Consider the following 448021-nt stretch of genomic DNA (forward strand, 5'->3'; position numbering starts at 1 on the left):
CCTGATCGCCTTCCGTTTCGGCGCCCCTCTCCTGCTGCTGTTTCTCTGCATCGGCCTCGCCACCGGAACCGACGGTCTCGGCATCCATTTCGACAATGCCCGAGTTGCTTATTTTGCCGGCTCATTGGCGCTGGCGGTCATCCTTTTCGATTCCGGCTTTGGCACGCCGCTCAACGCCTTGCGGCAGGCGGCCGGGCCGGCGCTGTCGCTGGCCACATTCGGCGTCCTTTTGACCACCGGACTCTTCGGCGCCGCCGCCTATTATCTGCTCGACCTGACCTGGCTGGAATCCTTCCTGCTCGGTGCCGCCGTCGCCTCGACCGACGCCGCGGCGGTGTTCTTCCTGCTGCGCGCCGGCGAGATTAATTTGCGCGAGCGCGTGCGGTCCACGCTCGAGGTGGAATCCGGCACAAATGACCCGATCGCCATCTTCCTGACCATCACGCTGGTCGAGGTCATCGCCGCCAATACCCACCCCGAGGCCAAGGTGCTGGTCACCGATCTTGCCGTCGGCTTCCTTGTCAACATGGGGCTCGGCGCGGTCATCGGCATTCTCGGCGGCATGGCCATCGTGCGCCTTGTCGATCGCCTCAATCTCGATCACGGCCTGCTGCCGATCTTCGTGCTGACGCTGTCGCTTATGGTGTTCGCTGCCGCCGGTGCCGTCGGGGGCTCCGGCTTTCTGGCGGTCTATCTCGCAGGCCTGATTGCCGGCAATTCCGATATCCGGGCCGTCACCATCCTCAAGCGCTTCCAGGACGGCATGTCGTGGCTGGCGCAGATCATCATGTTCCTGATCCTCGGCCTGTTCGCGACGCCTTCGCAATTTCCGGCGATCCTGGTGCCGGCAGTGCTGCTCGGCCTGTTCCTGGTATTTGTGGCACGGCCAATCGCCGTCTGGCTCTGCCTGGTGCCGTTCCGTCTGCCACGCCCGGAAGTCGCCTTCGTCTCGTGGGTTGGCCTGCGTGGTGCCGTGTCGATCCTGCTTGCCATCACGCCGCTGCTCGGCGGTCTTGAGAACGGCCGCCTCATCTTCAACACTGCCTTCATCATCGTGCTGGTCTCGCTGATCATCCAGGGATGGACCGTCGGGCCGCTGGCGCGCCGTCTCGGCCTTATCGTGCCGGCCCGCCTGGGACCGCTCGACAAGGTCGAATTGGAACTGCCGGGCTCCGCCCATCATGAGCTTCTCGCCTACCGCGTGGCACCTGGCAGCCCGGTGGCGCGCGGCGAACGCATTCCGCGCTGGGCGCGGCCGTCGCTGGTGCTGCGCGACGGACGCTCGATGCGCTTCCAGGATATGGGCCGGCTGGCGGCCGGCGACCATGTCTACATCTTCGTGCCGGACCGCTATCCGCGCCTGCTCGACAAGCTGTTCGCCAGCCGTGCCGTGGTCGATCCCGAGGACGCGGATTTCTTCGGGGCCTTCGCCGTCGATCCGTCACGCCCCGCCGAGGAACTGGAGACCGCCTACGCGCCGGGCCTGACCGAAGCGGAACGCAAGCTCAGCATTGGCGACCTGGTCACTACGCGGCTCGGCGGCCACGCCGAATACGCCGACCGCGTGCTGCTCGGTCCGATCGAGCTGATCGTCCGCGACGTCGACGACAAGGGCAGGATCACCGGCCTTGGCCTGTCCTTTGAGCCGACCGCGCCGGTGGCGCGCGTTCCGGTGTTCCTCAGCGCCGGCGAAATCCGCGATCGCATCGCCGCCATCATCCGCAACCGGCGCAAGCCGGCCGAGGCGCAGGCGGTCGAGGCGGCGGCCGAGATGGAACCGGTTCCGCAGCCCGTGGTGGAAAAGACAACTGGCGACGGCTGACCGCTGTCCACCCGAGCCGCGGAACCCTGCCGCGAGGCTGAAGAATGGCTCGGCAACTGGTGTGGCGGGTCCATGTGGTCCGACATCGCCGGAAATGATCCCGATCGGCCGGTTGCGAGGGCGTCCGGCCGATCAGTCGCCAATTCTCCGGCGCGCCATAGGGGCGCGCTTAATTGTTGCGGGCCGCTACGAACTGCGCCGCTTGTTTCAGAAGCGCAGCCTGCTCGCCAAAAGGTTCGAGCAACGCATGAGCCTGGTCAACGAGGCCATGGAGCTGGCCCCGCGCCCAGTCCGGTCCGTGCAGCGCGACCAGCGTCGCCTTGCCGGCCGGGGCATCCTTGCCGGTCGCCTTGCCCATCTGATGCGCGTCGGCGGTCAGGTCGAGCAGATCGTCGGCAAGCTGAAAGGCAAGCCCGATCGCCGAGCCGAACTCGGCCAGCCTTTCGCGGTCGCCCGACGGCGCGCCGGCAAGGATAGCGCCCGCTTCGCAGGCAAAGCGGATCAGCGCACCGGTTTTCATCGCCTGAAGCCGGATGATGCCGGCCTCGTCCGGCCGGCTTTGTTCGGCTTCGAGATCGAGCATCTGGCCGCCGACCATGCTTCCCGCCCCGGCGGCGCGGGCCAGTGCCAGCACCAGCGTTGCCCTGCGCTCGGCCGGCAGCATTGTCGCCTCGTCGGCAAGGATGTCGAAGGCAAGTGTCAGCAAGGCGTCGCCCGCAAGAATGGCGGTCGCCTCATCGAAAGCCCTGTGCACGGTCGGCTGGCCGCGGCGCAAATCGTCGTCGTCCATGGCCGGCAGATCGTCATGGATGAGCGAATAGCAGTGCACGCATTCGAGCGCCGCCGCGACGCGCAGCGCCGCCTCGCCGTCGGCTGAAAACAGTGCAGCACTTTCCATGACCAGGAAGGGACGCAGTCGTTTGCCGCCGTTCAGCACGCCATGTCGCATTGCCGCCATCAGGCGTTCGGGCCGCGCGACCTCGCCCGAAAGCGTCCGTCCGTCGAGCAACCGCCTCAGCAGCGCCTCGAGCGGAACTGCCCGGGCAATAAGTGCAGCTTCGAACGCCATTTGGTCGTCTTTCGTCATGGTCGGGAGCGGTAGCCGACACTCAGACGTTGCGCAAGAAGCCAAGCGCCATTATGCCGGGGGCAGGGAGTAGCGCGGACTGGGTGGCTTGGCGGAACCGATCGTCGATCACGAAACCGAAGGGTTGGACATGGCGAGACCGAGACGCGGCAGCCGCATCGGTCTTCAACGCTGGGTCCGGCGCGGCATCGCCGTCGCGGTCGTGCTGGCGCTGGTGCCGGTGGTGCTGACCTTCCTGTACCTGCCGACATTCGTGCATCCGGTGTCGACATTGATGCTGAAGGACCTGGCGACGTTTTCTGGCTACGATCGGCGCTGGGTTTCCATCGACGATGTCGCGCCGGTGCTGGCATATTCGGTCATCATGTCGGAGGACGGGCAGTTCTGTTTCCATCGCGGCGTCGATCTGGGCGAGTTGCGCGGCGTCGTCGACGATGCGCTCGCCGGCGAGATGACACGTGGCGCCTCGACCATCACCATGCAGACGGTAAAGAATCTTTATCTATGGTCGCGGCCGTTGGGCTCGGTCCGTAAGGTCGTGGAACTGCCGCTGGCCGTCTATTTCGATGCGGTGCTGTCGAAACGGCGGATCATGGAGATCTACCTCAACATCGCCGAATGGGGACCGGGCATCTACGGCATCGAGGCCGCCGCCCAGCATCATTTCGGCGTCTCGGCAAAACAGCTGTCGCGCCGGCAGGCAGCGCTGCTTGCCGTCACCTTGCCGAATCCGATCGTGCGCAATCCGGCGAAGCCCGGGCCGGGACTGAGGCGGCTTGCCGCGTTGATCGAACGGCGCGCCGGCCGCGCCGGCGCCTATGTCGGTTGCCTGCGATAGTGTCAAAAAAAAACACGGCGACGCTGGCCAAAACGCCGTCGGGCGTGTATAGGCACCCGACTTTCTCAGATTCCGGCCCCTGATGTGGCCCTTTCACGAGGGCCGCCGGGGCGTTTTGACCATGTAGTGGAGCATATCCATGGCCGTTCCGAAACGAAAAACCTCTCCGTCGAAGCGCGGCATGCGCCGTTCTGCCGACGCACTGAAGGCCCCGACCTATGTCGAGGACAAGAACTCCGGCGAGATGCGCCGTCCGCACCATATCGACCTGAAGACCGGCATGTATCGCGGTCGCCAGGTTCTGGAGCCGAAGGAAAGCTGAGAGAGCTTTCGACGGTTTATGGGTTGCGAAACGACCGGCCATTGGCCGGTCTTTTTGCGTTTGCGACAACTGATCGTATCAGCCGGGCCTGACATTGTTGTTTCACGCCGTCTTTGTCCGTGTTTATCGGCCGCACGAAAATTCTTGACGGCGAACGCCGGGCGCACTCTACAAAGATCAGTCCAACCGGAGCCGCCACATGTTCGGTGCCATCCCGCTGCTGATCGTGCCTTTCATCCTCTACAATCTCGGGCTTCTGGGAATATTCGGCAGCGGCGACGATCCGTGGGCCACCGAAATGTTTTCGGTCCGGATGATGTCGGGTGGCGTGTTCTCGATGACACTCGGCGACCTCATCGTGCTGATCGCACTGATCTTCTTGTTCGTCGAAGTGGTGAAGTCGACGCGCACGACAAATGCCTCGATCATGGACCATCTTTTGTCGACCTTCGTCTTTGTGGCCTATCTGGTCGAGTTCCTGCTGGTGAAGGGCGCCGCCCATTCCGTTTTCTTCACACTGATGGTCATAGCGCTGATCGACGTGCTGGCCGGCTTTTCGGTGTCGATGCGGTCGGCCACCCGCGACATCAATATGAGTTAAGGATCCCGACTCAGCCCGGGTCAGCGGTGAAGCCAGCCGCCTCGACGCCGGCGATGGCTGCCGTTTCATCATTGTCGGACGTGTCGCCGGAAATACCGATGGCGCCGATGATCGTGCCGGCGTTGTCGCGGATCAGCACGCCGCCGACGACCGGCAGGACGCGCCCGCCCGACACGTCGGAGACGCCGGCGATCAGATGCGGGCGCTCCTTGGCGAAAGCTTCCACCCGGCGCGAGCCCATGCCGATAGCGAGCGCGCCATAGGCCTTGCCGGCCGACATTTGCGGACGCAGGAAAGAGGCGCCGTCCTGACGCTGGAACGCGACCAGATGGGCGCCGGCGTCGAGCACCGAGACGCCAAGCGGCCTGAGCTTGAGCTCGGCACCCTTGGCAAAGGCGGCGGCGATGATTTCAAGGGCTTTGTCGAGCGTCAGTGCGGTCATGGCCGTCTCCTAAACGCGCCAGTTATCAACCGGCAGAACAGACTCCGAGTGAACTGTTTCGCGTGCGAAAGGAAGCATGCATTCTGGGAGCGCCGGCCTATTTCTTCTTGGCGCGAGGCTTCTTCACCGGGGCCGGAGGCGCATTGGCCAGGTCTTCCGCTTCCTTGGCGAGGCGCAGCGCCCGCAGCTTGTTGGTCTTGGCTTGGCGAGCGTCGCTCTCGGCGACATATTCCGCCATCGCCTTCTGGCGAACCGTGGCTGCCTCTTCCTGTTTCTTGAAACGCAAATCGGCCCGCGCACGGGCAGTGTCCTTAGAGTTCTCGACCAAGAGCGTTATCCAATCCGTAAATTATCTTCAGTCCCTTGATAGCAGAGCCAGCCCGCAATTGGGAAAATAAGTTGGTCATGGCGCCGGATCGCAGCCGACTCGCTCCGCCTTGCGGGCGACTACCGCATCGTATCCGGCCTGCAAAGTCGCGCGGACGGTGGGTCCAGATGGGGCGGGAGACGCACCCAGATGCTCGTGGCGCAACTCGTTCATGAACTTATCCCACATCGGCGGGCCGCCTTTTTCCAGAAGCTCGGCACGGATAGAGAGCTCTTCGCTGACCGGCAGCCAGACGCGGCCCCAGGCGCCGAGATGCGCCAGGATCGGCACCAGCGTAATCGCCATTTCGGTCAGGCTGTAGATCGCCTTTTGCTTGTGGGAGGGATCGTCCGCCTTGGTCAGCATGCCGAGCTCCATCAGCCGCTTCAGCCGGTCGGCGAGGATGTTGGAGGCGATGCCCTCCATCGAGCCGTTGAGCAGTTCGCGAAAGTGGCGTCTGCCGCCGAAGATGATGTCGCGAAGGATGATCAGGCTCCACCGGTCACCGAACACTTCGAGCGACAGGTTGATGGGGCATCCGGACCGACGATCGATGTTCATGCGAATCTCCAAAAACCGGTTGCACTATCGTATCGGTTTTAATATCGTGCAACTGATTGCAACTTGCAATCGGATTTGCAGCCCAAGGAGGAAAGTCATGAGAAACGCCGAACACCCCGAAATCGTATCCCAGACGTTCGGCGATCCGGCCCATCCGGCGGTGTTGTTGATCATGGGCGCGATGGCTTCCATGCTTTGGTGGCCCGAAGCGTTTTGCCGGAAGCTGGCCGGCGAGGGTCGCTTCGTGATCCGCTATGACAATCGCGATACCGGCCGTTCGACCAAATACGCGCCGGGCGAGCCGCCTTATACATTCGACGACATGGTGGACGATGCCGTCCGCGTCCTTGACGACCAGGGAATCCGAAAGGCGCACGTGGTCGGCATGTCGATGGGCGGTATGATCGCGCAGCTCGTTGCGTTGAAATACCCGCCGCGTGTCAATTCGCTGACGGTGATCAGCAGCTCGCCCCTGGGCATCGATACGTCGCATTTGCCCGGAACCACCGAGGCCTATAGGAAACATTCGGCCGAAGGCGCCAAGGTCGACTGGTCTGACCGTGGCCAAGCGGTCGATTTCATGGTCAAAAACGCGCGTGCGCTCGCCGGCACCGCGCATCCGTTCGATGAGGCGCGGACGAGAGCGTTCGTGGAACAGGACTACGACCGGTCCGGCGGCTTTCTCAGCGCGACCAATCACTTCATGCTCAAGGGCGGCGAAGATCGGAGCGGCGAGGACTGGACGGGGCGGCTGCACGAGATGAAGATTCCGCTCCTCGTTATCCACGGCACCGACGATCCGATCTTTCCAGCCGAGCATGGCGCCGCTCTTGCCGACGCGGTCGCCGGTGCAAGACTGGTCCGGATCGAGGGCGGCGGCCACGAGCTGCATCCCGACGATTGGGCCGCGATCATCGATGCGATCGTCGCCCACAGCCGGGCCACGTAGCAGCGGGCCGAACCTTGACACCGGATGCCCGCGAGACGAAGCACCAAAGATAGGAGCAAAAATGTCCCTGACGATGCATCTTCATCCGCTGGCCTCCTTCTGCTGGAAACCGCTGATCGCGCTCTATGAGAACGGCACGCCATTCACATCGGTCGTCGTCGATCTCGGCAACGAACAGTCGCGCGCGGCGTTCCTGAAATTGTGGCCGGCCGGCAAGATGCCGGTGCTGCGCGATGAGGCGCTGGACCGGACCGTGCCGGAATCGACGATCGTCATCGAATATCTCAACGCGTATTATCCCGGACCGGTCGAGCTGATCCCCGGCGATCTCGATCTCGCCCGTCAGACCCGGCTTGCCGACCGCTTCTATGACTTCTACGTCCAGGAACCGATGCAGAAGATCGTTGGCGACCGGCTGCGGCCGGAGGGCAAGACCGATCCGTTCGGCGTCGAGCAGGCCCGCGCCCAGCTGCGCAGCTCCTACGCCATCATTGAACAGGACATGCAGTCGAGGACATGGGCGGTGGGTGCGAGCTTCACCATGGCCGACTGCGCTGCCGCCCCCGCGCTGTTCTACGCCAACAAGGTCGAGCCGTTCGGAGACGAATATCCTGCGGTCAGGCGCTATCACGACCGGTTGCTGCAACGCCCCTCGGTTGCCCGTGTGATCGAGGAAGCGCAGCCGTATTTCAAGCTCTTCCCCTACAACAATGGCTAGAGTGGTTCATCGTTTCACGGAAACGCCGAACCGCTCTATCTCTTTGTTTTTGCGCAATTCCGTACGGAAAACCGTTTCACACTTTTCCTGGAATTGCTCTAGGCCCGATGCTGCATAGTTGCTCGACGCGCTGACGATGCCCCTCAGCTTCCGGGTGAACCGAGCTGCTCCGCATCCCAGAACTGGTCAAGCCAGATGTTGAGCTTCAGGAAGCCGGCATTGCTGACCGTATAGACGCGCCTGGTGCCTTCCGGCTTGGCGTTGACCAACCCCGCATCAAGCAGCACCTTCAGGTGCTGCGAAACGGCCGGGCGGGACACCGGCAAGCCGGATGCCAATTCGTTGACGGTCTTCGGTCCGCGCCGGAGCTCTTCCAAGAGATGGCGCCGGTTGGGATCGGCAATCGCCATGAAGGCGTCGGAAAGCATCATGCCTTATTTGTGGGGCAAAGCGCCTCGAATCTCAACTGTCGGCTTCAGCTTTTCTGCGCGGGTCGAGCCGCAACGCTTCCGGCGTCACCGAGCGATCGGCGGGCTGGGTCTTGAAGGCATCGCGGCCTTCGATCGGCACCGGCGCGCGACGGCTGATGCGCAGCAGCGTATAGCCAGCCAGGCTGAGATGCGCGAGCGCAGTGGCCAGGAACAGCCCCTCAGGGCGCATCCAGCCCATCAGGCCGGCGGCCACCAGCGGACCGATCATCGTGCCGAAGCCATAAAGCAGCAGCAGGCCGCCCGACACTTTGACGAAGTCCTCCGATCGCGCATGGTCATTGGCATGCGCCACCGCGATCGAATAGAGCGTGTAGGCGAAGGCGCCGTAGGCGGCGGTGCAGACGATGACGAAGACGCCGGAGCGCGGTTCGAACAGGAAGATGGCGATGGCAAACAGCGCAGCACCGAAGGCCGCGCCCGCCAGCACGAAACGACGGTCCGTCGTGTCGGAGAGCCGCCCGGCCGGAAGCTGCATGGCGGCACCGGCGATGACCACGAGGCTCATCATCAGCGCGATCTCGGCTGTCGAGATGCCGATGCGCGCTCCATAGACGGCACCAAGTGTACCCCAGGCGCCGTTGGCGATGCCGATCAGCACGCAAGCGATCGCCGACACCGGCGAATTGACGTAGAGCCCCTTGACGTCAAGCGACACGTCCTGCAGCGGCTTGGGGTGAGACGCCGTCGAGACCGCCGTCGGGATCAGCGACAGGCAGAACAGAATGCCGGTGATCATGAACAGCGACGCCGATCTCACATCGCCGCCGGCAACGATCATCTGACCGCCCATGATCGAGGCATAGGTGACCATCATGTAGAGGCCGAAAACGGTGCCGCGGTTTTCGTTGGTGGCCTTCTCGTTGAGCCAGCTTTCGATAACCATGAAGGCGCCGGCCATGGTGAAGCCGGTGAAGGCGCGCAGCAGGATCCAGGTATATTCGTCGATGATCAGGCCGGTGAGCAGTGCGACGATCGCTCCCGATGCGGCAAAGGCGCCGAAAGCCCTGACATGACCGGCGCGGCGCACGATGCGTGGCGCAAAGAAGCAGCCGGTGACGAAGCCGCCGGCCCAAGCCGTGCCCATCAGGCCGAGCGATGCCGTCGAGAAGCCCTCCACCTGGCCGCGCAGCGGCAACAGCAGACCGTGCAGTCCGGATGCCGCCAACAGGAACGCGGTGCCGCGCAGCAGCGAGAGGATCGGTCTGTAGCTTGCGAACATTTTTCAATCCGGCTGGGGTTTAGGGCACAAGTCTGGAGACAGCGGCATTCGGGCTTTTCGGCGGCGTGCCCGAGCTTTTGGAATTGCCCGCAGTAACTACCCGCGGCGAAACAGCGCCTCTGCCGCCGACTTGGTCGAGCCCTTGGTCTTGAGCTCGGCTTCCAGCCGGGCGATCTCGTCGCGCAGGATGCCGATCCGTTCGGACAATTCATCGACGGAAAGCAGCGACAGATCCTGCCCGATCTCGTGCGGGCGCGCTTTCTTCTTGGGTTCGTCGTCGAAGATCGCCATCGTCGCTCCTCCGTGATTGCCCATTTGCCTGATTTGCCAATGAGCATACATAGGGCAAGGGTATGGATGCAAATGGCGGGCAAGAGCTGGCACGAAAAACCGGCGGAGCACGACGGGAAAATTCATGGCGAACGCACAGAAAATTCCGGCGAAGATGATGGCGATCGCCATATCGGAACCGGGCGGGCCGCGAGTGCTGAAACCGGAAACCCGCGACGTACCGGTTCCCGGTCCCGGCGAGATCCTGATCCGGGTGCGGGCCGCCGGCGTCAACCGGCCGGATGTGCAACAGCGCAAGGGCGCCTATCCGCCACCGCCGGGAGCGTCGGATCTGCCGGGCCTGGAAGCAGCAGGCGAAGTTGCTGCCCTTGGTGACGAGATATCGCGCTGGCGCGTCGGCGACCGGGTCTGTGCGCTGACGGCGGGCGGCGGCTATGCCGAATATGTCAGAGTGCACGCCGGCAGCGTGCTGCCGCTGCCCGCCGGCTTTACCTACACCGAAGCGGCGGCGCTGCCGGAAAACTACTTCACTGTTTGGCACAATGTCTTCGAGCGCGGCGGCCTGAAGAGCGGCGAGACCCTGCTCGTGCATGGCGGCTCGTCGGGTATCGGCACCACGGCGATCCAGCTTGCTGCCGCTTTCGGCGCCTATGTCGTCACCACCGCCGGCAGCAAGGAGAAATGCGACGCCTGCCTCAAGCTCGGCGCCGACCGGGCGATCAACTACCGCGAGGAAGACTTCGTGGCCGCAGTCAAGGAGGCAACCGGCGGCAAGGGTGCCAATGTCATCCTCGACATGGTCGGCGGCGACTATGTGGCGCGAAACTATGAGGCTGCAGCCATGGAAGGCCGCATCGTCCAGATCGCGACGCAGGGCGGGGCGGTGGCGAGCGCCGATTTCTTCAAGATCATGGCCAAGCGGCTCGTGCACACAGGATCGCTGCTCAGGCCACGCACCGTGGAGTTCAAGGCGGCAGTTGCGGCTGCGCTGGAGGCGCAGGTTTGGCCGCTGCTCGGCACACGCAAGGTTGCGCCGGTGATGGATACGATCTTCCCGCTCAAGGAAGCGTGGCGGGCGCATGAGCGGATGGAGGAGGGTGAGCACATCGGCAAGATTGTGCTCGATGTCGCCTGACGGCCCGCAAACAGGCTGAACGAAAGTTTAACGGTGCAATGCAACAAACGCATTGCGGCCATGCAAAAGCGTCTGTTCAATTTTTCATCGCCGATGCCTATTTACGCGGCATCAAAACGATGGAGGACTATCATGAACCCGATCCGCGCTTTCCGTAACTGGCGCATGTACAACGAAACCGTGCGCGAACTGAACCGGCTGAATGCTCGTCAGCTCAACGACCTCGGCATCAACCGCGGCGACATCGAGAGAATCGCCCGCAAAGGGCTTTGATCTCGAGCACGATCCCGCCCGAAGACCGGGCGCTGCTTTTCGGCAACGCCGAGCCGCGGTTCGGGATCAAGCTTTAGAAGCCAGAGCCGCAGCAGACGGATTTCCGTCGCCGGTTCCGAGCCCGCCCGACCTTGGTCTGGCGGGCTTTGTCTTTTTGAAGCTTTTCGACTGCATGGCGTCATCTGCCGACCCTTCGCGGTCTGCTGGTCGCGCTGCCGTGCCGTCCTTGACGCGCGCCTGCCAAAAACATTGCGAAACGGCGAGCGAGCGGTTATATAGACCGCGATTTTCCCATTTTGGTGGCTCTAAACCACCGCCCGCGCGGGAACGCGGGCGAACGAGAAGGATTTTTGTAATGGCCAATACGCTGCTGATGCCAAAGGCGACCGCCGTCTGGCTGGTTGACAACACAGCGCTTTCCTTCGAGCAGATCGCGCAGTTCTGCGGACTGCATCCGCTTGAGGTCAAGGCGATCGCCGACGGCGAGTCGGCGCAAGGCATCAAGGGCATGGACCCGATCATGACCGGCCAGCTCACTCGCGACGAGATCGCGCGCGCCGAGAAGGACCCGAACCACCGGCTGAAGCTCTCCGATCCCAAGGTGCGGGTGCCGGAATCCAAACGCAAGGGTCCGCGCTACACGCCGCTGTCGAAGCGCCAGGACCGGCCCAACGCCATCCTCTGGCTGGTGCGCAACCATCCCGAGCTCAAGGATGCGCAGATTGCCCGCCTTGTCGGCACAACGAAGTCGACGATCGACCAGATCCGCGACAGAAAGCACTGGAACTCCGCCAATCTCCAGCCGATGGATCCGGTGACGCTCGGCCTGACGTCGCAGATCGACCTCGATATGGAAATCAACCGCGCCTCGCGCGGCCGCGAGCAGGCGCAGCCGGTCGGCGATACGCTGCTGCCGGCCGCCTTGACCGAACGGCTGGTGCCGGCGCCCGAAAAGCCGAAGGACGAGGACCGCGAACTTGACGCCAACGCCGTCTTCGCCAAGCTTTCGGCGCTGAAGTCGAAGGACAAGGACGCCGACGAAGAGGAATAGGTCTGGCATCCAAAACAAAAAGCCCGCTTTCAAGCGGGCTTTTTTGTGATCTTCCGTGTCAGCTTCGCGCCGCCCGGTCCGGCGCCATGCCGTAATCCTCGCTGCGCTCCACCGCGCGATAGAAATCGGCGAGCTGCTTGCCGCGCTCCGGCTTGAAGGTGCGGCCGGCGATGACCACCGAGGCGATGCGGTCGATGCGGAAGGCGCGGAAATCGCCGCGCATCTCACACCAGGCGACCAAGGTCCACACCTTGCCCCAGAACCACAGGCCGAGCGGGCGGATGTCGCGCGCGGTGCTGCGGCCGGCCTCATCCGAATAGTCGATGGTCAGCACCTGACGTTTCTCGATGGACCGCTCGATCAGGTCGATGGCTTCGCGGGCGGCATCGCTTACCACCCACATCGGCGTGTGGATCTCGGTACGGGCGATGCGGTCCTTTTCGGCGTCGGGCAACACGGCGCCTATCTTGACCAGCGCCTCGTCGGCGGCTCGCGCCATGGCCGCGCCACCAAAGGCGCGCACCATGCGGGCGCCGGCGACCAGCGCGACGATCTCGTCACGCGTGAACATCAGCGGCGGAAGGTCGAAACCCTCCCTCATCATGTAGCCGACACCGGCCTCGCCGTCGATCGGCACGCCGGTCGACTGCAGGTCTGCGATGTCGCGATAGATCGTCCGCTCGGAAACCTCGAGCCACGTGCCCAGCTTCTGGGCGGTGACCAGACGACCACCACGCAGATGCTGCACGATCTGGAAGAGCCTGTCGGCGCGGCGCATCGTATGGTCCCTCGGCGTCTATCGTTCCAGCCCTTCGCGCTTGCGCTGCGCGGCGACGAAGGCCGCGCCGAAGGACAGTTTCCTCGTTGTCGGCGTGCTTGCGTCGACCACCCGCCAGAACGGCGCAACGTCGCCCAGTGCCATACCACGCTCAAGATCCTCGTTGGCGGCCTCGGCGACGGTGCGCAGATGATAGCCGATGGTGACCGGACATGTCATCTCGGCACCGTGCTCGATGGCGAGAGCGGTGCGCAAAGCGCGGATATTCATGTCCATGCCTTCGGGGATGGAGCGGATGAATGCATGGACCTGGCGAGCTGTAGGAACCAGCATCGGCTGGCCTTCGACGACGTCGCCGATGGTGCGTGGCGACGGTCTTATGCCGTTGATGCCACGCGTGTTCAGCCTGTCGTTCCAGCTTTTCATCGATCGTCCTCTCGGCCATCCGGCTCCGGCGGCCATCGCACTATGGCACGAGCCTCCTGACACCATACTGTCAGGAGGCTTCAGCATGCCCATCTCAGCTCGTCGCCAGGTCGCATCCAAACGCCACGCAGAAAGCTTGCCTCAATTGCCGCCATTGCGGCGGTCGCCATACATGTCCGGCCAACCAATATCCTTGCGGATGTCCGCCGGCAGGGTGTTCATGAACCGCTGGGTGCGGATTTCATTGCGCATCGTCCGGATCTTGCCGACATAGTGCTGCACGCTACGCAGAATGGTAATACCGTTCATCGCTGGTCTCCTCTCTTTCGATGCAGGCACTATCGCACACCCCTGCTGACAGCAGTCTGTCAGGAGGGTGCGGCTCTCATGACCGGCGTTCCGATTTATCCATCGAAGTGACAAGGCAGTGCTGAAAAGAGGCTTGCCGCAGTGGAAGCCGGCGATCCCGGAGCCGCTTTGACAGCCAGCCGCGATGCTGATCAAAGGCTGCATGTCGAAACTTCTCGCGCTCGTCATCATCCTCATGATGGTCATCCAGCTCATCAAGCCGCTCGGCTGGCCCGGGCTGAAGCGGCGCAGCGATTTCTGGAAGCTGGCGCTTCTGGCGATGGCGGCGATTTCGATTACGGCGGTGCTCGGGCACTGGACGTAATGCATGTCGCGCAAAAGTGTGCAGCGGTTTTGCGACAACGACATGCATAAAAACAAGAACCTGAAGCGCGTCGGATGAGGCCAATCGAACGCGACGCGCTTTAGTGCCGGCGGCCCGCTACGCGACGCCCGGTTCGTTGGCGAGCACCAGGCTGACCAGATGTTCCGCCCAGGCTCGGTAGCCGGCTTCCGAAGCGTGAAATCCATCCGATGCGAAGCCGGCATCGGCATCCGTGATCGGCAGCCGGGGCGCCGGTATGGCGCCGCGTTCGAGGCAAAGGCGCTCGCCCATCCGGTTCATTTCGACGGCGCGGATTTCGAGGATCTTGCCGAGCAGCGGCGGCATTGCCGGAGCCCGGGTGAACTCCAGCACCGGCGACCACACGACGCGCGCTTCCGGCCATTTGGCGCGCAGCGCGTAGAGCAGGCCGCCAAACTCGCGCTTGAAGCGCGGTACCGAATGAAAATTCTTGGTGTCGTTGGTACCGATGGCCAGCACGATATGCGTCCACGGATCGGCCGATAGATTGGGCAGCACATGATCGCGGATCTGGCCAGAGGTTGCCGAGTTGAAGCCGGCCGCCCGCCAGCGCACGGTGCGGCCGGTGCGTTGCGCAATCAGAACTGCCAGTTGCGCGGCCAATCCGTTTTCGGAATTGCCGATCCCTACCGAGGCGGCGGAGGAATCGCCAAGCACCAGAACCGAGATTGCTGGCGCCAGGCCAGATATCTCGTGCATGACCGGACCTTGTGCCGGCAGCATGCGGGCGGTGCGGCGACGCACGCCAAGTCCTTGCCAGACATAGACCGGAAAGGCGAGCCAGGTGAGAAGGGTCGGAAAGCGCCGCATGGCAAGTCCCTTTTAGGGCATAGCGAACAGCACTTAGCGCATGTCGGGCCGAAGGCGAAAGACCTTGGGTGACCGCCCGTCGTCAATGGCAGCAGCTGTCCTGCATCTCGGGCGTATCCGCATATTCGTCGTGCAGCCGCACCCAGTCCACCAGGCTATGGTGGGGACCGGTTTCGTTGCGACCCTTCGGCGTCAGGTCGAGATAGTGATATGTGCCGATCAGCGGATCGCCGCCTCTGGAGCGCGAGATAAAAGTCAGGAAGATGTCGCCTTTCTCGTCGCGATAGAACACGCTGGTGCCGGGAAGATCCTTCGATTGCCGCGCACGCCGCTCGAAATTGTAGGTCGTGTCGCCGGCCGCGATCTGCTTGTCGGTGAATGACACCTGCATGTCGAAGTTGAAGTCCGAAGCGTACGACGACACCCAGTCGAATTTCCAGCCCATGCGCTGCTTGTAGGGCAGAAGCTCGGCCAGCGGCGCCCGCGCAACCACCACGAGCGAGACGTCGTGGTGCCTGAGATGCTGGTTGGCACCGTCAATGTGGTCGGCAAGAAACGAGCAGCCCTCGCAACGATAGTCGGCACCGGGGCCGAACATGAAATGGTAGACGATCAGCTGGCTGTTGCCGCCAAACAGGTCGGGCAGTTTCTTTGGCCCTTGCTCGGTCTCGAAGACGTAGTCCTTGCGGATCTTCAGCCACGGCAGTTCGCGGCGTTCGGCGGCGACACGATCGCGAAAGCGCGTCAATTCCTTTTCGCGCGCCAGATGCGCCTTGTGCGCCTGAAACCACTCTTCCTGCGATACGGTCTTGTTGTTTGGCATAGGTCTGCTCCTCTTTTCACGGAGGACGATCGGCAGCGAGGAATGCCGACACCGAGCTGCATTTTTAGTTGCAGGAAATTGCAGACCTTGCTGCTTTCAAACAAACCCGGGCAAAGGCCCGGGTCGGAGGGAACGCAACCTGAATTCCGTCAGGCGGCTTGCTCAAGCGTCGGCTGCCATTGTCCAAGCGCTGCCAGATGGTTCATGTGGGCGCGATGGGCGAAGGCGGCCTGGGCGGCGGCGACGTTCGCCGCCTTGCCGCCCCACGCCTTCTGCGGAGCGGCCTGCAAGGCGCGGCCGTAGGAAAAGGTCAGCTTCCACGGATGCGGGCCAATGGCATTGATGGCGTTGAGGTTGGAGGTCGCCTCCTCGTCAGATTGTCCGCCCGAAAGGAAGGCGATGCCTCCGATCGCGGCCGGCACCGTCTCGCGGAACAGTTTTATGGTCTTTTCGGCGACTTCCTCGGGGCTGCTGACCTTGCCCGACTTCTTGCCGGCGAGGACCATGTTCGGTTTCAGGATGGTGCCTTCGAGGACGACGCGCGCCGCATAGAGTTCCGTGTAAAGCTTTGTCAGCGTCGCCTTGCTGATCTCGTAGCAGGTGTCGATGTCGTGGGCGCCGTCCATCAGCACTTCCGGCTCGACGATCGGCACGATGCCGGCCTCCTGGCAAAGCGCTGCATAGCGGGCGAGCGCATGGGCGTTCGAGCCGATCGAGGTGGCGGAGGGCACGCCCTTGGCAACATCGATGTCGATCACCGCGCGCCATTTGGCGAAGCGGGCGCCGAGCTTGTAGTATTCGGCAAGGCGTTCGCGCAAGCCGTCGAGGCCCTCGGTGACGGTGTCGCCGGGGAAGCCGGCCAGCGGCTTGGCGCCGGCGTCGACCTTGATACCGGGGATGGCGCCTGATGCCTTGATGATGTCGACCAGCGGCGTGCCGTCGGCGGCCTTCTGATGGATGGTCTCGTCATAGAGGATGACGCCGGAAATGTATTTGGTCATCGCATCGCTGGCGCGGAACATCATCTCGCGATAGTCGCGGCGGCTGTCGGCGGTCGATTCGACGCCGATGACGTCGAAGCGCTTCTTGATGGTGCCGGAGCTTTCGTCGGCGGCCAGCAGGCCCTTGCCATCGGCCACCATCGCGGCGGCAATGTCCTCGAGACGTTCGCTCATTTTTGCTTCTCCTGAAAGAATTGATCCGCGCCCAGCAGACCACCAGAGCAACGCAGGTTCAAGTCGAACCATTTTGTCAAACAAGCGCGAATCGATTGAAAGTCGCGGGCGCACTCCTTCACGCTGCTCTTGCGGCCGCGCTCAGCGCTTCAAGACGTCGACGCCGGGCAACGGCTTGCCTTCCATCCATTCGAGGAAAGCGCCGCCGGCCGTCGAGACATAGGTGAAATCGTCGGCGACGCCGGCATGGTTGAGTGCCGCTACCGTGTCGCCGCCGCCGGCGACGGAAACCAGTTTGCCGGCCTTGGTGCGCGCCCCAGCGTGCCGGGCCGTCGCCACCGTCGCATGGTCGAACGGCTCGATCTCGAAGGCGCCGAGCGGTCCGTTCCAGACCAGCGTCGCGGCACGGTCGATCCATTCGGCAATGGTTTTCTCGGTCTTTGCGCCGACATCAAGGATCATGCCGTCGGCCGGCACGTCCGCTATGGCGACGGTCTCGCTGGCGGCGCCCGCCTTGAATTCCCTGGCGACGACGCCGTCGACCGGCAGGATGATGGCGCAGCCGGCCTCGGCCGCCTCGATCATGATCTGCTTGGCGGTGGTCGCGAGATCACGCTCGCACAAGGATTTCCCGACGTCGGTGCCGCGCGCCGCTAGAAACGTATTGGCCATGCCGCCGCCGATGACCAGCGCGTCGACCTTCTTCACCAGGTTCATCAACAGGTCGATCTTGGTCGAGACCTTGGCGCCGCCGACGATGGCGACAACCGGGCGGACGGGATTGCCAAGCCCCTTTTCCAGCGCATCGAGCTCGGCCTCCATGGTGCGGCCGGCGAAGGCCGGCAGCACATGCGCCAGCCCTTCTGTCGACGAATGGGCACGGTGCGCAGCAGAGAAGGCGTCGTTGACGAAGATATCGCCGTTAGCGGCGAGCTTTTCGGTGAAGGCCGGGTCGTTCTTCTCCTCGCCCTTGTGGAAGCGGGTGTTCTCGAGCAGCAGCACGTCGCCGCTGTCCATGGCGGCGACGGCATTTGCCGCCTTGTCACCGATGCAGTCGGAGGCAAAGCCAACCGGACGGCCGAGCACGTCCGCCGTCGCCTTGGCGATCGGTTCGAGTGAGAATTCCGGCGCCGGTCCATCCTTGGGCCGGCCGAAATGGGCAAGCAGGATGACCTTGGCTCCCTTGCCGGAGAGCTCGGCAATAGTCGGCGCAATGCGCTCGATGCGGGTGGCGTCGGTGACCTTGCCCTCGGTGACGGGAACGTTGAGGTCGACACGCACCAGCACACGCTTGCCGCTGATATCGCCGATGTCGTCCAGTGTCTTGAAGCCGGCCATGCTGATCCCTTTCGCGAAAAATCGCGGGGACCTTACCCCGCATCGACAACGATGCAAGACCTGCCTGACGGTTCACCGAAAATATGATTCACGTATCGAGGACGAAGTGCCCACGGGGAACAAGATGGCAGCGATGGCGCGAAACGCACCGACATATGGCTTACCGATTGCGCACCACGATGCATGCGCCGCCCACGCTGTGCAGTTTCTGGCAAATATCGTCGGCCTTGGCTTTGGTGTCGGCGCCGATCCGCACCGCATAGATGCCGCGCCTGCCGATCGGTGTGCGCACCCGGCTGACCACCGGATCGCGACCGCTGAGCAAGGCTGGAAACCGGCGCTTCACGTTGCTCCACTGATTGAGCGCCGCGGCGCGGCGGAAATTGCCGGCCACCTGCACGCCCCACGGCTTGATGTTGATCGACGACATCGGCACGGTTCTGGACATGATCACCGGCAGCTCACGGCAAGCAGCAGCGAAACTCGCCTTCTTGTCGAGCGGCCGGATGACGCCGGCGTAGGCGGTATTGGTGAAGTTGTCGGCCGGCTCGCCCATGACGTCCAGAACGTAGCTTTCGGTCTCCATCGGCAAGAAGCCGCCGGAATTCAGCCAGCGCGACACCCGGGTCTCGCCGGCGTTGTAGGCGGCTGCGGCGAGGCCCAGATTGCCGAAGCCGGTCTTCAGTTCGGCGAGATATTTTGCCGAGGCCGGGATCGCTTGCTCGATATCGAACGAATTGGTGAGGCCGCGTATCCTGGCGGTGCCCGGCATGAACTGGGCAATGCCTTCGGCGCCGACCGGGCTGACCGCATTGGGATCGAAACGGCTTTCCTTCCAGATCAGCCGGGCAAAGAAATCCCTGGGCAGCCCGTTCCGGTCGGCATGGGCCTCGATCAGGTTGCAAACCTGGTCGATCAGCTTCTTTTTGGCGGGCCGTGGTGGATCGGCCTGAACGGCTGTCGCCCAGATCAGCCCGCAAATGAGAACCAGCGCCGCGCCGAGCAAACGCCGCATTCAACTACTCCGCCGCGGCTTTGTCGTGCTGCCCGAACCGCCGTTCGATATAGTCGGCGACCATTTTCTCGAAATCCGCGGCAATCGATGAGCCGCGCAGCGTCGCCGCCTTCTTGCCGTCGACGAATACCGGGGCGGTCGGCATCTCGCCGGTGCCGGGCAGCGAAATGCCGATATCGGCATGTTTGGATTCGCCCGGACCGTTGACGATGCAACCCATCACCGCGACCTTGAGGTTCTCGACGCCGGGATATTGTTCGCGCCACACCGGCATGTTCTTGCGCAGGTCGGCCTGGATGTTCTGGGCAAGCTCCTGGAACACGGTCGAGGTCGTGCGGCCGCAGCCCGGGCAGGCGGCGACGATCGGCACGAACTGCCGGAAGCCCATGGTCTGCAACAGCTCCTGCGACACCTGCACCTCGCGCGTGCGGTCGCCGTTCGGCTCCGGCGTCAGCGAGATGCGGATTGTGTCGCCGATGCCTTGCTGGAGCAGGATGCCCATGGCCGCAGACGAGGCGACAATGCCTTTCGAGCCCATGCCCGCCTCCGTCAGGCCGAGGTGCAGCGCATGGTCGGAACGGGTGGCAAGCTCGGTGTAGACGGCGATCAGATCCTGCACGCCGCTGACCTTGGCCGACAGGATGATTTTCTCGCGGGCAAGGCCAATCTCTTCGGCCATTTCGGCCGACAGGATCGCCGATTGCACGATTGCCTCGCGCGTCACTTCCTGCGCGGTCAGCGGAAAGCCTTGGGCCTGGTTGTCATCCATCAGCCGGGTCAGCAGCTCCTGGTCGAGCGAACCCCAGTTGACGCCGATGCGCACCGGCTTGTCGTATCGGATCGCCATCTCGACGATTGCCGCGAACTGCCGGTCCTTCTTGTCCTTGAAACCGACATTGCCGGGGTTGATGCGGTACTTGGCCAAGGCCGCGGCGCAGGCCGGATGATCGGCCAGGAGCTTGTGGCCGATATAATGGAAATCGCCGACCAGCGGCACGTTGATGCCGAGCCGCTCCAGTCGCTCGCGGATGGCCGGCACAGCGGCAGCGCTTTCGTCGCGGTCGACCGTTATGCGCACGATCTCGGAGCCGGCGCGATGCAGCGCCGCCACCTGCGCGACCGTCTGGTCGATATCGGCCGTGTCGGTGTTGGTCATCGACTGGACGACGACTGGGGCGCCGCCGCCGACCATCACGCCGCCGACATCGACACCGACCGACCTGCGGCGCGGGAAGGGTGAGGAAAAATATCCGGTCATGCCGGCTGCCTTTAATCTTGAAGGTCCGGGCATGAGGTGGAGGAGCAAAGATGGCTTGTCAATGGCGACTGGCGCGCAGGCCCAGCAAATCGGAAACAACAAGACGGCAGCTTGCCGCAAATCCATAGGCGTTTCCGGCAGCATAGAGACATACCACCGGAAAGAAATCACGCGCCGGGCGGCGTGGCTAGTCCTGGAAGGGCGTCAGTGCGTCGTCGGTTTCGCCTTCAGTTTTTCAATCTCGTCCTTGAGCGCCAGCTTGCGCCGCTTGAGATTCACGATTTCGAGGTCGTCCACCGATGGATGGGTCATCGCATCGTCGATTTCCCGTTCGATGTCGCCGTGTTTCCGCTGCAGCTCATCAAGATGGGATGCAAGAGACATGATTGGTTCTCCCTTTCATGGTTTCCTCGGATTGCAGCCGTCATGGCACGTCCACCGCAGGCTCGCTTCTGTGACGGCATAATGACAGTGTGCCACCATCGCGCACCGATGTCGAATGCTGCGTGGTAGCATTCCACGCCAATATGAAATGTGATATGGGCTGCGCGCCGGTGCAAGAAGACCCGGTCCCGCCCAATCAGGCCCATAGTTTGGGCGCCGCAGACGTGCAGACGGTAAAAATGTCCGATCAGGAACAGGCAGATATCCGCCTCGAATATTCCCGGCTGAAGCAGGAACACGCCGATTTCGACGCCGCCATCAATGCGATGATCGCCATGAATTGCGACCCGCTGCAGATCCAGCGCATGAAGAAAAAGAAGCTCTTCCTTAAGGACAGGCTGATGGCGCTGGAAGACAAGATCATTCCAGACATTATCGCTTGAACGGACGCCGGCGCTGGCCTGCTGGAAAGGCGGCCTATGCCGCGATCGAAAGCCGCGCGGCGCGCTCGAGCAACAGCTCTATCAGGTCATCGGTCTTTTCGGTCGAGGTATCGATGGGAACCACCAGGCACATCGTCGCCTCGACCCTGCCCGGCGCTGAAAAGACCGGCGCGGCCAGGCATTTCGTGTAGGCATCGACAAGGCCGGAGGTGACGCAGTAGCCGGCCGACTTGGCGACGGCGATGTCGTCTATGAAATCATCGAGCTGCAATCTGCGCCCGTCCGGCAGCACGAGATCGTCTTCCGAGACCATATCCTCGATCGCCGCCCTGTCGAAGCCGGCGAGGAGCAGTCGCCCGGAAGCTGTCCAGGGGAGCGGTATTTGCAGACCCGTCGCCGAGCTGATCCGGAATGGCCTCGTTCCCGGGCTTGAATGGACGATGGTGTAGCGGCCGCTTTGCAGCATGCACAACTCCGAGGTCTCGCCGGTCTCGCGTGACAGATGGTCGACTTCCTGGCGCCCTCGCCTAAGCAGGTCGTTGCCCCGCACATAGTCCATTCCGTAGAGATAAAGCTTCTTTCCGAAATAGACCCGATTGCCGTCCCCGGCCATTTCCAGCAGGCCTGCGTCGACCAGCGAGCGCACCAGCGTATAGGTCGTCGACCGCGGTGCATTCACCCCTCTGGCAAGGTCGCCAATGCCGATCGCACGCTGGGTCGTGTGGAGAAACTCCAAAATCTGGAGAACCCGGTTGAGACCCTTCTCCCGAGAGCCCGAGTTCTTGTCTTCGTCCAGACCGATGTCCGGTCGAGCGGCCAAGGCATTGCCATCTTGCATTATCGATCCCTGATGTTAATCTGTCTTGTACAGAGTACAGGCGTCTCTTGTAAGGGACAATGACGTCAGTTGCAACCGATGCCTGTACTGCTGGTCCAAAGGGGAACTCAACACGAAAGGAGGTCGCCGTGAACGACATATCCAAAAGGCGTGAATTTCTGAAACTGGGAATGGCCGGGCTTGCAACGGCCGGAGTGATGAGCGCCGCTACCGCGGTCGACGTTCAGAAAGCGGCGGCCCAGGCAGCGCCGGACAGCCTGCTGCGCACCGTCCTCGAGCGCGGCAAGGTGATCGTCGGGACCGGCAGCACCAACGCGCCCTGGCATTTCGAGAACGACGCCGGCGAACTGGTAGGCATGGACATCACCATGGGTCGCATCCTCGCCAAGGGGCTTTTCGACGATCCGACCAAAGTGGAATTCGTCATGCAGGATCCGGCTCAGCGCATTCCGAACGTGACCACCAACAAGGTCGACATCACCATCCAGTTCATGACCATGACCGCCCAGCGCTCGCAGCTGATCCACTTCTCCCGACCCTACTACGTCGAAGGCATCGCCTTGCTGACCCTTCCGAACGCCGAAAACAAGACCTTCGACAAGCTGCTTGCCGGCGGTTCGGCAACGCGGATTTCCATCCTGCAAAATGTCGATGCCGAGGCTAACGTGCATATCGTCCTGCCGGAGTCGCAGGTGATGCAGATAGACACGCAGGCCAACGTGCTGCAGGCCTTGGAATCGAAGCGCGTCGACGCCGCCGCGGTCGATCTGTCAACGGTGCGCTGGCTCGCCTCGCGCAATCCGGATAAGTACTTCGATGCCGGCAAGAGCTGGTTCTCGATGCTTTATGGTGCCGCGCTGCGGCAGGGCGACCTCGACTGGCTGACCTTCGTCAACCAGACCTTCACCATCGCCATGTTCGGCCATGAAACGGCACTCTACGACGCTGCGTTCAAGGATTATTTCGGACAGGAGCCGCCGGCGCGCCATCCCGGTTTCCCGGTCATTTGATGCAAGCAGGCGGAAGGACAACGTCCTTCCGCCTTCTCTCATCACAGCCCTCCATGACGAGGACGCATGGGTTATACTCTCAACTTCAACCTTATCTGGCGGCATTTCGACAAGCTCTGGGGCGGACTGCTGCTAAGCCTCGAACTGGCCGTCATCTCGATCGCGATCGGCATCGTCATCGGGCTCGTTCTGGCGGTCTGGTACGTGTCGGCCGGACGTGCGGTGCGGACCATCATCGCGGGGTATGTCGAGTTCATCCGCAACGTGCCGCTGATCCTGCTCGTCTATCTGGTCTTCTACGGCTTGCCGACGGTGGTCGACATTGCCTACAGCGCGCAAACCTCATTCATTGCCACGCTGTCGCTCTACAGCGGCGCCTACCTGGTCGAGGTGTTTCGCTCGGGGCTCGAGGCGGTGCCGCGCGGTCAACTCGACGCCGGCAAGGCAATCGGCCTGACGCCATGGCAAAGGCTGCTCGATGTGCGCCTGCCGACGATGCTGCGCATAACCCTGCCGGCGCTTTCCAACACATTCATATCGCTCTTCAAGGATACGTCCGTGGCGTCGGTCATCTCGGTACCCGAACTCACCTATGGCGCCCAGTGGATCAACTTCAACACGTTCCGCATTGTCGAAGTCTATCTGGTGGTGACGGCAATGTACCTGTTGACCGGCTACACGCTGCTTTTCGCGCTGCGGCTCGTCGAGCGCCGGTTCAAGGCGGCGCGCTGACATGCTGAGCCAGATCATCTACGCCTTGCCGTTCCTCGCCGAAGGCTTTGCCGTAACCTTGTGGGTGTCGCTGCTGGTCGTGGTGTTATCGCTCATCGCCGGCGTGCTGATGGGCGTCGGCCTTGTCTATGGTCCTTTTCCGCTGCGCTGGGCAGTGCGCATCTTCAGCGACACCATACGCGGCATTCCGATCCTGGTGCTGATCTTCTTCGTCTATTACGGCCTGCCCGCGGTGGGGCTGCATCTGGAATCCTTTTGGGCGGCCGTGTTCGCCCTCACCCTCTTCAAGACCGCACAAGTCGTCGAGTATCTCAGGGGCGCCGTCGGCTCGATTCCCAAGGGTCAGTCCGAGGCGGCGATGGCGATCGGACTGACCTTTCGCCAGCGGCTGGTCTACGTCATTTTTCCGCAGGCGTTCAGGCGCTTCCTGCCACCCTGGATCAATGGCGTCACCGACGCGGTGAAGGGCAGCGCGCTGGTCTCGCTGCTCGGCATCACCGACCTCATGCAGGCAATCAACCAGGTCATCGGCCGCACCTATGAGGCGATGCCACTCTACATTCTCGGTGCGCTCGTCTACTTCGCCGTCAACTACGCCCTCTCCTTGGCCAGCCGGCGCCTGGAGCGGCGTTTCTCCTTCATCCGGGAATAGCACGATGTCCAACGCCTCGCACCAGAATCCGGCACTTCTCGATGTCACCGAGGTTTCCAAAGCCTTTGGATCCGTCGAGGTCCTGCGCTCCGTCAGCCTGCAAGTGACACGCGGCGAGGTCGTGACTATCATCGGCCCCTCCGGCAGCGGCAAGACCACGCTACTGCGCTGCGTCAATTTCCTGGAGAGCTACGACAGCGGCTCGATCCGTATCGACGGCAAAGAAGTCGGCTATCGCGAGACGGGAACACGCCAGCGACGCAGCGAGCGCGACCTGGCGGCGATGCGAGCCGAGACCGGAATGGTGTTCCAGAGCTTCAATCTGTTTCCGCATTTGACTGCGGCCGGCAACATCATGCTTGGCCTGCGCAAGGTGCGCGGCAAGAGCAATGCCGAGGCCCGCACCATTGCCGAGCACTGGCTCGGCCGCGTAGGCCTCGCCCACAAAGCCGACAGTCTGCCGGCCGAGCTTTCCGGCGGCCAGCAGCAGCGCGTCGGCATCGCCCGCGCCGTGGCGATGGAGCCGAAGATATTGCTTCTCGACGAGATAACCTCGGCGCTCGACCCCGAACTGGTTGGCGAGGTGCTCGAGGTCGTGCGCAGCCTCGCCGAAGACGGCATGACGATGCTGATGGTCACGCATGAAATGGCTTTTGCGCGCGACGCATCGAGCCGCATCGTTTTCATGGCGGATGGCGGCGTCAGTGCCGTCGGACCACCCGCCGAGATTCTGGCGGCGGGGTTCGACAATGAACGCCTTCGCAGTTTCCTGGCGCGGTTTCGCGCCTCGCATTTTTGACATCGGACGGCGAAAGCTGTCGCAAGGAGCTTTTATGACGCCTTACATCCGGCTCGCGGAATTGGGCCTGACACTGCCCGAGCCGCCGAAGCCCATCGCCAACTTCGTCACCTATGCCGAGAGCGGACGGCTGATCTTCCTCTCCGGCCAGGGGCCGTTGCGCGCCGATGGCGCGCTCTGCACCGGCAAGGTCGGAGAGGATGTCAGCGTTGAAGAGGCTTACGGGCATGCGCGTCTGACCGGCCTGAACCTGCTCGCCGTCATGCATGCGGCGGCCGGCGACCTCGGCCGCATCGTGCGCGTCGTCAAGCTGCTTGGCTTTGTCAATGCGACGCCGACATTCGGCGAGCACCCCAAGGTGGTGAACGGCTGTTCCGATCTTTTCGCGGCCGTCTTTGATACGCTTGGCGGACATGCCCGTTCCGCGATCGGTGTCGGCTCGCTGCCGGGCAACATCACAGTTGAAATCGAGGCGGTCGTCGAGATCGCCGCCTGAAATCTTAAACAGGATCTACAGAGATGACGACCTATGCCGCTGACCGTTCCAACACGACAATCCGCGAACGGCTTGGCCTTCGCCCAATCATCAATGTCTCCGGCACGATGACGGCACTCGGTGCTTCGATCATCGTGCCAGAAGCGATTGCCGCAATGTCGGAAATGGCCTCGCAATGGGTCGAGATGGACGATCTGCAGCGCGCCGCAAGTAGGGTGATTGCACGCCTTACCGGCGGCGAGGCCGGCTTCATCACCGCATGCTGCGCCAGCGGCATAACAATGGCGATTGCCGGCGCGATGACCGGGACCAGCCTTCTTGCGATCGAGCGGCTGCCGGACGACACCGAGGGCCTCAAATCGGAGGTCATCGTTCAGCTTGGTCACATCGTCAATTATGGCGCGCCGATCGACCAGTCGATCCGGCTTGCCGGAGCCAAGGCAGTGCCTGCCGGCACGGTCAGCGTCACCCAGGATTATCATGTTGCCGAGGCGATCCGGGACCGGACGGCGGCAGCCCTCTACGTCGTTGCGCACCACACCGTGCAATACGGCATGCTCTCGCTTGAGGAGTTCTGCGAGATTTGCCACGCCAAGGGCGTGCCGGTGATCGTCGACGCCGCCTCGGAATACGATTTGCGTGGCTTTCTGGCGCGCGGCGCCGACATTGTTGTCTACAGCGGGCACAAATTTCTCTCAGGGCCGACAAGCGGCATCGTTGCCGGCCGCAAGGATCTGGTACGGGCCGCCTATCTTCAGAACCGGGGCGTTGCGCGCGCCATGAAGGTCGGCAAGGAGAGCATTGCCGGCACTATGGCGGCCCTGGAAGCCTGGGAGCGGCGCGACCATGCCGGCATTCGCCAGCGGGAAGACGCCGCACTGCATCTGTGGCAAACCGCATTGCAGGGCCTGCCTGGCATCGAGGCACGTATCATTCCAGATCCGACCGGAAATCCTCTCGACCGCCTGCAGGTGTTTGTTGCGCCGGAAAGCCGCTTCACCGCCGCCGGCCTCGCCTCGGCGCTTGCGGCGGGTTCGCCGCCCGTGATCGTGCGCAACCACGAGGTCGAGCGCGGTCACTTCTTCCTTGATCCGTGCAATCTCCATCCCGGCGAGGCGGAGATCGTTGCCGAACGCCTGCGAGCGGTGTTGAGTGCTGCCGATCGGCCCGCGGATGCGATGAAACCCGCTCGCAAGCAGTCCGCCGGAGCACTGCGCTGGCCGGACTAGACATCGCCAGAGCGTGGTCGAGCCAGTGCCTTCCAGCGCCGGCTTCGCATCGGGCCAGTGCGCCATCACGGCAGTGTGAATGAACTTTTAGTCTTCGGGCGGAATAAACCACCCCGCCCATTGGTCTCCCAAACAGACGCCATTTCCGGCGTGCAGGAGACCGGTATGACCCACCACCACGACAATGAAGCTGACGGCATCAGCCGCCGTCATGCACTGGAATGCATGATCTGGGCCGGCACGGGAGTGCTGTGGACAATTTCGGCCGGCGTGCCGGTTTCGCTCAGCCTGCTCGGTGCGTCGCAAGCCGCCGAGGCCTTGGCCACCGGCTTCACTTTCCTCCAGATCTCCGACAGCCACATCGGCTTCGACAAGGCTGCCAACCCGCACGCCATCGACACGCTGAAGGAGGCCATCGGCAAGATCCAGGCGTTGCCGCAAAAGCCCGCCTTCATGATCCACACCGGCGACATCACCCATTTGTCGAAAGCCGCGCAGTTCGACAACGCTGCCCAGATCATCGGCGGCGCAGGCTTCGACGTGCATTATGTGCCCGGTGAGCACGACCTGATCGATGACGGCAATGGCCAGGCCTATCTCGACCGCTACGGCAAGGGCACCAAGGGCGCTGGCTGGTATTCGTTCGACCAGAACGGCGTCCATTTCATCGGCCTGGTCAACGTCGTCAACCTGAAGGCTGGCGGGCTGGGCAATCTCGGCGCCGACCAGTTGGCATGGTTGGCCGATGATCTGAAGGCGGTCACCGCCTCGACGCCAATCGTCGTCTTTGCCCACATCCCGCTATGGGCTGTTTATCCCGAATGGGGCTGGGGCACCGACGACGCGGCGCAGGCCTTGGCCCTGCTCAAGCGCTTCGGCTCTGTCACCGTACTCAACGGCCATATCCACCAGATCATGCAGAAGGTCGAAGGCAACGTTACCTTTCATACCGCGCGCTCGACCGCTTTCCCGCAACCGGCGCCGGGCACCGCAGCCTCACCCGGGCCGATGACGGTACCTGCCGGCCAGTTGCGCAGCCTGCTCGGCACAAGCAGCGTGACAGTCAAGCAAGGCGGGCAGGACCTCGCCATCATCGACAGCACGCTGGCCTGAGGGGAAATGCGATGATCCGCTTCCCATCCCGCGTCTTGGTCGTATCCCCTGTCACGTTCGGTTTGGCGGCGATCCTGATAATGGTTGCCATGCCACTGAACGCAGCAGACCAGCCAATGGTCAAGATCGAGAACTTTGCCTTCACACCGGCGGTGCTGACGGTAAAGCAGGGCACTACCGTGACCTTCGAGAATGACGACGACATCCCGCATCTGGTGGTCGCCAACGATGCCTCGTTTCGCTCCAAGGCGCTTGACACCGGTGACACATATGCCTTCACCTTCACCAAAGTGGGCGACTATGCCTATTTCTGCGGGCTTCACCCGCACATGCAGGGCAGGATCACCGTCGCTCCGTGAGGATTTTCGGAAGGTTCTGTCCGGGATGCCGGGCGATGCGACGGTGTTGAACCAAGAGGCCGCGACCGAGCGCTTTCGCGAGGTGGTTCTGCCCCATCTCGCGGATGCGCTTGCGCTTGCCCGCTGGCTGACCGGCAACGCCGCCGACGCGGAGGATGTGGTGCAGGAGGCCTGTTTGAAGGCGCATGCGGGCATCGCCGGCTATGCCGGCGGCAATGCGCGCGCCTGGCTGCTGGCGATCGTGCGCAACGCCTCTTACTCCTGGCTGGCGCGCAACCGGCCGCGCAGTATCGTCGCCGTCGGCGACCTGAGCGACCTCGATGACATGACGGCTGCATATGGCGCCGGCCTGCCGGATACGGATAGTCCTGAGGCAAGCCTGATCGCCAAGGCCGACGCGGCCGCACTCGAGGCGGCGATCGCCGCGCTGCCGCACCAATTTCGCGAGACTGTGGTGCTGCGCGACATCAACGGCCTCAGCTATCGCGAGATCGCGACGCTGCTTGGCGTGCCGCTAGGCACGGTGATGTCGCGGCTGGCGAGGGCGCGCGGTCTGCTGATATCCCAACTTGGGAGGGCGCCATGAGCGCGCACAACGATGGACTGCCCGATGACCCGGCGGGCGTGGAGCTGATGATCCATGCCTTGGTCGATGGCGAGCTCGACGCAGCAGCAGCATTGGCTGTCGAGCGACGCATCGCGGCCGATCCGGCGCTCGCCGCCGAGCATGCCCGCATCGCTGCGCTGCAGACGGTCGTCAGCGGGCTGCCGAGGCTCGATGTCCGTGAGGATTTCAAGGCTCGCATCGCTGCAATCGGGACAGCCGGTACGGAGAAAGTGCTGCCGGCGCCGGCGCCCGCCGCTCGAGTGCCGCCGGCACACAGAGCGGTGCACCAATTTGGCGCGTTCGACTGGCGCGCGCTGGCGGCGTCGATCATCGTTACCGCCGTGCTGGCCAGCGGCGCGACGCAATGGATGATGCTGAGCAGGGCGCCCGACAGCTTTGCCGCCGCGGTCGCCAGCGGCCATCGCCGCAGCCTGCTGGCAGCCAGCCCCGTGGACGTCGTCTCGTCGGACCGGCACACGGTCAAACCCTGGCTGGATGGCAGGGTCGGCCTGTCGCCGCCGGCACCTGACCTTGCCAGTGACGGCTTCGCGTTGCTCGGCGGCCGGGTCGAGGTGATCGCCGACCAGCCAGTGCCGGCACTGGTCTACAGGCACCGCGAGCACCTGATCACTCTGGTCGCCGCGCCCGAGGAAACCGGCTCGACAGCCGGACCGGTCGATCTTTCTGCCGGTGGCTTCTCGCTGGTCCACTGGAGCGACAGTGCCTTTTCGTACTGGGCGATTTCCGATACCGAACGGCCTGAACTCGACGACTTCGTCAACCGCTTCCGAGCAGCGGCCGCCCCATGACAGACCGCCCCTATCCATTTGCGGAGCGACAGAAACGTCACAAGCCGCTTTGCCGTTTGCGGCCATCCTTGCGGCTCCCCTCGATTTCCGCTAATGCGCGCCTTTGCCGCCGGGGAGCAGAAGCTTGGACGATCATCGCGCCGACGTCGCCATCATCATGGGCAGCCAGTCCGATTGGGCGACGATGCGCCACGCCGCCGAAACGCTTGAGGCGCTTGGAATTCCGCACAAGCGCCTGATCGTCTCGGCCCACCGCACGCCCGACCGGCTCTATGACTTCGCCAAGGGCGCCAAGGCGGCCGGCTACAAGGTGATCATCGCCGGTGCCGGCGGTGCGGCGCATCTGCCCGGCATGACGGCGGCGATGACGCCGCTGCCGGTGTTCGGCGTGCCGGTGGAATCAAAGACGCTGTCGGGCCAGGACTCGCTGCTATCAATCGTGCAGATGCCGGCCGGCATTCCGGTCGGCACTTTGGCCATCGGCAAGGCCGGCGCTGCCAACGCTGCACTTCTGGCCGCCGCGGTGCTGGCGCTGAGCGACGAAAAGCTCGCCGCCCGGCTGGATAGCTGGCGCGCCGCGCAGACCGCCAAGGTGGCCGCCGAGCCCACGGACGCGCCGTGAGCCTGCCGGCGGGATCGAGCATCGGCATCATCGGCGGCGGCCAGCTTGGCCGCATGCTGGCGATGGCCGCGGCCCGCCTCGGCTACCGCATCGTCGTGCTGGAGCCGCAGCCGGATTGCCCGGCGGCACAGGTCGCCAACCGGCAGATCGTCGCCGCCTATGACGACGCGGCCGCGCTTAGCGAGCTGGCTGCGGCCAGTGCCGTCGTTACTTATGAATTCGAGAACGTACCGGTCGCGGCCGCCGCGGCACTTGCCTCTACGGTGCCGGTCTATCCGCCGGCACGCGCACTGGAAGTGGCGCAGGACCGGCTGGCGGAAAAGAAATTCCTCAACGGCATCGGCATACCGACCGCGGATTTCAGCCCCGTCGACAATGACCAGGAACTGACGGCTGCGCTGAAACAGTTCAACGGCAGCGGCATATTGAAGACGCGCCGCATGGGCTATGACGGCAAGGGCCAGCGTGTCTTCCGCAACATGGAAACAGGCGGCTTTGCCGGCACTTGCGAGGCGATGGGCAACGTGCCGTTGATCCTGGAATCCTTCGTCACCTTCGAGCGCGAGATTTCGGTGATCGCCGCGCGCGGCAGCGACGGCTCGCTCGCCGCCTACGATCCAGCGTGGAATGTCCATCGCAACGGTATTCTTCACAGCTCGACGCTGCCGGCCGGAGTAAAATCCGAGACGGCGGCTGCGGCTCAAACGGCGGCGGCAGAGATCCTTGCAGCGCTCGACTATGTCGGCGTCATCGGCGTCGAATTCTTTGTCCTTGCCGACGGTTCGCTGTTGGCCAACGAGATAGCGCCGCGCGTCCACAATTCCGGCCACTGGACGGAGGCCGCCTGCACCATCTCGCAATTCGAGCAGCACATCCGCGCCGTCGCCGGCCTGCCGCTGGGAAATCCCGCCCGGCAGTTCGACTGCGTCATGGAAAACCTGATCGGCGACGATGTCAGGCGCGCTCCTGAGCTGCTCGCCGAGCCCGATCTGATGCTGCACCTCTATGGCAAGGCCGAGGCGCGGCCCGGCCGCAAGATGGGCCATTTTACGCGCGTGAGCCGCCGCAGCTAGAGCATGATCCCGAACCGAAGGTCCGCGCTAGCGAAAAGTGGAATCCGGATTTCGGAAAAGATCATGCTCAAACACAAAGTTAGAACCTACGCTTACTGGATTTCGCCGCTCTCGTCCTCGTCGGGGCTGGCGCAGCTCACATCGCCTTCCGCGCAGGTCGAATCGGCGGTGAGCTGCTTGGTGCGATCGTCGGTCAGCCGCGTCAGGCATTCCGATATCAGCATCGGATAGATCGAGCCGCCTTCGCTGTCCGCGGCGGAATAGCTGCATTCCGCGTCGCGAAAAGCGATCCAGGCGCGCTGCGCCGTCTGCAACAGCTTCCTGGCTTTTGCGTCACTTCCGCCGATGAGATCCTGGTAGGCCTTGTTGAGCTTGGCGTCGGCGGATTTGTAGTCCGCGTCGGCGCAGATGTTCATCATCTGCTGGCTGTCGTCGTTGCGGTCGCATTCCTGCGCATAGGCAACAGAACCTGCCGCGAGGACGACAAGACAGGCGGACACAAGAATTCGGCGCATGACGATCTCCAATTCGCAACCGCATCATTCCAGCCGTCTCAACCCTGCGCAACGCCGCAAGACGCCAGTGGCGGATATTTGATGATACGAAACGGTCCGTATCGTTTAGGCAACGCGCTTGCGGTTGACACGGGCAACGCTCCTCGTCTATGAGCCACGCACAGTTCAAAGGCGCGTCTGTGGGCGCGCCTTAATAATTCGGCCCGTGACCGGGCCCAGACCGACGGGCAAGACCATGAAAATCAAGAATTCGCTCAAGGCGTTGAAGGCGCGTCACCGCGACAACCAGCTGGTTCGTCGCAAGGGCCGCATCTACATCATCAACAAGACCGCGCCGCGCTACAAGGCGCGCCAGGGTTGAGTTTTCGACGGAGGCTGCGCGCCTCCGTTCGCATGATACGACTCTCACGCTAAATTCAGTTTGACGATCCGGCGTCGGGGGCTAGATTCCCGCGATGCGGATTCTTTTTGCATTTTTCACGGCTTTCCTCGTTTCCGGCGCTGTCTCGCTGCCGGCGTGGGCTGAAGATCCGACCACAACTCCGCCGACAGCACCTCCGGTCGTCAAGACGAAACAGGCGCGGCTCGATCAGCTGTTTGCCGATCTCAAACGCGAACGCAATGAAAAGGCGGCCGAGCGCATCGCCGGACGGATCGGCAGCGAGTGGTCCCAGTCGGGCAGCGCCTCTATCGACCTGATGATGCAATGGTCGCAGAAGGCGATCGAAAACCAGAAATTCGATGTTGCACTCGATTTCCTCGATCAGGTGGTGACTTTGCAGCCGACCTATGCGGAAGGCTGGAACCGGCGCGCCACTGTTCATTTCATAATGAAGAACTACGGGAAGTCGATGGCGGACATCGACCGCACCCTGCAGCTCGAACCACGCCATTTCGGCGCGCTTTCGGGCCTGGCTCAGATCATGGCCGAAACCGGCCACAAGCAGTCGGCACTTGAGGCCTGGCAGCGCGTGCTCGGCATCTACCCAATGATGCGCAGCGCCCAGGACCAGGTCGCCGCACTTTCCGAGGAGCTTGCCGGCGAAGGCATTTGAGACCAGTAAGGGAGTAGGGGAATAGGGGAGTAAGGTAGTAAGGTAGTATGTGAGAGGTGCAGATTGCACTGTGGCACACATGCGCCCTACTCCCCTACTCCTGAACCGGTCACAGGCTGATGCAAGCTGGCGGAGTTCGGCGTCTATCCTAACCCGACTGCCGTCGATGCGCCCGGCTGGCGCCGTGTTTACGACGCGCCATGCAGCCGGCCTATCCGGCAGCCGCGGCCGACATTAGCGGCCGACTTCCGATCCGACATAGGCGATGCGCAACATGTTGGTCGAGCCCGGCGTCCTCAGCGGCACGCCGGCCGTGATGATGACGCGGTCGCCCGGCTTGCCGAAACCTTCATCGAAGGCGATGCGGCAGGCGCGGTCGACCATGTCGTCGAGGTCGCTGGCGTCGGGGGAAACGACGCAATGCGTGCCCCACAACAGCGACAGCCGCCGCGCCGTGTTGAGGATCGGCGACAGCGCCACGATCGGCACTTGCGGCCGCTCGCGCGCGGCGCGCAAGCCGGTCGTGCCGGACGCGGTATAGGTGATGATCGCCGACAGCTTCAGCGTCTCGGCTATTTCGCGGGCGGCGAGCGAAATCGCGTCGGCTCCGGTCGCTTCCGGTTCCGAGCGCTGCGCGTTGATAATTCCGGCATAGGTCGGGTCGGTTTCGACCTTGGTGGCGATCCGGTTCATCATCGCCACCGCCTCGACCGGATAGGCGCCGGCGGCGGACTCCGCCGAAAGCATGATCGCGTCGGCGCCTTCAAACACGGCGATCGACACGTCCGACACCTCGGCCCGCGTCGGCACCGGCGCGGTGATCATCGATTCCAGCATCTGCGTGGCGATCACCACCGGCTTGCCGGCACGGCGCGCGGCGCGGGTAATCTGCTTCTGAATGCCAGGCACGGCTTCGAGAGGCATCTCGACGCCGAGATCGCCGCGGGCGACCATCAGCGCATCCGAAAGCTCGATGATCTCGGCCAGCCGGGCGACGGCCTGCGGCTTTTCGATCTTGGCCATGATCAGCGCCCGGCCGCGTGCGATCTTGCGCGCTTCGGCCAGGTCCTCGGGCCGCTGCACGAAGGACAGCGCCACCCAGTCGACGCCGGTCGCCAGAACCGCGTCGAGATCCCGGCGGTCCTTTTCCGTCAGCGCGCCGACCGGCAGGTCGGTGTCGGGCAGGCTGACGCCCTTCTTGTCGGAAATGGTGGTGCCGGCGACGACGGTGCAGACGATCGCCTTGCCGTTGCTGCTGACCGCCTTGAGCTCGAGCTTGCCGTCGTCGATCAGCAGGCGATGACCAGCCTCGACCGAACGCAGGATTTCGGGATGCGGCAGGTAGACCCTCGTCGAATTGCCGGGCTCGGCATTGTCGTCGAGCGTGAAGGTCTGACCGGCGGTCAGCACCTCTTTGCCGTTGGCGAACTTGCCGACGCGCAGCTTTGGCCCTTGCAGGTCGGCGAGAACGCCGATCGGCCGGCCGACCGCCTCCTCGACGGCACGAATGCGGCCGACAAGCGTACGCATCAATTCATGGTCGGTGTGGCTCATATTGATGCGGAACACGTCGGCGCCGGCTTCGAACAGCTTCTTCAGCATCTCCTCGGACGAGGAGGCCGGACCGATGGTGGCGAGGATCTTGACCTTGCGGCTGCGTCTCATTGACTGTTTGTTCCCGGGGCGGCTGGAGCGCCATCCGTTGCGGGCTCGTCAGTCAGCTGGACCATCCAGCTTGCCTGCTCGCCCGTGTCATATTCCTGGAATCCGGCGCGCTGAAAGCCCCGGGCGACGCAATCGGTAACGCCGGCGATCTTGAACTCTTTTTCGGCCACGCACATGTTGATCGGGCCATCCCAGCGTCCGCCGCGCTCGGCGTCTTCTGCATAAAGATAGTAAAACCTTGATGACAACGGTCCCTCGATCAGCGTCTTGCAGCTCGATCCTTCGATGTGCCACCAGCCTTCGGTGATCCAGCCGGCTTTGGCGCGATAGCCGATGCCGACACCGACCAGGTTCTGCGTGGCGTTGCAGACCCGGAAATCGGCCCGTGCCGGCGAGGCCGAAATCACCGCGAAAAGACCCATGGCCGGTACCAGGAGCGGCATGGCCAAGGCGTGGCGCACACGCAGCCTGCCGGCGAAACCCATCCTGAAACCCCTCAAGAACCACATTTGCATCTCTCAACGCCCCTTTTCGGAAAAGTCCGTACGCATGTCAACGCGCCGATCTGTCCAATTCCAATCGATTTAGAAGGCTCTGGCGCGCTTGCGGTCGCCCCTGCTCATTTTTTTGGCAGAAACCGTGGCCAAACAACGGCATTGCGCAAGCGTTCTCTTCGTGGAATGACGATACCACCTCCCCGAAAGCCAGCGAACAGACCTTTCCCGCCAATGACCCGATCCACAGTTTTCGCGCCTTTCGATATCGTCGAAGGCGATCGCAAGCGCGGCATGGTGCTTCTGGCCGATCACGCCCGCCGCGACCTGCCGGAGGAGTATGGCAGTCTCGGCCTGCCGGCGGCGGAGTTCGACCGCCACATCGCCTACGACATCGGCGTCGAGACTGTAACCCGCGAACTCGCAAGTCTGCTCGGCGTTCCGGCGGTGCTTGCCAATTTTTCGCGACTGCTGATCGACCCCAATCGCGGCGAAGACGATCCAACGCTGATTCGCCAGCTCTATGACGGCACCGTCATCCCGGGAAATTATCCCATGGCCCCGGAGGAGCGCGAAAGGCGGCTGGACCGCTTTTACCGCCCCTATCATGATGCCGTCGGCGCCATGATCGCCTCTGTGGCGCGAGCATCCGCGCGGGCACCCTTCATCTTTTCGGTGCATTCCTTCACACCGACCATGCAGGGATTCGTGCGGCCGTGGCACGCCGGCATATTGTGGGACCTGGACGACCGCGTTGCGCGGCCGCTGATCGACATGCTCGCCGAGGACAAGAGCCTCATCGTCGGCGACAACGAACCCTATGACGGCGCACTGCGCGGCGATACCATGTTCAGGCATGCCATCGTCAACGGCTTTGCCCATGCGCTGCTCGAGGTCCGCCAGGACCTGATCGCCGACCGCAAGGGTGCCCTCGCCTGGGCCGAACGGCTGGCGCCGATCGTTGACGCGATAGATCGACGTGCCGATATACATGCGGTGAAAATATTCGGCTCGCGCACCGGGCCGGTATGATGAGGCCCAAGGGAGGCCAACATGACATGACCGAACTCAGCGAAGAACAAAAGCGCGATTTCGAAGCCGCTGCCTTCCGCCGGCTGGTCGCGCATCTGCGCGAGCGTTCCGACGTACAGAACATCGACCTGATGAACCTCGCCGGCTTCTGCCGCAACTGCCTGTCCAACTGGTACCGCGACGCGGCGCAAGCCGAAGGTGTCGAACTCAGCAAGGACCGGTCGCGCGAAATCATCTACGGCATGCCCTATGCCGAGTGGCAGGCACTGAACCAGGTCGAAGCCTCCGACGCCAAGAAGGCCGAGTTCGAGGCAAGACGCCCTAGGGATCACTAGGGGAGGACGCCGTGCCTAAGATTGACGTTGCCGACGTGCCCGGACGCAAGGGCTCATCCTATCCACCGCCGTTCGATGCACCCTGTGCCGAACGCGTGCGGCAGCGGCTAGGCAACGCAGGCGGGCTCACCGACTTCGGCATCAATCTCATGCGCCTGCCGCCGGGCAACTGGTCGAGCCAGCGCCACTGGCATTCGCACGAAGACGAATTCGTCTACGTGCTTGAAGGCGAGCTGACGCTCGTCGAAGATGCCGGCGAGACGGTGCTGCGCGCCGGTGATTGCGCGGCCTTTCCGAAAGGATCAGGCAACGGCCATCACATGATCAATAAATCGGGCGCGATGGCGATCTATCTCGAAGTCGGTTCGCGCTGGCCCGACGACGTCGCCACCTGCTCCGACATCGACATGATGAGCACCAACGCTGACGGCCGGTTTGTGCACAAAGATGGCGCGCCTTATCCCGAGTCGTAGGGATTTCGGAGTGGACCGCCGAGGTGGTTGGCCGACGCGAGAGGACGTAGCGTCTGGTCCAAGCACTTTCGGCGAAGAGCGCTTGACTGTGAATTGAATCGATCTAATTTGCCGCGCAACGCCATTTCCGGACCGGATTCTACCCGATGGACGCGCAGAAAATCACGCAGATCGCGATTCGTGGACGCTGGGCAGTGGCCGGCATCTTCCTCTCCAACGGCTTCCTGACCGGCAGTTGGGCGCCGCAGATCCCGGTGTTCCTGACGCGACTCGACATTTCGAAGTTCACGCTCGGCTTGCTGATTCTGTTGTTCGGTGCCGGCGCCGTCACTGCCATGACCTGGTGCGGCCATCTGATCTCGAAGCATGGCTCGCGCACGGTGCTGCGCTGGTTCGGACTTGCCGGCAGCTTCGGCCTTTTGGTTGTGGCTCTGGCCCCCAACGTGCCCCTTGCGGCCGTCGCCATGTTCATCTTCGGCGGTTCGATCGGCGGCATGGACGTCGCCATGAATGCCAACGCAGTGGCAGTCGAACGGCGGCTGTCCCGTGCCATCATGTCGTCCTCGCACGGCTTCTGGAGTCTTGGCGGTTTCGCTGGCGGCGCTTTGGGCGGTTTCGCCATCCAGAACTACGGTCACCTCGCCCATGCGACAGTGGTGACGGCTCTTGCCTTTGCCGTCATCGCCGTCGCGATCCGCTACCTGATCGCCGAGGACAAGCACCCAGTCGCCGAGCATCACAAATTCGCGCTGCCAGCAAACCCGCTGGTCTATCTGGTTGGGCTGATGGCGCTGCTGACGATGATCTCCGAAGGTGCGGTACTCGACTGGGCGGCGCTGTATCTCAGGCAGGAGCTCGGCGCCGATCTTGCCATCGCAGGCCTGGCCTATGCCGCCTTTTCCGGAGTCATGGCCATCATGCGCTTTCTCGGCGATGGCGTCCGCAACCGTTTCGGTGCCGTTACGACATTGCGCGCCTCGGCCCTTGCCGCTGCTGCCGGCATGCTGGTGGCCGGGCTGGCTCCCTCGCCTTGGCTGGCCATTGCCGCCTTCGCCTTTTGCGGCCTCGGCATTGCCAACATGGTGCCGATCATTTTTTCGGCCGGCGGCAACCAGGAGGGCATGGCGTCCGGCACAGGCATGAGCGTCGTCACAACAATGGGTTACTCAGGCATTCTGGTGGCGCCGTCGGCGATCGGCTTCGTCGCCGAGCACTCGAGCTTCGGCCCGATCTTCGTCGCACTCTCCGGGCTGCTGGTCGTCGTGCTGTTGATGGCCGGCCTCGCTCACCGCGCCGAATTCGCTGCCGAGCCTGCACCGGCTGAATAGCGCTTGAACTCTTCGTAGAGGAAATCCGCGACGCGGCGGATGCGCACGCTGGTACGCACGTCGCGGTGCATGGCCAGCCACACCGGCAGCGTCGGCAGCGGGAGACCCGGCAGCACTGTCTCGACCAGCGGATCACGGTCGGCGAGCGGCTCCTGGCCAAAGCCGATGCCGTTTCCCGCCCGCACCGCTTCCCACAGCACGATCTGATTATCGGTCCTGAAGCGGAAGGCATTGCGGGCGAGCGGGACGCCGAACTGGGCAAAGCCGCGAATGATCTCATCGCTGCGGTCGAAGCCGACCAGATCATGGCCGGCAAGATCGCGGGCCTCGCGCGGACGGCCACGCCGGTCCAGATAGGATTTTGCCGCGCAGGCGCGGAGCGGAATGTCGGTCACCTTGCGCGCGACCAGCTCATTCTGCGCCGGCTTGACCATGCGAATGGCGATATCGGCGTCGCGACGCAGCAGATTCTCGACCTGGTTCGAGGCGACGATCTCGACCTCGATGCCCGGCTCCTCGAACCCAAGCCTCGCTGTGATTTCCGGCAGCACATAGGCCGCCACCACTTCGCTGGCGGCAATGCGCACCGTACCCTCGATCGCCTCGACCGATCCCAGCGCCAGCAGCGAAAAGGCGCTCGCCTGCTCGCTCACCGCGCGGCCCCGTTCAAAGAGCGTGCTGCCCGCTTCCGTGAGCGCGTAGCCACGCCGCCCGCGCCGGAAGAGCGTGACACCGAGCGCCTGTTCCAGCTCGGTGATGTGGCGGCCGAGCGTCGGCTGGCTCGCGGCAAGTTTTCGCGCGGCGGCCGACAGGCTGCCGGTCTCCGCCACGGTGACGAAACTCTTGATCAGGTTCCAGTCAATATCCATTCAAAATTGAATATCATATCGCCAATCATAGTCAATTTTCATTCGTTTGCGAAGATACAATATTGGGGTCGTAACGCAACACGGAGACGAACAATGACCACGATCGCAATTCTCGGCGCCAATGGCCGCCTCGGCCGCACGGTCGCCATGGCCTTCCTCGATGCCGGCTACGATGTCCGCGCTGTCACCCGCAGCGGCAAGGTGCCGGCCGAGCTCAAAGGCGCTACGGCGATCGCCGGCGACGCGCTCGACCGTGCTGCGCTGATCCGCGCGACCGAAGGCGTCGATATCATTTTCAACGGCCTCAACCCGCTCTACACCGACTGGAGCAAATGCCTGCCGATGGCCGAGAATGTGATGGCTGCCTGCCGGGCGAACGGCGCGCTGCATCTCTTCCCGGGCACCGTCTACAATTACGGTTCGCAGATGCCGGCGGTGATCGCCGAAGACACGCCGTTTCGCCCGACGACGGAAAAGGGCCGCATCCGCGTCGCCATGGAAGATCTGTTTCGCCGCGAGGCCGACGCGGGTCGGGTGCGCACGATCTTGCTGCGCGCCGGTGATTTCTTCGGTGGTACCGGCAGCGGATCGTGGTTCGATCTGGTTGTTGCCGCCAAGATGACCAAGGGCGTCTATACCGCCCCAGGGCCGGTCGATCTCGTGCATGAATGGGCCTATCTGCGCGACTTGGCCAAGGCCTTCGTCGGGCTGGCTGACAGTCTCGACAAGCTCGGCTCCTACGAGGCGCTGAACTTTCCTGGCCATGCGGTGACCGATCTGGACATCAAGGCGGCCGCGGAGAAGGCGCTCGGACGCACGCTGAAGCTGACGTCGATGCCGTGGTGGGTGCTGCGCGCCGGCAGCCCGTTCGTGGCGATGTGGCGCGAGATCGTTTCGATGTCCTATCTCCGCTTCGAGCCGCACCGGCTGGTTTCGGGCAGGCTGGAAAGCGTTATCGGTACGATCCCGCACACGCCGCTGGAAGATGCAGTGTCGGAAGCGCTTGAGGATATCGGCATCGCCACGATCAAGACGACGCAAAAAGCTGCCCAACAAGGAACTTAAAAAAGGCGGATGGCCTGATGGTCATCCGCCGCTGTTCGGGAGGAAGGTTGCGCTCAGATCCGGCCCATTAACAGCAGCACCAGGACAACGATCAGGATGACGCCGACGATGCCGGATGGTCCGTAACCCCAGGACCGGGAATGCGGCCATGCCGGAACCGCGCCGATCAGAATAAGAATAAGGATAATGATGAGAATGGTGCTGATCGTCATCAGAAAATCCTCGCTTTGAGGTTGCAATGACGGAACAATGCAGAAGGCCGCCCATTGTTCCCGGGCGGCCTTTGCTTGATCAGGATGGCGATCCGGACTCTATTCGGCGGCCTTCGGGAAGGCGATCGCCGGTTCGGCACCCAGATCGGCGTCCAGGCCTTTCGACGGGATTTCGGCCTTTCGACGCCCCAACAGGCGACTGAACCAGCCACGACGCGCACCGGGTTTGACCTTGGCGCGAGTAAACACCATCAGCATCGACGGCGTCACCACCAGCGTCAGCACGGTGGCGAAGGACAGCCCGAAGACGATCGCCGAAGACAGCGAAATCCACCATTGCGTCGACGGCGCGTTGATCGTCGTCTCGTGATGGAAGATTTCGAGGCCGAGGCCGAAAGCAATCGGCAGCACGCCGAGGATCGCCGACACCGCCGTCAGCACCACCGGACGGGCACGTTCGCGGCAGGTCTGCAGAACGGCTTCGTATTTGTCCCAGCCCTCTTCGCGCAACCGGTCATAGGTGTCGATCAGCACGATGTTGTTGTTCACCACCACCCCGGCCAGCGCGATGACACCGATGCCCGACATGACGATGCCGAATGCCTCTCCCGTCAGCAGCAGCCCGAGGAACACGCCGATCGTCGCCATGACCACGCAGGACAGCACCAGCCAGACGCTGGTGAACTTGTTGAACTGCGCCAGAAGCACGATGAAGATCAGGAAGATCGCCGCACCGAAGGCTTTGCTGAGGAAGGCACCGGCCTCTGCGCTGTCCTCATTCGAACCGGCAAGCTTCCAGCGAATGCCGCTGCCGAGGTTCATGTCGGCGACAGCTTTGGTGACCTCCTGCTGGACGGCAGCCACCTGGGCGCCGGCAGCGACGTTGGCCTGGACGACGACCGTTCGCGCACCGTCGATGCGGTTGAGGATACCGACCGTCGGCTCCGGCTTGCGCACGACGAAGTTCGAGATCGGCACCGAGCCTTGAGCGGTCTGCACCCTGAGTTCGTCGAGCGTCGACAGCGTGCGCCGATCCTCGGGCAGGCGCAGCCTGATGTCGACTGCATCGTCGGCGCCAGCGGGCCGGTATTCGCTGAGCTTCAGCCCGTTGGTCACCAGTTGCACCACCGTTCCGACCGCAGTCGGGCTGATGCCGTACTGCGCCGCCTTGGCGCGATCGACCTCGAGCGCCCAGTCGACGCCGGGCGGCGCCAGGCCGTCGGAAATATCGATGACGCCGGGCACCTTGGCTATGCGCGCGGCGACGGCGCGGGCCTTGTCGTCAAGGCCCTTCGGATCGACGGCCGAAAGCCTGATCTGGATCGGCTTGCCGGTAGGCGGGCCGGCTTCCGGCACGCGAACCTCGACGTCGACACCGGGAATGCCGGCCATAACGCCGCGCAGTTCGTCCAGGATTGAGTTCGCCGATTTACGCTCGCGCCAGTCGACGAATTCGTACTGGATCACGCCAACCACGTCTTCCGGAACATCCTGGCCGCCGCCCTGCGTCTTGCCGACACGGGTATAGACAGACTTCACGCCCGGCCAACCGAGCAGTCGATTTTCCGCGGTCTTGGTGGCCGCGTCCATTTCGGCAAGCGAAAGATTGCCGCGGGCGTGGACATAGAGCAGGCCGTAGTCAGGCTCGACATTCGGGAAGAATTCGACGCCGGCACCGAATTTCGAATAGGCGTAGCCGACGCCGAACAACAGCGCCACAGTGAGGACAAGCACGGTGATGGGATAATGCACCGCCTGCTTGACCACGGCCATGTACCAGCCGTCGCGATTGTCGTCGGGGTGATGGGCCGGCGCCTTGGCAAATATCGCGCCCAGCGTCGGCGCGAAGACCAGCGCATAGAGCATCGAGGCCGAGAGCGTCACGATCAGCGTGATCGGCATGTATTTCATGAAGTCGCCGATAATGCCCGGCCAGAACAACAGCGGCGAGAAGGCGGCAATGCGCGTCATCGTCGCCGCGATGACCGGGCCGGCCATGCGCTTGGCGGCAAGCGCGAACGCTTGCTCCTTCGGCATGCCCTCGCTCATGCGTCGCTCGGCGAATTCGGTGACGATGATGGCGTCGTCGACCAGCATGCCGACCGCCAGGATGAGGCTGAACAGCACGATCATGTTGATCGTGTAGCCCATCATTGCCAGCAACAGGATGCCGATCAGGAAGGACGAGGGGATGGCCAATCCGATCAGCAGCGAGGCACGGCCAGACAGCGCGTAGAGAATGACGATGAACACCAGGATGACGGCGATCATCACGTGGTTCTGCAGGTCGCCGAGCAACTGGTTCACGAAGACGGACTTGTCTTGCGTGTAGGTGACGTGCATGCCCTCCGGCATCGTCTTGATGAAGGCGTCGGACACCTCCCTGACCTTGCCAATCGTATCGATCAGGTTGGAGCCGATGCGCTTCTTCACCTCGATGGCGATCGCCGGCTTGCCGTCGAGGCGGGTGACCGTCTCGGCGTCCTTGAATGTGGAGCGGATGGTGGCAATGTCCTTGGCCTGCACCACCGCATTGGGGCCGGCGACGACCGGCAGCGCCGCCACATCCTCTGGCGTCTCGATAAGCGAGGGCACCTTGACCGCGTATTTGCCCTCGGATCCTTCGATGTTGCCGGCGGCGACAAGACTGTTGGAAGCGCCGACCGCACCGATCAACTGGTCGAGCTGCAGCCCGTAGGAAGACAGCTTCATCGGATCGATGACAACTTCGACGAGGTCGTCGCGCGCACCCTGCAGCGAGCCCTCGAGCACGCCAGGCACTTCCTCGATGCGGTCGCGCAGCTCGCGCGCCGCCGCCGTCAGCACGCGCTCGGGCACCTCGCCCGACAGCGTCACGACCAGGACGGGGAACTCGGAGATGTTGACCTCGGAGACCACGGGCTCCTCAGCCGCTTGCGGCAGGTCGGCCTTGCCGTCCTGCACCTTGCTGCGCGTGTCCTGCAGCGCGGTGGCGAGATCCGTCTGTGGCTGGAATTCGACCAGCACATAACCGCCGCCCTGGAAGGCGGCCGAGCGCATCTCCTTGAGGCCTTTCAGGCTCTTCAGCTTGGCTTCCATCGGCCGCAGCAGGAGGCGCTCGGAGTCTTCCGGCGAGATGCCCTGGTAGATCAGGCTGACATACATCATCGGAATCGGAACATCCGGTTCCGCTTCCTTCGGCGTCGACTGGTAGGCGACCGCACCGGCAAGGATGAGAAAGACCAGGACCGCAATGGTCAGCCGGGCATTGCTGATAGCAAGTTTGACGATGTCCATGATTACTGCGTCCCGGCCGTCGCTTCGCCCAACAGCTTTTGAATGGTCGCCTGGTCGGCTGCGACCGGCTTGACCACCTCGCCTTCCTTCACCAGCTCCTGGCCGGCGACGATAATGCGGGCGTCGGCCGCAATGCCGCCGAGCACCAGGCCGGTTGGCGTGTCGTCGACTAGATCGATCGGGAAGAACACGACCTTGTCGCCCTTGTCGACGGCGCGGATGCCGAGGTCGCCCTTGTCGCCGAGCGTCACCACCGATCGCGGCAGCATCACGGCGTCGGTCGGCTGGGCGCTGAGCGCAATTTCTGCCGTCATGCCGGCCGGTACGGACCCATCGGCATTGGGGATAGCGACTTCAACCCGAAAGGTACGGGTTGCCGAAGATGCATCCCGGCTGATGTAGCGCACCGTACCCTTGACGGTCTGGCCACTGACCAGGCGCACATTGGCTTCGTCACCGATCTTCAGATAGCCGAGATCGCGTTCGCTGACTTCGCCGCGTGCGATCACCGGATCGAGCTTGAGAATGGTCGCCACCTCGCCGCCCTGCATGACGGAACTGCCAAGCTCCACCGGCACCCGGTCGATGACGCCGTCGAAGGGCGCCTTCACCTCGTTGCGGTCGAGCTCGGCTTGCGCTGCGTCCAGTTGCGACTTGGCCAGCGTCAGGTTGGAACGGGCCGTATCGAGCTGCAGCTTGGGCAGATTGCCGGTTTTCATCAGCCGCAGGGCCGCAGCCAGCTCGGCCTCACGTTGCACGACAAGCTGCTTGGCGTTGTCGACCGCCGAGATCTTTTCCTCGGCGGCAAGCATCAGGATGAGGTCGCCGGTCTTGACGTGCTGACCCTGCTTGACCGGCAGCTTGTCGATGACGCCGGCGACGCGTGTCGCCAGGACGGCGCGCTTATCGGCTTCGGTCAGTCCGGAAATGCGGATAGCGCGTGCATAGGTGCGCCGCGGCGGGGTTATGACCGCGACCGTGCGTAACGGCGCCTTGGGCTGTTCCGCCTCGGCAGTCCCCGGCTTGGCAGCCCCCTGTTTGCCAGTTTGGGGCTTGCCTGCGTCGGCTGCCTTGGGCTGCTCGACCTCTCCTGCCTTGGGCTTGTTGTCGGCGGACGCGCTGCCGACGGACGAGAATTCGCCTGTCGCCATCCAGCCGGCGAACCCGATGAGCACAACAATGGCTGCAAGCTTGTGAAACCTGAATTTCGGCATCGTCATTTTTTCCAGTGCGCGGGGTTCGGCCAGGCCGCATCTTCTACTTGGGGCGCGTCGCCGATATGGGTGCGCGCGAGGCCGTATTCAAATTGCCGTGATCGGCGAAGCGCGCTTCTACCTCAAAGTTGCATCGCAATATAGTCAGAAAAGTTGATGGGTTGTTGCTTTGTCCGCAAAGATGCGGCTGCAGCATCGGCTGTTGATCGCCAAAACAGCGGTATGGCAGCAAGTGTCAGGATGATTGACGGATTGCGAATGCCATCTGCTTGCGAAGCAGCTAGGCCGGACGGCGGGCGGCCTCGGGCTGCTTGCGCGCCGCAAGAAATTCCTTGACCCGCCGGCCCGGCGCCGGCCCGCGCACCGGCTTCAAGCCGTCGTCGAGTTCGCCGGACAGATCGATCGTCGGCCGCTTGCCGACGGCGTCATAATTTTCTTCCAGCCAATCACTGGCTGCGGTGCGGCCGAGGTCGCGCAGATAGGCAAGGAACGCCCATTCGGCATTGACCTTGGATGATGCCGACAGATCCTTGAACGCTTCGTCGGCATCGATGCGGTGCATGCGGATGTCGCGATATTCGCCGTGCGGCAATCGGCCGGCGGCGATCAGTTCCTTGACGAAGGCGATCGAGCGGAATTCGCGCAACAGCCCGGCATTGAAGGTGATCTCGTCGATGCGGTTCTGGATCTCATTGGCGCTCTTCGGCGTTCCCTCGCGGACCACCGGATTGATCTGCACCAAAAGCACGTCCTCGGTGGCCGCCGTCTTGAAGAACGGGAACAGTGCCGGGTTGCCGCCATAACCGCCATCCCAATAGGGCACGCCCTTGATCTCGACGGCACGGAACAATTGCGGCAAGCAGGCCGACGCCATCACCGTGTCGAGGTCGATCTCGCCGTCCGAGAAGACCCGCAACTGGCCGGTCTCGACATTGGTAGCGGAAATGAACAGTTCCATCGACTTGCAGGCGCGCACATTGTCGAAATCGATCTCACGTTCGACCACGTCGCGCAGCGGATTGATGGCGAGCGGATTGGCGACATAGGGCGAAAATACCCGAGACATCGTATCGAACAGGAAATAGCCGGGCGTGTTCTCGATCGACCAATTGCCCCAGGCGACGTCCCAAGGCATGCGCTGTACCGGGCTGAAGCGGCCCTTTGCCGCCACCGCACGCCAGAAATCGTCGAGCTTCCGCCGCGCGCCCTCGACACCGCCGCGGACAAAGCCGTCGGCCAGCGCCACGGCATTCATGGCGCCGGCGCTGGTGCCCGAAACCGCCGTTATGTCGAGGCGCCCGTCCTCGAGCAGCCGATCGAGCACGCCCCAGGAAAACGCCCCGTGCGAACCGCCGCCTTGCAGCGCGACATTGATCTTCTTTGGTTCTTCCGCCTTGCCATTTTTCGGCATGGCGTGGCCCTTGACCGCTGGAAGCCTCACTGAGCGGTCCAGCCGCCATCGACAGAGATGTGCGCGCCGTTGATCTGCGCCGCCGCATCCGAGCATAGGAACACCGCGGCCGCCGCAACCTGCTCGACGGTGACGAACTCCTTGGTAGGCTGCTTTTCGAGCATGACCTCACGGACCACCGTCTCGCGGTCCATCTTGTTGGCCTTCATCTGGTCGGGGATCTGCGCCTCGACCAGCGGCGTCAACACATAGCCGGGACAAATGGCATTGCAGGTGATCTTGTCGCGCGCCAGCTCCAGGGCGACCGTCTTGGTCAGGCCCAGAATGCCATGCTTGGCCGAGACATAGGCCGATTTGAACGGCGAGGCGACAAGGCCGTGGGCCGAGGCGACGTTGACGATCCGGCCGCCACCGGCCTGTTTCATCAACGGGATGGCGGCTGCGATGGTGTGGAAGGCCGATGACAGGTTGATGGCGATGATCGTATCCCATTTCTCGATCGGGAAGCTTTCGACCGGCGCGACATGCTGGATGCCGGCGTTGTTGACCAGGATGTCGACCGAGCCGAATGCCTCGGCTGCCTTCGCCACCAAAGTCCGGCACTCGGCCGGCTTCGACATATCGGCCTTGACGTAGACGGTCTTCACCTGGTGGTGCTTCGCGATTGCGTCGGCGATGGCGTGATCGTCGGCGGTGTCGGAAAAGGAATTGACGACGACGTTGCAGCCTTCGGCCGCGAGCGCGTGAGCAATGGCCAGGCCGATGCCCGAGGTGGAACCGGTGATGATGGCGGTTTTTCTGGCGGTCAAGGCGGCTTTATTCCTTTCGAGGCGGGCTCCCGTGGAACCATGCTGCACTGCAGCATATAGGCTCTCTGTCACCCAAGAACAGCGGATGTGTGGAGCAATGACATGAAATTTTTGTCATGTAGACCTCTCTCGTCCCCTAAGAGAGGTCGTTGCCTCGTTTCGCAAAGCATGCGCTGAAAGCTCGTCAGGCGACGAGGTCCGGCACCGTCCCGATATAGCGCGACTGCGGCCGGATCAGCCGTCCGCTCGTTTGCTGCTCGCGCGCATGGGCAATCCAGCCGGCGACGCGCCCGGCAGCAAAGACATTGGTGAACGCCTCTTTCGGAAAGCCCGCCGCTTCCAGCAGGAGCGCTGTGAAGAACTCGACATTGGTCTGGAGCGAGCGCGACGGCTTGGCGATGAGAAGCACTTCGAGCGCCGCTTGCTCCACGCTTTCGGCAAACGCCAGCCGGTGGCCGGCTTCGCCCTTGGCGCCGAGCTGCCGCACCACCGCTTTCAGCACGTCGGCACGCGGATCGCGCACACGGTAGATGCGATGCCCGAAGCCCATGATGCGGCGGCCACGCGCGATCTCGCCACGCAGCCAGCCGGCGGCGTCGCCATGCGCCTCGATCGCATCCAGCATCTCGATCACCGGACCTGGCGCGCCGCCATGCAGCGGCCCCTTGAGCGCTCCGAGCCCGGCCAGCACCGCCGAAGTAAGCCCGGCCTGCGTCGAAGCGACCACGCGCGCGGCGAAGGTCGATGCGTTGAGGCCGTGGTCGCAAACCGTCACGAGATAGGCATCGAGCGCCTTCGCCAATTTAGGCGAGGCCACAATGCCGGTCAGCATCCGCAGCATGTCGGCTGCATGATCGGCCTTGCTATCGGGCGCAATCGGGCTTTCGCCGCGCTGCAAGCGCAGCAAGGCCGGCGTCAGCACGGCAGGTGCCGCAACCAGCCGCAGCGCGTCCGACAATTTGCCGCCATCCGGCAGCAGGGCAATACCGGCGCGCATCGCGCTGTAGATATCGACGGATGCGAGAAACGGCAGCAAGGGTTTGATCTGCTCGAACACTTCGCTGCGCGCCCGACCGATCGCGTTCGCCAGCTCGCTGCCGTCGGGAAGATCGTCGAAAAAGCCGTCGAACAGCAGATGAACCACCTCGGCGTATTTCCAGCGGCCTGCCAGTTCGGGCAACGAATGGCCCCGGATGGTCAGGCGGCCACCAAGACCGTCAACATCGGAGAGCACCGTTTCCGCCGCCACCACATCATCGAGCCCATTCGCCATTGGTTTTCTCCTTGACCCTTTCCGGGTGGAAGATAAGGGTTGGTGACTCGACCATCAATCTTGATCAACGGAATCAACATGACAAGGCTGACATGACGGAGTGGCTGACGCGGGACGAAGCCCTGGAGCGTCTCAAGGTGCGAGCCCAGACCCTCTATGCCTATGTCAGCCGCGGACGCATCGGCGTGCGGCCGGACCGGGCGGATCCACGCCGCAGCCAGTATCGCGCCGACGATATCGCGGCGCTGGCGAGCCGCCGGGCTCGTGGCCGAAATCCCCAGGCAATCGCCGAAAGTGCAATTGCCTGGGGTGAGCCGGCGATCGCCACCACGATCTCGACCGTTTTGCATGGCCGCCTTGTCTATCGCGGCCAGGATGCGGTTGCTCTCTGCGAGGCTGCCACGCTGGAGCAGACGGCAAACCTGCTTTGGGCATCTGGCGCACCAGTGTCGTTCGTCTCGGCGAGCCGCCATGACAACGGCGCAACTGGCCGGCCGGCTGCCTTCGCGGAATTGGCCGCGTTGGCGGCCAACGGCCGGCCTTCGCTCGGCCGAAGATCGGCTTCGCTCAACCACGATGCGGCCGGCGCCATCGCCGCTTTGGCCCAGGCGCTCGGCGCGAATCCCGGAACTGGTGCCGTGCACGAAAGGCTGGCGCGGGGATGGTCGCTCGATGCGGCCGGCGCAGACTTGATCCGTCGCTCACTGGTACTGTTGGCCGATCACGAATTGAACGCATCGACCTTCGCCGCGCCGGTCGCCGCGTCCACCGGTGCACCTGTTTCGGCCTGCCTGCTTGCCGGCCTCGCCACGCTCTCCGGTCCGCGTCATGGCGGCGCCGCGGAGGCGGTCATGATGCTGGCGGAAGATGCGCAGAGATTGGGGCCGGATGCGGCTGTCGGACGCTGGCTCGGTCACGACAGGCCGCTGCCCGGATTTGGCCATCCGCTTTATCCCGACGGCGATCCGCGTGCGGAACCGTTGCTGGCCGCGATAGATGTCGATGATGGGCTGTTACGGCTTTGCGATGCGGCCTTTGCGGCAACGGGCATGCGCCCGAACGTCGATTTCGCTTTGGCCGCGCTGACGCGCGGTCTCCGTTTGCCGTCCGATGCGCCGTTCCGCCTGTTCGCGCTCGGCCGCAGCGTCGGCTGGGCCGCGCATGCCGTGGAGCAGGTGACAAGCAACGGCCTGATCCGGCCACGCGCCCGCTACCAGGGGCCGCTGCCGGAGCAGCTCTAGCCGCGCTGTTTGCGAAGTCTCAGCGGCGCCTGAGCGAAGGTTCGACGCGGCGCCTCGCCCCGGCAATCACGACATGGTGTCGAGCTTGCGCTGCATCGCGGCGATCTGCTCCTTCAGCTCCTGAAGGTCGTCGGGTTTTTCCGGCGTTTCCTTCCTGGCCGGTTCGGCCGGCGCTGCTGCCGGCGCCGAGCCCGCGGACGGGAACGGCGTGAACAGCCGCATGGCGTTCTGGAACATTTCCATGTTGCGCCGCGTCTGCTCCTCCAGCACCTTGATCGGCGTAGCGATCTTCATCATGTCCATCGGCGACTTGCCGAGGGCATCTTTCATCTGCTCGCGAAAGCGCTCCTGCTCCTTCGAGAAGGCCAGCATCGACTGCTCGAGAAAGCTCGGCACGATCATCTGCATCTGGTCGCCATAATAGGCGATGAGCTGACGCAGGAACGGGATCGGCAGCATGTTCTGCCCGTCCTTGTTCTCCAGCTCGAAGATGATCTGGGTCAGTACCGGATGCGTGATGTCGTCACCGGTCTTGGCGTCCTGGACAGTAAAGTCCTCGCCTCTTTTGACCATTTCAGCGAGATCCTCGAGCGTCACATAGGTGCTGGTGCCCGTATTGTAGAGACGGCGATTGGCATATTTCTTGATAACAATAGGTTCGTCTTTTGCGGCCATCTGCATCCTCCCCGGACACCGGGCAGCTTAAGTAAGCCGCCGGTAACGATTGCGCCTTTTTAAAGGATATGCGCAAAAGCGTCATGAATCCAAGCAGTTTGTGCAGTGCGGGAACATTTTATGCTGCGCAGCACGGATGGGCCGCCGTTGCAGCGACGGGCGGCATGCTTGCGGCAGTGGGACGCCATGCCCATTTCGGGTTTGACTCGGGTTGTGGAAAGGGCAAGAAAAGTCCCCGACGGCACCCGAAATCGTTCCCCGAAAGCCTGGAGAAGAACATGTCCGCTTCCAACGCCATCGTTGTCGCCAGTGCAGCACGCACGCCCGTCGGCTCCTTCAACGGCGCTTTCGCCAACACCCCAGCCCATGAATTGGGTGCCGTCGCCGTCAGGGAAGCGCTGGTCCGTGCCGGCGTCGACGGCAAGGAGGTGGACGAGGTCATCCTCGGCCAGATCCTGACCGCGGCTCAAGGACAGAACCCGGCGCGGCAGGCGGCTATGGCCGCCGGCGTGCCGCAGGAGGCGACCTCCTGGGGCCTGAACCAGCTCTGCGGCTCCGGCTTGCGCGCCATCGCGCTCGGCATGCAGCAGATCGCCCAGGGCGATGCAAAAATCATCGTTGCCGGCGGCCAGGAATCGATGTCAATGGCTCCGCATGCGCAACATCTGCGCGGTGGCGTCAAGATGGGCGATTTCAAGCTGATCGACACCATGATCAAGGACGGCCTGACCGATGCCTTCTATGGCTATCATATGGGCAACACCGCTGAGAACGTCGCCCGCCAGTTCCAGATCACCCGCGACGACCAGGACCAGTTCGCACTGGCTTCCCAGAACAAGGCCGAGGCCGCGCAGAAAGCCGGGAAATTCAAGGACGAGATCGTTGCCTTTACAGTCAAGGGCAGGAAGGGCGACACCGTAGTCGACCAGGATGAATACATCCGCCACGGCGCGACAATCGATGCCATGACCAAGCTCAAGCCCGCCTTCGACAAGGAAGGCACGGTGACTGCTGCCAATGCTTCCGGCATCAACGACGGCGCCGCCGCCGTGGTGCTGATGACCGAAGCGGAAGCCGCAAGGCGCGGCATCACACCGCTGGTGCGTATCGTTTCCTGGGCGACCGCCGGTGTCGACCCGCAGATCATGGGGACGGGACCGATCCCCTCCTCGCGCAAGGCGCTGGCCAAGGCCGGCTGGTCGGTTGGCGACCTCGATCTGGTCGAAGCCAACGAGGCCTTTGCCGCGCAGGCCTGCGCCGTCAACAAGGACATGGGCTGGGATCCGGCCATCGTCAACGTCAATGGCGGCGCCATCGCCATCGGCCATCCGGTCGGCGCCTCGGGCGCCCGCATCTTCAACACGCTGGTCTACGAGATGCGCCGCAGAAGTGCCAGGAAAGGCCTTGCCACGCTGTGCATCGGCGGCGGCATGGGTGTTGCCATGTGCGTGGAAGCAATGGGATGAATGGCAAATTGTGAATGGTGAATGGAAGATCGGAGGGCTTACGCAATAATCATTCCCCATTCCCCATTCACCATTCACTCTGGGAGGGAAACGCATGACAAAGGTTGCAATCGTCACAGGCGGGTCGCGCGGCATCGGCGCGGCGATATCGGTCGCCTTGAAAAGCGCCGGCTATTCGGTCGCCGCAAACTACGCCGGCAATGAAGAAGCGGCGGCAAAGTTCAAGGCCGCGACCGGCATCCCGGTCTATAAATGGTCCGTCGCCGACTACGAGGCCTGCGCCGCCGGCATCAAACAGATCGAAGCCGATCTCGGTCCCGTCTCGGTGCTGGTCAACAATGCCGGCATCACTCGTGACGCGATGTTCCACAAGATGACGCGCGAGCAATGGAAAGAGGTCCTCGACACCAACCTTTCCGGCGTCTTCAACATGACGCATCCGTTGTGGGGCGGCATGCGCGACCGCAAGTTCGGTCGCATCATCACCATCTCCTCGATCAACGGCCAGAAAGGCCAGGTCGGCCAGGTCAATTATTCGGCCTCGAAGGCCGGCGATATCGGCTTCACCAAGGCACTGGCCCAGGAAGGCGCGCGCGCCGGCATCACCGTCAACGTCATTTGCCCTGGCTACATCGCCACCGAGATGGTCAAGGCAATGGACGAGAAGGTCCTCAACGAGCGCGTCATCCCGCACATCCCGGTCGGCCGTCTCGGCGAGCCGGAGGAAATCGCGCGCTGCGTCGTCTTCCTCGCTTCCGACGATGCCGGTTTCATCACCGGCTCGACCATATCAGCCAATGGCGGCCAGTACATCGCCTGATCGTTTATCTTTACGTTGAGACAGATACGCGCTTGGACGAACGGGCCTGCAAAACGGCCCGTTTCTATAGCGGTCTTCCCGTTGCAAGATCTCGATGCGGCACGCTGCCCCAATCCGGCACGCAAAGGTTAACGGCCGCTGCGCAGCCTATGCAAAAACCGCCCGGCAGCCTGTGGATTCTCGGTGGAAAAGCTGTTCACAACACAACATGCAGCGGTGAACAAACCAAGAAACTTCGGCTATCTCTGATTCGTCGCCGATTCGTTCCGGCTTTGAGCGGAACGTTAACGGCGAGAGCTGAAAACACCCTCGAAATGATTGAAGCGCGTTAGGAAACATCAATAATTTCATAATGTTGTGCGAAGCAGATTGGCCAGCCACGACCATTCACCGGCAAAGGTTAACCGCAGTGCTCGCTTGGATGCCACTTGCATAAATCGGGCCAGTTTCCGTGATTCAGCATGTGGTGAGACTCGCCGACAGAAAACCCAGATGTAGCCGTGAACAAACCCTGAATCAGCGCGAGTCAGTGATTCGTCGCTGATTCGTTCCAGACTCGTTCCAACTGTTAATCGGGAACAGATTTTCTGGCTTCGAACCAACCAATCGGCCTGCCCTCGGCATATTCCGCTTTCGCTTCGCGCCCGAAATCCCTATGTGTCGCCTGTCATACGCGGCCAATATGGGCGCGCTCCCGACAATGCGAGGCAGAGAGCCTTATTTCCAGGCCGATGAACATCTATCCGAAACACACTGAACCGCTGATCCTGTCGGGTCGAGACGTGACGGCCGTGCTCGGCCCGACCAATACCGGCAAGACCCATCTCGCGATCGAGCGCATGGTGGCGCACGAAAGCGGCGTCATCGGCCTGCCGCTCAGGCTGCTTGCCCGCGAGGTCTATACGCGCGTCTGCGAGAAGGTCGGCGCCCATAAGGTGGCGCTCATCACCGGCGAGGAAAAGATCCAGCCGGCGGGCGCGAAATACTCGGTCTGCACCGTGGAAGCGATGCCGCGCGAGACCGACGCCGCCTTCGTTGCCATCGACGAGGTCCAGCTCGCCGGCGATCTCGAACGCGGACACATCTTCACCGATCGCATCCTGCATCTGCGCGGCCGCCAGGAGACGCTGCTGCTCGGCGCCGCCACCATGCACGGCATTCTGCAGCGCCTGCTGCGGGGCGTGTCGGTAGTGACGCGACCACGCCTGTCGCATCTTGCCTATGTCGGCTCGAAGAAGCTGACCCGCCTGCCGCGGCGCACGGCGATCGTCGCCTTCTCGGCCGACGAGGTCTATGCCATCGCTGAGCTGATCCGCCGCCAGCAGGGCGGTGCCGCCGTCGTGCTCGGCGCACTCAGCCCGCGCACCCGCAACGCCCAGGTGGCGCTGTTCCAGTCGGGCGACGTCGACTACCTCGTCGCCACCGACGCCATCGGCATGGGCCTCAACCTCGACCTCGACCACGTCGCCTTCGCCCAGAATCGCAAATTCGACGGCTACCAGTACCGCAACCTGACGGCGGCCGAGCTCGGCCAGATTGCCGGCCGCGCCGGCCGGCATCTGCGCGACGGCACCTTCGGCGTCACCGGCCAGGTCGATCCGCTGGATGATGAACTGGTCAACAAGATCGAGGCGCATGATTTCGATCCGGTGAAAGTGCTGCAGTGGCGTACCGCGCATTTCAATTTCGCCAGCCTCGATGCGCTGAAGCGCTCGATTGAGACCAACGCCCCGGTAGAAGGCCTGACGCGCGCACTGCCGGCAGTAGACGCGCAGGCGCTCGAGCATCTGTCGCGCGACGACGACATCCGGGCACTCACCACCGATGCCAGGCGCGTGGCGCTGCTTTGGGAAGCCTGCGCGCTGCCCGACTACAGGAAGATCGCGCCGGCCCAGCATGCCGACTTGATCGCCTCCATCTACATGGACCTTGCCAGGCATGGCCATGTCGACGAGAACTACATGGCCGAGCAGGTGCGCCGTGCCGACACAACCGAAGGCGACATCGACACGCTGTCGCACAGGATTGCCCAGATCCGCACATGGACCTTCGTTTCCAACCGGCCCGGCTGGCTGGCCGATCGGGCACACTGGCAGGAAAAGACGCGCGAAATCGAAGACAGATTGTCGGATGCGCTGCATGAGCGGTTGACGAAACGTTTTGTAGACCGCAGGACTTCCGTCCTCATGCGGCGCCTTAGAGAAAACACGATGCCTGAAGCCGAAATCAGCCCAACCGGAACCGTCCTCGTCGAAGGCCATCATGTCGGCGAGCTGCAGGGTTTCCGCTTCACCGCCGACCAGAGCGCCGGCGGCGAGGACGCCAAGGCGGTACGGGCGGCGGCGCAGAAGGCGCTTGCCGCCGAGTTCGAGGCGCGGGCCGAGCGCTTCGGCGCCTCTGCCAATGGCGACATCGCCCTGGGTTCGGATGGCACGCTACGCTGGATCGGCGCGCCGATCGGCACGCTGGTCGCCGGCGAAGACGCTTTGAAGCCGCGTCTCGTTCTGCTCGCCGACGAGCAACTCACCGGCCCGGCACGCGACAAGGTTGCGGCGCGCGCCGAGCGCTTCGTCAACTTCCAGATCGAATCCCTGCTGAAGCCGCTGGTCGATCTCAAGAATGCCGAGCAGATCACCGGCATCGGCCGCGGCATCGCTTTCCAGCTTGTCGAGCATCTCGGCCTCATCAACCGTCGCGACATCGCCGACGAGATGAAGTCGCTCGACCAGGAAGGCCGCGCGGCGCTTCGCCGTCTCGGAGTGCGCTTCGGCGCCTACCATGTCTTCGTCCCGGCGCTGATCAAGCCGGCGCCGGCCGGGCTGATAACGCTGCTGTGGGCGCTGAGAAACGACGGCAAGGACAAGCCCGGCTTCGGCGATGTCGTTCACGCACTGGCCTCCGGCCGCACCTCGGTGGTCATCGATCCGACCTTCGACAAGACCTTCTACAAGCTTGCCGGCTACCGCAATCTTGGCCGGCGTGCTGTACGCGTCGATATTCTCGAACGGCTGGCCGACCTGATCCGGCCGGCGACCAACTGGAAGCCGGGCCTCGGCCCTCGCCCCGACGGCGCCTATGACGGTCAGTCCTTCATGGTGACGCCGCCGATGATGTCGATCCTCGGCGCCACCGCCGACGACATGGAAGAAATCCTGAAGGGACTCGGCTATCGCGCCGATGCCAAACCGGCGGCCGAGGTCAAGGCGCGGCTCGAAGCACAGGACAATGCCGCGCGTGAAGCTGCCGCTGCAAAGCAGGCGGCGGAAGAGGCTGCGCGAGTCGAGCAGGCGAGGATGGCGGAAGCAGCTGCCGCGGCAGAGCCGCCGGCGGAGGCTTCGGAACCTGTGTCGGATGCGGCTCCTGTTGCGGAGGCGGCGGCCGAAGCTGTGACCGAAGCGACGGCAGAGCCTGTCGCGGAAGCTCCAGCCCCTGAAGCTGCGGCAGAAGTCACGCAAGAGACCCGGCCCGCCGCGGAGGCGACTGCTGAAGCGCCTGCGGAACCAGCGGCCGAGCCAAGGGCGGAACTTGGGGCGGAAACTGAGGCTGCGGCACCGGCAGAACCGCCGGTTTTCGAAACTATGGAAACATCGCCGGCCGAACCTGCGACGACGGCGGAAGCCGTCGCCGGCGAGCCCGCTCCAGAGGCCGAGGAGCCAAAACCCGTTCTGTTGTGGCGGCAGGGCCGTTTCGACCAGCGCCCGCGTCATCGCCAGCATGACAACCGCCCCCGGGACAATCATCGGGACAATCGCGCGCGCAATGGTCAAGCTGCGCCGGACAGCCGCAGCGATGCGCCGGCAGATGCCGGCGGACAACCGGCGCCGGGCGACCGGCCCGCCCGTCAGGGGCGCCACGACCAGCGCGACGGCGCCGGCAAGCCGCGCTTCGATCGCAGCAAGTTCAAGCCCAGGCCGCAAGGCGAGGCGGCAGATCAGCGCGCCGGCAAGCCGCAAGGTGAACGCCCGGACCGGCGCGAAAACCGGCCCGACTGGAAGGCTGGCCGGCAGGACGGCAAAGGCGGCGCCCAAGGCGCAAAACCCGCCTTCCAGCCAAAGCCGCGTGAGGAACGCCCGGTCCGCTTCGACCCGGACTCGCCCTTCGCCAAGCTCGCCGCGTTGCGCGACCAGCTGAAGAAGTAGGCTGCTCGTCCAATGGTCACTGATGCCCGCCAGCGCATCGACAAGTGGCTGTTCTTCTCGCGCGCGGTAAAATCGCGCACGCTGGCAGCCAAGCTGGTCGTCGCCGGACGCGTCCGCATCAATCGCGACAAAGCAGCGCAGGCCTCCGATACGGTCCGGCCGGGCGACGTTTTGACCATCACGCTGGAGCGGCGGATCTCCGTCTGGAAAGTCCTTGGCACCGGCGCACGGCGTGGCCCGGCCGAAGAGGCCCGCCTGCTCTACGAGGACATGTCGCCGCCCCCCGCGCCCAAGGACGAGGCGCTTCCGGATGCGGTGCCGCCGTTGCGCGAGGCCGGCAGCGGTCGCCCGACGAAGAAGGAACGCCGCCAGACCGACCACCTGCTCGGCGACGATTGAGCAAGGTCGAACGCCCGCTTTGCCGGCCTTCCGGAATTCCATTCCGGAAACCGCGGCACCGCTGGCAGGGGCCGCCCTTGCCACCAGCGGACAAAGGCGTTACCTCACCAAAAAAGCCCAATAAAATGGGACGTCCCGGAGCCGACCAATGACCTATGTCGTGACCGACAATTGCATAAAATGCAAATACATGGACTGCATCGAGGTCTGTCCGGTCGACTGCTTCTACGAAGGTGAGAACATGCTCGTCATCCACCCGGACGAGTGCATCGATTGCGGTGTCTGCGAACCGGAATGCCCGGCCGACGCGATCAAGCCCGACACCGAGTCGGGTCTCGACAAATGGCTGCAGATCAACACCGAATATGCCGAGAAATGGCCCAACATCACCGCCAAGAAGGAGCCGCCGGCCGACGCTAAAAATTTCGATGGCGAAACTGGCAAGTTCGAGAAATATTTCTCCCCCGAGCCCGGCGAAGGCGACTGACGAGCCTGCCGGCTGCGGCGGCCTGACGCCGCGTAACAGACGTGATACATTAACTGCCTTGACAGGCGGCGACGGCGCGTGGCCTTCGCGCGTGCAGCAAAACCTTGATTCTTCCGACTTTTTGTGTTATATCAACCAAACATGCCGGTGACACAACGTCGATTTATGGCGCAAACGCCCCAAATCACTGAAAGGTGAATTTCTCAATCCGGACCAGAGCGATCTGGGGCAGGCGGTCGCAATGTTGCGATTTGCCGGTCCTGGCCTTTCCGGTGAGTTCATCGTTGTGTGGCTAAGGACCGGTCACCCCGGTCGCACGAGTTCGGGCCGGCACGATGCCGGTACCACAACAAGGAGTTCAGGGCGTAATGGCAACGATCACCCCGCAGAAGAAGTCCACCGCAGCGCGCCACGGTTTCAAGACCGGCGAGTACATCGTCTATCCGGCGCATGGTGTCGGCCAGATCGTCTCGATCGATGAGCAGGAAGTCGCGGGCCACAAGCTGGAGTTGTTCGTCATCGACTTCCAGAAGGACAAGATGCGCCTCAAGGTGCCGGTCGCCAAGGCGACCTCGATCGGCATGCGCAAGCTGTCGGAAGAGGATTATGTCGAGCGCGCGCTGAAGGTCGTGCAGGGCCGCGCCCGCGTCAAGCGCACCATGTGGTCACGCCGTGCCCAGGAATATGATGCCAAGATCAACTCCGGCGATCTGATCTCGATCTCGGAAGTGGTGCGCGACCTTTACCGCGCCGATAACCAGCCGGAGCAGTCCTATTCCGAGCGCCAGCTCTACGAGGCGGCCCTCGACCGCATGGCCCGCGAGATCGCGGCCGTCAACCGCATGTCGGAGACCGAAGCGGTGCGCCTCATCGAGGTGAACCTCAATAAGGGCCCGAAGCGCGGCGCCAAGGCCGACAACGAGGAAGCCGAGCAGGAAGAAGCCGCCTGAGCTTTTTTGCTTTCGAATTCAGAAAAACCCGGCCTTGCGCCGGGTTTTTTGTTTTGGCTGACCGGCGAGAATGCATATCTAACCTTCGCCGCCGTCCTCCCTTTCCGCCTCGTGCTTTAGTGTGGCGATGAACCGCTTGGTCCGCTGGCGTTCCGGGTTGCTGAACAGCACCGCGGCCGGGCCTTGTTCGACGATGTTGCCGGCATCGAGGAACACCACTTCCCGCGCGATCTTGGAGGCGAGCCGCAGGTCATGCGTCGCCATCACCATGGTCGTGCCCTCGCTGGCGAGCTTGCCGAGCACGTCGACCACCTCCTGCGCCAGTTCCGGATCGAGTGCCGAGGTCGGCTCGTCGCAGAGCAGGACCTTCGGCGAAGGCGCCAGCGCCCGGGCAATCGCCACGCGCTGCTGCTGGCCACCTGACAGGGTCGCCGGCCAGGCATCGGCCTTGTGCGCCATGCCGACCTTTTCGAGCAGGGCCAGCGCCCGTTCGCGCGCCCTCTCCCTGGGCCATTTCAGCACCGTCACCAGCCCCTCCATGATGTTCTCGATCGCGGTGCGATGCGGAAACAACTGGAAATTCTGGAACACCATGCCGGTCTGCAGCCGCAGTCGCTGGATATCCCTGGTCGAGACCCTGCCGCCGGGGTGGAATTCGAGTGCATCGTCGCCGATCCGTACCGTGCCTGAAGTCGGCAGCTCGAGCAGGTTGATGCAGCGCAAAAGCGTGCTCTTCCCTCCGCCCGACGGCCCGACAAGCGCCGTAACGCTGCCTTCCTCGATGGTGACGGTCACGCCCTTCAGCACCAAATTGTCGCCGAAACGCTTTTCGATGTTGGTGAGGCCGATCATGCGCGCGCCTCCAGGAAGCCGCCATAACGGTTGAGCCGCGTTTCCAGCCGCGCCTGCAAGGCCGACAGCACGGAGCTCATGATCAGATAGAGGGCCGCTGCCTCGACATAGAGGATCAGCGGCTCATAGGTGGTGGCGACGATGCGCTGCGCTGCCTGGAACATCTCCGGCACGGTGATGGCGGCGGCGAGCGAAGTGTCCTTGACCAGCGAGATGAAGGTGTTGGACAGCGGCGGCACGGCGACGCGTCCCGCCTGTGGAAGAATGGTGCGCCGCATTGCCTGGGCCCAGGTCATGCCGATCGAATAGGCCGCTTCCCACTGGCCCTTGGGCACCGAACCGATGACGGCGCGGATGATTTCCGACGAATAAGCACCGATGTTCAAGGTGAAGCCGATCAGTGCTGCCGGAAAGGCGTCGAGCAGGATGCCGACCGATGGCAGGCCGTAGAAGATAAGGAACAGTTGCACGAGAAGCGGCGTGCCGCGGAATATCCAGACGTAGAAGCGGACCACGGCGACCAGCGGTTTGGGACCGAACAGCCGGACAAGCGCCACAACCAGGCCTAGGACAAGACCGAATGCAAACGACAGCAGCGTCAACGGCACGGTGAAGATCAGTGCAGCCCACAGCAGCGTAGGCAGGGATTCCAGCATCAATTGCAGCCAGTGCGGCACGAAGGCTCCTCCTTGCCAGATTGCCGTCGCTCATATCACGCGAAAGCGGCGGGCCGTCAAAAGACAGCTCGCCGCGATATGAACGACGCGGGCCGGCGTTCGGCCCACACGAGAAAGCCGTTTTACTTCGAAACGTCCTGGCCGAAATAGGTGTCGGCGATTTTCTGGTAGGTGCCGTCGGCCTTGATGTCGGCCAGCGCCTTATTGATGGCGGCCACCAGTTCCGGATCGCCCTTGCGTACGATGACGCCGGAATAGTCGGCGTTTTCTTCCTGCGCGGCAATCTTCACATTGGCGTCGGGCTTGTGCTTCTTGAAGTCGAGGAAGGACAGGCTGTCGTTGATGGTGGCGTCGGCGCGGCCGGTAAGAAGCAGCTGGATCGACTGGTCGAAGCCGTCGGTGCCGACGAGCTCGGCGCCGTTGGTTTCAGCCAGCTTGCCGAAGTTCGAAGTCAGCGACTGCGCCGCCTTCTTGCCCTTGAGATCGGCGAAACCCTTGATGTCGGTGTTGTCGCCGCGCACGATCAGCACCGCCTTGGAGGCGATGTAGGGATCGGAGAAATCATATTTGGCCTTGCGCGCCTCGGTGATGCCGACCTCGTTGATGACGGCATCGTAGCGGTTGGCATCGAGACCGGCGATCAGCCCGTCCCATTTGCCTTCGAGGAACTGGGCCTTGACGCCGAGGCGCTCGGCGATGGCCCGCGCGATCTCGACGTCGAAGCCAACCAGCGCACCGGAAGCATCATGATAGGTGAAAGGCGCATAGGTTCCTTCCGTGCCGACCTTGAAGACGCCGGACTGCTTGATCTGGTCGAGATTGGCGCCGGCGTGACCGGCGGCGATGGCCAGAACCTGCAGCGTTCCGGCGATGATGAGCGATTTGAGCCATTTCATTTTTCTGTGATCCCGTCCTTGGCCGATGTCCGGCGTCATTGCGAGTGCCGGAAAATGACAGATGCGCGATGCCAGAATAAGAAACTAAATTTCAAAAATCTCGCGCCCTTGAAATCCAATTCTCAACCAGTATCTCCCGGCGCCGTCCGGCTGAGTCAAGGCCGGTGGCGAATCGCCTGGAACAGCGCAATCGACATGACAGTCCGGGGGAACATTCCCCCGCATGGCACGTTCTTCGCTGTTGTAGGGCGCGGCGCCGCCATTTCAACCATCGGCGCCAACTCACGATTCGATCGCACCGCAACGCCTGGAGCAGGAGCGCGGCATGATGGAAGACAGTGCAGGACGGACCATGGTTCGCGCGGCGATGAAAGCCCCTTATCTGGAACGTGACGAAGAGCATCTCCTGGCGCTGCGCTGGAAGGAAAACAATGACCAGCACGCGCTGCACCGCATCACCGTCGCGCATATGCGGTTGGTCATTTCCATGGCGTCGCGGTTTCGCCACTACGGCCTTCCGCTGGGCGACCTGATCCAGGAAGGCCATGTCGGGCTGCTGGAGGCAGCGGCCCGTTTCGAGCCCGAGCGCGAGGTGCGGTTCTCGACCTACGCGACTTGGTGGATTCGCGCCTCGATGCAGGACTATATCCTGCGCAACTGGTCGATCGTGCGCGGCGGCACTAGCTCGGCGCAAAAGGCGCTGTTCTTCAACCTGCGGCGTCTGCGCGCCCGCCTGGCAAACGGCGCCGAGCAGATGTCGAATGCCACGCTCTACCGCGAAGTGTCGGCGGCTCTCGGGGTATCGGAGGCCGATGTGGCGATGATGGATTCCCGCCTTTCGGCGCCGGACAGCTCGCTCAACACGCCGCTAGCCGACGATGCGGGCGCAACCGAGCGGATGGAGTTCCTGGTTTCGGATGACCCGCTGCCCGATGAGGTCGTCGGCGATACGATCGACGTCGAACGCCGCTCGGTGTGGCTGAAGACGGCACTCGGCGCTCTCAATGCGCGCGAGCTCAGGATTATCGAGGAACGCCGGCTGAGCGACGAGGGCGCGACGCTCGAAGCGCTCGGCGAGACGCTCGGCATCTCCAAGGAACGTGTCCGGCAGATCGAGGCGCGCGCCATGGAAAAGCTCAAGGCGGCGCTGGTAAAGCAGAATCCGGAATTTCTCGCAGCCTGAATCGCGTCGGCTGCTATTTGTCGGTGACGATCTTGACCTTGTCGCCGGCCGAAACCGCGGCACCCGGCGACAGCGCGTTGAGCACCCTGAACAAATCCAGCTTGCGGTCGACGCCGACCATCTGTGCGGCCAGGGAGCCCATTGTCTGGCCGGGCTGCACCGTGACGATGCGGATACGCAGTGGCTTCAGCGCTGCCTTCTCGGCAGCACTCAGGATGCGGAACGAGCCGCTGACCGAGCGCGCCACCGTGCTCAGCGAGGTGCTGGCCGAAGGTGCCGCGGTCAGCAAGCGGTAGACCTGGCCGCCGGCGCGGATCACCGCAATATCGAATTGCCAGCCATCGGCGCCGGCATGCGCGGTTGCCGCTTCGTTGCCGTTGATCGTCTCCTGGCGCACGCTGCTGTCGTCGAGGCCGGCAACCCAACCGCTGCGGATGTAGTCGGTCAGCGAGCGGTTCTTGTCGATCGAAACGCCGTCGAAGCGGATCGCCATGTCGCCCGGGCCGGTCGCCGTCACCGCCGCCGCCGAATTGTCGATGACGAAGCCGTTGGGCACCGAGAACGACACGCCGAGGCCAGGGTGCAGGAAGGTTTCGCCGCGCACATAGCCTTCCTCCGGCGTGTCGCCGTAAAGCAGCCCGTCTACGCCGGCAAGAAATGAATCGCGGTCGCGCGACCCGACACCGGGCGCGCCGAACTGGCGGGCGTGGCGCTGCGCGAGGTCTATACGCTGCGGCGTGTTGGGGTGCGTCGCCAGGAAGTCGAGGCTGGCGTCGGTAGCGCCGCTGATTGAGCGGAAATCGGTATAGGCCGACATCGACTGCAGGAAGCGGCCGGCGGCGTAGGGATCGAAACCGGCTTCGCCGATCGACTTGATGCCGATGGCGTCGGCCTCCAGCTCCTGATTGCGCGAGAACTGGGCCAGCCTCAGCTTGCCGCGGATCAGCGCCGCCTTGGCGGTCGGGTTGTCGCCGAGCACATCCGAAACGACCTTGGTCGCCAACCCCTCCTCGGCTTCCAGTTGCTGGCGCTGCAGGCCGTGGTTGGCCGTAACGTGGCCCATCTCATGCGCAATGACGGCGGCAAGCTCGGCCGAATCGTTGGCCAGCGCCAGCAGGCCGCGGGTGATGTAGAGATAACCGCCCGGCAGCGCGAAGGCATTGACGTTGGGCGAGTTGAGGATGGTGATGCGGTAGGTCTGGGTTGGGTTGGCCGACACCACGGTCAGTCTGCCGACGATCTTGGCCACCATGCGCTCGAGCTTGGGGTCGGAATACTCGCCGCCATAGGTGGCGAGGATGCGCGGGTGCTGCGCCTTCGCCAGTTGAGCGAGCTTGCCGTTGGCGGCGACATTGTCGACCGTGATCGGCTTGTCTGAGGGCTGAAAGCCTGATTCCTGCACGTCGGGAGGCGTGAACATCTGGCAGCTTGCCAGCGCCACGGCGAGACCGGCCAGCGCCAGAAAGCGCGCCAGCGGTTTCACCCTCCGATTGTCGATGCCGGTCGGCAGATCGGCTTCCTTTCAAGTCCTGGCACGTGACCGCGAAAATCGGGCGCGATTTCCGGAAAGCATCACGCGCAAAATCAAGTGCTACGGCGTCCTTCGTGCGTCCGACAGATGCGAGGCAGCAAGGGCAAATCACGGTCTAGGCCGGACCAGCTCCTGGCGGACCTAGCCACACTACCTCGACCATGGCAAGCAAGCGCCGCTTCGCCTTCCGCCGGTTTGACCATAAATTATGTCCGCTTCCGGGCAACATCTCGTGATCCAACCGCAAACGGACCCGAGCCGATATAGCGTCGGAATGCCTCCGGTCCAGCCCCGACGAAAAAATCGGCCGCGGTGCCCGTCGCGGCAACCGTGCCACCATCCAGGAAAACCATGTTTTGGCCGATACGGCGCGCATCGTCCGGCTGGTGCGTGACGAATAGCACCGTCATGCACTGCTCCGAATGGACGTCGGCCACCAGGTCGAGCATGTCGTCGCGCAGTGCCGGTCCGAGCGAAGCGAACGGCTCGTCGAGCAACAACACCGGCCGGTCGCGCACCAGGACACGGGCGAGCGCGACGCGCTGCCGCTCGCCGCCGGAGAGTTCGCGCGGCAGCCGGCTTTCCTTGCCGGCAAGGCCGACGCGCTTCAGCGCTGCGGCGATTGCGGCGCGGTCAGCGTCGCTCAGCCTGAGCGAAGGCGAGCGGCCGAGCCCGACATTCTGCTCGAGGGACAGATGGGCAAACAGGTTGTTTTCCTGGAACACCATCGATACCGGCCGCGCTGATGGCGGCGCAGTGCTGACGTCGGCGCCGCCGATCAGCACGCGGCCCGACCGCGGCGTCTCGAAGCCGGCCACCAGATTGAGCAGCGTCGACTTTCCCGAACCGCTCGGCCCCATGATGGCGGTGATTTCCGACGCCGGGAAATCAACATCGAATATAAGCGGCGTTTCACCATAGCTGAACGAGACATTATCGAGCCGCACGGCCGCGCCTTTTTCGACGGAAATGGACCGTTCCGGGCTGATCGGCATCATGATTTCTCCCTCCTTCCCAGCCAGTCTGCGGCCAACACCAGCGCCAGGCAGACAAGGCCGAGCAGCAGCGCCAGGCCGGCCGCATCCTCGGTGCGGTAACTGCCCATGCGCGCCAGCAGCAGATAGGGCAAGGTCTGCACGGAATCGCTGCCGAATAGCGCAATGACGCCGAGATCGCCGAGCGACAGCGCCATGGCGAACGCGAAGCCGGTGGCGAGCGGCCGCCGCAGCGACGGCCAGTCGACCAGCCGCAACCGGTTCCAGCCCAAGATACCAAGCTGTGCGCAGAGCCGTTCGTGGCGTTCGCTCGCCGCGTCATAGGCAGGGCGAATGGCGCGGATGGCGAACGGCATCGCCATCACCGCATTGACCGTAACGACCATGACAGGGGCGATCGCAAAGACATCGCCGACGGTGCGCAAGAGCAGGAACCAGCCGGCGCCGATGACGATGGGCGGCACCACCAGGACGAACCCCGCACCGGTGTCGGCCAGATGTTCGAGCAGTGTCCGCCGGCCCTGCCGCCGGGTGAGCGCCAGCGCCCGGCGCGCCACGACCAGCGACAGCGACAACGCCACAGAGAGCAGCGCCGATAGGAGGGAGAGCACGGCACTGGTCGCCGTCGCTTGCCGCACCGCGCTCTCGCCGGCCAGGCGGCCGAGATCGGCGCCAAGCCCGGCTGCCAACGTGGCCGCCATCGGCCCGGCGACAAACAGCAGTGCGAGCCCGATCGCCAATGCGTTCAGCACGGTCTCGGCCGCACCGGCTGAAAAATACCGGCGCGGCGCCACCGGCAGATTGGCATCCCCGACCATATTGGCGCCGAGCCGCGTCAAGGCCAGCACGACGACGAAGGTCAGGGCAATCTGCAGCAGGGTCAGCGTCACAGCCCGCGCCGGGTCGAAGTCGAAACGCAGCGCCTGGTAGATGGCAACCTCCAGCGTCGTCGCTCTGGGTCCGCCGCCGAGCGTAAGCACGATGGTGAAGGAGGTGATGCACAGCATGAAAACGAGCCCGGCAACGCCCGGCAAGGCCGCACGCAGCGGCGGCCATTCGATCAGCCGGAAGGCCGGCGCAGCCCCCATGCCAAGCTGGCTCGCCAGCCGCCATTGGTCGGCCGGCACGGTCTGCAGCGCTTCCAGGAACAGCCGCGTCGCCAGCGGCAGGTTGAAGAAGACGTGGGCGACGAGAATGCCCGACAGGCCATAGATGCCGGGCCAGCTCTGCCCGCCAATCGCGCCGAGCGTGCCGGCGAAATACCCGGCGCGGCCATAGAGTGCCAAGACACCGAGTGCGGCAACAATGGCCGGCAGCGCCAGCGGCACGGCGAAAAGCTGCAGGATAAAGCCTCGCCCGAAAAAACGCGGATGCCGCGACAGGGCGCGCGCGACGAACAGCGCCGGTGCGACGGAGAGCAGGGTCGACAACAGAGCCTGCCAGAGCGTGAAGCGGGCAACACGCAGGAGATAGGAATCGAAGGCGGAAGCGGCGCCGGACAGGTCGCGTGTGGCTTCGACGACGAGCCCGGCGAATGCCCCGCCGATCAGCAGCGCGATGGCGGCGAGCGCGACGATGCCGGCAGTGACGCGGGGATCGGCCGGATGACGCGTACGCATGTCGCGCTACCCGACACTACGACAGGTGTTGATCGAAGGAAATACCTGACAATGGCCGAGCCCACCCCTCTCTGGCCTGCCGGCCATCTCCCCCTCAAGGGGGGAGATTGCGCACTCAGCCGCCTTCGCCAATCTCACAAGTGGCAGGACGAGGAGAGGCGACAAAGCTGCCGATCTCCCCCCTTGAGGGGGAGATGGCCGGCAGGCCAGAGGGGGGTGGCTTGGCGCAAACATCCGACGAGGCTTGAGCCCTACTTGCTCATCGCCGCAAGCCACTCATCGACCCAGGCCTTGCGGTTGGCCGCGACGTCTTCCGGGCTGAACAGCAAGGTCTTGGTCGGCTTGACCAGCTTGTCGAACGCCGGGTTGAGCGGCTTGTCGGTTTTGCCGGCCGGGAACATCCAGTTGGTTTCGGGAATGACATCCTGGAATTTCGGTCCGGTCATGAAGGCAATGAACTTTTCTGCCAGCGGGTTCTTCGCACCCTTGGTGGTGATCCCCGCAACCTCGATCTGCAGATATTCGCCCTCCTCGAAGGACGCCGCCTGGTAGCGCTCGGTGTTTTCGGCGACCATGTGGTAGGCCGGCGAGGTGGTGTAGGACAGCACCATCGGCGCCTCGCCCTTGGTGAACAGGCCGTAGGCCTCGCTCCAGCCCGGCGTTACCGTCAGCACCTTCGCCTTGAGTTTGGCCCAGGCTTCCGGCGCCTTGTCGCCATAGACCGACTTGACCCACAGCAGCAGGCCAAGGCCCGGCGTCGAGGTGCGCGGATCCTGGATGACGATCTTCTCTCCGGCATCGCCCTCGACCAATTCCCTGAGGCTCTTCGGCGGGCTCTTCAGTTTTTCGGTATCGTAGACGACGGCGAAATAGCCATAGTCGAACGGCACGAAAATATCGTCGCTCCAGCCGCCCGGCAAATTGACGCCCGACACGGCGCCGTGCGGCGAAAACAAGCCGGTTGCCTTGGCGTCGGCGGTTAAGTTGGTATCGAGGCCAAGTACGATATCGGCCTTGGTCGCGGCGCCTTCCAGCTTCACACGGTTGAGCAGCGCCACGCCGTCGGCGACCGAGACGAATTCGACGACGCAACTGCATTCGGCCTCGAAGGCCTTCTTCACCGCCGGTCCCGGACCCCAATCGGCGGTGAAGCTTTCATAGGTGTAGACCGTCAATCTATCCTGTGCCGATGCCTGCCCTGGCAGGGCGAGCGCGGATGCCGCAAGCAGGACAATCGAGACAAGAGAGTGGAAAAAACTGCGCATCGGCGCCTCCTTCGTTCGCGTTGAAAGGAATTGAGGCGTCGGGCTGTCCGAAACGTCTAATCCCTCCGCCGGTACAAACCGGATCAGGTTCAGCGGGTTGGCAGTCTTGCCTCTCAGCCGGTCCGCGAAGATCGCGTCCGGCACCCCGTTAGAGCGTTGCGACACATAGGCCCGGCCGAAGTGCTGCGCAAGCGGAAGTTTGCCGGGCATCCAAAGCCCAGCCTTCCGTTTCGTCTGCCGTTTCATCTTCCGTTTCCGGGGCAGGGCTGGTAAGGGCCACGAGATATGAGCACATTCACCATCCTGCTTGGCGGCGATCTCATCCGCACGCCGCTGCTCGACCGCCAGGTCGAAGGCTCGCGTGTCATCGCTGCCGACGCCGGCATCGGCCATGCCCGTATGCTGGGCCTGAGGCCGGAACTCTGGGTCGGCGATTTCGATTCGGTGCCTGCCGATTTGCCGGAAGATCTGGCCGCCGTGCCACGGCAGGTGTTTCCCGCTGAAAAGGACAAGACCGACGGTGAACTCGCTATCGCCGCCGCACTCGAACGTGGTGCGACCAGCCTTGTGCTCGCAGGCGCCTTCGGCGGCAAACGTACCGACCACATCTTCCTGCATCTGGCGCTAAGCATCCGGCTGGCGGAAGGCGGGACGGAAGTGCTTTTGACCAGCGGCGCACAGGAAGGCATTCCCTTGCTGCCGGGAAAGACTGGCTTCGACTATGCCGACGGCACGCTGTTTTCGGTGCTCGGCTTTTCGGATCTCGCCGGCCTGACAGTCACCGGCGCCAAATGGCCGCTCGACCATGTCGAGGTTGCGTTCGGCTCGTCGCTGACCATTTCCAACGAGGTCAGGGGCCGGTTGGAAATCGCGCTGGCCAGCGGCCGCGCGCTGCTGCTCGCACATCCCTATCCTCTTCCGGAAAGCTGAGCCCAGAAAGCCGACATGGCGCCGCCGCTTCTCAATCTCGACGGGATAAAGCTGACCTTTGGCGGCACGCCGCTGCTCGACGGTGCCGCCCTGACGGCCTCTGCTGGCGACAAGATCGCCCTGGTTGGCCGCAACGGCTCTGGCAAGTCGACGCTCCTCAAGATCGCCGCCGGGCTGATCGAACCGCAGGACGGCGAAGTCTTCCGCCAGCCTTCGGCGACCGTGCGCTACTTGCCGCAAATGCCCGACATGGACGGCTTTGCGACTGTCCGCGCCTATGTCGAGGCGGGGCTCGGGCCGGCCGACGATCCCTACCGCGCCACCTATCTGATGGAGCATCTCGGCCTGACCGGCGAGGAACGGCCGAACGATCTCTCCGGCGGCGAGGCGCGGCGCGCCGCCCTCGCCCGCGTCATGGCGCCGGAGCCCGACATTCTCCTCCTCGATGAGCCGACCAATCATCTTGACCTTTCGGTCATCGAATGGCTGGAGGAGGAGCTTGCCCGCACCTCCTCGGCACTGGTCGTCATCTCGCATGACCGCCGTTTTCTCGAACGCGTGTCGCGCGCCACAATCTGGCTCGACCGCGGCCAGACTCGCCGTCTCGACAAGGGCTTTGCCTATTTCGAGGAATGGCGCGACACGGTGCTGGAGGAGGAAGAGCGCGAGCAGCACAAGCTCGGTCGCCAGATCGTGCGTGAGGAGCACTGGCTGCGCTATGGCGTGACAGCGCGGCGCAAGCGCAACATGCGCCGGCTCGGTGAGTTGCAGATCATGCGCCAGCGCTTTCGCGGCCACCGCGGCGCCGAGGGTGCGGCGACGATGACAGCCAGCGACGCCGCCGAATCCGGCAAACTGGTGATCGAAGCCAAGAACATCGAGAAGAGCTTTGGCGATCTGACCGTGGTCAAGGGATTCTCGACCCGCATCCAGCGCGGCGATCGCGTCGGTCTGGTCGGGCCGAACGGCGCCGGCAAGACGACGCTGTTGAAGATGCTGACCGGCGAATTGAAGCCGGACGCGGGCACGGTGCGGCTCGGCACAAATCTGGAGATCGCCACGCTCGACCAGAAGCGCGAAGCCGTCGACCCGCAGGAGACATTGGCGCAGTATCTGACCGACGGGCGCGGCGAGAACCTCGTCATCAATGGCGAGCAGCGCCACGTCGTCTCTTACATGAAAGACTTCCTGTTCAAGCCGGAACAGGCGCGCACGCCGGTGCGCGAGCTTTCGGGCGGCGAGCGGGCACGGCTGATTCTCGCACGCGTTTTGGCGCGGCCGGCAAACCTGCTTGTGCTCGACGAGCCGACCAACGATCTCGACATGGAGACGCTGGAGCTGCTGCAGGAACTGGTCGCCGGTTTTGCCGGCACGGTGATCCTGGTCAGCCACGATCGCGATTTCCTCGACCGCACCGTGACCAGCATCATCGCGCCGGATGGTGACGGCCGCTGGATCGAATATGCCGGCGGCTATTCCGACATGCTTGGGCAGCGCGGCGGCACCAGGCTGGACGACCGCAGGGCGCGGCCAAAAGCAGAAGCCGGTGAAGCGACGGCGGCAAGCAGGAACGAAGCGGCCGCACCGAAGGGCCCGGCCAAGAAACTGTCGTTCAAGCAGAAATTCGCGCTGGAAACCTTACCCAAGAAGATCGAGGCGGTGTCGGCCTCGATCTCGCGGCTGGAGAACAACATCGCCGATCCGGCCTATTACGAGCGCGACCCGGCCTCGTTCCAGAAGACGATTGCCGCGCTCGACAAGGAGCGCGTCACACTGGCAGCGCTCGAGGAGGAATGGCTGGAACTCGAGATGCTAAGGGAAGAGATGGAGGGATGAGAGGTTGCGTGCACGCTCATATGCGCCTACATTATGCGCATAAATGGGAGCGGCTGTATGCTTCAATCGAAGCCAAAAACCCAAAGAAAGTCGGTTAATACATCGATCGACTCCCGATTGATCGAGGATGCCAAGGCGTTGGGCATCAATATATCCCGCGCTGCGGAAGAGGGCATCGCCAAGGCGATTTCGGCCGAAAAAAACCGCCGGTGGCAGGAGGAAAACAAGGAAGCGATCGACAGTTCGAATGACTATGTCAGGCGCAACGGCTTGCCTCTGGCCAAGCACCGGCTGTTTTGATGGCACGTTATGATTTCTACCAGAGTGCCGAAGGCGACGGTTACCTTCTCGATGTCCAATCCGACCTTCTGGGACGGCTCGACACGAAGGTCGTCGTCCCGCTGATGCCAGCCAACAAGGCCCCAGTGCCGGGCCGCCGGCTAAACCCTATCTTCACCGTCAACGGTAAGGACCATGTCATGGTCACTCAATTCATGTCAGCCTTGATGACCTCTGAATTGCCCGTTGCCGAAGGAAATCTTTCTCGCCATCACGACGACATCGTGAGCGCGCTCGACATGCTGTTCCAAGGCTTCTGAGCCAGAGAGGCGTTGGGCTGGTGAGCCGGCCTCACCCCGCCGTCTTTGTCTGCCAGGCCTTTAGCGCCTCGTCGAACACCTTCTCGCCTGGAATGCCCTTTTCCATGGTGAGCAGCGCCCGCCGCCCGGTCTTGTAGACGACCGGCACATCGATCCAGTCCTGACCTCTGAGCAAGGTCAGATTGGCGTCTTCATCCGCCTTGGTATCGTTGAGCGCAACCAGGAAGAAACCGTCGGCGATCTTGGCCGGGATGCCGATCAGCGGGCTTCCGGCATCCTGCTCGGAGCCCTTCATGGCGACACGCAGGATGTTGTCGACGCCGCCGCCCTCGAAGCCGTCAGGCGTCAGGAAGATCATCTCGATAATATGGCTGGCCGGCAGCGTCTGGTCGGTGTTGCGACGGATCGTCATGCGCAACTGGATATCCTTGCCTGGAATGGTCGCCTCGGCGCGGATCGCCGGCTCGGGCGGCAGGTCGCCGCCGGGCGATTCCTGCACCAGCGACCAGACGATGTTGCCGGGCTCGGCCGAGCCTTGAGCGGTGCTGGTGCGCTCCTCGTAGAAGATCGCCTTCTGGCCGACGGCCAACGTGGCTTGCGGCGGAACTGCCGTTGGTGCCGCTGCCGGTGCGGGCGGCGGGGCGGCCGCTGCAGGCGCTGCTGCCCCGTTGGCGGGCGGCGTTGCGGGAGTTGGTGCAGCGGACCCATCGACTGCTGGAGCATTGGCCGTGGCTTGCGTGTCGGCGGGTGCGGCCGGTGCCGGCGCGGCGGGTGCCGGGGTGGTCGGCGCTTGTGCGGCCGATGGCGGCGTGGTCAGTGCGGCGACGGATTCGCCTTCGCCGATGCCCGCCTGCCCGGCCGCGGGGCCGGGATCGACTTCGTGGCCCTCGGGCGTCAGGCGCTGCGTGAACTTCGCGCCCTCGCCGGCCTCCGTCGGAGGCGCGGCGGCCGGTACGGCCGCATCGGCCTCAGGCTTGGGCGGGGCTGGTTTTACCAGCGGTTCGGTGGCGACGGCTTTGGTCGAGTCGAGGCCGAGCATGCTGCCGAACGCATCCTTGTTCAGCCAGATGCCATAGCCACCACCGGCAATGACGAGCAAGGCAATGGCGGCGGCGATCACACCGCCATAGCTACGCCTGCGCTCGGCAGGATGGAGCCGCTGGAACCTGTCCTCCGCGGGCCCGCCGTCGTTGGAAAAGTCGTCGCCCCGAAAAACGCCGTCTTGGCCGTCAGCCGTCGGAAGATCCATATCGGACGGCGGCGGACCAGCGCGCTCCTGAGAAAGAGCGACGGGCTGCGGCTTTTGCCAGTTCGGCGCCGCCTTGGCGGGCGTGGGCTGCCAGGCCGGCCCGGTCTTTGCCGGCTCGGTCTTGGCCGGCTGCCATGCCGGCTCCGTCTTTGCTGGCTGTCGGATATGGCTGGACTGGTTCTTGTTGCGGTCGATGGAGGAGAAGATGTCCTCCAGTTCCGCCAGCGGGTCGGGTGGCGGCGCAGGCTTGGCATAGTCCCGCTCGACTTTGGCGATGGCGTCTTCCAGTGCACGCATCTGCCGGTCGACATCGGAAGGCGTCATCGTGGCCTTCTCTGCGAGTTGTTTCGCGATTGACGAACGGGCCCTGTCATAGACCCTGGCGCGCACTTCCGCCGACGGCTCACCGAGTTTATCGAGCGCCTTTTTCAGAATAGGAACAAAATCTACCATACGTCAGTCGACCTGCATTTGTTTCTGGGCCGGCCCCCGCAAATCAGCCGCAATGCCCGGAAGGCTGAGAAACTAGTCTTGAAACGGATCGGTCACAAGTATCGTGTCGTCCCGTTCAGGGCTGGTGGAAAGGAGTGCGACCGGCGCGCCGATCAGCTCTTCGATGTAGCGGACGTACTTCACCGCCTGGGCCGGCAGGTCGTTCCAGCTACGCGCGCCGGCAGTGGTGCCTTTCCACCCCTCCAGCGTCTCGTAGACCGGTTCGACGCGGGCCTGCGCACCCTGGCTGGCCGGCAGGTAATCGATCGCCTCGCCGTCGAGTCGGTAGCCGGTACAGACCTTGATCTCGTCCAGCCCATCGAGCACATCGAGCTTGGTCAGCGCAATGCCCTTGATGCCGTTGACGGCGACGGCCTGGCGGACCAGCACGGCATCGAACCAGCCGCAGCGCCGCTTGCGGCCGGTGACGACGCCGAATTCATGGCCGCGCGTGCCCAGGAACTCGCCGATCTCGTTCTTCTGTTCGGTTGGAAACGGGCCTTCGCCGACGCGCGTCGTATAGGCCTTGGTGATGCCGAGCACATAGCCGATGGCGCCCGGCCCGACACCCGACCCGGCGGCGGCCTGACCGGCAACCGTATTGGACGAGGTGACGAACGGATAGGTGCCGTGGTCGATGTCGAGCAACGTGCCTTGCGCGCCCTCGAACAGGATGCGCTCGCCGGCGCGGCGCTTGTCGTCGAGGATTTTCCAGACGCGGTCCATATAGGGCAGGATCTCGTCGGCCACCGAGATCAGCTCGCTCATGATCGCCTCATGCGTGACCTCGGCATGGCCGAGCCCGCGCCGCAGCGCATTGTGGTGCGTCAGCAGCCTGTCGACCTTCAAGGGCAGCGTTTCCAAATCCGCCAAATCCATCACCCTGACCGCGCGCCGGCCCACCTTGTCTTCATAGGCGGGACCGATGCCGCGACGGGTCGTGCCGATCTTCGTTCCGGAATTGGAAGCGGCGTCCTCGCGAAATCCGTCCAGCTCCCGGTGCAAGGACAGGATAAGCGCGGTGTTTTCGGCTATTTTCAGGCGGTCTGGCGTCACCTCGACGCCTTGCGCCTTCAATTTCGCAACCTCCGCGACGAAAGCGTGCGGATCGAAGACGACGCCGTTGCCGATGATGGAAAGCTTGCCTTGCCGCACCACGCCGGACGGCAGCAGCGACAGCTTGTAGACCTTGCCGTCGACGACCAGCGTGTGGCCGGCATTGTGGCCGCCCTGGAAGCGCACGACAACATCGGCGCGCTCCGACAGCCAGTCTACGATCTTGCCTTTGCCCTCATCGCCCCATTGCGAGCCGACGACCACCACATTGGCCATATTTCTTTTCCCTTGAGACGCCGCACGAGCAGCTTGAAACAATTCGAAACGATAGGCCTCTATCGCATCGGCCCCCAAAATCGGAATCGATTTTCGGAAAAGCACGACGCGAGATTAAAGCCTTCCGACGCGTACTTTGTAGCGTCCAATTGCACGCACGTCGCTCTATAGCGTCAAGACCCGGCGAGCGCGACCACTCTTTGCCGCCCAAAGCGCTCCGAGGCACAACAATTTTCGCCTTTGACATCATTTACTTGGGCTGGCGGTCGCAATAGGCCCACACCGACCGTCAAATTCCCTCTGCCTGGCCGGGAGTTCACGATGCATCGAGCCGCCTATCTGTTCCTGCTGTTCACCACCTTGCTGTGGGGCGGCAACTCCGTGGCGGGAAAGCTGGCGGTCGGTCATATCTCGCCGATGACGCTGGTCTTCCTGCGTTGGCTGCTGGCGGTTCTGATCCTGCTGCCGATCGGCTGGGGAACGCTACGCCAAGACTGGCCGGTGGTGCGCAGGCACTGGTTGCTGCTTGGCGGGCTCGGCGCTTGCGGCTTCGCCTTTTTCAATGCGATCTTCTACACGGCGCTCAACTACACGACGGCGATCAACGTCTCGATCGAGCAGGCGGCGATACCGATCGTGATCATCATCGCCAATTTCGTGCTGTTTCGCCTGCGGGTGAACCGGGTGCAGATAGCTGGCGTCGTGCTGACCATCATTGGCGTCGCGGTGACGGCGAGCCATGGCGACCTGCGCCAGCTTCTCAAGCTGGATCTCAACTTTGGCGACGCGATCATGTTGGTCGCCGTGCTTTGCTACTCCTTCTATTCGGTGGGGTTGCGGCTGAAGCCGGTCATCCGCTGGCAGAGCCTGATGCTGGCGCTGTCGGTTGCCGCACTCGTCACATCGCTGCCTTTCTTCCTGTGGGAGATTGCCGCCGGCAAGGTCATTGTCCCCGATGCCCGCGGCTGGGCGGTCGCGTTCTATACCGCCATCGGTGCTTCGGTCATCGCGCAGATCTTCTATATCAGGGGCAACGAGCTGATCGGCGCCAACCGGGCCGGCCTGTTCATCAATCTGGTGCCGATCTTCGGTACGCTGCTATCGGTGCTGATTGTCGGTGAGACATTCCAGCTCTATCAGGCGCTGGCTCTCGCGCTGGTGCTCGGTGGCATCAGCCTCGCCGAATACAGCGGACGGAAGATGGCGGCATCCGCTGCTGAATGAAGTCGCTTGCCGCGACGTTCCACCGCCCCGCGTGCTGCTGCACACGGGGCGACCGAATTTCAGGCTATCCCCACATCGAAATGCAGCCGCTTGGCGGAGTCGATCGACTTGTGCGAGCGCACCTGCGCCAACACGTTTTCCGGGAACGGCGCATCGAGATAGAGCAATGCGATGGCATCGCCGCCCGGCCGGTTGCGGCCGAGCTGGAAGTTGGCGATGTTGACGCCGTTCTCGCCGCACACCGTGCCGAGCAGACCGATGATGCCGGGCGCGTCGGCATTGGTCGTGTAGAGCATGTGCTGGCCGACCTCTGCGTCGAGATTGATGCCCTTGATCTGGATGAAGCGCGGCTTGCCGTCCGAGAAACAGGTGCCGGCGATCGAGCGCGTCCTGTGCTCGGTCTTGACCGTCAGCTTGATATAGCCGTCGAACACGCCCGACTTGTCACGCTTGACCTCGGCGACGATGATGCCGCGCTCCTTCACCATGATCGGCGCCGACACCATGTTGACGTCGGAGACCTGCGGCCGGATCAGCCCGGCAAGGGTGGCACTGATCAGCGCGCGCGTGTTCATCGTCGCGGTCGAGCCGTCGAACAGTATCTCGACCTCCTTGATCGGATCCTCGGTGACCTGTCCGACAAAGGCGCCGAGCACTTCGGCAAGCTTGACGAAAGGTTTCAGCCGCGGCGCCTCTTCGGCGGTGATCGACGGCATGTTGATGGCGTTGGAAACGGCGCCCTTGATCAAATAGTCGGACATCTGCTCGGCGACATGCAGGGCGACATTCTCCTGCGCTTCGGTGGTCGACGCGCCGAGATGCGGCGTCGCCACGACATTCTCCATGCCGAACAGTGCGTTGTTGTCCGCCGGTTCGACCTCGAACACGTCGATGCCGGCGCCGGCCACCTTGCCGCTCTTCAGCGCCGCGATCAGGTCGGCCTCGACGATCAGCCCGCCACGGGCGCAGTTGATGATACGCACGCCGTTCTTCATCTTGGCGATCGCCGCGGCGTCGATGATGTTGCGCGTCTTGTCGGTAAGCGGCGTGTGCAGCGTGATGAAGTCGGCGCGGGCGAACAGCTCGTCGAGCTCGACCTTTTCGACGCCGAGCTCCTCGGCGCGGCTGTCCGACAGGAATGGATCGAAGGCGATGACATGCATCTTCAGGCCGACGCCGCGCGTAGCGACGATCGAACCGATATTGCCGCAGCCGATGATGCCCAGCGTCTTGCCGGTGATCTCGACACCCATGAAGCGGTTCTTTTCCCATTTGCCGGCGTGGGTCGAGGCGTTGGCCTCCGGTATCTGGCGGGCCAGCGCGAAGATCATGGCGACGGCATGCTCGGCGGTGGTGATCGAATTGCCGAAGGGCGTGTTCATCACGATGATGCCCTTGCGGCTCGCCGCCGGGATGTCGACATTGTCGACGCCGATGCCGGCGCGGCCCACGACCTTCAGCCTGGTCGCGGCATTGATCAGCTTCTCCGTGACCTTTGTCGCCGAGCGGATGGCCAGCCCATCATACTGGCCGATCACTTCGAGCAGTTTTTCCTTGTCCTTGCCGAGATCCGGCAAATAGTCGACCTCGATGCCGCGATCCCTGAAGATCTGCACGGCGGTGGTGGAAAGTTTGTCTGAGACGAGAACGCGGGGCATTGGCTTGGTCCTTTGCGATTGGCGTCCCTCCCCCTTGAGGGGAGGGTCGGCGCGAAGCGCCGGGGTGGGGTCGTTGCGGCCGGATGCGGCCAAATCTTTTTCTTTCTGGATGGCGGATCGTTGAGCGGGTGGAGGCGACCCCACCCGGCCCTTCGGGCCACCCTCCCCTCGAGGGGGAGGGAGTCAGGCCGCCGCTTTGAGCGACGCCTTTTGCGCGGCAAAGGCCCAGTCGAGCCAGGGCAGCAGCGCTTCGAGGTCGGAGGTCTCGACTGTCGCGCCGCACCAGATGCGCAGGCCGGGCGGTGCATCGCGGTAGGTGCCGATGTCGTAGGCGACGCCTTCCGTGTCGAGCGCCGAGACAATTGCCTTGGCGAACGCAGCCTGTCCATCGGCGTCGAGTGCAGCGACATCCGGATCGGTGAAGGAAAGGCAGACCGATGTGTTCGAACGCGTCGCCGGGTCTACGGCAAGATGGCCGAGCCAGGAAGATTTTCCGACAAAGCGATCGAGAACAGCGGCATTGGCATCCGCTCTGGTGACCAGCGCGTCGAGGCCGCCGATCGACTTCGCCCAACGCAGCGCGTCGAGATAGTCCTCGACGCACAGCATCGACGGCGTGTTGATCGTCTCGCCCTTGAAGATGCCTTCGATCAGCTTGCCCCCCGAGGTGAGACGGAAGATCTTCGGCAGCGGCCAGGCCGGTTTGTAGCTTTCCAGGCGTTCCACGGCGCGCGGGCTGAGGATCAGCATTCCGTGCGCGCCCTCACCGCCCAAGACCTTCTGCCAGGAGAAGGTGACGACGTCGAGTTTCTGAAAATCGAGCTTTTGCGCAAAGGCCGCCGAAGTGGCGTCGCAGATGGTCAGGCCCTTGCGTGTGGCCGGGATGAAGTCGCCGTTCGGCACGCGCACGCCCGACGTCGTGCCATTCCAGGTGAAGACCACGTCGCGGTCGAAGTCGATTTTGGTCAGGTCCGGCAGTGCGCCGTAGTCAGCCTCTAACCTGCGCACATCGGCGAGCCTCAGCTGCTTGACCACATCGGTGACCCAGCCGGAGCCGAAGCTCTCCCAGGCCACCATGTCGACGCCGCGCTCGCCGAGCAGCGACCACAGCGCCATTTCGACCGCGCCGGTATCCGAGGCCGGCACGATGCCGATGCGGTAATCCGCCGGAACCTGGAGGATTTCCCGCGTCAGCTCGATCGCTTGTTCGAGCTTGGTCTTGCCGATCTTGGCACGGTGCGAGCGCCCGAGCGCGGCATTTTTGAGCGCCTCGACCGACCAGCCGGGGCGTTTTGCACAGGGACCTGAGGAAAAATTGGGATTTGCCGGACGGAATCCGGGCTTCGTATGCGTCGTCATCGTGGTCTATCCTTCCAGATAGTGGCCCCTCGTTGGGGAGGGGTGGCCCACGGACGGCGATATGCGTTCAGGCTTTCGGCGTCAAGGGGAAAGTTTTTGTCGCTGCCGGGATATTGCCGGCGACGAAACGTAAACGGCGGGCCTACGACCCGCCATTGTCAACGCCTCGGCTTCGATCGAGCCTACCAGAGATCGTAGCGTAGTCCGACTTTGACTTGATGATTGTTGATTCCTTTGCGGATCGGAAAGGAAGTCAGGCTCTCGGCAGTCACATATTCGGCGTCTGGCGCGGAAAAATACTGATAGCCCAGATCGACTGAGACGTTCTTGGACACTTGGTAGGCAAGGCCGGCATTCAGCGTGTAGGCGAAGGAGTATTGGGTCTTGTTGTCACGCAGGACGAAATCGTCGGTGGGGTCGGCGTTGTCGGTGAAGTAGCTCGCCGACAGGCGACGCTTGCTCTGCAGGATACCGACACCAGCGCCGAGATAAGGTGTGATTCCGACATAGGTCCCAAGATCGACATAGCCATTGAGTATGCCTGAGAAGGCATAGTTCTTCAGGGTCGCCGATGCCACGGTCGTTCCGTCGTTATAGCCGACGTCGATCTTGTTGCCGGGAAGATAGCCCACATTGAGATCGGCGCGCAGATAGTCGTTGAAATGGTAGCCGAAGCCGATGCTGGCGAAGATGGGATCTTCCTTTTCGTCGAAGCTCGCGGGTGTAAAGGCGAAATGCTCATCCTTGAAGCTCTTCTGCACCAGATAGGAGACATCGCCACGCAGATACCATCCCGAGCCAACCTCGACCGGTACATAGTCGGGCGCCTGGTCGACATAGACCGGCGGTTCGTAATCGGCGCCAAGCGCCGGCGTCAGCGGCACCAGGACGACTGCTGCAAGCGCCAGTGCTACAGGCGATTTGAATGTCATGGTCCTCGGCTCCCGAACTTGGCGCATTCGCGATCGCGCGCCGTTTCAGACAGCATTGTTAACCATAGTGGTTAAGTGCGGGTTAAGGATAACAAGGCGTTAGCAATTGATTTGATCCGCCTTCGCTCCTCGAGCCGGACGGTGTTACAGAGCGCCGCAGCATGTTTAGGCAGCCAAACGAAACCGCCCGGCATCAGCCGGGCGGTCAACGAATTCCTCGATTTCGAAGCGACTACTTGGTGTAGACGGGCTCGGGTTCCGGAACATAAGGTTCCGGTTCAACGCAGTCCGATCTGCCGAACTGGTAGCGCAGGCCGCCGCGCACCTCATGAACATTGATGCCATTGTCATAGCCGGGGCCGACGCCGCTGCCGAAGTCGAACATCTTCCCACCGTTTATATGGCTGTAGCGGTAGCCGACGTCGAGTTTGACGCGATCGGTCAAACAGTAGGATGCGCCAACCATGGCAGCATAGGCAAAACGCCAGCCCTTGCCGCCGCGGTGGAAGAATTCACCGTCTTCATCGCTGTTGTGGAGTGTATCCCACTTAACCCAGGCGCCGCCGATGCCGGCGCCGACATAGGGCGTGATACCGTGCCATGTGCCGATATCGACATAGGCGTTGGCGAGCAGCAGCAGCGCGGTATAGGACGAGGTGTCGACCGAAGTACAAGGATCTCCATCAAGGCAGATGCCGCTGGTCGAGCCGCGGAAGGTGGATTTGCTCATCCAGTCCGCGGTCAAGTCGGTGCGGAAGTGCCGGTCGATTTGATAGCCAACGCCGGCACCGGCCGAGAAAGCACTCTTCAGCTTGCCGCTGTCAAAAGTGCCGGTTCCGGGAGGCGGTCCGTAGGTGATATAGTCGGCGCCGCGAAACTTCGACCAGTGATAGTCGATGTCGCCACGGATATACCAGCCGCCAAAGTCGGCCGGCTGCTCGTAGGCGATCGGTGGCGGCGCCTCCTCGACGACGGGCGGCTCGACGAAATCGGCGGCGAATGCCGGCCCGGCGCCGGCAAACACCGCAGCCAGGAGAGCCATTCTTGCTGTGTTGAACATGCTTATCACCCCTGAGAAACCCTCGAACGGCGAACGCGCCCGAAATGTGATTGACCTCAGTTGTGGATAATGAATCGGAAAGGTTAAAAGGCGTTTAACCGTATTGATTAACCACGAATCTCTAAAAGTCGAGCAATCTGGCGGCCGTTGCTGCAGGCGGAGCTGGCCGCGACCCAATAAAAAGCCCGCCGGCAAGGCGGGCTTTTGACCCATGTTGGAGGGAGATCAGGCGGCGCTGCGCGTTTCCGAAATGACCTCGACGATGTCGTTGACCACGGACTCGACAAGCTGCGGGTCGTCGCCCTCCGCCATGACGCGGATGAGCGGCTCCGTGCCGGATGGCCGGATGACCAGGCGCCCGGCCTTGCCGAGGCGATTGCGCGCATCTTCGATCGCCGCCTTGACCGGCGCCTCCTCCAGCGGCTTGCCGCCGGAAATATGCACATTCTTCAAAAGCTGCGGCACCGGCTCGAATTTCTTCGACAGTTCGCTGACCGGCCGGTTATGCCGCTTGATGCAGGCGAGCACCTGGAGCGCCGAGACGAGCCCGTCGCCGGTAGTCGAGAAATCGGACAGCACGATGTGGCCCGACTGTTCGCCGCCGACATTGAGCCCATGGGCACGCATGTGCTCGACGACATAGCGGTCACCGACCTTGGTGCGATGCAACTGCAGGTTCATGTCGCCGAGGAAGCGTTCGAGGCCGAGATTGGACATCACCGTCGAGACGACGCCGCCGCCGGCCAGCCGTCCGCTCTGGTGCCAGGATTCGGCGATCAGTGCCATGATCTGGTCGCCATCGACGATCGCGCCGTTTTCATCGACGATGACGACGCGGTCGGCATCGCCGTCGAGCGCAATGCCGATATCGGCGCGCACCTCGTGCACCTTCTTTTGCAGGCCGGCCGGATGAGTCGAGCCGCATTCCTTGTTGATGTTGAAGCCGTTGGGCTCGACATTGATGGCAACGACCTCGGCGCCGAGTTCCCACAGCGCGTCGGGCGCCACCTTGTAGGCGGCGCCATTGGCGCAATCGACGACGATGCGCAGGCCCGACAGCGACATCGAGCGCGGCAGCGTGCGCTTGGCGAATTCGATATAGCGGTCATGCACGCCGTCGACGCGTTTGGCGCGGCCGAGCCCATCGGAATCGGCGAGCGCCAGTTCGATATCCTTGTCGAGCATCCCCTCGATACGCTCCTCGATCTCATCGGACAGCTTATAGCCATCGGGGCCGAACAGCTTGATGCCGTTGTCGTAATAGGGGTTGTGCGAGGCAGAGATCATCACGCCGATATCGGCGCGCAGCGAGCGCACCAGCATGGCAACAGCCGGCGTCGGAATCGGGCCGAGCAGGAAGACATCCATGCCGGCGGCGCACAGGCCGGATACCATCGCGTTCTCGATCATGTAGCCGGAAAGCCTGGTATCCTTGCCGAGCACGACGCGGTGGCGGTGGCTGCCGCGCTGGAAGGAGAGGCCGGCGGCCATGCCGACCCGCATGGCGACCTCCGCCGTCATTGGAAACTTGTTGGCGCGCCCACGAATGCCGTCCGTACCGAAATAATGTCCTGCCATGTTCGCCAGCTTCCCGATGGTTCTTTCCGAGCATCTCATGCCATAAAATGGCCCAAGCCCCGTCATCACATTGTATGATTATGGACGACCAATCCTTAGAAAATTATTGTTTTGTGTGTTTTGCGTCACGCTAGTGTGTTGATTTTCAAGTTCCGAGCCCTTGTTGCGGCAGCAGCATCAGAAACGTCAACTCAAACCTCAGCTGTATCCTTTGGTCTGTGGCAGTGTGGCCTTGAACCCGAATCCGCATCGTGCTGCTCCAGACAGCGGTAGGCTCAGGTCCGCCGCACGCGCCGATTTGACTGGCTGTCATGCGACGCAGTGTCCTCGCTGGGAACCAGCCATATGCGCGCTCTCCGTGCAATGCACCCGGACGAACTTGGCCGGGAGACAGTCCCGGCAACGAATTCATCACCTTAAAGAAAAGAATGCACTTCTAAATTTGTCTCTACGCTACTTAGCATCTGGCGCAACCAGCCGTTGAGCGCTATTGCTGCACTGGGACATATCATGAACCGCCGTAGGGAGAACAAGCATGCTCATCCACCGACTTGCCACTTTGACGGGTCTTGCCGTCGCGACCTTATTCCTGGCGGCGCCTGCCAATGCGCTGACCATGGCCGAGTGCAGCACCAAGTATAACGCGGCCAAGGATGCGGGAACGCTTGGCGGGCAGAACTGGAACCAGTTCCGCAAGGCCCAATGCGGCACCGATGCCACCGCTGCTACGAACGATCCCGCCCCAGTCAAAGCCACGGCCAAGGCCGCCGACACGACCAAGGCAGCCGCCGCCGACGATGCGGCGCCGGGCCTGACGGCGAAGGAGTGCAGCACCAAATACCAGGCCGCCAAGGCTGCCGGCACGCTCAACGGCATGAAGTGGAACGATTTCCGCAAGACCCAGTGCGCCGCCGGCGCGACGGCAGCCGCACAACCCGCCGCCACGACCAAAGCAGCGGCGACCAGCAGCGATGACGCGGCGCCTGGGCTGACGGCCAAGGAATGCAGCACCAAATACCAGGCCGCCAAGGCTGCCGGCACGCTCAACGGCATGAAATGGAACGACTTCCGCAAGAGTGAATGCGCCGCCGGCGCAACTGCAGCCGCACAGCCTGCCGCGGCACCTGCCAAGGCGACGACAGCCGCCGCGACCGATACCGGCAAAGGCCTCAGCATGGCGGATTGCAGCGCCAAATATCAGGCTGCCAAGACCGGCAACACGCTGAATGGCATGAAGTGGAACGACTTCCGCAAGAGCCAATGCGGCGCCGGCGCAGCCGACGACGACACCCTGCCGGCTCCCGACGCCAAGTACACCGGCGATCCGCAACCGCCGACGATCACCGCCCCCCAGGGTGTGAAATTCCCGACGGCGGTCTCCAAGAAGTATGCAACCGAGACCCCGGCCAAGGGCCGCATGCACACCTGCCTCGACCTCTACTACGCCAACAAGGACGCCAACACGCTGGGCGGCCTCAGGTGGATCCAGAAAGGCGGCGGCTTCTACAGCCTCTGCAACGCCAAGCTGAAGAGCTGACCGGCGCCACCATCCGACGACATGAGCCCGCGAGCCGCAAGGTTCGCGGGCTTTTTTGTTGCATGCTGCCGCGCGTTCAGAAGAGGCGGCATCGGCCGCCGCTCTAGACTAGCAATCTCCCCCTCGTGCGGGGGAGATGTCCGGCAGGACAGAGGGGCACTGTCCAGGGCACTGTCCCGCCGACATCGATGGTCGCCAGCACGCGCCACGTCGGGTCGAAGGAGCCTGAAATAAAAAAACCCGCCTCCGTGGGCGGGTCGGCGGCGCCAATTGGCACCATACTCAAATTAGTAGCATACCTGCCGGCACAAAGCAAGAACAAAATGTGGCGCCGTCGGCAAAAAATGCGAACTTCATTCTCCGGCGCGCCTTGTCAATCTTCCCGAAGTCGTCAACGAGGACGATAGAAGGCCCCATTCCTTCGCGCCCCTCTCTGTCCTGCCGGACATCTCCCCCACGAGGGGGGAGATTGGCCGTTATCGTCACTTTCGCCAATTTCCAGCGATGCAGGAAGGGTCGCATTCCCCAAGAGAAAACGCCGCGGTTAGAGCCGCGGCGTTTCGAAGTCGATCTGTCCTGGGCCGGAGCCTAGCTTGATGGCTGGGGTTCCATGCCGCCTTCGGGCTCGGGGCCCTTCTTGCGGCGGCCGGACTTCGGCACGGCCGAGCCGCGGCTCGGCGGCGTGTCGTCGCCAAGGTCGCGCGCGGGCTTATTGCCGGCGATCAGCTGCTTGATCTCCTCGCCGGACAGCGTCTCGTATTCGAGCAGGCCCTGCGCCAGCGCGATCCATTCCTTCTTTTTCTTGGTCAGGATGGACCTTGCCGTCGAATAGGCCTCGTCGATCAGCCGGCGCACTTCGGCGTCGATGATCTGCGCCGTCTCTTCCGAGATATTCTGCGTGCGCGCCACCGAATGGCCGAGGAACACCTCCTCCTGGTTGTCGCCATAGGCGACATGGCCGAGCTTGTCGGAGAAGCCCCAGCGCGTCACCATGGCACGCGCCAGCTTGGTCGCCTGCTCGATATCGGAGGAGGCGCCGGAGGTGATGTTCTCCTTGCCGAACTTGAACTCCTCGGCGACACGGCCGCCCATCATGATGGCGAGGCGCGAGATCATGTATTTGTAGCTCATCGAATAGCGGTCGCCTTCCGGCAGCTGCATGACCATGCCGAGTGCCCGGCCGCGCGGGATGATGGTCGCCTTGTGCAGCGGATCGGCCGACGGCACGTTGAGTGCCAGGATGGCATGACCGGCCTCGTGATAGGCGGTCAGCTCCTTCTCGGCCTGTGTCATCGCCGACGAGCGGCGCTCGGCGCCCATCATGATCTTGTCCTTGGCGTCCTCGAATTCGGCCATGGTGACGAGGCGCTTGTTGCGCCGCGCCGCCATCAGGGCGGATTCGTTGACCAGGTTCATCAGGTCGGCGCCGGAAAAGCCCGGCGTGCCGCGCGCGATCACCTTGAGGTCGACATTGGGCGCCAGCGGCACGTTGCGCACATGCACTTTCAGGATCTTCTCGCGGCCGACGATGTCGGGGTTCGGCACCACCACCTGGCGGTCGAAGCGGCCCGGCCTCAGCAGCGCCGGATCGAGCACGTCTGGCCGGTTGGTGGCGGCGATCAGGATGATGCTTTCGTTGGATTCGAAGCCATCCATCTCGACCAGCAGCTGGTTCAGCGTCTGCTCGCGTTCATCATTGCCGCCGCCGAGGCCGGCGCCGCGATGGCGGCCGACCGCGTCGATTTCGTCGATGAAGATGATGCAAGGCGCATTCTTCTTGGCTTGGTCGAACATGTCGCGGACGCGGCTTGCGCCTACGCCGACGAACATCTCGACGAAGTCCGAGCCCGAAATGGTGAAGAACGGCACGTTGGCTTCACCCGCGACCGAGCGGGCGAGCAGCGTCTTGCCGGTTCCGGGAGGACCGACGAGCAGCACGCCGCGCGGGATCTTGCCGCCGAGCCGCTGGAATTTCTGCGGGTCGCGCAGGAACTCGACGATCTCTTCCAGATCTTCCTTGGCTTCGTCGACGCCGGCGACGTCCTGGAAGGTGACGCGGCCATGTGCTTCGGTCAAAAGCTTGGCCTTCGACTTGCCGAAGCCCATGGCGCGGCCGGAACCGGACTGCATCTGGCGCATGAAGAATATCCAGACGCCGAGGATGAGGATCATCGGCAGCCAGGAGATCAGGGTGCCGAACAGCGAATTGGAGCCGTCGGATTCAGGACGCGCATTGATGGTGACGTTCTTGTCCTGCAGGCGCGAAACCAGCGACGGGTCCCCAGGCGAATAGGTCTGGAAGCCGTTGGAACTGTCCGTGTAATTGCCGGAGATACGGGCGCCGGCGATGGTCACCGACTTGATCCGTCCCGCCGCGACTTCCTGCAGGAACTGCGAATAGGGAACATCGCTCGAGGCTCCACGCGTCTGCGGCGTCTGGAAAAGATTGAAGAGCGCGATGAGCAGGACCGCTATGATCGCCCAGAGCGCGAGGTTGCGATAATTCGGATTCATCAATTGTCCCGTTGGCGCCCGCTGGGCGGACACGCGTCGTGAGAGGAAACTTGGCCCTAACATAGGGAGAGCGTTCCCCCTTGCCAAGCATAACAGCAGGTCTCGGTTAAGCTTTCGCCCGTGGTAGGCCGGCACTGTGGCCGCCGAATGGCACGGCTGGAACGGGCGCCGCGCCAAGCAACGCGGCGACGGCATCGGCCGGCGCCAGATCGAAGGACGGCAGGAAACGGGCGAAGGGCGCGACTGCCGGATATGCGGCGACAGCCGCCGGCATCGGGCCTTCCCCGGGCAAACCCGGGCCTTCCCCGAGCAAACCAAGGCATTCGCCGTCCCGCCAGAGCGCCGGCTCGGCGGCCAGGGCGGCACGTACAAGGCTTGCCGGCGTGCCATGCCCTTCAATTGCCCGCTTTGCGGCAAGAGCCGCCCCGAGCGGTGCCACCAACGGCGGCGCGATCAACAATGCACCTGAACTGTCGCCCAATGTGATCCGTCTGCGGCCGTCCCACAGGGCATTGTCGGAAACCGCAACAGCGGGCGGCAGATCCCGCAATTCGCGGTGCAGAAAGATGCCGGTACGCCGGGCATCGATCACGGTCCGCGACAATGTGGCACAAAGCGGCCCGGTGCGGAACCGGCCGAAAAGGGCTTCGCTGCGGGCCTGGTCGGGAAGGAAGGCGGTGCCGCCGGTCGCCGCCAGCAGGATGCGCAGCGCATAAATGGCCGTCCGGCTGTCGGCGGCCGTCGCAAAATCCCGATCGAGGCGGACGAGGCCGGCGGCCGGCCTGGAGGCCAAGCTGCGGATCAGCATGGCCGCGCGATTGCCCAGCTGCTCACGCTCGGCCGCCGCCTTTCTGGCCAGCGCCATAGCTTCAGCCATGCGAGGCGCATCGTCGCCTTCAACAAGTGCTGCGCGGACGCGCGGCCGCTCGAAAGCAGTGTCGGCATTGGTCGGATCTTCGATCCAGGCGACCTGTTCGCGTTGCAGCAATTCGCGCAGCTCAGCACGCCGCACGCCGAGCAGCGGCCGCACGATCCAGTGCCGCCAATCGTAGAGGGTTGCCGGCGCCATGCCGGCAAGGCCCCGCCCTTCGTCGCGCGGCCTCTCCTCACCTGGCCCGTCGTCACGTGCTTGCCGCATCAGCACGGTCTCGGCCTGGTCGTCGGCGGTGTGGCCGGTCAGGATCAGGCCGATGCCTGCCGCTTCGGCGGCCTCGGCGAGCAGCCGGTATCGGGCTTCGCGCGCGGCGGCAGGCAGGCCGGTCGATGGTTTGTGCCCCGACCAGGCGAGGACGCGATGGGCAATGCCGCGCGCCGCGCACAGCCTGGCCACGGCTTGCGCTTCCGCTGCCGCTTGCGGCCGCAATTGATGATCGATCGTTACCGCCAGCAATTTCGTTGCCGGGGCGTTACGGTCGAGATGGGCTTTGAGGAGGAGGAGAAGGGCGGTCGAGTCGCTGCCGCCGGACACGGCCGCAACAGCGCCGTTGGAAAAGTCGATCCGCGAAAAATCCGGAAGGTCAGGCTCGGTGTCGAGCATCATGCATGTCGTCCAAAAGTGGGCCCGGTTTTGGGGCAACGACATGCAACGGAAAAACTAGCACGCCGCGAGCGCCCTTTCCTGCTTGACCCGCTCCTTGAGCGCGCCGGAAATATCGGGGTAGCGCTTGCCGATCTCGCTGAAGGTGGCACAGGCCACGTCGCGCTGCTTCAGCCCGACCAGTGAAACGCCGAGCTTCAGCAGCATGTCCGGCGCTTTCTTGGCCTTGGGATAGTCCTTGCTGGCAGCGAGGAAAGTCTCGGCCGCATCGCGGTATTTCTGCTGGCCGAGCAGCGATTCACCAAGCCAGTAATGCGCGTCCGCCGCTTTGGCGTCCTTGGGAAAACGGGCGATATGGTCGCGGAAGCCCTGTTCGGCGGTGCTGTAGTCGCCCGACAGGATGAACTGGTAAGAGTTGCGGTAAAGCTCCTCCGGATCGTTGGTCGACGGGAGTGCCGCGACCACCGTATCATCGGATTTACCGGCCTTGTTGCCGGCTGCGCTGGCGCCGTTGGCTGGGGCCGTATTCTGCTGCGGCGCATTCGCTTGCGCATTGCCGTCGGCTTCGACGACATTGCCGTTTTTGTCGACGGTGATGGTGCCGAACGTCTTGGGCGGCGCGCCGGGGATCAGCTTGCCGGGATCGCCGTTGGGCGATTCGACGATGACGTCCTCGACGCTCTTGTCGCCGTCTGCCGCCTTGCCCGCATCGGCCGGAGCCGGCGTCCCCGGCGCCTCCGCCACGTTACTGTCGCCGTTGGGGCTGTCGCTGCTAGGCGCCGCCTCGGACTTCTTCTGCTCGGCCGGCTGCTGCGCGCCTTGCGGACCGCCTTCCAACTGCTGGAAGCGGAATTCGTTGTCTTCCTGCTGCTTGCGGATCTGCTCCTGCATCTGCAGGACCTGGAAATTGAGTTCCTCGATCTTGCCATTCATCTGCCGGAGCTGTTCCTCCAGCGCCGGAGTGCCGGTGCCATCCTGTTGCGCGAATTGAACCTGATCCGGCTTTTTCTTTTCGCCGAAAATGCCGGGCAGTTTGATCGTCGGCAGGTGGAAGGAAAAACCGCTTTCCGATGACTGCCCGGTGCCGTTTGCCCCGTCAGCAAGTGCCGCGATACTTGATACGAGCAGCAGCGCAAGCGTGCCGCTCAAGACCGATCTGAAATGCATGTGCCTCTCGCCGTGAAACCATTGTTGCGCGCCTCTCATTCGAAGTAGACCAGTCAACTGGGGACTAGCCAGACGCTCTCGGCTCTTAACAGGACGTGAGACTTCGGCCAAATTTTGTTTGGAGCGAGCAGATATGAAAAAGGCGGCCTTTTGGCCGCCTTTCGCACCAAGTGTTGCATTTATGCCGATCAAGAACCGGCGCCGCCCAGCGTGGTTACGGCGCGGCGGTTCTGCGACCAGCAGGAGATGTCGTCGCAAACCGCGACCGGACGCTCCTTGCCGTAGGAAATGGTCTTCAGGCGCTGCGCCGAAACACCCTTGGCGACCAGGAAGTCGCGTGTGGCGGCAGCACGGCGGGCGCCGAGCGCCAGATTGTATTCGCGCGTGCCGCGCTCGTCGGCATGGCCTTCGATGACGATGGCATACTGCTTGTACTGGTTCAGCCACTGCGCCTGGCGCGACAGCGTCGTCTGCGCATCGGCGCGGATCGAGGACGAATCGGTATCGAAGAAGATCCGGTCGCCGATGTTGACGGTAAAGTCCTGGGCCGACCCGGGCGTTGCCGCGCCGGCGCCATTGAGGCCGAGATCGGCGGCGCTGTTCGGCGTCTTCTTCGAGGCGCAACCGGTGATCGCGAGCATAGCGACCAGCGCGATCATGACCGGGTTTGTGGTAAGTGCTGCGATACGGCCCATGCCGCCTCTCCTTCGCAATTCGAGTGATTTCATTGATCGTCCAGTAACCACGTTTGGGTTAACCAGCGCTCAAGAAACACGGTTAAAATTTGGTTTTCGGCTGCCGTCCGCAACCGTTCTGCCGAGGGCTACTCAAAGGCGACAATGAGCGCGGACCGTAGGCGGAAATGCGGCCAAAACATGAAAAAGAGGGAATTGAGGAACTGAAGAACTGAGGAATTGAAGAAAAGGAATTACGTCAGCTTCTCTCTGAGGCTCACGAGCATCCCATGGATTTGGGCATAAGATTGCCGCCAGGCGTCGAGTTGGGACTGCGTGATGTATTCAAGATCGAACGCGTAACATATCCACGTCTCCACTTCGCTGCATGACCCCACCGCCATCGAAACGAAGCGAGCGAATTCGGCTTTGGAATGGCTCTGCTTGGCAAATCCCTCAGCTAAATTGGCGCAGATTGCCTTACTCGAGCGACGCAATTGATCGGCTAGCGCGTATTGCTCAATTTTCGGAAAAGCAAGCGTGGCTCTATGCACCTCAAGAGAAACCGCGTAGGCGCGTTTGTAGACCTCCAGGTCCCTCGCGCGCTCAACGTAGCGCCCCGGCTTCTCCATCTCCTCAGTTCTTCAGTTCTTCAATTCCTCATTTCCTCAATTCCTCTTCCCGCCTACTCCAGCAGCGGCGACCAGGCCGGATCCGAGGCGAAGTTCGCCGTCGGGATCGACTGTTCGTTGCGGCCGGTGAGATCGACCGAAACAAGTTTTGGTCCGCCATTGGAATCGCGGAAGAACATCAGCACCCGGCCGTTGGGCGCCCAGGTCGGCCCTTCCTGCTGAAAGCCGGTGGACAGGATGCGCTCACCCGAACCGTCGGTGCGCATGACGCCGATCTGGAATTCGCCGCCGGTCTGCTTGGTGAAGGCGATGAGATCGCCGCGCGGCGACCACACCGGCGTCGAATAGACGCCGTCGCCGAACGAGATGCGGGTCTGGCCCGAGCCGTCGGCGCCCATCACGTAGATCTGCGCGCGGCCGCCGCGATCCGAGGTGAACACCACCTTGCTACCGTCAGGCGAGTAGGACGGTGAGGTGTCGATGGCGGTCGAGTTGGTGAGCCTGGTCGTCGAGCGGCTTCTCAGATCCATGGCGAAGATGTTGGAATTGCCGTCATCGCGCAGCAGGCTCATGATCACCTTCTGGCCGTCCGGCGAAAAGCGCGGCGCAAACGTCATGCCGGGGAAATTGCCGACCAGCTCGCGCTGCCCCGTCTCGATCTGCAAAAGATACACCCGCGGTTGGCCGCTTTCATAGGACATGTAGGTGATTTCCTGCCGGTTCGGCGAGAAGCGCGGCGTCAACACGATCGATTTGCCGTTCGACAGGTACCGGACGTTGGCGCCGTCCTGGTCCATGATGGCAAGCCGCTTCTTGCGCGCATTCTTGGCACCGGACTCGTCGATGAAGACGACGCGCGTGTCGAAATAGCCCTTCTCGCCGGTCAGCCGCTCGTAGATCGCATCGGCGATGATATGGCCGACGCGCCTAGTATTGGCGTCGTTGGCGAAGAACTGTTCGCCCGAGAGCTGCTGGCCGGCAAAGGCGTCCCACAGCCGGTACTGGGCGCGGACACGGCCGTCGGCTTCCTTGCCGACGCTGCCGGTGACCAAAGCCTGGGCGTTGATTACCTTCCAGTCCTCGAAGCGGGGCGTGGCATCCGGGTTGGAGATCTTTTCAATGAAGGCGCTCTTGTCGATCGGAGCAAACAGGCCCGAGCGCTTCAAATCGTCGATGACGATCCCCGATATCTCCGCGCCCAATGCGTCGCCCGATTGAAAGTCGGTGATGGCAATCGGCAGAGGCTCGATATTGGGTTGGGTCAAGTCGAGTTGGACCAACGCCATTGCCGGCAGCGTGGCGAGCCCGCTCATGGCGGTCGCAATCGTGCCGATCAGCATCAGCGTCGTAAGCAACTTCTTCATTCGTTCAGCCTCGTTGTTCTCTCGGCAATCAATACATGTCGCTGGGGATGAAATTGACCTCGACCTCGTTCCATCCCAGCTCGCCGTCATATTTTGCGACGGGCAGATTGTAGGGCGCACATCGCAGCACTGCGCGCCGCGCTGCTTCCGAGGCGACTCGGGAGCCCATTGAGCCATCGCCCGCGGATCCGACTTCCGGAGCGCCGTCGATCTCGCCATTTTGCGTGAGCTTCATCCTGATGGTGACTTTTTGGCTGTCGCCATCGAATGTGCCGGGTGTCACACTCCAGCAGCGTTTGATCTGGGCCTTCAGGCCATCAAGCTCGCTCTGCGAGAGCTTGGTGCCTTGGTTCTTCTCGCCGCCGAGCGAAGCCTGCTGGGTCGAGCGCTTGGCGCCGCCGCCGGACGGTTTCTGCTTGTCGAGCAGCGCCGAAATCTCATCTGCATTGAATTGCTTGTCGTCCGATTTCGGCCTGGACGAGGCTTCCTTGACCGGCTTGTCGGTGTCCTTGCGCTCCGGCGCCTTCGCGCTTTCAGCCTGGGCCGGCTGCGGCTTCGGCCGAGCCTCGGGCGCCGGCGCCGAGTCCGGAAGCTGCGCCTCCTCGGTCGGCGGTTGCTTGGCAATCGCCTCGGCGACGGCATCCGGCTTGACCTCGGGCTGCGGATCGATCGCGGCGGTCTTGTCCTGCGGCGGCGTGGGCGTCGGCTCCTTGGCCGGCGTCGGCTTGGGATCGGTCTGCTTGACCGGTTCGAGCTTGACCTCTTCCTTCGGCTGCGGCACCGGCGCCACCTCCGTTGCGGGAATAGGCTTCGGCTTTTCCGGCGGCTTCGGCACGTCCTCGGGCTTGGGCTTTTCGACCGGCGTCGGCGCAGGTGGCGGAGCCGCCGTCATATCGACCGGCTTGGGCTTGGCCTCAGGCGTCGGCGGCTTGTCGGTATCGATGCTGTTCTCGCCGACTTTCTGGGCATCGGGCACGATGTCGGGACGCTGTGTCGGCAGCGGCGCCGGCTTTTCGTGCATCACGGCTTTCTTGTCGCCCTGCAAAACCTGCGAGACGGCCTCCATCGGCACAATGTCCACTGCGACCGACTCGACATCGGACGACGGAAGCGCAGCCGGCGCCGACAGCGTGAACAGCCCGAAGGCGATCGCCACCGTATGCAAGATCACCGATGTGGTGAGGCCGGTCCTCATCTCGCGTTTATTGATCCTGTTTCGGCAGTGTAATCAGGCCGAGGTTCTTGTAGCCTGCGTCCTGGATGAGACCCATCACCACCATCGCGTCGCCATAATTGGTGGTCTTGTCGCCCTTGACGTAAATGCGCTCTTCGTAGCCGGTCTTAGAAATCGCCTTCAGCTTGGCGATCAGCTCCTCCTGCGGGATTTCGGTCTCCTGCACGAAGATCTTGCCTGTGCCGTCGATCGTAATCGTAATCGGCTGGGTATCGGCGTTCATCGCCTTGGCCTTCGTCTCCGGCAGGGTGACCGGCACGCCGACCGTCAACATGGGTGCGGCGACCATGAAGATGATCAGCAGCACCAGCATCACGTCGACCATCGGCGTGACATTGATTTCCGATATCATCGCGTGATGGCGGCCGCGCCGCCTGTGGCCTCGACCACCGCGCCCTCCGCCACCCGCGCCTACAGACATTCCCATGATCGTTCCTCAAGCCTTCTGCGCGACTTTTTCATCGATTTGGCGCGAGAGTATGGCGGAGAACTCATCCGCGAACCCTTCCATGCGCACCGCGATCTTGCTCGCGTCGGACGACAGCTTGTTGTAGGCGATGACGGCCGGGATTGCGGCGAGCAGGCCGATGGCCGTCGCCAGCAGCGCTTCGGCGATGCCGGGCGCGACCACCGATAGGCTGGTGTTCTTCGAGGCGGCGATCGCCTGGAACGAGGTCATGATGCCGATAACCGTGCCAAACAGGCCGATGAAGGGCGCCGCCGAGCCGGTGGTGGCGAGAAAGCCGAGCCGCCCTTCAAGCTTTTCCATCTCGCGGGTCAGCGCCAGATCCATCGCTTTGTCGATGCGGGTCTGCAGGCCGAGTGGCGATTTCGCGCCTTTCTCGAAGCTCTTCTTCCATTCGCGCATGGCGGCGACGAAGATCGCGCTCATGCCGGTCGTCTTGCGGTCGGCGAGCGTGCGGTAAAGCTCTTCCAGCGACTGCCCCGACCAGAACACCTGTTCGAAGCGGTTGAGCGCCAGCCGCATGCGGGCATAGGCGACGAGCTTGTCGACGATGATCGCCCAGGTCCAGATCGAGGCACCAAGCAGCCCGATCATGACCAGCTTGACCACCCAACCGGCCTGCATGAACAAGGCCCAAATCGATAAATGCGCGCCCGGTTCGGCGAGAGCGATGTTTTCCATGTTACGTCCTTAAAGATTTTCCGGGCGTGGCTGGCGGCTGGCCCATGGGCATCCCTTGTGGTCCGTTCGCGTTAGGCTTGCGGAATAACCCCAAATGCACCGTTGGCGGCCTTTTCGGGGCAAATATTGGTGAAAGGAAGGCGCTTGGATTCTCCCAATCTTAACCAATCCCTTCATGGACCGTTATGGTTAAGGATGGGTTAGGACGTACAGCGCGGCGCATTGCCGCGCCCTGATAGGCCGCCTCGCGATTCTGGCCTGGACCGGGAGCTCCGGGATCGTCCGCCTCTGAACCTTTATTTGCGCGTTCTGGGCATGAAGGCTGCGATCCAGTCCTTGGGAAAGCGCCGCGGCCGCCCGTTCTCGCCGACGATCGCCGCTTCGACACGCGCCTCGACCAGCACTTCGCTGCCGCGCTTCAATTGCTGCGCCATGACGATGCGGGCGCCGGAAATCTCGTCGGTGCGCGTATCGATGGTCAGGATGTCATCCATGCGGGCCGAACCGCGGAAATCGATCTCCATGCGCCGCACCACCCAGACTATTTTCTCGCCATGCTTGCCGTCGGCAAGCTCGGTGTGGTGGACGCCGGCCAGCCGCAGATAGTCGGACCGGCCGCGCTCGAAGAATTCGAGATAGCGCGCGTGGTAGACGACGCCGGAAAAATCGGTGTCTGCATAATAGACCCGCGCCATCAGTCGATGGCCGAATTCCGTCAGCGCGCCGGAAAGTCCGGCGGACAATGCCGATTCACCGTGATCGTCCATTGCGCTGTCCTTTTGGCCCGACAGGCCCTGTTTCAAGCAACACCTGTTTTGCGCATAGACCGGCGATGATCAAGACCTGGAGGGCTGGGCCGGGGAACTGCCAGCACCGAGCCATAGGTAGCGGAACTTAGGGTTCTTCCTGGAACAGGCTGATCTGCTGCTGCGCCAGGTCCTTTGGCGCGTCGAGGCCGAGATGCCGCCAGGCATTGGCCGCCAGCACGCGGCCGCGCGGGGTACGCATGATGAAGCCTTGCTGGATCAGAAAGGGTTCGATGATGTCCTCGATGGCATCGCGTGGCTCGGAAAGCCCGGCCGCGATGGTCTCGATGCCGACCGGCCCGCCGCCGAAATTCCGTGCGATCATCGACAGATAACGGCGGTCGAGCGCGTCGAGGCCGAGCCCGTCGACCTCCAGCCGCGTCAGCGCCTCGTCGGCGACCTTGCGGTCGACATGGCCGTCGCCGGCAACGCTGGCGAAGTCGCGCACTCGGCGCAACAGCCGGCCGGCGATGCGCGGCGTGCCGCGCGCCCTCCGGGCGATCTCCAAAGCACCGTCGTCGCCGAGCGGCATGGCAAGGATGCGGGCGCCACGCCGCACGATCTGCTCGAGTTCCTCGACCGAGTAGAAATTGAGCCGCACCGGAATGCCGAAGCGGTCGCGCAGCGGGTTGGTCAACAGGCCGAGCCGGGTGGTGGCGGCGACAAGCGTGAAGCGGGCCAGGTCGATCTTGACCGAGCGCGCCGCCGGCCCCTCGCCGATGATCAGGTCGAGCTGGAAATCCTCCATCGCCGGATAGAGGATTTCCTCGACCGCCGGGTTGAGCCGGTGGATCTCATCGATGAACAGCACGTCGCGGTCTTCGAGGTTGGTGAGCAGCGCCGCCAGATCACCGGCCTTGGCGATGACCGGACCCGAGGTCGAGCGGAAATTCACGCCGAGCTCGCGCGCCATGATTTGCGCCAGCGTCGTCTTGCCGAGGCCGGGCGGGCCGACGAACAGCACATGGTCGAGCGCTTCGCTGCGCCCCTTGGCGGCCTCGATGAACACTTTGAGATTGGCCCGCACCGCCGCCTGGCCGACGAAGTCGCCAAGCGTCTGCGGCCGCAAGGTCTGCTCGGCGTCCTCGCCGCGTCTGTCGGGAGCAATGAGGCGTGGCGAAAGGCTCATGCGCATACCGCCCGAAAGAAAAAGTTTGTATCGATACCGATCAACGTCACCCGGCACCCTCTCGTTCGTCGCCGTGCTCCTCGCCAACAACATGGCGGCCCACTGCATCTCTTACCACCGCGTCGATCTGTTCCAGCGCAGCAGGCCCGTCAGGTGGATCGCCTAGAAATCCAGCGAGGTCGGCAAATTCGAGATTGCGCGGCGTTCCTATCAGGAGACCATCCACGACCGTCCACGCAACAGTATCGCCTGACTTGAGCGACAACTCGTTCCGGACTTTCTTTGGAATCGTAAGCTGCCCCCTGGAGGTCAAGCTTGCATATCCGACCATGCTCTTGTTCCTAGTCGGAATTTATTTGTCGGGCAACGTCTCACCGTGCCAGCTCCTTCAGCCCGAAGCGGATCAGCTTCGACGCGTCCGCCTCCTCGCCTGCCGTCTTCAGCGCCGCCGCCACCGCATTGGCGGCGGTGTCGCGCGAATAGCCGAGATTGACCAGCGCCGAGACGGCGTCGGTGATCGGCGCCGAGGCGACGCCCTCGCCGAGCTCCTGCTTCAGGCCGATGGTGCCGGAGGCAGTGCCCGCATAGGCCGGCGCCTTGTTCTTCAATTCGGTGACGATGCGCTCCGCCACCTTCTTGCCGACGCCCGGCGCACGGCTGACCATGGCGATATCGCGCAACGCAATCGCATTGGCGAGATCGGCCGGCGCCAGCGTCGACAGGATGGCCAGCGCCACCTTGGCGCCGACGCCTTGCACATTGTTCATCAACAGCCGGAACCATTCGCGCTCCAGCACCGACTGGAACCCATAGAGCCGCAGCATGTCCTCGCGCACATAGGTCTCGATGAACAGCACGACCGCCTCGCCCGGCCGCGGCAATGCCGCCAGCGTGCGCGCCGAGCAGTAGGCGACATAGCCGACGCCATGCACGTCGACGATGCAGAAATCCTCGTCGATCTCATCCAGCGTGCCTTTTAGCTTGCCGATCATTTGAGCGTGCCGATCATGCCGGGTGGGTTTCCGGAGAGATGATATCGAGGTCCGGGAAATAGCCGCGATAGCGCGCGGCATTGCGCGTCAGCAGGCGATGCCCGGCGACAACCGCATGGGCTCCAATAAAGAAATCCGGCAGCGTTCGTTCGCGAATGCCGCCGGCGCGGCGATAGCGGGAATGCGTGACACCGGCGAGGAAGGCTGCTTCCCACGGCAGGAATTCGCGATCCATCTTGAGCATGTCGGCTGCTTGACGAAGAGCCTGTTCGGTCGCAATCAACGGCGCGAGTTCGGACCAGACGATTGCATTGATAACAAGTGCGCCGTCGCGCCGGCATGCGGTAATCGCGGATGCCGACCATTTCGTCTCCCGTCCGGCAGGACCCCAAACGTCGATCAGGACATTTGTGTCAATCAATGTCGAGATCTTCACGTGGGCCCCTCAGCCATTCCATATATTCGTCCGTCGTCATGCCTCCCAGATCCAGCGTACCGGCCATACGATCGAGCATCTGGCTGAATCTGCGCGAGGCTTCCTCCTCCGACATGTTTTCGTCGACGGCTATGACACGAGCCCCGTCCTCGGTGGGGACGAACTCCACCTCCGAGCCCGGGCCGATACCCAGATGATCCCGTATTTCCTTCGGGATGGTCACTTGGCCCTTGGTGGTAACGCGCATGGTAATACCTCGTTGGTATTACTTATTGCCCACTGGAGAACAAGTCAAGAACATACTTATCCGGCCAGCGCCGCCATCCTGTAGGCGATGCTCTGCCGGTGATGCGCGTGACAGATGGCGATAGCCAGCGCGTCGGCGGCGTCGTCGCTGTCGAAAGTCGCCTTCGGCATCAGCACCTTGACCATCATGTGGATCTGCTTCTTGTCGCCATGGCCGACGCCGATCACCGCCTTTTTGACGGCGTTTGGCGCATATTCGGCAACGACAAGGCCGGCACGCGCCGGCACCAGCATGGCGATGCCGCGTGCCTGGCCGAGTTTCAGCGTCGCCGCCGCGTCCTTGTTGACGAAAGTTTGCTCGACCGCCGCCTCGTGCGGCATCGCGGCATGCAGGATCTCGGCGAGCCCGTCATGCAACTGGCAAAGACGCACCGCCAGCGCGGCCTTGTCGTCGGACCGCACCGTGCCGGAAGCGACGAAGCGAAGCGAATTGCCGAGGCTTTCGACTATGCCCCAGCCGGTGCGCCTCAGCCCTGGATCGATGCCGATGATGCGAATCGCTTCCCCCATCCGTCAACTTTAACCCCGGCGAGCAGCGATGCCAGCGAAATGTGAACAAACCAGAAACAGCAAGCCGAGTCTGGTTTAGAGAATGTTTGAGAATTCGCTCTGGCGAGACAGATAGCGTGGTTTTCGAGAACCGGAGCGGAGCGTACATAAGTACGCGAGCACCGGAAGCGCAGAAGGCTGCGCTAGTCTAGCCGTTTGAATAACTGTTGGCGCGAGCGACAGACGGTCCTCTGATCCTTTGGCGGATGTGACAGCCATCTCGGTTTCAACCGCGCAATGCTGCCGCAACGACGCTCTCCAGTGGCGTTGTCGGTCGACCGATCAGCCGGCTCATGGCGCCGCCGTCATCGAACAACGCTCCGCGTGAGGCTGCAATGTCGGCATCGGCCAGGATAGCGGCGAGATCGGCGGGCAGCCCGGCGCCTGTCAACACACCCTCATAGGCCGCCCCGGCAAGATCGTTGTAGGCGATCGCTTTGCCCGATTGCCGCGAGACCTTCGCCGCAAGCTCGGCGAGCGTGAAGGCTTGGTCCGCGGCGAGCTCGTAAGTCCTCCCTGCTTGATCCTCGCTCGTCAGCACCACGGCCGCGGCCTCGGCATAATCCTGCCGCGCCGCGGACGAGAAGCGCCCCTCATTTGCGGCGCCGATGAAGGCGCCGTGCTCCAGAGCCGCCGGGAGCGCCATCAGATGGTTCTCGGTGTACCAGCCGTTGCGCAGGATGACGGCGGGTAGGCCGGAGGCCGCGATGACCTCCTCCGTCTGCCGATGTTCGACCGCGAGCCTCGCGGGAGACGTGTCCGCATGCAGCATGCTCGTGTAAGCGATCAGCGAAACCCCCACCCGTTGGGCGGCCTTGATCACTGACCGATGCTGCGGCAAGCGGCCGCTGACTTCGGTCGAGGAAATCAGCAGCAGTCTATCGACGCCGGCCAGCGCCATCGGGAGCGTGTCGGGACGATTATAGTCCGCCTCCCGCACGACTACGCCGCGTTGGACAAGATCGCTGGCCTTTGCCGGATCACGAACCGCCGCAACGATCCGGCTGGCCGGAACTGTCTTCAGCAGTGCGTCGATCACGAGACGGCCAAGCTGTCCTGTTGCTCCAGTTATTGCGTACATCGTTCTGTCCATTTCGTGGTTGGATGGATTGAGAGCCTCAGATAGCGGCTCTCGTTACCATCGGAAACCACGTATCTTGTAGTTACCATCATTTTCCGGTAACCAACTGGAAACTCCCATGGAAGATGCGCGATGGTCCTCAGGATGCGAACGAAGGTGAAGGCGCTTCCCGGCTGCCCAATGTCGAGGTGCATGGCGCTGCTTGGCGGGTGCTGGACACCCGAGGTGCTCTGGTCCTTGAGCGACGGCCCGCGCCGGTTCTCCGAATTGCGCCGCGATATCCCAGCCATTTCGGCGAAGGTGCTGACCGGCAGGTTGCGCGATCTCGAGGAGCGCGGCGTCCTCGCACGCCACGTGATGCCGACATCGCCGCCGACCGTGGAGTATGAGCTGACGTCATTGGGGCAGGAGCTGCTCCCAGCGATCAGGTCTATCGTGGAGGTCGGATCGCGCCTGCTGCTGCGTGATTCTCCCCGCCTGATGATCGCGAGCCCATCCCTTCGCGGTTAGTCTAGATGGTCGCCGGAGTAGAATTATGAAACGTTCTCTCAGCCGCGGGCGAAAGCCGTGTTTAGCAGCGTGATCTGGTCTGAGACCGGATTGACGCGACGGCTCGACGGCGGCACCTCGGCGAGGCCGCCATAGATCTCCTCGTCCATCCGGCGCACCAGCGCCTGCAGCCGCAGCGAACGGTTGACGAGGTCGATGAAATCCTTCGGCAGCTCGGCCCAGCCGGGCGCCTCCTCATGCGCGGAGGCGGTGTCGAGACGCACCTTGGATTTTTCTGAGGCCACCTGATCGCGGGTCATCTCGCCGGAATTCGCCGCCCGCTGCAAAAGCAGCCACGAGGCGACCTGCATCAGCCTGGTAGTCAGCCGCATCGATTCGGCCGCATAAAGCGTCGCCGCCAGCCTCGACAGCTTCTTGGCCTCGGCGCGGCCCTTGCCGTCGAGATATTCGGCCGCCTGCTCGACCAGGCCCATGCCTTCCTGATAGAGCGGCTTGAAGGATTGGGAGAAAACCCGGCGCTCCGCCAGCTTGATGGTTTTCGCGCTCGCCTTCGAAGGCTCGTTCATCGCTACGCCCCTGCACTTGCCTGACAGCCGGCCGATTCGGCTCTTGGCCGCCATATCCGGCAGCCTAAACGACTGAAGCTTGAAAATGCGCTTCGCTGCCAGCGAAGGCAAGCACATGTTTAACAAACGGTTAACGGCCGCATTTAGCCGGAAGGACGCCCATGCCGGCGGACAAAAAAAGAGCCGCGGATAAGGCGGCTCTCAGGAGTTTAACAGGGAGGCGTCAAACAAAGTGGCTCCAACCACTCGGTAAGAATCCAGATCACTGGATGGACATAGTAAACGCCTGTAAAGCTTAACGAAGCCTTAACGCGGGGCATATTTCTTGATCAAGCGCCCAGCATCTGTGCCGTAACAGCACAGCTGACTGGCTAAGCTGCCGTTCTCACCACCGGCTGGAAAGTCGGGGCGACGCGCTTGCGCCATGTTTCCTCCAGGTCGTGACCGACATACCGAAACAGATCCGCTCGCCGCGCGACATCGTTCCGAAACAGGCGCCGCGGTAAACGCCCGCTCCTCGCAACGAGGCGGAGCAAACCTTGCGCTCCGGCAAATCATCAAATCTCTCAAGGAGCGAATAATGGACTGGTACTCGGCCGTTAAATTTCTGCACATCGTCTCGGCGATCCTCTGGGTCGGCGGCGGCTTCACGCTGATGCTGCTCGCGGTACGCGCCGACCGCGCTGGAAACGTCGAAGGCATGCTGCAGGCGATGCGCGCTACCGGCGAGCTCGGCAACCGGTTCTTCGCGCCGATGTCGATGCTGACATTGCTCTTCGGGCTCATCATGTGCGGCTTCTGGATCGGCTTTTCCGATCTGTGGGTGCTGATCGGCCTTGCCGGTTATGCGACGACCTTCTGCATCGGCATGTTCATCTTCAAGCCGACTGCCGACCGCATGGCAGGCATGATCGCCAAGGAGGGCGTGACGCCGGCAGTGCTTGCCCAGGGCCAGCGCGTCCTCAGCGCCGCGCGCTTCGACTATTCGGTGATGCTGGTGATCATCGCGGACATGGTGCTGAAGCCGACGCTGCACGACATCACCATTCTGGGCTGCATGGCGCTCGTACTGGCAACCGGCATTGCCCTGGCGCTTGGCAGGACGCGGCAGCTGCTGCCGAGTGCCGCCTGAGGTGTAAGGAATCCGGCGGCGGCCGAATGGGGCCGCCGTCTTACAGGAGGCCGGCGATGCCGTCCCACAGAAGCTTGACCGCGACGACTGCCACGGTCGCATAGGTGAAGGGATAGAACAGCTCCGGCCGCATCCGCCGCACCAGCCAGGCGCCGGCGATTGTCGACAGCGGCGCCAGCGGCATCAGCACCGCCGACGCGGTCAAATTGGTGGTATCGAACTGGCCGAGCGCGAAATAAGGGATGAGCTTCAGCGCATTGGTAACGGCGAAAAAGATCGCCGCGGTGCCCGACAGCACCTTCGGATCGAGCCTGATCGGCAGCGCATAGACCTGAAAAGGCGGGCCGCCGACATGGGCGACGAAGCTGGTGAACCCGGCAACAGTACCCCAGAAGCCCGCAGCGACGCGGTTGGGCTCCGCCGCGTGGCCGGCACCGTGGCGGAGTTGCAAATAGAGCCAGCGCAGCACGAAGATCAGGGCAACCGCGCCGACGATCAGCCGCACCATCTCTTCGGTTACAAGTGCCGCCGTCAGCCAGCCAAGGGCGATGCCGATCACGGCGCCCGGCATCATGTCGGCCAGCATCTTGCGGTCGAAGATGCCCCACCACGTCCACACCGAGACAATGTCCATCAGGCACAGAATTGGCAGAAGAATTGCGGCAGCCTGAACCGGCGGCATGGTCAGCGCCATCAACGGCACGCCGACAAAGCCGACGGCGCCGCCGAAGCCGCCTTTCGACAGGCCGACGAGGATGACGGCCGGAATGGCCGCGGCATAGAACCAGGGATCGACGAGCAGGCCTGACATGGGAAAGGACGCTGGAGGGAAAGTGATCTCTGGAATAAACCAGAAATGATCGGACCGCGACCGCAAATACTTGGGCCACGCCACCGAACCCGTCACATGTTTGGCATGTCGAGCGGTGGCGGGCGTCTCCGGATCGGCTGCGCCTTGATGATGGCCGTGCTGGTTTCGGCCTTGTCGGCGATGCGGTCGAGAATCCCGTCGAGCTCGCCGATCGAGCGGACGAACAGCCGGGCAACGAAGCAGTCATCGCCCGTCACCTTGTCGCATTCGCCGAATTCCGGGATTTCCTCGATCAGCTTCTGGACGATGTGCAGCTTGCCCGGCAATGGCCGGATGCGAACGATCGCCTGCAAGGCGTAGCCGAGCGCCTGCGGATCGATGTCGATGGTGAACGCGCGGATGACGCCGCGATCCTCTAGCCGCCGAAGCCGCTCCGAAACGCTTGGCGACGACAGCCCGACCTGCAGCGCCAGTTCCTTCAGCGAGGTCCGTGAATCCTTGACCAGGATATCGAGGAGCTTTCTGTCGAGCTCGTCCAGCATTTTACAATTCCAAGAAAAAGCCGATGTTTACCTAATTTAATGAGGTTCATCATGCATATCACCAACTAGAAGTGATGGAAAGACCCGATCCGCTGTGGGATTATAAAATCTCAACGGATTTCAGGAGCATCCATGGACAACACGGTACGCGGCACGATCGAAATGACGGCGGCGATGGCGATCCTCGGCACGATCGGCTGGTTCGTCGTGCTTTCCGGCCAACCCATCATGGACGTGGTGTTCTGGCGCTGTGCTTTCGGGGCGGTAACGCTGCTGATCATCTGCGCGGCGCTGGGACTGCTGCGCGGCAGGCTGTCGCTTCGCATTGTCGCGATCGCGGCGCTCGGCGGTGCTGCCATCGTTATCAACTGGCTGTTGCTGTTCAGCGCGTTTTCCCGCGCGTCGATCTCGATCGCCACGGCTGTCTACAATACGCAGCCCTTTATGCTGGTGGGTTTTGGCGCGCTCTTCTTCTCCGAACGGCTGACGGTGACCAAGCTGACCTGGCTCGGCATCGCCTTCGCCGGCATGCTGCTGATCGTGCAGGCCGCGCCCGATGCAGGCGATCATGGTACGGATTACTTTACCGGCATTGCGATGGCGCTGGCCGCGGCTTTCTTCTGGGCCGTTGCGGCTATCGTCACCAAGAAGCTCAAAGGCACGCCGCCGCACCTGATCGCCCTGATCCAGGTCTGCGTCGGCGTTCTCATGCTGGCACCCTTCGCCAATCTCACCCACCTTCCCGTCGATGCGCGGAGCTGGGTCATGCTGGCGACACTCGGCATCGTCCATACCGGTCTGATGTACATCCTCATGTACGGCGCCATCCAGAAGCTGCCGACGCATCTGCAGGGATCGCTGTCCTTCATCTATCCCGTCGTCGCCATCCTCGTCGATGTCGTCGCCTTCGGCCATCGGCTGCATCCGGCGCAGATCGTCGGCGCCGCCGCCATCCTGGTCGCCGCGGCCGGCACGAATCTCGGCTGGTCGCTGTGGAAATCGAAGGTGCCTGCGTAGGGCCGCAAGCGACCAGGCGAGGAGAATTTCGGCCAACGGCAGTCATGCGCCGAGCCCTATGGAATCATTGACGGCAATCGTGATCCCCCTGCCGCCTGTTCAATCCCCGCACTTTGCTCTATGCCGCAATGCAACCATCTTCGCCCGGCATAGGCGATAACCGGGATCGAACACCAATGAATGACGCAACGCCGCCCAACCGCTGCCGTATCGTGCTGATCGCGCCGCCGAACGTGCCGGCCGAGCGCATCGCCGCGGCCTTCGACGGCGGTGACGTCGCCTCGCTCATTCTGCCGGAAAACGGTATGGACGAGGCCTCTTTCCAAGCCTTTGCCGAACAGATCGTGCCGGTGGCGCAAGCGGCCGGCATTGCCGTCATCATTGCCGGCGACACCCGCATCGCCGGCCGTGTCCAGGCCGACGGCATCCATGTCGAGGTCGGCAAGGACGAGCTCGCCGAAACGATCGAACACTTCCAGGCCAGGATGATGGTCGGCACCGGCGGCGCCAAGACCCGCGACGATGCGCTGGAACTCGGCGAGGTCAGGCCTGATTACATTTTCTTCGGCCGTTTCGGTTACGACAACAAGCCTGAGCCGCACCCCCGCAACCTGTCGCTCGGGCAATGGTGGGCGGACGTCATCCAGATCCCCTGCATCGTCATGGCCGGATCGGATCTTGCCTCGGTGGAAGCGGTCGCCGCCACCGGCGCTGAATTCGTGGCGCTGTCCAGCGCCGTTTTCACCGACGGCGTCGATCCGAAGATGGCGGTCGCCGCCGCCAACGCGCTGCTCGACGAAACCGCGCCGCGCTTCGAGGACTGACGTGCTCTCGCGGAAAATCCTTTTCAGCGCCTTTCTTGCAACGGCCGTGACGCAGGCGATAGCGGCGGAACCCGTTCCGCTGCCGCAGCCCAGGCCGGATTCCAGCGAACCTGCCGACAAGCCCATCGCCGCACAATTGCCGCAGCCCGCCACCACCGCCCCGTTGCCGTCGGCCGATACCATCAACCCCGACCGCTTCGGCGCAAAGCCGTCCGACGCTGCCTACGGCGCCTTTCAGCGCGGGCTCTACAAGACGGCCTACAACCTTGCGCTTTCGCGCGCTCAAAACGGCGATCCGGCGGCACAGACGCTGGTGGCCGAGATATTGTCGCGCGGCCTCGGCGTGCCGGTCGACGCGGCAGGGGCGGCGAAGTGGTATGCGCTTGCCGCCGAGCAGGGCGTGCCGGAATCGCAATTCCAGTATGCGCTGATGCTGCTCGACGGCCGCTACGTCAAAAAGGACGAGAAGGAAGCCTATGCGCTGATGCAGGCCGCCGCCGAGGCCGGCAACCGCCTGGCGCAGTTCAATTTTGCGCAGCTGATGGTCGAACAGGAGCCCGGCGATGCCGGTATTGCCAAAGCCGTGTCCTATTACGAGCGCGCTGCCGCGACCGGGCTTGCCGACGCACAATATGCGATGGCACAGGTCTACGCCAATGGCGCCGGCGGCAAGCCGCGCGACGATGTCCGCGCCCGCGGCCTGCTGGCACAGGCCGCGCGGCAGAACTACGACACGGCACAGATCGATCTCGCAACCTGGATGATCGAGGGGCGCGGCGGCGCCCGCGACCTGAAATCCGGCTTCAACTGGATGAAGCAGGCCGCCGAGGGCGGCAATGTCGCCGCCCAGAACCGTCTCGCCAAGCTCTACATGAACGGCATCGGCACCGACCCGGATCTGATCCTCGCCGGCGCCTGGTATGTTGTCGCCCGCCGCGCCGGGCTCATCGACCAAGAGATGGACGATTTCCTGCAGGGCCTGACCGACGAGCAGACGCAGCAGGCGCTGCAACGGGCCAACCGCCTGCCCTGACCGCGGTCTCGCGACTCATTGCACCAGGCTCATCAGGCGGACTCATTGCGTATGATCGAGCACGACCTTGCCGAAGGGAGAGCCGTGTTCAAGGTACCGAAAGGCTTCGGCGGCCCGGCTCCATGGCACGACCCGGTCGATCACCGGTCTCAACCGGTTGACGACAATGGCGCGGTTCATCGCCTCGAAGGATTCGCGTGAGCCCACCGGTATGCCTCGCGCCCGGACCTGCCGGCGGAAGATGTCGAGCGGGTTGATGGCGCCGTCACTGCCGCCGAGATAGCCGATGACGTTGATCTGGGCGCCGCGCGCCGCTGCCCTCAGCGATTGTGCAAAACTCTGCGGTCCGCCAACCTCGATGATATGGTCGGCGCCGCGGCCATCCGTTAATCCCAGCACGGCCGATGCCCAATCGGGGACGCTGCGATAGTTCACGCCATCCTGCGCGCCAAGTTGCTTTGCCCGCGCAAGCTTCTCGTCGCTGCTCGACGTCACGATGACGCGCGCCCCGGCAGCGGCGGCGAACTGCACCGCAAACAGCGAAACGCCGCCGGTGCCGAGGCAAAGCACGGTGTCGCCGGGTTTGACGCTGCCCTCCGTAAACAGCGCGTGCCATGCCGTCACGCCGGCGCATGGCAGCGTCGCCGCTTCGAGGTCGCTCAGATTGGCCGGCGCCAGCACCGCCGCCTGTTCGTCGAGCCGGGCAAATTCGCTGAGCAGCCCGTCGATCGGGCCGCCACGTTGATAGGATGGCTCGGCCATGGCGAAACTGCCGCCGACCCAGCGCTGCCAGAACGTGCCGCAGACCCGGTCGCCGATCTTGAACCGGCTGACCTCGGCGCCGATGGCAACGACTTCGCCGACGCCGTCCGACAGCGGCACCAGCGGCAATGCAAACTTCGTGTGATAGCTGCCGCGAACGATCTCGGCATCGCGGTAGTTCAGCGCCGTCGCCTTGACCTTCACAATCATCTCCTGGCGCCCTGGCTCAGGCATCGGCCGCTCGACCATTCTGAGGTTCTCGAGGCCGCCCGGGCTCTGCAATTCGATCGCCTTCATCGTCGTTCCTTTCCAGCTGGGGTCCTGCCGGAAGAAAATCGCTTGCCATCCATCGGATTTCAAATTCATAATGTTCAGGATAATTATGCTTCTATGACATGTTCGGGTGTGTCGTGCTTGAAGAACTGAAAACACTGGCCCTCTTTGCCGAGGAGGGTTCGATTCAGAAGGTGGCGCAACGCCTGCCATTGACGCAGCCGGCCGTCACCCGCCAGATCCAGCGGCTGGAGGAGATGCTCGGCACGGAATTGCTCGACCGCCGGCTAAAGCCGTCGCGACTGACCCCGGCCGGCGTAGAGGTGCTGGCACGCGGCAAGGAAATTCTCGCCGCCGTCGCCGCGCTGAGATCATTCGCCAAGGGCGACGAGCCGGAGGGCCTGCTGCGGCTCGGCCTCGCGCATGGACTTTGCGACAAAGCCGTGGCCGCCGCCATTGGTGATGCCGTGGCCCGGTTTCCGAAGGTCTCGCTGCGTCTGAAGAGCGGCTGGAGCCTTGAGTTGGCCGACCAGCACAAGCGCGGACAGCTTGACCTCGCCGTCATCCTGGACGGCAGCAATTCCAAAGCTGGCGACGGCGTTGTCGGAACCGAGGCCCTCGGCGTCATCGCTGCCGAAAGCACTGTCCGGCAAGCCGACGTCAAGACCATGCCCTGGATCCTCAGCCCTGAGCCTTGCGACGCGCGCCGGCGGCTGACGGCTGCCCTTGCTGAGGGCGGGAACAGATTGACTGTCGGCGCCGAGATTCAGGACAGCGCGCTGCAGATCGACTGGGTTCGTCGAGGCCAAGGCCTTGGCCTGCTGCCCAGGCGGCTGCTGCGGGAAAAGCTGCCGCAGGGCATTGCCCTGGTCGACGCTCCCGGCCTCGAGCTGTCGCTGCGAATTGTCGTCCTGCGTTCGCCGCACCTGCATCTTTTGAGAGAGGTCGCCGACGCAGTGACCGAGGCCGTCACCGCGACTGTCAGGACGGACTGAGGCCGCCACGCCGCGCTGCCGGGCCAGCTTCGTTCCCGCTTCATCGGAAGGCGCTCCTTGCCTCTGCTGGCGATTTGTGGTCTTGGAGGCGCCAAATTGCCCTTTGCGGCGATCATCTCATTTCCGGATCACCTCACCATGGCCAAGATCAATGGCAACGAAATCCGTCCCGGCAACGTCATCGAGCACGATGGCGGCCTTTGGGTGGCGGTCAGGACCAACACCGTCAAGCCCGGCAAGGGCGGCGCCTACAACCAGGTCGAACTCAAGAACCTGATCAACGGCACCAAGCTCAACGAGCGCTTCCGTTCGGCCGAGACGGTCGAGCAGATCCGGCTCGATCTGAAGGATTTTTCCTTCCTCTACGAGCAGGGCGACGCGCTGGTGTTCATGGACACCGAAAGCTACGAGCAGCTCGAATTGCAAAAGGAGTTCGTCGGCGATCGCGCCGCCTTCCTGCAGGACGGCATGATGGTGACGGTCCAGCTCTATGACGAAAGGCCGATCGGCATTTCGCTGCCCGACCAGGTGACGCTGACCATCACCGAGGCCGACCCGGTGGTGAGGGGCCAGACGGCAGCCTCGTCCTACAAGCCGGCGATACTCGAAAACGGCATCCGCGTGCTGGTGCCGCCGTTCATCGGCTCGGGCGAGCGCATCATCGTCGATACCAACGAAATCACTTACGTGCGCCGCGCCGACTAAGGCGTGATCCCAAAGAGTTGCAGACTTTTTGGATAAGATCATGCGTCAAGGCAAATAGGCGCAGCGACAGGAAGAACAGCAATGGCGCGTTCCGCGATCCTCAATGTCATGGTCCAGGCCGCAATGAAGGCCGGCCGCTCGCTGTCGCGTGACTTCGGCGAAGTGCAGAACCTGCAGGTCTCGATGAAGGGGCCGGGCGACTATGTCAGCCAGGCCGACCGCAAGGCCGAAGACATCGTCTTTGCCGAACTCTCCAAGGCGCGGCCCGGCTACGCCTTCCTGATGGAGGAACGCGGCGTGATCGAGGGCGACGACGGCCAGCACCGCTGGATCGTCGACCCGCTCGACGGCACCACCAATTTCCTGCACGGCGTTCCGCTCTTTGCCGTTTCGATCGCGCTGGAGCGCCAGGGCCAGATCGTCGCCGGCGTCGTCTACAATCCGGCGATGGATGAGCTCTATACCGCCGAGCGCGGCGGCGGCGCTTTCATGAACGACCGCCGGCTTCGCGTCGCCGGCCGCACCAAGCTGGTCGATGCGGTGATCGGCTGCGGCATGCCGCATCTCGGGCGTGGCCAGCACGGCAATTTCCTCATCGAGTTGCGCAATGTCATGGCCGAGGTCTCTGGCGTCCGCCGTCTCGGCTCCGCCTCGCTCGATCTCGCCTACGTCGCCGCCGGCCGCATGGACGGGTTCTGGGAAACCGGCCTGTCGGCCTGGGATGTCGCCGCCGGCATTTTGCTGATCCGCGAGGCGGGCGGTTTCGTCTCCGATTTCGCCGGGGGACAGGATGTGCTGAACGCCGGTTCCCTGGTCGCCGGCAACGAACTCATCCAGCGCGCGCTGTTGAAGACTATCAAAAGGCCACTCTCAGCCGGCTGAGAGGCACGCCGCGCTGAACCGCCGCAGTCGCAAAACCGCAACCAAAGCTTGAAATACTGTCCCGCGACCGCCCAGATAAGGTGGCGCAGGATCATCGATGACGAACAGCCGGCCCCAACCCCAGAGCGAACTCTCCCAGCTCGACATTCCCTTTATGGGGCGCTGGCATTACTCGCGCGCCGAGATCATCGCCGACGGCATTGTCCACGCCGTGGGCATCGTGCTAGCGATCGCTGCCGGCTCGACGCTGCTGGCACTGGCCGCCTATCGAACCGGCCCCGGCGAATACGTCGCCGCCGCCTTCTATGTAGTCTCGCTGCTCACCGTGCTGTCGGTTTCGCTGGCCTATAATGTCTGGCCGGTGTCGTCGCCGGCAAAATGGATTTTGCGGCGCTTCGACCATGCCGCGATCTATCTGCTGATCGCTGCCACCTACACGCCTTTCCTGGCCCAGCTCGGCGGCTCGCCGCTGGCCGTTTCCATGATCGTCCTGGTCTGGACCGCCGCGGCGGTCGGCATCGCCATCAAGGTCTTTCTTCCCGGCCGTTTCGACCGGCTGGCGATCGTCTTCTACCTAGCCATCGGCTGGAGCGGTATCGTTCTGGTGGAGCCGCTCGTGCGGACGCTGCCGGCGACATCGATCGCGCTCATCGTTGCCGGCGGCATCGTCTACTCCTGTGGCGTGATCTTCTTCGCCTGGAAGGGCCTGCGCTTCCACAATGCGCTGTGGCATGGCTTTGTCGTCACCGGCGCCGGCCTGCATCTGGCCGCCATGGTCGACTGCCTGGTCATCAACCGGCTTTGACCTCCGGTCGCGGACAGTGGCAATATTGCCAAGCGCCATTCAATTTCGTCACAATTCCGTTTAGAGTCGCAAACACAAATTGATCGGCGGCGACGGCATCGGAAACGGGGCACGGATGACTCTTCTCAGATCCTTCGGCATGGGCAGGCGCTCCGACGTTCTGATCTACGATCCGCACAAATTGTCGAGCCCGCAGGTGTTTCTGCTGACCATGGTGATCTTTCTGTTCATCGTGGCCTTTATCGCCGCCATCCTGACGCGCCAGATCTCGACCGCCTTCGTCACCAATCCCGGCCTCAACGGCCTGATCATCGGTGTGCTGGCGGTCGGCATCCTGCTGGCCTTCGTCCAGGTCGGCCGGCTGTTCCGCGAGGTGCGCTGGGTCAACTCGTTCCGCGCCGGTTCCGAAACCACCGAACCGGTGTTGCTGGCGCCGATGAAGGCGATGATCGGCCGCTCCTCGACGATTGCTTTCTCGACCAGTTCGATGCGCACCATGCTGGATTCGATCGCCACCCGGCTCGACGAAAGCCGCGACACGTCGCGCTACCTTGTCGGACTGCTGGTGTTCCTCGGCCTGCTCGGCACCTTCTGGGGCCTGCTCAACACGATCGGCTCGATCCGCGAAACCATCGAGTCGCTCGATCCCGGCACCGGCGATGCCGCGGCCGTGCTCGAATCCCTGAAGCAGGGGCTTTCCGCTCCGTTGGCCGGCATGGGCACCGCCTTCTCGTCCTCGCTGTTCGGCCTCTCCGGCTCGCTGGTGCTCGGCTTCCTCGACCTGCAGGCCGGCCGCGCCCAGACGCGCTTCTATACCGAACTCGAAAACTGGCTGTCCTCGGTCACCGACCTGTCCTCCGACATCGTCGTTGCCGACGCGGCCAAGACCGAACCCTCCGAGGAAATCCGGCTGTTGTCGGAAAAGCTGCGCACTCTGCAGGAGAATGGCGGCGGCTCCAATCCGCGCGTCGCCACCGCCATGGCCAATCTCGCCGACGGCATTTCCGGCCTGGTCAAGAACATGCGCTCGGAGCAGCAGATCATGCGCGACTGGGTCGAGGCCCAGTCCGACGAGCAGAAGGCGATGCGCAACACCCTGGAGAAGATCGCCGACGCCTTGAAGAAGCCTGGAGTGCATTGACGTGGCGTTGGCACGAGGCCGGCGCTCCGACCGCCGCATCGATTACTGGCCGGGCTTCGTCGATGCGCTGTCGACGCTGCTGTTGGCGATCATGTTCCTGCTCACGGTTTTCGTGCTGGCGCAGTTCCTGCTCGGCCGCGAGATCTCCGGCAAGGACACGGTGCTCAACCGCCTCAATTCGCAGATCAACGAGTTGACCCAGCTTCTGGCGCTGGAGCGCTCGACGACGCAGGACAAGGAGGACACCCTTGCCAATTTGCAGGCATCGCTGTCTACATCGGAGGCGGAAAAGAGCCGGCTCGAGCAATTGCTGGCGCAAGGCGCCGGTGCCGGCGATGCCGCCAACCAGCGCGCGACGGCACTTTCCGGCGAGCTCGACAGCCAGCGCCAGATCAGCCAGCAGGCGCTGAGCCAGGTCGAGATCCTCAACCAGCAGATTTCGGCGCTGCGCAGGCAGATCGCAGCGCTCGAACAAGCGCTCGACGTGTCCGAAACGCGCGACCGCGAATCCAACACCAAGATCGCCGATCTCGGCCGCCGCCTCAACGTCGCACTGGCGCAACGCGTGCAGGAGCTAAACCGCTACCGCTCCGATTTCTTCGGCCGCTTACGTGAAATTCTTGCCGACCGCGAGAACATCCGCATCGTCGGCGACCGCTTCGTCTTCCAGTCGGAAGTGCTTTTCCCGACCGGCTCCGAGGTGATCAACGATGCCGGCAAGGTCGAGATGAAGAAGCTCGCCGATGCCATCATCGAATTGCAAAAGGAAATCCCGCCGGAGATCAACTGGGTGCTGCGCGTCGACGGCCACACCGACAACAAGCCGCTCTCCGGCACCGGCCGCTACCGCGACAATTGGGAATTGTCGACGGCGCGCTCGACATCGGTGGTCAAGTTCCTGATCGAGAACGGCGTGCCGGCCAACCGGCTGGTCGCGGCCGGCTTCGGCGAATTCCAGCCGCTGGACCCCGCCGATACCGAAGAGGCGCGCAACAAGAACCGCCGCATCGAGTTGAAGCTGACCGAGCGGTGATCTGCAAGCCTTCTTGTATCATGCGCCAGGTCGAGCCGGCTCAAGTCGGCGGCATTTAGGGCACTGGTGGGCAGCGGCAAGAGCTGAAAAAATTACCTTTTTTTAATTACACTTTGCCGCCATGGCCTTTTAGCCTTGGTCATGGGCCGAGAACCGCCGGCGGTGGAACCGCTCATCGCGACGCGACGGAACCTGACGGCCCGCGGCCGGAAGGCAGGACCCTCCCAACCACCGCCTTCCCCAGTAAAGGAGACGCAACCATGCGCTTCTTCGCTCCCAGGAATCTCAGGACTGCTACGCTCGCCACACTGCTCCTCGCCGTTCCGTTTGCTGGCGCTTACGCCGGCCCGCGTGCGACGGCCTTGATCAATCAGATCCAGAGCGTGGAGACGGGTATCCAGGGCGCCATCCGGGCGAACAAGCTCGAGCCGGGCGAGGCACGTGACTTGCGCACGCAGGTCGCTCAACTCGATCGGGCCGCCCAGAGGGCCGCACGCGATGGAACCATGCCGAGCACGCAATATCAGCAGTTGCTGGCGCAGCTCGACGATGTCAGCCAAAAGCTGCGCGCTGACACCGGCAGTGCCTTCCTCATCGGCAACGGCGCCGATGGCGGATACTATCCCAACGGCTATGGCCCAACTTATCCAGGCGGCTGAAATCGGCCGCAGTGCCCGGCGCTGTGGCAATTGATTTGCGCATGATCCCGTTCCAGCTTTCGGTTCAGGGATCATGCGCTAGCCCACCGCCAGTGCAATCAGCGCCAGCGCTGCCGGCACTGTCTCGATGAACAGGATTTTACGGCCCGCCGTCGCTGCCGTAAAGGCCGGCGACGGCGACGCAGAGCAGGAAGAAGACTACTGGAAACCGGCTTCGCCGAGGTAAAGCCCCAGATCAGGCTGGCTGCGAGAAAGCCGTTGTAAAGCCCCTGATTGGCCGCGAGCACTTTCGAGGCCCTGGCGAATTCCGGCGTCAGCCTGGATACCATATGGCCGCGCGGCGTGTCCTACAGCACCATCTCAAGATAGACGATGCAGAGGTGGATCACGGCCACCAGCCCGACCAGCACATTGGCGATCATGTTTCGTCTCCGCATCGCGGTCTGCCGCCGCCGGACGACATTGACCACGCACGCCACCGCTTCCACAAGATGCTTTTCGGCCGTTGCAGCTGGCAGTCGATGCGTCGATCGCGGACGGCTTCGGGGTTGCCAACACTTTTGCATTGGTATCTTTTCCCGCCGTCAAATCAGCGGAACCCACAATGTCCTTTCAAAAACTCGACGACCTCGGCCACAAGCTCGAAGCGCTGGAACACGCCCTCGCCATCCTCGGCGCCGACGAGGCGACCCATATGGCGGTCGGCGGCGGCGAGAAGCGCGCAGAGGCAATGTCGGCGCTTGCGGGCATGCACCATGCCCGGGCGACTGCGCCGGAGATTGCCGACTGGATCGCGGCGGCCGAGCAGGAGGCGCTGAACGAAGAGCAGCAGGCCGCGGTCAGGGAATTCCGCCGGCAATACACCAACCTGACCTGCCTGCCGGTCGAGTTCGTCGAGCGCCAGACGACCGCGCGCATGCGCTCCGAGCAGCTCTGGCGCGACCTGCGCGCCAAGAACGACTGGGCGGGTTTCCTACCGGCGCTCGAAGGCGTCGTGGCGCTGGTCCGCGAGGAGGCGGCCCTTCGCGCCGAGGTGCTCGGGCTCGAGCCTTACGACGCGCTCATGGAGCAATATGACCCGGGCAATCGCGCCGCCGACATCACGCCTGTGTTTGTCGAGTTGAAGACCTTCCTGAAAGGCTTCGTGCCGGAGGCACTGGCCGTGCAGGAAGAGCGGCTGGCGAAACATCCGCTGAAGCCGCTTTCCGGCAGATACCCCTTGGACAAGCAGCGCGAGCTTGGCCTCGCCATGATGGCGGCGGTCGGCTTCGACCTCACCCACGGCTCGCTGTCGGTTTCGCACCATCCCTTCTGCGGCGGCGTGCCGAGCGACGTGCGCATCACCACCCGCTACAAGACCTCGGATTTCCTGTCGGCGCTGATGGGCGTGCTGCACGAGACCGGCCATGCGCTGTACGAGCAGAACCTGCCGAAGGCGTGGGCGCACTGGCCTCTGGGCAGAGCGCGCGGCATGGCGGTGCATGAAAGCCAGAGCCTGTTCGTCGAAAAGCAGATCGGCCGCAATCCAGAATTCTGGCGCTGGGCGCTGCCGGTGGTCGAAAGACACCTCGGCGAGAGCTGGACGATCGACGACATCCTGCCGCATGTACACCGGGTCGAGCGCGGCCTGATCCGCGTCGATGCCGACGAGGTCACCTATCCGCTGCACGTCATCCTGCGCTACGAGCTGGAGCAGGAGCTTGTCTCGGGACGGCTGGAAGCAGCCGACCTGCCCGAAGCCTGGGATGCCAAGATGCGCGATTATCTCGGCCTGTCGACATCAGACAATCCGGCTGACGGTCCGATGCAGGACGTCCACTGGCCGGGTGCCGCCTTCGGCTATTTCCCCTCCTACACGCTGGGCGCCATGATGGCGGCGCAGCAATGGGCGGCGCTGACCAGGGATCATCCTTCAGCCGACGAAGACCTCGCCAAGGGAGATTTCGCCGCGATCAACGACTGGCGCCGCAAAAGGATCTGGTCGCAAGGCTCGCGCTGGTCGACACCGGAACTGCTCGAACGCGCTACCGGCGAAAAGCTCGATGCCGCACATTTCACTGACCATCTGAAGAAGCGGTACGGTAACTGAGCCGCTTCGTCTATTCCAGGTTCTTGCCGCGGTGACTTGCAGAAATCCGCGAAACTGGCCTTTACTTTGGTGGGAAAGCCTCTGAAAAAGGAGTTCTTCCAAGTTGGGCGAGCGTAGATGTCTGTCTGTTACAGTTTTCATAGGATGAAGTCTTTCTGGCCCCGCTTGGTATTTTTCATCTTATTGATCGGCCTGAGTTCTCCGGCCATGTCCGACGACATGGTTCTCAAGGGTCCGGCAGAAAGCTGGGTAAAGCAGCTTGATATTCCGGCTGCCGATCCCACCCGATCGGATCAAATCAAGAATGGCGTTTCATGGCTGCTCTCGGACGACCAGATCAAGCATCGCGCCGGCGGCTATGTCGAGTACTCGCGCACCGTCTATAAAATCGTCGACCGTCCCGGCCTGGATCGTGGCGCGAGTATCGATCTGCAGTTCGATCCGTCCCGGCACAAGGTCACGCTCAACCATCTTCACATCATCCGCGATGGTGCCGTTTTGGACCGGCTGGAAGGCGTCGGATTCGACATCTTCCGCAGGGAAAGAGACGCCGAGAAAGGCGTCTTCGACGGCTGGCTGACAGCACATGTCAACATCGATGACGTGCGTGCCGGCGACATCGTCGATTACGGGTCGACCTACGAAGTAACACCGCTGGTCGGCAAGGACCTTTTCTTCAAGAATTTCTCCACCGAATGGGAAGAGCCGGTAGCGCTTATCCGCACAAGCATCATTTGGCCCTCGGGCCAGCCGCTTCAGATCAAGACAAGGGGAACCCGACTTAAGCCCTCAATCTCCCCGACTGGGCCGGACATCACCTATCTGTGGGAAATCTCAAACCCGAAACCGGTCAATGTCGAGGACAACCTGCCCGTGACCTATCCAGGCTGGGGCTCCATCGATGTCGCGTCTACCGCGAATTGGCAAAGTGTGGTCGATGCCGTTGCGCCCTATTACAAGCCAGCGACCGTTTTTCCCTCGGCTTTTGCCGCAAAGCTCGACGACATCGCTCTGCGGCATCCGGTGCCCGAAGACCGGATGGTCGAGGCAATGCGGTTGGTGCAGGACCAGATCCGCTATGTAAGCCTGTCGATGGGTGCCGGTTCCTACGTTCCGCGTGATCCCGCGACGGTCATCCTGAGCGGGTTTGGTGACTGCAAGGACAAGGCCCTGCTGCTGGTTTCGTCGCTTGTGCGGCTTGGCATTGCTGCCGAGGTCGCCTTGGCCGATCTCGACGAGGGACGGGCCCTGGACCAGCATCTGCCGGCGCTCCGCGATTTCGACCATGCCATCGTCAAGGCAAGGATCGGAGCAAAGACATATTGGCTGGACGCCACGAACTATCTTCAGGGCGGCAGGGCGCACAATCTCGCACAGCCCGACTACGGCTTCGCGCTGCCGCTTTCCAGCACCGGCGGGTTGGAGAAGATGCCGAGCCCTGTGCTTACCAGCCCATCGATCCAGATCGCCGAGGAATTCGACTTTCCGCGGAAACCGGGCGATCCCCTCGTGCTGACGGTCTTCTCGACATATGAGGACGCCGATGCCGATTGGATGCGCGGCAATTTCGCCAGCAGGTCGCTGAGCGAGGTGTCGGACGCCTACCTGAAATACTACAACAAGCAATATCCGGGCATCCAAACCATCGCCAAGCCGGAAATCGTGGATCGCCGCGACGGCAACATAGTGAGCGTGAAGGAAAGTTATCGCTTGCCGGCGGAGGCGCTGGCGGCCAACGATCTGGCAAAGAATTTCCCGATCCGCGCGGCCGATCTCGGCAACAACTCTCTTCCAACCCCGACAATCGTCGACCGAACCGGGCCCGTCTCCCTCGGCCCCCAGTTCTACCGCCGCCACAAGGTGACCGTGCGCAACCTCAAGGCGAGGTTTTCCGGCGAGTCGATGAAAAACGTCGTGACGCCCTATCTGTCTCTCAAGGCATCCTGGTCCAACACGCCCACCGAATTTCAAGTTGAATGGAACTTTCAGACGCTGGCGACTGAAGTACCGGCCAAGGCGATTGCCGATTATCTGAAAACCGTCGATGACCTCGCAGACCAGGTTCGCTGGCAGTACGATTTTACCTATGAAGAGCCGCCTGCCGATGTGCAGCTCAGCGATCCGGCAAAGGAGCAGCGACAGACCGTCGCCAGCATGCTTTTGTTGTCGTTGCTTGTCGGCGTTCCCCTGTTCATAGCCTATCGACGCGGCAAACGCCGAGCTTTCGGTAGCTGAAGAAACTCGGCGGCCGCTGGGCACCATGATCCCGAAAAGTGGATGCCGGTTTTCGGAAAAGATCATGGTCAAACAAGAAGATGGAGCCTCATCCCGATTTCATCGGGATGGAGCGATGCTACTCGGCCGCGCCCCTGAAAGCATTCGCCCCGGTGTCGAACTGCAGCTTGGCAAGCCGCGCATAGATGCCGCCCTTGGCGACCAGGCTCTGATGCGTGCCTTCCTCGACGATGCGGCCGCCATCCATGACCAGGATGCGATCGGCCTTCAGCACGGTTGCCAGCCGATGGGCGATGACGATCGTGGTGCGGCCCTGCATCAGCCGGTCCAGCGCCGTCTGCACCAGCGTCTCGCTTTCGGCATCTAGCGCCGAGGTCGCCTCGTCGAGCAGCAGGATGGGCGCATCGCGCAGAATCGCGCGGGCGATCGCCACGCGCTGGCGCTGGCCGCCCGACAGCGTCACGCCGCGCTCGCCGACCTGGCTGTCATAGCCCTTTTCGAGTTTCAGGATGAACTCGTCGGCAAGCGCGTCCTTCGCCGCCGCCTCGATCTCGGCCTGGCTGGCGCCAGGCCGGCCAAAGCCGATATTGTCGCGCGCGCTTGCGGCAAAGATGGTGACGTCCTGCGGCACGATGGCGATGCGCGCGCGGATCGCGGCCGGATCGGCCTCGCGCAGATCGACCCCGTCGATGACGGTCCTGCCGGCCTCCGGATCGTAGAAGCGTAGAAGCAGCGAAAACACCGTGCTCTTGCCGGCGCCGGATGGCCCGACGATCGCCACCGTCTCACCGGGTTTGACCTGAAAGCTCAGGCCATGGACGGCGGCGCGGTCGGGCCGGGCCGGATAGGAGAAGGAGACATCGTCGAAACTGATCGCGCCTCTCGCCTTTGCCGGCAGCGGCTTCGGATCGGCGGGCGCCTGGATCGCCGGTTTCTCGGCCAGGATCTCGGTCAGCCGTTCGGCAGCGCCCGCTGCCTGGGACAGTTCGCCCCAGACTTCCGACAGGGCGCCGAGCGCGCCGGCGGCGAACACCGAATAGAGCAGGAATTGGCCAAGCGTGCCTGGCGACAGCGTGCCGTCGAGCACGTCGCGCGAACCGAACCATAGCACCGCCACGACCGAGGAAAAGATCATGAAGATGGCGAAGAAGGTGAGAAACGAGCGGGCAAAGATCGAGGCCCGCGCCGCTTCGAACGCTGCTTCCACGGCGGATGAAAAATACCCGGTTACAAGCTTCTCGTTGGTGAAGGCCTGCAGGGTGCGCACCGCGCCGATCTGCTCGCTGGCGTAGGCGGTGGCATTGGCCAGAGTATCCTGCGCCAGCCGTGACTTGCGCCGCACCGAGCGGCCGAAGGCGACCAGCGGCAGCACGATTAGCGGAATGGCCGCGATGACCAGGCCGGACAGTTTTGGGCTGGTGAAGACCATCATCGCCACGGCGCCAAGGCCGAGGATGACGTTGCGCAAAGCCACCGAGGCGGTAGCACCGACGGCCGATTTGACCTGTGTCGTGTCGGCGGCGAGCCGCGAGACGATCTCGCCCGACTGGGCCGTGTCGAAGAAGGAGGGCGACAGCGTGGTGACGTGGGCAAAGACATCGCGGCGGATATCGGCAACGACGCGCTCGCCGAGCGTGATGACGAAATAGTAGCGGCTGGCCGACGCCGCCGCCAGCACGGCGGCCATCACCACCAGCATGGCGAAATATTCGGCAATGAAGCTGGAATCGGAAGCGGAAAAACCGTGGTCGATCATCCGCCGCACGGCCAGCGGCAGCGCCAGCGTCGTCGCCGCCGCGACGGCCAGTGAGACGATCGCGCCGATGACCATTTTGCGGTAATGGGTGATGTAGGGAAACAGGCGCTGCAGCGGCCTCAGCGAGCGCCTGCGCTCGTCTGCATCGCCGCTGATGTTCGCCATGACCGTTTCCTTTGGCCCTTTGGGGTTTGCGCCATCAATATGCGCTTGCCGCGGCCTTGTGATTCAATTCCGGCTGATGTATAGGCTCGCCGACCGTTTTAGAAGCCGTGGCTCCTCAATAGCTGCGGCTTCGAGTTTTAAAAAGGGGCGCATCGACGCAGGCTTCAGCCCGTCGGCAGCACCCGGCAAGCCAGGAACAGACCCATGAAGACCGATATCCATCCCGACTACCACACCATCAAGGTCGTCATGACCGACGGCACCGAGTACATGACCCGTTCGACCTGGGGCAAGGAAGGCGATACGATGAACCTCGACATCGACCCGACCACCCATCCGGCCTGGACCGGCGGCCAGCAGACCCTGCTCGACCGCGGTGGCCGCCTGTCGAAGTTCAAGAAGCGTTTCGAAGGCTTCGGCCTCTAAGCCGCATTGGCGTTTCGCAGATCGAGAAACCCGCCTTCGTGGCGGGTTTTTTGTTGCGAAATACGGCCCTATTCGCCGACCAGCTCGCGCAGAGCCATCCGCTTGTAGGCGGCAACCAGCCGGTCGCCTTCTTGCCGCCCGACCGAGATCGCCAGCCGCATTGCGGCCTCGCCCATCTGCCAGATTAGAAACGCCGTCGTTTCGAGCGCTTCCGGATCGGCGGATGGCCGCAGCCGTTTCAGCACGGCTGTAAGGAATTCGGCGTTGGCCCGGCTATCGGCAAGCTCGAGTTCGCGCAACGCCTTGTCGGCCTGCGTGCCCGACCAGATGTCGCGCATCACCGGCTCCGCCAGGAACATTCCGTAGTAGATATCCACCAGTTCCGAAAATGCCCGGCGCAGGCCTTCGGCGTCATTGACCTCGGCTAGCGCTGCCGCAATGCAGGCCTGGCTTTCGGCGGTGTAGCGTTCGGCCAGCGCCCAGATGATCGCCCTCTTGTCGGGGAAGAACTGGTAGAGCGAGCCGATCGACACGCCGGCCCTCTCGGCCACCTCGCCCATGCGCATGGCGTCGCTGCCTTGCTCGGCGATCAGCGCCGAGGCGGCGGCCAGCATGCGCTCGACCCGCTCGCGGCTGCGCTGCTGGCTCGGCGCCCGGCGCGGCGATGCGATCTGCTCGTTGCGGGAACCCGGTGCAGCGGTGCCTTCCATGACTGTCTCCAGACGAACAATCAACAAATTGCCTTGACTCGCAAAATACGAGGGTTTATCACGTTTTGCAAACATGAGGATTATTCACATTTTGTGGACGTGCCAATCAAATTGCTCGAACCCCGAAACCGGAGGAACTGACATGATCATGAAACTGCTTCCAACCCTCACCTTCGTCGCTGCCATTGGCTCAGGCGTTGTCGGCGGCGTTTTCTTCGCCTTCTCCAACTTTATCATGCCGGCGCTCGCCCGCTTGCCTGCCGGAGGCGGCATCGCCGCCATGAATTCGATCAACATCACCGTGATTACGCCGGCATTCATGACCGCGCTTTTCGGCACCGGACTGGTCTGCCTTGTCCTTGCCGCCGGCGCTCTTATCGGCTGGAGCCAACCGGGTGCATTCTGGCTCCTCGCCGGCGCCCTGATCTATCTCGTCGGCAACCCGATCGTGACGATGATGTTCAACGTGCCGCTCAACAACGCCCTGGCCGCCGTCGATCCGGCAAGCGCCAACGGCGCCGCCGTGTGGGCCACCTATCTCAAGGACTGGGTGATGTGGAACCATGTCCGCACCATCACCGCCATCATGGCGCTGGGCTGCTTCATCTTCGCATGGCGGTGAATGCAGGACGGAAGTCCTAAAAGGCCGTCAGGCAGGGTCTTTTGACTTATGGCCCTTGCGGTCGGCATGGCCGAGATCGCGATCCGGATCGATGACGTCGCGAACCAGTTGCTTGAGCTTTGCGGCGTCGGGAAAACCGCCGTCACGCTTGCGGTCCCAGACCAGCGTGTCATTGCAGGAAATGGTGAAGATGCCGCCGGTACCGGGCACCAGCGTCACTTCGCCCAGATCGGTGCCGAAGGTCGACAGCAGCTCCTGCGCCATCCAGCCGGCCCTGAGCAGCCACTGGCACTGCGTGCAATAGGTGATGCGGACTGTGGGCAGCGCGTGTTGGATCATGCCGCGCTGAGCTTCGCCAAGGTCTCCTCGTCGACCTCGAAATTGGCGTAGACGCTCTGCACGTCGTCGTCGTCCTCGAGCGTCGCAACCAGCTTCATCAGCGATTGTGCCCGCTCCTCGTCGACCGCGATATTGGTCTGCGGCTTCCAGATCGGCTTCACCGATTCAGCCTCGCCGAGTGCGCCTTCCAGCGCCTTCGACACTTCGCCGAGATTCTCGAAAGCGCAGTAGATCGTGTGGCCTTCCTCGTCCGACTGGACGTCGTCGGCACCGGCCTCGATCGCCGCGTCCATCACCTTCTCGGCGCTGCCGGCCGATGCCGGATAGTAGATCTCGCCGACGCGGTCCCACATGAACGATACCGAGCCGGTCTCGCCCATCGCCCCGCCCGCCTTGGTGAAGGCAGCGCGCACATTCGACGCCGAGCGGTTGCGGTTGTCGGTCAGGGCCTCGACGATCAGCGCGACGCCGCCTGGCCCGTAACCCTCGTAGCGCACGGCTTCGTAGGTCTCGGCATCGCCCATCGACGCCTTGTTGATGGCGCGCTGGATATTGTCCTTCGGCATCGACACCGCCTTGGCGTTCTGCACCGCAAGGCGCAGGCGCGGGTTCATCGATGGATCGGGCGTGCCGCTCTTGGCGGCGACGGTGATTTCGCGCGCCAGCTTGGAAAACATCTTCGACCGCACCGCATCCTGGCGGCCCTTGCGGTGCATGATGTTCTTGAACTGTGAATGGCCAGCCATGGCACCCCTGTCATCTTCTCGGCTAGAGCATCTGCCGCCTGGTGAACCACCCGGCATCTTGCAAAATGCTCGAATTCAAAATTTCAGAACGTCCTGCTGCGTCCCTGACGGACGGACGGCGCTCGCTGTCGGAATGGCCGGCTTATAGATAAATCGGCTCAATTCGTCCAGCCGCGCCATTGCTGCCGGCACGCAAGGCTTTCAAGATCCGAAAATCGGCAGGCTTCGGCAAACCTTTCATCCCTCAAGATCGGATTTCAGCCGGTCGAGGATGCTGATCGCGTGCGTGGCATATTGACTGATCCAGCGGTCGTGGATGTGCTTGATCGGCAGCGCGTTGAGATGGTTCCAGCGTTCGCGCCCCTCGCGCCGCGCCACGACCAGGTCGGCCTCCTCCAGCACCTTCAGGTGCAGCATGACCGTGCAGCGGTCCATGTCGGGGAAGGCATCGCACAACATGCCGGTGGTCTGCGGCGCATCCTTCAGCCGGTCCAGCAACGCACGCCGGCGCGGATGCGCCAGCGCCTTGAAAACATTGTCGTCTCGCGATTGGCTTGACATGTTATATATCTATAACATATCCTTGAGCCATTCAAGGAAGGAGCTGTGGATATGTCTCTTGGATTCAGGGTTTCTGGCCGCATCGGCAAACCCGTCGCCGAAGTCTTCGATGCGGTCGTCAATCCGAAGAAACTTAGCGGCTACTTCACCACGATCGGCGGCGCCAGCGCACTGCTGGTGGCGGGCGCCACCGTCATCTGGTGGGGCAAGGTTCCCGTCGAGGTCGACGAGGTGAAGAAAGACAGCCGCATCGTGCTGCGCTGGGATGCCACCGACGCCGACGGCAAGCCAGCCTACAAGACCCGCATCGAGATGAATTTCGAGCCGCTCGACGATGGCGGCACCTTCGTCACCATCGCCGAAACCGGCTGGCACGAGAACGCGGTCGGCCTGAAGAAATCCTACCTCAATTGCGAGGGCTGGTCGCAGATGCTGGCCTGCATGAAGGCCTATGTCGAATACGGCATCAATCTGCGCGACGGCTATTACCGCAGCGAGATGAAGGGCGAGCCGGCCAACGAGAACAACATCTGAGAGCAATGGAGTCAGCAAATGACCGCGAAGATCACCGGCGGCATCAACATCGCCATGAAGGTCCCGCCGCATCAATACCAGGCGACGATCGCCTTCTATCGCGACGTCATCGGCCTGAAGCCATTCACGGCCAAGCCGCCGGCCGCCGGCTTCGAACTCGGTCCCAATCGGCTGTGGATCGACGAGGCGCCGATGATGAGCCAGGCCGAGATCTGGCTGGAACTGTTCACCGATGATTTTCCGGCCGCTGCGGAGCATCTCGCCAAGGCCGGTGTCGTGCGCTGCGACGCCATCGAGGCACTGGGTGAAGGCTTTCGCGGCGGCTGGATCACCAATCCGGCCGACATCATTCACCTGGTGCGCGAACCCGATGCCTGGTGAACAGGCGACGCCGTGGAAAGGAGGACGAAATGGAAATCCGCGAAACACCGACCGCCGAAGCCGGCATGCTGATAAGGAGGCCGGTCGCCGACGTATTCGAAGCCTTCGTCGATCCGGCGATCACGACGAAGTTCTGGTTCACCCATGGCAGCGACAGGTTGGACAGCGGCAAGGAAATCAGTTGGGAATGGCGCATGTATGGCGTCTCGACGACGGTCAATGTCAGTGAGATCGTCGATAACAAGAAGATCGTCATGCAATGGAGCGATCCGCCGACCACCGTAGTGTGGACTTTCGCCGAGATGCCGGGCGGCACGACCTTTGTCGAGGTCCGCAATTCCGGCTTTGTCGGCAGCCCCGATGAGCAGGTCAAGCAGGCGATCGGCTCGACCGGCGGTTTTGCGCTGGTGCTCGCCGGCGCCAAGGCGTGGCTGGAGCAAGGCGTGATGCTCGGCCTGATCGGCGACCGCCACCCGAAGGACGTTCCAGCAAATTAAGTAACGGCGAGCCAAGATCGGCTGGCAACAGACCGCGAATGCTCAGGAACGCCGCTTTTCCTGCTCTAGCACATGACGGCGGAGCACGCGGTTGATCTCCGTTTGATAGCCACCGCCTTCGACATGCTCCTTGAACCAGGACAGCACATCAGCGTCAAGCCGAATGGTCACCGGCTGCTTTAGTGGCCGGTAGAGGTGCCCTCGGCGAGCATGAACCCAATTCTCGGCCGAAGTTTCCGGAATGTCGGACGTGTCAATTTCGCTGTCAGGCAAATCTGCCAAATTGGCGAGCTGGTTGCGCTGATCTTGGCTAAGTTCCTTCCTGCTCATAGCGCCTCCTTTCATGCGGCGTTGCTTTCCGGGCACCGACAATCCGAATTCGTTCCTCATCTTCGAGATCGGGATAAGTGTGAACAACGAGCAGTACCACCAGCCCTTGGATCATCCCGATCGCATGCCACCTTTGCTCGCCATCTTCAAACCGGTCAGGCACAATCAGATGAAGCGGATCCTTGAAGACATCTTCGGCGAGATCGAACGCAACACCATGCTTGGCACGGTTGCGCTTGGCCTTCTCGGGATCCCATTCAAATCGCAATATGGCGGCACCGTTATTTACAAAATTGTACGCACAATTCTGTAAGAGTCAAGTCAATGCCCGCCCCCGCCCTTTGCCTTCTTCCGCCGCCGAGCCAGCATGTTGAGCCCTTCGACCAAGGCCGAAAAACCCATGGCGGCGTAGATGTAGCCTTTCGGCACGTGGTAACCCATGCCGTCGGCGATCAGCGTCATGCCGATCATCAGCAGGAAGCCGAGCGCCAGCATGACGATGCTGGGGTTCCTGGCGATGAAATCGGCCAGCGGCCCGGCCGCCAGCATCATCACGCTCACCGCCACGATCACCGCGATGTACATGATCGCGATTTCGTCGGTCATGCCGACGGCGGTGATGATCGAGTCGATCGAGAAGACGAGGTCGAGCAGCAATATCTGGAAAATCGCGCCGGCCAGCGAAAGCTGCAGCGTCTCGCCCATCATGGTGTCCTGGTGATCATCGAGATCGACCGTGTGGTGGATTTCCTTGGTCGCCTTCCAGACGAGAAACAGGCCGCCGGCGATCAGGATCAGGTCGCGCCATGAAAAGCCGTGGCCGAAGGCGGTGAATATCGGCGTCGTCAGTTGAACGATGATCGAGATGGTGGCCAGTAGGATCAGCCGCATCACCAGCGCGGCCGAGATGCCGAGCCGCCGGGCGCGGGCCCGCTGCGCTACCGGCAATTTGTTGGTCAGGATCGAGATGAAGATCAGATTGTCGATGCCGAGCACGACCTCCAGCACGATCAGCGTCAGCAGCGCGACCCATGCCGTCGGGTCGGAGACAAAGGCGAATTGCGGCGCCAGGAATTCGACTAGCTGCATGGAGGTCGTCCCCTCTACGATCTAGAGCAGTTTCGCCGGCAATTGGGTATTGCAAGCGTCCATATCAATGTCACGACCAGAAGGATGGAGCCGTTTCCTCCAGCCGCGGGCCGCGGCGAAACGGCGCGATCCGTTCGGTCAGGCCGCTACGGTCGGAAATGTCGACGCCGACGCCGCACAATGTCGCCGGTCCGGTCGACGCCTCGAAGCGGCCTTTCGGCACCTTGGACAAGAACCGGTTGAGCGGCTCCTCCTTGTCCATGCCGAGCGAGGAATCGTAATCGCCGCACATGCCGGCATCGGAAATATAACCGGTGCCGCCATTGAGGATCTGGTGATCGCCGGTCGGCTGATGCGTATGGGTGCCGACAACAAGGCTGGCACGGCCGTCGACGAAATGAGCGAAGCACATTTTTTCCGAGGTCGCCTCGGCATGGAAATCGATGACGATCGCATCGGCCTGCTCGCCAAGCGGACAAGCGGCAAGTTCGCGCTCGCCGGCCTGGAACGGATCGTCGAGCTCGGGATGCATGAACACCCGGCCCATGATGTTGGCGACCAGCACGCGCGCGCCGTTCCTGGCGATGTAGACGCCTGAGCCGCGCCCCGGCGTACCCTTGGGGAAATTGGACGGACGCAGGAAGCGCTCTTCGCGCGGCGCGAAAATCAGCGCATCGCGCTGGTCCCAGACGTGGTTGCCGGTGGTGACGACATCGGCGCCGGCCGAGATCGTCTCACGAAAAATTTCCTCGGTGATGCCGAAGCCTCCGGCGGCGTTCTCGCCATTGACGATGACGAAGTCGAGCTTGAAATCCGAAATCAGGCCGGGCAGCTGTTCCCACACCGCCGTACGTCCTGTCTTGCCGACCATGTCGCCGAGAAAGAGAAGTCTCATGCGCACTTCTATCCAGAGCCATGGACGCTAGGCAAGCGGTACCCGCGATTGGTTCTAATGTCGGCCGAAAGTGGCGCGCTGCCGTTGCGGCTTTGCGCTCGCGCCCGCTGCGCGAACGGGCGATGGCGTCATAGGCGACGGCGGATTCCGTCCGCGTAGCCAGAAGAACCAGACGTAGAAGGCGATGAAACCGCCGGTGACGACAAGCAGCAACAGCCCGCCACGCCAGCCTTTCATTGCGGCGGTATCGAGGTTCGATGGATCGGCAGGGTCGTAGTACAATTCTACCTTGTCGCCCATGGACGCACTGTAAAGACCGATAATTTTTCCCTTTCCGGACCAGGTCATCGGCGCGTCGTTGACCACATAGGTGACGGCGACATCGATGCCATCCGTGGTGAGGCCGTTTTCCTGCGTTTCGGTGTAGGGATCGACATCCGTCACCGTGGCGACCGTCTGATGCCAGGCGGCTTTGTGATGCGGCGTGGTCCCGATGACGTGCAATCCCATCGCAAACAGCGCTACCGCGATCAGGGCGAACGGCATCAAGAGGAATCGCATAAAGACAAAAGCCATCGCGCCATCGACCCGGATTGTATTGCAGAAACACTATCCTGATATGTCTTGGAAACGCGTTAAGCGGATCGGAACATTTTAAGGGATACCGAACCGGCGCAACCCGCTCTCGGTGAGTATTTCCGGAATGATCACGTCATGCGGCTCGTCCGGCACCAGGGCCACCTCCTGGCAGTCGAAGGCAATGCCGATCAGCCGCGGCTGCTGCCCCTTGTCGGCCAGCCGCGCGATCGCCCGGTCGTAATAGCCGGCGCCGTAACCGATGCGGTGGCCGCGCGCATCGAAGGCGGCGAGCGGCACCAGCATGACCTGGGGGTCGAGTACCTCGGCTTCCTCATGCGGCCCGACGGTGCCGAAGCCCATGTCGATCATCGGCGCGCCACGCACCAGCTCGCGAAAGCCGATGGTGGTCTTGTCCAGAATGGCCGGCAGGCAGAGCCTTGCCCCCTTCTCGCGCAAGGCAAACATCAGCGGCCGGACGTCGACTTCCGAGCGCATCGGCCAGAAGCCTGAGACGATCTGGCCCGGCTCGACCGTGATCCGGTCGCGCGCCGTCTCGGCCATTTCGAGTGCTGCCTCCACCCGCCAGAAAGGATCGAGCGCGTCGCGGCGCCCGAGGGCTTGGTTGCGGAGATTTTTTTTCAGGTCTTTTGGGGATGTCATGCGCCGACGCTAGAAAAGGTCAGATTTGAATGGAGTTTTACGAGCGACGTTTTGGAGGAGCGGGGCGAACTTTTCGTTCGTGAGAGCACCGCACAAAGCGGCGCGACGACAAGATCCGCCAGACATGGCCTTTTCGATAGGTGACGATCCACACAACCGGTGGAGAGAGCGATCCCGGGAACCTACAAAGTAGGTGGGCGCCGTATGAGAAAACCCACGGGTCTTCCCAGGGACAGCTCCCTAGGGATCATTAAGGCCCCGGGGAAAATGTTCTCCTGCCGGGAAGCGCAGACCGTCTCCGCCAATATAGGCAGACGGCAGACCAAGCGCCAGAGAGACGACATGTTTCGAGTCTTAAATCGACGCAGAACCGCTCGACGAGGTCGCGCCGGCAAGATCCCCGCTTTGCCAGCGGCGCCTTGCACAGCGAAGGCCGCGTCCTTAGGGTCGCGCGATGAACCCGGGAGCAAAAATGCGTTTCGAAGGCACGGCAGCCTATGTTGCCGACAAGGATCTGATGGTGGCGGTCAACGCGGCGATCGCGCTGGAGCGGCCGTTGCTGGTCAAGGGCGAGCCCGGTACCGGCAAGACCGAACTTGCCCGCCAGATGGCGGCGGCGCTCGGCCTGGATCTGATCGAATGGCACGTCAAATCGACCACGCGGGCGCAGCAGGGCCTCTATGAATATGATGCCGTCTCGCGGCTGCGCGACAGCCAACTCGGCGACGAGCGCTTCAACGACATCCGCAATTACATCAAGCGCGGCAAGCTGTGGGACGCCTTTGCTGCCGGCAAGAAAGTCGTGCTTCTGATCGACGAGATCGACAAGGCCGATATCGAGTTCCCCAACGATCTGTTGCAGGAACTGGATCGGATGGAGTTCTTCGTCTACGAGACCGGCGAGACCATCCGTGCCACCGTCCGGCCGATCGTCATCATCACCTCCAACAACGAAAAAGAGCTGCCGGACGCCTTCCTGCGCCGCTGCTTCTTCCACTACATCCGCTTTCCCGACGTCGAGACGCTGCACAAAATCGTCGACGTGCACTATCCCGGCATCAAGCAGAACCTGGTGCGCGCCGCACTCACGCAATTCTATGAAATCCGTGACGTGCCGGGCCTCAAGAAGAAGCCGTCGACCTCCGAGGCACTCGACTGGATCCGCCTGCTGGTCGCCGACGACATCGCGCCCGAAGACCTGCGCGCCGACCCGAAGAACGCGCTGCCGAAACTGCACGGCGCCTTGCTGAAGAACGAACAGGACGTGCATCTGTTCGAGCGCCTGGCTTTCATGGCGAGACGGCAGGGGTGAGGGGCCGGTCGGCCGGAAGCCCACGAAGTCACCGGACAGCGCTTTCCCGGTGCTGGACCGTTGCCTCTAGCCGGGCACGGAGGCAGCTTCGGGTTGCCGAGTTCAGAGGGAAACGAAATGACCGAGATCACCGTCCGCCCATTGGCGCAATCCGACCATACCAACTGGCGGCGTCTGTGGACCGCCTACCTCACCTTTTACGAAACCAAGCTGCCGGAAGAGGTTTACGCCGTCACCTGGAAGCGGCTGTTCACGGCGGGCGAGTTCGAGCCGAAGGGTTTCATCGCCACCCTCGACGGCAAGGCCGTCGGCCTGACGCACTATCTCTACCATCGCTCCTGCTGGTCAGAGATAAACAACTGTTATCTGCAGGACCTGTTCGCCGACCCCGATGTGCGCGGCAAGGGCGTCGGCGCCGCCCTGATCGAAGCGGTCAAGCAGGAAGCCGGCAAGATCGGCGTCAAGAACGTCTACTGGATGACCCACGAGACCAACACCACCGCACGCAAGCTCTACGACCACGTGGCGCGCAGGACCGGCTTCATCGAATACGATCTGCTGTAGACGGTGAGATGTTCATCCCCTTCTTCCTCGAACTGAAGGCAGCGCGGGTTCCGGTCTCGCTCCGCGAATATCTGTCGCTGCTGGAGGGGCTGGAGGCCGGGCTGGTCGACTATGATGTCGAGGGCTTTTACTATCTCGCCCGCGCCGCTCTGGTGAAGGACGAGCGCCACATCGACCGCTTCGACCAGGTCTTTTCGCACATCTTCAAAGGTGTCGAGGCGCAGGCCGGCGAAAACGCGGTCGATGTCGCAAACATCCCGGAGGAATGGCTGCGGAGGCTCGCTGAAAAGCACCTCTCCGACGAGGAGAAGAAGCTGATCGAGGCGCTGGGCGGCTTCGGAAAGCTGATGGAGACGCTGAAGAAGCGGTTGGAGGAGCAGAAGGGCCGGCATCAGGGCGGTTCGAAATGGATCGGCACCGGCGGCACCTCGCCCTTCGGCGCCTATGGCTACAATCCCGAAGGCGTGCGCATCGGCCAGCACGAGAGCCGCAACCGCCGCGCGGTAAAAGTCTGGGACAGGCGCGAGTTCAGGAATTTCGACGATGCCGTCGAACTCGGCACCCGCAACATCAAGGTCGCGTTGAAGCGCTTGCGCCGCTGGATGCGCGAAGGCGCCGAAGAGGAATTCGACCTGCCCGGCACCATCCACGCCACCGCCGAGCACGGTTATCTTGACGTTAAGACACAACCCGAACGTCGCAATGCCGTGAAGCTGCTGATGTTCTTCGATGTCGGCGGCTCGATGGACGACCATGTCAGGAGCGTCGAGGAGCTGTTTTCGGCCGCCCGCGCCGAATTCCGCCAGCTCGAATATTTCTACTTCCACAACTGCCTCTACGAAGGCGTGTGGAAGGACAATCGCCGCCGCCATGCCGAGGTGATTCCGACCTTCGATCTCCTCCATAAATATGGCCCCGACTACAAGGTGATCGTCGTCGGCGACGCCTCGATGAGCCCCTATGAGATCGCCCAACCCGGCGGCTCGGTCGAGCATTGGAACAAGGAGGCCGGTGCCGTCTGGCTCGACAGGCTGCTGCAGCAATGGCCGAACGCCATTTGGCTCAATCCGGAAGACGCGAAGAACTGGGGCTATACCCATTCGATTGCCATGATCCGCGATATCTTTGGCGGCCGCATGTTTCCGCTGACGCTCGCCGGCCTCGAAGCCGCGACGAAGCAACTTTCAAGGAAGCACTGAATGGATCCACGCAAAACAGGACGGTCGACCTGTTTCCTTTGCCTGCAATGCGGTGTCCAGTTCGCGGCGACAGCGACGCCGCCGCGACATTGCCCGATCTGCGAGGACGAGCGGCAATATGTGCGCTGGGAGGGCCAGGCCTGGACCACGCCGGAAGAGCTCGCCGCCGGGCATCGGCTCGTGATCAAGGATGATGCCGGCGTGCTCGCCTTCGGCATCGAGCCGCGCTTCGCTATCGGCCAGCGCGCATTGCTGGCGCAAACGCCGCACGGCAATGTGCTGTGGGACTGCATCTCAATGGTAAGCGACGAGGCGGTGGCGGAGATCAACCGCCGGGGCGGCCTGGCCGCCATCGCCATTTCGCACTGCCATTATTATTCGGCAATGGTCGAATGGAGCGCGGCGTTTGGCGGCGTGCCGATTTATCTGCACGCCGATGATCGTCAGTGGATCATGCGGCCGCATCCGGCAATCATCAGCTGGGAAGGCGAGACGCGCGCCATAAACCCGTCGCTGACGCTCATCCGCTGCGGCGGCCACTTTGCCGGTGGCCAGGTGCTGCACTGGAAGCACGACGGCGGCAATGCGATGCTGGCCGGCGACATCCTGCAGGTGACGCCGACTCGCCGGCATGTCAGCTTTATGTACAGCTATCCGAACTATATCCCGCTCAACGCGACGAAAGTGCTCGGCATCAAGGCCGCGCTGGAGCCTTTCACGTTCGACCATATCTACGGCGCATGGTGGAACCAGAACGTCATCGGAGATGCAAAGGCGGCATTTTCAGCATCGGTTGCGCGCTATCTCGCGGCCATCGCCTGAGGAATTCGTCGCAGCAGGATAGGAAATACGAGCAAACGCCGTAACAAATGCCTATTTCAGGCGAAGTTGGGAAGGCAACCCAAATAGCGACATAAGCTAAGAGGAAAAAATGGACAGCCACACCTACCCCGTCACCCGTACCGATGCCGAATGGCGCGCCCGGCTGACGCCTGAGCAATATGCGGTGATGCGCAACCACGGCACCGAGCGGCCGGGAAGCTGCGCCCTGCTGCACGAGAAGCGCGCCGGCACCTTTTCCTGTGTCGGCTGCGACCAGCCCTTGTTTGAATCCAAGCTGAAATTCGAGAGCGGCACCGGTTGGCCAAGCTTCAACGATCCGGTGCCGGGCTCGGTCGAGACCACCGTCGACCGCAGCTACGGCATGGTCCGCACCGAATGCCATTGCGCTCGCTGCGGCAGCCATCTCGGCCATGTCTTCGACGACGGCCCGCCGCCGACCGGCCTGCGCTATTGCATCAACGGCGTGGCGCTCAAATTCGAGCCGGCCGCCTGATCGTCAGGCCACGACCACCAGGATCAGCCACAACGTGGCGCCAAGCGTCATCAGCGAGGCCTTGGCGCCACTCGATTTTCCGGCAGTTCGCCAAACGGCAAAGGTCAGGAAGATATTGTAGGGCACCGGCGCGAAATGCACCGCCAGGACGAGCGCAAGCGGCAGCTTCAGCCCGAGCAGAATGAGTGCCGCCACCGACGACGCGACGTTGATCGCTGTGCCGACAACAACCAGATCGCGCCAGAACAGCCGATCGAGCGGCACCATGCTCAGCCAGCGTGAGCGGAAGAAGGCGGCAACGCGCGACATGATCGTCATCGATCGACCGGCTCCCTCGCTCTGCTCACCAGAGCGATTCTAAGGATTGCGTCTGGAAACCCTGCTTTATTCCTGACCCAGAACTTCGGCAATCGCGCGCTCGAAACGCGAGGCTTCCGTCACCAGCCAGTCGGTCATCGCCGGCCAATTGTCTTCGGCAAAACAATTCACCCGCCACATCGAATTGATGCCGAGGCCGTCGCAACTTTGTTCTGGCCTGAGCTTCAGCCTGTCTTCGATGGCCGGCTGGAACGGCTTCAACCGCGACCAGGCTTGCGTGGCACCGAACTTCTCGTTGCGGCCGAAGAAGACGCCGACATGATTCTGCGCAGGCGCGACATACATGGAAAGGACCAATGCGAAATCGGGCAGCCCACGCTGCCAGAACCACGGTCCGCGCCTCGCCAGCAGAGCCCTTTCATCCGGATGCCGTTCCGCGAACAGCGTCCAGAAGCTGCGTTGGCGGAATTCAGAGGCGCGGCGGCCGCCAAAATCGAATTCGCTCATGGCTGGAATCCATGGTCAGAACCGCTTCTCCCGCGATCGTCTCCGGCGCCGAGGCCGGCCTTCACACCATGCCGAGCGCGGCCTTGTACAGATCGAGAATGGATTCCTCTTCCTGCCGCTCGGCCTGGTCCTTCTTGCGCAGCCGGATGATCGACCGCATCGCCTTGGTGTCGAAGCCGGTGCCCTTGGCCTCGGCGAACACTTCCTTGATGTCGTCGGCAATCGTCTTTTTCTCTTCCTCGAGCCGCTCGATGCGTTCGATGAAGGCGCGCAGCTGGCCGGCGGCAACAGTCTGGCTGGTCTCGGTGATGTCGTCGGCCATAGTCTTCTCTCCGCGTCGTTTTCTCACCGCGACTCGGGGTGACCCGAGCGGCGAATTGCAGCGGTTCGATGCCCGACCGGGCGCGGCGGGTCAAGGTGCTATCGATGCGGCATGAAGGGTTGCTGCCAGGCGCCGACAAGGCTGTCTGATGCCGGCCTATTCACCCGAACGCGATCAGCAGATCCTTGGCATCGATCTGGTCGCCGGCCTTGACCAGCACCTCGGCTATGGTGCCGTCGCGTTCGGCATGCAACGCCGTTTCCATCTTCATCGCTTCGATCGACAGCAGCACGTCGCCGGCCTTCACCGCCTGGCCGGCAGCGACCGCAAGCGCCGAGACGACGCCAGGCATCGGCGCGCCGACATGCGCCTCATTGCCCGGCTCCGCCTTGCGCCGTGCCTTGGCAGCGGACGCGCCATGCGCCCGGTCCGGCACCTTCACCCGGCGCGGCTGCCCGTTGAGCTCGAAGAACACGGTGACCATGCCCTTTTCGTCGACATCGCCCATGGCAAGGCAGCGCACCACCAGCGTCTTGCCTTTTTCGATGTCGACGAAAATCTCGTCTTCCGGCTTCATGCCGTAGAAATAGGTCGGCGTCGGCAGCACGCTGACCGGCCCGTAGGTCTCCTGCGCGGCGGCAAAATCGGAAAACACCTTCGGATACATCAGCCACGACGCGAACTCGAACTCGCTGAGCTTGCGCTCGAGCTTTTCCTCGACCTCCGCGCGACTGGCCTTGAGGTCCGCCGGTTTGAGCAGCGAACCCGGCCGCACCGTGATCGGCTTTTCGCCCTTCAGCACCTTCTTCTGCAATGGCTTTGGCCAGCCGCCCGGCGACTGGCCGAGATCGCCGCGCAACATCGACACCACCGAATCCGGGAAGGCGATGTCCCTCGCCGGATTCTCGACGTCGGCGACGGTCAGGTCCTGGCTCACCATCATCAGCGCCATGTCGCCGACGACCTTGGACGACGGCGTCACCTTGACGATGTCGCCGAACATCAGATTGACGTCCTGATAGGTCTGCGCCACTTCGTGCCAGCGTGTCTCCAGCCCGAGCGAGCGCGCCTGTTCCTTGAGGTTGGTGAACTGACCGCCCGGCATTTCATGCAGATAGACCTCCGATGCCGGCCCCTTCAGGTCGCTTTCGAAGGCTGAATACTGGTTGCGCACCGCCTCCCAGTAGAACGAGATGTTCCTGATCCACTGCGGGTCGAGGCCCGGATCGCGCTCGGTGCCCTTCAGCGCCTCCACGATCGAACCGAGGCACGGCTGCGAGGTGTTGCCGGATAGCGAATCCATCGCCGCGTCGATGGCGTCGACGCCGCTCTCCACCGCCGCCAGCACGGTTGCCGCCGACAGGCCGGATGTGTCGTGGGTGTGGAAGTGGATCGGCAGGTCCGTCGCCTCGCGCAGTGCCTTGAACAGCACGCGGGCAGCGCTCGGCTTTAGAAGCCCAGCCATGTCCTTGACGGCGATGATATGGGCGCCGGCCGCCTGCAATTCCCTGGCCAGGCCGACATAGTATTTCAGATCGTATTTGGCCCGCGCCGGATCGAGTATGTCGCCGGTATAACAGATCGCCGCTTCGATCAGTCTGCCCTCGGCGCCGACCGCATCCATGGCCACGCGCATGTTCTCGACCCAGTTCAGGCAGTCGAAGACCCGGAACAGGTCGATGCCGCCGGCAGCGGCCTGGCGAACGAAATGCTGGACGACATTGTCGGGATAGTTGGTATAGCCAACGCCGTTGGCACCGCGCAGGAGCATCTGCAGCAGAAGGTTGGGTGCTGCCTCGCGCACCAGTGACAGCCGCTCCCATGGGTCTTCGGTGAGAAAGCGCATGGCGACGTCGAATGTGGCGCCGCCCCAGCATTCGAGCGACAAAAGCTGCGGCAGAGCACGCGCATAGGTGCCTGCAATTCCGGCGATGTCATAGGTGCGCATACGCGTCGCGAGCAAGGATTGATGCCCGTCGCGCATTGTCGTGTCGGTGACCAGCACCTCTTTTTGTTCGCGCATCCACGCGGCGAATTTCTCCGGCCCGAGCACGTCGAGCTTCTGCTTGCTGCCTTGAGGCACATTGCCGTTGAGATATGGCACCACCGGTGGCGCCGCATCGACCTTTGGCTGCGGCCGGCCGCGCGTCTCGGGATGACCATTGACCGAAACGTCGGCAAGGTAGTTGAGCAGCTTGGTCGCGCGGTCCTGCCGCTTCACACTGGCGAACAGTTCCGGCGTCGTGTCGATGAACTTGGTGGTGTAGGAATTGTCGGCGAAGCTCGGGTGATTGATGATCGCCTCGAGGAACGTGAGGTTGGTCGCCACGCCGCGGATGCGGAATTCGCGCAGCGCCCGGTTCATGCGGGCGATGGTCTCGGCCGGCGTCGGCGCCCACGCCGTTACCTTTTCCAGCAGCGGATCGTAGAAGCGGGTGATGACCGCGCCCGAATAGGCGGTGCCGCCATCAAGGCGGATACCGAAGCCGGTGGCACCGCGATAGGCGGTGATGCGGCCATAGTCGGGGATGAAATTATGCTCGGGATCTTCCGTGGTGATGCGGCACTGCAGCGCGTGACCGTTGAGCCTGATGTCCTTCTGCGCCGGAACGCCCGATTCCGCCGTGCCGATGGCAAAGCCATCGAGGATATGGATCTGCGCCTTGACGATGTCGATGCCGGTCACCTGTTCGGTGACGGTGTGCTCGACCTGGATACGCGGATTGACCTCGATGAAGTAGAATTTTCCGGTGTCGGCATCCTGCAAGAACTCGACCGTGCCGGCGCCGATATAGCTGGTTTCGCGCGCGATCCTCAGCGCGTAGCCGCAAAGCTCCTCGCGCTGTGACATTTCGAGGTAGGGCGCCGGCGCCCGCTCGACCACTTTCTGGTTGCGACGCTGGATCGAACAATCGCGCTCGAACAGGTGCACGGCGTTGCCATGTGTGTCGCCCAGCACCTGCACCTCGACATGGCGCGCGCGCTCGATCAGCTTTTCGAGATAGACCTCGTCCTTGCCGAAAGCGGCCTTCGCCTCACGCTTGCCTTCCATCACCTCGCGGGCGAGATCGGCCTCGGACCGGATGGCGCGCATGCCCCGGCCGCCGCCGCCCCAGGACGCCTTGAGCATCACCGGGTAGCCGATCGTCTTGGCGAGTTCCTTTACCGCCGCCATGTCGTCCGGCAAGGGATCGGTAGCGGGAATTACCGGCACACCGACTTCGATTGCGAGATTGCGGGCGGCGACCTTGTTGCCCAGCCTGCGCATCGTATCCGGCTTTGGCCCGATGAAGATGATGCCGGCCTTGGCGCAGGCTTCGGCGAATTCCGGGCTTTCCGACAGCAGGCCGTACCCTGGATGGATGGCATCGGCGCCCGATAGCCTGGCGACGCGGATAACCTCCTCGATCGACAGATAGCTTTCGATCGGCCCCATATCCCTGGCCAAATGCGGCCCGCGCCCGACCTGGTAGCTTTCGTCGGCCTTGAAGCGATGCAGGGAGTATTTGTCCTCCTCTGCCCAGATCGCCACGGTTTTGAGGCCGAGCTCGTTTGCCGCGCGGAAGACGCGGATGGCTATTTCGGAGCGGTTGGCGACAAGGATCTTCGAGATTGCCAAGGACAGGGCTCCGGACGCGGGGAAGGGAACTGCCGGATATGATTAGCGCGAAAATGCTGCAGTGCAAACAAAATCGAAAAGAGGATTAAACCGATTTAATTTGATCTATCGCGCTGACACATTGCGTGTCGATCCGAAGAACGCCTGGGCAGTTCCGATCCAGGCTTTCGGGAACTCTCATAAAAAATGCCCGGCGCGAGGCGCCGGGCATTCTCATGTAGCAACGTCCGGTTATTTGCCGGGTGCGTTCTCGACATAGGTGTACTTGCCGTCGTCACCCTTCTTCCAGGTGTACATGACGTAGTCAGGACGGGTGATATCGCCCTTCGCGTCGTAGCCGATCTCGCCGATCGCGGTCTTCCAGGGGCCGGCCGACTTGATGGTCTCGGCTACCTTCTGAGCGTCATCGGCTGAACCGGTCTTGGTGATGGCGGCCGCGATGATTTCCATCGCTGCGTAGGAATAGAGGGTATAGGCCTCGGGCTCGAAGCCGGCCGCACGGAACTTCTCGACGAGTTCCTTGGCGTTCGGATTCTTGCGCGGATCCGGAGCGAACGTCATCAGCGTGCCCTCGACGGCGTCGCCGGCGATGGAGGCCAATTCGTTCGACACGATGCCGTCGCCGGACATGAAGGTTGCCTTGAGGCCCTGGTCAGCGAGCTGGCGAATGATCAGGCCGGCTTCGGTGTGCAGGCCGCCATAGTATACGACCGAGACGCCCGCGTCCTTCATCTTGGCGATGAGGGCCGAGAAATCCTTGTCGCCGACATTGATGCCTTCATACATGGCCTCAGTCACGCCGTTGGCTGCGAGCGCCTTCTTGGTTTCGTCGGCGAGGCCCTGGCCATAAGGCGTCTTGTCATGGATGACAGCGATCTTGGCATCCTTGAAGTTCGCGGCGAGATAGTCGCCAGCGACCTTGCCCTGCTGATCGTCGCGTCCGCAGGTGCGGAAGGTGTTCCACATGCCACGTTCCGTCAACTTCGGATTGGTCGCGGCCGGCGTGATCTCAAGGATGCCGTTCTCGGCGTAGACTTCCGACGCCGGGATCGAGACGCCGGAGTTGAAGTGGCCATCGACATACTTGACGCCGTCGGCGACGAACTTGTTGGCGACCGAGATGCCTTGCTTGGGATCGGAGACGTCGTCGCCGACTTCAAGCTTGAGCTGCTGGCCAAGAACGCCGCCGGCCGCATTGATATCGGCGACTGCCTGTTCGGCACCCTTCTGAAGCTGGGCGCCGAACGCTGCGTTCGGACCGGTGATCGGACCGGCAACGCCGATCAGGATGTCAGCCCACGCGTTGCCGCTGAACGCGACAAGCGCGGTCAGGGCGACGGCGGACAAAAGTGACTTTTTCATTGAAACGCTCCCATTTACCGAGTGGGCGTGGATGTTGCTTTCATGCGATGCCCACTCTTGCTCGCAGAAAGAGTACTTTGCCGATTTTCAGGCACTTGTCACGCCGATTCATCCCTGAAACGCCGTTAATGATAAATGTCAACCTTTTGGTTTCCAGCTCAAAAGAGAGGCTCTTTCGTAAAGCCAATTATACTGCGTTACCATCTGGTTGGTGCGCGTGTATTGGTAGCCGATGAAGCCCAAGATCATCAGCACAATGGTATCGACGATGTAGTAATGCAGCGAGAACATCGTTCCGCCGAACAGCGCGTGATGAATGAACCTTATGCCGATGCCGAGCCCCAGCATGAAGGCGAACAACTGGGCGAAGCTGCGCCACGTCTGCGCACACGCCTTGCCCGTCATCCACGCCGCCCAGCCGCCGAGCAGGCAGGTGACGAAGAAGAACTGCCAGATCGAGGGTTCCTCATAGAGAATGCCCTGCATGATTGATGCCTCCTGAAACTCAGTGATGGCCGCCTTCGAGATAGGCGGCGCGCACTTCCGGATTGGCGAGCAACTCCTTGCCGGTGCCGCTCATCGTCACATTGCCGTTGACCATGACATAGCCGCGCGTGGCGAGTTTCAGCGCGCCGAAGGCGTTCTGCTCGACCAGGAACACGGTCAGGCCTTGAGTCCGGTTCAGCTCGCGGATTGCGTCGAATATCTGCTTGACGATCAGCGGCGCCAGGCCGAGCGACGGCTCGTCGAGCAAAAGCAGCTTCGGCCGTGCCATCAGCGCGCGCCCGATCGACAGCATCTGCTGCTCGCCGCCGGACAGCGTGCCGCCACGCTGGGCAATGCGTTCCTTCAGGCGTGGAAACAGCGTGAACACCTTCTCGACGTCCTCGTCATAATGCTCAAGGTTGTCGAGGCTGGCGCCCATTTGCAGGTTTTCCATCACCGTCATGCGCGGGAAAATGCGGCGCCCTTCCGGCGACTGGGCGATGCGCATGCGCGCGATCTCGTGGGTCGGCAGTTGGGTGATGTCGGTACCGGCGAATGTGATGGTACCCGCGCGGGCGCGGGGAGCACCGAAGATGGTCATCATCAGCGTCGACTTGCCGGCGCCGTTGGCACCGATCAGCGCTACGATCTCACCTTGCCTGACGGTGACGTCGACACCGTTCAGCGCCCTGATGTTGCCGTAGTAGGTCTGAACGCCCTTGATATCGAGCAGCGTTGTGCCGGCCATCACTTGCGCCCTCCGCGCCGATTGGAGACGCGCGGCGTCTTCGGCTTCACCGGAGCCTTGGTGGCCGGCTTTGCTGCAGAGGATTTCGCGGCAGAAGATTTCGCCGTCGGTTTGGCTTTGGCCTGCGCTGCCGCCTTGCTTGCTGCGGCACTCGACCTCGCATCGAACTGCCCGGCTTTCGAGGCACCTTTCGACACGGTGACGCGCTCGCCCTCGCTGTGGCCGACCGTGTCGGCAACCGGTCCGGCGAGATAGGAAGACGATGTGCCTGGGCCGTGGGCGGCATCCGGGCCCGTATCCAATTGCTCGATGACATCTTCGTCGCCGACTTCGGTGAGCACCGTCTCGACCTCCTCGTCGTCGACGCCAAGATAGGCGGCGATGACGCGCGGGTCGGTTCGCACCGATTGCGGGTTGCCGTCCGAGATTTTGCGCCCGTATTCGAGCACCACGACGTGATCGGAAATCTGCATCACCACCGCCATGTCGTGCTCGATCAAAAGGATCGACGTGCCGGTGTTGTCCTTGATGTCCATCAGCAGCGCATTGAGCCCCGCCGATTCTTTCGGATTGAGACCAGCGGCCGGCTCGTCGAGGCACAGAAGCTCAGGCCCGGTGCACATGGCGCGAGCGATTTCGAGCCGCCGCTGCGCGCCATAGGGCAGATCGCCGGCCGGATCGTCGGCGCGGTCGACAAGATCGGCCTTCTCCAGCCAGTGCTCGGCCAGTTCAACCGATTCCGCCGAGGCCTGTCTGTAGCCGCTAAAGCCGAACAGGCCGAGAATGGTGTAACCGGAGGCCTTCATCAGCTTGTTGTGCTGGGCGACGAGAAGGTTCTCCAGCAGCGTCATGCCCGAGAACAGGCGGATGTTCTGAAAGGTGCGCGCCACCTTGGCGCGCGCCGGGATCTCATGGTTGGGCAAGCGTTCGAGCAGGAACGTCGAGCCGTCGCGCCGGTTGAGCGTGATCATGCCTTCCGACGGTTTGTAGAAACCGGTGATGCAATTGAACACGGTGGTCTTGCCGGCGCCGTTCGGACCGATCAGCGCGGTGATCTCGCCGCGCTTGGCCTGGAAGGAAAGGTCGCCGATGGCGACGAGACCGCCGAACTTCATCGACAGATGCTCGACCTGCAGGATGGCATTGTTCATGGAGGGGCTCGCGTTCATCAGCCGTGTCCCTCCTTGGTGAAGGACCCGGACACCGCCCTGCGCACCTTGAGGAAAGCTGTCGGCTCGCGGCTGCCGACGAAGCCGCGCGGCTTCCACAGCATGACGATGACCATCGCCATGCCGAACAGCAGCATGCGATACAGTTCCGGCGTGAAGCCGGACCCGAAACCGGGTATGACCGTAGTGTTGCCCCACCTGAGGCCGGTCTTGAGGAAATCCAGTTCGCGCAGGACTTCGGTGCCGCCGATCATCACCATGGCGGCGACGGCAATGCCGACCAGCGAGCCCATGCCGCCAAGCACGACGATGGCGAGGATGATCGCCGATTCCAGGAAGACGAAGGATTCCGGGCTGACGAAGCCTTGCCGCGCGGCAAAGAACGAGCCGGCGAAGCCGCCGAACATCGCGCCCGTGGCAAAGGCGGTGAGCTTGGTGGTGGTGGTGTTGATGCCGAGCGAACGGCAGGCGATCTCGTCCTCGCGCAGCGCTTCCCAGGCACGGCCGACCGGCATCCGCCTGAGCCTCACGGTGACGAAGGCCGTCAGCAGGCAGAGCCCGAGGATCAAATAGTAGAGGAATATCTTGTAGTAGGCACCCGATTGGGCGATGCCGAGCACCTTCGAGATGTAGTTCGGATCGGAGACGTTGAACGACATCAGGCCGAAGAAAGAGACCTTCGGGATGCCGGAAATCCCGGCCGAGCCGTTGGTCACCTCGCGCCAGTTGATGATCACCAGCCTTATGATTTCGCCGAAGGCGAGCGTCACGATCGCCAGATAGTCACCGCGCAAGCGCAGCACCGGGAAGCCTAGCATCACCCCCCAAAACGCAGCCATTAGGCCGGCGGCGGGCAGCAGGATCCAGAAGGAGAGGCCAAAATGCGTGCCGAGCAGCGCATAGGCGTAGGCACCGACGGCGTAGAAGGCGACATAGCCGAGATCGAGCAGGCCGGCCAAGCCGATAACGATATTCAGCCCCCAGGCCAGCATCACGTAGATCAGGATCTGGATGCCGTAATTGTCGACATATTTCAGCGAGCCCTGGAAACCGGCGGCCATCGACCCGGCATATAGCGCTAGCACCAACACCACCACGATCGGGTAGAGCGCCAGTGCGGTTATGCCCAATGCCGAGAAATGAGCATGAATGAAGGCCCGGAAATGATAAATCAGCCAGGCCAGCGCATAGATGATTGCAAGCGCCCGCACGAACCGCACGAAATCGGAAAGTTCCGGCCCTAAGGCCTCGGTCAGAAAGCCGCTGAGCGCGAGCAGAATAACGGCGACGGCGAGCGCCACGATGAACGCGGGAAAGCGGAAGAATCGCGAAGCCAGGCTGACCGGCAGCAGGCCGGTGGCGACGTCGACGATCTTCTGGTTCGCCAGGAAGGGTTGGCCATAGGCGACGTAAAGGAAGCGTCCGGCCATGGTGGCGATCACGACGCCGGCGAGCAAGCCCCAGCGCTGCACCAGGATCAGTTCGTTGGAGATGTTCTGGTCGGTCTTCAGGCCGATGAACAGCACGAACAAGCCAAGCGAGATGGCGCCGGCATAGAGCGCTTCGCGAAAAGCGCGCTGGACCGGGGTGGCGACGACGGTGCTTTCCGGAGACACGGTAACCGCCATGATCTCAGACCTTTTCGACTTCTGGCCGGCCGAGAATGCCGGAAGGCAGGAAGATCAGCACGATCGCCAGGATGGAGAAGGCGGCGACGTCCTTGTAGTCGATCGAGAAATAAGCCGACCACATGCTTTCGATGAAGCCAATCATCAGCCCGCCGAGCACGGCGCCGGGCAGTGAGCCGATGCCGCCGAGCACCGCGGCAGTAAACGCCTTCACACCGGGCGTAAAGCCGTCGGAAAACACCACAACGCCGTAATACATCAGGAACAACGTGCCGGCGACGGCGGCAAGGGCGGCGCCCATGATGAAGGTGATCGAGATGGTGCGATCGACGTCGATGCCAAGCAGTGCGGCCATCTTGCGATCCTGCTCGCAGGCGCGCTGCGCCCGGCCGAGCGAGGTCTTGTTGACCAGGTACCAGAACAGCGCCAGCAGGACTATGGTGACCAGGACGATGATGATCTGCTTCAGCGAGACGCTGATGCCTTCGATGTTGTAGACCTTGGACACCATTGGCGGGACCGGCTTGTTGCGCGGCCCTTGGGTCACCTGGACGAAATTGGACAGCGCAATCGACATGCCAATCGCGGTGATCAGTGGCGCCAGCCGGAATGAACCGCGCAAAGGCCGGTAGGCCACCTTCTCGATCGTCCAATTATACAGGCTGGTCAGCAGCATCGCGACGATCATCATGATCAGCAGCGCAACGACGATCGGCAGCGAATAGAACAACGCACCGAGGATAAGGAAAACGATGAGCGCGGTGAAAGCGCCGATCATGAAAATGTCGCCATGGGCGAAATTGATCATGCCGATGATGCCGTAGACCATCGTATAGCCGATCGCGATCAGCCCATAGATCGATCCCAGCGTCAGCCCATTGATAAGCTGCTGGACAAAATACTGCATGCTGTCGTGGCTCCCCTGGAATGTCGCCCATGCAGACGCATTCCTTTTCGTATTTCCCCTAGTCGTAAAGTTTCGAGCCCGGATTGCAACGTGATTTTTCGATCATTATGCGTGTTTTCGCCGCACGCCGTTCGATTGCCCGTTTTGTTCCCGTCCGCCCCCTGGACCATCGCGGACCCTACCATTGGCCTAACGCAATGTCTTTGACGATTCAATCGCAGCATGCGCTCCATTTCGAAGAAATCGCCGTCAAAATAAGTTGATGAGCGGGATCGTTGCGCCGTTGACGTCAATCCGCTTGCGCTCTCTCTTTCCCTTGCGTCAGTGTTTTTTCTATTTGACGACGAAGCCGTGCGCGAACGGGTCGCGGTCGTAGATGAAGATCGTGTTCAATCCGGTCATTCGTGCCCAGCCGCCGATCGACGGAATGATTGCCGGCTTGCCGGCGACGGTGACCTCTTCCTCGACCCTGCCCTTGAACAGCGAACCAATGATCGATTCGTGGACGAAGTCGTCGCCAACCCCAAGCTTGCCCTTGGCGTGAAGCTGCGCCATACGCGCCGAGGTGCCGGTGCCGCAGGGCGACCGGTCGATTGCCTTGTCGCCGTAGAAGACGGCGTTGCGGGCATCGGCTTGCGGGTTGGTCGGCGCGCCGGTCCACAATATGTGCGACAGCGTATTGATGCCGGGATTCTCCGGATGCACGAAGGTATATTTTTCGTTGAGCCGCTGCCGCACCACCGGGCTCCAGGCGATCAGTTCGCCGGCCGAATGGTCGGCCATGTCGCGATAGGTCTTTTGCGGTTCGACGATGGCGTAGAAATTGCCGCCATAGGCGACATCGACGCTGATCTCGCCGAGCCCGGGGCATTCGACGGTCAGTGCCTCGGCATAGAGGAAGGAAGGCACATTGGTGATGCGCACCTCCTCGACATAGTCGCCGACTTGGCTGTACTCCGCTACGACCACGCCCGCCGGCGTATCCAGCCTGAGCACGCCCGGTGTCTTCGGCTTGATCAGCCCATGCTCGACGGCAAAAGTTACCGTGCCGATGGTGCCGTGGCCGCACATCGGCAAGCAGCCGGAGGTTTCGATGAACAGGATGGCGATGTCGCAATCTTCACGCGTCGGCGGATAGAGGATCGAGCCGGACATCACGTCATGGCCGCGCGGCTCGAACATCAGCCCGGTGCGGATCCAGTCATATTCGGCCAGGAAATGCGCTCGCCGCTCCATCATCGTTGAGCCCTTGAGCAAAGGCCCACCGCCGGCGACCAGCCGCACCGGATTGCCGCAGGTGTGGCCGTCTATGCAGAAGAAGGAATTCTTGGCCATGCCGGCTCCCAACTGAATGTCTTCGAACTCAAAACCGTTGCGGGCTGAACGGGCCGAGATCGAGCGATGGATTCTGCCCGAGAACGAGCTCGCGGATCAAGCGCCCGGTCGCCGCAGCCTGGGTCAGGCCGAGGTGACCGTGGCCGAAACCATACACCACCGACGGCGTTTGTTGCGACCGCCCGATCACCGGCAGCGAATCCGGCAGCGACGGCCGGAACCCCATCCATTCGCGTCCATTGGCCGGATCCAGTCCCGGCAGGAATTTCTGCGCCTTTTCGAGCAGCGCTTTCGAGCGCGCATAATTGGGCGGCCTCTCAAGGCCGCCGAGTTCGACCGCGCCGCCGACGCGCAGGCCCGTCTCGAGCGGCGTGATGACGAAGCCATGCCCGGAGAAGATCAATTGCCGCTTTACGTCGAAGGCAGTCTTCGGCAACGTCGTGTTGTAGCCACGCTCGGTCTCCAGCGGAATTCCGTCGCCGAGATGTCTCGCCAGCAGATGCGACCAGGCCCCGGCAGCGATGACGACGTGCTTCGCCCGTCGCCGCGTGCCGTCGGCCGTGGTCAAGATCGCGCCGTCCTGTCCCGCCTTGACACGCTCGATCCGGGCCCTTTCGAACCCGGCGCCCAACCTCTCGGCATAGGCCCACAAGGCCTTTCCAAGCAGCTTGGGATCGGCAACGGTTTTCCACCCCGGCACGAACGTTCCCTTGACGAAGCGCGGCGACAGACCGGGCTGCAGGGCTGTGAGAGCGCTCCCCTCGACATGGCTGAAGCCGATGCCGAAGCGCTGCCTTGCCGCCCAGCCGGTCAGCGAGGCCTTGAACTCGGCCTCGCTGTCGTAGAGTTCGAGCGAGCCGTCCTCATGCAGCATCGGCCGTGTGCCGGAACGGTCGAGCAAGCCCATCCATTCCGCCTCGGCGAGCTTCATCATCCCGGCCTGCGCGGCAAGGCCGGCTTCGTAGCGGTCGCTTCGGCCGGCGCGCCAGAAGCGGACCAGCCAGGGCAGCAGCTTCGGCAGATACGCGGGTGGGATGCTGAGCGGGCCGAGCGGGTCGGCGAGCCATTTCGGCAACTGCTTGATCATGCCCTTGTGGGCGAGCGGCAGCACATCGGAGAAGGCAAAGGCAGCGGCATTGCCGGAGCTGGTTTCCTCACAGATCCCCGTCCGATCGAAGATCGTGACATTTTGGCCCGCCTCTGCCAGAAAGGCGGCGGCGCAGATGCCGATGATGCCGCCACCAATGATGGCGACATCGAGCGTAGCATTATCATTCATTGCCATGCGCCGCGCTGCACATCTGCAAATGCCTTCAAAGCGACTGGATCAGAATGTCGGCAGCTCTGGCCGCACCGCCAGCGCATCCCTGACGATCTTTTCGACTGCCTTGCGCCGCTCGCCCGACAATGGCTGGCGCGGCATGCGCACGCGGTCGTTGGTGTTGATCGCCAACACTTCGGCGAGCTTGATGTTCTGCACCAGATAAGTCGAGACGTCGAGGTCGAGCAGCGGCCGGAACCAGCGGTAGATCTTCAGCGCCTCCTCGCGACGGCCCTGTCTCATCAGCTGGTAGATGGCGACCGTCTCGCGCGGGAACGCGGTGACCAGGCCCGCCACCCAGCCGATGGCGCCGACCGACAGCGCCTCGAAGGCGAGATTGTCTACGCCGGTGAACAGGTCGTAGCGGTCGCCGAGGCGGTTGATGATCTCGGTCGAGCGGCGGATGTCGTCGGAGGACTCTTTTATGGCGACGAAGCGTTGGTCCTTCGCCAACTCCTCCATCTGGTCGACGGTGACGTCGACGCGGTAGGCAAGCCGGTTGGAGTAGATCATCACCGGCAGGTCGCCGGCCGCGGCGACGGCGCTGAGTGCCGCGACCGTCTCTTCGGCATTGGTATGGTAGATCGGACTCGGCACCACCATCAAACCGTTGGCGCCCGCCTTGGCGGCGCGGCGCGCGATCGCCGCCGCCTCGCGTGTACCGGCCTCGTTGACCGTCAACAGCACCGGTTTCTTGCCGGCGATCTTCTGCGCGTTCTTCAGCACCGCGATCTTCTCGTCGTGCGACAGCATCGGGCCTTCGCCGAGCGACCCGCAGACGATGATGCCGTCACAGCCGGCCTCCATCTGCAGCGCAAAGCAGCGCTCCATCTCGGCATGGTCGAGGCCGTCGTCCTCGGTGAATTTGGTCGTAACGGCGGGGAAGACTCCGGCCCACATGTCGATCGCTCCATCTGATATATCAGTCGTATATTTCTTAAGAAGCCGGCTGTCAACATTGAATCTGATATGATATATCAACAATATATCAGGAGATGTCGCATTGGTATATGACAGACCGGGCTCCGAGCCGGCGACCGCGAAGGCCTACCGCAGGCTCGAGCACATGATCGTAACTCTCGAACTGGCGCCGGCGAGCTTCATCACCGAGGGGGCGCTGATCGACAGGCTCGGCCTCGGCCGCACCCCGGTGCGCGAAGCGATCCAGCGGCTGGCCTGGGAGGGGCTGCTCGAGGTCCGGCCGCGTGCCGGCATTGCCATTGCCCCGCTTCACCCTGGCGACTGGCTGCGTGTCCTCGACGCCCGCCGTGGCATCGAGGTGGTGCTTGCCCGCTCGGCCGCCCGCTTCGTCACCCGCGAGGCCGCCGACCTGTTCCATGACGCTGCCCTTGCCATGCAAAAGGCGGTGATTTCAGAAAATGTGTTTTACTTCATCCAGGCCGACAAGGCGCTTGATGAGGCGCTGGCGCTGGCTGCCGACAACCCGTTCGCCGCGCGCCTGGCGGCGCCCTTGCAAACCCACAGCCGCCGCTTCTGGTTTCGCTACAAGGCCGATACCGGCTTGGCCGAATCAGCCGAGCACCATGTCGCGCTGATCCGCTCGATCCTCGCCGGCGACGAAGAGGCCGCGGCCAAGGACGCCAAGCGGCTGATGGCGCTTTTGCGCGGCCATGCCGAGGCGGCTGCTACGCGCTGAGCCTGCCATTTCGTCATGCGCCCTGGCCGGGCAGGGCCATCACGTTTTCCCAATTGTCGCCGGCCGCGACGATGCAGCTTCTGCCAGCGATATCGGTGACGACGATGGTCCAGGTTCCGGTCTCGGCGACAAAGACTTCCATGACCGCCTCATGACCGATCAGCCCCAAAGCAAACTGCCTTTCCTGGAACTTCTCGCTCAAATGGGCGACGATCTCGCCATGTTCAACGCAGTATTGATATTGCGCGCCTGCGGTGTTCGTACCCACCGCCAATGCGCCAGCAAAAACCAGGGTTTTCACCCATCTCAACAGCGATTTGCGTGCCATAGGGCACCTCCTTTGCCATCACGTTCCGGCAAAGGAGGGGTTTGACGGCCTCATTTTGCCGGAGCGATCCAGGCCGGTTCCGACGTCATCATCATCGCGTCGTTCCTTTCTGTGTTCCGGTCTGCCATTGGTGGGAACGATTCCAGATGTTCCCATTATGTTCTCGATATATGGTATCGGCAATGGAAAAGCGCAAGCAGGCGCCCAAGCGGGCGCCTGCAGATCCGTTTTACGGTTGTCGCCGAAAGAATGAGCCACAGGCCGCGCGGCCATACCGAGGCGCGCAGACCCGTGATAAATCGTTCAGATGCCTGGCAGCGCCGCTATCGTCATCGCGCTTTCCCAGCCTTCGCCGACTGAAATCACGCAGCTTTGACCTTTTGTGTCGCTGGCGAGGATGGTCCATGTGCCCTTGTCGGAAACGAAGACTTCAAGCACCACATTCGGATTGACGACGCCGACTGCGCTCGGGTTTTCATGAAACTTCTCGCCGAGCGCCTTGACCATATCGGCGCGAGCCGCGCATTGCTCGGCAGCCATTGCCGGTATCGCGGAAACTGCCACTGCAGCGCAAGCTATTGTCGCCATGAGACGTGCCATCTGACACCTCCTTTGCGCCGGACATATCCCCCGGAGCCGTCACCAGCGCCGTTGGTTGATCTGCCAGCGTCTCCTTCGCGGCAGGACTGCAACCTAAGAAGATTGCTGCCTTCTTGGTTCCATCACATTAACGTTCAAACGAAAAGGCCCGGGTCCGAGCCCAGGCCTCGTTCAGTGTTTGCGATCTGGATCAGTTCATCGTCGGGATGACGAACTCGGCACCGTCCTTCACACCGGACGGCCAGCGCGACGTCACCGTCTTGGTCTTGGTGTAGAAGCGGAACGCGTCCGGCCCGTGCTGGTTGAGGTCGCCGAAGGAGGACGCCTTCCAGCCGCCGAAGGTGTAGTAGGCGATCGGCACCGGGATCGGCACGTTGATGCCGACCATGCCGACCTGAACCCGCGAGGCGAAGTCGCGCGCCGCGTCGCCGTCGCGGGTGAAGATGGCGACGCCATTGCCCATCTCGTGCTCGTTGGCGAGCTTGATGGCGTTCTCGTAGGTCGGTGCGCGAACGACCGAGAGCACCGGCCCGAAGATCTCTTCCTTGTAGATGCGCATGTCGGCGGTCACATTGTCGAACAGGCAGCCGCCCATATAGTAGCCGTTCTCGTAGCCCTGCATGGAAAAGCCGCGGCCGTCGACGACCAGCTTGGCGCCTTCCTTGACGCCGGTGTCGACATAGGACTTGACCCGCTCCAGCGCCTGCGCCGTGACCAGCGGGCCGAAATCGGCGGAAGAATCCGTCGACGGACCGACCTTCAGGCTCTCGACGCGCGGCACCAGTCTTTCCATCAGCCGGTTGGCGGTGTCGTTGCCGACCGGGACGGCCACCGAGATCGCCATGCAGCGCTCGCCGGCCGAGCCGTAGCCGGCGCCGATCAGCGCGTCGACGGTCTGGTCCATGTCGGCATCCGGCATGATGATCATGTGATTCTTGGCGCCGCCGAAGCACTGCACGCGCTTGCCGGCCGCGCAGCCGCGCGAATAGATGTACTGGGCGATCGGTGTCGAGCCTACGAAACCGATGGCCTTGATGTCGGGATCGTCGAGGATGGCGTCGACCACTTCCTTGTCGCCGTTGACGACATTGAGGATGCCCGCCGGCAGACCGGCCTCGATGAACAGTTCGGCAATGCGCATCGGCACGCCCGGATCGCGCTCCGACGGCTTGAGGATGTAGGCATTGCCGCAGGCGATGGCCGGCGCGATCTTCCACAACGGGATCATCGCCGGAAAATTGAACGGCGTGATGCCGGCGACCACGCCGAGCGGCTGGCGCATCGAATAGACGTCGATGCCGGGGCCGGCGCCATCGGTGAACTCGCCCTTCATCATATGCGGCGCACCGATGCAGACCTCGACCACTTCGAGGCCGCGCTGGATGTCGCCCTTGGCGTCGGCGATGGTCTTGCCGTGTTCGCGCGCCAATATCTCGGCCAGCGCGTCATACTCCTTGGCGACCAGCTCGAGGAACCGCATCAGGACGCGTACGCGTCGCTGCGGATTGGTCGCCGCCCAGCCGGGCTGTGCGGCCTTGGCGTTTTCGACCGCCGCGCGCAATTCCGCCTGCGAAGCCAGCGCCACCGTGCCGCGCACCGTGCCGTCCATCGGCTGCATGACGTCCTGCTTGCGGCCGCTGGTTCCGGCGACGCGCTTGCCGCCGATGAAATGACCGTATTCGATCATGGTCTCTCTCCCTGGTTCGTGATGAGGCATTGTCCGCCTTTGCGGGAGCGATGGCAACGCGAGCGAAAACGCAACCGTTGTGCGGAGAATAGATAGCGGTTGACGGCAGAGCATCAATTCTCGCAAATAGGAAGAATGCAGGTCCCCAGCAGCAAGGATTGAGATTGAGTTCCTTCACCGCCCCCCTCTGTCCTGCCGGACATCTCCCCCTCAAGGGGGGAGATTGGCTGTCACGCCCGCCTTCGGAAATCTTCACCGCGGCAAGAAAGACGCCTGCGGCGAAACTGCCAATCTCCCCCCTTGAGGGGGAGATGTCCGGCAGGACAGAGGGGGGCGCGAAGGAACGCGGTTTTGATCGTTATCGCCAGGACCACCCTCATGAACTGGGATGATGCCCGTATCTTCCTTGCCGTAGCGCGGGCCGGCCAGATCCTCGGCGCCGCCAGGCGGCTGGAGCTTAATCACGCGACCGTCTCGCGCCGCATTGCCGCCCTCGAGGATGCGCTCAGGACAAAACTGTTTCGCCGGCTTACCACCGGCAGCGAGCTGACGCCGGCGGGCGAGCGTTTCCTCGAGATTGCCGAACGCATGGAGGGCGACATGATCGCCGCGCGCTCGACCGTTTCAGGCGAAGGCGACGACGTCTCGGGCACCGTGCGCATCGGCGCGCCGGATGGCTTTGGCGTCGCCTTCCTGGCCAGGCGCCTCGGCGCGCTGACCGCTCTGCACCGTGAGCTCACCATCCAGCTGGTGCCGGTGCCACGCTCCTTCTCTTTGTCCCGGCGCGAGGCCGACATTGCCATCACCGTCGAACGGCCGACGGAAGGCCGCCTGGTGGCGGGAAAGCTGGTCGACTACACGCTCGGCCTGTTCGCGTCGCGGGCCTACGCCGACACCCATGGCCTGCCCGGAACCGCCGCCGAGCTAGGCCAGCATACGCTGATCGGCTACGTGCCGGACCTGATCGTCAGTCGCTCGCTCGACTACGCGGCCGAATTCAGCCCCGACTGGCGCACCAGCTTCGCTATTTCCTCCGCGCTCGGCCAGGCCGAAGCAGTGCGTTCCGGCGCCGGCATCGGCATCCTGCACACCTTCGTTGCCCGCTCGATGCCGGAGCTGGTGCCTCTCGATATCGTCGCACCCATACGCCGCGCCTACTGGCTGGTCTATCATGAATCGGTCAGGCCGCTGCGCCGCGTCCAGGTCGTCGCGAGCTTCATTACCAAGGCCGTCGAACGGGACAGGGGTTTGTTTGCGTGAGCCTGCCGGCCGCTGGCTGTCTTAGCTGGTGGGCGTCTTACTTGGCGTATCGTCCGGGCCCGAGATCGCCGACGTCGATGTCCGGCACCCGGCTGGAGATGATGTCGGCCAGAACTTTGGCCGAGCCGCAGGCCATGGTCCAGCCGAGTGTGCCATGGCCGGTGTTGAGATAGAGATTGGAGAAATCGGTGCGGCCGATCAGCGGCGGCCCGTCGGGTGTCATCGGCCGCAGCCCGCACCAGAAGGTCGCCGATCGCATGTCGCCGCTGCCCGGAAACAGGTCGCCGACCGAATGTTCGAGCGTGCGCCGCCGCGATTCGTGCAGCCGCAGGTCGAAGCCGGAAATCTCCGCCGTGCCGCCGACCCGGATACGGTCGCCGAGCCGGGTGATCGCTACTTTGTAGCTCTCGTCCATCACGGTCGAGACCGGTGCGGCGGCGGCGTCCTTGATCGGCAGGGTGATCGAATAGCCCTTGACCGGGTAGACCGGGATGGGCCGCTTCAGCATGCGCATGAACCGTGCCGAATAGCTGCCCATCGCCATCACATAGGCATCAGCGACCATCCAGCCCTTGCTGGTGCTGACGTTGGTGATGCGATCGCGCTTCTTGACGACGCGCCGTATCTCCGTGTCGTATTCGAAGGTGACGCCGCGTACCGCGCAAAGCTTGGCAAGCCTGTCGGTGAACATCTTGCAGTCGCCGGTTTCGTCGCCGGGCAACCGCAGGCCACCGACGAATTTTTCGCGCACGCCGGCCAGCCCAGGCTCGGCCGCAATGCAGCCGTCGGGGTCGAGGACCTCGTAGGGGACGCCATAGGCCTTCAGCACCTCGACATCGCCGCCGACGCCGTCGAGCTGCTTTTGCGTTCGGAAGAGCTGCAGCGTGCCCTTGGCGCGCTCGTCATAGGCGATGCCGGTCGCCTCGCGCAGCGCCTTCAGCGTGTCGCGGCTGTACTCGGCCAGCGGCACCATGCGCGCCTTGTTCAGCGCGTAGCGTTCAGCCGTGCAATTGCGCAGCATCTTGACCAGCCACATCCACATATGCGGATCGAGGGCCGGTCGCACCACCAGTGGACCGTGCTTCATCAAAAGCCATTTGATGGCCTTCAGCGGAACGCCGGGCCCGGCCCAGGGCGAGGCATAGCCGGGCGAGATCTCGCCGGCATTGGCAAAGCTGGTTTCCAGCGCCGGGCCTTTCTGGCGATCGATCACCGTCACCTGATGACCGGCCTCGGCAAGAAAATAGGCGGTGGTGACCCCGATCACGCCGCCGCCCAGCACGAAGATCTTCATCGTTTGGTTCTCCGCGGCGGCATCTCGTCGGGATTCGAGACCGGGATCATCGCCGCCTCATGTCTGCCGGATTCTGTGGCGTCAGCCAAGTGCCGATGCTTAGGGAAAAGACATGCGTGAGGACAACAACCTTGCGTCCTAGCCATTCACATAGCGCCGGTGGAAACGGTGGCCGAGGCTGGTCAAGACCTCATAGCCGATGGTGCCGGCTTGGCCGGCTACCTGGTCCACCGTCTGCGACGACGGTCCAATGAGTTCGACGAGGTCGCCGGCCTTCAGCCTGCCGGGCGGCAATGCGGAAATGTCGAGGATGATCGAATCCATCGAAACCCGGCCGACGAAGGGCAGCCGCACATTTTCGAGCCAGGCGGAGGAAGCGGCGCGTCGATGCCAGCCATCGCCATAGCCGAGCGAAATCGTAGCCGCGGCAAGCGGAGCCTTGGTGTGGAAAGTGTGACCGTAGCCGACACCGGCGCCGGCCTCCAATATCCGCGTCTGGATGACCTTGGCTTGCAATCGCACCACCGGCAGCATCGGATTGTCCTTCGCCGGCGTCGGATTGACGCCATAGAGAGCGGCACCCGGACGAACGAGGTCGTAGTGATAGCGCTGCCCGAGAAAAATGCCTGATGAATTGGCAAAGGAAGCCGGCGCTTCCGGCAGCATCCGGCGCAGCCGTTCGAATTCCAGCCGCTGCCGCTCGTTGGCCGGCTGCTCGGGTTCATCGGCGCAGGCGAGATGGCTCATCACGAACGTCAGTTCGACACCGTCGAAAGCCTGCGGATCCTGCGCGACTGCCTTCACCTCGGATGGCGTCATGCCGAGCCGCGACATGCCGCTGTCGACCTGGACGGCGGCTGGCAATTTGCGGCCCACCCGCCCCGCCGCTTCACGCCATGCCGAGAGCTGGCTGGCGCTGTTGAGTACGGTGCAAAGCCCTGCCGCAACCGCTTCCCTTTCCGCACCCGGCGGAATGCCGTTCAGCACATAAATGGCCGGGTCTGAGCCGAGCGCCTTGCGCAGCAAGATGCCGCCGGCCAAATGCGCAACAAAGAAAGTATTACAGCCCTCACCCATCAGCGCCGCCGCCACCGGCGCCGCGCCAATCCCATAGCCGTCGGCCTTGACCACTCCAGCACAGCCGACGCCGCCCAGCCGCGCCTTCAGCCGCCGGTAGTTCTCACGGACGGCGCCGAGATCGATGGTCAGGATCGCCCCTGCCGCGGCTTCGCTGATCGGTTCGCCCAGGGTGACGGTCGGCGGAAGAGATTTGCTGGAGATGTCGTTCATGCCGACCTGTTTTAACGGAAGGCCGGCGGCTACGCCACCAGGTGCCGGAACGCCGCCACCACGTCTTCGTAGACCTTGCGCTTGAACGGCACGATTAGGCCCGGCAATTCCAGCATCGGCCGCCACGCCCACCGGTCGAACTCGGCCTTGTGGCCACCCGGCGGCGGATTGATCGCGATCTCGGTTTCGTCGCCGTGGAAACGGAAGGCAAACCATTTCTGCGTCTGGCCGCGATATCGTCCCTTGAAGGCGACGCCGACCAGATGCGCCGGCAGGTCGTATTTGATCCAGTGCGGCGCCTCGGCCAGCAGCGACACCGAGCGCATGCCGGTCTCTTCGTAAAGTTCACGCGCCGCCGCGGGCAGCGGCTCCTCGCCATCATCGATGCCGCCCTGCGGCATCTGCCAGAGCTGCGTCGTTCCAGCGAATTCGCTGTCCGGCTCGGCAATGCGACGGCCGACCCAGACCAGGCCGGCCTCATTGAGGACCATCACCCCTACGCAGGGCCGGTAGGGCAGCGTCTCGGGGTCAACGAGCTTGTTCTTTGCCATCTCAGCCTTTTTCCGGATCTATGGCCACCGCCGAAACCGGCACGATCTCGATGCCACGCTTCTTGGCCTCGGTCACCCAGGAAGACACGGTATCCACCGTCAGGTCGAAAGCCGAGCCGATGCCGACGGCAAACCCTTTCGCCCGTGCCGTCGCTTCCAGCCCATCCAGTTTCTTCAATATGGCGCCGCGGTCCTGCACCGCATCGATCGCCGTATCGCCGCCGACGAACGGCACGCCGTCCTTCAGCGCCAGTTCGGGTGCCAGGCTGCGCGCCGACGAACCGTCGTCGACATAGGCCAGACCACGCTTGCCAAGCTCGGCCATCAACGGCCCCATCGCCGTCGCGTCGGCCGAAAAGCGGGCGCCCATATAGTTCATGACGCCGGTGTAGTTGGTCGTTCGCGACAGCGCCCAGCGTAAATTCTTCAAATTCTCGTCCGGCGTTGCAGCCACGGTCAGCGTGTTACGGCCGGGATTGACGTTCGGATAGTCGAACGGCTCAAGCGGTACCTGCATGATGACCTCATGGCCGCTCTGCCGCGCCACCTGCATCCAGCGGCCGATGCTGTTGCCTTGCGGCGCGAAGGCCAGCGTCACTTCCGCCGGCAGCTTGGCGATGGCTGCCTGCGTGCCGGTCTGCGACACGGCAAGCCCGCCGATGACGAGCGCGACGCGTGCACCGCGAGCCCCGGACCACGGCCGCGCATAGACATCGAACGGGCGCCTGCCGTCGGCGGCGCGGATCGGCAACGGACCGGTTTCGCTGGCCTCGACCAGCGCCTTGTCGGGAATGTGCGCGATCCTGAGGTTCTGGCCGATCGTCGAAGGGTCGCGGATGACGATGGCCGCATTGGGTGGACCGTCGCCCTCTTCGGTCTGGACATGGATGATCTGCGGACCGCCCGTCTTCGGCCCGCTTATGTTGGCCCCCCTTGCGTTGCTTGGCGCAGCCATTTCGGGCGTCGCCTTGGCGGGCGCGGCGACGGTATCCGCCGCCGGCGTCTTCGGCGTCGAAACGGCTACTTCTTGCAGCTTCCGGAACGGCTTGTCTCGCAAGGCGATCGCGCTGGAGACGCCGACCACGGACAGCACGACAAGCGCGGCCGCGACCGCACCGGCGCTGATCCCGCTGCCTGAGCGCGGCAGCCGGATCGCCTGTCCGAGAGGTCGTTCTATGTCCTTGCCGATATCAGCCAAGCCCGCACCCCCCGGCGTGCATCCCCGAAGTAAACCTTCTCCGGAGGCGCAAAATCCAAAATGTCGGCGCGTCCCCTTGCTCCACTGGACGCGCAGCATGCCGGCCGCAGCCCCGAATCAAACTGCCGGAGCCTCGCGGCCCCGGCAGCATCGCATCGCTTCGCTCAGGCAGCCAGACCTGTTTGGCCCGGCTTGCCCGCCCTTACTGGTTCAACACGGCCTTTTGCGGATTCGGCGGGAACGCCGGATCGGTCTTCTGGCCGCGCAGCAGTTGCTCGGCATAGATGAGCTGCAAATCGTCCTTGGGTTCCGGCGGCACATAGGCGGCCGAGCCCGAACCGGTCGTGCTTTCGTCGGCGCCCTTGATATGGCCCTTGAGGTCCGATTCGCCGCGCGTCAGGTCCCTGCCCTGCAGTTCCGCCGGCAGCGGCTGGTCGACCTTGATGTCGGGCGTGATGCCCTTGCCCTGGATCGACTTGCCGGACGGCGTGTAATAGAGCGCCGTCGTCAACCGCAGTGCCCCGTTCTCGCCGAGCGGAATGATGGTCTGCACCGAACCCTTGCCGAAGGACTGCGTGCCGACCACGGTGGCGCGGCGCAGATCCTGCAGCGCGCCGGCAACGATTTCCGATGCGCTGGCCGAGCCGCCATTGACGAGCACGATCAGCGGCTTGCCGCCGATGTCGTCGCCGGCCCGCGCGTCGAAGCGGGTGACGTCCTTCGGATCGCGGCCGCGCGTCGAGACGATCTCGCCACGGTCGAGGAAGGCATCCGACACGCTCACCGCCTGGTCGAGCAAACCGCCCGGATTGAGGCGCAGGTCGAGCACGTAGCCCTTGAGCTTGTCGTTCGGCACCTGCTTCTTGATGGTGTCGATGGCATTCTCGAGGTCGTCATAGGTCTTTTCGGTAAAGGAGGTGATCTTCATGTAGCCGATGTCGTTTTCGACCCGGAACTTGACCGCCTTGACCTTGATGATATCGCGCACGACGGTCAGTTCGATCGGCTTGTCGGCGCCCTGGCGCAGGATGGTGAGCTTGATCGGCGTATTGACCAGCCCGCGCATCTTCTCGACGGCGTCGTTGAGGGTCAGGCCGCGGACCTCCTCGCCGTCGATCTTGGCGATATAGTCGCCGGCGAGCACGCCTGCCTTGGCGGCCGGCGTATCGTCGATCGGCGTGATCACCTTGACCAGGTCGTTCTCCATGGTGACCTCGATGCCGAGGCCGCCGAATTCGCCCTTGGTCTGCACGCGCATGTCCTGCGCTTCTTCGGCATTCATGTAGGAGGAGTGTGGGTCGAGCGACGACAGCATGCCGTTGATGGCATTTTCAACCAGCGACTTGTCGTCGGGCGGCGTCACATAATTCGCCCTTACCCGTTCGAAGATATCGCCGAAGATCGCCAGTTGCTTATAGGTCTCGGAGCCCGCAGCCTTCGCTGTCGAGCCGGGCGCGCCATAGACCAGGCTCATCGCCGATGCACCCATCAGCGCACCGGCAAACAGAAGCGACAGTTTCCGCATCATTCACGTCCTTCCAGAAAAACGGTCCGCCCACCATGGGGCCGGATCGACGGGTTTTCCATCCTTGCGGAACTCGACATAGAGCTCCGGTGTGGCATTTCCATTCTTCGATGCCGAGGTGCTCGCCACCCGGGCCTCTCCCATCGCGCCGACCGGCTCACCTGCGAGCACCGACTGGCCAGACGCGACGCTGATTCTGCTCATCCCCGCCAGGACGACATGATAGCCGTCACCCGCATTCAGGATCAAGAGTTGACCGTAAGAGCGGAAAGGCCCCGCATAAAGCACATTTCCATCCGCCGGCGCTGTGACGATGGCTCCCGATTGTGTCGCAACCATGTCACCGAGCATCACCGCGCCGTTACCGTCGTCGGCCCCGAAGCGCCGCTTGATCCTGCCGGTGACCGGCAGCGCGATCTGCCCTTGAAGCGCGGAAAACGGCGCGGCAGCGGTGAGCCTGTTGCTCTCCGGCACCGGCAGCGAGGCCAATTCCGTCGGCGCCGCAGCCGATGCCGGGCCCTTGTCTGCGTCGGCCGTCTTTTGCTCGGCTGCCTTGGCCGCATCCGCCGCCTTGCGGGCTCTGTCGGCCTCGAGCGAGGCGATCAGCTCTTTCAGGCTGCCGGCCTTGGCCGCCAGCGTCGCGGACCGCTGCTTTTCGGCGGCCAGCGCGGTTTGCGTATCGGCGGCGAGCTTCTGCTTGGCTTCGAGCAGCATGCCGAGCCGCTTTTTTTCCGCCGCCTGCTCGCCGACAGCTGCCGTCAGCCGCGCCCGCTCGGCCTCGATCGAGGCCGTCACCCGCGACTGCTCCTTGAGGTCGGCCAGCAACATGTCGGTCTGCTGGCGCAGTTCCGGCACCACGGCACCGAGCAGGATGGCGCTGCGCACCGACGACAATGCGTCCTCCGGCTTGACCAGGATCGCCGGCGGCGGATTGAGCCCCATGCGCTGCAGCGCGCCGAGCACTTCGGCCAGAACGTCGCGTCTGGCGGCCAGTGAGGCGCGGATCTTCTGCCCCTGCGCCTTCAGCCCTTCCAGCTTGCCGCCAATGTCCTCGATGTCCTGGCCGAGCTTCTGCTCGGTCATCGCCGACTGGATCAGCGCCGCGGTGATCGAGGCGTGGTCCTTCTTGACAGCCGCTATGTCGGCGGCGAGCTTGGCCAGCCGCTCGGACGACAGCGTGATCTCTTTCGATACTTTTTCGTATTCGGCGCGGCTCTGGTCCGGGTCGGGCGCCAGGTCAAGCGTGTTCTCGGCCCGCGCGACGCCGAGCGAAAGCGCGATCGTCGCCACGGCGATGCCGTAGCGCACGCGCCAGGAGCCCGTTCGTGATTTCCAGTCTTCAGACATTGAAGCCTAACTCTATGCGCGGCTTCGTTAACGAACCATCAACCATGTTCGAGCCCCGGCCGCCATCGACAAACCCCATGAGCCCAAACTGTCGATGAGCATTGGGGCAAAAATCCGGGCGGCTGGCATCAATTCGCCGACGGAGCCGACTTCATGAACGATGGTAGGGGTGACCGGAAAGGATCGTGGCCGCCCGGTAAAGCTGCTCGCCCAGCATCACGCGGACCAGCTGATGCGGCCAGGTCAGCGCGCCGAGCGACACCGTCAGATCAGCCAGGTCGCGCAGTGACTGGTCATGGCCGTCGGCGCCGCCAATGGCGATCACCAGCGCCTTGCGCCCGCCATCGCGCAGCGAACCTATGCGGCCGGCGAAATCCTCGGAGGAAAGGTTCTTGCCGCGCTCATCCAGCAGCATCAGCGCCGTGCCCGGTTGCAAGTGCGTCTGCAGCTTCTGGCCTTCCTCGCGCCGGCGCTCATTGGCCGTCTGCGCGCGACCTTCGGCAATCTCGACGATCCCGGCGAATTCGAGGCCTACGGCAGGACCGCTCCTGGCAAAACGCTCGAAATAGCGGTCGGCCAACTGCTTCTCGGGGCCGGCTTTCATTCGGCCCACGGCATGAACCGTAATCTTCATCCCTGCCTCGAAGAGCCGCTGATGCATGTCGGACAACGACATGCATCAAGACGAGTACGGCTCAGTGGAGGGTCTCCTCCTCGAGATCAGGCGCCTGCCACATCTTTTCGAGATTGTAGAAGTCGCGGACCTCGGGACGGAAGACATGGACGATGATGTCGCCCGAATCGATCAGGACCCAGTCGGCGCCAGCCAGCCCCTCGACGCGCGCCGTGCCGAGCCCGGCATCCTTGAGCGCCTTGAGGAGATGATCGGCAACAGCCGAGACATGACGGTGCGATCGGCCCGATGCGACGACCATGTAGTCGCCGAGGCTCGATTTCCCCTGAATGTCGATTGAGACGATGTTTTCGGCCTTGGAGTCTTCCAGACTGGCAAGGACTGTCTTGATGGCGCGGGACACGGCGTCGTTTACGCTGATCCCGGCCGGCGAAGGCACGATGTCGGCCTTCTTCCGCAGTGCTGTTCTCAGTGTATTTCCTTTCGCAGCAAGAACAACCAAATCACCTCTGAAATCAGGTGACACTGCTTAGATAGGCAGAGTTAGGTTGCAGTTTCAAGACACCGCTCGCAAGCAGGCACCCGGCAGCGGCCGAATATCCGGCTTTTCGGGCCAGAAAATCGGAACCGCCTCGCCCCGCAGCGGTTATCGGCTCATCCACGAACCGGAATCCCGACATGCCGATCGATCCCCAGAACGCCCTCCTCACCGTGCAATCCGGCCTGGCGCAACTCAGCACGCTGATCGTCTCCTACTCGCTTTCGGCGGTCGGCGCCGTCATCCTGCTGGTCATCGGCTACATCGTCGCCGGCCTCGCCGAGCGTTCGATCTATGCCGGCCTCGGCCATATCAGCGGCTTCGACGAAACGCTCCGCCATTTCTTCTCGCAGGTCGTCCGCTACGCCATCCTGGGACTGGTCGTGATCATGGTTCTCGGCCAGTTCGGCGTGCAGACGGCTTCGATCATTGCCGCTATCGGTGCCGCCGGCCTGGCCATCGGCCTGGCGCTGCAAGGCACGCTGCAGAACATTGCCGCCGGCATCATGCTCCTGGCGCTGCGGCCGTTCCGCATCGGCGAATATGTCGAAGTCGGCGCGATATCCGGCACCGTCGAGGAGATCGGGCTGTTTGCCACAACGCTGAGGACGGTCGAAGGCGTCTACGTGCTTGCACCCAACTCGACCCTGTGGAACCAGCCGGTCCGCAATTTCACCCGCAACGGTGTGCGCCGCGGCGACATCACGCTCAGCATCGGCTCCTGGAACGACATCGATTTTGCGCAGAAGACCATGCTCGGTGTCGCCGCCGCCGACCGGCGCGTCAGGCGGCAGCCGGCGCCGATCGCCTTTGTCGCGACTGTCGGCGACAGCACCGTCGCCATCACCTTGCGCTACTGGACGGCGGCTGCCGATTTCTTCGCCGCCCAGATCGACCTCACCAAGAGCGTCAAGCAGGCGTTCGATGCCGAAGGCCTTTCAATCCCGGCGCCGGCGCCGAAAGCGCCGCAGCCGGATGCCTCTGCCACGCGGCAATAGAGCATCTTAAGCCGGCCGGCAGATGGCCCTCAAAGCTCTCCGCGCCCGCGCTGATCTTCGGGCGCGAAGGCGAGATCGACAGGCAACGGCGCCTGCGCCGTCATCGGCGCGAAACTGCCGGTCTCGGTGGCGGGCACCGGCCGCACCATGACGACGCGCCAGAGAACGAACAGGCAGTAGGCGGTGGCAATGACGATTGCCACATAGATGAAGGCCTGCGTGCCGTAGACGGCGGAAAGTCCGGTCACAATGCCGGGTACGACGAAGCCGGACAGCGACCAGGCAAACAAAAGCGAGCTCGACAGCGCCACCATGTCGTCCTTGCCGGCGCGGTCGCCGGCATGGGCGCTGGCCAGCGAGTAGATCGATTCCGAGGCGCCGTCCCAGACCACATAGATGACAAGCAGCGCCGCCAGCGCGCCGCCGTCGAAACCGAGGGCAAACAGGCCCGCCGCGGCGGCAAGCGCCGACGCAGCGATCAGCACAAAGCGCCGGTCGGTGCGGTCGGAAATCCAGCCGAGCGGAATCTGCAGGATCAGCGTGCCGACCGGCATTGCCGAAAGCAGCAAGGCGACGTCGGCCTGGCTGTAGCCCTTGGCCGTGGCATGGATCGGCGCAAAACCCGAGATCGTCATCGACAGGCCGCCGACGGCAAGCATGCCGGCAACGCCGACCGGGGAGATCCGCCAGGCGCGGCCAAGCGCCACGGACGCCGCTTGCGGCGCCGGCGGCTGCGCAAGCCGCGTCAGCCCGACGGGAAGGATCGACAGCGCGGTGAAGGCAATGCCGATCAGCGGCGCGTCGGCCGCGCGGATATCGACCAACGCCAGCGTCGAGTAGCCGACGCCGAGCCCGGCGACGTAGGCAACGTAGAAGATAGCCATGACCCGGCCGCGGATGGCGTTGGCGACGACATCGTTCAGCCAGCTCTGCGCGACAATGAACAGGCCGCATATGGCAAAGCCGTAGAGTGCCCGTGCAGCGATCCATGGCAATGGGTGCGGCCCGGCGCCGACCGCGGCGTTGGACAGCACGATCAGTGCCGACAGCACCATGAACACGCGGGCATGGCCGACACGCCGCACCAGCGGCCCGGTCAGGATGCAGCCGGCGAGGCCGCCAGCCGAAAGGCCGGTGACGATCAGCCCCGCCCATGTCGGATCGAAGCCCTCGGCGCCGAGCCGGACTGGGATATAGGCGAACATCAGCCCATTGCCGACGGCGATCAGCGCCATCGACAAAAGGATGCTGGCAATGGCGATCGACGGCGCCGGCTGCCCTAGACCGTTCTTGTCCTGGTCGCGCTCGAGAATCGTCATGACCGAGGATCGCCCATCAAGCAGGTCAAGGCAGCGGCAAAAGCGACATCACCGGACTTGCCTTCTCCCCTTGTGGGAGAAGGTGGATCGGCGCGCAGCGCCGAGACGGATGAGGGGTGCTGGAAGAAATGCAGCGTAAAAAGACCGAGGGATTTTAAGTGCTTAGTTCTTCAAGATAGCGATCATTCCAGCACCCCTCATCCGACCGAGCTTCGCTCGGCCACCTTCTCCCACAAGGGGAGAAGGAGACTCCTATCCCTTTGCCACCTTGCGGATCGCGCTCGACGACAGCGACGAACGCGGGCCGTGGATGAAGGTCCAGGCCGGCGCGTCCATGCGGGCGAGCCGCGGCGCATCGCCCTCGTCGACGCGGGCATAGTCGAAGGTCTTGGCGACCACCGACGACAGGAACGACAGCGTCGCACCCGGCCGGTCGACCACCGCGATCGGAAACGTCATCACGATGCGGCGCCAGCGCTGCCAGCGGTGGAAGTCGCGAAGCGAGTCGGCGCCCATGATCCAGACAAAATCGACGCTCGGGTTACGCGCCTTGACCAGCGCCAGCGTGTCGGCGGTGAAGCGGACGCGGTGGGCCGCCTCGAATGCGGTGACCTTGATCTTCGGATTCTTCGCGATCTTTTCGGATAGCTGCAGCCGCTCGGCCAGCGGCGCCAGGTCTCCGGCATTCTTGAGCGGATTGCCGGGCGTCACCATCCACCACAGCTGATCGAGCGCAAGGCGTCTGAGTGCGATCTCGGCGACCAGCGCATGGCCGGCATGCGGCGGGTTGAACGAACCGCCGAACAGCCCGACCGCCACGCCTTTCCCGGCATGCGGCATCTTGAGATAGCGGGAGGATATGGCATGTTCGGACAAGGCAAGCATGCGTCAGGCACCCCCCTCTGCCGCGCCGGGCATCTCCCCCTCAAGGGGGGAGATTGTCAGCTTCATCCCTGGCGCCCTTAGTGCGACATCGAAGATTGGCGAAAGTCTATGCGACATCCGATCTCCCCCCTTGAGGGGGAGATGTCCGGCAGGACAGAGGGGGGTGGCTGGGCGCACGCCTCTCAGGCTCGGACTGTGGACGGATTCAAGGCCTCACCTGTCCCGACCCGCGCACGCGATATTTGAACGAGGTCAGTTGCTCGACGCCGACCGGCCCGCGTGCATGCATCTTGCCGGTGGCGATGCCGATCTCGGCGCCCATGCCGAACTCGCCGCCATCGGCAAACTGGGTCGAGGCGTTGTGCAGAAGAATCGCCGAATCGACCTCGTTGAAGAACCGGTCGACCGCTGTGGCGTCCTCGGCGATGATCGCCTCGGTGTGATGCGAGGAAAACGTCTCGATATGCTCGATGGCGCCGCCAATGCCGTCGACCAGCTTCACCGCAATGATGGCATCGAGATACTCGGTCACCCAGTCTGCATCGGTCGCGGGCTGGGCATCGGCATAAAGCCTCAGCGCCTCGGCATCGGCATGGATCTCGCAGCCCGCCGCCCGCAGGGCCTCGAGGATCGGCACCAGGTGCGTGCCGGCGGCGGCACGGTCGACCAGCAGCGTCTCGGCAGCACCGCACACCCCGGTGCGCCGCATCTTGGCATTGACCGCGATCTTGACCGCCATGTCGAGATCGGCCGATCGGTCGATATAGAGATGGCAGATGCCCTCGAGATGCGCGAAGACCGGCACCCGTGCCTCGTTCTGCACACGCTCGACCAGGCTGCGGCCGCCGCGCGGAATGATGACCTCGAGATTGCCGGAAAGTCCTTTCAGCATTTCGCCGACGGCGGCGCGATCGGTGGTCGGCACCAATTGTATGGCATCCTCCGGCAGCCCGGCTGGCTTCAGCCCCTCGACCAGGCAGGCATGGATAGCGGCGGAAGAATTCGCCGAATCCGAGCCGCCGCGCAGGATCACCGGATTGCCCGCCTTGAGGCAGAGCGCGCCGGCATCGGCGGTCACGTTAGGCCGGCTCTCATAGATGACGCCGACGACGCCGAGCGGCGTGCGCACCCGTTCGATATGCAACCCGTTCGGCCGGTCCCATGCGGCAATGACATCGCCGACCGGATCGCGTAACCCGGCGATCTCGCTGATACCGTCTGCCATGGCGCGGATGCGGGCGGGATCGAGCTTCAGCCGATCCATCGACGCTGCCGATAGGCCAGCCTCCCTGCCATTTCTGATGTCGATGGCATTGGCGTCGAGGATGTCCTGCTCATGCCGAAGGATCGCCTGAGCCATGCCGATCAGCGCCGCGTGCTTGCGCTCGGCCGCAGCTATGGCCAGCGGGCGGGCCGCGGCACGCGCGCGGCGGCCGATATCGGCCATCAGCGCCACGGTATCATCCCGGGATTTTTCATGCAGCGTCAGCATGGCTCATCCTCCGCTATGTAACCTGGTCACCGACTACTTGCTCACCACCGGCATGGCTCACCACAAGGTCGTCGCGGTGGATCATCGCCGAACGCGCCTCGTAGCCGAGCACGGTTTCGATCTCTGTCGTCCTCAGCCCAGCGATCCTTACGGCATCGGCGGCATCATAGGCAACCAGCCCGCGCGCGATCTCGCGGCCCTCGGGCGACAGGATCGCCACCGTGTCGCCACGCGCAAAATTGCCGCTGACCAGTTTGACGCCGGCCGGCAGCAGCGACTTGCCGGAGAGCAGCGCGCCGATGGCGCCGGCATCGACGGTCAGCCGGCCGGCCGGTTCGAGCTGCCCGGCGATCCAGGTCTTGTAGCCCTTGACCGGATTGGCGCTCGGCCGGAAGAAGGTGGCACGCTCGCCGCGCTCGATTGCCAGCAGCGGCGACAGCCGCGTGCCCGATGTGATGATCATGGCGGTGCCGGCGGCGGTCGCGATCTTGCCGGCGTCGAGCTTGGTGCGCATGCCGCCGCGCGACAATTCCGAAGCAGCGGCACCCGCCATCGCTTCGATGTCGGGGGTGATGCGGTCGACGACCTGAATGAACCGGGCTTGCGGGTCACGCGCCGGCGGTGCCGTGTAGAGCCCGTCAACGTCGGAGAGCAGCACCAAAAGGTCGGCGCCCATCATGGTGGCGACACGCGCCGCCAGCCGGTCGTTGTCGCCATAGCGGATTTCGGAGGTGGCCACCGTATCGTTCTCGTTGATGACCGGCACCGCCTTCATCTTGAGCAGTGTCGAAATCGTCGCCCGCGCGTTGAGATAGCGGCGGCGCTCTTCGGTGTCGCCGAGCGTCAGCAGGATCTGGCCCGATTTCAAGCCATTCTTGCCGAGCGCATCCGACCAGGCGCCGGCCAAGGCGATCTGCCCGACGGCAGCAGCAGCCTGGCTCTCCTCGAGCTTCAGCGCCCGCTTGCCGAGGCCGAGAATGGTGCGGCCAAGTGCAATCGCGCCCGAAGACACGACGAGAATTTCGGCGCCGCCATTGGCCAGCACGGCGATGTCGTCCGCAAGCGAGGCCAGCCAGTCGCGCTTCAGGCCCGTCGTGCGGTCGACAAGCAGCGCCGAGCCGATCTTGACGGCAATGCGCCGATAATTTTTCAGCGATTGCGCGGCCATGGCTATGTGTTCCAGCGCGTCTCGACCGGCGCAGCGACAGCCTCGCGTGCATCGGCCACCACAGCGATCAGCGCGCGCAGCACCGCCTCGACGCCTTCGCCGGTGACTGCCGAAAGCAGCATCGGCGCGCGGCCGGCGGCACGTTTCAGCGAGGCGGTCTTTTTCTTGCGTGTGTCGGCATCGAGTATGTCGATCTGGGAAAGCGCGACGATTTCGACCTTGTCGGTCAGCCCATTGCCGTAGGCTTCGAGCTCGGCACGCACGGTCTTGTAGGCATTGGCCGGATTTTCTTCCTGCGCCGAGACAAGATGCAGAAGGACGCGCGTGCGCTCGACATGGCCAAGGAAGCGGTCGCCGATGCCGACACCTTCATGCGCGCCTTCGATCAGGCCCGGAATATCGGCAATGACGAATTCGCGACCGTCGATGCGGGCCACGCCAAGGCCCGGATGCAGCGTGGTGAAGGGATAGTCGGCGATCTTCGGCTTGGCCGCGGTGACCGCCGCCAGGAAGGTCGACTTGCCGGCGTTGGGCAGCCCGACAAGGCCGGCATCGGCGATCAGCTTCAGCCTGAGCCAGATGTTGAGCTCTTCGCCCGGCAGTCCGGGATTGGCGCGGCGCGGCGCCTGGTTGGTCGAGGTCTTGAAGTGCTGGTTGCCGAAACCGCCATTGCCGCCCTTGGCCAACAGAAAGCGCTGGCCGACGACCGTCAGATCGCAGATCAGCGTCTCATTGTCCTCGGCAAAGACCTGTGTTCCGGCCGGCACTTTCAGCGTCACGTCGGCACCCTTGGCGCCGGTCATGTTGCGGCCCATGCCGTGCGTCCCGGTCTTGGCCTTGAAATGCTGCTGGTAGCGATAGTCGATCAGCGTGTTCAGCCCATCGACCGCCTCGACCCAGACATCGCCGCCGCGACCGCCGTCGCCGCCGTCCGGGCCGCCGAACTCGATGAACTTTTCGCGCCGGAACGACACCGAACCGGCGCCGCCGTCGCCGGAGCGGATGTAGACCTTGGCTTGATCGAGAAATTTCATCGGATTGTATGGTTTCTGCTATTGGCTTTGCGGGATTGCTCTAAACCAAGGCGGGTCGAAGGGCGAGGGCCGTTTTTGCTACTGTAACGTCGCGCGTAGCTCTGGACGCGTACCATTTGGTTGACCCTTGCCGAAAATCGATCCTCGGCTTTCCAAGCGCGAGATGTCGGAATGAAGCTGGTAACTTACAATGTCCACTACGGCGTCGGCCTCGACGCCCGCTATGATATCGGCCGTATCGCCGATGCCGTGCGCGGCGCCGACGTGATCGCGCTGCAGGAGGTCACCCGCGCTAACCCGAAGAATGGCGGCCGCGACATGGTGGCCGACCTCGGCGAGGCGCTGCCCGACTATTTTGCCGTCTACGGCAGCAATTTCGAAGCCGACGCCGGCTCGCGCCTGGAGAACGGCCGCGCCATCACGACCACCTTCCAGCTCGGCAACATGGTGCTGTCGAGGACGCCGATCCATCTGTCGCGCAATCTCCTTTTGCCGCGCAGCCGCAGTGTCGAGGCGATGAACTTCCAGCGCGGCGCGCTGGAGGCGCTGATCGAAACGCCGCTTGGTCCGATCCGCTTCTATTCCACCCATCTCGACCACCGTAGCCCGGTTGAACGGCTGAGCCAGATCCGCTTTCTGCGCCAGCGTCTGTTGAAATACCCGCTCGAGGGCGGCGGGCTCTCCGGCGTCGCCGAGATCGGCTTGCCGGACCTGCCTTGTCCCGAAGCCTTCGTCGTCATGGGCGACTTCAACATGCTGGCCGGATCGCCGGAACATGTCGAACTTGTCGGCCAGCCTGACCATGAATTCGGCATGCCGGTGACCGCCGACCTCGCCATCGATGCTGCCACACGCCTCGGCGCTGGCGGCGCCGATCTCGTCACCTGGGTCGAGCCCAAGCGGCCGGGCGATACCAGCCGCTACAAGCGCATCGACTACATCTTCACCAGCGCCTCGCTTGCCAAATCGCTGAGTCGCCTGTGGGTCGACCGGCAAGCGGCCGGTTCGGATCACTTGCCGGTCTGGCTCGAGATGACGTGAGCCGCATCCATCAAAAATGCACCCAGTTCCGCAGGCTGGTCCAGGTCTTGCGATCGAGGCGGTAGCGCTCGACCGGCACCTGGCCTGCAACGATCGAGTTCAGCATGCCCTGGCCGGCATACTGGAAGCCGCATTTGTGGATGACCCGGCGCGAGGCCGGATTGATAACCCGCGTCGAGGCGTGCAGCACCTGGATCGTGGTTCTCTGGAAGGCAAGGTCGACCAGTGCGTGCGCTGCCTCCGTCGCGTAGCCGCGTTTCCAGTACGGCTCGCCGATCCAGTAGCCGAGCTCCAGCCCGCGATCCGTGGTGTTGAGCCCGGCACAGCCGACGAAGGTCTCGGTGCCGGCCAGCGTCAACGCATAGGCGATTCCGGCCCGGCGCGATGCCGTCATGGCGAGGAAGGCGCGTGCCTCGGCCTCGCCATAGGGATGCGGCATGCGGGCCAGCATTTCCGCGACATGGCGGTTGTCGGCGAGCGCCACCAATTGCTCGATGTCGCTTTCACGCGGGGGCCGCATGACCAGCCGCTCGGTGACCAGGACCGGGCAATCTATCGTGTAACTTTCGTCGTCTGTCGCTTCCGCTTCGGCAACCATGTCAAAGTCCTCCAGGCACAAGAAAAAGGGGAGATGGAAACCCATCTCCCCTGATCCATTTCCTGGCTTGGCCAGACACCGGTTCCCGAGATGGGTGCCGGTGTTCTCTTGCGGAACCGGCTACTCCGCTGCCTTCGTCATCGGGTTCACCGATACGTAGGTTCGGCCATTGGCTTTTTTGTTGAAGGTGACTGCGCCAGCTTCCAGCGCAAACAGCGTGTGGTCCGTGCCAATGCCGACATTGGTGCCGGGATGCCACGTCGTGCCACGCTGACGAATGATGATGTTGCCCGGAATCACGGCTTCGCCGCCGAACTTCTTCACGCCGAGCCGCTTGGAATGGGAGTCGCGACCATTGCGCGACGATCCGCCAGCTTTCTTGTGTGCCATCTAACTACTCCGATGCGCCGCGAGGCGCCTAAACGATCTTATGAACGCGTTCGCGTTCCGTTTCAAGTCCGATCCGGCGACGATTGCGCCAGTTCGTTCTACTTCTTCGCCAATTCCTTGGCCTGCTCGCGCCAGTCCTTGATCTGGTCGGCGCTGAACGGCATGTGCTCGTCGATCTTGGCGACGTCCTTGTCGGACAGCTTGGCGATCTGGGCAAAGGTGGTGATGCCCTGTTCGTTGAGCTGGCCGGCGGCGACCGGGCCGATGCCCTTGATCACGGTCAGGTCGTCCGGCTCGCCTTTCGGCGCCTTGAACAACGGCGCGGCGGCTTCGGCAGCCTTGTCCTCGGTCGTCTCGGCTTTGGCTTCCTTCTTCGGCGCAGCCTCTGCCTTCGCTGCTGCCTTCGGCGCGGCTTCAGCCTTCGCCTCGGTCTTGGCGGCGACCTCGGCCTTCGCTTCGGTCTTGGCGGCGGCCTTCTTCGCCGGCTTGGCGCCACCCAGCAGGATCTCGGCGATCCTGACGGTGGTCAAAAGCTGGCGATGGCCGATCTTGCGGCGCGAATTCTGCCGGCGGCGCTTCTTGAAGGCGATGACGGTACGGTTCTTGCCTTGCTCGACGACTTCGGCGGTGACCATCGCACCATCCACGAACGGCGCACCGAACGTGACGTTCTCGCCTTCGCCATGCGCGAGCACGTTGCCGATCTCGACGATGTCGCCGACATTGGCTTCGAGTTTTTCGATCTTCAGGAGATCGTTGGCGGCAACGCGATACTGCTTGCCGCCCGTTTTGATGACTGCGAACATTTTTTGCCTTTCGCTGTTCGGTCGGCCTTGATGAACCGCCTTAGGCGGTTCGGCCGTCTTTTTGTCAGTCTGCGGGTTCAAAAAACAAGCGGCGCGGAAGATCCCTCCACGCCGATTGCGCGCTGTCCCTAACCGAAGGTTCGGTTTGAGTCAAGGCAAGCGCCGCGGGCAAGCTGCGAATGGGTTGAGCCCAGTCCTAGCAAATATCGAGCAGCGGCTGCCGGAGGCTCGAAGGAAGCACGGACAGAAGCTGCGGCGCCGGGGCAGATTGGCCCTTGTAACCTGCCTGTCCAGCCGTTATCTAGTGCGCCGCGCCGGCAACGGCGGACCATGACCGCGGAGAGGTGGCAGAGTGGTCGAATGCACCGCACTCGAAATGCGGCATGGGTGCAAGCCCATCGGGGGTTCGAATCCCTCCCTCTCCGCCACTTCGGAATGTGTCCATTCCGGACCCATAGGTAACAGCATCTCTCATCGCGCCGGTGATCGCTCAAGATGGCGGGCCTATGCAGCCTTCCGCCGCAATTGGCTCACGCTCAGCCACACCGCCGAAACCAGGAAGTAGAGGGCGCCTACCGCGGCATAGCCGGCCACGTTGGAGATCGATGGCGGCATCGGCATCCGCGCCTGCGCGATGAAAAACGTGCCTGCCAGTGCTGATTGCCCTCCGCTCAGGACCATCGCCCACTGCGCACCAGAGCTCTTCCAACGGCGGACAGCGGTGCCGAGTTGAAGCAGGCCGGACAGGATCGCCCATAGGCCGAACACCCCGAGCACCCAATTCATGCTCATCTTCAGCGCAAAAACGACCGCGAGCGTTGTCGCCACACTGACCACGACGTTGATGGTCTGGGTGCGATTCTGTCCCAATCCTCCGCTGCGCGATGCGTCGACAAAATTGGCCAAGGCATCCCATGCAGGATAAGCCACGAGTAACACCGCCGCGACCACCCCGGAATGCTGTCCCACCGTAAAGGCAGCCGCCACCCAGACAGCCGAGAACGCCGTCCGAGCGAAGTAATAGAGCTTGAGCCATTGTTCTTGGCTGGAGCGGGAAAGATCGCCACTGTAAACCGTCATTGGATTTTCCTTTCGACTAGTAGGTAGGGACTCTCGACGAACGTCGCAGAGTGATTGCTAGTATGGTTAGTTGAGATCTAGGCCCGCATCCGGGGGGAAGCGCGGAGCCGCTCCAGGAGCGGGCCCGTCACGACGGCGAATATCTTCGGATCGCCATAGGCCCGTGCTGAAAGCATCGCGCCGTGAACGGTCGCCATGAACGCTTCAGCCTCGGCACGAGGGGTGCTCATCAGTCGAAATTGGCCGTGCCGCGCACCGCGCTCCATCACCGATGTAAGCCACCCTGACAGCGAGCGGAAATGCGCCCGGACCTCAAGGCCAACTTCCTCGGGCAGCACGGGGAGCTCGCTTGCCAACAGCGCGCAGATACAAAACGGGGCGCTGGCGTTCGCGATGCAGGCTTCCCAATACCCGGCATAGATCCGCAACTGTTCGAGCGGATCGGATTCGTGAAGTTCGACATTTGCCATCCCCGCTTCAGTTTCTTCGCGATACCGCGCAACCAGTGTCCGAACCAGATCGACCTTGCTTGGAAAATGGTGATGGATGCTCGCCTTACGGATCCCGACCACATCAGCGATGTCGGCATAACTGAAACCGTTGTAGCCGCCAGCGACGATCAGTGAACGTGCGCAAGCCAGGATGTCATCAGAGGTGGTAGACAAGTTGCTCATACTTTTACCTACCTTCTGGTAGGATGGCAGTCAAGTCTTATTGCAACGCGAGTAGCGTGAAATTGCGTGGCTATGGCGTAGACGTCATTCGATCTTAATTGATCTCGGCCCGCCATCCATTCAGACAGCTCCGGTGTTTGTCGATCGAGGTAGCCATCCCACTTCGAGGACGAGGCAACACCCTCCGGCCGACCGGACCACCGCCAATCGCCGTGCGGCACTAGGCGTTTGCACCGACTGCGCTATCTCACCATCGTTAGCTTGTTCTATCGCTGGTTGAAGACTGGGAGGTTTCCATGGATCGGCGACTATTTTTGACAGGAATGTTTGGCATTGCCGGGGCCGCGGCCCTTGCAAGCACAGTTCGGCCAATCAACGCAGTGGCCGGCGTTCCAACTGCCAGAAGCGGCATTCTCGATGAACTCGAGGCGCCGGATGTCGAGACCTTCGACGACGATGAAACTCAAGCAGAGTTGCAACCAGTCTATCATCGCCGGTGGCACCGGCCGCGCCGGCGCCGCCGGCGCGCTTGGAGAAGGGTCTGTCGCGTTTACTGGCGAAACGGCTATCGGCGCAGGCGGTGCTTCCGCAGGCGCGTCTGGGTCTGGTTTCGATTCTAGCAACTGGCCGGCTTGAACCCTGGCCATCGCGGCCGGGGTTTTCGCCCCAGGCGGCCGTTAGCGCCCTTAGGGAGCTTTCCTAAGGGCGCGGAGGAAGCTGACGGTGTTTGCAGGGTTCAGAGCCACCAGCCTACGACTGGACGATACGACGATTTTCGCAAGGGTCGGAGGCACCGGTCCGCCGCTGCTGCTTCTTCACGGTTTTCCAGAAACGCATCTGATGTGGAGGGATATCGCCGCAGCCTTGGCGCTCCGCTTCACGGTGGTCGCCGCCGACCTTCGAGGCTATGGGCAAAGCGGATGTCCGATTTCCTCTGCCGATCATAGCCCATACGCCAAACGCGCCATGGCCGGCGACATGGTTCAGGCCATGAAGCAGCTGGGGTTTGAGCGGTTCATGGTTGCCGGGCATGATCGCGGCGGGCGGGTTACCTATCGCCTGGCGCTCGACCATCCCGACAAAGTGCTCAAAATCGCCGTCCTCGACATCATCCCCACCGCCGCAACGTGGGATCGGGCGGATGCCAGACTGGCGCTCGGCTTCTGGCCCTGGAGCCTTCTTGCGCAGCCGGAGCCCCTGCCGGAGCGTCTGATCGGCGCGGCTCCCGATGCTGTCGTCGACGATGCAATTACGCACTGGGGATCGTCGGCGAAAATGGTCTCCAAAGAGGTCAGGAACGCCTATGTTGATGCGCTTCGCGATCCCGCGCATATTCATGCCATCTGCGAAGAGTATCGCGCCGCTGCGACGATCGATCGTGAACATGACGCGCTGGACCGCGCAAACGGTCGTCGCATCGACTGTCCGCTACTGGCGCTATGGAGTGGCGAAGGCGCCCTGGAGAACTGGTATGCGCAAGAAGGCGGGCCGCTGGCCATCTGGAGGAAATGGGCCGACAGAGTGGCAGGATGCGCTGTCCAAGGCGGGCACTTTTTCCCGGAAGAGCACCCCGACAAGACGGCAGCGGCTCTCTCGGAATTCTTTGAAGACAAACAGGTCGGTCAGCACAGAGTATTGTAGAGGTCACATGCTTCAGTTACGCGGAACCTCGCGAGTGCTTCGCGGCCCTAGATCGAGAACCCTCCGAAAATCCGCCCGTCCGGCATCAATGTGCTTGATAAGGGAATGAAGGCGATCTCCACGTCCACGCCTCTGATATGCAGCCTCATGTTTGTCGGAAGTTGCGCATCGCCTTTGCCGGCATCCTTTGATGCTGCGAAATACGACAAGATGAGTTGCGTCGAGCTCAACGTGGCGATCGGCGCTGTCGCCGACGAAATGTCGGCGACAGCCATCGCTCGTGGCAAAGTCGTCCACACCAACATTCCGGGCTGGCTGCTGGGAGGGCAGCGTGTCGCCTCGACCGTGGCTGCCCGCCAGAGTGCGAAGATCGAGCGCTTGCGGCAGCAGGAGGCTGCGATTGCCGCGGCGAGACGAAGCCGGTGCTAATCGTCTCTTAGCCGTTCGATAAAACGCCTCTTATGGATATGCCGATCGCGGATCGCCTGCAGCCTGCGAGCAAAATCGTGGGTCGTGCCACATTCCTCGGCGATTGCCTTGAGGTCGAGCAGAAGGCTGGCGGCCTCATCGTAGCCGGGAGGGTTGCGGCGTTCGATCTCGCTCTCCACCTCACGCCAGACGCTTTCGCCGCGTCGCGAGAGCGCATCGAGCCGAATACGGCGAGCGCGCGCCTCTTCCGCCGCCTGCCGTTTTCTTTCAGCCTCTCGTTGCTCCTCCTGCGCGCGCTCGCGGGCCTGACGGATCGCCTCGGCACGGGCTCGCAGTTCGCCGGCCGAGCGCGGAACAGTGGCCATGGGGCTTCCAACAGAGACTTTCAACATCGAGCGATTCCGGACGAACGCCCGAAGCTCGTTTTCAACATGCCGATCGCCGTCGACGAGACGAACGAGCAGCGTCGTCTTTTCATGATCGGACAAGGCGCCGACTGAACGCCGGACCATATCCGGCGACAATTCCGTTGTCGTGCCGGCGGGACGCTCGGCCGCCTCAGCGACGAGGTCGGCGTCGAGCTGAAAGAAGCGCGCGAAAGCGTCGAGCGCGGGCGTCATCGGGCCGATCCCCGGCAAAGGCTCCGCCTCGTCCGGCTTGACGGAACCGATCTCGGCCGCCTTCAGCCACAGCAGGTAGAAAAGCCTCAGATCGCCGCCGAGCACGTCGGCGCGCAGCGGCGCCAGTGCTTCGAGCCAGTGCGAGTCGTCGTCCCAATTATCCCAATCGTCCGCAGGTTCCAGTTCTTCGCACAGGATGTCGACGATCAGGTTCTCGCCGGACGTGCTGATCTCGAGGCAATCGACCGCATGCAGGAATCCCTCGAGACGCTGCCGGTCGATTAATCGCGCTGGAAACCGGATCATCAGCCGGTGGGTGCCCCAATTCGCCAAATAGAGATGAAGATCGAACCAACGCCGCATCAACGCGACCGGATCGCCTTTAAAGTCGCCCCACTCGTAGAAATTCGTGAAGCTCGTGGCCGTAATCCGCGCCCGCGTCGACACATCGCGCAAGTCCCGGCGATCCGCTTCGCTGAGTGGGCGGTCGACCGCCCGAAACTCGTAGTATTGATATTCGCTCATGGTTGCTTGGCTGCTGGCCGATCCTCGTCCCCCACAGGTCAGTTCAGGATAGAGCTGTGTCGAGATCGAACTCGCCCCGTCTGGTACTTTCTGCACAGGAATTTGCCGTTTGTGCGGATGAACTGTTGAAAGGCAGCCGGCCTGTCGTAGATTTGGCAAGCGCGAACGGCAGCGAGGATGCCATGAAGAAAGAAGCACTGGACTCCGTCCTTGGCCGGGGCAAGCCCGGCTTCGATCTCGGTCCGATAGAAGATCAACTACATGCCGTGGCAAACGAGCAGCAATTGCCGGATGTCGCAATCATTCACTGCATAGCGAGGATTGAAGAATCGGCTCCCGCGCTGCGTGCCGTCGTCACAAGAGCGGCCGAAGGAGAGGCTCTGTCGCGGGATGATCAGATGCTGCTCTTGCGAGGCATCTACATTCTGGGCGGCGCTCGCGACACTAGAACGTTCGGGCCCTTGTTGCGCCTGCTGCGCCGGCCGGGACGCGACCTCGATGACCTGCTCGGCGACGTGGTGACCGAGAGCATGGCGCGTATCGTCGCCGGCGTATTTGATGGCGACGCCGACGCTTTGTTCAGCTTGATCAGCGACCGCTCCGTCGATGAATTCGTCCGCGATGCAGTTTTGGGCGCAGCGACCTTCCTGACCTGGGAAGGCCGCATCGAGCGTGACCGAATGCGAGATTTTCTCGAGCGATTCCACACCGAGAGGCTGGCCGATGACGACGATTTCGCCTGGATCGCCTGGCTGGGGGCGATCGCCCTGCTTGGCTTGCGCGATCTGGCGTCACTTGTTCACAGCGCATGGGACGACGGCCGCATCCCCGAAGGGGTAATCGACCGCCGCGATTTCGAAGACGATCTCCTGGCCGCCGAGCAAAGCCCAAACGACATGGATCGATTCGAGCGCGCCGCTCTCGGCTATATCGACGACGTGCTTGAAGCGTTGGAATGGACCAGCCACCTTGAGTATTTTGGCGAGGAAGATTGGCAATCGCCCTTGCCGGAACAAACTTGGCTCGACGAGTTGTCGAGATTGACAGCGCCGGTCACAAATCCTTGGCGCCATGTCGGACGCAATGATCCGTGTCCCTGTGGAAGCGGCAAGAAAGCAAAGAAATGCTGCCTGGCAAACTAACCTGTTGCAGTGTCGCGCAATTGCGAGTTTGATTTTTGGCTACCCTCACGCCGATCCACCGGGCTGATGCGCAGCGATCGCGCCGAGGAATATCTCGCCGAAATCCTTGAGCTTGGCGGCGCCGACGCCGTTGACCGCGGCGAAGGCGTCCAGATCACGCGGGCAGCGTTCGGCCATATCGATCAGTGTACGATCCGAAAAGATCACGAAGGCCGGCACCTGGCGTTCCCGGGCAAGACGCAGCCGTACAGCCTTGAGCGCGGCCAGCAGCACCGAATCCAGACCTTCCGTGCCTGCTGCGGTATCCTGTATGTTGCGTATCTTGCCTCGCGATGACTGGCGCGCGTCCACGCGATACCGGAATGAGGCCTCGCCCCGAGCCAGCGCACGGCCCTTCTCGGCAATGGCGAGGCCGCCATGGCCGGCTGAGTCCAATGTCAGGAACCCTCCCGCGACGAGTTGGCGGAGCAGCGACAGCAAGAAACTCCTTTTATGCGCGACACCGGTGCCGAAGCTGGCAAGCCTGTGGTGGTTCCTGTCCAGGACCTTCTCGGTCTCATGGCCGAGCAGGACATCGACGACATGGGCGACGCCGAAGCGCTCGCCGGTCTGTGCGATCGCCGCCAGGATGATCCGCGCCTCCGCCTCGCCATCCGCATGCGGCGCCTGATCAAGGCAGTTGTCGCAATTGCCGCAAGGCGAGGCGTTTTCGCCGAAATAGCCAAGCAGGATCTGACGCCGGCACTGCGTCGTCTCGCAATAACCGATCAGCGTTTCGAGCCGGCCATGCGCGCGCCTTTTGTGCTCAGCCGGCGCATCCTCGTCTTCGATGAAAAGCCGGCGCATGCGTATATCGCCGAGACCGAACAGCATATGTGCCTCGGCCGCCCGCCCGTCGCGGCCCGCCCGCCCGATTTCCTGATAATAGGCCTCCAAGCTGCCCGGCAGGTCGGTGTGGAAGACATAGGCGACGTCCGGCTTGTCGATCCCCATGCCGAAGGCGATGGTCGCCACCATCACCACGCCGGACAAGGTCATGAAAGCGTTTTGATTCGCTTCACGCGCGTCCTTGCTCATGCCGGCATGATAGGCCAGCGCGCGTACGCCGTTCCGCTCGAGGAACGCCGCCATCTCTTCGGTCTTTTTGCGTGACAGGCAATAGACGATCCCGCTGCGGCCCGCATGGCGCTGCACGAAGCCGAGCAGTTGGCGCTTGCTGTCCTGCTTGGGCTCGATGCCTAGTTTGATGTTCGGCCGGTCGAAGCCGAGCACCACGGTATCGACGCGCCCGTCGAACAGTTGCGCGGCAATGTCGGTGCGCGTCGTCTCGTCCGCCGTCGCCGTCAACGCAATGATCGGCACTTTCGGGAAGATATCACGTAGTCTCGACAATTCTTCGTATTCGCGCCGGAACGCCGGTCCCCATTGGGAGATGCAATGTGCCTCGTCGATGGCGATCAGCCGGACATCGAGCTTGGTCAACGCCTCGAGCATTCGCACCGTCATTAGCCGCTCCGGTGCAAGATAGAGCAGGCGCGTCTGGCCTGCCGCGACACGGCGCCATGCAGCGACATTGGCATCGCGGTCGAGCGAGGAATTGATCGTATCGGCCGCCACGCCGGCAAGGCGCAATGCGGCGACCTGATCCTGCATCAGGGCCACCAGCGGCGAAACGACAATGGTGAGCCCGCCCAGCACCAGCGCCGGGACCTGGTAGCAGAGCGATTTGCCGGCGCCGGTCGGCATGACGGCCAGCACATGATGCCCGGCCAGCAGCGCCTCCATCACGGCCGCCTGGCCGAGACGAAAATCATCGAAGCCGAATACATCCCTGAGGACGCGCCGTTTGGAATCCTCTGCAGGGATGCTCGCTGCTACCTGCATTACAGAACTTTCGGGGATACGACCTGCCGAAATGCCGCGGCGAATCGCCAGGTGATTGCCTGGACAGCAGATTCGAACATTTATCGACCCCTCTGGTCCTGTCCGCGGCACCGCCTGAGGCGAACTTCTCTCTCATTGGCCGATATGAGGCCGTCGTTCCAGCCCCTATTCGCCTTGGCTGTGAATATCGCACCGCTTCGGAGCGGTTAATCCTATCTTCACCATCATTTGGCAGGTTCAGGTTCTGCGGTGATGTTTTGAGTACCGCGGCGCCACAAGCGCCCAGGCAACACGCCCGCGTCTCTCCGGAGGCGCGGGTTTTTTGTTCCGAGAACCGGCTACCTGATCTTCAGGCCCGCAGCTCAGTCGAGGAAATCGGCGCGGTGCGGCGTAAAGCTGTCGACCAGCCGTCCCGCCTCCAGCGCCTTGACGCCATGGACAAGGTTGGACGGGACGATGAAGCTGCTTCCGGCTTCCAGGATTTCGGTCCTGCCGTCGATGGTGACTTCGAAGCGGCCTTCGGCGACATAGCTCGCCTGGACGTGCGGGTGCGAGTGCAGCGCGCCGACGCCACCCTTGTCGAAACCGAATTCGACCATCATCAGCTCATCCGTGTGCAGGAGCACGCGCCTGCGGTTGCCATCCGGCGTCGGCGTCCACGCAGCCTCGCCGGCATGCGAGAAGATTTTGGTTCCGGTCATCGCCAAACTCTCACCTTTTGTTGTTCATCGTGCCAGCCAGCCGCCGTCCACCGGCACCACCGCGCCGTGCATGTAGTTGGACGCTGGCGCCAGCAGGAAGACGGCTGCGTCGCCGATGTCTTCCGGCGCGCCCCAGCGGCCGGCCGGAATGCGCGCCAGGATCGAAGCGCTGCGGTCGGGATCGGTGCGCAGCGCCTCGGTGTTGTTGGTCTCGATATAGCCCGGCGCAATGCCGTTGACATTGATGCCCTTTGCCGCCCATTCACATGCCAGCAGGCGGGTGATGCCGAGCACGCCGTGTTTGGAGGCGGTGTAGGAGGCGACGCGAATGCCGCCCTGAAAGCTCAGCACCGAAGCGATGTTGACGATCTTGCCACGCCGTCCAGATTCGGCAAGCACGCGCCTGGCAAAACTCTGGCTGAGGAAGAACACCGTCTTCAGATTGACGCCCAAGACGTCATCCCAGTCGGCTTCGGTCAGGTCGACCGCATCGGCACGCCGGATGATGCCCGCATTGTTGACCAGGCCATCGAGCGGTCCGGTGCCGTCCCAGACGCGGTCAAGCATCGCCTGGGCAGCTGCATCATCACCAAGGTCGCAGCGGACCGCCTCGAAGCGGCCGCCGACAGCCGCAATCTTCTCCGCCGTCTCGTCCATCGCCGACCGGCCGACGCCGACGACCGCGCCGCCTGCGCGGGCGATCGACACGGCGATGCCCTGGCCGATGCCGGTATTGGCGCCGGTGACGAGGATGCGCTTGCCGGCAAGGCTGAAGGCCGAGAGATCGCTCACTTGAGCTCCTCCATCGCCACCAGGTCGACATCGGTATAGTCGACATTATCGCCGGCCATCGCCCAGATGAAGGCGTAGTTGGAGGTGCCGGCGCCCGAATGGATCGACCATCCCGGCGACAGCACCGCCTCCTCGTTGCGCATGACGAGATGGCGCGTTTCGTCCGGCTCGCCCATGAGGTGAACCACCCGCGCCGCCTCCGGCAGGTCGAAATAGAGATAGGCCTCCATGCGCCGGTCATGCACATGGCATGGCATGGTGTTCCAGACGGAACCGGGGGCAAGCTGCGTCATGCCGACGACAAGCTGACAGGTCTTTACCCCATCGGCATGAATGAACTGGAAGATCGAGCGCTCGTTGGAGGTTGCCTGGCTACCGAGATCGAGCCGCTTGGCATCGCCGATGCGGATCAGCCGGTTGGGGTGGCCCTGATGCGCCGGCGCGCTGAGCAGGTAGAACTTAGCCGGCGCTGCCGGATTGGTCGCAGCGAACGATACCTCATCCGTGCCCATGCCGAGATAGAGCATGTCGCGCGCCTGCAGCTCGTAGGATTGGCCGCCAGTTTTGACGACGCCTGCACCGGCGATGTTGACGATGATCATCTCACGGCGGTCGAGAAAATTCTTGGTCCCGGTCGGCTTGATCGCCTGCAGCGGCAGCGGTGCGCCGGCGGGCACGGCGCCGCCGACGATCATGCGGTCGTAATGGGTGTAGGTCAGGCCGATGCGGCCGGGCTGGAACAAGTCCTCGATCAGGAAATTGTGTCGCAGCTCGTCCGTTCCCATGGCTGCGGCAGAAACAGGATCGATGGCGAAGCGGGAGGTGAAATCCGTATGATTGTCGGTGTGATTCATTGCTGTCCCATGGGGCTGCCTCAATTGCTTATTCAGTTGCCGCGGCCTTGACCGAGTCGGCATAAAAAATCTGGCGCGCGTGCAGGCGCTCGCGATAGCGCTGCTGGCTGGCACCGAGATGCGCGCGCATCGCCTCCCGCGCCGCTTCGGCATCGCCTGCCGAGATGGCGTTGAGGATCATCAGGTGTTCGCGCTGCAGGCCGCGCTGGTAGGCGTCGGACTGTGCGAACTCGGTCGACCAGGGCGAGGTCACATCGCAAGGAATGGCGCGCCGGCCGAGCACGTCGAGCATCTCGACATAGAACGGATTGTTGGTGGCGCTGGCGATTGCGCGGTGGAAGGCAAGGTCGGCCGGTCCAGTCGGCTCGCTGTTGAGGAGCAGCCGTTCGAACTCGAAGAAGGCTTCCTGGATTGCCGCTTCCTGCGCGGCGTTGCGCCGGATGGCGGCGAGCCCGGCGGATTCGATCTCGATCGCCAACCTGACTTCGAGCACGTTGAGGGCAATCGAATCCTTGCTGCCCATCTCCGCTGTCAGAGCACCGAACGCTGTCGAGATATGCTCGGTGACGAAAACGCCGGCGCCTTGGCGCGGCTCGACCAGGCCGTCCGCGGCAAGCTTGGCCAGCGCCTCGCGTATTACGGTGCGGCTGACCCCGAAGGTTTCAGTCAGCTGGCCCTCGGTCGGCAGCTTTTGCCCAGGCTGGATCTCGCCCGCCTGCAGCTGCTTGCGGATCGCCGCGACGACGGTTTCCGAAAGCTTCGGTCTTCGTTCGACGCGGAGCCCGACGGCAGTGTCCGATGCCATGTCGCACCCCCTATTTGAAGACGCTCGGCAGCCATAGCGAAATGGCCGGAATGTAAGTGACGAGCGCCAGCACCACGAGGCCTGCGCCATAGAATGGCCAGATCGAGCGCATCGATTCCCAGACGGATATCTTGCCCACGGCACACGCCACGAACTGCACTGCGCCCACCGGCGGCGTGTTCAGCCCGATGCCGAAATTGAGGATCATGATGACGCCGAAATGCACCGGATCGACGCCGTAGGCCTGCGCCACGGGCAGGAAGATCGGCGTGCAAATGATGATCGTCGGCCCCATGTCCATGAACGTGCCGAGGAACAGCATCAAGAGGTTGAGCAGCAGAAGCACGACCAGCGGATCGTCCGAGATCGCATTCATGGAGGCGATGAGCGCTGCCGGCACTTTCAGGAAGGCCATCAGCCACGAGAACGCCGCCGCCATGCCGATGATAAGCAGCACCATGGCAGTGGTGCGCACGGCGCCATGGGTGGCATGAACGAACCCTTCCCAGGTCATCTGCCGGTAAACGAAGACGGTCACGAGCAGCGCATAGATGACGGCGATACAGGAACTCTCGGTGGCGGTGAAGACGCCCGATCGCACGCCGCCGAAGATGATCGCGATCAGCAGCAGGCCGGGCACCGCGACGGCGAAAAGATGCGCGACCGCGGTGAAGCCCGGAAACGCCTCGGTCGGATAGCCGCGGGAGCGCGCCACGATATAGGCGGTGACCATCAGCGACAGGGCCAGCAGCAGGCCCGGGATGATACCGGCCGTGAACAGATCGGCGATCGAGATCTTTCCGCCTGCCGAGATCGAGTAGATGATCATGTTGTGCGACGGCGGCAGCAGCAGCGCGATCAGTGCCGCCATCGACGTGACGTTGACGGCGTAGTCCGCTCCATATCCACGCGCCTTCATCTGCGGGATCATCAGGCCGCCTACCGCCGCTGCCTCCGCCACCGCTGAGCCGGAAATGCCGCCGAACAGTGTAGCGGTTGCAATGTTGACCTGCCCGAGGCCGCCACGCAAATGGCCGACGAGCGAGCCGGCGAAGGCAACGATCTTGCTGGCGATGCCGCCGCGCACCATCAAGTCGCCGGCGTAGATGAAAAACGGAATGGCCAGCAGCGAAAAGACGCTCATGCCGGAATTCAGGCGCTGGAACACGATGAGCGGCGGCAGGCCCATATAGAGGACGGTGGCGAGGCTTGCGACGCCGAGGCAGAAAGCGATCGGCGTGCCGATAAGCATCAGCAGGGTGAAGACGCCGAAGAGAATCCACAGTTCCATGGCGTCAGACCTTCACGTTGGCGGTGTCGAGTTCGGCTGCGACTTCGGCTGGCGGCAGTTCATCGAGGGCATCGTCGATCGGCGCGCCGGAGAGGCGAAGCACGATGCGCTCCAGCGTGAAGAGCACGATGAGCGCGCCTCCCGCGACAAGCGGGACATAGTCCCAGCCCCCCGATATGCCGAGTGACGGCAAGACGGAGCCCCAGGTCAATGCGACCAGCTGGCTGCCATACCAGATCATGCCGATGCCGAAGGCGAGCGCGACAATATCCGAAATCATCCGCAGCCAGCGCTTGCCGCCTTTCGGCAGCACGTAGAGCAGTACGTCGAAGCCAAGATGGTAGTTCTCGCGCACACCGACGGCAGCGCCGAGGAAAATGAACCAGCTCATCAGCATCACCGAGCCGGGCTCGGTCCAGCTCGGCGAGCGGTTCAGAACATAGCGGCCGAACACCTGCCAGGCGACGAACGCGGTCATCAGCACCAGCCCGATGCCGGCGATCGACAGCGCCGCCGTGCTGACGCGCGACATCACTTGCGCGACGCCGGACAGGAGCGGTGTTGGTTTTGGGCTGGAAGTCACCGGTTGTCTCCCCAGGAGGATGGCGGCACGGAATGTCCGCGCCGCCGGTTGATCACTGCACGGCCTTGATGGCTTCGACCATCGCCTTCAGCTTGTCGTCCTTGACGTGCTTCTCGTAGACCGGCCCCATCGCGTCGATGAAGGGCTGCTTGTCCGGCGTCGTGATCTGCGAACCGGCCGCCTCGACCTTGGCGCGCGATTCCTTGACCTTGGCGGTCCACAGCTCGCGCTGCTTGGCGACGCTTTCCTTGGCGGCCGCCTTGAAGATCGCCTGGTCTTCCGGCGTCAGCTTGTCCCAGCTCGACTTCGCCATGACGAAGGCTTCCGGCACCATCGTGTGCTCGTCGAGCGAATAGTACTTGGCGACTTCCGCATGCTTGGCGGTGTCGTAGCTCGGAAAATTGTTCTCCGCGCCGTCGATCACTCCGGTCTCAATCGCCGAATACACCTCGCCATACGGCATCGGCGTCGCGTTGGCGCCGAGTGCCGCCACCATGTCGACGAAGATGTCGGACTGGATGACGCGGAACTTCATCCCGGCCATGTCGGCTACAGTGTTGATCGGCTTCTTCGAATTGTAGAAGGAGCGCGAGCCGCCGTCGTAAAAGGCGAGCAGCACCAGCCCGACCTGGTCGAACGCCGCCGCGATCTGGTCGCCGATCGCCCCGTCCATGACCTTGTGCATATGCTCTTCCGAACGGAAGATGTAGGGCAGCGAGGGCACGGTGGTCTCCGGGATGAGCCCGTTGAACGGCGCCATCGAGACGCGGTTGAGATCGATCACGCCGGTACGCACCTGCTCGATCGTGTCCTTTTCCTCGCCGAGTTGCGCGGAAGGATAGATCTCGACCACATAGCGGCCGGCCGTGCGCTCCTTCACCAGCTCGCCGAAATATTTGACCGCCTCGACCGTCGGATAGCCGTCCGGGTGGGTGTCGGACGAGCGCAGGACCGTCTGGGCGCTTGCCGATCCGGCCAGCAGTGCGGCGGCAAGTAGCGTAGCTCCCGCCAGTCTTGAAAAATGCAGCATTGGTTTCCTCCCGTTTGAACGATGGCGGCAAGCGCCGTTAGAGCCGGTACGCCTTTTTCGCGAGCGTATAGGCAAGTTCCTGCGCCAGCTCGTGCGCCTCGTCCTCGCCGAGCCGATGCTCGGCGACGAGACGCGCCAGATATGCGCAATCGACCCGGCGCGCCACATCATGGCGGGCCGGTATGGATGGAAAGGCGCGGGTGTCGTCGTTGAAACCGACGGTGTTGTAGAAACCGGCCGTTTCGGTGGTCATCTCACGGAACCGGCGCATGCCTTCGGGGCTGTCGTGGAACCACCAGGCCGGGCCGAGCTTCAATGCCGGGTAGACGCCGGCGAGCGGCGCCAGCTCGCGCGCATAGCTGGTCTCGTCAAGGGTGAAGAGGATGATGGTGAGGTCGCGCTCCAGCCCGACGCAGTCGAGCAGCGGCTTCAGCGCCGTCACATAATCGGTTCGGATCGGAATGTCGAAGCCTTTGTCCCTGCCGAACCTGTGAAAGATAGAAGGCGAATGATTGCGCCAGGAGCCGGGATGGATCTGCAGGACCAGCCCGTCGTCGCGGCTCATCTTGGCCATCTCGGTCAGCATCTGGGCGCGAAACAGTTTTCGCTCGCGCTCGTCGTCCGAGCCCCGGCGGATGCGGTTGAACAGCTCCTGCGCGGCGGCATCCGAGAGATTGGCGGTTTCGGCCGTAGGATGGCCGTGATCGGAGGAAGTCGCGCCGAAACTCTTGAAGAAGGCGCGCCGCTGGCGGTGCGCCTCGAGATAGCCGGTCCAATTGCCGGTATCGCACCCGGTGATCTCGCCAAGCCGGTCGAGATTGGCCGAGAACCCTTCGAAGTCGGGATCGACGATCGCATCCGGCCGATAGGCGGTGATGACGCGGCCCTCCCAGCCGCTGTCGCGGATCATCTGGTGCCATCTGAGATCGTCGAGCGCGCCTTCGGTCGTCGCGATGACTTCAATGTTGAAGCGCTCGAACAGCGCTCGCGGGCGAAAATTCTCCCACTGCAGCAAGGTCGAGATCATATCGTAATGGCGGTCGGCGGTTGCGGCCGTCAGCGGCTCGTCGATGCCGAACAGATGGGCAAGCACATGGTCGAACCACAGCCGGGTCGGCGTGCCGCGGAACAGGTAATAATGCTCGGCGAAGCACCGCCAGATCGTTCTGCCGTCGGTTTCCACCGGCGAGCCGTCAAGCGTCGGCACACCAAGCTCCTCAAGCCGAACGCCCTGGCTGAACAGCATGCGGAAAATGTAGTGGTCCGGCACGATCAGCAACTGCGCCGGATCGGGAAACGCCTCGTTGAGCGCATACCAGCGCGGATCGGTGTGGCCGTGCGGGCTGACGATCGGCAGGTCCTTGACCGCGGCGTAGAGATCACGGGCCAGCGAACGCGGGCGCGCCTCGGCGGCAAACAGCAAATCCGGATCCGTCAATGCGGCCACGCAAATCCTCCCAATCCGGACATCGGTAGGGTTGGAAAGAAATAATGTCAACATACAAAAACTGGGTTGTTGTATGATGACTTTTCGTCGGCCATTGCCCATTGTGCGTGACGGCATCGGGTGTTACGCCGCCTGACAGCAGTGACCCAACAATCTCGATCAGACACGTGGCGCAATGACCAATAGACGCCTTTCCAACAGCACGCTGAAGGCACTGCCGGCTTCGGTCGCGATTCCGCGCTACGACCGCGGCGGCGTCGCACCTGGCATCGTCCATCTCGGCGTCGGTGCCTTCCATCGCGCCCACCAGGCGGCCTATGTCGACGACTGCCTGGCGGCGGGCGAGGCGGACTGGGGCATTGTCGGCGTGTCCTTGCGCAGTCCTGACACGCGCGACGCACTGGCGCCGCAGGATGGCCTCTACACGCTGGCGATCAGGAGCAGCATCGGCGAAGAGCTGCGCGTCGTCGGCTCGATCCTGTCGCTGCTGGTGGCGCCGGAAGATCCGGCTGCGGTGCTCGCCGCCCTGACCGATCAGCGCACCCGCATCGTCACGCTCACGATCACCGAAAAGGCTTATCTGAGAGCAGCCGGCGGCGGTTTGGACAGCACCCATCCGGACATCGTCCATGATTTGGCTAGCCCGCAAATGCCACGGACGGCGCATGGTTTTCTCACCGAAGCGCTGTCGCGCCGCCGTGCCGCCGGCATCCAGCCTTTCACCGTGCTCTGCTGCGACAACCTTCCGGCCAATGGCGCCACGCTGCACCGCCTGCTGGTCGAATTCGCCGCGCTGCGCGATTCCAGGCTCGCCACTTCAGGCGATGCCAGGCTCGCCGCTTCAGGCGATGCCAGGCTCGCCGCACACATTGCCGACGGCGTCGCGTTTCCGTCGAGCATGGTCGACCGTATCGTGCCGGCGACCACCGACGCCGACCGAGCGCGTATCGCCGTCGAGCTCGGCGTCGAGGATGCCTGGCCGGTGATGACCGAGCCGTTCTGCCAATGGGTGGTCGAAGACGATTTCCCGGCTGGCAGGCCGGCCTGGGAAAAGTTCGGCGTCACCATGGTCGGCGACGTCGGGCCCTTCGAGGACATGAAGCTGCGGCTGCTCAACGGCTCGCATTCGGCAATCGCCTATCTCGGCCTGCTCAGCGGCGACGACACGGTCGACCGCGCCTTTGCCGATCCGGCGATCCGGCAATTCGTCGACGGACTATGGGCCGAGGCGATCCCGACGCTGCCGCAGGACGCCGGGCTCGATACGGCCGGCTACACGGCCCAGCTCGCCGAACGCTATTCGAACACGGCGCTCGCCCATCGCACGGCGCAGATCGCCAATGACGGCAGCCAGAAGCTGCCGCAGCGCATCGTCGCCTCGGCCCTCGATCGACTGGGCGCCGGTGACCCGCCCGCGCATCTCATGCTGGTGGTGGCGGCCTGGATCGCCGCTTGCGAGGCGCGCGGCAAAACCTTGCCGGAAGCCCATTTTACCGACCCGATCGACGCTCGGCTTACGGCGCTCGGCAGCCGGCCGGCTGATGAGACGGTGACAGCGATATTCGATCTCGCCGGCTTCGCCAAGGACCATTCCCACCGCATGACACTGATCGATCTGACGGCAGCCCATCTCGAGCGCCTGCGGCGGGGCGGCACTGCCGCAGCTTTGGCGGCGCTTGGCATAGGGAGTGAGAAGCCATGAGACAGACCTGGCGCTGGTTCGGGCCGGACGATCCGGTGACGCTTGCCCATGTCCGTCAGGCCGGCGCCGTCGGCATCGTCAGCGCGCTGCACCACCTCAACGACGGCCGCGCCTGGCCGGCAGACGAGATCGCCAGGCGCAAGGCCGAGATCGAGGCAGCAGGGCTGACCTGGGACGTGGTCGAGAGCATCGTCGTGCATGAGGACATCAAGACCCGCAGCGGCGACTGGCGCAGCCTGATCGACAATTACAAGGCCTCGATCCGCGCCGTCGCCGCCGCCGGTATCAACACCGTCTGCTATAATTTCATGGCGATCACCGACTGGACGCGGACGGACCTCGATTACCCGATGCCGCATGGCGGCACGGCGCTGCGCTTCGATGTCGTCGAGCTCTGCGCCTATGACGTCTTCATCCTTGAGCGAGAAGGGGCGGAGGCCGATCACCCACCGGCCCGCGTCGAGGCCGCGCGTGTGCGACTGCAAGGGATGAGCGACAGCGACAAGGCAAGGCTGGAGCGCAACCTGATCGGCTGGGTCCCGGCGCGCGAATTCATCTTCGATCGGGCAAGCTTCCGCCGCGCCCTCGACCTCTACAAGGACGTCTCCACCGAAGGCCTGCGCGAAAACCTGTTTGCCTTCCTGCGCGAGATCGTGCCGGTGGCCGAAGAGGCCGGCCTCAGGATGGCGATCCACCCCGACGATCCGCCTTTTTCGCTGTTCGGCCTGCCGCGAATCGTTTCCAAGGCAGCCGATGCCCGCGCGCTGCTCGACGCCGTCGCTTCGCCGGCAAACGGGCTGACACTGTGCACCGGCTCCTATGGCGCGGGCGCGCAGAACGATCTGCCGGCAATGGCAAAGGCCTTCGCCGAAAACATCCATTTCGCCCATCTGCGCAACGTCACCAAGGAGCCAGACGGCTCTTTCCACGAAGCCGAGCACCTCGACGGCGACACCGACATGGTGGCGGTCGTGTCGGCGCTGATTGGCGAAGAGCGGCGGCGCAAGGCAGCCGGCAGGGCGGACTGGCAGGTGCCGATGCGTCCCGACCATGGCCACGCCATCATCGACGACATCGGCAAGAAGGTGAACCCCGGCTATTCCTGCATCGGCCGCCTGAAGGGCCTCGCCGAACTGCGCGGCGTCATGCGCGCAGTAGAGGCACTGACAGTTTGAGCTACTTGCTCGCCTGGCCGTTCAGCGTCTGTCGAGACGAATAATCGGTACCTTTGGAATTCCAGAACAGCCGCAGGGCCTTGCCGACCAGATTTTCATAGGGAACAAACGCGACACTGAACCGGCTGTCGGAGGCATTGTCGCGGTTGTCGCCAAGCACGAAGTAGTGGCCTGCGGGCACCTCAAACACGCGCGTATTGTCGCCGATCGAGTTGTCGGCGAGGTTGAGAACGGAATGGGTGACACCCCCCGGCAAGGTTTCGCTTTGGAGCTTGGCTCTCGAGAACTCGTCGGACGAAAAAGTACCAATATCGTCGAGTCCCACCGCGACATCGTTGATGTGAAGCACCCCGTCGATGATCTGGATCTTCTCGCCGGGAAGGCCGACAATCCGCTGGATGTAGTCCACGCTCGGATCGGGCGGGAACTTGAAGACAACCACATCTCCCCTTTTGGGTTCCGCGCCGAATATACGTCCATCAACGGGAAGCAAGTTGAACGGCACGCTGTAGCGGCTGTAGCCGTATGCCATTTTGGAGACGAAGAGATAGTCGCCTTCCTGCAACGTCGGCACCATGCTGCTGGAGGGAATCGAAAAAGGCTGGAGCAGGAACGCGCGTATTGCGAATGCAGCCGGATACGAGGTCAGAAAGACGAGCACCAGCACCGAAAGCCCACGCGCGTACCATCTGTCCGGCTTGAACCGGTGCGCGAAGGGAACAACGATCGCTGCCCACAGGGCCATCAAACCGATCCCTGAAAAATTGGCCCACCAAGCAAGATCGACGCCAGGCAATACCGGAAAGCCAATGTAAATAAGCGCGAAAACGACGACGCTGATCACCACCAGGCTGGCGACCGCCAGTTTGCCGCTGCCGATCCAGAGGAACCCGCCAAACGGGCCGCCAAAGGCCGAAACCAGGGCCGTCGACCATCTGGATCGCGAGATAGTTTCTTGTTGCACTGCTTGTTCTGTCATCGGCCACCCCCCACGCCAAGGCAGCCAGACTGTCCACCAAACAAAAAAGCGGGGCAAGCCCGCTTTTTCAGTTAGTCATTTGACCGGAACTCACGCCGGCAACAGCGCACCTTCAAGCGTCGTAAGCTGGTTGAGGAACTGCTCGGCCTTGCTGCGGGTCTGGTCGTCCTTGGCGTCGGCGGCGTCTTCCCTGGCCTCCTGGATGCGGCGGGCAAGGTCGGCGCGGTCGATGTCGCCGACGGCTACCGCCGATTCCGCCAGAAGCGTGCAGCCGGCCGGAACGATGTCGGCAAAGCCGCCGAACACCACATAGCGCTCTTCCTTGCCTTGCGCGGTCTTCAGCGTAACGACGCCCGGCTTGATTGTGGTCATGACCGGCGCGTGATGCGCCATGACAGTCATCTCGCCTTCGGCGCCCGGAATGACGACGGATTCGACCTGCTCGGAAACCAAGAGGCGCTCCGGCGAGACCAGTTCGAATTTGAAAGCTTCAGGCATGATCAGTTTAGCGACTGGTGAATGGTGAATGGTGAACGGTCAGAAAGAATGACCTTCACTCAGCCCCGATTTCCTATCCGCTACTCCCCATTCACAATTCACTATTGACCATTCACCATCAGGCCGCTTCGGCGGCCAGGCGCTGTGCCTTCTCGACCGCTTCCTCGATGCCGCCGACCATGTAGAAGGCGGCCTCCGGCAGATGGTCGTAATCGCCGTTGCAAAGGCCCTTGAAGCCCTTGATGGTGTCGGCGAGGTCGACCAGCTTGCCCGGTGCGCCGGTGAACACTTCGGCGACGAAGAAGGGTTGCGACAGGAAGCGCTCGATCTTGCGGGCGCGGGCCACGGTCTGCTTATCCTCTTCCGACAGCTCGTCCATGCCCAGGATGGCGATGATGTCCTGCAGCGACTTGTAACGCTGAAGGATCGACTGCACCTGGCGGGCGACCTGGTAATGCTCTTCGCCGACAACCATCGGGTCGAGCATGCGCGAGGTCGAATCGAGCGGATCGACGGCCGGATAGATGCCCTTTTCCGAAATCGCGCGGTTGAGCACGGTCGTCGCGTCGAGGTGGGCGAACGAGGTCGCCGGTGCCGGGTCGGTCAGGTCGTCGGCCGGCACATAGATCGCCTGCACCGAGGTGATCGAACCCTTGGTCGTCGTGGTGATACGCTCCTGCAGCGCGCCCATGTCGGTAGCCAGCGTCGGCTGGTAGCCCACGGCCGAAGGAATGCGGCCGAGCAGCGCCGACACTTCCGAGCCCGCCTGCGTGAAGCGGAAGATGTTGTCTACGAAGAACAGCACGTCCTGGCCCTGGTCGCGGAAATATTCGGCAACCGTCAAGCCGGTCAGGCCGACGCGGGCGCGTGCGCCCGGCGGCTCGTTCATCTGGCCATAGACGAGCGCGGCCTTGGAGCCTTCGCCGCCGCCCTTCTTGTTGACGCCGGACTCGATGAACTCGTGATAGAGGTCGTTGCCTTCGCGGGTGCGCTCGCCGACGCCGGCGAACACCGAGAAGCCGCCATGCGCCTTGGCGACGTTGTTGATCAGTTCCTGGATCAGCACCGTTTTGCCGACGCCGGCGCCGCCGAACAGGCCGATCTTGCCGCCGCGGGCATAGGGGGCCAGCAGGTCGAGCACCTTGATGCCGGTGACCAGGATCTGCGCTTCCGTCGACTGCTCGACATAGGTCGGCGCCGGCTGGTGGATCGAGCGCATCTCGATGCCGTCGACCGGGCCTGCCTCGTCGACCGGCTCGCCGATGACGTTGATGATGCGGCCGAGCATGCCCGGGCCGACCGGCACGGTAATCGGTGCACCGGTGTCATAGACGTCCTGGCCGCGGACCAGACCTTCGGTCGAGTCCATGGCGATGCAGCGCACGGTGTTCTCGCCCAGATGCTGGGCCACTTCGAGCACGAGGCGATTGCCGACATTGATCGTCTCAAGCGCGTTCAGGATCGCCGGCAGATGTTCGCCGAACTGGACGTCGACAACGGCGCCGATGACCTGGCGAACCTTGCCTGCCAGGCCGGTTTTCTTGATGGTGGCGGCCGGCGTATTCACAGCGGCGGCCTTGGTTGCTGCCGCCTTCTTGGCCGGAGCGGCCTTTGCTGCTGCCGGAGCCTTCGCTGGTGCCGCGGCCTTAGGGGCTGCCGTCTTGGGGGTCGCTGCTTTCGCCATCGTCTTTACCCTTTTCGTCTCTTTGTTTCTCACACGCTTGAGGTCGATGACCTCCTTGTGGGCGTGCCTAGAGCGCCTCGGCGCCCGAAATGATTTCGATCAATTCCTTGGTGATCTGCGCCTGCCGCTGGCGGTTGTAGGTGATCGACAATTTGTTGATCATGTCGCCGGCGTTGCGCGTCGCATTGTCCATGGCGCTCATCTTGGCGCCCATCTCGCCGGCGGCATTCTCGAGCAGCGCGCGAAAAACCTGCACGGAAATGTTGCGCGGGATGAGATCGGAGAGGATCTCGCCCGGCTCCGGCTCGTATTCGTAGACGGCGCTGCCGCCGTCCTTCACTTCCGCGCCAGCCGCAGGCGCGCCCGCCGGGACAATTTGCTGCGCCGTCGGGATCTGGCTGATCACCGACTTGAACTGCGAATAGAACAGCGTGCAGATGTCGAAGCCGCCTTCGTTGAACAGGCGGATCACCTTCTTGGCGATGGCATCGGCATTGACGAAGCCCAGCGTCTTGACCTCGCGCAGGTCGACACGCTCGATGATCAGCGCCCCGTAGTCGCGGCGCAATATGTCGAACCCCTTCTTGCCGACGCAGATGATCTTGACCTGCTTGCCGTTGGCCAGAAGCTTGCGGATGTGGTCGCGGGCAAAGCGGGCGATCTGCGAATTGAAACCGCCGCACAGACCGCGTTCGGCCGTGCAGACGACAAGCAGATGCACGTCGTCCTTGCCGGTGCCGGTCATCAGCGCCGGGGCATCGCCGCCGCCGCCGATCGCCTGGGTGATATTGGCCAGCACCGCGCCCATGCGCTCCGAATAGGGACGCGCCGCTTCCGCCGCTTCCTGCGCGCGACGCAGCTTCGCCGCGGCGACCATCTGCATCGCCTTGGTGATCTTCTGCGTCGCCTTGACCGAGGCGATACGGTTACGAAGGTCTTTTAACGAAGGCATGCTTCAAACCTGATCCCGTCCGTCCTGCTCAAGCAAAGGTCTTGGCGAAGGCGTCGATTTCTGCCTTCAGCCTGGCGCGCAGATCGTCGGACAGCGCCTTCTCCTTGCGGATGCCGTCGAGCACGTCCTTGCCGGCCGAGCGCATATGCGACAGCAGACCATGCTCGAACTTGCCGACCTGGTTGACCGCCAGCTTGTCGAGATAGCCGTTGACGCCGGCGAAGATCACCGCGACCTGCTCCTCGACTTTGAGCGGCGAGAATTGCGGCTGCTTCAACAGCTCGGTCAGACGCGAGCCGCGGTTGAGCAGGCGTTGCGTGGCGGCGTCGAGATCGGAGCCGAACTGCGCGAAAGCAGCCATTTCGCGGTACTGCGCGAGCTCGCCCTTGATCGACCCGGCAACCTGCTTCATCGCCTTGATCTGCGCCGAGGAGCCGACGCGCGACACCGAAAGGCCGACATTGACCGCCGGGCGCACGCCCTGGAAGAACAGATTGGTTTCCAGGAAGATCTGGCCGTCGGTGATCGAGATGACGTTGGTCGGGATATAGGCCGACACGTCGTTGGCCTGCGTTTCGATGATCGGCAGCGCCGTCAGCGACCCACCGCCGTTTTCGTCATTGAGCTTGGCGGCGCGCTCGAGCAGGCGCGAGTGCAGGTAGAAAACGTCGCCGGGATAGGCTTCGCGGCCCGGCGGACGGCGCAGCAGCAGCGACATCTGGCGATAGGCGACGGCCTGCTTCGACAGGTCGTCGTAGCTGATCAGCGCGTGCATGCCGTTGTCACGGAAATATTCGCCCATGGTGCAGGCGGTGAACGGCGCCAGGAACTGCATTGGCGCCGGATCGGAGGCGGTCGCGGCGACGATGATCGAATAGTCGAGCGCGCCGCGCTCTTCCAGGACCTTGACGAACTGCGCCACCGTCGAGCGCTTCTGGCCGACGGCGACATAGACGCAGTACAGCTTTTCCTTCTCAGGGCCGTTGTCGTGCACCGATTTCTGGTTGAGCATGGTGTCGAGGATGATCGCGGTCTTGCCGGTCTGGCGGTCGCCGATGACCAGTTCGCGCTGGCCGCGGCCGACCGGGATCAGCGCGTCGATGGCCTTGAGGCCGGTCGACATCGGCTCGTTCACCGATTTGCGCGGGATGATGCCGGGCGCTTTGACGTCGACGCGCTTGCGTTCGGTGGCCTGGATCGGGCCTTTGCCATCAATCGGGTTGCCGAGCGCGTCGACGACGCGGCCGAGCAGGCCCATGCCAACGGGCGCATCGACGATGGCGCCGGTGCGCTTGACGGTGTCGCCTTCCTTGATGTCGCGGTCGGCGCCGAAGATGACAACGCCGACATTGTCGGCTTCGAGGTTGAGCGCCATGCCGCGGATGCCGCCGGGGAACTCGACCATCTCGCCGGCCTGGACATTGTCGAGGCCGTAGACGCGGGCGATACCGTCACCGACGGACAGCACCTGGCCGACTTCGGAGACCTCGGCCTCCTTGCCGAAATTCTTGATCTGGTCTTTCAGAATTGCGGAAATTTCCGCGGCGCGGATGTCCATCAGCCGACCTCTTTCAGTGCAAGCTTGAGCGAATTGAGTTTGGTTTTGAGCGACGTATCGATCTGGCGCGAGCCGATCTTGACCACCAGTCCGCCGAGCAGCGACGGATCGACGGTGACCGTGATCGCCACATCCTTGCCGGCGACACTTTTCAGCGCTGCCTTCAGCTCGGTTTCCTGGGCAGGCGTCAGCGCATGCGCCGAGGTAACCTCGGCGGCGGTCTCGCCGCGGTGTTCGGCGGCGATCTGGCGGAACGCCTTGATCATGCCGGGCACGGCAAATAGCCGGCGATTCTGGGCAACGACGCGCAGGAAATTGCCGGTGAGGCCGGTGATCCCCGCTTTGTCGGCGATCGCGGCGATCGCCTTGGCCTGGTCCTCGCTGGAGAAGACAGGGCTCCTGATCAGCCGCGAAAGGTCAGCGCTGCCTTCGAGCATCGTTTCGAACCTATTGAGGTCGGCCTCGACGCTGGCGACCGAATTGGCCTGCAGCGCGAGTTCGAACAGCGAACCCGCATAGCGTTCTGCGACACCTGAGATTGGCGATGACGATTGGGCCACGGACCGTCTTTTCTCTTGTCTGACAGGCCGCAGATTGTTGGCGCGAGCAAAAACTCTGGCTAAATCTTTGACCTTACTGCATTTTTCCAAGCACGGAGGCGCGGCTTCCGCTATCCCCGGTCGAAAGTCGATTGCCGTCTAGCACAGGCATTTTCAGACCGCAATGCGTCGTCCGGCATGGTTTTCAGGCACTATTGTCGCATCCGCCGGCCGAGTTCAGCAACCAACCCCGGATTGATCCCTGATTCAGGGCAAAAAGCCGAAGGCGAAGGCCAGAGGCAGCGCCGCCAGCACCAGCTCGACGACGATGGATGCCCAGTTGAACGGCGTGTTGGCGCCGTCCGACATCATCGACAGCAGCCGGCCGAAGGCGGTGAACAGCCAGGAGAAGCCGAGCGCCATATAGAGCAGCGGCTGCGCCAGGAGGATGCAGCACAGGCTGAGGCCGAGATAGAAGCCCGACATCCGGCCGCGCCCCTCGGCGATCGCCGCTGCCTTCTCCGGTCTGACCTGCAGCCGCAGGATCCGGAAGGCCAATCCTGGCGCCAGGAACAGCAGCAGGCCGAACAGCAAGGTCACCACGGCGCTCGACCATGCCAGCCACTCGCCCTGGCTCATCGGCCACGGAAACGCAAATTCCATGTTGTCCCCTCGTAAATGGATATTCAAAATTTCGGGCATTCTAACGAAGCAAGAGACATACGCCAGATGGGCATCGGCAATTTACGGAAGCCTGTCCTCTGAGCCCCTTCACAAAAAGCTCTGCGGGTCGATGTCGACCTGGACTCGCACCGAGCCCCTTATCTTCGGTCCCTCGGCCAGCATGGTGCGAATGAACCCTTGCATGTCGGCGCGCCGTTCGCCCTGGATCAGCAGGCGAAAGCGATGGCGGCCGCCGATCAACGACAGCGGCGCCTCGGCCGGGCCGAGCACGAACAGGTCGCTGGCCTGCGGCGCGGCGCGACGCAGGCCACGGGCGTGCCCTTCGGCTTCGGCCCGTGTCGCCGCGCTGACGATGACGCCGGCGAGCCTGCCGAAGGGCGGCAGCCCCGCCCGCTCACGCTCGGCGATCTCGCGCTCGTAGAAGGCCTCGGCATCGCCTGAGACGATCGCGCGCATCACCGGGTGGTCGGGTTGGAAGGTCTGCAGCAGGCCGAGGCTTTTCTTGCCGGTGCGGCCGGCGCGGCCGGTCACCTGGCTGAGCAGTTGGAAGGTGCGCTCGGCGGCGCGCGGGTCGCCATTGGCAAGGCCGAGATCGGCATCGACCACACCGACCAGCGTCATGTTGGGGAAATTATGGCCCTTGGCGACGAGTTGTGTGCCGATGACGATGTCGGCCTCGCCATTGGCGATGGCTTCAAGCTCGAGCCGCAGCCGCCGCACGCCGCCCATCAGGTCGGACGACAAGACGATGGTGCGGGCATCGGGGAAATGCGCGACGACCTCCTCGGCGATGCGCTCGACGCCTGGCCCGCAGGCGACCAGATGATCGAGCGTGCCGCATTCCGGACAGGCTTCGGGCCGGCGTTCATTGTGCCCGCAGTGGTGGCAGACGAGCTGGCCGCGAAAGCGGTGCTCGACCAGCCAGGCCGAGCAGACCGGACAGCCGAAGCGGTGGCCGCAGACCCGGCAGAGCGTCAGCGGCGCATAGCCGCGCCGGTTGAGGAACAGCAGCGACTGTTCCTTTCTTTCCAGCGTCTGCCGTATATGGCCGAGCAGTACAGGCGACAGGAAGCCGCCGCGTGCCGGCGGCGCGCGGCGCATGTCGATCGTCTTGAGATCGGGAAGTGCCGCCTCGGCAAAGCGCGCCGAAAGCACCGCCCTGCTGTAGCGGCCCTGGCTGGCATTGACCCGGCTTTCGACCGACGGTGTCGCCGAGGCGAGCACGACCGGAAAGCCGCCGATATGGCTGCGCACCACGGCCATGTCGCGCGCGTTGTAAAAGACGCGATCCTCCTGCTTGTAGGCGGGATCGTGCTCTTCGTCGACGACGATCAGTCCAAGCTCCCTGAATGGCAGGAACAGCGCCGAGCGCGCGCCTGCGACGACCCGCACGCCGCCTTCCGCTACCTGCCGCCAGACCTTTTCGCGCATCCTTGGCGGCAGGTCCGAGTGCCACTCCGCCGGCTTGGCGCCGAACCGCTCCTGGAAGCGTTCGAGGAAGGCGTGGGTCAGCGCGATTTCCGGCAGCAGGATCAGCACCTGCTTGCCGCGATCGAGCGCGGCCGCGACCGCCTCGAAATAGACCTCCGTCTTGCCGGATCCGGTTACACCGTCGAGCAGGGTGACGCCGAATGTACCGGTCGCGACATTGGCGCGCAGCGTCTCGGCGGCATCGCTCTGGTCGGGCATCAGTGAAGGCACGGCGTAGCCGGGATCGGGTGCTGCGACCACCGGCCGCGGCGGGATCATCACCGTCTGGAATACGCCCTGCACCCGCAGCCCGTCCACCACCGTCGACGACACGCCTGCCGCATGCGCCAGGCCGGATCGCGTCCAGGCAAGTCCGCCTTCGGCCGTCTCCAGCACGCGCGTCCTCGCCTCCGTCATCCGGTCGGGCTTGGCGAACGTGCGCTGCAGCCCTTCGATCCACGGCTCCGGGTCGAACGCCTCCGGCGCCCTGAGCAGCATGCGCGCCACCATGCCGGGCGGCGACAGCGTGTACTGCGCCACCCAATCGACAAAACGCCGCATCGCGCGGTCGATCGGCGGGCAGTCGAAAACCTGCTCGATCGGCCGCAATTTCTTCGCGTCGACCTTTTCGACGGCGCCGTCCCAGACGATGCCGGCGACCTGGCGGGGCCCAAGCGGAACGCGCACGATCGAGCCCGGCACCACGCGCATGCCAGCCGGCACGGCATAGGTGTAGGGGCGCTCGGCGGGCATCGGCACCAGCACCGGTGCGGCCGCGACAAAGGGCGAATCTTCGATCATGAGGCGTGACCTTGCCCCGACTTTGGTCTAGATCAAAGTCCGACCCCAAATGTGCATGACGTGCACATGAAAAATCTTCAGGAGACCGCCATGAAATTTTTTGTCGACACCGCCGATGTCAAGGAAATCCGCGAGCTGAACGATTTGGGGCTGCTCGACGGCGTAACCACCAATCCGTCGCTGATCCTGAAATCCGGCGGCAAGATCGCCGACGTCACAAGAGAGATCTGCGAGATCGTCAAGGGCCCAGTCTCGGCCGAAGTCGTCGCCACCGAATACAAGGACATGATGGCGGAGGCCAAGATCCTGGCCAGGATCGCCGACAATGTCTGCATCAAGGTGCCGCTGACGCTCGACGGCCTGAGAGCCTGCAAGGACATCCGGTCGGACGGCCGCATGGTCAACGTCACGCTGTGCTTCTCGGCCACCCAGGCGCTGCTCGCCGCCAAGGCCGGCGCCTCCTTCATCTCGCCCTTCGTCGGCCGCATCGACGATAGCGGCTGGGACGGCATGGAGCTGATTGCCGATATCCGCACCATCTACGACAATTATGACTTCCAGACTGAAATCCTGACCGCTTCGGTGCGTACCGTGAACCATGTCAAGCAGGCGGCGCTGATCGGTGCCGATGTCATCACCGCGCCGCCGGCGACGCTCAAGGCGCTGGTCAAGCACCCGCTGACCGACAAGGGCCTGGAACTGTTCCTCGCCGACTGGGCAAAGACCGGGCAGAAGATCGGCTGAAGCGACTATCCTACGAACAAAAAAAGCCGAGCAATCGGCCTTTTTTGCAGATTGCGCACTCTGGAAAGACCTAGCTTGCCGCCGGCTTGCCGTGCTTGATCAGATCCTGGGCAATCGACAGCCGCAGCACATCTGCCAGCTCGCGCGCCGCACGGTTCTCGGCGTCGATCTGGGCCCGGTATGACGCGAATTCCTGGCGCGGCCTGTCGTATGACGACGGAATCGAGCGCTTGCCCCTCGCTATGACCGTGCCCGTCTTGGCATCGCTGAGCACATAGTTGGCAGTCAGCGTCACAGTGCCGGCGGTCGGCTCGTCTTCGTCGGTCGTGACCTGCTCGATTGCCGCCGATTCGACGAGTTCGGAGACGCCGAGATCAAGCGAATAGACCGGCGAAGCCGGCTCGCCGGCGCCCTGGCCGAGCGCGAAGATCAAATTGTTGCGGACCTGCTGGGCGTAGCGGGTCTTGACCGGCTTGACCGAGATCGATGCCAGTTCGGCAGCAGCGCCGACCTGCGAGCCGGCGATCAGCGGCGCGCTCGAATAGAGCGGCCGCACCGTGCAGGCGGAAACCAGCGCCACCGAGGCGAGCAGCCCGCAAAGCACAACGCGGCGCAGCGTCAACTCTGTCTTTCGCGGATCAGGCAACGACATTGACGATCCTCTGCGGCACTATGATCACCTTGCGCGGCGCCTTACCTTCGAGCGCTTTCTGCACGAAGTCGAGAGCCAGAACCGCCTTTTCGACCGCACCTTGATCCGCGTCACGGGCAATTGTCAAATCGCCGCGTTTCTTGCCGTTGACCTGGACCGGCAGCACGATCTCGGCGTCGACGACAAGCGAGCGATCGTAATCCGGCCAGGGCCGTTCGGCGACAAGGTCGGTGCCGCCGAGCGTCTGCCAGCACTCCTCGGCCAGATGCGGCATGACCGGCGCGATCAGGTGCACCAGGATCTCGACGGCCTCACGGCAGGCCGCTTGCAGCGCCGGACCGGCCCTGCCCTCTGCCGCCTCGTTGAGCGGTACGGTCAAGGCATTGGCGAGCTCGTAGATGCGGGCGATGGCGCGGTTGAAGGCGAGCTTTTCGATATCCTCGCCGACCGACTTCAAGATCTTGTGCGCGGCCTTGGACACTGTCCCGGCCTCGCCGTCCTTCGCCGCCTCTGGCCGGACTCCGGCGAGCGATTCGGCAGCCGTCGACACCAGGCGCCAGATGCGCTGGATGAAGCGATGCGCGCCGGCCGCACCCTCGTCGGTCCATTCGACATCGCGCTCGGGCGGCGAGTCCGACAGCATGAACCAGCGCGCCGTATCGGCGCCGTAGCCGTCGGTGATCTCTTCCGGACTCACCGTATTCTTCTTCGACTTCGACATTTTTTCGAGCGGACCGATCACCGCCTCTTCGCCGGTGGCGATTTCGAAGGCGCGGCGCTTGCCGTCGGCGTCTTCCAGCCTGACCTCGCTAGGCGCAAGCCAGCGGCCGTTCGAGGCGCCGCCAACCCGATAGGTCTCGTGCACCACCATGCCTTGCGTGAACAGGCCCCTGAACGGCTCGGCGAGATCGACATGGCCGGTCTCGCGCATGGCGCGGGTGAAAAAGCGCGAATAGAGCAAATGCAGGATCGCATGCTCAATGCCGCCAATATACTGGTCGACCGGCAGCCATTCAGTCGCGGCCTTGGGATCGGTCGGATCGTTTGCCCACGGCGCGGTGAAGCGAGCGAAATACCAAGAAGAATCGACAAATGTGTCCATCGTGTCGGTTTCGCGCCGCGCATCCTTGCCGCAACGCGGGCATTTGACGTGCCGCCATGTCGGATGGCGATCGAGCGGATTGCCCGGCCGGTCGAACTCGATGTCGTCCGGCAGCTTGACCGGCAGGTCGGCCTTCGGCACCGGCACCACGCCGCAATCCTCGCAATGGATCATCGGGATCGGGCAGCCCCAATAGCGCTGGCGCGAAATGCCCCAGTCGCGCAGGCGGAAATTCACCTTGCGCTCGGCCATCGGCCGGTTGCCGATGGTCCTTTGTTCCAGCAGCTTCGCCACCTCGTCGAATGCCTGATCCGGCTTCATGCCGTCGAGGAAGCGCGAATTGATCATCGCGCCATCATCGACATAAGCCTCGTCGATGACCTGGAAGCTTCCTTGATTCTCGCCTTCCGGCATCACCACCGGAATGACCGGAAGGCCGTATCTGTTGGCGAAGTCGAGGTCGCGCTGGTCATGTGCCGGGCAGCCGAAGATGGCGCCGGTGCCATAGTCCATCAGCACGAAATTGGCGACGTAGACGGGCAGCGTCCACCTCTCGTCGAACGGATGGACAACGCGAATGCCGGTATCGAAACCCTTCTTCTCGGCCGTCTCCAATGCCGCCGCCGAAGTGCCCATATGGCGGACTTCGTCGATGAACTTTGCCAGCGCCGGATTGTCCTCGGCGGCCTTTTTGGCCAGCGGATGGTCGGCCGCAATCGCCATGAAGGACGCGCCGAAGATGGTGTCGGGCCTGGTCGTATAGACTTCGAGCTCATGCTCGCCGGCGACTGGCTTGGCCAGCGGCCAGCGGATCAGCAGCCCTTCCGAACGGCCGATCCAGTTCGCCTGCATCAGCTTCACTTTTTCCGGCCAGTCGTCGAGTTGGTCGAGCGAATCCAGCAGATCCTGCGCGTAATCGGTGATCTTGAAGAACCACTGCGTCAGCTCGCGCTGTTCCACCAGCGCGCCTGAGCGCCAGCCGCGTCCGTCGATGACCTGCTCGTTGGCAAGCACCGTCATGTCCTCCGGATCCCAGTTGACCTTGGAGGATTTGCGCGTCACCAGCCCCTTCTCGACGAAATCGAGGAACAGCATCTGCTGGCGGTGATAGTAGTCGACGTCGCAGGTGGCGAACTCGCGGGCCCAATCGAGCGACAGGCCCATGACCTTGAGCTGCTCGCGCATGGCGGCGATGTTCTGATAGGTCCAGTCCTTGGGATGGACCTTGTTCTGCATCGCCGCGTTTTCGGCTGGCATGCCAAAGGCGTCCCAGCCCATCGGGTGCAGCACGTTGAAACCCTTGGCCCGCTTGTAGCGCGCCACCACGTCGCCCATCGTATAGTTGCGGGTATGGCCGATATGGATGCGCCCCGACGGATACGGGAACATCTCCAGCACGTAGTATTTCGGGCGCGGGTCGTCATTGTCGGCTTCGAACAGCTTCTTGGCGTCCCAGGCGTTCTGCCATTTGGGCTCTGACGCGCGCGGATTGTATCGTTCGGTTGCCATCGGGTGTTTTTCACTTAAAAGCATGCGCGAGCCGCCGGACAATGCCCGGGCGGCTCAGGAAATGTCGTCGCGGTGTTCACCATGGATTGCCGGACCCGTCAACTGCGGCGATCCGGCGAAAAGCCAAACACAGGCAGGATATAGGCATGGCGAGCGCCGTCGAACAGCTTTTCACGGTCAAGGCAAGGATCGCTGCCGCCGAGCGCGAGGCAGGCCGTGAGGCCGGAGCGGTGACGCTGGTCGCAGTCTCGAAAACCTTCGACGCCGCCGATATCCGCCCGATTATCGAGGCCGGCCAGCGCGTCTTCGGCGAAAACCGCGTCCAGGAAGCACAAGCGAAATGGCCGGTGCTGAAGGAGGCATTTTCCGACATCGAGCTGCATCTGATCGGTCCGCTGCAATCGAACAAGGCCAAGGAAGCGGTGGCATTGTTCGATGTCATCGAAACCGTCGACCGTGAAAAGATCGCCGCAGAGCTGGCCAAGGAGATCGCCAGGCAAGGCCGGTCACCAAGGCTCTATGTCCAGGTCAACACCGGCTCCGAGCCGCAAAAGGCCGGCATCGAGCCGCGCGAGGCTGTCGCCTTCGTGGCCCGCTGCCGCTCGGTTCACGCCCTCGCCATCGAAGGGCTGATGTGCATTCCGCCGGCCGACGAGAACCCCGGTCCGCATTTCGCGCTGCTGGAAAAGCTTGGGCTTGAGGCCGGCGTCGACAAGCTCTCCATGGGCATGTCCGGCGACTACGAAACCGCGATCGCCTTCGGCGCGACCAGTGTCAGGGTTGGATCGGCAATTTTCGGCGCCAGATGAGGCGCAGCCGACCTTAGCCCACAGGCTGACATTGACTGCGCCAGCGTATAGAAACGGAACGTTTCGTTCCTATATGGGTCGAGTTATTCTCAACCCGTCTGGAGCCACCCATGCGTTACAATCAACTTGGAAATACGGGGATGTTCGTCTCCGAACTTTGCCTCGGCACGATGACGTTCGGCGCGGCCGGCGAGAATGCCCAATGGGGCCTGATCGCCAGCCTCGACCAGAAGGGCGTCGACGAGATCGTTGCCCGCTCGCTCGCCGCCGGCGTCAATTTCTTCGACACGGCGGATGTCTATTCCTTCGGCGCCTCGGAACGGCTTCTCGGCCAGTCGCTCAGGAATCTTGGCGTCAACCGACAGGACGTGATCATCGCCACCAAGGTCCATGGCGCCATGGGCGGGGGCCCGAACCAGCGTGGTTCCTCGCGCGGCCACATCATGGATTCGGTCGAAGGCAGCCTCGAGCGGCTGCAGCTCGATCACATCGATCTCTACCAGCTGCACGGCACCGACACGGTGACGCCGATCGACGAGACACTGCGGGCGCTCGACGACCTCGTTGCCGCCGGCACGGTCCGCTATGTCGGCGTCTCGAACTGGCAGGCCTGGCGCGTTGCCAAGGCGCTGGGTATTGCCGAGCGCAAAGGCTTTGCCCGCTTCGAGACCGTGCAGTCGTACTACTCGATCGCCGGCCGCGAACTCGAGCGCGAAATCGTGCCGCTGCTCAACGAGGAGAAGCTCGGGCTGATGGTCTGGTCGCCGATGGCTGGCGGCCTGCTCTCCGGCAAATACGGACCGGGCGCCCCCGGCAATGGCGAGGGCCGTCGCGCCAGCTTCAATTTCCCGCCGGTCAATGAGGACCGTGCCTGGGCAGCAGTCGCCGTCATGCGCGAGATCGCCGCCAAGCACGGCGTCAGCGTCGCCACGGTGGCGCTCGGCTATGTGCTGGCCAAGCCGTTCGTGATGAGCGTCATCATCGGCGCCAGCCGCATGGAGCAGCTGGAACAGAACCTTGCAGCCACCGAGTTGAAGCTCGATGCCGATGATCTCGTTCGCCTCGACGAAGTCAGTGCCCTGCCCGCCGAATACCCCGGCTGGATGCTGGAGCGTCAGGCGGCCGGCCGGCGTCCGGCGCCCTTTGTGCCGAAAAAGTAACTCAATCTTACCTTCTTACCTTCGTTGCTTCGGGAGCCGGCAGGCTCCCGATCTTTTTTGGGCTCAGGTCAGCCGGACAGTCTCGACCAAAAAGTCCAAAAACGCCCGCACCCGCGCCGGCAGATGCTTGCCTTGGCCGACATAGACGGCGTGGGTGAGTTCCTCGTCGCCGGGGTTGAACTCTTCCAGCAGCGGCAGAAGCCGGCCGGCGGCAATGTCGGCCTCCACATGCCAGCGTGCCAGCCGGGCGATGCCCGCCCCCGAGAGCGCCATCAGCCGCATCGCCTCGCCGTCGCTGACCAGCGTATTTCCGATGATCGACAGGGTGATCGGCTTGCCGCCCGCGTCGATAAAAGGCCAGCCCTCGAGGTGACGTACGAAACGGAAGCCCATCCGGTTGTGACGATCGAGATCGGCGGGCTCCTTGGGCGTGCCACGCGCTTCGAGATACGATGGCGCCGCAACGACGACCACCCGGCTCTGCCCGAGCTTGCGCGCCACCAGCCGTGATTCGCCGAGCGGCCCGGCGCGGATGGCGACGTCAGCGCGCTCCTCCATCAGGTCGATGACATCGTCAGTCAACACCAGATCGACCGAGATTTCGGGGTAGCGCTCTAGAAAACGCGGCAAAAGCGGGATCAGCCGGTGCTGCCCGAAAGGCACATAGCTGCTGATCCGCAGCCGGCCACGCGGCGCGGCACCCGCCGCTGCCTCGCGCTCGGCCGCCGCCATGTCGGCCAGGACGCGCACGCCGCTGTCGAAGAACGCCGCCCCCTCCGGCGTCAGTTGCAGCTTGCGCGTCGAACGGCTGACCAGCCGCGCACCAAGCCGCGCCTCCAGCCGCGCGATCAGCTTGCTCACCGCCGACGGCGTCATCCGCAACGCACGGGCAGCGGCTGAAAAGCTGCCCGCCTCGACGACGCGGACGAACACTTCGATCTCGCCGGAGCGATTGATGTCGGGCCTGGCCATTGGTGAATTTATTTCACAGACGATGTGCCCGATGCAAGGCTGGTTCACAGCACATCGCGGCACGATCTTCCGGATCGGGGCGTGGGAGGACACGGCGCCCATCGTCAAAACTGGTCGTCATCGAAGTGGGAACCGCCATGCCCCTTGCTCTTTACGCTCTTGCCGCCGGTGCCTTTGGCATCGGCGTCACCGAATTCGTCATCATGGGCCTGCTGCTCGACGTCAGCACCGATCTCGGCGTCTCGATCTCAGCTTCCGGCCAGCTGATTTCCGGCTATGCGCTGGGCGTCGTCATCGGCGCGCCGCTGCTGACAATCGCGACCGGCCGTTGGCCGCGCAAAACCGTGCTTCTGGCGCTGATGGCGATCTTCACGCTGGGCAACCTCGCTTGTGCCCTTGCCCCAGACTACTGGACGCTGATGGGTGCGCGCGTACTGACCGCCTTCGCCCACGGCACCTTCTTCGGCGTCGGCTCGGTCGTGGCGACCGGACTGGTGGCGCCCAACAAGAAAGCCTCGGCGATCGCCCTGATGTTCACCGGCCTGACCATCGCCAACATCCTCGGCGTGCCCTTCGGCACATGGCTCGGCCAAGCCTTCGGCTGGCGCGCGACCTTCTGGGCGGTGACCCTGGTCGGCATCGCCGCCTTTACCATCATTCTGCTGCTGGTGCCGCGCAGCCGAACAGAGCCTGAGAAGAGCAATTTGCGCGCCGATCTCGCCGTGCTCGGCCGCACGCCGGTCCTTCTTGGCTTTGCTACCACCGTGCTTGGCTATGCCGGCGTCTTAGCCGTCTTCACCTACATCGCCCCGTTGCTGACCGAGATCACCGGTTTTGACGAAGCAGCGGTGTCGCCGATCCTGCTGGTCTTCGGCGGCGGCCTCATCGCCGGCAACCTCGCCGGCGGCAAGTTCGCCGACCGCTGGTTGGTACCGTCCGTTCTCGGCAGTCTCGTCGTGCTGGCGATGGTGCTCGGCACCATGACCTTCGCCCTGCACAACCAGGTCATGGCCGTTATCTATGTCGGCCTGCTCGGCGCCGCCGCCTTCGCCACCGTCGCGCCGCTACAGTTATGGGTGTTGCAGAAGGCGCAAGGCGCCGGCCAGAGCCTAGCTTCATCCTTCAACATCGCCGCCTTCAACCTCGGCAATGCGGCCGGCGCCTGGCTCGGCGGCGTGGTCATCGCCCATGGTCCCGGCCTCGGTGCCGTCACCTGGGTCGCGGCGCTGTTGCCGCTTTCAGCGCTCGCCGTGGCGGCGTTTGCGCTGCGTCTCGACCGAGATCCTGTCCTCGCCACACCGGAAATCGCGCGGTCATAGAACGCAAACCTCAACCAATCTTTGAAACAGCCATCCTTCGACAAGGAGCAAACCCATGGATTATCGAAATCTTGGCGCATCAGGCCTGAAGGTCCCGGCGCTCTCGTTCGGCGCTGGAACCTTCGGCGGTTCAGGCCCGCTGTTCGGCGCCTGGGGCAACAGCGATGCGACGGAAGCACGGCGGCTGGTCGACATCTGCCTTGAGGCCGGCATCAACCTGTTCGACACCGCCGATGTCTATTCGAGTGGCGCTTCCGAACAAGTGCTCGGCGCTGCCATCAAGGGCCGCCGCGACGCCGTGCTGATCTCGACCAAGACCTCGCTGCCGATAGGCGACGGTCCCAACGATGCCGGATCGTCACGTTCACGCCTGATCAAGGCCGTCGAAGACGCGCTGGGGCGCCTTGGCACCGACTACATCGACCTGCTGCAACTGCACGCCTTCGACGCTGCAACACCGATCGAGGAGGTGCTGTCGACACTGGACAGTCTCGTGCGCGCCGGCAAACTGCGTTATGTCGGCGTCTCCAATTTTTCCGGCTGGCAAGTGATGAAATCGCTCGGCCTGGCGGGCAGATACGGCTATCCCCGATACGTCGCCCATCAGGTCTATTACTCGCTGGTCGGACGCGACTATGAATGGGAGTTGATGCCGCTCGGCCTCGACCAGGGTGTCGGTGCGCTGGTGTGGAGCCCGCTCGGCTGGGGCCGCCTGACCGGCAAGATCCGCCGTGGCCAGAAGCTGCCTGAGAAAAGCCGGCTGCACGACACGGCAAGCTTCGGACCGCCCGTCGAGGATGAGCATCTCTATCGGGTCGTCGACGCGCTTGATGCTGTCGCCGAGGAAACCGGCAAGACCATACCGCAGATCGCCATCAATTGGCTGCTGCAGCGGCCGACCGTCGCCTCCGTCATCGTCGGCGCGCGCAACGAGGAGCAATTGCGCCAGAATCTCGGCGCCGTCGGCTGGTCATTGACAGCCGAGCAGATGAAGAAGCTCGACACGGCAAGTGAGGTCACCGCACCCTATCCGTATTTTCCCTATCGCCGGCAGGAGGGTTTTGCCCGGCTGAACCCGCCCGCAGTCTGACGCTCCAAAAGCTGGGCGGCGGCTCCCAGGCTGCCGCCCGCCCGGCTAATGCAGAACGAACTCGCCGTCGACCTTGCGCCATTCGTTCGGCGCGATCAGCTTCTGGTGCGTGTAGCTGACCGAATGCAGCGGGCCTTCGAGCTTGGCCTTCCAGAACTCGATGAAGCGGATCAGCACCGGAAATTTCGGGGCGATGTCGTAATCCTGCCAGATGAAGCTCTGCAGCAGATGCGGATGATCTGGAAAGTGATAAAGAATCTTGGCCGTGGTCAAGCCATAACCCTTGAGCATCAGGTCCATTTCTGAATGGTCGCGCATTGCGGTCCCCTGGTTGATTCTCCTTCCTCCCAGGCTGAAATTGTGCACCCCATTTGCTTAATCGTCTATTGATATTTCTATGATCGAACCAGATTACTTCCGCAAAAACATGCGCTTAGCAGCCGACTCACGAGAGTGCTGACACCGCCTGGTAAGGCGCCTGCGGCATCCCGCCGCGCGAATCCAACGTCTAATGTTGCCGTCGCGGCCGAACTGTTAATAATGCGCGCGAATTCGCGGCCGCATCGCTGCGATCCTGCCGGCGGTCAAGCCGGCGGTTTGGTTTTGGGGAGGAAGGCGAAGAAATGTCCGATGTTCATGTCCATCGCGTCCAGCCGGCGTGGAAGAAGAACGCGCTGATTGACAATGACACCTACCTGAAATGGTACGCCGACAGCGTCAAGAACCCGGACAAGTTCTGGGGCAAGCACGGCAAGCGCATCGACTGGTTCAAGCCGTACAGCAAGGTCAAGAACACGTCCTTCGACGGCCAGGTCTCAATCAAATGGTTCGAGGATGGCCAGACCAACGTTTCCTGGAACTGCATCGACCGGCATCTGAAGAAGCGCGGCGAACAGACCGCCATCATCTGGGAAGGCGACAATCCCTACGACGACAGGAAGATCACCTATAACGAGCTTTACGCGCATGTCTGCCGCCTCGCCAATGTGATGAAAAAGCACGGCGTCAAGAAGGGCGACCGCGTAACCATCTACATGCCGATGATCCCGGAGGCCGCTTATGCGATGCTCGCCTGCACGCGCATCGGCGCCATTCATTCGGTCGTCTTCGGCGGCTTTTCGCCGGATGCGCTGGCCGGACGCATCGATGACTGCAAGTCGACCTTCGTCATCACCGCCGACGAAGGCCTGCGCGGCGGCAAGCCGATCCCGCTAAAGGAGAACACGGACAAGGCGATCGAGATCGCCGCCAAGGCCGGAACGAAAGTCGAAAAGGTCTTGGTAGTGCGCCGCACTGGCGGCAAGACCGGCTGGGCCGCCGGGCGCGACGTCTGGTACCATGACGAGGTCGCGACGGTTAAGGCCGAATGCAAGCCCGAGAAGATGAACGCCGAGGACCCGTTGTTCATCCTCTACACATCCGGCTCGACCGGCAAGCCGAAAGGTGTGCTGCACACCACCGCCGGCTATCTCGTCTATGTCTCGATGACCCACCAATATGTCTTCGACTATCATGACGGCGATATCTACTGGTGCACCGCCGATGTCGGCTGGGTCACCGGCCACAGCTACATCGTCTACGGGCCGCTCGCCAACGGCGCCACCACGCTGATGTTCGAAGGCGTGCCGAACTACCCGTCGCAGTCGCGTTTCTGGGACGTGATCGACAAGCACAAGGTCAACATCTTCTACACGGCGCCGACGGCGTTGCGCGCGCTGATGGGCGCCGGCGATGCCCATGTCACCAAAACGTCGCGCAAGTCGCTGCGCGTGCTCGGCACCGTCGGTGAGCCGATCAATCCGGAAGCCTGGGAGTGGTATTTCAACGTCGTAGGCAACGGCAAGGTGCCGATCGTCGATACCTGGTGGCAGACCGAGACCGGCGGCATCATGATCACGCCGGTTCCGGGCGCCACCCACCTCAAGGCGGGTTCAGCGACGCGGCCCTTCTTTGGCGTCAAGCCGCAGCTGGTCGATACCGACGGCAAGGTGCTCGAAGGCGAAGCCAGCGGCAATCTTTGTATTGCCGACTCATGGCCGGGCCAGACGCGCACCGTCTATGGCGATCACGACCGCTTCGTGCAGACCTATTTCTCGACCTACAAGGGCAGATACTTCACCGGCGACGGCTGCCGCCGCGATGCTGACGGCTACTACTGGATCACCGGCCGCGTCGACGACGTCATCAACGTCTCCGGCCACCGCATGGGCACCGCCGAGGTCGAATCGGCGCTGGTTTCGCATGAGAAGGTCTCGGAGGCCGCCGTCGTCGGCTACCCGCACGATATCAAGGGCCAGGGCATCTACTGCTATGTCACGCTGATGGCCGGCGAAACGCCAAGCGAGGAATTGCGCCAGGAACTCGTCGCCCATGTCCGCAAGGAGATCGGCGCCATCGCTTCGCCCGACAAGATCCAGTTCGCGCCCGGCCTGCCGAAGACCCGTTCCGGCAAGATCATGCGACGCATCCTGCGCAAGATCGCCGAGGATGATTTTGCCGCGCTCGGCGATACCTCGACGCTGGCCGATCCGGCGGTCGTCGACGACCTTATCGCCAACCGGCAAAACAAGAAGGGCTGATGCAACCCGCATTGGGCGCCGTCACCGAGCTTTGGCGCTATCCCGCGAGCTCGCTCGCCGGCGAGTTTCAGCAGGCGATCTCCGTCGACCGGCATACCGTCGAAGGCGACCGCCTGTTTGGTCTTGTCGATACCTCGACCGATGAAATCGCACGGCCCGACCGCGAAGCGAAATGGCACAAGGTGCCCCGCATCCGCACCCGGCTGTCGCAGGCCGGCAGGCTGGAGGTCGCCATCCCCGACGGACGCTGGCTTTCGGCACCTGGCGCGCAAAGTGATCGCGCCATTTGCGCCTATCTCGGCTTTGCGGCTTCCATCCGGCCGTTCCGTCGGGAAAATGCTGCTCCGGATTACGCCGGCCCTCTGCTGACGGAACGCTACGTCAAAGCCCCTATTCATCTGCTGACCACCGCCTCACTGGCGCGTTTGAAAGTGCTGCATCCAAAGGGCACCGCCGACGCGCGCCGCTTCCGCCCCAACATCGTCGTCGATGTGCCGGAGGTCGAGGGGTCGTTCCCCGAGACGGAATGGATCGGGCGCAAGCTGGCGATCGGCGACCTGCTCCTGACCATCTCCGAGCCGTGCCGCCGCTGCGGCTTCACCATCATTGGCCAGGACGGGTTCGACCACGACCCGGCAATCCTGCGCAGCCTGGTCCGCCACAACGCCCATAACCTCGGCGTCTACTGCACCGTCGATCGACCGGCCCGCGTCGAGATCGGCGCCACGATGCGCCTCCTGTAGCTATCGGTACAAATCCGCCCGCGTCGGCGGCAGGCCGCTCGGCCCACGCGCGCGCCTTGTGGCGACGGTCTGGAAAACCTGCGCCGAGGCGCGTTCGAAGGTAATCGAGCAGCCGGTGAGATAAAGCAGCCAGAGCCGCGCCTTGGCTTCGCCGACCTCGGCGATAGCTTCGTCGAAGCGTGCGTGGAGGCGCTCGGCCCATAGCCTGCAGGTGCGCGCATAGTGCTCGCGCAAATTTTCGACGTCGTAGACGAGGAAGCCGTGGGCCTCGAGATTGCCGAGCGTCATGCCGATCGTGTCGAGTTCGCCGCCCGGAAAAATGTATTTGATCAGCGCCTTGAATTCCGGCCCCTTGCGCAGCGTCTTCTTCAAGCTGCCCTTGTCGCGCCGGGTGATGGCGTGGTGCAGATAGATGCCGCCCGGCTTGAGCAGGCGATGGATCCTCGAGAAATAGGCCGCATGGTTGGCAAGCCCCAGATGCTCGAACATGCCGATCGACGAGATCTTGTCGAAGGAGCCGGACAGCTCGGCATAGGACTTTATCTCGATGGTGATGCGGTCCTCCAGCCCCTCGGCGCGGATGCGTTCACGGGCGAGCTCGGTCTGTGCTTCCGATAGCGAAACGCCGTGGCCGACGACGCCATAATTCTTCACCGCATGGATGAGCATCGCTCCCCAGCCGCAGCCGATGTCGAGCAATCTATCGCCGGGCTTCAGCCGAAGCTTGCGGCAGATATGGTCGAGCTTGTCTCTCTGGGCCTGATCGATATCGTTGGCGAAATCCTTGAAGTAGCCGCAGCTATAGACCATGCGCTCGTCGAGGAAGAGCCGGTAGAATGCGTTGGAAATGTCGTAATGATGCTCGATCGCCTCCTTGCTCGAACCGCTGACGAAAGGATTGCGGCCGGAAAGATCGGTTCGCGTCGTCATCTGTTTTCGCGAAAACAGCACCGCCGGCAGGTCGCGCAGGATCGCCAGCTTCGGCAATGTCTTGAGCTTCGTCCTGAGCTTGCCGTGCGTGGGCAAGGCGTAGAAATCGAACAGCGATCCGTCTTCGACGTCGACCGCCTTGGCAATCCACATCTCGATCAGCGTCGATAAAGAGGGCCGACGTACGATCTGCCAGACGATGTCCTGGTCGTTGATGGTGAGCACCGGGCCGGCAGCCGGGCCGATCCGCTCGCCTGTCCACAGCCTCACCGCAAAACCCGGCTTCAGCGTCTCGATGACCGTCCGAACAATCCGGGCCGCTCTCTCGGCTGCCTCCATCCCGTCCTCCCTTACCCGGCAAAATAGTGGCCCGGAACAATAGCGGCTCGATCTTGCCTGCCCGATCGGCCGGCCGCAAGCCGCCCGAGTGCACAAGCAGGCTTGTTCAGGATTTTCGGGTGCCGCGCCTTGCCATTTGCCGGATGACACCCCATCATGAGGGAGTGTTCAACAAATCGAAAGGAGGTGATCCGATGTCGAGTGATTTCGTTTTCCAGAACGTGGCCTCAGCGGATCGCACTTTCGGGAAGCAGTCTTCCCGCTAAGGCGCGAGATGCGCGGCTGGCGACCAGGGTCGCCGCCAGGAGCCGCGCCATGGACGGAAACACGGAAGGCCGCCGGCTTCGCGAGAAGCGGCGGCCTTTCCTTTTTGGGCTGTTGTCCCCTATTTGGTTACGGTTAACATCTCGACGTTGCGCGCTATATCCTGGAAAGCCTGGTTGAGTTCCGTTCCATTGGCCGCCTGATAAAAGTGCTTGATCTTGGCGGTGTCCGGGCTCGCGCAATCCTGGAGCGTCGCCTTGGCATTCGTTTCGTTTAGGTCAAACCCAATGGTGAAGACCTCGATGCCCTTGTCGCGCATGGCAGCGCAAAGTTTCTTGGCGGCCGTGCGGGTCGGCTCCTTGCCGGCGTCATTGTAGACGTCGCTGACCGTGCTCGCATCGAAGTAGGACAGGTTGAATTCGCCATCGGTCATCAGGATCGCGATCTTGGCAACCTTCTTTGGATCCATCTTGGCCGGCCGTTCCGAGGCTTTCATCACACTGCCCCAGTTTTCCGAAAGCATGTACCAGGTCCACTGCACGCCGATATGGCCGGCCGTGCCGCCGGAGGCGACGAAATTCTTGATGACCGTCTTGAGCGCCGTCGCATCCGCTGTCAGCGGCATCAGCGCGGCGATCGGGCAGGCGGCGGTGCCGGTCTGCCAGGCGAAGGATGACAGCAGGTAGTCGCGATTGACCATGCTGACGTCGGGGCCCGCATCCGAATACTGATAGGTCCCCTTGCGCTCGGTGGCGCAATTATCGGGACGGATAAAGCCCGAGACATACTGCACGGCGTCATTGGCCGGCGCCTGTTTGCGTTGACTGGCGGTGGTTTCCACATAGACGCTGCTGGCGGCAAGTGTACCGGCATTCACCGAATTGGCATAAGGCACGATGGCAACCCGCACACGTGGCTTGGAGGGGTCCTGGCCGCCCAGGAAGCTGTCGACAGCATTCGCCGCGGCCGCCCGCAGATCGATGATTTTCTGGCCGGCCATCGACCCGGTCACGTCCAGCATCATCGCGACTTCGATCTGCTTGTCCGAATAGAGCGCCGTCGTCGATGCGGGGACGCGTTGCATGCCACCCGTGCTGAAAAGCGGGAAATAGTAGTTGACGTTGACATGGACGTCCGCCTGGACAGTCTTGGCTGTCCTGTCGACAACCAGATTGTCGAGGACGATCTGGTTGTCCTGGAGGATACCCGCCGTGCTGTTGGCATCGAGAAAGGCCTGCACCGATTTGCTGGCGTCGGCCTCGCTGATGACGCCGGTTGTCAGGTCGCGGGCCGTCGAGGTGACCGCTGCATCGACCACGCCTTGCAGGCTCGATTTTACATTGTAGAGTTGGGACACGTTGACCGCAAAGCCGACACTCAGTGCCAGCACTGAGCCGATTATCCCAAACAGGACCGCGAAATTTCCGCTGCGATCCCCGGCAAAGCCGCCGATCGTCTGAACAAGACCCCCGAAACGCCGCATTCCTTCCGCCTCCATTCGCTACAGCCTGCAGCTGTCCGAACGCGCATTGCAGGAATCCGGCCGGATCGCGCCGCCAGGCCCGGGAAAGCGACCGGCCCGCGATCAGGTCATTGTTTCCAAACGGTTTCGAGCGGCGGCAGGGTAAACAGAGGGTAAACGAAAGCTGCGCCGGCACGGCTTTGTCGACAAAGCGCTTACCACGAACAGGCTCGCAATTCAGGACGACTGGACTGCGTCCCAATCCGGTACAGACGAGATGTATCGAACCGGTTCAGCACGATCGCGGTGGCGGGAAATGGAAACACGGACTGTGAATGTGTCCCGAAAGACTAGGCCAGCATCCGTGCGCTGACCGTCTTGTCGACGCCACGACAAGGCGGCTTGAACAGATTACCTTCCTGCTCGTGCGTCCAGACCTTGAACAGGGTGAGCCGATGCGGGCCAAAACTGTGCAGCAGCGGCACGTCGGTGGCGTCGCGGCCGCGGGCGATGACGACGCGGCCGATCCTCGGCACATTGTGGCGAGGATCGAAAGTGTACCACCTGCCGTCGAGGAACACTTCCACCCACGCCGAGAAATCCATCGGCGCCGGATCGGCGGGCACGCCGATATCGCCGAGATAGCCGTTCACGTAGCGGGCCGGGATGTTCATGCAGCGGCAGAGCGTGATCGCCAGATGGGCAAAGTCGCGGCAGACGCCGACGCGTTCCTCATGCGCCTGCGCCGCCGTGCGGGTCGAGCGCGCATAGCCGTAGCCGAAGGACAGGCGGTTGTGGACATAGTCGACGATGGCCTGCACCCGCGCCCAGCCCGGTGGAAGCTGGCCGAAAAGTTGCCAGGCCAGGTCGCCGAGATGGTCGGTCTCGCAGTAACGGCTGCCGAGCAGATAGCCGAGCACCTCGTCCGGCAATTCGGCAACCGGGACTTCTCTCGCCAGCGTGTTGACTTCGTCCGTCTCGCCGCTGTCCTCGACCACCGCGTCATAAAGGATGCGAAAGCTTCCGGCCGGCGCCGTGAAGCGGCGGCAGCTATTGCCGAAAAGGTCGTGGTAGACCCTGGTCGGGACCGACGGCGAGGTCAGCACGCGCGTCTGCCGCTTGATGTTGGCCTGGCGATCCCCGTGGATATCGAGCAATGAAACGACCGGCGTTGCTGCAACGCATTCAATGGCAATTTCATAGCCGAGCCGAATCAGCATCGCCCTCCCCTGCGATCGTCATGGAAGATAGTGCCGATCAACGCGGGACAGTGCGTGGCGGTTCCTTGTGGTCGTCAAAAACGACGCCTCGCGGCTTCCCATACGGACGCGGCAACGTTACGGTCGATTGACACGCGTCTTTCGAAATAATCCCTCCAAGATGACCCCGGGAAACCGATGTTTGCAGGCAGAAAATTCGCGGCCTTCCTGTTCGATATGGACGGCACGATTCTCAATTCGATCGCCGCAGCGGAAAGGGTCTGGGCAGCGTGGGCGCATCGGCAAGGTCTTGACGTCGCCGCATTCCTGCCGACCATCCACGGCGTGCGGGCGATCGAGACCATCGGCCGGCTGGCGCTCCCAGGCGTCGATCCTGCCCGCGAAGCCGATTCGCTTTTGCAGGCCGAGGCGGCCGATGTCGAGGGCATTCGCCCGATTGCCGGCGCCGCGGCCTTCCTGGCGTCGCTGCCGCCTGGAAGCTGGGCGATCGCCACTTCGGCACCGCGCGAGCTCGCCCTGCTGCGCCTGCAGGCCGCGGGTATTCCGGCTCCCGCCGTGATTGTTGCGGCGGAGGATGTATCGCGCGGCAAGCCGGCGCCCGACTGCTTCCGGCTGGCGGCCGAACGGCTCGGCGTCGATGTGGGCGACTGCCTCGTCTTCGAGGACGCGCCGGCCGGCATAGCGGCGGCCGAAGCCGCGGGCGCTGCGGTCGTGGTGATCAGCGCCACGCACCGGCATCCGTTGGAGACGCCGCATGCCACCATCGCCGGCTATGACGCGATCGGCATCGCCGTCGATTCCAGCGGCTGGATTGCCATCGGAGTGGAGCGGGCCGCGCTGCCTGTTTGACTAGCACCCTGCCTGGGCTAAAAGTCGCTGGTCAGGCCCTTGACCTCCCAGTCGCCATAGCGGCCAGGCTCCTTGCCGCCGCGCCCGCCCATCTCCCTCGGCAGCGTGGCTTCCTGCTCGCGATATTTCTCCCGCCGGGCCTCGGCCTCGACCAAGGCGCGCCTGGCTGCCGGGGTCAGCGGCTTTTGCGGCGAGCCGTTAGCATGCGTTTGGCTGGTTTTGTCGATCATGCGATCTTCCGCTAGATTGAAACAGGCCCCGATTGAAACGGGAACCGCTGTTTCCCATCATATAGCGATGGGCCCACAAGGATCGACCCCTTTGTTGGGCCAGAACGGAGCAGACGATGAACACCCTTCGCACCGCCATGCTTTTGGCCGCAATGACGGCCCTGTTCATGGGTGTCGGCTATCTCATCGGCGGATCCGGCGGCATGATGATCGCGTTGCTGATCGCCGCCGGCACCAATTTGTTCAGCTATTGGAACGCCGACAAGATGGTGCTGTCGATGCACCGTGCGATCGAAGTCGACGAACGCAACGCGCCTGAATATTACGCCATCGTGAAGGGTCTCGCGCAACGTGCCGGCCTGCCGATGCCGAGAACCTATCTCATCGACAATCCGCAGCCCAATGCCTTCGCCACCGGCCGCAATCCGCAAAATGCCGCTGTCGCCGCCAGCACCGGCCTGCTCGAGCGGCTATCGCATGAAGAAGTCGCGGCGGTGATGGCACACGAGCTCGCCCATGTGCAGCACCGCGATACGCTGACCATGACGATCGTCGCCACCTTTGCCGGCGCAATTTCGATGCTCGGCAATTTCGCCTTCTTTTTCGGCGGCAACCGCGACAATAACAATTCCTTTGGCATCGTCGGCGTGCTGGTGGCGATGATAGTCGCGCCCCTGGCCGCCATGATCGTGCAGATGGCGGTGAGCCGCACCCGCGAATATGAGGCCGACCGGCGCGGTGCCGAAATCTGTGGACACCCGCTGTGGCTCGCCTCGGCACTTGACAAGATCGCGCGGGGCGCCGAACGCATCCGCAACCCGGATGCCGAGCGCAATCCGGCAACCGCCCATCTCTTCATCATCAATCCTCTTTCCGGCGAGCGCATGGACAGTTTGTTTTCCACTCACCCGAGCACAGAAAACCGCATCGCCGCGTTGCAGAGGATGGCGAGCGAAATGGCCGGCGCACCCGAAGCGGCCGCGACGCCAAGGCCGGCGCCGGAAGGGACCGGGCAGCAGCCGTCTGGTCCGTGGGACAGGGCCGCGCGGCCCGAGAGGCCGGCTGAGCCGGCCAAGCCGAGACCCAATCCCTGGGGACGCAATCCGACCGGCCCCAAAGGTCCGTGGTCGTGAGTTCAGCGAAGCGCCGGCACGGAATTTCAGGCGATCGTGAACACAATTCGAGCGGCGAGGCCGTAGCCGGCCTCGCCGCGCGCAAGGCAGCCGCGCGCCTGCTTGCCGCGGTTATAGACGCGAGGACGCCGCTCGACGGGCTGACCGACCAAGAGAACGGCCATCCGCAGTACAAGGCGCTCGACCTGCGCGACCGCGCCTTGGTGCGCGCCATTCTGGTCACCGCCCTGCGCTACCGCATGACCATATCAGGCCTTTTGGCCCGTCGCCTGGAAAAGCCGCTGCCGCCCAACGCCACGGCGCTTTCGCACATTTTGCATGTGGCGGCAGCGCAGATCCTGTTCCTCGATGTTCCCGACAGCGCCGCCGTCGACCTCGCCGTGACACACGCCAAGTCCGATCCGCGCACGGCGCGCTTTTCCGGCCTCGTCAACGGCGTGCTGCGCACGCTGGCGCGGGCCAAGCAGGACGAGCTCGCCGCAGCACGTGCCGCTACCGACGAGGCGCCAAAATGGTTTTCCGACCGTTTGAAAACGGTCTACGGCCTCGACAAGGCCAGGCAGATACTGCTCGCCCATCGCCATGAGGCACCGGTCGATTTCTCGGTCAAGTCGGACCCGGCGCTGTGGGCCGAACGGCTCGGCGGCTTTGTCTTGCCGACCGGCACGGTGCGGGTGGAAAAGCTCAGCGCTTCCGTGACCGAACTGCCCGGCTTTGGGGAAGGCGCCTGGTGGGTTCAGGATGCAGCGGCCAGCCTGCCGGCCCGGCTGTTCGGCGACATCAATGGTTTGCGAATCGCCGACCTCTGTGCCGCGCCGGGCGGCAAGACCGCCCAGCTGATCCTCGCCGGCGCCCACGTCACCGCGCTCGACATGTCCAAAACGCGGCTGGCACGGCTGACGCAGAACCTCGAACGGCTCGGTCTGGCCGCCGAGATCGTCCAGGCCGATCTGCTCAAATACGAGCCGAAGGACCTCTTCGACGCCGTCCTCCTCGACCCACCATGCTCTTCGACCGGGACGGTGCGGCGGCATCCCGACGTTCCCTGGACGAAGACGGCGGCCGACGTCGAAAAACTGGCCGACCTGCAACGCCGGCTGCTTGCCCGCGCCGTCACCCTGGTCAAGCCTGGTGGACGCATCGTCTTTTCCAACTGTTCGCTCGATCCGCTGGAAGGCGAAGAGCTCTATCGCGACTTTCTCGCCGGCAATGCGGAGATTGTCGACGACCCGCTTCGGCCGGGTGAGATCGCCGGCATCGACCCGTTTCTGACGCCGCAAGGCACGTTGCGCACCACGCCTGCCGATCTGGAGCTAGGCTCGCCGGGCCGCTCCGGGCTGGACGGCTTCTTCGCCGCCCGCATGCGCAGAGCCGGCTAAGGGCCGATCTTGAAGTGCCGTCCGGCTTCATGGGGCGAGGAGGCATGGAAAACAGGCTGAACGGCCCCACCGCCGCGGAATTCGCCTTCGCACAAGTTCTTGAATCATATAAACTTGTGCTTGGGTGAGGACGATCAGGAGGGGTTTTGGCAATCGCTGCCGGTAACACGACGCGTCTGTGGACGCTTGTCGCGAGGGAGTTCTGGCGCAAGACGCGCCGGCGCTTGCGCGCCGGGCCACTCTATCGCTGGCGCTACTCAGGCCGCACGCCGGAGCGCGTCCTGATCGCCCCACCGGACCTGCGGCTCGCCGATCCTCAGATCGCGCTCGAGATCTATTACGGCCGCTATCCGCTTTCGGGGCATCTGGTCGAGACCGGCGGCAAATCGCCCTTCCAGATCGACGTGCCCAATCCCGGCTGGCAAAAAACGCTGCATGGCTTTCGCTGGCTGCGCCATATGCGTGCCGCCGGTACCGAACTCGCCGCCGCCAACGCGCGGGCGTTGGTTTCCGACTGGATTGCAATCCATGGCAGCCATATTTCCGGCGTCGCCTGGGAGCCCGGCACGACGGCCAAGCGTGTCATTGCCTGGCTGCAGCATTCCTCGATCGTGTTGCAGGGCGCCGAATTTCCGTTCTACCGCGCGTTCTTGAAATCGCTCGCCGTCCAGATCCGCTATCTGCGCGCCATGGTGCGCGAGATGCCGGACGGCAAGGACAGGCTGCGCGCCCGCATTGCGCTGGCCTTTGCCGCTTTGTCGCTGCCGGCGCCGGCCTCGGCGCTACGCGGTGCTACCCGCAATCTCGCCGAGGAGCTCGACCGCCAGATCCTGCCTGACGGCGGCCATATCTCGCGTAATCCGATGACCGTGCTTGAAATCCTCGCCGACCTTCTGCCGTTGCGCCAGACATACGCCAATCAGGCCGAGACGCCGCCGGCCGCCCTGATCGGCGCCATCGACCGGATGCTGCCGGCACTGCGCTTCTTTCGCCATCAGGACGGCAGCCTTGCCCGCTTCAACGGCATGGGCGCCACCATTCACGACCGTATCGCCAGCATCCTGCATCACGACGACACCGCCGGCGCACCGTTGCTGCACGCGCCGCATTCGGGTTATGAGCGCCTGTCGATGGGCGGTGTCACTGTGATCGCCGATACCGGCCCGCCGCCCCCCGTCGACGTATCCAATGCCGCTCACGCCGGATGCCTCGCCTTCGAATTGTCGTCGGGCCGCCAGCACTATATCGTCAACGCCGGAATAGATACTTATGGCGCCGCCGAGTTCCGGCCGCTTGCCCGCGCCACCGCCGCCCACTCGACCGCCACCATCAACGACACGTCGTCGGCGCGCTTCAATCACTCCTTGCGCGTCAACGACCTGCTCGGCACGCCTTTGATCGGCGGACCGCAGCATGTACCTTGCAAGCGCACCGACCAGAAGGGCAGCCAGGGCTTCATCGCCCGCCATGACGGCTATGTGGCGCGCTTCGGCTTCCTGCATGAGCGCGAGCTGAAATTATCGACCGAAGGCAATGTGTTTGCCGGCAGGGACCGTTTCCTGCGCCCGGGCGGCGCTTCTATCCGCAACAATGGACGTCACTTCGTCACGGTGCGTTTCCATGTCCATCCCGATATAAGCCTGCTCCAGGATGAGCATGACCGTCTGGTGCTGGCCGCCGACCATGCCGACACCTGGGTGTTTACCTCTACCGAAGTGGTGCCAGAGGTCGAGGAATCGATCTATTTCGCAGGGCTTGGCGGCCCGCGCCGCAGCCGCCAGATCGTGCTTGCGTTCAAGGCCTCGGAAATTGCCGAGGTCCACTGGCAATTGACGCGCACCATCATCGCCGGCCGTCCGGAAAAAGCTGAAGCCGGTGGCAACGGCAGACACTGATCAAGTCTTGCGGCTTGATTTCCGGGCCTCATATGCTACGGCCCGCGGACGCTCTCCAACCAGAACTGGAAAGGCCGCCAGCCCATGGCCGTCGCCGCCAAGAACATTCCCGCGCCCGACCTTGTACCCATCCGTCGCGCGCTCCTTTCCGTCTTTGATAAGACCGGCCTGATCGATTTCGCCAGGGCGCTGGCTTCGGCCGGCGTCGAGCTAGTCTCGACCGGCGGCACCGCAAGGGCCCTTGCCGAGGCGGGCATGGCGGTGCGCGACGTGTCCGAGCTCACCGGCTTTCCCGAGATCATGGACGGCCGCGTCAAGACGCTGCACCCGTCGGTGCATGGCGCACTGCTTGGCGTGCGCGACGATCCCGAGCACGCCGCAGCGATGCGCGACCACGGCATCGAGCCGATCGATCTCGTCGTCTCCAATCTCTATCCGTTCGAAGAGGTGCGTCGCTCCGGCGCCGACTACGCGGCGATCGTCGAGAACATCGACATCGGCGGCCCGGCGATGATCCGTGCCTCGGCCAAGAACCACGCCTATGTCGGCATCGTCACCGATCCCGATGACTATGCCTCGGTGCTCAACGCGCTGGAGATGAATTTCGGGTCGTTGTCGCTGGATTTCCGCAAGAAGCTGGCAGCCAAGGCCTTTGCCCGCACCGCCACCTACGATGCGGCGATCTCGGGATGGTTCGCCGAGGCGCTTGAGATCGAGCATCCGACATGGCGCGCCTTCGGCGGCAAGCTGCAGTCGGTGATGCGCTATGGCGAAAACCCGCATCAGGGCGCCGGCTTCTATGTCAACGGCGACAGGCGGCCGGGCGTCGCCACGGCGCGCCAGCTTCAGGGCAAGCAGCTTTCCTACAACAACATCAACGACACCGACGCTGCCTTCGAGCTGGTCGGCGAGTTCGACCCGTCGCGCTCCGCAGCAATTGCCATCATCAAGCACGCCAACCCGTGCGGCGTCGCTGAGGACGCTTCGCTGCAGGCGGCCTATGCCAAGGCGCTGGCCTGCGACCCGGTCTCGGCCTTCGGCGGCATCGTCGCCATGAACCGCATCCTCGATGCCGGAACCGCCGAAGAGATCGTCAAGACCTTTACCGAAGTGATCATCGCACCGGAGGCGTCCGAAGAAGCAGTCCGCATCATTGCCGCCAAGAAGAACCTACGCCTGCTGGTCACCGGCGGCCTGCCCGACCCGCGCGCGGCGGGCCTTGGCTTGAAATCGGTTGCCGGCGGTTTGCTGGTCCAGAGCCGCGACAACGCGGTGGTGGATGACCTCGAGCTGAAAGTGGTGACCAGGCGCGCTCCGACGCCGGCCGAATTGGCCGATCTGAAATTCGCTTTTCGCGTGGCAAAGCACGTCAAGTCGAACGCCATCGTCTATGCCAGGGATGGCGCTACAGTCGGCATCGGCGCCGGCCAGATGAGCCGGGTCGATTCCTCGCGCATCGCGGCGCGCAAGGCGCTCGACGCGGCCGAGGCTGCCGGCCTGACGGAGCCTTTGACCAGGGGCTCGGTCGTCGCCTCGGATGCCTTTTTCCCGTTCGCGGACGGGCTTTTGTCGGCAATCGAAGCCGGCGCCACCGCCGTCATCCAGCCCGGCGGCTCGATGCGCGACGACGATGTCATCGCCGCCGCCGACGCTCACGGCATTGCCATGGTCTTCACCGGAGTGAGGCATTTCCGGCATTGAACGCGTTACCCTCCCGCTGTGGGAGAAGGCAAGAGCAGCTCACTCCGCCGGCCGATCTGCCGGATAGGGCGTGCCGATCAGGATCGCCATGCCGGCGCCAAGGAACAGCACGATCGCCGCCATGCCGAGCCGCGCCGAGCCGCTGGCCAGGGTGATCGTGGCCACCATGAAGGGTGCGGCAAAACTGGTTGCCCGGCCGGCCAGCGCATAGATGCCGAAATAGCGGCCCGATTCGGCAGCGGAGACGCTGCGCGCCATGTAGGAGCGCGACGATGCCTGCACCGGGCCGAAAGCAAGCCCGATCAGCAGGCCGTAGAAAATGTAGGCTTTTTCCGCCGCCGTGCCGAACAATCCGCCACCATCCAGTCCGGGCATCACCCAGGCGCCGAACAGCGTATAGCCCGGTCCGGTCGAAACGATGCCGATCGTGGCAATGCTCAGCATGACCAGCGAAATCATCACTATGGTCTTGGAACCCAGCGCTGTGTCGAGGCGTGCGGCAACCAGGCAGCCGACGATGGCAACGACGTTGAGGATGATGCCGAACAGGCCGATCTCGGTAATCGACCAATGGAACATTGCCGCCGCAAACGTTCCGCCCAGCGCCAGCAGTGCATTGACGCCGTCCTGATAGATCATACGGGCGACGAGAAAGCGAAAAATGCCGCTGCGCTTGCGCACTTCGGCCAGCGTCGACTTCAGTTCCGACAGGCCTTCGCGCACCGCCGGCCCGATTGGAATGCCTTTGATCGCATCAGGCGTGAAGAAGAACATCGGCAGGATGAACAGGAAATACCAGCCCGCCGACAACGGCCCGGTAGCGCGCGCGTCCTCGCCGAGCCTGGGGTCGAGGCCGAAGATCGGGTCGAGCCCAACGACGGTCTTGCCGGTTTCAGGCGAGCCGGCCATGACGGTAACGACGAAGATCAGTGCGATCATGCCGCCGAGATAGCCGAGTCCCCAGGCCATGTTCGAGATCCTGCCGATGTCGCTCTTCGGCACCAGGCGGGGCATCATCGAATCATTGAACACAGTCGAGAATTCCGCCGCGACCGACGCCAGCGAGAACAACGCCACGACCAGAAAAAGATTAGAGCCGGGCGCGGCGAACCACAGCAGGGTGAGGCAGGTGATTTTAACCGCGGCGAAGAAGGCTATCCACGGTTTGCGTGGTCCGGTCTGATCGGCGATCGAGCCGAGGACCGGCGACAAAACGGCAATGACGAGGCCGGCGGCGGCAATGCCGTAGCCCCAGGCCGCTTGCCCGGTCTCCGGATTGCTGGCCATGCGCGAGACGAAATAAGGACCGAAGATGAAGGTGGTAACGACCGTGAAAAACGGCTGTGCCGCCCAGTCGAACAGCATCCATCCCCAGATGCCGCGTCCCGATGCCCGCTGCACTGCCATCTCAGCCATGTCCCCTCCGCTGGAGCTTGCTCCATGCCGATCGAATCGGAATGACGCTCCGTCTTGTTGTTGAGCACGATCTTGTCCAAAAGCCGATCGTCACTTTTTGGGATCATGCTCCGGCGCCCCCCAAAGCAGGGCGCCGTTCGCTCTATAGCGCAGTTCTTCCCGGCAATCCCGCGCGATATGGAAGACGTCTCACAGCTGCGTCAGATCACTCATCAGGCCGGATGCCACCGACAGCCGCGACACGGTGATGTCGCCGCCCTCGGTCAGCGCCTGCAACCGCTCGCGGATGCGTCCGACCCGTTCGCCGCCGGCCTCCAACCATGCCGACACCGGATCCGCCGCCTCGGCATGGCCGGTCAGCGCCGCCACCGCGATGCCGCGCCTGGCCGCGCCGATCGTGTCGGTGGCGCGGGAAAGCGCCAGTTGATCGTAATAATCCGAGGGCGTGATCGAGCGCGCAGCATCTTCGACGCGCGGGATGCGGAAGACATCGCTGACTGCAAAAAACGCCTTGGCGGCAGCGACGATGCCGGCATTTGCCGTCCGCGCCGTCAGCGCTATGTCGGGGATGAGTTCCGCCACATCGGTCAACGCCAGTTGCTCGGCAAGGCTCTCGGGCGCGCCACCCTTCGACAGGCTGTGCCGCCGCTCCTCGATCCGCTCGCGCGAGAAGGCCGGCAGCAGCGAAACGAGCTTCGGCTCCAGCGCCTTGCGCGCATCCTGCAACTCGGCAATCCGCTGCCCGAGCAGTGCAGTGTCGGCATCGTTCTTCAGGTGCCAGCCGCTGGTCACATAGATCAGCCGGCTGACCGCCTGATAGAGGTCGAGCTGGATCTGCCCGTCGATCTGGTTATCGAGTGCATCGATCTGGCGATAGAGCGCCGGCAGTGCAAAGCCATCGCGCACCACGGCGAAGGTGCGCACGACATCGGCGGCACTGCGCCCTGTCGCTTCCTGCAGCCTGTTGACGAAGGACGGGCCGCCGCGATTGACCAGATCATTGGCGACGACACGGGCGATGATCTCGCGGCGCAGGCGATGGCCGTGGATTTCCGCCGCATATTTCTTTGCCATGCGGTCGGGAAAGTAACCCATCAGGTCGCGGTCGAAATGCGGATCGTCCGGCACGTTGCTGGCGACGATATCGGAAAACAGCACGATCTTGGCATAGGCAAGCAGCACGCCGAGCTCGGCCCGGGTGAGCGGCTCGCCGCGCGCTTCGCGCGCGGCAAGCGCCGCCGGCGACGGCAGCGTCTCGACGGCACGGTCGAGCAGCCCGCGCGCCTCGAGCGCCGCCATGAAGCGGCTCTGATGGGCAATGTCGGCAAGGCCGCGCTTGCGAGCAAGGGACAGCGCCAGCGTCTGCTGGTAATTGTTGGACAGCACCAGGGCGCTGACCTCGTCGGTCATCTCGGCCAGCAATTTGTTGCGCGACGGCCGGGTCAACGATCCCTTGCGCATGGCGGAGGCCAGCGCGATCTTGATGTTGACCTCGACGTCTGAGCAGTTCACGCCGCCCGAATTGTCGATCGCATCTGAGTTGCAGCGGCCGCCATTCAATCCGAATTCGATGCGCGCCCGCTGCGTGACGCCGAGATTGGCGCCCTCACCGATGACCTTGGCACGCAGTTCGAGCGCAGTGATCCGGATCGCGTCATTGGCACGGTCGCCGACGTCCTGGTTGGTCTCGCCCGATGCCCTGACATAGGTGCCGATGCCGCCGAACCACAAAAGGTCCGCCGGCGCCTTGAGGATGGCACTCATGATCTCGACCGGCGTGGCCGTTGTCTTGCCGAGGCCGATAGCTGCAGCCGCGGCGGCCGGCAAGGTGATCGACTTCTGGCTGCGCGAGACGATGATGCCGCCTTCGGACAGCTTCGTCTTGTCGTAATCCTGCCAGCTTGAGCGGGCGAGAGCGAACATCCGCCGCCGCTCGGCCATCGAAGCGGCCATGTCGGGATCGGGATCGATGAAGATGTCGCGATGATCGAAGGCGGCGATCAGCCGGGTCTGCTCCGACAGCAGCATGCCGTTGCCGAACACGTCGCCCGACATGTCGCCAACGCCGACGACGGTGAACGGCGTGGTTTGGATGTCGCGGTTCATCTCGCGGAAATGCCGCTTGACCGCTTCCCAGGCGCCCTTGGCGGTGATGCCCATCTTCTTGTGGTCGTAGCCGGCCGAACCGCCGCTGGCGAAAGCGTCGTCGAGCCAGAAGCCGTGCCTTTCGCTGATGGCGTTGGCGATGTCCGAGAAGGTCGCCGTGCCCTTGTCCGCGGCGACGACGAAATACGGATCATCCTGATCGCGCCGCACGACGCCGGCTGGCGGGATGACGCCGTCCAGCCCGATATTGTCGGTGATCGACAACAGGCTGGAAACGTAATTCTTGTAGGCGGCCGTGCCGGCCTCGAAAATTGCGTCGCGCCCGGCGCTCATCGGCAGCTTTTTCGGGTAGAAGCCGCCCTTGGCGCCAACCGGCACGATCACCGCATTCTTGACCTGCTGTGCCTTGACCAGGCCGAGCACCTCGGTGCGATAGTCCTGCGCACGGTCCGACCAGCGCAGGCCGCCGCGCGCGACTGGGCCGAAGCGCAGATGCACACCCTCGACCTCGGAGCCGTAGACGAAGATCTCCCGCCATGGCCGCGGCGCCGGCAGCCCGTCGACCGATTGCGAATCGAGCTTGATCGCCAGCGATTGGCCTTTCCGTTTCGTATCGGCAACGAAATGATTGGTGCGCAGCGAGGCTTCGATCAGATTCAGATAACGGCGGATGATGGTGTCGTCGTCAATGTTGGGAACGTCTTCCAGCGCATCCGTGATCTTGGCTTTCAGATGTTTGGCCTGAACGACGCCTTCCGTCTCGGCCGTCGGGCTGAGGCGGGCGACAAACAGCGCATGCAGGCCGCGGGCGATCTCGGGATAACGGTTGAGTGCGGCGGCGATGAAATCCTGGCTCTGCGGGATGCCGGCCTGCTGCAGATAGCGGCCATAGGCGCGCAGGACGGTGATCTCGCCCGACCACAGGCCGGCGGTCTGGGCAAGGCCGTTATAGCCGTCATTGTCGACATCGCCGCGCCAGACGGAAAGGAACGCATCCTCGAACAGCGCGCCGCCATTGCCGAGGTCGATCGGCCTGCCGTAGCTGTTCTCGAGTTCCATGTCGTGGATGAAGACCATGCCGGATTGAATGTCGCCGACCTCGAAAGTGCGCTCGCTGATGACGCGGAAACCGATGTTTTCCAGCACGGGCACGCGCCGCGACAGCGCCACCGGGCTGCCATGGTGATAGATCTTCAGCGCCGCCTGATGCGGCTTCTGGACGGTGTGACGGTAATAGTCGATGGCGATCGGATTTGACGCATCGAGCTTGGCGATGCGCCCGGCGTCGGCCAGCGCCACGGCCGGCGGAAAACTGTCGCGATAACTTTCCGAAAAACGCGAGGCGATGGCCGTGAGTCTCGCATCGGCGCCGGTCTCTGTCGCGGTCTCGCGCAGTGCATCGTCCCAGGTCCGTACGATGTCGCGGATCGCCGCCTCGATCGTCGCCTGCTCGACCTTCGGCGTCCTGCCGCCGGAGCGGCCGATGATGAAATGGACGCGCGCCAGCCCGCCTTCCGGGAAGGCCGGATAATAGGCCGACAGCCGGCCTTCGAAGACGGTCTTCAGATAGGTGCCGATCTTCTCGCGCACGACGCTGTCGTAGCGGTCGCGCGGCACGAAGACGAGCACGGAGACGAAGCGGTCGAACTGGTCGACACGCACCAATGCCCTGACGCGCGGTCGCTCGATCAAGCCCAGTATGGCTTCGGCATGCTTGCGCAGGATCGGCACCGAAACCTGGAACAGCTCGTCGCGCGGATAGCTCTCCAGCACGTTGATCAAAGCTTTGCCGGAATGGTCGCTTGGATTGAAGCCGGATTTGGCAATGACGGTTTCCGCCTTCGAGCGCAGGTAGGGGATTTTCATCACCGAGCGCGTATAGGCAGTCGAGGTGAACAGGCCGACGATACGGAGCTCGCCTGAAAGCACGCCTTTGCCGGTGTAGGTCTTGACGCCAATGTAGTCGAGGTAGATGCGGCGGTGCACCGATGACTTGGCGTTGGCCTTGGTGACGATCAGCGGTTCCGGCCCATGCAGGAAGGCACGGATTTCCGGGGTCGTGCTCACCGCTTCGGTGCCGCGCCTGAGCACCAGCACGTCGGGATCGGAAAGGATGCCGAGGCCGGGCTTTTCGGCGCGCTCGAGCATGCCGCTCGTCTCGCCGCCAGTGTAGTTGAATTCGCGCATGCCGAGAAAGGTGAAATTGTCGTCGCGCAGCCATTCGAGGAAGGCGATCGCCTCGGTGACATGGGCCTTGTCGAGCGGCACTGGCGAGTAGCGGAATTCCGAGATCGCCTGGTCGAGGCGGGCAAGCATCGGCTTCCAGTCGGTGACGGCGGCTCGCACCTGGCCGAGCAGCTTCGTCAGGCGTGCGGCCAGGCCTTCGGCCTGCTCGGCCGAAAGGCGGCCGATATGGACATGGATGACGCTCAGTCGGTCATGGCTGTGGTCGCCCTTGGCATAACCGCCATCGCCGAGGATTTCCTCGACGCCGTTCTTGCCGTGCCTGACGACTATGACCGGATGGGTAACCAGCAGCGGCTCGCCGGCGCTTTCTGTAATCTCGCCGAGGACGGAATCGAACAGGAACGGCATGTTGTCGTTGACGACGGTGATCACCGTCATCGGCCGGCCCTGGCGGACGACACCGGAATCAACGTCTATGGCAACGACGCAGTCGTCCTTCTTGTGCCTGGCCACTGCGCGGCCGGCGAGTTCGGCAGCGCGTTCGAGATCGATGACGTCGTAGGCGGCGACATCTTCGGCCGGAGCTCGGGCCAGCAAGTAGTCGGCAAGCCTGCCGGGCTTTTCGCCACCCGCGGCTTCACCCCTCGTCACGCCGGCCTTTTTCAACCGGCTCGCTGACTTTACGCTGGCCATGAGTCCCTCCCGTCACATGTTTTTGCGGCTATGCTAACAGATGACGGGTATTTGGCGACAAAGGTTTGACGGCTTGCGACGAAATGTCGGAATTCACCGGCAGCCTGGCGAAAACGAGGAGAAATCCGCCATGACGGAGAAAATTACCGCGCTTGACCTGGCACCGGCGGAGCTGAGCGACGCGACCAAGGCCTATTTCGCCAAGTGCCGGGAGAAGCTCGGCCTCGTTCCCAATGTGCTGCTCGCCTATGCCTTCGACGAGAAGAAGCTGCGCGCTTTCACCGACATGTACAATGATTTGATGCTGGGTGAATCCGGCCTGTCGAAACTCGAGCGCGAGATGATCGCGGTGGCCGTCTCGTCGGTCAACCATTGCTACTATTGCCTGGTCGCGCATGGCGCGGCGGTGCGCCAGCTTTCCGGCGACCCGGCCTTCGGCGAGATGATGGTGATGAATTTTCGCGCCGCCGAGCTGTCGGACAGGCAACGCGCCATGCTCGAATTCGCGGTGAAGCTGACCGAGCAGCCGGCAAAGATCGTCGAAGCGGACCGGGCGGCGCTGCGGCAAGTCGGCTTTTCCGACCGCGACATCTGGGACGTCGCCTCGACCGCGGCGTTCTTCAACATGTCGAACCGGCTGGCATCGGCAATCGACATGCGGCCGAACGATGAATACCATGCGATGGCGCGATAGGGCACCGCCGTTGCGAGCCAACCGCACATTATATTAGCTACTTCGCATTCTCGTTGCTTGTTTGCCGGTTTGGTCCGATGATCGGCATGCGGCATGACCGCATGCCGGTTCGATGCCGCCGATCAAAGGAGGAGAACATGGCGAAATTTCTCTACGTCTATCACGGCTCGGGCAAGATGCCGACCGAGGAGGCCGAACGGAAGGCAGCGATGGATGCCTGGAACGGCTGGTACGGCAAGCTTGGCTCAGCCGTGGTCGATGGTGGCAATCCAGTCGGCATGTCGAAGACCCTGCTGCCCGGCGGCAAGGTCGAGAACAATGGCGGTAGCAATCCGACCGCCGGTTACACCATCATCGAAGCGAAAGACATCGACGATGCCGTCGGCAAAGCCAAGGATTGTCCTATCCTGACGGACCCGGGTTTCAGCGTCGAGATTGCGCCGATAATCGAAATGGGTTGACGCGCCGGCTCAGGACCGCGCCGCGATAGCCGCCGCAGCGCCGGCCATGGTTCCGGCGCTGACGCGGTTGGCGATCTTCATCGCCCGCTTGCTTTTGAGCAGCTTGCGCGCCTGTGATGCGGCGAGCACCCAGGTCAAATCGATAGCGACCAGGACAACGGCCATGGTCGCGGTCAGCTCGACCCAGCCGATCATGCTGACCGAACCGAGGTCGATGATGGTCGGCAGCAGCGCCAGGTAGAACATCATGATCTTGGGATTGCCGAGCGTCACCGCCATGCCGGCAAAGAACAGTCTGACGGGCGAATCTTCGCGCGGCAGCGCGCCTTCCTTGGCCTCGACCGGTGCCGTCCACATCTTCCAGGCCAGCCAGCCGAGATAGGCGACGCCGACCCACTTCACGACGACAAAGGCAAAGTGGAACGTCTGCGCCACCACGGCGAGGCCAAACACCGCCAGGGACAGCCAGATCGCTTCGCCGATCCACATGGCAAGCAGGAACGGAAACACGTCGCGAAACCCTTTCGAGATGACCCGCGCCACAAGAGCGGCGATCGATGGGCCGGGCGAGCCGGCTGCAACAAGCAGGGCGCCGGCAAAAATCAGCAGCGACGTGAAATGCATGACGCGGTCTCGTTTGAAATGTTTGGGTCGTTCAACATAACCCAACTGTTCCGGCGACGGTAGCGTCTACCGAAAGAAGGCTTGTCGGCCAGGCACCTCACGGCTAGAGATGTCGTTCCGAAATCTTTTCCGAGCTTCACTTTGCCTACGTAACCGCCGGTCTCGTCAACTCCCCCAACACAGAGCAGGGCGTCGCAGTCGCGATGCCTGTTTTCACATCATGTGTTCCTCGGGTGGCGGTTCGAGACCGGTTTGGCACTGCTGAACCGCTGTCGCGCATAACCACCCGCGACACCTGATTTCCGACTGCCGCAGTCTCTCGCCACGCCGTGCCCGCAAGGGTTCTCGATATCGCCGATCTGACGAACTTCCCGACGGGAAGGGCTTTTCGGCATGCCTTCGATACTGCGTATCCGCTGGGCGATCACACCCAAGACCGCACCTCGACCTCACCTCAACTGCAATCGCTGCGGCAGCTTGAAAGCCTATCGCTGCAGCGGCAAATTCCGCGTCAATGCCAATGGCAAGCGCATTGACGCCTGGTTGATCTACCGCTGCATCGACTGCGACAATTCCTGGAATTTCGGCATTCTGGAGCGCTGCAGCCGCCGCGATATCGAACCGGCAATATTGCAGGCGCTCGAAAGCAACGATCCGGTCCTGGCGCGGCGCCATGCCTTCGATGTTGCCGCATTGCGAAGCAGGATCGGGCGCGTCGAGGAGTTTCCTGAAGCCATCGTTCATAAGCAGGTGCTCGGGGACAGGCCGGAAAATACCAGCGCTCTCGAACTTCAGCTCTGGCTCGAAATGCCGACAACGCTGCGGCTCGACCGGTTGCTGGCCAGCGAACTCGGTGTCCCGCGATCGCGGCTACAGGTTTGGGAAGAGAAACGATTGCTGGTCATTGGTCCGGACGGGGGCAAAGCCTTGCGCAAGCCGGCTCGAGCGGGAACGACGATCCGCGTCTATCTCGTCGGCGAGCCCGACCGGGAAGCCATCATCTCGGCTGCCGGCGGATGAAACAACGAGGGAAGGGAGCACACGAGTGCTCCCTTCCCTCGTTGTTGTAGACTACAAGAAAGAAACTTGCGCCGCGCCGACCACTTTCGCCGATTTCCCGAAACGCAATCCTAAGCTGTTTCCAAATCCTTGGCATTTTTCCTTCGGTGAAACGCGCCAAGGAATCGCAAGGGAAGAGTAAGCATCGATAGATTGGGATGTGCCTTGCGCATCATTTTCCATGCGTAACGGTCTGCCTGCCGTTCCTGATCAGGATCCTGTCCAGATTCGACATGCTGCAGCGCGTGGTGTCCTACCTCATGATAGAGCGTTTTCTCGATCATGAATCTCCGAACTACGTTCCCAATCCTGTGCTCGGATGGGCGTCGCCAGACAATCTCGATGACCGATACCGCCTGGAGGTAGGTACCGGCGAATTCGGGCTCGGGAGGTTCCGGGATTATGTAGATTCGCGAAATGCCAACCAGATCGGCTTCAGGTACATTTGCCAGCCAGCGGCCAACGTGCCGAGAGGCTTCAAAGCGACTGTCGAGCTTGCCATGCTCCAGAACAATGATGCCGCCGACCGAAGACCGCCGCCAGTCGTCCATTGCAAAGCGGACGATGCTGCGGAGCGCAGCTCGCATGAGGGGAGTTATCGGTCTTGCGAGCGAAGCCGACATATATCGTCGGGATGCGTCTTCGTTGATATCGTGCAGAGCAGTAGCGAGGCCCGCCACAAGCGTTGCGATTTCGTGATGGGAAACCTTGCCTAGATCGATCCTTGCAAGTTCGTGCTCGATCGCTGGCAATACTGCATTGCCAAATCCAACAAGATTCTTGTGAGCAACGAGCCTTCGCCGCATGTCATCTTGCATAAGGCTCCGGACGAAAGCCAGAACGGCATTTCCCACACCCGTTTCCCCGCCTTTACCCACAGCTAAACTACCGTGACAAAGAAGGAGAGAGCGAAAATATCATGGTATTGCGACGACTCCGCTGTAGCCTCTGAAGAGACACTGAGCGGCCGGCGCCACATTCCTTCTGGCGACAAGCCGTGTCCGCTCAGCGGGAAGGAACGCGTGTTTCGCCCCTCCATTCCGCCCAGAATAAAAGCTCTTACGCCGCGCCGACCACTTTCGCCGACTTCTCAAAACGCTTGCGCTCGTTCGGATCGAGATAGAGCTTGCGCAGGCGGATGGTCTTCGGCGTCACTTCGACCAGCTCGTCGTCCTGGATCCAGGCCAGCGCGCGTTCCAGCGTCATGCGGATCGGCGGTGTCAGCTTCACCGCCTCGTCCTTGCCGGCGGCGCGGATGTTGGTCAGCTTCTTGCCCTTGAGCACGTTGACTTCGAGGTCGTTGTCCCTGGAATGGATGCCGATGATCATGCCCTGATAGACCTTGACGCCGGGGTCGATGACCATCGGGCCGCGGTCTTCCAGGTTCCACATGGCGTACGCCACCGATTCACCCTGTTCGTTGGAGATCAGCACGCCGTTGGTACGGCCCGGCAGCTCACCCTTGTAAGGTTCATAGGCATGGAACAGCCGGTTCATCACAGCGGTGCCGCGCGTGTCGGTCAACAGTTCCGACTGGTAGCCGATCAATCCGCGCGTCGGTGCGTGAAAGACGATGCGCTGGCGATTGCCGCCCGAAGGGCGAAGCTCGACCATCTCGGCCTTGCGCTCCGACATCTTCTGCACGACGACGCCGGCATGCTCCTCGTCGACGTCGATGACGACTTCCTCGACCGGCTCCAGTAATTCGCCGCTGTCGCCCTTCTGCATGACAACGCGCGGCCGCGACACGGCGATCTCAAAACCTTCGCGGCGCATCGTCTCGATCAGCACGGCCAGCTGCAATTCGCCGCGGCCGGAGACGAAGAACGAATCCTTATCCGGCGATTCCTCGATCTTCAGCGCGACATTGCCTTCGGCCTCGCGCAGCAGGCGGTCGCGGATGACGCGGCTGGTCACCTTGTCGCCTTCGGTGCCGGCCAGCGGCGAATCATTGACCAGGAACGACATCGTCACGGTCGGCGGATCGATCGGCTGCGCATGCAGCGGTTCCGTCACCGACGGGTCGCAGAAGGTGTCGGCGACGGTGCCCTTCGACAGGCCGGCAATAGCGACGATGTCGCCCGCCTGCGCCTCGTCGATGGGCTGGCGCTCGAGCCCGCGGAAAGCGAGGATCTTCGAAATGCGGCCGGTTTCGACCTGGGTGCCGTCATGGTGCAGCACCTTGACAGCCTGGTTGGATTTCAGCGTGCCGGATTCGATACGGCCGGTGATGATGCGGCCGAGGAACGGATTGGCTTCCAGGATGGTGCCGATCATGCGGAACGGGCCGGGATGAACGGTCGGCGCCGGCACGTGCTTGATGACGAGGTCGAACAGCGGCGCCAGAGCCTGGTCCTTCGGACCTTCGGGGTTTTCCGAGACCCAGCCGTCGCGGCCTGAACCATAAAGGATAGGGAAGTCGAGCTGCTCGTCGGTGGCGTCAAGTGCTGCAAAAAGATCGAACACCTCGTTGACCACTTCGACGTGACGGGCATCGGGCCGGTCGATCTTGTTGATGACGACGATCGGCTTCAGTCCAACCTTGAGCGCCTTGCCGACGACGAATTTGGTCTGCGGCATCGGCCCCTCGGCGGCGTCGACCAGCACGATGGCCGAATCCACCATCGACAGAATGCGCTCGACCTCGCCGCCGAAGTCGGCGTGGCCGGGCGTGTCGACGATGTTGATGCGGGTGTCCTTCCAGTCGACCGAGGTCGCCTTGGCCAGGATGGTGATGCCGCGTTCCTTTTCGAGGTCGTTCGAATCCATGGCGCGCTCGGCGACGCGCTGGTTGTCGCGGAACGAGCCGGACTGTTTCAGAAGCTGGTCGACAAGGGTGGTTTTTCCATGGTCGACGTGCGCGATGATCGCGATATTGCGGATTTTCATGTTTCGGTCTCGGGAGCGTTGCAGGCAGCAGGCCAAAAGGCGCTGCCTCTTTCGGTTGGGCGGCTCATACAGGGTTTTTCGCAATTGCGAAAGAGGAGGCGAGCCACCAAATAAAGTCACCAAATCTTAAATGTCTTGGTGTGAAGTGGAATTATTAACCAAGGCGGAACCTTTCATGGTCCGGACAGTTCGAATTTCATGATCGAGATAGGCATCAAACTCCGGCCGATTTTGGCATGTACCGCGCTCGCCGTCCTCCTCGCGGCCGGCGCGGCGCAGTCGGCGGCGTCGTTCAAGGAGACGCGGTCTGCTTTGCCGTCCGACAAGCCGTCGGCGGAGCAGCTTTTTGCCGATGCTCCCGATGGCGTCGATCCGGTGGTGACCGGGCCGGTCAGCGCCGCCTTCAAGCAGCGGCAGCAAAATGCCGGATGCGACAGCGCCGTCTGGCCCAACATTCCCGTCGTCTGCTATCCCGATTGATATACGCCCTACCCTCGGGCTGGCCCGAGGGTAGTGGCGCCGTCGCTCACGCCGACCGCACCGGATCGAGCGTGACCTTGTAGAGTTCGCTGTCGTCGCGATCCATCAGCCGCACCGTCAACTGCTCGGTGGCGCCATCGATTTCGACGAGCCCGAAGAACTGCAGGCCGGCCGAAGGCGCCAGGTTTTGACCCTGTTCGGCAGTTGGTGCCTTTATGAACTTCAGCTCCGGGCCGAATGTCATATCGAAACCATTAGGCCCGAACGTGCCGGAATGGATCGGACCCGAAACGAATTCCCAAAACGGATTGAAGTCCTGGAACTGCGCCTTGTCCGGATTGTAGTAATGCGCGGCTGTGTAATGCACGTCTGCGGTGAGCCAGACAGTGTTGCTGATACCCGCATTCTTTATATAGCGAAGAAGGTCGGCAATTTCCAGCTCACGCCCTTTGGCCGGGCCATTGTCGCCATTGCTGACCGCCTCGGCCCCTACCTTCTTGGTGCCGTCGTTCCAGACGACGAGGCCGAGCGGCATGTCGGCGGCGATGATTTTCCAGGTTGCGTTGGAATTCGCCAGTTCACGCTTCAGCCATTTGATCTGCTGTTCACCGAGGATGCGCGATTGCGGCGTCATCGTCTCCTGCATATCCGGACCGTTGGGGCCGCGGTAGGAACGCATGTCGAGGAAGAACACGTCGAGCAGCGGACCATAGGCGATCTTGCGGTAGACGCGGCCGGGCTCCGACGGCTCGTAACGGATCGTCGTCATTTCGTGGAAGGCGCGCGCCGCACGTGCCGTCAGCACATGGATGGATTTTTCAGTGTAGCGATCGTCGGCGCTCAGGTCCTTCGAGTCCGACCAGTTGTTCAGCACCTCGTGGTCATCCCACTGATAGAAGGTCGGACAGATGGCGCTGAGCGCCAGCACATGCCTGTCCATCATGTTGTATTTCCACTGCGCCCGGTATTCGTCCAGCGTCTCGGCAACCTTGCGCTTCTCGTCGATCAGCACTTTGTTTTTCCACTTGCCGCCGTTGGGCAGGTCGACCTCGTCCTTCATCGCACCATCGGCATAGATCGTATCGCCCGAATGCAGGAAGAAGTCGGGCGTGTGCTTGGCAATGGTGGCGTAGGTCTTCATGCCGGTCTCGTCGATGCCCCAGCCTTGGCCGGCGGTGTCGCCCGACCAAGCAAAGCGAATGTCGCGCTTCGAGGCAGGTGCCGTGCGGAAGCGGCCCACGACCGGCTCGGAAACGGCGTTGATGTCGGCAAGATCGGCCGCGACCATGCGGTAGAAGATGTCCTGGTCGGAGGCGAGATCGGTAAGCAGCCGCTTCACCGTATAATCGCTGGCCGGCGAGGTATCGAGCGGCGCCAGGCGGACGGCATTGGTGAAGCTTTCGGTCGGCGACACCTCGAACATGACGCGCGACGGCCGGTCGGTGCGTGTCCAGACCATGCCGCTGGTGGCGTCGACGTCGCCGGACTGGATGCCATGGGTGAAAGCCGGGCGCTGATTGGCGCGCGAGTAATAGGGAAGCGCCAGGCCCGAGGCGCCGACCAGGCCAACGGCGCTGGCCGACGTGACGAAAGCGCGCCGCGTCATCGAAATCTTGTTCATGGCTGTCTCCTGGATGGCATTGAACGTCGCCGCCAAGCTCCAGCTTCAATGTTTCAGGCACATTTCGAAACGATGAAGGTTTCGTAACAACCAACAGGAGCGCTAGCTCTTTCCTTCTCCCCTTGTGGGAGAAGGTGGATTGGCGCGCAGCGCCAAGACGGTTGAGGGGTGCTGGACGGAGTGCCGGCGGTTCCAAGCTGGAACACCCCTCATCCGGCCGAGCTTCGCTCGGCCACCTTCTCCCACAAGGGGAGAAGGGAAAGCCGCACCGTTGGCGCACCCCTAAGCCGCTTGCGGTTCCGGGTCGAACGCCTGGCGGCTGGTGTTGATCAGCAGCGAAATGCAGGCGGCGGCAATCGCGGTCATGCCTGCTATCATGAAGGCAAGCTCGTAATTGCCTTGCAGCTCGCGCATGGTGCCGCCGAAGAAGGCCGCTGTCGCGGCGCCAACCTGATGGCCTGCGACGATCCAGCCGAAGACGATCGGCCCGCTGCGGTCGCCGAACGCCTCGTTGGAAAGCCTGAGCGTCGGCGGCACCGTGGCGATCCAGTCCAGTCCGTAAAACACGGCGAAGATGATCAGGCTGGTCGCCGAGAAGCCGGAATAGGGCAAATAGATCAGCGACAGGCCGCGAATACCGTAATAGACGCCGAGCAGCTTGCGCGGGTCGAAACGGTCGGTGAGCCAGCCCGACAGCGTCGTGCCGATAAGATCGAAGATGCCCATCATCGAGAGCAGGCCTGCAGCCTGCACTTCGCCAATGCCCATATCGCCGCAAAAGGCGATCAGGTGAGTGCCGACCAACCCGTTGGTGGTGAAGCCGCAGACGAAGAAAGTGGCGAACAGATACCAGAACACGCGCGTGCCGGCGGCGCGGCGCAGCGTGCTCAGCGTGTGCGAAAGGAAATTGCCTTGCGAGGCTGGCGGCACCGGCGGCACGTCGTCGGCATCGGCGCCATAGCGGACCATGCCGATCGACGCCGGGCGCTCCGGCACCAGCATATAGACCAGCGGCACCAGGCAGGCGGTGGCCACGGCAATGGCGATGGCGACCGGCTTCCAGCCGCCCGACTGGGCGAGCGAGGCGAGCAGCGGCAGGAAGACCAGCAGCCCGGTGGCACTGGACGCCGACATCAGTCCCATCACCAAGCCGCGATTGGTCTTGAACCAGCGGTTGACGATGGTCGCGCCGAGCACGGTGGCGACGGCGCCCGAGCTGACGCCGGAAAACACGCCCCAGGTGAGGAGCAGATGCCACGGTTTGGTCATCAACAGGCTGAGCGCGGTCGATCCCGACATCAACAGCAGCGCGGCAAGCAAGGTGCGGCGCAGCCCGATCCGCTCCATCAGCGCCGCGGCAAACGGCCCGGTCAGGCCATAGAGGAAGATGCCGGTGGCCGCCGCCAGCGACACCACGTCGCGCCGCCAGCCGAAACTGTTCTCCAGCGGCAGCATCATGACTGCCGGCGCCGAACGCAGGCCCGCTGCGATCAGCAGGCAAAGGAAGATGACGGCGACCACTACGAAAGCGTAGCGCTGGCCAAACGGGCGGGATTGAGCTATCATGTTACTGACCGGTACGTTGCGGGAGCGCGAAACATACGTACCGACCGGTAACATTGTCAACCAGCTAACCGGCAGACCAGGCATGAAAAGCATTGAACCAACGATCAAGGCGAATGACGCACCCCCGCCTCGCGCCGCCGAACGGATTCTCCAGGTGGCGCGAGACCTGTTCTACCGGCAAGGCATCAGGGCGATCGGCGTCGACGAGATCGTGCGGCGTGCCGGCGTCACCAAGCCCAGCCTCTACCGCAGCTTTCCGTCCAAGGATGAGCTGGCCGCATCCTATCTTCGGCACTATGACCTCGAATTCTGGGAGCGCTTCGACGAGGCGGTGAATGCCCATCCCGGCGATCCGCGCGCGCAGATCGTCGCCTTCCTGACGCGTGTCGGCAAGCGTACGCAAAAGCCCGACTATCGCGGCTGCGGCATGACCAATGCCGCGGTCGAATATCCCGAACATGGCCATCCGGCCCGTGTGGTGAGCGAGGCCAACAAGCAGGAATTGCGCCGGCGCTTGCGTGCCATGGCGGCAGAGATGGGCGCCGGCGACGCCGACACGCTGGGCGACGGGCTGCTGCTCCTGATCGAGGGCGCCTATATCAGCGGCCAGCTGTTCGGTGTCGGCGGGCCGGCGCAGTCGGTGGCCCGCAACGCCGATCTTCTGATAGAGGCAAGTTTGAAGAAATAGTGTTCCGTTTTACCAGACCACTGTGCGCAGCCTGACTTCCTCTAGGCTGCTGCTAAATTTGACGGTACGCTGCGCCCCCCGAACTGAGTTGTTCCGCCATGCGCGCTCTCTTGATCCCGCTTGCCCTCGCCGGTTTCTGCCAGGCGGCCCGGGCCGGCGACATATCCAGCGTCTATACCGATCTCGATTGGGAGAAGGACTGCGTCACCTATGCCCAAGCGGAAGAAGGCGACGGGGACTGGGCCGATCTCGCCTGTTCGGGCTACCGCGGTTACCCGGTGCTGGTTTCCTACGACGATGCGCGGGAATCGCTGTTCTACGGCTTTCCACCTGGCGATATGACCACGGTCTGGGAAAGCTTTTCCGGCCTCAATTCGGCTGGACCCAAAGTCGAGTGGCGGATCGAAACCAACGGCAAAACTGCCATTCCCTTCGCCGTCATTCATCGTCGCTCGATCAGCGATACCGAGGGCGAGAACAAGTCGACGGAAGTGCTGATCGTCGCCAAGGTTGCCCAGCCTGACGCCCACGAAGGCTGCACGATCGGCCTTGTGCTCGCCACCGGCAATCCCGCCGCCAACGATCAGGCGCGCAAGCTTGCCGACGAGAAGGCACGCACCTTCGCCTGCGGCAAGGACAAGCGTGAGGTGCTTGGCGACGCGCCCGCTTTCGGCCGCGTCGACAACTGATTATTTGTGATTATTTGCGCCCGACAATTACTTGCGCCTGGCCCGCTCGATTGCCTCGACGATCATCTTCTTGGCATAGGCCGCATCGTACCAGCCTTCGATCTTGACCCATTTGCCGGGTTCGAGATCCTTGTAGTGCTCGAAAAAGTGCTGCACTTGCTGACGGGTGATGTCGGGCAATTGCGTGTATTCGTGGACGTCCTCGTAACGCAAGGTCAGCTTGGGTGAAGGCACCGCGATCACCTTCTCGTCCTGGCCGGCATTGTCCTCCATCACCAGCACGCCGATCGGCCGCACATTGATGACGCAGCCTGGCACCAGCGCGCGCGTGTTGCAGACTAGCACGTCGATCGGGTCGCCGTCGCCCGACAGCGTATGCGGTACGAAACCGTAATTGCCGGGATAACGCATCGACGTGTGCAGAAAGCGGTCGACGAACAGGGTGCCGGCTTCCTTGTCCATCTCGTACTTGATCGGCTCGCCGCCGATCGGCACCTCGATTATGACGTTGACGTCCTCGGGCGGGTTCTTTCCGCTGGCAATCGCTTCGATACGCATCGCTTTATCCCTCTCTCGATTGGAGATCGATAGCGGGCGACGGCGAATGGTGCAATGCGGCGAATGGTACGGGGAGATCGTCCGAACCGAAAACCGGCCGGATCATGCGCTGGCCGTCATTCCCAGACGAAAGCGACCTTCTTCAGCGCCTTCTGCTCGAATATCTCGACGCCTTCGGCAACATCGCGGCCACCGGCGCCGGCATAGAAGGCAAGTGCGTTCTGATTGTCTTCCAGCGCCCAGACCACCATGCCTTTCAGGCCATGGTCGGCCAGCCGTGCCCGCGCGGCCGAGAACAGCCGGCTGCCGAGCCCGATGCCTTGATATTCCGGCCGCAGGTAAAGTTCGTAGATCTCGCCCTGCTGCCTGAGTTCGCGGGCACGGTTCTTGCCGATCGTCGCATAGCCGGCAATTTTGCCGCCGATTTCGACGACCAGGACGGTGGCAGCGCGGCGAATGGCATTCGCCCACCAGTCGGCGCCGCGGCGGTTGATCATCGATGTCAGCGTGCGGTGTGGGATGATGCCCGAATAGGCGCCGCGCCAGGCCTCGAGATGCACGTCGGCGATGGCGGCTGCATCGCGCGGTTCGGCTTTCCTGATGTCGATGCTCAGCGTATTCATGATTAGTTAACCATAAACCCGCCGCGCCCGATTGCAAGAGTCCGGTCAACCGCCACGATGCTTTCACACAGCCGGACGGTGCGTCCTTGAGACGCTGCGAAACCGCTTTTGGCGAGATCAAATCTCGACCAGATGGTCGTCCAGTTCGTTGCTGTCGCCAGTCGAGACCGGAAAATGTTCGGCCAGTACCGCACCGACTGCTTGGATCGCCTTGACGAACCCCTCGGCAAGCCGATCGTCGCCGGCATGCGCCGTAAGGTCGCGGACGACACCGTCCCAGACATGCTGGCCGACACGAGAATCGATCCCGCTGTCGGCGACCACCTCGGCGTAGCGCTCGGCAATCGAGACGAACACCAGCACGCCAGTGCGCGCCGTGGTGCGGTGGACGTTGCGGGCGAGGAACTGCTTCATCGCATTGGCGTGGGCGGCCTGGTAGCGCAGCCGCCTCGGCACCAAATGGATGCGCAATGCCGGCAATGCCCACAACAGGATGAGCACACTGGCAACCGCCAGAAGCTCGGCGATGACGAAATGCGGCAAGCGGATCGACAGCCACCAGGCTTCCAGCCCATAACCGACGGCGAGGCTGACGACGAGCATGCCGAGCATCGCCATGAAAGCGGCCGGAAAGAAATAGCCGTCGCTGGCATGCGCCACGACGCAGTAGATCTCGCCGTCGGTCTTTGATTCGGCAGCGCGGATCGCATCGGCGATGCGCTCATGATCCTCGGGGCTGATCGGTCGTGTTGCCATGATTGATGTCTCACCAGCTTCCTGAAGAACCGCCGCCGCCGGACGAACCGCCGCCGCCTGAAAACCCGCCGCCCGAACTTCCAGACGACCAACCGCTGCCGGAACTTCCAGACGACCAGCCACTGCCAGACGAGGTCCCAGACGTCCAGCCACCGCCACCGGAGGATGACGAAGCTGGCCCACGGCCGTAGCGGAACGTCATGCCCAGCCACTTGTAAACGCCCGGCGACAGCTTCGTGCCGAAGATCGGCGGCAGGAACGCCATTGCCAAGCCGCCGAAGAACATCGTCGCCCACAGGACAATGAACAGCATGAAGATGGGATCGACAGGATTGTCATTCGCCGGATTGCGCTTGCCGCGCGCCTCCAGTTCTTCGGGATTGCCTTCCAGCACCATGATCATGTCGTCGACGGCCTTGCTGATGCCGCCGGAGAAATCGCCGGCACGGAAGGCCGGCACCATGTCGTTTTCGATGATCAGCTTGGTGTGCAGGTCGGTCAGCGTGCCTTCCAGCCCATAGCCGACCTCGATGCGCATCTTGCGGTCGTTCGGCGCCACCAGAAGCAGGACGCCGTTGTTCTCCTTCGCCTGGCCGAGTCTCCAGGCGCGGAACAGCCGGTTGGCGTAAGGCTCGATCTCCTCGCCGTCGAGGCTGGGGATGGTCGCGACGACGATCTGGTCGGACCCTTTGGTCTCGAACTCGGCAAGCTTCTGCGTCAGCGCCGCCTCGGTCGCGGCATCGATGATGCCGGCATTGTCGACGATCCGTCCGGTCAGTGCCGGCAGTGCGGCGGCGAAGGCCGCGAAGCCGACCAGCAGCACCGCCATGGCCAACAGCGCGGTGCCGATCATTTTGATGAAACGGCCGGATTCCACCGGGCTGATGGCGTGTCTTGTCATCTCGTCACCAACTTCCCGAGGAGCCGCCGCCGCCGGACGAACCGCCGCCGCCGGAAAACCCGCCACCGCTTGAACCCGACGACCATCCCCCGCCGGAACCTCCCGACCAGCCGCCGGACGACCGCCGGTTTGGCTCGAAGGTCATGCCCAGCCAGCGATAGCGGCCGGGACCGATCTTCTGGCCGAAGATCGGCGGCAGGATGGAGGCTGCGAGGCCGCCGAAAAAGATGATTGCCCAGATGGCTATGAAGATCGTGAAGAACAGATCGTCGCTGTTGAACGGCGGCTGCTGGTTGCGTTCGCCGCGCGCCTCCAGTTCTTCGGGATTGCCTTCCAGCACCATGATCATGTCGTCGACGGCCTTGCTGATGCCGCCGGAGAAATCGCCGGCACGGAAGGCCGGCACCATGTCGTTTTCGATGATCAGCTTGGTGTGCAGGTCGGTCAGCGTGCCTTCCAGCCCATAGCCGACTTCGATGCGCATCTTGCGGTCGTTCGGCGCCACCAGAAGCAGGACGCCGTTGTTCTCCTTCGCCTGGCCCAGTTTCCAGGCGCGGAACAGCCGGTTGGCGTAAGGCTCGATCTCCTCGCCGTCGAGGCTGGGGATGGTCGCGACGACGATCTGGTCGGACCCTTTGGTCTCGAACTCGGCAAGCTTCTGCGTCAGCGCCGCCTCGGTCGCGGCATCGATGATGCCGGCATTGTCGACGACCCGTCCGGTGAGGGTTGGCAGGTCGGCGGCGAAGGCGATGACAGGGAGGAGGAGGAGAAGGCTTTGGAAGACGAGCAGGAAGGCCAGGCAGGCGTTCTGTCGCGCCCCCCTCTGTCCTGCCGGACATCTCCCCCTCAAGGGGGGAGATCGGCTGTCACGGCTGTTTTCGCCAATCTCCAACGTTGCAGGATGGGCGGTGAGGCCAAAGCTGCCAATCTCCCCCCTTGAGGGGGAGATGCCCGGTAGGGCAGAGGGGGGCGCTACGGAGTGCAAGGCCAATAGGGACCACGCTCACCGGCTGTTCTTCACCCGCCTTGCGTGGTGTTGGTGCCGAAATCGACCTTCGGCGGCTGCATCTTATCCTCCTCGATGGTGAAATTCGCAAACGGCTGGTTGCCGCGGAACCAAAAGGTCGCCCAGATCACCGACGGGAAGGTCCTCAGCGTCAGATTGTACTCTCTCACTGCCTGGATATAGTCGCGGCGGGCGACCGTGATCCGGTTCTCGGTGCCTTCGAGTTGTGCTTGCAGCGCCAGAAAGTTCTGGTTGGCCTTGAGATCGGGATAGTTCTCCACCACCGCCAGCAGGCGCGACAGCGCGCTGGTCAGGCCGGCCTGGCTGTCCTGGAATTTCTTGAAGGCTTCCGGATTGTTCAGCGTTTCCGGCGTCACGGTCACCTGCGTCGCCTTGGCGCGCGCTTCGACCACGGCATCGAGCGTGTCCTTCTCGTGCGCGGCGTAGCCCTTGACCGTGTTGACCAGATTGGGGATGAGATCGGCGCGGCGCTGGTATTGATTCAACACCTCGCTCCATGCGGCCTTGGCGTTTTCCTCAGCCGTCGGAATGGTGTTGTAGCCGCAGCCGGCAAGCAGCGGCAGCATGACGGCCATGACCAGGAACGCAGCTAAATTACGAAAGATTGGCGGCGAAGAAAGGCGCTGGGCAAGCATGATAAGTCCCCTCGATAGCATTGGCAGGCGAAGCATTAGCACAATCCTTGCGTAAGAAAATGACTTCGGCCGAGAAGTGTTACTGGTTTCTGCCATTCGCCGTCGGGCCCTGTGACAGACGAGGCGAACGGGTTAAGCTCGGCATAAAACGGGACATCACCATGGCGAAACGCCACGACAGCGACGCGGAATCGCGCCGCATCATCGAACGGGTGGCGCGCGAGACCGACCCGGGCGGCACCTCGTTCCTCGCGCGAACCACTAAAGGTGCGCGCGACCACGTCACCGCGGCCGATGCCGACCGGTCGGATCCGATCGAATATTGGGGCACTCGCATCGGTCGGGCAGCGGGCTTGCTTATTGCCATCGGCCTGTTGATCTGGCTCGTGCTTTTCGTCACCAGGGGCAGTTAGGAAAATCAATGAGTGCCGAAAAAACCGAGGCGCCGCGCGCGGTCATCGTCGTCTCCAGCCATGTCGCCCGTGGCTCGGTCGGCAACCGTGCCGCTGTCTTTGCGCTGGAGACGCTCGGCTTTCCGGTTTGGGCGGTACCGACCGTCATCCTGCCCTGGCATCCGGGCCATGGCCGGGCCACCCGCATCGTGCCGCCGCTGGACCAGTTCAAGGCGCTGATGGCCGACCTCGAGCGCGCGCCGTGGCTGGGCGAGGTCGGCGCCGTGCTGTCCGGCTATCTCGGCGAGGCTGGCCAGGCCGAAGCCGTCGCTTCGCTGGTCGGCGCAGTGAAGGCGAAGACGCCGGACGCCCTCTATATCTGCGATCCGGTGATGGGCGATTCGGGCGGGCTCTACGTACCTGAGCCGACCTCAATCGCCATGCGCGACCGGCTGATGCCGATCGCCGATATCGCCACGCCCAACCGCTACGAGCTGGAATGGATGGCCGGAGCGCCGCTGCCAGACCTGAAATCGGCAATGGCTGCAGCCCTGCAGGCCGGCCCACCGGCCATGTTGGTCACTTCGGCGCCGGCGATGATGGCCGGCGGCACCGGCAATTTGCTGCTCACAGGCAGGGAGGCGCTGCTTGCCGAACACCGGCTCATCGACAAGCCGCCGAATGGGCTCGGCGACCTGACGGCGGCCGTCTACCTGGCGCGGATCCTGTCCGGCCAGCCGGCCGCCAAGGCGCTGCAATCGACCACGGCGGCGGTCTACGAGATCCTGGCGCGGACCGCCAAGCGCGGCGGCGACGAGTTGCAGCTCGAGACCGATGCCCAGAGCCTGTCGCACCCGATGGCGATGGTGCAGCTTCGCCATCTCCTGCATCCGGAACGGGACCGCCGGGCGTGACGCAGGCCGAAGACGCCGTGCCCCAGGATGGTGCGCCCAAGGATGTTGCGCCCGACGATGTTATGCCCTGGGGTGTTGTGCTTGTCGGCGTCGACGGTTGCAAGGCCGGCTGGATAGCCGTCCGCCGCGATCCCGGTGCGGCACCGTCGACAGCCGTTTTCCCAAGCTTCGCGGCGTTGCTCGACCGACTGCCCGCCGACTCGTTGGTAGCGGTCGATATGCCAATCGGCCTGCCCGATTTCTCCCAAAGAGGCGGTCGCGGCCCGGAGGCGCTGGTGCGGCCGCTGCTTGGGGCCCGGCAGTCCAGTGTCTTTGCCATCCCCTCCCGCGCCGCGCTCTACGCGGAGATCGAAGCCTTCACCAAGGTCGACGCCTGGTACGCCGCACATCGCAAGGCAAGTGAGGTAGCCAAGACGACCTCAGATCCGCCGCGCGGTGTCTCGATCCAGGCCTTCGGCATCTTCGCCAAGATCCGTGAGGTCGATTCGCTGCTGATCGCGCGCCCCGAACTACGCAGCCGCGTGTTCGAATCGCATCCGGAAGTTGCCTTCTGCAAACTGAACGGCGACCGGGCGATGCGCCTGCCAAAGAAGATCAGGGGCAACATCAATCCGGCCGGCATGGCCGAACGCAAGGCGCTGCTTGCCCGGCATGGTTATAGCCAGGATTTTCTCGACCACGCGCCGCCGCGCGGCGCGGCCGCCGACGATTTCCTCGATGCCGCTGCGATGATGCTGGTTGCCGGACGCATCGTCAAAGGCGAGGCAATGCCGTTTCCGGATCCGCCGCTCGCCGATCGTTTCGGCATTCCCGTCGCCATTTGGGCCTGAGGACCAGGGCGTCAGGAGCGTGATCTGAGCGCCTCGTTGAGTGCCCACATATCCTTCTCCTCGGGCGCGGTCTCCAATCCGAGCACGGGAACTTGCTTGCGCAAATGGTCGTGGTGGGTGCGCACGCCATATTCGAGATCGGAGAGGTAAAAACCTCCGAAGGCTTCGGACAGCATGGATTCGTTGGACCATATCGAAAGCTGTACATCCTCGGCCAGCGTGTCGCGGTCGATGCGGTAGGATAGGTAGCGGGCTGCCGCCTGCTCCCTGGTCTCGTCGCGATAGCGGTAGATGGCGCCGCGCAGCAGCGTCTCACCCGTCGACAGCGGAAATTCCTGATAGAACTGCACCGATTCCGGCATGATCGACAGCGCGTTGTTCGGGAAGATGCCGTAGTAGATCCAGGCCTTGCGCAGGTGTTCCGGCAGGTGCTTCGCCTCGGGTGCGAGCTTGATGTATTGCGCGACGCTCCAGCGCCGTCCGGCATACGGATTGTAGGTGGCGAACGAGCGCGACACGCCGTTGACGAACGGCTCGTCGAAATAGGTCGCACCGTAAAGGTCCTGCAGCGCCGGATGCGCCATGGCGACGTGGTAGCCTTCATTGTCGACATCGCGCACCGACTTCCAGTTGACCGGCGTCTTTTGGGTCCAGATGCCCCAGGACGGCACCATCTCGGCGACGCCGTAATGGGCAATCTCGGCTTCGATCGGCTTCAACAGCTCGGCCACCGATGGCTGCGGCCCACCCTTGCGGAAACGGATGAAGATGAAGCCCATCCAGATTTCGAGCTCGAGCGGCATCAGGCCGAATTCGGTCTTGTCGAGGTCGGGGAAGGAACGGGGGCGGGCAGCACCGCGCAGCGTGCCGTCGAGATTGTAGACCCAGCCATGAAAGGGGCAGACCAGCGCATTCTTGCAAGTGCCCTGGCTGTCGGCAACGACGCGACTGCCGCGGTGGCGGCACATATTGTTGAAGGCGCGCACAACGCCATCCTTGCCGCGCACGATCAGCGCCCGCTCGCCGACCACATCCATCGTCAGATAGTCGCCGGCGTTCGGCACGTCGCAGACATGGCCGGCGATCTGCCAATGGTTGCGGAAGACGTGCTCTTTCTCGAGTTCGAGCAAGGCGTCGGAATGATAGCTCCAGCCAGGCAGCCCCCGCCGATCCCAATCGTTGGGGATTGCCACGTCACGCAGATGCGGGTTCATAAAAGGCTCTTTATTTATTGAATGCTCATTCAATAAAAGCATATTTTCCGTTGAAATGCAATGGTTTGGGAAAATGGAGAGAATTCTTGACGGGAAATCAAGCGGGATTCGAGAGCCCAGTCCGAACGATCGAAGCCGGGAAAATCCCGGGAATTCCAGACGTTAATCCCCTTACACTTGTTGAGCGCTCGACGCTCTGTGGGCCTGGAAAAGCGACGTGGATCTGGTGCCGTGGGTAGCGGAAAACGAGCACAGAATGCCACCGGTGCTGCCAGCTACGCCGGATCGGTTTGCCCAGGAATGGCCGCGGGCTTGGTTTCATGCCGGTTACACAATCGTTAATCCATCATCGTTGGCCGGTTACAAGGTGCGATTAAGTTCGTTTCAACAGGGAAAAGAAGAAGACCGAAGGAAACGACGATGCGTACGAAAATCCAGATCACCGATACCGACCTTCGCCAGCAGGGTCCCCAGCGTAACGACCGGCGCCCGAAGCTGGCGCTGCGCCAGCGCGCCAGTGATCATCCGATGGCGATGTTCATGCTGCTGGCGGCTGCCGCATTTGCCGGCATGGCGTTGACGCCGACCGTCGGTCCGGCCTTCGCCTCACTGAACCCGCCGGCCAACCTCATCGACGGCGCGACAACCACCACCAAGACGGCGCGCCTGCCGATGCCGGAGATCGATTTTGCCTGCAAGGGGCAGGCCTGGGGCGCCGAGAGCCTGGATTGCCTGCGCGTCATCGCTGCCCAGTCGGGCAAGGCACGACCGGTCCGCATGATCGCCAATGCCGCCCCGCTGGCTGATACGCCGAACGTTTTTTGATTTTTTTGCGAGCGCCCTCCAGCACTCCAGTCAGGCTCCCGCCGCAATGTCGGCCGGGAGCCTTTTTCTTCCGGGGCGAGATCGCGGAGTCTAGCCGCCCAGAGCGGCCTGCTCGGCAATGGCCGAGAGCACGCCGCGCACATCCAGCGTGCTGAACGGTTTTTCGAGGATCGGCGGTCGCTGCTGAGCCGGCAGCGCTTCGATCTCGCCTTTCGCGCCGATCAGATCGCCGGTGACAAGCACGAAGCGCCGCGCCAGACCCGGCATTTCGGCGAGTAGCTCGCGATAGGCGGCTATGCCGCTGGTGCCGGGCATGCGCAAATCGGAAAACACGATGTCCGGCGGCACATGGCCGCTCAGCGTCGCGGCGGCCGAGACCCAGGCCGGCACGACCCGCGACTTGATGCCCATCAGCTCCAGAATATCGGACAGCGACGCGGCGACATCCGGCTCATCGTCTATGATCAGCGCGTGACGCAAGCCGCTCGACCGCGACGGAGCTTCGCCGGCGGCGGCCGCGCCGGCAGCGATCGCCGGCAGCTGCACGACAAAACGCACACCTCTCGGCGAAACCTCCTCGAACCAGATATTGCCATTGTGCCGCTCGATGATCGATTTCGAGATCGACAGGCCGATGCCGGTACCGACACCGACCGGCTTGGTGGTGAAATAGGATTCGAATATGCGTGAGCGTATCGCTTCCGGCACGCCTGGCCCGTTGTCCTCGACCGAGAATCCGGGATTGCCGCGGTCGCTGCGAAACGTCCGGACCTTGATCCTGCGGTCGCCGGCAACGCCGGCCAAGGCGTGCTGGCTGTTGATGAGGAAGTTGGCGGCCACCTGCGTCACGTGGTCGGCATCGGCCATGGCCAGCAACGGGCCGCTGGCGAAATCGGTGTCGATGATGATGCCGCTCGACCGTGCACCATAGGCGGTCACTTCGAGTGCGGCGCGGATCACCTGGTTGAGGTCGGTTTCGGCTTGTGCGGCCGGGTGCAGGCGGACCATCGACAGGAAGCTCTTGACGATACGGCCGCAGCGCTCGGCAGCGGCGCGCACCTTTTCGGCGCGCACCTTGGTCTGGGGATCGGCGGCGAATTCGTGCAGCAGCGTCGACTGGGCGACAACCACGGCCAGCGGATTGTTGAGCTCGTGCGAAACGCCGGCAAGCAGCGAGCCCATTGCCGCCATCTTCTCGTTCTGGTGCAGTTTTTCGCGCTGGCGGTTGATTTCCTCCTCGGCCCGCAACTTGTCGCGCAGGTCGCGGATGGAGCCGAAGATCAGCTGGCGATCGGCGACCCGCATCTCGGTTGCCGTCAGCTCGATCGGAAAAACCTCGCCGGCGGCATTCTGGGTGACCGTTTCAAGCCGTTGGCCGACCATCGGCGCGCCGCGGCCCGACATGTATTCGGCACCCGACGCATAGCCCTTGCGGTAATATTCCGGCACGACCGTATCGAGCAGGTCCTTGCCGAGGATATCGCTGCGCCGATAGCCGAACATCTTCTCGGCGGCCGGATTGAATTCGATAATCGAGCCGGTCTCGTCGATGACGATGATGGCGTCGAGAGAGGCCTGCAGCATGGTGCGGCGAATGACGTCGCTGGCATGCGCGTCGGAGGGCGACCGTTCGATGGCATCGCCGATGGCGAGTGCCACCATGTGCAGCGCCGCCTCTTCCTGGTCGGTCCATTCGCGTTCGTGGATGCAGTCGTTGACCGCCAGCGTGCCCCACAAATTGCCGTGCGAAAAGACCGACACCGACAGGAATGACTTGATGTTCTGCTTTTCGAAATCGGTCCGCAGAAAGCCTTCGAGATCGCGTGTGTGCCCGGCGAAGATCTTGCCTTGACGCTCGTCCTCCGCCAGCCGTTCCAGCAATGGGTCCGAATCGACGACCGACTGCATGATGACGGTCGGTGACGCCAGTTCGCCGCCAAACCGGGGAGCGATCCAATAAGCGGCGACCGACTGGGCGAAGCCCTGGCCGGGCAGTTCGCGCAGGCGAAACAGGATGCCGCGGTGACAATCCATGGCTTCGCAAAGCGTCTGGAGAATACCCTCCATTTCGCGTTGCCAGTCGCCGGCTTCGCGCAGCCGGCGAACCACATGCACGGCCGCCATCGCCGCGCCCTGCCTGGCGCCCTGCATGTCCGCGCGTGTTGTTTCAGCCGTCATGGTCAGCCGTCATTTCCTGGCCGTGGCTTGCTCAAGCCGCCGGGCCTTAGTTGTTTTCCCCGACTGGCAGCGAGAAGATATAGCCTTCGCCGCGCACCGTGCGCAGGAATTTCGGATTGGCCGGATCCGCCTCGATCTTCTTTCTCAGCCGCATGATGCGGATGTCGACGGCGCGGGACGACTCCGGGTCCTCGACGAAACCGATCGCCTCGGAGATCGCCGCCCGCGTCAACAGCCGGTTGGCGCGCGTCAGGAACACCTCCAGCACGTCGAACTCGCTCTTGGCCATGTCGATGACCGCGCCGTTGGCGCCGGTGACGAGCCTGCCGTCGAGATCGGCGTGAAAGGGTCCGAAGCTCACGGACCGGCGGCCGCCGGATGTTTCAGCCTTGGCCTTTTGTGGCTCGGTCGGTTCCGGAACGCGGCGCAGCACGCTGCGCACCCTGGCCAGCACTTCGCGCAATTCGTAAGGCTTGACGATGTAGTCGTCAGCGCCGAGCTCCAGTCCGACGATGCGGTCCAGCGCGGTACCGGCCGCCGTCGCATAGATGATGCCGATCGGCATTTTCGACCGCATCCAGCGGCCGAGCGACAGGCCGTCCTCGCCCGGCATGGCGATGTCGAGAATGGCCAGATGGAAGGACTGGGTTTCCAAAAGGTCGCGCGCCGCCGCCGCACTTTCGGCCGTGGCCACATCATAGCCGCTGGCGCCGAGATACTCGGCGACCGCATCCCTCAGGTCGGGCTCGTCCTCGACAATGACAATTCGTGCCCGCACGATGCTTTCGCTCCCGCTTTCAGCGGAAAGTAGATTGGGTATAAACATGATGTCCAGCACTCTTCTTGGGTTGCCGTATGCGGGGTAGAAAAACATGGCTGCACGATCCGTTATCGCGCTTGTTTCCGTCGCTGAAGTAATTGCGACCGATCTCGCCGATCATCTCGAGCGGCGCGGTCATGACGTCCGCGCGGCGCGACAGCCGTGGGAGGCCGAATCGCTGCTTTCGGAAAAGGGTATCGATGTCGTGGTTGTCGGCGACAGCGTCAGCCAGGCAGAGGGGCGCGACCTGCTCAGGCGACATGGCGGCGAAGGTGGACCGGATTTCATCCTGATCTGCCGCCCGGCCGATCTGGTCGACAAGGTTCTGGCGCTCGAACTCGGCGCCGCCGACGTCGTCGAAAGCCCGCTCAATGTCAGGGAGCTTGCCGCTCGCGTAGGCGGCCTTCTGGCTCGGCGCGGCAGGAGCGCCGGGGAACTGATCGTGCTGGAGAACGCGACCGTCGATCTCCGATCGGCCATCGTCATGCACCGCTCGGGCACGGAAGAACAGCTGTCCCCCGGGCAGGTGGCGCTGCTCAGGCTGTTCCTGGCCAGCCCACGCAAGGTGCTGACGCGGGACGACATCATCGCCGCCGCGCCCGCCGAAAATGCCGAAGCCTTCGATCGGTCGATCGATTCGCGCATCGTGCGGCTGCGCCGCAAGCTCGATACCGAAACCATCACCACCATACGGGGTGCGGGTTACCGGTTCGATCCGCCGACGCAATTCGCCGATTGAAGGCAGGACGGCCACCCTCTTGTCTCGAGCATCGGGTTTTCCCAAAACCGGTTTCCACTTTGGGGTCCGATGCTCTTCAGCGCACCACGAGAAGCGACGGGCCGGACAGCATGTCACTGTTCGTACTGACCTCGCCGGCATGGGCACGTTCCTTCAGCAGCACGGTGGCGAGGCCGGCAATGCCGAGCAGGCCCTGGACGTAAAGCAGGGCGGAAAGCACGGAAGCGGCGAATTTCGTTTTCATGCTGTTCGTTCCTCAAAATTGGAATTTACGGGCACTTCAGGGGAACCCCCGAAGCGCCCGCGCCGCCAGCGGAGCCCCCCGTTGCGGCGCGGGCCTTCGGTCCTCTCGGCTGCAAGTTGCCGGAGGCGCCGCGCATCCTCAACGGCCCTAAGCCGCCCCCGCCAGAGGGGCTTGAGCAGGTCGACGCGCAGGCTGGAAACTGTCCAGACCAATCCAGACCGTAGCGAAAACAGTGTTGGCTTCCGATCGTTCGTTGACCGCTGTTTTCGTTAGGTCAACTTACCCTGTTCGCTGTATCCGGATCATGCCGCCGAGGCTGCGCTTTGTTGCAGCTCGGTTTCGGAGTCAGGTGAATTCCTATCAAACGAAAGGCAATCGCGTATTCGCGCCGCGGTTTGGCCGATCCGCCTAGGCAAACACGCCACCGTCATGACGACGTCGTGCAACTGCAAGCTGCTTTGCACGGACCTTTTCTGTTAACCAGGGGAAACAGAAACGAAACACAAACGAGCACGTAGCGAAATCGGCTGGAAACATGACGCCCCGATAAGCCGGTCATCGAATTGAGCCGGCCCCGACCGGCAGAATAGGGGAGACATCATGTACACTGCCATTTCCGCCAAGCTCATCAACATCGCTGCCGCCGTGATCACCGGTACTGCCTTGCTTGTCAGTGCCGGCAACGGCGCAGCCCACGCCGCCGCCAACAAGATCGTCGCGCGTGTGTCGCTATCGCAGCAGACCATGGAAATCCTGGTCGACGGCCGGCCGACATTCGCCTGGAAGGTCTCGACCGGCGACAGGACGCACGTCACGCCGACCGGTTCGTTCAAGCCGACCCGCATGCATGAAATGTGGTATTCGAAGAAATACGACAACGCCCCGATGCCGCATTCGGTGTTCTTCAGCGGCGGCTACGCCGTACATGCGACAAGCGCCATCAAGCGCCTCGGCCAGCCAGCCTCGCATGGCTGCGTGCGTCTGCATCCGGACAACGCCGCCGATTTCTACCAGCTCGTCGAGGTCTTCGGCCCGGCCAACACCAGCATCGTCATCGTCAAGTGAGCGATGCTGCTCTCATCACTTACAAAAAGGCCGGAAATCCGGCCCTCTTTATTAGTGCAGTATTAGTGCAGTCTAATCCGGCATCACCGGCATCAGGTTCGGATCCGGCTTTTCGGCGTGATGCGGCAGGTCCTTGCTGGCGATAAAGGTGTAGAACATCGGCACAACGAACAGCGTGAACATGGTTCCGACCAGGATGCCGGTGAAGATCACCAGGCCCATCGAATAGCGTGCCGCGGCACCCGCGCCGCTGGAGATGATCAGCGGCACCACGCCGAGCGCCATCGCCGCCGTCGTCATCAGGATCGGCCGCAGCCGCACCCTCGCCGACGCGATGATCGCATCGCGGCGCCGCATGCCGTGCATTTCACGCTGCTGGTTGGCGAACTCGACCAGGAGGATGCCGTGCTTGGTGATGAGGCCGATCAGCGTGATCAAGCCAACCTGCGTGTAGATGTTGAGTGTCGCGGGTGGAATGCTGAACTGCAAGCCGCTGATCATGAAAATCAAATTGAGATTCGGAATCATGTTGAGCGGCAATATGGCGCCGAAGATCGAGAGCGGCACCGACATCATGATGATCAGCGGATCGCGGAAGCTTTCGAACTGCGCGGCCAGCACCAGGTATATGACCAGCACCGCCGCCGCGAAGGCGATCAGGATGGTGTTGCCCTGTTCCTTCTCTTGGCGCGATTGGCCGGAATAGTCGATAAAGAAAGTGTCCGGCAGGCTCTCCTTGGCGATATCCTCGATTGCTTTCAAACCGTCGCCGGTGGTGACACCAGGCAGCGGCAGGGCGGAAATTGTTGCGGAATTCAACTGATTGAACTGCTCGATCACAGCAGGCGACGCGTTGGTCGAGATCTTCACCACCGCCGAGAGCGGCACCATCTCGCCAGACACACTGCGCACGAAATACTCGCCCAGCTTTTCAGGGTTGTCGCGAAAGCTCTGCGGCACCTGCGGGATGATGTCGTAGCTGTTTGATTCGCGGTCGAACTGCGCCACCTCGGCACCACCGACCAGAAGCGTCAGCGTCCGGCCGATGTCGGCGATCGGCAGGTTGAGCGCGGCTGCGCGGTCGCGGTCGATCGTCACCGTCACTTGCGGCGCGTCATAGGACATTGAATTCTGCACGGCGAGGAAGCGACCGGAGGCCTGCGCCTTGTTCTTGATGTCCTCGGCCGCCTCGTACACTCGGGAGGCCTCGCCGGTCGAGCGCACCACCATTGTGATTGGCAGGCCGCCGCCCGATCCGGGCAGCGTCGGCGGCGCGAAGACGAAAGCATCGACGCCTGCCACCTTGGCAAGGCGGGCAGTGATGTCTTCCTGAAGTTCCTTCGAGCTGCGCGCGCGCTCGGCCCAGTCCTTGAACGCAAAGCCGACGAAAGCGCTGTTCGTCGGGCCTTGGAACGCGACGGCGGAGAACCGCGCCCTGGTTTCGGGGATATCATTCACCAGCCCGAGAATCTGGTTCACATAGGTCTCGGTGTAGTCCGAGGTCGCATAGCGCGGCGCGTTCACAATAGATAGCAAGAAGCCCTGGTCTTCTTCCGGCGCCAGTTCGCTCGAGGTCTTGGTGAACATGAAACCGGTCGTGGCGACCAGCGCGAGGACGATCATCAGCGTCACCGGGCGATAGTTCAACGAACCGGTGACGAGCCGCTCATAGATGTGTTCGACGCGCCCGAACGTATTGTCGACAATGCGCTGGAAGCGGCTGTGCGACCCGGACCTCAGGATACGTGCCGACATCATCGGTGTGATGGTGAGGGCGACGACACCCGAAAGCACCACCGAGCCGGCAAGCGTCACCGCGAATTCGCGAAACAGCGCGCCGGTCAGGCCGCCGGTGAAGGCCAGCGGCGCGAACACGGCGGCCAGTGTTATCGTCATGGCGACGACGGCGGAAGAGATCTCCCGCATGCCGTTGAAGGCTGCCTGCATCGGTGACAAGCCATCTTCCTCCATGTGGCGGTGGATGTTTTCCACCACCACGATGGCATCGTCGACGACGAGGCCGATCGCCAGCACCATGGCCAGCAACGACAAAAGATTGATCGAATAGCCCACCGAAAACAGCAGGAAACAGACGCCGATCAGCGACAGCGGAATGGTCACGATCGGCATCAGCACCGAGCGGAACGAGCCGAGGAAGAGCAGGATAACAACGATGACGATGGCGACCGCCTCGCCGATGGTCTTGAACACCTCCTCGATCGACGCACTGATCTGCTCGGTTGAATCGTAGACGATCTCCATCGTCATGCCTTGCGGCAGCGTCTCCTGGATGGTCGGCACGATCTTGTGGATTGCCGCCGCGGTGGTCAGCGGATTGGCGGCCGGCGTCGGAAAGATGGCGAGAAAGATGCCGGGCTTGCCGTTGAAGGTGACCCTGGTGTCGGTGTTCGCCGCGGCGAGCTCGACGCGGGCCACGTCGCGCAGTCTCACCACATTGCCGTCCTTCGAGCGGAGCGGAAGGGCAGCGAAAGCCTCCGGCGTCTGCAGGGTCGAGCGAACCGTGATCGAGGAAGCCACATATTCGTTTTCGGTATCGCCGGGCGCGGAGAGGAAATTCGATTCGTTGATGGCGGTCAGCACTTCCGCCGCCGTCACGCCGCGCGCCGCCAGTTTGATCGGGTCGATCCAGACACGCATCGAGTATTCGGCGGCGCCGAAAATCTGCACGTCGGCAACACCTTCGACCGTCGAGATACGCGGCCGCACGACGCGCTCGATATATTCGGTGAGTTGTTCCGGCGTCATGTTCGGGTTCTGCATCGAGATGTACATCATCGCGAACTGCTGGCCGGTGCCCTTGACGATCACCGGGTCTTTGGTTTCGTCCGGCAGATCGCCGCGCACGCTCTGGACCTTCGACAAGACTTCGTTCAGCGCCACGTCAGGGTCGGAGCCGAGTTTCATCTGCACTGTCACGGTGCTGGATGACGGCCGGCTCGCCGACGTGACATAATCGATGTTTTCGGTCGACGCGACGGCACGCGCGATCGGCGCGGAAATGAACCCCTGGATCAGGTCGGCGCTGGCGCCGGGATAGGCAGTGGTGATGGTGATGGCCGTTTCTTCAACCTCTGGATACTGCCGGATCGAAAGGTTGAAGATGCCTTGGAAACCCAGAAGCAGGATCATGCAGGCAAGCACGGTCGAAAGGACCGGGCGGCGGATGAAGAGGTCGGAAAAGCTCATTGCTGGGCTGCCTGCTGGTTCCCCGGCTTGCTCGGATCGATCGTGTTGTCGACGGCAACGGACATGCCGTTGGAGAGCCGGTTCTGGCCGGCGGTAACGACTTCGTCGCCGGGCGCGATGCCCTCCAGGATCTCGACCAGGCCGGCGTTGCGGCGGCCTGGCTTGACGAACACCTGGGCGAGCACGAGCTGCGGCTTCTGTTCTTCCGCTGCCGGCTTGGCCTCCTCTGCCGGTTTGGCTGGGGTAGCAGCCGGCTTTTCGTCGGGTTTTGCCGCGGGTGCTTCGGCCGCGGGCTTGGCAGCATCTGCAGCCGGCTTTTCTTCCGGCTTTGCCTCGGGCGCCGCGCCGTTGGCTTCGGCGGATTTGGCCGGGCGCACCACGAAGACGAAGTCGCCGTACAGGCTGGAAGTCAGCGCCGTCTGCGGCAGCGCCAGCACGTCGTTCTCCTCGGGCAGTTCGACGCGCACCTGGACGAACTGGCCGGGCGTCAGCTTGCCTTCGGGATTGCCGACCTCCGCCCTCACGGTCACCAGCCGGCTGGTCGGGTCGATCTTCGGATCGATGCCGCGGATGCTGCCGGTGAACGGCATGTCGCCGCCGCCGACGCCCAACCGCACCGTCTGTCCGATCTTCAGCTGCGGAAGCTGCTGCTCCGGCACGGTGAAATCGACACGCATCGTATCCATGTCCTGCAAGGTCACCACAGCGGTGCCGGGTGTGAGATACTGGCCAAGGTCGATTTTCGGAATACCGACGGTACCCTTGAAAGGGGCCGTCAACTGCTTTTGGTCGAGCACCGCTTGCAGCTTGTTTACCTGCGCTGCGGAGACCGATGCTGCTGCCTGCGCCGTGTCGAGCGTAGCGTCGGTGCCGACCCCGCGCTTCTGCAGCTCAAGAGCGCGCATCAGCGTCGTCTGGTCGGATGTGGCTTGCGCCTTCGATGCCACGAGGTCGGCTCGCTCGACTTCATCGTCGAGCTGAAGCAGCACGGCGTTGGCGGCGACCTTCTGATTGGCATGGAACAGGATGTCCTTGACGATGCCCGCGGTTTCGACGGTGAGGTCGACGCCGCGTACGGCACTGACAGTGCCGATCGCCTCGATGCCGGGCGTCCAGGACATCGGTTTGACGATGACCGTCGACACGGTCGCGGCCGGCGGCTTCATGCTGGCGAAGAACTGTTTGGTTGCCATGTCGTGAAACAGGTTGAAGCCGACGATGCCGCCGCACACCAGCACGAGCAGAATGAAGGCGATGATGAAGCGCTTGATCACGAACAGTCCCCTCGGCCACGGCCCAGCATAACAGTCGGACGACCGGAACACATACCTGTGACTGGTCCCAATTTCAAATGACGGCGATCTTACTGTACCGTCTGGACGGTCTTGTCAATTCCGCCTAAGCTAATGAATGGGGAACGCTTGATGAAGGCCCGCAGAGCAAATTCGCGCGAGAAGATTCTCGCCGCCGCCGCCGCCGTGGCGCGCGAGACGGGTCCTGGCAGCCTGTCGCTGGATGCGGTCGCCAGCCGTGCCGGCGTGTCGAAGGGTGGTCTTCTCTACAATTTCCCGACCAAGGCGAAATTGATGCAGGCGCTGGTCGAGGATTACCTGCGCGCCTTCGAGCAGGCGCTGGAGTCCGCCCGCACGGCCGGCGTCAACGGCGAAAGCCCGCTTGCAACTTACATCAAGCTGTCGGCCGAGCATGCCGAGGAATCGAAACCGTCGGCATCCTGGATATTTTCGGCGATTGCCGAGGATCCCGACTTCCTGACGCCGATAAAATCGTTCAGGCGGCAGGTGTTCGAGCGGCTGAAGGAGGAGACGCCGAATCTCAAGGCGCTGCTGGTCTGCTATCTCGCCATCGAAGGGCTTCGCAGCATGAACCTGTTCGGTTCGGACATTCTCTCCGTCGAAGAGCGCCGGCTGCTGATATCGACCCTGCTGGAGATCGCGGAATAGTCTAGGAATACGCCGGCTGGGTTCAGTTGCCTCGCTCGCTTCGATCGCCCGTTTGCGTCAACCCAAAGTGCCTGCCGTCACACAGGCTTCATCGTGCCGACATAGCGTCCTCCCATTCTTTGCTGCAAGGCACGAGGAGTGGGGTGTGGTCGATATTGTTTCAAGCGAAGCAGGAATTCCAAGGCCGGAGCATCCGCTTGACCGGCCAAACGGCACCGGTAAATGGTTTCTGCCGGCCTTTGCCGTCATCATTCTGGGCGGCCTTGCCTATGTCGGCTACGCGCTCAGCCAGGACCTGACCAGCACCGTCGCGGTGCCGTGGATCCTACTTGGGCTGGCGCTGCTGATCGCGCTCGGCTTCGAATTCGTCAACGGTTTTCACGACACTGCCAATGCGGTGGCAACGGTGATCTACACGCATTCCATGCCGGCCGAGCTTGCAGTGATGTGGTCCGGCTTCTTCAATTTCCTCGGCGTGCTCACCGCCAGCGGAGCAGTCGCCTTCGGCATCATTTCGCTGTTGCCGGTCGAGTTGATCCTTCAGGTCGGATCGAGCGCGGGGCTGGCCATGGTCTTCGCGCTGCTGGTCGCGGCGATCATGTGGAATCTCGGAACCTGGTATCTCGGCCTGCCTGCCTCGAGCTCGCACACACTGATCGGTTCGATCATCGGCGTCGGTCTCGCCAACCAGTTCATGGCCCCGGCCGGCTCCGTCACCAGCGGCGTCGACTGGTCGCAGGCGTCCAATGTCGGCCTGTCGCTCCTGATCTCGCCGCTGGTCGGTTTTGGCCTGGCTGCACTGCTGCTTCTGGTGATGAAGCTGCTGGTCAGGAACCGCGAGCTCTACGAGGCGCCCAAGTCGAGCGCGCCGCCGCCGCTGTGGATTCGGGCGCTGCTTATTTTCACCTGCACCGGCGTCAGCTTTGCCCACGGCTCCAATGACGGGCAAAAGGGCATGGGCCTCATCATGCTCATCCTGATCGGCGTCGTGCCGACCGCGTTCGCGCTCAACCGCACACCGGACGTGAACTATCTCGAAGCTTACAAATCGGCGGCGACGCAAGTCGAAACGGTACTCGGCAAATACGTCAAGCCCGGCGTCGTCGTGACTGACGCGGCGACCGCGGTCGGCGACGCCGTTCGCACCAAGACCTGGAAGGACGAGACCACGCCTGCCCTGCAGAGCTTCATCCACGACACCAGCGCCATGTTGTCGCCCTATCCGTCCGTGGAAAAGCTGCCGACAACGCTGGTCAGCAACGCCCGCAACAACATCTATCTTATCGGTGAAGCGCTGAAGCTGATCGACAAGAAGAAGCTGCTGCCGATGGAGGCAGACGACCTGAAGGCGGTGACGACCTACCATAAGGCGGTCGACAACGCGACGAAGTTCATCCCGCTCTGGGTCAAGGTCGCCATCGCGCTGGCGCTCGGCCTCGGCACCATGGTCGGCTGGAAGCGCATCGTCGTCACCGTCGGCGAGAAGATCGGCAAAAGCCATTTGACCTACGGTCAGGGTGCGTCCGCCGAGCTTGTCGCGATGGCGACGATCGCATCGGCCGACTATCTCGGCCTGCCGGTCTCAACCACCCATGTGCTGTCCTCGGGCGTTGCCGGCACCATGGCGGCGAACGGCTCGGGCCTGCAATGGTCGACGGTGCGCAACATGCTGATGGCCTGGATACTGACCCTTCCGGTCTCCATCTGTCTTGCCTTCGTGTTGTTCGTCATCTTCCGCCAGGTGTTCTGAGCGGGGGCAGGGTTTGACCAGAATGTCGCGGCACCGGCCCCGGCGCCGCCCTGATCACCTGAACGTGCATCGTTTCGGCGGCGGCCATGAATGACGCATCGCATCTGACATTGCTTGCCGCGGACGACCAGCATCATGCTCCCGGGCTGGTCTGGGCCTATCATGCCGCTCCCGGCAAAGCTCCCGAACCGCTGGCGCCCCGAGACATAGAGGCCGCGCTGGCCTCAGCGGGCGGCTGGGTCTGGCTGCATGTCGACCTTGTCGACCGGCGCGCCCATTCCTGGGTCAGCCATGCCTGCGCGCTGCCGGCGTCGGCTCATGCAATCCTCGAAGGACATGAGGACAGCCTAGTGCTGGCGCATGAGAATGGCGTCGTCCACGGCATTTCGGCCGATCTGCATGGCGAGATCACCCATCAGTCGACGACCATCGGCAGATTGCATTTTGCGGTCTCGGAACGGCTGCTGGTCACCGGCCGCCGGCATCCGCTGGCGGCAGTGGAGGAAGTGCACACGGCCCTTGCCGCGGGGCTGCGGCCGGCCACGGCATTCGAGCTGTTCGAAATGCTAGTCATGGCTTTTTGCAAGACCACCAGCCTGCGGCTCGCCGCGGCAACGAAGCGGCTGGATGCAGTCGAGGATCATCTCGTGACCGAGCGGCTTGCCGACGAAAAACGGCAGCTGAAGGATGTGCGCCGCCTTGCCGTATCCCTGCATCGGCCGATCTCGGCCCTGGCAGCGCTTTTCCAGGACGAAGACCGTTCCGCCTGGAACCTTTCCGCCGGCGCACATGAAGTTCTGCGCCGGCTTGCTGCGCGCCTTGAACGGCTCGACCGCGAGGTCGTCATGATCAACGACCGGGCAAGGCTGCTGCAGGAGGAGCTTGCGGCTGAGCTTGCCGACGAATCGAACCGTAGCCTCAAGGCGCTGGCGGTGATGAGCGCGCTGCTTTTGCCAGGAACCCTGATCGTCGGCATTTTCGGCATGAACACAGGCGGACTGCCATTTGCCGAGAGTCCCAGCGGCTTCTTCCTGGCGATGCTGCTGGCGGTTGGCGCGACCGGCCTGTTCTACTGGCTCCTACTGCGCGCCGGCGCCAATCTGCGGTTCTGAGGCCGATTAATGGCGGCGTTCGTTCACCTGTGTCAAAATACGGGCTGCCACCTCGAAACCACGCCATCCCGCCTTCCGAAAATCGGTTCCGATTTTCAGGCCGATGCGCTAGAGCCTTTCGGGATTGAACCGTGCCTTTAACCCGGAAAGGCTCCCACCGCTGCCCATGCCCCATCTTCCCGAGCATCTTCTCACCGGCTACCGCAATTTCATGAATGGCCGCTATCTCACCGAGAGCGGGCGTTATCGCTCGCTGGCGCGAGAGGGCCAGGCACCGGAAACGATGATCGTCGCCTGCTGCGATTCCCGTGCCGCGCCCGAAGCGATCTTCGATGCCGGGCCGGGCGAGCTGTTCGTGCTGCGCAATGTCGGCAATCTGGTGCCGCCCTATGCGCCAGACGATCAGTTCCACTCGACATCGGCGGCGCTCGAATTTGCGGTGCAGAGCCTCAAGGTCAAGAACATCGTGGTGATGGGCCACGGCCGCTGCGGCGGCATCCGCGCAGCGCTCGACACCACGGCCGCCCCATTGTCGCCGGGCGATTTCATCGGCAAATGGATGAGCCTGATCGCGCCGGCGGCCGAGACCGTGTCGTCGAGCACCTTCATGACGGCGACCGAGCGCCAGACGGCGCTGGAGCGCATCTCGATCCGCTATTCCATTGCCAATCTGCGCACCTTTCCTTGCGTCTCGATCCTCGAAGGCAAGGGGCGGCTATCGCTGCACGGCGCCTGGTTCGACATCTCGACCGGCGAGCTTTGGGTGATGAACAAGGACACCGGCGATTTCGAGCGGCCGGAGATGGAGTAGGAGACAAGGCATGACGCGACTTCGGGACGCGTTCGCGGCTGCGGCACTGCTGTGCTCGGCAGATTTCGCCCGTGCCGACGATAGCGCGATCATCGATCGCTGGTATTCGGCACTGCTCGTCGCCGACCGCAGCGAATTGTCGGACCTGCTCGCCGACAACGTCCGCATCAAGCTCGACGACCTCGGCGTCGTGCAAAGCAAGCAGGAATTCATCGCCTCGATCGCCGAGTGGCAAGGCGCCGTCGCCGGGGCCGAAATCCGCCACCGGATCGAGAAATCGGAGAGCGGCGTCACCACTGTGATCGCCTGCTATGATTTTCCCAGCAACGACATGCTGATGCAGGAGACCTTTGCCGTCGCCAACGACCAGATCACCGCCAGTTCGCAGGCCGCAATCGCCGAAAACTGCGACGGCTACTGACGGAGTTTTCCGCCCAGGGCTTTTTTGGTGACGGGCGCTGGAATTGCCGCGTTATCTCGCGTCTAAAAAGCGCACTGTCATCGTAATTCCCGTAATTCCACCCAATATCGAAGTCTCTAAAACGATATAGACGACACGATTGCTCGGGCAACGTCCAATTCTTTCAGACAATCCGTGTCATTAGCCATACCGACGTATGTCATAAATACAACATCATTCCCATTCGACAAATACCAGGCAGATAGCAATTGATCCACGGCCTCTGACAATACGCCAACAGAGATTATACCTTCAGACTCGTTGTTTGTGATATGACCTACATCTATGGAATTATTTTGGCAAAACTGAATCATAAATGGTCTCAGAACGTTAAAGTCTACGGTTGGTTTTTCTCCGCTACGATACTTCGCAATAGAGAATTGAACCGCGCCGCCGCCGTCCGTTTCTTTGGCTAAGGTAGGTGGCGACCCCTCTGGAAGATCGCCGGTTATATCTACCCATCCGGCAGGTAGGTCGAACGTGAGGCCATAGAATTCTACTCTCATTAAGGTTCCTTTGGATCAGGTGTCAGGATACGAGTGGAAGCCTCAGTCGAAGGAAAATGCAGGTTACAAGATAATAATCTTGGTACGCATAGAATTCGGCTCGAACGATACTCACGGCACCATGTGGGCACGCGTCGGCGTTAACCAGGCGTGCTGTTGCGCGCAACCGGCCGGCGCCTTACATCGGTGACGATCCGCCTCCTCCCGCCACTCAGCGAAAGTTTGCCCATGCCGTCCACCGTCGACCTCGCCGCCCATCCGCTGACCGCATGGCAAGGGCCGCTCGGCCTGCCCGATTTCACGCGCATCGGCGACGGCGATTTTTCTCCGGTCTTCGACGCGGCCCTCAAGGCGCATGAGGCCGAGATCGAGGCGATTGCCGGCAACACCGGGACGCCGACCATCGACAATACACTTGCCGCGCTCGAGCTTGCCGGCGAGGCGCTCGACCATGTCTCCTCGATCTTCTGGTGCCGCGCCGGCGCCCACACCAATGAGGCGATCCAGGCGCTGGAGCGCGACATCTCGCCAAAGATGTCGCGGCACTTCTCGGCAATCTCGATGAACGAACGCCTGTTCGCCCGCATCGACCACCTCTATCAGCGCGGCGATGCTTTGAAGCTCGATGCCGAAACGCTGCGGGTCTTGGAAAAGACCTGGAAAAACTTCGTCCGCTCCGGCGCCAGGCTCGACGCCGAAGGCAAGAAGCGGCTGGCCTCGATCAACGAGGAATTGTCGTCGCTCGGCACCAATTTCGGCCAGAACGTGCTTGCCGACGAGCGCTACTGGGCGTTGTTCCTCGACGAGGCCGACCTTGCCGGCCTGCCGGAATTCCTGAAAAGCTCGATGGCGGAAGCCGCCGAGATGCGCGGCCAGAAGGGCCGCTACGCCGTCACTCTGTCGCGTTCGATCTACGAGCCGTTCTCGACCTTCTCAGAACGCCGCGATCTGCGCGAGACGGCGTTTCGCGCCTTCATCATGCGTGGTCAGAATGGCGGCGCCACCGACAACACGGAAGTGGTGCGCGACATGCTGCGCCTGCGCGCCGAGAAGGCGAAGCTGCTCGGCTATGCTTCCTACGCCGCATTGAAGCTCGACGATACTATGGCCAAGACGCCGGAGGCGGTGCACGCGCTGCTCGATCCAGTCTGGGAAAAGGCGGTGGAAAAGGCCGCAAGCGACCAGGCCGAATTGCAGCGGCTGGCGGCCGAGGCCGGCAGCAACGAGAAATTCGCCGCCTGGGACTGGCGCTTCTATCAGGAGAAGCTGCGCGCAGAGAAATTCGCCTTCGACGAGGCCGAGCTGAAGCCGTATCTGCAGCTCGACCGCATCATCGAGGCCTGTTTCGACGTTGCAACACGATTGTTCGGCATTTCTTTCGAAGAAAAGAAGGGCATTGCCACCTGGCACCCGGACGCTCGGGTTTTCGTGGTGAAGAATGCCGACGGCAGCGAGCGCGGCCTGTTCCTCGCCGATTATTTCGCGCGACCCTCGAAGCGCTCCGGCGCATGGATGAGCGCGCTGAAATCCGGCTACAAGCTAGGCGATGGCTCCAAGCCGGTCATTTACAACATCATGAATTTCGCCAAGCCGCCGGCCGGCGAGGCAGCCTTGCTGTCGGTCGACGAGGCCAAGACCCTGTTCCACGAATTCGGTCACGCGCTGCACGGCATGCTGACCGACGTTACCTGGCCATCGGTCGCTGGCACCTCGGTCAGCCGCGATTTCGTCGAGCTGCCGTCGCAGCTCTATGAACACTGGCTGACGGTGCCGGCGGTGCTGGAAAAGCATGCGCTGCATATTAAGACCGGCAAGCCGATGCCAAAGGCGCTGGTCGACAAGATGCTGGCGGCGCGCACCTTCGGCGCCGGCTTCGCCACCGTCGAGTTCACCGCCTCGGCGTTGGTCGACATGGCCTACCACGCCCGGCCGGATGCACCGGAACAGGCGCTTCGTTTCGAAGCCGAAACACTCGAAAAGCTCGATATGCCTGACACCATCGCCATGCGTCACCGCACCCCGCATTTCGGCCATATCTTCGCCGGCGATGGCTATTCTGCCGGCTATTACTCCTACATGTGGTCGGAAGTGCTCGACGCCGACGCGTTCGCCGCCTTCGAGGAAACAGGCGATCCCTTCAATCCGGCGCTGGCCGAGCGGCTGCGCAAGAACATCTACGCCGCCGGCGGTTCAAAGGACCCGGAAGAACTCTACACCGCCTTCCGCGGCAAGATGCCTTCCCCGGAAGCGATGATGGCCAAGCGCGGGCTGGTGTGATGCATGCCCGCTCTTGTCACCGTTCTCTTTCCATCCTGATTGATCTCGGCTGTCATGGCGGCGGGTTGCGCATCGCCTGATCCGGTTTCCGCCGGTCCCGTTCGGCCTCGTTGGCTGCGGCCGCGTCGTTGAGGTGACTGCACTTAATGCGGTCTCCATCGTTCCGGCCGAAGGAGCCGCGTTCATGGCGGCGCTACGGGCTGTGCGGGGTAGGCAACGACAGCTTGCCCGCGATGCTGATCGGCCGCTGCCGCATCTGGATCGCGCCTTGCGACGACCGCTACGGAAACTCTCAGTCGCGAACGTCAGCCCCGCCAACGGAAGGCGGGGCTGGTAAGTTGATTGTCCCGGCAAGCTTTTTTGCCGGGGCGATTGGCCTAGGCAGGCACAAAGCCAAAATAGGCTTTGTAGGAAGCCCCCTCGCCGGAAATCAGGGGCGTTTCCACTTTGAACCCAATCCCGCTGAAGGTGGTATTGTTCGTACGTGCCGCGAGCAACACCATCTGCCTTGCGGAGATGGTCACTGTCGCGCTCCCGATCCTGTCATCGCCCCAATCGAAGAGATCGCTGATGGCGCCGCCGATCGATGGCATCAAGGATCCCAGGGCCGGGCCGGCTATCGCGGCAATGATAGGTCCTGCCACCGGAATGAGGCCCAAAGCCAGCGTACCCGCCGTATGGACGCCCATCACGACCTTCTGCACTTCGTCCTTGTACTTGTTCGGATCGCCGAAATCATTTTCCATCAGCACCGTACCGATATTGATGCCGTAGGGCTTGCCTCGATAGACCTCCATCAGGTCGGGTCTCGTATCTCCCGCATCGACGTCGCCATAGACCTGGCTGCGCTTGGTGTCGGCGATCTGCGGCGTTGCCACGCTGACGATGACATAGGGCTCGTCCGCACCACCCGGCCCCTGATCCCAGTCGGTCTCGCCGAAGCAATGGAGGCCGGTATAGTGGACGACGACGTCTCGAAGGTCGATCGCGCCGGTGTCGGGCCACCAGTATATGCCGCCGTTTTCAAACAGATTGGCGCGGCCTCCTTCGGCAAATTCGGTCTCGTCGGTCGTGGGATAACCCAGATATGACTGTTCCCAGCCCAGGCTCTCCCACTTCTTGCGGATGTCACCGTACACCACGTTGGCTCCTGTGTTCGGTGTCCAGTAGATCGAGCCGGCATTGGCAAAATGGTTGTAGCGCCCGACGCCGTCGGGAGTTCCGGTTTCGTCGGTGACCGGATAGCCGAGAACCGAGCGCTCCCAGCCCATTGCTGCCCATTTGCCGCGAATTGCCCCCCAAATCGCTTGAGCACCGGTGTTCGGTGTCCAGTAGATCGAAGCGGTATTGTTGTTGAAGTGATTGTATCGGCCGACGCCGTCGGGAGTTCCGGTTTCGTCGGTGCAGGGAATGCCCCACGCGAGACCGCCAAGCGCAATCCACTTCCTATAGATTTCGCCATGGATCTCAAAGGCGTCGTGCATGGCATCGTTGTAACAAATGCATGAGCCGTTCTTGAGATACCAGGCTTTTCCAGTGTCCTTCCTGTCGATCTCGGCGAAGCCGGCGCCTCCAAGGGAGTTGTACTTTTGCTGTATGACAGCTTCGGGCGAGAGGAGCGACCAAGGCCCGATCCTGAGCTGGTCGGAAAGTCTTGTGGCTCCAGCGCGGATGGTGCCGGCACGCACTCTCGAAGTTGCTCTGGCAGTATACGGCATGACCTTTTCCTTCCTGTGAGTGTTGGTATCGGGGGCTTCAGGCCTCCGGCGATCGGTTTTGATCGACGGGCCGAGGTTCCCAGACCGCGACTTACGGACGGCTTACGGAGTTCCGAGCTGCGCCAGAGCAATTCCAGGAAAAGTGTGGAACGGTTTTCCGTCCGGAATTGCGCAAAAAATAAAGAGATAGAGCGGTTCGGCGTTTCCGTGAAACGAACCGGTCTAGAGAAACGGGCGCACGAGCGAACGCAGCAAAGGCGAGGGCTCGTCATCGCCGGTCGAAGCGAGCGCGCGTTCATAGCGCCGGTAATCCTCGATGGCGCCGGCCTGGTCGTTCCTGGAGAGGCTCTCCTGGATGAGCGTGCCATGGAGTTTGGCCGATTCCGGGTAGAAATCGAGCGCACGCCGGCACGCCTGGCGTGCCCGATCCGCGTTGCCTTGGCTCTGCCAGTGTTTGGCGATCCGCACGGCAAGCTCCACCAACCCGTCCCGCACCCGGTCGGCCGCGGCGTTCGACCAGGCGGGCGTCGGGCCATTCGAGAAAAGCGGGCCGACAAAGCCTTCCAGCAGCATCTCCTGCTCCTCGATTGCGCTGTCTCTTTGGCCCGACAGAACGGGTTTCAGCCGGTCTTCCCAATCCTGCAGATCGATCCAGACCTTGTCGGCAGCGAGCCGCAAACGGCCTTCTCTCAGCGTCACGAGTTCGCCTTGCCCGAGCAATTTGCGCAGACGATGCAGCGCCTGCTCCAAGGCCGCCTTGGCCTGGTCGCCGTCGAGGTCGGGCCAGAGCCAATCCTGCAGGGTTTCCACCGAACAGACCTGGTCCCTCGACAGGCAGATAATGCGCAATATGTCGAGCGCGCGGGTAGGTTTGGCACCGGGCGCGACCTCGGCGCCATCGATTTCGAGGCGGAAGCCTCCCATCAAGTGGATCCTGAGCGGCCAAGGCCACTGGGCGGGTCGGCCGACGGGCGGGACCAGATATCGCGCCCGAACGACGCGGCGGCAGAGATCGACGTCGATCTTTCGCTCCAGCGCATCGGCGACCAGATCGGCCAATATGTCCGGCAGGTTGAGCAGGATTGCGGAGGGGTTGACCTGGCGCAACACCTCCATGAATTCAGCCAGACGAGTGCCATAGGACGCGCCGCCGTTCCACTTCTGCTCCAGGGCCTGAGCGGCCAGAATGTTGAGTTCGACGCGCTGGCGAGGGCCGCCGCTCAGCCTTTCGACGATCTCCTGGAGTAGCGCAATGGCCTCCGCTGGACGCCGATCGGCCAGCAGGACCTGGTATTTGGTGACGTAATGCGGCCAGCGTTCGATCATCGGCTCATTCGCCCGCTCGATCGCATCCATGAAGGCATCGCAGTCGAGATAAGCCTTGACGAAGTCGCCGTTGCGCGTGTGCATTGCCGCGTGGCAGTCGGCGACTACAGCGACCTGGGTTGTGAACCTGCTGTCCGCGATCTCGCCCAGCCGGGAGACAAGCGCATTGAATTCCGAGAACCTGTTGTGAAGCTTCATCAGCAATTGAAGCTGATAGAGGGCGCTGAACTCGACGCCCCGTAACGCGTGCTGCTCGCCTATCGCCGTTGCGCGTCGCAACGCATCCTCGGGCGAGGCATAGACAAAACCGCGCCGCGAATACGGGAAGTAACGGCCGCTGGCCGAGCCAAAGGACACCAGCCACATGCCGAGCACCAGCGGCGGGATATCCGGATTTTCGAGATCGGCGGCAACGCTGTCCACGGCATTGGCAAAAATGTCGCGCTGCCCCGACGAGGTCGCGTAGTCGATGAGCGCTTCGCTTGCCAGCAGGCGCAACTCGACCGAATCCTCGATCGGCAGATGTGTCAGGCGCTGCTGGATATCATTCACGAGGCGCTTCGCGTCATGGGCGTCGAATTCGCCAGGTTCGGCGAAATCGACGGCCCGCAGGATGCCGAGCCTGACCATCATGAGTTCCTCCGGATCCAACTCCGGCAATCCCTTGGCAAGAACCTGTGAGGCTCGGCGCGTCCAATCCGCCAGCCCCTCATGCGTACGCCAGCTGGCGGTCTTGACTACGACCGCCCGCGCGACCGTCAGGCATTGGCCGCGCATGTCGGTGTTCTCGAATGCTTGCCAGGCCTTGGAGAAGTGCGGTTCGGCCTTCGCATCGTCCGATGCGAAGGCGACGCCCAGCCAATAATGGACCCACCCGTCCATCTGGTCGGGGGGCAGCCTGTTGCACCATTCGACGAAGCTGGCCCTGCGCCCTTGCGAGAGAACGCCGTTAGCGCACTCCAGAATGAGCTGGCGTGCCAGCGGCCAGGCGCCCGCCTGCAACGCCAGCACGATTGCCGCATCGGTTTTGTCTGCCTCGTGCAGGACCTTTGCTGCCTGCTCGCGCAGCCTGGAACGGTCCGCTTCCGTCACGCGCCGGTCCAGTAGGCCGGCAAGGTATTCGCGCAACAAGTCATGCAGCTGGAAGGCGGCGCCGCCCGGACCGTCGCGCGTGATCAGCAGCTGGCGATGCTGCAGCCGCACCAGCAGGCGAGCAGCCTGCGGCGAGCCCAGGAACGCATCGGCAAGCTCCGTGCTGATCTCCGGCAGAACGTTGAGCCTGATAAGCAGATCCTGGTCCTCCGGCGCGATGTCGCGCAGGAAATAACGTCCGACAATCTCCCGAAGGCCGGCGCCTCCGGCAAGGCCGGTCTGCGAAAGCGGGTAGTACATTCCGGCGTTGGCCAGCAGGAGAAGCCCCACCGCCCAGCCGCGCGCCTCCGAAATGTCGCCGACCTCGGACGGCGATTGCGAGCGGGCGGCGACGAGGTTGCGAGCCTCCGCAGGCGAAAACTCCAGCAGCGTTTGGTTGAGCACCGGCAACTGTCCCGACAGCACGAGGTCGGCGACATCGCCCTCGGGCAGCATCCGCGATGTGCAGATGCAGCGGACGGTGTTGGGGCGTTCGCGCAACAGGATCGCCAGCGTCCGGCGAAAGCCTGGCGCATCGGCACGATGCAGATCGTCGAGGACCAGGATCGTGCCCGGATCAAGCCGCGAGAAATAGGTGCGGAAGAACAGCCGCGCGAAATCGTCGGAATTGTCGGCATATTCCGGACCAAAGACCGGCATGCCGGCATGCCTGCCGTCGAGCGACAGCGTCAGATAGTGGAAAAGGCGCGCAACGTCCTGGTCCTCGGTGTCGACCCGATACCAGTTGTACGCCGATTCGCCTTGCTTCAGCCCGCCTTGTTCCAGCCCGCCGTGTTCCAGAAAGTCGATCACCGCGGTGGTCTTGCCGTATCCACCAGGCGCAGCCAGCCAGCATGCACCGCTGTCGAGGGCCTGCGAAAGCAGCGCCACTACGCGCGGACGGCTGACAATTCCCACTGGCCGGGGTGCCGAGAGCTTTGCTATCTCGCGCGGCGCGTCCCGGAAGGATTTATCCATTGTGAGGACTCTCGCAGCGCAGTCGCCTCGCGAAAACAGGCAATCGGTTCGCCCGCAACAACAAATCGCCGGCCGGCGTTGTGCTCGCCTGACGTGCCGTGCTCGCCGGCAAGGTCGCGCCTATCCCTTGTGCGACATGATATGCGAAACCCCGACACTCACGTCGGCGGTGTGTCTTGCCATCACTGCGTTCATTCGCATTGCAATCGTCGCATAGCCGTTTCGTTCGTGGTCGGTAACTTCCGAGGGCTTGAAGAGCCAAGGAAGGGGTGCAACCTGCGCGTCCTCGAAATTGGCCGGCAGCTTCGATGGCAAGGCCTTTTTTCCTAAAGGCAGCTCTAGCCCAAGGTCACTAAATTCGTCCTCGAGGCTGGCGTGCAGATGAGAAAGCACCACATAGATCGCCAGCTTTGATCTAGTCCTTTCTGTGTTGTTTTGATTGTACTCTTGAAGAACCTCATCGAACGATGGCGATACGTCGGTTTCAGCAGCGGTAGCTCGTGTTGCAACAGCACCGGCCAGGGCAGTCGCTGCCACTCCTGTAAGACCTACAAAATCACGTCTTGTCGTGCTGGTCATAGTGAATTCCCCTCGGTTTTGAAGACGGGCCAAGTCTGGCAAGGACGAGGCGCAGTAGCAATAGGCCGCATACGCTACTGGTGTAGAAGGCCTTTACGTCGCCGATGTGAATCCACCCGGCGATGACAGTGCCAAGCCGGCAGAGGCTCGCGATGCATTCGGTTGCTTCAGCTGAGGATAGCCATGGACTCCAAGCGGGTCTTCGGCATGCAACCAGGCAAGGGATTCTAAAAATCCGCTGGTGGAGCTGAGGAGGATCGAACTCCTGACCTCGTCATTGCGAACGACGCGCTCTCCCAGCTGAGCTACAGCCCCGTCCAGCGGATGGGGCTTTTATCGGCCGCTGCGGTTTCCTGTCAAGGCTGCGCTTGCTGCCGAAATGCCGTTCGGCCGTTCGTCCGGCTTCGCCATGCGGCGGAAGGCGGCTCTTGCCGCTTTCACCTACAGTGGCTACATGTCGGCAACAATCGGAGACCGGCATGATCGCCCTCATTCAGACCATTGTCATGGCGCTTGACCTTTACTGGTGGATCATCATCGCCTCGGCGATATTTTCCTGGCTCTACGCCTTCAACGTCGTCAACTCGCGCAACCAGTTCGTCGACACCATCAGCAACATGCTCTATCGGCTGACCGAGCCGGCGCTGCGGCCGATCCGCCGCTTCATGCCAGATCTCGGCGGCATCGACATCTCGCCGATCATCCTGCTGCTGATCCTGTTCTTCATCCGGCAGTTCCTGCTCACCACCGTGCTTTCGCTGGTCGTCTGAGTGCAGGCGTCCCATGAGCGCGCCGTTCCGCACGCGCGCCGACGGCATCGACCTGTTCGTCAGGCTGACGCCGAAAGCGGCGATGGACAGGCTGGAGGGCATCGAAACATCGGTGGATGGGCGAAGCTATCTAAAAGCCCGCGTCCGCGCCGTGCCGGAAAACGGAGCCGCCAATCGAGCGCTGGAAAGGCTGGTAGCTAAGGCGCTTGGCGTGCCGGCATCGGGCGTCTCGATCGCCGCCGGCGGCACAGCTCGGCTGAAGACGCTGCGCGTGCTTGGCGATCCCGCGGCGCTGGCGAAACGCATCGATACGCTGGGCACGCCTGCGCCGTGATCTCGGCTCGCTCATCTACCCCCTAAGAAAAAAGGCCGGGCTGAAAAGCCCGGCCAGATGTGAAGGTCGAAAACCTTCAGAGGGGAACGCGCCGGACGAAATGGGAGGAAACATCCGACGCGGATTGCATATGGGTTGGCGTCGACGACGTTTCAATGAGGTCGGAGGAAAGCTCAATGACCACTACTCGAGTTCTATTCTTCGATGTTCTGGGAACCGTCGTTGACTGGCGCAGCGGTATCGCAAGAGAGGCCGGCGCGTTCCTGGCGCGAAACGGTGCACAGCAGGTCGATCCCGGTGAATTCGCCGACGCATGGGCGTCGCGCTATGACGCCTCGACCGAGGCGGTGCGGACGGGGCAGCGGCCTTTCGTTTCACTTGACGTGATCAACAGGGAGAATCTGGACGCCACCCTCGTCCAGTTCGGGCTGGCCCCATCCGAGCTGCCGACCACCGAACTTGAGGAACTCAACCTCGCCTGGCACCGGCTGGAGCCGTGGCCCGATTCGCTGAAAGGTCTTGCGAGGCTGAAGGAGCGCTTCGTCATCGCGCCCTTGTCGGGAGGCAACACCCGGCTGTTGCTGGATATGGCCAAGTGCGCGGGCCTGCCTTGGGACACCGTCCTTGGCTCGGATGTATTCTGCACCTACAAGCCTGCGCCGCAGGCTTACCTCCGCGCAGTGGAGATCCTGGGGGTGCGGCCTTCGGAGGCCGTGTTGGTCGCCGCGCATAATGACGACCTGGCCGCGGCACGAAAATGCGGCATCGGAACCGCGTTTGTTGCTCGTCCAAATGAGCATGGCCCGGCGCAGACGACCGACCTCTCGCCTCTTGAGAGCTGGGACTTTGTGGCCGACGACCTTGTCCATCTCGCCCAAGTCCTCCCGTAGGCAGAGGCCAGCAACCTAGACGATGTCGTCGCGAATGCAGGCCTTCAGATGGCCGTCGGATGTCGCCCTCAGCGGCGGCACAGCCCCGGCACAAGCCTCCAGCGCGAACGGGCAACGGGTTCGGAAAACACAGCCCGACGGCGGGTTTGCCGGGCTTGGAATATCGCCCTTGAGCACTTGCCGTTCTTGCCTGGCCAGCGGATCGAGCGACGGAATGGCCGACAGCAGCGCGCGCGTGTAGGGATGCTGCGACCGGGCATAAAGCTCGGCCGCCGGCGCAACCTCCATGATGCGCCCGAGATAGAGTACGATGACCGTGTCGCAGATGTACTCGACGACAGCCAGATCGTGCGAAATGAACAGCATAGTCAGGCCGAGCCGGAGCTGCAGGTCGCGCAACAGATTGATGATTTGCGCCTGGATCGAGACGTCGAGTGCCGAGACCGGCTCGTCGGCAACGATGAATTCCGGCTCGAGCGTCAGCGCCCGGGCGATGCCGATGCGCTGGCGCTGGCCGCCCGAAAATTCATGGGCGTAGCGGTCATAGGCGTCGACCGGCAACTCGACCGCGGCAAGTGCCGTCTCGGCCTTCGCCCGCCGCTCGGACTTCTTGCCGATGCCTTGAATGTCCAGGCCTTCGGTGAGGATCTGCCCTATCGTCATGCGCGGCGACAGGCTGGCGAAGGGATCCTGGAAAATATACTGCATCTTGCGGCGCTGGCGGCGCAACTGGGCCGCACCCAGCCTAATGATGTCGGTGCCGTCATAGTTGATTTGGCCGGATGTCGGCTCGATCAGACGCAGCACCGAGCGGCCGATCGTCGTCTTGCCGGACCCGGATTCGCCGACCAGGCCGACCACCTGGCCACGCCCGATATCGAAAGAAATATCCTCCAACGCCCTTACGACGGGTCCGCGCGAGAACGCTGTCGGCGCAAAATGCTTGGTCAGGTTTTTGACCGAAAGGAAAGGAACGTCGGCCATCAGAGCTCCTCCCAACGCAGGCAGCGGCTTTGCTGGGTCCGCGTTGCCGCAAACAATGGAGGGACCGCGGCGCGGCAGGCAGCGATAGCCATCGGGCAACGCGGCGCGAAGGAACAGCCTTTGGGCAGCAAGGCGAGCGACGGAACATTTCCGGCAATGGTCGGCAGCGGCGTTCCCGCCGCCTTCAGCGCCGTGGCCTGTCCGAGCCGCGGCACCGAGCGCATCAACCCGGCGGTGTAGGGATGACGCGGACGGGTGAACACTTCGCTCACCGGACCTGTTTCGACGATACGCCCCGCATACATCACCGCTACCCGGTCGGCGATTTCGGCGACGACGCCGAGATTGTGGGTGACGAACAGGATGCCCATGCCGCGCTGCGCCCGCAGTTCGGCCAAAAGATCGAGGATCTGGGCCTGTATGGTGACGTCCAGCGCGGTCGTCGGCTCGTCGGCGATCAGCAAGCCTGGATCGCAGGACAGGGCCATGGCTATGGTAGCGCGCTGGCGCATCCCGCCCGAAAGTTCGTGTGGATATTGCCGCGCCCGCCGCTTCGGATCGGGAATGCCGACCTGTACCAGCAGCCGCACCGCGTCTGCTTCTGCCTCGCGGTGCGATTTGCCGAGATGGATGCGGATCGGTTCGGCGATCTGCTCGCCGATCGTGTAGACCGGGTTGAGGCTGGTCATCGGCTCCTGGAACACCATGCCGATCTCGTTGCCGCGTATCTTGCGCAGCGACTCGGCATCGAGGCTGGTCAGCTCGGTGAGCGTGCCGTTCTTGCGCCGCAGCGCGATCGATCCCTCGGCAATATGTCCGACCCTTTTCGGCAACAGGCCGATGATCGACAGGCTGGTGACGGATTTGCCGGATCCGGATTCGCCGACGAGCGCCACCGTCTCGCCGGAGCCGATCGTCAGGTCGACATCCGTTACCGCCGCGATGTCGCGCCCCGCGATGCGGAACACCGAGCGGAGGCCGGAAATCGAGAGGATCGGCGCGGCACTCAGCGGAGCAGCCCCACATCGCGAAGGATCATGTCGATCTTTGCGGTTTCCTCGTCGTTCAGGCTGCGCTGCGGCCGCGCCATGGTGTTCGAGGCGATGATGCCGAGGCTCTTCATCGCCGCCTTGAAGGCGCCGACGCCGGCCGAGCCGGCGCTGGTCCTGCCGAGCGAGATCCAGACGATCTCGAACAGTTTCAACAACCGCTCCTGCTCCAGGCGGGCTTCGGCATGCTGGCCCGCCTGCGTCAGCTTCCACAGCCTGACATAACCATGCGGGTCGACATTGGCGAGCCCCGGCACGACGCCATGCGCACCCATCGCCAGCACGCTATCGACCAGTATCTCGGAGCCGGTCATGCCGAAGAAGCCGGGGTCGTCGGCCATGTCCTTGAGCACGTAACGCAGATTGCCGTCATCGCCGCTGGAATCCTTGATGCCCGCGATGGCGCCTTCCCTGGCGAGGCCGACCGTGGTCTTGCGCTCCAGCTTGACGTGGACGCAGACCGGGATGTCGTAGGCGATGACCGGAATGTCGATCGCATCCTTGATATAGCGGAAGTGGTCGCCGATCTCCGGCTGGCTGGTGCGGGTATAAAACGGCGCGGTGACGACGATGGCGTCGGCGCCGGCCGATCTGGCGATCCGGGCGTGGTTGATGACGCGGTCGGTCGTCGGGTCGATGACCCCGGCGAAGATCGGAACCCGGCCGTTATTGACCTTGACCGCGTGCTCGAGGACGGCCCTGCGGCCCGCCTCGTCGTGGAAGACCACCTCGCTGGTCGAGCCGAGCACGAACAGCCCGTGAACGCCGCCGTCGAGCAGGTTCTCGATGGTGCGGGTGAACGACGGAAAGTCGATGCTGAAATCGGCATTGAGCGGGGTGACGACAGGTGGCACGACGCCGGTAAACAGGGGCATTTTGATGAACCTTTGAGGTCAGTTGAGATCGGAGCGGGGGTCGAATGCGTCGCGCAAGCCGTCGCCGATGAAGTTGATGGCGAGCACGGTGAGCACCAGTGCGGCGCCCGGGAACATCCATTGCCAGGGGTAATTTTCAAGCACGACGGTGGAGCGGGCGAGATTGAGCATGTTGCCCCAGCTGGCTTCGGGCGGTGCGATGCCGAGGCCGAGGAAGGACAGGCCGGCCTCGAGCAGGATGGCGTTGGCGATCTGCAAGGTGGCGTAGACGACCAGGATATCGATGCAATTGGGCAGGCCGTGCCGGAACAGCAGATGCGGCAGCCCTGCCCCCATGCCGCGGGCGGCAACGACGAAATCGCGCTCGCGCAGTTCGAGCAGCCGGGCGCGCACCATGCGCGACAGCACCGGCCAGGAGAGCAGCGAGATCACCAGTATGGTCGGCGCGATGCCGGTGCCGGCGATCGAAGCCAGCACCAGCAGGAAGATCACCGGCGGCAGCGTCATCGCCAGATCGACCAGGCGCATCACCGTGCCGTCGACGAGGCGCCCGCCAAAGCTGGCGACGGCGCCGACCAGGAAGCCGATGACGGTGGAGATGGCGACCGAGCTGACGGCAACCAGCAATGAGATCCGCCCGCCTTGCAGCAACCGGGCCATGACGTCGCGCCCGACGCCGTCGCTGCCCAGCCAATGAATGGCCGACGGCGCCTTGTTCATTGCTCGGAGGTCGATGGTGTTAGGACCGAACGGCCACCACAAAGGATACGTCGAAACCGCCAGCAGGATCGGGATGACGATCAAAAGCCCGGCACGCGCCGCGCGGTTTTCAAAAAAGCGGTCGAGCGCGCGGCGAAGCGGGCCTTTGGTTTGCGGCACGGCTGTCGGGTCAACTGTAGGATCTGGCGCCGTGATTGCCATCATGCCACCTGAATGCGCGGGTCGACGACGGCATAGACGACGTCGGTCAAGAGGTTGACCAGGATGACGCAAACGCCGATCACCAGGGTAGCGCCCATGATCACCGGGTAATCGCGGGTGCCGACGGCGTTGACCAGAAGCAGTCCCATGCCCGGCCAGTTGAACACGCTTTCCAGGAAGATGGCGCCGCCGATGGCGATGCCGACAGTCGAGCCGATCAAGGTAATGACCGGCAAGAGCGCATTGCGGGTCGCGTGCTTGATGATAACCCAGAACTCGCGCACGCCCTTGGCACGCGCCGTCCGCACGTAATCCTGGTTGAGCACTTCCAGCAGCGAGGCGCGCATGTAACGCATGATCAGCGCGGCATGGCCGACGGACAGCAGGCAGGCGGGCAGGACGAGGTGCGCAAGCACATCCGTCGCCGAGAACGGCGCACCCGCGGTCTGCATGCCGCCGGACGGCGCCCAGCGCAGCAGCACCGAGAAGAAATAGAGACCGAGCAGCGCTGTCAGAAAAGCCGGGCTGGAGATACCGATAAACGACAGCACCGACAGCGCGATGTCGGATGGTTCGTTACGGCGCACCGCGCTGAAAATGCCGGCGGAAATGCCGAGCACGATGGCGATCGCCAGGCCCGTACCCATCAGCAGCGCCGTCGGGCCGATGCGTTCCATGACCAGTGGCAGCACGGCAACGCCGCTGCGCTGGATCGAATAGCCGAAGTCACCGCTCAGCGCCGCGCGCAGCCAGGCGAGATATTGCACGGGAAGCGGCCGATCGAGCCCGAGCCGTTCGCGCAGGCCCTCGAGGTCGGAAGCCGACATGGGGACCGATGGGTTGATATAGGCGTCGATCGGATCGCCCGGCGCCAGCCGCAACAGGATGAAGATGAGGACGCTGAGCGCGACCAGCATCAGCAATCCTGTGGCGCTGCGGCGGGCGATGACGCTCAACATGGGCTTTCCGTGGCGGTGGCAGGCGGCGCCAAAGTGGTCCCGCCTGCTCGCTTGGTTGCGGGTTTCTTACTGGATGTCCCAGCGCTCGGGGTGAGCTGCGTAGGGGCCGCCGCCCGGCGCCGGCGTCCAGACGAAGTCATGCAGCTTGTTGGAGGCTACGCCATAGCGGTTGGCCACCCACAACGTCGCCCAGGGTAGCTCCTTGTTCATCACCTTGCAGACCCCCTGCCAGGATTGATCGAGCTTGGCCGGATCGGTTTGGCCTAGCGCGGCGTCCAATGCGGTGCTCAGATCGTCGAACTCGATGCGCATGGTGTTGAAGCCTGCCGGCGGGATCTGCGACTTGTTGAGGCCGGGATTGAGGCCGGCCGGGTTGGGGCCGTTCTGCAGGCCGGCATAGACCATCGGAAAGGCGTTCCAGTCCGGCGTGCCTTGCTTGTAGACGATGCCGTTGTAGGTCGGCGTATCGACGACCCGCGGCACCACATTGATGCCGACCTCGGCCAGCATCGACTGGACAGCGGCCATCACATTGGCCGCTTGCGGCGAGCCGTAATAGGTCAGCAAGGTGATCGGCTTGTCGCCGTTGATCTTGTCCCAGCCGGCCTCGCTCAGCAGCGCCTTGGCCTTTGCCGGATCGTAGGCATAGGGTTCGAGGCCTGCGGGAACGAGATGCGGCGCGACATAGCCGCAATTGGCTGGCTCGGCGGCACCGCCGTAGAGGCTGTCGATGATGGCGTTGCGATCGATCGCGTACATGATCGCCTGGCGGACACGGATATCCCTAAACAGGTCGACCTTCTGGTTCAGGCCGATATAGTTGACCACGTACGAGGCACCTTCGATCACCTTGAAATTGCTGTCGCTCTTGAACGATGCCGCATCGTCGGGCTCGACATAGGTGAACTGGATTTCGCCGGCACGGAGTGCGGCAACGGCCGCCGCCGGCGACTCGAAATAGCGGTTGATGAGCACGTCTACCTTCGGCTTGCCGCCGCGATAATCGTCATCGGCTGCCAGTTCGACATATTGGTCGGTCACGTAGCGCTTGAACTTGAACGGGCCGGTGCCGACCGGTGTGGTCGACCACCAGGTGCTTGTCGCCAGCGATTCCGGCGGCAGAGCGGCCAGGGCATGCTCCGGCAGGATCATCAGCTGCGAGAGGATGGATAGAAACGAGCCGTTCGGTTTCGATAGCTTCACCACTGCGGTGTGGTCATCCGGGGCATCGACCGAGGCGATGTTGGCGAGGCGGGCGGCAAACAGGCTGCCGGAGGCCTTGTTCTTGGCAAGCTCGAGGGTGAACTTGACGTCCTTCGAGGTGAACGGTTTGCCGTCATGCCAGGTCTCGTTGACCAGGTTGAACGTATAGCTCAGCTGGTCGTCGCTGATCTTGTAGTCCTTGGCGAGGTCGCCTTCGATATCGGCCAGCCCGGCATTGTAGATGACCAGCGGTTCAAAATAGGTGCTGAGCCAGGTGTAGCCGCCGGTCGCCACCAGCGGGTTGAAGTTCTTGGGAAAACCGCCGGGGCCGACGTCGAAGCCGCCCGCAATGGTCTTGGCGCTTTGTGCCTGGACACTGGTCAATGGGGCAATGCTGGCGAGCAGCAGCCCGGCGACTGAGAATGCGATGGTCCTGATACGCATGGTTTCCTCCCTTGGCATAGTCAGGTTGTTCTTCAGCTTGTTCGGTTTTTTGCGATAACCTGCTGGATCCCCCGGTAATGGTCGTCGAGTCGCCGACGCGCCTGGCCGACGTCCTTGGCGGCGACAGCCTCGACGATCTCGTGATGGTCGCGCCATGTCGCCAGCGGCGTCGGATTATCGAGATTGGTGAAATTCGAGGCCTTGTTGAACGCCGTCCAGAAGATGTCGATCAGCGCGCTCAGCATGTGATTGTTCTGGCAGCGGAACAGCAGCTGATGGAATTGCTGGTCCTCTTCGGCGAAGCTCTCATGGCGCTCGGCACGTTGCCGCATGCGCTCGGTCAACTGGCGCAGCGCCTCGATGTCCTCGGCACTGATCATCTCGATCGTCTTGGCGATGAGGCCGGTTTCCAGCACCCGACGGATTTCGCGCAGCTCTTCGACATCGCGCAGCGAATCCTGCAAACCGTAGGCCAGGTTATCCAGCAGCGGCTTGAACGAGAACTCCTTGACGAACACGCCGATGCCGCGTCGTGTCTCCAGGATGCCGATCGATTCCAGCGCCTTGATGGCTTCCCGCACGGAGTTGCGGCCGACGCCGAGCCGCTGCGCCAGGAACGTCTCCGGCGGCAGGGGATCGCCTGCCTTGAGCTGGTTGCTTTCGATATAGGCCCTGAGGCTTTCCTGCACGGTGACGTGAAGCAGCGGCGGTCTGCTCAACGGTTCGATCGACTTCAGTTCCGCCATCCCACTGCCTTCATCATCCGCTGAAGCTTGCCCGCTGCTTGTCGTATAGCCACTTGTAGGATATCCTGCAAGCCCATAACAAAGCTGCTGCCTCCGAATGAAGATTACCCTCGCCGGCTCGAGCCACTGGCACGCCGAAATACACCTCGACGCCGCACGCTTTTACGGCACGGAGATCGCCGGTATCTGGGACGAGGATCCTGGCCAAGCGCAAGCGTTCGCCGCGCACCACGACCTGCCGTTTATCGAAGATTTCAAGGAGATACTCTCCAGCCCGCCGGATGTGATCCTGTTGATGGGGCACCCTTCGATGGTGCCGGCGCGGGCACGTGCGATCATCGCGGCAAGGATACCGCTGATCCTGGAGAAGCCGGCGGCCAGCCATACTAGGGAACTGATGGCGCTGCGCGACCTTGCCAGGCAGTACCAGACTTTTGTCGCTGTTCCCCTGCCCAACCGTTTCGGGCCGGCCGTTGCCGGCCTTGAACGGCTGCGCCGGCAAGGTCGCGCCGGCCCCGTGGCGCATTGCCAGTTCCGGCTGGTCAACGGCCCGCCGCAACGCTACATCGCCGACGGTGTCGCCTGGGTGCTCGACCCGGCGGTTGGTGGCGGGGGTGCATTGAGGAATCTCGGCATACACGGCGTCGACGCGGCACTCAGCCTCGCAACCGGCAAGCTCGGCCTGAAAAGTGTTTCGATCGCGAACCGCATTCATCCCGGCCCGGTCGAGGATCACGCACTTCTGGTGCTGGAAGACGAGGCCGGCGCGCTGTTCATCGTCGAGGCCGGTTACACCTTTGCTTCGATGCGCCCCGGCGGTGACTTCGAGTGGCGCATCGTCAGTGCCAATGCCACCCTCATCGATCATGGCGACCATGTTATCTGCGCAACGCTCGACGACGCGGCAATCGTCGACTTGCCGGTCGAACTGCCGGCAACGCGCTATCGTCTGTTCATGCGCGATACGCTTGACCGGCTGGCCAGAAAGGCGCCTCCGCCGGTGTCCATCGAAGATTATGTTGCGGCGATGTCGCTGATCGACGCCGCTTATCAAAAGGCAGGACCATGATTGGAATAGGAATTATCGGCGCCGGCGATTTCGGCGCAGCCCATGCGCGGGCAATCCGCGAGGTTGGAAATATTCGCCTCGTCGCCGCCTCTCGAGGAAATGCCGACGCACTGCAGCAATTCACCGCTGAACATGGCGGCCGCGGCTACGCGGACTGGCGAAGGCTGCTGGACGACAAGGAGGTCGATGCGGTCCTCATTGCCAGCCCGCACCATCTCCATGCCGAAATGGCCATCGGCGCGGCAAAGGCCGGCAAGCATATCCTGCTCGAAAAACCGATGGCGCCGACGGTGGCTGCCTGCGATGCGATCAACGCCGCCGTGGCCAAGGGTGGCATCAAGCTGATGGTCGCCCACCTCATGCATTTCGCCCTGCCCTGCATGGCGGCCAGGCAAATTCTGGAGGAAGGCGAGCTCGGCCGGCCGCTCGCCGGATCGAGCTGGATCATCAAGCTGTGGATGGAGCACAATCGCCGCGACTGGCATCTGCGCAAGGCGACCGGCGGCGGCATGCTGTTGACGGCCGGCATCCACGCGGTCGATCGCCTGGTCTGGCTGATGGATGACGATGTCGTGTCGGTGAGCGGCATGCTCGGCGCCAAGTTCCATGACCAGGAAGCAGACGACAGCGCTCTGCTCGGATTGCGCTTCGCCGGCGGCGGCATCGGCCAGGTGCAGAGCGTCGGCTATCGCACCGGCGCCACCACCTATGCCATGGATCTGGTCTGCGAGCGGGGAACGCTGCGCATCGACATGGACCGCGGCACCATGCTTGGCCGCGAGACGGTCTGGACCGAGCTGCCCGGTTCCTTTGAGCCGAACTGGATGCATAACGCGCTGGTGCGCGAATGGAACGCAATGCGCGATGCCATTGCCGATGACACGCCTGTGCCGGTCGACGGCATCTATGCGCGCAAGATCATCGCTATTATCGAGGCTGCCTTCGCGTCGAACGAAACCCGCCGCGAACACGAGATCGCCGGTGGACGCTGACCTCGACGACCATCTGGCCCGCTTGCCCGCACACGCACCGCGCGGCATCTGGGGCGCGGTGATGCTGGCCATCGACGATCGCGGAGCGATCGACTGGCAGGCGACGGAAGAGACGATCGCCCGGCTCTGCGCCTCAGGCGTCGACGGCGTCTATTCCAATGGAACGGCCTGCGAATTCCATTGCCAGACCGAGCCCGAATTTGACCGGCTTTGTGAGTTGGTCGCAACCATAGCCGGCCGCGCGCGCCTTCCTTTCCAGATCGGCATCAGCCAGTCCACTCCGCGCGTCGCGCTGGAGCGACTGACGCGGGTCGCCGGACTTCGCCCGGCGGCGGTGCAGTTCACGCTGCCCGACTGGTGGCCGCCCAGCGACGACGAGGTCATGCGCTTTGCCGGCGGCCTGTGCGACGCCGCGCCTGAAACGCCGCTGGTGCTCTACAATCCGCCGCACGCCAAGCGCCACCTGACGCTCGACGGCATCGCCAGTCTGCGTGCGGCCGTGCCATCGCTGGTCGGCGCCAAGCTGCCGGGCGGCGACGCCGGCTGGTATGCCGACATGCGCCGCAAACTGGACGGATTTTCCGTCTTCGTCCCCGGCCACACGCTGGCAACAGGCTATGCTGGAGGGGCCCATGGCAGCTATTCCAACGTTGCCTGCCTCAACCCGAAGGGCGCGATGATGTGGTGGCAGATAATCCGCACCAACATGGCCGCCGCTGCCGAGGTCGAGGCCCGCATACAGGCCTTCCTCGCCGCAAATGTCCTACCGTTTCGCACCCGTTACAATGTCGGTGATGCAGCACTCGACAAGGCGATGGCGGCAGCCGGCGGCTGGGCGCCGCTCGGCCCGCGACTGCTCTGGCCCTACAGCTCCGTTCCCGATCAGGAAATACCGGCGCTGGCCAGGGCGGCTCACGCGGCTTTCCCGGAATGGTGTAGACCCGTCACCAAGGCGCGGACGACGGAGGCGCTTCAGCAGCCGGCGCGTGCTCCCTGTATCGAGCGTGACGCAAACGCCCCCGGCTGAGGGACATCGGCCTCGCGCCGTGCCAGCGAATTGCGCAAGAGCGCGATCGCCTCGCGGCCGGCGGTCGCAATCTCGCGTGGCCTGTCGACGCCGACGATCATGAACTCCTTGATCCCCAAAGCGGCGTAAGAAAGCAGCGAAAGCGCGACCTGCGCCGGCGGCCCGGCAAGTTCGAGCGCCTTCTGGCAGGAAGCGGCCGGTTTGTCTTCCGTACGGATTCGGACGGGAAGCGCGAAACGCAGCTTGCCGGCCCGGCCGTGTTCGGCAGCAGCGCCGCGTACGCGCTCCATTGACTGGCGGATTTCTGCAAGCGAGCCAGGCGCCAGCTCGAACACGTCCGCATGCCTGCCCGCGACCCTGAGCGCAGTGCCCGACTGCCCGCCCATGCGGATGGTCACATCGGCACCATGCGGCCCCTTGCGCGGCACATAGCCGCCTTTGATGCTGTAAAAGGTGCCTTCATGGTCGAACGGCCTGTCGTTCGACCACAACCGCTTCAGCAGCACCAGATATTCATCGATGCGTTGCCAGACCACCGTATGGCCGGCCGGACGTGCCTCGGCATCGTCGTCGCTCAGCGGCTCGCTGAGCATCCTGAGCGACAGCCGGCCACCGCTTCTCGCGTCGAGGGCAGCGAGCTGCCGCGCCGCCACGGTTGGTTCGATCACGCCTGCCCAATGCGTGAGCACGACCTCCAGGGACGAGGTCCGGTCCAGCGTCTGGGCGGCAAGGTCCATATTGGTCAGCAGCCCGGCCTGGTCGTCGATGACGATCTTCCGGAATCCGGCATCCTCGATCAGTGACAGCTTCGTCGCGGTCTCGACATAGTCGTAGAAAAAGCTGGCGTCGGCAGCGTGGATCTTACCGGGAACATGCGTGAACTCGATTGGCATTGCCATCTCCTCCATCACGTTGGAATCAGGGCGCGCAAAAGCGCACCGGCATTCGGTTCATCAACTCCGGAATTTCTGCAAACGGCAGGCCGCTATCCCGAGGAAGCCTCGATGATCAGAGCCTTGACAATCAGGGGATAAGCCCCAGTACCACTGCCCCGGTGAATACAAACGCAAGGGCAAAGACGAGATAGGCGAAAGCGCCGGCATAGGCCGGCCGCCACACCTGGTCGGAACCCAGCCTTTGGCCTTTGCGGGCAGTCTGAGCGTTCTGGCTATAGGACATATCGACCTCCGTCTCGGCGCTTAATCTATAAAATCAGTAGACTTTGTCGAGTGCTATTTTCGCGCGATCCTTAGAACAATTTTCTCCAAACGGCGGACAAATTAGTGCTTTTACTGCTTAGCGCTGCCTTTCGCGGCATGCCGGGGTGACGGCAGGAAACGTCAGGTCCATATGTCTGTGGCTCCTTGGCCATCCAATGGATGAGGGATAGCATCGCTTCAGCGGAAAGCCGCGACGTCACGGCAAGGCAGCAGGGAGCAAACCATGGGCACAAGACTGGCCGGCAAGGTCGCCATCATTTCGGGCGGCGCGACGGGAATGGGCGGTGCGGCCTCGGAGCTTTTCGCGGCCGAGGGCGCCAAGGTGGCGATCGTCGACCGCAACGGCGAAGCGGCGGCGGCCACCGCAGCGGCAATCAGGCAACGCGGCCATGTCGCCGAGCACTGGGTCGCCGACGTATCGGATGAGGCGCAGGTCGAAGCGGCGGTGAAGGGCGCGACGGAAAAATTCGGCCCGTTCACGGTTCTGTTCAACCACGCCGGCACCCTCGTCATCAAACCCTTCCTGGAGACCACGCTGCAGGAATGGGACTGGCTGCATGCCGTCAATGTGCGTTCGATGTTCCTGATGACGCGTGCCGTGCTGCCCGGCATGATCGCCGCCGGCGGCGGTTCCATCGTCTGCACCTCGTCGATCTCGGCGGTGGCGGCGACGCCGATGGAGGTGCTTTACGACACCACCAAGGGCGCCTGCCATATGTTCGCGCGTGCCATCGCCGTCGAGTTCCGCGACCGCAACATCCGCTGCAATGCGGTCTGTCCAGGCTTCATCAGGACACCGCATGGCCTGCGCGAGGTCGCCGATCTCGACAAACTCGGCGTCGATGTCTCCGACGCGGCAATGGCGGCGCAACAAGGGCGGATCGGCGAGCCGGAAGAGGTCGCGAAGGCAGCCCTGTTCCTGGCCAGCGACGAGGCCAGCTTCGTCAACGGCGCGCATCTGTTCGTCGATAACGGCTTCACCGCGATGTGAAAGGCGAAGCGCCGCTACCGCTCTTCGCGCCGGAACGGCTTGAGCAGCGCCGACGGGGCCACCGCATTGCGCGACATCACCGCCATAGCGACGATGGTGAAGATGAACGGCAGCATCAGGAACGCCTCGTAGGGGATATGGCCAAGCCCGCTCGCCTGCATGCGCAACTGCAAGGCGTCGACGAAGGCAAACAGCAGTGCCGCGCCTGCCGATCGCCACGGATCCCAGCGGCCGAAAACGACGAGCGCGATTGCCACCCAGCCACGCCCGGAAACCACGCCGAAGGTGAAGGCGTTGAATTGCGCCATCGACAGGAAGGCACCGGCCAGTCCCATCAAGGCACCGCCGAGGATCACCGCCTGGAAGCGTGTTGCAATGACGCTGACGCCGGCAGAATCGGCGGCACGCGGGTTTTCGCCGACCATGCGCACCGACAGGCCCCAAGGCGTGCGGTAGAGCACGAAGGCGGCCAGCGGTATGGCCAGCATCGCCATGTAGACCAGCGAGAACTGGTTGAACACCGCCGGCCCAAGCACCGGAATGCCGGACAGGATCGGGATCGGCAGCGTCTCGAATCCCTTGATGCTCGGCGGTACCGATTGCTGGCCGAAGATCAGCCGGTAGAGGAAATAGGCAAGGCCGGAGCTAAACAGCGTCACGCCGATGCCGCAGACATGCTGGCTGAGGCCGAGCGCTACAGTGAACAGCGCGTGCACGGCGCCCATCAGCGCCCCGGTCAGCACCGCCGCTAGCACGCCAAGCCAGAGGCTGCCGCTGAGGCTCGCCGCGGTGAAGCCGGTCATCGCCGACAAAAGCATGATGCCTTCGATGCCGAGATTGAGCACCCCGGCGCGCTCGGAGAACATCTCGCCCAGCGTCGCGAAGGCTAGCGGCGTGGCGATGCGGATGATCGCGGCAAGGAAGCCGACCTGGAAGATCTGTTCCAGCACCACGCTCATTTGGCTATTCCCACGCGACGGATGCGATAGGCGGTGAACAGCAGCGCCACCAGCATGGCGAGCAGCGCAGTTCCCTGGATGACATCGCTGAGGAAGGCCGGAACGCCGGTCGCCCGCGACATCGCCTCGGCGCCGGTCATGACGGCGGCAAGGAAGATCGCCGCCGGCACCACGCCGAGCGGATTGAGCCTCGCCAGCATGGCGACGACGATGCCGGAATAGCCATAGCCCGGCGAGATGTCGCTCATCACCTGGAAATGCACGCCGCCGACCTCGCCGACGCCCGCAAGGCCGGCCAATGCGCCAGACAGCAGCGCCGTCGAAATCAGCACCCGCTCGACATTGATGCCGCCATAGCGCGCCGCCTCGGGGTTTTCGCCGGTGACCCTGATGCGGAAGCCGAGCGTCGTGCGCGCGACCACGAACCAGATCACCGGTGCGGCGACCAGCGCCGCGACGACGCCGAGATGCAGCCGCGTGCCTTCGAGCAGCACCGGAAAATTGGCCGTATCCTCGATCGGCGGCGAGATCGGGTAGCCGCTGAAACTGTCCTTCCATGGCCCCTCGATCAGCGCCATCAATGCATAGAAAATGACCGAGTTGAGCAGCAGTGAGCTGACCACGTCATCGACCCTGAATTTTACCCGCAGCGTGGCGGGGATCAGGGCGACGGCCGCGCCGGCGGCAGCGCCCGCCAGCGCCATCAGCAGCATGGCGAGCGGCCCCGGCATCGGGATTGCACCGACGGCACAGCTCGCCACCGCACCAGCCAGCAATTGCCCTTCGGCGCCGATGTTCCAGAATTTGGCGCGGAAGGCGACCGCCACGGCCAGTCCGGTGAAGATCATCGGCGCGGCACGCACCAGCGTTTCGGTGACGGCGTAGCTGTCGCCCAGCGACGCCGAAAACATCACGCCATAGGCCTCGACGACGCCGGCGCCGGCCAGTGCGATGAGGCCGCTGCACAGGATCAGCGTCGCGCCGATTGCGAGCAGCGGCAGCGCCAGATTGAACCAGGCGGGCGTTGAGGTGCGGGCCTCGAGACGGAACATCAGGCATGGCCCTCCGCGCCGGTCATCATCAACCCGAGTCTGGCGATGCTGGCGTCGGCGCTGTCCAGCGTGCCGACGATGCGGCCCTCATACATCACCGCGATACGATCCGAGAGCATCAGCAACTCTTCCAGATCCTCGCCGATGACGACGATGCCGCAGCCCTTGGCGCGCATGTCGAGGAATTTTTCGTGGATGAAGCGCGCAGCGCCGATGTCGAGGCCGCGAGTCGGCTGCGAAACGATCAGCACCTTCGGATCGAAAGCGAGTTCGCGCGCCAGAAGCGCCTTTTGCAGATTGCCGCCGGAAAGCGCCCCGGCGCGCGTCATCGGCCCGGGGCAACGTATATCGTAGGCCTTGATCTGCGCCTCGGCGAAGGCGCGGATCGCATCCGGCTTGAGCAGGCCGTTGCGGCTGAACGCCGCCGTGCCGATGCGCGGCAGCACCATCGAATCGGCAAGCGGCAGATTGGTGACCAGCCCGGTCGTCATGCGGTCTTCCGGGATGCGGCCGAGGCCGAGCGCCTGGACTGTGCTCGGCGAGAACCGCGAAACCGTTTTGCCGGCTATGGTCATCTTCCCGGCATCGGGCGCACGCACGCCGGAGATGACCTCGGCAAGCGCGCGCTGGCCATTGCCGGAGACGCCGGCGATGCCAAGGATCTCGCCGCCACGAACCGACAGCGAAACATCGCGCAGCGCCATGCCGGAATGATGCAATGTCGAGATACCGTCGAGGGTCAGCACGGCCGCACCGGGCATCGACGGTCCTCTGGCCGGAGGCACGATCTCGTGGCCGCACATCAGCCGCGCCATCTCCGAGGACGTGGTGCTGGCCGGCGCATCGACGCGGCCGGCAACGCGCCCATGCCGGAGCACGACGCAGCGATGCGTCAGCGCCCGCACCTCGGTGAGCTTATGCGAGATGAAGATGATGCCGAGCCCTTGTGCCGCCATCGAGCGCAGCGCCGAAAACAGCCCGTCGACCTCGGTTGGTGCCAACACCGCCGTCGGCTCGTCGAGGATCAGCAGCCTTGCGCCGCGAAACAGCGCCTTGACGATTTCGAGCCGCTGTTGCTCGCCGACCGACAGCGCCGAGACGGGGAGGTCCGGGTCGAGCGTCAGCCCGTGCTGGCGGCCGATCTCGGCGAGCCGCGCCAGCCCGCCGGCGCGGTCGATCCGGCCCGATCTGCCGGGAATGCCGATCAAGAGGTTCTCCAGCACCGAAAGCCGCGGTGCGAGATGAAAATGCTGGTGCACCATGCCGATGCCGGCGGCCAGCGCATCGGCCGAACTGTTGATCGCCACCGACCGGCCCTGCACCAGGATCTCGCCGGCATCGGGCGCATAGGCGCCGAACAGCACGTTCATCAGCGTCGTCTTGCCGGCGCCGTTTTCGCCGAGCAGCCCGAGGATTTCACCCGGCGCGACGCTGAGATCGACGGCCTCGTTCGCCTTGACGGCGCCAAAGCTCTTGGAGATGCCGCGCATTTCGATGAGAGGGGCAGGCGTTGACAAGGGTGCTCCCGATCGGAATTGGCTTTACGATTCAGCTTTGATCGACGGGAATGCGCTGCACCCCCCTCTGGCCTGCCGGCCATCTCCCCCTCAAGGGGGGAGATCGGATGTCACTTCGGCTTTCGCAAATCGTCAGCGCTGAAGAGGAGGGCGCTGTCGGCGAAGCTGCTAATCTCCCCCCTTGAGGGGGAGATGGCCGGCAGGCCAGAGGGGGGGTGCGACAAGCACCAACCCCAAAAGACAGAGCCCTAATCCGAGACCGGCGTATTCTCATCGACGTCGACGCGGAAATTGCCGTCGAGGATCTCTGCCTTCTTCTTCTCGACCAGTTCCTTGACCTCGGCCGGCAGCGTCTTGTCGAACTTGTGGTAGGGCGCGAGGTAGGAGCCGCCCTTGGCCATGCGCGAGAAATCGCCGTAATCCTGCGCGGTGAAGACGCCGGCCTTGACCAGCTTGATCGCCTGCTCGACGGTCGGATACATGTCCCAGACCGGCCCGGTGATCACGGTGTCGGGGCCGAGGCTCGACTGGTCCGACATGTTGGAGATGGCGAGGATCTTCTTCTCCGCCGCCGCTTCGATGACGCCGAAGCGCTCGGCATAGATGACGTCGACGCCGGCATCGATCTGGGCGACGGCCGCTTCCTTTGCTTTTGGCGGATCGAAGAACGAGCCGATGAAGGCGACCTTCTTCTTGATGTCGGGATTGACCTCCCTGGCGCCGGCAAAGAAAGCGTTGACCAGCCGGTTCACTTCCGGAATGCCCATCGCCGCGACGGCGCCGACCGTGCCTGACTTCGACATCTTTCCGGCGATCATGCCGGACAGATAGGCCGGCTCGTGAATCCAGTTGTCGAAGACGCCGAAATTCGGCTCGGCCGGCCCGGCGCCGGAGCCGAACAGGAAGGCGGTCTTCGGGAACTGCTTGGCGGTCCTGCGCGATTCGCGCTCGGCGGCGAAGGCATCGCCCAGCACCAGCTCATAGCCGCCCTGCGCATATTCGCGCATGACGCGGCTGAAATCGGCCGTCTGCACCTTCTCCGACCATTTGTATTCGATGCCGAGTTCCTTCTCGGCCTTCTGCAGGGCAACGTGGATCTGGTTGTCCCACGGCTCCTCGATCGGCGTGGCGAAGATCGCCGCCACTTTCAGCTTCTTGGTCTTGGCAAAGGCGCTGCCCGGCAGCATCGCCGCCGCCAGGCCGAGCGCGCCCAGCTCCAGCACGTTGCGTCGCGAAAGCCCTTCGCGTTTCGATTGGATTCTGCTCTTCCCGTTGTCCATTGCATGCCCCTCTGATTGGCGCCGTGTCGAGCCGGCTCTCTTCTCCGGAATATCGGCGAAGGAACTATGGAGCGGTGCCCGGCTTTTGTCCACATGGTCAAATTTGAGTGGGCGGAACGCACCATTAGATGGCCCGGCAAATCGACGCTTGCTCACAATCTCTCCAGCGCCACCGCGATCCCCTGGCCGACCCCGATGCACATGGTGGCAAGTGCATAGCGGGCGCTACGTTCGCGCAGCTCCAGCGCCGCCGTGCCGGTGATGCGCGCGCCGGACATGCCGAGCGGATGGCCGAGCGCGATGGCGCCACCATTCGGGTTGACGTGCTCCGCATCCTCGGCAATGCCGAGCTGGCGCAGCACGGCGATGCCTTGCGAGGCGAAGGCCTCGTTGAGCTCGACGACGTCGAATTGCTGCGGCGTCAGGCCGAGCCGGGCACACAGCTTTTGCGTGGCCGGCACAGGGCCGATACCCATGATGTGCGGCGCCACGCCGGCGGTGGCACCGCCCAGAACACGGGCGATCGGCGTCAGCCCATATCTTTTCGCGGCTGCTTCCGAGGCGACGATCAGCGCCGCCGCGCCGTCATTGACGCCCGAGGCATTGCCGGCCGTAACCGTGCCGCCTTGTCGGAACGGCGTCGGCAACTTGGCCAACGCTTCGATCGACGTGCCCCCGCGGGGATGCTCATCTCTGTCGACAACGACCGGATCGCCCTTGCGCTGCGCGATCGTCACCGGCGTGATTTCCTTTGCCAGCCGGCCATTGGCTTGTGCGGCTACAGCCTTGTCCTGGCTGCGCACGGCAAATGCGTCCTGGTCGGCGCGGGAGACAGCGAACTCTTCCGCCACGTTCTCGCCGGTCTCCGGCATCGAATCGACGCCGTATTGCTTCTTCATCAGCGGATTGATGAAGCGCCAGCCGATCGTGGTGTCGTAAATCTCGGCATTGCGCGAAAAGGCGGTCTCTGCCTTCGGCAGCACGAACGGAGCGCGGCTCATCGATTCGACGCCGCCTGATATCATCAGCTCCGCCTCGCCGGCCTTGATGGCGCGGGCAGCAATTATCACCGCATCCATGCCCGAACCGCAGAGACGGTTGACGGTCGAGCCCGAAACCTCCTTGGGCAGGCCGGCCAGCAGCAGCGCCATGCGCGCCAAATTACGATTGTCCTCGCCGGCCTGGTTGGCGCAGCCATAGACGACATCGTCGATAGCAGCCCAATCAATGCCTGGATTACGCTCGACCAGCGCCCTCAGAGGTATCGCGCCGAGATCGTCGGCACGGACCGCCGACAGCGAGCCGCCGAAGCGCCCGATCGGCGTGCGGATGTAGTCGCAGATATACGCCTCGGCCATTATGCCGCCTCTCTCTTGCACTGACGATTTCTGCTCCCGGCCCGCCATCTTGGCCGCATTCTCCTTGAGACGAAAGCACATCTCGCTGCCGGCCGTTAGGCCAACGAGAATTTCAGCTGCCGCCCGCCGGGAGCGGCGGATCAGCCGATGCTTTCTCCACCGTCGATCACCAGCGCCTGACCGGTCATGAAGGACGAGCGGTCGGAGACGAGGAACAGGATCGCTTCGGCGATTTCCTCCGCGCTGGCCCAGCGCTGCATGGGAATTTTGGTGCGGACATAGTTCTCGATCGCCGCCCGCCCGCCCATCTGCGCGATGAACGGCTCGTTGAAGGGCGTATCGACCCAGCCGGGGCACAGCGCGTTGATGCGGACATTGTGTTTGGCATAGTCGAGCGACATCTGCCGGGTCATCGCCACCACTGCATGTTTTGACGTTGCGTAGGCGATCATTTCGCGGTCGTAGAACACACCCGAATTCGAGGCGGTATTCAGGATCACCCCGCCGCCTTGCGCGATCATCGACGGCATGACCAGCCTGGCCGCGAGGAACTGCGCCCGCACATTGATCCGCCAGGAGGCATCCATGCCGTCGGCGCCGACTTCGGTCAGCGTGCCGCCGACCTGGATCCCGGCATGATTGTGCAGGATGTCGATCCGCCGATGCCGCCCCAGCGTTCCCGCAATGAGCTGCTCGACCGCCGCATCCTCGCCGACGTCGGTGGCGACGGCCTCGGCCCGACCGCCGGCCGCACGAACGTCGGAAGCGGTTGCTTCCCCCGCCGCCTGGTCCCTGTCGGCGATCACCACGAGCGCGCCTTCCCTGGCCATCATCATGGCGCCGGCACGCCCGATCCCCGACCCGGCACCCGTCACCACGGCGATGCGATCTCTCAGAATCATGTTTTTGTCTTTCAGTGTGATGGTTTTCGTTGCCGCAGTTGCCATTGGGCAAGCACAACGAGCAGAACGGAGGCGACGAGCACGATCGTCGCGATGGCATTGATCTCCGGCGTGACCCCGCGCCGGATCGAGGCGAAGACATAGATCGGCAATGTCGTCTGTGCGCCGGCGACGAAGAAAGCGACGATGAAATCGTCGAAGGAGAATGTGAAGGCGAGCAGGAAGCCGGCGATCACCGCCGGCATGATCTGCGGCAACACGATGCTGCGGAACGTCGTCAGCGGGGTAGCGTAAAGATCGCTCGAGGCCTCGACCAGATTGCGGTCGAGGCTGCCGAGGCGCGTGCCGACAATCATCGCCACCAGCGCCATCGAAAACAGCCCGTGCGCGGCGATGATCGAGCCATAGCCGAGCGCCAGGCGCGGTGGCTGGTCGTTCGGCCACAGCGAAGCGACAAACGGGTTGACCACCCCGAATAGCTGGACCAGCGCGACCAGCGTCGAGATGCCGATGACGACGCCAGGAACGACGATCGCAGCACCCAAAAGCGCATCGAAGACGGCTCGCGTCCGCGCGCCGACACGCGCCAGGCCAAGCGCGGCCGCCGTGCCGCACAGCGCCGCCAGCAAGGCGCTGGTCGTGGCGATGAACAGGCTGTTCTTCAGCGCTTCGACCAGGAACGGGTTTGCCAGGGCCTTGCCGTACCATTGCATCGAGAAGCCAGTGAACTCGCTGGCGTGGTGGCCGGCGTTGAACGAAAACAGCACCACCAGCGTGATCGGCAGGTAGAGAAAGGCAAAGACCGCAACGACGAAGGCACGCATCAGATCAGGTCCACCCGGCGGGCACCCGAAAGCCGGGTCGAAATGCGGTTCGCGGCAAGCAGCACGACCACTGAAACCGCCACAAGTGTGATGGCGATTGCCGATCCGAATGGCCAGTTGCGCGATTGCAGGAACAGATCGACCAGCGCGTTGCCGATGAAGAAGACCTTGCCGCCGCCGAGTAGCGTCGGGATCAGATATTCGCCGAGCAGCAGGATCATGACCAGCGAGAAGCCGGTCATCACACCTGGCAGCGACAGCCGCAGCGTCACGCCGAGGAATGTCGAGATCGGCGTCGCGCCGAGATCGGCGGAGGCCTCCAGCAACCGGCGGTCGAGCCGCTCGAGGCTGACATAGATCGGCAGGATCATCAGCGGCAGATAACCATAGACGATGCCGAGCAGAACCGCTCCCGGCGTGTTGATCAGCCGCACGTCCTCCAGCCCGACATAGGCCAGCAGAGCTGGGATGCCGCGCCCGCCAAGCACATACATCCAGGCATAGGTTCGCATCAGCAGGCTGGTCCAGAACGGGATGACGACAAGCGCCAGCAGGATCAGCCGCCACCGTTCCGGCGCGCGCAAAGCGAGGTAATAGGCGACCGGATAGGCAACGAGAAGACAGGCCAGTGCGCCCGCCGGCGCCAGCATCATGGTGTTCCAGAAGGCGGTCGCCCGCGCCGGAAGATTGGCATACTGCGCCAAGGTGAAAGCGGCCTGATAGCCGCCTTCCGGCGCCCGCTCGCCGACGCTGAAAACGGCGATCGCCACGAACGGCAAAACTAAAAACACCACCAGCCACGCCGTTGCTGGACCGAGCAGCAGGGCGGTCAGGAGATTGTGACGAAGGACGTTGCTGCGCATTGAAAAAACCGCCCCGGTGCCGGCGGACATCTGTCCGCCGGGGAGTTGCCTGCATCGAGCCTGTGGCCTGCCCGGTTCAAGCCGACTTGAAGCGTGCCATCAATTCGGCCCGGCCCGGATCGGTTAGCGTCGCAGCCGCACCGAATTCGAGCGGCTTCAGCAGATCCGCCGCCGGATAGAGGATCGGATTGTCCAGCACCTCCTTGGGCAGCAGCGCATTGACCCGCGCATCGGTGGAAGGCGCACCGTTGGCCAGGTGCTCCTTGACGGCGACTTTCGGGTTCATCAAATAGTTGAGCAAGGCATAGCCGGCAGGCTTGTTCGGCGCATCCTTGGGTATTGCGTAGAAGTCGGTCCAGATCTCGCCGCCTTCCTTGCCAAGCACGTAGGCGACTTCGGGGATGTCGCGGTGGAGCTGCGCCCCGTCATTGGTCCAGCACATTGTCATCCAGGCGTCACCGGCACGCATCGACGGCTGATAGTCGCTGGAAACGGCGAACAGATGCCGCTTGACCTTCAGCAGCAATTCCTCCGCCTTGGCGAGTTCGTCCGGCTTCAGCGAGTTGAACGAGAAGCCGAAATATTTCAGCGCGTTGCCGATCGTGGTCAGCTGGTAATCATGAACCATGGTCCGGCCGTCGCCCTCGGCCATGGCCGTGTCCCAGAATTCCTTCCAGCTTGTCATCGGCTTGGTCAGTTTCTTGGTGTTGACGGCAAAGCCGGTGGTGCCCCAATTCTTCGGCACCGCATAGGTCACCCCATCGATCGTGCCTTCCCCAGTGAAGCGCGGGTCTTCTTGCGAGCCGTCATAATTGGCAAGCTTGGCCATATCCAGCGCCTCGATGATGCCAAGCTTCTTGTAAGTCGAGATCGTGTAGTTGGTCGGAACGAAAAGGCTCCAGCCCGAGGCGCCGGCCTGCAGCTTGGCCAGCATCTCCTCGTTTGACCCGAACACGTTCACCTCGACGGCAACGCCGGTTTCGGCCATGAAATTCTCGAACGTCACCGGGTCGTGATAATTGGGCCAGGTGGCAATCGACATGCGGTCGCCAAGCCCCTCCTGGGCGAAGGCTGGCGACGGCATGATGCCGAGTTCGCGGGCCATTACTGCCGTTGCGATGCCTAGGCCGGTGACGCCAAGGAACTCGCGGCGGCCGATGGAACCGCGCTTGAGGCGCATCAACTGGTCGACGAATTTTTCAGGGCTTATCGGCAGTCCGTCACGATACGATTTCGACATTTTTGTTTTCCCTCTGGTTGGTCCCGTTATTCTCCGGAAACGCCAGCGGCGTTCCGGCTGTAAAGCCGACGGCGACGGGTTCACCCGGCTTGAAGAGATTTCCACCGCCAACCAGATGATCGGCCTTGGCGAGCAGTGTCCCGATGCCTTGGACCTCGATTGCATATTCCGCGGTGGAACCGAGAAAGATCCGGTTGCGGACAAGCCCGTTCAGCCGGCCGCTTCCGGGCGCGCCGAGACTTAGGGATTCAGGACGCAGGCTGACCGAGACGGCTTCGCCCTGGGCTAGCGAAGTGCGCTTGCGCGCGGCGATGACGGTGCCGTCGGCAAGCGCTACCTCGACGAGCTTGCCCGAGAGCCCGACGACCTTGCCGCTCAAGAGATTGGTCTTGCCGACGAAATCGGCGACGAAGAGGTCGGCGGGTTCGTCGTAGATTTCGCTCGGCTGCCCAAGCTGGACGATGCGCCCGCCATTCATGACGCAGACGAAATCGCTCATCGACAGTGCCTCTTCCTGATCGTGGGTGACCAGGACGAAGGTGATGCCGATCTCGCGCTGCAGGTTCTGCAGCTCTATCTGCATGTCGGTGCGCAGCTTCTTGTCGAGCGCCGCCAGGGGCTCGTCGAGCAGCAGCACCGCCGGCTTGTTGACCAGCGCCCGCGCCAGGGCGACACGCTGCTGCTGGCCGCCGGAAAGCTCATGGATCTTGCGGCGTCCATAGCCGGCAAGCCGAACCATGGCGAGCGCCTCGCCTGCCTTCAGGCTGATCTCCCGCGACGACAGGCGCGGCCGCGCCTGGCGTAGGCCATAGGCGACGTTGTCCGCCACATCCAGATGCGGAAACAACGCATATTGCTGGAACACCATGTTGACCGGCCGCCGATAGGGCGGCGTGCCGGCCATGTCGCGGCCACGGATGAATACCACACCTTCGCTTGGCTGTTCGAAACCGCCGATCATGCGCAAACAGGTTGTCTTGCCGCAGCCGGACGGCCCGAGCAACGCGACAAAGGCAGACGGCGGGATGGTAAGATCGATGCCGCTGACCGCGATCACGCTGCCGTAGCGTTTGGTGACCCCGCGAAACTCGATGTCGGGCACTGCGGTCAAGGCTGCGGGCTCCAGCGGCTGGTTGGTCTCGAAACGCTATCAGAGCCAATGGCGGCTAGTATATACCTCCCAGGTGGTATATTTCATCTATTTTCTCGTCTGGAGGGGTATGAATTGGGCGTTTCACGCAGCGATGAATACAGCCGGCTCGCTGCGCTCATCGCAGCGACGCGGGAGACGAGCGGCGAGCTTTTCGGCAAGGCGATGGTCGCCTGGCTCCGCCAGCATGTCAGCTTCGATCATTGCGTGATCTTCGGCTATCGCGGCGCCTCACGCCCGCCGCTGCTGTTCGAGACATTCTCGCCGGCCGAAAGCCACGTCTTCGTCGCGCTCTATCAGGAAGGGCCTTATCTGCTCGATCCGTTCCACCATGCGGCAGTCGAGCGCAAGGAAGGCTTTTGGCGCATGCGCGAATTGGCGCCGGATCGCTTCTATGCCAGCGAATATTACCGCTCCTATTACAGCCAGACCAGGCTTGCGGAGGAGGTCGGCTTTTTCGTGCCGCTGCCGGGAAAGGACGCGCTGGTGGTCTCGCTAATGCGATTGCGCGCTTCGGGGCCGTTCGGAACCGCCGATGCCAGGTTGCTGCGCGACATGGCGCCTGCGGTGATCAGCCTCGTCAGGCTGCGCTGGCCTACCCTTCCGGCTGACGGACCGGTTGGGACGAAGCAAGACGAGGCGATTGCTCCGGTCAGTGAGTTCGAACGTGCTCACATCTGGAAGAGCCTTTCGCTCACGCCGCGCGAACAGCATGTTGTCGATCTGGTGCTTCAGGGCCATTCCACGGAATCGATTGCCAGGGCGATGCGCATCGTGCCGGGAACCGTAAAAGTTCATCGCCGCAACATTTACCGCAAGCTCAAGATAAAGTCGCAGGCGGGTCTGTTCGCGCGTTTTGTCGAGATCATGGACGCACGGATTCGGTAGTCCCGAGTTCAGCCGGCAGCGCCGTCCCAGGAACCGGTTTCGGCCATCTGCCTGAGCCCGGGTGCCACTCGAAAGACATCCTTGCCGGTCTGCTGGTGCCAGTGATCCAGCCGCCGGATGATCTTGTCCACGCCTTCGAGGCTCGCCCAGAACATCGGCCCGCCCTTGCCGACCGGGAAGCCGTAGCCGTTGACCCAGACGACGTCGATATCGGAGGCGCGGGCGGCAATCTTTTCCTTGAGGATTTTGGCGCCCTCGTTGATCATCGGATAGAGCGTCCGCTCGATGATCTCCTCGGCGCCGATCGCGCGCGGTGCAATACCGCGCTCGGCAGCCTTGTTGCGGATCAGCGCCTCGACATCGGGATCGGGCAGCGGCGTGCGCGAACCGCCTTCGTAGCGATAGAAGCCGCTGCCGGTCTTCTGGCCGAAATGTCCCTGTTCGCACAACGCATCGGCGATCACGGCCGTCTGGCCACGCGCCTTGCGGTTGCGCCAGCCTATGTCGAGGCCGGCGAGATCGCTCATCTCGAACGGCCCCATCGGCCAGCCGAAATCGGTGAACACCTGGTCGACCTGGCGCGGCATTGCGCCTTCCAGCAGAAACGTCTCCAGCTCCGCACCGCGCGCCGCCAGCATGCGGTTGCCGACGAAGCCGTGGTAGACGCCGACAACGACCGGCACCTTGCCGATCCGCCGTGCCAGATCGACGATGGTCGCCAGCACGTCGGGCGAAGTCTTGTCGGCGCGGACGATTTCCAAAAGCTTCATGACGTTAGCCGGCGAAAAGAAATGCATGCCGAGGAGATCCTGCGGCCGCGACGTCGAAGCGGAGATTTCGTTGACGTCGAGATAGGAGGTGTTGGTGGCGAGGATCGCGCCCGGTTTGGCCACGGCATCGAGCCTGCCGAAGACATCCTTCTTGACCGCCATCTCCTCGAACACGGCCTCGACGATCAGGTCGCAATCGGCAAGATCGGCATAGTCGGTGGAACCCTTGAACAACCCAAGCCGTTGGCGCTTGGCGTCTTCGCTCAGCGAGCCGCGGATGACGGAAACGGCATAATTCTTGTTGATCGTCGCCAGCCCGCGTTGCAATGCCTCCTGCGTTGTTTCCAGCAAGGTCACGGGAAGACCGCCGTTGGCGAACGCCATGGCGATGCCGCCGCCCATCGTGCCGGCACCGATGACGCCGACCCGGGCGATCTTGCGCCTGACGACGTCCTTGCCGGCAATCTTTGCCGCCTCACGTTCAGCGAAGAACAAATGCCGCTGCGCGCGTGATTGGTCCCCGGCGACAAGCTTGACGAACAGGTCGCGCTCCGCCGCCAGCGCTTCGTCGAAGGGCAGCGTCAGGGCGTTGCGGACCGACTGCGCACAGGCGATCGGCGCCTCGAGGCCGCGTGCTTTGCCGGCAAGCACTGCCGCTTCCTTGTCGAACGCCGGCAAGTCGGCCTGGTCGAGGCGATCATTGCGGTCGCGCACCGGCGTGAACGGACCGCCTTTCGCGGCCGTTTCGTTGGCGAAACTCACCGCTTGCGCGGTCAGGTCGCCATCGAAGACGGCATCCACCAGGCCGGCGGCGAGCGCCTCGGCCGCACCGATCGGCGTTCCCGAAACGATCATGTTGAGTGCCTTCAGCGGACCAACCAAGCGCGGCAGGCGAACCGTGCCGCCGCCGCCGGGCAGCAGGCCGAGCTTGACTTCCGGCAGGCCGAGCCTTGCCGTTCGGTCGGCAACACGGAAATGGCAGCCGAGCGCCAGTTCCAGGCCGCCGCCGAGCGCAGTGCCGTGAATGGCCGCGACCGTCGGCTTGGCGATGGTTTCCAGCATGGCGACTAGGGCGCCCAGGTCCGGTTGCCGCGCCGGCCTGCCGAATTCGGTGATGTCGGCGCCGGCGACGAAGGTCCGCCCGGCGCATGCTATCACGATTGCTCCGACCGACGGCTCGTCGCGCAGGGAAACGAGCGCCTGCATCAGCGGCTCGCGCACATGGAAGCTCAGCGCGTTGACCGGCGGATTGTCGATGCTCACCACCGCGACGTTGCCGTGCCTTGTAGTGCTGACGAAATCGAACACGCAAACCTCACGCAATGATGTTGGCCAATAGCGCGACGGGATTTACAGCGCTGGCATGCGGATGGGAACCACGTGTTTTGCGGGCCGGATCGATATCCCCTCGCCGCCGGGTGGCCTTGCCTTAGCGCAGCGCCTTCTGCCCACCGGCGGCGGTGATGACGCCGACGATGATCAGCCCTGTCAGCACCAGGCGGACGCCGACGCTGACGCCGAATGTGTTGAGCATGGTCAACAGCAGCACCAGGAACAGCGCCGCGCCCCAGACCCCCGGCACATTGGCCTTGCCGCCCGCCACCGACGTGCCGCCGATGACGACGACCGCGATCGAGGCCAGCAGATACTCATTGCCGATATCGACATTGGCGCCGCGGAAATAGCCGGCGAGCAGTGCGCCGTCGAGGCCGCCGAGCGCGCCCGACAGCGTGTAGGTGAGGAAGCGGGTGCGGCCGACATTGACGCCGGCCAGCCAGGCAGCGCGGATGTTCTGGCCGATCGCCAGCACCGAGCGTCCGTAGATCATGCGCTGCAAAACGATGCCGGCGCCGATGGTGAACAGCACGGTGAGGATCGCCAGCACCGGGATGCCGAAGACCTGCCAGTTGGTGAAATCGGCAAAGCCCGGCGGCGGCTTGATCTGCAGGCCCCGCCCATAGCTGATATCGACCGACTGGATGACGAAGCTGGCCGACAGCGTCGCGATGATCGGCGGAATGCGCAGCGCCCAGATCAGCAGATAGTTGACGGCGCCGATCGCCATGCCGCAGGCAAGCGCTGCCAGCAGGCCGACCGCGATCATCGCATCATTGCCGTCCATGACCTTCATGGCGACGGCGCTGGCAAGGCCGATATTGGCCGGCAGCGACAGGTCGACATTGCCCGGCCCGAGCGTGATGACGAACATCTGCCCGACGCCGACGATGACCGTGAAGACGGCGAGCGACAGCGCCGCCGTGATCATGCCGCCGCCGCCATAGCCGCCGGTGAAGGCGATGGTCGCCAGCCACACTAGCAGCGCCCCGAAGAACGACCAGATCCAGGGTCTGGCGAGCAGTGTCCGCAGCGAAGCCATGCTCACCTCTCCCTGCGGCTGATCAGCACCCGCGCCGCCAGCACGATGATCAGGATGGCGCCATTGGCGGCGACCTGCCAGTCGGGCGGAATGTGCATGAACGTCAAGAGGGGCGATGCCGCCAGCGCCAGCGTCAGCGCGCCGATGACGGCGCCGATCGGCGACACCCGGCCGCCGACGAACTCGCCGCCGCCGAGGATGACGCCGGCGATCGAAAGCAGCGTGTAGCCATTGCCGATATTGGCATCGGCCGAGGTGGTGATGCCGATCAGCGCCATGCCGGACAAAACGCCGAACAGGCCGGTCAGCGCAAACAGCGCGATCTTGGTGCGCAGCAGCGACCAGCCGGCGCGTTTGAGTGCGGCTGAATTGCCGCCCGATCCACGCAGGATGACGCCGTAGGAGGTGCGCATCAGGCCAAAGTGGACGACGGCTGCGATCAGCAATGCCGCGATGATCGGGAACGGAATGAAGGGTGGCTTGAAGGCCATCAGCGCCAGCAGCCAGTCCGGCGCCTTGCCGCCGGGCTTGGGCAGGATCAGGATGGCCATGCCCTGCCAGACAAAACTCATGCCGAGCGTCACCACGATAGAGGGCAGGTTGCGCAGATGGATCAGCGCGCCGAGCAGCGCGTAGACGCCGATCGACCCGAGCAGGATCACGACGCCGAGCAGCGGCGCGTCCTTCAGCCATGTCGCCGTCACGCAGCCGACGAAGCCGACAAAGGTGCCAATCGACAGATCGAGCTCGTTGCCGGCGATGACGAACATCTGCGCGATCGTCGCCAGAGCGATCGGGATCGCCAGATTGAGCATCAGGCTGAAACCGAAATAGCTGATGGCGCGCGGGTTGAGCCAGGCGATGGCGATGAGCACCAGCGCCAGCGACAGTGCCGGCAGCAGGCTGCGCAGCATGCGCGCCCGCCTCGTGGCGCGAGCCGAAGATTTTAGCCCATTCTCGACGGATACCGCTGTCATCTCAGGCCGCATCGCCGAACGACGACTGGATGATCTTTTCCTCCGTCAGTTCGTCGCGACGAAGGTTGGCGACGATCCGGCCGTTCTTGAACACATAGATGTGGTCGCAATTGTCGAGCTCTTCGGTTTCGGTGGTGTACCAGAGGAAAGTGCGGCCATGGCGAGCCTCCTCGCGCACCAGGTCGTAGACTTCGAGCTTGGTGCCGATGTCGACGCCGCGCATCGGATCGTCCATCAGCACGATCTTGGCGTCGGAGCCGAGCGCCCGCGCGAACAGCGCCTTCTGCTGGTTGCCGCCGGACAGCGAGAAGATGTTGTTGTTCATGTCGGGCGTACGGATGCCGATTTTCCGCTGCCACAGCTCGGCGAGCTCGGCTTCGCGCTGCGGCGAGATCAAGAGGCCGTTGCGCAATCGCGCCAGCGAACGGATGCCAATGTTCTCGGCAATCGACCATTGCGGAAAAATCCCGTCCGACTGGCGGTCGCCGGCAACCAGCGCCACCGGCGCGGTGACCTCGATGCCGGTCTTGGCACGGGAAGCCGCAGCAAAGATAGCCAGCAAAAGATCGGTCTGCCCATGCCCGGCAAGTCCGGCAAGACCGATGATCTCACCGGCACGGGCGACGAGCTCGTTGCCGTCCTGCTGTCGCGCCGGGCGCGCCCGGACCCGCAGCGGGCCGGGCTCCGGCTTGCCGCTCGCAATCTCTGCGGCGGTCTTCTCGCGCGCCTCCGCTCCGCCCATCGCCGTCACCAGCCTGTCGCGGTCGAAGGCGTCGGCCTGCCCGGCGGCGACCACCTTGCCGTCGCGCATCACCACGATGCGGTCGGCATTTCCGAGCACTTCGCCCAACACATGCGAGATCAGGATGCAGCTCTTGCCGGCGGCGATGAAGCGGCGCACGAACGCCAGCAGCTGGCCGGCGGTATGCGCGTCGAGCGAGGATGTCGGCTCGTCGAGGATAACCAGCTCGAGCGGCTCCTGCGTGACCGTGAAGGCGCGCGCCACCTCCACCATCTGCCGGCTGGTGATGGAAAGATCACCGACGATGTCGGATGCCGAGATGCTGTGGCCGGGGAAGATCTCGTCGAGCTTGGCGGCGATCAGATCGGCCGCCTTGCGCCGCCAGCCGAAGCCATGCAGCGACGCGTGGTTGATCCGCGTGTTCTCGGCGACGCTGAGGTTCGGGCAGAGCGACAGCTCCTGGAACACACAGCGTATGCCGAGCTGCTGCGCGCGCGGCACCGAATAACTTGCCTCGACACCGCCGCGGACCGCGATCTGCCCGCTGTCGGGGGCAAGCGTGCCCGCCACCATATGCATGAGCGTCGATTTTCCGGCGCCGTTATGGCCGACGAGACCGACGCATTCTCCGGCACAAACGCTGAAATCGACACCGGCGAGCGCCCTGACGGCGCCGAAATGTTTTTCGGCTCCGTCCAGTCTTATGATGTCCAAACTGACGGCGCCGAAAAGCTTTTCGGCGCCGTCCGGCATGATGATGTCTGCATTGGCCTCGGGCATCCCTCAACGATACCCGTTTATCCGTGGCGGCAACAATAGTGCCATGCTCACTTGATGTTGGCCTTGATCGCCGCGATGGCGTCTTCCTGCGTGTATTCGTGGCTGGCGACGCCGCCCTTCGGAATCTTCGGCAGCGCGGCCTCGAAATCGTCCTGGGTGAAGGCAAGATAGGGCACCAGCAGGTCGTGCGGCACGTCGGTGCGGCCGTCGAGCACCTGCTGCGCCACCCAGAAGGCAAGCGTCGATACGCCCGGTGCGATCGATGCCGACCAGGTCTGGTAACCGTCCTTTTCCTTCTGCTCCTTCCACCACTGCAACTCGTCCTGGCGATTGCCCATGATGATGGTCGGGCGTGGCTTGCCGGCGGCGGCGAAAGCCTGCGCCGCGCCGTAGCCGTCACCGCCCTGGTCGACGACCCCGACAACATCCGGCAGCGAAGGCAGGATCGTCGCTACGGCTTTCTGTGCCGTGGTCTGGTCCCAGTCGCCGGTCACCGAGCCGACGATCTTGAACTCGGGATGGGCAGCGACGCCTTCGAGGATGCCGGCATGGATGGCATCGTCGATCGAGGTGCCGGCGAGGCCGCGGATTTCCAGCAGGTTGCCGCCCTTGGGCTGGAACTTGGCCATCTGCTCGACTTCCTGCTTGCCCATGTCCTTGAAGTCGACAACGACGCGGTAGGCGCAGGGTTCGGTGACGATGCCGTCGAAGGAGACGACGACGATGCCGGCGTCGCAGGCCTGCTTGATGGCGCCGTTGAGCGCATCCGGAGACGCCGCGTTGATGACGATCGCGTCATAGCCCTGCAGGATCAGGTTCTGCACCTGGGCTGCCTGCGTCGGCACTTCCTTGTCGGCCGTCGTGAAGACGTCCGCGGCGCCGACCACCTTGTCGGCAACCGCCTTCTTGGTAACGATGGCGTAGCTGTCCAGCATCGCCTGCCGCCAGGAATTGCCGGCGTAATTGTTGGAGAAGGCGATTTTCTTGCCGCTGGTGTCGGCAAGCGCTGTACCTGCGGCGAGCATCGCCGCAAGAGCCCCCAAAACGAATATTTTCCTCATGTCATACTCCTCCCGTGAGTTGCTGTCTTACTGGTGGTTAATGGCTGGCTGGTGGGTATTGGCTGATACGCTCACAATCTTGTTTTTTATCTATTATCAGACAAATGCAGATAGGCGGCAAGCTGTCAACAGCAATCCATGGCCGGCGATCAACTTGCGGTGCAATCATTGAAACCGGTTCGGCTCCTGGTCTAGGGATGGCACTGGAGACCGATCGAATGGCAACGAACCTTGCCCCGGGTGCACCCGGCATTCCGGCGCGCTGGACCTCGAGCGCCAAGAGCGGCGTCGGCACCGCGCTGTCGCCGGCCTGCCCGATCTGGTTCACCATCAGCCACGGTATCCTCAACGAGATCTACTACCCGCGCCTCGATAGCGCCTGCACCCGCGACCTGGGGCTGATCGTCACCGGACCCGACGGCTATTTCTCGGAAGAAAAACGCGACGCCGAACACAGTATCGAACCCCTGGCGGACGGGGTGCCTGCCTACCGGCTGGTCAACACCGCAAGCGATGGAACCTACAGGATCGACAAGCGCATCCTGACGGATCCGGAACGTCCCGTCTTGCTGCAGGAGATCATGTTCACGCCGCTCAAAGGCGCGGGCGCCGACTACCGCGTCTACGCGCTGCTGGCACCGCACCTCGTCAACGCCGGCATGGGCAACACCGCCTGGATCGACGACCATGAAGGACAGCCTGTCCTGTTTGCATCGGGACGCGGCACCTGCCTGGCGCTCGCCTCGTCGCTGCCGTGGAAGGTGTGCTCGGCCGGCTATGTCGGCGTCTCCGACGGCTGGCAGCAGCTTCGTCAAGGCGGCCGGCTCGATCCGGCCTGCCGCAGGGCCGAGGACGGCAATGTCGCGCTGACCGGCGAGATCGCCTTTTCGGCTGCGAACCCCAAAATATTGCTGGCACTGGGCTTCGGCACGACGCCGCAACAGGCGGCGGAAACTGCTTTCGCCAGCCTGAAGCAAGGTTTTGGGCCCGCAGCCAGATCCTACGTCGACAAATGGCGCAAATGGCAGGCCGGATTGCTGCCGCTGGACCGGCATGCGGCGTCCGGCCTCAACAGCTACCGCCTCAGCACGGCGGTGCTGGCGGCACACCGCTCGTCTGCCGGAGCAGCCGTTGCCAGCCTGTCGATCCCGTGGGGCTTCAACAAGGGCGACGACGACCTCGGCGGCTATCACCTGGTCTGGCCGCGCGATCTGGTCGAAACCGCCGGCGGCTTCCTCGCCGCCGGCGACCCGGCGGAAGCCTTGCGCATCCTTGGCTATCTGCGCGCGATCCAGGAGCCGGACGGCCGTTGGCCGCAGAACGCCTGGCTCGACGGATCGGCCTATTGGCCGGGCATCCAGATGGACGAATGCGCCTTCCCGCTGCTGCTTGCCGACGCACTGCGCCGCGCCGGCCATTTGCCGCCTGCCGCACTCTCCTCCTTCATGCCGATGATCGAGCGCGCTGCCGCCTATGTCGTGCGCAACGGCCCCGTCACCGGCGAGGACCGCTGGGAGGAAGACGCCGGCTACAGCCCGTTCACGCTTGCCGTCGAGATCGCCGCATTGCTAGCGGCTGCGGACATCTTCGATGCCGCCGGCAAAACAGAGCCGGCAAACTATCTGCGCGAAACCGCCGATGTCTGGAACGATCAGATCGAACGCTGGACCTACGTCGCCGGTAGCTCCTCAGGCGATGAAGCCGGCGTCGAGGGCCACTATGTCCGCATTGCGCCGCCCGACAAAGCCGGCGCGGCATCGCCGAAAGACGGCTACGTCCCGATCAAGAACCGCCCGCCGGCGGATACGGACCGGCCGGCCGAGGCGATCGTCAGCCCCGATGCGCTGGCGCTGGTCCGCTTCGGCTTGCGGGCAGCCGACGATCCGCGCATCCTCGACACGGTCAAGGTCATCGACGCGCAATTGCGCTGCGAACTGCCGCAGGGCCCGCTCTGGTACCGCTACAATGGCGATGGCTATGGCGAGCATGCCGACGGCGCGCCCTTCGATGGAACCGGCCGGGGCCGGCCCTGGCCGCTGCTGGTCGGCGAGCGCGCTCATTACGAGCTGGCGGCAGGCCGCAGGGATAGTGCGGCAAGCCTGCTCAGGACGTTCGAGAACTCTGCCGGATCGGGCGGCCTGCTACCGGAGCAGGTCTGGGACGGTCCCGACATGCCGGAGCGCGAATTGCGGCATGGCGGGCCCTCCGGCAGCGCCAAGCCGCTGGTCTGGGCGCATTCCGAGCACATCAAGCTGCTGCGGTCGCTGCGCGACGGCACGGTGTTCGACATGCCGCCGCAAGGCGTCAAGCGCTATATCGAGGGCAGGACGGTGTCGCGCTTCAGGGCATGGCGCTTCAACCACAAGATCCGTACCATCCCGGCAGGCAAGGCGCTGCGCATCGAACTTCTGGCCCGGGCGCTGGTTCATTGGAGCAGCGACAATTGGGCAACCGTCCATGACACCGAGACCACCGCGAATGCTTTCGGCATCCATCTTGCGGAATTGCCGGTTGCCGAGATTGCTCCGGGCAATAGCCCGGGCAATAGCATTGTCTTCACTTTCTTCTGGCCCGATAGCGGCCATTGGGAGAATGCTGACTTTTCTGTCGGCATCGGCGATACCGGATAGAGCATGATCCCGCAAAGTGGAGACCGGTTTTCGGAAAAGATCATGCTTCAATCACAGCGCCACTAGATCATCGATCCCTCAAGTAAGGCAGGACGAGACTATGCAGATAGGAATGATGGGACTGGGCCGGATGGGCGCCAACATGGTTCGGCGCCTGCTGCGTGATGGCCACGAATGCGTCGTCTACGATATCAACCCGGCGAGCGTCGCCGCGCTTGTGAGCGCCGGCGCGGTCGGAGCCGCCTCGATGGAGGAGTTCGTCGGCAAGCTGGCGAAGCCGCGCAGCGCCTGGCTGATGCTGCCTGCGGCGATCACCGGCAAGATCGTCGACCAGGTGGCTGCCCTGATGGAGCCGGGCGACATCATCATAGACGGCGGCAATTCCTATTATCACGAGGCCGTCGACCACGCCGCGCGCCTCGCCTTGAAAGGCTTGAGCTATGTCGATGTCGGCACCAGCGGCGGCGTCTGGGGCCTCGAGCGCGGCTACTGCCTGATGATCGGCGGCCCCGACAGCGCGGTCCAGCATCTCGATCCGGTCTTCGCAACGCTGGCGCCGGGCGCCGACGCCGCTTCGCCCGCCCCTGGCAAGGATGCCGGAACCGCTCCCTTCGGCTATCTCCACTGCGGACCAAGCGGCGCCGGCCATTTCGTCAAGATGGTCCATAACGGCATCGAATATGGCGTCATGGCCGCCTATGCCGAAGGCATGAACATCCTGAAGTCGGCGAATGCCGGCAAACGGCAGCGCACCGTCGACGCCGAAACCAGCCCGCTGGAAAACCCGCAATATTACCAGTTCGACATCGACATCGCTGAAGTGGCCGAGGTCTGGCGGCACGGCAGCGTCATCGGCTCGTGGCTGCTCGACCTGACGGCCGGCGTACTGAAGGCCGATTCGTCGTTGACGCAGTTCGGCGGGCGGGTCTCGGATTCCGGCGAAGGCCGCTGGACGCTGAAGGCGGCGATCGACACCGGCGTGCCGGCGCCGGTGCTGTCCTCGGCGCTGTTCGACAGGTTCTCCTCGCAAGGCGAATCCGAATTCGCCGACAAGCTTCTGTCCGCCATGCGCTATGCCTTTGGCGGCCATGTCGAAAAACCCAAAGCCGGCTCGTGACGGGCGACAGGGAGGCACGCCCATGAGCCAGGAACGATCGGACACGCTGGTGCTTTTCGGCGCCACCGGCGATCTCGCCCACAAGAAGATCTTCCCCGCCCTTTACGCCATGGTGGCCAAAGGGACGCTGAACGAGCCGGTGATCGGCGTCGCCTTCGATCCCTGGGACCTCGCCAAGCTGCAGGCGCGCGCCCGCGACGGCATCGTCAACGCCTTGGGCAGCATCGACGACAAGATCTTTGCCAGGCTTGCATCGCTGCTGCGCTATGTCAGCGGCGACTATCGGGCGCCTGCGACCTTCGAGAAGCTGAAGACCGCGCTCGGCAGCGCTGAGCGGCCGCTGCACTATCTGGCGGTGCCGCCGGCGATGTTCGAGGTGGTCGTCCAGGGGCTGGAGCAGTCGGGCGCCGCCCAGGGCGCGCGCCTGATGGTGGAAAAGCCGTTTGGCCACGATCTGCAATCGGCGCGCTGGCTGAACCGGGTGCTGCATCTGGTCTTCGACGAGAAGTCGATCTTCCGCATCGACCATTATCTCGGCAAGGAGGCGATCCAGAACCTGCTCTATTTCCGCTTCGCCAATTCCTTCCTCGAGCCGATCTGGAACCGCAATTACGTCGAGAGCGTGCAGATCACCATGGCCGAGGATTTCGGCGTCGAGGGCCGCGGCCGCTTCTATGACGAGGTCGGCTGCATTCGCGACGTCATCGAAAACCATCTGCTCAACATCCTCTTGCTGCTCGCCATGGAACCGCCGGTCGGCCGCTCGGCCGACGATCTCATCGACGAGAAGGTGCAGGTCCTGCGGGCGATCCGGACGCTGACCAGGGACGATGTGGTGCGCGGCCAGTTCGACGGCTATCTCAACGAGCCGGGCGTGGCGCCGAACTCGCCGGTCGAGACCTTCGCGGCGGTGCGCTTTTTCGTCGATACCTGGCGCTGGCAGGATGTGCCGTTCTTCATTCGCGCCGGCAAATCCCTGCCGGTGCACGCCACCGAGGTCATCGTGCGGCTGAAGCGGCCGCCGCTCGACGTCTTCGATCCGATCAAGCCCGGCGACTGCAATCACGTGCGCTTCCGCATCGATCCGCAGGTGGCGATCTCGATCGGCGCCCGGCGCAAGGCACCCGGCGATGACATGGTCGGTGAGCAGGTCGAGCTCACCGCGCTCGACGATTCGAAGGGCGACATGCCGCCTTACGAGCGGTTGATCGGCGACGCCATGAACGGCAACGGCCAGCTGTTCACCCGCCAGGACGCCAGCGAGCTCGCCTGGCGCATCGTCGGCCCGGTGCTCGGCGACACCACGCCGCCCCCTGTCTACGCGCCAAAGACGTGGGGGCCGGCCGAAGCCATGGCTGGATTCGGGCCGCCGAACGGCTGGATCAATCCAGCGAAATGATTTCTGGGAGGCGAAAGCGATGGCCAAGGCGGTGAAGCAACCGGCATCGGAGGAAGAAAAGATCGTGCTTGCGATCGATATCGGCGGCTCGCACGTCAAGATCCGCACCAGCGCCGGCGGCGACGAGCGCAAGACCGCTTCCGGACCGGAGCTTACGCCGCAGCAGATGGTCGCGGCGGTGAAGACGCTCGCCGAAGGGCTGCACTACGATGTCGTCTCGATGGGCTATCCGGGCCCGGTGCACCACAACCGGCCGCTGACCGAACCCGCCAATCTCGGCAAGGGCTGGGTCGGCTGCGATTTCGCCGCCGAGTTCGGCAAACCGGTCAAGGTCGTTAACGATGCGCTCATGCAGGCCATCGGCAGTTATGAGGGCGGCCGCATGCTGTTCCTTGGCCTCGGCACCGGCCTGGGGGCCGCGATGATCGTTGATAACGTTGCCCAGCCGATGGAGCTTGCCCATCTTCCCTACAAGAAGCGCGGCAGTTTCGAAGACTATGTCGGCGAACGCGGCCTGCAAAAGCGCGGCAAGAAGAAATGGCGCAAACACGTCTTCGACGTGGTCGACCGGCTTCGCGCCGCCATGCAGCCGGATTACGTGGTCATCGGCGGCGGCAATGTCGACGAACTCACCGACTTGCCCGCCGATTGCAGACGCGGCGACAACACACGCGCCTTCGAGGGCGGATTTCGACTATGGCGCGACAAATCCCTGATTATTTGATATTGCTGATTGTCTGATATTATCGAGCACCGGCTCAGGGTTGTTAATCCCGCGCTGCCGTTAGTATTATTATTCAAAATAATGTGTGACGTGGTGCGGCGTCATTGCATTGCGCAGATTTGCCGACTAGGAATTTCTGCGACCCCCATGGACGGAGAGATAGATTGACCGACGACAACAACAACGCTCGCAAACACATCGACCTGCTCGAGCTGACCGCCCATATCGTCTCCGCATACGTCGAGAAGAACCGCTTGCCGGCTTCCGGCCTCGGCGATCTCATCGCCAGCGTCAGCGCTTCCATAGGCGGCCTCGGGCAACCGGCTGTGCCGGTCGCCGCGCCGCTGACGCCTGCCGTCAATCCCAAGAAATCGGTGACGCCGGACTACATCATCTGTCTCGAGGACGGCAAGAAGTTCAAATCCTTGAAGCGCCATATCGGCGTTCATTTCGGGCTGACGCCCGACGCCTATCGCGCCAAATGGGGCCTGCCGTCGGACTACCCGATGGTCGCCCCCAACTACGCAGCCTCGCGTTCGCAGCTGGCCAAGGCGATCGGCCTCGGCCGCAAAGCCCCCCCGCCCACGCCCGTCAAGGGCCGGGGCAGGAAGGCTAAGGCGACGGCCTAAAGCATCGTTCGAAGCCCTGCAAACGCAAGCCTCGAAGATTGGCGGGACAGCGCCCCCCTCTGTCCTGCCGGACATCTCCCCCTCAAGGGGGGAGATCAGCTGCCTCGCCGATGGCGCTACTCTTTAAACGTACAAATCTTTGAACGTACAAATTGCCTTCGAAGCCGGAGACTGGCGAAGGACGTCGCGACGTCCGATCTCCCCCTTTGAGGGGGAGATGTCCGGCAGGACAGAGGGGGGCGCGAAGGAACTCGACCTGCGCGCCAAATAACCCTCTCCATCTCCGCCGAGCGTGGTTGCCGCCTGCAATTGGTATGGCAGCCTGAAAAAAGCTGGAGCCAGGCCGGATTTTTGCGCGCGCCTCCGGCCGAACTGCGCTAAAGGCTCTTTTGGCCGGACCAGCGCCCATCGTGGAAGTGCCCCGCCGGCCGACATCGCCGCCACGGGGCCTTATTCCATGACCACAGAATCCCAAGTACCATCCGACCAGCGCTATGCCGCCTTTCGCCACCGGCCGTTCCTGAGCTACTGGGCGGCGCGCTTCCTCTCGACATTCTCCACCCAGATCGTGTCGGTCGCCGTCGGCTGGCAGATCTACGATCTCACCCGCGACCCGTTCGACCTCGGCCTTGTCGGCATCGTCCAGTTCCTGCCTTCGCTGCTGCTGGTGCTGGTCACCGGCGACGTTGCCGATCGTTTCGGGCGCCGGCTGATCATGGCGCTGGCGGTGCTGGTCGAGGCGGGCTGCGCCTTGGCCCTGCTGCTGCTGACGCTACGCGGCCTCTCCGGGCCGATGCCGGTCTTCATCGTGCTCGCCATGTTCGGCATCGCGCGCGCCTTCTTCGGGCCGGCCTCCTCATCGCTGTTCGCCAATCTGGTGCCGCCCGAGGATTTCGCCAACGCCATCGCCTGGAACTCGTCCGCCTGGCAGACGGCAACCATCGTCGGGCCGGTCGCCGGCGGCCTGCTCTACGGGCTTTCAGCCGAAGCCGCGTACACCACCGCCGCCGTGCTGATGCTGGTTGCCGCCGTGCTGATCTTCACCATCCCTAAGCCTGCCCAGCGCAGCCGGACCGACAGGCCGACGGTACAGACCCTGTTCGCCGGCTTCGGCTATATCTGGAGCGAAAAGATCGTGCTCGGCGCGATTTCGCTCGATCTGTTTGCGGTGCTCCTGTCCGGCGCCTCGGCGCTGCTGCCGGTCTACGCGCGCGATATCCTCGAACTCGGCCCATGGGGGCTCGGCCTGTTGCGCTCGGCGCCCGGCGTCGGCGCCATCTGCGTCGCCATCTGGCTGGCCGGACACCCGATCCGCAACCATGCCGGCCTTGTCATGCTCGGCTTCGTCGCGCTGTTCGGCGCGTTCACGGTTCTGTTCGGCCTCTCGACCATCACCTGGCTGTCGATTGCGGCCCTTGCGCTGCTCGGCGCCACCGACATGTTCAGCGTCTATATCCGCGAGACGCTGATCCAGCTGTGGACGCCGGACGACGTTCGCGGCCGCGTCAACGCTGTCAACCAGGTGTTTGTCGGCGCTTCCAATGAGCTCGGCGAATTCCGCGCCGGTACCATGGCGGCGTTGATCGGCACGGTTCCGGCCGTGGTGGTCGGGGGTGTCGGGGCGATCGCTGTTGCCGGCCTGTGGGCGGTGCTGTTCCCGCAGCTGCGCAAGGTGCGTCATCTCAGGGGGCGAAACTGATTACCGCAGCGCCGGCTTGCCGAAAATCATCGGCAGGAACTCGCCGAGCCAGCGCTTGAGGTGCATGTCCCAGATCAGCCGGCCGCCGAGATGGTCGCGACCGGGCTGCGCGCCGGGCAGTTCGAAGCGGTGCGCGCCGCGCACCACCCAGCGCTGCATCATCGCCCGGGTCAATTCGCCATGGAACTGAATGCCCCAGGCATTGTCGCCATAGCGGAAGGCCTGGTTGGGATAGGTTTCGGCCGTCGCCAAAAGCGTCGCGTCCTTCGGCAGCGAAAAGCCTTCGCGATGGAACTGATAGACCATCTCCGGCCAATGCATCAGCCTGCTGCCCGCTTCGGTCGCCTTCAGCGGATACCAGCCGATTTCGACGAGGCCCTCGCCATGGCCCTCGACCCTGCCGCCGAGATGCTTGACCAGCATTTGCGCGCCGAGGCAGATGCCAAGCAGCGGCCGGTTCTCGTTGAGCGGAATTTTGAGCCAGTCGGTCTCGCGGCGGACGAACTCGTCGCCGTCATTGGCGCTCATCGGCCCGCCGAACACCACGGCGCCGGCATGGCCATCCAGCGTCTGCGGCAAGGCCTCGCCGAGCGGCGGTCGGCGGATGTCGAGATCGAAGCCTTCCTCGATAAGCATATGGCCGACCCGTCCGGGGCTCGAATGCTCCTGATGCAGCACGATCAGGATCTTTGGTCTCGGACTTGGCTTGGGCGGCATTGGAAGGCGGGATCCTGTCTATTCGTCGCTTGAGGTTCCGGCAGCACCAGGAGCCGCGGCGGCCGCCTTGAGGCGCGCCTCGACACGGTCGCGACGTTCGACGCCGATCAGCTCGGCGACCCGCCACACGGTATTGTCCTCGAGCTCGTGCAGCTCGCCATCGGCATAGACGATCTCCCACATCAGGCCGATGAAGGCCTTTCGCGCCTCGGCGTCGAGATGGCGCTTGAGCACGCTGGTGAAAGCGTAGAGGTCGATCGCCTCATTGTCGGCCCGCTCGCCGGCAGCCGCCAATGCGTCGAGTTCGTCGCCGCTGATCGAGTAGCTTTCCGCCAGCACCTTCTTGAACCGTTCCCATTCGGTATCCTGGCGCACCCCGTCGGCGTTCATCACGTGGAAAAGCAGGGCGGACGCGGCAATGCGCGGATCGTCGGCGCTGGGGCTGGCGCCACCACCGGACGGCAGATCCCTTAGAAACGACAAAACGCGTTCGAACATCAAATCATTCCCAATAAGCCCGGGTCCACTCGACCCTGATCAGAACAAACGAAACCGGCGCGTCGATTTATCCGCCGCGTCGTCTGGATCGACGCCGGGGTCGTCGGGCAGCCGCGTCAGCTCCTGCGCCGGCTCGACGGCCTCGGCATCTTCCGGCACTTGGGCAAACGCCGCCGCGGTGATTGGTGTCACATGATCCTCGCCGGCACGGTCGTCCGTCTTCTCCTCGGTCGCTGTGCCCGGTGTCTCCGCCGTGTGCTCGATCGTCCCGGCTCTTTCCTGTACCGGCCTGGCTGGAGCCGCGATGGCCGGCACCGGCGCCTCCGGCGTATCCTCATGACCGTCGATCAACTGTCCGAGCCGCTCCATCGGCGCCCGCCATTCGAATGCGTCGAGCCTGCCGGTGATCGGCGATATCGGAGCCCAGCGCTCGGAGACGACGCCGTCGGCGACCCAGGCCGGGTCGCGCGGCGCTCTCACCGCTTTCGACAGCAACTGCCGCACCTTGCCCTGGTCGGCGGTTTCGGCCTCCTCGATATCGGCCAGCAGCAGATAGGCGCCTTCGCGGCGATCGATGCGGATGGCGGCTTCAGCCTCCCGACGGGCGGTTGAAAACTCCTGGGCATCGAGCGCGGCGCGCGCCACGGCCAGCGAGGCCTCGGCATGGTTCTTCTTCAGTTCCTGCAGCTTCTTTGCCCGGTTCAGCCGGTCGAGCACGGCATCGCCCGGCCTGGCATGAATGTAGAGTTCGGCGATCTCCGGATGGGGCTCGGCCTTCCACGCCGCCTCGAGGATTTTCGAGCCCTTGCGCACGTCGTTCTGCCGAAACAGCAATTTCGCCGCGACGACCGCCGCCGGCGCGAAATCCGGCCGCAGCCGGTTGCCTTCCAGAGCCGCCGTCCGGGCGGCATTAGCATCGCTGTCGATCAGCGCCTGCGCCTTGGCGGTAAGCAGCACGGCGCGGCGCCGGTTGGCGGCGTCACGCTCGATCTGCCGGGTCGACTTCTGGGCGTCGACCAGTTTCAGCGCGCCATCCCAGTCGCCGCGTCCGGTCAGGTCTTCCAGCGTCGATTCGGCCGCCCAGGCCAGTTGCGGCGCCACCGCCGCGGCACGGCCGGCATAGTGGCGGGCTGCGTTGCGGTCGCCGAGCCGCTCGGCCTCGAGATAAAGCCCGCGCAGGCCGAGCAGCCGCATTTCGGGATCATCGAGCATGGTCTCGAACTTTTCGCGGGCGCCTTCATGGTCGCCTTCGAGCAGCGAGGCCTGCGCGTCGAGCAGCTGGATCAGTGGCTCCTGATCGGAGCGGATCAGCTTTGCCGCTTCCTTGGTCTTCTTGCGGGCGAGCGCGCCGTCACCGGCGCCGGCGGCGATCATCCCGGTCGACAGCGCCTGGTAGCCGCGGTCGCGGCGACGCACGCGGAAATAGCGCGAGATCGTATAGGGGCTGTTCCACAGCGCCTTGACCAGCCACCAGACGATCATCACCGCGGCAACCACGGCAACGACCGCCACCGCCGCGACCATCAGGCTGACCTGGTATTGATAGCCGTTGAAGGTGACGAGCATTTCGCCCGGCCGGTCGGCCAGCCAGGCGAAGCCGAGCCCGAGCGCAAAGACGGCGGCAAGGAAGGCGAGGATGCGGATCATTGGGTTCCTCACGCCTTCATCGCGCCGGCGATGAGCGAATCGATCTGCGTCTCGACCTCCATCCGCGCTTTCAGCTTGCCGGCAAAGTCGGCGCCGGCGGCCTTGGCCGCCTCAGGCAGGGTTTCGTATTCGCTGAGCGCCTTGGCGTAGTCGCCCTGGTTGACCGCGACCTCCATGCGCGCGACGGTTTCCGGAACGCCGGTGCCTTCGACGGCGCCGATCGGCCTGACCTTGACCAGCGATTCGGCGCTGGACAGCAGCTTCTGCAGGATGCCGGCATTCTGGTCGATGGGCGTCGCGGCAGCGACCATCGCGTTGGCGGCGCCGTCCGCTTCGGCGGCGATCTCGGAGCGCATCGGGACGCCCTTTTCGGCATAGGTGCGCAACGTCGCGATCTCGGGTGCATCGGGTGAGATCGCGGCAAAGGTTTCGAGCTCGGCGGCGAACGGTGCACCGCGGTCGAGCGCTGCCTTGAGCGCCGAAGCGGCAATGGCCAGTGCGATCTTCGGCTGCGAAGCCTGTGCATCGACCTTGCCCGAGATCTGTGAAACCGACTGTTCCAGGGCCGCAAGCCGGCTGTCCTGCGCCTTTGTCGTCTCGCCGGCCGATTTCACCAGCGCATCGAGCGCGGCCAGCCTTTCGTTGAGCGGGCCGAGATCGACCGGCGCCGTACCGCCGGCCTTGCCGAGGGCCGCGACCGCCGTCTCGATCTGCCTTACCTTGTCGCCAAGTGCTGCCAGGCCGGCATTGTCGCCGGAACCGCCTTGCTCGACCGCCGACTTCAACGTCGCAACGTCCGCCCTGACCTGATCCAGCGCCGACGACAGCCCGTCCACCTTGGCCGATGCGTCATTGTTGGCGCCCGCCTGTCTGAGGTCCGCGACCTCGCGTTTCAGCGAAACGATCTCACCATTGACCGCGTCGAGCGACACGCCGCCCGACCCCGGCGCACCGAGCAGGCCGGCAAATTGCAGCCCGCCGGCCGCGGCGAGGGCGATGACGCCGCCGATAATACCGGCGGCGATGCCGTTGATGCCGCTTCGCTTCGGCAGCGCTGCCATATGGTCGTCCCTCGTCTCAGCTGTCTTCTCGCCGGAACCTGGGATCCCCGGTTCGTTGGCCCCGGTTCCGCTGGATGCATCTTCGAAACTGTAGTCGGAAACCGTGGAGCGCCCGGCCGGCGCATCCGAACCGGCGGGATAAGGGGTTTCCGCTTCCCTGGCAGAATCGACGCCGGCATCCGCCGGCTCTTGCGTGCCGGCCGGCGCGGCTGCGTCGGCATGTTCCCATGGCTCGAGATCGGTCTGGTCCGCATGCACCGGCTCTTCAGGTGGCTCCGGCTGCGAGGCGTTCGCCGCTTCCTCGGCCCGCGCCTCGTCGGTCTGCGAGGTCACGGCATCCTGTTCGTCGGCGACTCGCGAGACGGCGCCAGGCTCAAGCTCGATGGTCACCGGCTCACGGCGGCTCTTGGAATGCCGCATCTTCGGCGTCTTGACCATGCTCGGGCTCCGCAAAGTTCGCTTCGGGATGGTTTGAAGGGTCTAGCACATCACCAAGCGGTGAAAAGGGGCGGCGTGATGACGCCACGGCCTGGAGTTCAGTTTCGGCAAAACGCCGCAGGGCCGAATCCACGTTTCAAGCCAAGGCCCATGCTCGGCACACAAAAAACCCGCCTCGGCGGGCGGGTCGTTGGAGCCAATTAGCACCATAACTAGATTAGTAGCATAGCTGCCGGCACAAAGCAAGAACAAAATGTGCCCGAGCGCAGTCATCCACGTTGGCACTGCCCCTCATCACCCTGCCGGGCACTTCTCCCCGTATAGTGACGGGGAGAAGGGCTCTCACGAGTCCAGACGCTTCTTCTGCAACGCTGGAGGTTGGCGAAATCCTCGGCGAAGGCACCCTCTCCCCGTCACTATACGGGGAGACGATGCCGGCAGGCAGGTGAGGGGCGGCGCCAACCTTTGGAACAAGCTGGCACAGAGCAGCGGCGGATGCCGGTCAGCGCGACGCCTGCAAAAGTCCCAGCAGCGCGTCCTCGCTGGGCTCAGGCGCAATCCGGATCTCGGCGACATCGCCCAAGGCCGCGGCGATGCGCCCCGATAATCCGAAAAAGCGCGTTTTTTCAAAAACACCGCGCAGCACCGGCCGGCTAGCCAGGGCCTGCATAGCGGTGGCCGCCTTGGCCGAATAGAGCAGCACCGCCTCGACCGGCCGGGCGGACAGGCGCGCAAGAACGGCCTCGTCGGAGTAATCCAGGACAACGGTGTCGTAGCTCTCGACGGCGCGGACCTGAACGCCCGACGCCAACAGCCCTTCCTCGAAGTCGGGAAATCGCACCCGCCCGCAGAGATAGACGATCGTCTGCCCCGCGTAACCGCCAGCAAGCGCATCGGCCAGCGCCTCGGCATTGCCGGGGCCTTCGCTGACCGACAGAAACCCGGCAGCGCGGGCGGCTTCCGCCGTCTTCCTGCCGACGGCGTGGCACGGCAAGCCGGCGAGCGCCGCGATGACCTCTTTCGGCGCATGGCGAACGGCATTGGCGCTGGTGACCGCGACCGCCGCGGCGTCAGCGGGCGCGCCGGCATCGACCGGCAGCGCCACGGTTCCGGTCAATGGCAGCAGGATCGGCTGAAAGCCGGCATCCGCAAGCCGGCGCCCCGTGCGCGACGCGCCCGGTTCGGGCCTCGTCACAAGGACGCGGAGCATGTCAGGTCCAGCCATCGAAGAATGTTTCGCCGGCCTTGGCCCGAACGGTCGCCGCGGCTTCCGCGCCAATGCGCGCCGCCTCCTGCGCCGGCCCTTGCAGCCTGACTTCATGCGACTGCGTGCCATCGGGCGAGATGATCAGCCCGGCAAAGGAAACCGTTCCGCCCGATATCGTCGCATGTCCGGCGATCGGCGTGCGGCAGGACCCGTCGAGCGCCGCCAGGAAGGCGCGCTCGCAGGCCAGCGCCTCGCCGGTCGGCCCGTCGTGGATCGCTGCCAGCATCTGTTCCACGTCGCGGTCTCCGATGCGGCTTTCGATGCAGATCGCGCCTTGCCCCGGCGCCGGCGGAAAGACCTCGAGCGGCATCAGGTCGGTGACGACGTCTTCGAGCCCGAGCCGCTTCAGCCCGGCATAGGCGAGGATGGTGCCATCGGCGATGCCGTCGTCGAGCTTGCGCAGCCGCGTCTGCACATTGCCGCGAAACATCACCACTTCGACGTCCGGCCGCATCCGCCGGATCAGCGCCTGGCGCCGCAGCGACGACGAACCGACCCTGGCGCCTTGCGGCAGGCCGGCAATCGTTCGCGCCGCCTTGCCGATGAAGGCATCGCGCGCGTCCTCGCGCGGCAGGAACGCGGACAGGTCCAGCCCCTCGGGCAACAGCGTCGGCATGTCCTTCGACGAATGCACGGCGATGTCGATGCGGCGCGCCAGCAGCGCCTCCTCGATCTCCTTGGTGAACAGGCCCTTGCCGCCGGCTTCCGACAGCGGCCGGTCCTGGATGCGGTCGCCGCTGGTCGAGATGACGACCACCTCGAAAGCTTCCGCCGGCATGCCATGCGCCGCCATCAGTCGCGCCTGCGTTTCATGCGCCTGCGCCAGCGCCAGCGGGCTGCCGCGTGTTCCGATTTTCAAGGTTGTTTGCATGACGCGCCGTCCGTGATAACCCCCGGCAGGTTTTCGGGTTTTCTCCTATCGGGGAAAGGCCGACAGTACAATCTGTACGATTTTTGGACAGCGACGAATTGATCCGCGTTCTGGGCATCGAGACGAGTTGCGACGAGACCGCCGCCAGCGTGGTGGCGCTGGACGGTCGCAGCACGCCGCAAATCCTGTCGAACATCGTGCTCAGCCAGATCGAGGAGCATGCCGCTTTCGGCGGCGTCGTGCCGGAGATCGCCGCGCGCGCCCATGTCGAGGCGCTCGACGGCATCATCGAGGCAGCGCTGGCCGATTCCGGCGTCGACCTCGCCGACATCGATGCGATTGCCGCCACCGCCGGCCCCGGTCTTGTCGGCGGGCTGATCGTCGGCCTGATGACGGCCAAAGCAATCGCCGCGGCAGCCAAAAAACCGCTGATCGCCATCAACCATCTCGAAGGCCACGCGCTGACGGCCAGGTTGACCGACGGGCTCGACTTTCCCTACCTCTTGCTGCTGGTCTCCGGCGGCCATACCCAGATCGTCGCCGTGCGCGGCGTCGGCGACTACCAGCGCTGGGCGACGACGATCGATGACGCGCTTGGCGAGGCCTTCGACAAGACGGCCAAGATGCTCGGCCTGCCCTATCCGGGCGGACCGAATGTCGAGAAGGCGGCGGCAAATGGCGATGCGGCCCGTTTTGACTTTCCGCGCCCGATGAAGGGCTCGGTGCAGCCCGATTTGTCCTTCTCCGGCCTCAAGACCGCGGTCCGCCAGGCAGCCACCGCGATCGCCCCGCTGAGCGACCAGGATGTTGCCGATATCTGCGCCTCGTTCCAGGCGGCGGTGGCGGATGCGCTGGGCGACCGTGTTGCGCGGGCGCTGACCCGGTTCCGTCAGCAATTCCCGGACAAGGCCGAGCCTGCATTGGTTGTCGCCGGCGGCGTGGCCGCCAATCGGACCATCAAGGCGACATTGCAGGGCCTGTGCGAGCAGGCCGGGTTCAGCTTCGTCGCGCCGCCGCTTAACCTCTGCACCGACAATGCGGCGATGATCGCCTGGGCCGGCATCGAGCGCCTGCGCGCCGGCATATCAGGTGAAAACGCCGCCGATTTCGTGCCGCGCTCGCGCTGGCCGCTGGACAGCGTCTCGGCCCCGATGGTCGGCTCGGGCCGGCGTGGGGCCAAGGCATGACCGGTAGCGGGCACAAGGCGCCAAGCGGCTGGCGCGTCGCCGTGCTCGGCGGCGGCGCCTGGGGCACGGCGCTGGCGCTGGCCACGCTGCGCGCCGGTCATTTCGTCCGCCTCTATGCGCGCGACCCGGAGACCGTCGCGGCGGTCGACCGTGGCGAAAATCCGCGCTATCTGCCGGGCATCGCGCTCGATCCCGGCATCGTGGCGACGAGCGACATCGAGGCGGCGCTCGACGGTGCCGACTGCGTTCTGGCGGTAGCGCCGGCGCAATCGTTGCGAATTATGCTGACGGCCGCGTCCAGCCATATGCCGAAAGGCGTCCCGCTGGTCCTCTGCGCCAAGGGCATCGAGCGCGACACCGGCGCGCTGCTATCGTCCATCACCGAGGAAATACTGCCGGCAAATCCGGTCGCCGCTTTGTCCGGCCCAAGCTTTGCCACCGACGTCGCCAGGGGCCTGCCGACGGCCGTCGTGGTCGCCGCCCGCGACGAGGCTCTGGCCACCGACCTTGCCGCCCGCTTTTCGGCGGAAAATCTGCGCTGTTATTCGAGCGACGATCTAATCGGCGTCGAGATCGGCGGCGCGCTGAAGAACGTCTTTGCCATTGCCGCGGGTGCCGTCACCGGCGCCGGGCTCGGTGCCAGCGCCCAGGCGGCGATGGTGACGCGCGGCTTCGTCGAATTGCGCCGCATCGGCGCCGCCTTTGGCGCCAGGCCGGAGACGCTGATGGGGCTTTCCGGCCTCGGCGACCTGCTGCTCACCTGCTCGTCCGCGCAGTCGCGCAATTTCGCCTATGGGCTGGCGCTGGGGCAAGGCAAGCCGCTAGCCGGCCTGCCTTTGGCCGAAGGCGTGCCGACGGCGGCAATCGCCGCCCGCATCGCCGGCGAGCGCCGGATCGACGCGCCGATAATCGCCGCCGTCGCCGCCATACTGGACGGCACCATAACCATAGACCAGGCTGTGTCGGCGTTGATGACAAGGCCACTCAAGACCGAAACCGACATGTAATCGCGAACGATTGCGGAGATGGAAGATGCTGTTTGCGTTGATTTGCAAGGACAAGCCAGGAAGGCTGCAGGTGCGGCTCGATACGCGGCCCAAGCACCTTGCCTTCCTGGAAGGGCTGAACGGCGACAAGAAATTGGCCTTCGCCGGCCCGTTCCTCGACGCCGACGGCAAGCCGAACGGCACTCTCGCCGTTGTCGAGGCGCCCGATCTGGCTGCGGCAAAAGCCCTGTCGGCGGCCGATCCCTATACCAAGGCAGGGCTGTTCGAAAGCGTCGAAATCCGGCAGTGGAACTGGAGCTTCAACAAGCCGGCGGATATCTGATGCATGTCGCGCAAAAGTGTGCAGCGGTTTTGTGATAACGACATGCATACAACAAGAACCTAAAGCGCGTCGCATGAGGCCGGTCGAACGCGACGCGCTTTTAGTCGCGGCGGCACCCTGAGGAGGAGCAACACAATGAACTACTGGCTGTTCAAATCCGAACCTTCGGTCTTCTCCTTCGAGGACCTCAAGGCCAAGGGCAAGGCCGGCACGCAATGGGACGGCGTGCGCAATTATGCGGCGCGCAACAACATGAAGGCGATGCAGATCGGCGATCTCGGCTTCTTCTACCATTCCAATGACGGGCTGGACATCGTCGGCATCGCCGAAGTCTGCGCTCTGGCCCATCAGGACAGCACCACCGACGATCCCCGCTGGGAGTGCGTCGACATCCGCGCCTTCAAGGCCATGCCGAAGCCGGTGACGCTGGAGCAAGCCAAGGCCAATCAAAAGCTGGCCGACATGGCGCTGGTGCGGCTCGGGCGGCTGTCTGTGCAGCCGGTGACGCCGGCCGAATGGCAAGAGGTTTGCCGCATGGGCGGCCTGACGCCGGCGCCATGACGGCGCTGACGCCGGACAGCGCCAGGAAATTCATCCTCGACAACACGGCGCTGATGGCGCCGCCACATGTGCCGGAGATCCGCCTGCACCTGGCCGACGAGGCGTACGAACTGTGGCGGCGGACCGAGGACGAGCTGACCGAAATCGGCCTGCCGCCGCCCTTCTGGGCTTTTGCCTGGGCCGGCGGCCAAGGCCTTGCCCGCTACATCCTCGACAATCCGGCGGCGGTGCGCGGCAAGCGCGTGCTGGACTTCGCCTCCGGCTCCGGCCTTGTCGCCATTGCCGCGGTGAAGGCCGGAGCTGCCGAGGTGATCGCCGCCGATATCGACCCATTCTGCGCGACCGCGATCCGCCTCAATGCCGAGGCAAATGGGACCGAGATAAAATTCCTCATCGGCGACTGCATCGGCAGCGATGCCGGCTGGGACTTGGTGCTGGCCGGCGACGTCTTCTACGACAAAACTTTCGCCGACAGGCTGATGCCATGGTTCGTCGCGCTGAAGGCGCGCGGCGGCGACATCCTCGTCGGCGATCCCGGCCGTTTCTATCTGCCGAGGGCGGGACTGGAACCGCTTGCCGTCTATGAAGTGGCGGTGACCCGGGCGCTGGAGGACGCCGAGGTCAAGCGCACCACCGTCTGGCGCCTTGCTTGACGGCATCGCCGAACAGGCGTTCCATCGCGCAATCGACCGGAGGGAACCATGGATTTTTCAGCAATCAATTGGCTGGCGGTAGTCGTCGCCGCCGTCGTGGCGTGGCTGTTCGGCGGGGCCTGGTACATGGGCTTGAGCAAGCCGTGGCTGAAGGCCGCCAAGCTTGATCCGGCGACGATGAGCAAATCGATGCTGCCCTTCGTCGTCTCCTTCATCGCGGAGCTCGTCATGGCGCTGGTCATGTCGCTGATCATCGGCGCCGTAACCGGCGGCGAGCCGAGCCTGCTTGCCGGGGTGATCTTCGGCTTCGTTCTCTGGCTGGGGTTCGTCGCCACCACGCTTTCGGTCAACCATCGCTACGAAGGTTTCGGCTGGGATCTGACGCTCATCGATGTTGGTCACTGGCTCGGCGTGCTGCTTCTCATCGGCGCGGTGATCGGCTGGTTCGGCGCGGCGGCGGGCTGACCGTCAGCTCGGGGTCCTGGCGATTTCCTCGAGAAGCCAATCGCGAAAGGCGACGATGCGCGGATCATTCGCCGCGGTCTCCGGATAGACCAGGAAATAGGCGAATTCAGGCGCGACCTTGATGCCGAGTTCGAACGGCCGGATCAGCCTGCCTTCGGACAGGTCGTTTGCCACCATGGCGAAATCGGCGAGCGCGACCGCGTTGCCGTCGAGCGCGGCCTGGACGGCATCGGTCGAGTTGCCGAACACGATGGTCCGGCTGTCGTCGAAATCGTCGACGCCCGCCGCCGCCATCCACATGCTCCAATTCGGCCAGGTGACGCCCTGGCGCGACCACTCGATATGCGCCAGCGTGTGATGAAACAGGTCGCGCGGCTCTTTCAGCCGCGGCCCAGCCCGCAGCAAGGCCGGGCTGCAGACGGGGATGATGACGTTTTCGAACAGCCGGTGTGAGCGAAGCCCCGGATATTTGCCGGTGCCGAAACGGATGCCGAGATCGACGTCGTCGCGATCGAAGTCGCGCACCTCGTAACTGATGTCGAAACGCAGCTCGATTGCCGGATGCTGCTTGCGAAAATCGTCGACGCGCCGCATCAGCCACTTCGTCGCGAATTGCGCATCGAGGGTGACCTTCAGCAGCGCCGATCCGCGCGCCGCCTTCTGCGCCCGTGAGACGGCCCGGCCAAGCAGGTCGAGCGCATCGGTCGAAGCTTCGAACAGCACCGCGCCCGCCTCGGTCAGCCGGATCGTGCGGCTGGTGCGTGTGAACAGCACGATGCCGAGCTGATCCTCGATTTCCTTGATCTGATGGCTGACCGCTGCCGGCGTCAGGCCGAGCTCGTCGGCGGCGCGGGTGAAATTGAGGTGCCGCGCCGCTGCCTCCAGCGTCCGCAGCGCACGGGTTCCAGGCAGCAGGCGCACCATCAGTGCCAGACGAGGAGGGTTCGGTCGAGCATTCCAATCATCAAACAAAACTTGAAGATGTAGAAAAAACTACTCGTTTCCCGTTTGAATTTCAATCCGCCATGCTCTGAGCATCGAAGAAACATCAAACCGGATTTGATGTCCGGAGAAGCGGATTGCACCATGTCTGACATCGCCTTGCGCTCGGTAACCCTCCGCCCGGCCTGGCTGCGCGCCGTGCTTGACTGGTTTCGCCATGCAAAAATCGCCGTCAATCTCCCCTGCGAGAATGTCGAGGATCTCTCCGATCGCCAGCTGCGCGACATCGGCGGCGAACGCAAGGACATCGCACGCGCCATGGACCGCGAACTCGGCCGGCTCGGCCTTCTCGACATAGGGTGGCAGAGGCCGAGGAAGCGGATAGGGCAGTAGTGAATGGTGAATGGTGAATGGTGAATGGTGAATGGGAAGCTAGGCGGTGCGCCTGCACATGTCCCTATCGATCGCTTCTCACCACTCACTATTCACCATTCACTATTCACTATTCACTATTCACTATTCACTATTCACTACCTCACCACCCTTACCACCGTCCGCTCCGACAGCAGCGGCAGCAGCCGTGCCATGGTGCGGGCCGTTACCGCGACGCAGCCTTGCGTCGGCGTGAAGCCGGGGCGCGCCAGGTGGAAGAAGATGGCGCTGCCGCGCCCGCGCCGGCGCGGCACAATGTTCCAGTCCAGCACCAGGCAGGCGTCATAGAGATCGTCGGTGCGCAGCATCCGCTCATGGCTGGCGCCATAGGGGATTTTGACCGGGCGGTTGTAGTTGCGGTCCCCAGGCACTTCGCACCAGCCGAGGTCGCGGCCGATCGGCGTCATCGCCAGCGGCGTCCGGCGGCCGCCGGCAAAACGGTCGCCGCGAAAATATCCCGACAATATCCGCATCGAGGCAAGCGGCGTGGCGCCGTCGCCCTCGCGCTTGCCGGCCGAGATGCCGCCATGCCCCAGCGCACATGGAAACACCAGTTTGCCGGCCTGCAGAAAGCCCTGGCTGGGTTGGCCGGGGCGCGCGCGCACGGTGAGCACGGTGAGCCCTTTCGGCAAAATTGCGCCGACTGCATTGCGATCGTGTTTTTTCTTGTATGATCGTGCCACGGAACAAATCACTGTGAACGGCTGTTGTGCCGGTCAGCTTCCGCATAAACAGGCAGCGGTCAACTGAAATCTCTTTTCAAAACAACGGATTGATCCATGACTTCACGCACCATTCTGATCGTCGACGACGATGACGACCTGCGCGGCACCCTTGTCGAGCAATTGTCGCTTTATGAGGAATTCGATGTCCTGCAGGAAGCGACCGCCGCCAAAGGCGTCGCCACGGCGCGTGGCGGGCTCATCGACCTGCTCATCATGGATGTCGGCCTGCCCGACATGGATGGCCGCGAGGCGGTAAAGATATTGCGCAAGGGCGGCTACAAGGCGCCGATCATCATGCTGACCGGCCATGATACCGATTCCGACACCATCCTTGGCCTCGAGGCCGGCGCCAACGACTATGTGACGAAGCCGTTCCGTTTTGCCGTGCTGCTGGCCCGCATCCGCGCGCAGTTGCGCCAGCACGAACAGAGCGAGGACGCCACTTTCTCGGTCGGCCCCTACACGTTCAAGCCCAGCCAGAAGCTTCTGATCGACCCGCGCGGCGCCAAGGTGCGGCTGACCGAAAAGGAAGCCTCGATCATCAAATATCTCTACCGTGCCGACCAGAAGGTGGTGACCCGCGACGTGCTGCTGGAGGAAGTCTGGGGCTACAATTCCGGCGTCACCACGCATACGCTCGAAACTCACGTCTACCGGCTGCGCCAGAAGATCGAGCGCGATCCTTCCAACGCGGAAATTCTCGTGACAGAAAGCGGCGGCTACAAGCTGGTTCCTTAAACATTTCATTATTCAAATAAGCGATCCGGGCGGGGCGCTTTTCGGGTACGGTCCTGAGGCTGGAGGTGGTTTTGGATCGGCCTCGTAGGGGAGGAGTCGGACTGACGGTTCGGGGACATAGCTAGATGGCGCTGGATGACGACATCCGCATCCTGTCCACCGTGAGGCTCTTCGAGGGCTTTACGCAGGAACAGCTGCGTCTGCTCGCCTTCGGCGCCGAAACCACCATGTTGAAAGCCGACCACAAGCTTTACCGCGAGGACGACGAGGCTGATTCGGCCTACATCGTGGTCAGCGGCCGCATCGTGCTCTACCGCGAGCACGACGGCGAGCGCATCCCGATCGGCACCGCCGGCCCCGGCACCATACTCAGCGAACTGGCGCTGATCGCCGACACCAACCGGCTGACCAGCGCCTCCGCCGAAATCGATTCGGAAGTGCTGCGGCTCAGCCGCAAGATGTTCCGCCGCATCCTCGAGGAATACCCGGAACTGGCGGTTCACTTGCACCAGCGCATCTTGGAGGATTTCCAGGCGATGATCCGCCGCATCGAGGAACTTGGGCCGCGTTTTGCCGGCTAATATAGCGCCTCTGGCCTAACCAGATCGATTTCGGAACTGCGGGTGCGTTGCGGAAACAAGCTCGGCCTTGCGCCGTGCCGTCTCCAGTCCGAGCGCAATGAAGCGGCGCGCATGTTTGGCCAGCTCCATATTGTCGGTCCACAGATTGCGCCAGATCGCGGTTTTCCGCGACAGGTTCTCGTCGACGATTTCCGAGGAGAAGGATTCGAAGCTGAGGTCGTCGCTGTAGCCGATGGCGGTCAGCGCATCGAATATCGCGGCAAAATCGATATTGCCGGTGCCGAGGAAACCGCGATGGCTCTCGCCGATATGGACATAGCCGATCTTCCCGACCGCATTGCGAATGGCCAAGCCGACATCGGCCTCCTCGATGTTCATGTGGAAGCTGTCGAGATGCAGGAAGATATTGTCGGAGCCGCTGTCCGCGATGAAGGCCATGCCTTGCGCGGCGGTGTTGAGCAGATTGCTTTCGAAGCGGTTGACGATTTCGAGGTTGAGGGTGACGCCGGCTGATTTTGCCGTGTCCGCCACCTCGGCCAGCGTGCCGGCGCTGCGGTTCCACTGGTCACGCGTCGGCGCCTCGCTCTGCAAGCCGTGGCTGGTGCTGAGGATGCCGGCAACCTTCTGGCCGCCGAGATCGCGGGTCAGCGCGATCGTACGTTCCAGGATTTCGACGCCGTGCGCGGCAATCGTTTTGTCGGCGCTCGAAATATCGCCGTCGGCCGGCAGTCCAATGCTGATCGCAACGCCGAGGCCGAGATCGGCGATCCGCTTGGCCAAGCCGTCAATGTCGACATTGGCGGGGTCGAGATAGGAGAATTCGATCAGGTCGAAGCCGGCTTCCCTGGTGTTGGCCAGCGTCCGCTCGAGGTCGCCCTGCGCCGAGCTCGCCGACCAGACGAATGAGTGGATTCCGATGCGCGACATGATTGTCTCCGGTCATTCCAGGAGTAGCGGACCCAAGGCCAAAGCGGTTTTGGCAATCCGCTGCTCGGACAAAAAAGGTGCGGGCGGGGATCACGGCCGCCCCACGCGTGGGCGGCTTAGCGAGCCGCGGTCCAGCCCTTGTAATCCTGCAAATTGTCGGCCGTGATCAGCTTCGGGTCGAGCAGCACCGTCGGCTCGGCCGGCTTCTTGCCGGCAAGCAGGTCAGCCGCCATCGTCAGCGACTGGCCGGCCATCACATAGGGATCCTGCGAGGCCGAGGCCTTGATCATCGACGTGCCGGAGGCGAGTTCCTTCTCGATATCGGGTGCACCGTCGACCGCGGTGAAGATGAACTCCGAGCGGTTGAGCTGCTTGGCCGCAAGCTGGGCGCCGATCGCCGTCGGATCGTTGATGGCGAAGACCGCGTCGATCTTGTCGAAACGCGTCAGCAGCGACTGGAACACTTTCAGGCCGCCGTCACGCGAGCCTTCGGCGTTCTGGTCGTCGGAAAGGACCTTGATGTCGGGGTGCTTTGCCAGCACGTCCTTGCAGCCCTTGACCCGCTCCAGGATCGACGACGAGGCCGGGCCATTGAGGATGACATAGTCGCCCTTGCCGCCGGTATTATCGACCAGATACTGGCACGCCTCTTCGCCGGCCTTGACGTTGTTGGTCATCACGGTGACGTCGGCGCCCGGCGCCGAAACGTCGAAAGCGGCAACGACGATGCCGGCCGCCTGCGCCTTCTTCACCGCCGGCGCGATCGCCTTGGCATCGACTGCGTTGAGCATGATGACGTCGACACCGGCAGCGATGAAGGAATCGACCTGCGATACCTGCTTGTTGAGATCGTAGTCGGCCGATACCGAGGTCACCTGCACATTCGGGTTGATCTTCTTGGCCGCGTCCTCGATGCCCTTGATGGTGGCGACGAAGAACGGGTTGCCGAGCAGTCCGACCGAGATGCCGACCTTGTTCAGATCCTTTGCCGATGCCGGCGCGATGACGGCGGCCGCAAGGGCGACGCCGCAGAGCAGTTTAGCGATGGTCTTCATTGTTTTATTTTCCTCCTGATGCCCCGCGCCTCTCACGGTGCGTTACAAATGAAACCGGCTCGTTGGATGCCGGCGACTAAGGGCCATCACGTTCTTGCTCCTGCCTGGAGCCGGTAACGGTCGAGGGCGACCGCCACGATGATGACCAATCCCTTGATGATGTACTGCCAGATGTCCGAAACACCGGCGAGGATGAGCCCGTTGGACAGCACGGCGATGATCAGGCCGCCGATCAGCGTGCCCCAGATCGAGCCGACACCGCCGACGAAACTGGTGCCGCCGAGGATGACTGCGGCAATGGCGTCGAGTTCGTAGGACTGGCCGAGCTGAAGCCCGTTGGCGGCATAGAGCCGGGCCGCCGACATGGCGCCGCCAAGGCCGGCCAGAAGGCCGGAAACGCCGTAGACGAAGAGCAGCACCAGCGGCACCTTGATGCCGGTCAGCCTGGCGGCCTCGGCGTTGCCGCCGACGGCGTAGATGATCCAGGTGCCGAGCACGGTGCGCTTGAGCACCAGCCAGGACAGGACGACGACCGCCAGCGCGATGATTACCAGCCACGGAATGCCGAACAGCGAACCGTTGCCGATGAAGTCGAACGGCAGGTCCGCGTTGAACACCGTCGTGTCCTGGCCGAGCAGGCGGGCGACGCCGCGCACGGCGGTCAGCGATCCCAGCGTGACGATGAAGGGCGGCAGCTTGATATAGGCGATCAGCAGCCCGTTGATGACGCCGAAACCGAGCCCGACGAGAATGGCCGCGGGCACGCCCAGCAGTCCCCAATCGGGCACGAGCGACACCATCACCGCCACCATCGCCGAGGCGGCAAGGATCGAGCCGACGGACAGGTCGATGCCGCCGGTCAGGATGACGAAGGTCATGCCGGCGGCCAGCACGATGTTGATCGACGATTGCTGCATGACGATCAGCAGATTGGTCTGGGTGAAAAAGCGCGGATTGATGAACTGGAAGCCGACCGCCAGCAGGATCAGGATCGGCAGCATGCCGAGTGCGGCGATGGCGGTACGCCACCTCGTGCTCCTGCCGACCGCCCGGTCGTCCGCTTTCATCGTGTCGGCCACCTTGTCGGTCATCGCTGAGCCGCTCCCGTTGCAAGTTCCATGATCGCTTCCTGCCTCAGCGGCTCGCCCTCCGACGCCGTCACCTCGCCGGCAATGGTGCCGTCGCGCATCACCAGCACGCGGTCGGCGATGCCGATCACCTCCGGCAGTTCGCTGGAGATCATCAGGATGGCGATGCCTTTCTTGGCCAGGTTGTCGATCAGCCGATAGATTTCCGACTTCGCCCCGACATCGACGCCGCGGGTCGGCTCATCGAGGATGACGACCTGCGGCTCGGTTTCCAGCAGGCGGGCGAGCAGCACCTTCTGCTGGTTGCCGCCCGACAGCGAGCCGGCATTGGCCTGCACCGAGCTGGTGCGGATGGAGAGGTCTGACACCGCCTTGGCGGCGCGCTTTTCGGCAGCCGTGAAGTCGCGCAAACCGCCGGCCTTCGCGTCCTTTGCCAGCACGCCCATGCTGATATTGTCGGAGATCGACATGTCGAGAAACAGGCCAAGTTGCTTGCGGTCCTCGGTCAGATAGGCGATGCCGGCATCGAGCGCCTCGCTCGGCGAACCGATGGATATCGGTTTGCCGCCGAGCTCCAGCGTGCCTGATGTGTGCCTGTCGGCGCCGAAGATCAGCCGTGCCAGTTCGGTGCGGCCCGAGCCGACCAGGCCGGCCAGTGCCAGTACCTCGCCCTTGTGGAGGTCGAAGGAACAATTCTTTATGAGATTGCCGTCCGACATGCCGCGCACCGACAGCGCGATGGCGCGCTTGCTGTCCGGCGGACGGTGATCCTTCTTGTAGAACGTCGACAGATCGCGCCCGACCATCATCGATACCAGGCGCGAGGCGTTCAGGTCGGCGCGGTCGAGCGTGCCGACATAGCCGCTGTCGCGTAGCACGCTGACGCGGTCGGCGAGCTGGTAGACCTCTTCCATACGGTGGCTGATGTAGATGATGGCGATGCCTTGCGACTTCAGCGTCGCGATCACCTCGAACAGCCGGTCGGTCTCACGCGAGGTCAGCGACGTGGTCGGCTCGTCCATGACGATGATGCGCGCATTGGTCGACAGTGCGCGGGCGATTTCCACCAGCTGTCGCTCGCCGAGCGACAGGCTTGCGACCGGAGTGCGCGCCGAGAAGGTCACGCCGAGCCGCGCGATGATCTCGCTGGCGCGCCGATTGCACTGCTCGCGGTCGACAACGCCGAACCGTCGCGGCTCGTTGCCGAGAAAAATGTTCTGCGCTACCGACAGATTAGGCGCCAGCGACAGCTCCTGATAGATGACCGCAATGCCGGCGGCGCGCGCCTTGATCGGGTCGCCAGTCGCGGCCGGCACGCCGTCGATCAGGATTTCGCCGCCGGGGTCCGGCCGGTAGGCGCCGGACAGCACCTTCATCAGCGTCGACTTGCCGGCACCGTTTTCGCCCATCAGCGCGTGCAGCTCGCCGGCGTGAACGGTCAGCGACACATCGTGCAAGGCGCGGATCGCACCGAACGTCTTGGAGATGTGGCGCATCTCCAGCACCGGCTGGCGCACCGTCTCGATCCGGGCGGCGGCGCTCATCGCGCACCTCCTGCAGCTGCGCTGGCCACAGCCCGGTCGGCGGCAAGGCCGCGCCAGTCGTTGCGATAGCCGGCAAGGCCGCTGAAACTTGCCGCATGCACCGCCTCCGGCGCTTCGGTGGCAAACTCGCGTCCGACGCTTTCGAAGGCAAGTGCGGCAGCACCGGTGGCGCTGCCCTCCAGCGTTGCGCCCTGCAGGAAAGCCTGCCCGGGCCGCAACTGCGCCAGCAACGCGGCAAGCAGCCCGCCATTGTTCAGGCCGCCGTCGACGATCACTGTGTTGTCCGAATGGATCAGCTCGAGGCACAGATCGACCATCAGCGCGACATAGAGCAGCGCCATGGCCGCGCGTTCCTCGGCATTGGGCGCACGCCCGACCAGTTCGCCGCGGCGGTGCGGCATCGGGCCGCCGGGCGCGAAGCTCGGCAGCGCCATAATGCCGGCGTCGATCACCCGTTGTATCGATGACGGCGCGATTGCGCCCTGCCAGCCGGCGCTGATCGTGGCGAATTCGCGCCCGCCCATGAAGCGGACGGTTGGCACCGGGCCGCCATCGACATCGACATTGACCAGCATGTCGCGCTCGCCGTCGAGTGCGTCGAGCGGGCAGTCCGGATTGAGCACGACCACCCAGGTGCCGGTCGAGACCACGGTCACCGGCCCGAGCTGCTGCCGGCGGTAGGCATGGAGCGCGGCATTGCTGTCGTGGACGCCATTATGGATGGCGACTGGCTTCGCGGCCTGGCCGAAGCGCTGCTCGCCGATCACCGCGCCGGCACGCTCGAAGGCGGGCATCTGGCCGCGCCAGCCCTCGGCATCGACCAGCGAGCTGAAATCGCGTTTGCGCGGCGCCCATAAATGCGAGTGGCAGCCAAGATACGACACTTCCGATACCGGCCGGCCGCCAAACCGCCAGCTCCAATATTGGGGGTAGCCGAGGATCGATTTCGCTGTGGCGAAGGCACCGGGCTCCACCTCCTTCAGCCACAACATGTGGCGGCCGTAGTTGAAGCCAAGCGGCAGGCGCGGCGAAAAGGTCTCGGCAAAATCCGGAATGCGGCGGTCGATCTGCGCGGCGATTTCAGCTGGCGGTTCCTGCTCGTAATCGAGGATCGGATGCGTCAGCGCGGCTTCGTCGACCAACGCGAAGGTGCAGCCATGGCCGGATACCATCAGCCCTTCCACGCCATGCGTGTCGACTGCATCATCGATGGCGCGAGCCGCCCAGTCGTGCAGCGCTGGCTCGTCGAGCACGCTGAAGCCGCCTTTGCGGATCCAGCTCGGCTGGGTGCGGCGCTCGTCGAGGATCTGTCCGTCCTGGCCGAAGACGAACAGCTTCGAATTGGTCTTGCCGAAATCGAGGACGGCGATGTTCACTGGGCGCCTCCCGAGGAAGCCGCGATCCGCACCATGACGCCGGCATCTTCGAGCATGCGGGCATCTGTCTCGGACAGGCCGTCATCGGTGACCAGCGTGCCGATCCGCGACAGCGGCAGTGCCACATTGCGCGCGTGGATCGACAGTTTTCGGCTGTCGGCCAGCACGACGATCTGGTCGGCGCAGAGGCTGAGCTCGACGATCGAGCGGACCAGCAGCGGGTGCGATTCCAGAAGGCCTTCCTGGCCGATGCCTTGCGCGCCGAGAAAGAACTTCGAGGCGTAGAACGGCACCGTCTGCGTCAGCGAATGGATGATGCCCGGCTCGCGGTGCAGTTCGCCGCCGGCGACGGTGAGGCTGCAATGGCCGTGGTCGCTGAGATAGGCCGCGAGCGGCATCGAGTTGGTGTAGAGCCGGATGTTGCGGTCGGCGAGCTTGACGCCGAGATGGAAGCAGGTCGAACCGCCATGCACGATGACCGCGTCGCCGTCGCGCACCATGGTGGCGGCGAGAGCGGCGATCTGCCGCTTGGCCTCGACGGCGAGGTCGCGGTTCTCGTCATAGGGCCTGGCATAGGCGACGCCGGCTTGCGAAACGCCATCGAGCGCCGAGATGCCGCCATAGACCTTGCGCGCTTCGCCGGCCTCGTCGATCTTGTCGATGTCGCGCCGTACTGTCGCCGCCGACACGCCAAGCCGCTCCTGCAGCTCGCGCACCGATGCGAAAGGCCGGTCCCGCAAAAGCTCGACAATCTGGCGCTGGCGGCCGGAGTCGCTCAACCCTTACCTCCCAATGCGCTTGCCTCCCAAGCATTTTGCATGGCATTGCCATTTTGCACGCCAATTGGTGCAACTTACTCAACCCGCCTCGGATTGCAAGCCTGATCTGACGCGATAACATCACTGTTGACGTAACTTACTCGCATCTGCGATACCAGCGTCGGTCTTCGTCCCGGCACCGGGACGTCCAAAGCCGTGGCCACGCGGCCGGTTTGTGGAGGAATTTCGATGACGATCAGTGCGGATGCGCAGGAACTGGCAGCGCTGCGGTCGCTTTCGGCCGCCATCGGCAGCGACCCGCATCTGACCCAGGCCGCCGGCGGCAACACCTCGCTGAAAGCCGGCGACACGCTCTGGATCAAGGCCTCCGGCACCTGGCTGAAGGACGCGCTCATCGCGGACATCATGGTGCCGGTCGGCATCCCGCCATTGCTCGACGCCATCGAACGGCGCGACCCGGCCGCCGAACAGCCGCAGGCCTTCACTGTCGACGCCCTCAACGCGCGCGGCTTGCGCCCGTCGATCGAGACCACCGTGCATGCGCTGATGCCGCAGCGCATCGTTCTGCATGTTCACTGCGTCGAGACCATTTCGCTGGCCGTGCAGGCCGACTGCGAGGCCGAGGCCGCCAGGCGGCTCGACGGCCATCAATGGGCGTATATTCCCTATCGCCGGCCGGGACTGCCACTCGCGCAGGGTATAGCCGAGCGCCTTCGGCCAGGCGTGGATATCCTGATCCTCGGCAATCACGGCCTGGTCGTTGCAGCCGAGACCGTCGCCGCGGCCGACATGCTGCTGCGGCGCGTGACACGACTGTTGGCGCGGCCGCCGCGCCAGGTGGCGGAACCGGACATCGCGGCATTGACGGCGCGCGCCGGCGACAGCGACTACAGATTGCCGGCGGACGTTGAGGCGCATGCGGTGGCGATCGACCCCGAAAGCTGCCGCATGGCTTCGGGTGGCAGCCTCTACCCCGACCACGTCATCTTTCTCGGCGAAGGCTCGGTCGTGGCGAGACCGGACGAGGGTGTGAAGCGCGTCATCGAGCGCTGCGGCGCCGCACCCGCGGCGATCCTGTTTCCTGGACTCGGCGTGTTGATGCGCGGCGACGCCGGCGCCGGTGCGGACGCCATGCAGCGCTGCCTTTCCGACGTGACAGCGCGGATCGATATCTCGGCGAAGCTGAATTATCTGACAGCGGCGGAGAATAGCGAGCTGATCAACTGGGACGCCGAAAAATATCGCCAGAAACTCAATGCCGGAGGCAGCTGACATGCCGCGTTCGTCTGGTCCGCTTGCCATCGGCATCGACATCGGCACATCCGGCGCGCGCGCCGTCGCCATGCGTCCGGACTTTTCCATTGCCGCGCATTCCGCTATTGCCCTCGAGCGATTTGGGCCGAACGGCCGCGACCCCGCCATATGGTGGGAGGCGGTCGGCGCGACGTTGGCGGAACTGCTCAAATGTATCGATCGCGCGGCAGTGCGCTCGATCGCCGTCGACGGTACGTCGGGCACGCTGCTGCCGGTCGACGGCGCCGGGCGGCCGCTGGCCGAACCGCTGATGTACAACGACAAGGTCGCTGACGACACTATTCTGACTGAAATAGCCGGCGCGGCACCGGCAACGAGCGCTGCACTTGGGGCGACCTCCGGTCTCGCCAAGGCGCTGTCTTTCCAGCACCTGCCCGGCGTCGCCAATGTGCTGCACCAGGCAGACTGGATCGCCGGACAGTTTTCCGGCCGCTTCGATGTCAGCGACGAGAACAACGCCCTGAAGACCGGCTACGACGTCGAGGCCCGGCGCTGGCCGGACTGGATCGCGGCGACCGGCGTGCGCATGGAATTCCTGCCCCGCGTCGTGCGGCCGGGCGATGTCACGGACACGCTCACCGCCAGCGCTGCGAAAATGTTCGGCCTGGCGCGCGACGTGGTTATCGTCGCCGGCACGACGGATGGCTGCGCCTCATTCCTGGCGACCGGCGCGAGTGCCGCGGGCGACGGCGTTACCGCGCTCGGCTCGTCGCTGACCATCAAGATCCTCTGCGACCGGCCGATCTCGGCGCCGCAATTCGGCATCTACAGCCATCGGCTGGGTGACACCTACCTGGCGGGCGGCGCCTCGAACTCCGGCGGCAAGGTGCTGGCCCAGCATTTCCCCGTCGCCCGCATTGTCGAACTCAGCAAAAAAATCGACCCGGCGACGAAGACCGGCCTCGATTATTACCCGCTGCCGGCGCCGGGCGAACGCTTCCCCATAGCCGATCCGGCGCTGCCGCCGCGCCTCGAGCCGCGGCCCGCCGACGACGCCGACTATCTGAAAGCGATGTTCGAGGGTATTGCGGCGATCGAAGCGCTCGGCTATCGCCGGCTTGCCGAACTCGGCGCCCCCCGGCTGACATCGGTCAGGAGCGTCGGCGGCGGTGCGGCCAATCCGGCCTGGACAGCGATCCGGCAGCGCAAGCTTGGCGTCGCTCTCGTGCCGGCTCTTTCGGAGGAGGCCGCTGCCGGCACGGCGCGGCTGGCGCTGATGGGCGCAAGCGCAGCGGGGCTTTTATGACGGCCAAGGCAATTCAACACCTCGACGGCATCGCCGCGCTGACCGACCGCTATCAGGTGTTCCTGCTCGACCAATTTGGTGTGCTGCACGACGGCACCAGCGCCTATCCGGGTGCTGTCGAAGCGTTGTCGGCACTCAAGCGCGCCGGCAAGACCATCGTACTGATCTCGAATTCCGGCAAGCGGGCGCAACCCAATGAGCGCCGCCTGCTGAAGCTCGGCTTCGAACCGGGAAGCTGGGATCACTTTGTCTCCTCCGGCGAGGTGGCGTGGCGCTCCTTCCACCAAATGGCAGCATCCGGAGCCCTGCGCCCGCAGACAAAATGCCTGCTGATCCGCCGCGACAATGACCGTTCGGCTGTCGACGGCCTGCCCTTCGTCCTGGCCAAGGACGGCGACGATGCCGAACTGGTGCTGATTTCCGCCAGCGAGGGCGATCGCTACGACATCGACCATTATCGCCGGCTTCTTGGTCCGGCGGCGGCGCGGCGGGTGCCATGCTTCTGCACCAATCCCGACAAGATCATGCTGACTGCCGTCGGCCCTCGCTTCGGCGCCGGCCGGCTCGCCGATCTCTATGAGAGCCTCGGCGGCAGCGTGGCGCGCATTGGCAAGCCCAATCCGCAGATATTCGAGGCAGCGCTGGCACTGGCGGGCCACCCGGAGCGCGACAGCGTGGTCTGCGTCGGCGACAGCGTCGAGCACGACATCGCCGGCGGCAACGGCGTCGGCGTCGCGACGACGCTGGTCCTGTCGGGCATATTGGCGGGGGCGCCTGACCTGGAGGACGTTTTCGCCACGCTGAACGCCCGTCCCGACTACATCGCGGATAGCTTCAGGTTTCGCTGAGTTGTTAAGGCGAGACAAAGCTAATCCAGGTTGAAACGCCCGATCACCGGCACATGGTCCGAGGGCCGTTCCCAGCCGCGCGCCGGCCGCAGGATTTCATAGCCGGCAAAATGCGGCACCAGGTTTGGCGACGACCAGACATGGTCGAGGCGGCGGCCGCGATTTGAGGCCTGCCAATCCTGGGCGCGATAGCTCCACCAGGTGTAGAGTTTCTCCTCGTAAGGCACATTGAGCCGCATCAGGTCGATCCAGTCGCCGGCGAGCCGCATTGCCTCGAAGTTTTCCGTCTCGACCGGCGTATGGCTGACGACATTGAGGAGCTGCTTGTGCGACCAGACATCGTGCTCGAGCGGCGCGATGTTGAGGTCGCCGACCAGGATCGAGCCGGAGTGCTCGTCATGCTCGGCGCGGACGGCGTTCATCTCGGCAACGAAATCGAGCTTGTGCTTGAACTTGCGGTTGACGGCCGGGTCGGGCTCGTCGCCGCCGGCCGGTACGTAGAAATTGTGCAGCAGGATCGTTTTGCCGCCGGCGTTGACGGTGACCGACAGATGCCGGCTGTCGTCGATCTCGCAGAAGCGGCGCTTTTCGACCACCTCGATCGGCCGCCGCGCTATGGTGGCAACGCCGTGATAGCCCTTCTGGCCATGGAAGGCGATGTGCTCGTAGCCGAGCTTGCGGAACGCTTTCTCCGGAAACAATTCGTCCGGAACCTTGGTTTCCTGCAGGCAGAGCACGTCCGGCGCCTGCTCGACCAGCAGGCGTTCGACGATCGGCATACGCAGCCGGACGGAGTTGATGTTCCAGGTAGCGACGGAAAACGGCATGTGGGTTCCGGATAACGCGAGATCCGCCGGATGGGTCCGACGGAAGTCAATCGCGGAAACTACTGCCAGCCGCGCACCGCAAAAACAAGCCGCCTGCACCAACGCGGAAAAGCCATCCCGCAGCAGTAGAAAGTTACCGCGTCTTGGTGTTCAGCTCGCGGTTCGCCGTATAGTCGATGGCGAAGGTGTCGGGGGCGAAGCTGACGCCCTCCTTGGTGTTGAAGATCATCACCGTCGTGTCCTTGCCTTGCGCATCGGTGATGGTCCACTGCCGCAATTCATAAGATTTCGGATCGAACATCATGGTGATCTTCGAATTGCCGAACACCGATTTGTCGGCAAGCTGGATGGTGGTGAGATCGTCCTCTTCCTTGACGCTTCTGACGCGCCCGCCCGACAGATCGATCTTGTCGTCGAGCAGCAGCTTCAGCGGCGTCTTCGACAGCGGATAGAGGTCGGAGGTCCGCAGCTTCTTGTTGAGGATGACCACCGACTTGCCGTCGGAAATCACCCTGAAATTCGAGGCGCCGTCGTAATTGAAGCGGATCTTGCCCGGCCGTTCCAGAAAGAACTTGCCGCCGGTCTGCTCGCCCTTGGGTCCGAACTGCACGAACTCGCCGCTCATCGATTTGACCGAGGAGAAATGATCGGCGATCTTCTGCGCCGTCGCCGGAACCGCTGCCTGCGCCGACGCCAGCAACTGGAAGCCGGGCACGAGGTTGGCGGCCGCCGCACCGGCCAGGACCAGTCCGAGGCCGAGCACCTGCCGGCGGGTTGGGGCGAAATCCCTGCTTGGGGCGAGAGTTGCGTTTTTCATGCCGGTCACCATCATCTGATTGCTTGCTCGTTATATTGGTCTGGCCCCCCAGTTGGGCTTAAGTTTGGCGGGCCGCACGGCGCCCGTCCGCTGCAACGCGCCAAAAGGTTCAAAGTTGCCGGCGCGGACGCGCTCTAGAACTTGTCGTCCTCCGTCGGCACCAGGATTTCGCGTTTTCCGGCATGGTTGGCCGGGCCGACAATGCCTTCCTTCTCCATCTTCTCGATGATCGAGGCGGCGCGGTTGTAGCCGATGCCGAGCCGGCGCTGGATGTAGCTGGTTGAGGCCTTGCCGTCGCGCAGCACCACCGCGACCGCCTGGTCGTAGGGATCGTCGGAATCCTCGAAATTACCGCCGTCGCCGCCGCCACTGCCTTTGCCCGTCGGCTCATCGTCATCCTTGTCGTCGTCCTCGGTGATGGCGTCGAGATATTCCGGCACGCCCTGCAGCTTCAGATGCGCGACAATCTTCTCCACCTCGTCGTCGGAGACGAAGGGACCGTGCACGCGCTGGATGCGGCCGCCGCCGGCCATGTAGAGCATGTCGCCCATGCCGAGCAGCTGTTCGGCGCCCTGCTCGCCCAGGATGGTGCGGCTGTCGATCTTCGATGTCACCTGGAAGGAGATGCGGGTCGGGAAATTCGCCTTGATGGTGCCGGTGATGACGTCGACCGACGGCCGCTGCGTCGCCATGATGACATGGATGCCGGCGGCGCGCGCCATCTGCGCCAGGCGCTGCACCGCGCCTTCGATGTCCTTGCCGGCGACCATCATCAAATCGGCCATCTCGTCGATGATGACGACGATGTAGGGCATCGGCTCGAGGTCGAGGTTCTCCGTCTCGTAGATCGCCTCGCCGGTTTGGCGGTCGAAGCCGGTCTGCACGGTGCGCGAGATCCTTTCGCCCTTTTTCTCGGCCTGCTGCACGCGCGCGTTGAAGCCGTCGATGTTGCGGACGCCGACCTTGGACATCTTGCGGTAGCGGTCCTCCATCTCCCGCACGGTCCATTTCAGCGCCACCACCGCCTTCTTCGGATCGGTGACGACCGGCGTCAGAAGATGCGGAATGCCGTCATAGACCGAGAGCTCCAGCATCTTTGGATCGATCATGATCAGCCGGCAGTCCTGCGGCGTCAGCCGGTAGAGCAGCGACAGGATCATGGTGTTGATGGCGACGGACTTGCCCGAGCCGGTGGTGCCGGCGACCAGCACGTGCGGCATTTTGGCGATGTCGACGATCACCGCCTCGCCATTGATGGTCTTGCCCAGCGCCAGCGCCAGCTTGGCCTTGGTGGTTTCGAAATCGCGGCTGGCCATGATCTCGCGCAAATAGACCGTCTCGCGCCTGGCGTTCGGCAATTCGATGCCGATCGCGTTGCGGCCGGGCACCACGGCGACACGGCAGGCGATGGCGCTCATCGAGCGGGCGATGTCGTCGGACAGGCCGATGACCCGCGACGATTTGATGCCGGGCGCCGGTTCCAGCTCGTAGAGCGTGACGACCGGACCCGGACGCACATGGATGATTTCGCCCTTGACGCCGAAATCCTCCAGCACGCCCTCGAGCAGGCGGGCGTTCTGCTCCAGCGCGTCCTTGGACAGGCTGGCGTCGCGCACCACGTTCTTTGGTTCCGACAGGAAGTGCAGCGACGGCATCTCGAATTTTTCCGAGCCGATCAGCGAAGTCTGCGCCTCGCGCTGGACGCGGGCGCCGGGGGCCGGCCGCGGCGCCGGCGCCTCGACGCGTGTCGCCGCGTCGGAACGGAAGTTCTGCACCTTGGCCGTCGGCGCGGCGCGGCGCTGGCCGGCCGGCTCGGGCGCGAAATCCATGTCGTCGTCATTGTCGTTATCGAAGACGTCGGCATCGTCAGGGTCGATCGAGGCACTGCGGTCGTTGACCATGGCGGCGAAGAATTCCGGCTCGACGCGGGCGCGCCCGCCCGGGCTCATCCGCGCCTCGGCGAACTCGGCCGATTCGACCCGTTCGGCCGCCCGCCGCCAGGCGCTGGGGCGCGGTTCCATCTCCGGCTCGAAATCGTCGCGCTCGCGCCGGCGCGCGGCGCGGCGGCGCAGATAGGCCCGCAGCGACAGCCACCAGTGGGTGATGGCGCCAAGCGCCAATATACCTTCGTCGCCCTCGTCCTCTTCATTGTCGAAAAGCAGGTCCTCCTGCGGATCGGGCACTGCAGGCTGTTCGAGGACGGCAAAGCCGTTCTTGCGCGAAATCAGCGCCGAGCCATACAAGAATACCCACAGCGCCGGCGCTGCCAGGAGCACGGCGAGCACGCTGGCGACGAGGCCGGTCGGATAGCCGCCGATGACCAGGCCCGGGATATTGAGCACCATGTCGCCGAAGACGCCGCCGAGGCCGGTCGGCAGCGGCCAGGTCTTGGGCGGCACCACGCAGCCGGCAATTGCCGCGCCAAGCAGCGAAAACCCGAACCAGGCCAGCGCCCGTTTCGGCAGCCGGTCGACGCCGCGCGCGGTAAACAGCAGAAATCCCCAGATCACCGCCGGCACCAGCGCCGCAACGGCGGCAAGTCCGAAGAACTGCATGGCAATGTCGGAAAAGACGGCGCCGGCATAACCCATTGCATTGGTGACGATATTATCGGTGGCGTGCGAAAAGCTCGGATCGGCGACGTTCCAGGTGGCAAGGGCGGCGACGCCGAAGCCAACCAGAGCAAACAGCCCGGCACCGACCAGGCGCCCGACCTGGCGCCTCGCGAACGACCGGATGCCGTGCTCCGTATCGGCCAGCGCAAGCGGTGCTGAAGCCCCTGAACGCATGCTTTTCCTCGTCTGTCGTTGCCCCGGCCGGGCGCGGACGCGCAACACGGCAGATTCGGCTGTCAGACTAGCGGCGGGAAGGTTAAGGGCGCATTAACCATGGGCATTCTGCGTCACCGGAACGGGCGACCGCCACCACAGTTCGAAGCCGCTGCGGCCGATGTTTCACGCCGCCGGCGGATCGAGCACCTTGATCAAGCGACCGTGATCGAGCCATCACGGCCATCCGCGCGCAAAAAAGAGGCCCGGAAATCTTCCGGGCCTCAAGGCGTGAGCCCTTTCGGGAGCATCACGACGGGATCTTCCCGGCACCGGCAAAACGCCGGTACCAGCCAATACCTTTACGGCACCACTTCGCCGTGCTGGCTGATGTCGAGGCCTTCGACCTCTTCCGGGGTGGAAGGACGCAGGCCGACCAGCGCCTTGACGATGTAGAGGATCACGAAGCTCGCGATCGCCGTCCACAGGATGGTGAAGACGATACCGTAGAGCTGCTTGCCGACAGAGGCGCCCGAGCCGAGGCTGTTGATCGCCGGATCGGCGAGCACGCCGGTCAGCAATGCACCGATGATGCCGCCGATGCCGTGCACGCCGAATGCATCGAGCGAGTCGTCATAGCCGAACGCGTGCTTGAGCTTGACGGCCGAGACGTAGCAGAGCACGCCGGCGACGATGCCGACGATGAAGGCGCCGGTCGGATTGACGAAGCCGGAAGCCGGCGTCACCGCGACCAGGCCAGCGACGGCGCCCGAGATGATGCCGAGAACGCTCGGCTTCTTGGCGACGATCCATTCGGCGAACATCCAGGCGAGCGCCGCAGCAGCAGCGGCAACCTGGGTGTTCAGCATCGCGGCACCGGCAAGGCCGTCGGCGGCCAGTTCCGAGCCGGCGTTGAAGCCGAACCAGCCGACCCACAGCAGCGAAGCGCCGATGACGGAGTAGACGAGGTTGTGCGGCGCCATGTTGGTGGTGCCGTAGCCTTCACGTTTGCCGAGAACCAGCGCGCAGACCAGGCCGGCAACACCGGCATTGATGTGAACGACCGTGCCGCCGGCGAAATCGAGAACGCCGGCTGTGCCGAGGAAGCCGCCGCCCCACACCCAGTGCGCGATCGGGGCGTAGACCACCAGCAGCCACGCGCCCATGAAGATGAGCAGCGCCGAGAACTTCATGCGTTCGGCGAAGGCGCCGGCAATCAGCGCCGGCGTGATGATGGCGAAGGTCATCTGGAACATCGAGAAGACGAACTCAGGAATGTTCGCCACGCCCGGCAGCCACAGCGAGGAGGTGGTGATGCCGTTGTGGAAGAACTTCGAGAAGCCGCCGAGATAGGCATTCATGCCGCCGCCATCCGAGAAGGCCAGCGAGTAGCCGAACATGAACCACAGCACCGTCACCAGGCAGGTGATGGCAAAGCTCTGCATGATGGTGGCGAGCACGTTCTTTTTGCGCACCATGCCGCCATAAAACAGCGCCAGGCCCGGTATGGTCATCATCAGCACCAGCGCCGTCGAGGTCAGCATCCAGGCTGTGTTGCCGGTGTCGAGCGCGGGCGCAGGGGCAGCCGGTGCCGCCGGTGCCGCTTCCTGCGCGAACGCAGCAACCGTGCCCAGCGCAGCGAGAGCGAGCGAACCTAAAACGGCCGCGCGTCCCGTTATCTTCAAGGTGGAAGGGATATTCATTGAACTCTCCATTGGAATACGTATCCGCAGCTCAAAGCGCGTCGGTGTCTGTTTCGCCGGTGCGAATGCGCACCGCCTGGTCGATGCCGAAAACGAAGATCTTGCCGTCGCCGATCTGGCCGGTCTTGGCCGCCGCGGTGATGGCTTCGACGGCCTTGTCGACCATGTCGACAGCGACCGCGACTTCGATCTTGATCTTCGGCAGGAAGCTGACCGCGTATTCCGCCCCGCGATAGATTTCCGTGTGCCCCTTCTGACGTCCGTAGCCTTTTACTTCGGTGACGGTCAGGCCCTGGATGCCGACTGCGGTGAGCGCCTCGCGCACCTCGTCGAGCTTGAACGGCTTTATGATTGCCATCACGATCTTCATAAGGTTTCACCCTTTGCTGTTGCGGGTCCCCGCGTTTGCACGACTTCGCCGATCCCCATGAGAGCCGGAGAGTGCCCGCTAGGATTCAAGCTCCGTGCCAATTGCCGAAGCAGGGTGTTAAGCTGTTGTTAAACAACGAAATCGAGAAGGTCTGGCAGCTGCCTGTTCACAGGCGCGGCAGTGCATATGCTTAAAAAATAGGCAAATTTCGAAAAATGCCTACTCCGCAGGCGGCCGCTTCAGCCGGATGAGTCCTTCTTGGGCAACCGAGGCGATCAAGGTGCCGTCGCGGGCAAACAGCGAGCCGCGGGTAAAACCACGCGATCCTTGCGTCGACGGGCTGTCTTGCGTGTACAGCATCCAGTCGTCGAGCGGATGGCTGCGGTGGAACCACATGGCGTGGTCGAGGCTGGCTGCCTGGATATCACGATCGAAAATGGCGCGGCCATGGGCAAAGGTCGAGGTGTCGAGCAGCGTCATATCCGAGAGGTAAGCGAGCACGGCCGCCTGCGTGGCGCGGTCGGCCGGCACCGGGCCGGTGGTGCGGATCCAGATGTTCTGCTTCGGCTCGAGCTTTTCCCGGCTGGTATAATGCTTCAGCATCACCGGCTTCATCTCGATCGGCCGGTCGCGCTCCCAATAGCGCTTGATGCCGTCGGGCACGGCTTCGCCGAACTTACCCAGCAATTCGCGCTGCGACAGCAACGTGTCGGGCGCCGGCACGTCCTGCGGCATCGGCACCTGATGTTCCAGGCCGACCTCATCCTGCTGGAACGAGGCTTCCAGCGAAAAGATCGCCTGGCCGTGCTGGATCGCCACGACGCGGCGCGTGGTGAAGGAGCCGCCGTCACGGATGCGGTCGACCTCGTAAATGATAGGCACCTTGGTGTCGCCCGGCCGCATGAAATAGCCATGCAGCGAATGCACGTGGCGCTCGGGCTCGATCGTTCGCTGCGCGGCGACCAGCGCCTGGGCGATGGTCTGGCCGCCGAAGATGCGCTGCCAATCGAGCTTGGGGCTGCGACCACGATACAGGTTGTGTTCCAGCTGCTCGAGGTCGAGAATGCCGAGAAGCTCGTCCATGGCTGCCGTCATCTTGACCTCGCCGCAAAATTACCATGGCGGTTTCCGACAGGAACAGCGGGCAGTCAAGGGCGGAATGCCCGGCGACAGTCAGGCTGCGAAAGGAATTGCCCATGGTCGACAGCAAGAATTCGCTCGACGTTCTGGTCGCCGGCGCCGGTTATATCGGCTTGGCCGCCGCCGTGTCGCTGAAGCAGGCGCGGCCGAGCCTCGCCGTCGCCGTCGTCGATGCCGCGCCGGCCGGCGTCTGGCAGAAGGACGGCCGCGCCTCGGCGATTGCCGCCGCCGCGTGCCGCATGCTCGACCAGCTCGGCGTCTGGAACGAGATCGCGCCGGAGGCGCAGGCAATCACCGAAATGATTGTCACCGATTCGCGCACATCCGATCCGGTCCGCCCGGCGTTCCTCACCTTCGACGGCGAGGTCGCGCCCGGCGAACCCTTTGCGCATATGGTCGCCAACAAGGATTTGAACGGCGCCTTGCGCCGGCGCGCCGAACAACTCGGCATCGGCATCATCGAAGGCGTCGCCGTCAGCGCCTTCGACATCAACGGCGCCGGCATAACGGTGCATCTTGCCGACGGCGCGACGCTGAAGGCGCGGCTGCTGGTTGCCGCCGACGGCGTCAATTCGAAGCTGCGCGACATGGCCGGCATCAAGACGGTGAAATGGGAGTATGGCCAGTCCGGCATCGTCTGCACGGTGGCGCACGAGCGGCCGCACAACGGCCGCGCCGAAGAGCATTTCCTTCCCGCGGGCCCGTTTGCCACGCTGCCGCTCAAGCCGGGCAAGGACGGCACCAACCGCTCATCGATCGTCTGGGTCGAACGGTCGCAGGATGCCGAGAAACTGGTCAGTGGCGACACGCTGGTCCTGGAATATGAGCTCGAGCAGCGCTTTGGCCTCAAACTCGGCGAAATCCATATCGCCGACAAGCCCCGCGCCTGGCCTCTCGGGCTGACCATTGCGCGCGCCTTCGTCGCGCCGCGCATCGCCTTGGCCGGCGACGCCGCCCACGGCATCCACCCGATCGCCGGCCAGGGTCTCAATCTCGGCTTCAAGGACGTGGCGGCGCTGGCCGAAGTGGTGGTCGAGGGCGACCGGCTCGGCCAGGACATCGGCGCGCTCGACGTGCTCGAGCGCTACCAGCAATGGCGGCGTTTCGACACGGTGCAGATGGGCATCACCACCGATGTGCTGAACCGGATGTTTTCCAACGATTTCGGCCCGCTGCGCACTTTGCGCGACATCGGCCTCGGCCTTGTCGAACGCATGCCGCGGCTGAAGGGGTTCTTCATCCGCCACGCGTCGGGTCTGTCCGGCGACACGCCGAAACTGTTGAAGGGCGAGGCGATTTAGGCTTGGCAAGTGCGCGTCACTGGCCGTTCGGTCAGTTAACCTCGAAGCCCAGCTTCTGGCGCAGCCTGAGCATTCGCTGGTCGGAAATCTGCAGGCTTTGCCCACCCGCCTCCGCCACACGGCCGACCATCTGCAGCAGATCGTTCCTTTCAGCCGCGTCGAGGCGTTCGCGCAGGAACGGCGCCAGCTTGTCGATGACGACCGTGGCGTCGTCGATTTGCGAAGCCGCCCATTTGGCGTAGATCACCGCCTCATCGGTCTGCTTTTTATCGGCAATCTCCGAAATGACCGATTGAATGGCGGCTTCGCGTTGCGGCAGGATAGGACCGTTCTCGGAAACGATGGCGGTGATCAGCGTCGCGGCCGCCACGACCGGATCGTCGATCGCCGTCAGCGGCGAGAGTGCCGCCTGCTTGCGCAGCTTCTTGCGGCGCACATTGCCCTGCACGCGGCCAACGACGTCGGCAACCTCACGCGCCGCGTCGTTCATGATCTTCAGCCGGTACCACCAGAAGCCCGCTGCTCCGAGCAGGCCGATTGCTGCAATCAATATATGCATGCCCCGAAATCCCCCGATCTCGGCGACGATAGGAGAAGTATTGCTTCGCTTCAACACGCAAAAGTTGCGTCCGACGAAGAAAACGAAAGCCCATGCCAGTCGTTGGTCCCCGCCGCTCCGCGGAGGAACTTATCGAGACATCTCTATGACCCGGGCACCTTATAGATCGCCCGCACCTCGATCGTGCCGATTTCGGCCAGCGGAATCTCGCCCGCGATCTCCAGCGCCTCGTCGAGGCTCTCGGCCTCGATCATGACGAAACCGAGCAACTGCTCCTTGGTTTCGGCGAAGGGGCCGTCGGTGACCAGCCGCTTGCCCTTGCGCCTGCGAACGGTTTTCGACGTTTTCACCGATTGCAGCGCCTGCGCGATGATCAGCATCCCGCGTTGGTCCAATGACCGGTCATGGGCCATCGAATCGGCGTCGAGCTTGGCCAGCCTCTCGGGCGTCATTGCGTAGAGATCTTTTTCTTCACCATAAACCAGGCAAACATACTTCATTTTTATCTCCATTCCTGGCTTGAAGCCGAAGACGAGGCTACGGAAATCTCCGCGGAGCCCTTGCCTGCCGCAGAATCGAGACCGGCCGCAGCATAGTCGAGAAGAGATACCGCAATCCCGATAATGGCAATCGCCGCAAGCAATCGGCCGAAGCCGGAAGGCTGCAGGCGCGACCAGTCGGCTTGTTGTTCACCGGCCCTGTGGCCGGTGCTTGTCCAGTGAGCAGAAAACAGGTTGTTCATGTGGTCCTCCATCCGGCCACCAAGTCCATGGCCGCCCGCAGGACGGCCGGGACAGATGGAAGTCGACATTTTTGCACGCGTATTTTTTTCGAATTTTTTTTCGCTCGACATGATGTGTCACGCTGCCGCCGATACGAAAGCGTGGGTGGCCTTCGCTCCGGCGCGCGCTATAGTCCACTGGATGCCGATCACGGGCTCAATCACGACAATCAAGGAGGAATTGATGGACCGCACCGCCAACGCCGTTTGGAAAGGCAGTTTCAAGGAAGGCAAAGGCACGCTCGATACACAGAGCGGGACGCTGAAGGGCACGCCCTATTCCGCCAAGATGCGTTTCGAGGACGAGAGCGGCAAATCCGGCACCAACCCGGAAGAGCTGATCGCCGCCGCCCATGCCGGCTGCTACGCCATGCAGCTTTCGCATTTTCTCGCCGAGAACGGCACTCCGGCCGCCGAACTCGACGCCAAGGCCGTGGTAACGCTGGTTCCCGGCACCGGCATCACCGGCAGCGCGATCACCCTGGTCGGCAAGGTACCGGGCATCGATGCCGCCAAGTTCAAGGAATTGGCCGAGAAGGCCAAGGCCGAATGCCCGGTCTCGAAAGCGCTCGGCGCCATCAAAGTATCGCTCGACGCTAGGCTCGGGTGAGGGAGCTTTTATGCCTGATAGATTCCAACTGGTGTTGGAGTCCATCAATTGTTGAAGTCGGCGCCGCCCCTCATTGCCCTGCCGGGCATTTCTCCCCGTAAGTGACGGGGAGAAAGAAGCTGGCCGCAGCTGCCGGCACTCTTCTTGCAACGTTGATGATTGACGAAACCGTCGAAGAGCGTCCCTATACGGGAGAGGTCGCCGGCAGGCGGGGCAGCGCCAGCCAATCGAAAGTAGGCAACGAACACGTTACCTGAGGGGCCGTCCCCGACGTCTCGAAAATCCTTATCGCCCATCGCCGGACAGTGCGTCGAGACGGGCGCGCAATGCCGCGACCTCTTCCTCGAGGGCCTGCACGCGCGTCTCCAGATCCGACGCCGGCGAGGACGACTGCAGGGGCGCTGCGGCAGCCGACAGCTGCGGCGGCCCGCTGAGCAGATGGACATAGCGATCCTCGCGCTGGCCTGGGCCGCGATCGATCTGCTGCACCAGCGGTGGCCGGCGGCCGATCAGCAGATCGAGATTGCCGCGAAGCTCGTCGATCGACGGCAGCCGCGCCATGCGCTCGCTTCGCGCCAGCAATTCATAGGCCGTCTGCGGGCCGCGCAGCAGCAACAGGCCGAGCAGCGCGATCTGCGCCGAGGTCAGGGAAAAGCGCTGCGCCACCACATGCTCGTAGCGCTCGACGCGCGACGCGAACACCTGCCTGACTAGGCCCTTCTGCTCGAGCTGGCCAAGCGCTCTTCTGACCTCGCCAAGTTCGACCGACATCACCGGCTCGCGCGCCGTCTTCTGGTTGGCCGCCGCATGTGCCGCATTGAGCGTCAGCGGATAGACGTCCGGCGTCAGCTCCTTCTTCTCGATAAGGCAGCCGAGCACGCGGGCTTCGATGGGAGAGAGGATGGGAAGGTCGATATCGGTCATAAGTTTGCTATCCTTTCGAACTCGGCGGGACAGCGCCCCCCTCTGTCCTGCCGGACATCTCCCCCTCTAGTGGGGAGATTGGCTGTCATCACCGCTTCGCCACTTTTCAAGGCTGCAGAAAGGGCGCTGTCCTCCAAGCTGCTAATCTCCCCCCTTGAGGGGGAGATGTCCGGCAGGACAGAGGGGGGCGCGAAGGATCGCTGCGGACGAGACGATCTCGGCTGCAACTCGCCCGCCGCCTACACCCGTCGCTCCACCATCATCTTCTTGATCTCGGCGATCGCCTTGGCCGGGTTGAGCCCTTTGGGGCAAGTCTGGGCGCAGTTCATGATGGTGTGGCAGCGATAGAGCCGGAACGGGTCTTCGAGATTGTCGAGCCGCTCGCCCGTCGCCTCGTCCCTGGAATCGATCAGCCAGCGATAGGCCTGCAGCAGCGTCGCCGGGCCGAGATAGCGCTCGCCGTTCCACCAGTAGCTCGGGCAGGAGGTCGAGCAGCAGGCGCACAATATGCACTCGTAGAGCCCGTCGAGCTTTTCGCGGTCCTCATGGCTCTGCAGCCATTCCTTGGCCGGCTCGGGCGACACCGTCTTCAGCCACGGCTCGATCGAGGCGTGCTGGGCGTAGAAATTGGTGAGGTCGGGCACCAAATCCTTGACCACAGCCATGTGCGGCAGCGGATAGACCTTGATCGCGCCGGAAATGTCGTCGCAGCCCTTGGTGCAGGCCAGCGTGTTCGACCCGTCGATGTTCATGGCGCACGAGCCGCAAATGCCTTCGCGGCAGGAGCGGCGCAGCGTCAGCGTCGGGTCGATCTTGTTCTTGATCCAGAGCAGCGCGTCGAGCACCATCGGCCCGCAATCGTCCATGTCGACGAAATACGTATCCATGCGCGGGTTCTCGTCATCGTCCGGCGACCAGCGGTAGATGCGGTATTCGCGCAGATTGGTCGCGCCCTCCGGCTTCGGCCAGGTTTTTCCGGCCATGATCTTCGAGTTTTTCGGAAGCGTGAGTTCGACCATTACCTCAGGTCCTTTCGGATGACGAGCTTCAGCCCGGACCAGATCTCGTTCACGGCGGCGACCTTGACGTCGACGAGGTCGAGCTTCAGCGCCTCTGTGCGGATAACGTCCTCGGTGACGTCGGTCGGCACTTTCGATGCCTTCTTCGGCCATGACACCCAGACCATGCCGTCCCGCTTGATCGCCGCTTCGACGTCGCCGAGACGGTCCTCGATCTCGACACGCTGCCTGGTGAAGGCGTGAACGGCATCATATTTCCGGCGAATGCCAGAAATCGCCGACCAGTCGGCCAGCCGGTCGACACCGGCAAAACCGACGGCGTCGGCCAGATCGTCCAGTTCCGCCGGCAGCGCGATGAAGGCCGCGGTCATCCCGTCCTTCAGGCCGAGCTTGGCCGGAAGAGGCGTGCCGGAATATCCTGCTGCCGCCGACGCCATTCTACTTCTCCGTATGAACGTAGAGGGCGTTCACGAAGCCGGTACAGCGGGCATATACGCGCACTTCAAATGCTTTCCCGATTTGCTTTAGTGCGCCACTGGCCGGAGGCCTTGCCAGACATCTGATGTGCCCGACGTTCTTGGAATAAAAATTTCGACTTGACGATTGGGCCGTGGCGGCATCTTTCCAAACGGGAATATCATTCACCATTTTCGAGATTTTGTCAGCGTTGTCATAGATATAGACCGTCTCGGCAGACGCCGAGTGCACTCCGACGCCAACCAGAAATGCCAAGGCGATCAGATGTTTCATCATGACCTCAATACACCCTGGCCTTTGGCGCGATCTTGGCCGGGTTGATGCCGCCGTCTGCTTCCTTAAGCAGCGTTTCGGTGTGCACCGGCCGGTAGGTGAGCGCCACCTCGCCGGCCTCGTTGAGCCGAGCCAGCGTATGCTTGCGCCAGTTGGCGTCGTCGCGGGCCGAAAAGTCCTCCCGCGCGTGCGCGCCGCGGCTTTCCTTGCGCGCCTCGGCGCCGTAGACGGTGGTGATGGCGTTGGCCATCAGGTTTTCCAGCTCCAGCGTCTCGACCAGGTCGGAGTTCCAGATCATCGAGCGGTCAAACACCTTGACGTCGCCGAGTTCACCCCAGATCTGCGAAATGCGCCTGCAGCCGCTTTCCAGCGATTCCTGGGTGCGGAACACCGCCGCGTCCTCCTGCATCGCCTTCTGCATCTTTTCGCGCAAAACCGCTGTCGGCGTCGAGCCGTTGGCGTGACGCAGCCGGTCGAAGCGGTCCATTATCTTTTCGACGGCGGCCTCGTTGGGCGAAGGGATCGCCGATGTGCGGTCGATCACCTGGCCGGCCCGGATTGCCGCCGCACGGCCGAACACCACCAGGTCGATCAGCGAGTTGGAGCCCAGCCGGTTAGCACCGTGCACCGAGGCGCAGCCGGCTTCGCCGACCGCCATCAGCCCGGGCGACACCTGGTCCGGATTCGACGCCGTCGGATTCAGCACCTCGCCCCAGTAATTGGTCGGCACGCCGCCCATATTGTAGTGGACCGTCGGCAGCACCGGGATCGGCTCCTTGGTCAGGTCGACGCCGGCAAAGATCTTTGCCGATTCCGAAATACCTGGAAGCCTCTCGTGCAGAACGGCCGGGTCGAGATGGTCGAGATGCAGGAAAATGTGATCCTTCTTCGGGCCGACGCCGCGGCCCTCGCGGATTTCCAGCGTCATGCAGCGCGAGACCACGTCGCGCGAAGCCAGATCCTTGGCTGACGGCGCGTAGCGCTCCATGAAGCGCTCGCCCTCGGAATTGACGAGATAGCCGCCCTCGCCGCGCGCGCCCTCGGTGATCAGGCAGCCGGCGCCGTATATGCCGGTCGGGTGGAACTGCACGAACTCCATATCCTGCAGCGGCAGGCCTGCGCGTGCGGCCATGCCGCCGCCATCGCCGGTGCAGGTATGCGCCGAGGTGGCCGAGAAATAGGCGCGGCCATAGCCGCCGGTCGCCAGCACCACCATCTTGGCCGAAAAGCGGTGGATGGTGCCGTCGTCGAGGTTCCAGGCGACGACGCCGGTGCAGGTGCCGTCCGGCTCCATGATCAGATCGAGCGCGAAATACTCGATGAAGAACTGCGCATTGTGCTTCAGCGACTGGCCGTAGAGCGTGTGCAGCATGGCGTGGCCGGTGCGGTCGGCGGCCGCACAGGTGCGCTGCACCGGCGGCCCCTCGCCGAAATTCATCATCATGCCGCCGAACGGCCGCTGGTAGATTTTCCCGTCCTCGGTGCGGCTGAAGGGAACGCCGTAGTGCTCGAGCTCGTAGACCGCCGCCGGCGCTTCGCGCACCATGTATTCTTGAGCGTCGGTGTCGCCCAGCCAATCTGAGCCTTTGACGGTGTCGAAGAGATGCCACTGCCAGTTGTCGGGCCCCATATTGGCGAGCGAGGCGGCGATGCCGCCCTGCGCCGCAACCGTATGCGAGCGCGTCGGGAACACTTTGGTGATGCAGGCGGTGCGCAGGCCCTGCTCGGCCATGCCGAGCGCGGCGCGCAGGCCGGCGCCGCCGGCGCCGACGACCACGACGTCGAATTTGTGATCGACATAGCTATAGGCGGAAGCCGTGTTGGCGTTCTTCGCGTCCTTGGCCAAAAATCAGCCTCCAAATGCCAGTTTAAGCAGGGCGAAGACCGAAGCGACGCCGACGACGACGGGAAAGAATGTGTTGAGGGCGAGCAGCGCCAGCCTGGTGCCTTCGCCATGCACATAGTCTTCGATGATCGCCTGCATGCCGAGCCGCATGTGGTAGAGCACCGACAACAGCACCAGCGCCAGGACCAGTGCAACGAACGGATTGGCAAGTGCGGCGCGCACCTCGAGATAGCTGGCGCCGTTGAGTGCGATCAGGAAGCCGACGAAGAACAGGACCAGCGGGATGTTGGAGATCGCCGTCAGCCGCTGGCGCCAGAAATGGCCGGTGCCCTCGCGGGCGGAACCGAGGCCGCGGACCTTGGCCAGCGGCGTGCGCATGTCGGTGTTCTTGCCGTTCATGTCAGGCTCCCCGCGCCATGTAGCCGGCGATCCAGATCAGCAGCGTCAGCGTGACCGAGCCGGCAAGCGTCGCCCAGGCGATCCTCGATGCCGTATGCTTTTCCAGCCCTGCCCCAGTGTCCCAGATAAGATGGCGCACACCGCCCAGCATGTGGTGCATCAGCGCCCAGCTGTAGCCGAACAGCACCAGCCGTCCCAGCCACGAGCCGAAGGCCCAGTTGACGGCATTGAAGGTCGCCTCCGAGCTCGCCGCCGCCATCAGCCACAGCGCGACCAGCAGCGTGCCGAAATAGAGCGCCCCGCCGGTGATGCGGTGGACGATCGACATCGTCATGGTGATCGGCGGCCGATAGACGGTCAGATGCGGCGAAAGCGGCCGTTCACGTCTGGCAAATTCGCGGGTGGCTGGTGATTTGCTCATGGCTCCCCCAGTTCGGCGTCTCTGGAGCCTCAGGTGGGAATGCGGCATTACCGCTTCCGGTTGCGACTTCGGACAGCCGGTTTCTAATGCTCTTTTTGCACCGCGTCAAAGCCGGAAAACCGTTTCGAAAACGTAATTTAGTCTGATGAAAGCGAGGCTTTCAGCTTCAATCGATTAGGACTGTCGCCTTGCGCCGGCACAATGTCGCCGCACTGCAAAATATGGCTGGCGCAAGGGGCGGATCAGCGCTTGCAGGCCAGCGGTGATGCACCGCCCTTCATCACCAGCGCCTCACGCCCATCGATCACGATTGCGTCATGCGCCTCGCCGTAACGGCTGGTCTGATTGGCCGGTGACGCCGGCAGCTCGGCGCTGGCGCCGTTCTGGCCGAGGACGAGCACCGACGTGCCGAGATTCTCGATGGTCATCACGCTACCGTCGGCGCAGTTGTAAGTAGCTGTGCGCGGCTGCGGTGCCGTCGGTTCACTAGCGGCGGGAGCAAGCGACACGGAAGCGGCGGCCGTGTCGCCGAGCTTGGGCGCGCTGGTCTGCGGCGCGCAGGCGGCGGCAGCCAGCAGCGGCGGAATGGCCAGCGCCATCCGAAACGTGCGGCGTAATCTCATTTGCTGCTTTCCCCCCCGCGTATCGAGCCCGCCGCGATGCTCCGGCAAGCCACCGGATTTCATGCTTTTTGAGTCGTGCCCGATGCTGGGGATGGTGGGAACAAGGCATGGCCGAATGATGGCCGGTGGGCGATCGAGTATTAACCATATTTTCCGAGACCTCGCCCCTGCTGCGGTTGCCCTCTTAACAAAGGTTAATAAAAGGTTAATTTCTGATTCGAGGAGGCTTGCCTCTCAGCAAATGGAGCAGCACGCCATGCATTCGAATTCAGCAGGATCGCGCCTTCCCTGGTTCCTATTGGCGGCGCTCGCCGTCGGCGTCGTCGCACCGGCATTCGCCGGGACGCGCCATCATGACCGCGTCTATGCCGATTCCTTCGGCAATCTCGTCATCGACAGCGCCGCCGGCTACAAGCGTATCCTCGTTGGCGAGGGCAAGCTGGCCAAGGAATTGTCCGACTACACCAGCGCCGGCCATCCCGACGTGATCTACGAAAACGAATCGGACGATGTCCGCGGCGGCGACTGCTATAGGCCGCCGGTTTTCGTCAAGGGCCGCAGCTATATGTACGGCCTCTCCGACGGCGAAATGCCGGAGCTCAGCCCCTGCCGCTGACGGCCACGCCGCCCTTGGTTGACGGCGCCGGCAGGGCAACAGCCGGCCCCACCGAGACACGCACGCAATCGCGACCGCTGCCCTTCGCCTGATAGAGCGCTTTGTCGGCGCGCCGCAGCAGGTCGGAAAAGCTTTCGTCCGGACCAAGCTCGGCAACGCCGAAGCTGGCGCTGCAGCGGTGATCCGCGGGCAGGCAGTCGATCGGCGTGGCACCGAAGGCGCTACGCGTGCCCTCGGCAAAGAGCCGGGCGGCGGCTAGATTGGTCCCCGGCAGGAAAATAGCGAATTCCTCGCCGCCGATGCGGCCGGCGACATGATGGTCGGCCGCGGCATCGCGGAGAAAACCGGCAAAGGTCTCGATGACCCGATCGCCCGACGCGTGGCCGTAAGTATCGTTGATACGCTTGAAATGGTCGAGATCGGCAATGACCAGTGCCGCTGGAACGGCGCGCTGCATGGCGTCACACAGTGCGATCTCGGCATGGCGCTCGAAGCCGCCACGGTTGAGCAGCCGCGAAAGCGTGTCGGTTTCCGATTTCGACGTCGCCTCGGCGAGCACGTCGCGGACCAGGATAGCCAATGTCACCAGCGCAAGCGCCAGGCCGAACACGGTGCCGACCGACTGCGACACCAACGCATAGCTGGTCTGCGCATAAGATTGCGGGTTGGCGCCCCAGCCACCAAGCGCATGGGCGATGAAGGGTTTGCTGGCGAACTGCAAGGTGCTGGCCGCCAGGACAGCCATCAGCATATAGTCGAGCCGCTCGCGTCTTTGCCTGGACGACAAGACGATCGCCAGCCCGGTGAACTGCATGGCCGCATAGGGAAGCTGGTAGGCCGCCATTCGCACAAAGGATTGGCGTGGCAGGTCCTGCACGAAGTAGACCGCGAGGGTGGCGAAGACCAGGAAGAACAGCATCGGCGGCCAAGGCGGCGAAACGCGGTATTTATGGGCAAGCCCGCCATTGAAGGCGACGGTAGCGCCAAGGAAGGCGGCAAAGGCGGCGACAACCACGGGGCGCGCATTGTCGAAGGCAGGAATGCTGAACTCGATCGCGAAATAAGCCGTGCCGAGCACATAGCCGAACGCCAGCCAGCGTGCCGACACCCGGCCGGCGTCATAGACCGCGATCGTCATGAAGGCCGCCGCCAGCAGCCCGGCAACGAACAGGTTGATCATCAGGATGAAATTAGCGCTGCCCATGGCGTTTTGGCACTCCCCCCGAACAGCAAATCACCAACGCGCGAAAAAGACGTTAATTCGAAGCCGCCGCTGACGCTCAGCCAGCACTGGTCCGATTGGGAAGGACGACCGTTTCAGGCCGCTGATAGGACAGGTATACGCTGTCGCGGCCACTCCTTTTGGCTTTGTAGAGCGCTTCGTCGGCGCGGCGCATCAGCGGGTCCAGCCCTTCGTCGCTGGTGCGGGCGGCCACGCCGAAGCTCGCGGTCACTCTTGTGTCGGGCGGAAGTCCGTCGATTCTGCCCGCCGAATAGACCGTGCGAATGGCTTCGGCAAACAGTCTTGCCGCGCCAAGGTCGCTGAGCGGCAACAGCACGGCGAACTCTTCGCCGCCGATACGGCCGGCAACGCCGCGCGTACCTGCAGCCGACAGAAGCTTGGCAGCGAAGTCGGCGATGACGCGATCGCCGGCCGCGTGGCCATGCTGATCGTTGAGCGCCTTGAAATGATCGAGATCGGCAAGCACCAGCGCAACCGGCAATTGCGCCGTGGCACAGTGCTGCAGGACAAGCATGGCGCGCTCCTCGAAGCCGCGGCGGTTGAGCAGGCCCGACAGCGGGTCTGTCAGGGTTTCGGTCTTCAGGGCCTTCATCACATCGAGCGCGGCGGCGCCGAACAGGCAAAGCGCAATAAGCAGCGACAGCAATGCATGCGACAGCAGAGCCGTCGTCCAGTAGGACGAGGAGTAAAGCCCTTCATAGCTGGTGAACGGCCCATGCGCGATGACGACGGCAAGCGTCCGCGCCAGGAAGTTCAGGCCGGAAAGCAGCGACAGCACGAACAGGATCATTTCTGTCGGGCCGTTGTTGCGCACCACGCGCAACTCGGCGGCGACAACCAGGCTGATGCCGCCGAAGCTGAAATTGATGGCAAGGATGCGCCAGGTGAGATCCGGCCGGGCAAAAAGAAACCACGAGAACGCGGCCAGGCCGCCGCAGGCCAGAATGCCGACCGCCGGGTAAGGCACGCGCCGCCCATAGCGCGCAATGACCGCGCCGGCGAGACAGCAGGTGGCGAAGGTGAAGCACAGGATCGAGATGAGCTTGGTCGGCGCCATGCCGACCGGCAGCGTGAAATACTGGAGCAGGAAGCCTGCGGCCGAGGCCGAGTAGCCCGCCGCCAGCACAGCCAGATAGGGACGGTGGCGCTGATAGAACCACAGCACGAGAAATGCCGCGCCGAGTGTGAGGGCGATGCCTGGATTGAGCAGCGCTATGAGCAGGCCGGTGTCCAAGCGCTGTAATTTCCCCTCGCTTCCCCTTGGAGGACCTTAGAGCGGAAGCCCAAACAAGCGGTTAAGCGAAAGCGAATATACGACAGGTGCGTCGACAAAGCCGCTGGGCGGAACCGCGAACGGCGAGCGGCGTTTCACGACCGCAACCAGGAGACGCTCCGATGGCCGACACGATCATGCTGACCGATCACGATGCAATTCGCTCATGGGCCGCGGCACGCGCCGGCTTTCCGGCGATCGTCGACGTGTCGCCCGAAGCCGGAACGCAGCCCATGCTGAGGCTGGTCTTCGGCCAGCATGCCTACCAGGACCAGGATGAGGCCGAACGCCCGGTCAATGCCGGCGGCTACGAACTGGTCGAATGGGACGAATGGTTCAAACTCTTCGACGAGCGCCAACTGGCGCTGGTCGTCGCAAAGGACCAACCCGGCCGCCGTGAGGGATTCCACGAATTCGTCAGGCGGCCCGACTGAAGAATGCCCGAACCGCATTGCGGCTCGGGCTCCTCATATCCGACTGCGCGCGCCTGCCCTATTTCCACTCGCGGATGTCGACGAAATGGCCGGCGATCGCCGCCGCCGCGGCCATTGCCGGCGACACCAGATGCGTCCGGCCCTTGAAGCCTTGGCGCCCCTCGAAATTGCGATTCGAGGTCGAGGCGCAGCGCTCATGCGGCTTCAGCCGGTCGTCGTTCATGGCAAGGCACATCGAGCAGCCCGGCTCACGCCAGTCAAAGCCGGCGGCGACAAAGATCTTGTCGAGGCCTTCGGCCTCTGCCTGTTCCTTGACCAGGCCGGAGCCCGGCACGATCATCGCACTGACCCGCGGATTGACTTGTCTGCCCTCGATCACCTTGGCGGCGGCGCGCAGATCCTCGATGCGGCCATTGGTGCAGGAGCCGATGAAGACGCGATCGAGTTCGATATCGGTGATCTTGGTGCCCGGCTTCAGGCCCATATAGTCGAGTGCGCGCTGCTTGGAGGTGCGCTTGTTCTCATCAGTGATGTCGTCCGGGTTCGGCACGATGCCTTGCACCGAGACCACGTCCTCGGGCGAGGAGCCCCAGGAGACGATCGGCGGCAGCTTTGCCGCGTCGAGCACGACCACCTTGTCGAAATGCGCGCCTTCGTCGGACTGCAGCGTCTTCCAGTAGGCGAGCGCGGCGTCCCAGGCTTCGCCCTTGGGGGCGCGCGGCTTGTCCTTGACATAGGCGAAGGTGGTCTCGTCGGGCGCGATCAGGCCGGCGCGGGCGCCGGCTTCGATCGACATGTTGCAGATCGTCATGCGGCCTTCCATCGACAGCGCACGGATTGCCTCGCCGGCATATTCGATGACATAGCCGGTGCCGCCGGCCGTGCCGATCTCGCCGATGATGGCGAGGATGATGTCCTTGGCGGTGACGCCTTCCGGCAGTGCGCCGTCGACGCGCACCAGCATGTTCTTGGCCTTGCGCTGGATCAGCGTCTGCGTCGCCAGCACATGCTCGACTTCCGAGGTGCCGATGCCATGCGCTAGCGCCCCGAACGCGCCATGCGTCGAGGTGTGGCTGTCGCCGCAGACGATGGTCATGCCGGGCAGCGTAAAGCCTTGCTCGGGACCGATGATGTGGACGATGCCCTGGCGGATATCCTTCTCGGAATAATATTCGATGCCGAAATCCTTGGCGTTCTTGGCCAGCGCCTCGACCTGGATGCGGCTTTCCTCGTTCTTGATGCCGAACTTGCGCTCGGGCGAGGTCGACACATTGTGGTCGACCACGGCCAGCGTCTTTTCCGGATGCCGAACCTTGCGGCCGGTTATGCGCAGGCCTTCGAAAGCTTGCGGGCTGGTGACTTCGTGGACCAGATGGCGGTCGATATAGAGCAGGCAGGTGCCGTCGTCCTGGCGGTCGACAACATGGTCGTCGAAAATCTTGTCGTAGAGGGTGCGCGGTGCGCTCATTTGCGTAAATCCGTCGAATTAAAAAGGGAAAACGACGCCGGTCGGACCAGCGAAACAGCCTGGCGAGTCTGCCCTAGCTAAGTCGGCTGGTCAGCGCCCCGCAGACGCGCGCGGAAAATCGCGACGGCAGGCGTTTCCTGTCCTGCAGCACGAAACCTTTATAGGCCGGATCGCCAAAAAGCTCTTCCATGGCGCTGCTCATATCAATGTTTTGGCTTTTCGGCAATTGGCGGGTTGTGGCGCGGCTTCCCCTTCTCCCCTTGTGGGAGAAGGTGTCGCCGAAGGCGACGGATGAGGGGTGCTCCAGGGAACGCCAACGCCTCATTCCGTCCAACACCCCTCATCCGTCTCGGCACTGCGCGCCGATCCACCTTCTCCCACAAGGGGAGAAGGAAGAAGGCGCCACTCAAACCACCTCGAACACGAAGGTCTTCACCAGCGCGTCGGGCTCGGCGATTGCGTAGCAGCGGAACCACGGGCTCTCCTCGACCGGCCGCCATTTTTTCGCCTGCTCCAGTTCGCCAAATACGGTTTGAAACCCGCCGCTTTCAAAAACCTGGTCGCGGACCGTGAAGATGGCGTGGCCGCCCGTCCTGGTGATGCGTACCAGTTCATGCAGGCCCGACGCCGGTGCGTGGCTGATGGTGAACACGCCGGTCGAGAAAAAGGCGCGGAAATACCCGTCCGCCCAAGGCAATGGCCCGCCGAGCATCGCCTGTTTCAGCTCGCTATAGGCCTGCCGGCTGCCGGCGATTTTCAGCATGTCCTGCGACAGGTCGAGCCCGGCAATGTCGTGGTAGCCGAGCGCCTTGAGCGACGGTCCCGACAGGCCGGTGCCGCAGCCGGCGTCGAGCAGCGGCCCTTCGCCTGATGGCACATGGCGCGCCACCCAGGCGGTGATCAGGAACGGCAGGAGATAGCCGAGCGCCGCGGTTTCGCCGTCATAGGTCGCGGCCCATTCTGCATAGGCCTTGGCGAGCGCCTCAGGCGTATCGGCCGTATAGACCGATTCCAGCGCCGCATTGGCTTTGTCGACGATCATGGGTCCTCCTGGGGCGGTCGCATTCACTCGATAGTAGCGCCTCCTTCGCCCGCCTTCTATTCCCCATTCTGGTGGCGCAGCCGCTTCTCCAGCGACCGCAAGGCCAGTGACAGACCGACAGTCAGGATGAGATAGATATAGGCGACGATCGAATAGGTCTCGAAGAAGCGGAACGAGCCCGCGGCGTAGATCTTGCCCATCTGGGTGATGTCGGCGACGCCGAGCACCGAGACCAGCGAAGAATCCTTGACCATAGCGACGAAATCATTGCCGAGCGGCGGCAGAATGGTGCGGATCGCCTGCGGAAAGACGATCAGCCGAAAGCGCTGCGTGCGCGTCAGCCCGAGCGCCTTGGCCGCCTCGATCTGGCCTTTCTCGACCGCCTGGATGCCGGCGCGGAAAACCTCCGAGATGAAGGCCGAATAGCCGATGGTCAGCGCCATGATGGCGCGCCATAGCAACGACACGTCGCGTACCAGCAGTTCGCCGAACAGGCCGGCGCTTTGCAGCGGCGCCGTCAGTGCGTTCCACGCCGCGACGAAGGCCGGCGCGCCGGCAAAGGCGATCCAGAACAACAGCACCAGGATCGGCACGCCGCGGATGATCTCGACATAGAAGCGGGCGATCTGGCTGAGCCAGCGCGAGCCCGACAGGCCCATCAGCGCGACGCCGAGGCCGATCGCGCAAGCCAGCGCGAAGGCGACCACCGTGACGAAGATGGTGACGCCGATGCCCTTGGCGACGGTTGCGAAGACCTGGGCATAGAGGTCGCTGGCAGCGATGAAGATGGCGGCGGCCAAGGCGATCGCCACGGCCACGGCAAGCCACCACGGGAAGTCGGATTTGGCTGAGGCGAGAGGCGCCGACGGCATCAAGCGGTACCGATAACAGAGTGACGAAGGCAGCGTTCTGTCACACCCCCCTCTGGCCTGCCGGCCATCTCCCCCTCAAGGGGGGAGATCGGCAGCTTTGACCTCGCGGCCCGTTCTGCAACACTGAAAATTGGCGAAAGCCGATGCGAAATCCGATCTCCCCCCTTGAGGGGGAGATGTCCGGCAGGACAGAGGGGGGTGTACGAGCGCAGAGTCAGCGCGAGTTCCCGCGCACAATCGTCATGAAATGCGCGCAACAAGCGGGCCTACTGCCCCATCTTGTAGTCGAGGAACCACTTCTTGTTGAGCGCGTCGAGCGTACCGTCGGCCTTGAGCGCGGCGATTGCCGCGTTGACCGGCTTCACCAGGTCGGAGCCCTTGGGGAAGATGAAACCGAAATCCTCGGTGCCGAGTGGGCCGCCGATCAGCTTAAGGCCGCCATTGGACGCATCGACATAGCCCTTGCCGGCGGTGCCGTCGGTGAGCACGACGTCGACGTCGCCGGCCTTCAGCGCCTGCACCGTCGCGCCGAACGTCTCGAACAGCTTGATGCGCGGGTTCTGCTCATTGCCGTCGAGCACGCTGTAGACGGCGGTGTAGAACGGCGTGGTGCCGGCCTGCGCGCCGATCAGCCCGTCCTTGAAGGCGGCAAACGTCTTGGCGTCGGTGAAGCGCTTCTCGTCGCCGCGCACCAGCATGAACTGTTCCGAGCGCATGTAGGGATCGGAGAAATCGACCTTCTGCTTGCGGTCGTCCTTGATCGTGATGCCGGTCATGCCGATGTTGTACTGGTTGTCGGAAACCGCCTGGATCATCGCGTCCCAGGAGGTGTTCTGGTACTCGACCTTGAAATTCAGCCGTTTGGCGATCTCGTTCATCGCGTCATATTCCCAACCGATCTGCTTGCCGGTCTTGGCATCGATGAACTGCAGCGGCGGATAGGCGTTTTCGGTCACCACCACCACTTTCTTGCCGCCGAGGTCGGGCAGCGCCTGCGCCAGAGCCGCGACAGGCACGAGAAGGCAAGCCAGCAGGCCGGCCAGCAGCAGTTTCGAATTGATCATGACGATGCTCCCCAGGAACTGAACCGCCTCGATCGGCCGAGGCATGCAGGAAATCCGGCGCCGACTTTAGCTTTCCGTCGGCGCCTTGCAAGCCGCTCCGATGCGGCGTTCGGCACGAAAATGGATTTCAATGCTTTCAACGGCGGCATTACGGAACGATCCGTATCGATTGCGGCCGACGCAGCCCGGCAAAATAGAATCCGCCTCGCGAAACAAAAAGGCGGCCGAAGCCGCCTTTCCGAAAATACGTTCTTGAAGAGCCTTATTCGGCGGCAGCTGCTTCCGCGGCCTTGGCGGCCTCGTCGGCGGCCTTCTTCTCGGCGGCGTCCTGCGCGGCCTTCTCGGCGGCCAGCGCCTGGGCGGCGGCCACTTTCTCGGCCTCGATGCGCGCCTTCTCGGCGTTCAGCGCATCGCGCTCTTCGTCGTTGAGCTTGCGGGCGCGCACACCGGTGTTTTCCGAAATGCGGGCCGACTTGCCGCGACGGTCACGCAAATAGTACAGCTTGGCGCGACGCACCTTGCCGCGGCGCACGATCTCGACGCCCTCGACCATCGGCGAATAGACCGGGAACACACGCTCCACGCCTTCGCCGTAGGAGATCTTGCGGACGGTGAAGTTTTCCTGGAAGCCGGCGCCGGCGCGGGCGATGACGACGCCCTCATAGGCCTGGACGCGGGTGCGGGTGCCTTCGGTCACACGGACCTGGACGCGCACGGTATCGCCGGGCTGGAATTCGGGGAGCTTGCGCTTGGCTTCGATCTTGGCGGCCTCCTCGGCCTCGAGCTGACGGAGGATGTCCATCTCAAAAATCCACTTCTTGTTCTTCCGACAGTCAGAGCGCCCGACACTCGCCTTGCAGTCGCATCGACCGCTCGGCTATGCCCTTCGTTCGAGAACGTCTGTTCGAGAACATCGGGCAGGGGCGACTACACCGTCATTGTTGACGGGCCAGAAGATCGCTCTTGGCAGATTTTTCTTCCGGTTCGGCGCGCACATACAGCTATTTCGGCGCTTTGTCACGTCTTCGCCGTTTCTTTTTTGGGCCGTTTCTTTTTTGCGCTGCTTCTTGGGCTGGCGCCCGCTGTGGCAATCCCGTGATCGCTTGTGGTCCAGGGGGTTGCGCCCGCGCGTCAAGCTTCCTAAGCCGGAAGATAAGCATTTTCCTCCAGCGACGACACCCCTCATGCCAATCTTGGACGCGGTCCTGCTCTTTCTCGCCGGCTTTCTATCAGGCGCGGTCAATGCCGTTGCCGGCGGCGGCACGTTCATAACCTTTGGCGCCATGACCCTGGCCGGCCTGCCGCCGATCGTCGCCAATGCGACATCGTCGGTGACGCAGTTCCCCGGCTACATCACCTCGACGCTCGCCTATTGGCACGACATCAAGCATTTCTGGCGCGGCGCACTGCTGCTCAGCCTCATTTCGGCTCTCGGTGCGCTGTCTGGCGCGCTCATCCTTCTAGGGCTCGACAACCCGTCCTTCCGCGCCTTGGTGCCGTGGCTGCTGCTGGCGGCAACCGCATTGTTTGCTGCCGGGCCATGGCTGAAGCCGGCGCCCAAGCCGGAGCATGAGGCCGCGGTGGGTTCTCTGGTCGGGTCGCTGGCGCAGTTCGCCACCGCCGCCTATGGCGGCTTCTTCGGCGCCGGCATGGGCGTCATGATGCTGGCGACGCTCGGTCTCACCCAGTCCGGCGACTATCACCGGCTGAACGCACTGAAGAACATGCTGGCCGTGGTCATCGCTGCGGTTGCCATCCTCGTCTTCGTCTCGGGCGGCGTCATTGCCTGGCTGCAGGCGATCATCATGATCCCGGGTGGCGCGCTGGGCGGCTATGCCGGCGTCTGGATCGCTAGGCGCGTGCCGCAGAACGCGGTGCGCGGCTTCGTCATCGCCGTCGGCCTGTTCCTGGCTTTCTACTATTTCGACAAGGGCTGAGCGGCTGAAAGATCCGGCCGTCGCTCCTTCGTCAGCCTCTCCGCTTCGGCCCGCCGCCAAGCCGCGATCTTCCTGTGATTGCCCGAAATCAGCACTTCGGGAATCGGCCGGCCCTCGAACTCCTGCGGCCGCGTATAATGCGGATGTTCGAGCAGGCCGTTTTCAAAGCTCTCTTCCTCGCCCGATACCGCATTGCCCATGACGCCGGGCAGCAGGCGCACCACGGCGTCGAGCAGCACGAGTGCCGCCGGCTCGCCGCCGGACAGGATGAAGTCGCCGATCGAAACTTCCTCGAGGCCGCGCGATTCAATGACCCGCTGGTCGACGCCTTCGAAGCGGCCGCAGACGATCACCGCACCCGGCCCGCCGGCGAGCTCGCGCACCCGTGCCTGCGTCAGCGGCTTGCCGCGCGGGCTCATCAGCAGGCGCGGACGTGGATCGGCTGCCGGCGAGGCATGGTCGATGGCGCTGGCCAGCACGTCTGCCCGCATCACCATGCCGGCGCCGCCGCCGGCCGGCGTGTCATCGACGGTACGGTGACGATCGCTGGCAAAGTCGCGGATCTGGATCGTTTCGAGCGACCAAATGCCGGTCTCGAGCGCGCGGCCGGCCAGCGACAGGCCAAGCGCGCCGGGAAACATGTCGGGATAGAGCGTCAGCACCGAAGCCGAAAAACTCACCGGTTGCCTCCGGCGTCCCTCGGCCCGCGCGGCCTGCCCTTGGGGTCGAAACCGTCGTCAGCGGGAGGCTCGCCGTCCTCGTCCTCGACCAACCCTGCGGCGGCTGGATCAACGCGGACAAAGCCGCCGGCGATCGACACTTCCGGAACGGCGGCCTGCGTGAACGGGATGAGCACGCCTTTGCGCCCCGCCAGCGTCACGTCGAGAATGTCGCCGCCGCCGAAATTATGCACGGTGACGACCTTGCCGATGATGGCACCGATGTCATCCTTGACCTCCAGTCCGACGAGGTCGGCATGGTAGAATTCATCCTCTTCGCCCTCATCGGGCAACACCGAACGGTCGACGAACAATTCGGTGCCGGCCAGCGCCTCGGCGGCATTGCGGTCGTTGACGCCTTTGAACCGCACCACCACCACGGTGTTGGCGGGCCTGATGTCGACGATCTGGAAGGCGCGGCCATCCCTGGCGTAGAGCGGACCGTAATCGGCCAGCGCCAGCGGGTCGCCGGTAAAGCTCTTGACGCGCAATTCGCCCTTGATGCCATGCGCGGCACCGATCACGGCCATCTGGACGGGGTTTTGCGGCTTGATCATCTGCGGAAAATCCTTTGCCTTGCTCTAACCCCAGCCCGTCGTCATTTCAATGACGCCGCTCTTCACCGCTTCCTAACCCGCGTGCCGGAAGATGGCGGGGAACTGGAAGAGTGCAATGCAGGAATTCCTCATACCGGCAAAACCCGACCTGCAGGCGGCGCGCGAGGCCTGGCTGAAGATGCTGGCGCGCGAACGCCGGCTATCGCCCGAAACCGTCGAGGCCTATGAGCGCGACACGCGCCAGTTCCTGCATTTCCTGACCGGCCATTGCGGCGGCTCGCCCGGCATTTCCGACATCGCCGATCTGCGCCCCGCCGATCTGCGCGGCTTTCTCGCTGCCCGCCGTGCCGAGGGCGCCGGCGCCCGCACGCTCGGGCGCGGGCTGGCCGGCATCCGCTCGCTGCTGCGTTTCCTGGAACGGCGCGGCCTCGCCAATGCGGCAGGTGCGACAGCCTTGCGCGCGCCGCGGCAGCCGAAATCGCTGCCCAAGCCGCTGACCGCAAGCGATGCAAAACACGTCGTCTCGGTGGAAGGCCAACTGGCGGAGGAGCCGTGGATTGCCGCGCGCAACGCCGCCGTGCTGACCCTGCTCTATGGGTCCGGCTTGCGGATCTCCGAGGCGCTCGGCCTGTCGGGCGCCGATCTTTCCTCACCTGGTGATACCGTGCTGCGCGTCACCGGCAAGGGTGGCAAGACCCGGCTGGTGCCGGTGCTGCCGGTGGCACTGCGGGCGATTGCCGAATACCGCCGCTTGTGTCCCTGGCATCTCGATCCCAAGGGCCTGCTGTTTCGCGGTGCCCGCGGCGGCCCGCTCAACCCGGCAATCGTCCAGCGCGACATGGCCAAGCTGCGCTCGGCGCTCAACCTGCCCGACACGGCGACGCCGCATGCGCTGCGCCATTCCTTCGCCACGCATCTGCTAGGGCGCGGCGGCGACCTGCGCACCATCCAGGAGTTGCTCGGCCACGCCAGCCTGTCGACAACCCAGATATACACCGGCGTCGACACCGCCAGGCTGCTCGAGATTTACGAAGCAGCTCATCCTCGTGCGTGATCGATGCATGTGTCGGTGGCCATCTCGCAACAATTTTGATGCGCCGGTTAACCGTTTTGCCGCTTTTTGCGCCTAGAAGCGCAGCATGAAACGCCTCATCGCCATCGCCGACCGCGCGACCCATATGTCGCTGAAGCTGCTCGTCGCGCTCAACGCCCTGTTTTTCCTCTCTTTCCTCATCGTCGCGCTGCTCGCCGCGGGCAAGGCACGCGCCGAGACTTCGGCCTGCGGCGGTAGCGATATGCTGAGCGCGCTGCAAAAGGACGACCCGGCTGCCTACCGCAAGATCGAGGCAGACGCGGCAGCGACGCCGAACGGCAAGGGCCTGCTGTGGAAGCTCGAAAAATCGGGCGAAAAACCGTCCTTCCTGTTCGGCACCATGCACGTTACCGACCCGCGCGTCACCACGCTGCCACCCGCCGCGCAGAAGGCATTCGATGCGGCTGGCACCGTCATCATCGAGACCACCGAAGTGCTCGACAAGCAGAAGATGATGGCAGCACTGCTGAAAGAGCCGGATCTGATGATGTTCACCGACAAGACGACGCTTTCGTCGCTGCTGTCGCCGGAGGATGCGGCGGTGGTCAACAAGGCGCTCGATGCGCGTGGCATCCCGCCAGCGACCGTCGCCAAGATGAAACCCTGGTTGCTGTCGGCGATGGTGGCGCTACCTGTATGCGAAGTCGCCCGCCAGGCTGGCGGTGCGCCGGTGCTCGACGTCAAGCTTGCCAAGGACGCCGAGGCTTCGGGCAAATCGGTCGAGGGGCTGGAGACAATCGCCGACCAGCTGCGCGCCATGGCTTCGCTGCCGATCGCCTTTCACCTGAAGGGGCTGGTCGATACGCTGAAGCTTGGCGACAAGGTGAACGACGTCAACGAAACCATGATCGTGCTTTACCGGCGTGGCGACACTGGCATGTATGTACCGCTGTTTCGGGCCGTCATCCCCGAACAGGTCGACGACCAATCGGGTTACGCCGAATTCGAGCAGACCATGATCACCAGCCGCAACAAGGTGATGGTCGATCGTGCAGCGCCGATCCTCGCCCACGGCAATGTCTTCATGGCGGTCGGCGCCATGCACCTTCCCGGAGCGCAAGGCTTGGTCGAGGGTTTCCGCAAGATCGGCTATACGGTGACCGCCGTCAACTGAACGACACGGCGGAGTTGCACACCGAATCATTGCCGAGGCGGGACCAGCCCTTACTCGTGGCGCGACGGCGGACCAGCCGCGCTTCGTGCCAAGAAACTGAAAAAGGTTCGGTTTGGCTCGATCGAAACCCATTTTGCGGTGGAAATGCATGCCTGCAAGCGATTCCGGATCAGAATTGCCCTGTTTTCGGCGTTTTCAACGCCTAATGTGAAACCGATTCAACGATTGTACGTTGATGGCTATTACTTGATGTTTTTCATCCACGGAGGACACTTTTATGGCGAACACACCCAATCCGAACGACCCATTCACCTCACCGGGTACCGCACGGCCACGCGGCGGCGGCAGCGGCTGGCTGATTGCACTGGTCGTCGTTATCCTGGCAATTGTCGCCTATTATGTTTTTGGAAGACGTAGCGAGGCACCTGCGCCTGCCGAACCGCCCGCAGCCAGCACACCGGCTCCGGCCCCAGCACCTGCCGAGCCGATGAAGCCAGCCGAACCGGCTCCTGCGCCAGCTCCGGCGACACCCGCTCCGGCTCCGGCTCCGGCAGAACCTGCACCCGCTCCGGCCCCTGCGCCAGCCCCGGCTCCGGCTCCCGCTCCCGCACCAGCACCGGCCCCGGCTCAGTGATCAGACTGCTGATTTAATATATGAACGGCCCGCTGAAAGGCGGGCCGTTTTGTTTTTGGGAGCAGCCGTCGATGGCTTCGTCATCCCGGGGCGGAGCGGTTACCAGCCGATGCGAAGAGGCACTCGATTCTGGTTCGCCGGAACACTGCCCCTAGATAACGGCATGGATGTCTCCGCGACGTCGCTTCGCTCGTGCTCCGCCCTGGGATGGCGAAGCGCAGATGTTTCAGCCAATCTCTAAGGTTTGCGATTCACCGCGTTTGCTCAGATATGGATGGGCTTGAAGAACGTCGCCAATGCCGCCTCCTTTACCGCCTCCGACATTGTCGGATGGGCGTGACAGGTGCGGGCTAGGTCTTCCGACGAGCCGCCGAACTCCATCAGCACGGCCGCCTCGTGGATCATCTCGCCGGCGCCGAAGCCGACGATGTGGACGCCGAGCACACGGTCGCTGGCCTTGTCGGCCAGGATTTTCACAAAGCCGTCGGTGTGCAGCATGGCGCGCGCGCGGCCATTGGCGCTGAACGGGAATTTTCCGGCCTTGTAGTCGATGCCGGCCTTCTTCAATTCTTCTTCGGTCTTGCCGACCGAGGCGATTTCCGGCGTGGTGTAGACGACGCTCGGAATCACGTCATAGTTCACATGACCGGCCTGGCCGGCGATGGTTTCGGCCACCGCCACGCCCTCGTCTTCGGCCTTGTGGGCAAGCATCGGCCCGGCGATGACATCGCCGATGGCATAGATGCCGGGCACGTTGGTCCTGAGATGACCGTCGGTCTTGACCCGGCCGCGCTCATCGACGTCGACGCCGGCATCCTTCAGCCCGAGAGCGTCCGAATAGGCCCGTCGTCCCGTCGAAATCAGCACCGCGTCCGCCTCGATCGTCTCGGCCGCACCGCCTTTGACCGGTTCGAAGGTGACCGTCGCCCCCTTCTTGGCCTTGGCGACGCCGGTCACCTTGGCGCCCAGCCTGAACTCAAAGCCCTGCTTCGACAGCAGGCGCTGGAATTGCTTGGCGACCTCGCCGTCCATGCCGCCCAGGATGGTGTCGAGGAACTCGACAACGGTGACCTTGGCGCCGAGCCGCGCCCATACCGAGCCGAGCTCCAGACCGATGACACCGCCGCCGACCACCACCAGATGGCCCGGCACTTTGTCCAGCGACAGCGCGCCGGTCGACGAGATGATCACCTTCTCGTCGAAATCGACCTTGACGCCGGGAATGCCGGCGACGTCGGAGCCGGTGGCGATGACGATGTTCTTGGTCTCGATCTCCTCGACCTTGCCGTCATCGGAGGTCGCCGACACCTTGCCGGCCGCAACCACCTTGCCGGTGCCACGAAAACTGTCGATCTTGTTCTTCTTGAACAGGAAGGCGACGCCATTGACGTTGGCCGTCACCGTCGCATCCTTGTGTGCCATCATCTTCCCAAGATTGAGCTTGGGCGCGCCGATCTCGACGCCGAGCGCCTCGAAGGAATGGCCGGCCTCGGCAAACATCTCGGACGCATGCAGCAGCGCCTTTGACGGGATGCAGCCGATGTTGAGGCAGGTACCGCCGAAGGTCGGGTTCTTTTCGACTACCGCCGTCTTCAGACCGAGCTGCGCCGCCTTGATGGCGCAGACGTAGCCGCCTGGTCCCGATCCGATGATAACGACGTCATAGGCCATGATACTGTCCCTTTTGCTTTAGCGGCCGCCGCCGATTTCCAGATTGGCGCCTGTTGTGTAGGACGCCTCGTCCGACAGCAGCCAGAGAATTGCGGCTGCGACTTCCTCGACGGTGCCGACGCGCTGCATGGGCACCACCTTGCGCATTCTCTCGGCGCGATCCGGCTGCCCGCCGGAGGCATGAATTTCGGTGTCGATGATGCCCGGGCTGACCGCGTTGACACGAATGCCTTCGCCGGCCACTTCGCGGGCAAGCCCGATGGTGAAGGAATCGACCGCGCCCTTGGAGGCGGCGTAGTCGACATATTGACCCGGCCCGCCAAGCCTTGCCGCGATCGAAGAAACATTGACGATGGCGCCGCCCTTGCCGCCATGCCTGGTCGACATCCGCTTCACCGCCTCGCGGGCGCAAAGCATCGGCGCGATCACATTGATGCGCATCATGCGCTCCAGCCTTGCAGCGCTAAGCTCGTCGACGCGCGCGCTCTGGTCGACCACGCCGGCATTGTTGACGAGCGCGTCCAGCCGACCGAAACGGCCATCGACAGCCTCGAACATGGCCAATACGTCCGTCTCGCTGCCGACATCGGCCTTGACTGTGAAGGCTTCTCCGCCAGCAGCCTCGATGTCGGCGACCACCGTTTCGGCGGCTTTTGCATTCGACGCGTAATTGACCGCAATGCGATAGCCGGCCCTGGCGGCAAGCCTGCATGTAGCGGCGCCAATGCCGCGGCTGCCGCCGGTCACCAGCAGGATCTTTCCGCTCGCGCTCATTCCTGACATCCCTTCAGGCCAAAGACGTCCCAGGGCACCTGGGAAAAGCCGTTGGCGCCATAGGCCGCCGACATCTGCAGCGACGCTCCCAGATCAGGCAGGATCAGCTTCTTCGGCGCATCCTTTCCTTCGCCCGGCAGCAACGCGATATTGCCCTGGTCGTCGGCAGTGTAGATGACGCCCTCCCACACAGTGCAGGCGGCGAGCTCGTCGCCGGTGACGTCGCCGGCCGGGCATTTGTACATCAGCGAGCCATGCGGCCGCGCCGCGCCCTCCGTCCACATGACGATGCCGTCGAGCACGACGCCGTTGTCGAGCACCATCTTGAAGCTGTTGGTGACGGCAGCCGACTCCATGGTCGGCCTGAAATCGATCTCGGCGGCGTTTTCAGGATCGCCATAGACGGCGAGCTCGAGCGGGCAGGCGGCGAGGGCCGCGGAGACCGTCTGCACGCCGAGTGCGCAGATTGTGACAAACAAACCGGACCGGAAACGAGACGAACTCATCCGGCGGCGCAGATCCATGCTCCGGCTCACGTCGGCCGCCCCTAGAGGTCGAGCACTAGCCGTTCCGGATCCTCGAGGCTTTCCTTGACCCGCACCAGAAACGTCACCGCTTCCTTGCCGTCGACGATGCGGTGGTCGTAGGACAGCGCCAGATACATCATCGGCCGGATGACGATCTGGCCGCCGACCACCACCGGCCGCTCCTGGATCTTGTGCATACCCAGAATGCCGGACTGCGGCGCATTGAGGATCGGCGTCGACATCAGCGACCCGTAAACGCCACCGTTGGAAATCGTAAACGTGCCGCCTTGCATATCCGCAACCGACAGCTTGCCGTCGCGCGCCGCAAGCCCCAGCCTGCCGATGTCCTTCTCGATTTCGGCGATCGACATCTGGTCGGCATTGCGCACAACCGGCACGACAAGGCCTTTCTCTGTACCGACGGCAACGCCGATATGAGCGTAGTTCTTGAAGATGATATCGGTGCCGTCGATCTCGGCATTGACCGACGGGATCTCCTTCAGCGCATGGGTGACCGCCTTGGTGAAGAAGCCCATGAAGCCGAGCTTCACGCCGTGCTTCTTCTCGAACACGTCCTTGTATTTGCTCCTCAGCGCCATCACCGCGCTCATGTCGACCTCGTTGAAGGTGGTCAGCATGGCGGCGGTCGATTGCGCTTCCTTGAGGCGGCGCGCGATGGTCTGGCGCAGCTTGGTCATGCGCACGCGCTCCTCGCGCGACGCATCGTCGGCCGGGGACGGCGCGCGCGCGGCAACGGGTGCCGGTACAGGCGCTGCCTTCGGCATTTCGGCCGGCTGCGACGGCGCGCCCCTGGCGATAAGGTCGAGCACGTCGCCTTTCAGCACCTGGCCGCGCTTGCCCGAGCCCGACACCTGGTCGACTGCGAGATTGTGCTCGGCCAGCAGCTTTGCCGCCGACGGCGCCGGCGGCATGGTGCGCGTCTCGATCGCGCCGGCGTCGCCGGCGATCTTGGCCGTCTCGGCAGCGGCCTGCCTGACGCTCGAGGCCGCAGTCGGAGCCGAGGCCTGCGACACCGCCTCCTGCTTCGTTGCCGGAGCGGCGGCATTGGCTGCCGCGCCGGCGCCTGCCGAAATCGTGCCGAGCAGTGCGCCGACGCCGACCGTCTCGCCTTCCTTGACGGCGATCTCGGCGAGCGTGCCCGCGGCGGCGGCCGGCACTTCCACCGTCACCTTGTCGGTTTCGAGCTCGACCAGCGGCTCATCGGCGGCGATCGCGTCGCCGACCTTCTTGAACCATTTGCCGATGGTCGCCTCGGTGACGGATTCACCAAGTGTCGGGACGCGGATTTCGGTTGCCATTGTGCCTGTCCGTTTCTTTCGGTTCTGTTCTATTCACCAAGCGCGTCGTCGAGCAAGGCGGCAAGCTGGGCGAGATGCTTCGACATCAATCCGGTCGCCGGCGAGGCGGCCGCCGGCCGGCCGGTATAGCGCACCCGCTGATGCTTGGCGTCGATATGCGCCAGCACCCATTCGAGATACGGATCGATGAACGACCAGGCGCCCATGTTCTTGGGCTCCTCCTGGCACCACACCATCTCGGCATTGCGGAAGCGCGACAGTTCGGTGATCAGCGCCTTGGCCGGGAACGGATAGAGCTGCTCGACGCGCAGCAAATAGATGTCGTTGATGCCGCGCTTCTCGCGCTCCTCGTAGAGGTCGTAATAGACCTTGCCCGAACAGAGCACGACACGGCGGATCTTCGAATCCTTGGTGAGCTTGATGGCCTGGCCCGACAGCAGCTGGGCATCGTCCCACAGCAGCCGGTGAAAGGCGCTTTCGCCCGACATCTCCGGCAGCGTCGATACCGCCCGCTTATGGCGCAGCAGCGACTTCGGCGTCATCAGGATCAGCGGCTTGCGGAAGTCCCGCTTCAACTGCCGGCGCAGTATGTGGAAATAGTTGGCTGGCGTCGTGACGTTGGCGACCTGCATATTGTCTTCGGCGCAAAGCTGAAGGAAGCGCTCGAGCCGGGCCGACGAATGCTCCGGCCCCTGGCCTTCATAGCCGTGCGGCAGCAGGCAGACGAGGCCCGACATTCTGAGCCATTTGCGCTCGCCCGACGAGATGAACTGGTCGAAGACCACCTGGGCGCCGTTGGCGAAGTCGCCGAACTGCGCTTCCCACAGCGTCAGCGCCTTCGGCTCGGCCAGCGAGTAGCCATATTCGAAGCCGAGCACGGCCTCTTCCGACAGCATCGAGTTGATGACCTCGAAGCCGGCCTGCGCCGCCGACAGATTGTTAAGCGGTATGTAGCGTGTCTCGTCGCGCTGGTCGTAGAGCACGGAATGGCGTTGCGAGAACGTGCCGCGCTCCGAATCCTGGCCGGACAGCCGGATCGGATTGCCGTCGAGCAGGATGGCGCCGAAGGCCAGCGCCTCGGCCGTAGACCAGTCGATGCCTTCGCCCGACTCGATCGCCTGGCGGCGGTTGTCGAGGAAGCGGATGATCGTCCTGTGCGCCTCGAAATCCTTCGGCACCTCGGTTAGCTTCTTGCCGATCTCCTTCAGCGTCTTGACCGGCACCGCGGTCTTGCCGCGCCGCTGTTCGTCCTGGTTGTCGGCCGAGCGCAGGCCGGACCAGGCGCCGTCCAGCCAATCCGCCTTGTTCGGCTTGTAGTGCTGGCCGACCTCGAATTCCTGCTCGAGATGCGCCCGCCAATCGGCCTTCACCTTTTCGAGCTCGGCCTGGGTGATGTGGCCTTCCGCGATCAGCCGGTCGGCATAGATCTGCATGGTCGTCTTCTGGTTGCGGATCTTGCGATACATGATCGGCTGGGTGAAGGCCGGCTCGTCGCCCTCATTATGGCCGAAGCGGCGATAGCAGAACATGTCCACCACCACCGGCTTGTGGAACTTCATGCGGAATTCGATCGCCACCTTGGTGGCATGGACCACCGCTTCCGGATCGTCGCCGTTGACGTGGAAGATCGGCGCCTCGATCATCTTGGCCACATCCGACGGATAAGGCGACGAGCGCGAGAAGCGCGGGTTGGTGGTGAAGCCGATCTGGTTGTTGATGATGAAATGCAGCGTGCCGGCGACGCGGTGGCCGCGCAGGCCCGACAGGCCGAGGATTTCGGCAATCACGCCCTGGCCGGCAAAAGCGGCGTCGCCATGCAACAGCAGCGGCAGCACCTTGGCGCGCTCTTCCAGCGGCACGATCTCCTCGCGGCTGCGGCCGAACAGATAATCCTGCTTGGCGCGCGCCTTGCCCATCACCACCGGGTCGACGATTTCCAGATGCGACGGGTTGGCGGTCAGCGACAGATGCACCTTGTTGCCGTCGAACTCGCGGTCCGACGAGGCGCCGAGATGGTACTTCACGTCGCCCGAGCCCTCGACCTCGTCGGGCGCGGCGGAGCCGCCCTTGAACTCATGGAAAATGGCGCGGTGCGGCTTGGCCATCACCTGCGACAGCACGTTCAGCCGGCCGCGATGCGCCATGCCGAGCACGATCTCCTTCATGCCGAGCTGGCCGCCTCGCTTGATGATCTGCTCCAGCGCAGGGATCAGCGACTCGCCGCCATCAAGGCCGAAGCGCTTGGTGCCCTTGTACTTGACGTCGATGAATTGCTCGAAGCCTTCCGCCTCGACCAGCTTCTGCAGGATCGCCTTCTTGCCGGCGGCGGTGAAGGAGATCTCCTTGTCGGTGCCCTCGATGCGCGCCTGGATCCAGGCCTTCTCCTCGGGATCGGAAATATGCATGAATTCGACGCCGAGCGTCGAGCAATAGGTCCGGGTCAGGATGTCGAGCATCTGCCGGATGGTGCCGAATTCCAGCCCGAGCACATTGTCGAGGAAGATCGGCCGGTCGTAGTCGGCTTCGGTGAAGCCGTAATTCTCCGGCGACAGCTCGTTGTAATCCTCGAGCGGCTTGGCAATGCCCAGCGGATCGAGATTGGCGTGCAGGTGGCCGCGCATGCGGAAGGCGCGGATCATCATGATGGCGCGGACGGAATCGCGCGTCGCCTGATGCACGTCGGCGTCGGAAAGCGCTGCGCCGTTGCCGACCGCCCTGTCCTTGACCTTCTTTTCGATGTGCTTTTCGACCAGGCCCCAATTGCCGTCTAGCGCCGAGACCAGCTCGCCATTGGCCTGCATCGGCCAGGAGGGCTTGGCCCAAGAGGCGCCCTTGGCGTTCCTGCGCACGTCGCCGGCGTCATCCTTCAGCGCCGCGAAGAAGTCCTGCCATTCGGGATCGACCGACGCGGGATCGTCCTCATAGGCGGCATAGAGCGCGTCGATATAATCGGCATTGCCGCCATAGAGGAAAGAGGTAAGCGAAAACTGGTCGTTGGTTTGATCTTGTCGTGCCATTTTGCCTAGCGGAGCGCCTGCCCCGTCTCCTGTTTTGGAGGGGAGTAGGGCAATAGGGCAGTACGGGAGTAGGGCAATGCCCTCATCTTGTCCCTACTGCCCTACTCCCCTACTCCCTTACTCCCCTAACCCTTTATCGCCTCGACCAGCGTCGTGCCGAGCCGGGCCGGCGACGGCGAAACCTTGATGCCGGCCGATTCCATCGCCGCGATCTTGTCTTCCGCGCCGCCCTTGCCGCCGGAGATCACCGCGCCCGCATGGCCCATGGTGCGGCCCGCCGGTGCGGTGCGCCCGGCGATGAAGCCGGCCATCGGCTTGCGGCGGCCGCGCTTTGCCTCGTCCTTGAGGAACTGCGCGGCGTCTTCCTCGGCCGAGCCGCCGATCTCGCCGATCATGATGATCGACTTGGTCTCGTCGTCGGCGAGGAACATCTCCAGCACGTCGATGAACTCGGTGCCTTTGACCGGATCGCCGCCGATGCCGACGGCGGTGGTCTGGCCGAGGCCGACATTGGTGGTCTGGAACACCGCCTCATAGGTAAGCGTTCCCGAGCGGGAAACAACGCCGACCGAGCCCTTGCGGAAGATGTTGCCGGGCATGATGCCGATCTTGCATTCGTCGGGGGTCAGCACGCCGGGGCAGTTCGGCCCGATCAGCCGCGACGTCGAACGGTCGAGCCTCGCCTTGACCTTGATCATGTCCATCACCGGTATGCCCTCGGTGATGCAGACGATCAGCGGGATCTCGGCCTCGATCGCTTCCAGGATCGCTTCGGCAGCACCCGCCGGCGGCACGTAGACGACCGAAGCGTTGGCGCCGGTCCTGGCCTTGCCTTCGGCTACGGTGGCGAAGATCGGCAGCGCCTCGCCCTTGGCGCCGGTCCAGGTTTCGCCGCCCTTCTTGGGGTGGATGCCGCCGACCATTTTCGTGCCGTGATAGGCCAGCGCCTGTTCAGTGTGGAACGTGCCGGTCTTGCCGGTCAGGCCCTGCACCAGCACCTTGGTGTTCTTATCGACGAGAATGGACATGGTGGTCCTTTTCAAAAACCGTTGATCGGGGAAGGCCGCGCGCTCATGGTCACAACCGCTTCAGCTCGGCGACGGTAAGGTTGCTTTTGGCATTGCCGGTGTTGAGCGTCGTTGCCGGCTCGAACATCAGCACCACCGGCTCCTCGCTTAGCGAGCGCGGCCGGTGCTCGACGGCGCGCGGCACGACAATGAACTCGCCGCTGGAAAGCTCCACCGTGCCGTCGCGGAAATCGATGGCGATGCGCCCGCGCAGCACCAGGAACGCCTCGTCCTCATTGTCATGCGCGTGCCAGTCGAAGACGTCGCCGAACTTGGCGATCTTGACCTGGCTGTCGTTCACGTCGCCGGCGATATGCGGATCGAAGACCTTCTTGATCTTCTGATCCGCCGCCTCGACGAGGTTTATCTTGTGCGGAGGCATCGCCTATCGACCTTGACCCTGAAGTTCTGTTTTCAAGCTGGGCATTTTTGGTTTCCGTGAACGACAGCACCGATCCATCGGCCCCCGGCGCGCCGGATCGTCACGATCTGCACCGATAAATTGCCGCCAGACGTTCTCAATTCACCAAGGGACTTGGGGTCATCATCGGCTTGGAAACTGCTGCCATATTTGGTCAGAAGCCTTTTCAGGATCATGTTGGCGGCCAGCTTCGGATCGTTGGTGCCGAAGGAGACCAGGCAGTCGCAGCGACCACTCGAACTCTTGATTGAGGCAACGATTTCCGTAGCCTTGTAGACTTGCAGCCCGTCGGATCCGGCCTTGAACCCGCTTTGCCGGGCAACCGCGTTGAACCGGCCGAAGCTGGGCGCCGTTGCCGGACATAAGTTCATGAAGAGACTGACCCTCTTGCCGATCCAGGCGGGCGACTTCGAACTATCCGCGGCCGCAGCAGCGCTGGCCCAAAGGGCCATGCCGGTCAGCGCTAGGGCCAGCATCCGCTGCATCAGACGCCCTTCACCGCCGCGACGATCTTCTTGGCTGCATCGTCGAGATCGTCTGCCGACACCACGTTCAGCCCGCTGTCGTTGATGATCTTCTTGCCGAGCTCGGCATTGGTGCCTTCCAGCCGCACCACTAGCGGCACTTGCAGGCCGACCTCCTTGACCGCGGCGATCACGCCCTCGGCGATGATGTCGCATTTCATGATGCCGCCGAAGATGTTGATCAGAATGCCTTTGACCGCCGGATCCTTGGTGATGATCTTGAACGCCGCCGTCACCTTTTCTTTCGACGCGCCGCCGCCGACATCGAGGAAGTTGGCCGGCTCGGCGCCGTAAAGCTTGATGATGTCCATCGTTGCCATGGCAAGGCCGGCGCCGTTGACCATGCAGCCGATATTGCCGTCGAGCGCGACATAGGCGAGGTCGTATTTCGACGCCTCGATCTCCTTCTCGTCCTCTTCGGTGGTGTCGCGCAATTCGAGCACGTCGGGGTGGCGAAACAGCGCATTGTTGTCGAACGACACTTTGGCGTCGAGAACGCGCAGCCGGCCGCTCCTCATGACGATCAGCGGGTTGACCTCGAGCAGGCTCATGTCCTTCTCGACAAAGGCCTTGTAGAGGATGGGGAACAGCGTGGCGCCATCCTTGGCGGCGTCGCCGTCGAGCTTCAGCGCCGCGTTGAGCTTCTTCACGTCGTCGGCCGTCACGCCCTTTTCCGGGTCGATGGCTACGGTGATGATCTTTTCCGGCGTGTCGTGGGCGACCGCCTCGATGTCCATGCCGCCCTCGGTCGAGACGACGAAGGCGACGCGCCCGACCGAGCGGTCGACCAGGATCGACAGATAGAGCTCGCGCTCGATGTCGGCGCCGTCCTCGATATAGAGCCGGTTGACCTGCTTGCCGGCCGGGCCGGTCTGCTTGGTGACCAGCGTGTGGCCGAGCATCTCATTGGCATTGGCGACGACCTCGGCCACCGACTTTGCCAGCCTGACACCGCCCTTGGCATCGGCGCCGAGCTCCCTGAATTTGCCCTTGCCGCGGCCGCCGGCATGGATCTGGCTCTTGACCACATAGAGTGGGCCGGGCAGCGCCTTGGCGGCAGCTTCCGCCTCGCTCGCCTTGAACACCGGCACGCCCTCGGCCACGGGTGCGCCAAAGCCTTTCAGCAGCGCCTTGCCCTGATACTCATGGATGTTCATGCGCTATGTCTCCAGCTTGCTTGGCGGGCTTGGTTACCGGCTTACTTGGCCGCGAGATGCGGAGCGATCTTGACGCAGGCGTCGCACAGGCCCTGCACCGCCGCGACCGAATTGTCGAACATCTTCTGCTCGTTCTTCGCGAGCTCGATCTCGATGATCCGCTCGACGCCGCCGGCGCCGATCACCACGGGAACGCCGACATAGGTGTTCTTGACGCCATATTGGCCGGAGAGATAGGCAGCACAGGGCAGCACCCGCTTCTTGTCCTTGAGATAGGCTTCGGCCATGGCAATGGCCGAAGCTGCCGGCGCATAAAAGGCAGAGCCGGTCTTGAGCAGGCCGACGATCTCGGCGCCGCCGTCGCGGGTGCGCTGCACGATCTGGTCGAGCCGCTCCCTCGAGGTCCAGCCCATCTTGATGAGGTCGGGCAGCGGGATGCCGGCAACCGTCGAATAGCGGATCATCGGCACCATGGAATCGCCGTGGCCGCCGAGCACGAAGGCAGTGACGTCCTCGACCGAGACCTTGAATTCCTCGGCCAGGAAATAACGGAAGCGCGAACTGTCGAGCACGCCGGCCATGCCGACGACATGGCTCTTGGGCAGGCCGGAAAACTTCTGCAGCGCCCAGACCATGGCGTCGAGCGGATTGGTGATGCAGATGACGAAGGCTTTCGGCGCGTATTTCTTGAGGCCGGCGCCGACCTGCTCCATCACCTTCAGATTGATGCCTAGAAGATCGTCGCGGCTCATGCCGGGCTTGCGCGGCACGCCGGCGGTGACGATGCAGACATCGGCGCCCTCGATGCCGGCATAGTCGTTGACGCCGGTCAGCCTGGAGTCGAACCCATCGACTGGCGACGACTGCGCGATGTCCAGCCCCTTGCCTTGCGGGATGCCTTCGGCGATATCGAACAGCACGACGTCGCCGAGATCCTTGAGGCCGACCATGTGGGCGAGGGTGCCGCCGATCATGCCCGAGCCGATGAGCGCTATCTTGTTGCGTGCCATGTCAGGATATTTTCCCTTTGACTATGACGGCGCCCAAATCCTTGACGATTTGATGACGGCGTCGGAGGAAGAGGCCGGAATGCTGCGGAACCGCGAAATTCGCCGCACGCAATAGCCCCGGCCGCACAAAAATTCAAACGATTATTTTGGAGTGAGTAATTTCAATCGGTTAGAAACAATGGGAATTACGTAAACGTCAAAATTCTGAAGCCGGCTAGAGGAATTCTACACAATGGCACTGGAAATCAGAAGGCTGTTTCCTGACGATGACGCCCTTGTGATGCGGGTTGCCGATGAAGTCTTCGACGAGCCGGTCAGGCCGGATCGGCTCTCCGCCTTATCTCGCGGAGCCCTGTCATTTCATGGTCGTGGCCCTCGCCGACGGCATCGTCGTTGGCCAATGCGCAGCCGTCATCCACCGCCACCGGGACAAGGTGAGCGAACTCTACATAGACGAGGTCGGCGTGGCGCCGGCCTTTCAACGCCAGGGCATTGCGACGAGGATGCTCGGCGCCATGTTCGCACTCGGTCGCGAGCATGGCTGTGAGGAGGCGTGGGTCGGCACCGAGCCGGACAATGTTGCTGCTCGCGCACTTTACGAGTCGCGAAAAGAGCCGCATGGGCCGGCGGGGGGGTTCGTCATGTATGTTTATCGGTTATAGGCGCCGGCGGCAGCGGCCCCTTCTGTACTATCCCTCACGCCTGAGCCTGCCGTGCCTCGGTCGATGATCCCTGCGCCCTCTGCCTCTCCGCCCAGTCCTCCAGCCAGTCGTGGCTCTGCATCTCGATCAGCCGCGATGCGGTGCGCTCGAACTCGAAGACTTCGTTGCCGCGCTTGGCCGTATAGAGCTGCGCCGGCGGTGCCGCGGCGCTCATCACCAGCCGTACATGATGATCGTAGAGCGTATCGACCAGCAGGATGAAGCGCTTGGCTTCGTTGCGCTTGCCTTCGCCGAGCACCGGCACATGGTCGATGAAGATGGTCGAGAAACGGCTGGCAATGGCAAGATAGTCGCGGGCGCCGAGCGGCCTCTCGCAGAGATCGGCGAAGGAAAAACGCGCCGCCTCGCCGGCAGCACGCGGCACTACGACGTGCCGGCCCTTCACCGTCAGCATCGTCTCGGCCGTCGGCCTGCCATGCGTCATCACCGCCCACGCGTCGTCGAGCGCATGGTCGGCGGCGGCATCGGCCGGGGTGACGTAGACCGGCATGCGGCTGAGCTTGTCGAGGCGGTAATCCTTGTCGGCGTCAAGCGCCAGCACCTGCGCGTGGCGCTCCAGGATAGCGACAAACGGCAAAAACAACTGACGGTTCAGGCCGTCGCGGTAGAGATCCTGCGGCGCGACGTTGGAAGTGGCAACCAGCACCACGCCATTGGCAAACAACGCCGAAAACAACCTTGACAGGATCATCGCATCGGCGATGTCGGTGACGGAGAACTCGTCGAAGCATAGCACCCAGGCTTCCTCGGCCAGCGCGCGCGCCACCGGCGGGATCGGGTCGTCCTCCTTGGCCGTGCCGTTCTTGCGAGCCTGCCGGTGCTTCTGGATGCGGTCCTGCACGTCGGCCATGAAGTCGTTGAAATGCACCCGGCGCTTGCGCCGCACCGGCAGCAGCTCGAAAAACATGTCCATCAGCATGGTCTTGCCGCGGCCGACGCCGCCATGGATATAAAGGCCCTTGACCGCCTCGTGCACCTCGCGCTTGCGGGCGAACAACCACCCCAGCGCGCTTGATTTCTGCGCCAGCCGCTTTGCCGATATCTCTTCGATCAGCCGGTCGAGCGCAGCGGCGATCCGCTCCTGCGCCGGATCGCGCCCGATGGCGCCCGTCTCGACCAGATGGTCATAGCGCTGCTTGACGGTCGCATGGGTCTGGAGGCCGTCACGCAGATGCATTGGTCACGTCGTTCCGGAGCAATTCCAAGAAAAGTGTGTAGCGGTTTTCTGTCCGGAATTGCGTAAAAAACAAAAGAGGCAATTCCAGGAAAAGTGTGTAACGGTTTTCCGTCCGGAATTGCGTAACAATGGGGGGCCGTTCACTTACCTTGTAAGCGAGATCGGCAGGCCGTTGGAAGTCTGGCCGTCGAATTTCTCGCCGCCCGAAGAATAGAGCCGTGCCAGCGTGCCGCCATTCTCGTCAAAGAGCGTCAGCTGTTTGCCGGCGACGTTCCAGGATTTGATGCCATCGAGCGGCGCCGGGCAATGCAGCGGTCCGGCGCGGTAGCCCGAACCGAATTTGGTCTGCGGCGTCGCCACCTGACAGCTCTGGCCGGACACGCTTGCCTTCCACACGCCGGCGACGCTGGACGCGGTAAGGTCGGCCGCACCGGCCGGCGCCGTCCCGTCCGGCGGCAGCGAGGCGACCTGGGTGTTCTGCGGCGCGGTAGGAAATTTCGACGGGTCGGCCGGGCCGGGTGTCGCCGGTGGCGGCAGCTGGTTTGCAGTCACCTTGCCGGCGGGCGCAGCTTCCAGCGGCGCCGGCTGCTGCTCGTCCATTGATGTGAACCGTGAGGTTGAACAGCCGCTCGCAACGAGCGCGGCCAGCGATACGGCCAGCAGGCCGGTTTTCGAAATTTTCATTCTTCAACCTCCGTCGGATCGGGCTGGGGGTGCCGTCCGCGCAATGTCCCCCTCACCAAGATGGCGAAGGTGGCGAAATTTCAACCCGATATGGTTAAAATACGGTTTGCGCCGGTAATGTTGCAAATTTGTCGCAAAATGCACATTGCCTGAATTGCGTTACGCCTTGGCCGTTTGGCCGACACCTCCGGTTGATTCGATACGGCGCGCTGGCGCCAAATCCTTGGCGTTCACCTCAAATGCTTGTGCGGGCCGGCTCCGGCATTATCTCTTGGGATCAGCAAACTGCAGGGAGCCGATTTCTTGGCCGCGAGAAAGAGAGCCGCCAACCGCTATTACAGCGGGCCGCCCAGCGATCATTTCGACGGCACCTTGTTCTTCAATCCCAACGGACGGCCGCCGGGTCGCTTTGCCGATCTGTTGAAATGGCAATTGAGCCGCGAGCGCTCGAAATGGCCGGCGGCGGATCCGAGCCCGTTTCCACCGGCAAGACCGGTCGAGCGCATCGATGGTGCGGCGCTCCGCCTCACCATGGTCGGTCATTCCTCGCTGCTCGTCCAGACAGCCGGCCTGAACATCCTGACCGACCCGGTCTGGTCGCGGCGTGTCTCGCCGCTCTCCTTCGCCGGTCCGAAACGCGTCAATCCGCCGGGCATCGCCTTTTCGCATTTGCCGCCGATCGACCTCGTGCTGGTCAGCCACAACCATTACGACCATCTCGACCTCGCCACGCTGAAGCGCCTGAAGACAAGACACGACCCGCTGCTGCTGACGCCGCTCGGCAACGACACGATCATCGGCGCTGCCGTGCCCCGTATGCGGCTTTCCGCGCATGACTGGGGCGACCGGGTCGATATCGGCGATGGCGTCGCCGTCTATGTCGAGCCGGTGCACCACTGGTCGGCCCGCGGTACTCGCGACCGGCGGATGGCGCTGTGGGCGGGTTTCGTCGTCGAGACACCCGACGCAAAGATCTATTTCGCCGGCGATACCGGCTTCCACGGTGGCATCAATTACCGGCTGATGGCGCAAAAGCACGGCGGGTTCCGCCTCGCCATCCTGCCGATCGGCGCCTACGAGCCGCGCTGGTTCATGGCGCCACATCACCAGGATCCGGAGGAGGCGGTGCAAGGCATGCTTTTGTGCAACGCCGCCTATGCCGCCGGCTGTCACTGGGGCACGTTCCGGCTCACCAACGAGCCGATCGACGAGCCGCCCAGAAAGCTCGGCGAAGCGCTCGATGCTGCCGGCCTGCCGCGGCAACGTTTTCGCGCCTTGCGGCCGGGCGAAGTCTGGGACGTGCCGGCGGTCTAGCGCGGCGGAACCTGAGGCATCACATAGACGTTTGTAGGTGTTCAAACCTGTCGGCTGCGAGGTGTCTCTCATGATCAGGTGGATCATCATTCTTTTGATTATCGCGGCCGCGGCGAGCCTGCTCGGCATGCCGGCACTGGCCGGAGCCGCCGCCACCGGCGCGCGCATCCTCATCGGCATCGTGCTGATCATCTTCCTGCTGATCGTGCTTGGCGTCTTCGCGGTGACTTGAAAATCACGCCGCGCTGGTAATTTCTGCCGCTATCCGCCATATAGGCGCCAAACCGGCAAGAGACCTTTCGATCGATGGCAAGCGCGGCCCCTTTCGCCAAGATGAACGGCATCGGCAACGAAATCATCGTTGCCGATATGCGTGGCCGTGCCGATCGCGTGACGCCTGCGGCAGCCGTCGCGCTTAATGCCGATGCGGCGACCAGGTTCGACCAGATCATGGCGATCCACGACCCCAGGACGCCGGGCACCGCCTTTTTCATCGACATCTTGAATTCCGACGGAACCAGGGCGCAAGCCTGCGGCAACGGCATGCGTTGTGTCGTCCAGGCGCTCGCCGCCGAGACCGGCCAGAAGACATTTGCCTTTGAAACAGTCGCCGGCATCCTCAATGCCGAGGAACATGCCGACGGAATGATCTCGGTCGACATGGGCAGGCCGCGCTTTGGCTGGCAGGACATCCCGCTGGCCGAGGAATTCCGCGACACCCGCATGATCGAGCTGCAGATCGGCCCGATCGATGCCCCGGTGCTGCATTCGCCGTCGGTCGTCTCGATGGGCAATCCGCACGCCATCTTCTGGGTCGACCGCGACGTCTGGTCGTACGAGCTCGAGCGCTTCGGCCCGCTGCTCGAAAACCATCCGATCTTCCCCGAGCGCGCCAACATCACCATCGCGCAGGTGACCTCGCCGGAGACCATGGTCATCCGCACCTGGGAGCGCGGCGCCGGCCTGACCAAGGCCTGCGGCACGGCTGCTTGCGCCGCTGTGGTCGCCGCGTCCCGCACCCGGCGTACCGGCCGCGGCGTCACGCTGATGACGCCCGGCGGCGGCTCGCTGCATGTTTTGTGGCGCGACGACGACCACGTCATCCTGACCGGTGCCGCCGAATGGGAATTTTCCGGCAGCTTCGATCCGTCGACCGGGGCGTGGGCGCGCGACACCGAAAGCGCCGCCTGATGGCTCCTCTTGGCAACAAGGGTATCGAGGTCGTCACCTTCGGCTGCCGGCTGAACACCTATGAATCCGAGGTGATGCGGCGTGAAGCCGAAAGTGCGGGCCTCGGCGGGCTCGAAGGCGGTGCCATCATCTTCAACACCTGCGCCGTCACCGGCGAGGCTGTACGCCAGGCCAAGCAGTCGATCAGAAAAGCCCGCCGTGAGAACCCGGCTGCCCGCATCATCGTTACCGGCTGCGCCGCGCAGACCGGCCCGCAGGATTTCGTCGCCATGGACGAGGTCGATCTCGTCCTCGGCAATGAGGAAAAGCTGAAGGCGCATTCCTATCGCGCGCTGCCGGATTTCGGCGTCAACGACACTGAGAAGGCGCGCGTCAACGATATCTTTTCGGTGCGCGAGACGGCCGCCCACATGGTCGACGCCATCGAGGGCCGGGCGCGCGCTTTTGTCCAGGTGCAGAACGGCTGCGACCACCGCTGCACCTTCTGCATCATTCCCTACGGTCGCGGCAATTCGCGCTCGGTGCCGATGGGCGCCGTGGTCGAGCAGATCAAGCGACTCGTCGGCAATGGTTATGCCGAGATCGTGCTGACCGGTGTCGATATGACCAGTTTTGGCGCCGATCTGCCGGGCGCACCGAAGCTCGGCAAATTGGTCAAAACCATCCTGAAGCAGGTGCCAGACGTGAAACGCCTGCGGCTTTCCTCCATCGACTCGATCGAAGCCGACGACGATCTGCTGGACGCCATCGCCACCGAGCCGAGGCTGATGCCGCATCTGCATCTGTCGCTGCAATCGGGTGACGACATGATCCTGAAGCGGATGAAGCGCCGGCACAGCCGCGACCAGTCGATCCGCTTTTGCGAGGATGTGCGCAAACTGCGCCCCAGCATTGTTTTCGGCGCCGACATCATCGCCGGCTTCCCGACCGAGACGGACGCCATGTTCGAAAACTCGCTGGAGATCGTCGAGGAATGCGGCCTGACGCATCTCCACGTCTTTCCGTTTTCGCCGCGCCAGGGCACGCCCGCCGCGCGCATGCCGCAGCTCCGCCGCGACGTCGTCAAGCAACGCGCGGCACGCCTGCGCGCCGCCGGCGAGGCCGCCTATCGCCGCCATCTTGCCTCGCTCGCTGGAACGCATCAGTCGATCCTGGTCGAGCGTGACGGCCTTGGCCGCACCGAAGGGTTTACGCTGGCCGCGGTCTCTGCCGGCGCTCCGGGCGACATCGTCGAGGCTGATATCGCCGGCCATGACGGTATCCGACTGATCGCCGCGCCGCTTGCCGCCCGCGCCGCCTGAGAGCGCAAGACATGGCTGGGTTTTTCAAGAAGATATTTTCGTTCGGCAAGAAGGAAGTCGTCGAGGAGCGGCCCGACGAGGCCGCGCCGCTGCCGCCGATCAAATGGGACGCGCTGGAGGCGCTGAAGCCGGCCGCCGAGCAAGCCGTTCCGGAGTTTTTGAAACGCGACGAGTCGCGACCCGAAGTCGAAGCCGTACCTCCACCGCCAGTCGAACCAGAGTTGCCTCCGGCACCCCAACCGGCGCCGGAATCGCAGAAGCCTGAGCCGCCGCCGACCATTCCACCCGAGCCGGAAACGCCTGCTGAGGAACCGGAGGAGATCCGGGCCGAGCCGCAGCAGCCAGAAATCGTCCCCTCCCAGCCAGAACCTGCACCCGTCGAAGTGCCGGTAGTGCCCACCGAGGCTCCCTCAGCAGCGCCAGCGCGCGAAGTCCCTCCCGCCGAAATACCGCCCCCGATCCGCCAGCCAGCGCCGGCCGAGACGAAACCGATCTTGACCGAGATCGCGCCCGAACCGGAGGTCGTGCCGGCGCCCCACCCTCCCATCGAGGGGGAGGTAAAGCCCGAGCCAGAAGCCGTTCCGCAACCATCGCCGGAGCCAAAGCCCGCCCCCGGCAAAGTCACCGTAACCAAGAAGGTCGAGCAGAAAGCCGAGCCGCAGAAGGCGCCCGAACCGGCGCCGAGGCGTTCCTGGTTCCAGCGCATGCGAGACGGGCTTGCCCGCTCTTCCAAGGAGTTGTCGGGCAACATCGCCGGCGTCTTCACCAAGCGGAAACTTGACGAGGACACGCTGCAGGACCTGGAGGATGTGCTGATCCGCGCCGATCTCGGCATGGAGACGGCTTTGCGCGTTACCGACGCGCTCTCCGCCAGCCGCTACGGCAAGGACGTCTCCGACACCGAAGTCCGGGCCATCATGGCGGCCGAGGTTGAGAAAGTGCTGACCCACGTCGCCATGCCGTTGGAGCTCGACCTCAGCCACAAGCCGCATGTCATCCTGGTGGTCGGCGTCAACGGCACCGGGAAGACCACGACCATCGGCAAGCTCGCCGCAAAGCTCACCGATGGCGGCCTCTCGGTGATGCTCGCCGCCGGCGACACCTTTCGCGCAGCCGCGATCGAGCAGCTGAAGATCTGGGGCGAGCGTACCAACTCGCCGGTCATTGCCTCGAAGCTCGGCGCCGATGCCGCCGGCCTCGCCTACGATGCATTCGAGCGCGCGAAGGAGGCCGGCTCCGACGTGCTGATCATCGACACCGCCGGGCGGCTGCAGAACAAGACCGAACTAATGGCGGAACTGGAAAAGATCGTCCGGGTGCTGGGCAAGCTCGATCCGGAAGCGCCGCACACCGTGCTGCAGACGGTCGATGCCACCACCGGCCAGAATGCGCTCAACCAGGTCGAGATCTTCTGCAATGTCGCCGGCGTCAACGGCCTGGTGATGACCAAGCTGGACGGCACGGCGCGCGGCGGTATTCTGGTGGCGATCGCGGCAAAGCACAAATTGCCGGTCTATTTCATCGGCGTCGGCGAACAGGTCGACGACCTCGAACCCTTTTCCGCAAGCGAATTCGCCAGGGCGATCGCTGGCGTGGCTTGACGAGCATGATCCCAAAAAGTTGCAGGCTTTTTGGATTGAATCATGCGTAAGAAGGACCCTATGAGCCCACCCATCCTCGAACGCGACCTGTCCGATCCGCGCCGCAAGGCATTGAACCCCGGCCTGAAATTCCTGCTCGAACTCGGGCCTGGCCTGGTGTTCTTTTTCACCACCATCCGCGGCGCGTGGCTTGTCGGGAAGTTTCCGATCCTCGGCCATATCGGCGAGCCTATCCTGATTGCCACAGCGTTCTTTATGGTGGCGACGGCGCTATCGCTCAGCGTTTCGTGGATTTTGACGCGCAGCTGGCCGATCATGCCATTGGTCTCGGCCATCGTGGTGTTTGTGTTTGGCGCGCTGGCGCTGTGGCTGCAGGACAAGACCTTCGCTTTCATGAAGCCGACAATCATCAACAGCCTGTTCGGCATCACGTTGCTTGGCGGGTTGGCGTTTGGCAGATCGCTGTTGGGCTATGTCTTTGATTCCGCCTTCAATCTCGACGCCGAAGGCTGGCGCAAGCTCACTTTCCGATGGGGGCTCTTCTTCCTTTTTCTGGCTGCGCTGAACGAGGTCGTGTGGCGCAACTTTTCTGAGGAAGCCTGGCTTTATTTCAAGGTCTGGGGCACGATTCCCATTACCCTTGTCTTCACGTTAAGCCAAATGCCGTTGATCCTGCGCCATTCGCTCGAGGACAAGACCGGCAAGGAAGAGAAGGCCGGCAAATAGAGCAATTCCAGGAAAGTGTGTAGCGGTTTTCCCGGGAAAAGCGCGTAGCGCTTTCCCTAGGGAATTGCGTCAGAATAAGAGGAGAGGGGCATGGAATTCATCACCACACGCGACGAGTTGAGGACGATCTACAAGACGCCTCGGCCGACTGACGGCTCGATCCGCAAGGAACTGAAGGCATTGGACGGCCACTGCCGTTCCTTCATCGGCAAGAGCCCTTTCGTGCTGATCGGCTCGTCCGACGGCGCCGGCAATGCCGATGTGACGCCCAAGGGCGACAGGCCGGGCTTCGTAACAGTGCTCGACGAGAAGACCATCGCCATCCCCGACCGTCCCGGCAACAACCGGCTCGACACGCTGGAGAACATCCTTCTCAATCCCTCGATCGGGCTGCTCTTCCTCATTCCCGGCATGAACGAAACGCTGCGTGTCAATGGCGATGCCCGCATCACCGTCGATGCGGCATTGCGTGAGCGGCTGGCGGTCGACGGCAAGGCACCGCAAAGCGTCGTCGTGGTGACGGTCAAGGCCGCCTACATGCATTGCGCCAAGGCCTTCATGCGCTCCGAATTGTGGAAGCCGGAGAGCTGGTACGACCGCGCGACGCTGCCGACGCTCGGCCAGATCCTGCGCGACCAGTTGGCGCTCGCCGATTCGGCCGAGGCGACCGACCGCTGGCTGGACGAGGAATACAGGGAGACCATGTGGTAGCGTGATCGGCAACGAATCGCCCAAGCCGGTCTCCATTCCTTTGCTCAACATCCTCGCCATCTCCGGCAGCCTGCGCGCCGCCTCGACCAATTCGGCCCTGCTCGCGGCACTCGCGCAAAACGCGCCGCCGGACTGTCACGTCTCCGTCTACGATGAGCTTGGCCGGCTGCCGATTTTCAACCCCGACGACGAAGGCGAGCGGACGCCGCCGCAAGCAGCAGTGCTGATCGATGCGGTCACCGCCGCAGACGGCGTCATCGTCTCCTGCCCGGAATATGCCCACGGTGTGCCAGGCGGCCTGAAGAACGCGCTTGACTGGCTGGTGTCGCGCGATGCCGCCGTTGGCAAGCCGGCCACGCTGGTCCACGCCTCGCCGCGCTCGCTGTTTGCCCGTGCCGCACTGGTCGAGATCATGCGGACAATGTCTTTTGCGCTCCATGAGGAAGCAGCGCTCGAAATAGCGCTGCTCGGCAAGAAGCTGCTGGAGGTGGAGGATATCTTATCGCAGCCGGAAAACCGGCTGACGATGCGCGATGCCCTATCCGCCTTCGCGGAGTTCATCCGCTCGCGGTGAACGCCGGACCGTGCTTTCGTCATCCCAGGGTCTCCGCGACGGAGCTTCGCTCCTGCTCCGCCCTGGGATGACGACGCTAGGAGCTGCGGCCAATCTGTGCCGGGAACTACCCCTTGCCCCTCCGCGTCTCGACGTCGGTCTCGCCGACGAACCAGTCGCGTGCAGCGACCTCCTCGAAGACTATCCAGACATCATTGTTGGTCAGGCCGGTGGCGCCGGTGATGGCCGCCGTCACCTGGGCGGCGATCGCGGCCTTTTTGCCGGCCGGGTCGTCGGCAATCACCTCCTTGACCAGGCGGATATTCACGAATGGCATGGTTCCCTCCCTTGGATATGCTTGGCGGCCGCTCAGTAGGTTTTGGCGCCGTTGACCATAAGCCGGACCATATAGAGCGATGTGGTGCCGGCGATGTAGAGGCAGTTCAGCTTGTTGCCGCCGAACACGCAATTAGCAACGACTTCCGGTACCTTGACCTTGCCGATCAGCGTCCCGTCCGGATCGTAGCAATGGACCCCGTCGGCGGCACTGGTCCAGATGCGGCCGTCCGCATCCAGCCTGAAACCGTCGAACAGGCCGGCGGTGCAGTCGGCAAAGACCTTTTCGCCTGAGACCGTCTTGCCGCCCTGGTCGACATTGAACACCCGGATGTGCGCCGGGTTTTGGGCACCATGCGTGCGGCCAGTGTCGGCGACATAGAGCTTGCTCTCGTCAACCGAGAAGGCGAGCCCGTTGGGCCTGACCATGTCGGTGATCACCGCCTCGGTCTCGCCGGTGCCGGGATCGACCCGGTAGACATGGCAGGCGCCGATCTCGCTTTCGGCCTTGTCGCCCTCGTAATCGGTATCGATGCCGTAGCTCGGGTCGGTGAACCAGATCGAGCCGTCGGACTTGACCACGGCGTCATTGGGCGAGTTCAGCCGCTTGCCGCGCCATTTGTCGGCGATGGTGACTACCGACCCGTCATGCTCGGTGCGGCTGACGCGGCGGCCGGAATGCTCGCAAGTAACCAGCCGGCCTTGCCGGTCGACCGTGTTGCCGTTGGAATTGCCGGACGGCTGACGGAACCCGCTGACGCTGCCGTCGGTCTCGTCGTAACGCAGCATGCGATTGTTCGGGATGTCGGACCAGACCACATAGCGCCCGGCCGCGAACCAGGCCGGTCCTTCCGCCCATCGGCAGCCGGTAAACAGCCTGTCGACCTGTGCATTGCCGTTGAACAGCCGCGAAAAGCGCGGATCGAGAACTTCGTAGAATTCGCTGGCCATGGTTCCTCCCGGTAGCAGTCGCTTGGCAAGGCGCGATCAAGCCAGCCCACGATCGATATGGCAAGATCGATGATGCGTCAGAAGCATTATGGAAGCGAATGCTGGCCCGGACGGCAGGTCACATCCCGTTAACCGGCTATGCGCCCAGCGCAATGGTGCATTGCAACATCTTATTTTTGCAATGCACCATAACTATGTCATGCTCCGTATCGATCAAGGGAGGAACAACTGGCCGCGAAACGCGGCGCAAAAAGGAAACTCGCTATGATCATCGACAGCCTTATGAGCCGCGCTCGCGCCAGCATCGCCAAGCGCCGGCATTACAACCGCCTCGTCGCCGAAATCGACAGCTTCAGCAGCCGTGACCTCGCCGACATGCGCGCCGACCGCAGCGAAATGCTCTACCAGATCCACAAGCAGATCTACGGCTGAGTCTTCGGTCGACCTATCACGTGGTCGACCTATCACGTTCGTCATCCTTGGGCGTAGCGACGCAAAGCGGAGCAAAGACCCTAGCATGACGAAACGGCGGGCCATCAGCCCGGCATGGCCAGCGCCTTCTCGATTTCGGGTAACAGCAGCGTCCGCGCCGAGTCAGGCGTCAGCGGCCCTACATGCTTATAGGCGATCTTGCCATCCTTGCCGATGACGAAGGTCTCCGGCACGCCGTAGACACCCCAGTCGATCGCCATGCGTCCGGCCTGGTCGACGCCGATCGCCTGGAATGGGTTGCCGAGATCGCCAAGGAACCGACGGGCGTTTTCCGGCTGGTCCTTGTAGTTCAGCGCCGCCATGACGAAGCGTCTGTCCTGCGACAGCGCCAGCAGCACCGGATGCTCTTCGCGGCACGGCGCGCACCAGGACGCGAAGACGTTGACCAGCGTCACCTTGCCGGCGAACTGTTTTGAATCGAGGCCCGGCAAATTGGTGCCTTCGAGCGCCGGCAGGTTGGTCTGCGGCGCCGGCAGGCCGATCAGCGCTGACGGCACTTCCGACACGTCGCGCCCGGACAAAAGCTGCGCCAGGAACAATCCCGCCAGCCCGAGAAAGACCAGCAGCGGCAGCAGCACGATCAGGCGGCGGCGCGCCGGTGTTTGGGCTTCCGTGCTCATGATTTTACTGCCTTATCGGAGCGCCGGCGCACGCCGGATGCCTCCAGCTCGGCAAGCTCTCGCTTGCGGCCGCGCTGGTCGAGCAGAATCCAGCCGATCAGCCCGCCCAGCGCCACGGCCGTGATCGCATAGGCGGCGGTGACATAAAGCGCATGTACGCTCATGCTTTTCGCTCCGCGGCGCTTTCCAACCGGTCCGTCTCACGCCGTTCCAACATGTCTTCTCTTAACGCTGCGCCATCGGCTCCGCAATTGTTCGCCGCGCCGCAGGCATGAGCTGAAGCCAACACATCAATCCGTTCCGTGCCGCAGCGCCAGCGCCGCCGCCACAGGGCCGAGCACGGCAAGAAACAAGGTCAGCGCGGCAAGAATGAGGAAGGGCTGCAGGAATGGATCGGGGTCCGCCACCGCGCCATAGCTTGCCGATACGCCGAAGATCAGCACGGGAATGGTCAGCGGCAGCACGAGCACCGAGATGAGCAGCCCGCCACGCGGCAACGCCACTGCCACCGCTGCACCGGCAGCACCGATGAAGGTGATCGCCGGCGTGCCTACCAGAAGCGTCAACGCCGTGGCGCCGATGCCGGCCGGTTCCATGTTCATGAACAGGCCGAGCAAGGGAGCGGCGATGACCAGCGGCAGCACGCTTCCCGCCCAATGCGCCAGGCATTTCGTCAGAACGGTCAAGGCCAGCATGTGCCGGTCGTTGCCAAGCACCAGAAGATCGAGCGAGCCGTCCTCGCGGTCGGCCTGGAACAGCCGGTCGAGGCCGAGCAGGCAGGCCAGCAAGGCGGCGATCCACAGGATCGCCGGGCCGATGCGGGCCAGCAGCTTCAGCTCGGGACCGACGCCGAAGGGGATGGTCGCGATAACGGCGAGAAAGAAAATCACGCCGGTAAGCGCCCCGCCGCCGGCGCGGATACTCAGGCGGATGTCGCGCAGGAAGAGGGCTAGCATGATGTGAGATGCTTTCGCCTGGGCACCCCCCTCTGTCCTGCCGGACATCTCCCCCTCAAGGGGGGAGATTGGCTGTCAGGACAGAGGGGGGCGTGAAGGAATGCCAACATCAGCCGGTCATCCTCAATTCCTTTCCCTCGATCCCAAGCGGCAAATGCGTCGCCGCAACCACGATCCCCCCACTCTCGAGGTGTTTCCCCATCAATTCGCCGAATCTCTCCTCCGAAGCCTTGTCCAGTCCTGCCGTCGGCTCATCGAGCAGCCACAATGGCCGGTGGCTTACCAGCAGTTTTGCAATCGCCGCGCGGCGGCGTTGCCCGGTCGAGAGATAGCCGAACGGCAGATGGCCGATGCCGCCCAGCCCGACGGTTTCCAGCGCCTCTTCAACACCCGCGGAACCGGCGCCCGAAAAATCGCGCCAGAAGCACAGGTTTTCCGTAACGCTCAGCGCCGTCTTCATCGCGTTGAGGTGGCCGAGATAGTGACAGGCCGAGGCGGCCGACGGAAAGTCCTCGCCACCACCTTCGAACCGCACACGGCCTGCCGCCACTGGCAACAGTCCGGCGACGATCCTGAGCAGCGTCGATTTGCCGGCGCCGTTCGGCCCGGTGACGACCAGCGCCTGGCCATCCCCCAGCGCGAATTCGATGCCGGAAAATACCGTCTCGCCGCCGCGTTCGCCGCCCAGATTTTCGGCGATCAGCCGCATCCGTCCCCCTTCGCCGAAAGTTCAGGTGCGGCTTCGGTGCGCCGCAGCAAAAATGGCGAATCCGTGTCTAGAACTATTCCAGAAAATTCTCTATATCCGCATCATCCGTGCCAGCGGTCGGCACGGGAACCGAATTTGCGCCGAACCAGCGCGCGTGCCGCCTTGAACGGCCCGGACGCTTGGGAACGGATAGCGGAAATGGCCGTACCCGCACCTTTGCGCGTGATTTGCATGCCCACTGGCGTCCGTTCCCTTCCGGCAACCGACAGTTAGGGATCGCACGTGTCCAAATCACTCGACAGCTTCAATTGCCGCCGCACGCTGACCGCCGGCGGCGCCGAGTACATCTACTATGACCTTGTCGAGGCCGAAAAGAACGGCCTCACCGGCATCGCCCAATTGCCCTATTCGATGAAGGTGCTGCTGGAGAATCTGCTGCGCAACGAGGACGGCCGTTCCGTCACCAAGGAGAGCATCCAGGCGGTCGCCGGCTGGCTGACTGACCGGGGCACCGCCGGCGTCGAGATCGCCTATCGCCCGGCTCGCGTGCTGATGCAGGATTTCACCGGCGTTCCAGCCGTGGTCGACCTTGCCGCCATGCGCGACGCCATGGCCTCGCTCGGCGGCGACCCGCAAAAGATCAATCCGCTGGTGCCGGTCGATCTAGTCATCGACCACTCGGTCATCGTCGACGAATTCGGCACGCCACTGGCTTTCGCCCGCAATGTCGAGCTTGAATATGAGCGCAACGAGGAACGCTACAAATTCCTGAAATGGGGCCAGCAGGCGTTCCGCAATTTCCGCGTCGTGCCGCCCGGCACCGGCATCTGCCATCAGGTCAATCTTGAGTATCTCGGCCAGGTCGTGTGGACCAACAGCGAAGATGGCGAGACCACCGCTTATCCCGACACCTGCGTCGGCACCGATTCGCACACCACGATGATCAACGGCCTTGGCGTGCTCGGCTGGGGCGTCGGCGGTATCGAGGCGGAGGCCGCGATGCTCGGCCAGCCGGTCTCCATGCTGCTGCCGGAAGTCATCGGCTTTCACCTCACCGGCAGGTTGAGGGAAGGCGTGACCGCCACCGACCTGGTGCTCACCGTCACGCAGATGCTGCGCAAGAAGGGCGTCGTCGGCAAGTTCGTCGAATTCTTCGGGCCGGGCCTGTCCAACATGACGCTGGCCGATCGCGCCACCATCGGCAACATGGCGCCAGAATATGGCGCCACCTGCGGCTTCTTCCCGGTCGACAGCGAAACCATCCGCTATCTCACAATGTCCGGTCGCGACGAAAGCCGCATCGCCCTGGTCGAGGCTTATTCGAAGGCGCAAGGCTTGTGGCGCGATGCCGGCTCTGCCGATCCGATCTTCACCGACCTGCTGGAGCTCGATCTCGGCAGTGTCGTCCCGTCGATGGCCGGCCCGAAGCGGCCTGAAGGCCGGGTCGCACTTGAAGACATTCCGGCCGGCTTCGCCAAGGCCATGGAGACCGAATACAGGAAGGCCGCCGAAATCGACAAGCGCTATGCCGTCGAGAGCACGGACTACGATCTTGGCCATGGCGATGTGGTCATCGCCGCCATCACCTCCTGCACCAACACCTCGAACCCGAGCGTGCTGATCGGCGCCGGGCTGTTGGCGCGCAACGCCAACCGGCTCGGCCTCAAGCAGAAGCCGTGGGTCAAGACCTCATTGGCGCCGGGCAGCCAGGTCGTCGCCGAATATCTCGAGAAATCCGGCCTGCAGAAGGAGCTCGACCAGATCGGCTTCAACCTGGTCGGCTTCGGCTGCACCACCTGCATCGGCAATTCCGGCCCGTTGCCGGCGCCGATCTCCAAGACCATCAACGATAAGGGCTTGATTGCTGCGGCAGTCTTGTCCGGCAACCGCAATTTCGAAGGCCGCGTCTCGCCCGACGTGCAGGCGAACTATCTCGCCTCGCCGCCGCTGGTCGTCGCCCACGCGCTGGCCGGGACCGTGACCAAAGATCTGACCACCGAGCCGCTCGGCGACGATCGCAACGGCAGTCCGGTCTATCTCAAAGACATCTGGCCAAGTTCGGTCGAGATCCAGGAATTCATCGAGAAGAACGTCACGCGCGAATTGTTCGCCCGCAAGTATGCCGACGTCTTCAAGGGCGACGAGTACTGGCAGAATGTCAAGGCGCCGGAAGGCCAGACCTATGCCTGGGACGACAATTCGACCTATGTGCAGAACCCACCCTATTTCGCCGGCATGAAGTCAGGCTTCGGCAAGATCGGCGATATCAAGGGCGCGCGTGTGCTCGGCCTGTTCGGCGACAAGATCACCACCGACCACATTTCGCCGGCCGGTTCGATCAAGGCGGCCTCGCCGGCCGGCAAGTATCTCACCGACCACGGCGTCGGCGTCGCCGATTTCAACCAGTACGGCACACGCCGCGGCAATCATGAGGTAATGATGCGCGGCACCTTCGCCAATATCCGCATCCGCAACCATATGCTGGGCGAGAACGGCCGCGAGGGCGGCTACACCATCCATTATCCCTCGAAAGAAGAGGAATCGATCTACGACGCCGCGATGCGCTACAAGAAGGAAGGCGTGCCGCTGGTTATCTTCGCCGGCGTCGAATATGGCAACGGCTCGTCGCGTGACTGGGCGGCCAAGGGCACCAATTTGTTGGGCGTCCGCGCGGTCATCGCCCAGTCCTTCGAGCGCATCCACCGCTCCAATTTGGTCGGCATGGGCGTGATCCCCTTCGTCTTCGAGGAAGGCACCTCATGGGCCTCGCTCAACCTCAAGGGCGACGAACTGGTCGAGATCGACGGACTGAGCAACATCAAGCCGCGGCAGAAGATGATCGCCAGGATCACCTACGGCGACGGCAGCGTCAAAGAGGTTCCGATCATCTGCCGCATCGATACGCTGGACGAGCTCGACTACTTCAAGAATGGCGGCATCCTGCAATACGTGCTGCGCGATCTGGCCGCTTAAGGGAGTAGGGCAATAAGGAAATAGGGCAGTAGGGTGAAGCAAGGAGAAGCGACTTATTCCCCTACTGCCCTACTGCCCTACTGCCCTACTGCCCTGTCTTGGCTTGCCAAACCGCGCTGTCGCCGCCAGCAGCACGCCGAGCATCAGCCCGTTGAATATGTGCCACAAGAAATGCGTGCCGAGCGGAAAGCCGCCGCAGACCAGCGGATCGATCATCCTGCAGATGACCGACACGACGAAGATCGCCGAACCCGCCAGATTGTACCAGCCGGCGCGATTGCCGCTGGCCGCCACCCAGGCGCCGAAGAAGGCGAGCGCCAGAAACGGAGGCAGATAGCCGGTCGTCCCGTTCGACGCCTGGCGCAGCCAGTCGGGCACGGCAAAGGTCACCAGCCCGGCAACGGCGTAAAAGGCGACGAAAATGGCGATCGCCTTGACCCATTTCATGCCGAGAAAACGTCGCAGGTTGAACAGCGTGTAGGCCAGCGTGAACCCTGCAATGGGCAGCACGTCGGCCAGGATCATTGCCCTTGTGGCAAAGGTGTGGAACAGCGACGAGCCGACGCCGATCGCCGCCACCCACCAGGCCAGCACTTCGGCGAAGGTGCCGGTGCCGCGCTTTCGCACCTGCCAGACACCCCATAGCCCGGCGGCAAAAAAAGCCAGATTGCTCAGCGCATTGAGCGGTTCGGCCCAGAATTCCGGCCCCGTCCGTTCGCAATAAAGGTCGACCGGCGCCAGGAGAGATTGCCACATGCTGATTGCCGCCCGAATCGCTTCCATCGTGAAGTGCAAGTCCACCTATTGCGCCCTTGCCAGCGGTTGCAACGGCAAAATTTCACCGCAACGTGACTTCCCGTTGACTGCCGCTTCTGCCACATATTTCGACAACCAGAACAAAGCCGGCGTCACCGGCGGGATCGGAACGGCCATGCCATCTCCCAGACCATTGCGGCTTGCGGCCCTTGCGCTGGCCCTCTCGGCGTTTGCCGGCAGGGCCCTTGCCGAGCCAACCGACAAGCCATTAGGCGTCGTCGAGCTCTTCACCAGCCAAGGATGCAACTCCTGTCCGCCGGCCGACGAATTCTTCGCCGAGCTTGCCGCCAAGGAGGACATCGTCGCGCTCGCCTATCATGTCGATTATTGGGATTACCTCGGCTGGCAGGACACGCTGAGCCGCAAGGAAAATACCGAGCGGCAATACGAGTATATGCGCGCCTTCGGCAGTCGTTCCGTCTACACCCCGCAAGCCGTCATAAACGGCCGCAGCCATGTCAACGGCGCCAGCCGCAAGGAAGTCGACGGCGCGCTGGCCCGCATGGAGAGGGTCGGCGAAGGCATGCGCGTCGGCATCAAGGTCAGCCGGACCAGCGATCGCGTCATGATCGATGCCGGCGACGCCGTGACCGGCCCCACCGACGCGCATGTCGTCATCGTCTATTTCAACCCGCCACAGACGATAAAAATCGGCAAGGGTGAAAACAGCGGCCGCAGCATGACCTACTGGAACGCCGTCTCCAGCATCCAGACCGCCGGCATGTGGCACGGCAAGGCGCAGCGCTACGAACTGCCGATGAGCGAGATCGCCAAGAAGGGCGGCTGCGCCGTGCTGCTGCAGTCGGTCGGCAAGGACGGCATGCCCGGGCCGATCCTGGGCGCAGCCTTTATCCGCAAGCCTTAAGCGGGGACCTCTCCTTCTCCCCTTGTTGTGGGAGAAGGTGGATCGGCGCGCAGCGCCGAGACGGTTGAGGGGTGCTGGAAGAATTGAGGCGGCGGCGATTTCAAGGAAATTGCCAAGCTGGAACACCCCTCATCCGTCGCCTTCGGCGACACCTTCTCCCACAAGGGGAGAAGGGAGAACCGCGCTCAACCTTCTGATGGCAGCCAATCCGGACGGATCGCACCGCCACGGCTCCGGCCAATAAAAAACCGGCGTCAGCTTGCTTCTGACGCCGGTCATTTAGGTTTTGGGATCGTCGCACCCGATCTTTCCAAGGAAAAACCGAGGTTGGTTCGATCCGACGCAGACCCGTGGGCGGGGGGCTTGGGGTTTACGAGCCGGTGCCGGACCGAACCGTCTCAGGCAACACCGGTAAATTCGTCGGACATTGGGGCATGAGCACGGATAAAAAAAGGCAGGATTGTGGCGAAGCATCACCAATTCCAACAGGCGTTTCGCAAACGTGACTGGACGCTGGAGAAACCGCGCGGTGCTGGCCTTGCCCGGCCGGGCCTTGCAATTCGGCAACGAAAGCGCCAACTTTGGTCGGCGTACGATTCATTGCGAGGATCCAGGCATGACTGATCGCAGCAGCGGGACGGAGGATGGGGACGCATCCGCAATATTGATCCCGCTGCATGAGGCAAGACGCGAACGCCTCGACCAGCCGGTGCGGTTCGACCGGCGCGAACTGGACCAGATCCTCAGGCTCTACGGCCGTATGGTTGCCGCCAACGAGTGGCGCGACTATGCCATCGACCATCTCGCCGACCGCGCCGTTTTTTCCGTCTTCCGCCGCACCAGCGAAGTGCCGCTTTTCCAGATCGTCAAGGATCCGAAGCTGGCGCGACGGCAAGGCGCGTTCGCCGTCATCGCCGCCGGCGGGCGCATCCTCAAGCGCGGCCAGGAACTCGGCCGGGTGCTTGGCGTGTTCGACCGAACACTGAAGCTGGTCGAGGCGTAACCCTTTATTTTTGCTGGCGGAACTTCCGCTCGGGCAGCGATTGCGGATCAGGCGGGATGGACGCCCCGCCATTGATCGGCAGCTGCATGAACACCGTGTCCAGCCAGCGTCCGTGCTTGTAGCCTGAGCCTTCCAGGCGGCCGGAATGACGAAAGCCGAGCTTCTCGTGCAGCCGTACCGAGGCGCTGTCGGGCCGGCCGTCGCCGATCACCGCGATGATCTGGCGAAAACCCGCCGCCTTGGCCGCCTCGATCAGCCCTTGCATCAGGAGCAGCCCGACGCCTTGCCCTTTGGCCTCGGGCGCGACATAGACGGAATCCTCAACGACGAAGCGGTACGCCGGGCGCGGCCGGAACGCCCCGGCATAGGCATAGCCGAGCACGGCGCCGGCCTTTTCCGCAACGAGATAGGGAAAGCCGCCCGCCATCAGGCTGTCGAAGCGCGCGCCCATCTCGGTACGGCTTGGCGGTTCGAGTTCATAGCTCGCCGTGCCATTCGTCACCGCGTCGGCATAGATTTCCGTGATCCGGTCGAGATCGGCCGACGTCGCGGCCCGCAAGGTGATGCTGCTCATAATTTAGGCACGTCGTTCATCTGCCCTATATCACAGCAAAAGCCGGCACAAAAGAAAAGAGCGGCCATTGGGCCGCCCTTTCCAAACTCGCTGGTCCAGGAAAACCGTATTTAGCGACGGTCGCCCATGAACTGCAGCAGGAACATAAACAGGTTGATGAAGTCGAGATAGAGCCTCAATGCGCCCATAATCGCCTTGCGGCCGGCGACATCAGTCTCGTCGCCCTCGAAGTACATCTCCTTGATGTTCTGCGTGTCGTAGGCGGTGAGGCCCGCGAAGATCAGCACGCCGATCGCCGAAACGGCGAAGGAAAGCGCCGACGACTGCAGGAAGATGTTGATCACCATCGCGATGATCAGGCCGACCAGGCCCATGACCAGGAACGACCCGAACGCCGAGAGATCGCGCTTGGTCGTGTAGCCGTAGAGCGACAGCCCGCCAAAGGCGGCGGCGGTGGCGAAGAAGGTCTGCGAGATACTGGCGGTGGTGTAGACCAGGAAGATCGACGACAGCGACAGGCCGACGAGGCCGGCGTAGACCCAGAACGTCGTCTGCGCGGCCGAAACGCTCATCGACTGGACTCGGAACGACAGGAACATCACCGCTGCCAGAGGGGCAAAGATCACCAGCCATTTCAGCGGCGAACCAAAGATCGCGTAGCCGAACGAGGTCAGCATCTCGCCGCTTGGCAACGTCGCGACGGCCGAGGCGGGATCGCTGGTGGTGGCCAGCATGATTGTGCCGACCGCGGCAAGGCCGGTGATGAGGAGGCCAAGCCCCATCAGATTGTAGACCTTAATCATGTAGGCCCGCAGGCCCTGGTCGATGGCAGCATCGACGCCGGCGCCGGGCACGGCGCGCGTCTGATAATTGCGAACGGGATCAGCCATGGAAATCCTCATATTGCTTCTGCCCCGTCCGGTGTCAGGTCCTTTGAACCCAGGCGCCGCTGGCGGGGCTCCAGCATGCCTGCGCCGAAATATGATGGTTCTTGGCGTAAAGGACAAGACCGTAACCAAGCGTAATGCTCCGTGAAGTGCCGGAGATACGGTTTTATTGGCCTTCCCGCCCGGAACATTACCGAGATTTAATCAAAAACGGCTCTGGCTCAAAGATTCCGCAGCACCGGCGCCGCCTTGTGGCCCAACACCCGCCACGTGCCGGCAAGGCCGATGCCGACCGTGACCACCAGCGAAAAGCCGATGGTCGCCACCGCCACCTCGGGCATGAAGTGCGATGGCAGCGTCATGATGCGCGCGACGACGAACCATGCCGCCACACCGCCCGCCGCCAGCGCGAAGATCGCGGTAGCAAGGCCGATCAGCATGTATTCCAGCGAAAACGCGGCGATCAGCGTTTTCCTGGTCGCACCCAGGGTCTTCAGCACCACCGCGTCGTGAATGCGAGCCCGGTTGCCGGCGGCGAGCGCCCCGGCCAGCACCAGCACCGAGGCGATCAACGCCACGCCCGCTGCTGCCCTGATTGCTGTGCCGAGCTGCGCCACCAGCCGGTTGACGATTTCGAGCGCGTCCTTGACCCTGACCGTCGTCACCGCGGGAAAGGCACGCGTGACGGCGTTGAGAAGATGCGCATCGTCGGCTGCCGACGCATTCGTCTCGGTCAGCGTCGCCAACCAGCCATGCGGCGCACCGGCGAATGTGTTGGGCGAGAACACCATGACGAAATTGATGCCCATGGTTTCCCATTCGACCTGGCGGAAATTGGCGATCTTGGCCGTGATGTTGCGGCCGAGCACGTTGACGGTGATGGTATCGCCGAGCTTCAGCCCGATCTCTTTGCCTTCCTCGGCGGAAAACGAGACCAGCGGCTCGCCGGCATAGTTCTCCGGCCACCAGCTGCCCTCGGTCAGCGTCGCATTCTCCGGCAGCTTTGCGTCATAGGTCAGGCCGCGATCGCCGCGCAGTACCCAGGCGCCTTCGGCCGGAACCTTGACCTTGTCGACATCGACGCCGTTGAGCGCCATCACCCGGCCGCGCAGCATCGGCACCTTGATCAGCTTGCCTTGCGGTGCCTCTTTGCCGACCAGCGCGGAGAAGGCATCGACGTCACCGCTCTGGATATCGACGTAGAAGAAGTTCGGTGCCCTTTCCGGCAGGCTGCCCGAGATCTGCCGCCTGAGATTGCCGTCGATCAGCGCCAGCGTCACCAGCAGCGTCAGCCCGAGTCCCAACGACAGCACCACGGACGGCGTCAAGGCGCCAGGCCGATGGATGTTGCCGATGGCGAGCCTGAGCGCGGTCGAGCGCACGCGCGGGCTTTTCTTCGCCGCCCACTGCACCAGCGAGCCGACCACACGCAGCACCAGGAACGACAACACCGTGGCGCCGACGAAGATCGAGGCAATACGGCGGTCGCCGGAAAACAGGATCGCCAGTACCGCGAGCAGCAGCGCGATGCCCAATGCCGCGGCGATATAGAGCGGGCGGGGAAAACCGCGGCCCTCGAAACCCATTTCGCGAAACAGCGCCGTTGCCGGCACGTCGCGGGCGCGGCCGAGCGGCAGCAAGGCGAAAGCCAGCGTCACGAGCAGCCCGAACAGCGCTGCCATGCCGAGGGCGCCGGGATAGAACCCACCTTCCGCCGGCACTGGAATGACCGATTGGAGTGCCGCGCTGGCCGCGAACGGCATCAGCGCGCCAAGCACAAGGCCTAGCGTGATGCCGAGGGCGGCGATCATCAGGATCTGCACCAGATAGACGGCAAAGACGAACCCGCCCGAAGCCCCCAGGCTCTTGAAGGTGGCGATGACGCCGCGCTTGCCGTCGAGATAGGCACGCACGGCATTGGCCACGCCGACGCCGCCGACCACCAGCGCCGTCAACCCAACCAGCGTCAGGAATTGCGAAAACCGCTCGATATTCGAGGACAGCGCCGGCGCTGCGTTGCTGCGGGTGCGGATCGACCAGCCGGCCTGCGGGAACTGGTTTGCCGCCTGCTCCTGGATCGCCTTGATCTGTGCCTCAGTGGTGCCGCCGGGCAGGCGGACCTTATAGGCGTTCTCGACCAGGCTGCCCGGCTGGATCAGGCCGGAAGCGGCAAGCCCGTCGGTCGACACCATCAGCCGCGGCGCAAAACCGAAGCCATCCGACACTGCATCCGGCTCGTTGACCAGCCTGGCGCGCAGCTCGAATGTCGCGCTGCCGAGCTTTAGCCGGTCACCGATGCCAAGGTTCAGCCGCTCGAACAAGAGGTCCGGGGCGGCGGCGCCGAAGACGCCGGATTTTTCGCCGAACAGATCCTCTCGCGACAGCACCGGCTCGGTCTCCAGCGCACCATAGAGCGGATAGGCGCCGTCGACCGCCTTGGCCTCGACCAGCGCCTGGTCGGAGCCGTCCTCGAGCCTCGCCATCGAGCGCATATTGGCGCTGTGCGAAACCGTGCCAAGCCGGTCGAGGAAGCTGCGTTCGGCTCTGGTCGGATCGCGCTGGTTGAGCTGGAAGCGGAGATCACCGCCGAGCAGCGTCTGGCCCTGGTCGGCAACACCGGCGGAAATAGCCTGCGCCACCGAATTGACGCCGCCGATCGCAGCGACGCCGAGCGCGATGCAGGCAAGGAAGATCAGGAAGCCGGACAGCCCGCCACGCATTTCGCGCAGCGAAAACCGAAAGGCGAGCCTCAGCGTTTGCGCCAGCGGCATCACGCGGTCACCTTGCCAGCCCTGGTGGCCGGCTTAGGCGCGTCTTCGATCAGCCCCGACCGCATCGACACCTGGCGCGAGCAGCGCGCCGCGAGTAGCGGGTCATGCGTGACCAGCACCAGCGTCATGCCGCGTTCGGCCGCCTTGGCAAACAGCAGGTCGGCGACGTGCCGCCCCGTTGCCTGGTCGAGATTGCCGGTCGGCTCGTCGGCGATCAGGATGCGCGGCGACGGCGCCAGTGCCCGGGCGATGGCCACGCGCTGCTGCTCGCCGCCAGACAATTCGCCGGGGTAATGGGTGACGCGATCGCTGAGACCGACCGCCGCCAGCTCGCGCGCCGCCACGCCGAATGGATCGACATGGCCGGCAAGCTCCAGCGGGACCGCAACGTTTTCCAGCGCCGTCATATTGGGGATGAGATGGAACGACTGGAACACGATGCCGATGTTTCGCCCTCGAAACGATGCGATCTGATCTTCGCTTTTGCCGTTGAGCAGCTCGCCGGCAATTCGGACCGTGCCCGAATCGACCCTTTCAAGTCCGGCCAAAACCATCAGCAATGTCGACTTTCCCGAACCTGAAGGTCCAACGATGCCTGTCGCTTCGCCGCCCGCCACATCGAGGCTGACGCCCTTCAGCACATGGACCGAGGATGCACCTTCGCCGAGCGTCAGCGATACGTCTTTCAGCGAAATGACGGCTTCTTCCAAAATCAAATCGTCCTATATGGGGGATGAAGGCTAGTGCATCCGATGCTCGACAAAGACGAAAACCTGCCTTCGCCAACAGATGTTCCTGGTCATATGGGGCCTGCCGCATGGCTTTCAAACACACCTTTGCCGCAGCCTTCGCCCTTTTCCTCGCCATTTGCGGCGCCATTTCGTCGGCGCGCGCCGAACCGTTCACCATTGTCGGTTTCGGCGACAGCTTGATGGCGGGTTATGGCCTCGGGCCAGGTCAGGGCTTCACCGAGAAGCTGCAGGCGGCGCTGCGCGCCAAGGGCTACGATGTCACGGTCGCCAATGCCGGCGTCTCCGGCGATACGACGAGCGGCGGCCTGTCGCGGCTCGACTGGTCGGTGCCGGACGGCACGCAGCTCGTCATCCTGGAGCTCGGCGCCAACGACATGCTGCGCGGCGTTTCGCCCGCCATAGCGGAAAAGAACCTGGATGCCATGCTGGCAAAACTGAAGCAGCGCAAGATCGCCGTTTTGCTGGCCGGAATGCGCGCGGCGCCCAATCTCGGCGCCGACTACCAGAACGCCTTCGACGCGACCTTTCCGAGACTGGCTGAAAAATATGGCGTGCCGCTCTATCCTTTCTTTCTCAAGGGCATCGCCGGTCAATCCGTCCTGCAACTCGAGGACGGCCTTCATCCAAACGCCCGAGGCGTCGACCGCATCGTCGAGGGTATCCTGCCCAGTGTGGAGAAGACCATTGAAGCGGTCCGGGGCAATTCCTGAAGGCGAGGGCTCGCCGTCGCAACACCTTCCGCAGGGGAAGCTTTTAGGCAGGCCTGCGACCAACAAACCCCTTGCCCCGTTTGAATATCGATGATTCGCTAGGGGCAAGAGTTCGATTCGAGGACAGGAGGCTTCCCATGCCGCGTCTTTTTACCGCCCTCGAGATACCGCGTGATGCCGCTCTTTCGCTGTCCCTGCTCAGGGGCGGCCTGCCCGGAGCCCGCTGGATCGACGTCGAGAACTATCATCTGACGCTGCGCTTCATCGGCGATGTCGAGGGCCATGTCGCCGACGAAATCGCCAATGCGCTTGACCGTGTTCACCGCCCGTCCTTCCCGCTGACGCTGTCCGGCGTCGGCGCCTTCGGCCAGAAGAAGCCGCATGCGGTGTGGGCCGGGGTCGCCGCTTCGCCCGATCTTTCCGCATTGCAGGCCGAGATCGAGCGCATCTGCCAGCGGCTCGGCATCCCGGCCGACCCGCGCAAGTTCATGCCGCATGTGACGCTGGCCCGCCTGCGCAATTCGAGCCCGCTCGATGTCGCCCAGTATCTGTCGGCGCGCGGCAATTTTTCGACGCTGCCGTTCCGGATCGGCCGCTTCGTGCTGATGTCGTCGCGCGATTCGGTCGGCGGCGGGCCTTACGTCGTCGAGGAGGCCTGGCCGCTTTCAGGTGCTGACAACCGCGTCGCCAGCCGTTTGGTCGGCGCCGCCGACGCTTCGCGGATCATGCGGTAGACGGACATGGCCAGGGAGAAACTAGCAAAAGAGGCGATCCGCGCCGAACTTGCCGGCCTCGACGGCTGGTCGCTGGCCAAGGATGGTGGCTCGATCACCCGCAGCTTCACCTTCAAGAATTTCTCCGAAGCCTTTGCCTTCATGACCCGCGTTGCCCTGGCCGCGGAGAAGATGGACCACCATCCCGACTGGTCGAACGTCTACAAGACGGTAAACGTGACCCTCAACACGCACGACGCCGGCGGCCTGACCGCGCTGGATTTCGATCTGGCCAGGAAAATGAACCGCTATTTCGGCGGCTGAGCCTATCTGCACCTTGCAGCGAGGTTCGGCTTTCACCACATTTTGCCTCGCGGTCACGCGTGAAGTCACGCGACGGCCGCAAGGAGAGGTTGATGGCGCAAAAATCCGGTTTTGATTTCTTTGGCCTCGGCAGCAAGCCGGGCAACGAGAGCGAAGTGCGCGAAAAGTTCTGGCGTACGGCGAAGAAGGCCGCCCGGCAGATCCCGTTCATGGAAGAGGTGGTCGCCGCCTATTACTGTGCCATGGACAAGAAGACGCCGCTGCGCGCCAAGGGCACCTTGCTGGCTGCGCTCGGCTATTTCGTGCTGCCGACGGACGTCATCCCCGATTTCATCCTTGGGCTAGGCTTCACCGACGACATCGCCGTGCTGACCGCCGCGATTACCGCCGTCAGCGCCCACATCACGCCGGCGCACCGGCTCGCCGCCAGGCAGGCCATCGCCGACAAGAGCTGAGCCGGTACGGCGCAAAAAATCGCGTGAGAACCGACTTTCCGGCCGTCAAACCCACCGCCGCACCCGCGCCTTGTAGGCGCGATAGGCATCTCCGAACTTCCGCTCGAGATAGCGCTCTTCCGGCGCGATTACGCCGGTATTGATCACCCACAGCAGCGGGACGACGAGCGCAATAGCCCAAAGACTTCCGGCCGCGACGCCGAGGCCCAAATAGATGAGGGTCGTTCCCAGATAGAACGGATTCCTGGTGCGCCGATAGATACCGTCGACGACCAGCGCCGTCGTCGGCAAGGTCGGTGGTATGTTGGTTCCAGCGGCCTGAAAGCGGCCCGCTGCCATAAAGATGAACACGAAGCCGCACACCGCGAGCACGGCGCCGGTCAGATAGCGGGCGAGCGCCTGCCCGGCCATGACCGGGAGCGGCACGAGCACCTCGAGCACGGTTGCCGCCACCAGGAAGCCGAGGAAGATCAAAGGTGGCAGCGCAATGACCCCGGCCACGTCGGGCGCGCCCGATCCGCCCGCCGTCTCCCCGGCATCCGACCGGCGCACCGCGCCACCGGCCGCCCGCCGCATGGCGACACGAATGCCGAACACAATCGCCAGGACGGCTGTGCCGCCCGCCAGGATCAGGACTGTCTCGGAAACGGCCATGGCCAAATCTCCCGTAGCCGCCAAGAAGGGCGCCCTGGCCGAACGTCGTGGAGGCGAACGTAGACATGGTACCATCTGGAGGGAAATTCGTCACGTACATCAGAAAAGCCAGGATGGCTGCAAGGACCTAGCTGCTTGAAAAGTCAAACTCTTGCCGTTTTCGTGGCCTCCAAGTCGCGGCAGGGACAGTGCGCCAGCCGCTTTTTCGAGCGGCAGCGCGAAGACGGCGGCGGTTTCCTGGCGTGAACATCCTTTTCTCAGGGAAATTCACCGTTTGGTAACCCAGATTAAATCAAAATGAAGCGACGGGCAGGACGCCGAGCCGGCCTGCCGCCGCACCAGTGGAATACGGGAAAAGCGATGCGCGGATTGATTGCTATAGTTTCCAGCCTGGCCCTGGTGGCCTTGACGGCGCCCGCGCTGGCGCAGTCGGCAACCAAGATCGGCCAGCATAATGCCTGGGGCACCTACAGTTATCAGGCGTCGGGCGGCGGCAAGGTCTGCTATGTCCTGACGGTGCCAACCGACAAGCAGCCGCCGACGCTCGATCACGGCGACATGTTCTTCTTCGTCAGCCAGCGGCCGGGGCAGCAAGTGTCCTACGAGCCGCAATTCATCGCCGGCTATACCTTCCAGGAGGGTTCCAAGGCCACCGTCACCATCGACAAGAAGTCTTTTTCGATGTTCACGCGCGGCAAGTCGGCCTGGGTCGAGAACGCCGCCGAGGAGCCGGTGCTGATCGCCGCGATGAAGACCGGCACCGACATGAAGGTGTCGGCCAAGTCCGGCCGCGGCAACACCACCACCTACGTCTTCTCGCTGAAGGGCATCTCGGCGGCGCTGGCCTCGATCGCCAAGTGCAAGTAGGCGGTTAGGCGCGGTCTTCCCTTCTCCCCTTGTGGGAGAAGGTGGATCGGCGCGCAGCGCCGAGACGGAAGAGGGGTGTTGGACGGAACGCCGTCGGCGCCAAGCTGGAACACCCCTCATCCGACCGAGCTTCGCTCGGCCACCTTCTCCCACAAAGGGAGAAGGAAGAACCCGGCATGACTCCGCCGCTAACCTGTGCTATGCGCCGCGCTTCATTTCGGGCACGATGCTGTATTCGGCCGCAAATCGCTTATATTGGCGCAACAATGACCCTTTCATTCGATCTTACCGCCGAAGGCGCGCGTGACGCGTTGCGCACCCGCACGACGCCTGAAAAGCCGTCGCTGATCGGCTTGACGCGCGCCGAACTCGGGGCCGCCCTTGTCGCTGCCGGCATCGTGCCGGAGCGCCAGGCGAAAATGCGCGCCCAACAGCTCTGGCATTGGATCTATGTGCGCGGCGTTTCCGATTTTGCCGGCATGTTCAACATCTCCAAGGATCTGCGCGCGGCGCTCGACAGGCATTTCACCGTTGCCAGGCCCGAGATCGTCGAGGAGCAGATTTCCACCGACGGCACGCGCAAATGGCTGTTCCGCTTTCCGCCGCGCGGCGCCGGCCGGCCGGTCGAGATCGAGACCGTCTACATTCCCGAAGAGGGCCGCGGCACGCTGTGCATCTCTTCGCAGGTCGGCTGCACCCTGACCTGCTCCTTCTGCCACACCGGCACGCAGAAGCTGGTGCGCAACCTGACGGCGGAGGAAGTCCTCGCCCAACTTTTGACCGCCCGCGACCGGCTCGGCGATTTCCCCGACCGCGATACGCCCGACGGCGCCATCGTGCCGGCCGAGGGCCGGAAAGTGTCCAACGTCGTCATGATGGGCATGGGCGAGCCGCTCTACAATTTCGAGGCGGTGAAGAAGGCCCTGCTTATCGCATCCGACGGCGACGGGCTTTCCCTGTCGAAGCGCCGCATCACGCTGTCGACCTCCGGCGTCGTGCCCGAAATCTTCCGCACCGGCGAGGAGATCGGCGTCATGCTGGCGATCTCGCTGCACGCCACCAATGACGATTTGCGCGATCTCTTGGTGCCCATCAACAAGAAGTATCCGCTGAAGGATCTGATCGCTGCCTGCCGCGCCTATCCAGGCCTGTCGAACGCCAAGCGGATCACCTTCGAATATGTCATGCTGAAGGACGTCAACGATTCCATCGACGACGCCAAGGCGCTGGTCAAGCTGCTCAAGGGCATCCCCGCCAAGATCAATCTGATCCCGTTCAATCCGTGGCCGGGCACCAACTACCAGTGCTCGGACTGGGAGACGATCGAGAAATTCGCCGACTACATCAACAATGCCGGCTATGCCTCGCCGATCCGCACGCCGCGCGGCCGCGACATCCTAGCCGCCTGCGGCCAGCTCAAGTCGGACTCCGAGCGCATGCGCAAGGTCGACCGGCTGGCGCTGGAAGCGATGATGATCGCGGGGCATGGCGAGGCGTGAAATACCTCAGGCGATTGGCAGTGACTTTGCTCTGCTACGCCCTGGCTGCCTTCGCCATGTCTCTGGTCTTTTTCCTGCTCGATGCACTGATGTGGTGGCGTGTTCCCGCTTTCCTGTCCACTCGAGATAGTTGGTCGCTGTTGCTGCTTGGAGCGATGATCGCAGGCATCTTTGGCGCACCGCTGGCAATCCCGATGGTCATTGCTTCCCAAGTTCTCGAGGCGAGACGCTGGATTCTTTTTGTCGTCGGGGGAGCTTTCGTTGGGACGTGCGTATTTGCGGTCTGGAAACTGCATCCGTCGGCACAGAGGCCACCGGACGTTGACGTGTTGGTGGCCCTAATCATTGCGGGAAGCTTGGCAGGAGCCGTCTATCGCCTGGTCGAGAGCCGGTTCCTGCAAATGCCCGGACAATTCGCGTGAACCGCCTCGTCGCCTATCTGATCCGCTTCGCCGTCATCCTTGTCGGCTACGGCGTTGCATCGCTGGCTGCCAGCGCCTTCCTCAATATCATGTTCCTGGCGTCTCTGGGGCTGATGACGGACGAGACACAGCCGGTAGCGCAGGCCTCGCTGTGGTTTTCCGTCCCCTTTGTCGCACTGTTCGTCGCCTATTTCGCCTTCATGCCGGCTGCCGTCGCCATCCTCGTCTCCGAGATTCTCGGCCGGCGCGACTGGCTGTTCTATGCGCTGGCGGGCGCAGCGGTGGCGGCGGTCTTCCTCGGCTTCGTGCGCCAGACAAAAGATGCCAATTTCGAGATCACCAACACCAGCGTCATGCTGGCGGTGATCGGCTGCGGTATGGTCGGCGGTATTTTCTACTGGCTGAGCGCCGGGCGCTCGGCCGGAAGCTGGCGTCAGATCGGACGCCCTATTTCGCCTGGGCCGTCAGGATCTTGAGCGCGAAGGCCGAAAAAACTCCGGCAAACAGATAGTCGACGACGCGGGTCACACGCGGGCTGGATTTCATCGCGGCCGAGAATTTTTCGGCCGCCAGCACCATCGGCGCCGTCACCGGGATCGCCAGCACGACGAACATCGCGCCGAGGAAGAACAGCTTTCCCGGCGCGTTGGGATCATGCGCGGAGACGAATTGCGGCAGGAAGGTCATGAAGAACAGGATGATCTTCGGGTTGAGCAGATTGACCCCGAGCCCCGCCGCCCAGCTGCGGAACAGCGAGATCTGCGGCCCGCTCTTCTTCTCCGGTGAAAACGCCGACCCTTTTGTGATCGCCTGCCATGCCAGGAAGACCAGATAGCCGGCGCCAAAAATCTTCAGCACGAAGAACGCCATCGGCGAGGCGACGATCAGCGCCGAGACGCCGACCACCACCAGCGTGGTGTGAATCAGCGTGCCGCACAAGGCGCCGGCCATCGAGGCAAAGCCGGTGGCGCGGCCCTGGCTCAGCGTGCGCGACACGAACAGCGTCATATCAGGCCCAGGCGTGATCGCCAGGATGAAGGTGGCGATGGAGAACTGGATAAGCGTCGTACTGTCGGGGATGAAGGACATGGTTCGTCTCGTAGCGGCAAAAAGACGGCGCAGCCATACCGCAAGAGCCGTGTCCTCGCCAGCCTCTGGGCGATACAGCATCTGGTCCAGGCATCGTTCGTCCCTTGCGCTGGCCTAAAATGGCGTGATACCTCGCCCGCGAAGAACCCCTGTCGCGGAACCGCCCACCATGTCGAAAGCAAAAGCCGTCAAGAAAGTCGTGCTCGCCTATTCCGGCGGCCTTGACACCTCGATCATCCTGAAATGGCTGCAGACCGAGCTCGGCGCCGAGGTCGTCACCTTCACCGCCGATCTCGGCCAGGGTGGCGAACTGGAGCCGGCCAGGCGCAAGGCCGAGATGATGGGCATCAAGGATATCCGCATCGTCGATGTCCGCGAGGAGTTCGTATCCGATTTCGTCTTCCCGATGTTCCGCGCCAACGCCGTCTATGAAGGCACATATCTGCTCGGCACCTCGATCGCCCGGCCGCTGATCTCGAAACATCTTGTCGAGATCGCAAAAGAGACCGGCGCCGATGCGATCGCCCATGGCGCCACCGGCAAAGGCAACGACCAGGTGCGTTTCGAGCTGTCGGCCTATGCGCTCAACCCCGACATCAAGGTCATCGCGCCGTGGCGCGATTGGTCGTTCAAGTCGCGGACCGATCTCATCAACTTCGCCGAGCAGCACCAGATCCCGGTGCCGAAGGACAAGAAGGGCGATGCGCCTTTCTCGGTCGACGCTAACCTGCTGCATTCGTCGTCCGAGGGCAAGGTGCTGGAAGACCCGTGGAGCGAGCCGCCGGAATTCGTCCACCAGCGCACCATCTCGCCGATGGATGCGCCGGATGAGGTCACCGAGATCGAGATCGAATTCCTCAAGGGCGACCCGGTTGCGCTCAACGGCAAGAAGCTGTCGCCGGCAACGATGCTGGCGGCGCTGAACGATCTCGGCCGCGACAACGGCATCGGCAGGCTCGACCTGGTCGAGAACCGTTTCGTCGGCATGAAATCGCGCGGCGTCTACGAGACCCCCGGCGGCACCATCCTGATCGCCGCCCATCGGGCGATCGAATCGATCACGCTCGACCGCGGTGCGGCCCACCTCAAGGACGAGTTCATGCCGCGCTATGCCGAGCTGATCTACAACGGCTTCTGGTTCGCGCCCGAGCGCCTGATGCTGCAGGCAATGATCGACAAGAGCCAGGAAGACGTCGAAGGCACCGTGCGGCTGAAGCTCTACAAGGGCAACGTCATGGTCACCGGCCGCAAGTCGAGGAAGACGCTCTATTCCGACGCGCTGGTCACCTTCGAGGACGACCGCGGCGCCTACGACCAGAAGGATGCCGAAGGCTTCATCCGCCTCAACGCGCTCAGGCTGAGGACACTGGCGGCGCGTAGTCGCAAGGGTTGATATTCCCAACAGGCCCAATGCTTAGATGAGTTAGGAACCCGGTGAGGACACCGGGTTTTATTTGGCGTCTCTAATGTAATAGAAGCCGCGATTTCAGATCGTTTCCTGTTTGACCTTTCCGTGATTTGATCTTACTTCTCTTGCGGGTCGGAGGGCTTTGACAGTGAAAAACAGAATTTTTCTTCTGCTTGCGGCGGTGGCCGTCTTTACCGCGGGTCAGTCCACGCAAGTCCCGGCGGGGCAAACATCCAAGTTCCATACTTGCAAAAGTTTTGACGGCCCCTTCCAGATTCCCGCTTCCCAGAAATGCCCGTTGAGCGGCTACGCGCAGGGTCCCAGAGTCCCGACGGTCATCGGGGACAAGCCAAAAGCGGCTTCCCCGGCGCCGCGGAATTCCAAATTCCGTACCTGCAAAAGTTTTGACGGCCCCTTCCAGATTCCCATTTCTCAGAAATGCCCGTTGAGCGGCTACGTGCATTATTGAGCGTGATGTGCCCAGGCGCTTGGCCACGCTTGGAGCTGGTTTCCTGCCCGCGTTGGCTGTCCTGGCGAACTTGGCCGTCGCCAAAGCCAACGATGACCCCCCTCCCTCGACCTTCCCGCGCTGGTCGAGTGCAGGGCTGACGTTCCGACCTATAGTGGTTTTGCCCTTTGGCTGAGCGACCGCCCCGATGCGCCCGCAAAGCTCGGCTGGAACGACGTTTCTTCCGGCAATCCTTTCCTCAAGCAATATGAATTGCCGGCCCCGCTTCGCGTATTCGGGCGCGAGACGGCGTCCGTCGTCTTTGCCGCGAGCGGGCCGATGGCGGTTCTCGACGGCGTTTCCGCACCAGACCTTGCCCGCGAACTCGGCATCGCACCCGAACTCGCGCCACCGGACAAATTCCTTGGCGAGAAGGTGCTCGTCGAGAGCAGCGAGGAAGCGGACGGCATGACATTTCCACGCGCATCGCGCTCAATGTCTCAACCGTTGATTCACATCCCGGCAAGGTGCTCGCCGGCTGCTCCTACGCGTTCGACGTGAAATAGAAAGTCCGGCGCTTGGCCGGGCTTTCTGTCGAATAGAGCAATTCCAGGAAAAGTGTGAAACGGTTTTCCGTCCGGAATTGCGTTAAGACAAAGCTCTAGAGGTCCCTGTCAGTCGGCATCGATCGCCGTGGCCATGCGGGCGATGGCCTGTTGATAGACGCTCGCGGAATTCCAGCCAGCGATTGCGCCCATATTCGCCTGCGCGCTCGCGCCGGCCCGCCAACCATGACTCTTGAGAAAGTTGGCGGTGGAAGCCAACGCAGTGCTCTTGTCGCGCAGATTTTTGTTTCCGACACCATACGTCAAAACATTTCCGGGCAGGAACTGCGTGTGGCCGATCTCGCCATGCGCGGCACCGACCGACGAGGCGCTCAACGCTCCGCGATCAACCAGCTTCAGGGCCGCAATGGCATGCGGGTAGAAGAACTCCGGACGGCGACAGTCATAGGCCAGCGTTAAAATGGCGGAGACCGTATTCTGGTTGCCCATGGCGGAACCGAAGCCGGTCTCCATGCCCCAGATGGCGAGCAACACGCCCGGCGACACGCCGTAATTCCGTTCGATCTTGTCGAACAGCGCAGCATTGGCCTTCTTCAGCGCACGGCCCCTGGCAATGATCGCGGACGCGCCACGGCGCTTCATGAAAGCTTCCACCGAGCCGCTGAAAGCCTTATGGATGGCGCGGTCGACGGAGATCGTCTTTGTCGCGTAGGTTGCGCGAGCCAGAGCGGCCAGACCCTTCGAGCCGACACCGTCGGCCTTCGCCTCCGCGGCGAACTCCGGTTTCCATGCCTCGAAGCCGGCGCCGCTCTTGCCACAGCTGGCCGCTGCCTGCGCGCCCGTCGCCAGCGCAAGCACCGCCACCACCGTGGCCACTACAAACATCTTCCCCTTGGCAAGAAATGCCATGCTGCTCTCCTGGTTGCCTGAATCACGTTCCCAATTGCGAACTTGCCTGCGAAACACCTGCTTGTCACTGCCCCGGCGCCACGCCGATGCACTCAATACAGCAGGAACCTCAAATCCACCACACTGGCGGACGCCCGGGAATTTGCCTACGATCAAGTAATTATTGTGGCGGGGACAGAATAAGCATGGAAGACGTTGATGTCGTGATCATCGGCGCCGGTTCAGCCGGGCTTTCGGCTTCCAAGACCCTGCGCGCTGCCGGTTTTTCCTTCAAATTGTTGGAAGCGGTGAACCGCATTGGCGGCCGCGCCTGGACCAGCGACCAGCATTTCGGCGTGCCGTTCGACATCGGCTGCGCCTGGCTGCATGCCGCGGACCGCAATCCCTACTTTCCCGAGGCGAAGGCCGCTGCCTGGACGCTTCATCACCACGACATGAATGTCGATCATCTCTATTACCGTGAGCGAAAGGCAAGCGAAGCCGAGGAGGCGGCGATGAAGGTGGCCGACGCAAGGCTGTTCGAACTGGTGGCGGCACATCAGGTGAGGGAAGGCGACGACGACCGCCTTTCGGCATTGCTCGCCAAGGGACACGCGCCGCGCGCCGCCGCAACCTTCGCCGGGCCGATGGATTTCGGCGCCGACGAGGACGAGATATCGATCCGCGACTTTCAGGCCGCCGCCGATCTCGATCCGAATTATTTCACCAGGGAAGGCTTCGGTACGCTGGTTGCCCGCTTCGGTGCCGATGTGCCAGTGGAACTGTCGACGCCGGTACGCAAGATCGTCTGGGATGGGCCGGGCGTAGCCTGCGTCACCGATCGCGGTACCATCTGCGCCAAGGCGGTCATCGTCACTGCCTCCCCGGCAGTGCTCGCCTTCGAGGAGATTGCGTTCTCGCCTGCACTCCCCGATGCGCATTTCGCCGCCTTCTTCGACCTGCCGATGGGCATGCTGACCAAGCTGCCGGTCGAAATATCCGGTACAAGACTCGGCCTGGAGCCGTTCGACGATTTGCTGATCGAGCGGTTGGCCCGGCACGACATCTACTTCCTCTGCTTTCCCTTCGACCTCGATTTGATGGTCGGTTTCGTCGGCGGCGATTTCGCTTGGGAGATGTCGGCGGCAGGCGAGGCGGCGGGCATCGACTTCGTCGTCGACCGGCTCTGCGGCATCTTTGGCGGCGACATACGAAAGCATGTCGGACGCGCAATGATGACCAATTGGGGCGCTGAGCGGTTCGTGCGCGGCGCCTATGCGGCGGCGCGGCCCGGCCGCTCGCAAGCGCGCGCCACGCTGATGCAGCCCGTGGCGGAAAAGATCTTCTTCGCCGGCGAGCATTTGGCAGGTCCGCTGATGCAGACCTGCGGCGGCGCCAGATTGTCAGGCGAGGCAGTGGCCAAGGAGGTCGTCGCCCAGCTTGCGGCAAAATAGCATCGGCCGGCAGGAACGTGGGCAGCTGACAGGCGTTTGGCGTTCTCCTGCTCGTATCGTCCTCCGCATTTCGAATGATTTGAGACGCCAATGAAGCTTTTCGACTGCCCGCATTGCGGCCACCGTCTCTATTTCGAGAACGCGCAATGCCTGAACTGCGCCAGCCTCGTGCTCTACGATCCCGAGCATGCGCGCTTCGCGCTGTCCGGCGCCGACGTCTTCCATTGCACCAATGCCGACGAATGCGCCTGCAACTGGATGGCGGAGCCCGGCCACGCCTTCTGCCGCGCCTGTGCGCTGAACCAGCTGATCCCGGATCTGTCGGTCGACGGCAACCGCCGCCGCTGGATCCGTGTCGAGGCGGCAAAGAAGCGTGCCGTCTATTCGCTGCTCGCCTTCGGCCTGCCGGTCGCACCCAAGCAGGAAGTTGGCGACGAGATCGGTCTCGCTTTCGATTTTCTTGCCGATCCGATCGGCGGCGGTCCGGGCGGCGAACGTATCCTGACCGGTCATGACAACGGCCGGATCACGCTCAACGTCGCCGAGGCGGATTCGGCAGAGCGCGAACGGCGGCGCGTCGAGATGGGCGAGAACTACCGCACGCTGCTCGGCCATTTCCGCCATGAGCTCGGCCATTATTACTGGGACCGCCTGATCCGCGACGATTCGCAAAAGCTTGCCGGTTTTCGCGCTTTGTTCGGCGACGAGCGCGCCGGCTACGAACAGGCGCTGAAGACCTATTATGCCGATGGCGCGCCGCCCGACTGGCAGCAGCGCCATATCTCGGCCTATGCGACGTCGCACCCATGGGAGGACTGGGCCGAGACATGGGCGCATCACATGCACATCACCGACACGCTGGAGATGGTGCATGCCCTGAATTTCCCGCTCGGCCGGCTGGAAACCGTTGAAGCCAACGAGCTGCCGCGCGCCGATACCGGCGGCAAGCTGCAGCCGGCACCATCGGAACCCGCCTCCAGGCCAGAGCCTTTCGAAAGGATTCTCGACCGCTGGCTGGTGCTGTCGGAGGCGTCCAACTCGATCAACCGCTGCATGGGCCTGCCCGATCTCTATCCCTTCGTCATCTCGGACGTGGCGGCGCAAAAACTTGCTTTTGTTCACGAGCTTTTGACCGACCTGCTGAAAACGACTGGAACAAATCGTGAGCCGGCCGAAGCCTTTTAGCCGGAACGCATGCGGCTTTGCTTCGTTTTCCGTGCCAAGGGACTGTGAAACGGAGAGAAGACCATGAAACGCATATTGTTTCCGGCGGTGGCCGGAGCGCTCATAGCGATGTCGGGCTCTGCATTGGCCGACACCGCCGTCTCGGCCATCACTGATCTCAATGTACGCGCCGGCCCCGGCCCGCAATATCCGGTGATCGGCGTGCTCGCGGCCGGCCAGTCGGCGACGCTCGACGGCTGCATCGCCAACAGCAAATGGTGCACTATCGCCGAGGCTAACGGCCAGGGCTGGGTCTATTCCGACTATGTGACGGCCGATTTCGGCGGCAACCGTGTGGTCCTGACACAGCGTCCGGCCAGCGCCGACATTGCCGTCGTGACGCCGCCCGCCGATAGCGCCGAATATTCCGACAGCTACACCGGAGCGATCGTTGCGGGCGAGGCGATCGAGCCTATCCGGAGACCGCCGGCCGAGATCCATACCTATGTACGTACGCATCGGCTCGATCCGGTCTATCTCGAGGGCGAGGTGGTGACGGGCGGGACGTTGCCTGACACCGTCGAGCTGCGCGAGATTCCGGACTATGATTACCGCTACGTCTATGTGAACGGCCAGCCGGCACTGGTCGATCCGGGCAGCCGGCGTATCGTGTACGTCGTGCGCTGACGATACAAACAGGGCGGTCGCCCTGTAATGGCGGCCGCTCGCACTCCCGACATTGCCACAAGCCGGTATTGCCGCTGCAATACCGGTTTCCACATTGGGGCCGATGTTCTAGACCTTGCGAGCCGAAGCACCAGCCAGCGAGCCCGCGTGACGATCGACCCAACCGTCTTCCAACAGTACCGGCACACCGCCAACAACAAGACCACTTTGCCGCGGCTTCTGCTTGGAGCGGTGGTCGTCATCCTGTTCTGGCTCGGAACCACTGCCGCCGTGCTGTTCGGCGGCACCTATGCCTTTGCTGTTTGGCAGGCATCGTCTGGCACCGCCCCGCCAAGTGGAGGAGCGGTGCAGGATTTCATGGCCTCTCCTGCGGGCATCCTCGCGGCGCTGGCTTCATTTGCCGGAATCTGGCTCGGCCTTTGGGCTGCCATGCGCTGGATCCATCGCGAGAAGCTGACAGCCCTGATTGGCGTCAGCCGGCGCATTTCTTGGTCGGGGTTCCTGAAAGGACTGACCGCGGTGCTGATCACCTCGCTGCTTTCCGAGATCCTGCTTTATGGTTTGCAGCCCGACATCGCCCGCGGCGCGATCGGCCTGTCCGCGTGGCTTTCGTTCCTGATCCCGATCGCCGCCCTGACCTTTCTGCAGACCTCGTCGGAGGAGATGCTGTTTCGCGGTTATCTGCTCAGGGGCCTGGCCAGCCGGTTTCAGAACCCTTTCATCTGGGCGCTGCTGCCGGGATTGCTGTTCACCTCCCTGCACTGGAGCCCAGGTTCGAGCGCTGCCATCAATGCCTGCGTGCTGGCCTCGATCGCCGCCTTTGCGCTGCTGCTGACGCTTCTGGTCTATGCAACCGGCAATCTCGGTGCCGGCTTTGGCGCCCATCTCGGCAACAATCTGACCGGCTTCCTGCTGATTTCGCACCAGCAAAGCTATAATTCCTTCGCCCTGTTCAACGCCAAGCCGCTCGAAGCCGCCGGCTGGACGACTTCAGACGCCGTCCTCATCGCTTCGATCGGCATCGTCAGTAGCCTGTTGACCGTTCTGCTGCTTTTACATCCGCGCTCACCGCTGAAGGTCGAGCCGGATATGGCGCGCGCCGGCAGCGTGCGCTGATGTGCATTGCCTGGTCGTCCTGAGCTATTTGACGCAAAGCTTGACCAAAGCTTGACTCTGCGGCCGATTTCCTGTCTACACGCCGCGAATTCCGCGACGAGTATTCCTCCGAGCAAACCGACCGGGACGCCGAAACCTCTTTGAGGTGAAGTGCTGTAAATCGATCCCGGAGGCCAACACCCGGCAGCGCTGTGCGCCCCCGGGTGCTTTTTGGCTTTGGGCTTTGCCCAGACCGGCTTTTGCTTGGACAGTTGGCGCGAACGCATTACCTCTCGGGCATCATCCGGGTGCCAGGGAAAAGGAAAAAGAATGTTTGAATCGCTACAGGAACGTCTTGGTTCGATCCTGAACGGCCTCACCGGCCGCGGCGCCTTGTCGGAGGCTGATGTCTCGGCGGCGCTGCGCGAGGTGCGCCGTGCGTTGCTTGAGGCCGACGTGGCGCTGGAAGTGGTGCGTTCCTTCACCGACAAGGTGCGCGAGAAGGCCGTCGGCGCCGCCGTGGTCAAGTCGATCAAGCCCGGCCAGATGGTCGTCAAGATCGTCCATGACGAGCTGGTCGAGATGCTCGGCGCCGAGGGCGTCGCCATCGACCTCAATGCACCGGCTCCGGTCGTCATCATGATGGTCGGCTTGCAGGGTTCCGGCAAGACGACGACCTCGGCCAAGATCGCCAGGCGCCTCGCCGACCGTCAAAACAAGAAAGTCTTGATGGCCTCGCTCGACACGCGGCGTCCCGCCGCGCAAGAGCAGCTCCGCCAGCTCGGCGAGCAGGTCAAGGTCGCCACATTGCCGATCGTCGCCGGCCAGACGCCGGTCGATATCGCCCGCCGCGCCGTGCAGGCGGCCAAGCTCGGCGGCCATGACGTCGTCATCCTCGACACCGCCGGCCGCACCCATATCGACGAGCCGTTGATGGTCGAGATGGCCGACATCAAGAAGATGTCGTCGCCGCACGAGATCCTGCTGGTCGCCGATTCGCTGACCGGCCAGGACGCCGTCAATCTGGCAAAAAGCTTCGACGAGCGCGTCGGCATCACCGGCCTCGTGCTGACCCGCATGGACGGCGACGGCCGCGGTGGTGCGGCGCTCTCGATGCGCGCCGTCACCGGTAAGCCGATCAAGCTGATCGGCACCGGCGAAAAAATGGACGCGCTGGAGGAATTCCACCCCAAGCGCATCGCCGACCGCATCCTCGGCATGGGCGACATCGTCAGCCTCGTCGAAAAGGCGGCCGAGAACATCGACGCCGAACAGGCCGCGGCGATGGCCAGGAAGATGCAGTCGGGCAAGTTCGACCTGAACGACCTCGCCGGCCAGCTTCAGCAAATGTCGAAAATGGGTGGCATGGGTGGCATCATGGGCATGATGCCCGGCATGGGCAAGATGAAGGACCAGATGGCCGCCGCCGGGCTCGACGACAAGATGTTCGGTCGCCAGCTCGCCATCATCTCGTCGATGACCAAGGCCGAGCGCGCCAACCCCGATATTCTGAAGCACTCGCGCAAGAAGCGCATCGCCGCCGGCTCGGGTACTGACGCGGCCGAAATCAACAAACTGTTGAAGATGCATCGCGGCATGGCCGACATGATGAAGGCGATGGGCGGCAAGGGCAAAGGCGGCGGCCTGATGCGCGGCATGATGGGCGGCCTCGCTTCCAAGATGGGGCTCGGCGGCATGATGCCTGGCGGCGCAGGCGGCATGATGGGCGGCGGCATGCCGGATCTCTCCAAGATGGACCCCAAGCAGCTCGACGCCTTGCAGAAGCAGGCGCAGGCGGCCGGGCTCGGCGGCATGAAGGGCCTGCCCGGTGGTCTTCCCGGTGGCGGTGGCCTGCCCGGGCTGCCCGGCGGCATGAAACTTCCCGGCCTGCCGGGCGGTGGCGGGCTGCCTGGCCTCGGCAAGAAGAAGTGAGGGCGCCATGAACGAAGAGAAGGACATGGCGGACGCGCGTGCGGCGCTGGCCAATTATCGCGCCTCGATCGACAATATCGACGCGGCGCTGATCCACATGCTGGCCGAGCGCTTCCGCTGCACCAAGGCAGTCGGCGTGCTGAAGGCGGAACATGGCCTGCCGCCTGCCGATCCGGCGCGCGAGCAGGAGCAGATCGCCCGTCTTCGCCAACTGGCGAAGGACGCCCATCTCGACCCGGATTTCGCGGAGAAATTCCTGAACTTCGTCGTCCGCGAAGTGATCCGCCATCACGAGCAGATCGCCGCATCCAACGGCGTAGCGAAAACCGGCTGAGGACCAGCCACCAACCGATCAACCGAATCAGAGCTTTTAGGAGAAAAGAAATGCCACTGAAAATCCGATTGGCCCGTGCGGGCTCGAAGAAGCGTCCCTATTACCATGTCGTCGTCGCCGACGCGCGTTCGCCGCGCGACGGCCGTTTCATCGAGTCGCTCGGCTCGTGGAATCCGCTGCTGCCCAAGGACGGCGAACGCGTCAAGGTCGACGCCGAGCGCGTCAAGCATTGGCTGTCGCATGGCGCCCAGCCGACCGACCGCGTGCTGCGCTTCCTCGATGAAGCCGGCATCGCCAAGCGCGAAGCCCGCTTCAACCCGAACAAGGCCGAGCCCGGCAAGAAGGCGCAGGAGCGCGCAGCCTTGCTGAAGAAGGCGCAGGAAGATGCCGCCGCGGCCGTTGCCGCCGCCGCAGCCGCGCCGGCCGAGGCGGAAGCCGCCAGCGCCGAATAAATCATCTCCACAACCACGAAACGGCGGGCCCTGCCCGCCGTTTTGCTATTGCATCCATATGATGCGGCCCGATCAATAGCCTTCCGGGCAACTCGCAACGTAGACACGACCGTTGCGATCGCGATAACGGCATTGGCCGCTTTCGCTGGCACGGCCGATCAGTGCACCGGCCAAAGCGCCGGCCGCACCGCCGATCACCGCGCCCTTGGTCGGGTTGCCGGCCACCGCAGCGCCGACCGCCGCACCGCCCAGGCCACCAACTGCCGCGCCTTGCTCAGTACGGGAGCAGGCACCGAGCGGGACCAGCAAGGCCATCAAGATCATCACCTTTTTCATTGTCGTTCCTCTCCAACAGGGTGCCGTCCTCGCCGCTGCACCCCCTAACTCGCAACCAGGCGATTTGATCCAAAGAAGAAGATCGGCTGCCGCCCGGCGGCGCTCAATTTGATCCAAAGAGTAGAAAGGCGGCGGCAGACCGCGCCCGCTCTGGCGGCGTGGCCACCATCGAACGGCTTTCGAAATCGCCGCTATTGGCTGAACGGGAACAACGCGCGCACCCTTGGATCGCGCAGATACAGGCCACCCCAGAGGACGGCGCCGAGATAGACGCCGAACAGTATGTGCGAGAACAAAGGGCTGCCGATACGCACATGCGTGGCGACTGCGCCGCCGAGATAGGCGGTGAGCAGGATGGCGCCGAGCACCGAGGTGCGTGGCAGCGCGTAAAGCGCTGTCGAGACCAATCCAATGGTACCGAGCATGCGCGAGACATTGGCATCGGCCGGCCAGCCGAGCTGCACCATGGTCTGGGTGACGATTTCGAGCGGCGGTAGCTTGATGACGCCGTCGAAGATCATGAACAGCACGATGACGGCGCTGAGCACGCGGCCGGCCCACAGGGCACGCGGTGAGACGGGTGCTGCCTGAGACATGGTCATTGATGTTCCCTCCGGTCGTTGTGAGCACTGGCTCCTCCGCCAGCTCGAACCAAGGACGCGGCCCATGACGGCGATCCGACATGCCTCCAGTTCTTTTTCAGGTCCGGGGGGACGGCGACCTTGGATGTGCAAGTTCAGTCAGCAACGAACCTGGTCAAGTCCACCTTGCGGGGTGAGATGGAGGGCGTTATTGAAAATCCGTAGGGGTGTCTTCCGAGCGCTCGACGGCAGCCGCCGCCTGATCGCACAACGAAAGCAACCGATGGCCGGAGAGACCGACCTGAAAAAGTTGCTGGCGGCAATGACGCCGGAATTGCTTGCCGGCGTTCATGTCTTCACCACGTTGCCACCCGATGCGCCCGTTCCCGACAGGCTCCACCCGGTGATGCTGTTTCGCGAGCGCGAGGGCACGACGCTGATCGTGCTTGAAGACCATGCCAAGGCCGCTGGACTGAAAACCGTGTTCCGCTGCCGGATGCTGACGCTGAACATCCATTCGTCGCTGGAAGCGGTCGGCTTCCTCGCCGCCATCACCGCGCGGCTGGCCACCGCCGGCATCGGCGTCAATCCGGTCTCGGCCTTCTACCACGATCATCTGTTCGTGCCCGCCGACCGGGCGGAGGAGGCGCTGGAGTTGCTGTTGGACCTAGCGGAGGAGAACCGGCTGTGACGCCGTCGCCTTGCTGCCTATTTGAGACGCCTGTGCCCCTCATCCGCCTGCCGGCACCTTCTCCCCGTGAACGGGGAGAAGGGCGCTAACGGCCGAAGGCCGAGCCCGCGACTGCGGGCCGCCGGCCTTCCGGCCCCCCCCGCGGAGGCCAGCCGCGTAGCGGCGATACGGCCGTGAGCGAAACAACCGCCGAAGGCCGACCCCGCGACTGCGGGCCGCCGGTCGTCCGGCGCCCCCGCGGAGGGCCAGCCGCAACAGCAGCGATACGGCCGTGAGCGAAAAAGTTATGCCGCCTTCTTCTTCGGCTGGATCAGCCCGCGCTCGACCAGCAGCTCGGCGATCTGCACCGCATTGAGTGCCGCGCCCTTGCGCAGATTGTCGGAGACGATCCACATCGACAGGCCGTTGTCGATGGTCGAGTCCTCGCGGATGCGCGAGATGAAGGTGGCGTCCTCGCCGGCCGATTCCAGCGGCGTGATGTAGCCGCCGTCCTCGCGCTTGTCGATGACCTGGCAGCCCGGCGCCTCGCGCAGGATCTCGCGCGCCTCATCGGCGGTGATCGGCTTCTCGAACTCGATGTTGACCGCTTCCGAATGGCCGATGAACACCGGCACGCGCACGCAGGTCGCCGTCAGCTTGATCTTCGGGTCGAGCATCTTCTTGGTCTCGGCCACCATCTTCCACTCTTCCTTGGTGAAGCCGTCGTCGAGGAAGACGTCGATATGCGGGATGACGTTGAAGGCGATACGCTTGGTGAACTTCTTGACGTCGACCTGGTCGGCGACAAACACCGCGCGCGTCTGCGTGAACAATTCGTCCATGCCTTCCTTGCCGGCGCCGGAGACCGACTGGTAGGTGGCGACGACGACGCGCTTGATGGTGGCCGCGTCATGCAGCGGCTTCAGCGCCACGACCAGCTGCGCCGTCGAGCAGTTTGGGTTGGCAATGATGTTCTTGCGCGTGAACAGCGAGATCGCATCCGGGTTCACTTCCGGAACGATCAGCGGCACGTCCTGGTCGTAGCGGAAGGCCGACGAATTATCGATGACGACGCAGCCCTGCTTGCCGATCTTCGGCGACCATTCCTTGGAGACGTTGCCGCCGGCCGACATGATGCAGATGTCGGTATCTGAAAAATCATATTGGTCGAGCGCTCTGACCTTCAGCGTGCGGTCGCCGAACGACACTTCCGTGCCCTGGCTGCGCCGCGAGGCCAGCGCCACCACCTCGCTCACCGGAAAGCCGCGCTCTTCGAGTATGTTGAGCATTTCCCGGCCCACATTGCCCGTGGCGCCGACGATCGCAACCTTGAAACTCATCGAAATCTCCTGTCCCTCTCCGCTCGTTTTCTGGAGAAAACCCGCCGGCCGATGCGGGTTTCAACCCCCGGGCCGGACCCGGGAGAGGGTGGTTAGGCCAAGGGAATCAGACCGTTTTGGTGGTCGTTTTGCCGGTTTTTTTGAGCAAGAACGTGATTTTGCTGGAACGAGGAGACGCAGCGACGCGCCCGGCCCAATGGTTCGCATTGGGGCCGGGGATGTCGAAGGCAGAAAGCGCCATCAAAAGGCCGCGCATCGAAAACTATCCCGTTCGGTGCCGGCTTTTACGCGGTTTACGTCTAGAGTCAATCGCAACCAGGCCGACCCGCCCGCCCTGTACAATGACGGCGGCACCAAGTACGAACGAGCATCGTCTGGCTCGTGGCGCCCGTCTGTGGCGCTTGCCGACATTTGACCCGTCGCCGGGTATTCAGAATCCGAATTTCGAAAGAGCAAGATGTCCAATTTCGAAGCTATTGTCCCCGCGCTGGCAAAGGCGCTGGAAAAACGCGGCTATGTCGAGCTGACGCCGGTGCAGAAGGCCGTTCTCGAGCTTGGCCAGGCCGATGCGCTGGTTTCGGCCCAGACCGGCTCCGGCAAGACCGTCGCCTTCGGTTTGGCTTTGGCGCCGACCCTTCTCGATGGCGCGGAGCGCTTTTCCCACGCGGCGGCACCCCTGGGGCTGGCCGTAGCGCCGACGCGGGAGCTGGCCCTGCAGGTAACGCGCGAGCTGGAATGGCTCTACGAACTGACCGGCGCCACGGTGGCGTCCTGCGTCGGCGGCATGGACATGCGCACCGAACGGCGCGCGCTGGAGCGCGGCGCCCATATCGTCGTGGGCACGCCCGGCCGCCTACGCGACCACATCACCCGCAATTCGCTCGACATGTCGGCGCTCAAGGCAGTGGTGCTCGACGAGGCCGACGAGATGCTCGATCTCGGCTTTCGCGAGGATCTGGAATTCATCCTCGATGCCGCACCCGCCGATCGCCGCACGCTGATGTTTTCCGCGACCGTGCCGCGCTCCATCGCCACGCTGGCCAAAGGCTACCAGCGCGATGCGGTACGCATCTCGGCCTCCGGTGAGGAAAAGCAGCATCTCGACATCGAATACCGGGCGCTGAGCGTCGCCCAGGCGGACCGCGAAAACGCCATCATCAACGTGCTTCGCTACTACGAGGCGAAGAATGCATTGGTGTTCTGCAACACCCGCGCCGCCGTCAACCATCTGACAGCGCGCTTCAACAACCGCAACTTTTCCGTCGTGGCGCTGTCCGGCGAGCTTAGCCAGAACGAGCGCAGCCACGCGCTGCAGGCGATGCGCGACGGCCGCGCCAAGGTCTGCATCGCCACCGACGTCGCGGCACGCGGCATCGACCTGCCCAATCTCGAGCTGGTGATCCATGCCGACCTGCCGACCAACCCGGAAACGCTCCTGCACCGAAGCGGACGCACGGGTCGTGCGGGACGCAAGGGCGTCAGCGCGCTGATCGTGCCCAATAGTGCCCGCAGGCGCACCGAGCGGCTGCTGCAAAGTGCCGGCCTTGCGGCAACCTGGGCGAGCCCGCCGTCGGCCGACGACGTGATACGGCGCGACGACGAGCGCATTCTCGCTGATCCGGTCTTCAGCGAGCCTATGAAGGATGAGGAGAGCGGCTTCGTCGAGGCGCTTCTCGATCAGCACGGGCCCGAACAGGTTGCCGCCGCCTTCGTGCGGATGTGCCGCTCCAGCCACTCGGCGCCGGAGGATCTTCTCGACGTGGCAGCGTTCACGCCGTCGGGCGAAAAATTTGCGCGGCGGGACGAGACACCGAGCCGCCGCGACGATTTCGGCGACAGCGTCTGGTTCTCGCTGTCGGTCGGACGCCGGCAGAATGCCGAGCCGCGCTGGCTGATCCCGATGCTGTGCCGGACAGGCGGCATTTCCAAGCGCGAGATCGGCGCCATCAAGATGCAGCCGGAGGAAACCTTCGTGCAGATCGCGGCGGACTGGGCCGAGCGTTTCCTCGCTGCGATCGGCCCCGACCGGAAGCTGCAGGGCAACATTGCGGTCAAGCGGCTGGACGGCACGCCGGATTTGTCGCGGGCCGGCTATCAGGAACCACGGCCCGACAAGAAGCCGCACCGCGGCAAGCGCACCTTCGATCAGAACACGCCCAAATTCGAGAAGCGCGCACCGGCCGACCAGCGCCCGGCATTCGAGGCGAAGCCCTGGGCCGGGAAACCGGCCAAGGCGAAGTTCGAAGGCGGACCTGCGAAACACAAGAAATCGAAGAACGGCCGGGGTAAATAGCCGGCACTCTCCATTTCCGCACGCCCCTTGCGGTCTGCCGGAACTTTGCACAGTCTGGGGCGGGGAAATGGGGGTGGGCAGGACATGCGCGGCGAAGTTCTTCATTACGACGAAGACCAGGGTTTCGGCTTCATCACCGGAGCCGACGGCAACCGCTACACTTTGGCGCGCGAAGATTTGCGCCGCGAAGCATCGGTTGCCGGAGGTACGACCGTCGAATTCCAGCCGGCTGGCGGACGGGCACGCGATGTTTTTTCGATCCGCGCCCAACCTGCCAGTGCGCCCGCCGACGCCTCCACTGCAACCGCCGCGCCGTCTCAGGCCGGCAATGCGCCAGCGGCACGTCAGCCGCAACATTTCGGCCGTTCCGCTGAACAAAGTCCGGCCGAATCGGCCGGCCTGTGGAACTATTTCTGGCTGGGTCTGACCGAGAATTACTTCAACTTCGCCGGCCGCGCCCGCCGCAAGGAATATTGGGGCTATAGCCTGTTCTGGATAATCGCGCTGCTCGTGGTCATAGGCATCGGTGTCTTTATCGACGGCGCAATGGGCAATGTCGCTGACCTGCCGGCAGTGACAGTCGGCCTCTCCGGTCTCTTCCTGTTGGCGACAGCCCTGCCGTGGTTCGGGCTCAACGTGCGTCGCCTGCACGATATCGGCCTGACCGGCTGGCTCTTCCTGCTTTTCCTGATCCCGACCTTCGGCACCGTGATCATCCTGATCTTTGCGCTGATCCCGACCCAGCCGCGCGAGAACAAGTGGGGTCCCGTGCCGGCGGGTGTCAGGGTTTAGTGTCGTCCTTAGTCTAGTGCCCCGCCAGACGACAGCCTAAGGAACACCTTCTGCCCGTGCCGTCGGCACTTCAACGCTGAGGAGCTCGACCTGTTTTTAGAAATGACGAAGGGGGTTGTGCAGCGTATTTCAGCGCGCATGGAGGAGACCCACGCTAGCGCGCGCACGAGGAATCGTCCATGACGGACCCGGAACTACTCGCCTTACTCGACAAGCTGCGAGCCGTGATGATCAGCGTTGCCACTGGTGGCGCTCGCATCGGCGAGGTGAATAATGAGTTCCAGGAGGATTATCGCACGGTAGCTGACGAACTGCGCAACCGGGAAATTGAGAACCCGCTGCCCTACAGCGACCTTTGGCAATGGTATGGAAAATGGAGCGCTGACATCGCGGGCTATGGACCCCGGCGCGCCTATGTCGCCGATCTATTTGCGCCGCTGATTTCTCGCGTTCGCGCTTCCCGGGTGGCAGAGACTCCGCCTACCGGCTGGGCTCGTGTCGATCGAACTATTGTAGATGCGCGTGAGCGCCTCTCCCGCGCGAAGACCGAGGAGCAGTTCCAAGCGATCGGTCTGCTTTGCCGGGAAGCCCTTATTTCAGTTGCCCAGGAAGTTTTCGACCCTACGAAGCATCCAACCGAGGCGGATGTGCGCGTGAGCACTACCGACTATAAGCGCATGATTGAGGCCTATGTCGCTGTTGAGATGCGGGGCGGCGCGGCCGAGGAAGTGCGTAAACATGCGCGCACAGCGCTAGACCTTGCCTTGCGACTACAACATCAGCGCACTGCCGGCTTCCGCGATGCCGCCATTGCATTGAAGCGACATCAGCCGTTGTGGGCATCATCGCCATTGTTAGCGGCCGGCGAGACCCTTAACGCTCATTCTATTTCCGGAGATCGAGTGAGACGGTCGCTTGCGATACGCCGATCAGATCGGCGATTGCGGTTTGACGATGGCCATCTTTGCGGAGTTTCTTGACAATCCTTCGCCGCGCCGCTGGCGTCAATCCTGACGGATTGAAATCGGTCAGTTGCCGAAATTGTCCGTTAAGCATTGTCGTGGCTGACTGAACGCGGCCATCCGCTCGCTTCACATGAGCCGAGACAATCCCAGCACGAATTCTCAATTTAACGTCGTCACGCCGGCCGACCTGGAGGTCTTCGAGAAGCGACCCTACGGCGCTGTAGTCGAGCTTCACCTTGACGAGATTTGGCATTCGTCACTCCTCTAATAGGATTGATAAGAATCCTATTAGAGGAGGTTAAGCCGGCCGTCAACGCAGGCATCAATACTCGATCTTCAAATCGAGCTTCACCGCCTCCACCTGCACGCCTGCAAGCTGGGCCACGCGGTCTCTCGCCCAGGCCATCACTTCGGCGATTGTGGACAAGCTAGGTTCGACCGTCTCGGGCGCGTGCTCTACCTCTTCCCTGCCCGCTTCTTCGTGAGGATTGTCGGCGAGTAGATCGGAAATCGCATAGACCGCGACACGCTTGTAGTGATCGAGAATGCCCGTCCCGACACTGGCGGCAATACCGCGATTGTCGCGGTCGAGCCCTACCCACATGCCGAAATTATCCTTGATAGTCTGCCCCTCCTTGGAGCGGGCGGCATAGTGGGCGTTGAAACGCTTGCGCACGTCATCGGCCGGGAAAATGTAGACCTCGACGTTTTCCGGGTCATCCTTCGAGTCCACCGTCGCAACGATGACAGTCTCGACATCATCAAGCGTCTTCCACTTCGTGCCCCCTTTCAACGGAGGGAAGGCGATGTAGCGGTCGCGCGTAGTGCGGATCGCGGCCACTGTCGTCTTGCCGTCCTTGGTGATGTTCCAAATGTTCGACAGGCCCCGTCCCGGCACGCGGGCTAGGGAATAACCCTGCGCCTCGGCCGCCTTCTTTGCCGCGCCCACCATCAGTCGCCACCGAACCGATTCAGACTGTTCGCTTAACAGATTAATCACTTTAGCCGTCCTTCAATTTGCGGTGTGCTCGTCATGAGCCATCCGACAAGATGAATATACGTAATTGCCAACCAAATGTCAAACGTTTGAATCAGTATGCGAAACAAATAGCAGTTCGGGTTAATCGTATTGAGATCGAGCCGGCTTGTGCATAATTCACGGATTTCGCACAAAGGTGAGGAATTGCTGACCGAGATCGCCCGCAGCTATAACGTCTCACACTCGACTATATCGAGGTTGCGCACCTGATCGCGCAGGGAGCAGTCATGCCGACTTGCCACACGTGCGGCGGCCAAATCGAATTTCGGTATAGGGGCGGCCGGCCGACGCCGATTCATACCGATAGCCGCTGGTGTTCCGGCTACAGCAGCGGCCCAGGTGCGGCGGCCATCAAACCGTTCGGCACCGTCGTTTCATATGTCAACCCAAACGCGCATTGCCCGGTCTGCGGCAAGCAGGTGTTCTATTATCAATGCCCACACGGCGGCCGGGTGTTCTTCGACAATCTTGGCTGGCCTTGGCCAAAACATGGCTGCACCGATAACCCACGTTCGCAGAAAGGCCGCGTGGAGGCGCGCGTCATAAACTCCCACACCGCGTTCAGAAGCGCTCAGGGGGAACCGCTCGACCTATACGAGCTGCTTTCGATCGCCGAAAAGCGCAACATCGTACATATGCGCTTCCGCAGAATGAACGAGAACCGCAGTTTCAGCGTGTCGCTGGCACTGGGGCGCCTCCGCGATCATGACATCACGATCGACGACCTTTGGACCGCGCCTTCGTTCGTTGTGCGGAGTTACGAAACGCACCGCATCGTCGAATTTATCTCAGGCAGGAAGAAACGGATCGACACGCTCACGCTGGCGCGATCCGGCAAGGGCTCGGCATGAATTGCCCTGTGCCGCCATCTCGCAAAGCACGGTGGCGAGTGCCGCCGCATCCCCGGTCGTCGCCCAGCGGACGTCGACCGACACGGGATCAGCCCAAAAATTTGGCGATGATCGCGTCGCCCATCTCAGCGGTGCCGACCTCGGTCATCCCCGGTGAATGAATATCCCTGGTGCGCAAGCCCTGATCGAGCACGGCGGCGATCGCGCCTTCCAGCCGGTCGGCCTCTTCAACCATGCCGAAGGAATAGCGCATGCACATGGCGAAGGAGGCGATCATGGCGATCGGATTGGCGATGCCCTTGCCAGCGATGTCGGGCGCCGAGCCGTGCACCGGCTCGTAGAGCGCCTTGCGCTTTTTTGTCTTCGCATCCGGCGCGCCGAGCGAGGCCGACGGCAGCATGCCGATCGAGCCGGTCAGCATGGCGGCGATGTCGGACAGCATGTCGCCGAACAGATTGTCGGTGACGATGACGTCGAACTGCTTCGGCCAGCGCACCAGCTGCATGCCGCCAGCATCGGCCAACATGTGATCGAGCTTGACGTCGGCATACTTGGCCTTGTGCGTCTGGGTGACGACCTCGTTCCACAGCACGCCCGACTTCATCACATTGCGCTTTTCCATCGAGGTGACGTGATTCTTGCGCGTGCGCGCCAATTCGAAGGCAACGCCCGAAATGCGCTCGATCTCGAACGTATCGTATATTTGGGTGTCGATGCCGCGCTTCTGGCCGTTGCCGAGGTCGATGATCTGCTTAGGCTCGCCGAAATAGACGCCGCCGGTGAGCTCGCGCACGATCAGGATATCGAGCCCCTCGACCACCTCCTGCTTCAGCGAGGAGGACGCCGCCAGCGCCGGATAGCAGATTGCCGGCCTGAGATTGGCAAACAGCTCCATGTCCTTGCGCAGCCGCAGCAGACCCGCCTCCGGGCGCACCTCGTAAGGCACCGCATCCCATTTCGGTCCGCCGACGGCGCCGAACAGCACCGCGTCCGACGCCATTGCCTTGGCCATGTCGGCATCGGAAATCGCCGCGCCATGCGCGTCGTAGGCGCAGCCGCCGACAAGGCCCTCATCGGTGACGAAATCGCTGCCGAGCCTGTCGTTCATGGCGGAAATCAGCTTCTTCACCTCGGCCATCGCCTCGGGGCCGATGCCGTCGCCGGCAAGCAGGAGAAGATTTTTCGAAGCCATGGGGAACCGTCCTGATTGTGTCGTGAGCCGCGGCCTTGCTAAACGCCAAGCGGCCGGCGCGCAAGCCTGCGGTTCAGAGCATCGGACCCAAAAGTGGAAACCGGTTTTGGGAAAATCCGATGCTCAAGACAAAATGCCTAGAGATGCGAAAGGATATTGACCAGCCTGCCGAACGGGTCGCGTACGAAGAAGCGCCGCACGCCCCAGGGTTCGTCCGCCGGACCGTATTCGATGGCAAAGCCGGCCGTCCTCATGCTTTCAAGCGCGGCATCGACGTCGTCGACTTCGATAGAGATGTCCGGCACCGGCGTTCCTGATCCCCCTTCGGCCATGAAACTGACCTGCACGGACATCGTCTCTTGCGAGCCGTAGGTAGCGATCCAGCCCATATCCATCTTGAGATCGAGGCCGAGCACATCCTGATAGAAGGGTTTTGCCGCCGCGATATCCTGCGTGTCTATGTTTGCAACGATGCGCCTGACCTTCACCATGGGCCGATCCTCGTGCTAACCGTGTCGTTGTCGCAACCGTGACAGGCATCAGGCTGTGCGCCGCAGCGCCGTCACCTCGATCTCGATCTTCATCTCCGGCTTGTTGAGCTGGCACACGATCATCGTTGCCGCCGGCCTGATCTCGCCAAAGGCCTCGCCGAGGATCGGGAACACCACATCCACGAAAGCCGCATCGGTGATATAGTAATGCGCCCGCACCACATCGGCCGTCTCGAAGCCGCCGTCCCCGAGCGCCTTGGCGATCGTCGTCAGGCAATTGCGCGTTTGTGCCTCCACGGTCTCCGGCATCGACATGGTCGCATAATCGTAGCCGGTCGTTCCGGACACGAAACACCAGTCGCCCTGCACCACGGCGCGCGAATAGCCGGCGGTCTTCTCGAAGGGCGAACCGGTGGAGATCAGTTTTCGCATGGTGTCCTCCTTTTTTGCAGCGTAGGCGGTTTGGCGAAAGCGGCGGTGACGGCCGATCTCCCCCCAAGTGGGGGAGATGTCCGGCAGGACAGAGGGGCGCGCGAAGGATCGCGGCAGAACGATTTCTAATTCGGCGACCCCAGCGCCTTGTCCAGCGCTTCCTTGACGTCGGCCGGCCATGTACTCACCGCCGGCCACGCGTCCGGCTCGGGCTTGTCGCCGCGGCGGGCGAAATACAGCTTGTGCTTGACCGGGTCGACCGCCATGAAGCCGTCATTGCCACCGCAATCATGCGGCACGCAGCCGCTGGCAAAGAAGGCACCCGACGCGGTTTTTTCCGTGCCGCCGCCGACCAGCAGGCTGGTCGCCATGTCGGGCATGTCCTTGCCGAGCAGCGTCTCGGCTAGCCTGTAGACGGCCTCGTTGTGAAAGGCATCAATGATGTTGTCGTATTTCGACGGATCGATGTCTTTCCAGTCGGTGCCCGGCTCCGGCATGTAGGTCAGATTACCGGACGTCGTCAGTCCGTCCGTCGGCGACCATTGCAGCGCCGGCTTGGAATCGCCCGGCAGCAGATAGGGTACGAAATAGACGGCGCTGTCGGAGATCGCGGCCGGCGGCGCGCCGCATTCATCCTGCTCGACCGTGGTCGTCTGGATCGCACCGCCCTCCGGCTTCCACACGATCACCTTGGCCGGGCCGCACTGGTTGCCGCCGTCGCCGACATCGACCAGCGCCACCTTGACGCCGCCGACCTCGACGATCTTGTCGAAGAAGACGTCGTAATTGCGCGCCAGTTCCTTGCCGTCGAAGGCGAGTACCCGTTCCCCGTATTCTTCCTCCTGGGTGATGGTCAGCTGGCCGCCCTCGAACGGGATCGGCGCCTGCTTGTCATCGTCGGCGGCGGCTGTGTCGCTGGCGCCTTGATCTGCCGCTGGCGCTTCCGTGGCGGGCGTCTGCGTCTGGGCATAGACGCTCGCCGGGGGCAGCAGCATCAGCGGCAGTCCGCAGGCAGCGGCAACAAGCAAGCGTGTCATCACATCCCTCCCCGGACACTTGGCGTAGAGGCTGACCGTCGGCGCGGCTTTAGAGCCTATGCCCAGGGCCGCAGCTCGGCGTTCTTCTTCTCGAACGAAGCGATGGCGCCGGCCTTCTCCATGGTCAGGCCGATATCGTCGAGGCCGTTCAAGAGGCAGTGGCGCTTGAATTCGTCGAGGTCGAACTTGACCACGCCGCCGTCCGGCCCGCGGATTTCCTTGGCTTCGAGATCGACCGACAGCGTCGCGTTGGAACCGCGCGAGGCATCGTCCATCAGCTTCTCCAGGTTTTCCGGGCTGACGGTGATCGGCAAGATGCCGTTCTTGAAGCAGTTATTGTAGAAAATGTCAGCGAACGAGGTCGAGATGACGCAGCGGATGCCGAAATCGAGCAGCGCCCACGGCGCATGTTCCCGGCTCGAGCCGCAGCCGAAATTGTCGCCGGCGACCAGGATCTGCGCCTTGCGGTAGGCCGGCTTGTTGAGCACGAAGTCCGGGTTTTCCGAGCCGTCGTCCTTGTAACGCATTTCGGCGAACAGGCCGGTGCCGAGCCCCGTGCGCTTGATCGTCTTGAGATAATCCTTGGGGATGATCATGTCGGTGTCGACATTGACGATCGGCATCGGCGCGGCGACACCGGTGAGCTTGGTGAATTTTTCCATGGTTCTTGCCCGTCTTCTTCTCGTTGCGGGGAATTGCTGGCGCTCGGTTTACACAATGCCGCGGGCAAATAAAAGACGGCTGTTTTTGGACTTCCGTCGTCGATCGAAACACAAAATCGGTACAAAACAGCTTCAAAACCACCAGCCCATGGTGCACTTTTGTCGACATGACAACGCGATCCACGATCCTTTACGCCAGCGAACCGGGCCTCGGCATCGCCGAGTTCCGCCGCGTTCTGGTGGAATCCGGCCTCGGCGAGACACGGCCCGTCGATGATCATGCCCGTTTGAAGGCGATGCTCACGAGTGCCGCCCTGGTGCTCACCGCGCGCATCGATGCACCGGGCAAGCCGCTGGTTGGTGTCGCTCGCGGCGTCACCGACTTTTCCTGGGTCTGCTATATCTCCGAGCTCGCTGTTTCTGCATCGGCGCAAGGGCTGGGTATCGGCAAGGGCCTGATGGATGAGGCACGCCGGCAACTCGGACCTTCCGTTGCCATCAGCCTGATCTCCATGCCCGACGCCGTCGGCTTCTATGAGCGTATCGGCATGGAGCGCATGCCCAACGCATTCTGGTTCGGCCGCAAGCGCTGAAATCCACTCCCAGCGACCTCAACCCGCGCATTCTTGGCTAGGGTTCTGCCTCTTGACATGCAACCAAATGGTTGCATATTAGAGTCATGAGCATGGATGCCGTCTTTCGCGCCTTGGCCGACCCGACACGCCGGCGATTGCTGGACAGCCTTCATGCCAGGAACGGGCAGACGCTGAACGCGCTGTGCGGTGAGATGGACATGACGCGCCAGGCGGTGACCAAGCATCTGGCGATCCTGGAAGAAGCAAACCTCGTCACCACCATCCGCAAGGGACGCGAGAAGCAACATTATCTGAATCCGGTTCCCATCAACGAGATCGCCGAACGCTGGATCGGCAAATTCGAGCGGGGGCGACTGGGCGCCCTCAGCGATTTGAAGAAACGTCTCGAAAGGGAAGACTGATGAGCAACATTTTCGTTTATGTCACCTACATCCGCACTTCGCCCGAAAAACTCTGGCAAGCACTGACCGAGCCGGAGTTCCAGCGGCAATATTTCCTCGGCGCCCAGATGCTAAGCGACTGGAAACAAGGTTCGGCGTGGAAGATGGTTTACACCGACGGCCGCGTCACCGACAGCGGCGAGGTCCTCGAGATCGATCCACCCAAGCGCATCGTGCTCAAATGGCGCAACGAGTTCATGCCCGAGGTCAAGGCGGACGGCTACACACGCTGCACCTTCGCCATCGAGCAGGAGGGCGAGATGATGAAGCTCGCCATCACACACGAAGCCGATGGACCGCACAAGCTGCTTGGCCATGTGGCGAACGGCTGGCCGCTCATCCTGTCCAGCCTGAAGAGCCTGCTCGAAACCGGCAAAGGCCTGTCGCGCCCGGCGTCGAAGGCTTGAGGTTGTTTCGATAGCGAAACGTTTCTGGAGACAGGGCGATGTACAGTTCCGCGGTGCACAGCATGACCAATGGCGAGACCGTTATGGCGAGCGCCGATGTTCGCGCGCCGCCCGAGCGGATATTTGACGCGCTCGTTACACGCGAGGTCGAGCGCTGGTGGGGGTCCGCCAGGACCTACCGGATGACCGGATGGGCGGCCGACCTCCGCGTCGGCGGCCGCTGGAGCGTCACCGTCGAGACGGCGGCCGGCAGACACCTGCCCGCCAGCGGCGAATTCCTGGAGATCGAAGAGCCGCGCCGGATCGTGCAGACGCGGAGATACGACTGGGACCATCCGACGCTTGGCCGCCGCGAAACCAAAGTCGCCTGGCTGCTGGAGCCGATCGCCGGCGGCACACGCGTCACCATCTGCCATGGCGGCTTCGCCGGCCTCGCTGCTGCCGCAACGAAGCATGCCGAAGGCTGGGCCCGGGTGCTGGGCTGGCTTCAGGCGTATCTTGGTACGGGCGGCTTGGTGGCGGCTTAATCCACCAAGCAACGGTAGCATCCCTTCGCGCCGGCGTTAAATTACATTCAATTCCCGAAACGGCCGCCCGTCGGCGATCCGGCTGTACCCGAACGCCGAGCAATCCACCGTGCGATAGCCGCCATGCACGATCAGTTCGGCCAGCGCCTTGCCGACCGCCGGAGCCTGCTGCAAGCCGTGACCGGAAAACCCGTTGGCGAAGAGGAAATTGCCGACCTCCGGGTGCGGGCCGATCACCGCATTCTGGTCGAGCGTGTTGTAGTCGTAATGGCCGACCCAGGCGCGCGTCGGCTTGATCGCCTCGAAGGCTGGAATGCGGGTCGCCAGCACCGGCCAGATCACCTCTTCGAACAGCGGCCAGTCGGGGTCGAAGTCGGCGGGGTCGGCCGGTCCTTCGCCCTCTTCCGGCTCGGCGCCGCCGGTGATGTAGACCGAGCCCTCCGGCCGGACATAGATGCCGCTCGGGTCGACCAGCAGCGGCATGTCGTCATATTTTTCGCGCGCCTCGAAGACGAAGACATTGCGCTTGCGCGGCTCCACCGGCAGCGCCAGCCCGGCCATTGCTGCCACCTTGCCGGCATTCGGCCCGGCGGTGTTAACGACGGTGCCGGCCTCGAGCCGCTCGCCATTGTCGAGGGTCACGCCGGCGACGCGCTTCCCTTGCCGCTCGATACCGGTCGCCGACGCTGTGATGAAATCGATGTTCTTGCTTCGCAGTGCCTTGCGGAACAGCATCAGCATCGCATGCGCGTCGAACCAGCCTTCGCCGCTGCGGCCATAGGCGCCGGCGGAAATGCCCTCGACCGACAGCCACGGAAAGCGGCGGACGAGCGCCTCCGCATTCTCGAGCACGATGTCGGCGCCCTCGGCCATCTGCGCCTCGTGGTTGGCCCGCAGGATCGGCAGCCCGTTCTCGCCGGCAAGGATGAGGTAGCCACCTTCGCGAAAGCCGATATCGGCGTCCGCGCCAAACTCTTCCCTGAGCCGCCGGAACAGTTTCAGCGTGAATTGCGACAGCCGGATGTTTTCCGGGATCGAGAACTGCTGGCGGATGGAAGCGCAGGACAGTGTGGTCGCCGCATGAGAAAATTGCGGGTCACGCTCGACAAGCGCAATCGAGCCCGAAAACCCTTCCTCGCGCAGATAATAGGCGACCGAGGAGCCGACGATGGCTCCGCCGATGATGACGATGTCGTAATGCACCTTTTGGCCCTTCCGATCTGAACCGCCGAGTCACGCCGCCGGCAGGATGATCTCGAAGCGCGTGCCGCTCGCCGAGTCAACCAGCCGGATCGTGCCATCATGCGCTTTCAGGAGGGCCAGCACGATGCCGAGGCCCATGCCGGTGCCGCCGGAATCGCGGCGCGTGGTGAAGAACGGCTCGAAGATGCGGCCTCGGTTGCTGGGCGAAATGCCGGCGCCGTCGTCAGCGACCACGATGGTGGCCTTGCCGTCCGCTTTTGCGGCTGTGACCGATACCAGCGTCGCGCCGTGCCGCGCCGAATTGTCGATGAGATTGGCCAGCACGATCGCAGCGTTTTCGGCCGATATGCGCAGCCCGATCTCGGTGCCCGCCTCGACGCGCACCGCCAGCCTGTCGTCGGCCGGCAGCAGCGCCAGTGCAGCAGTGAGCGACGTGCTTTCGCCGCTCGGCTCGAGATTTTCGGCGCGCGCCAGGTCGAGCAGGCGGCGCACCAGCAGATTGAGCCGGCCGGCATCGGTGACGATATTGTCCGAAAAGCGCCGCCGCTCGGCCTCGTCCATCGCGCTGCCCGAATCGCGCAGCAGTTCGGCGGCCCCCTGGATCGCCGTCAGCGGCGATTTGAGCTCGTGCGAGACGTGGGTGGCAAAGGTCTGGATGCCGTCGGAGCGTGCGTGCAGCTTTTCGGCCATGTCGAGGAAAGCAGCAGAGAGTTCACCCATTTCGCGCGTGCCGTGGTGATCGAGCGGCCTGATCGCCGCGCGGTCGCCGGCGGCGATGCGTTTCGTGCGTTCCATCAGCGCATAGATCGGACGGCTGACGGCGCGCAGGAAGACCAGCCCGATCAGCAGCGCGCCGCCGAGGATGGTGATTGCCGCCAGCGCCACCTTGCCGCGCTCGCCATAGAGATGCTTGACGATGTTGTTCGGCGTCCGCGACAGATAGACGACGCCGGCGACCTTGCCGGAGACCGCAACCGGCATGGCGACAAAGACGCGAACCTTGGTGCCGCGGCTGACCGAATAGAGCGGCGGCGACGGCTGGTCGGGAACCCGCAGCCTGAGCGCGCTGGCGTAGCGGCCGGCAAGCGCTGCGCGAACCTCGTCGACAGCGGCGAGCGACAGGCCGGCCTCCTCACGGCCGGCGATGACCACGCCTCTGGGATCGAGCAGCCGGAAGCCGGCGAGCGTGGTCTTCTGCGTCTCGGCAAGAATGCCCGACAGGCGTGCGCCGATTGCCGCGAAGGCGGGATCGGCGCTGGCCGCGGTGGCCGCGGGCCGGGTCGGCAGGATCCTGTCGGACGCAAGATCGAGGCGCGGTTCGATTGGCTGGTAGGGAGAGGCCCGATCGCTGGTGTTGGGTGAAGGCACGGGTGCGCCGAGCTTTTCCGGGGCAAGGCCGGCCTCGCGAACCTCTTGCGCATAGATCGCGCCAAGGGCGGCGCCTTGGGCGATCAGCTCGGCCTCGGTCTGCCTGATCAGCTGGTTCTCGTAGAGCCGGAAGAAAAACAGGCCGGCCAGCGGCAGCGCCATCACCATGATCAGGATGGCGATGACGACCGTGGCGAGGCGAGGCCGCCATTTGCTGCCAATCAGTTCTTGGGCGCTCACGCGCCGCATCCGCCCAGCCGAAAACCGACGCCGTGCACGGTCTCGATCGCATCGACGCAGCCGACGGCCGCCAGCTTGGCGCGGATATTGCGGATATGGCTGTCGACGGTGCGGTCTGCGACATGGATATTGGCCGCATAGGCGTTGGCCATCACCATGTCGCGGCCAAGCACATACGCCGGCCGCGCCAAAAAGCCTTTCAGGATCGCGAATTCGATCGACGTCAGCGCCAGCGGCTTGCCGTCGAAGCTGGCTGTATGGCTTGCCGGAACCAGCAACAGTCTGCCATGCGAGAATTGCCGGTCGTCGGCTGGTTCCGGCGTGGGCCGCGCGCGGCGCAGGATGACGTTGACGCGGGCGACCAGCTCGCGCGGGCTGAACGGCTTGGTGACATAATCATCGCCGCCCATCTCCAGCCCGAGGACGCGGTCGATCTCTTCATCCCGCGCGGACAGGAACAGCACCGGCAGGTCGGATGTGTGGCGCAGCCGCCGGCACACTTCCAGCCCGTCCATTTCCGGCATGCCGATGTCGAGCACGACGAGATCGGGCGCATGGCGCTCTATCGCCTGCAAGGCAGCCGCGCCGTCCGGCACCGCCAGCGTTTTCATGCCGGCCTTTTCCAGCGCGAAGCAGATGATTTCGCGAATGTGCGGGTCGTCGTCGGCGACCAGTATGTGGTGCGGCATCAAATCAGCGGCCCGGCATGAAGGGTTCGGACATCGGAGGAACCACGAACGGGCCACGCCTGTCGAGGGCGCGGTTGAGCCGCCAGTCACGAAAGCTCCAGCCCCGCCAGTTTTCCTGGCCGGCGCGGAAGCGTGCTTCGTCCTGTGCATACCAGCCGGCGAGTTCGCGGATGGAGGCATCCTCCGCGGAAACCGTCCTGCTCTGGTGCTGGACGAAGCGATCGAGCGCCGGCAAGGCGCCGGGCCCGAGCGAGCGCAGGTACCAGACGTCGAGCTGGGTGCCTTGGCCGGTCATTTCGAAGCAATGGTCGACATTGTAGTTGGCAATCAGCGCGGCAAAGTTGATGAACGAGCAGGCATAGAGCGTCGCCGATAGCGTCAGAAGATTGGCGGCAAGCAGCCATTCGTTGGACTTTTCGCGCGCGATGCGGGCTATGATCAGGACAAGGCCCGCCGCCACCAGCCCCATCCAGACGAACGCAGCGACACGCCAATAGGTCAGCGCATAGATACCGATATAGAGATCGAGCCGCAGGATCGACGAGATCACCAGGAGGATGTTCTGCGCCACCCAGGCATAAACCAGCCGGCGGATGAGCGGATCGCCGGAGGTCGCACTTCCCGGCCGCAGCGCCGCCAGCACGAAGCCGGCGGCCAGCAGCGCCGTGACGATCAGCGGATAGGCGCCGCGATGCGCGTAGGCGGCATAGGTCAGCCCGTCGGGAAGCGCGATGCCGCCCCACAGATAGGTGGCGTCGAGTGCGCTCTGCACCGCGAACAGGATGTTGAAGACGACGAGCGCGCGGAGGATAGCGGCCTTGCCGAAGACGATGTCCTCGATGGTGGTCCTGGTGGCCGGCGTCGCCGGTGCGCTGGCTGGCGACACCCTGCGGCGGCGGAGAAAGCGCGGCAGCCGCGGCCGCAGAAAGGCCCAGACGCAGGCAAGCACGAACAGCCAGAAGCCGAGACGTGGCAGCTGGACGACGTCGAGCAGTGCCATCAGGTCGATCAGCGAGAACCAATATTCGATGACCGGATTGGCGGCGCCGAACAGCGCGAGGAACACTGCGCCGAGGCCCAGCGGCATGACCCAGACGGCGATCGCCGCAAGGCGCACGCGCCGCCGGCCAAGCCGCCGCGCCGCCGTGCGCCAGCGGAAGAAATCAAGGACGAGCCGAAATGGCGTTGCAAGCAGGAACAGCGAGAGTTGGCCGGCAATACGGGCAAGGCCGCGCCGCAACCGTCCGGCCAGTGAAAGCGCGAGGATGGCCGTCGCCGCCAGCGCGATCGAGACGGACAGTGCGCTGACATTTTCCACAAGCGGCAGCAGCGCCATAAACAGCGCAACCGGCTTGAACCAGAACCTGCCATCGTTGAAGACGTCGAGAGGATGGAGAGCCATGCTCGCCGCTGCAATCGCAACGCCGAACAGGAAAAGCGTGATGCCCGCCGGTTGGCCATAGAAGAAGAAATCGGCCAACGCGACGAGCAGGACGGCAACGCCGAAGCGGCTGCAATAGCTCGGCGCCGCCGAGAGGAATACTGTCATGATCGGGCTTTCTCGGCGGCTTTGATGCGGCTGGTGGGCAGGGATTTCCGGACGAAAGGGAGGAGGGTTGCCAAAGTCTGGGGCGGATCGACGAGCCACCAGCTTTCGCGGCGAAGCCGGTACGGCAGGGACCAACGGGAGTTCTTTTGCTCTTGCATGCCGCCCTTGTCGCATCCGGTCGGGTGGCAAGCGGGGCGGAGACGAGGAGATTTTCCGAAATTGCGTGCAGTTTTTATGCACGGCTTGCCTCGGCTAGCTGCAGGCGGCATAGATCGAAGATGACCACCGAAAGCTACCGCCCGCGCCGCTCGGTGCTTTACGTCCCGGCTTCGAACGACAAGGCGCTGGCCAAGATCCAATCGCTGGCCTGCGATACCGTCGTCATCGATCTCGAGGACGCCGTCGCCCCGGCCGATAAACTTTCCGCGCGCGAAAAACTGGCGGCGATTTTCGCCGGCCATTCCAACCGGCGCTGCGAGATGGTCGTGCGCATCAACGCGCTGTCGAGCGAGTGGGGCGGCGCCGACCTGCTGGCCGCGGCAAAATGCTCGCCCGACGCCATCCTGCTGCCCAAGGTCGACACGCCGCGCGACATTCTCGAGGCCGGCGACGTGCTCGACGACAATTTTATCGCCGACGAAGTCAAGCTATGGGCGATGATCGAGACGCCCAAGGCGCTGCTCAACATTGGGCCGATTGCCGAGCTCGGCCGCGATCCGGCCTCTCGACTGGTGTGTTTCGCTGCCGGAACGAATGACCTGGTCAAGGACACCGGAATTCTCGCCATGCCCGACCGGCGCTATCTCGTTCCATGGCTGATGCAGATGGTGCTCGCCGCGCGCGCCGGCGGCCTCGACCTGCTCGATGGCGTCTTCAATGATTTTCGCGATATGGACGGGTTTGCGCGCGAGTGCACGGAAGCGGCCGCCATGGGTTTTGACGGCAAGTCGCTGATCCATCCAGCTCAGATCGAAGCCGCGAACCGCGCCTTTGCACCGTCGCCCGAAGCAATAGCCGAGGCGCGCGCGGTCAAGGATGCCTTCGCGTTCGCCGAAAATACCGGTAGGGCGGTAGTTGCGCTGAACGGCAAGATGGTCGAGCGGCTGCATCTGGCGCAGGCCGAAAAACTGCTGGCGAAGGCCGCCGCTGTTCGCGCATGACTAACGTAACTGACGACAGGATTGAAGAATGAAACTCTACCGCTTTCTGTCCGGCCCGGACGATGCCAGCTTCTGCCACAAGGTGACGGCGGCGCTGAACAAGGGCTGGCACCTGTTCGGCTCGCCGACCTATGCCTATGACAAGGAGGCCAAGACCATGCGCTGCGGCCAGGCCGTGGTGAAGGACATCGAGGGCCAGGAATACGGCCCCGACACCAAGCTCAGCGATTGGTAGGTGCTACCGGCTACGGCAGCCTTTCCCAGACGGCTCTGATTTCGTTGAGCCGCGCGTCTGCGAGCCCGTCGACGTCATCGCAGCTGAAATAGAGTATCGATAGCGCTGCAAGGAGGCCGGGATAACCGGAGACGTAACCCATCTTCGTAAGTATCTCGGGAACCGGCAGTCGCTTGCGTTCGATCAAGGAGATCGCGCATTCTGCAGTCAGAGATGCCACCGGGTGGTCGACTTCGGATAGCCAAAAGTCGACCAGAGCTAGGAGAATGGCGGGCTCGACGGCAGCACTTGCGGGCAGATGGCAAAGCTCGCTAAGTGCTAAGAACGCGGCATTCGGCGAAATCCTCACTGCGGATTCGATCAGTTCCCGGCTCAGTGAAATGTCGTGATACGGCCAATTGCAATCGATCAGATCGGCAAATTCTGCTTCTGTCATCTGAGTGCTATTCAGCCGCTTCCTCGATCCGCTCCATATCGTCGTCCGACAGGCCGAAATGGTGGCCGATCTCGTGGATCAGCACATGGGTGACGATGTCGCCCAGCGTTTCCTCGTTCTCGGCCCAGTAGTCGAGGATGGCGCGGCGATAGAGCGTGATGCGGTTCGGCCCCTCGCCGGTCTGCGGGTTCCAGCGCTCGGCGATGCCGCGCCCCTCGAACAGGCCGAGCAGGTCGAAGGGCGTTTCCAGCGAAAGGTCGTCCATGATCTCGTCGGTCGGGAATTCGGCGATCTGAATGACGATCTCGCCGGTCAACTTGCGAAAGTCCTCCGGCAGATGGGCATAGGCCTCCAGCGCCAGGAGCTCGATTTCCTCCATCGTTGGCGAAAGCTGGTCGTGCCAGATGCGTGTTTGGTAGATGCGAGCCATGCTTTGTCCTTTGATCCCGGCATATAGGCTTTCGGGCCGGACTCGGCAAATGGTCGGGCTGGGGTGACCGTGTCACGCCCCCACTACAGGAATAAATTCCCCATGACTCCGCTTGACTCTTTGGCCGGCCTCTGGAATTCTAGGGAACATAACAGGAACAATTGTGAGTGGAAGCTGACCGTCATGGCGACAAGCGCCGTGGCGCGGGAGACTGTTTTTGCCCTGCGCCGCCAGATCGCGAAGATCGAAGGGACCTTGCCCGAGCGCCTGGAGGCGCCGGCCAGTTCGTCGTTTGACGCGGATGTCTCTCGTCAGAGTCTGACACCCTCTCGGCATCCGACACCCGCTCGGAATCTGACCATTGTCCGGCGCGGCCTCGCCATGGCGCCGCCCGATGCGTTTTTGCGCACCGGCGCCGAGCGCCTCGATGCTGCGCTGAGCGGCGGCCTGCCGAAGGCGGCGGTGAGCGAGTTTCATGGCGCCGCGACCCGCGATGCCGGGGCCGTTGCCGGTTTTGCCTTGTCGCTCGTCAGCCTGATCCTCAGCCAGGGGCCGCGATTGCCGGTGCTGTGGATCGGCACATCCGAGGTTTTCCGCGAGGCCGGCTTTCCCTATGCCAGGGGGCTTCACGCCTTCTTCGGCATCGAGCCGGAGCAATTGCTGTTTTCCGAGGCGCCAAGGCTGCTCGATGCGCTGTGGATCGCCGAGGAGGCTGCCCGGATGACGGCGCTGGCCGCCGTCATCCTCGAAATCCGCGGCAGCCCGCAGCGGCTTGACCTCACCGCGACGCGGCGGCTGCACGCCCGCGCGCAGAGTGCGGGCCGGCCGCTGTTCCTGCTGCGCCAGGCCGGCGAGCCCGAACCGACGGCAGCGCCCGTCCGCCTCATCCTGTCGGCGGCACCGGCGGCAACGCGTAAGACGCTTGCCGGGCCGCTCGCCGGCTCGATCGGCCGACCCGCCTTCACCGTCGCCATCGGCAAGAGCCGCACGGCCTTGCCCGGAAAATTCACACTGGAGTGGAACCCCGATGAACGCATATTCGAAGAAAGACGGGGCGAGCAAGGAAGGTCTCAGGAATGGGCCCCAGAACGGCCAAAGACTCCTATCCCTGTGGTTTCCGCATCTCGCCGCCGAGAGGATCCTGCGGCAGCGTCTGGGGCGGTCCTGGCGTTCCCGGCCGTCGGATCACCTGCCGCTGGTGATCAGTCACCGCGACCGGAACGCCCAGCGCATCGCCGCCCTCGACGAGCGGGCCGAGGCGCTTAATCTGAAGCGCGGCATGGGCATAGCCGACGCACGCGCCATGCATCCCTCGATCGACATCGTGGAGGCCGATCCGGAGGCCGACCGGCGCCTGCTCGAAGGCCTCGCCGACTGGTGCGACCGCTATACCCCGCTGGTGGCGCTTGACGGGACCGACGGCCTCTATCTCGACGTCACCGGCTGCACCCATCTTTTCGGCGGCGAACGCTCGATGCTGGACGATATCCTGTCGCGTTTTTTCCATCAGGGCTTCGATGTCCGCGCCGGGCTTGCCGCCACGCCTGGTGCTGCCTGGGCGGCGGCGCGGTTTGCTGGCGACCGCATCGTGCCCGATGGTGAGGAGGAAGCGCTTCTCGCGCCCTTGCCGCTGGCGGCGCTGCGCATCGACCCGGAGGTACGCGCCAGCCTCGAAAGCGTCGGCCTGCGCACGGCGGGCGCCGTCATGGCGGCACCGCGCGCGCCGCTGGCCCGCCGCTTCGGCGCATCGCTGCTCTTGCGTCTCGACCAGGCGCTTGGCCGCCTCGAGGAGGCCGTGTCGCCGCGCCTGCCGGTGGCACCGCTTTCGGTCGAGCGTCACCTTGCCGAGCCGATCATGCTGACCGAGGACATCGAGCGGCTGACCGGCATGCTGGCGACCACCTTGAAGAGCGACCTCGAGCGTCGCGGCGAGGGCGCAAGGCGGCTGGCGCTGCTGCTTTTCCGCGTCGATGGCGGCGTCAGCCGCATCGCCGTCGGCACCTCGCGGCCTCTGCGCGAGCCGCGGCTGATCCAGAAATTGTTCCACGAAAGGCTTGCCGCGCTCGAACAGGATATCGACGCCGGCTATGGCTTCGATCTCGTGCGCCTTTCGGTGCTGACCGCCGCCGCCTTCGACATGCAGCAGGCCGACCTTGCCGGCGAGACGAGCGACGACGGTGCCGATATCGCGCTTTTTGCCGACCGCATTCGCGCCCGGCTCGGCGAAGGCGCGGTCTTGAAGCCGGTCGCCGTCGAGAGCCATTTGCCGGAGCGCGCCGTCGCCACCCTTCCCTTCACGGAGGCGCCGCAGAGAAGCTCGCCGCCGAAGCAGCCGGACAAGGCGAAGGACGCTCCCTCGACCGTCTTCCAGCCGGAACGGCCGATCCGGCTTTTCCGTTCGCCCGAGCCGATCGAGGTGCCGGCCACCGAAATGCCGGAAGGCCCGCCTTTGAACTTCCGCTGGCGGCGCGCGCTCTATCGGGTCGCGCGCGCCGAAGGGCCGGAGCGCATCGCGCCGGAATGGTGGCGAGGGGCGGCGGGACGAGAAGATGCCCCGACCCGGGATTATTTCCGCATCGAGGATGCCGACGGCCGCCGTTACTGGCTCTATCGCCAGGGCCTTTACAGCGCCTCGCAGCCCTCGCCACGCTGGTTCATGCATGGGATCTTCGCATGAATGCGCTGACGGCCAACCCCTATGCCGAATTCGGCATCCAGTCGAACTTCTCGTTTCTGCGCGGTGCCTCGAAACCGGAGGAGCTGGTGGTCGCGGCAAAATTCCTGGGGTTTTCGGCGATCGGTCTCGCCGACCGCAACACGGTGGCGGGCGTGGTGCGCGCCTGGCAGCAGGCCAAGGTGGAGGGTGCTTCCTATCATCCCGGCTGCCGCCTGGTTTTTTGCGACGGCACGCCGGACATCCTCGCCTACCCGCAGGATCGCAAGGGCTGGGGGCATCTCTGCCGCATGCTGACGCAGGCCAATCTGCGTGACGAGAACGAAAAAGGGGCGACGCTCCTCAAACAGAGCGATCTTCTCGAATGGGGCGATCTCCTGTCGCTCGCCATACTGCCGGATGTGTCGGCGGACGCGGAAACCAGCCTCGCACTCCTTAGCCGGCTCACGGATCGTTTCGGTGAAAACCTGCGGCTTGCGGTTTCGCCGGATTACCGCGGCAACGACCGCTTCCGTATCGAGCAGGCGGCGGCGATGGCGGAGCTGGCCGGCATCCCGTTGATGGCGACCAACGATGTTCTCTACCATACGTCGGAACGGCGCCCGCTGCAGGACGTGCTGACGGCGATCCGCCTCAATGTGCCCGTCGCCGAGGTGGGGCTGGAGCTGGCGGCCAATGCCGAGCGTCACTTAAAGCCGCCGCTGGAGATGGCACGGCTTTTCCGCAGGCATCCGCAAGCGCTGGCGGAAACGCTGCGTTTTGCCGGCGAGCTGACCTTCTCGCTCAGTGACCTGCAATACAACTATCCCGACGAGCCGACGGAATCGGGTCTTGGGCCGCAGGCCGAACTGGAAAGGCTGGCCAAGGAGGGAGCCGCCATCCGCTACCCCTCGGGCGTGCCCGCTTTTGTGACGCAGCGCATCGAGGAGGAGCTCGCTCTGATCGAGCGCCTGAACTACGCGCGCTATTTCCTGACTGTCCACGACATCGTCAAATTCGCCCGCAGCCAGAACATTCTCTGCCAGGGGCGCGGCTCTGCCGCCAACTCGATCATCTGCTTCTGCATTGGCATCACCGAAGTCGGCCCGGACAAGATCGAAACGCTTTTCGAACGCTTCATTTCCGAGGAAAGAAACGAGCCGCCCGACATCGACGTCGATTTCGAGCATGAAAAGCGCGAGGAGGTCATCCAGTACATCTATTCCAAATACAGCACCAAGCGCACCGCGCTGGCCGCCGCCGTCGTCAGCTACCGGGGCCGCTCGGCGATGCGCGAAGTGGCCAAGGCGATGGGCCTGTCGGACGACGTCCGGGGCGCGCTGTCCAGTTCGATCTGGGGCTGGTCGACCTCGGAGCTCGGCGAAAAGGAGACAAAGGCCGGCGGCCTCGATCAGACCGATCCATCGACAAGGCATGTGATCGAATGCGCCAACGAGATCATGGGCTTTCCTCGTCATTTGTCGCAGCATGTCGGCGGTTTCGTCATCACCCGGGACCGGCTCGACGAGATCGTGCCCATCGTCAAGACGGCGATGGACGAGCGCAAGATGGTCGAGTGGGACAAGGACGATCTCGACGCGGTGAAAATCCTTAAAGTGGACGTGCTGGCGCTCGGCATGCTGACCTGTCTGCAGCGCGCTTTCACCCTGCTCCAGGATCATTATCCGCAGGCGCGGGACGAGTACGGCCTGCCCTATGTGCTGGCCACTCTGCCTGCCGAGGACAAGCATGTCTACGACATGATCTGCCGTGCCGACACGATCGGCGTCTTCCAGATCGAATCGCGCGCGCAGATGTCGATGCTGCCGCGGCTGCGGCCGAAAAGCTTTTACGACCTCGTCATCGAGGTGGCGATCGTGCGGCCCGGCCCGATCCAAGGCGACATGGTCCACCCTTATCTGCGCCGCCGGCAAGGCAAGGAAAAACCCGAATATCCCAAGCCGGAACTGGAAAAAATACTCGGCAGGACGCTGGGCGTGCCGCTGTTCCAGGAGCAGGCGATGAAGATCGCCATCGTTGCTGGCGGCTTCAGGCCGGGCGAGGCCGATGAACTGCGCCGCGCCATGGCGACATTCAAGCGCACCGGCACGATCGGCAATTACCGCAAGAGAATGGTCGACGGCATGGTCGCCAAGGGCTACGAAAAAGACTTCGCCGAGCGCTGCTTCAAGCAGATCGAGGGTTTTGGCGAATACGGCTTTCCCGAGAGCCACGCCGCCTCCTTCGCCCTGCTGGTCTATGCCTCCTGCTGGTTCAAGACCTTCTATCCCGACGTGTTCTGCGCCGCGATCCTGAATTCCCAGCCGATGGGGTTTTACCAGCCGGCCCAGCTTGTCCGCGACGCGCATGACCACGGCGTCGAGATCCGCGAGGTCGACGTCAATTTTTCCGGCTGGGATTGCGCCTTGGAGAAATCGCCTTTCGATCCGGATCGTATCCTTGACCGCCATGCCCAGATGCGCGGCGTCATCCGGACCAGCCATGCCGTCCGGCTCGGCTTTCGCCAGGTCAAGGGCCTGTCGAAGGAGCGCATGGAAGCGTTTGTGTCGAGGCGCGGCGCCGGCTATGCATCCGTACGCGACGTCTGGCTGCGCTCGGGCCTCAACGTCGACGAGATCGAAAAACTGGCGCAGGCCGACGCTTTCCGGTCGCTTGGATTGAACCGTCGCGACGCTCTATGGGCGGTCCGCGCGCTCGACGGCAAGAGTGCCGCCGAAAAGCTGCCGCTGTTCGACCAGCCGGCGATCCGCTTGCGCGATCTGGAGCCTGCAACCAGGCTCCCGACAATGCCGCTCGGCGAGCACGTCGTCCACGACTACCGCTCGCTTGGCCTGTCGCTGAAGGCGCACCCGGTCGCCTTCCTGCGTCAAAGGCTGGATCGTTCCGGCGTCACGCCCAATGTGCGGCTCGGCCAGGTGCGGGACGGCCGGCGCGTTTCGGTCGCCGGCCTCGTGCTGGTGCGGCAGCGGCCGGGCAATGGCAAGGCGATTTTCCTGACGCTGGAAGACGAGAATGCGGTCGCCAACATTATTTTCTGGGAAAGGACTTTTGACCGCTTCCGCCCCATCGTCATGGGCGCGCGTCTCATCCGCGTCACCGGCAAGTTGCAATCGGAATCGGACGTCATCCATATCGTCGCCGAGAAGGTCGAGGATCTGACGCCGTGGCTGTCGGTGCTGCTTGAGCAGGCAAGGCCTGCGGACAGACTGTCGAGCAGTGCAGACGAGGCTCAGCCTGGCAGCATCGCGCAAACGGAACTACTGGGAAAGGCAGAGAAGGTCATGCCCAAAGGGCGCAATTTTCAATAGAGGCGCGAAAGATCGCGACGGAGCGGCTCTGAACCGCAGCACTCAGGGCGTTCCACCCAGGCGCGGCGGCGGTGGCATGGCATCATCTATGGTGATGACACGCGCTTCCGATGGCAGCATGATCGGAATGCCGTCCCGCACCGGATAGGCAAGCTTTGCCACCCGCGAGATAAGCTCGCCGCGCTCCGGATCCCAGGCAAGCGGCCCCTTGGTCAGCGGGCAGGCCAAGAGTTCCAGCAGCTTGGGGTCGACAGTCCTGTTCCCGTCACGTCCATCCGCCATTTGGTTTGTCCTTATCTGGGCAAATCGGGTTAAGGTTTCGAGCGCGAACTTCCTTCTCCCCTTGTGGGAGAAGGTGGCCGAGCGAAGCTCGGTCGGATGAGGGGTGTTCCAGCTTGGCACCGACGGCACTCCGTCCAGTACCCCTCAACCGTCTCGGCGCTGCGCGCCGATCCACCTTCTCCCACAA

At 63.4% G+C, this 448021-nt stretch carries 450 protein-coding genes, 2 tRNA genes, 1 other RNA gene, 2 pseudogenes and 1 riboswitch (1 of these 456 running past the window's edge); of the genes and pseudogenes, 185 read left to right on the forward strand and 270 right to left on the reverse strand.

From position 1 onward, the window contains the following. On the forward strand, positions 1-1822 hold the 3' portion of the coding sequence (locus tag NKI52_RS01235; RefSeq protein ID WP_352696829.1) for a potassium/proton antiporter. The gene continues 68 nt to the left of window position 1, outside the view; only the last 1822 of its 1890 coding nucleotides appear in the window; its start codon lies beyond the left edge, outside the window; its stop codon occupies positions 1820-1822. Positions 1823-1991: 169 nt separating this feature from the next. Here NKI52_RS01235 and NKI52_RS01240 read toward each other — a convergent pair whose 3' ends face one another. Further along, the gene (locus NKI52_RS01240) at positions 1992-2909 is read right to left on the reverse strand and encodes a polyprenyl synthetase family protein (protein ID WP_352696831.1); all 918 of its coding nucleotides are present in this window, start codon (positions 2907-2909) and stop codon (positions 1992-1994) included. 79 nt (positions 2910-2988) lie between these two features. Here NKI52_RS01240 and NKI52_RS01245 point away from each other — a divergent pair, with 79 nt between their 5' ends. The 3 genes from NKI52_RS01245 to NKI52_RS01255 all read left to right on the forward strand — a co-directional run bounded on the left by NKI52_RS01245 (position 2989) and on the right by NKI52_RS01255 (position 4670). Then, positions 2989-3747, forward strand: a complete 759-nt coding sequence (locus NKI52_RS01245) for a biosynthetic peptidoglycan transglycosylase (protein ID WP_031212144.1) — start codon at positions 2989-2991, stop codon at positions 3745-3747. Positions 3748-3886: 139 nt separating this feature from the next. Then, the gene (rpmF, locus tag NKI52_RS01250) at positions 3887-4069 is read left to right on the forward strand and encodes a 50S ribosomal protein L32 (RefSeq protein WP_006203806.1); all 183 of its coding nucleotides are present in this window, start codon (positions 3887-3889) and stop codon (positions 4067-4069) included. A gap of 199 nt (positions 4070-4268) precedes the next feature. Then, positions 4269-4670 carry a hypothetical protein gene (locus NKI52_RS01255; RefSeq protein ID WP_023678503.1) on the forward strand — a complete coding sequence of 134 codons (402 nt, stop codon included), beginning with the start codon at positions 4269-4271 and terminating at the stop codon, positions 4668-4670. 10 nt (positions 4671-4680) lie between these two features. Here the strand turns inward: NKI52_RS01255 and NKI52_RS01260 are convergent, their stop codons facing one another. From NKI52_RS01260 to NKI52_RS01270, 3 genes are all read right to left on the reverse strand, one after another. Further along, positions 4681-5112 (reverse strand): GlcG/HbpS family heme-binding protein, encoded by a 432-nt coding sequence (locus NKI52_RS01260; RefSeq protein ID WP_023678502.1) that lies wholly within the window; start codon positions 5110-5112, stop codon positions 4681-4683. 97 nt (positions 5113-5209) lie between these two features. Beyond that, the gene (locus NKI52_RS01265; RefSeq protein ID WP_023678501.1) at positions 5210-5440 is read right to left on the reverse strand and encodes a hypothetical protein; all 231 of its coding nucleotides are present in this window, start codon (positions 5438-5440) and stop codon (positions 5210-5212) included. Positions 5441-5515: 75 nt separating this feature from the next. After that, positions 5516-6040 carry a winged helix-turn-helix transcriptional regulator gene (locus tag NKI52_RS01270; RefSeq protein WP_352451127.1) on the reverse strand — a complete coding sequence of 175 codons (525 nt, stop codon included), beginning with the start codon at positions 6038-6040 and terminating at the stop codon, positions 5516-5518. 97 nt (positions 6041-6137) lie between these two features. On the opposite strand from NKI52_RS01270, the gene NKI52_RS01275 reads away from it, so the two are divergent. Both NKI52_RS01275 and NKI52_RS01280 read left to right on the forward strand, forming a co-directional pair. Further along, on the forward strand, positions 6138-6989 hold the full coding sequence (locus tag NKI52_RS01275) for an alpha/beta fold hydrolase (RefSeq protein WP_352571983.1): 852 nt from the start codon (positions 6138-6140) through the stop codon (positions 6987-6989). 61 nt (positions 6990-7050) lie between these two features. Continuing rightward, the gene (locus NKI52_RS01280) at positions 7051-7707 is read left to right on the forward strand and encodes a glutathione S-transferase family protein (RefSeq protein WP_352457946.1); all 657 of its coding nucleotides are present in this window, start codon (positions 7051-7053) and stop codon (positions 7705-7707) included. Positions 7708-7850: 143 nt separating this feature from the next. On the opposite strand, the gene NKI52_RS01285 is transcribed toward NKI52_RS01280, so the two are convergent. The 3 genes from NKI52_RS01285 to NKI52_RS01295 all read right to left on the reverse strand — a co-directional run bounded on the left by NKI52_RS01285 (position 7851) and on the right by NKI52_RS01295 (position 9708). After that, positions 7851-8138 carry an ArsR/SmtB family transcription factor gene (locus tag NKI52_RS01285; protein WP_023678497.1) on the reverse strand — a complete coding sequence of 96 codons (288 nt, stop codon included), beginning with the start codon at positions 8136-8138 and terminating at the stop codon, positions 7851-7853. 31 nt (positions 8139-8169) lie between these two features. Then, on the reverse strand, positions 8170-9417 hold the full coding sequence (locus NKI52_RS01290) for an MFS transporter (RefSeq protein ID WP_023678496.1): 1248 nt from the start codon (positions 9415-9417) through the stop codon (positions 8170-8172). Between the two features lie 96 nt (positions 9418-9513). Continuing rightward, entirely contained in the window at positions 9514-9708 is a 195-nt protein-coding gene (locus tag NKI52_RS01295) for a DUF1192 domain-containing protein (RefSeq protein ID WP_023678495.1), read from the reverse strand. Between the two features lie 124 nt (positions 9709-9832). On the opposite strand from NKI52_RS01295, the gene NKI52_RS01300 reads away from it, so the two are divergent. The 3 genes from NKI52_RS01300 to NKI52_RS01310 all read left to right on the forward strand — a co-directional run bounded on the left by NKI52_RS01300 (position 9833) and on the right by NKI52_RS01310 (position 12167). Beyond that, entirely contained in the window at positions 9833-10843 is a 1011-nt protein-coding gene (locus NKI52_RS01300; RefSeq protein WP_352454845.1) for an NAD(P)H-quinone oxidoreductase, read from the forward strand. Positions 10844-10975: 132 nt separating this feature from the next. Then, positions 10976-11116, forward strand: a complete 141-nt coding sequence (locus NKI52_RS01305; RefSeq protein WP_023678493.1) for a DUF1127 domain-containing protein — start codon at positions 10976-10978, stop codon at positions 11114-11116. 355 nt (positions 11117-11471) lie between these two features. Then, the gene (locus NKI52_RS01310; protein WP_292655650.1) at positions 11472-12167 is read left to right on the forward strand and encodes a DUF1013 domain-containing protein; all 696 of its coding nucleotides are present in this window, start codon (positions 11472-11474) and stop codon (positions 12165-12167) included. A gap of 58 nt (positions 12168-12225) precedes the next feature. On the opposite strand, the gene NKI52_RS01315 is transcribed toward NKI52_RS01310, so the two are convergent. The 3 genes from NKI52_RS01315 to NKI52_RS01325 form a co-directional block, all read right to left on the reverse strand. Next, positions 12226-12945: a helix-turn-helix transcriptional regulator gene (locus NKI52_RS01315; protein WP_023678491.1), complete on the reverse strand. Its 720-nt coding sequence runs from the start codon at positions 12943-12945 to the stop codon at positions 12226-12228. An 18-nt stretch (positions 12946-12963) separates the two neighbouring features. Further along, positions 12964-13371, reverse strand: a complete 408-nt coding sequence (locus tag NKI52_RS01320) for a hypothetical protein (RefSeq protein WP_352571986.1) — start codon at positions 13369-13371, stop codon at positions 12964-12966. Between the two features lie 141 nt (positions 13372-13512). Next, the gene (locus tag NKI52_RS01325) at positions 13513-13680 is read right to left on the reverse strand and encodes a hypothetical protein (RefSeq protein WP_352489312.1); all 168 of its coding nucleotides are present in this window, start codon (positions 13678-13680) and stop codon (positions 13513-13515) included. Between the two features lie 202 nt (positions 13681-13882). On the opposite strand from NKI52_RS01325, the gene NKI52_RS01330 reads away from it, so the two are divergent. Then, positions 13883-14044, forward strand: a complete 162-nt coding sequence (locus NKI52_RS01330; RefSeq protein WP_352454847.1) for a hypothetical protein — start codon at positions 13883-13885, stop codon at positions 14042-14044. A 117-nt stretch (positions 14045-14161) separates the two neighbouring features. On the opposite strand, the gene NKI52_RS01335 is transcribed toward NKI52_RS01330, so the two are convergent. The 7 genes from NKI52_RS01335 to NKI52_RS01365 all read right to left on the reverse strand — a co-directional run bounded on the left by NKI52_RS01335 (position 14162) and on the right by NKI52_RS01365 (position 20886). Beyond that, a complete protein-coding gene (locus NKI52_RS01335) occupies positions 14162-14893 on the reverse strand; it encodes an SGNH/GDSL hydrolase family protein (protein WP_023678487.1) in 732 nt (243 codons plus the stop codon). 82 nt (positions 14894-14975) lie between these two features. Beyond that, positions 14976-15716 (reverse strand): DUF899 domain-containing protein, encoded by a 741-nt coding sequence (locus NKI52_RS01340; RefSeq protein WP_352571987.1) that lies wholly within the window; start codon positions 15714-15716, stop codon positions 14976-14978. A 149-nt stretch (positions 15717-15865) separates the two neighbouring features. Then, positions 15866-16891: a class I fructose-bisphosphate aldolase gene (locus tag NKI52_RS01345; RefSeq protein ID WP_352571988.1), complete on the reverse strand. Its 1026-nt coding sequence runs from the start codon at positions 16889-16891 to the stop codon at positions 15866-15868. Positions 16892-17032: 141 nt separating this feature from the next. Beyond that, entirely contained in the window at positions 17033-18229 is a 1197-nt protein-coding gene (locus NKI52_RS01350; protein ID WP_352571989.1) for a phosphoglycerate kinase, read from the reverse strand. Between the two features lie 160 nt (positions 18230-18389). Beyond that, positions 18390-19244, reverse strand: a complete 855-nt coding sequence (locus NKI52_RS01355; RefSeq protein WP_352571990.1) for a lytic transglycosylase domain-containing protein — start codon at positions 19242-19244, stop codon at positions 18390-18392. A 4-nt stretch (positions 19245-19248) separates the two neighbouring features. Then, complete coding sequence (gene ispG / locus NKI52_RS01360) at positions 19249-20502, reverse strand: flavodoxin-dependent (E)-4-hydroxy-3-methylbut-2-enyl-diphosphate synthase (RefSeq protein WP_352571991.1); 1254 nt, start codon at positions 20500-20502, stop codon at positions 19249-19251. A 204-nt stretch (positions 20503-20706) separates the two neighbouring features. Continuing rightward, on the reverse strand, positions 20707-20886 hold the full coding sequence (locus NKI52_RS01365; RefSeq protein WP_023678481.1) for a YdcH family protein: 180 nt from the start codon (positions 20884-20886) through the stop codon (positions 20707-20709). A gap of 239 nt (positions 20887-21125) precedes the next feature. Between NKI52_RS01365 and NKI52_RS01370 the strand changes: the two genes are divergently transcribed. After that, the gene (locus NKI52_RS01370) at positions 21126-21329 is read left to right on the forward strand and encodes a YdcH family protein (protein WP_023678480.1); all 204 of its coding nucleotides are present in this window, start codon (positions 21126-21128) and stop codon (positions 21327-21329) included. Positions 21330-21363: 34 nt separating this feature from the next. On the opposite strand, the gene NKI52_RS01375 is transcribed toward NKI52_RS01370, so the two are convergent. Then, positions 21364-22167 carry an IclR family transcriptional regulator gene (locus NKI52_RS01375; protein WP_352571992.1) on the reverse strand — a complete coding sequence of 268 codons (804 nt, stop codon included), beginning with the start codon at positions 22165-22167 and terminating at the stop codon, positions 21364-21366. Between the two features lie 128 nt (positions 22168-22295). Between NKI52_RS01375 and NKI52_RS01380 the strand changes: the two genes are divergently transcribed. The 12 genes from NKI52_RS01380 (at position 22296) to NKI52_RS01435 (ending at position 31668) form a co-directional block, all read left to right on the forward strand. After that, the gene (locus tag NKI52_RS01380) at positions 22296-23177 is read left to right on the forward strand and encodes a transporter substrate-binding protein (RefSeq protein WP_352454853.1); all 882 of its coding nucleotides are present in this window, start codon (positions 22296-22298) and stop codon (positions 23175-23177) included. 66 nt (positions 23178-23243) lie between these two features. Then, positions 23244-23909, forward strand: a complete 666-nt coding sequence (locus NKI52_RS01385; RefSeq protein ID WP_023678477.1) for an amino acid ABC transporter permease — start codon at positions 23244-23246, stop codon at positions 23907-23909. A 1-nt stretch (position 23910) separates the two neighbouring features. Then, positions 23911-24561: an amino acid ABC transporter permease gene (locus NKI52_RS01390; protein ID WP_023678476.1), complete on the forward strand. Its 651-nt coding sequence runs from the start codon at positions 23911-23913 to the stop codon at positions 24559-24561. Between the two features lie 4 nt (positions 24562-24565). After that, a complete protein-coding gene (locus tag NKI52_RS01395) occupies positions 24566-25360 on the forward strand; it encodes an amino acid ABC transporter ATP-binding protein (RefSeq protein ID WP_023678475.1) in 795 nt (264 codons plus the stop codon). A gap of 34 nt (positions 25361-25394) precedes the next feature. Next, positions 25395-25856 carry a RidA family protein gene (locus NKI52_RS01400; RefSeq protein WP_352574784.1) on the forward strand — a complete coding sequence of 154 codons (462 nt, stop codon included), beginning with the start codon at positions 25395-25397 and terminating at the stop codon, positions 25854-25856. A gap of 23 nt (positions 25857-25879) precedes the next feature. Next, positions 25880-27085, forward strand: a complete 1206-nt coding sequence (locus NKI52_RS01405) for an aminotransferase class V-fold PLP-dependent enzyme (protein WP_031212142.1) — start codon at positions 25880-25882, stop codon at positions 27083-27085. Between the two features lie 165 nt (positions 27086-27250). After that, positions 27251-28198 (forward strand): metallophosphoesterase family protein, encoded by a 948-nt coding sequence (locus NKI52_RS01410; protein WP_023678472.1) that lies wholly within the window; start codon positions 27251-27253, stop codon positions 28196-28198. Positions 28199-28209: 11 nt separating this feature from the next. Beyond that, on the forward strand, positions 28210-28557 hold the full coding sequence (locus NKI52_RS01415) for a cupredoxin domain-containing protein (RefSeq protein WP_023678471.1): 348 nt from the start codon (positions 28210-28212) through the stop codon (positions 28555-28557). A gap of 25 nt (positions 28558-28582) precedes the next feature. Then, positions 28583-29143 (forward strand): sigma-70 family RNA polymerase sigma factor, encoded by a 561-nt coding sequence (locus tag NKI52_RS01420; protein WP_051406172.1) that lies wholly within the window; start codon positions 28583-28585, stop codon positions 29141-29143. Further along, positions 29140-29973, forward strand: coding sequence for an anti-sigma factor family protein (locus NKI52_RS01425; protein WP_352696836.1), 834 nt, complete (start codon positions 29140-29142; stop codon positions 29971-29973). Before NKI52_RS01420 ends, NKI52_RS01425 begins: the two co-directional genes overlap by 4 nt. A gap of 124 nt (positions 29974-30097) precedes the next feature. Further along, a complete protein-coding gene (purE, locus tag NKI52_RS01430) occupies positions 30098-30595 on the forward strand; it encodes a 5-(carboxyamino)imidazole ribonucleotide mutase (RefSeq protein ID WP_023678468.1) in 498 nt (165 codons plus the stop codon). Then, positions 30592-31668: a 5-(carboxyamino)imidazole ribonucleotide synthase gene (locus tag NKI52_RS01435; protein WP_352696837.1), complete on the forward strand. Its 1077-nt coding sequence runs from the start codon at positions 30592-30594 to the stop codon at positions 31666-31668. Before purE ends, NKI52_RS01435 begins: the two co-directional genes overlap by 4 nt. A 92-nt stretch (positions 31669-31760) precedes the next feature. Here NKI52_RS01435 and NKI52_RS01440 read toward each other — a convergent pair whose 3' ends face one another. Further along, positions 31761-32183 (reverse strand): lysozyme inhibitor LprI family protein, encoded by a 423-nt coding sequence (locus tag NKI52_RS01440; RefSeq protein ID WP_352454859.1) that lies wholly within the window; start codon positions 32181-32183, stop codon positions 31761-31763. 235 nt (positions 32184-32418) lie between these two features. Between NKI52_RS01440 and ykgO the strand changes: the two genes are divergently transcribed. Further along, positions 32419-32544, forward strand: coding sequence for a type B 50S ribosomal protein L36 (ykgO, locus tag NKI52_RS01445; RefSeq protein WP_006203764.1), 126 nt, complete (start codon positions 32419-32421; stop codon positions 32542-32544). A 94-nt stretch (positions 32545-32638) separates the two neighbouring features. After that, on the forward strand, positions 32639-33238 hold the full coding sequence (locus NKI52_RS01450; protein ID WP_023678465.1) for a tetratricopeptide repeat protein: 600 nt from the start codon (positions 32639-32641) through the stop codon (positions 33236-33238). 234 nt (positions 33239-33472) lie between these two features. Here NKI52_RS01450 and pyk read toward each other — a convergent pair whose 3' ends face one another. Further along, entirely contained in the window at positions 33473-34903 is a 1431-nt protein-coding gene (gene pyk, locus NKI52_RS01455; protein ID WP_023678464.1) for a pyruvate kinase, read from the reverse strand. After that, entirely contained in the window at positions 34900-35346 is a 447-nt protein-coding gene (locus NKI52_RS01460) for a DUF1036 domain-containing protein (RefSeq protein ID WP_502894514.1), read from the reverse strand. The genes pyk and NKI52_RS01460 overlap by 4 nt, the downstream gene beginning before the upstream one ends. Before the next feature lie 285 nt (positions 35347-35631). Here NKI52_RS01460 and NKI52_RS01465 point away from each other — a divergent pair, with 285 nt between their 5' ends. From NKI52_RS01465 to NKI52_RS01480, 4 genes are all read left to right on the forward strand, one after another. Further along, a complete protein-coding gene (locus tag NKI52_RS01465; RefSeq protein WP_352572000.1) occupies positions 35632-36429 on the forward strand; it encodes an N-formylglutamate amidohydrolase in 798 nt (265 codons plus the stop codon). Between the two features lie 26 nt (positions 36430-36455). Next, positions 36456-36764, forward strand: coding sequence for a DUF1244 domain-containing protein (locus NKI52_RS01470; protein ID WP_352589894.1), 309 nt, complete (start codon positions 36456-36458; stop codon positions 36762-36764). An 11-nt stretch (positions 36765-36775) separates the two neighbouring features. Then, a complete protein-coding gene (locus NKI52_RS01475) occupies positions 36776-37237 on the forward strand; it encodes a cupin domain-containing protein (protein ID WP_352589896.1) in 462 nt (153 codons plus the stop codon). Positions 37238-37383: 146 nt separating this feature from the next. Next, entirely contained in the window at positions 37384-38565 is a 1182-nt protein-coding gene (locus NKI52_RS01480) for an MFS transporter (protein ID WP_352572003.1), read from the forward strand. Here the strand turns inward: NKI52_RS01480 and NKI52_RS01485 are convergent. Then, positions 38523-39434, reverse strand: coding sequence for a LysR family transcriptional regulator (locus NKI52_RS01485; RefSeq protein ID WP_352572004.1), 912 nt, complete (start codon positions 39432-39434; stop codon positions 38523-38525). The two genes, NKI52_RS01480 and NKI52_RS01485, sit on opposite strands and share 43 nt — an antisense overlap. A gap of 93 nt (positions 39435-39527) precedes the next feature. Between NKI52_RS01485 and NKI52_RS01490 the strand changes: the two genes are divergently transcribed. After that, positions 39528-40499: an SDR family oxidoreductase gene (locus tag NKI52_RS01490; RefSeq protein ID WP_352572005.1), complete on the forward strand. Its 972-nt coding sequence runs from the start codon at positions 39528-39530 to the stop codon at positions 40497-40499. A 53-nt stretch (positions 40500-40552) separates the two neighbouring features. Here NKI52_RS01490 and NKI52_RS01495 read toward each other — a convergent pair whose 3' ends face one another. The 6 genes from NKI52_RS01495 to NKI52_RS01520 form a co-directional block, all read right to left on the reverse strand. Then, positions 40553-40711: a DUF3309 family protein gene (locus tag NKI52_RS01495; protein ID WP_023678456.1), complete on the reverse strand. Its 159-nt coding sequence runs from the start codon at positions 40709-40711 to the stop codon at positions 40553-40555. A 99-nt stretch (positions 40712-40810) separates the two neighbouring features. After that, positions 40811-43987, reverse strand: a complete 3177-nt coding sequence (locus NKI52_RS01500; protein ID WP_023678455.1) for an efflux RND transporter permease subunit — start codon at positions 43985-43987, stop codon at positions 40811-40813. A 2-nt stretch (positions 43988-43989) separates the two neighbouring features. After that, positions 43990-45201, reverse strand: coding sequence for an efflux RND transporter periplasmic adaptor subunit (locus tag NKI52_RS01505; protein ID WP_352696840.1), 1212 nt, complete (start codon positions 45199-45201; stop codon positions 43990-43992). Positions 45202-45481: 280 nt separating this feature from the next. Further along, the gene (locus NKI52_RS01510; protein ID WP_352572011.1) at positions 45482-46612 is read right to left on the reverse strand and encodes a patatin-like phospholipase family protein; all 1131 of its coding nucleotides are present in this window, start codon (positions 46610-46612) and stop codon (positions 45482-45484) included. Between the two features lie 26 nt (positions 46613-46638). Next, a complete protein-coding gene (locus NKI52_RS01515; protein ID WP_352696842.1) occupies positions 46639-47421 on the reverse strand; it encodes a 3-hydroxybutyrate dehydrogenase in 783 nt (260 codons plus the stop codon). A 184-nt stretch (positions 47422-47605) separates the two neighbouring features. Then, complete coding sequence (locus NKI52_RS01520) at positions 47606-48694, reverse strand: citrate synthase/methylcitrate synthase (protein ID WP_352634177.1); 1089 nt, start codon at positions 48692-48694, stop codon at positions 47606-47608. 92 nt (positions 48695-48786) lie between these two features. Here NKI52_RS01520 and NKI52_RS01525 point away from each other — a divergent pair, with 92 nt between their 5' ends. Continuing rightward, positions 48787-49935 carry a citrate/2-methylcitrate synthase gene (locus NKI52_RS01525; protein ID WP_352696844.1) on the forward strand — a complete coding sequence of 383 codons (1149 nt, stop codon included), beginning with the start codon at positions 48787-48789 and terminating at the stop codon, positions 49933-49935. 66 nt (positions 49936-50001) lie between these two features. Here the strand turns inward: NKI52_RS01525 and phaR are convergent, their stop codons facing one another. Next, positions 50002-50610: a polyhydroxyalkanoate synthesis repressor PhaR gene (gene phaR, locus NKI52_RS01530; protein WP_352454871.1), complete on the reverse strand. Its 609-nt coding sequence runs from the start codon at positions 50608-50610 to the stop codon at positions 50002-50004. Positions 50611-50888: 278 nt separating this feature from the next. On the opposite strand from phaR, the gene NKI52_RS01535 reads away from it, so the two are divergent. From NKI52_RS01535 to NKI52_RS01560, 6 genes are all read left to right on the forward strand, one after another. After that, entirely contained in the window at positions 50889-52076 is a 1188-nt protein-coding gene (locus NKI52_RS01535) for an acetyl-CoA C-acetyltransferase (protein ID WP_352696845.1), read from the forward strand. A gap of 94 nt (positions 52077-52170) precedes the next feature. Beyond that, the gene (gene phbB, locus NKI52_RS01540; protein ID WP_023678447.1) at positions 52171-52896 is read left to right on the forward strand and encodes an acetoacetyl-CoA reductase; all 726 of its coding nucleotides are present in this window, start codon (positions 52171-52173) and stop codon (positions 52894-52896) included. A gap of 731 nt (positions 52897-53627) precedes the next feature. Next, entirely contained in the window at positions 53628-57035 is a 3408-nt protein-coding gene (locus NKI52_RS01545) for a helicase-related protein (RefSeq protein WP_352696847.1), read from the forward strand. Between the two features lie 12 nt (positions 57036-57047). Further along, positions 57048-57434, forward strand: a complete 387-nt coding sequence (locus tag NKI52_RS01550) for an RNA-binding S4 domain-containing protein (protein ID WP_352696849.1) — start codon at positions 57048-57050, stop codon at positions 57432-57434. A gap of 148 nt (positions 57435-57582) precedes the next feature. Continuing rightward, a complete protein-coding gene (gene fdxA, locus NKI52_RS01555; RefSeq protein ID WP_292664799.1) occupies positions 57583-57921 on the forward strand; it encodes a ferredoxin FdxA in 339 nt (112 codons plus the stop codon). A 368-nt stretch (positions 57922-58289) separates the two neighbouring features. Further along, positions 58290-58871: a CarD family transcriptional regulator gene (locus tag NKI52_RS01560; protein WP_006327799.1), complete on the forward strand. Its 582-nt coding sequence runs from the start codon at positions 58290-58292 to the stop codon at positions 58869-58871. 78 nt (positions 58872-58949) lie between these two features. Here the strand turns inward: NKI52_RS01560 and NKI52_RS01565 are convergent, their stop codons facing one another. From NKI52_RS01565 to NKI52_RS01575, 3 genes are all read right to left on the reverse strand, one after another. Next, positions 58950-59723 carry an amino acid ABC transporter ATP-binding protein gene (locus tag NKI52_RS01565; RefSeq protein WP_352696851.1) on the reverse strand — a complete coding sequence of 258 codons (774 nt, stop codon included), beginning with the start codon at positions 59721-59723 and terminating at the stop codon, positions 58950-58952. Next, complete coding sequence (locus NKI52_RS01570) at positions 59720-60400, reverse strand: ABC transporter permease subunit (RefSeq protein ID WP_352471183.1); 681 nt, start codon at positions 60398-60400, stop codon at positions 59720-59722. Before NKI52_RS01570 ends, NKI52_RS01565 begins: the two co-directional genes overlap by 4 nt. Positions 60401-60522: 122 nt before the next feature. After that, positions 60523-61296 carry an amino acid ABC transporter substrate-binding protein gene (locus NKI52_RS01575; RefSeq protein WP_023721021.1) on the reverse strand — a complete coding sequence of 258 codons (774 nt, stop codon included), beginning with the start codon at positions 61294-61296 and terminating at the stop codon, positions 60523-60525. Between the two features lie 325 nt (positions 61297-61621). Here NKI52_RS01575 and NKI52_RS01580 point away from each other — a divergent pair, with 325 nt between their 5' ends. Continuing rightward, positions 61622-62479: an RNA polymerase factor sigma-32 gene (locus tag NKI52_RS01580; protein WP_023680558.1), complete on the forward strand. Its 858-nt coding sequence runs from the start codon at positions 61622-61624 to the stop codon at positions 62477-62479. 13 nt (positions 62480-62492) lie between these two features. On the opposite strand, the gene NKI52_RS01585 is transcribed toward NKI52_RS01580, so the two are convergent. The 4 genes from NKI52_RS01585 to thiB form a co-directional block, all read right to left on the reverse strand. Then, complete coding sequence (locus NKI52_RS01585) at positions 62493-63962, reverse strand: M48 family metalloprotease (protein WP_023680559.1); 1470 nt, start codon at positions 63960-63962, stop codon at positions 62493-62495. 254 nt (positions 63963-64216) lie between these two features. Then, positions 64217-65008 carry a thiamine ABC transporter ATP-binding protein gene (gene thiQ, locus NKI52_RS01590; protein ID WP_352574749.1) on the reverse strand — a complete coding sequence of 264 codons (792 nt, stop codon included), beginning with the start codon at positions 65006-65008 and terminating at the stop codon, positions 64217-64219. Further along, a complete protein-coding gene (gene thiP / locus NKI52_RS01595; RefSeq protein WP_352696853.1) occupies positions 65005-66624 on the reverse strand; it encodes a thiamine/thiamine pyrophosphate ABC transporter permease in 1620 nt (539 codons plus the stop codon). Before thiP ends, thiQ begins: the two co-directional genes overlap by 4 nt. 251 nt (positions 66625-66875) lie before the next feature. After that, entirely contained in the window at positions 66876-67889 is a 1014-nt protein-coding gene (gene thiB, locus NKI52_RS01600; RefSeq protein WP_352696855.1) for a thiamine ABC transporter substrate binding subunit, read from the reverse strand. A gap of 43 nt (positions 67890-67932) precedes the next feature. Then, positions 67933-68047, reverse strand: a riboswitch (TPP riboswitch). A gap of 127 nt (positions 68048-68174) precedes the next feature. Between thiB and NKI52_RS01605 the strand changes: the two genes are divergently transcribed. The 4 genes from NKI52_RS01605 to NKI52_RS01620 all read left to right on the forward strand — a co-directional run bounded on the left by NKI52_RS01605 (position 68175) and on the right by NKI52_RS01620 (position 71254). Then, positions 68175-68819 carry a thiamine diphosphokinase gene (locus NKI52_RS01605; protein ID WP_352574743.1) on the forward strand — a complete coding sequence of 215 codons (645 nt, stop codon included), beginning with the start codon at positions 68175-68177 and terminating at the stop codon, positions 68817-68819. Positions 68820-68834: 15 nt separating this feature from the next. Further along, the gene (locus tag NKI52_RS01610) at positions 68835-70655 is read left to right on the forward strand and encodes an ABC-F family ATP-binding cassette domain-containing protein (RefSeq protein ID WP_352696857.1); all 1821 of its coding nucleotides are present in this window, start codon (positions 68835-68837) and stop codon (positions 70653-70655) included. Positions 70656-70793: 138 nt separating this feature from the next. Further along, a complete protein-coding gene (locus tag NKI52_RS01615; protein WP_502894507.1) occupies positions 70794-70955 on the forward strand; it encodes a type II toxin-antitoxin system CcdA family antitoxin in 162 nt (53 codons plus the stop codon). Beyond that, positions 70955-71254 (forward strand): CcdB family protein, encoded by a 300-nt coding sequence (locus NKI52_RS01620; protein WP_352696860.1) that lies wholly within the window; start codon positions 70955-70957, stop codon positions 71252-71254. The genes NKI52_RS01615 and NKI52_RS01620 overlap by 1 nt, the downstream gene beginning before the upstream one ends. Positions 71255-71285: 31 nt before the next feature. Here NKI52_RS01620 and NKI52_RS01625 read toward each other — a convergent pair whose 3' ends face one another. Beyond that, positions 71286-72956 (reverse strand): hypothetical protein, encoded by a 1671-nt coding sequence (locus NKI52_RS01625; protein ID WP_352569604.1) that lies wholly within the window; start codon positions 72954-72956, stop codon positions 71286-71288. Positions 72957-73028: 72 nt separating this feature from the next. Then, complete coding sequence (locus NKI52_RS01630; protein ID WP_023680654.1) at positions 73029-74327, reverse strand: adenylosuccinate synthase; 1299 nt, start codon at positions 74325-74327, stop codon at positions 73029-73031. Between the two features lie 321 nt (positions 74328-74648). Here NKI52_RS01630 and NKI52_RS01635 point away from each other — a divergent pair, with 321 nt between their 5' ends. After that, positions 74649-75551, forward strand: coding sequence for a DMT family transporter (locus NKI52_RS01635; RefSeq protein WP_023680655.1), 903 nt, complete (start codon positions 74649-74651; stop codon positions 75549-75551). 59 nt (positions 75552-75610) lie between these two features. Here the strand turns inward: NKI52_RS01635 and serA are convergent, their stop codons facing one another. From serA to glmM, 5 genes are all read right to left on the reverse strand, one after another. Continuing rightward, positions 75611-77209 (reverse strand): phosphoglycerate dehydrogenase, encoded by a 1599-nt coding sequence (gene serA / locus NKI52_RS01640; RefSeq protein ID WP_023680656.1) that lies wholly within the window; start codon positions 77207-77209, stop codon positions 75611-75613. Positions 77210-77392: 183 nt separating this feature from the next. Further along, the gene (locus NKI52_RS01645; RefSeq protein ID WP_352696862.1) at positions 77393-78568 is read right to left on the reverse strand and encodes a phosphoserine transaminase; all 1176 of its coding nucleotides are present in this window, start codon (positions 78566-78568) and stop codon (positions 77393-77395) included. Between the two features lie 182 nt (positions 78569-78750). After that, positions 78751-79500, reverse strand: coding sequence for an outer membrane protein (locus tag NKI52_RS01650; protein ID WP_352450819.1), 750 nt, complete (start codon positions 79498-79500; stop codon positions 78751-78753). Between the two features lie 232 nt (positions 79501-79732). Further along, on the reverse strand, positions 79733-80560 hold the full coding sequence (locus NKI52_RS01655; RefSeq protein ID WP_352589941.1) for an outer membrane protein: 828 nt from the start codon (positions 80558-80560) through the stop codon (positions 79733-79735). A gap of 225 nt (positions 80561-80785) precedes the next feature. Then, a complete protein-coding gene (gene glmM / locus NKI52_RS01660; protein WP_031213285.1) occupies positions 80786-82138 on the reverse strand; it encodes a phosphoglucosamine mutase in 1353 nt (450 codons plus the stop codon). An 874-nt stretch (positions 82139-83012) separates the two neighbouring features. Here glmM and NKI52_RS01665 point away from each other — a divergent pair. Continuing rightward, entirely contained in the window at positions 83013-83675 is a 663-nt protein-coding gene (locus tag NKI52_RS01665; RefSeq protein ID WP_502897737.1) for a hypothetical protein, read from the forward strand. 588 nt (positions 83676-84263) lie between these two features. On the opposite strand, the gene ftsH is transcribed toward NKI52_RS01665, so the two are convergent. The 17 genes from ftsH to NKI52_RS01750 all read right to left on the reverse strand — a co-directional run bounded on the left by ftsH (position 84264) and on the right by NKI52_RS01750 (position 99243). Next, positions 84264-86189 carry an ATP-dependent zinc metalloprotease FtsH gene (gene ftsH, locus NKI52_RS01670; protein ID WP_023677989.1) on the reverse strand — a complete coding sequence of 642 codons (1926 nt, stop codon included), beginning with the start codon at positions 86187-86189 and terminating at the stop codon, positions 84264-84266. Between the two features lie 106 nt (positions 86190-86295). Continuing rightward, positions 86296-87726 (reverse strand): tRNA lysidine(34) synthetase TilS, encoded by a 1431-nt coding sequence (gene tilS / locus NKI52_RS01675; protein WP_023677990.1) that lies wholly within the window; start codon positions 87724-87726, stop codon positions 86296-86298. Positions 87727-87783: 57 nt separating this feature from the next. Then, positions 87784-88893 (reverse strand): tol-pal system protein YbgF, encoded by a 1110-nt coding sequence (gene ybgF / locus NKI52_RS01680; RefSeq protein ID WP_352589950.1) that lies wholly within the window; start codon positions 88891-88893, stop codon positions 87784-87786. A 188-nt stretch (positions 88894-89081) separates the two neighbouring features. Further along, complete coding sequence (gene pal, locus NKI52_RS01685) at positions 89082-89588, reverse strand: peptidoglycan-associated lipoprotein Pal (protein WP_023677992.1); 507 nt, start codon at positions 89586-89588, stop codon at positions 89082-89084. 233 nt (positions 89589-89821) lie between these two features. Next, positions 89822-90199, reverse strand: a complete 378-nt coding sequence (locus NKI52_RS01690) for a four helix bundle protein (RefSeq protein ID WP_352450823.1) — start codon at positions 90197-90199, stop codon at positions 89822-89824. A 53-nt stretch (positions 90200-90252) separates the two neighbouring features. After that, the gene (gene tolB / locus NKI52_RS01695; RefSeq protein WP_352589953.1) at positions 90253-91563 is read right to left on the reverse strand and encodes a Tol-Pal system beta propeller repeat protein TolB; all 1311 of its coding nucleotides are present in this window, start codon (positions 91561-91563) and stop codon (positions 90253-90255) included. A 28-nt stretch (positions 91564-91591) separates the two neighbouring features. Beyond that, the gene (gene tolA, locus NKI52_RS01700) at positions 91592-92758 is read right to left on the reverse strand and encodes a cell envelope integrity protein TolA (RefSeq protein WP_352589956.1); all 1167 of its coding nucleotides are present in this window, start codon (positions 92756-92758) and stop codon (positions 91592-91594) included. A 7-nt stretch (positions 92759-92765) separates the two neighbouring features. Further along, entirely contained in the window at positions 92766-93224 is a 459-nt protein-coding gene (tolR, locus tag NKI52_RS01705; protein ID WP_023677996.1) for a protein TolR, read from the reverse strand. Positions 93225-93233: 9 nt separating this feature from the next. After that, complete coding sequence (gene tolQ, locus NKI52_RS01710; protein WP_023677997.1) at positions 93234-93944, reverse strand: protein TolQ; 711 nt, start codon at positions 93942-93944, stop codon at positions 93234-93236. Between the two features lie 296 nt (positions 93945-94240). Further along, positions 94241-94711 (reverse strand): tol-pal system-associated acyl-CoA thioesterase, encoded by a 471-nt coding sequence (ybgC, locus tag NKI52_RS01715; RefSeq protein ID WP_023677998.1) that lies wholly within the window; start codon positions 94709-94711, stop codon positions 94241-94243. 127 nt (positions 94712-94838) lie between these two features. Next, the gene (ruvB, locus tag NKI52_RS01720; RefSeq protein ID WP_023677999.1) at positions 94839-95879 is read right to left on the reverse strand and encodes a Holliday junction branch migration DNA helicase RuvB; all 1041 of its coding nucleotides are present in this window, start codon (positions 95877-95879) and stop codon (positions 94839-94841) included. A gap of 46 nt (positions 95880-95925) precedes the next feature. Beyond that, a complete protein-coding gene (locus NKI52_RS01725) occupies positions 95926-96210 on the reverse strand; it encodes an AbrB/MazE/SpoVT family DNA-binding domain-containing protein (protein WP_023678000.1) in 285 nt (94 codons plus the stop codon). A 40-nt stretch (positions 96211-96250) separates the two neighbouring features. After that, a complete protein-coding gene (gene ruvA, locus NKI52_RS01730) occupies positions 96251-96871 on the reverse strand; it encodes a Holliday junction branch migration protein RuvA (protein ID WP_023678001.1) in 621 nt (206 codons plus the stop codon). Positions 96872-96884: 13 nt separating this feature from the next. After that, entirely contained in the window at positions 96885-97307 is a 423-nt protein-coding gene (locus tag NKI52_RS01735; RefSeq protein WP_023678002.1) for a type II toxin-antitoxin system VapC family toxin, read from the reverse strand. Further along, complete coding sequence (locus NKI52_RS01740; protein WP_023678003.1) at positions 97285-97554, reverse strand: AbrB/MazE/SpoVT family DNA-binding domain-containing protein; 270 nt, start codon at positions 97552-97554, stop codon at positions 97285-97287. The genes NKI52_RS01735 and NKI52_RS01740 overlap by 23 nt, the downstream gene beginning before the upstream one ends. 56 nt (positions 97555-97610) lie before the next feature. Beyond that, complete coding sequence (gene ruvC, locus NKI52_RS01745) at positions 97611-98123, reverse strand: crossover junction endodeoxyribonuclease RuvC (RefSeq protein WP_023678004.1); 513 nt, start codon at positions 98121-98123, stop codon at positions 97611-97613. A gap of 265 nt (positions 98124-98388) precedes the next feature. Then, a complete protein-coding gene (locus NKI52_RS01750) occupies positions 98389-99243 on the reverse strand; it encodes an SDR family oxidoreductase (RefSeq protein WP_023678005.1) in 855 nt (284 codons plus the stop codon). Positions 99244-99435: 192 nt separating this feature from the next. Here NKI52_RS01750 and NKI52_RS01755 point away from each other — a divergent pair, with 192 nt between their 5' ends. Beyond that, positions 99436-99753, forward strand: a complete 318-nt coding sequence (locus NKI52_RS01755) for a winged helix-turn-helix transcriptional regulator (protein WP_245274745.1) — start codon at positions 99436-99438, stop codon at positions 99751-99753. Positions 99754-99791: 38 nt separating this feature from the next. Here NKI52_RS01755 and rcdA read toward each other — a convergent pair whose 3' ends face one another. Beyond that, a complete protein-coding gene (rcdA, locus tag NKI52_RS01760; protein WP_352569592.1) occupies positions 99792-100319 on the reverse strand; it encodes a protease adaptor protein RcdA in 528 nt (175 codons plus the stop codon). A gap of 580 nt (positions 100320-100899) precedes the next feature. Between rcdA and NKI52_RS01765 the strand changes: the two genes are divergently transcribed. After that, positions 100900-101451, forward strand: a complete 552-nt coding sequence (locus NKI52_RS01765) for a DUF2269 family protein (RefSeq protein ID WP_352569591.1) — start codon at positions 100900-100902, stop codon at positions 101449-101451. Between the two features lie 40 nt (positions 101452-101491). Here NKI52_RS01765 and NKI52_RS01770 read toward each other — a convergent pair whose 3' ends face one another. Both NKI52_RS01770 and NKI52_RS01775 read right to left on the reverse strand, forming a co-directional pair. Continuing rightward, on the reverse strand, positions 101492-102262 hold the full coding sequence (locus NKI52_RS01770; RefSeq protein ID WP_352450835.1) for a sulfite exporter TauE/SafE family protein: 771 nt from the start codon (positions 102260-102262) through the stop codon (positions 101492-101494). Between the two features lie 92 nt (positions 102263-102354). Then, complete coding sequence (locus NKI52_RS01775; protein ID WP_023678010.1) at positions 102355-102804, reverse strand: Lrp/AsnC family transcriptional regulator; 450 nt, start codon at positions 102802-102804, stop codon at positions 102355-102357. A gap of 132 nt (positions 102805-102936) precedes the next feature. Between NKI52_RS01775 and NKI52_RS01780 the strand changes: the two genes are divergently transcribed. The 3 genes from NKI52_RS01780 (at position 102937) to NKI52_RS01790 (ending at position 105678) form a co-directional block, all read left to right on the forward strand. Further along, the gene (locus tag NKI52_RS01780; RefSeq protein ID WP_352569588.1) at positions 102937-103821 is read left to right on the forward strand and encodes a DMT family transporter; all 885 of its coding nucleotides are present in this window, start codon (positions 102937-102939) and stop codon (positions 103819-103821) included. Positions 103822-103997: 176 nt separating this feature from the next. Further along, entirely contained in the window at positions 103998-104645 is a 648-nt protein-coding gene (locus NKI52_RS01785) for a thiamine phosphate synthase (protein WP_352569587.1), read from the forward strand. A 1-nt stretch (position 104646) separates the two neighbouring features. Beyond that, positions 104647-105678: a tetratricopeptide repeat protein gene (locus NKI52_RS01790; RefSeq protein ID WP_023678013.1), complete on the forward strand. Its 1032-nt coding sequence runs from the start codon at positions 104647-104649 to the stop codon at positions 105676-105678. 42 nt (positions 105679-105720) lie between these two features. On the opposite strand, the gene NKI52_RS01795 is transcribed toward NKI52_RS01790, so the two are convergent. Beyond that, the gene (locus tag NKI52_RS01795; protein ID WP_023678014.1) at positions 105721-106737 is read right to left on the reverse strand and encodes a zinc-dependent alcohol dehydrogenase family protein; all 1017 of its coding nucleotides are present in this window, start codon (positions 106735-106737) and stop codon (positions 105721-105723) included. Between the two features lie 113 nt (positions 106738-106850). Here NKI52_RS01795 and NKI52_RS01800 point away from each other — a divergent pair, with 113 nt between their 5' ends. The 7 genes from NKI52_RS01800 to NKI52_RS01830 all read left to right on the forward strand — a co-directional run bounded on the left by NKI52_RS01800 (position 106851) and on the right by NKI52_RS01830 (position 112933). Next, the gene (locus tag NKI52_RS01800) at positions 106851-107708 is read left to right on the forward strand and encodes a LysR family transcriptional regulator (protein ID WP_198023577.1); all 858 of its coding nucleotides are present in this window, start codon (positions 106851-106853) and stop codon (positions 107706-107708) included. A 138-nt stretch (positions 107709-107846) separates the two neighbouring features. Then, a complete protein-coding gene (gene efp, locus NKI52_RS01805; RefSeq protein WP_023678016.1) occupies positions 107847-108413 on the forward strand; it encodes an elongation factor P in 567 nt (188 codons plus the stop codon). A gap of 81 nt (positions 108414-108494) precedes the next feature. Next, a complete protein-coding gene (locus NKI52_RS01810) occupies positions 108495-109295 on the forward strand; it encodes an inositol monophosphatase family protein (protein ID WP_352696866.1) in 801 nt (266 codons plus the stop codon). A 97-nt stretch (positions 109296-109392) separates the two neighbouring features. Further along, the gene (trhA, locus tag NKI52_RS01815; protein WP_023678018.1) at positions 109393-110100 is read left to right on the forward strand and encodes a PAQR family membrane homeostasis protein TrhA; all 708 of its coding nucleotides are present in this window, start codon (positions 109393-109395) and stop codon (positions 110098-110100) included. Positions 110101-110215: 115 nt separating this feature from the next. Then, complete coding sequence (locus NKI52_RS01820) at positions 110216-111241, forward strand: MotA/TolQ/ExbB proton channel family protein (protein WP_023678019.1); 1026 nt, start codon at positions 110216-110218, stop codon at positions 111239-111241. Between the two features lies 1 nt (position 111242). Next, on the forward strand, positions 111243-112274 hold the full coding sequence (locus NKI52_RS01825; protein ID WP_352644574.1) for a peptidoglycan -binding protein: 1032 nt from the start codon (positions 111243-111245) through the stop codon (positions 112272-112274). A gap of 260 nt (positions 112275-112534) precedes the next feature. Beyond that, on the forward strand, positions 112535-112933 hold the full coding sequence (locus NKI52_RS01830) for a hypothetical protein (protein WP_352454908.1): 399 nt from the start codon (positions 112535-112537) through the stop codon (positions 112931-112933). A gap of 78 nt (positions 112934-113011) precedes the next feature. Here NKI52_RS01830 and NKI52_RS01835 read toward each other — a convergent pair. Beyond that, a pseudogene (locus tag NKI52_RS01835) lies at positions 113012-113355 on the reverse strand (DUF1304 domain-containing protein). A 182-nt stretch (positions 113356-113537) separates the two neighbouring features. Here NKI52_RS01835 and NKI52_RS01840 point away from each other — a divergent pair. Together NKI52_RS01840 and NKI52_RS01845 are read left to right on the forward strand one after the other, a co-directional pair. Continuing rightward, positions 113538-115022: a carboxypeptidase M32 gene (locus NKI52_RS01840; protein WP_352454909.1), complete on the forward strand. Its 1485-nt coding sequence runs from the start codon at positions 113538-113540 to the stop codon at positions 115020-115022. Between the two features lie 207 nt (positions 115023-115229). Then, the gene (locus tag NKI52_RS01845) at positions 115230-117257 is read left to right on the forward strand and encodes a DUF3857 domain-containing protein (RefSeq protein ID WP_352696868.1); all 2028 of its coding nucleotides are present in this window, start codon (positions 115230-115232) and stop codon (positions 117255-117257) included. Positions 117258-117375: 118 nt separating this feature from the next. On the opposite strand, the gene NKI52_RS01850 is transcribed toward NKI52_RS01845, so the two are convergent. After that, the gene (locus tag NKI52_RS01850; RefSeq protein ID WP_352644580.1) at positions 117376-119178 is read right to left on the reverse strand and encodes an ABC transporter transmembrane domain-containing protein; all 1803 of its coding nucleotides are present in this window, start codon (positions 119176-119178) and stop codon (positions 117376-117378) included. A gap of 204 nt (positions 119179-119382) precedes the next feature. Between NKI52_RS01850 and rpmE the strand changes: the two genes are divergently transcribed. Continuing rightward, on the forward strand, positions 119383-119604 hold the full coding sequence (rpmE, locus tag NKI52_RS01855; RefSeq protein WP_006327661.1) for a 50S ribosomal protein L31: 222 nt from the start codon (positions 119383-119385) through the stop codon (positions 119602-119604). Between the two features lie 68 nt (positions 119605-119672). Here the strand turns inward: rpmE and NKI52_RS01860 are convergent, their stop codons facing one another. Next, positions 119673-120314 (reverse strand): TetR family transcriptional regulator, encoded by a 642-nt coding sequence (locus NKI52_RS01860; RefSeq protein WP_352454912.1) that lies wholly within the window; start codon positions 120312-120314, stop codon positions 119673-119675. Positions 120315-120456: 142 nt separating this feature from the next. Between NKI52_RS01860 and NKI52_RS01865 the strand changes: the two genes are divergently transcribed. Then, complete coding sequence (locus NKI52_RS01865) at positions 120457-120936, forward strand: anthrone oxygenase family protein (protein ID WP_352454913.1); 480 nt, start codon at positions 120457-120459, stop codon at positions 120934-120936. Positions 120937-120963: 27 nt separating this feature from the next. Here NKI52_RS01865 and NKI52_RS01870 read toward each other — a convergent pair whose 3' ends face one another. The 3 genes from NKI52_RS01870 to NKI52_RS01880 all read right to left on the reverse strand — a co-directional run bounded on the left by NKI52_RS01870 (position 120964) and on the right by NKI52_RS01880 (position 122582). Further along, a complete protein-coding gene (locus tag NKI52_RS01870; RefSeq protein ID WP_352454914.1) occupies positions 120964-121275 on the reverse strand; it encodes an Rdx family protein in 312 nt (103 codons plus the stop codon). Further along, positions 121272-122021 carry a YebC/PmpR family DNA-binding transcriptional regulator gene (locus tag NKI52_RS01875; RefSeq protein WP_023678028.1) on the reverse strand — a complete coding sequence of 250 codons (750 nt, stop codon included), beginning with the start codon at positions 122019-122021 and terminating at the stop codon, positions 121272-121274. Before NKI52_RS01875 ends, NKI52_RS01870 begins: the two co-directional genes overlap by 4 nt. Before the next feature lie 237 nt (positions 122022-122258). Then, a complete protein-coding gene (locus NKI52_RS01880) occupies positions 122259-122582 on the reverse strand; it encodes an ArsR/SmtB family transcription factor (protein ID WP_023678030.1) in 324 nt (107 codons plus the stop codon). A gap of 51 nt (positions 122583-122633) precedes the next feature. Between NKI52_RS01880 and NKI52_RS01885 the strand changes: the two genes are divergently transcribed. From NKI52_RS01885 to NKI52_RS01895, 3 genes are read left to right on the forward strand one after another with little or no spacing between them, the layout of a single operon-like run. Next, positions 122634-123116: an SRPBCC domain-containing protein gene (locus NKI52_RS01885; protein ID WP_352574684.1), complete on the forward strand. Its 483-nt coding sequence runs from the start codon at positions 122634-122636 to the stop codon at positions 123114-123116. 18 nt (positions 123117-123134) lie between these two features. Then, positions 123135-123497 carry a VOC family protein gene (locus NKI52_RS01890; RefSeq protein ID WP_352634242.1) on the forward strand — a complete coding sequence of 121 codons (363 nt, stop codon included), beginning with the start codon at positions 123135-123137 and terminating at the stop codon, positions 123495-123497. A gap of 29 nt (positions 123498-123526) precedes the next feature. Then, positions 123527-123994, forward strand: coding sequence for an SRPBCC family protein (locus NKI52_RS01895; protein ID WP_352696872.1), 468 nt, complete (start codon positions 123527-123529; stop codon positions 123992-123994). 42 nt (positions 123995-124036) lie between these two features. On the opposite strand, the gene NKI52_RS01900 is transcribed toward NKI52_RS01895, so the two are convergent. The 7 genes from NKI52_RS01900 to ssrS form a co-directional block, all read right to left on the reverse strand. After that, positions 124037-124324: a BrnA antitoxin family protein gene (locus NKI52_RS01900; protein ID WP_352450852.1), complete on the reverse strand. Its 288-nt coding sequence runs from the start codon at positions 124322-124324 to the stop codon at positions 124037-124039. Then, positions 124305-124592, reverse strand: coding sequence for a BrnT family toxin (locus NKI52_RS01905; protein ID WP_352569573.1), 288 nt, complete (start codon positions 124590-124592; stop codon positions 124305-124307). Before NKI52_RS01905 ends, NKI52_RS01900 begins: the two co-directional genes overlap by 20 nt. 53 nt (positions 124593-124645) lie before the next feature. Next, entirely contained in the window at positions 124646-125413 is a 768-nt protein-coding gene (locus NKI52_RS01910; RefSeq protein WP_352696874.1) for a TerC family protein, read from the reverse strand. A 70-nt stretch (positions 125414-125483) separates the two neighbouring features. Then, positions 125484-126308 (reverse strand): TIGR00282 family metallophosphoesterase, encoded by an 825-nt coding sequence (locus tag NKI52_RS01915; RefSeq protein WP_023678036.1) that lies wholly within the window; start codon positions 126306-126308, stop codon positions 125484-125486. A 54-nt stretch (positions 126309-126362) separates the two neighbouring features. Next, positions 126363-126884: a DUF3592 domain-containing protein gene (locus NKI52_RS01920; RefSeq protein WP_352696876.1), complete on the reverse strand. Its 522-nt coding sequence runs from the start codon at positions 126882-126884 to the stop codon at positions 126363-126365. A 78-nt stretch (positions 126885-126962) separates the two neighbouring features. After that, positions 126963-127547, reverse strand: coding sequence for a 5-formyltetrahydrofolate cyclo-ligase (locus NKI52_RS01925; RefSeq protein ID WP_352696878.1), 585 nt, complete (start codon positions 127545-127547; stop codon positions 126963-126965). 141 nt (positions 127548-127688) lie between these two features. Continuing rightward, positions 127689-127844: non-coding RNA, 6S RNA (ssrS, locus tag NKI52_RS01930), on the reverse strand. Between the two features lie 175 nt (positions 127845-128019). Here ssrS and NKI52_RS01935 point away from each other — a divergent pair. The 5 genes from NKI52_RS01935 to msrB all read left to right on the forward strand — a co-directional run bounded on the left by NKI52_RS01935 (position 128020) and on the right by msrB (position 131958). Continuing rightward, entirely contained in the window at positions 128020-128859 is an 840-nt protein-coding gene (locus tag NKI52_RS01935) for an AAA family ATPase (protein ID WP_023678038.1), read from the forward strand. Between the two features lie 117 nt (positions 128860-128976). After that, a complete protein-coding gene (locus NKI52_RS01940; RefSeq protein WP_352677995.1) occupies positions 128977-129423 on the forward strand; it encodes a GNAT family N-acetyltransferase in 447 nt (148 codons plus the stop codon). An 8-nt stretch (positions 129424-129431) separates the two neighbouring features. Beyond that, positions 129432-130622 (forward strand): vWA domain-containing protein, encoded by a 1191-nt coding sequence (locus tag NKI52_RS01945; RefSeq protein ID WP_352574675.1) that lies wholly within the window; start codon positions 129432-129434, stop codon positions 130620-130622. Next, the gene (locus NKI52_RS01950; protein WP_352574673.1) at positions 130623-131444 is read left to right on the forward strand and encodes an MBL fold metallo-hydrolase; all 822 of its coding nucleotides are present in this window, start codon (positions 130623-130625) and stop codon (positions 131442-131444) included. Between the two features lie 109 nt (positions 131445-131553). Further along, positions 131554-131958: a peptide-methionine (R)-S-oxide reductase MsrB gene (gene msrB, locus NKI52_RS01955; RefSeq protein ID WP_352489224.1), complete on the forward strand. Its 405-nt coding sequence runs from the start codon at positions 131554-131556 to the stop codon at positions 131956-131958. Positions 131959-131961: 3 nt separating this feature from the next. Here msrB and NKI52_RS01960 read toward each other — a convergent pair whose 3' ends face one another. The 13 genes and pseudogenes from NKI52_RS01960 to NKI52_RS02020 all read right to left on the reverse strand — a co-directional run bounded on the left by NKI52_RS01960 (position 131962) and on the right by NKI52_RS02020 (position 146580). Then, a complete protein-coding gene (locus NKI52_RS01960; RefSeq protein WP_352696881.1) occupies positions 131962-132276 on the reverse strand; it encodes a hypothetical protein in 315 nt (104 codons plus the stop codon). A gap of 66 nt (positions 132277-132342) precedes the next feature. Next, complete coding sequence (locus NKI52_RS01965; RefSeq protein ID WP_352574668.1) at positions 132343-132783, reverse strand: hypothetical protein; 441 nt, start codon at positions 132781-132783, stop codon at positions 132343-132345. Positions 132784-132844: 61 nt separating this feature from the next. Beyond that, positions 132845-133105 carry a DUF2312 domain-containing protein gene (locus NKI52_RS01970; protein ID WP_023719653.1) on the reverse strand — a complete coding sequence of 87 codons (261 nt, stop codon included), beginning with the start codon at positions 133103-133105 and terminating at the stop codon, positions 132845-132847. A 160-nt stretch (positions 133106-133265) separates the two neighbouring features. After that, entirely contained in the window at positions 133266-136724 is a 3459-nt protein-coding gene (gene pyc, locus NKI52_RS01975; protein ID WP_352696883.1) for a pyruvate carboxylase, read from the reverse strand. A 231-nt stretch (positions 136725-136955) separates the two neighbouring features. Continuing rightward, a complete protein-coding gene (locus NKI52_RS01980; RefSeq protein ID WP_023678047.1) occupies positions 136956-138086 on the reverse strand; it encodes a branched-chain amino acid ABC transporter substrate-binding protein in 1131 nt (376 codons plus the stop codon). 138 nt (positions 138087-138224) lie between these two features. Continuing rightward, the gene (locus NKI52_RS01985) at positions 138225-138572 is read right to left on the reverse strand and encodes a DUF6867 family protein (RefSeq protein WP_023678048.1); all 348 of its coding nucleotides are present in this window, start codon (positions 138570-138572) and stop codon (positions 138225-138227) included. A gap of 19 nt (positions 138573-138591) precedes the next feature. After that, positions 138592-139320: an ABC transporter ATP-binding protein gene (locus tag NKI52_RS01990; protein ID WP_352455032.1), complete on the reverse strand. Its 729-nt coding sequence runs from the start codon at positions 139318-139320 to the stop codon at positions 138592-138594. Between the two features lie 8 nt (positions 139321-139328). Further along, positions 139329-140489 (reverse strand): annotated as a pseudogene (locus tag NKI52_RS01995) (ABC transporter ATP-binding protein); the annotation flags it as partial. Beyond that, on the reverse strand, positions 140489-142117 hold the full coding sequence (gene livM / locus NKI52_RS02000) for a high-affinity branched-chain amino acid ABC transporter permease LivM (RefSeq protein WP_352574662.1): 1629 nt from the start codon (positions 142115-142117) through the stop codon (positions 140489-140491). The gene livM and the pseudogene NKI52_RS01995, both read right to left, overlap by 1 nt. Positions 142118-142121: 4 nt before the next feature. After that, a complete protein-coding gene (locus tag NKI52_RS02005) occupies positions 142122-143024 on the reverse strand; it encodes a branched-chain amino acid ABC transporter permease (protein WP_023678052.1) in 903 nt (300 codons plus the stop codon). 333 nt (positions 143025-143357) lie between these two features. Beyond that, entirely contained in the window at positions 143358-144359 is a 1002-nt protein-coding gene (locus NKI52_RS02010; RefSeq protein ID WP_352634258.1) for a 4-hydroxyproline epimerase, read from the reverse strand. A gap of 28 nt (positions 144360-144387) precedes the next feature. Beyond that, positions 144388-145638, reverse strand: a complete 1251-nt coding sequence (locus NKI52_RS02015; RefSeq protein WP_352574659.1) for an NAD(P)/FAD-dependent oxidoreductase — start codon at positions 145636-145638, stop codon at positions 144388-144390. A 48-nt stretch (positions 145639-145686) separates the two neighbouring features. Further along, entirely contained in the window at positions 145687-146580 is an 894-nt protein-coding gene (locus NKI52_RS02020) for a dihydrodipicolinate synthase family protein (RefSeq protein ID WP_352569559.1), read from the reverse strand. Between the two features lie 166 nt (positions 146581-146746). Between NKI52_RS02020 and NKI52_RS02025 the strand changes: the two genes are divergently transcribed. After that, positions 146747-147337 (forward strand): GntR family transcriptional regulator, encoded by a 591-nt coding sequence (locus tag NKI52_RS02025; protein ID WP_502894516.1) that lies wholly within the window; start codon positions 146747-146749, stop codon positions 147335-147337. A gap of 13 nt (positions 147338-147350) precedes the next feature. On the opposite strand, the gene NKI52_RS02030 is transcribed toward NKI52_RS02025, so the two are convergent. From NKI52_RS02030 to NKI52_RS02040, 3 genes are all read right to left on the reverse strand, one after another. After that, positions 147351-147665: a hypothetical protein gene (locus tag NKI52_RS02030; protein ID WP_352569558.1), complete on the reverse strand. Its 315-nt coding sequence runs from the start codon at positions 147663-147665 to the stop codon at positions 147351-147353. Positions 147666-147968: 303 nt separating this feature from the next. Further along, positions 147969-148265 carry a hypothetical protein gene (locus NKI52_RS02035; RefSeq protein WP_352696886.1) on the reverse strand — a complete coding sequence of 99 codons (297 nt, stop codon included), beginning with the start codon at positions 148263-148265 and terminating at the stop codon, positions 147969-147971. A gap of 190 nt (positions 148266-148455) precedes the next feature. Beyond that, a complete protein-coding gene (locus NKI52_RS02040; RefSeq protein ID WP_023678059.1) occupies positions 148456-149952 on the reverse strand; it encodes a CoA-acylating methylmalonate-semialdehyde dehydrogenase in 1497 nt (498 codons plus the stop codon). 378 nt (positions 149953-150330) lie between these two features. Here NKI52_RS02040 and NKI52_RS02045 point away from each other — a divergent pair, with 378 nt between their 5' ends. Next, a complete protein-coding gene (locus NKI52_RS02045) occupies positions 150331-151212 on the forward strand; it encodes a LysR family transcriptional regulator (protein ID WP_023678060.1) in 882 nt (293 codons plus the stop codon). A gap of 37 nt (positions 151213-151249) precedes the next feature. Here NKI52_RS02045 and NKI52_RS02050 read toward each other — a convergent pair whose 3' ends face one another. From NKI52_RS02050 to rsfS, 8 genes are all read right to left on the reverse strand, one after another. Next, positions 151250-152506 (reverse strand): D-amino acid dehydrogenase, encoded by a 1257-nt coding sequence (locus NKI52_RS02050; protein ID WP_502896693.1) that lies wholly within the window; start codon positions 152504-152506, stop codon positions 151250-151252. Between the two features lie 138 nt (positions 152507-152644). Then, positions 152645-153796, reverse strand: coding sequence for an alanine racemase (gene alr / locus NKI52_RS02055; protein WP_352574654.1), 1152 nt, complete (start codon positions 153794-153796; stop codon positions 152645-152647). Positions 153797-153825: 29 nt separating this feature from the next. Beyond that, positions 153826-154347: an RNA pyrophosphohydrolase gene (locus NKI52_RS02060; RefSeq protein WP_352574652.1), complete on the reverse strand. Its 522-nt coding sequence runs from the start codon at positions 154345-154347 to the stop codon at positions 153826-153828. Between the two features lies 1 nt (position 154348). Continuing rightward, positions 154349-155545: a divergent polysaccharide deacetylase family protein gene (locus NKI52_RS02065; protein WP_023678064.1), complete on the reverse strand. Its 1197-nt coding sequence runs from the start codon at positions 155543-155545 to the stop codon at positions 154349-154351. A 202-nt stretch (positions 155546-155747) separates the two neighbouring features. After that, positions 155748-157073, reverse strand: coding sequence for a S41 family peptidase (locus NKI52_RS02070; RefSeq protein WP_023678065.1), 1326 nt, complete (start codon positions 157071-157073; stop codon positions 155748-155750). After that, positions 157074-158417 (reverse strand): murein hydrolase activator EnvC family protein, encoded by a 1344-nt coding sequence (locus NKI52_RS02075; RefSeq protein ID WP_352696887.1) that lies wholly within the window; start codon positions 158415-158417, stop codon positions 157074-157076. It lies immediately after the preceding gene. A 151-nt stretch (positions 158418-158568) separates the two neighbouring features. After that, positions 158569-159051, reverse strand: coding sequence for a 23S rRNA (pseudouridine(1915)-N(3))-methyltransferase RlmH (gene rlmH / locus NKI52_RS02080; RefSeq protein WP_023678067.1), 483 nt, complete (start codon positions 159049-159051; stop codon positions 158569-158571). Between the two features lie 61 nt (positions 159052-159112). Next, on the reverse strand, positions 159113-159490 hold the full coding sequence (gene rsfS, locus NKI52_RS02085) for a ribosome silencing factor (RefSeq protein WP_023678068.1): 378 nt from the start codon (positions 159488-159490) through the stop codon (positions 159113-159115). A 239-nt stretch (positions 159491-159729) separates the two neighbouring features. Between rsfS and NKI52_RS02090 the strand changes: the two genes are divergently transcribed. Then, the gene (locus NKI52_RS02090) at positions 159730-160587 is read left to right on the forward strand and encodes a mechanosensitive ion channel family protein (protein WP_352569554.1); all 858 of its coding nucleotides are present in this window, start codon (positions 159730-159732) and stop codon (positions 160585-160587) included. Between the two features lie 29 nt (positions 160588-160616). On the opposite strand, the gene NKI52_RS02095 is transcribed toward NKI52_RS02090, so the two are convergent. The 5 genes from NKI52_RS02095 to obgE all read right to left on the reverse strand — a co-directional run bounded on the left by NKI52_RS02095 (position 160617) and on the right by obgE (position 166485). Next, positions 160617-161906 (reverse strand): MFS transporter, encoded by a 1290-nt coding sequence (locus NKI52_RS02095; RefSeq protein ID WP_352696890.1) that lies wholly within the window; start codon positions 161904-161906, stop codon positions 160617-160619. A gap of 252 nt (positions 161907-162158) precedes the next feature. Then, a complete protein-coding gene (locus NKI52_RS02100; protein ID WP_352697065.1) occupies positions 162159-162746 on the reverse strand; it encodes a nicotinate-nucleotide adenylyltransferase in 588 nt (195 codons plus the stop codon). Between the two features lie 250 nt (positions 162747-162996). Beyond that, positions 162997-164283 carry a glutamate-5-semialdehyde dehydrogenase gene (locus NKI52_RS02105; RefSeq protein WP_352569550.1) on the reverse strand — a complete coding sequence of 429 codons (1287 nt, stop codon included), beginning with the start codon at positions 164281-164283 and terminating at the stop codon, positions 162997-162999. Positions 164284-164296: 13 nt separating this feature from the next. Next, positions 164297-165451, reverse strand: coding sequence for a glutamate 5-kinase (gene proB / locus NKI52_RS02110; RefSeq protein ID WP_023678073.1), 1155 nt, complete (start codon positions 165449-165451; stop codon positions 164297-164299). Between the two features lie 2 nt (positions 165452-165453). After that, positions 165454-166485 (reverse strand): GTPase ObgE, encoded by a 1032-nt coding sequence (obgE, locus tag NKI52_RS02115; RefSeq protein ID WP_352696892.1) that lies wholly within the window; start codon positions 166483-166485, stop codon positions 165454-165456. A 171-nt stretch (positions 166486-166656) separates the two neighbouring features. Here obgE and NKI52_RS02120 point away from each other — a divergent pair, with 171 nt between their 5' ends. Continuing rightward, a complete protein-coding gene (locus NKI52_RS02120) occupies positions 166657-167526 on the forward strand; it encodes an endonuclease/exonuclease/phosphatase family protein (protein WP_352696894.1) in 870 nt (289 codons plus the stop codon). A gap of 10 nt (positions 167527-167536) precedes the next feature. Here NKI52_RS02120 and NKI52_RS02125 read toward each other — a convergent pair whose 3' ends face one another. The 3 genes from NKI52_RS02125 to NKI52_RS02135 all read right to left on the reverse strand — a co-directional run bounded on the left by NKI52_RS02125 (position 167537) and on the right by NKI52_RS02135 (position 169320). After that, positions 167537-168124 (reverse strand): GNAT family N-acetyltransferase, encoded by a 588-nt coding sequence (locus tag NKI52_RS02125; RefSeq protein ID WP_352696895.1) that lies wholly within the window; start codon positions 168122-168124, stop codon positions 167537-167539. A 120-nt stretch (positions 168125-168244) separates the two neighbouring features. After that, the gene (gene rpmA, locus NKI52_RS02130) at positions 168245-168514 is read right to left on the reverse strand and encodes a 50S ribosomal protein L27 (protein WP_023678077.1); all 270 of its coding nucleotides are present in this window, start codon (positions 168512-168514) and stop codon (positions 168245-168247) included. Between the two features lie 98 nt (positions 168515-168612). Then, complete coding sequence (locus tag NKI52_RS02135) at positions 168613-169320, reverse strand: 50S ribosomal protein L21 (RefSeq protein WP_352450883.1); 708 nt, start codon at positions 169318-169320, stop codon at positions 168613-168615. A 338-nt stretch (positions 169321-169658) separates the two neighbouring features. Between NKI52_RS02135 and NKI52_RS02140 the strand changes: the two genes are divergently transcribed. Further along, positions 169659-169748, forward strand: a tRNA-Ser gene (locus NKI52_RS02140). Positions 169749-169824: 76 nt separating this feature from the next. On the opposite strand, the gene NKI52_RS02145 is transcribed toward NKI52_RS02140, so the two are convergent. After that, positions 169825-170400, reverse strand: coding sequence for a DUF308 domain-containing protein (locus NKI52_RS02145; RefSeq protein WP_352696897.1), 576 nt, complete (start codon positions 170398-170400; stop codon positions 169825-169827). Positions 170401-170477: 77 nt separating this feature from the next. Beyond that, the gene (locus NKI52_RS02150) at positions 170478-171074 is read right to left on the reverse strand and encodes a TetR/AcrR family transcriptional regulator (protein ID WP_352696899.1); all 597 of its coding nucleotides are present in this window, start codon (positions 171072-171074) and stop codon (positions 170478-170480) included. Positions 171075-171797: 723 nt separating this feature from the next. Here NKI52_RS02150 and NKI52_RS02155 point away from each other — a divergent pair. Both NKI52_RS02155 and NKI52_RS02160 read left to right on the forward strand, forming a co-directional pair. After that, entirely contained in the window at positions 171798-172715 is a 918-nt protein-coding gene (locus NKI52_RS02155; protein ID WP_352569543.1) for an alpha/beta fold hydrolase, read from the forward strand. A gap of 210 nt (positions 172716-172925) precedes the next feature. Then, a complete protein-coding gene (locus tag NKI52_RS02160) occupies positions 172926-173144 on the forward strand; it encodes a hypothetical protein (protein ID WP_352450887.1) in 219 nt (72 codons plus the stop codon). On the opposite strand, the gene NKI52_RS02165 is transcribed toward NKI52_RS02160, so the two are convergent. Beyond that, entirely contained in the window at positions 173141-174289 is a 1149-nt protein-coding gene (locus NKI52_RS02165) for a hypothetical protein (RefSeq protein ID WP_352454999.1), read from the reverse strand. The genes NKI52_RS02160 and NKI52_RS02165 overlap by 4 nt on opposite strands. A 152-nt stretch (positions 174290-174441) precedes the next feature. Here NKI52_RS02165 and NKI52_RS02170 point away from each other — a divergent pair, with 152 nt between their 5' ends. Further along, entirely contained in the window at positions 174442-175431 is a 990-nt protein-coding gene (locus NKI52_RS02170) for a DUF1186 domain-containing protein (protein WP_352696901.1), read from the forward strand. A 45-nt stretch (positions 175432-175476) separates the two neighbouring features. Here the strand turns inward: NKI52_RS02170 and recQ are convergent, their stop codons facing one another. The 9 genes from recQ to uxaC all read right to left on the reverse strand — a co-directional run bounded on the left by recQ (position 175477) and on the right by uxaC (position 184818). Then, entirely contained in the window at positions 175477-177315 is a 1839-nt protein-coding gene (gene recQ / locus NKI52_RS02175) for a DNA helicase RecQ (protein ID WP_352696903.1), read from the reverse strand. A 362-nt stretch (positions 177316-177677) separates the two neighbouring features. Further along, positions 177678-178016 carry a cupin domain-containing protein gene (locus tag NKI52_RS02180; RefSeq protein WP_352574624.1) on the reverse strand — a complete coding sequence of 113 codons (339 nt, stop codon included), beginning with the start codon at positions 178014-178016 and terminating at the stop codon, positions 177678-177680. A gap of 24 nt (positions 178017-178040) precedes the next feature. After that, positions 178041-178808: a 2-dehydro-3-deoxy-D-gluconate 5-dehydrogenase KduD gene (gene kduD / locus NKI52_RS02185; RefSeq protein WP_352574622.1), complete on the reverse strand. Its 768-nt coding sequence runs from the start codon at positions 178806-178808 to the stop codon at positions 178041-178043. Beyond that, the gene (gene kduI / locus NKI52_RS02190) at positions 178805-179662 is read right to left on the reverse strand and encodes a 5-dehydro-4-deoxy-D-glucuronate isomerase (protein WP_352574621.1); all 858 of its coding nucleotides are present in this window, start codon (positions 179660-179662) and stop codon (positions 178805-178807) included. The genes kduD and kduI overlap by 4 nt, the downstream gene beginning before the upstream one ends. A 28-nt stretch (positions 179663-179690) precedes the next feature. Next, positions 179691-180467, reverse strand: coding sequence for a FadR/GntR family transcriptional regulator (locus NKI52_RS02195; RefSeq protein ID WP_352574619.1), 777 nt, complete (start codon positions 180465-180467; stop codon positions 179691-179693). Positions 180468-180477: 10 nt separating this feature from the next. Then, positions 180478-181758 carry a TRAP transporter large permease gene (locus NKI52_RS02200; RefSeq protein WP_023678089.1) on the reverse strand — a complete coding sequence of 427 codons (1281 nt, stop codon included), beginning with the start codon at positions 181756-181758 and terminating at the stop codon, positions 180478-180480. 4 nt (positions 181759-181762) lie between these two features. Next, entirely contained in the window at positions 181763-182290 is a 528-nt protein-coding gene (locus tag NKI52_RS02205) for a TRAP transporter small permease (RefSeq protein ID WP_023678090.1), read from the reverse strand. Between the two features lie 103 nt (positions 182291-182393). Next, entirely contained in the window at positions 182394-183371 is a 978-nt protein-coding gene (locus NKI52_RS02210) for a TRAP transporter substrate-binding protein (protein WP_023678091.1), read from the reverse strand. A 37-nt stretch (positions 183372-183408) separates the two neighbouring features. After that, a complete protein-coding gene (gene uxaC, locus NKI52_RS02215) occupies positions 183409-184818 on the reverse strand; it encodes a glucuronate isomerase (protein WP_352621449.1) in 1410 nt (469 codons plus the stop codon). A 175-nt stretch (positions 184819-184993) separates the two neighbouring features. Here uxaC and NKI52_RS02220 point away from each other — a divergent pair, with 175 nt between their 5' ends. Next, the gene (locus NKI52_RS02220) at positions 184994-186520 is read left to right on the forward strand and encodes a mannitol dehydrogenase family protein (RefSeq protein WP_352574614.1); all 1527 of its coding nucleotides are present in this window, start codon (positions 184994-184996) and stop codon (positions 186518-186520) included. Further along, the gene (gene uxuA / locus NKI52_RS02225; protein WP_352569527.1) at positions 186517-187695 is read left to right on the forward strand and encodes a mannonate dehydratase; all 1179 of its coding nucleotides are present in this window, start codon (positions 186517-186519) and stop codon (positions 187693-187695) included. Before NKI52_RS02220 ends, uxuA begins: the two co-directional genes overlap by 4 nt. 1 nt (position 187696) lies before the next feature. On the opposite strand, the gene lepB is transcribed toward uxuA, so the two are convergent. From lepB to NKI52_RS02265, 8 genes are all read right to left on the reverse strand, one after another. Further along, on the reverse strand, positions 187697-188674 hold the full coding sequence (gene lepB, locus NKI52_RS02230; protein WP_502897734.1) for a signal peptidase I: 978 nt from the start codon (positions 188672-188674) through the stop codon (positions 187697-187699). A gap of 90 nt (positions 188675-188764) precedes the next feature. After that, the gene (locus tag NKI52_RS02235; protein ID WP_023678096.1) at positions 188765-189172 is read right to left on the reverse strand and encodes a F0F1 ATP synthase subunit epsilon; all 408 of its coding nucleotides are present in this window, start codon (positions 189170-189172) and stop codon (positions 188765-188767) included. Between the two features lie 118 nt (positions 189173-189290). After that, positions 189291-190856 carry a F0F1 ATP synthase subunit beta gene (atpD, locus tag NKI52_RS02240; RefSeq protein WP_023678097.1) on the reverse strand — a complete coding sequence of 522 codons (1566 nt, stop codon included), beginning with the start codon at positions 190854-190856 and terminating at the stop codon, positions 189291-189293. A 67-nt stretch (positions 190857-190923) separates the two neighbouring features. Further along, positions 190924-191808: a F0F1 ATP synthase subunit gamma gene (locus tag NKI52_RS02245; protein WP_352455009.1), complete on the reverse strand. Its 885-nt coding sequence runs from the start codon at positions 191806-191808 to the stop codon at positions 190924-190926. A gap of 28 nt (positions 191809-191836) precedes the next feature. Next, positions 191837-193366 (reverse strand): F0F1 ATP synthase subunit alpha, encoded by a 1530-nt coding sequence (gene atpA, locus NKI52_RS02250; protein ID WP_023678099.1) that lies wholly within the window; start codon positions 193364-193366, stop codon positions 191837-191839. Continuing rightward, positions 193366-193926, reverse strand: a complete 561-nt coding sequence (locus NKI52_RS02255; protein ID WP_023678100.1) for a F0F1 ATP synthase subunit delta — start codon at positions 193924-193926, stop codon at positions 193366-193368. The genes atpA and NKI52_RS02255 overlap by 1 nt, the downstream gene beginning before the upstream one ends. A 246-nt stretch (positions 193927-194172) precedes the next feature. Beyond that, entirely contained in the window at positions 194173-194568 is a 396-nt protein-coding gene (locus NKI52_RS02260) for an AGROH133_08824 family phage infection protein (RefSeq protein WP_023678101.1), read from the reverse strand. A gap of 108 nt (positions 194569-194676) precedes the next feature. Continuing rightward, positions 194677-196860, reverse strand: a complete 2184-nt coding sequence (locus NKI52_RS02265; protein WP_023678102.1) for a primosomal protein N' — start codon at positions 196858-196860, stop codon at positions 194677-194679. Between the two features lie 90 nt (positions 196861-196950). On the opposite strand from NKI52_RS02265, the gene fsa reads away from it, so the two are divergent. Continuing rightward, positions 196951-197604, forward strand: coding sequence for a fructose-6-phosphate aldolase (gene fsa, locus NKI52_RS02270; protein WP_023678103.1), 654 nt, complete (start codon positions 196951-196953; stop codon positions 197602-197604). A gap of 70 nt (positions 197605-197674) precedes the next feature. Here the strand turns inward: fsa and NKI52_RS02275 are convergent, their stop codons facing one another. Both NKI52_RS02275 and leuS read right to left on the reverse strand, forming a co-directional pair. After that, complete coding sequence (locus tag NKI52_RS02275; RefSeq protein ID WP_023678104.1) at positions 197675-198256, reverse strand: LPS assembly lipoprotein LptE; 582 nt, start codon at positions 198254-198256, stop codon at positions 197675-197677. After that, complete coding sequence (leuS, locus tag NKI52_RS02280) at positions 198243-200867, reverse strand: leucine--tRNA ligase (RefSeq protein WP_023678105.1); 2625 nt, start codon at positions 200865-200867, stop codon at positions 198243-198245. Before leuS ends, NKI52_RS02275 begins: the two co-directional genes overlap by 14 nt. Before the next feature lie 146 nt (positions 200868-201013). On the opposite strand from leuS, the gene NKI52_RS02285 reads away from it, so the two are divergent. Continuing rightward, positions 201014-201676 carry a YggS family pyridoxal phosphate-dependent enzyme gene (locus NKI52_RS02285; protein ID WP_023678106.1) on the forward strand — a complete coding sequence of 221 codons (663 nt, stop codon included), beginning with the start codon at positions 201014-201016 and terminating at the stop codon, positions 201674-201676. Positions 201677-201786: 110 nt separating this feature from the next. Further along, positions 201787-202836, forward strand: a complete 1050-nt coding sequence (locus NKI52_RS02290) for an aldo/keto reductase (RefSeq protein WP_352696907.1) — start codon at positions 201787-201789, stop codon at positions 202834-202836. Between the two features lie 63 nt (positions 202837-202899). Here NKI52_RS02290 and NKI52_RS02295 read toward each other — a convergent pair whose 3' ends face one another. Beyond that, positions 202900-203808: a LysR family transcriptional regulator gene (locus tag NKI52_RS02295; RefSeq protein WP_352696909.1), complete on the reverse strand. Its 909-nt coding sequence runs from the start codon at positions 203806-203808 to the stop codon at positions 202900-202902. 137 nt (positions 203809-203945) lie between these two features. Between NKI52_RS02295 and NKI52_RS02300 the strand changes: the two genes are divergently transcribed. Next, on the forward strand, positions 203946-205127 hold the full coding sequence (locus NKI52_RS02300) for an MFS transporter (RefSeq protein WP_352696911.1): 1182 nt from the start codon (positions 203946-203948) through the stop codon (positions 205125-205127). Between the two features lie 55 nt (positions 205128-205182). Next, positions 205183-206217, forward strand: a complete 1035-nt coding sequence (locus NKI52_RS02305) for an aldo/keto reductase (protein ID WP_352696913.1) — start codon at positions 205183-205185, stop codon at positions 206215-206217. 45 nt (positions 206218-206262) lie between these two features. Here the strand turns inward: NKI52_RS02305 and NKI52_RS02310 are convergent, their stop codons facing one another. After that, positions 206263-206535 carry an usg protein gene (locus NKI52_RS02310; protein ID WP_023678111.1) on the reverse strand — a complete coding sequence of 91 codons (273 nt, stop codon included), beginning with the start codon at positions 206533-206535 and terminating at the stop codon, positions 206263-206265. A gap of 305 nt (positions 206536-206840) precedes the next feature. Between NKI52_RS02310 and acs the strand changes: the two genes are divergently transcribed. Then, positions 206841-208796, forward strand: coding sequence for an acetate--CoA ligase (acs, locus tag NKI52_RS02315; protein ID WP_023678112.1), 1956 nt, complete (start codon positions 206841-206843; stop codon positions 208794-208796). Then, complete coding sequence (locus tag NKI52_RS02320; RefSeq protein WP_023678113.1) at positions 208796-209539, forward strand: MOSC domain-containing protein; 744 nt, start codon at positions 208796-208798, stop codon at positions 209537-209539. Before acs ends, NKI52_RS02320 begins: the two co-directional genes overlap by 1 nt. On the opposite strand, the gene NKI52_RS02325 is transcribed toward NKI52_RS02320, so the two are convergent. From NKI52_RS02325 to NKI52_RS02335, 3 genes are all read right to left on the reverse strand, one after another. Beyond that, complete coding sequence (locus NKI52_RS02325) at positions 209540-210808, reverse strand: class I SAM-dependent methyltransferase (protein ID WP_023678114.1); 1269 nt, start codon at positions 210806-210808, stop codon at positions 209540-209542. A gap of 385 nt (positions 210809-211193) precedes the next feature. Beyond that, positions 211194-212555 (reverse strand): pilus assembly protein, encoded by a 1362-nt coding sequence (locus NKI52_RS02330; RefSeq protein ID WP_023678115.1) that lies wholly within the window; start codon positions 212553-212555, stop codon positions 211194-211196. Positions 212556-212884: 329 nt separating this feature from the next. Continuing rightward, positions 212885-213754 carry a transglutaminase-like domain-containing protein gene (locus NKI52_RS02335; RefSeq protein ID WP_352696915.1) on the reverse strand — a complete coding sequence of 290 codons (870 nt, stop codon included), beginning with the start codon at positions 213752-213754 and terminating at the stop codon, positions 212885-212887. 177 nt (positions 213755-213931) lie between these two features. On the opposite strand from NKI52_RS02335, the gene NKI52_RS02340 reads away from it, so the two are divergent. Continuing rightward, positions 213932-214603 carry an HAD-IA family hydrolase gene (locus NKI52_RS02340; protein WP_023678117.1) on the forward strand — a complete coding sequence of 224 codons (672 nt, stop codon included), beginning with the start codon at positions 213932-213934 and terminating at the stop codon, positions 214601-214603. A 17-nt stretch (positions 214604-214620) separates the two neighbouring features. On the opposite strand, the gene NKI52_RS02345 is transcribed toward NKI52_RS02340, so the two are convergent. Beyond that, entirely contained in the window at positions 214621-214833 is a 213-nt protein-coding gene (locus NKI52_RS02345; protein ID WP_023678118.1) for a DUF1674 domain-containing protein, read from the reverse strand. A gap of 116 nt (positions 214834-214949) precedes the next feature. Between NKI52_RS02345 and htpX the strand changes: the two genes are divergently transcribed. The 4 genes from htpX (at position 214950) to purH (ending at position 220941) form a co-directional block, all read left to right on the forward strand. Continuing rightward, positions 214950-215966 carry a zinc metalloprotease HtpX gene (htpX, locus tag NKI52_RS02350; RefSeq protein WP_023678119.1) on the forward strand — a complete coding sequence of 339 codons (1017 nt, stop codon included), beginning with the start codon at positions 214950-214952 and terminating at the stop codon, positions 215964-215966. Then, on the forward strand, positions 215957-217345 hold the full coding sequence (locus tag NKI52_RS02355) for an RsmB/NOP family class I SAM-dependent RNA methyltransferase (RefSeq protein WP_023678120.1): 1389 nt from the start codon (positions 215957-215959) through the stop codon (positions 217343-217345). The genes htpX and NKI52_RS02355 overlap by 10 nt, the downstream gene beginning before the upstream one ends. 146 nt (positions 217346-217491) lie before the next feature. After that, positions 217492-219240 (forward strand): heparinase II/III family protein, encoded by a 1749-nt coding sequence (locus NKI52_RS02360; RefSeq protein ID WP_352696917.1) that lies wholly within the window; start codon positions 217492-217494, stop codon positions 219238-219240. An 84-nt stretch (positions 219241-219324) separates the two neighbouring features. Beyond that, positions 219325-220941 carry a bifunctional phosphoribosylaminoimidazolecarboxamide formyltransferase/IMP cyclohydrolase gene (purH, locus tag NKI52_RS02365; RefSeq protein WP_352696919.1) on the forward strand — a complete coding sequence of 539 codons (1617 nt, stop codon included), beginning with the start codon at positions 219325-219327 and terminating at the stop codon, positions 220939-220941. 39 nt (positions 220942-220980) lie between these two features. Here purH and NKI52_RS02370 read toward each other — a convergent pair whose 3' ends face one another. Both NKI52_RS02370 and NKI52_RS02375 read right to left on the reverse strand, forming a co-directional pair. Further along, complete coding sequence (locus NKI52_RS02370; RefSeq protein ID WP_352696920.1) at positions 220981-222357, reverse strand: MFS transporter; 1377 nt, start codon at positions 222355-222357, stop codon at positions 220981-220983. A gap of 189 nt (positions 222358-222546) precedes the next feature. Next, complete coding sequence (locus NKI52_RS02375; protein WP_352696922.1) at positions 222547-227343, reverse strand: NAD-glutamate dehydrogenase; 4797 nt, start codon at positions 227341-227343, stop codon at positions 222547-222549. Between the two features lie 130 nt (positions 227344-227473). Between NKI52_RS02375 and NKI52_RS02380 the strand changes: the two genes are divergently transcribed. Together NKI52_RS02380 and NKI52_RS02385 are read left to right on the forward strand one after the other, a co-directional pair. Then, on the forward strand, positions 227474-228037 hold the full coding sequence (locus NKI52_RS02380) for a peroxidase-related enzyme (protein WP_352574595.1): 564 nt from the start codon (positions 227474-227476) through the stop codon (positions 228035-228037). A gap of 137 nt (positions 228038-228174) precedes the next feature. Then, positions 228175-228498: a YciI family protein gene (locus tag NKI52_RS02385; protein ID WP_023678126.1), complete on the forward strand. Its 324-nt coding sequence runs from the start codon at positions 228175-228177 to the stop codon at positions 228496-228498. 9 nt (positions 228499-228507) lie between these two features. On the opposite strand, the gene NKI52_RS02390 is transcribed toward NKI52_RS02385, so the two are convergent. After that, the gene (locus NKI52_RS02390) at positions 228508-229122 is read right to left on the reverse strand and encodes a LysE family translocator (protein WP_352569503.1); all 615 of its coding nucleotides are present in this window, start codon (positions 229120-229122) and stop codon (positions 228508-228510) included. Between the two features lie 393 nt (positions 229123-229515). Here NKI52_RS02390 and NKI52_RS02395 point away from each other — a divergent pair, with 393 nt between their 5' ends. After that, positions 229516-230142 (forward strand): DUF1062 domain-containing protein, encoded by a 627-nt coding sequence (locus tag NKI52_RS02395; protein WP_352574594.1) that lies wholly within the window; start codon positions 229516-229518, stop codon positions 230140-230142. Between the two features lie 110 nt (positions 230143-230252). Here NKI52_RS02395 and NKI52_RS02400 read toward each other — a convergent pair whose 3' ends face one another. Further along, positions 230253-230999 (reverse strand): M48 family metalloprotease, encoded by a 747-nt coding sequence (locus NKI52_RS02400; protein ID WP_352574593.1) that lies wholly within the window; start codon positions 230997-230999, stop codon positions 230253-230255. Between the two features lie 241 nt (positions 231000-231240). Continuing rightward, on the reverse strand, positions 231241-233070 hold the full coding sequence (gene typA / locus NKI52_RS02405; RefSeq protein ID WP_023678130.1) for a translational GTPase TypA: 1830 nt from the start codon (positions 233068-233070) through the stop codon (positions 231241-231243). Between the two features lie 198 nt (positions 233071-233268). Between typA and NKI52_RS02410 the strand changes: the two genes are divergently transcribed. Further along, positions 233269-233550 (forward strand): hypothetical protein, encoded by a 282-nt coding sequence (locus NKI52_RS02410; RefSeq protein WP_352451242.1) that lies wholly within the window; start codon positions 233269-233271, stop codon positions 233548-233550. A gap of 46 nt (positions 233551-233596) precedes the next feature. Here NKI52_RS02410 and NKI52_RS02415 read toward each other — a convergent pair whose 3' ends face one another. Together NKI52_RS02415 and NKI52_RS02420 are read right to left on the reverse strand one after the other, a co-directional pair. Then, the gene (locus NKI52_RS02415) at positions 233597-235171 is read right to left on the reverse strand and encodes an alkaline phosphatase D family protein (RefSeq protein WP_023678132.1); all 1575 of its coding nucleotides are present in this window, start codon (positions 235169-235171) and stop codon (positions 233597-233599) included. A gap of 282 nt (positions 235172-235453) precedes the next feature. Then, positions 235454-236737 (reverse strand): MFS transporter, encoded by a 1284-nt coding sequence (locus NKI52_RS02420; RefSeq protein WP_352574591.1) that lies wholly within the window; start codon positions 236735-236737, stop codon positions 235454-235456. An 82-nt stretch (positions 236738-236819) separates the two neighbouring features. On the opposite strand from NKI52_RS02420, the gene NKI52_RS02425 reads away from it, so the two are divergent. Further along, positions 236820-237425 carry a TetR/AcrR family transcriptional regulator gene (locus NKI52_RS02425; protein WP_352574589.1) on the forward strand — a complete coding sequence of 202 codons (606 nt, stop codon included), beginning with the start codon at positions 236820-236822 and terminating at the stop codon, positions 237423-237425. A gap of 98 nt (positions 237426-237523) precedes the next feature. Further along, positions 237524-238114, forward strand: coding sequence for a hypothetical protein (locus NKI52_RS02430; RefSeq protein WP_352569497.1), 591 nt, complete (start codon positions 237524-237526; stop codon positions 238112-238114). A 27-nt stretch (positions 238115-238141) separates the two neighbouring features. Here NKI52_RS02430 and ppa read toward each other — a convergent pair whose 3' ends face one another. From ppa to NKI52_RS02460, 6 genes are all read right to left on the reverse strand, one after another. Next, positions 238142-238672: an inorganic diphosphatase gene (ppa, locus tag NKI52_RS02435; protein WP_352451245.1), complete on the reverse strand. Its 531-nt coding sequence runs from the start codon at positions 238670-238672 to the stop codon at positions 238142-238144. Between the two features lie 116 nt (positions 238673-238788). Then, positions 238789-239295, reverse strand: a complete 507-nt coding sequence (locus NKI52_RS02440) for a GNAT family N-acetyltransferase (protein ID WP_023678138.1) — start codon at positions 239293-239295, stop codon at positions 238789-238791. 117 nt (positions 239296-239412) lie between these two features. After that, entirely contained in the window at positions 239413-240051 is a 639-nt protein-coding gene (locus NKI52_RS02445; RefSeq protein WP_352574587.1) for a TPM domain-containing protein, read from the reverse strand. Positions 240052-240061: 10 nt separating this feature from the next. After that, positions 240062-240904, reverse strand: coding sequence for a TPM domain-containing protein (locus NKI52_RS02450; protein ID WP_352644684.1), 843 nt, complete (start codon positions 240902-240904; stop codon positions 240062-240064). A 52-nt stretch (positions 240905-240956) separates the two neighbouring features. Next, positions 240957-241802 carry a TPM domain-containing protein gene (locus NKI52_RS02455; protein ID WP_502897735.1) on the reverse strand — a complete coding sequence of 282 codons (846 nt, stop codon included), beginning with the start codon at positions 241800-241802 and terminating at the stop codon, positions 240957-240959. Positions 241803-241969: 167 nt separating this feature from the next. Beyond that, on the reverse strand, positions 241970-242614 hold the full coding sequence (locus NKI52_RS02460; protein ID WP_023678141.1) for a LemA family protein: 645 nt from the start codon (positions 242612-242614) through the stop codon (positions 241970-241972). Positions 242615-242775: 161 nt separating this feature from the next. Between NKI52_RS02460 and NKI52_RS02465 the strand changes: the two genes are divergently transcribed. The 3 genes from NKI52_RS02465 to NKI52_RS02475 all read left to right on the forward strand — a co-directional run bounded on the left by NKI52_RS02465 (position 242776) and on the right by NKI52_RS02475 (position 244750). Then, positions 242776-243027 (forward strand): hypothetical protein, encoded by a 252-nt coding sequence (locus NKI52_RS02465; protein WP_023678142.1) that lies wholly within the window; start codon positions 242776-242778, stop codon positions 243025-243027. A gap of 8 nt (positions 243028-243035) precedes the next feature. Beyond that, the gene (gene pdxY / locus NKI52_RS02470) at positions 243036-243920 is read left to right on the forward strand and encodes a pyridoxal kinase PdxY (RefSeq protein WP_352574585.1); all 885 of its coding nucleotides are present in this window, start codon (positions 243036-243038) and stop codon (positions 243918-243920) included. A 62-nt stretch (positions 243921-243982) separates the two neighbouring features. Further along, positions 243983-244750 carry a DUF429 domain-containing protein gene (locus tag NKI52_RS02475; protein ID WP_352697070.1) on the forward strand — a complete coding sequence of 256 codons (768 nt, stop codon included), beginning with the start codon at positions 243983-243985 and terminating at the stop codon, positions 244748-244750. Positions 244751-244761: 11 nt separating this feature from the next. On the opposite strand, the gene NKI52_RS02480 is transcribed toward NKI52_RS02475, so the two are convergent. Further along, entirely contained in the window at positions 244762-245964 is a 1203-nt protein-coding gene (locus tag NKI52_RS02480) for an aromatic ring-hydroxylating oxygenase subunit alpha (RefSeq protein WP_352574584.1), read from the reverse strand. Positions 245965-246384: 420 nt separating this feature from the next. Here NKI52_RS02480 and NKI52_RS02485 point away from each other — a divergent pair, with 420 nt between their 5' ends. Continuing rightward, positions 246385-246789, forward strand: coding sequence for a hypothetical protein (locus NKI52_RS02485; RefSeq protein WP_023678146.1), 405 nt, complete (start codon positions 246385-246387; stop codon positions 246787-246789). A gap of 90 nt (positions 246790-246879) precedes the next feature. On the opposite strand, the gene NKI52_RS02490 is transcribed toward NKI52_RS02485, so the two are convergent. Both NKI52_RS02490 and NKI52_RS02495 read right to left on the reverse strand, forming a co-directional pair. Continuing rightward, complete coding sequence (locus tag NKI52_RS02490) at positions 246880-248967, reverse strand: PAS domain S-box protein (protein WP_352574582.1); 2088 nt, start codon at positions 248965-248967, stop codon at positions 246880-246882. A 46-nt stretch (positions 248968-249013) separates the two neighbouring features. Beyond that, on the reverse strand, positions 249014-249793 hold the full coding sequence (locus NKI52_RS02495) for a response regulator (protein WP_198023578.1): 780 nt from the start codon (positions 249791-249793) through the stop codon (positions 249014-249016). 46 nt (positions 249794-249839) lie between these two features. On the opposite strand from NKI52_RS02495, the gene NKI52_RS02500 reads away from it, so the two are divergent. Next, positions 249840-250526: a response regulator transcription factor gene (locus NKI52_RS02500; RefSeq protein WP_292663715.1), complete on the forward strand. Its 687-nt coding sequence runs from the start codon at positions 249840-249842 to the stop codon at positions 250524-250526. Between the two features lie 76 nt (positions 250527-250602). Here the strand turns inward: NKI52_RS02500 and NKI52_RS02505 are convergent, their stop codons facing one another. Further along, positions 250603-250770 (reverse strand): hypothetical protein, encoded by a 168-nt coding sequence (locus tag NKI52_RS02505; protein ID WP_352451255.1) that lies wholly within the window; start codon positions 250768-250770, stop codon positions 250603-250605. A 600-nt stretch (positions 250771-251370) separates the two neighbouring features. On the opposite strand from NKI52_RS02505, the gene NKI52_RS02510 reads away from it, so the two are divergent. Next, positions 251371-251835 carry a L,D-transpeptidase gene (locus NKI52_RS02510; RefSeq protein ID WP_352458095.1) on the forward strand — a complete coding sequence of 155 codons (465 nt, stop codon included), beginning with the start codon at positions 251371-251373 and terminating at the stop codon, positions 251833-251835. A gap of 72 nt (positions 251836-251907) precedes the next feature. On the opposite strand, the gene NKI52_RS02515 is transcribed toward NKI52_RS02510, so the two are convergent. Both NKI52_RS02515 and NKI52_RS02520 read right to left on the reverse strand, forming a co-directional pair. Beyond that, positions 251908-255042, reverse strand: coding sequence for an efflux RND transporter permease subunit (locus NKI52_RS02515; protein ID WP_352696926.1), 3135 nt, complete (start codon positions 255040-255042; stop codon positions 251908-251910). Then, positions 255039-256316, reverse strand: a complete 1278-nt coding sequence (locus tag NKI52_RS02520; protein WP_502894513.1) for an efflux RND transporter periplasmic adaptor subunit — start codon at positions 256314-256316, stop codon at positions 255039-255041. Before NKI52_RS02520 ends, NKI52_RS02515 begins: the two co-directional genes overlap by 4 nt. Before the next feature lie 150 nt (positions 256317-256466). Between NKI52_RS02520 and NKI52_RS02525 the strand changes: the two genes are divergently transcribed. The 5 genes from NKI52_RS02525 to NKI52_RS02545 all read left to right on the forward strand — a co-directional run bounded on the left by NKI52_RS02525 (position 256467) and on the right by NKI52_RS02545 (position 261097). After that, complete coding sequence (locus NKI52_RS02525) at positions 256467-257003, forward strand: TetR/AcrR family transcriptional regulator (protein WP_352594106.1); 537 nt, start codon at positions 256467-256469, stop codon at positions 257001-257003. Between the two features lie 145 nt (positions 257004-257148). Beyond that, entirely contained in the window at positions 257149-258753 is a 1605-nt protein-coding gene (locus tag NKI52_RS02530; RefSeq protein WP_352594107.1) for an inorganic phosphate transporter, read from the forward strand. A gap of 86 nt (positions 258754-258839) precedes the next feature. Further along, entirely contained in the window at positions 258840-259865 is a 1026-nt protein-coding gene (locus NKI52_RS02535; RefSeq protein ID WP_352594108.1) for a transporter, read from the forward strand. A gap of 166 nt (positions 259866-260031) precedes the next feature. Further along, on the forward strand, positions 260032-260676 hold the full coding sequence (locus NKI52_RS02540; protein ID WP_352636927.1) for a carbonic anhydrase: 645 nt from the start codon (positions 260032-260034) through the stop codon (positions 260674-260676). 10 nt (positions 260677-260686) lie between these two features. Next, positions 260687-261097 carry a nuclear transport factor 2 family protein gene (locus NKI52_RS02545; RefSeq protein WP_352636928.1) on the forward strand — a complete coding sequence of 137 codons (411 nt, stop codon included), beginning with the start codon at positions 260687-260689 and terminating at the stop codon, positions 261095-261097. A gap of 116 nt (positions 261098-261213) precedes the next feature. On the opposite strand, the gene NKI52_RS02550 is transcribed toward NKI52_RS02545, so the two are convergent. Further along, positions 261214-261642, reverse strand: a complete 429-nt coding sequence (locus NKI52_RS02550; protein WP_352636929.1) for a hypothetical protein — start codon at positions 261640-261642, stop codon at positions 261214-261216. A 222-nt stretch (positions 261643-261864) separates the two neighbouring features. Here NKI52_RS02550 and NKI52_RS02555 point away from each other — a divergent pair, with 222 nt between their 5' ends. Further along, positions 261865-263919 (forward strand): M3 family metallopeptidase, encoded by a 2055-nt coding sequence (locus NKI52_RS02555; protein ID WP_352697074.1) that lies wholly within the window; start codon positions 261865-261867, stop codon positions 263917-263919. A gap of 377 nt (positions 263920-264296) precedes the next feature. On the opposite strand, the gene NKI52_RS02560 is transcribed toward NKI52_RS02555, so the two are convergent. From NKI52_RS02560 to NKI52_RS02575, 4 genes are all read right to left on the reverse strand, one after another. After that, a complete protein-coding gene (locus tag NKI52_RS02560; RefSeq protein WP_352569481.1) occupies positions 264297-265637 on the reverse strand; it encodes an LGFP repeat-containing protein in 1341 nt (446 codons plus the stop codon). 222 nt (positions 265638-265859) lie between these two features. Further along, positions 265860-269072 carry an AfsR/SARP family transcriptional regulator gene (locus tag NKI52_RS02565; RefSeq protein WP_352569480.1) on the reverse strand — a complete coding sequence of 1071 codons (3213 nt, stop codon included), beginning with the start codon at positions 269070-269072 and terminating at the stop codon, positions 265860-265862. 120 nt (positions 269073-269192) lie between these two features. Continuing rightward, the gene (locus NKI52_RS02570; protein WP_352569479.1) at positions 269193-269651 is read right to left on the reverse strand and encodes a hypothetical protein; all 459 of its coding nucleotides are present in this window, start codon (positions 269649-269651) and stop codon (positions 269193-269195) included. 239 nt (positions 269652-269890) lie between these two features. Continuing rightward, positions 269891-269966: transfer RNA gene (locus NKI52_RS02575), tRNA-Ala, on the reverse strand. Between the two features lie 164 nt (positions 269967-270130). On the opposite strand from NKI52_RS02575, the gene NKI52_RS02580 reads away from it, so the two are divergent. From NKI52_RS02580 to NKI52_RS02590, 3 genes are all read left to right on the forward strand, one after another. Further along, positions 270131-270421 (forward strand): YggT family protein, encoded by a 291-nt coding sequence (locus NKI52_RS02580; RefSeq protein WP_023678162.1) that lies wholly within the window; start codon positions 270131-270133, stop codon positions 270419-270421. A gap of 13 nt (positions 270422-270434) precedes the next feature. Then, entirely contained in the window at positions 270435-270755 is a 321-nt protein-coding gene (locus NKI52_RS02585; RefSeq protein ID WP_352681857.1) for a DUF167 family protein, read from the forward strand. 176 nt (positions 270756-270931) lie between these two features. Continuing rightward, positions 270932-271645 (forward strand): haloacid dehalogenase type II, encoded by a 714-nt coding sequence (locus tag NKI52_RS02590; protein WP_352696929.1) that lies wholly within the window; start codon positions 270932-270934, stop codon positions 271643-271645. A 15-nt stretch (positions 271646-271660) separates the two neighbouring features. Here the strand turns inward: NKI52_RS02590 and NKI52_RS02595 are convergent, their stop codons facing one another. The 7 genes from NKI52_RS02595 to NKI52_RS02625 all read right to left on the reverse strand — a co-directional run bounded on the left by NKI52_RS02595 (position 271661) and on the right by NKI52_RS02625 (position 278826). After that, positions 271661-272629 carry an ABC transporter ATP-binding protein gene (locus NKI52_RS02595; RefSeq protein WP_352696931.1) on the reverse strand — a complete coding sequence of 323 codons (969 nt, stop codon included), beginning with the start codon at positions 272627-272629 and terminating at the stop codon, positions 271661-271663. Then, positions 272629-273639: an ABC transporter ATP-binding protein gene (locus NKI52_RS02600; protein WP_352697076.1), complete on the reverse strand. Its 1011-nt coding sequence runs from the start codon at positions 273637-273639 to the stop codon at positions 272629-272631. Before NKI52_RS02600 ends, NKI52_RS02595 begins: the two co-directional genes overlap by 1 nt. Continuing rightward, positions 273636-274553: a dihydrodipicolinate synthase family protein gene (locus tag NKI52_RS02605; RefSeq protein WP_352451273.1), complete on the reverse strand. Its 918-nt coding sequence runs from the start codon at positions 274551-274553 to the stop codon at positions 273636-273638. Before NKI52_RS02605 ends, NKI52_RS02600 begins: the two co-directional genes overlap by 4 nt. 18 nt (positions 274554-274571) lie before the next feature. Continuing rightward, on the reverse strand, positions 274572-275477 hold the full coding sequence (locus NKI52_RS02610; protein WP_023678168.1) for an ABC transporter permease: 906 nt from the start codon (positions 275475-275477) through the stop codon (positions 274572-274574). After that, positions 275474-276433 (reverse strand): ABC transporter permease, encoded by a 960-nt coding sequence (locus NKI52_RS02615; protein ID WP_352696933.1) that lies wholly within the window; start codon positions 276431-276433, stop codon positions 275474-275476. Before NKI52_RS02615 ends, NKI52_RS02610 begins: the two co-directional genes overlap by 4 nt. 66 nt (positions 276434-276499) lie before the next feature. Continuing rightward, positions 276500-278080 (reverse strand): ABC transporter substrate-binding protein, encoded by a 1581-nt coding sequence (locus tag NKI52_RS02620; protein WP_023678170.1) that lies wholly within the window; start codon positions 278078-278080, stop codon positions 276500-276502. 32 nt (positions 278081-278112) lie between these two features. After that, a complete protein-coding gene (locus tag NKI52_RS02625; RefSeq protein WP_352696935.1) occupies positions 278113-278826 on the reverse strand; it encodes a FadR/GntR family transcriptional regulator in 714 nt (237 codons plus the stop codon). Positions 278827-278923: 97 nt separating this feature from the next. Between NKI52_RS02625 and NKI52_RS02630 the strand changes: the two genes are divergently transcribed. From NKI52_RS02630 to NKI52_RS02640, 3 genes are read left to right on the forward strand one after another with little or no spacing between them, the layout of a single operon-like run. After that, entirely contained in the window at positions 278924-279895 is a 972-nt protein-coding gene (locus NKI52_RS02630) for a Gfo/Idh/MocA family protein (RefSeq protein WP_352696937.1), read from the forward strand. Further along, positions 279892-280887, forward strand: a complete 996-nt coding sequence (locus NKI52_RS02635) for a Gfo/Idh/MocA family protein (RefSeq protein ID WP_023678173.1) — start codon at positions 279892-279894, stop codon at positions 280885-280887. Before NKI52_RS02630 ends, NKI52_RS02635 begins: the two co-directional genes overlap by 4 nt. After that, positions 280877-281914, forward strand: a complete 1038-nt coding sequence (locus tag NKI52_RS02640) for a dihydrodipicolinate synthase family protein (RefSeq protein ID WP_352696939.1) — start codon at positions 280877-280879, stop codon at positions 281912-281914. Before NKI52_RS02635 ends, NKI52_RS02640 begins: the two co-directional genes overlap by 11 nt. On the opposite strand, the gene NKI52_RS02645 is transcribed toward NKI52_RS02640, so the two are convergent. After that, positions 281860-282807, reverse strand: coding sequence for an LLM class flavin-dependent oxidoreductase (locus NKI52_RS02645; RefSeq protein ID WP_352696941.1), 948 nt, complete (start codon positions 282805-282807; stop codon positions 281860-281862). The genes NKI52_RS02640 and NKI52_RS02645 overlap by 55 nt on opposite strands. Before the next feature lie 130 nt (positions 282808-282937). Next, complete coding sequence (locus NKI52_RS02650) at positions 282938-283093, reverse strand: hypothetical protein (protein ID WP_023678176.1); 156 nt, start codon at positions 283091-283093, stop codon at positions 282938-282940. Positions 283094-283357: 264 nt separating this feature from the next. On the opposite strand from NKI52_RS02650, the gene NKI52_RS02655 reads away from it, so the two are divergent. Beyond that, on the forward strand, positions 283358-284125 hold the full coding sequence (locus tag NKI52_RS02655) for an SDR family NAD(P)-dependent oxidoreductase (protein ID WP_352696943.1): 768 nt from the start codon (positions 283358-283360) through the stop codon (positions 284123-284125). Between the two features lie 14 nt (positions 284126-284139). Here NKI52_RS02655 and NKI52_RS02660 read toward each other — a convergent pair whose 3' ends face one another. From NKI52_RS02660 to NKI52_RS02705, 10 genes are all read right to left on the reverse strand, one after another. Beyond that, a complete protein-coding gene (locus tag NKI52_RS02660) occupies positions 284140-285084 on the reverse strand; it encodes an ABC transporter permease (protein ID WP_352696945.1) in 945 nt (314 codons plus the stop codon). Next, positions 285081-286136 carry an ABC transporter permease gene (locus NKI52_RS02665; protein ID WP_352470745.1) on the reverse strand — a complete coding sequence of 352 codons (1056 nt, stop codon included), beginning with the start codon at positions 286134-286136 and terminating at the stop codon, positions 285081-285083. The genes NKI52_RS02660 and NKI52_RS02665 overlap by 4 nt, the downstream gene beginning before the upstream one ends. Next, entirely contained in the window at positions 286136-287626 is a 1491-nt protein-coding gene (locus tag NKI52_RS02670; protein ID WP_502896697.1) for an ABC transporter ATP-binding protein, read from the reverse strand. The genes NKI52_RS02665 and NKI52_RS02670 overlap by 1 nt, the downstream gene beginning before the upstream one ends. A gap of 275 nt (positions 287627-287901) precedes the next feature. Further along, positions 287902-288933, reverse strand: a complete 1032-nt coding sequence (locus NKI52_RS02675; RefSeq protein WP_352648129.1) for a BMP family protein — start codon at positions 288931-288933, stop codon at positions 287902-287904. A 152-nt stretch (positions 288934-289085) separates the two neighbouring features. Then, positions 289086-290291 (reverse strand): 3-oxoadipyl-CoA thiolase, encoded by a 1206-nt coding sequence (pcaF, locus tag NKI52_RS02680; protein WP_352574544.1) that lies wholly within the window; start codon positions 290289-290291, stop codon positions 289086-289088. Between the two features lie 140 nt (positions 290292-290431). After that, positions 290432-291193 (reverse strand): SDR family NAD(P)-dependent oxidoreductase, encoded by a 762-nt coding sequence (locus NKI52_RS02685; RefSeq protein ID WP_352574542.1) that lies wholly within the window; start codon positions 291191-291193, stop codon positions 290432-290434. A gap of 11 nt (positions 291194-291204) precedes the next feature. Beyond that, on the reverse strand, positions 291205-292017 hold the full coding sequence (locus NKI52_RS02690) for an ABC transporter permease (protein ID WP_352574540.1): 813 nt from the start codon (positions 292015-292017) through the stop codon (positions 291205-291207). Then, entirely contained in the window at positions 292017-292880 is an 864-nt protein-coding gene (locus tag NKI52_RS02695) for an ABC transporter permease (protein WP_352648122.1), read from the reverse strand. Before NKI52_RS02695 ends, NKI52_RS02690 begins: the two co-directional genes overlap by 1 nt. Positions 292881-292956: 76 nt before the next feature. Continuing rightward, the gene (locus NKI52_RS02700) at positions 292957-294120 is read right to left on the reverse strand and encodes an ABC transporter substrate-binding protein (protein ID WP_352696947.1); all 1164 of its coding nucleotides are present in this window, start codon (positions 294118-294120) and stop codon (positions 292957-292959) included. Further along, positions 294101-295231 carry an ABC transporter ATP-binding protein gene (locus tag NKI52_RS02705; RefSeq protein WP_352696949.1) on the reverse strand — a complete coding sequence of 377 codons (1131 nt, stop codon included), beginning with the start codon at positions 295229-295231 and terminating at the stop codon, positions 294101-294103. Before NKI52_RS02705 ends, NKI52_RS02700 begins: the two co-directional genes overlap by 20 nt. Before the next feature lie 114 nt (positions 295232-295345). Here NKI52_RS02705 and NKI52_RS02710 point away from each other — a divergent pair, with 114 nt between their 5' ends. Next, complete coding sequence (locus NKI52_RS02710; RefSeq protein ID WP_292657193.1) at positions 295346-296158, forward strand: helix-turn-helix domain-containing protein; 813 nt, start codon at positions 295346-295348, stop codon at positions 296156-296158. 8 nt (positions 296159-296166) lie between these two features. On the opposite strand, the gene NKI52_RS02715 is transcribed toward NKI52_RS02710, so the two are convergent. The 5 genes from NKI52_RS02715 to NKI52_RS02735 all read right to left on the reverse strand — a co-directional run bounded on the left by NKI52_RS02715 (position 296167) and on the right by NKI52_RS02735 (position 302865). Then, positions 296167-298236 (reverse strand): 3-hydroxyacyl-CoA dehydrogenase NAD-binding domain-containing protein, encoded by a 2070-nt coding sequence (locus NKI52_RS02715; RefSeq protein WP_352696951.1) that lies wholly within the window; start codon positions 298234-298236, stop codon positions 296167-296169. A gap of 121 nt (positions 298237-298357) precedes the next feature. Continuing rightward, the gene (locus NKI52_RS02720) at positions 298358-299305 is read right to left on the reverse strand and encodes an ABC transporter permease (RefSeq protein WP_023678189.1); all 948 of its coding nucleotides are present in this window, start codon (positions 299303-299305) and stop codon (positions 298358-298360) included. 2 nt (positions 299306-299307) lie between these two features. Further along, complete coding sequence (locus NKI52_RS02725; RefSeq protein ID WP_023678190.1) at positions 299308-300282, reverse strand: ABC transporter permease; 975 nt, start codon at positions 300280-300282, stop codon at positions 299308-299310. Between the two features lies 1 nt (position 300283). Further along, a complete protein-coding gene (locus NKI52_RS02730; RefSeq protein WP_352574915.1) occupies positions 300284-301777 on the reverse strand; it encodes a sugar ABC transporter ATP-binding protein in 1494 nt (497 codons plus the stop codon). Between the two features lie 74 nt (positions 301778-301851). Beyond that, the gene (locus NKI52_RS02735) at positions 301852-302865 is read right to left on the reverse strand and encodes an ABC transporter substrate-binding protein (RefSeq protein WP_352574532.1); all 1014 of its coding nucleotides are present in this window, start codon (positions 302863-302865) and stop codon (positions 301852-301854) included. A gap of 218 nt (positions 302866-303083) precedes the next feature. Here NKI52_RS02735 and NKI52_RS02740 point away from each other — a divergent pair, with 218 nt between their 5' ends. From NKI52_RS02740 to NKI52_RS02765, 6 genes are all read left to right on the forward strand, one after another. Beyond that, positions 303084-305495 (forward strand): glucan 1,4-alpha-glucosidase, encoded by a 2412-nt coding sequence (locus NKI52_RS02740; RefSeq protein ID WP_352574530.1) that lies wholly within the window; start codon positions 303084-303086, stop codon positions 305493-305495. Positions 305496-305595: 100 nt separating this feature from the next. After that, on the forward strand, positions 305596-306612 hold the full coding sequence (gene gnd, locus NKI52_RS02745; RefSeq protein ID WP_352569460.1) for a phosphogluconate dehydrogenase (NAD(+)-dependent, decarboxylating): 1017 nt from the start codon (positions 305596-305598) through the stop codon (positions 306610-306612). Positions 306613-306634: 22 nt separating this feature from the next. Beyond that, positions 306635-308011, forward strand: a complete 1377-nt coding sequence (gene zwf, locus NKI52_RS02750; RefSeq protein ID WP_352451309.1) for a glucose-6-phosphate dehydrogenase — start codon at positions 306635-306637, stop codon at positions 308009-308011. 19 nt (positions 308012-308030) lie between these two features. Then, entirely contained in the window at positions 308031-308735 is a 705-nt protein-coding gene (locus NKI52_RS02755) for an ROK family protein (RefSeq protein WP_352623014.1), read from the forward strand. A gap of 164 nt (positions 308736-308899) precedes the next feature. Further along, entirely contained in the window at positions 308900-309364 is a 465-nt protein-coding gene (locus tag NKI52_RS02760) for a Ros/MucR family transcriptional regulator (protein WP_023678197.1), read from the forward strand. Positions 309365-309821: 457 nt separating this feature from the next. Then, positions 309822-311063, forward strand: coding sequence for an MFS transporter (locus tag NKI52_RS02765; RefSeq protein ID WP_023678198.1), 1242 nt, complete (start codon positions 309822-309824; stop codon positions 311061-311063). Here the strand turns inward: NKI52_RS02765 and NKI52_RS02770 are convergent, their stop codons facing one another. From NKI52_RS02770 to hemC, 6 genes are all read right to left on the reverse strand, one after another. Further along, entirely contained in the window at positions 311064-311780 is a 717-nt protein-coding gene (locus NKI52_RS02770) for a glutamine amidotransferase (RefSeq protein WP_292657163.1), read from the reverse strand. It lies immediately after the preceding gene. An 18-nt stretch (positions 311781-311798) separates the two neighbouring features. Continuing rightward, positions 311799-312278: a tellurite resistance TerB family protein gene (locus NKI52_RS02775; RefSeq protein WP_023678200.1), complete on the reverse strand. Its 480-nt coding sequence runs from the start codon at positions 312276-312278 to the stop codon at positions 311799-311801. Between the two features lie 39 nt (positions 312279-312317). Continuing rightward, the gene (locus NKI52_RS02780) at positions 312318-313925 is read right to left on the reverse strand and encodes a heme biosynthesis protein HemY (RefSeq protein ID WP_352578132.1); all 1608 of its coding nucleotides are present in this window, start codon (positions 313923-313925) and stop codon (positions 312318-312320) included. 8 nt (positions 313926-313933) lie between these two features. Continuing rightward, entirely contained in the window at positions 313934-315424 is a 1491-nt protein-coding gene (locus NKI52_RS02785) for a COG4223 family protein (protein ID WP_352696953.1), read from the reverse strand. A 502-nt stretch (positions 315425-315926) separates the two neighbouring features. Next, entirely contained in the window at positions 315927-316634 is a 708-nt protein-coding gene (locus NKI52_RS02790; RefSeq protein ID WP_352578130.1) for a uroporphyrinogen-III synthase, read from the reverse strand. Between the two features lies 1 nt (position 316635). Beyond that, positions 316636-317562 carry a hydroxymethylbilane synthase gene (gene hemC, locus NKI52_RS02795; protein ID WP_352696955.1) on the reverse strand — a complete coding sequence of 309 codons (927 nt, stop codon included), beginning with the start codon at positions 317560-317562 and terminating at the stop codon, positions 316636-316638. Positions 317563-317663: 101 nt separating this feature from the next. On the opposite strand from hemC, the gene tsaD reads away from it, so the two are divergent. The 6 genes from tsaD (at position 317664) to NKI52_RS02825 (ending at position 321757) form a co-directional block, all read left to right on the forward strand. Further along, on the forward strand, positions 317664-318749 hold the full coding sequence (gene tsaD, locus NKI52_RS02800) for a tRNA (adenosine(37)-N6)-threonylcarbamoyltransferase complex transferase subunit TsaD (protein WP_352697078.1): 1086 nt from the start codon (positions 317664-317666) through the stop codon (positions 318747-318749). Then, positions 318746-319756: an NAD(P)H-dependent glycerol-3-phosphate dehydrogenase gene (locus NKI52_RS02805; RefSeq protein ID WP_352623010.1), complete on the forward strand. Its 1011-nt coding sequence runs from the start codon at positions 318746-318748 to the stop codon at positions 319754-319756. Before tsaD ends, NKI52_RS02805 begins: the two co-directional genes overlap by 4 nt. A 25-nt stretch (positions 319757-319781) precedes the next feature. Next, on the forward strand, positions 319782-320078 hold the full coding sequence (locus tag NKI52_RS02810) for a YciI-like protein (protein ID WP_352509118.1): 297 nt from the start codon (positions 319782-319784) through the stop codon (positions 320076-320078). A 135-nt stretch (positions 320079-320213) separates the two neighbouring features. Continuing rightward, complete coding sequence (locus NKI52_RS02815) at positions 320214-320639, forward strand: EVE domain-containing protein (RefSeq protein ID WP_352456302.1); 426 nt, start codon at positions 320214-320216, stop codon at positions 320637-320639. After that, the gene (locus NKI52_RS02820) at positions 320636-321292 is read left to right on the forward strand and encodes a class I SAM-dependent methyltransferase (protein ID WP_352697080.1); all 657 of its coding nucleotides are present in this window, start codon (positions 320636-320638) and stop codon (positions 321290-321292) included. The genes NKI52_RS02815 and NKI52_RS02820 overlap by 4 nt, the downstream gene beginning before the upstream one ends. Positions 321293-321340: 48 nt before the next feature. Then, positions 321341-321757, forward strand: a complete 417-nt coding sequence (locus NKI52_RS02825; RefSeq protein WP_352636956.1) for a DUF1761 domain-containing protein — start codon at positions 321341-321343, stop codon at positions 321755-321757. 3 nt (positions 321758-321760) lie between these two features. Here the strand turns inward: NKI52_RS02825 and gcvA are convergent, their stop codons facing one another. Continuing rightward, the gene (gcvA, locus tag NKI52_RS02830; RefSeq protein WP_352696957.1) at positions 321761-322681 is read right to left on the reverse strand and encodes a transcriptional regulator GcvA; all 921 of its coding nucleotides are present in this window, start codon (positions 322679-322681) and stop codon (positions 321761-321763) included. A gap of 162 nt (positions 322682-322843) precedes the next feature. Between gcvA and NKI52_RS02835 the strand changes: the two genes are divergently transcribed. Then, the gene (locus tag NKI52_RS02835) at positions 322844-323092 is read left to right on the forward strand and encodes a hypothetical protein (protein WP_352696959.1); all 249 of its coding nucleotides are present in this window, start codon (positions 322844-322846) and stop codon (positions 323090-323092) included. A 137-nt stretch (positions 323093-323229) separates the two neighbouring features. Here NKI52_RS02835 and NKI52_RS02840 read toward each other — a convergent pair whose 3' ends face one another. Further along, positions 323230-323766 (reverse strand): L,D-transpeptidase family protein, encoded by a 537-nt coding sequence (locus NKI52_RS02840; RefSeq protein WP_352578133.1) that lies wholly within the window; start codon positions 323764-323766, stop codon positions 323230-323232. 144 nt (positions 323767-323910) lie between these two features. Between NKI52_RS02840 and NKI52_RS02845 the strand changes: the two genes are divergently transcribed. Both NKI52_RS02845 and NKI52_RS02850 read left to right on the forward strand, forming a co-directional pair. Beyond that, the gene (locus NKI52_RS02845) at positions 323911-324594 is read left to right on the forward strand and encodes a response regulator transcription factor (RefSeq protein WP_023680479.1); all 684 of its coding nucleotides are present in this window, start codon (positions 323911-323913) and stop codon (positions 324592-324594) included. A 125-nt stretch (positions 324595-324719) separates the two neighbouring features. Continuing rightward, positions 324720-325175, forward strand: a complete 456-nt coding sequence (locus NKI52_RS02850) for a Crp/Fnr family transcriptional regulator (RefSeq protein WP_023680480.1) — start codon at positions 324720-324722, stop codon at positions 325173-325175. A 15-nt stretch (positions 325176-325190) separates the two neighbouring features. Here NKI52_RS02850 and NKI52_RS02855 read toward each other — a convergent pair whose 3' ends face one another. From NKI52_RS02855 to NKI52_RS02880, 6 genes are all read right to left on the reverse strand, one after another. Continuing rightward, entirely contained in the window at positions 325191-326102 is a 912-nt protein-coding gene (locus NKI52_RS02855; RefSeq protein ID WP_023680481.1) for a sugar phosphate isomerase/epimerase family protein, read from the reverse strand. A gap of 116 nt (positions 326103-326218) precedes the next feature. Continuing rightward, the gene (locus NKI52_RS02860; protein ID WP_352696961.1) at positions 326219-327157 is read right to left on the reverse strand and encodes an ABC transporter substrate-binding protein; all 939 of its coding nucleotides are present in this window, start codon (positions 327155-327157) and stop codon (positions 326219-326221) included. An 86-nt stretch (positions 327158-327243) separates the two neighbouring features. After that, a complete protein-coding gene (locus tag NKI52_RS02865; protein WP_502897738.1) occupies positions 327244-328224 on the reverse strand; it encodes an ABC transporter permease subunit in 981 nt (326 codons plus the stop codon). 20 nt (positions 328225-328244) lie between these two features. Next, complete coding sequence (locus NKI52_RS02870; RefSeq protein WP_023680484.1) at positions 328245-329789, reverse strand: sugar ABC transporter ATP-binding protein; 1545 nt, start codon at positions 329787-329789, stop codon at positions 328245-328247. Continuing rightward, positions 329786-331165: an FGGY-family carbohydrate kinase gene (locus NKI52_RS02875; protein WP_352696965.1), complete on the reverse strand. Its 1380-nt coding sequence runs from the start codon at positions 331163-331165 to the stop codon at positions 329786-329788. The genes NKI52_RS02870 and NKI52_RS02875 overlap by 4 nt, the downstream gene beginning before the upstream one ends. Beyond that, positions 331162-331944, reverse strand: a complete 783-nt coding sequence (locus tag NKI52_RS02880; protein ID WP_352696967.1) for a DeoR/GlpR family DNA-binding transcription regulator — start codon at positions 331942-331944, stop codon at positions 331162-331164. Before NKI52_RS02880 ends, NKI52_RS02875 begins: the two co-directional genes overlap by 4 nt. Before the next feature lie 228 nt (positions 331945-332172). On the opposite strand from NKI52_RS02880, the gene NKI52_RS02885 reads away from it, so the two are divergent. From NKI52_RS02885 to NKI52_RS02895, 3 genes are read left to right on the forward strand one after another with little or no spacing between them, the layout of a single operon-like run. Continuing rightward, a complete protein-coding gene (locus NKI52_RS02885; RefSeq protein WP_352696969.1) occupies positions 332173-333216 on the forward strand; it encodes a class II aldolase/adducin family protein in 1044 nt (347 codons plus the stop codon). Between the two features lies 1 nt (position 333217). Then, a complete protein-coding gene (locus NKI52_RS02890) occupies positions 333218-334504 on the forward strand; it encodes an FGGY-family carbohydrate kinase (RefSeq protein ID WP_352696971.1) in 1287 nt (428 codons plus the stop codon). Beyond that, on the forward strand, positions 334501-335352 hold the full coding sequence (locus NKI52_RS02895) for a TIGR01459 family HAD-type hydrolase (RefSeq protein WP_352696973.1): 852 nt from the start codon (positions 334501-334503) through the stop codon (positions 335350-335352). The genes NKI52_RS02890 and NKI52_RS02895 overlap by 4 nt, the downstream gene beginning before the upstream one ends. A gap of 20 nt (positions 335353-335372) precedes the next feature. Here the strand turns inward: NKI52_RS02895 and NKI52_RS02900 are convergent, their stop codons facing one another. The 6 genes from NKI52_RS02900 to tesB form a co-directional block, all read right to left on the reverse strand. Next, entirely contained in the window at positions 335373-336179 is an 807-nt protein-coding gene (locus NKI52_RS02900; protein ID WP_352450145.1) for an exodeoxyribonuclease III, read from the reverse strand. A gap of 133 nt (positions 336180-336312) precedes the next feature. Continuing rightward, positions 336313-336996 carry an outer membrane lipoprotein carrier protein LolA gene (locus NKI52_RS02905; protein ID WP_031213172.1) on the reverse strand — a complete coding sequence of 228 codons (684 nt, stop codon included), beginning with the start codon at positions 336994-336996 and terminating at the stop codon, positions 336313-336315. A gap of 134 nt (positions 336997-337130) precedes the next feature. Beyond that, positions 337131-339785 (reverse strand): FtsK/SpoIIIE family DNA translocase, encoded by a 2655-nt coding sequence (locus NKI52_RS02910; protein WP_352638303.1) that lies wholly within the window; start codon positions 339783-339785, stop codon positions 337131-337133. 341 nt (positions 339786-340126) lie between these two features. Beyond that, positions 340127-341449: an ammonium transporter gene (locus tag NKI52_RS02915; protein WP_031212694.1), complete on the reverse strand. Its 1323-nt coding sequence runs from the start codon at positions 341447-341449 to the stop codon at positions 340127-340129. A 49-nt stretch (positions 341450-341498) separates the two neighbouring features. Beyond that, on the reverse strand, positions 341499-341837 hold the full coding sequence (locus NKI52_RS02920) for a P-II family nitrogen regulator (RefSeq protein WP_023679755.1): 339 nt from the start codon (positions 341835-341837) through the stop codon (positions 341499-341501). Positions 341838-342056: 219 nt separating this feature from the next. Next, entirely contained in the window at positions 342057-342932 is an 876-nt protein-coding gene (gene tesB / locus NKI52_RS02925; RefSeq protein WP_352578118.1) for an acyl-CoA thioesterase II, read from the reverse strand. 101 nt (positions 342933-343033) lie between these two features. On the opposite strand from tesB, the gene NKI52_RS02930 reads away from it, so the two are divergent. After that, positions 343034-344278, forward strand: coding sequence for a ubiquinone biosynthesis hydroxylase (locus NKI52_RS02930; RefSeq protein WP_352696975.1), 1245 nt, complete (start codon positions 343034-343036; stop codon positions 344276-344278). 31 nt (positions 344279-344309) lie between these two features. Here NKI52_RS02930 and NKI52_RS02935 read toward each other — a convergent pair whose 3' ends face one another. The 3 genes from NKI52_RS02935 to NKI52_RS02945 all read right to left on the reverse strand — a co-directional run bounded on the left by NKI52_RS02935 (position 344310) and on the right by NKI52_RS02945 (position 345690). Continuing rightward, the gene (locus NKI52_RS02935; RefSeq protein WP_352578116.1) at positions 344310-344837 is read right to left on the reverse strand and encodes a hypothetical protein; all 528 of its coding nucleotides are present in this window, start codon (positions 344835-344837) and stop codon (positions 344310-344312) included. Positions 344838-344980: 143 nt separating this feature from the next. After that, on the reverse strand, positions 344981-345337 hold the full coding sequence (locus tag NKI52_RS02940; protein WP_352450152.1) for a YciI family protein: 357 nt from the start codon (positions 345335-345337) through the stop codon (positions 344981-344983). A gap of 2 nt (positions 345338-345339) precedes the next feature. Beyond that, positions 345340-345690 (reverse strand): hypothetical protein, encoded by a 351-nt coding sequence (locus NKI52_RS02945; protein ID WP_352696977.1) that lies wholly within the window; start codon positions 345688-345690, stop codon positions 345340-345342. A 112-nt stretch (positions 345691-345802) separates the two neighbouring features. On the opposite strand from NKI52_RS02945, the gene NKI52_RS02950 reads away from it, so the two are divergent. After that, complete coding sequence (locus NKI52_RS02950; protein WP_031212702.1) at positions 345803-346228, forward strand: OsmC family protein; 426 nt, start codon at positions 345803-345805, stop codon at positions 346226-346228. A 285-nt stretch (positions 346229-346513) separates the two neighbouring features. On the opposite strand, the gene NKI52_RS02955 is transcribed toward NKI52_RS02950, so the two are convergent. From NKI52_RS02955 to NKI52_RS02990, 8 genes are all read right to left on the reverse strand, one after another. Continuing rightward, positions 346514-347152 carry a YceH family protein gene (locus tag NKI52_RS02955; RefSeq protein ID WP_352680580.1) on the reverse strand — a complete coding sequence of 213 codons (639 nt, stop codon included), beginning with the start codon at positions 347150-347152 and terminating at the stop codon, positions 346514-346516. A gap of 239 nt (positions 347153-347391) precedes the next feature. Further along, positions 347392-348171: a succinate dehydrogenase iron-sulfur subunit gene (locus NKI52_RS02960; RefSeq protein ID WP_292663232.1), complete on the reverse strand. Its 780-nt coding sequence runs from the start codon at positions 348169-348171 to the stop codon at positions 347392-347394. Next, positions 348171-348608, reverse strand: a complete 438-nt coding sequence (locus NKI52_RS02965) for a DUF3052 domain-containing protein (RefSeq protein WP_352572236.1) — start codon at positions 348606-348608, stop codon at positions 348171-348173. The genes NKI52_RS02960 and NKI52_RS02965 overlap by 1 nt, the downstream gene beginning before the upstream one ends. Position 348609: 1 nt before the next feature. Continuing rightward, a complete protein-coding gene (locus tag NKI52_RS02970) occupies positions 348610-348921 on the reverse strand; it encodes a hypothetical protein (protein WP_352572235.1) in 312 nt (103 codons plus the stop codon). Between the two features lie 7 nt (positions 348922-348928). Next, positions 348929-350767 (reverse strand): succinate dehydrogenase flavoprotein subunit, encoded by a 1839-nt coding sequence (gene sdhA, locus NKI52_RS02975; RefSeq protein WP_023679766.1) that lies wholly within the window; start codon positions 350765-350767, stop codon positions 348929-348931. A gap of 3 nt (positions 350768-350770) precedes the next feature. Further along, the gene (gene sdhD, locus NKI52_RS02980; protein WP_292663226.1) at positions 350771-351166 is read right to left on the reverse strand and encodes a succinate dehydrogenase, hydrophobic membrane anchor protein; all 396 of its coding nucleotides are present in this window, start codon (positions 351164-351166) and stop codon (positions 350771-350773) included. Position 351167: 1 nt separating this feature from the next. Continuing rightward, entirely contained in the window at positions 351168-351587 is a 420-nt protein-coding gene (sdhC, locus tag NKI52_RS02985; RefSeq protein ID WP_292663224.1) for a succinate dehydrogenase, cytochrome b556 subunit, read from the reverse strand. A 242-nt stretch (positions 351588-351829) separates the two neighbouring features. Further along, complete coding sequence (locus tag NKI52_RS02990; RefSeq protein WP_352680583.1) at positions 351830-352210, reverse strand: hypothetical protein; 381 nt, start codon at positions 352208-352210, stop codon at positions 351830-351832. Positions 352211-352466: 256 nt separating this feature from the next. Between NKI52_RS02990 and NKI52_RS02995 the strand changes: the two genes are divergently transcribed. Further along, positions 352467-352826, forward strand: coding sequence for a hypothetical protein (locus tag NKI52_RS02995; RefSeq protein WP_352680584.1), 360 nt, complete (start codon positions 352467-352469; stop codon positions 352824-352826). Here the strand turns inward: NKI52_RS02995 and NKI52_RS03000 are convergent. Together NKI52_RS03000 and NKI52_RS03005 are read right to left on the reverse strand one after the other, a co-directional pair. Continuing rightward, complete coding sequence (locus tag NKI52_RS03000; RefSeq protein WP_352680585.1) at positions 352810-354030, reverse strand: GGDEF domain-containing protein; 1221 nt, start codon at positions 354028-354030, stop codon at positions 352810-352812. The genes NKI52_RS02995 and NKI52_RS03000 overlap by 17 nt on opposite strands. 76 nt (positions 354031-354106) lie before the next feature. Beyond that, positions 354107-355303, reverse strand: coding sequence for a GGDEF domain-containing protein (locus NKI52_RS03005; protein WP_352578110.1), 1197 nt, complete (start codon positions 355301-355303; stop codon positions 354107-354109). 161 nt (positions 355304-355464) lie between these two features. On the opposite strand from NKI52_RS03005, the gene NKI52_RS03010 reads away from it, so the two are divergent. After that, positions 355465-355776: a hypothetical protein gene (locus tag NKI52_RS03010; RefSeq protein WP_023679773.1), complete on the forward strand. Its 312-nt coding sequence runs from the start codon at positions 355465-355467 to the stop codon at positions 355774-355776. Between the two features lie 58 nt (positions 355777-355834). On the opposite strand, the gene leuC is transcribed toward NKI52_RS03010, so the two are convergent. The 6 genes from leuC to rplS all read right to left on the reverse strand — a co-directional run bounded on the left by leuC (position 355835) and on the right by rplS (position 361024). Then, the gene (leuC, locus tag NKI52_RS03015; RefSeq protein WP_352450161.1) at positions 355835-357244 is read right to left on the reverse strand and encodes a 3-isopropylmalate dehydratase large subunit; all 1410 of its coding nucleotides are present in this window, start codon (positions 357242-357244) and stop codon (positions 355835-355837) included. A 73-nt stretch (positions 357245-357317) separates the two neighbouring features. Beyond that, entirely contained in the window at positions 357318-357578 is a 261-nt protein-coding gene (locus tag NKI52_RS03020) for a hypothetical protein (RefSeq protein ID WP_352572245.1), read from the reverse strand. 72 nt (positions 357579-357650) lie between these two features. Then, complete coding sequence (locus NKI52_RS03025) at positions 357651-358286, reverse strand: class I SAM-dependent DNA methyltransferase (protein ID WP_352696980.1); 636 nt, start codon at positions 358284-358286, stop codon at positions 357651-357653. 56 nt (positions 358287-358342) lie between these two features. Continuing rightward, positions 358343-359158: an amino acid ABC transporter permease gene (locus tag NKI52_RS03030; protein WP_352696982.1), complete on the reverse strand. Its 816-nt coding sequence runs from the start codon at positions 359156-359158 to the stop codon at positions 358343-358345. Positions 359159-359424: 266 nt separating this feature from the next. After that, positions 359425-360222, reverse strand: coding sequence for a transporter substrate-binding domain-containing protein (locus NKI52_RS03035; RefSeq protein ID WP_031212709.1), 798 nt, complete (start codon positions 360220-360222; stop codon positions 359425-359427). 262 nt (positions 360223-360484) lie between these two features. Beyond that, positions 360485-361024, reverse strand: a complete 540-nt coding sequence (gene rplS, locus NKI52_RS03040) for a 50S ribosomal protein L19 (RefSeq protein ID WP_352696984.1) — start codon at positions 361022-361024, stop codon at positions 360485-360487. 382 nt (positions 361025-361406) lie between these two features. Here rplS and NKI52_RS03045 point away from each other — a divergent pair, with 382 nt between their 5' ends. After that, positions 361407-362159 carry a sulfite exporter TauE/SafE family protein gene (locus tag NKI52_RS03045; RefSeq protein WP_352572230.1) on the forward strand — a complete coding sequence of 251 codons (753 nt, stop codon included), beginning with the start codon at positions 361407-361409 and terminating at the stop codon, positions 362157-362159. On the opposite strand, the gene trmD is transcribed toward NKI52_RS03045, so the two are convergent. Both trmD and rimM read right to left on the reverse strand, forming a co-directional pair. Then, the gene (gene trmD / locus NKI52_RS03050; protein ID WP_352572229.1) at positions 362141-362839 is read right to left on the reverse strand and encodes a tRNA (guanosine(37)-N1)-methyltransferase TrmD; all 699 of its coding nucleotides are present in this window, start codon (positions 362837-362839) and stop codon (positions 362141-362143) included. The two genes, NKI52_RS03045 and trmD, sit on opposite strands and share 19 nt — an antisense overlap. Then, positions 362836-363435, reverse strand: coding sequence for a ribosome maturation factor RimM (rimM, locus tag NKI52_RS03055; protein ID WP_352572228.1), 600 nt, complete (start codon positions 363433-363435; stop codon positions 362836-362838). Before rimM ends, trmD begins: the two co-directional genes overlap by 4 nt. 115 nt (positions 363436-363550) lie before the next feature. Between rimM and NKI52_RS03060 the strand changes: the two genes are divergently transcribed. Then, the gene (locus tag NKI52_RS03060; RefSeq protein WP_352456326.1) at positions 363551-364489 is read left to right on the forward strand and encodes a tyrosine recombinase XerC; all 939 of its coding nucleotides are present in this window, start codon (positions 363551-363553) and stop codon (positions 364487-364489) included. Between the two features lie 85 nt (positions 364490-364574). Next, entirely contained in the window at positions 364575-365642 is a 1068-nt protein-coding gene (locus NKI52_RS03065) for a TraB/GumN family protein (RefSeq protein ID WP_352572226.1), read from the forward strand. Positions 365643-366540: 898 nt separating this feature from the next. On the opposite strand, the gene lpdA is transcribed toward NKI52_RS03065, so the two are convergent. From lpdA to mdh, 10 genes are all read right to left on the reverse strand, one after another. Continuing rightward, positions 366541-367947: a dihydrolipoyl dehydrogenase gene (lpdA, locus tag NKI52_RS03070; RefSeq protein ID WP_352680591.1), complete on the reverse strand. Its 1407-nt coding sequence runs from the start codon at positions 367945-367947 to the stop codon at positions 366541-366543. A gap of 18 nt (positions 367948-367965) precedes the next feature. Beyond that, positions 367966-368721, reverse strand: coding sequence for an SDR family oxidoreductase (locus tag NKI52_RS03075; protein ID WP_352578102.1), 756 nt, complete (start codon positions 368719-368721; stop codon positions 367966-367968). Next, positions 368718-369245: a hypothetical protein gene (locus NKI52_RS03080; RefSeq protein WP_352578101.1), complete on the reverse strand. Its 528-nt coding sequence runs from the start codon at positions 369243-369245 to the stop codon at positions 368718-368720. The genes NKI52_RS03075 and NKI52_RS03080 overlap by 4 nt, the downstream gene beginning before the upstream one ends. A gap of 23 nt (positions 369246-369268) precedes the next feature. Then, positions 369269-370567, reverse strand: coding sequence for a 2-oxoglutarate dehydrogenase complex dihydrolipoyllysine-residue succinyltransferase (gene odhB, locus NKI52_RS03085; protein ID WP_352593782.1), 1299 nt, complete (start codon positions 370565-370567; stop codon positions 369269-369271). A 29-nt stretch (positions 370568-370596) separates the two neighbouring features. Beyond that, the gene (locus tag NKI52_RS03090) at positions 370597-373584 is read right to left on the reverse strand and encodes a 2-oxoglutarate dehydrogenase E1 component (protein WP_352696987.1); all 2988 of its coding nucleotides are present in this window, start codon (positions 373582-373584) and stop codon (positions 370597-370599) included. Between the two features lie 125 nt (positions 373585-373709). Then, the gene (gene sucD / locus NKI52_RS03095; protein ID WP_352623528.1) at positions 373710-374612 is read right to left on the reverse strand and encodes a succinate--CoA ligase subunit alpha; all 903 of its coding nucleotides are present in this window, start codon (positions 374610-374612) and stop codon (positions 373710-373712) included. Positions 374613-374661: 49 nt separating this feature from the next. Continuing rightward, a complete protein-coding gene (locus NKI52_RS03100; RefSeq protein ID WP_352623530.1) occupies positions 374662-375033 on the reverse strand; it encodes a cupin domain-containing protein in 372 nt (123 codons plus the stop codon). A 32-nt stretch (positions 375034-375065) separates the two neighbouring features. Beyond that, entirely contained in the window at positions 375066-375557 is a 492-nt protein-coding gene (locus NKI52_RS03105; RefSeq protein ID WP_352570012.1) for a hypothetical protein, read from the reverse strand. Continuing rightward, on the reverse strand, positions 375557-376753 hold the full coding sequence (gene sucC / locus NKI52_RS03110) for an ADP-forming succinate--CoA ligase subunit beta (RefSeq protein WP_352570013.1): 1197 nt from the start codon (positions 376751-376753) through the stop codon (positions 375557-375559). Before sucC ends, NKI52_RS03105 begins: the two co-directional genes overlap by 1 nt. 41 nt (positions 376754-376794) lie before the next feature. After that, positions 376795-377763: a malate dehydrogenase gene (gene mdh, locus NKI52_RS03115; RefSeq protein ID WP_023679796.1), complete on the reverse strand. Its 969-nt coding sequence runs from the start codon at positions 377761-377763 to the stop codon at positions 376795-376797. Between the two features lie 362 nt (positions 377764-378125). Here mdh and NKI52_RS03120 point away from each other — a divergent pair, with 362 nt between their 5' ends. After that, positions 378126-378425 carry a GNAT family N-acetyltransferase gene (locus NKI52_RS03120; protein ID WP_352696989.1) on the forward strand — a complete coding sequence of 100 codons (300 nt, stop codon included), beginning with the start codon at positions 378126-378128 and terminating at the stop codon, positions 378423-378425. A 34-nt stretch (positions 378426-378459) separates the two neighbouring features. On the opposite strand, the gene zapE is transcribed toward NKI52_RS03120, so the two are convergent. Next, on the reverse strand, positions 378460-379662 hold the full coding sequence (gene zapE, locus NKI52_RS03125) for a cell division protein ZapE (RefSeq protein WP_352593779.1): 1203 nt from the start codon (positions 379660-379662) through the stop codon (positions 378460-378462). 144 nt (positions 379663-379806) lie between these two features. Beyond that, positions 379807-380346: a protease inhibitor Inh/omp19 family protein gene (locus NKI52_RS03130; RefSeq protein WP_352593778.1), complete on the reverse strand. Its 540-nt coding sequence runs from the start codon at positions 380344-380346 to the stop codon at positions 379807-379809. 303 nt (positions 380347-380649) lie between these two features. Between NKI52_RS03130 and NKI52_RS03135 the strand changes: the two genes are divergently transcribed. The 8 genes from NKI52_RS03135 to NKI52_RS03170 all read left to right on the forward strand — a co-directional run bounded on the left by NKI52_RS03135 (position 380650) and on the right by NKI52_RS03170 (position 387764). Further along, positions 380650-381660, forward strand: coding sequence for an MBL fold metallo-hydrolase (locus NKI52_RS03135; protein WP_352593777.1), 1011 nt, complete (start codon positions 380650-380652; stop codon positions 381658-381660). Between the two features lie 70 nt (positions 381661-381730). Then, the gene (locus NKI52_RS03140; protein ID WP_031195454.1) at positions 381731-381892 is read left to right on the forward strand and encodes a DUF1328 family protein; all 162 of its coding nucleotides are present in this window, start codon (positions 381731-381733) and stop codon (positions 381890-381892) included. Between the two features lie 74 nt (positions 381893-381966). Next, on the forward strand, positions 381967-382851 hold the full coding sequence (gene dapF, locus NKI52_RS03145; RefSeq protein ID WP_352620347.1) for a diaminopimelate epimerase: 885 nt from the start codon (positions 381967-381969) through the stop codon (positions 382849-382851). After that, positions 382851-384152 (forward strand): tRNA (N(6)-L-threonylcarbamoyladenosine(37)-C(2))-methylthiotransferase MtaB, encoded by a 1302-nt coding sequence (gene mtaB / locus NKI52_RS03150; protein WP_352696992.1) that lies wholly within the window; start codon positions 382851-382853, stop codon positions 384150-384152. Before dapF ends, mtaB begins: the two co-directional genes overlap by 1 nt. Positions 384153-384163: 11 nt before the next feature. After that, positions 384164-385753 (forward strand): signal recognition particle-docking protein FtsY, encoded by a 1590-nt coding sequence (gene ftsY, locus NKI52_RS03155; RefSeq protein WP_352696994.1) that lies wholly within the window; start codon positions 384164-384166, stop codon positions 385751-385753. A 60-nt stretch (positions 385754-385813) separates the two neighbouring features. Then, positions 385814-386479, forward strand: coding sequence for a septation protein A (locus NKI52_RS03160; RefSeq protein ID WP_023679806.1), 666 nt, complete (start codon positions 385814-385816; stop codon positions 386477-386479). Between the two features lie 90 nt (positions 386480-386569). Further along, the gene (locus NKI52_RS03165) at positions 386570-387190 is read left to right on the forward strand and encodes a pyridoxamine 5'-phosphate oxidase family protein (protein WP_352456344.1); all 621 of its coding nucleotides are present in this window, start codon (positions 386570-386572) and stop codon (positions 387188-387190) included. Between the two features lie 40 nt (positions 387191-387230). Continuing rightward, the gene (locus NKI52_RS03170; protein WP_352697082.1) at positions 387231-387764 is read left to right on the forward strand and encodes an NADPH-dependent FMN reductase; all 534 of its coding nucleotides are present in this window, start codon (positions 387231-387233) and stop codon (positions 387762-387764) included. Between the two features lie 106 nt (positions 387765-387870). Here the strand turns inward: NKI52_RS03170 and NKI52_RS03175 are convergent, their stop codons facing one another. Continuing rightward, entirely contained in the window at positions 387871-388080 is a 210-nt protein-coding gene (locus NKI52_RS03175; RefSeq protein WP_352696995.1) for a tautomerase family protein, read from the reverse strand. Positions 388081-388112: 32 nt separating this feature from the next. Continuing rightward, complete coding sequence (locus NKI52_RS03180; RefSeq protein WP_352680602.1) at positions 388113-389030, reverse strand: SMP-30/gluconolactonase/LRE family protein; 918 nt, start codon at positions 389028-389030, stop codon at positions 388113-388115. A 264-nt stretch (positions 389031-389294) separates the two neighbouring features. Here NKI52_RS03180 and NKI52_RS03185 point away from each other — a divergent pair, with 264 nt between their 5' ends. Then, a complete protein-coding gene (locus NKI52_RS03185; RefSeq protein WP_023679811.1) occupies positions 389295-389462 on the forward strand; it encodes a hypothetical protein in 168 nt (55 codons plus the stop codon). Between the two features lie 104 nt (positions 389463-389566). On the opposite strand, the gene NKI52_RS03190 is transcribed toward NKI52_RS03185, so the two are convergent. From NKI52_RS03190 to ccmA, 4 genes are all read right to left on the reverse strand, one after another. Next, positions 389567-390142: a DsbE family thiol:disulfide interchange protein gene (locus NKI52_RS03190; protein WP_352696997.1), complete on the reverse strand. Its 576-nt coding sequence runs from the start codon at positions 390140-390142 to the stop codon at positions 389567-389569. Continuing rightward, positions 390139-390306 carry a heme exporter protein CcmD gene (gene ccmD / locus NKI52_RS03195; RefSeq protein ID WP_023679813.1) on the reverse strand — a complete coding sequence of 56 codons (168 nt, stop codon included), beginning with the start codon at positions 390304-390306 and terminating at the stop codon, positions 390139-390141. Before ccmD ends, NKI52_RS03190 begins: the two co-directional genes overlap by 4 nt. A gap of 126 nt (positions 390307-390432) precedes the next feature. Beyond that, positions 390433-391098: a heme exporter protein CcmB gene (gene ccmB, locus NKI52_RS03200; protein ID WP_023679814.1), complete on the reverse strand. Its 666-nt coding sequence runs from the start codon at positions 391096-391098 to the stop codon at positions 390433-390435. 109 nt (positions 391099-391207) lie between these two features. Next, on the reverse strand, positions 391208-391807 hold the full coding sequence (gene ccmA / locus NKI52_RS03205; protein ID WP_352456349.1) for a heme ABC exporter ATP-binding protein CcmA: 600 nt from the start codon (positions 391805-391807) through the stop codon (positions 391208-391210). A gap of 282 nt (positions 391808-392089) precedes the next feature. Between ccmA and acnA the strand changes: the two genes are divergently transcribed. After that, a complete protein-coding gene (acnA, locus tag NKI52_RS03210) occupies positions 392090-394780 on the forward strand; it encodes an aconitate hydratase AcnA (RefSeq protein ID WP_352696999.1) in 2691 nt (896 codons plus the stop codon). Positions 394781-394849: 69 nt separating this feature from the next. Here acnA and NKI52_RS03215 read toward each other — a convergent pair whose 3' ends face one another. Beyond that, positions 394850-395536, reverse strand: coding sequence for a ceramidase domain-containing protein (locus NKI52_RS03215; RefSeq protein WP_352578085.1), 687 nt, complete (start codon positions 395534-395536; stop codon positions 394850-394852). Positions 395537-395581: 45 nt separating this feature from the next. Further along, positions 395582-395713: a hypothetical protein gene (locus NKI52_RS03220; RefSeq protein ID WP_352456351.1), complete on the reverse strand. Its 132-nt coding sequence runs from the start codon at positions 395711-395713 to the stop codon at positions 395582-395584. Here NKI52_RS03220 and NKI52_RS03225 point away from each other — a divergent pair. Continuing rightward, the gene (locus NKI52_RS03225; protein WP_352578084.1) at positions 395712-396461 is read left to right on the forward strand and encodes a DUF1223 domain-containing protein; all 750 of its coding nucleotides are present in this window, start codon (positions 395712-395714) and stop codon (positions 396459-396461) included. The genes NKI52_RS03220 and NKI52_RS03225 overlap by 2 nt on opposite strands. Positions 396462-397077: 616 nt before the next feature. Continuing rightward, on the forward strand, positions 397078-397464 hold the full coding sequence (locus NKI52_RS03230) for a DUF2794 domain-containing protein (protein WP_031212724.1): 387 nt from the start codon (positions 397078-397080) through the stop codon (positions 397462-397464). Between the two features lie 4 nt (positions 397465-397468). Here the strand turns inward: NKI52_RS03230 and NKI52_RS03235 are convergent, their stop codons facing one another. The 4 genes from NKI52_RS03235 to NKI52_RS03250 all read right to left on the reverse strand — a co-directional run bounded on the left by NKI52_RS03235 (position 397469) and on the right by NKI52_RS03250 (position 402406). Then, on the reverse strand, positions 397469-398038 hold the full coding sequence (locus tag NKI52_RS03235; RefSeq protein WP_352577256.1) for a GNAT family N-acetyltransferase: 570 nt from the start codon (positions 398036-398038) through the stop codon (positions 397469-397471). A gap of 110 nt (positions 398039-398148) precedes the next feature. Beyond that, positions 398149-398928 (reverse strand): Bax inhibitor-1/YccA family protein, encoded by a 780-nt coding sequence (locus tag NKI52_RS03240; RefSeq protein WP_254817871.1) that lies wholly within the window; start codon positions 398926-398928, stop codon positions 398149-398151. Positions 398929-399146: 218 nt separating this feature from the next. After that, positions 399147-401696 (reverse strand): ABC transporter permease, encoded by a 2550-nt coding sequence (locus NKI52_RS03245; protein ID WP_352697002.1) that lies wholly within the window; start codon positions 401694-401696, stop codon positions 399147-399149. Beyond that, complete coding sequence (locus NKI52_RS03250; protein ID WP_031212726.1) at positions 401696-402406, reverse strand: ABC transporter ATP-binding protein; 711 nt, start codon at positions 402404-402406, stop codon at positions 401696-401698. The genes NKI52_RS03245 and NKI52_RS03250 overlap by 1 nt, the downstream gene beginning before the upstream one ends. A gap of 107 nt (positions 402407-402513) precedes the next feature. Between NKI52_RS03250 and NKI52_RS03255 the strand changes: the two genes are divergently transcribed. The 4 genes from NKI52_RS03255 to NKI52_RS03270 all read left to right on the forward strand — a co-directional run bounded on the left by NKI52_RS03255 (position 402514) and on the right by NKI52_RS03270 (position 404650). Further along, positions 402514-403158: an arylesterase gene (locus NKI52_RS03255; protein ID WP_352577260.1), complete on the forward strand. Its 645-nt coding sequence runs from the start codon at positions 402514-402516 to the stop codon at positions 403156-403158. A gap of 137 nt (positions 403159-403295) precedes the next feature. After that, positions 403296-403892: an RNA 2',3'-cyclic phosphodiesterase gene (gene thpR / locus NKI52_RS03260; protein ID WP_352456356.1), complete on the forward strand. Its 597-nt coding sequence runs from the start codon at positions 403296-403298 to the stop codon at positions 403890-403892. A gap of 6 nt (positions 403893-403898) precedes the next feature. Next, positions 403899-404195 (forward strand): 4a-hydroxytetrahydrobiopterin dehydratase, encoded by a 297-nt coding sequence (locus NKI52_RS03265; protein WP_023679826.1) that lies wholly within the window; start codon positions 403899-403901, stop codon positions 404193-404195. 92 nt (positions 404196-404287) lie between these two features. Continuing rightward, positions 404288-404650, forward strand: coding sequence for a YkvA family protein (locus NKI52_RS03270; RefSeq protein ID WP_031212728.1), 363 nt, complete (start codon positions 404288-404290; stop codon positions 404648-404650). A gap of 45 nt (positions 404651-404695) precedes the next feature. Here NKI52_RS03270 and NKI52_RS03275 read toward each other — a convergent pair whose 3' ends face one another. Next, the gene (locus tag NKI52_RS03275) at positions 404696-405304 is read right to left on the reverse strand and encodes a methyltransferase family protein (RefSeq protein WP_352570032.1); all 609 of its coding nucleotides are present in this window, start codon (positions 405302-405304) and stop codon (positions 404696-404698) included. Between the two features lie 360 nt (positions 405305-405664). On the opposite strand from NKI52_RS03275, the gene NKI52_RS03280 reads away from it, so the two are divergent. The 4 genes from NKI52_RS03280 to NKI52_RS03295 all read left to right on the forward strand — a co-directional run bounded on the left by NKI52_RS03280 (position 405665) and on the right by NKI52_RS03295 (position 408568). Next, a complete protein-coding gene (locus NKI52_RS03280) occupies positions 405665-406171 on the forward strand; it encodes an invasion associated locus B family protein (RefSeq protein ID WP_023721899.1) in 507 nt (168 codons plus the stop codon). 266 nt (positions 406172-406437) lie between these two features. After that, the gene (rlmN, locus tag NKI52_RS03285; protein WP_352697004.1) at positions 406438-407670 is read left to right on the forward strand and encodes a dual-specificity RNA methyltransferase RlmN; all 1233 of its coding nucleotides are present in this window, start codon (positions 406438-406440) and stop codon (positions 407668-407670) included. Further along, complete coding sequence (locus NKI52_RS03290) at positions 407667-408092, forward strand: hypothetical protein (RefSeq protein WP_352577268.1); 426 nt, start codon at positions 407667-407669, stop codon at positions 408090-408092. Before rlmN ends, NKI52_RS03290 begins: the two co-directional genes overlap by 4 nt. Next, positions 408089-408568 (forward strand): hypothetical protein, encoded by a 480-nt coding sequence (locus NKI52_RS03295; protein ID WP_352621555.1) that lies wholly within the window; start codon positions 408089-408091, stop codon positions 408566-408568. Before NKI52_RS03290 ends, NKI52_RS03295 begins: the two co-directional genes overlap by 4 nt. Here NKI52_RS03295 and NKI52_RS03300 read toward each other — a convergent pair. Beyond that, entirely contained in the window at positions 408540-409181 is a 642-nt protein-coding gene (locus NKI52_RS03300) for a LysE family translocator (protein ID WP_352479689.1), read from the reverse strand. The genes NKI52_RS03295 and NKI52_RS03300 overlap by 29 nt on opposite strands. A 169-nt stretch (positions 409182-409350) precedes the next feature. On the opposite strand from NKI52_RS03300, the gene NKI52_RS03305 reads away from it, so the two are divergent. Next, a complete protein-coding gene (locus NKI52_RS03305) occupies positions 409351-410574 on the forward strand; it encodes an argininosuccinate synthase (protein ID WP_352697006.1) in 1224 nt (407 codons plus the stop codon). Between the two features lie 736 nt (positions 410575-411310). Further along, positions 411311-411598: a hypothetical protein gene (locus NKI52_RS03310; protein WP_352697008.1), complete on the forward strand. Its 288-nt coding sequence runs from the start codon at positions 411311-411313 to the stop codon at positions 411596-411598. Between the two features lie 113 nt (positions 411599-411711). On the opposite strand, the gene NKI52_RS03315 is transcribed toward NKI52_RS03310, so the two are convergent. Continuing rightward, the gene (locus tag NKI52_RS03315) at positions 411712-412512 is read right to left on the reverse strand and encodes a lytic murein transglycosylase (RefSeq protein WP_352470839.1); all 801 of its coding nucleotides are present in this window, start codon (positions 412510-412512) and stop codon (positions 411712-411714) included. A 185-nt stretch (positions 412513-412697) separates the two neighbouring features. Between NKI52_RS03315 and NKI52_RS03320 the strand changes: the two genes are divergently transcribed. The 7 genes from NKI52_RS03320 (at position 412698) to rpsP (ending at position 419609) form a co-directional block, all read left to right on the forward strand. Then, the gene (locus NKI52_RS03320) at positions 412698-413945 is read left to right on the forward strand and encodes a flavin monoamine oxidase family protein (RefSeq protein ID WP_023680727.1); all 1248 of its coding nucleotides are present in this window, start codon (positions 412698-412700) and stop codon (positions 413943-413945) included. Positions 413946-414035: 90 nt separating this feature from the next. Next, positions 414036-415130 carry a zinc-binding metallopeptidase family protein gene (locus NKI52_RS03325; protein WP_352624827.1) on the forward strand — a complete coding sequence of 365 codons (1095 nt, stop codon included), beginning with the start codon at positions 414036-414038 and terminating at the stop codon, positions 415128-415130. 63 nt (positions 415131-415193) lie between these two features. Further along, entirely contained in the window at positions 415194-415796 is a 603-nt protein-coding gene (locus tag NKI52_RS03330) for a DUF1236 domain-containing protein (protein ID WP_352697010.1), read from the forward strand. A 147-nt stretch (positions 415797-415943) separates the two neighbouring features. Further along, entirely contained in the window at positions 415944-416912 is a 969-nt protein-coding gene (locus tag NKI52_RS03335; RefSeq protein ID WP_352624824.1) for a CPBP family intramembrane glutamic endopeptidase, read from the forward strand. A gap of 309 nt (positions 416913-417221) precedes the next feature. Further along, positions 417222-418823, forward strand: a complete 1602-nt coding sequence (ffh, locus tag NKI52_RS03340; protein ID WP_352624822.1) for a signal recognition particle protein — start codon at positions 417222-417224, stop codon at positions 418821-418823. 7 nt (positions 418824-418830) lie between these two features. Beyond that, the gene (locus tag NKI52_RS03345) at positions 418831-419157 is read left to right on the forward strand and encodes a chorismate mutase (RefSeq protein ID WP_352450211.1); all 327 of its coding nucleotides are present in this window, start codon (positions 418831-418833) and stop codon (positions 419155-419157) included. A 50-nt stretch (positions 419158-419207) separates the two neighbouring features. Then, positions 419208-419609 carry a 30S ribosomal protein S16 gene (rpsP, locus tag NKI52_RS03350; RefSeq protein ID WP_352570046.1) on the forward strand — a complete coding sequence of 134 codons (402 nt, stop codon included), beginning with the start codon at positions 419208-419210 and terminating at the stop codon, positions 419607-419609. Positions 419610-419681: 72 nt separating this feature from the next. On the opposite strand, the gene NKI52_RS03355 is transcribed toward rpsP, so the two are convergent. Further along, complete coding sequence (locus tag NKI52_RS03355; protein WP_023680734.1) at positions 419682-419945, reverse strand: YMGG-like glycine zipper-containing protein; 264 nt, start codon at positions 419943-419945, stop codon at positions 419682-419684. A gap of 191 nt (positions 419946-420136) precedes the next feature. After that, positions 420137-420547 (reverse strand): DoxX family protein, encoded by a 411-nt coding sequence (locus NKI52_RS03360; RefSeq protein WP_023680735.1) that lies wholly within the window; start codon positions 420545-420547, stop codon positions 420137-420139. A 262-nt stretch (positions 420548-420809) separates the two neighbouring features. Here NKI52_RS03360 and NKI52_RS03365 point away from each other — a divergent pair, with 262 nt between their 5' ends. Next, positions 420810-421217 (forward strand): ACT domain-containing protein, encoded by a 408-nt coding sequence (locus NKI52_RS03365; protein ID WP_352577286.1) that lies wholly within the window; start codon positions 420810-420812, stop codon positions 421215-421217. Positions 421218-421501: 284 nt separating this feature from the next. On the opposite strand, the gene NKI52_RS03370 is transcribed toward NKI52_RS03365, so the two are convergent. Together NKI52_RS03370 and NKI52_RS03375 are read right to left on the reverse strand one after the other, a co-directional pair. After that, a complete protein-coding gene (locus tag NKI52_RS03370) occupies positions 421502-422536 on the reverse strand; it encodes an aspartate-semialdehyde dehydrogenase (RefSeq protein ID WP_023680535.1) in 1035 nt (344 codons plus the stop codon). A 106-nt stretch (positions 422537-422642) separates the two neighbouring features. Continuing rightward, positions 422643-422792, reverse strand: coding sequence for a hypothetical protein (locus NKI52_RS03375; RefSeq protein WP_352450216.1), 150 nt, complete (start codon positions 422790-422792; stop codon positions 422643-422645). 201 nt (positions 422793-422993) lie between these two features. Here NKI52_RS03375 and NKI52_RS03380 point away from each other — a divergent pair, with 201 nt between their 5' ends. The 3 genes from NKI52_RS03380 to NKI52_RS03390 all read left to right on the forward strand — a co-directional run bounded on the left by NKI52_RS03380 (position 422994) and on the right by NKI52_RS03390 (position 426601). Next, the gene (locus NKI52_RS03380; RefSeq protein WP_352697012.1) at positions 422994-424829 is read left to right on the forward strand and encodes a DEAD/DEAH box helicase; all 1836 of its coding nucleotides are present in this window, start codon (positions 422994-422996) and stop codon (positions 424827-424829) included. 84 nt (positions 424830-424913) lie between these two features. After that, complete coding sequence (locus tag NKI52_RS03385) at positions 424914-425621, forward strand: DUF805 domain-containing protein (protein ID WP_352577290.1); 708 nt, start codon at positions 424914-424916, stop codon at positions 425619-425621. A 179-nt stretch (positions 425622-425800) separates the two neighbouring features. After that, entirely contained in the window at positions 425801-426601 is an 801-nt protein-coding gene (locus NKI52_RS03390) for a hypothetical protein (protein ID WP_352697014.1), read from the forward strand. Between the two features lie 307 nt (positions 426602-426908). Here NKI52_RS03390 and NKI52_RS03395 read toward each other — a convergent pair whose 3' ends face one another. Then, positions 426909-427586, reverse strand: coding sequence for a hypothetical protein (locus NKI52_RS03395; RefSeq protein ID WP_352697016.1), 678 nt, complete (start codon positions 427584-427586; stop codon positions 426909-426911). A 491-nt stretch (positions 427587-428077) separates the two neighbouring features. Here NKI52_RS03395 and NKI52_RS03400 point away from each other — a divergent pair, with 491 nt between their 5' ends. Further along, on the forward strand, positions 428078-428476 hold the full coding sequence (locus NKI52_RS03400) for a hypothetical protein (protein WP_352697017.1): 399 nt from the start codon (positions 428078-428080) through the stop codon (positions 428474-428476). A gap of 88 nt (positions 428477-428564) precedes the next feature. Here NKI52_RS03400 and leuB read toward each other — a convergent pair whose 3' ends face one another. From leuB to leuD, 5 genes are all read right to left on the reverse strand, one after another. Next, positions 428565-429668, reverse strand: coding sequence for a 3-isopropylmalate dehydrogenase (gene leuB, locus NKI52_RS03405; protein ID WP_352577299.1), 1104 nt, complete (start codon positions 429666-429668; stop codon positions 428565-428567). 137 nt (positions 429669-429805) lie between these two features. Beyond that, positions 429806-430156 carry a VOC family protein gene (locus tag NKI52_RS03410; protein ID WP_352570210.1) on the reverse strand — a complete coding sequence of 117 codons (351 nt, stop codon included), beginning with the start codon at positions 430154-430156 and terminating at the stop codon, positions 429806-429808. Between the two features lie 51 nt (positions 430157-430207). Then, a complete protein-coding gene (locus NKI52_RS03415) occupies positions 430208-430591 on the reverse strand; it encodes a RidA family protein (RefSeq protein ID WP_352570052.1) in 384 nt (127 codons plus the stop codon). Positions 430592-430716: 125 nt separating this feature from the next. Next, positions 430717-431628, reverse strand: a complete 912-nt coding sequence (locus NKI52_RS03420; protein WP_352570054.1) for an Ivy family c-type lysozyme inhibitor — start codon at positions 431626-431628, stop codon at positions 430717-430719. A 56-nt stretch (positions 431629-431684) separates the two neighbouring features. Next, entirely contained in the window at positions 431685-432290 is a 606-nt protein-coding gene (gene leuD, locus NKI52_RS03425) for a 3-isopropylmalate dehydratase small subunit (protein WP_023680526.1), read from the reverse strand. A 167-nt stretch (positions 432291-432457) separates the two neighbouring features. Here leuD and NKI52_RS03430 point away from each other — a divergent pair, with 167 nt between their 5' ends. The 4 genes from NKI52_RS03430 (at position 432458) to NKI52_RS03445 (ending at position 434260) form a co-directional block, all read left to right on the forward strand. Then, positions 432458-432883, forward strand: coding sequence for a GNAT family N-acetyltransferase (locus tag NKI52_RS03430; protein WP_352570056.1), 426 nt, complete (start codon positions 432458-432460; stop codon positions 432881-432883). Positions 432884-432975: 92 nt separating this feature from the next. Beyond that, a complete protein-coding gene (locus NKI52_RS03435) occupies positions 432976-433287 on the forward strand; it encodes an ArsR/SmtB family transcription factor (RefSeq protein WP_031213186.1) in 312 nt (103 codons plus the stop codon). Next, complete coding sequence (locus NKI52_RS03440; RefSeq protein WP_352470856.1) at positions 433287-433733, forward strand: SRPBCC family protein; 447 nt, start codon at positions 433287-433289, stop codon at positions 433731-433733. The genes NKI52_RS03435 and NKI52_RS03440 overlap by 1 nt, the downstream gene beginning before the upstream one ends. A 38-nt stretch (positions 433734-433771) precedes the next feature. Beyond that, positions 433772-434260 carry an SRPBCC family protein gene (locus NKI52_RS03445; RefSeq protein ID WP_352577301.1) on the forward strand — a complete coding sequence of 163 codons (489 nt, stop codon included), beginning with the start codon at positions 433772-433774 and terminating at the stop codon, positions 434258-434260. 36 nt (positions 434261-434296) lie between these two features. On the opposite strand, the gene NKI52_RS03450 is transcribed toward NKI52_RS03445, so the two are convergent. The 4 genes from NKI52_RS03450 to NKI52_RS03465 are packed head-to-tail and all read right to left on the reverse strand — an operon-like array spanning position 434297 to position 439309. Beyond that, entirely contained in the window at positions 434297-435463 is a 1167-nt protein-coding gene (locus NKI52_RS03450) for an NAD(P)/FAD-dependent oxidoreductase (protein WP_352577303.1), read from the reverse strand. A gap of 30 nt (positions 435464-435493) precedes the next feature. Continuing rightward, the gene (locus tag NKI52_RS03455; RefSeq protein WP_352577305.1) at positions 435494-437080 is read right to left on the reverse strand and encodes an ATP-binding protein; all 1587 of its coding nucleotides are present in this window, start codon (positions 437078-437080) and stop codon (positions 435494-435496) included. Then, entirely contained in the window at positions 437068-437760 is a 693-nt protein-coding gene (locus NKI52_RS03460; RefSeq protein ID WP_352450230.1) for a response regulator transcription factor, read from the reverse strand. The genes NKI52_RS03455 and NKI52_RS03460 overlap by 13 nt, the downstream gene beginning before the upstream one ends. 4 nt (positions 437761-437764) lie before the next feature. Further along, on the reverse strand, positions 437765-439309 hold the full coding sequence (locus NKI52_RS03465; RefSeq protein WP_352697021.1) for a DUF4153 domain-containing protein: 1545 nt from the start codon (positions 439307-439309) through the stop codon (positions 437765-437767). Between the two features lie 278 nt (positions 439310-439587). Here NKI52_RS03465 and NKI52_RS03470 point away from each other — a divergent pair, with 278 nt between their 5' ends. Together NKI52_RS03470 and NKI52_RS03475 are read left to right on the forward strand one after the other, a co-directional pair. Continuing rightward, positions 439588-440469, forward strand: a complete 882-nt coding sequence (locus NKI52_RS03470) for an HpcH/HpaI aldolase/citrate lyase family protein (RefSeq protein ID WP_352697023.1) — start codon at positions 439588-439590, stop codon at positions 440467-440469. Between the two features lie 28 nt (positions 440470-440497). Continuing rightward, a complete protein-coding gene (locus NKI52_RS03475) occupies positions 440498-440704 on the forward strand; it encodes a DUF1737 domain-containing protein (RefSeq protein WP_352458330.1) in 207 nt (68 codons plus the stop codon). Between the two features lie 10 nt (positions 440705-440714). Here NKI52_RS03475 and NKI52_RS03480 read toward each other — a convergent pair whose 3' ends face one another. After that, a complete protein-coding gene (locus NKI52_RS03480; RefSeq protein WP_352470864.1) occupies positions 440715-441140 on the reverse strand; it encodes a hypothetical protein in 426 nt (141 codons plus the stop codon). A gap of 7 nt (positions 441141-441147) precedes the next feature. Further along, positions 441148-441570: a metallopeptidase family protein gene (locus NKI52_RS03485; protein WP_352594348.1), complete on the reverse strand. Its 423-nt coding sequence runs from the start codon at positions 441568-441570 to the stop codon at positions 441148-441150. A 183-nt stretch (positions 441571-441753) separates the two neighbouring features. On the opposite strand from NKI52_RS03485, the gene NKI52_RS03490 reads away from it, so the two are divergent. Genes NKI52_RS03490 through NKI52_RS03500 form a run of 3 tightly spaced genes read left to right on the forward strand, consistent with a single transcriptional unit; the run spans position 441754 to position 447552 of the window. Beyond that, a complete protein-coding gene (locus tag NKI52_RS03490) occupies positions 441754-442836 on the forward strand; it encodes an ImuA family protein (RefSeq protein ID WP_352697025.1) in 1083 nt (360 codons plus the stop codon). Beyond that, on the forward strand, positions 442769-444247 hold the full coding sequence (locus NKI52_RS03495) for a DUF6504 family protein (RefSeq protein ID WP_352636475.1): 1479 nt from the start codon (positions 442769-442771) through the stop codon (positions 444245-444247). Before NKI52_RS03490 ends, NKI52_RS03495 begins: the two co-directional genes overlap by 68 nt. Then, positions 444244-447552 (forward strand): error-prone DNA polymerase, encoded by a 3309-nt coding sequence (locus NKI52_RS03500; RefSeq protein WP_352636476.1) that lies wholly within the window; start codon positions 444244-444246, stop codon positions 447550-447552. The genes NKI52_RS03495 and NKI52_RS03500 overlap by 4 nt, the downstream gene beginning before the upstream one ends. Before the next feature lie 42 nt (positions 447553-447594). Here the strand turns inward: NKI52_RS03500 and NKI52_RS03505 are convergent, their stop codons facing one another. Beyond that, positions 447595-447834, reverse strand: coding sequence for a Trm112 family protein (locus NKI52_RS03505; protein WP_023675986.1), 240 nt, complete (start codon positions 447832-447834; stop codon positions 447595-447597). Between the last annotated feature and the right edge of the window lie 187 nt (positions 447835-448021).

Origin of the sequence: Mesorhizobium sp. M0590 (genome assembly GCF_040320905.1) — a bacterium.
Classification (GTDB): domain Bacteria; phylum Pseudomonadota; class Alphaproteobacteria; order Rhizobiales; family Rhizobiaceae; genus Mesorhizobium.

What these genes read in the sequence shown, in the direction of transcription:
- NKI52_RS02400 (WP_352574593.1), bottom strand. Translation starts at nt 230,999, where the DNA reads ATGCAAGATGACATGCGGCGAAGGCTCGTTGCTCACAAGAATCTTGTT.
- NKI52_RS03180 (WP_352680602.1), bottom strand. Translation starts at nt 389,030, where the DNA reads ATGGCCAGCGAATTCTACGAAGTTCTCGATCCGCGCTTTTCGCGGCTG.
- NKI52_RS01575 (WP_023721021.1), bottom strand. Translation starts at nt 61,296, where the DNA reads ATGAAATGGCTCAAATCGCTCATCATCGCCGGAACGCTGCAGGTTCTG.
- mtaB (WP_352696992.1), top strand. Translation starts at nt 382,851, where the DNA reads ATGGCTCCTCTTGGCAACAAGGGTATCGAGGTCGTCACCTTCGGCTGC.
- NKI52_RS01315 (WP_023678491.1), bottom strand. Translation starts at nt 12,945, where the DNA reads ATGCGCCGCGCCGACAGGCTCTTCCAGATCGTGCAGCATCTGCGTGGT.
- NKI52_RS02810 (WP_352509118.1), top strand. Translation starts at nt 319,782, where the DNA reads ATGCTGTTTGCGTTGATTTGCAAGGACAAGCCAGGAAGGCTGCAGGTG.
- NKI52_RS03000 (WP_352680585.1), bottom strand. Translation starts at nt 354,030, where the DNA reads ATGGGCAGCGCTAATTTCATCCTGATGATCAACCTGTTCGTTGCCGGG.
- ccmD (WP_023679813.1), bottom strand. Translation starts at nt 390,306, where the DNA reads ATGAGCGTACATGCGCTTTATGTCACCGCCGCCTATGCGATCACGGCC.
- NKI52_RS02385 (WP_023678126.1), top strand. Translation starts at nt 228,175, where the DNA reads ATGGCGAAATTTCTCTACGTCTATCACGGCTCGGGCAAGATGCCGACC.
- msrB (WP_352489224.1), top strand. Translation starts at nt 131,554, where the DNA reads ATGGACAGCCACACCTACCCCGTCACCCGTACCGATGCCGAATGGCGC.
- NKI52_RS02570 (WP_352569479.1), bottom strand. Translation starts at nt 269,651, where the DNA reads ATGACCAGCACGACAAGACGTGATTTTGTAGGTCTTACAGGAGTGGCA.
- NKI52_RS02775 (WP_023678200.1), bottom strand. Translation starts at nt 312,278, where the DNA reads ATGTTCGAACGCGTTTTGTCGTTTCTAAGGGATCTGCCGTCCGGTGGT.
- NKI52_RS02955 (WP_352680580.1), bottom strand. Translation starts at nt 347,152, where the DNA reads ATGACCGATATCGACCTTCCCATCCTCTCTCCCATCGAAGCCCGCGTG.
- NKI52_RS03480 (WP_352470864.1), bottom strand. Translation starts at nt 441,140, where the DNA reads ATGACAGAAGCAGAATTTGCCGATCTGATCGATTGCAATTGGCCGTAT.
- livM (WP_352574662.1), bottom strand. Translation starts at nt 142,117, where the DNA reads ATGGCGGTTACCGTGTCTCCGGAAAGCACCGTCGTCGCCACCCCGGTC.
- NKI52_RS02900 (WP_352450145.1), bottom strand. Translation starts at nt 336,179, where the DNA reads ATGCCGTTTTCCGTCGCTACCTGGAACATCAACTCCGTCCGGCTGCGT.
- NKI52_RS01280 (WP_352457946.1), top strand. Translation starts at nt 7,051, where the DNA reads ATGTCCCTGACGATGCATCTTCATCCGCTGGCCTCCTTCTGCTGGAAA.
- NKI52_RS03435 (WP_031213186.1), top strand. Translation starts at nt 432,976, where the DNA reads ATGGATGCCGTCTTTCGCGCCTTGGCCGACCCGACACGCCGGCGATTG.
- NKI52_RS02145 (WP_352696897.1), bottom strand. Translation starts at nt 170,400, where the DNA reads ATGACGGTTTACAGTGGCGATCTTTCCCGCTCCAGCCAAGAACAATGG.
- NKI52_RS01770 (WP_352450835.1), bottom strand. Translation starts at nt 102,262, where the DNA reads ATGTCAGGCCTGCTCGTCGATCCCTGGTTCTATGCCGCGGCCATTCCG.
- NKI52_RS03390 (WP_352697014.1), top strand. Translation starts at nt 425,801, where the DNA reads ATGACGGACCCGGAACTACTCGCCTTACTCGACAAGCTGCGAGCCGTG.
- atpA (WP_023678099.1), bottom strand. Translation starts at nt 193,366, where the DNA reads ATGGACATCCGCGCCGCGGAAATTTCCGCAATTCTGAAAGACCAGATC.
- NKI52_RS02910 (WP_352638303.1), bottom strand. Translation starts at nt 339,785, where the DNA reads ATGCGTTCAGGGGCTTCAGCACCGCTTGCGCTGGCCGATACGGAGCAC.
- mdh (WP_023679796.1), bottom strand. Translation starts at nt 377,763, where the DNA reads ATGGCACGCAACAAGATAGCGCTCATCGGCTCGGGCATGATCGGCGGC.
- typA (WP_023678130.1), bottom strand. Translation starts at nt 233,070, where the DNA reads ATGAAAATCCGCAATATCGCGATCATCGCGCACGTCGACCATGGAAAA.
- trhA (WP_023678018.1), top strand. Translation starts at nt 109,393, where the DNA reads ATGACGAACAGCCGGCCCCAACCCCAGAGCGAACTCTCCCAGCTCGAC.
- NKI52_RS02050 (WP_502896693.1), bottom strand. Translation starts at nt 152,506, where the DNA reads ATGAAGATCTTCGTGCTGGGCGGCGGCGTGATCGGGGTCACCACCGCC.
- NKI52_RS01620 (WP_352696860.1), top strand. Translation starts at nt 70,955, where the DNA reads ATGGCACGTTATGATTTCTACCAGAGTGCCGAAGGCGACGGTTACCTT.
- NKI52_RS03460 (WP_352450230.1), bottom strand. Translation starts at nt 437,760, where the DNA reads ATGCCGCACCACATACTGGTCGCCGACGACGACCCGCACATTCGCGAA.
- NKI52_RS02735 (WP_352574532.1), bottom strand. Translation starts at nt 302,865, where the DNA reads ATGAGGAAAATATTCGTTTTGGGGGCTCTTGCGGCGATGCTCGCCGCA.
- NKI52_RS01665 (WP_502897737.1), top strand. Translation starts at nt 83,013, where the DNA reads ATGAAGTGGAACGATTTCCGCAAGACCCAGTGCGCCGCCGGCGCGACG.
- NKI52_RS03470 (WP_352697023.1), top strand. Translation starts at nt 439,588, where the DNA reads ATGACCACCGAAAGCTACCGCCCGCGCCGCTCGGTGCTTTACGTCCCG.
- NKI52_RS02835 (WP_352696959.1), top strand. Translation starts at nt 322,844, where the DNA reads ATGTCTGACATCGCCTTGCGCTCGGTAACCCTCCGCCCGGCCTGGCTG.
- kduI (WP_352574621.1), bottom strand. Translation starts at nt 179,662, where the DNA reads ATGAATCACACCGACAATCATACGGATTTCACCTCCCGCTTCGCCATC.
- NKI52_RS02505 (WP_352451255.1), bottom strand. Translation starts at nt 250,770, where the DNA reads ATGAAAACGAAATTCGCCGCTTCCGTGCTTTCCGCCCTGCTTTACGTC.
- NKI52_RS03445 (WP_352577301.1), top strand. Translation starts at nt 433,772, where the DNA reads ATGTACAGTTCCGCGGTGCACAGCATGACCAATGGCGAGACCGTTATG.
- NKI52_RS02615 (WP_352696933.1), bottom strand. Translation starts at nt 276,433, where the DNA reads ATGTTGAGCGTCATCGCCCGCCGCAGCGCCACAGGATTGCTGATGCTG.
- NKI52_RS01875 (WP_023678028.1), bottom strand. Translation starts at nt 122,021, where the DNA reads ATGGCTGGCCATTCACAGTTCAAGAACATCATGCACCGCAAGGGCCGC.
- tilS (WP_023677990.1), bottom strand. Translation starts at nt 87,726, where the DNA reads ATGCTCGACACCGAGCCTGACCTTCCGGATTTTTCGCGGATCGACTTT.
- NKI52_RS03030 (WP_352696982.1), bottom strand. Translation starts at nt 359,158, where the DNA reads ATGCCGTCGGCGCCTCTCGCCTCAGCCAAATCCGACTTCCCGTGGTGG.
- NKI52_RS01865 (WP_352454913.1), top strand. Translation starts at nt 120,457, where the DNA reads ATGATCATGAAACTGCTTCCAACCCTCACCTTCGTCGCTGCCATTGGC.
- NKI52_RS03230 (WP_031212724.1), top strand. Translation starts at nt 397,078, where the DNA reads ATGACTGATCGCAGCAGCGGGACGGAGGATGGGGACGCATCCGCAATA.
- NKI52_RS01900 (WP_352450852.1), bottom strand. Translation starts at nt 124,324, where the DNA reads ATGAGCAGGAAGGAACTTAGCCAAGATCAGCGCAACCAGCTCGCCAAT.
- recQ (WP_352696903.1), bottom strand. Translation starts at nt 177,315, where the DNA reads ATGCAGGTAGCAGCGAGCATCCCTGCAGAGGATTCCAAACGGCGCGTC.
- NKI52_RS03505 (WP_023675986.1), bottom strand. Translation starts at nt 447,834, where the DNA reads ATGGCGGATGGACGTGACGGGAACAGGACTGTCGACCCCAAGCTGCTG.
- NKI52_RS01275 (WP_352571983.1), top strand. Translation starts at nt 6,138, where the DNA reads ATGAGAAACGCCGAACACCCCGAAATCGTATCCCAGACGTTCGGCGAT.
- NKI52_RS02095 (WP_352696890.1), bottom strand. Translation starts at nt 161,906, where the DNA reads ATGACGATTCTCGAGCGCGACCAGGACAAGAACGGTCTAGGGCAGCCG.
- NKI52_RS03300 (WP_352479689.1), bottom strand. Translation starts at nt 409,181, where the DNA reads ATGTCCTTCATCCCCGACAGTACGACGCTTATCCAGTTCTCCATCGCC.
- NKI52_RS03065 (WP_352572226.1), top strand. Translation starts at nt 364,575, where the DNA reads ATGAAACGCCTCATCGCCATCGCCGACCGCGCGACCCATATGTCGCTG.
- NKI52_RS01635 (WP_023680655.1), top strand. Translation starts at nt 74,649, where the DNA reads ATGCATCGAGCCGCCTATCTGTTCCTGCTGTTCACCACCTTGCTGTGG.
- NKI52_RS02685 (WP_352574542.1), bottom strand. Translation starts at nt 291,193, where the DNA reads ATGATTCTGAGAGATCGCATCGCCGTGGTGACGGGTGCCGGGTCGGGG.
- NKI52_RS01925 (WP_352696878.1), bottom strand. Translation starts at nt 127,547, where the DNA reads ATGACATCCCCAAAAGACCTGAAAAAAAATCTCCGCAACCAAGCCCTC.
- NKI52_RS02395 (WP_352574594.1), top strand. Translation starts at nt 229,516, where the DNA reads ATGCCTTCGATACTGCGTATCCGCTGGGCGATCACACCCAAGACCGCA.
- NKI52_RS01460 (WP_502894514.1), bottom strand. Translation starts at nt 35,346, where the DNA reads ATGCCGCTCCTGGTACCGGCCATGGGTCTTTTCGCGGTGATTTCGGCC.
- NKI52_RS02630 (WP_352696937.1), top strand. Translation starts at nt 278,924, where the DNA reads ATGAAGATTACCCTCGCCGGCTCGAGCCACTGGCACGCCGAAATACAC.
- NKI52_RS01365 (WP_023678481.1), bottom strand. Translation starts at nt 20,886, where the DNA reads ATGTCTCTTGCATCCCATCTTGATGAGCTGCAGCGGAAACACGGCGAC.
- NKI52_RS02960 (WP_292663232.1), bottom strand. Translation starts at nt 348,171, where the DNA reads ATGGTCGAACTCACGCTTCCGAAAAACTCGAAGATCATGGCCGGAAAA.
- tolA (WP_352589956.1), bottom strand. Translation starts at nt 92,758, where the DNA reads ATGAGGACCGGCCTCACCACATCGGTGATCTTGCATACGGTGGCGATC.
- NKI52_RS01320 (WP_352571986.1), bottom strand. Translation starts at nt 13,371, where the DNA reads ATGAAAAGCTGGAACGACAGGCTGAACACGCGTGGCATCAACGGCATA.
- NKI52_RS01650 (WP_352450819.1), bottom strand. Translation starts at nt 79,500, where the DNA reads ATGACATTCAAATCGCCTGTAGCACTGGCGCTTGCAGCAGTCGTCCTG.
- NKI52_RS02740 (WP_352574530.1), top strand. Translation starts at nt 303,084, where the DNA reads ATGGCAACGAACCTTGCCCCGGGTGCACCCGGCATTCCGGCGCGCTGG.
- NKI52_RS01290 (WP_023678496.1), bottom strand. Translation starts at nt 9,417, where the DNA reads ATGTTCGCAAGCTACAGACCGATCCTCTCGCTGCTGCGCGGCACCGCG.
- NKI52_RS01400 (WP_352574784.1), top strand. Translation starts at nt 25,395, where the DNA reads ATGACGCCTTACATCCGGCTCGCGGAATTGGGCCTGACACTGCCCGAG.
- NKI52_RS01345 (WP_352571988.1), bottom strand. Translation starts at nt 16,891, where the DNA reads ATGAGCGAACGTCTCGAGGACATTGCCGCCGCGATGGTGGCCGATGGC.
- NKI52_RS03375 (WP_352450216.1), bottom strand. Translation starts at nt 422,792, where the DNA reads ATGCGCGGCCTTTTGATGGCGCTTTCTGCCTTCGACATCCCCGGCCCC.
- NKI52_RS02780 (WP_352578132.1), bottom strand. Translation starts at nt 313,925, where the DNA reads ATGATCCGCATCCTCGCCTTCCTTGCCGCCGTCTTTGCGCTCGGGCTC.
- sucD (WP_352623528.1), bottom strand. Translation starts at nt 374,612, where the DNA reads ATGTCCATTCTCGTCGATAAGAACACCAAGGTGCTGGTGCAGGGCCTG.
- NKI52_RS02125 (WP_352696895.1), bottom strand. Translation starts at nt 168,124, where the DNA reads ATGGTTGCCGAAGCGGAAGCGACAGACGACGAAAGTTACACGATAGAT.
- rcdA (WP_352569592.1), bottom strand. Translation starts at nt 100,319, where the DNA reads ATGAACGAGCCTTCGAAGGCGAGCGCGAAAACCATCAAGCTGGCGGAG.
- NKI52_RS02550 (WP_352636929.1), bottom strand. Translation starts at nt 261,642, where the DNA reads ATGAGAGTAGAATTCTATGGCCTCACGTTCGACCTACCTGCCGGATGG.
- pcaF (WP_352574544.1), bottom strand. Translation starts at nt 290,291, where the DNA reads ATGGCCGAGGCGTATATCTGCGACTACATCCGCACGCCGATCGGGCGC.
- NKI52_RS01565 (WP_352696851.1), bottom strand. Translation starts at nt 59,723, where the DNA reads ATGATCGGCCTCACCAACATCGAAAAGCGTTTCGGCGACAATTTGGTG.
- rplS (WP_352696984.1), bottom strand. Translation starts at nt 361,024, where the DNA reads ATGGACATCCTCCGTCAGCTCGAGGCCGAGGAGGCCGCCAAGATCGAA.
- thiB (WP_352696855.1), bottom strand. Translation starts at nt 67,889, where the DNA reads ATGCGCAGTTTTTTCCACTCTCTTGTCTCGATTGTCCTGCTTGCGGCA.
- NKI52_RS02590 (WP_352696929.1), top strand. Translation starts at nt 270,932, where the DNA reads ATGACCACTACTCGAGTTCTATTCTTCGATGTTCTGGGAACCGTCGTT.
- NKI52_RS03235 (WP_352577256.1), bottom strand. Translation starts at nt 398,038, where the DNA reads ATGAGCAGCATCACCTTGCGGGCCGCGACGTCGGCCGATCTCGACCGG.
- phaR (WP_352454871.1), bottom strand. Translation starts at nt 50,610, where the DNA reads ATGGCCGCAAAAGACGAACCTATTGTTATCAAGAAATATGCCAATCGC.
- ccmB (WP_023679814.1), bottom strand. Translation starts at nt 391,098, where the DNA reads ATGCTAGCCCTCTTCCTGCGCGACATCCGCCTGAGTATCCGCGCCGGC.
- NKI52_RS01775 (WP_023678010.1), bottom strand. Translation starts at nt 102,804, where the DNA reads ATGCTGGACGAGCTCGACAGAAAGCTCCTCGATATCCTGGTCAAGGAT.
- NKI52_RS02100 (WP_352697065.1), bottom strand. Translation starts at nt 162,746, where the DNA reads ATGCCGCATGCCGGGAAAGGCGTGGCGGTCGGGCTGTTCGGCGGTTCG.
- NKI52_RS02645 (WP_352696941.1), bottom strand. Translation starts at nt 282,807, where the DNA reads ATGCCAATCGAGTTCACGCATGTTCCCGGTAAGATCCACGCTGCCGAC.
- lepB (WP_502897734.1), bottom strand. Translation starts at nt 188,674, where the DNA reads ATGACAGAACAAGCAGTGCAACAAGAAACTATCTCGCGATCCAGATGG.
- NKI52_RS02480 (WP_352574584.1), bottom strand. Translation starts at nt 245,964, where the DNA reads ATGAACCCGCATCTGCGTGACGTGGCAATCCCCAACGATTGGGATCGG.
- NKI52_RS01725 (WP_023678000.1), bottom strand. Translation starts at nt 96,210, where the DNA reads ATGGTCGGATATGCAAGCTTGACCTCCAGGGGGCAGCTTACGATTCCA.
- NKI52_RS02135 (WP_352450883.1), bottom strand. Translation starts at nt 169,320, where the DNA reads ATGTTCGCAGTCATCAAAACGGGCGGCAAGCAGTATCGCGTTGCCGCC.
- NKI52_RS01990 (WP_352455032.1), bottom strand. Translation starts at nt 139,320, where the DNA reads ATGGCCGGCACAACGCTGCTCGATATCAAGGGCGTTCAGACCTACTAC.
- NKI52_RS01405 (WP_031212142.1), top strand. Translation starts at nt 25,880, where the DNA reads ATGACGACCTATGCCGCTGACCGTTCCAACACGACAATCCGCGAACGG.
- NKI52_RS03305 (WP_352697006.1), top strand. Translation starts at nt 409,351, where the DNA reads ATGTCGAAAGCAAAAGCCGTCAAGAAAGTCGTGCTCGCCTATTCCGGC.
- NKI52_RS01270 (WP_352451127.1), bottom strand. Translation starts at nt 6,040, where the DNA reads ATGAACATCGATCGTCGGTCCGGATGCCCCATCAACCTGTCGCTCGAA.
- NKI52_RS01850 (WP_352644580.1), bottom strand. Translation starts at nt 119,178, where the DNA reads ATGGCGAACATCAGCGGCGATGCAGACGAGCGCAGGCGCTCGCTGAGG.
- rlmH (WP_023678067.1), bottom strand. Translation starts at nt 159,051, where the DNA reads ATGAAGATTACGGTTCATGCCGTGGGCCGAATGAAAGCCGGCCCCGAG.
- NKI52_RS02015 (WP_352574659.1), bottom strand. Translation starts at nt 145,638, where the DNA reads ATGAATGATAATGCTACGCTCGATGTCGCCATCATTGGTGGCGGCATC.
- NKI52_RS01410 (WP_023678472.1), top strand. Translation starts at nt 27,251, where the DNA reads ATGACCCACCACCACGACAATGAAGCTGACGGCATCAGCCGCCGTCAT.
- NKI52_RS01945 (WP_352574675.1), top strand. Translation starts at nt 129,432, where the DNA reads ATGTTCATCCCCTTCTTCCTCGAACTGAAGGCAGCGCGGGTTCCGGTC.
- NKI52_RS02895 (WP_352696973.1), top strand. Translation starts at nt 334,501, where the DNA reads ATGACGGCCAAGGCAATTCAACACCTCGACGGCATCGCCGCGCTGACC.
- NKI52_RS02510 (WP_352458095.1), top strand. Translation starts at nt 251,371, where the DNA reads ATGTACACTGCCATTTCCGCCAAGCTCATCAACATCGCTGCCGCCGTG.
- NKI52_RS01655 (WP_352589941.1), bottom strand. Translation starts at nt 80,560, where the DNA reads ATGTTCAACACAGCAAGAATGGCTCTCCTGGCTGCGGTGTTTGCCGGC.
- hemC (WP_352696955.1), bottom strand. Translation starts at nt 317,562, where the DNA reads ATGCAAACAACCTTGAAAATCGGAACACGCGGCAGCCCGCTGGCGCTG.
- ccmA (WP_352456349.1), bottom strand. Translation starts at nt 391,807, where the DNA reads ATGCGGCTGATCGCCGAAAATCTGGGCGGCGAACGCGGCGGCGAGACG.
- NKI52_RS02425 (WP_352574589.1), top strand. Translation starts at nt 236,820, where the DNA reads ATGAAAAGCATTGAACCAACGATCAAGGCGAATGACGCACCCCCGCCT.
- NKI52_RS02660 (WP_352696945.1), bottom strand. Translation starts at nt 285,084, where the DNA reads ATGAGCGTGGTGCTGGAACAGATCTTCCAGGTCGGCTTCCTTGCCGCG.
- NKI52_RS03475 (WP_352458330.1), top strand. Translation starts at nt 440,498, where the DNA reads ATGAAACTCTACCGCTTTCTGTCCGGCCCGGACGATGCCAGCTTCTGC.
- gnd (WP_352569460.1), top strand. Translation starts at nt 305,596, where the DNA reads ATGCAGATAGGAATGATGGGACTGGGCCGGATGGGCGCCAACATGGTT.
- sdhD (WP_292663226.1), bottom strand. Translation starts at nt 351,166, where the DNA reads ATGAACGGCAAGAACACCGACATGCGCACGCCGCTGGCCAAGGTCCGC.
- ffh (WP_352624822.1), top strand. Translation starts at nt 417,222, where the DNA reads ATGTTTGAATCGCTACAGGAACGTCTTGGTTCGATCCTGAACGGCCTC.
- NKI52_RS03280 (WP_023721899.1), top strand. Translation starts at nt 405,665, where the DNA reads ATGCGCGGATTGATTGCTATAGTTTCCAGCCTGGCCCTGGTGGCCTTG.
- NKI52_RS01440 (WP_352454859.1), bottom strand. Translation starts at nt 32,183, where the DNA reads ATGCGCCGAATTCTTGTGTCCGCCTGTCTTGTCGTCCTCGCGGCAGGT.
- NKI52_RS03175 (WP_352696995.1), bottom strand. Translation starts at nt 388,080, where the DNA reads ATGCCATTCGTGAATATCCGCCTGGTCAAGGAGGTGATTGCCGACGAC.
- NKI52_RS01295 (WP_023678495.1), bottom strand. Translation starts at nt 9,708, where the DNA reads ATGGCGATCTTCGACGACGAACCCAAGAAGAAAGCGCGCCCGCACGAG.
- NKI52_RS02545 (WP_352636928.1), top strand. Translation starts at nt 260,687, where the DNA reads ATGACGCGACTTCGGGACGCGTTCGCGGCTGCGGCACTGCTGTGCTCG.
- NKI52_RS01310 (WP_292655650.1), top strand. Translation starts at nt 11,472, where the DNA reads ATGGCCAATACGCTGCTGATGCCAAAGGCGACCGCCGTCTGGCTGGTT.
- NKI52_RS03120 (WP_352696989.1), top strand. Translation starts at nt 378,126, where the DNA reads ATGGTCGTGGCCCTCGCCGACGGCATCGTCGTTGGCCAATGCGCAGCC.
- NKI52_RS01960 (WP_352696881.1), bottom strand. Translation starts at nt 132,276, where the DNA reads ATGACGATCATGTCGCGCGTTGCCGCCTTCTTCCGCTCACGCTGGCTG.
- NKI52_RS02370 (WP_352696920.1), bottom strand. Translation starts at nt 222,357, where the DNA reads ATGGCTGAGATGGCAGTGCAGCGGGCATCGGGACGCGGCATCTGGGGA.
- NKI52_RS01840 (WP_352454909.1), top strand. Translation starts at nt 113,538, where the DNA reads ATGTCCTTTCAAAAACTCGACGACCTCGGCCACAAGCTCGAAGCGCTG.
- NKI52_RS02440 (WP_023678138.1), bottom strand. Translation starts at nt 239,295, where the DNA reads ATGAATACGCTGAGCATCGACATCAGGAAAGCCGAACCGCGCGATGCA.
- ppa (WP_352451245.1), bottom strand. Translation starts at nt 238,672, where the DNA reads ATGCGTATCGAAGCGATTGCCAGCGGAAAGAACCCGCCCGAGGACGTC.
- NKI52_RS02460 (WP_023678141.1), bottom strand. Translation starts at nt 242,614, where the DNA reads ATGCTTGCCCAGCGCCTTTCTTCGCCGCCAATCTTTCGTAATTTAGCT.
- NKI52_RS02855 (WP_023680481.1), bottom strand. Translation starts at nt 326,102, where the DNA reads ATGTCGCGCATCGGAATCCACTCATTCGTCTGGTCGGCGAGCTCGGCG.
- NKI52_RS01740 (WP_023678003.1), bottom strand. Translation starts at nt 97,554, where the DNA reads ATGCGCGTTACCACCAAGGGCCAAGTGACCATCCCGAAGGAAATACGG.
- rimM (WP_352572228.1), bottom strand. Translation starts at nt 363,435, where the DNA reads ATGATCAAGCCGCAAAACCCCGTCCAGATGGCCGTGATCGGTGCCGCG.
- NKI52_RS01350 (WP_352571989.1), bottom strand. Translation starts at nt 18,229, where the DNA reads ATGGCCGGCTTCAAGACACTGGACGACATCGGCGATATCAGCGGCAAG.
- NKI52_RS02040 (WP_023678059.1), bottom strand. Translation starts at nt 149,952, where the DNA reads ATGATCGAATACGGTCATTTCATCGGCGGCAAGCGCGTCGCCGGAACC.
- pdxY (WP_352574585.1), top strand. Translation starts at nt 243,036, where the DNA reads ATGAGTGCCGAAAAAACCGAGGCGCCGCGCGCGGTCATCGTCGTCTCC.
- NKI52_RS02340 (WP_023678117.1), top strand. Translation starts at nt 213,932, where the DNA reads ATGTTTGCAGGCAGAAAATTCGCGGCCTTCCTGTTCGATATGGACGGC.
- NKI52_RS01505 (WP_352696840.1), bottom strand. Translation starts at nt 45,201, where the DNA reads ATGCCGAAATTCAGGTTTCACAAGCTTGCAGCCATTGTTGTGCTCATC.
- NKI52_RS01305 (WP_023678493.1), top strand. Translation starts at nt 10,976, where the DNA reads ATGAACCCGATCCGCGCTTTCCGTAACTGGCGCATGTACAACGAAACC.
- ybgF (WP_352589950.1), bottom strand. Translation starts at nt 88,893, where the DNA reads ATGCATTTCAGATCGGTCTTGAGCGGCACGCTTGCGCTGCTGCTCGTA.
- NKI52_RS02090 (WP_352569554.1), top strand. Translation starts at nt 159,730, where the DNA reads ATGCCGATCGATCCCCAGAACGCCCTCCTCACCGTGCAATCCGGCCTG.
- NKI52_RS02430 (WP_352569497.1), top strand. Translation starts at nt 237,524, where the DNA reads ATGCGCGCTCTCTTGATCCCGCTTGCCCTCGCCGGTTTCTGCCAGGCG.
- tolQ (WP_023677997.1), bottom strand. Translation starts at nt 93,944, where the DNA reads ATGGAAAACATCGCTCTCGCCGAACCGGGCGCGCATTTATCGATTTGG.
- ykgO (WP_006203764.1), top strand. Translation starts at nt 32,419, where the DNA reads ATGAAAATCAAGAATTCGCTCAAGGCGTTGAAGGCGCGTCACCGCGAC.
- NKI52_RS03275 (WP_352570032.1), bottom strand. Translation starts at nt 405,304, where the DNA reads ATGGCCGTTTCCGAGACAGTCCTGATCCTGGCGGGCGGCACAGCCGTC.
- NKI52_RS02845 (WP_023680479.1), top strand. Translation starts at nt 323,911, where the DNA reads ATGACTTCACGCACCATTCTGATCGTCGACGACGATGACGACCTGCGC.
- dapF (WP_352620347.1), top strand. Translation starts at nt 381,967, where the DNA reads ATGGCAAGCGCGGCCCCTTTCGCCAAGATGAACGGCATCGGCAACGAA.
- NKI52_RS03315 (WP_352470839.1), bottom strand. Translation starts at nt 412,512, where the DNA reads ATGGCATTTCTTGCCAAGGGGAAGATGTTTGTAGTGGCCACGGTGGTG.
- NKI52_RS03360 (WP_023680735.1), bottom strand. Translation starts at nt 420,547, where the DNA reads ATGACCATGTCTCAGGCAGCACCCGTCTCACCGCGTGCCCTGTGGGCC.
- NKI52_RS02165 (WP_352454999.1), bottom strand. Translation starts at nt 174,289, where the DNA reads ATGAGCGAATATCAATACTACGAGTTTCGGGCGGTCGACCGCCCACTC.
- NKI52_RS02210 (WP_023678091.1), bottom strand. Translation starts at nt 183,371, where the DNA reads ATGCTGCATTTTTCAAGACTGGCGGGAGCTACGCTACTTGCCGCCGCA.
- NKI52_RS02200 (WP_023678089.1), bottom strand. Translation starts at nt 181,758, where the DNA reads ATGGAACTGTGGATTCTCTTCGGCGTCTTCACCCTGCTGATGCTTATC.
- purH (WP_352696919.1), top strand. Translation starts at nt 219,325, where the DNA reads ATGGCCGTCGCCGCCAAGAACATTCCCGCGCCCGACCTTGTACCCATC.
- NKI52_RS01560 (WP_006327799.1), top strand. Translation starts at nt 58,290, where the DNA reads ATGGCAACGATCACCCCGCAGAAGAAGTCCACCGCAGCGCGCCACGGT.
- NKI52_RS02885 (WP_352696969.1), top strand. Translation starts at nt 332,173, where the DNA reads ATGACGATCAGTGCGGATGCGCAGGAACTGGCAGCGCTGCGGTCGCTT.
- NKI52_RS01690 (WP_352450823.1), bottom strand. Translation starts at nt 90,199, where the DNA reads ATGGAGAAGCCGGGGCGCTACGTTGAGCGCGCGAGGGACCTGGAGGTC.
- NKI52_RS02585 (WP_352681857.1), top strand. Translation starts at nt 270,435, where the DNA reads ATGAGCGCGCCGTTCCGCACGCGCGCCGACGGCATCGACCTGTTCGTC.
- NKI52_RS01480 (WP_352572003.1), top strand. Translation starts at nt 37,384, where the DNA reads ATGGACGCGCAGAAAATCACGCAGATCGCGATTCGTGGACGCTGGGCA.
- NKI52_RS01325 (WP_352489312.1), bottom strand. Translation starts at nt 13,680, where the DNA reads ATGAACGGTATTACCATTCTGCGTAGCGTGCAGCACTATGTCGGCAAG.
- NKI52_RS01490 (WP_352572005.1), top strand. Translation starts at nt 39,528, where the DNA reads ATGACCACGATCGCAATTCTCGGCGCCAATGGCCGCCTCGGCCGCACG.
- NKI52_RS03220 (WP_352456351.1), bottom strand. Translation starts at nt 395,713, where the DNA reads ATGGCCGTTCCGATCCCGCCGGTGACGCCGGCTTTGTTCTGGTTGTCG.
- NKI52_RS02970 (WP_352572235.1), bottom strand. Translation starts at nt 348,921, where the DNA reads ATGAAACATCTGATCGCCTTGGCATTTCTGGTTGGCGTCGGAGTGCAC.
- NKI52_RS01940 (WP_352677995.1), top strand. Translation starts at nt 128,977, where the DNA reads ATGACCGAGATCACCGTCCGCCCATTGGCGCAATCCGACCATACCAAC.
- NKI52_RS02070 (WP_023678065.1), bottom strand. Translation starts at nt 157,073, where the DNA reads ATGATGCGGAAACTGTCGCTTCTGTTTGCCGGTGCGCTGATGGGTGCA.
- ruvA (WP_023678001.1), bottom strand. Translation starts at nt 96,871, where the DNA reads ATGATCGGCAAGCTAAAAGGCACGCTGGATGAGATCGACGAGGATTTC.
- NKI52_RS01885 (WP_352574684.1), top strand. Translation starts at nt 122,634, where the DNA reads ATGTCTCTTGGATTCAGGGTTTCTGGCCGCATCGGCAAACCCGTCGCC.
- serA (WP_023680656.1), bottom strand. Translation starts at nt 77,209, where the DNA reads ATGCCCCGCGTTCTCGTCTCAGACAAACTTTCCACCACCGCCGTGCAG.
- NKI52_RS02665 (WP_352470745.1), bottom strand. Translation starts at nt 286,136, where the DNA reads ATGTTCCGTCTCGAGGCCCGCACCTCAACGCCCGCCTGGTTCAATCTG.
- NKI52_RS02195 (WP_352574619.1), bottom strand. Translation starts at nt 180,467, where the DNA reads ATGGCATCGGACACTGCCGTCGGGCTCCGCGTCGAACGAAGACCGAAG.
- NKI52_RS02890 (WP_352696971.1), top strand. Translation starts at nt 333,218, where the DNA reads ATGCCGCGTTCGTCTGGTCCGCTTGCCATCGGCATCGACATCGGCACA.
- NKI52_RS01610 (WP_352696857.1), top strand. Translation starts at nt 68,835, where the DNA reads ATGGCGCCGCCGCTTCTCAATCTCGACGGGATAAAGCTGACCTTTGGC.
- NKI52_RS03420 (WP_352570054.1), bottom strand. Translation starts at nt 431,628, where the DNA reads ATGACACGCTTGCTTGTTGCCGCTGCCTGCGGACTGCCGCTGATGCTG.
- NKI52_RS02790 (WP_352578130.1), bottom strand. Translation starts at nt 316,634, where the DNA reads ATGCTCCGCGTCCTTGTGACGAGGCCCGAACCGGGCGCGTCGCGCACG.
- alr (WP_352574654.1), bottom strand. Translation starts at nt 153,796, where the DNA reads ATGAACGACATCTCCAGCAAATCTCTTCCGCCGACCGTCACCCTGGGC.
- NKI52_RS02310 (WP_023678111.1), bottom strand. Translation starts at nt 206,535, where the DNA reads ATGCGCGACCATTCAGAAATGGACCTGATGCTCAAGGGTTATGGCTTG.
- NKI52_RS02180 (WP_352574624.1), bottom strand. Translation starts at nt 178,016, where the DNA reads ATGACCGGAACCAAAATCTTCTCGCATGCCGGCGAGGCTGCGTGGACG.
- thiQ (WP_352574749.1), bottom strand. Translation starts at nt 65,008, where the DNA reads ATGATGCCGATCAGCCCGGAACGGTCCATTTCCGTCGAAAAAGGCGCG.
- NKI52_RS01980 (WP_023678047.1), bottom strand. Translation starts at nt 138,086, where the DNA reads ATGAAAAAGTCACTTTTGTCCGCCGTCGCCCTGACCGCGCTTGTCGCG.
- NKI52_RS02320 (WP_023678113.1), top strand. Translation starts at nt 208,796, where the DNA reads ATGCAACCCGCATTGGGCGCCGTCACCGAGCTTTGGCGCTATCCCGCG.
- NKI52_RS01260 (WP_023678502.1), bottom strand. Translation starts at nt 5,112, where the DNA reads ATGACCGCACTGACGCTCGACAAAGCCCTTGAAATCATCGCCGCCGCC.
- thpR (WP_352456356.1), top strand. Translation starts at nt 403,296, where the DNA reads ATGCCGCGTCTTTTTACCGCCCTCGAGATACCGCGTGATGCCGCTCTT.
- NKI52_RS02725 (WP_023678190.1), bottom strand. Translation starts at nt 300,282, where the DNA reads ATGACAGCGGTATCCGTCGAGAATGGGCTAAAATCTTCGGCTCGCGCC.
- glmM (WP_031213285.1), bottom strand. Translation starts at nt 82,138, where the DNA reads ATGGCAGGACATTATTTCGGTACGGACGGCATTCGTGGGCGCGCCAAC.
- NKI52_RS01580 (WP_023680558.1), top strand. Translation starts at nt 61,622, where the DNA reads ATGATGGAAGACAGTGCAGGACGGACCATGGTTCGCGCGGCGATGAAA.
- NKI52_RS02305 (WP_352696913.1), top strand. Translation starts at nt 205,183, where the DNA reads ATGGATTATCGAAATCTTGGCGCATCAGGCCTGAAGGTCCCGGCGCTC.
- NKI52_RS02935 (WP_352578116.1), bottom strand. Translation starts at nt 344,837, where the DNA reads ATGCATATATTGATTGCAGCAATCGGCCTGCTCGGAGCAGCGGGCTTC.
- NKI52_RS02625 (WP_352696935.1), bottom strand. Translation starts at nt 278,826, where the DNA reads ATGGCGGAACTGAAGTCGATCGAACCGTTGAGCAGACCGCCGCTGCTT.
- NKI52_RS01755 (WP_245274745.1), top strand. Translation starts at nt 99,436, where the DNA reads ATGGCGCTGCTTGGCGGGTGCTGGACACCCGAGGTGCTCTGGTCCTTG.
- NKI52_RS02995 (WP_352680584.1), top strand. Translation starts at nt 352,467, where the DNA reads ATGCATTCGAATTCAGCAGGATCGCGCCTTCCCTGGTTCCTATTGGCG.
- NKI52_RS02580 (WP_023678162.1), top strand. Translation starts at nt 270,131, where the DNA reads ATGATCGCCCTCATTCAGACCATTGTCATGGCGCTTGACCTTTACTGG.
- NKI52_RS01845 (WP_352696868.1), top strand. Translation starts at nt 115,230, where the DNA reads ATGTCCGACGACATGGTTCTCAAGGGTCCGGCAGAAAGCTGGGTAAAG.
- NKI52_RS02330 (WP_023678115.1), bottom strand. Translation starts at nt 212,555, where the DNA reads ATGCGGCGTTTCGGGGGTCTTGTTCAGACGATCGGCGGCTTTGCCGGG.
- NKI52_RS02675 (WP_352648129.1), bottom strand. Translation starts at nt 288,933, where the DNA reads ATGGACAACGGGAAGAGCAGAATCCAATCGAAACGCGAAGGGCTTTCG.
- NKI52_RS02720 (WP_023678189.1), bottom strand. Translation starts at nt 299,305, where the DNA reads ATGGCTTCGCTGCGGACACTGCTCGCCAGACCCTGGATCTGGTCGTTC.
- rlmN (WP_352697004.1), top strand. Translation starts at nt 406,438, where the DNA reads ATGACCCTTTCATTCGATCTTACCGCCGAAGGCGCGCGTGACGCGTTG.
- pal (WP_023677992.1), bottom strand. Translation starts at nt 89,588, where the DNA reads ATGGGCCGTATCGCAGCACTTACCACAAACCCGGTCATGATCGCGCTG.
- NKI52_RS02475 (WP_352697070.1), top strand. Translation starts at nt 243,983, where the DNA reads ATGCCCTGGGGTGTTGTGCTTGTCGGCGTCGACGGTTGCAAGGCCGGC.
- NKI52_RS01785 (WP_352569587.1), top strand. Translation starts at nt 103,998, where the DNA reads ATGAATGACGCAACGCCGCCCAACCGCTGCCGTATCGTGCTGATCGCG.
- NKI52_RS03355 (WP_023680734.1), bottom strand. Translation starts at nt 419,945, where the DNA reads ATGAAAAAGGTGATGATCTTGATGGCCTTGCTGGTCCCGCTCGGTGCC.
- obgE (WP_352696892.1), bottom strand. Translation starts at nt 166,485, where the DNA reads ATGAAATTTCTCGATCAAGCCAAGGTCTACATCCGCTCCGGCGACGGC.
- zapE (WP_352593779.1), bottom strand. Translation starts at nt 379,662, where the DNA reads ATGCATCTGCGTGACGGCCTCCAGACCCATGCGACCGTCAAGCAGCGC.
- NKI52_RS01625 (WP_352569604.1), bottom strand. Translation starts at nt 72,956, where the DNA reads ATGGTAGATTTTGTTCCTATTCTGAAAAAGGCGCTCGATAAACTCGGT.
- NKI52_RS01415 (WP_023678471.1), top strand. Translation starts at nt 28,210, where the DNA reads ATGATCCGCTTCCCATCCCGCGTCTTGGTCGTATCCCCTGTCACGTTC.
- ispG (WP_352571991.1), bottom strand. Translation starts at nt 20,502, where the DNA reads ATGACCGGATATTTTTCCTCACCCTTCCCGCGCCGCAGGTCGGTCGGT.
- NKI52_RS03075 (WP_352578102.1), bottom strand. Translation starts at nt 368,721, where the DNA reads ATGAGCGCGAGCGGAAAGATCCTGCTGGTGACCGGCGGCAGCCGCGGC.
- NKI52_RS02850 (WP_023680480.1), top strand. Translation starts at nt 324,720, where the DNA reads ATGGCGCTGGATGACGACATCCGCATCCTGTCCACCGTGAGGCTCTTC.
- NKI52_RS02905 (WP_031213172.1), bottom strand. Translation starts at nt 336,996, where the DNA reads ATGAAAAACGCAACTCTCGCCCCAAGCAGGGATTTCGCCCCAACCCGC.
- NKI52_RS03165 (WP_352456344.1), top strand. Translation starts at nt 386,570, where the DNA reads ATGGAATTCATCACCACACGCGACGAGTTGAGGACGATCTACAAGACG.
- NKI52_RS02420 (WP_352574591.1), bottom strand. Translation starts at nt 236,737, where the DNA reads ATGATAGCTCAATCCCGCCCGTTTGGCCAGCGCTACGCTTTCGTAGTG.
- NKI52_RS03485 (WP_352594348.1), bottom strand. Translation starts at nt 441,570, where the DNA reads ATGGCTCGCATCTACCAAACACGCATCTGGCACGACCAGCTTTCGCCA.
- uxuA (WP_352569527.1), top strand. Translation starts at nt 186,517, where the DNA reads ATGAGACAGACCTGGCGCTGGTTCGGGCCGGACGATCCGGTGACGCTT.
- NKI52_RS01605 (WP_352574743.1), top strand. Translation starts at nt 68,175, where the DNA reads ATGAGCACATTCACCATCCTGCTTGGCGGCGATCTCATCCGCACGCCG.
- NKI52_RS02390 (WP_352569503.1), bottom strand. Translation starts at nt 229,122, where the DNA reads ATGCATTTCACGTCGCTGCTGATTTTTGCCGGCGCCCTGCTTGTTGCA.
- NKI52_RS01240 (WP_352696831.1), bottom strand. Translation starts at nt 2,909, where the DNA reads ATGACGAAAGACGACCAAATGGCGTTCGAAGCTGCACTTATTGCCCGG.
- fsa (WP_023678103.1), top strand. Translation starts at nt 196,951, where the DNA reads ATGAAATTTTTTGTCGACACCGCCGATGTCAAGGAAATCCGCGAGCTG.
- NKI52_RS01630 (WP_023680654.1), bottom strand. Translation starts at nt 74,327, where the DNA reads ATGGCCAATGTGGTGGTCGTCGGCTCGCAATGGGGCGATGAGGGCAAA.
- NKI52_RS03455 (WP_352577305.1), bottom strand. Translation starts at nt 437,080, where the DNA reads ATGCGGCGCGTGAGCGCCCAAGAACTGATTGGCAGCAAATGGCGGCCT.
- NKI52_RS03010 (WP_023679773.1), top strand. Translation starts at nt 355,465, where the DNA reads ATGGCCGACACGATCATGCTGACCGATCACGATGCAATTCGCTCATGG.
- NKI52_RS02010 (WP_352634258.1), bottom strand. Translation starts at nt 144,359, where the DNA reads ATGGCCAAGAATTCCTTCTTCTGCATAGACGGCCACACCTGCGGCAAT.
- NKI52_RS02030 (WP_352569558.1), bottom strand. Translation starts at nt 147,665, where the DNA reads ATGGCACGCAAATCGCTGTTGAGATGGGTGAAAACCCTGGTTTTTGCT.
- NKI52_RS03105 (WP_352570012.1), bottom strand. Translation starts at nt 375,557, where the DNA reads ATGCAGCGGATGCTGGCCCTAGCGCTGACCGGCATGGCCCTTTGGGCC.
- NKI52_RS01895 (WP_352696872.1), top strand. Translation starts at nt 123,527, where the DNA reads ATGGAAATCCGCGAAACACCGACCGCCGAAGCCGGCATGCTGATAAGG.
- tolR (WP_023677996.1), bottom strand. Translation starts at nt 93,224, where the DNA reads ATGGGAATGTCTGTAGGCGCGGGTGGCGGAGGGCGCGGTGGTCGAGGC.
- NKI52_RS02450 (WP_352644684.1), bottom strand. Translation starts at nt 240,904, where the DNA reads ATGATCGGCACCGCGCTGTTGGCCATGGCGGTGCTGCTGGTCGGCTTC.
- zwf (WP_352451309.1), top strand. Translation starts at nt 306,635, where the DNA reads ATGAGCCAGGAACGATCGGACACGCTGGTGCTTTTCGGCGCCACCGGC.
- NKI52_RS03265 (WP_023679826.1), top strand. Translation starts at nt 403,899, where the DNA reads ATGGCCAGGGAGAAACTAGCAAAAGAGGCGATCCGCGCCGAACTTGCC.
- NKI52_RS02940 (WP_352450152.1), bottom strand. Translation starts at nt 345,337, where the DNA reads ATGAAGTATGTTTGCCTGGTTTATGGTGAAGAAAAAGATCTCTACGCA.
- ruvB (WP_023677999.1), bottom strand. Translation starts at nt 95,879, where the DNA reads ATGAGCCTTTCGCCACGCCTCATTGCTCCCGACAGACGCGGCGAGGAC.
- NKI52_RS01750 (WP_023678005.1), bottom strand. Translation starts at nt 99,243, where the DNA reads ATGTACGCAATAACTGGAGCAACAGGACAGCTTGGCCGTCTCGTGATC.
- NKI52_RS01485 (WP_352572004.1), bottom strand. Translation starts at nt 39,434, where the DNA reads ATGGATATTGACTGGAACCTGATCAAGAGTTTCGTCACCGTGGCGGAG.
- NKI52_RS02465 (WP_023678142.1), top strand. Translation starts at nt 242,776, where the DNA reads ATGGCGAAACGCCACGACAGCGACGCGGAATCGCGCCGCATCATCGAA.
- NKI52_RS02765 (WP_023678198.1), top strand. Translation starts at nt 309,822, where the DNA reads ATGACCACAGAATCCCAAGTACCATCCGACCAGCGCTATGCCGCCTTT.
- NKI52_RS02620 (WP_023678170.1), bottom strand. Translation starts at nt 278,080, where the DNA reads ATGCGTATCAGGACCATCGCATTCTCAGTCGCCGGGCTGCTGCTCGCC.
- NKI52_RS01870 (WP_352454914.1), bottom strand. Translation starts at nt 121,275, where the DNA reads ATGATCCAACACGCGCTGCCCACAGTCCGCATCACCTATTGCACGCAG.
- NKI52_RS03415 (WP_352570052.1), bottom strand. Translation starts at nt 430,591, where the DNA reads ATGCGAAAACTGATCTCCACCGGTTCGCCCTTCGAGAAGACCGCCGGC.
- NKI52_RS02020 (WP_352569559.1), bottom strand. Translation starts at nt 146,580, where the DNA reads ATGTGGGCCGGAGTCTTCCCCGCCGTTACGACCAAATTCACCGAGGAC.
- NKI52_RS02335 (WP_352696915.1), bottom strand. Translation starts at nt 213,754, where the DNA reads ATGCTGATTCGGCTCGGCTATGAAATTGCCATTGAATGCGTTGCAGCA.
- NKI52_RS02655 (WP_352696943.1), top strand. Translation starts at nt 283,358, where the DNA reads ATGGGCACAAGACTGGCCGGCAAGGTCGCCATCATTTCGGGCGGCGCG.
- NKI52_RS02805 (WP_352623010.1), top strand. Translation starts at nt 318,746, where the DNA reads ATGACCGGTAGCGGGCACAAGGCGCCAAGCGGCTGGCGCGTCGCCGTG.
- pyk (WP_023678464.1), bottom strand. Translation starts at nt 34,903, where the DNA reads ATGAGACGCAGCCGCAAGGTCAAGATCCTCGCCACCATCGGTCCGGCC.
- NKI52_RS02730 (WP_352574915.1), bottom strand. Translation starts at nt 301,777, where the DNA reads ATGCCGGACGGCGCCGAAAAGCTTTTCGGCGCCGTCAGTTTGGACATC.
- NKI52_RS02160 (WP_352450887.1), top strand. Translation starts at nt 172,926, where the DNA reads ATGAGTTGCGTCGAGCTCAACGTGGCGATCGGCGCTGTCGCCGACGAA.
- NKI52_RS01465 (WP_352572000.1), top strand. Translation starts at nt 35,632, where the DNA reads ATGACCCGATCCACAGTTTTCGCGCCTTTCGATATCGTCGAAGGCGAT.
- NKI52_RS03465 (WP_352697021.1), bottom strand. Translation starts at nt 439,309, where the DNA reads ATGACAGTATTCCTCTCGGCGGCGCCGAGCTATTGCAGCCGCTTCGGC.
- NKI52_RS03185 (WP_023679811.1), top strand. Translation starts at nt 389,295, where the DNA reads ATGATCATCGACAGCCTTATGAGCCGCGCTCGCGCCAGCATCGCCAAG.
- NKI52_RS02075 (WP_352696887.1), bottom strand. Translation starts at nt 158,417, where the DNA reads ATGTCTGAAGACTGGAAATCACGAACGGGCTCCTGGCGCGTGCGCTAC.
- NKI52_RS02260 (WP_023678101.1), bottom strand. Translation starts at nt 194,568, where the DNA reads ATGGAATTTGCGTTTCCGTGGCCGATGAGCCAGGGCGAGTGGCTGGCA.
- NKI52_RS02945 (WP_352696977.1), bottom strand. Translation starts at nt 345,690, where the DNA reads ATGTCGAGCGAAAAAAAATTCGAAAAAAATACGCGTGCAAAAATGTCG.
- NKI52_RS01300 (WP_352454845.1), top strand. Translation starts at nt 9,833, where the DNA reads ATGGCGAACGCACAGAAAATTCCGGCGAAGATGATGGCGATCGCCATA.
- NKI52_RS03255 (WP_352577260.1), top strand. Translation starts at nt 402,514, where the DNA reads ATGGCTTTCAAACACACCTTTGCCGCAGCCTTCGCCCTTTTCCTCGCC.
- NKI52_RS01550 (WP_352696849.1), top strand. Translation starts at nt 57,048, where the DNA reads ATGGTCACTGATGCCCGCCAGCGCATCGACAAGTGGCTGTTCTTCTCG.
- NKI52_RS03380 (WP_352697012.1), top strand. Translation starts at nt 422,994, where the DNA reads ATGTCCAATTTCGAAGCTATTGTCCCCGCGCTGGCAAAGGCGCTGGAA.
- NKI52_RS02560 (WP_352569481.1), bottom strand. Translation starts at nt 265,637, where the DNA reads ATGCCGTATACTGCCAGAGCAACTTCGAGAGTGCGTGCCGGCACCATC.
- NKI52_RS02785 (WP_352696953.1), bottom strand. Translation starts at nt 315,424, where the DNA reads ATGGTCAAGACGCCGAAGATGCGGCATTCCAAGAGCCGCCGTGAGCCG.
- NKI52_RS01330 (WP_352454847.1), top strand. Translation starts at nt 13,883, where the DNA reads ATGTCGAAACTTCTCGCGCTCGTCATCATCCTCATGATGGTCATCCAG.
- NKI52_RS02700 (WP_352696947.1), bottom strand. Translation starts at nt 294,120, where the DNA reads ATGTCGAAATCGTATCGTGACGGACTGCCGATAAGCCCTGAAAAATTC.
- htpX (WP_023678119.1), top strand. Translation starts at nt 214,950, where the DNA reads ATGAACACCCTTCGCACCGCCATGCTTTTGGCCGCAATGACGGCCCTG.
- NKI52_RS02035 (WP_352696886.1), bottom strand. Translation starts at nt 148,265, where the DNA reads ATGGCACGTCTCATGGCGACAATAGCTTGCGCTGCAGTGGCAGTTTCC.
- ybgC (WP_023677998.1), bottom strand. Translation starts at nt 94,711, where the DNA reads ATGGACGATCACGGTGAATCGGCATTGTCCGCCGGACTTTCCGGCGCG.
- NKI52_RS01910 (WP_352696874.1), bottom strand. Translation starts at nt 125,413, where the DNA reads ATGCAGCTAGTCGAATTCCTGGCGCCGCAATTCGCCTTTGTCTCCGAC.
- NKI52_RS01965 (WP_352574668.1), bottom strand. Translation starts at nt 132,783, where the DNA reads ATGAGCGAATTCGATTTTGGCGGCCGCCGCGCCTCTGAATTCCGCCAA.
- NKI52_RS02650 (WP_023678176.1), bottom strand. Translation starts at nt 283,093, where the DNA reads ATGTCCTATAGCCAGAACGCTCAGACTGCCCGCAAAGGCCAAAGGCTG.
- NKI52_RS03080 (WP_352578101.1), bottom strand. Translation starts at nt 369,245, where the DNA reads ATGGATCTGCGCCGCCGGATGAGTTCGTCTCGTTTCCGGTCCGGTTTG.
- efp (WP_023678016.1), top strand. Translation starts at nt 107,847, where the DNA reads ATGGCCAAGATCAATGGCAACGAAATCCGTCCCGGCAACGTCATCGAG.
- ftsH (WP_023677989.1), bottom strand. Translation starts at nt 86,189, where the DNA reads ATGAATCCGAATTATCGCAACCTCGCGCTCTGGGCGATCATAGCGGTC.
- NKI52_RS01510 (WP_352572011.1), bottom strand. Translation starts at nt 46,612, where the DNA reads ATGCCGAAAAATGGCAAGGCGGAAGAACCAAAGAAGATCAATGTCGCG.
- gcvA (WP_352696957.1), bottom strand. Translation starts at nt 322,681, where the DNA reads ATGGTGCGCCTGCTGCCTGGAACCCGTGCGCTGCGGACGCTGGAGGCA.
- NKI52_RS02045 (WP_023678060.1), top strand. Translation starts at nt 150,331, where the DNA reads ATGAACTGGGATGATGCCCGTATCTTCCTTGCCGTAGCGCGGGCCGGC.
- NKI52_RS01255 (WP_023678503.1), top strand. Translation starts at nt 4,269, where the DNA reads ATGTTCGGTGCCATCCCGCTGCTGATCGTGCCTTTCATCCTCTACAAT.
- NKI52_RS03130 (WP_352593778.1), bottom strand. Translation starts at nt 380,346, where the DNA reads ATGAAAATTTCGAAAACCGGCCTGCTGGCCGTATCGCTGGCCGCGCTC.
- NKI52_RS03490 (WP_352697025.1), top strand. Translation starts at nt 441,754, where the DNA reads ATGGCGACAAGCGCCGTGGCGCGGGAGACTGTTTTTGCCCTGCGCCGC.
- NKI52_RS02025 (WP_502894516.1), top strand. Translation starts at nt 146,747, where the DNA reads ATGATCGTAACTCTCGAACTGGCGCCGGCGAGCTTCATCACCGAGGGG.
- NKI52_RS03370 (WP_023680535.1), bottom strand. Translation starts at nt 422,536, where the DNA reads ATGAGTTTCAAGGTTGCGATCGTCGGCGCCACGGGCAATGTGGGCCGG.
- NKI52_RS02540 (WP_352636927.1), top strand. Translation starts at nt 260,032, where the DNA reads ATGCCCCATCTTCCCGAGCATCTTCTCACCGGCTACCGCAATTTCATG.
- rpmE (WP_006327661.1), top strand. Translation starts at nt 119,383, where the DNA reads ATGAAGACCGATATCCATCCCGACTACCACACCATCAAGGTCGTCATG.
- NKI52_RS03100 (WP_352623530.1), bottom strand. Translation starts at nt 375,033, where the DNA reads ATGCCTCCGCACAAGATAAACCTCGTCGAGGCGGCGGATCAGAAGATC.
- NKI52_RS03385 (WP_352577290.1), top strand. Translation starts at nt 424,914, where the DNA reads ATGCGCGGCGAAGTTCTTCATTACGACGAAGACCAGGGTTTCGGCTTC.
- NKI52_RS02245 (WP_352455009.1), bottom strand. Translation starts at nt 191,808, where the DNA reads ATGCCTTCGTTAAAAGACCTTCGTAACCGTATCGCCTCGGTCAAGGCG.
- NKI52_RS03240 (WP_254817871.1), bottom strand. Translation starts at nt 398,928, where the DNA reads ATGGCTGATCCCGTTCGCAATTATCAGACGCGCGCCGTGCCCGGCGCC.
- NKI52_RS02485 (WP_023678146.1), top strand. Translation starts at nt 246,385, where the DNA reads ATGCGTACGAAAATCCAGATCACCGATACCGACCTTCGCCAGCAGGGT.
- NKI52_RS03365 (WP_352577286.1), top strand. Translation starts at nt 420,810, where the DNA reads ATGGCCGGAGAGACCGACCTGAAAAAGTTGCTGGCGGCAATGACGCCG.
- NKI52_RS03140 (WP_031195454.1), top strand. Translation starts at nt 381,731, where the DNA reads ATGATCAGGTGGATCATCATTCTTTTGATTATCGCGGCCGCGGCGAGC.
- NKI52_RS02990 (WP_352680583.1), bottom strand. Translation starts at nt 352,210, where the DNA reads ATGAGATTACGCCGCACGTTTCGGATGGCGCTGGCCATTCCGCCGCTG.
- NKI52_RS01425 (WP_352696836.1), top strand. Translation starts at nt 29,140, where the DNA reads ATGAGCGCGCACAACGATGGACTGCCCGATGACCCGGCGGGCGTGGAG.
- NKI52_RS01450 (WP_023678465.1), top strand. Translation starts at nt 32,639, where the DNA reads ATGCGGATTCTTTTTGCATTTTTCACGGCTTTCCTCGTTTCCGGCGCT.
- NKI52_RS02295 (WP_352696909.1), bottom strand. Translation starts at nt 203,808, where the DNA reads ATGGCCAGGCCCGACATCAATCGCTCCGGCGAGATCGAAGTGTTCGTC.
- NKI52_RS03245 (WP_352697002.1), bottom strand. Translation starts at nt 401,696, where the DNA reads ATGCCGCTGGCGCAAACGCTGAGGCTCGCCTTTCGGTTTTCGCTGCGC.
- NKI52_RS02690 (WP_352574540.1), bottom strand. Translation starts at nt 292,017, where the DNA reads ATGCGTGCCTTCGTCGTTGCGGTCTTTGCCTTTCTCTACCTGCCGATC.
- sucC (WP_352570013.1), bottom strand. Translation starts at nt 376,753, where the DNA reads ATGAACATCCATGAGTATCAGGGCAAGGCGCTGCTGAAAGGCTTTGGC.
- NKI52_RS02150 (WP_352696899.1), bottom strand. Translation starts at nt 171,074, where the DNA reads ATGAGCAACTTGTCTACCACCTCTGATGACATCCTGGCTTGCGCACGT.
- NKI52_RS01880 (WP_023678030.1), bottom strand. Translation starts at nt 122,582, where the DNA reads ATGTCAAGCCAATCGCGAGACGACAATGTTTTCAAGGCGCTGGCGCAT.
- NKI52_RS02220 (WP_352574614.1), top strand. Translation starts at nt 184,994, where the DNA reads ATGACCAATAGACGCCTTTCCAACAGCACGCTGAAGGCACTGCCGGCT.
- NKI52_RS02670 (WP_502896697.1), bottom strand. Translation starts at nt 287,626, where the DNA reads ATGCGCGGCATCTCCAAGAGCTTTGGCGCCGTCAAGGCGAACGAGGCC.
- NKI52_RS01780 (WP_352569588.1), top strand. Translation starts at nt 102,937, where the DNA reads ATGGACAACACGGTACGCGGCACGATCGAAATGACGGCGGCGATGGCG.
- NKI52_RS02290 (WP_352696907.1), top strand. Translation starts at nt 201,787, where the DNA reads ATGCGTTACAATCAACTTGGAAATACGGGGATGTTCGTCTCCGAACTT.
- NKI52_RS02285 (WP_023678106.1), top strand. Translation starts at nt 201,014, where the DNA reads ATGGCGAGCGCCGTCGAACAGCTTTTCACGGTCAAGGCAAGGATCGCT.
- NKI52_RS02565 (WP_352569480.1), bottom strand. Translation starts at nt 269,072, where the DNA reads ATGGATAAATCCTTCCGGGACGCGCCGCGCGAGATAGCAAAGCTCTCG.
- NKI52_RS01470 (WP_352589894.1), top strand. Translation starts at nt 36,456, where the DNA reads ATGACCGAACTCAGCGAAGAACAAAAGCGCGATTTCGAAGCCGCTGCC.
- NKI52_RS01860 (WP_352454912.1), bottom strand. Translation starts at nt 120,314, where the DNA reads ATGGAAGGCACCGCTGCACCGGGTTCCCGCAACGAGCAGATCGCATCG.
- odhB (WP_352593782.1), bottom strand. Translation starts at nt 370,567, where the DNA reads ATGGCAACCGAAATCCGCGTCCCGACACTTGGTGAATCCGTCACCGAG.
- proB (WP_023678073.1), bottom strand. Translation starts at nt 165,451, where the DNA reads ATGGCCGCGCAATCGCTGAAAAATTATCGGCGCATTGCCGTCAAGATC.
- NKI52_RS01535 (WP_352696845.1), top strand. Translation starts at nt 50,889, where the DNA reads ATGTCCGCTTCCAACGCCATCGTTGTCGCCAGTGCAGCACGCACGCCC.
- NKI52_RS02515 (WP_352696926.1), bottom strand. Translation starts at nt 255,042, where the DNA reads ATGAGCTTTTCCGACCTCTTCATCCGCCGCCCGGTCCTTTCGACCGTG.
- NKI52_RS01795 (WP_023678014.1), bottom strand. Translation starts at nt 106,737, where the DNA reads ATGAAGGCGATCGAATTGCAGAGCCCGGGCGGCCTCGAGAACCTCAGA.
- NKI52_RS01830 (WP_352454908.1), top strand. Translation starts at nt 112,535, where the DNA reads ATGCGCTTCTTCGCTCCCAGGAATCTCAGGACTGCTACGCTCGCCACA.
- NKI52_RS02815 (WP_352456302.1), top strand. Translation starts at nt 320,214, where the DNA reads ATGAACTACTGGCTGTTCAAATCCGAACCTTCGGTCTTCTCCTTCGAG.
- NKI52_RS02375 (WP_352696922.1), bottom strand. Translation starts at nt 227,343, where the DNA reads ATGGCCAGCGTAAAGTCAGCGAGCCGGTTGAAAAAGGCCGGCGTGACG.
- NKI52_RS02860 (WP_352696961.1), bottom strand. Translation starts at nt 327,157, where the DNA reads ATGAAGACCATCGCTAAACTGCTCTGCGGCGTCGCCCTTGCGGCCGCC.
- NKI52_RS02595 (WP_352696931.1), bottom strand. Translation starts at nt 272,629, where the DNA reads ATGGCCGACGTTCCTTTCCTTTCGGTCAAAAACCTGACCAAGCATTTT.
- NKI52_RS02265 (WP_023678102.1), bottom strand. Translation starts at nt 196,860, where the DNA reads ATGATCGAAGATTCGCCCTTTGTCGCGGCCGCACCGGTGCTGGTGCCG.
- NKI52_RS01950 (WP_352574673.1), top strand. Translation starts at nt 130,623, where the DNA reads ATGGATCCACGCAAAACAGGACGGTCGACCTGTTTCCTTTGCCTGCAA.
- NKI52_RS02535 (WP_352594108.1), top strand. Translation starts at nt 258,840, where the DNA reads ATGAATGACGCATCGCATCTGACATTGCTTGCCGCGGACGACCAGCAT.
- NKI52_RS01970 (WP_023719653.1), bottom strand. Translation starts at nt 133,105, where the DNA reads ATGGCCGACGACATCACCGAGACCAGCCAGACTGTTGCCGCCGGCCAG.
- NKI52_RS02105 (WP_352569550.1), bottom strand. Translation starts at nt 164,283, where the DNA reads ATGCTGACGCTGCATGAAAAATCCCGGGATGATACCGTGGCGCTGATG.
- NKI52_RS01820 (WP_023678019.1), top strand. Translation starts at nt 110,216, where the DNA reads ATGACTCTTCTCAGATCCTTCGGCATGGGCAGGCGCTCCGACGTTCTG.
- NKI52_RS01375 (WP_352571992.1), bottom strand. Translation starts at nt 22,167, where the DNA reads ATGCAAGATGGCAATGCCTTGGCCGCTCGACCGGACATCGGTCTGGAC.
- NKI52_RS01395 (WP_023678475.1), top strand. Translation starts at nt 24,566, where the DNA reads ATGTCCAACGCCTCGCACCAGAATCCGGCACTTCTCGATGTCACCGAG.
- NKI52_RS02495 (WP_198023578.1), bottom strand. Translation starts at nt 249,793, where the DNA reads ATGTTTATACCCAATCTACTTTCCGCTGAAAGCGGGAGCGAAAGCATC.
- NKI52_RS01915 (WP_023678036.1), bottom strand. Translation starts at nt 126,308, where the DNA reads ATGAGACTTCTCTTTCTCGGCGACATGGTCGGCAAGACAGGACGTACG.
- NKI52_RS03325 (WP_352624827.1), top strand. Translation starts at nt 414,036, where the DNA reads ATGAAGCTTTTCGACTGCCCGCATTGCGGCCACCGTCTCTATTTCGAG.
- NKI52_RS02825 (WP_352636956.1), top strand. Translation starts at nt 321,341, where the DNA reads ATGGATTTTTCAGCAATCAATTGGCTGGCGGTAGTCGTCGCCGCCGTC.
- NKI52_RS01890 (WP_352634242.1), top strand. Translation starts at nt 123,135, where the DNA reads ATGACCGCGAAGATCACCGGCGGCATCAACATCGCCATGAAGGTCCCG.
- acs (WP_023678112.1), top strand. Translation starts at nt 206,841, where the DNA reads ATGTCCGATGTTCATGTCCATCGCGTCCAGCCGGCGTGGAAGAAGAAC.
- NKI52_RS02755 (WP_352623014.1), top strand. Translation starts at nt 308,031, where the DNA reads ATGGCCAAGGCGGTGAAGCAACCGGCATCGGAGGAAGAAAAGATCGTG.
- NKI52_RS01520 (WP_352634177.1), bottom strand. Translation starts at nt 48,694, where the DNA reads ATGGCGAATGGGCTCGATGATGTGGTGGCGGCGGAAACGGTGCTCTCC.
- thiP (WP_352696853.1), bottom strand. Translation starts at nt 66,624, where the DNA reads ATGCGTACGCGTCATCCGGCCGATCCCCGCGTCACTGCCGGCATCGTC.
- NKI52_RS02415 (WP_023678132.1), bottom strand. Translation starts at nt 235,171, where the DNA reads ATGAACAAGATTTCGATGACGCGGCGCGCTTTCGTCACGTCGGCCAGC.
- rpmF (WP_006203806.1), top strand. Translation starts at nt 3,887, where the DNA reads ATGGCCGTTCCGAAACGAAAAACCTCTCCGTCGAAGCGCGGCATGCGC.
- NKI52_RS01765 (WP_352569591.1), top strand. Translation starts at nt 100,900, where the DNA reads ATGGACTGGTACTCGGCCGTTAAATTTCTGCACATCGTCTCGGCGATC.
- NKI52_RS02005 (WP_023678052.1), bottom strand. Translation starts at nt 143,024, where the DNA reads ATGCAGTATTTTGTCCAGCAGCTTATCAATGGGCTGACGCTGGGATCG.
- NKI52_RS03320 (WP_023680727.1), top strand. Translation starts at nt 412,698, where the DNA reads ATGGAAGACGTTGATGTCGTGATCATCGGCGCCGGTTCAGCCGGGCTT.
- sdhC (WP_292663224.1), bottom strand. Translation starts at nt 351,587, where the DNA reads ATGAGCAAATCACCAGCCACCCGCGAATTTGCCAGACGTGAACGGCCG.
- rpmA (WP_023678077.1), bottom strand. Translation starts at nt 168,514, where the DNA reads ATGGCACACAAGAAAGCTGGCGGATCGTCGCGCAATGGTCGCGACTCC.
- tolB (WP_352589953.1), bottom strand. Translation starts at nt 91,563, where the DNA reads ATGAAGAAGTTGCTTACGACGCTGATGCTGATCGGCACGATTGCGACC.
- NKI52_RS03500 (WP_352636476.1), top strand. Translation starts at nt 444,244, where the DNA reads ATGAATGCGCTGACGGCCAACCCCTATGCCGAATTCGGCATCCAGTCG.
- NKI52_RS02635 (WP_023678173.1), top strand. Translation starts at nt 279,892, where the DNA reads ATGATTGGAATAGGAATTATCGGCGCCGGCGATTTCGGCGCAGCCCAT.
- leuB (WP_352577299.1), bottom strand. Translation starts at nt 429,668, where the DNA reads ATGGCTTCGAAAAATCTTCTCCTGCTTGCCGGCGACGGCATCGGCCCC.
- ftsY (WP_352696994.1), top strand. Translation starts at nt 384,164, where the DNA reads ATGGCTGGGTTTTTCAAGAAGATATTTTCGTTCGGCAAGAAGGAAGTC.
- NKI52_RS02965 (WP_352572236.1), bottom strand. Translation starts at nt 348,608, where the DNA reads ATGGCGTCGGCGGCAGCAGGATATTCCGGCACGCCTCTTCCGGCCAAG.
- NKI52_RS02205 (WP_023678090.1), bottom strand. Translation starts at nt 182,290, where the DNA reads ATGTCGCGCGTCAGCACGGCGGCGCTGTCGATCGCCGGCATCGGGCTG.
- NKI52_RS01370 (WP_023678480.1), top strand. Translation starts at nt 21,126, where the DNA reads ATGTCCGATCAGGAACAGGCAGATATCCGCCTCGAATATTCCCGGCTG.
- NKI52_RS01545 (WP_352696847.1), top strand. Translation starts at nt 53,628, where the DNA reads ATGAACATCTATCCGAAACACACTGAACCGCTGATCCTGTCGGGTCGA.
- leuC (WP_352450161.1), bottom strand. Translation starts at nt 357,244, where the DNA reads ATGAGCGCACCGCGCACCCTCTACGACAAGATTTTCGACGACCATGTT.
- NKI52_RS02920 (WP_023679755.1), bottom strand. Translation starts at nt 341,837, where the DNA reads ATGAAGATCGTGATGGCAATCATAAAGCCGTTCAAGCTCGACGAGGTG.
- NKI52_RS01355 (WP_352571990.1), bottom strand. Translation starts at nt 19,244, where the DNA reads ATGCGGCGTTTGCTCGGCGCGGCGCTGGTTCTCATTTGCGGGCTGATC.
- NKI52_RS03330 (WP_352697010.1), top strand. Translation starts at nt 415,194, where the DNA reads ATGAAACGCATATTGTTTCCGGCGGTGGCCGGAGCGCTCATAGCGATG.
- NKI52_RS02870 (WP_023680484.1), bottom strand. Translation starts at nt 329,789, where the DNA reads ATGAGCGCCGCCGCCCGGATCGAGACGGTGCGCCAGCCGGTGCTGGAG.
- NKI52_RS02120 (WP_352696894.1), top strand. Translation starts at nt 166,657, where the DNA reads ATGAAGCTGGTAACTTACAATGTCCACTACGGCGTCGGCCTCGACGCC.
- NKI52_RS03035 (WP_031212709.1), bottom strand. Translation starts at nt 360,222, where the DNA reads ATGATCAATTCGAAACTGCTGCTGGCCGGCCTGCTGGCTTGCCTTCTC.
- NKI52_RS02345 (WP_023678118.1), bottom strand. Translation starts at nt 214,833, where the DNA reads ATGATCGACAAAACCAGCCAAACGCATGCTAACGGCTCGCCGCAAAAG.
- NKI52_RS01920 (WP_352696876.1), bottom strand. Translation starts at nt 126,884, where the DNA reads ATGGCTTTTGTCTTTATGCGATTCCTCTTGATGCCGTTCGCCCTGATC.
- leuS (WP_023678105.1), bottom strand. Translation starts at nt 200,867, where the DNA reads ATGGCAACCGAACGATACAATCCGCGCGCGTCAGAGCCCAAATGGCAG.
- NKI52_RS03225 (WP_352578084.1), top strand. Translation starts at nt 395,712, where the DNA reads ATGCCATCTCCCAGACCATTGCGGCTTGCGGCCCTTGCGCTGGCCCTC.
- NKI52_RS03345 (WP_352450211.1), top strand. Translation starts at nt 418,831, where the DNA reads ATGAACGAAGAGAAGGACATGGCGGACGCGCGTGCGGCGCTGGCCAAT.
- NKI52_RS02300 (WP_352696911.1), top strand. Translation starts at nt 203,946, where the DNA reads ATGCCCCTTGCTCTTTACGCTCTTGCCGCCGGTGCCTTTGGCATCGGC.
- NKI52_RS02610 (WP_023678168.1), bottom strand. Translation starts at nt 275,477, where the DNA reads ATGATGGCAATCACGGCGCCAGATCCTACAGTTGACCCGACAGCCGTG.
- phbB (WP_023678447.1), top strand. Translation starts at nt 52,171, where the DNA reads ATGACAAAGGTTGCAATCGTCACAGGCGGGTCGCGCGGCATCGGCGCG.
- NKI52_RS01810 (WP_352696866.1), top strand. Translation starts at nt 108,495, where the DNA reads ATGGCGCGTTCCGCGATCCTCAATGTCATGGTCCAGGCCGCAATGAAG.
- NKI52_RS02605 (WP_352451273.1), bottom strand. Translation starts at nt 274,553, where the DNA reads ATGCCCCTGTTTACCGGCGTCGTGCCACCTGTCGTCACCCCGCTCAAT.
- NKI52_RS02500 (WP_292663715.1), top strand. Translation starts at nt 249,840, where the DNA reads ATGGCTGCACGATCCGTTATCGCGCTTGTTTCCGTCGCTGAAGTAATT.
- NKI52_RS01340 (WP_352571987.1), bottom strand. Translation starts at nt 15,716, where the DNA reads ATGCCAAACAACAAGACCGTATCGCAGGAAGAGTGGTTTCAGGCGCAC.
- NKI52_RS01420 (WP_051406172.1), top strand. Translation starts at nt 28,583, where the DNA reads ATGCCGGGCGATGCGACGGTGTTGAACCAAGAGGCCGCGACCGAGCGC.
- NKI52_RS02490 (WP_352574582.1), bottom strand. Translation starts at nt 248,967, where the DNA reads ATGACGGCTGAAACAACACGCGCGGACATGCAGGGCGCCAGGCAGGGC.
- NKI52_RS02235 (WP_023678096.1), bottom strand. Translation starts at nt 189,172, where the DNA reads ATGCCTGAAGCTTTCAAATTCGAACTGGTCTCGCCGGAGCGCCTCTTG.
- NKI52_RS02380 (WP_352574595.1), top strand. Translation starts at nt 227,474, where the DNA reads ATGACGGAGAAAATTACCGCGCTTGACCTGGCACCGGCGGAGCTGAGC.
- leuD (WP_023680526.1), bottom strand. Translation starts at nt 432,290, where the DNA reads ATGGAAAAATTCACCAAGCTCACCGGTGTCGCCGCGCCGATGCCGATC.
- NKI52_RS03025 (WP_352696980.1), bottom strand. Translation starts at nt 358,286, where the DNA reads ATGATCGTCGACAAAGCCAATGCGGCGCTGGAATCGGTCTATACGGCC.
- NKI52_RS01385 (WP_023678477.1), top strand. Translation starts at nt 23,244, where the DNA reads ATGGGTTATACTCTCAACTTCAACCTTATCTGGCGGCATTTCGACAAG.
- NKI52_RS02865 (WP_502897738.1), bottom strand. Translation starts at nt 328,224, where the DNA reads ATGAAAGCGGACGACCGGGCGGTCGGCAGGAGCACGAGGTGGCGTACC.
- rpsP (WP_352570046.1), top strand. Translation starts at nt 419,208, where the DNA reads ATGCCACTGAAAATCCGATTGGCCCGTGCGGGCTCGAAGAAGCGTCCC.
- NKI52_RS03440 (WP_352470856.1), top strand. Translation starts at nt 433,287, where the DNA reads ATGAGCAACATTTTCGTTTATGTCACCTACATCCGCACTTCGCCCGAA.
- NKI52_RS02695 (WP_352648122.1), bottom strand. Translation starts at nt 292,880, where the DNA reads ATGCGCAGCAACGTCCTTCGTCACAATCTCCTGACCGCCCTGCTGCTC.
- NKI52_RS03430 (WP_352570056.1), top strand. Translation starts at nt 432,458, where the DNA reads ATGACAACGCGATCCACGATCCTTTACGCCAGCGAACCGGGCCTCGGC.
- NKI52_RS01495 (WP_023678456.1), bottom strand. Translation starts at nt 40,711, where the DNA reads ATGACGATCAGCACCATTCTCATCATTATCCTTATTCTTATTCTGATC.
- NKI52_RS03045 (WP_352572230.1), top strand. Translation starts at nt 361,407, where the DNA reads ATGCCAATCTTGGACGCGGTCCTGCTCTTTCTCGCCGGCTTTCTATCA.
- NKI52_RS01500 (WP_023678455.1), bottom strand. Translation starts at nt 43,987, where the DNA reads ATGGACATCGTCAAACTTGCTATCAGCAATGCCCGGCTGACCATTGCG.
- NKI52_RS01935 (WP_023678038.1), top strand. Translation starts at nt 128,020, where the DNA reads ATGCGTTTCGAAGGCACGGCAGCCTATGTTGCCGACAAGGATCTGATG.
- NKI52_RS03190 (WP_352696997.1), bottom strand. Translation starts at nt 390,142, where the DNA reads ATGAGCACGGAAGCCCAAACACCGGCGCGCCGCCGCCTGATCGTGCTG.
- NKI52_RS02410 (WP_352451242.1), top strand. Translation starts at nt 233,269, where the DNA reads ATGATCGAGATAGGCATCAAACTCCGGCCGATTTTGGCATGTACCGCG.
- NKI52_RS03160 (WP_023679806.1), top strand. Translation starts at nt 385,814, where the DNA reads ATGAGCCCACCCATCCTCGAACGCGACCTGTCCGATCCGCGCCGCAAG.
- lpdA (WP_352680591.1), bottom strand. Translation starts at nt 367,947, where the DNA reads ATGGCCTATGACGTCGTTATCATCGGATCGGGACCAGGCGGCTACGTC.
- NKI52_RS03215 (WP_352578085.1), bottom strand. Translation starts at nt 395,536, where the DNA reads ATGTGGCAATCTCTCCTGGCGCCGGTCGACCTTTATTGCGAACGGACG.
- NKI52_RS01285 (WP_023678497.1), bottom strand. Translation starts at nt 8,138, where the DNA reads ATGATGCTTTCCGACGCCTTCATGGCGATTGCCGATCCCAACCGGCGC.
- NKI52_RS02770 (WP_292657163.1), bottom strand. Translation starts at nt 311,780, where the DNA reads ATGCCGCCCAAGCCAAGTCCGAGACCAAAGATCCTGATCGTGCTGCAT.
- NKI52_RS02950 (WP_031212702.1), top strand. Translation starts at nt 345,803, where the DNA reads ATGGACCGCACCGCCAACGCCGTTTGGAAAGGCAGTTTCAAGGAAGGC.
- NKI52_RS01985 (WP_023678048.1), bottom strand. Translation starts at nt 138,572, where the DNA reads ATGCAGGGCATTCTCTATGAGGAACCCTCGATCTGGCAGTTCTTCTTC.
- NKI52_RS02930 (WP_352696975.1), top strand. Translation starts at nt 343,034, where the DNA reads ATGGTCGACAGCAAGAATTCGCTCGACGTTCTGGTCGCCGGCGCCGGT.
- NKI52_RS01645 (WP_352696862.1), bottom strand. Translation starts at nt 78,568, where the DNA reads ATGACGACGCATACGAAGCCCGGATTCCGTCCGGCAAATCCCAATTTT.
- fdxA (WP_292664799.1), top strand. Translation starts at nt 57,583, where the DNA reads ATGACCTATGTCGTGACCGACAATTGCATAAAATGCAAATACATGGAC.
- NKI52_RS02060 (WP_352574652.1), bottom strand. Translation starts at nt 154,347, where the DNA reads ATGGCAAAGAACAAGCTCGTTGACCCCGAGACGCTGCCCTACCGGCCC.
- NKI52_RS01335 (WP_023678487.1), bottom strand. Translation starts at nt 14,893, where the DNA reads ATGCGGCGCTTTCCGACCCTTCTCACCTGGCTCGCCTTTCCGGTCTAT.
- NKI52_RS03270 (WP_031212728.1), top strand. Translation starts at nt 404,288, where the DNA reads ATGGCGCAAAAATCCGGTTTTGATTTCTTTGGCCTCGGCAGCAAGCCG.
- tesB (WP_352578118.1), bottom strand. Translation starts at nt 342,932, where the DNA reads ATGACGGCAGCCATGGACGAGCTTCTCGGCATTCTCGACCTCGAGCAG.
- NKI52_RS02445 (WP_352574587.1), bottom strand. Translation starts at nt 240,051, where the DNA reads ATGGCAACACGACCGATCAGCCCCGAGGATCATGAGCGCATCGCCGAT.
- NKI52_RS01390 (WP_023678476.1), top strand. Translation starts at nt 23,911, where the DNA reads ATGCTGAGCCAGATCATCTACGCCTTGCCGTTCCTCGCCGAAGGCTTT.
- ruvC (WP_023678004.1), bottom strand. Translation starts at nt 98,123, where the DNA reads ATGGGGGAAGCGATTCGCATCATCGGCATCGATCCAGGGCTGAGGCGC.
- NKI52_RS03090 (WP_352696987.1), bottom strand. Translation starts at nt 373,584, where the DNA reads ATGGCACGACAAGATCAAACCAACGACCAGTTTTCGCTTACCTCTTTC.
- NKI52_RS02275 (WP_023678104.1), bottom strand. Translation starts at nt 198,256, where the DNA reads ATGTCGTTGCCTGATCCGCGAAAGACAGAGTTGACGCTGCGCCGCGTT.
- NKI52_RS02820 (WP_352697080.1), top strand. Translation starts at nt 320,636, where the DNA reads ATGACGGCGCTGACGCCGGACAGCGCCAGGAAATTCATCCTCGACAAC.
- NKI52_RS02325 (WP_023678114.1), bottom strand. Translation starts at nt 210,808, where the DNA reads ATGGAGGCAGCCGAGAGAGCGGCCCGGATTGTTCGGACGGTCATCGAG.
- NKI52_RS02525 (WP_352594106.1), top strand. Translation starts at nt 256,467, where the DNA reads ATGAAGGCCCGCAGAGCAAATTCGCGCGAGAAGATTCTCGCCGCCGCC.
- NKI52_RS03060 (WP_352456326.1), top strand. Translation starts at nt 363,551, where the DNA reads ATGCAGGAATTCCTCATACCGGCAAAACCCGACCTGCAGGCGGCGCGC.
- NKI52_RS01525 (WP_352696844.1), top strand. Translation starts at nt 48,787, where the DNA reads ATGACGGAGTGGCTGACGCGGGACGAAGCCCTGGAGCGTCTCAAGGTG.
- atpD (WP_023678097.1), bottom strand. Translation starts at nt 190,856, where the DNA reads ATGGCGAAAGCAGCGACCCCCAAGACGGCAGCCCCTAAGGCCGCGGCA.